General features: G+C 69.5%; 305 protein-coding genes, 3 tRNA genes and 3 pseudogenes (2 of these 311 only partly in view). 188 read left to right on the top strand and 123 right to left on the bottom strand.

The annotated features are described in order from the left end of the window. The 3 genes from IPK71_08295 to IPK71_08305 all read left to right on the top strand — a co-directional run. Nucleotides 1-205, top strand: partial view of an SCP2 sterol-binding domain-containing protein gene (locus IPK71_08295; protein ID MBK8213736.1) — the 3' portion only. It extends 125 nt beyond the left edge of the window; only the last 205 of its 330 coding nucleotides appear in the window; the start codon falls outside the window, past its left edge; its stop codon occupies nucleotides 203-205. Between the two features lie 107 nt (nucleotides 206-312). Then, nucleotides 313-1455: a CoA transferase gene (locus IPK71_08300; protein MBK8213737.1), complete on the top strand. Its 1143-nt coding sequence runs from the start codon at nucleotides 313-315 to the stop codon at nucleotides 1453-1455. 280 nt (nucleotides 1456-1735) lie between these two features. Continuing rightward, on the top strand, nucleotides 1736-4318 hold the full coding sequence (locus IPK71_08305) for a heavy metal translocating P-type ATPase (GenBank protein MBK8213738.1): 2583 nt from the start codon (nucleotides 1736-1738) through the stop codon (nucleotides 4316-4318). Here IPK71_08305 and IPK71_08310 read toward each other — a convergent pair. Then, nucleotides 4315-4830 (bottom strand): sigma-70 family RNA polymerase sigma factor, encoded by a 516-nt coding sequence (locus IPK71_08310; GenBank protein MBK8213739.1) that lies wholly within the window; start codon nucleotides 4828-4830, stop codon nucleotides 4315-4317. The genes IPK71_08305 and IPK71_08310 overlap by 4 nt on opposite strands. A gap of 347 nt (nucleotides 4831-5177) precedes the next feature. On the opposite strand from IPK71_08310, the gene IPK71_08315 reads away from it, so the two are divergent. The 5 genes from IPK71_08315 to IPK71_08335 all read left to right on the top strand — a co-directional run bounded on the left by IPK71_08315 (nucleotide 5178) and on the right by IPK71_08335 (nucleotide 12341). Then, nucleotides 5178-6431, top strand: coding sequence for a phosphatase PAP2 family protein (locus IPK71_08315; GenBank protein MBK8213740.1), 1254 nt, complete (start codon nucleotides 5178-5180; stop codon nucleotides 6429-6431). Nucleotides 6432-6457: 26 nt separating this feature from the next. Continuing rightward, nucleotides 6458-7690 carry a TolC family protein gene (locus IPK71_08320; GenBank protein MBK8213741.1) on the top strand — a complete coding sequence of 411 codons (1233 nt, stop codon included), beginning with the start codon at nucleotides 6458-6460 and terminating at the stop codon, nucleotides 7688-7690. Further along, entirely contained in the window at nucleotides 7687-8871 is a 1185-nt protein-coding gene (locus IPK71_08325) for an efflux RND transporter periplasmic adaptor subunit (GenBank protein ID MBK8213742.1), read from the top strand. Before IPK71_08320 ends, IPK71_08325 begins: the two co-directional genes overlap by 4 nt. Before the next feature lies 1 nt (nucleotide 8872). After that, a complete protein-coding gene (locus IPK71_08330) occupies nucleotides 8873-12019 on the top strand; it encodes an efflux RND transporter permease subunit (protein ID MBK8213743.1) in 3147 nt (1048 codons plus the stop codon). Between the two features lie 121 nt (nucleotides 12020-12140). Then, nucleotides 12141-12341 (top strand): hypothetical protein, encoded by a 201-nt coding sequence (locus tag IPK71_08335; GenBank protein MBK8213744.1) that lies wholly within the window; start codon nucleotides 12141-12143, stop codon nucleotides 12339-12341. A 32-nt stretch (nucleotides 12342-12373) separates the two neighbouring features. On the opposite strand, the gene IPK71_08340 is transcribed toward IPK71_08335, so the two are convergent. Further along, nucleotides 12374-14416 (bottom strand): hypothetical protein, encoded by a 2043-nt coding sequence (locus IPK71_08340; protein ID MBK8213745.1) that lies wholly within the window; start codon nucleotides 14414-14416, stop codon nucleotides 12374-12376. Nucleotides 14417-14736: 320 nt separating this feature from the next. On the opposite strand from IPK71_08340, the gene IPK71_08345 reads away from it, so the two are divergent. The 4 genes from IPK71_08345 to IPK71_08360 all read left to right on the top strand — a co-directional run bounded on the left by IPK71_08345 (nucleotide 14737) and on the right by IPK71_08360 (nucleotide 19008). Then, entirely contained in the window at nucleotides 14737-15486 is a 750-nt protein-coding gene (locus tag IPK71_08345; protein ID MBK8213746.1) for a redoxin domain-containing protein, read from the top strand. Nucleotides 15487-15647: 161 nt separating this feature from the next. Then, nucleotides 15648-16439 (top strand): AraC family transcriptional regulator, encoded by a 792-nt coding sequence (locus IPK71_08350; GenBank protein ID MBK8213747.1) that lies wholly within the window; start codon nucleotides 15648-15650, stop codon nucleotides 16437-16439. A gap of 63 nt (nucleotides 16440-16502) precedes the next feature. Next, nucleotides 16503-17132 carry an RNA polymerase sigma factor gene (locus IPK71_08355; GenBank protein ID MBK8213748.1) on the top strand — a complete coding sequence of 210 codons (630 nt, stop codon included), beginning with the start codon at nucleotides 16503-16505 and terminating at the stop codon, nucleotides 17130-17132. Nucleotides 17133-17163: 31 nt separating this feature from the next. Further along, on the top strand, nucleotides 17164-19008 hold the full coding sequence (locus IPK71_08360; protein ID MBK8213749.1) for a cytochrome-c peroxidase: 1845 nt from the start codon (nucleotides 17164-17166) through the stop codon (nucleotides 19006-19008). 1401 nt (nucleotides 19009-20409) lie between these two features. Here IPK71_08360 and IPK71_08365 read toward each other — a convergent pair. After that, nucleotides 20410-21081 carry a hypothetical protein gene (locus IPK71_08365; protein MBK8213750.1) on the bottom strand — a complete coding sequence of 224 codons (672 nt, stop codon included), beginning with the start codon at nucleotides 21079-21081 and terminating at the stop codon, nucleotides 20410-20412. A 1317-nt stretch (nucleotides 21082-22398) separates the two neighbouring features. Between IPK71_08365 and IPK71_08370 the strand changes: the two genes are divergently transcribed. The 3 genes from IPK71_08370 (at nucleotide 22399) to IPK71_08380 (ending at nucleotide 25818) form a co-directional block, all read left to right on the top strand. Further along, nucleotides 22399-23043, top strand: coding sequence for a hypothetical protein (locus IPK71_08370; protein MBK8213751.1), 645 nt, complete (start codon nucleotides 22399-22401; stop codon nucleotides 23041-23043). Between the two features lie 150 nt (nucleotides 23044-23193). Next, nucleotides 23194-24066: a hypothetical protein gene (locus IPK71_08375; GenBank protein MBK8213752.1), complete on the top strand. Its 873-nt coding sequence runs from the start codon at nucleotides 23194-23196 to the stop codon at nucleotides 24064-24066. 153 nt (nucleotides 24067-24219) lie between these two features. Beyond that, a complete protein-coding gene (locus IPK71_08380) occupies nucleotides 24220-25818 on the top strand; it encodes a hypothetical protein (GenBank protein MBK8213753.1) in 1599 nt (532 codons plus the stop codon). A gap of 231 nt (nucleotides 25819-26049) precedes the next feature. Here the strand turns inward: IPK71_08380 and IPK71_08385 are convergent, their stop codons facing one another. After that, entirely contained in the window at nucleotides 26050-26631 is a 582-nt protein-coding gene (locus IPK71_08385; GenBank protein ID MBK8213754.1) for a YdeI/OmpD-associated family protein, read from the bottom strand. Between the two features lie 360 nt (nucleotides 26632-26991). Here IPK71_08385 and IPK71_08390 point away from each other — a divergent pair, with 360 nt between their 5' ends. Further along, nucleotides 26992-28296, top strand: coding sequence for a hypothetical protein (locus tag IPK71_08390; GenBank protein ID MBK8213755.1), 1305 nt, complete (start codon nucleotides 26992-26994; stop codon nucleotides 28294-28296). 69 nt (nucleotides 28297-28365) lie between these two features. Here the strand turns inward: IPK71_08390 and IPK71_08395 are convergent, their stop codons facing one another. Next, a complete protein-coding gene (locus IPK71_08395; GenBank protein MBK8213756.1) occupies nucleotides 28366-29478 on the bottom strand; it encodes a DUF481 domain-containing protein in 1113 nt (370 codons plus the stop codon). Between the two features lie 302 nt (nucleotides 29479-29780). Here IPK71_08395 and IPK71_08400 point away from each other — a divergent pair, with 302 nt between their 5' ends. Further along, complete coding sequence (locus tag IPK71_08400; protein ID MBK8213757.1) at nucleotides 29781-30467, top strand: pyridoxamine 5'-phosphate oxidase family protein; 687 nt, start codon at nucleotides 29781-29783, stop codon at nucleotides 30465-30467. Between the two features lie 267 nt (nucleotides 30468-30734). Here IPK71_08400 and IPK71_08405 read toward each other — a convergent pair whose 3' ends face one another. Beyond that, the gene (locus IPK71_08405; protein ID MBK8213758.1) at nucleotides 30735-31793 is read right to left on the bottom strand and encodes a hypothetical protein; all 1059 of its coding nucleotides are present in this window, start codon (nucleotides 31791-31793) and stop codon (nucleotides 30735-30737) included. Nucleotides 31794-31925: 132 nt separating this feature from the next. Beyond that, nucleotides 31926-32441, bottom strand: coding sequence for a peroxiredoxin (locus IPK71_08410; protein MBK8213759.1), 516 nt, complete (start codon nucleotides 32439-32441; stop codon nucleotides 31926-31928). Between the two features lie 95 nt (nucleotides 32442-32536). Between IPK71_08410 and IPK71_08415 the strand changes: the two genes are divergently transcribed. Continuing rightward, nucleotides 32537-33670 (top strand): iron-containing alcohol dehydrogenase, encoded by a 1134-nt coding sequence (locus tag IPK71_08415; protein MBK8213760.1) that lies wholly within the window; start codon nucleotides 32537-32539, stop codon nucleotides 33668-33670. Nucleotides 33671-33733: 63 nt separating this feature from the next. Here the strand turns inward: IPK71_08415 and IPK71_08420 are convergent, their stop codons facing one another. Beyond that, nucleotides 33734-34426 carry a hypothetical protein gene (locus IPK71_08420; GenBank protein MBK8213761.1) on the bottom strand — a complete coding sequence of 231 codons (693 nt, stop codon included), beginning with the start codon at nucleotides 34424-34426 and terminating at the stop codon, nucleotides 33734-33736. 503 nt (nucleotides 34427-34929) lie between these two features. Between IPK71_08420 and IPK71_08425 the strand changes: the two genes are divergently transcribed. The 11 genes from IPK71_08425 (at nucleotide 34930) to IPK71_08475 (ending at nucleotide 46815) form a co-directional block, all read left to right on the top strand. Next, nucleotides 34930-36627 (top strand): trypsin-like serine protease, encoded by a 1698-nt coding sequence (locus tag IPK71_08425; GenBank protein ID MBK8213762.1) that lies wholly within the window; start codon nucleotides 34930-34932, stop codon nucleotides 36625-36627. A gap of 148 nt (nucleotides 36628-36775) precedes the next feature. Beyond that, a complete protein-coding gene (locus tag IPK71_08430) occupies nucleotides 36776-38011 on the top strand; it encodes a hypothetical protein (protein MBK8213763.1) in 1236 nt (411 codons plus the stop codon). A 95-nt stretch (nucleotides 38012-38106) separates the two neighbouring features. Beyond that, nucleotides 38107-39330 carry a hypothetical protein gene (locus IPK71_08435; GenBank protein ID MBK8213764.1) on the top strand — a complete coding sequence of 408 codons (1224 nt, stop codon included), beginning with the start codon at nucleotides 38107-38109 and terminating at the stop codon, nucleotides 39328-39330. A 28-nt stretch (nucleotides 39331-39358) separates the two neighbouring features. Then, the gene (locus IPK71_08440) at nucleotides 39359-39883 is read left to right on the top strand and encodes a hypothetical protein (protein MBK8213765.1); all 525 of its coding nucleotides are present in this window, start codon (nucleotides 39359-39361) and stop codon (nucleotides 39881-39883) included. A gap of 53 nt (nucleotides 39884-39936) precedes the next feature. Next, the gene (locus tag IPK71_08445; protein ID MBK8213766.1) at nucleotides 39937-40212 is read left to right on the top strand and encodes a DUF1778 domain-containing protein; all 276 of its coding nucleotides are present in this window, start codon (nucleotides 39937-39939) and stop codon (nucleotides 40210-40212) included. A 454-nt stretch (nucleotides 40213-40666) separates the two neighbouring features. Next, nucleotides 40667-42097: a sigma-54-dependent Fis family transcriptional regulator gene (locus tag IPK71_08450; GenBank protein MBK8213767.1), complete on the top strand. Its 1431-nt coding sequence runs from the start codon at nucleotides 40667-40669 to the stop codon at nucleotides 42095-42097. Nucleotides 42098-42157: 60 nt separating this feature from the next. Further along, on the top strand, nucleotides 42158-43396 hold the full coding sequence (locus tag IPK71_08455; protein ID MBK8213768.1) for an SUMF1/EgtB/PvdO family nonheme iron enzyme: 1239 nt from the start codon (nucleotides 42158-42160) through the stop codon (nucleotides 43394-43396). Nucleotides 43397-43642: 246 nt separating this feature from the next. After that, nucleotides 43643-45253, top strand: coding sequence for an AgmX/PglI C-terminal domain-containing protein (locus IPK71_08460; GenBank protein ID MBK8213769.1), 1611 nt, complete (start codon nucleotides 43643-43645; stop codon nucleotides 45251-45253). A gap of 185 nt (nucleotides 45254-45438) precedes the next feature. Continuing rightward, nucleotides 45439-45843, top strand: a complete 405-nt coding sequence (locus IPK71_08465) for a DUF962 domain-containing protein (protein ID MBK8213770.1) — start codon at nucleotides 45439-45441, stop codon at nucleotides 45841-45843. Between the two features lie 4 nt (nucleotides 45844-45847). Next, complete coding sequence (locus IPK71_08470; protein ID MBK8213771.1) at nucleotides 45848-46381, top strand: hypothetical protein; 534 nt, start codon at nucleotides 45848-45850, stop codon at nucleotides 46379-46381. Beyond that, on the top strand, nucleotides 46378-46815 hold the full coding sequence (locus tag IPK71_08475) for a hypothetical protein (GenBank protein ID MBK8213772.1): 438 nt from the start codon (nucleotides 46378-46380) through the stop codon (nucleotides 46813-46815). Before IPK71_08470 ends, IPK71_08475 begins: the two co-directional genes overlap by 4 nt. Nucleotides 46816-46820: 5 nt before the next feature. Here the strand turns inward: IPK71_08475 and IPK71_08480 are convergent, their stop codons facing one another. Next, nucleotides 46821-47738, bottom strand: a complete 918-nt coding sequence (locus tag IPK71_08480) for a LysR family transcriptional regulator (protein MBK8213773.1) — start codon at nucleotides 47736-47738, stop codon at nucleotides 46821-46823. Between the two features lie 124 nt (nucleotides 47739-47862). Here IPK71_08480 and IPK71_08485 point away from each other — a divergent pair, with 124 nt between their 5' ends. After that, nucleotides 47863-48729, top strand: coding sequence for an NmrA family NAD(P)-binding protein (locus IPK71_08485; GenBank protein ID MBK8213774.1), 867 nt, complete (start codon nucleotides 47863-47865; stop codon nucleotides 48727-48729). 79 nt (nucleotides 48730-48808) lie between these two features. On the opposite strand, the gene IPK71_08490 is transcribed toward IPK71_08485, so the two are convergent. Then, nucleotides 48809-50119, bottom strand: coding sequence for a hypothetical protein (locus tag IPK71_08490; protein MBK8213775.1), 1311 nt, complete (start codon nucleotides 50117-50119; stop codon nucleotides 48809-48811). 285 nt (nucleotides 50120-50404) lie between these two features. Between IPK71_08490 and IPK71_08495 the strand changes: the two genes are divergently transcribed. The 6 genes from IPK71_08495 (at nucleotide 50405) to IPK71_08520 (ending at nucleotide 54919) form a co-directional block, all read left to right on the top strand. Continuing rightward, complete coding sequence (locus IPK71_08495; GenBank protein ID MBK8213776.1) at nucleotides 50405-52066, top strand: acyl-CoA dehydrogenase family protein; 1662 nt, start codon at nucleotides 50405-50407, stop codon at nucleotides 52064-52066. A gap of 103 nt (nucleotides 52067-52169) precedes the next feature. Continuing rightward, a complete protein-coding gene (locus tag IPK71_08500) occupies nucleotides 52170-52976 on the top strand; it encodes a 1-acyl-sn-glycerol-3-phosphate acyltransferase (protein MBK8213777.1) in 807 nt (268 codons plus the stop codon). Nucleotides 52977-53059: 83 nt separating this feature from the next. Next, on the top strand, nucleotides 53060-53359 hold the full coding sequence (locus IPK71_08505; protein ID MBK8213778.1) for a hypothetical protein: 300 nt from the start codon (nucleotides 53060-53062) through the stop codon (nucleotides 53357-53359). A gap of 81 nt (nucleotides 53360-53440) precedes the next feature. Then, complete coding sequence (locus tag IPK71_08510; protein MBK8213779.1) at nucleotides 53441-53791, top strand: DUF4398 domain-containing protein; 351 nt, start codon at nucleotides 53441-53443, stop codon at nucleotides 53789-53791. A 14-nt stretch (nucleotides 53792-53805) separates the two neighbouring features. Next, nucleotides 53806-54669: a DUF4398 and OmpA-like domain-containing protein gene (locus IPK71_08515; GenBank protein MBK8213780.1), complete on the top strand. Its 864-nt coding sequence runs from the start codon at nucleotides 53806-53808 to the stop codon at nucleotides 54667-54669. Nucleotides 54670-54832: 163 nt separating this feature from the next. Further along, a tRNA-Ser gene (locus tag IPK71_08520) sits at nucleotides 54833-54919 on the top strand. Nucleotides 54920-54991: 72 nt separating this feature from the next. On the opposite strand, the gene IPK71_08525 is transcribed toward IPK71_08520, so the two are convergent. Both IPK71_08525 and IPK71_08530 read right to left on the bottom strand, forming a co-directional pair. Next, nucleotides 54992-55894 carry a hypothetical protein gene (locus IPK71_08525; GenBank protein MBK8213781.1) on the bottom strand — a complete coding sequence of 301 codons (903 nt, stop codon included), beginning with the start codon at nucleotides 55892-55894 and terminating at the stop codon, nucleotides 54992-54994. A 95-nt stretch (nucleotides 55895-55989) separates the two neighbouring features. Next, nucleotides 55990-58287, bottom strand: a complete 2298-nt coding sequence (locus IPK71_08530) for a sigma 54-interacting transcriptional regulator (GenBank protein ID MBK8213782.1) — start codon at nucleotides 58285-58287, stop codon at nucleotides 55990-55992. Nucleotides 58288-58386: 99 nt separating this feature from the next. Here IPK71_08530 and IPK71_08535 point away from each other — a divergent pair, with 99 nt between their 5' ends. The 3 genes from IPK71_08535 to proB are packed head-to-tail and all read left to right on the top strand — an operon-like array spanning nucleotide 58387 to nucleotide 61028. Continuing rightward, complete coding sequence (locus tag IPK71_08535; protein MBK8213783.1) at nucleotides 58387-59262, top strand: hypothetical protein; 876 nt, start codon at nucleotides 58387-58389, stop codon at nucleotides 59260-59262. Nucleotides 59263-59305: 43 nt separating this feature from the next. Continuing rightward, on the top strand, nucleotides 59306-59962 hold the full coding sequence (locus tag IPK71_08540) for a hypothetical protein (protein ID MBK8213784.1): 657 nt from the start codon (nucleotides 59306-59308) through the stop codon (nucleotides 59960-59962). Between the two features lies 1 nt (nucleotide 59963). Continuing rightward, nucleotides 59964-61028 (top strand): glutamate 5-kinase, encoded by a 1065-nt coding sequence (gene proB / locus IPK71_08545; protein MBK8213785.1) that lies wholly within the window; start codon nucleotides 59964-59966, stop codon nucleotides 61026-61028. A 269-nt stretch (nucleotides 61029-61297) separates the two neighbouring features. Here proB and IPK71_08550 read toward each other — a convergent pair whose 3' ends face one another. From IPK71_08550 to IPK71_08560, 3 genes are all read right to left on the bottom strand, one after another. Next, on the bottom strand, nucleotides 61298-64450 hold the full coding sequence (locus IPK71_08550; protein MBK8213786.1) for a hypothetical protein: 3153 nt from the start codon (nucleotides 64448-64450) through the stop codon (nucleotides 61298-61300). Between the two features lie 334 nt (nucleotides 64451-64784). After that, on the bottom strand, nucleotides 64785-65702 hold the full coding sequence (locus IPK71_08555) for a HEAT repeat domain-containing protein (GenBank protein MBK8213787.1): 918 nt from the start codon (nucleotides 65700-65702) through the stop codon (nucleotides 64785-64787). Between the two features lie 11 nt (nucleotides 65703-65713). Beyond that, nucleotides 65714-68029 (bottom strand): hypothetical protein, encoded by a 2316-nt coding sequence (locus tag IPK71_08560; protein ID MBK8213788.1) that lies wholly within the window; start codon nucleotides 68027-68029, stop codon nucleotides 65714-65716. A gap of 279 nt (nucleotides 68030-68308) precedes the next feature. On the opposite strand from IPK71_08560, the gene IPK71_08565 reads away from it, so the two are divergent. From IPK71_08565 to IPK71_08575, 3 genes are read left to right on the top strand one after another with little or no spacing between them, the layout of a single operon-like run. Then, nucleotides 68309-69136 carry a hypothetical protein gene (locus IPK71_08565; GenBank protein MBK8213789.1) on the top strand — a complete coding sequence of 276 codons (828 nt, stop codon included), beginning with the start codon at nucleotides 68309-68311 and terminating at the stop codon, nucleotides 69134-69136. 51 nt (nucleotides 69137-69187) lie between these two features. Next, entirely contained in the window at nucleotides 69188-69997 is an 810-nt protein-coding gene (locus IPK71_08570; protein MBK8213790.1) for a trypsin-like serine protease, read from the top strand. Nucleotides 69998-70039: 42 nt separating this feature from the next. Next, nucleotides 70040-70537: a hypothetical protein gene (locus tag IPK71_08575; GenBank protein MBK8213791.1), complete on the top strand. Its 498-nt coding sequence runs from the start codon at nucleotides 70040-70042 to the stop codon at nucleotides 70535-70537. Nucleotides 70538-70589: 52 nt separating this feature from the next. On the opposite strand, the gene IPK71_08580 is transcribed toward IPK71_08575, so the two are convergent. Beyond that, complete coding sequence (locus tag IPK71_08580; protein ID MBK8213792.1) at nucleotides 70590-74342, bottom strand: DUF3857 domain-containing protein; 3753 nt, start codon at nucleotides 74340-74342, stop codon at nucleotides 70590-70592. A gap of 98 nt (nucleotides 74343-74440) precedes the next feature. Here IPK71_08580 and IPK71_08585 point away from each other — a divergent pair, with 98 nt between their 5' ends. The 12 genes from IPK71_08585 to IPK71_08640 all read left to right on the top strand — a co-directional run bounded on the left by IPK71_08585 (nucleotide 74441) and on the right by IPK71_08640 (nucleotide 88558). After that, nucleotides 74441-75364 (top strand): UbiA prenyltransferase family protein, encoded by a 924-nt coding sequence (locus IPK71_08585; protein MBK8213793.1) that lies wholly within the window; start codon nucleotides 74441-74443, stop codon nucleotides 75362-75364. 89 nt (nucleotides 75365-75453) lie between these two features. Further along, entirely contained in the window at nucleotides 75454-75693 is a 240-nt protein-coding gene (locus IPK71_08590; protein MBK8213794.1) for a DNA-directed RNA polymerase subunit omega, read from the top strand. Then, nucleotides 75690-76562, top strand: coding sequence for a class I SAM-dependent methyltransferase (locus IPK71_08595; protein ID MBK8213795.1), 873 nt, complete (start codon nucleotides 75690-75692; stop codon nucleotides 76560-76562). Before IPK71_08590 ends, IPK71_08595 begins: the two co-directional genes overlap by 4 nt. Before the next feature lie 17 nt (nucleotides 76563-76579). Then, complete coding sequence (locus tag IPK71_08600) at nucleotides 76580-77260, top strand: YggS family pyridoxal phosphate-dependent enzyme (protein ID MBK8213796.1); 681 nt, start codon at nucleotides 76580-76582, stop codon at nucleotides 77258-77260. Between the two features lie 117 nt (nucleotides 77261-77377). Continuing rightward, complete coding sequence (locus tag IPK71_08605) at nucleotides 77378-78118, top strand: hypothetical protein (protein MBK8213797.1); 741 nt, start codon at nucleotides 77378-77380, stop codon at nucleotides 78116-78118. Continuing rightward, nucleotides 78115-78327, top strand: coding sequence for a hypothetical protein (locus IPK71_08610; protein ID MBK8213798.1), 213 nt, complete (start codon nucleotides 78115-78117; stop codon nucleotides 78325-78327). The genes IPK71_08605 and IPK71_08610 overlap by 4 nt, the downstream gene beginning before the upstream one ends. A 1-nt stretch (nucleotide 78328) precedes the next feature. Next, on the top strand, nucleotides 78329-79876 hold the full coding sequence (locus tag IPK71_08615) for a DUF1565 domain-containing protein (protein MBK8213799.1): 1548 nt from the start codon (nucleotides 78329-78331) through the stop codon (nucleotides 79874-79876). A 104-nt stretch (nucleotides 79877-79980) separates the two neighbouring features. Further along, the gene (locus tag IPK71_08620) at nucleotides 79981-80904 is read left to right on the top strand and encodes a PEGA domain-containing protein (GenBank protein MBK8213800.1); all 924 of its coding nucleotides are present in this window, start codon (nucleotides 79981-79983) and stop codon (nucleotides 80902-80904) included. 1 nt (nucleotide 80905) lies between these two features. Beyond that, a complete protein-coding gene (locus IPK71_08625) occupies nucleotides 80906-83098 on the top strand; it encodes a hypothetical protein (protein MBK8213801.1) in 2193 nt (730 codons plus the stop codon). A 16-nt stretch (nucleotides 83099-83114) separates the two neighbouring features. After that, nucleotides 83115-85259: a hypothetical protein gene (locus IPK71_08630; GenBank protein MBK8213802.1), complete on the top strand. Its 2145-nt coding sequence runs from the start codon at nucleotides 83115-83117 to the stop codon at nucleotides 85257-85259. A 190-nt stretch (nucleotides 85260-85449) separates the two neighbouring features. After that, a complete protein-coding gene (locus IPK71_08635; protein MBK8213803.1) occupies nucleotides 85450-86409 on the top strand; it encodes a hypothetical protein in 960 nt (319 codons plus the stop codon). Between the two features lie 13 nt (nucleotides 86410-86422). Continuing rightward, a complete protein-coding gene (locus IPK71_08640) occupies nucleotides 86423-88558 on the top strand; it encodes a hypothetical protein (protein ID MBK8213804.1) in 2136 nt (711 codons plus the stop codon). A gap of 10 nt (nucleotides 88559-88568) precedes the next feature. Here IPK71_08640 and IPK71_08645 read toward each other — a convergent pair whose 3' ends face one another. The 6 genes from IPK71_08645 to IPK71_08670 all read right to left on the bottom strand — a co-directional run bounded on the left by IPK71_08645 (nucleotide 88569) and on the right by IPK71_08670 (nucleotide 94668). Continuing rightward, complete coding sequence (locus tag IPK71_08645) at nucleotides 88569-89873, bottom strand: hypothetical protein (GenBank protein ID MBK8213805.1); 1305 nt, start codon at nucleotides 89871-89873, stop codon at nucleotides 88569-88571. 37 nt (nucleotides 89874-89910) lie between these two features. Then, nucleotides 89911-90756, bottom strand: a complete 846-nt coding sequence (locus IPK71_08650; protein ID MBK8213806.1) for an SDR family oxidoreductase — start codon at nucleotides 90754-90756, stop codon at nucleotides 89911-89913. Between the two features lie 11 nt (nucleotides 90757-90767). Further along, nucleotides 90768-91622 (bottom strand): metal-dependent hydrolase, encoded by an 855-nt coding sequence (locus IPK71_08655; GenBank protein MBK8213807.1) that lies wholly within the window; start codon nucleotides 91620-91622, stop codon nucleotides 90768-90770. A gap of 26 nt (nucleotides 91623-91648) precedes the next feature. Continuing rightward, the gene (locus tag IPK71_08660; GenBank protein MBK8213808.1) at nucleotides 91649-92470 is read right to left on the bottom strand and encodes a metal-dependent hydrolase; all 822 of its coding nucleotides are present in this window, start codon (nucleotides 92468-92470) and stop codon (nucleotides 91649-91651) included. A 120-nt stretch (nucleotides 92471-92590) separates the two neighbouring features. Next, nucleotides 92591-93301, bottom strand: coding sequence for a TetR/AcrR family transcriptional regulator (locus IPK71_08665; GenBank protein ID MBK8213809.1), 711 nt, complete (start codon nucleotides 93299-93301; stop codon nucleotides 92591-92593). Continuing rightward, a complete protein-coding gene (locus IPK71_08670; protein MBK8213810.1) occupies nucleotides 93301-94668 on the bottom strand; it encodes a glutamine synthetase in 1368 nt (455 codons plus the stop codon). The genes IPK71_08665 and IPK71_08670 overlap by 1 nt, the downstream gene beginning before the upstream one ends. Nucleotides 94669-94821: 153 nt before the next feature. Here IPK71_08670 and IPK71_08675 point away from each other — a divergent pair, with 153 nt between their 5' ends. Then, nucleotides 94822-95553, top strand: a complete 732-nt coding sequence (locus IPK71_08675; protein MBK8213811.1) for a hypothetical protein — start codon at nucleotides 94822-94824, stop codon at nucleotides 95551-95553. 7 nt (nucleotides 95554-95560) lie between these two features. Here IPK71_08675 and IPK71_08680 read toward each other — a convergent pair whose 3' ends face one another. Then, nucleotides 95561-97381 carry a hypothetical protein gene (locus IPK71_08680; protein MBK8213812.1) on the bottom strand — a complete coding sequence of 607 codons (1821 nt, stop codon included), beginning with the start codon at nucleotides 97379-97381 and terminating at the stop codon, nucleotides 95561-95563. A gap of 155 nt (nucleotides 97382-97536) precedes the next feature. On the opposite strand from IPK71_08680, the gene aspS reads away from it, so the two are divergent. Continuing rightward, a complete protein-coding gene (aspS, locus tag IPK71_08685; GenBank protein ID MBK8213813.1) occupies nucleotides 97537-99423 on the top strand; it encodes an aspartate--tRNA ligase in 1887 nt (628 codons plus the stop codon). Beyond that, nucleotides 99420-99944 (top strand): hypothetical protein, encoded by a 525-nt coding sequence (locus IPK71_08690; protein ID MBK8213814.1) that lies wholly within the window; start codon nucleotides 99420-99422, stop codon nucleotides 99942-99944. The genes aspS and IPK71_08690 overlap by 4 nt, the downstream gene beginning before the upstream one ends. A 73-nt stretch (nucleotides 99945-100017) precedes the next feature. On the opposite strand, the gene IPK71_08695 is transcribed toward IPK71_08690, so the two are convergent. After that, a complete protein-coding gene (locus tag IPK71_08695) occupies nucleotides 100018-100419 on the bottom strand; it encodes a group II truncated hemoglobin (protein MBK8213815.1) in 402 nt (133 codons plus the stop codon). 37 nt (nucleotides 100420-100456) lie between these two features. Between IPK71_08695 and IPK71_08700 the strand changes: the two genes are divergently transcribed. The 3 genes from IPK71_08700 to murE all read left to right on the top strand — a co-directional run bounded on the left by IPK71_08700 (nucleotide 100457) and on the right by murE (nucleotide 103613). Then, nucleotides 100457-101626, top strand: a complete 1170-nt coding sequence (locus IPK71_08700) for an aminotransferase class V-fold PLP-dependent enzyme (protein MBK8213816.1) — start codon at nucleotides 100457-100459, stop codon at nucleotides 101624-101626. Nucleotides 101627-101722: 96 nt separating this feature from the next. Continuing rightward, nucleotides 101723-102394: a hypothetical protein gene (locus IPK71_08705; protein ID MBK8213817.1), complete on the top strand. Its 672-nt coding sequence runs from the start codon at nucleotides 101723-101725 to the stop codon at nucleotides 102392-102394. A 13-nt stretch (nucleotides 102395-102407) separates the two neighbouring features. After that, entirely contained in the window at nucleotides 102408-103613 is a 1206-nt protein-coding gene (gene murE / locus IPK71_08710) for a UDP-N-acetylmuramyl-tripeptide synthetase (GenBank protein ID MBK8213818.1), read from the top strand. An 8-nt stretch (nucleotides 103614-103621) separates the two neighbouring features. On the opposite strand, the gene IPK71_08715 is transcribed toward murE, so the two are convergent. Next, nucleotides 103622-104617, bottom strand: coding sequence for a hypothetical protein (locus IPK71_08715; GenBank protein ID MBK8213819.1), 996 nt, complete (start codon nucleotides 104615-104617; stop codon nucleotides 103622-103624). A 90-nt stretch (nucleotides 104618-104707) separates the two neighbouring features. On the opposite strand from IPK71_08715, the gene IPK71_08720 reads away from it, so the two are divergent. After that, nucleotides 104708-105658, top strand: a complete 951-nt coding sequence (locus IPK71_08720; protein ID MBK8213820.1) for a hypothetical protein — start codon at nucleotides 104708-104710, stop codon at nucleotides 105656-105658. Between the two features lie 71 nt (nucleotides 105659-105729). Beyond that, nucleotides 105730-106344 carry a TlpA family protein disulfide reductase gene (locus IPK71_08725; protein MBK8213821.1) on the top strand — a complete coding sequence of 205 codons (615 nt, stop codon included), beginning with the start codon at nucleotides 105730-105732 and terminating at the stop codon, nucleotides 106342-106344. Nucleotides 106345-106353: 9 nt separating this feature from the next. Here IPK71_08725 and IPK71_08730 read toward each other — a convergent pair whose 3' ends face one another. Then, on the bottom strand, nucleotides 106354-107031 hold the full coding sequence (locus IPK71_08730; protein MBK8213822.1) for an ABC transporter ATP-binding protein: 678 nt from the start codon (nucleotides 107029-107031) through the stop codon (nucleotides 106354-106356). A gap of 144 nt (nucleotides 107032-107175) precedes the next feature. Between IPK71_08730 and IPK71_08735 the strand changes: the two genes are divergently transcribed. The 3 genes from IPK71_08735 to IPK71_08745 all read left to right on the top strand — a co-directional run bounded on the left by IPK71_08735 (nucleotide 107176) and on the right by IPK71_08745 (nucleotide 109638). Further along, the gene (locus IPK71_08735) at nucleotides 107176-107769 is read left to right on the top strand and encodes a polyhydroxyalkanoate synthesis regulator DNA-binding domain-containing protein (protein MBK8213823.1); all 594 of its coding nucleotides are present in this window, start codon (nucleotides 107176-107178) and stop codon (nucleotides 107767-107769) included. 242 nt (nucleotides 107770-108011) lie between these two features. Next, nucleotides 108012-108659: a sigma-70 family RNA polymerase sigma factor gene (locus IPK71_08740; protein MBK8213824.1), complete on the top strand. Its 648-nt coding sequence runs from the start codon at nucleotides 108012-108014 to the stop codon at nucleotides 108657-108659. A 40-nt stretch (nucleotides 108660-108699) separates the two neighbouring features. After that, entirely contained in the window at nucleotides 108700-109638 is a 939-nt protein-coding gene (locus IPK71_08745; GenBank protein MBK8213825.1) for a zf-HC2 domain-containing protein, read from the top strand. Between the two features lie 18 nt (nucleotides 109639-109656). Here IPK71_08745 and IPK71_08750 read toward each other — a convergent pair whose 3' ends face one another. Continuing rightward, the gene (locus tag IPK71_08750; protein MBK8213826.1) at nucleotides 109657-111399 is read right to left on the bottom strand and encodes a gamma-glutamyltransferase; all 1743 of its coding nucleotides are present in this window, start codon (nucleotides 111397-111399) and stop codon (nucleotides 109657-109659) included. Between IPK71_08750 and gshB the strand changes: the two genes are divergently transcribed. Both gshB and IPK71_08760 read left to right on the top strand, forming a co-directional pair. Continuing rightward, nucleotides 111398-112354 carry a glutathione synthase gene (gshB, locus tag IPK71_08755; GenBank protein ID MBK8213827.1) on the top strand — a complete coding sequence of 319 codons (957 nt, stop codon included), beginning with the start codon at nucleotides 111398-111400 and terminating at the stop codon, nucleotides 112352-112354. The two genes, IPK71_08750 and gshB, sit on opposite strands and share 2 nt — an antisense overlap. A gap of 7 nt (nucleotides 112355-112361) precedes the next feature. Then, nucleotides 112362-113495, top strand: coding sequence for an FHA domain-containing protein (locus IPK71_08760; GenBank protein ID MBK8213828.1), 1134 nt, complete (start codon nucleotides 112362-112364; stop codon nucleotides 113493-113495). Nucleotides 113496-113525: 30 nt separating this feature from the next. Here IPK71_08760 and IPK71_08765 read toward each other — a convergent pair whose 3' ends face one another. Then, nucleotides 113526-114278, bottom strand: a complete 753-nt coding sequence (locus IPK71_08765) for a glycerophosphodiester phosphodiesterase (protein ID MBK8213829.1) — start codon at nucleotides 114276-114278, stop codon at nucleotides 113526-113528. Between the two features lie 149 nt (nucleotides 114279-114427). Between IPK71_08765 and IPK71_08770 the strand changes: the two genes are divergently transcribed. From IPK71_08770 to IPK71_08785, 4 genes are all read left to right on the top strand, one after another. After that, complete coding sequence (locus tag IPK71_08770; GenBank protein MBK8213830.1) at nucleotides 114428-115270, top strand: MBL fold metallo-hydrolase; 843 nt, start codon at nucleotides 114428-114430, stop codon at nucleotides 115268-115270. 116 nt (nucleotides 115271-115386) lie between these two features. Further along, the gene (locus tag IPK71_08775) at nucleotides 115387-118347 is read left to right on the top strand and encodes a PD40 domain-containing protein (GenBank protein MBK8213831.1); all 2961 of its coding nucleotides are present in this window, start codon (nucleotides 115387-115389) and stop codon (nucleotides 118345-118347) included. An 87-nt stretch (nucleotides 118348-118434) separates the two neighbouring features. Then, on the top strand, nucleotides 118435-118959 hold the full coding sequence (locus IPK71_08780) for a hypothetical protein (GenBank protein MBK8213832.1): 525 nt from the start codon (nucleotides 118435-118437) through the stop codon (nucleotides 118957-118959). A gap of 37 nt (nucleotides 118960-118996) precedes the next feature. After that, the gene (locus tag IPK71_08785; GenBank protein ID MBK8213833.1) at nucleotides 118997-119635 is read left to right on the top strand and encodes a hypothetical protein; all 639 of its coding nucleotides are present in this window, start codon (nucleotides 118997-118999) and stop codon (nucleotides 119633-119635) included. Between the two features lie 101 nt (nucleotides 119636-119736). Here IPK71_08785 and IPK71_08790 read toward each other — a convergent pair whose 3' ends face one another. Beyond that, nucleotides 119737-119886: a hypothetical protein gene (locus tag IPK71_08790; GenBank protein MBK8213834.1), complete on the bottom strand. Its 150-nt coding sequence runs from the start codon at nucleotides 119884-119886 to the stop codon at nucleotides 119737-119739. Nucleotides 119887-120128: 242 nt separating this feature from the next. On the opposite strand from IPK71_08790, the gene IPK71_08795 reads away from it, so the two are divergent. Beyond that, nucleotides 120129-120671: a hypothetical protein gene (locus IPK71_08795; protein MBK8213835.1), complete on the top strand. Its 543-nt coding sequence runs from the start codon at nucleotides 120129-120131 to the stop codon at nucleotides 120669-120671. An 85-nt stretch (nucleotides 120672-120756) separates the two neighbouring features. Here IPK71_08795 and IPK71_08800 read toward each other — a convergent pair whose 3' ends face one another. Further along, entirely contained in the window at nucleotides 120757-120918 is a 162-nt protein-coding gene (locus IPK71_08800; protein MBK8213836.1) for a hypothetical protein, read from the bottom strand. A 290-nt stretch (nucleotides 120919-121208) separates the two neighbouring features. On the opposite strand from IPK71_08800, the gene IPK71_08805 reads away from it, so the two are divergent. Next, nucleotides 121209-121832: a thymidine kinase gene (locus IPK71_08805; GenBank protein MBK8213837.1), complete on the top strand. Its 624-nt coding sequence runs from the start codon at nucleotides 121209-121211 to the stop codon at nucleotides 121830-121832. Nucleotides 121833-121839: 7 nt separating this feature from the next. On the opposite strand, the gene IPK71_08810 is transcribed toward IPK71_08805, so the two are convergent. Beyond that, the gene (locus tag IPK71_08810; protein MBK8213838.1) at nucleotides 121840-123192 is read right to left on the bottom strand and encodes a penicillin-binding protein; all 1353 of its coding nucleotides are present in this window, start codon (nucleotides 123190-123192) and stop codon (nucleotides 121840-121842) included. A 103-nt stretch (nucleotides 123193-123295) separates the two neighbouring features. On the opposite strand from IPK71_08810, the gene IPK71_08815 reads away from it, so the two are divergent. After that, complete coding sequence (locus IPK71_08815; protein ID MBK8213839.1) at nucleotides 123296-125686, top strand: hypothetical protein; 2391 nt, start codon at nucleotides 123296-123298, stop codon at nucleotides 125684-125686. 71 nt (nucleotides 125687-125757) lie between these two features. Here the strand turns inward: IPK71_08815 and IPK71_08820 are convergent, their stop codons facing one another. Next, nucleotides 125758-127722, bottom strand: a complete 1965-nt coding sequence (locus tag IPK71_08820) for a DUF4105 domain-containing protein (protein MBK8213840.1) — start codon at nucleotides 127720-127722, stop codon at nucleotides 125758-125760. Next, nucleotides 127719-128381 carry a DUF3015 family protein gene (locus IPK71_08825; protein ID MBK8213841.1) on the bottom strand — a complete coding sequence of 221 codons (663 nt, stop codon included), beginning with the start codon at nucleotides 128379-128381 and terminating at the stop codon, nucleotides 127719-127721. Before IPK71_08825 ends, IPK71_08820 begins: the two co-directional genes overlap by 4 nt. Nucleotides 128382-128444: 63 nt before the next feature. Between IPK71_08825 and IPK71_08830 the strand changes: the two genes are divergently transcribed. Next, on the top strand, nucleotides 128445-129242 hold the full coding sequence (locus IPK71_08830; GenBank protein ID MBK8213842.1) for a sigma-70 family RNA polymerase sigma factor: 798 nt from the start codon (nucleotides 128445-128447) through the stop codon (nucleotides 129240-129242). Beyond that, a complete protein-coding gene (locus IPK71_08835) occupies nucleotides 129239-129688 on the top strand; it encodes a hypothetical protein (protein ID MBK8213843.1) in 450 nt (149 codons plus the stop codon). The genes IPK71_08830 and IPK71_08835 overlap by 4 nt, the downstream gene beginning before the upstream one ends. Nucleotides 129689-129736: 48 nt before the next feature. Here the strand turns inward: IPK71_08835 and IPK71_08840 are convergent, their stop codons facing one another. The 6 genes from IPK71_08840 to IPK71_08865 all read right to left on the bottom strand — a co-directional run bounded on the left by IPK71_08840 (nucleotide 129737) and on the right by IPK71_08865 (nucleotide 136633). Further along, nucleotides 129737-131179 (bottom strand): aspartate aminotransferase family protein, encoded by a 1443-nt coding sequence (locus IPK71_08840; GenBank protein MBK8213844.1) that lies wholly within the window; start codon nucleotides 131177-131179, stop codon nucleotides 129737-129739. 145 nt (nucleotides 131180-131324) lie between these two features. Further along, on the bottom strand, nucleotides 131325-132554 hold the full coding sequence (locus IPK71_08845; protein MBK8213845.1) for an FHA domain-containing protein: 1230 nt from the start codon (nucleotides 132552-132554) through the stop codon (nucleotides 131325-131327). Nucleotides 132555-132654: 100 nt separating this feature from the next. Beyond that, nucleotides 132655-133248 (bottom strand): hypothetical protein, encoded by a 594-nt coding sequence (locus tag IPK71_08850; protein ID MBK8213846.1) that lies wholly within the window; start codon nucleotides 133246-133248, stop codon nucleotides 132655-132657. Between the two features lie 52 nt (nucleotides 133249-133300). Further along, nucleotides 133301-134650 (bottom strand): HAMP domain-containing protein, encoded by a 1350-nt coding sequence (locus tag IPK71_08855; GenBank protein MBK8213847.1) that lies wholly within the window; start codon nucleotides 134648-134650, stop codon nucleotides 133301-133303. Between the two features lie 23 nt (nucleotides 134651-134673). Next, complete coding sequence (locus tag IPK71_08860; GenBank protein MBK8213848.1) at nucleotides 134674-135378, bottom strand: response regulator transcription factor; 705 nt, start codon at nucleotides 135376-135378, stop codon at nucleotides 134674-134676. 208 nt (nucleotides 135379-135586) lie between these two features. Continuing rightward, the gene (locus tag IPK71_08865) at nucleotides 135587-136633 is read right to left on the bottom strand and encodes a hypothetical protein (GenBank protein ID MBK8213849.1); all 1047 of its coding nucleotides are present in this window, start codon (nucleotides 136631-136633) and stop codon (nucleotides 135587-135589) included. Nucleotides 136634-136689: 56 nt separating this feature from the next. Between IPK71_08865 and IPK71_08870 the strand changes: the two genes are divergently transcribed. Next, nucleotides 136690-137010 (top strand): PilZ domain-containing protein, encoded by a 321-nt coding sequence (locus tag IPK71_08870; protein MBK8213850.1) that lies wholly within the window; start codon nucleotides 136690-136692, stop codon nucleotides 137008-137010. A gap of 39 nt (nucleotides 137011-137049) precedes the next feature. Next, the gene (locus tag IPK71_08875) at nucleotides 137050-137865 is read left to right on the top strand and encodes a hypothetical protein (protein MBK8213851.1); all 816 of its coding nucleotides are present in this window, start codon (nucleotides 137050-137052) and stop codon (nucleotides 137863-137865) included. Nucleotides 137866-137938: 73 nt separating this feature from the next. On the opposite strand, the gene IPK71_08880 is transcribed toward IPK71_08875, so the two are convergent. The 4 genes from IPK71_08880 to IPK71_08895 form a co-directional block, all read right to left on the bottom strand. Then, a complete protein-coding gene (locus tag IPK71_08880; protein MBK8213852.1) occupies nucleotides 137939-139225 on the bottom strand; it encodes a FecR domain-containing protein in 1287 nt (428 codons plus the stop codon). After that, nucleotides 139222-139923 carry an RNA polymerase sigma factor gene (locus IPK71_08885; protein MBK8213853.1) on the bottom strand — a complete coding sequence of 234 codons (702 nt, stop codon included), beginning with the start codon at nucleotides 139921-139923 and terminating at the stop codon, nucleotides 139222-139224. Before IPK71_08885 ends, IPK71_08880 begins: the two co-directional genes overlap by 4 nt. Before the next feature lie 371 nt (nucleotides 139924-140294). Next, nucleotides 140295-140621, bottom strand: a complete 327-nt coding sequence (locus IPK71_08890) for a hypothetical protein (GenBank protein MBK8213854.1) — start codon at nucleotides 140619-140621, stop codon at nucleotides 140295-140297. A 160-nt stretch (nucleotides 140622-140781) separates the two neighbouring features. Next, nucleotides 140782-141309, bottom strand: a complete 528-nt coding sequence (locus IPK71_08895; GenBank protein ID MBK8213855.1) for a hypothetical protein — start codon at nucleotides 141307-141309, stop codon at nucleotides 140782-140784. A 156-nt stretch (nucleotides 141310-141465) separates the two neighbouring features. Between IPK71_08895 and IPK71_08900 the strand changes: the two genes are divergently transcribed. The 3 genes from IPK71_08900 to IPK71_08910 are packed head-to-tail and all read left to right on the top strand — an operon-like array spanning nucleotide 141466 to nucleotide 143835. Then, the gene (locus IPK71_08900; protein MBK8213856.1) at nucleotides 141466-142650 is read left to right on the top strand and encodes a thiolase family protein; all 1185 of its coding nucleotides are present in this window, start codon (nucleotides 141466-141468) and stop codon (nucleotides 142648-142650) included. Between the two features lie 4 nt (nucleotides 142651-142654). Beyond that, entirely contained in the window at nucleotides 142655-143500 is an 846-nt protein-coding gene (locus IPK71_08905) for an MBL fold metallo-hydrolase (protein ID MBK8213857.1), read from the top strand. A 5-nt stretch (nucleotides 143501-143505) separates the two neighbouring features. Next, entirely contained in the window at nucleotides 143506-143835 is a 330-nt protein-coding gene (locus IPK71_08910) for a DUF1636 family protein (protein MBK8213858.1), read from the top strand. Between the two features lie 27 nt (nucleotides 143836-143862). Here the strand turns inward: IPK71_08910 and IPK71_08915 are convergent, their stop codons facing one another. Beyond that, complete coding sequence (locus IPK71_08915) at nucleotides 143863-145161, bottom strand: sulfate adenylyltransferase (protein MBK8213859.1); 1299 nt, start codon at nucleotides 145159-145161, stop codon at nucleotides 143863-143865. Continuing rightward, entirely contained in the window at nucleotides 145161-146075 is a 915-nt protein-coding gene (locus tag IPK71_08920) for a sulfate adenylyltransferase subunit 2 (protein ID MBK8213860.1), read from the bottom strand. The genes IPK71_08915 and IPK71_08920 overlap by 1 nt, the downstream gene beginning before the upstream one ends. 86 nt (nucleotides 146076-146161) lie before the next feature. Here IPK71_08920 and IPK71_08925 point away from each other — a divergent pair, with 86 nt between their 5' ends. From IPK71_08925 to IPK71_08965, 9 genes and pseudogenes are all read left to right on the top strand, one after another. Continuing rightward, nucleotides 146162-146497, top strand: a complete 336-nt coding sequence (locus IPK71_08925) for a PQ-loop repeat-containing protein (protein MBK8213861.1) — start codon at nucleotides 146162-146164, stop codon at nucleotides 146495-146497. Between the two features lie 42 nt (nucleotides 146498-146539). Further along, nucleotides 146540-147253 (top strand): annotated as a pseudogene (locus tag IPK71_08930) (phosphoadenylyl-sulfate reductase). Continuing rightward, nucleotides 147250-147822, top strand: coding sequence for a bifunctional precorrin-2 dehydrogenase/sirohydrochlorin ferrochelatase (locus IPK71_08935; protein ID MBK8213862.1), 573 nt, complete (start codon nucleotides 147250-147252; stop codon nucleotides 147820-147822). Before IPK71_08930 ends, IPK71_08935 begins: the two are co-directional and overlap by 4 nt. Continuing rightward, the gene (cobA, locus tag IPK71_08940) at nucleotides 147819-148574 is read left to right on the top strand and encodes a uroporphyrinogen-III C-methyltransferase (protein MBK8213863.1); all 756 of its coding nucleotides are present in this window, start codon (nucleotides 147819-147821) and stop codon (nucleotides 148572-148574) included. The genes IPK71_08935 and cobA overlap by 4 nt, the downstream gene beginning before the upstream one ends. After that, the gene (locus IPK71_08945) at nucleotides 148571-150394 is read left to right on the top strand and encodes a nitrite/sulfite reductase (GenBank protein MBK8213864.1); all 1824 of its coding nucleotides are present in this window, start codon (nucleotides 148571-148573) and stop codon (nucleotides 150392-150394) included. The genes cobA and IPK71_08945 overlap by 4 nt, the downstream gene beginning before the upstream one ends. 192 nt (nucleotides 150395-150586) lie before the next feature. Continuing rightward, nucleotides 150587-151408: a peptidylprolyl isomerase gene (locus IPK71_08950; GenBank protein ID MBK8213865.1), complete on the top strand. Its 822-nt coding sequence runs from the start codon at nucleotides 150587-150589 to the stop codon at nucleotides 151406-151408. A 66-nt stretch (nucleotides 151409-151474) separates the two neighbouring features. Further along, on the top strand, nucleotides 151475-151681 hold the full coding sequence (locus tag IPK71_08955) for a hypothetical protein (GenBank protein ID MBK8213866.1): 207 nt from the start codon (nucleotides 151475-151477) through the stop codon (nucleotides 151679-151681). Continuing rightward, on the top strand, nucleotides 151678-152307 hold the full coding sequence (locus IPK71_08960; protein ID MBK8213867.1) for a hypothetical protein: 630 nt from the start codon (nucleotides 151678-151680) through the stop codon (nucleotides 152305-152307). The genes IPK71_08955 and IPK71_08960 overlap by 4 nt, the downstream gene beginning before the upstream one ends. Before the next feature lie 40 nt (nucleotides 152308-152347). Further along, nucleotides 152348-153511 carry a site-2 protease family protein gene (locus IPK71_08965; GenBank protein MBK8213868.1) on the top strand — a complete coding sequence of 388 codons (1164 nt, stop codon included), beginning with the start codon at nucleotides 152348-152350 and terminating at the stop codon, nucleotides 153509-153511. A gap of 23 nt (nucleotides 153512-153534) precedes the next feature. Here IPK71_08965 and IPK71_08970 read toward each other — a convergent pair whose 3' ends face one another. The 4 genes from IPK71_08970 to IPK71_08985 all read right to left on the bottom strand — a co-directional run bounded on the left by IPK71_08970 (nucleotide 153535) and on the right by IPK71_08985 (nucleotide 158169). Next, nucleotides 153535-153981 (bottom strand): FKBP-type peptidyl-prolyl cis-trans isomerase, encoded by a 447-nt coding sequence (locus IPK71_08970; protein ID MBK8213869.1) that lies wholly within the window; start codon nucleotides 153979-153981, stop codon nucleotides 153535-153537. 56 nt (nucleotides 153982-154037) lie between these two features. Next, entirely contained in the window at nucleotides 154038-155516 is a 1479-nt protein-coding gene (locus IPK71_08975) for an FAD-dependent oxidoreductase (protein MBK8213870.1), read from the bottom strand. Between the two features lie 137 nt (nucleotides 155517-155653). Further along, a complete protein-coding gene (locus tag IPK71_08980) occupies nucleotides 155654-157240 on the bottom strand; it encodes a hypothetical protein (GenBank protein ID MBK8213871.1) in 1587 nt (528 codons plus the stop codon). A gap of 146 nt (nucleotides 157241-157386) precedes the next feature. After that, nucleotides 157387-158169: a nucleoside kinase gene (locus IPK71_08985; GenBank protein ID MBK8213872.1), complete on the bottom strand. Its 783-nt coding sequence runs from the start codon at nucleotides 158167-158169 to the stop codon at nucleotides 157387-157389. Between the two features lie 519 nt (nucleotides 158170-158688). Here IPK71_08985 and IPK71_08990 point away from each other — a divergent pair. Then, nucleotides 158689-159282 (top strand): hypothetical protein, encoded by a 594-nt coding sequence (locus tag IPK71_08990; protein ID MBK8213873.1) that lies wholly within the window; start codon nucleotides 158689-158691, stop codon nucleotides 159280-159282. A gap of 459 nt (nucleotides 159283-159741) precedes the next feature. Here the strand turns inward: IPK71_08990 and fbaA are convergent, their stop codons facing one another. Then, nucleotides 159742-160815, bottom strand: coding sequence for a class II fructose-bisphosphate aldolase (gene fbaA, locus IPK71_08995; GenBank protein MBK8213874.1), 1074 nt, complete (start codon nucleotides 160813-160815; stop codon nucleotides 159742-159744). Between the two features lie 122 nt (nucleotides 160816-160937). On the opposite strand from fbaA, the gene IPK71_09000 reads away from it, so the two are divergent. From IPK71_09000 to IPK71_09010, 3 genes are all read left to right on the top strand, one after another. Next, on the top strand, nucleotides 160938-163223 hold the full coding sequence (locus IPK71_09000) for a copper-translocating P-type ATPase (protein MBK8213875.1): 2286 nt from the start codon (nucleotides 160938-160940) through the stop codon (nucleotides 163221-163223). Nucleotides 163224-163301: 78 nt separating this feature from the next. Further along, the gene (locus IPK71_09005) at nucleotides 163302-164735 is read left to right on the top strand and encodes a sigma 54-interacting transcriptional regulator (GenBank protein ID MBK8213876.1); all 1434 of its coding nucleotides are present in this window, start codon (nucleotides 163302-163304) and stop codon (nucleotides 164733-164735) included. A 2-nt stretch (nucleotides 164736-164737) separates the two neighbouring features. Beyond that, on the top strand, nucleotides 164738-167116 hold the full coding sequence (locus IPK71_09010) for a protein kinase (protein ID MBK8213877.1): 2379 nt from the start codon (nucleotides 164738-164740) through the stop codon (nucleotides 167114-167116). On the opposite strand, the gene IPK71_09015 is transcribed toward IPK71_09010, so the two are convergent. Continuing rightward, nucleotides 167103-167249, bottom strand: a complete 147-nt coding sequence (locus tag IPK71_09015) for a hypothetical protein (GenBank protein ID MBK8213878.1) — start codon at nucleotides 167247-167249, stop codon at nucleotides 167103-167105. The two genes, IPK71_09010 and IPK71_09015, sit on opposite strands and share 14 nt — an antisense overlap. 995 nt (nucleotides 167250-168244) lie before the next feature. Between IPK71_09015 and IPK71_09020 the strand changes: the two genes are divergently transcribed. Further along, nucleotides 168245-169141, top strand: coding sequence for an ABC transporter ATP-binding protein (locus tag IPK71_09020; GenBank protein ID MBK8213879.1), 897 nt, complete (start codon nucleotides 168245-168247; stop codon nucleotides 169139-169141). A gap of 323 nt (nucleotides 169142-169464) precedes the next feature. On the opposite strand, the gene IPK71_09025 is transcribed toward IPK71_09020, so the two are convergent. Then, nucleotides 169465-170553, bottom strand: coding sequence for a hypothetical protein (locus IPK71_09025; protein ID MBK8213880.1), 1089 nt, complete (start codon nucleotides 170551-170553; stop codon nucleotides 169465-169467). Between the two features lie 146 nt (nucleotides 170554-170699). Between IPK71_09025 and IPK71_09030 the strand changes: the two genes are divergently transcribed. The 5 genes from IPK71_09030 (at nucleotide 170700) to IPK71_09050 (ending at nucleotide 175459) form a co-directional block, all read left to right on the top strand. Further along, nucleotides 170700-171512 carry a helix-turn-helix transcriptional regulator gene (locus IPK71_09030; GenBank protein ID MBK8213881.1) on the top strand — a complete coding sequence of 271 codons (813 nt, stop codon included), beginning with the start codon at nucleotides 170700-170702 and terminating at the stop codon, nucleotides 171510-171512. 93 nt (nucleotides 171513-171605) lie between these two features. Continuing rightward, nucleotides 171606-172514, top strand: a complete 909-nt coding sequence (locus tag IPK71_09035) for a flap endonuclease (protein ID MBK8213882.1) — start codon at nucleotides 171606-171608, stop codon at nucleotides 172512-172514. A 121-nt stretch (nucleotides 172515-172635) separates the two neighbouring features. Then, nucleotides 172636-173382, top strand: a complete 747-nt coding sequence (locus IPK71_09040; GenBank protein ID MBK8213883.1) for a hypothetical protein — start codon at nucleotides 172636-172638, stop codon at nucleotides 173380-173382. 82 nt (nucleotides 173383-173464) lie between these two features. After that, nucleotides 173465-174640 carry a cyanophycinase gene (locus IPK71_09045; protein MBK8213884.1) on the top strand — a complete coding sequence of 392 codons (1176 nt, stop codon included), beginning with the start codon at nucleotides 173465-173467 and terminating at the stop codon, nucleotides 174638-174640. 27 nt (nucleotides 174641-174667) lie between these two features. Beyond that, the gene (locus IPK71_09050) at nucleotides 174668-175459 is read left to right on the top strand and encodes an AAA family ATPase (GenBank protein MBK8213885.1); all 792 of its coding nucleotides are present in this window, start codon (nucleotides 174668-174670) and stop codon (nucleotides 175457-175459) included. Nucleotides 175460-175574: 115 nt separating this feature from the next. Here IPK71_09050 and IPK71_09055 read toward each other — a convergent pair whose 3' ends face one another. The 3 genes from IPK71_09055 to IPK71_09065 all read right to left on the bottom strand — a co-directional run bounded on the left by IPK71_09055 (nucleotide 175575) and on the right by IPK71_09065 (nucleotide 178352). Continuing rightward, the gene (locus IPK71_09055) at nucleotides 175575-176486 is read right to left on the bottom strand and encodes a ketopantoate reductase family protein (protein ID MBK8213886.1); all 912 of its coding nucleotides are present in this window, start codon (nucleotides 176484-176486) and stop codon (nucleotides 175575-175577) included. Between the two features lie 3 nt (nucleotides 176487-176489). Then, nucleotides 176490-177176, bottom strand: a complete 687-nt coding sequence (locus IPK71_09060) for a hypothetical protein (protein ID MBK8213887.1) — start codon at nucleotides 177174-177176, stop codon at nucleotides 176490-176492. Between the two features lie 114 nt (nucleotides 177177-177290). Then, nucleotides 177291-178352: an aminopeptidase gene (locus IPK71_09065; GenBank protein ID MBK8213888.1), complete on the bottom strand. Its 1062-nt coding sequence runs from the start codon at nucleotides 178350-178352 to the stop codon at nucleotides 177291-177293. 82 nt (nucleotides 178353-178434) lie between these two features. On the opposite strand from IPK71_09065, the gene IPK71_09070 reads away from it, so the two are divergent. Both IPK71_09070 and IPK71_09075 read left to right on the top strand, forming a co-directional pair. Continuing rightward, nucleotides 178435-179274, top strand: a complete 840-nt coding sequence (locus IPK71_09070; protein ID MBK8213889.1) for a DUF429 domain-containing protein — start codon at nucleotides 178435-178437, stop codon at nucleotides 179272-179274. A gap of 11 nt (nucleotides 179275-179285) precedes the next feature. Further along, complete coding sequence (locus IPK71_09075; protein ID MBK8213890.1) at nucleotides 179286-179696, top strand: PQQ-binding-like beta-propeller repeat protein; 411 nt, start codon at nucleotides 179286-179288, stop codon at nucleotides 179694-179696. Between the two features lie 24 nt (nucleotides 179697-179720). Here the strand turns inward: IPK71_09075 and IPK71_09080 are convergent, their stop codons facing one another. Then, nucleotides 179721-180071 (bottom strand): hypothetical protein, encoded by a 351-nt coding sequence (locus IPK71_09080; GenBank protein ID MBK8213891.1) that lies wholly within the window; start codon nucleotides 180069-180071, stop codon nucleotides 179721-179723. 166 nt (nucleotides 180072-180237) lie between these two features. On the opposite strand from IPK71_09080, the gene IPK71_09085 reads away from it, so the two are divergent. Further along, complete coding sequence (locus tag IPK71_09085) at nucleotides 180238-181797, top strand: hypothetical protein (protein ID MBK8213892.1); 1560 nt, start codon at nucleotides 180238-180240, stop codon at nucleotides 181795-181797. Nucleotides 181798-182147: 350 nt separating this feature from the next. Here IPK71_09085 and IPK71_09090 read toward each other — a convergent pair whose 3' ends face one another. Then, the gene (locus IPK71_09090; GenBank protein ID MBK8213893.1) at nucleotides 182148-183107 is read right to left on the bottom strand and encodes a hypothetical protein; all 960 of its coding nucleotides are present in this window, start codon (nucleotides 183105-183107) and stop codon (nucleotides 182148-182150) included. Nucleotides 183108-183230: 123 nt separating this feature from the next. Next, a complete protein-coding gene (locus IPK71_09095) occupies nucleotides 183231-184373 on the bottom strand; it encodes a hypothetical protein (protein MBK8213894.1) in 1143 nt (380 codons plus the stop codon). Nucleotides 184374-184606: 233 nt separating this feature from the next. Between IPK71_09095 and IPK71_09100 the strand changes: the two genes are divergently transcribed. From IPK71_09100 to IPK71_09110, 3 genes are all read left to right on the top strand, one after another. Continuing rightward, the gene (locus IPK71_09100) at nucleotides 184607-185785 is read left to right on the top strand and encodes a hypothetical protein (GenBank protein MBK8213895.1); all 1179 of its coding nucleotides are present in this window, start codon (nucleotides 184607-184609) and stop codon (nucleotides 185783-185785) included. A gap of 132 nt (nucleotides 185786-185917) precedes the next feature. Continuing rightward, nucleotides 185918-187384, top strand: coding sequence for a dihydropyrimidinase (hydA, locus tag IPK71_09105; GenBank protein MBK8213896.1), 1467 nt, complete (start codon nucleotides 185918-185920; stop codon nucleotides 187382-187384). Between the two features lie 131 nt (nucleotides 187385-187515). Then, the gene (locus IPK71_09110) at nucleotides 187516-187968 is read left to right on the top strand and encodes a PaaI family thioesterase (protein ID MBK8213897.1); all 453 of its coding nucleotides are present in this window, start codon (nucleotides 187516-187518) and stop codon (nucleotides 187966-187968) included. Between the two features lie 37 nt (nucleotides 187969-188005). On the opposite strand, the gene IPK71_09115 is transcribed toward IPK71_09110, so the two are convergent. Continuing rightward, nucleotides 188006-188749 (bottom strand): redoxin family protein, encoded by a 744-nt coding sequence (locus IPK71_09115; GenBank protein MBK8213898.1) that lies wholly within the window; start codon nucleotides 188747-188749, stop codon nucleotides 188006-188008. Between the two features lie 102 nt (nucleotides 188750-188851). Between IPK71_09115 and IPK71_09120 the strand changes: the two genes are divergently transcribed. From IPK71_09120 to IPK71_09140, 5 genes are all read left to right on the top strand, one after another. Further along, nucleotides 188852-189532, top strand: coding sequence for a hypothetical protein (locus tag IPK71_09120; GenBank protein MBK8213899.1), 681 nt, complete (start codon nucleotides 188852-188854; stop codon nucleotides 189530-189532). Nucleotides 189533-189662: 130 nt separating this feature from the next. Further along, on the top strand, nucleotides 189663-190229 hold the full coding sequence (locus IPK71_09125) for a hypothetical protein (GenBank protein ID MBK8213900.1): 567 nt from the start codon (nucleotides 189663-189665) through the stop codon (nucleotides 190227-190229). Between the two features lie 98 nt (nucleotides 190230-190327). Beyond that, nucleotides 190328-191491 carry an ABC transporter substrate-binding protein gene (locus tag IPK71_09130; GenBank protein ID MBK8213901.1) on the top strand — a complete coding sequence of 388 codons (1164 nt, stop codon included), beginning with the start codon at nucleotides 190328-190330 and terminating at the stop codon, nucleotides 191489-191491. Between the two features lie 77 nt (nucleotides 191492-191568). Beyond that, nucleotides 191569-192516 carry a branched-chain amino acid ABC transporter permease gene (locus tag IPK71_09135; GenBank protein ID MBK8213902.1) on the top strand — a complete coding sequence of 316 codons (948 nt, stop codon included), beginning with the start codon at nucleotides 191569-191571 and terminating at the stop codon, nucleotides 192514-192516. Nucleotides 192517-192642: 126 nt separating this feature from the next. Beyond that, nucleotides 192643-193728 (top strand): serine/threonine protein kinase, encoded by a 1086-nt coding sequence (locus IPK71_09140; GenBank protein MBK8213903.1) that lies wholly within the window; start codon nucleotides 192643-192645, stop codon nucleotides 193726-193728. 12 nt (nucleotides 193729-193740) lie between these two features. Here IPK71_09140 and IPK71_09145 read toward each other — a convergent pair whose 3' ends face one another. Beyond that, on the bottom strand, nucleotides 193741-194334 hold the full coding sequence (locus IPK71_09145; GenBank protein ID MBK8213904.1) for a TetR/AcrR family transcriptional regulator C-terminal domain-containing protein: 594 nt from the start codon (nucleotides 194332-194334) through the stop codon (nucleotides 193741-193743). Between the two features lie 255 nt (nucleotides 194335-194589). Between IPK71_09145 and IPK71_09150 the strand changes: the two genes are divergently transcribed. The 14 genes from IPK71_09150 (at nucleotide 194590) to IPK71_09215 (ending at nucleotide 206780) form a co-directional block, all read left to right on the top strand. Beyond that, the gene (locus tag IPK71_09150; GenBank protein MBK8213905.1) at nucleotides 194590-195246 is read left to right on the top strand and encodes a DUF2306 domain-containing protein; all 657 of its coding nucleotides are present in this window, start codon (nucleotides 194590-194592) and stop codon (nucleotides 195244-195246) included. After that, the gene (locus IPK71_09155) at nucleotides 195243-196271 is read left to right on the top strand and encodes an NAD(P)-dependent alcohol dehydrogenase (protein ID MBK8213906.1); all 1029 of its coding nucleotides are present in this window, start codon (nucleotides 195243-195245) and stop codon (nucleotides 196269-196271) included. The genes IPK71_09150 and IPK71_09155 overlap by 4 nt, the downstream gene beginning before the upstream one ends. Nucleotides 196272-196278: 7 nt before the next feature. Further along, nucleotides 196279-196608 (top strand): hypothetical protein, encoded by a 330-nt coding sequence (locus IPK71_09160; protein ID MBK8213907.1) that lies wholly within the window; start codon nucleotides 196279-196281, stop codon nucleotides 196606-196608. 125 nt (nucleotides 196609-196733) lie between these two features. Continuing rightward, on the top strand, nucleotides 196734-197762 hold the full coding sequence (locus IPK71_09165; GenBank protein ID MBK8213908.1) for a hypothetical protein: 1029 nt from the start codon (nucleotides 196734-196736) through the stop codon (nucleotides 197760-197762). A gap of 47 nt (nucleotides 197763-197809) precedes the next feature. Continuing rightward, on the top strand, nucleotides 197810-198061 hold the full coding sequence (locus tag IPK71_09170; protein ID MBK8213909.1) for a hypothetical protein: 252 nt from the start codon (nucleotides 197810-197812) through the stop codon (nucleotides 198059-198061). 158 nt (nucleotides 198062-198219) lie between these two features. After that, a complete protein-coding gene (locus tag IPK71_09175; protein ID MBK8213910.1) occupies nucleotides 198220-199233 on the top strand; it encodes a serine protease in 1014 nt (337 codons plus the stop codon). 181 nt (nucleotides 199234-199414) lie between these two features. After that, nucleotides 199415-200140, top strand: a complete 726-nt coding sequence (locus IPK71_09180; protein ID MBK8213911.1) for a Stp1/IreP family PP2C-type Ser/Thr phosphatase — start codon at nucleotides 199415-199417, stop codon at nucleotides 200138-200140. Nucleotides 200141-200231: 91 nt separating this feature from the next. Next, the gene (locus tag IPK71_09185; GenBank protein MBK8213912.1) at nucleotides 200232-201581 is read left to right on the top strand and encodes a hypothetical protein; all 1350 of its coding nucleotides are present in this window, start codon (nucleotides 200232-200234) and stop codon (nucleotides 201579-201581) included. Between the two features lie 40 nt (nucleotides 201582-201621). Beyond that, entirely contained in the window at nucleotides 201622-202671 is a 1050-nt protein-coding gene (locus IPK71_09190) for an alpha/beta hydrolase (GenBank protein MBK8213913.1), read from the top strand. A 219-nt stretch (nucleotides 202672-202890) separates the two neighbouring features. Beyond that, nucleotides 202891-203652: a hypothetical protein gene (locus IPK71_09195; GenBank protein ID MBK8213914.1), complete on the top strand. Its 762-nt coding sequence runs from the start codon at nucleotides 202891-202893 to the stop codon at nucleotides 203650-203652. 71 nt (nucleotides 203653-203723) lie between these two features. After that, a complete protein-coding gene (gene msrB / locus IPK71_09200) occupies nucleotides 203724-204188 on the top strand; it encodes a peptide-methionine (R)-S-oxide reductase MsrB (protein ID MBK8213915.1) in 465 nt (154 codons plus the stop codon). Between the two features lie 76 nt (nucleotides 204189-204264). Next, nucleotides 204265-204828 (top strand): riboflavin biosynthesis protein RibD, encoded by a 564-nt coding sequence (locus IPK71_09205; GenBank protein ID MBK8213916.1) that lies wholly within the window; start codon nucleotides 204265-204267, stop codon nucleotides 204826-204828. A gap of 29 nt (nucleotides 204829-204857) precedes the next feature. Continuing rightward, nucleotides 204858-205163, top strand: a complete 306-nt coding sequence (locus tag IPK71_09210; protein MBK8213917.1) for a hypothetical protein — start codon at nucleotides 204858-204860, stop codon at nucleotides 205161-205163. 135 nt (nucleotides 205164-205298) lie between these two features. Further along, on the top strand, nucleotides 205299-206780 hold the full coding sequence (locus tag IPK71_09215; GenBank protein MBK8213918.1) for a hypothetical protein: 1482 nt from the start codon (nucleotides 205299-205301) through the stop codon (nucleotides 206778-206780). A 60-nt stretch (nucleotides 206781-206840) separates the two neighbouring features. Here IPK71_09215 and IPK71_09220 read toward each other — a convergent pair whose 3' ends face one another. The 5 genes from IPK71_09220 to IPK71_09240 form a co-directional block, all read right to left on the bottom strand. Then, on the bottom strand, nucleotides 206841-207923 hold the full coding sequence (locus IPK71_09220; protein MBK8213919.1) for a tetratricopeptide repeat protein: 1083 nt from the start codon (nucleotides 207921-207923) through the stop codon (nucleotides 206841-206843). Between the two features lie 64 nt (nucleotides 207924-207987). Further along, nucleotides 207988-210351, bottom strand: coding sequence for a patatin-like phospholipase family protein (locus tag IPK71_09225; protein MBK8213920.1), 2364 nt, complete (start codon nucleotides 210349-210351; stop codon nucleotides 207988-207990). A 63-nt stretch (nucleotides 210352-210414) separates the two neighbouring features. Next, a complete protein-coding gene (locus IPK71_09230) occupies nucleotides 210415-210828 on the bottom strand; it encodes a VOC family protein (protein MBK8213921.1) in 414 nt (137 codons plus the stop codon). Between the two features lie 8 nt (nucleotides 210829-210836). After that, nucleotides 210837-211274, bottom strand: coding sequence for a VOC family protein (locus IPK71_09235; GenBank protein MBK8213922.1), 438 nt, complete (start codon nucleotides 211272-211274; stop codon nucleotides 210837-210839). A gap of 232 nt (nucleotides 211275-211506) precedes the next feature. Further along, nucleotides 211507-213657: a TIGR02266 family protein gene (locus IPK71_09240; protein ID MBK8213923.1), complete on the bottom strand. Its 2151-nt coding sequence runs from the start codon at nucleotides 213655-213657 to the stop codon at nucleotides 211507-211509. 187 nt (nucleotides 213658-213844) lie between these two features. Here IPK71_09240 and IPK71_09245 point away from each other — a divergent pair, with 187 nt between their 5' ends. Then, nucleotides 213845-214180: a PilZ domain-containing protein gene (locus IPK71_09245; GenBank protein ID MBK8213924.1), complete on the top strand. Its 336-nt coding sequence runs from the start codon at nucleotides 213845-213847 to the stop codon at nucleotides 214178-214180. 27 nt (nucleotides 214181-214207) lie between these two features. Here IPK71_09245 and IPK71_09250 read toward each other — a convergent pair whose 3' ends face one another. Then, the gene (locus IPK71_09250) at nucleotides 214208-214873 is read right to left on the bottom strand and encodes a hypothetical protein (GenBank protein ID MBK8213925.1); all 666 of its coding nucleotides are present in this window, start codon (nucleotides 214871-214873) and stop codon (nucleotides 214208-214210) included. A gap of 58 nt (nucleotides 214874-214931) precedes the next feature. Further along, entirely contained in the window at nucleotides 214932-216596 is a 1665-nt protein-coding gene (locus IPK71_09255) for a transporter (GenBank protein ID MBK8213926.1), read from the bottom strand. A gap of 188 nt (nucleotides 216597-216784) precedes the next feature. Between IPK71_09255 and IPK71_09260 the strand changes: the two genes are divergently transcribed. Further along, nucleotides 216785-218662: a PAS domain S-box protein gene (locus IPK71_09260; GenBank protein MBK8213927.1), complete on the top strand. Its 1878-nt coding sequence runs from the start codon at nucleotides 216785-216787 to the stop codon at nucleotides 218660-218662. A gap of 27 nt (nucleotides 218663-218689) precedes the next feature. Here IPK71_09260 and IPK71_09265 read toward each other — a convergent pair whose 3' ends face one another. Then, nucleotides 218690-219559 carry a radical SAM protein gene (locus IPK71_09265; GenBank protein MBK8213928.1) on the bottom strand — a complete coding sequence of 290 codons (870 nt, stop codon included), beginning with the start codon at nucleotides 219557-219559 and terminating at the stop codon, nucleotides 218690-218692. Nucleotides 219560-219601: 42 nt separating this feature from the next. Further along, nucleotides 219602-220645 carry an alpha/beta fold hydrolase gene (locus IPK71_09270; GenBank protein ID MBK8213929.1) on the bottom strand — a complete coding sequence of 348 codons (1044 nt, stop codon included), beginning with the start codon at nucleotides 220643-220645 and terminating at the stop codon, nucleotides 219602-219604. 278 nt (nucleotides 220646-220923) lie between these two features. Between IPK71_09270 and IPK71_09275 the strand changes: the two genes are divergently transcribed. From IPK71_09275 to IPK71_09295, 5 genes are all read left to right on the top strand, one after another. Continuing rightward, the gene (locus IPK71_09275) at nucleotides 220924-221802 is read left to right on the top strand and encodes a tetratricopeptide repeat protein (protein MBK8213930.1); all 879 of its coding nucleotides are present in this window, start codon (nucleotides 220924-220926) and stop codon (nucleotides 221800-221802) included. A 128-nt stretch (nucleotides 221803-221930) separates the two neighbouring features. Then, nucleotides 221931-223160, top strand: a complete 1230-nt coding sequence (locus IPK71_09280) for an EAL domain-containing response regulator (protein ID MBK8213931.1) — start codon at nucleotides 221931-221933, stop codon at nucleotides 223158-223160. Next, nucleotides 223157-226534 carry a response regulator gene (locus tag IPK71_09285; protein MBK8213932.1) on the top strand — a complete coding sequence of 1126 codons (3378 nt, stop codon included), beginning with the start codon at nucleotides 223157-223159 and terminating at the stop codon, nucleotides 226532-226534. Before IPK71_09280 ends, IPK71_09285 begins: the two co-directional genes overlap by 4 nt. A 119-nt stretch (nucleotides 226535-226653) precedes the next feature. After that, the gene (locus IPK71_09290) at nucleotides 226654-227721 is read left to right on the top strand and encodes an alkene reductase (protein ID MBK8213933.1); all 1068 of its coding nucleotides are present in this window, start codon (nucleotides 226654-226656) and stop codon (nucleotides 227719-227721) included. Between the two features lie 212 nt (nucleotides 227722-227933). Beyond that, the gene (locus IPK71_09295; protein MBK8213934.1) at nucleotides 227934-229685 is read left to right on the top strand and encodes a hypothetical protein; all 1752 of its coding nucleotides are present in this window, start codon (nucleotides 227934-227936) and stop codon (nucleotides 229683-229685) included. 10 nt (nucleotides 229686-229695) lie between these two features. Here the strand turns inward: IPK71_09295 and IPK71_09300 are convergent, their stop codons facing one another. Continuing rightward, nucleotides 229696-230367 (bottom strand): TetR/AcrR family transcriptional regulator, encoded by a 672-nt coding sequence (locus tag IPK71_09300; GenBank protein MBK8213935.1) that lies wholly within the window; start codon nucleotides 230365-230367, stop codon nucleotides 229696-229698. 126 nt (nucleotides 230368-230493) lie between these two features. On the opposite strand from IPK71_09300, the gene IPK71_09305 reads away from it, so the two are divergent. From IPK71_09305 to IPK71_09315, 3 genes are all read left to right on the top strand, one after another. Continuing rightward, nucleotides 230494-232179, top strand: a complete 1686-nt coding sequence (locus tag IPK71_09305; protein ID MBK8213936.1) for an NAD(P)/FAD-dependent oxidoreductase — start codon at nucleotides 230494-230496, stop codon at nucleotides 232177-232179. Between the two features lie 208 nt (nucleotides 232180-232387). Further along, nucleotides 232388-232555 carry a hypothetical protein gene (locus IPK71_09310; protein MBK8213937.1) on the top strand — a complete coding sequence of 56 codons (168 nt, stop codon included), beginning with the start codon at nucleotides 232388-232390 and terminating at the stop codon, nucleotides 232553-232555. Nucleotides 232556-232661: 106 nt separating this feature from the next. Continuing rightward, nucleotides 232662-232874 (top strand): hypothetical protein, encoded by a 213-nt coding sequence (locus tag IPK71_09315; GenBank protein MBK8213938.1) that lies wholly within the window; start codon nucleotides 232662-232664, stop codon nucleotides 232872-232874. A 12-nt stretch (nucleotides 232875-232886) separates the two neighbouring features. Here the strand turns inward: IPK71_09315 and IPK71_09320 are convergent, their stop codons facing one another. After that, on the bottom strand, nucleotides 232887-233525 hold the full coding sequence (locus IPK71_09320) for a hypothetical protein (GenBank protein ID MBK8213939.1): 639 nt from the start codon (nucleotides 233523-233525) through the stop codon (nucleotides 232887-232889). A gap of 42 nt (nucleotides 233526-233567) precedes the next feature. Then, nucleotides 233568-234977: a hypothetical protein gene (locus IPK71_09325; GenBank protein ID MBK8213940.1), complete on the bottom strand. Its 1410-nt coding sequence runs from the start codon at nucleotides 234975-234977 to the stop codon at nucleotides 233568-233570. A gap of 181 nt (nucleotides 234978-235158) precedes the next feature. Here IPK71_09325 and IPK71_09330 point away from each other — a divergent pair, with 181 nt between their 5' ends. Next, nucleotides 235159-235812, top strand: coding sequence for a succinate dehydrogenase (locus IPK71_09330; GenBank protein MBK8213941.1), 654 nt, complete (start codon nucleotides 235159-235161; stop codon nucleotides 235810-235812). Nucleotides 235813-236021: 209 nt separating this feature from the next. Further along, nucleotides 236022-237755: a hypothetical protein gene (locus tag IPK71_09335; protein MBK8213942.1), complete on the top strand. Its 1734-nt coding sequence runs from the start codon at nucleotides 236022-236024 to the stop codon at nucleotides 237753-237755. 12 nt (nucleotides 237756-237767) lie between these two features. On the opposite strand, the gene IPK71_09340 is transcribed toward IPK71_09335, so the two are convergent. The 3 genes from IPK71_09340 to IPK71_09350 all read right to left on the bottom strand — a co-directional run bounded on the left by IPK71_09340 (nucleotide 237768) and on the right by IPK71_09350 (nucleotide 240167). Beyond that, a complete protein-coding gene (locus tag IPK71_09340) occupies nucleotides 237768-238397 on the bottom strand; it encodes a glutathione peroxidase (protein MBK8213943.1) in 630 nt (209 codons plus the stop codon). A 156-nt stretch (nucleotides 238398-238553) separates the two neighbouring features. Next, complete coding sequence (locus IPK71_09345) at nucleotides 238554-238859, bottom strand: hypothetical protein (GenBank protein MBK8213944.1); 306 nt, start codon at nucleotides 238857-238859, stop codon at nucleotides 238554-238556. Nucleotides 238860-239021: 162 nt separating this feature from the next. Beyond that, a complete protein-coding gene (locus IPK71_09350) occupies nucleotides 239022-240167 on the bottom strand; it encodes an acyl-CoA dehydrogenase family protein (protein MBK8213945.1) in 1146 nt (381 codons plus the stop codon). A gap of 90 nt (nucleotides 240168-240257) precedes the next feature. On the opposite strand from IPK71_09350, the gene IPK71_09355 reads away from it, so the two are divergent. From IPK71_09355 to IPK71_09385, 7 genes and pseudogenes are all read left to right on the top strand, one after another. Continuing rightward, nucleotides 240258-240779: a MarR family transcriptional regulator gene (locus IPK71_09355; GenBank protein ID MBK8213946.1), complete on the top strand. Its 522-nt coding sequence runs from the start codon at nucleotides 240258-240260 to the stop codon at nucleotides 240777-240779. A 106-nt stretch (nucleotides 240780-240885) separates the two neighbouring features. Further along, the gene (locus IPK71_09360; GenBank protein ID MBK8213947.1) at nucleotides 240886-241971 is read left to right on the top strand and encodes a hypothetical protein; all 1086 of its coding nucleotides are present in this window, start codon (nucleotides 240886-240888) and stop codon (nucleotides 241969-241971) included. Between the two features lie 328 nt (nucleotides 241972-242299). Next, nucleotides 242300-243547: pseudogene (locus IPK71_09365) on the top strand (ATP-binding cassette domain-containing protein). 54 nt (nucleotides 243548-243601) lie between these two features. Then, complete coding sequence (locus tag IPK71_09370) at nucleotides 243602-244351, top strand: ABC transporter permease (GenBank protein ID MBK8213948.1); 750 nt, start codon at nucleotides 243602-243604, stop codon at nucleotides 244349-244351. Between the two features lie 12 nt (nucleotides 244352-244363). Then, nucleotides 244364-246187: a GldG family protein gene (locus IPK71_09375; protein ID MBK8213949.1), complete on the top strand. Its 1824-nt coding sequence runs from the start codon at nucleotides 244364-244366 to the stop codon at nucleotides 246185-246187. A gap of 109 nt (nucleotides 246188-246296) precedes the next feature. After that, nucleotides 246297-247361, top strand: a complete 1065-nt coding sequence (locus tag IPK71_09380; protein MBK8213950.1) for a DUF4340 domain-containing protein — start codon at nucleotides 246297-246299, stop codon at nucleotides 247359-247361. A 143-nt stretch (nucleotides 247362-247504) separates the two neighbouring features. Then, nucleotides 247505-247963 carry a hypothetical protein gene (locus tag IPK71_09385; GenBank protein ID MBK8213951.1) on the top strand — a complete coding sequence of 153 codons (459 nt, stop codon included), beginning with the start codon at nucleotides 247505-247507 and terminating at the stop codon, nucleotides 247961-247963. A 91-nt stretch (nucleotides 247964-248054) separates the two neighbouring features. Here IPK71_09385 and IPK71_09390 read toward each other — a convergent pair whose 3' ends face one another. The 4 genes from IPK71_09390 to IPK71_09405 all read right to left on the bottom strand — a co-directional run bounded on the left by IPK71_09390 (nucleotide 248055) and on the right by IPK71_09405 (nucleotide 256760). After that, nucleotides 248055-252002 (bottom strand): AAA family ATPase, encoded by a 3948-nt coding sequence (locus IPK71_09390; GenBank protein MBK8213952.1) that lies wholly within the window; start codon nucleotides 252000-252002, stop codon nucleotides 248055-248057. Next, nucleotides 251999-254035, bottom strand: coding sequence for an FAD-dependent oxidoreductase (locus IPK71_09395; protein ID MBK8213953.1), 2037 nt, complete (start codon nucleotides 254033-254035; stop codon nucleotides 251999-252001). The genes IPK71_09390 and IPK71_09395 overlap by 4 nt, the downstream gene beginning before the upstream one ends. Before the next feature lie 101 nt (nucleotides 254036-254136). Then, complete coding sequence (locus IPK71_09400; GenBank protein ID MBK8213954.1) at nucleotides 254137-254934, bottom strand: MerR family transcriptional regulator; 798 nt, start codon at nucleotides 254932-254934, stop codon at nucleotides 254137-254139. Then, nucleotides 254931-256760 carry an SDR family oxidoreductase gene (locus IPK71_09405; GenBank protein ID MBK8213955.1) on the bottom strand — a complete coding sequence of 610 codons (1830 nt, stop codon included), beginning with the start codon at nucleotides 256758-256760 and terminating at the stop codon, nucleotides 254931-254933. Before IPK71_09405 ends, IPK71_09400 begins: the two co-directional genes overlap by 4 nt. A 107-nt stretch (nucleotides 256761-256867) precedes the next feature. On the opposite strand from IPK71_09405, the gene IPK71_09410 reads away from it, so the two are divergent. Beyond that, nucleotides 256868-257710 carry a hypothetical protein gene (locus tag IPK71_09410; protein ID MBK8213956.1) on the top strand — a complete coding sequence of 281 codons (843 nt, stop codon included), beginning with the start codon at nucleotides 256868-256870 and terminating at the stop codon, nucleotides 257708-257710. A 21-nt stretch (nucleotides 257711-257731) separates the two neighbouring features. On the opposite strand, the gene IPK71_09415 is transcribed toward IPK71_09410, so the two are convergent. The 4 genes from IPK71_09415 to IPK71_09430 all read right to left on the bottom strand — a co-directional run bounded on the left by IPK71_09415 (nucleotide 257732) and on the right by IPK71_09430 (nucleotide 262631). Next, nucleotides 257732-258481, bottom strand: a complete 750-nt coding sequence (locus IPK71_09415; protein MBK8213957.1) for a hypothetical protein — start codon at nucleotides 258479-258481, stop codon at nucleotides 257732-257734. 95 nt (nucleotides 258482-258576) lie between these two features. Further along, entirely contained in the window at nucleotides 258577-259761 is a 1185-nt protein-coding gene (gene manA / locus IPK71_09420; protein MBK8213958.1) for a mannose-6-phosphate isomerase, class I, read from the bottom strand. 39 nt (nucleotides 259762-259800) lie between these two features. Next, nucleotides 259801-260733: a DUF481 domain-containing protein gene (locus IPK71_09425; protein MBK8213959.1), complete on the bottom strand. Its 933-nt coding sequence runs from the start codon at nucleotides 260731-260733 to the stop codon at nucleotides 259801-259803. 38 nt (nucleotides 260734-260771) lie between these two features. Next, nucleotides 260772-262631, bottom strand: coding sequence for an OmpA family protein (locus IPK71_09430; GenBank protein MBK8213960.1), 1860 nt, complete (start codon nucleotides 262629-262631; stop codon nucleotides 260772-260774). A gap of 312 nt (nucleotides 262632-262943) precedes the next feature. Here IPK71_09430 and IPK71_09435 point away from each other — a divergent pair, with 312 nt between their 5' ends. The 4 genes from IPK71_09435 (at nucleotide 262944) to IPK71_09450 (ending at nucleotide 268819) form a co-directional block, all read left to right on the top strand. Continuing rightward, on the top strand, nucleotides 262944-264917 hold the full coding sequence (locus IPK71_09435; GenBank protein MBK8213961.1) for an ABC-F family ATP-binding cassette domain-containing protein: 1974 nt from the start codon (nucleotides 262944-262946) through the stop codon (nucleotides 264915-264917). A gap of 102 nt (nucleotides 264918-265019) precedes the next feature. Continuing rightward, nucleotides 265020-266522, top strand: a complete 1503-nt coding sequence (locus tag IPK71_09440; GenBank protein ID MBK8213962.1) for an OmpA family protein — start codon at nucleotides 265020-265022, stop codon at nucleotides 266520-266522. Continuing rightward, nucleotides 266519-267886 (top strand): hypothetical protein, encoded by a 1368-nt coding sequence (locus IPK71_09445; GenBank protein MBK8213963.1) that lies wholly within the window; start codon nucleotides 266519-266521, stop codon nucleotides 267884-267886. The genes IPK71_09440 and IPK71_09445 overlap by 4 nt, the downstream gene beginning before the upstream one ends. A gap of 42 nt (nucleotides 267887-267928) precedes the next feature. Continuing rightward, nucleotides 267929-268819, top strand: coding sequence for a hypothetical protein (locus IPK71_09450; GenBank protein MBK8213964.1), 891 nt, complete (start codon nucleotides 267929-267931; stop codon nucleotides 268817-268819). A gap of 15 nt (nucleotides 268820-268834) precedes the next feature. On the opposite strand, the gene IPK71_09455 is transcribed toward IPK71_09450, so the two are convergent. The 5 genes from IPK71_09455 to IPK71_09475 form a co-directional block, all read right to left on the bottom strand. Further along, nucleotides 268835-272401, bottom strand: a complete 3567-nt coding sequence (locus tag IPK71_09455; GenBank protein ID MBK8213965.1) for an AgmX/PglI C-terminal domain-containing protein — start codon at nucleotides 272399-272401, stop codon at nucleotides 268835-268837. 79 nt (nucleotides 272402-272480) lie between these two features. After that, the gene (locus tag IPK71_09460) at nucleotides 272481-272888 is read right to left on the bottom strand and encodes a hypothetical protein (GenBank protein MBK8213966.1); all 408 of its coding nucleotides are present in this window, start codon (nucleotides 272886-272888) and stop codon (nucleotides 272481-272483) included. A 4-nt stretch (nucleotides 272889-272892) separates the two neighbouring features. After that, on the bottom strand, nucleotides 272893-273486 hold the full coding sequence (locus IPK71_09465) for a hypothetical protein (GenBank protein MBK8213967.1): 594 nt from the start codon (nucleotides 273484-273486) through the stop codon (nucleotides 272893-272895). Between the two features lie 84 nt (nucleotides 273487-273570). Next, the gene (locus tag IPK71_09470; protein MBK8213968.1) at nucleotides 273571-274701 is read right to left on the bottom strand and encodes a glycosyltransferase; all 1131 of its coding nucleotides are present in this window, start codon (nucleotides 274699-274701) and stop codon (nucleotides 273571-273573) included. Then, entirely contained in the window at nucleotides 274698-275111 is a 414-nt protein-coding gene (locus tag IPK71_09475; GenBank protein ID MBK8213969.1) for a GtrA family protein, read from the bottom strand. The genes IPK71_09470 and IPK71_09475 overlap by 4 nt, the downstream gene beginning before the upstream one ends. A 235-nt stretch (nucleotides 275112-275346) precedes the next feature. Between IPK71_09475 and IPK71_09480 the strand changes: the two genes are divergently transcribed. After that, the gene (locus IPK71_09480; protein MBK8213970.1) at nucleotides 275347-275832 is read left to right on the top strand and encodes a type II toxin-antitoxin system MqsA family antitoxin; all 486 of its coding nucleotides are present in this window, start codon (nucleotides 275347-275349) and stop codon (nucleotides 275830-275832) included. Between the two features lie 209 nt (nucleotides 275833-276041). Next, on the top strand, nucleotides 276042-278057 hold the full coding sequence (locus IPK71_09485) for a hypothetical protein (GenBank protein MBK8213971.1): 2016 nt from the start codon (nucleotides 276042-276044) through the stop codon (nucleotides 278055-278057). A 64-nt stretch (nucleotides 278058-278121) separates the two neighbouring features. Here the strand turns inward: IPK71_09485 and IPK71_09490 are convergent, their stop codons facing one another. After that, on the bottom strand, nucleotides 278122-278673 hold the full coding sequence (locus IPK71_09490) for a hypothetical protein (GenBank protein ID MBK8213972.1): 552 nt from the start codon (nucleotides 278671-278673) through the stop codon (nucleotides 278122-278124). 72 nt (nucleotides 278674-278745) lie between these two features. After that, nucleotides 278746-279651 carry a hypothetical protein gene (locus IPK71_09495; protein MBK8213973.1) on the bottom strand — a complete coding sequence of 302 codons (906 nt, stop codon included), beginning with the start codon at nucleotides 279649-279651 and terminating at the stop codon, nucleotides 278746-278748. An 83-nt stretch (nucleotides 279652-279734) separates the two neighbouring features. Here IPK71_09495 and IPK71_09500 point away from each other — a divergent pair, with 83 nt between their 5' ends. Further along, a complete protein-coding gene (locus IPK71_09500; protein ID MBK8213974.1) occupies nucleotides 279735-280133 on the top strand; it encodes a hypothetical protein in 399 nt (132 codons plus the stop codon). Between the two features lie 12 nt (nucleotides 280134-280145). On the opposite strand, the gene IPK71_09505 is transcribed toward IPK71_09500, so the two are convergent. Further along, a complete protein-coding gene (locus tag IPK71_09505) occupies nucleotides 280146-281654 on the bottom strand; it encodes a hypothetical protein (GenBank protein ID MBK8213975.1) in 1509 nt (502 codons plus the stop codon). Between the two features lie 86 nt (nucleotides 281655-281740). Further along, nucleotides 281741-282064: a hypothetical protein gene (locus IPK71_09510; protein MBK8213976.1), complete on the bottom strand. Its 324-nt coding sequence runs from the start codon at nucleotides 282062-282064 to the stop codon at nucleotides 281741-281743. 196 nt (nucleotides 282065-282260) lie between these two features. On the opposite strand from IPK71_09510, the gene IPK71_09515 reads away from it, so the two are divergent. Next, nucleotides 282261-282971 (top strand): hypothetical protein, encoded by a 711-nt coding sequence (locus IPK71_09515; protein ID MBK8213977.1) that lies wholly within the window; start codon nucleotides 282261-282263, stop codon nucleotides 282969-282971. 39 nt (nucleotides 282972-283010) lie between these two features. Here the strand turns inward: IPK71_09515 and IPK71_09520 are convergent. Then, nucleotides 283011-283098, bottom strand: a tRNA-Ser gene (locus IPK71_09520). Nucleotides 283099-283279: 181 nt separating this feature from the next. Further along, on the bottom strand, nucleotides 283280-284140 hold the full coding sequence (locus tag IPK71_09525) for a hypothetical protein (protein ID MBK8213978.1): 861 nt from the start codon (nucleotides 284138-284140) through the stop codon (nucleotides 283280-283282). Between the two features lie 148 nt (nucleotides 284141-284288). Here IPK71_09525 and IPK71_09530 point away from each other — a divergent pair, with 148 nt between their 5' ends. After that, complete coding sequence (locus IPK71_09530; GenBank protein MBK8213979.1) at nucleotides 284289-284780, top strand: hypothetical protein; 492 nt, start codon at nucleotides 284289-284291, stop codon at nucleotides 284778-284780. Between the two features lie 142 nt (nucleotides 284781-284922). Continuing rightward, nucleotides 284923-285462: a hypothetical protein gene (locus tag IPK71_09535; GenBank protein MBK8213980.1), complete on the top strand. Its 540-nt coding sequence runs from the start codon at nucleotides 284923-284925 to the stop codon at nucleotides 285460-285462. Here the strand turns inward: IPK71_09535 and IPK71_09540 are convergent, their stop codons facing one another. After that, nucleotides 285463-286599, bottom strand: coding sequence for a GGDEF domain-containing protein (locus tag IPK71_09540; protein ID MBK8213981.1), 1137 nt, complete (start codon nucleotides 286597-286599; stop codon nucleotides 285463-285465). Between the two features lie 183 nt (nucleotides 286600-286782). Between IPK71_09540 and IPK71_09545 the strand changes: the two genes are divergently transcribed. After that, nucleotides 286783-288213, top strand: a complete 1431-nt coding sequence (locus tag IPK71_09545) for a polysaccharide deacetylase family protein (protein MBK8213982.1) — start codon at nucleotides 286783-286785, stop codon at nucleotides 288211-288213. Next, nucleotides 288167-288808 (top strand): hypothetical protein, encoded by a 642-nt coding sequence (locus tag IPK71_09550; GenBank protein MBK8213983.1) that lies wholly within the window; start codon nucleotides 288167-288169, stop codon nucleotides 288806-288808. Before IPK71_09545 ends, IPK71_09550 begins: the two co-directional genes overlap by 47 nt. A gap of 24 nt (nucleotides 288809-288832) precedes the next feature. Here IPK71_09550 and IPK71_09555 read toward each other — a convergent pair whose 3' ends face one another. The 4 genes and pseudogenes from IPK71_09555 to acs all read right to left on the bottom strand — a co-directional run bounded on the left by IPK71_09555 (nucleotide 288833) and on the right by acs (nucleotide 296309). Continuing rightward, a complete protein-coding gene (locus IPK71_09555) occupies nucleotides 288833-290659 on the bottom strand; it encodes a S9 family peptidase (GenBank protein ID MBK8213984.1) in 1827 nt (608 codons plus the stop codon). 1801 nt (nucleotides 290660-292460) lie between these two features. Beyond that, nucleotides 292461-293981 (bottom strand): annotated as a pseudogene (gene actP / locus IPK71_09560) (cation/acetate symporter ActP). Next, nucleotides 293978-294325, bottom strand: a complete 348-nt coding sequence (locus IPK71_09565; protein ID MBK8213985.1) for a DUF485 domain-containing protein — start codon at nucleotides 294323-294325, stop codon at nucleotides 293978-293980. The pseudogene actP and the gene IPK71_09565 overlap by 4 nt, the downstream one beginning before the upstream one ends. A 28-nt stretch (nucleotides 294326-294353) precedes the next feature. Continuing rightward, the gene (gene acs, locus IPK71_09570; protein MBK8213986.1) at nucleotides 294354-296309 is read right to left on the bottom strand and encodes an acetate--CoA ligase; all 1956 of its coding nucleotides are present in this window, start codon (nucleotides 296307-296309) and stop codon (nucleotides 294354-294356) included. 285 nt (nucleotides 296310-296594) lie between these two features. Between acs and IPK71_09575 the strand changes: the two genes are divergently transcribed. From IPK71_09575 to IPK71_09595, 5 genes are all read left to right on the top strand, one after another. Then, nucleotides 296595-296816, top strand: a complete 222-nt coding sequence (locus IPK71_09575; GenBank protein MBK8213987.1) for a hypothetical protein — start codon at nucleotides 296595-296597, stop codon at nucleotides 296814-296816. Next, nucleotides 296813-299728 (top strand): PAS domain-containing protein, encoded by a 2916-nt coding sequence (locus IPK71_09580; protein MBK8213988.1) that lies wholly within the window; start codon nucleotides 296813-296815, stop codon nucleotides 299726-299728. Before IPK71_09575 ends, IPK71_09580 begins: the two co-directional genes overlap by 4 nt. Next, nucleotides 299725-301071, top strand: a complete 1347-nt coding sequence (locus IPK71_09585) for a sigma-54-dependent Fis family transcriptional regulator (GenBank protein ID MBK8213989.1) — start codon at nucleotides 299725-299727, stop codon at nucleotides 301069-301071. Before IPK71_09580 ends, IPK71_09585 begins: the two co-directional genes overlap by 4 nt. 8 nt (nucleotides 301072-301079) lie before the next feature. Continuing rightward, on the top strand, nucleotides 301080-302399 hold the full coding sequence (locus tag IPK71_09590; GenBank protein ID MBK8213990.1) for a hypothetical protein: 1320 nt from the start codon (nucleotides 301080-301082) through the stop codon (nucleotides 302397-302399). Nucleotides 302400-302497: 98 nt separating this feature from the next. Next, nucleotides 302498-303835, top strand: coding sequence for a hypothetical protein (locus tag IPK71_09595; protein ID MBK8213991.1), 1338 nt, complete (start codon nucleotides 302498-302500; stop codon nucleotides 303833-303835). 6 nt (nucleotides 303836-303841) lie between these two features. Here the strand turns inward: IPK71_09595 and IPK71_09600 are convergent, their stop codons facing one another. Then, nucleotides 303842-304972, bottom strand: a complete 1131-nt coding sequence (locus IPK71_09600; protein ID MBK8213992.1) for an acyltransferase — start codon at nucleotides 304970-304972, stop codon at nucleotides 303842-303844. A 174-nt stretch (nucleotides 304973-305146) separates the two neighbouring features. On the opposite strand from IPK71_09600, the gene IPK71_09605 reads away from it, so the two are divergent. Further along, nucleotides 305147-305863 carry a pirin family protein gene (locus IPK71_09605; GenBank protein ID MBK8213993.1) on the top strand — a complete coding sequence of 239 codons (717 nt, stop codon included), beginning with the start codon at nucleotides 305147-305149 and terminating at the stop codon, nucleotides 305861-305863. A gap of 12 nt (nucleotides 305864-305875) precedes the next feature. On the opposite strand, the gene IPK71_09610 is transcribed toward IPK71_09605, so the two are convergent. Next, nucleotides 305876-306739 (bottom strand): fibro-slime domain-containing protein, encoded by an 864-nt coding sequence (locus IPK71_09610; GenBank protein ID MBK8213994.1) that lies wholly within the window; start codon nucleotides 306737-306739, stop codon nucleotides 305876-305878. 125 nt (nucleotides 306740-306864) lie between these two features. On the opposite strand from IPK71_09610, the gene IPK71_09615 reads away from it, so the two are divergent. After that, nucleotides 306865-308067: a VWA domain-containing protein gene (locus tag IPK71_09615; GenBank protein MBK8213995.1), complete on the top strand. Its 1203-nt coding sequence runs from the start codon at nucleotides 306865-306867 to the stop codon at nucleotides 308065-308067. 52 nt (nucleotides 308068-308119) lie between these two features. On the opposite strand, the gene IPK71_09620 is transcribed toward IPK71_09615, so the two are convergent. Continuing rightward, complete coding sequence (locus IPK71_09620) at nucleotides 308120-309148, bottom strand: hypothetical protein (protein ID MBK8213996.1); 1029 nt, start codon at nucleotides 309146-309148, stop codon at nucleotides 308120-308122. A 115-nt stretch (nucleotides 309149-309263) separates the two neighbouring features. Then, nucleotides 309264-310154, bottom strand: a complete 891-nt coding sequence (locus IPK71_09625) for a hypothetical protein (protein ID MBK8213997.1) — start codon at nucleotides 310152-310154, stop codon at nucleotides 309264-309266. Nucleotides 310155-310505: 351 nt separating this feature from the next. Between IPK71_09625 and IPK71_09630 the strand changes: the two genes are divergently transcribed. Next, entirely contained in the window at nucleotides 310506-311126 is a 621-nt protein-coding gene (locus tag IPK71_09630; GenBank protein MBK8213998.1) for a pseudouridylate synthase, read from the top strand. A 19-nt stretch (nucleotides 311127-311145) separates the two neighbouring features. Here the strand turns inward: IPK71_09630 and IPK71_09635 are convergent, their stop codons facing one another. Further along, nucleotides 311146-312120 (bottom strand): hypothetical protein, encoded by a 975-nt coding sequence (locus IPK71_09635; GenBank protein ID MBK8213999.1) that lies wholly within the window; start codon nucleotides 312118-312120, stop codon nucleotides 311146-311148. 35 nt (nucleotides 312121-312155) lie between these two features. Between IPK71_09635 and IPK71_09640 the strand changes: the two genes are divergently transcribed. After that, nucleotides 312156-313499: a M28 family peptidase gene (locus tag IPK71_09640; GenBank protein MBK8214000.1), complete on the top strand. Its 1344-nt coding sequence runs from the start codon at nucleotides 312156-312158 to the stop codon at nucleotides 313497-313499. 200 nt (nucleotides 313500-313699) lie between these two features. Next, nucleotides 313700-314917 carry a hypothetical protein gene (locus IPK71_09645; protein MBK8214001.1) on the top strand — a complete coding sequence of 406 codons (1218 nt, stop codon included), beginning with the start codon at nucleotides 313700-313702 and terminating at the stop codon, nucleotides 314915-314917. 85 nt (nucleotides 314918-315002) lie between these two features. Here IPK71_09645 and IPK71_09650 read toward each other — a convergent pair whose 3' ends face one another. Further along, on the bottom strand, nucleotides 315003-315368 hold the full coding sequence (locus IPK71_09650; GenBank protein MBK8214002.1) for a glutaredoxin: 366 nt from the start codon (nucleotides 315366-315368) through the stop codon (nucleotides 315003-315005). A gap of 251 nt (nucleotides 315369-315619) precedes the next feature. Here IPK71_09650 and IPK71_09655 point away from each other — a divergent pair, with 251 nt between their 5' ends. Next, nucleotides 315620-315847 (top strand): hypothetical protein, encoded by a 228-nt coding sequence (locus IPK71_09655; GenBank protein ID MBK8214003.1) that lies wholly within the window; start codon nucleotides 315620-315622, stop codon nucleotides 315845-315847. 89 nt (nucleotides 315848-315936) lie between these two features. Here IPK71_09655 and IPK71_09660 read toward each other — a convergent pair whose 3' ends face one another. Next, nucleotides 315937-316983, bottom strand: a complete 1047-nt coding sequence (locus IPK71_09660; GenBank protein ID MBK8214004.1) for a hypothetical protein — start codon at nucleotides 316981-316983, stop codon at nucleotides 315937-315939. A 200-nt stretch (nucleotides 316984-317183) separates the two neighbouring features. Beyond that, nucleotides 317184-318167 (bottom strand): hypothetical protein, encoded by a 984-nt coding sequence (locus IPK71_09665; GenBank protein ID MBK8214005.1) that lies wholly within the window; start codon nucleotides 318165-318167, stop codon nucleotides 317184-317186. A 102-nt stretch (nucleotides 318168-318269) separates the two neighbouring features. On the opposite strand from IPK71_09665, the gene IPK71_09670 reads away from it, so the two are divergent. Further along, nucleotides 318270-320048, top strand: coding sequence for a prolipoprotein diacylglyceryl transferase (locus IPK71_09670; GenBank protein MBK8214006.1), 1779 nt, complete (start codon nucleotides 318270-318272; stop codon nucleotides 320046-320048). 63 nt (nucleotides 320049-320111) lie between these two features. Here the strand turns inward: IPK71_09670 and IPK71_09675 are convergent, their stop codons facing one another. Then, nucleotides 320112-321017, bottom strand: coding sequence for an AraC family transcriptional regulator (locus IPK71_09675; GenBank protein ID MBK8214007.1), 906 nt, complete (start codon nucleotides 321015-321017; stop codon nucleotides 320112-320114). Between the two features lie 162 nt (nucleotides 321018-321179). Here IPK71_09675 and IPK71_09680 point away from each other — a divergent pair, with 162 nt between their 5' ends. Then, a complete protein-coding gene (locus tag IPK71_09680) occupies nucleotides 321180-322151 on the top strand; it encodes an SDR family NAD(P)-dependent oxidoreductase (GenBank protein ID MBK8214008.1) in 972 nt (323 codons plus the stop codon). An 85-nt stretch (nucleotides 322152-322236) separates the two neighbouring features. Here the strand turns inward: IPK71_09680 and IPK71_09685 are convergent, their stop codons facing one another. Beyond that, the gene (locus IPK71_09685; GenBank protein MBK8214009.1) at nucleotides 322237-323319 is read right to left on the bottom strand and encodes a hypothetical protein; all 1083 of its coding nucleotides are present in this window, start codon (nucleotides 323317-323319) and stop codon (nucleotides 322237-322239) included. Between the two features lie 383 nt (nucleotides 323320-323702). Further along, nucleotides 323703-325631 carry an ABC-F family ATP-binding cassette domain-containing protein gene (locus IPK71_09690; protein ID MBK8214010.1) on the bottom strand — a complete coding sequence of 643 codons (1929 nt, stop codon included), beginning with the start codon at nucleotides 325629-325631 and terminating at the stop codon, nucleotides 323703-323705. An 85-nt stretch (nucleotides 325632-325716) separates the two neighbouring features. Between IPK71_09690 and IPK71_09695 the strand changes: the two genes are divergently transcribed. Further along, entirely contained in the window at nucleotides 325717-326217 is a 501-nt protein-coding gene (locus IPK71_09695; protein MBK8214011.1) for a PQQ-binding-like beta-propeller repeat protein, read from the top strand. 126 nt (nucleotides 326218-326343) lie between these two features. Here the strand turns inward: IPK71_09695 and IPK71_09700 are convergent, their stop codons facing one another. Next, complete coding sequence (locus tag IPK71_09700; protein ID MBK8214012.1) at nucleotides 326344-327252, bottom strand: hypothetical protein; 909 nt, start codon at nucleotides 327250-327252, stop codon at nucleotides 326344-326346. A 255-nt stretch (nucleotides 327253-327507) separates the two neighbouring features. After that, a complete protein-coding gene (locus IPK71_09705) occupies nucleotides 327508-328290 on the bottom strand; it encodes a hypothetical protein (protein ID MBK8214013.1) in 783 nt (260 codons plus the stop codon). Between the two features lie 127 nt (nucleotides 328291-328417). Here IPK71_09705 and IPK71_09710 point away from each other — a divergent pair, with 127 nt between their 5' ends. Next, nucleotides 328418-329347, top strand: a complete 930-nt coding sequence (locus IPK71_09710; protein ID MBK8214014.1) for a hypothetical protein — start codon at nucleotides 328418-328420, stop codon at nucleotides 329345-329347. 42 nt (nucleotides 329348-329389) lie between these two features. Here the strand turns inward: IPK71_09710 and IPK71_09715 are convergent, their stop codons facing one another. The 3 genes from IPK71_09715 to IPK71_09725 all read right to left on the bottom strand — a co-directional run bounded on the left by IPK71_09715 (nucleotide 329390) and on the right by IPK71_09725 (nucleotide 332662). After that, nucleotides 329390-330553 carry an elongation factor Tu gene (locus tag IPK71_09715; protein MBK8214015.1) on the bottom strand — a complete coding sequence of 388 codons (1164 nt, stop codon included), beginning with the start codon at nucleotides 330551-330553 and terminating at the stop codon, nucleotides 329390-329392. Nucleotides 330554-330929: 376 nt separating this feature from the next. Continuing rightward, entirely contained in the window at nucleotides 330930-332042 is a 1113-nt protein-coding gene (locus IPK71_09720) for an alpha/beta hydrolase (protein ID MBK8214016.1), read from the bottom strand. Then, the gene (locus IPK71_09725) at nucleotides 332039-332662 is read right to left on the bottom strand and encodes a TetR/AcrR family transcriptional regulator (GenBank protein MBK8214017.1); all 624 of its coding nucleotides are present in this window, start codon (nucleotides 332660-332662) and stop codon (nucleotides 332039-332041) included. Before IPK71_09725 ends, IPK71_09720 begins: the two co-directional genes overlap by 4 nt. A gap of 132 nt (nucleotides 332663-332794) precedes the next feature. Here IPK71_09725 and IPK71_09730 point away from each other — a divergent pair, with 132 nt between their 5' ends. From IPK71_09730 to IPK71_09740, 3 genes are read left to right on the top strand one after another with little or no spacing between them, the layout of a single operon-like run. Beyond that, entirely contained in the window at nucleotides 332795-334288 is a 1494-nt protein-coding gene (locus tag IPK71_09730; protein MBK8214018.1) for a prolyl oligopeptidase family serine peptidase, read from the top strand. A gap of 25 nt (nucleotides 334289-334313) precedes the next feature. Next, nucleotides 334314-335102: a methyltransferase gene (locus IPK71_09735; GenBank protein ID MBK8214019.1), complete on the top strand. Its 789-nt coding sequence runs from the start codon at nucleotides 334314-334316 to the stop codon at nucleotides 335100-335102. 59 nt (nucleotides 335103-335161) lie between these two features. Beyond that, on the top strand, nucleotides 335162-336196 hold the full coding sequence (locus IPK71_09740; GenBank protein MBK8214020.1) for a hypothetical protein: 1035 nt from the start codon (nucleotides 335162-335164) through the stop codon (nucleotides 336194-336196). Between the two features lie 20 nt (nucleotides 336197-336216). Here the strand turns inward: IPK71_09740 and IPK71_09745 are convergent, their stop codons facing one another. Genes IPK71_09745 through IPK71_09755 form a run of 3 tightly spaced genes read right to left on the bottom strand, consistent with a single transcriptional unit; the run spans nucleotide 336217 to nucleotide 341973 of the window. After that, the gene (locus tag IPK71_09745) at nucleotides 336217-337155 is read right to left on the bottom strand and encodes a hypothetical protein (GenBank protein MBK8214021.1); all 939 of its coding nucleotides are present in this window, start codon (nucleotides 337153-337155) and stop codon (nucleotides 336217-336219) included. Between the two features lie 52 nt (nucleotides 337156-337207). Continuing rightward, nucleotides 337208-341014: a methionine synthase gene (gene metH, locus IPK71_09750; protein MBK8214022.1), complete on the bottom strand. Its 3807-nt coding sequence runs from the start codon at nucleotides 341012-341014 to the stop codon at nucleotides 337208-337210. Further along, nucleotides 341011-341973 carry a metalloregulator ArsR/SmtB family transcription factor gene (locus IPK71_09755; GenBank protein MBK8214023.1) on the bottom strand — a complete coding sequence of 321 codons (963 nt, stop codon included), beginning with the start codon at nucleotides 341971-341973 and terminating at the stop codon, nucleotides 341011-341013. Before IPK71_09755 ends, metH begins: the two co-directional genes overlap by 4 nt. A 180-nt stretch (nucleotides 341974-342153) precedes the next feature. Between IPK71_09755 and IPK71_09760 the strand changes: the two genes are divergently transcribed. The 4 genes from IPK71_09760 to IPK71_09775 are packed head-to-tail and all read left to right on the top strand — an operon-like array spanning nucleotide 342154 to nucleotide 346532. Beyond that, the gene (locus IPK71_09760) at nucleotides 342154-343959 is read left to right on the top strand and encodes a M3 family oligoendopeptidase (GenBank protein MBK8214024.1); all 1806 of its coding nucleotides are present in this window, start codon (nucleotides 342154-342156) and stop codon (nucleotides 343957-343959) included. After that, nucleotides 343956-344522 (top strand): hypothetical protein, encoded by a 567-nt coding sequence (locus IPK71_09765; GenBank protein MBK8214025.1) that lies wholly within the window; start codon nucleotides 343956-343958, stop codon nucleotides 344520-344522. The genes IPK71_09760 and IPK71_09765 overlap by 4 nt, the downstream gene beginning before the upstream one ends. Continuing rightward, a complete protein-coding gene (locus IPK71_09770) occupies nucleotides 344509-345597 on the top strand; it encodes an alpha/beta fold hydrolase (protein ID MBK8214026.1) in 1089 nt (362 codons plus the stop codon). Before IPK71_09765 ends, IPK71_09770 begins: the two co-directional genes overlap by 14 nt. Then, complete coding sequence (locus IPK71_09775) at nucleotides 345594-346532, top strand: hypothetical protein (protein MBK8214027.1); 939 nt, start codon at nucleotides 345594-345596, stop codon at nucleotides 346530-346532. The genes IPK71_09770 and IPK71_09775 overlap by 4 nt, the downstream gene beginning before the upstream one ends. A 13-nt stretch (nucleotides 346533-346545) precedes the next feature. On the opposite strand, the gene IPK71_09780 is transcribed toward IPK71_09775, so the two are convergent. Continuing rightward, nucleotides 346546-347436, bottom strand: coding sequence for a hypothetical protein (locus tag IPK71_09780; protein ID MBK8214028.1), 891 nt, complete (start codon nucleotides 347434-347436; stop codon nucleotides 346546-346548). Nucleotides 347437-347643: 207 nt separating this feature from the next. Between IPK71_09780 and IPK71_09785 the strand changes: the two genes are divergently transcribed. Then, the gene (locus tag IPK71_09785) at nucleotides 347644-350043 is read left to right on the top strand and encodes a trypsin-like peptidase domain-containing protein (GenBank protein MBK8214029.1); all 2400 of its coding nucleotides are present in this window, start codon (nucleotides 347644-347646) and stop codon (nucleotides 350041-350043) included. A 21-nt stretch (nucleotides 350044-350064) separates the two neighbouring features. Here IPK71_09785 and IPK71_09790 read toward each other — a convergent pair whose 3' ends face one another. Continuing rightward, the gene (locus IPK71_09790) at nucleotides 350065-351750 is read right to left on the bottom strand and encodes a polysaccharide deacetylase family protein (GenBank protein MBK8214030.1); all 1686 of its coding nucleotides are present in this window, start codon (nucleotides 351748-351750) and stop codon (nucleotides 350065-350067) included. 137 nt (nucleotides 351751-351887) lie between these two features. Between IPK71_09790 and IPK71_09795 the strand changes: the two genes are divergently transcribed. Continuing rightward, nucleotides 351888-352901, top strand: a complete 1014-nt coding sequence (locus IPK71_09795; GenBank protein ID MBK8214031.1) for a hypothetical protein — start codon at nucleotides 351888-351890, stop codon at nucleotides 352899-352901. Between the two features lie 59 nt (nucleotides 352902-352960). Here the strand turns inward: IPK71_09795 and IPK71_09800 are convergent. From IPK71_09800 to IPK71_09810, 3 genes are all read right to left on the bottom strand, one after another. Then, nucleotides 352961-353037 (bottom strand) — tRNA-Arg (locus IPK71_09800). Nucleotides 353038-353284: 247 nt separating this feature from the next. Further along, nucleotides 353285-353605: a hypothetical protein gene (locus tag IPK71_09805; GenBank protein MBK8214032.1), complete on the bottom strand. Its 321-nt coding sequence runs from the start codon at nucleotides 353603-353605 to the stop codon at nucleotides 353285-353287. Next, nucleotides 353602-353976 (bottom strand): hypothetical protein, encoded by a 375-nt coding sequence (locus tag IPK71_09810; protein MBK8214033.1) that lies wholly within the window; start codon nucleotides 353974-353976, stop codon nucleotides 353602-353604. The genes IPK71_09805 and IPK71_09810 overlap by 4 nt, the downstream gene beginning before the upstream one ends. Nucleotides 353977-354208: 232 nt before the next feature. On the opposite strand from IPK71_09810, the gene IPK71_09815 reads away from it, so the two are divergent. From IPK71_09815 to IPK71_09845, 7 genes are all read left to right on the top strand, one after another. Next, on the top strand, nucleotides 354209-354694 hold the full coding sequence (locus IPK71_09815) for a hypothetical protein (GenBank protein ID MBK8214034.1): 486 nt from the start codon (nucleotides 354209-354211) through the stop codon (nucleotides 354692-354694). A 139-nt stretch (nucleotides 354695-354833) separates the two neighbouring features. Then, entirely contained in the window at nucleotides 354834-356360 is a 1527-nt protein-coding gene (locus tag IPK71_09820) for a leucyl aminopeptidase (protein MBK8214035.1), read from the top strand. 98 nt (nucleotides 356361-356458) lie between these two features. Then, nucleotides 356459-357286: a tRNA 2-thiocytidine(32) synthetase TtcA gene (gene ttcA / locus IPK71_09825; GenBank protein ID MBK8214036.1), complete on the top strand. Its 828-nt coding sequence runs from the start codon at nucleotides 356459-356461 to the stop codon at nucleotides 357284-357286. Beyond that, nucleotides 357283-358005 (top strand): hypothetical protein, encoded by a 723-nt coding sequence (locus tag IPK71_09830; GenBank protein ID MBK8214037.1) that lies wholly within the window; start codon nucleotides 357283-357285, stop codon nucleotides 358003-358005. The genes ttcA and IPK71_09830 overlap by 4 nt, the downstream gene beginning before the upstream one ends. Before the next feature lie 131 nt (nucleotides 358006-358136). Further along, nucleotides 358137-358310 (top strand): hypothetical protein, encoded by a 174-nt coding sequence (locus tag IPK71_09835; GenBank protein MBK8214038.1) that lies wholly within the window; start codon nucleotides 358137-358139, stop codon nucleotides 358308-358310. Next, the gene (locus tag IPK71_09840; GenBank protein MBK8214039.1) at nucleotides 358307-359221 is read left to right on the top strand and encodes a peptidyl-prolyl cis-trans isomerase; all 915 of its coding nucleotides are present in this window, start codon (nucleotides 358307-358309) and stop codon (nucleotides 359219-359221) included. The genes IPK71_09835 and IPK71_09840 overlap by 4 nt, the downstream gene beginning before the upstream one ends. Nucleotides 359222-359256: 35 nt before the next feature. Next, a protein-coding gene (locus tag IPK71_09845; protein MBK8214040.1) for a roadblock/LC7 domain-containing protein crosses the window boundary here: on the top strand, nucleotides 359257-359539 show its 5' portion. Its footprint extends 308 nt past the window's final position; the window shows 283 of its 591 coding nt (coding positions 1-283); it begins with the start codon at nucleotides 359257-359259; its stop codon lies beyond the right edge, outside the window.

Below are 359539 nucleotides of genomic sequence, written 5' to 3' on the forward strand. Positions count from 1 at the left end.
CATCGACGTCTCGGCCACGGGCGCGACCTGCGTTGCCGGCAACCAGGCCGCCGACTGCACCATCACGATCGCCGCCGAAGACTTCCAGAAGCTCATCGAGAACCCGCAGGCCAACGGCATGCAGCTCTTCTTCGCGGGCAAGCTCAAGGTCGCGGGCAACAACGTGCTCGCGATGAAGCTCCAGAAGCTCTTCTCGTACAAGTGAGCGACGTAGGTCGCGCCCCGGCGTGACCTCTCCCCGAAGCCCCGCAGGCCTGTGCGCTTGTGGGGCTTCGTCGTGTGACCTCCTCGAACGCCCAAGGACGATCGCCCATGCAGCCCCTCGCCAACGTCAAGGTCCTCGACCTCACCCGCCTCTTGCCCGGCCCGTTCGCGTCGCTCGTGCTCGCCGACCTCGGAGCGCGCGTCGACAAGCTCGAAGACACCCAAGGGGGCGACTACATCCGCCACATGCCGCCGCACATCGGCGAGCACTCGGCGCTCTTCGTGGCCCTGAACCGCAACAAACGGAGCTGCACGCTCGACCTCAAGAAGCCCACCGCGCAGGCCGCGTTCCGCAAGCTGGTGAAGAGCTACGACGTCGTGTTCGAGCAGTTCCGCCCCGGTGTGCTCGACAAGCTCGGGCTCTCCCACGCGTCGCTCCTCGCCGAGAACCCGCGCCTCGTCGTGTGCGCGCTCACCGGCTACGGCCAAGACGGGCCCCTCGCGAAGCGCGCCGGCCACGACCTCAACTACCTCGCGCGCGCCGGCGTCTTGGGCTTCCAAGGCCCGGCCTCGGGCCCTCCCCAGGTGCCCGGCTTCCAGCTCGCCGACGTGAGCGGCGGCCTCTTCAGCGTGCTCGGCATCGTGTCGGCGCTCTACGAGCGTGAGCGCACCGGCAAGGGCCAAATCGTCGACGTCTCGATGATCGAGACGAGCCTCGGGTTCGCGAGCCTCGGCTTCGGCGCGCAGCTCGCCGGGCAGCAGGCCGACCGCGGGAACGACGCGCTCACGGGCGGCATCGGCCCCTACAACACCTACGCCACCAAAGACGGCCGCGCGATGACCCTCGCCGCCTTGGAGCCCAAGTTCTGGATGGGCTTCTGCGCCGCCGTGGGCCTCGAGGCCGACATGGGCGCGCTCATGCCGGGCCCCCACCAAGCCGAGCTCAAGGCGAAGCTCGCGGCCCTCTTCGCGGAGCGCACGCTCGACGAATGGGTAGCGTTCGCACGCGACAAGGACGTGTGCCTCGAGCCCGTGCTCACCCCCGAAGAGGCCACCCAAGACCCGCACCTCCGCGCGCGCGGCGTCTTCTTCGAGATCGAGCACGAGGGCCAGAAGCTCCCCCAGATGCGCCTCCCGCTCACCCCGCGCGACAAGGTGCACACCGCGCCGCCGAAGCAAGGCGAGCACACGCGCGAGGTGCTCCGCGAAGCGGGCCTCACCGAGGAAGAGATCGCGGCCGCCACGGCTTGAGGCTCGCGGTGTGCGCGAGAGGGAGAGAAGGTAACGCCACGCCCAGGAACGTCCCTCCGCCCGCGCTTCCACCAATCCGCTCAGAGAGCCGGAATTTGCCGGGCCGGACGTCAGAAGAGGGCACGACGCATGAGCCGGGCTCGCCCCTCGTCGCTCTGCCGTCTGATCGCTCTACGTGGCCGTCGGCTTCGCCCGCGTGCGCGCGAAGTCGGTAAGAATTCGTGGCCGCCGTCGTCATCGAAGTAGAGCAGTGCGGCGTTGGCCTCCGCGGGAGAGCGATTTGGAAAAGCTAAAGATCGAAGTCGACCTCGTCGTGCCCAGCGACGTCGCAGCGTGCGATCGCTGCGTCGAGCGCATCAGCGCTTCGCTGAAAGGGCGCAAAGGTCTCGAAAAGATCCACATCGACGCCGCGGCTGGCAGCAAGCCGACTTTGTGTCTCCACTTCGATCCGGAGGTTATTGGGCTCGAGCACGTGCGCCGCCTCGTCTCCAACTCCGGGGCTAGCCTCGGCGCTCGCTTCGCGCACCTCTCCGTCGAGGTCGAAGGGCTCCGCCACGAACGCCAAGCGAAGATCGCGGAGGCCGCGATCGCGTCGCTCGCGGGCGTGCTGAGCGCAAAGGTCGCGTTCGGCTCGAAGCGTCTCCTGGTGGAGCTCGATGCCACAGTCACCACGCGTAAGGCGGTGCTCGCCGCGCTCCCAAAGGCCGGCCTCACCCTCAAGGCTGACGCGTCGGACCGCGTCCCGAAGGCAGCTCCTGCGGCCAAGAAGCCCCACGCCGAGGGCGACGGGTATGACCACGGCCACGATCATGCCGAGAACGACGACGACCATTCCGCGGAAGTTGAGGCGGGCGGCGACCACGAAGGCCACGCGCACGGTCCCGGCGGTCACAAGCACGGAGGACCCTTCGGCGAAGCGTCGGAGCTCGCCTTCAGCCTCGGAGCCGGGCTATGCACCGGCATCGGCTGGGGGCTCTCCAAGGTCGACGTGTCATCGAGGGTGAGCACCGCGCTCTATGTCGCCGCCTACGTGCTCGGCGGGTGGTTTACGGTTAAGGAAGTCTTCGTCGCGCTTCGAGCGAAGAAGTTCGAGATCGACTTCCTCATGCTCGTCGCGGCGGCCGGAGCAGCGGCGCTCGGCAACTGGCTCGAGGGGGCGCTCCTGCTCTTCCTCTTCACCCTCGGGCACGCGCTCGAGGGCTACGCGATGGGTCGCGCTCGAAAGGCGATCGCCGCGCTCTCGAAGCTCGCGCCACCGACGGCCCTCCGGGTCGACAGCGATGGCACCGAGACCGAGGTTCCCGTCGCGAAGCTCGCGGTCGGCGACCGCGTGCTCGTGAAGCCCAACAGCCGCGTGCCCGCCGACGGCTTCGTGGTCGCTGGCTCGAGCAGCATCGACCAAGCGCCCATCACGGGCGAGAGCGTGCCGGTCGAGAAGCGGCCCGTTCCGGACGCCGAGACGGCCGCGAAAGATCCCAACGCCCTCCCGCCCGAGCACCGCGCGTTCGCAGGCACCATCAACGGCGCCTCGGCGCTCACCGTGGTCGTGACGCGGCTCGCCTCCGACAGCACCCTCGCGCGGGTCGTGAAGATGGTGGCCGAGGCGGAGACGCAGAAGTCGGCGACCCAGCGATTCACCGACCGCTTCGAGCGCATCTTCGTGCCCACGATCGTGATTGGGGTCGTTCTTCTCGCGTTCGCGTGGGTCGTCGTGGACGAGCCGTTCGCGAAGTCGTTCTATCGTGCGATGGCCGTGCTGGTCGCGGCGAGCCCGTGCGCGTTGGCGATCGCGACGCCCTCCGCCGTGCTCGCCGGTGTCGCTCGCGCGGCCCGCGCGGGGGTGCTCGTGAAGGGCGGGGCGCACCTCGAATCGCTGGGCACGGTCGACGTCGTCGCCTTCGACAAAACAGGCACCCTCACCGAAGGAAGGCCGAAGCTGACCGAGGTCGTGCCGGCAGCGGGCATCGAGGAACGCGAGCTCCTTCGCATCGCGCTCGCGGTGGAGAAGAGCTCCGATCACCCCCTCGCCAGTGCGATCGTCGAAGGGGCCACCGCGCGCCTGTCGGCGGAGGACCAAGCGACGAAGGCCGAAGGGGTCGAGGCGATCATCGGGTTTGGCGTGCGCGCCACCGTCGACGGCGCAGTGGTCGAAATCGGCAAGCCCGGCCTCTTCACCAAGGACGCTCCGCTTCCGGGCGCGATCGCCTCCACCGTCGAAGCGCTCCAAGGCAAAGGCCGCACGCTGATGGTCGTGCGCGCAGGCCAGCGTTTCTTGGGCGTGGTCGGCGTCATGGACACGCCACGCGAGAACGCGTCCCGCGTCGTCGCCGAGCTCCACAGCCTCGGCGTTTCGAAGACGCTCATGCTCTCCGGCGACAACCAGCGCGTCGCCGAGGCCGTGGCGGCCACGGTCGGGATCCGCTCCGTCCGCGGCGATCTGCTGCCCGAGGACAAGGTGAAGGTCGTCGCCGAGCTCGCGAAGACGACGAAGGGGGTCGCCATGGTGGGCGACGGCGTCAACGACGCGCCAGCGATGGCTCACGCCACGGTAGGGATCGCGATGGGCGCTGGGGGCTCCGACGTCGCGCTCGAGACGGCCGACGTCGCGCTCATGGCAGACGATCTCAGCGCTCTCCCGTTCGCGGTAGGGCTGAGCCGCAGCGCGCGAGCGATCATTCGTCAGAACCTCTTCATGAGCCTCGGGATGGTCGCCTTTCTCATCCCGGCCACATTGTTCGGCTTCGCGAAGATCGGCGTCGCCGTCGCGCTGCACGAGGGTTCCACCGTCATCGTGGTCATCAACGCCCTTCGCCTGCTCGCCTACCGCGACACGCGAGGCAAAGCGTCGGCGCGAGAGCGCTAGGCGCTCGTGGGTTGATCCACCGGCGAGCAGCACCGGCGCTCGAGGCAGCCGCAGTCGGCGCACGACTGCGGAGCCGTGGTGCCGCAGTGGGCGCGCAGCGTGTCGCGGAGCAGGGCGCGCGCGCGCGACAGGCGCACGGTGAGCGCGTTCGTCGTGACGCCGAGCGCAGCGGCGACGCTCGCGATGCTCTCGCCCCGGGCGTCGACCCGCTCGAGCACCTCGGCATAGACAGGACGCAGCCGGCGGGCCTGCACACGGACACAGAAGCACGGCGGGCCGGCGCTCTCTGCCATCACGTCGCCCGCTTCCTCGAAATTGCCGCGGACGCGCTCTTGACGCCCGTGCGCGCGCGCCACGTCGGTGGCCTTTCGGTCCACGATCCTCGCGACCCACGCGTTCGCTCGGCCCCCGTCGCGAAGCTCCCCGGCGTGGACGAGCGCGGCGATGGCCGCGTCCTGCACGACGTCCTCCGCGTCCGCCGTGCTTCCGACCCGCCGCCGGGCGCGGCTCACGAGCCGGGAGCGGTCGTGCCGCCAGGTCGAAAATAGCCCTGTATGTGCGGAAACGTCCCGAGGCATCTCCTCATACATACACGATTTATCAATTGATGAAATGAAATTCCTTCGTAAGGCCCGGTCACGGCGCGCGTCAGTGCAGCGAGGCGCCGCGTTTGCGAAGAGCACCATCCACTTTCGTCGCCGTCCTGCTTGCCATGGCTCTCACGCTCGGTGCCGTGGGGGCTCGGGCCGACGGAGCCGTCCCCCAAGCCACCTCCAGCTCCGGTCCTGCGCCGAGGCCATCGCGACCGCCTCCTGACGAAGCGGCCCCTCCCGTAAAGCGCCAGGCGTTCGACGGCTCTGTGGCGCTCGGAGGGGAGCAGCTCCGCAAGAACCTGCCCGAGCTCGTCTGGAGCCGAAGCTACGCGCGGTTCGGCGCCGTCAACACGATCGTGATGCTCCTCGGCGGCGCGACCACCCTCGCGACCGCGATCGTCCCGCCGATCGAGGGCAACCGGCGCTACGGCGGAGTGCTCTTCGACGAGGCGGCCAGGAACGCGCTACGCGCTCCGACCGCGCAGGGGCGCTACATCGCGCGCGACACGAGCGACGTTCTCTTGTCGCTCTCCCTCACGTACCCGTTCTTCGTCGACGCGCTCGTGTCGGCGTGGTGGTTCCGCGGTAACGCCGATGTCGCCCGGCAGATCGCGCTCATCGACGCGGAGGCACTCGCCATCACGGGCACCCTCCAAGGCGTCACCAACGTGATCGCGGCGCGCGAACGGCCGTACGGGCGCACCTGCGGCGCCGAAACGCCGGAGGACAGCATCGACTGCACCACGACAGGGCGGTACCGAAGCTTTTTCAGCGGTCACGCCGCGTTCGCGTTCACCTCGGCGGGGCTCATCTGCTCCCACCACCTCTACCTCGGGCTCCTCGGAAACCGCGCCGCCGACATCAGCACGTGCGTGGCGAGCTACCTCGGAGCCGGCGCCGCAGCGACACTCCGCATCGTCGGCGACAACCACTACGCGACCGACGTGCTCACCGGTTCGGTCGTGGGGGCCGCTCGGCCTCCTCGTGCCATGGCTCCACTACCGAGGTTTTCGGCCGACGGCCTCCGTCGGCGGGTTCGACGTCCAGCTTTCGCCGGCCACGAACGGCGCGAGCCTCACGGGGACGTTTTGAGCGCGCGGGCTCACCAATTGGTGGGCGTGGCGCTGCTCGCGAGCGCGCTCCTTCACGCGGAGGGGGCGTACGGGGCCGATGGCGCAGCGCCCAACGACGAGGCCTCCCATACGCCGCGTCCTTCTCCGTTCGACTCGCTCGTCGAGCCGGAGAGCAAGCGGAGCTGGGCAGAGGGCTCGCGGCGGCTCTTCGTAGGCACGACGCTGGACGTCGGCTTCCTCTACCTCCGGCCGCGCGGCGCGGTCGGCTATGGCAAACCGCACTACGCCTGGATCGGAGTCGACGGCAACCCGACGATCTCGGCCTGCTGGACAGCGACTTTACGGAGCTCGGGCTCCGGTGGCGATGGGCCACCGACTAGGGTCGCGACGTGTCGCGCACGGTCGGTAGTCGGTAAGGATCCGGCCCCTCCGACGTCATCGCTATAGAACCCGCCTCCTCGAACGCGAGCACCATGAAGCCGCTCCCCGCCGCCATCCTCATTTCCGCGTTTCTCCTCTTCGCGACCCGAGCCCGGGCCGAGACCGCGTGCGCCACGCTGACCCGCGAAAACGTGGGGCCGTGCGCCGTCGCCGCGAGCCCGGACGTGCGCGCCGCCGCTCTCACCGTCACGGCGCGCCAGGCCGAGATCGGGCGCGCGCGTGTGCTCCTGCCCTCGAACCCGACCCTCGGGCTCTCCTTCGCCGGCCGGCGCTCCGCGGAAGACTCGGCGTTCAACGCGTATGCGCAGCTCGGGCAGGAGATCGAGATCGGCGGCCAGCGCGGCGCGCGGGGCCGGGAGGCGGAGGCACGGGTCGGAGCGAGCGAGGCCACGAAGGTCGTCGTCGCTCGCGACATCGCCGCGGACGCGCTCACGGCCTACTTCGAGGTTCTCGCCGCGCGCGAGGAGGTCGCGCTCCTGCGGCGCGTGGAAACGCTCGCGACGCGCGTCGCCGACGTGGCGAGGGCGCAGGCGAAAGCGGGCGCGGGATCCGAGCTCGACGCCGACGTGGCCGAAGCGCAGGCGCAGAAGCGCACGCAGTCGCGGATGGTGACCGAGGGCAAGGCCGCGGCGGCCGAGGTGAGGCTCTCCCGGCTCGTTGGCCAGACCGCGATCGTCGTCGATGGGAAGCTCGAGCCGCTGGTATCGCCGGCGCGGCAACAGCCGGGCGCTCAGGTGCTCGCGCTCCAGAAGGAGGCTGTCGCACTCGATGCGCAGGCCAGCGTCCTCAACCGGTCGCGTATGCCGAACGTGACGGTGTCGGTCTTCGCGCAGAGCGACGGCTTCCGCGAACGCGTCCTCGGGGCCGGGCTGTCGGTCCCGATTCCGCTGCCCGAGCCGCTAGGACGGTCGCGCGCGAGCGATATCGCCGTGGTCCGCGCCGAGGCCGACGCCACCCGCGCGGAGGCTGAAGCGAAGCGCGCCGGGCTCTCGCGCGAAGCGGACGCCCAGCAGGCCGAGACGGAGGCGCTCGCGCGGGCGGCGGCCAGCATCGACGACGCGCGCGCTTCCCGCGCCGAAGCCAGCCTCGGGAAGCTCGCCGAGGAGGTAGAGAAGGGCCGCCTCCAAGCCCGCGAAGCGTTCGTCGCCCAGGACGCGCTCACCGAGATGCTCGGCCAGCGTATCGCCGCCAAGCGCGAGGCCTGCCTCGCGTCCGTCAAGCTCGCCGCGCTCCGCGGCGCTCCTCTCGATCGAGGTGCTCGATGAACCGTGCAGTACGCGTGCTCGTGACCACGTTGGCTCTCGCTTTCGTCGCGCTCCCCGCGTGCAAAGGCAAGAGCGCCCCCGAGAAGGCCGATGAGCCGCGCGCGACCGAGGACGGCGGCGAGGCCGAGCACGACGAGCTCCCCAAGGTGGTGAAGCTCGACCCCGAGCCACGCGCACGCGCCGGAATTCGATCCGAGCCCGCCAAGAAGGAGACGCTCGCCAAGACGCTCACGCTCTCGGGTGAAATCGTGGCCGACCCCGACCGAACGGCGAAGGTGTCGTCCCCCGTCGCCGGTCGCCTCGAGCGGGTGGCGATGCGCGAGGGAGCGGTCGTGAAAAAGGGCGACGTGCTGGCCGAGCTTCGTGTGCCAGACCTCGGCCGTGCGCGCGGGGCTCTCCTCTCCGCCACGGCGAAGGCGAAGGCGGCGCGCGCCAACGAGGCACGCCTCAAGGGTCTGTTCGAGTCGAAGATGACGTCGGAGCAGTCGTATCTCGATGCGAAGGCCGAGGCCGACGCCCGCGATGCGGAGTCGCGCGCTCTCGCTGTCGAGCTTTCCGGCCTCGGCGCGGGAGGAGGCGAGGGGGGCGTGCTCCTCGCGCTTCGGGCGCCGGTCGCGGGCTCGGTCGTCGCGCGCGACGCCGTCGTCGGTCAGCCCGTCGCGCCCGAACAGGTGCTGGGCCAGATCACCGACCTCGCTCAGGTGTGGTTCCTGGGTCGCGTCTTCGAGCAAGATCTCTCGTCGCTGACCGTCGGCGCCAAGGCCGACGTCGTCCTCAATGCGTTCCCGCGGACCACCGTGCCCGGCGTCGTCGAGGCGATAGGTCAAAAGGTCGATCCCGGCGCGCGAACGGTGGTCGCGCGCATCCGCCTCGAGAACCCGTCGGGCAACCTCCGCCTCGGGCTCTTCGGCAAGGGGCTCGTCGCGATACCGGAGCTCGCCGCCGCCGAGCCGGTGCTCGTCGTGGCGCGCTCTGCGGTCGTCGACGTCGCGGGGAAGTCGGTCGTCTTCGTGGAGGACAGCCCCGGCTCGTACACGCGGCACGACGTGACCCTCGGGCTCTCGGCACCAGGCAAGGTGCAGGTGCTCGGGGGGCTCCGAGAGGGCGAGGCGGTGGTCGTCGCGGGCGTGTTCACCCTCAAGAGCGTGCTCCTCAAGGGCTCGATGGCGGAGGACGACTGACATGGCGGTCCTCTCCTTCATCGTCGCGTTCGCGCTGAGGAACCGCGCCGTGGTTCTGTTGGCGTCGCTGCTGTTCATCGCCATCGGCGTGCGCGCGGCCGTCACTCTCCCGGTCGACGCCGTTCCCGACATCACCAACGTTCAGGTCCAGATCATCACCGCATCGCCCGCCCTCGGTCCGACGGAGATCGAGAAGATCGTGACGATCCCAGTCGAGCGGGCGCTCGCTGGGATCCCGAAGGCGACCGAGGTGCGCTCCGTCTCGAAGTACGGCCTCTCGGTCGTGACCGTCGTCTTCCAGGACGGGACCGATATCTACTTCGCTCGCCAGCAGGTGAACGAACGCATGCGCGAGGCGCAGGAGGCGATCCCGGCTGGCTACGGCCGGCCCGAGATGGGCCCGAACTCGGGCGGGCTCGGGGAGATCTTCCAGTTTACCGTCGAGAACGACGCGCTCACGTTGATGCAGAAGGAGGAGGTCCTCGACTGGCAAGTGGCGCCCGCGCTGCGGACCGTGCCCGGCATCGTCGAGGTGAACAGCTTCGGGGGCGAGGACCGCCAATATCAAATCGAGCTCGATCCGGGCCGCATGCAGGCCGCGGGGCTGTCGACGGCGCAGGTCATCGAGGCCCTCCAGAAAGCGAACGCCAACGCGGGCGGTGGCTACCTCGAAGCCAATCGCGAGCACGTCGTCATCGGGACCGACGGCCTCGTGCGCAGCCTCGACGACCTCCGGAACGTCGTCATCGCGGCCACCCACGAGGGCGTGCCGATTACCCTCGCATCGGTCGCCGACGTGCACTTCGGCGGCCGGCTTCGACGCGGCGCCGCCACGCGCGACGGCAAGGGCGAGACCGTGCTCGGTGTCGCGATGATGCTCCTCGGCGAGAACTCGCGCACGGTCACCGCGGCGGTGAAGGCGAAGCTCGCGGCGATCGAGCCCTCGCTCCCTCCGGGGACCAAGCTCGTTCCGTTTTACGACCGCTCGGTGCTCGTCAACCGCACGACGCGCACCGTGGGCAAGAACCTCGTCGAAGGCGCCGTGCTCGTGATCGTCGTGCTGCTGGTTCTGCTCGGCGACTTGCGCGCGGGGCTGGTGGTGGCGGTCGTCATTCCGCTCTCCCTCCTCTTTGCCGTCACGGCCATGAACGCGTTCGGGCTCTCCGGAAACCTCATGAGCCTCGGCGCGATCGACTTCGGGCTCCTCGTCGACGGCGCCGTCATCATCGTCGAGAACGCGGAGCGGCGGCTGTCGGAGGCGCGGCAGCAACGTGGCCGTGATCTCACCGACGAGGAGCGCACGCTCGTCGTCGAGACGGCGACCCTCGAGGTGCGATCCGCGAGCCTCTTCGGCGAAGCGATCTTGACGATCGTGTACCTGCCCTTGCTCGCGCTCACGGGTATCGAGGGCAAGATGTTCCGGCCGATGGCGACGACCGTGCTCCTCGCGCTCGCCGGGGCGTTCGTACTCTCGCTCACCGTCGTGCCGGTCCTCACCAGCATGGTGCTCGTGCCACGCAAGGAGCACCACGAGACGTGGCTCCTCCGGAAGATTCACGCCGCGTTCGTCCCGGTCCTCGGCCAGGCGTTCAAGCGTCGCGCCTTCGCGGTCGGCGGCGCCGTGGCGGTGTTGGCGATCGCGGTCGCGTGTGGCACTCGGCTCGGGGCGGAGTTCATTCCCCAGCTCGACGAGGGCGACATGCTCGTCGAGGCGCGGAGGCTCCCGGGCGCCGCGCTAACCGAGACGGTTCGCACGGACCTCGAGCTGCAGCGCGCGCTCTTGAAGATCCCCGAGGTGAGCCACGTCGTCGCGCGCGCGGGAGCACCCGAGGTCGCGACCGATCCGATGGGCGTCGAGCAGTCCGACGTGTACGTGTCACTCAAAGAGCGCAGCGAGTGGCGGAAGGGGCTCAGCCGCGAGGCGCTCTCGAAGGAGATCGCCGAGGTCGTCGAGAAGGAGGTCCCCGAGATCGCCGGCGGTGTCTCCCAGCCGATCCAGATGCGAACGAACGAGCTCGTCGCGGGCGTGCGTTCGGACGTGGCGCTCCTCCTCTACGGTCCCGATCTCGACGAGCTCGCGCGCGTAGGCGAAGCCGCAGCGAAGGCCATCCGAGGCATCGACGGCGCCGCCGACGTGCGCGTCGAGCAGGTGGCGGGCCTGCGCTACCTGCGCATCGTCCCCGATCGCCGCAAGCTCGCGCGCTACGGCCTCACGGTCGACGACGTGAACCAGCTCACCGAGACGCTCTCGGTAGGTCACCCGGTCGGGGAGGTGCTCGAGGGGGAGCGCCGCTTCTCGATGGTGGTGAAGACCCGCCACGGCTACGACGGCGACGTCGAGCCGCTCCGTGGGCTCCCGCTGCGCGCGGTCACGGGCCAGGTCGTCCCCCTCGGCGACGTGGCCGACGTCACCTTCGTGACGGGCCCGGCGCAGGTTAGCCGCGCGAGCCAGTCGCGGCGTCTGACCGTCGAGTTCAACGTCCGCGGGCGCGACCTCACGACCGTCGTTGCCGAAGCGCGCGCCGCGGTCGAGAAGGCGCAGAAGCTCCCGACCGGCTATCGCGCCGAGTGGGGCGGGCAGTTCGAGCACTACGAGGAAGCGCGCGGCCGCTTGATGGTGGTCGTCCCGATCGCGCTCGGGCTCATCGGGTTCTTGCTGTGGCTCGCGTTTCGCTCGGGCAGGCTCGCTGCGCTGATGTTCTTGAACGTGCCCTTCGCCGCCGTGGGAGGTGTGATCGCGCTCGCGCTGCGCGGGATTCCATTCTCGATCTCGGCCGGGGTCGGTTTCATCGCGCTCTTCGGCGTCGCGGTGCTCAACGGGCTCGTGCTGGTGTCGTTCGCGCGAGATCTCGAGGCGGCGGGCAAGTCGCACCTCGAGGCGATCCGAGAGGCCACGGAGCTCCGCCTTCGGCCCGTGCTCACGACCGCGCTCGTCGCGTCGCTCGGGTTCATCCCGATGGCCATCTCGACGGCCCCCGGGTCGGAGGTGCAGCGGCCGCTCGCGACGGTGGTGATCGGAGGGCTTGTGAGCGCGACGTTGTTGACGCTCGTGGTTCTGCCGGTGGTCTATGCGTGGCTCGCGCCGAAGGTGGAGGAGGGGACCCCCTCGCTACGGCCGCCTCCCTCGCTGCGCCCAGGGAACCCGTGATGCTCGGCGTGGGACGGGGCGATGCGCACCCGCTTTGCGCTCTTCGCGGTCGGAGCGTGGCTTCCGTCGTGCGCAGCGGTGTCGGGAACGGTCGGGCCAGCGAGGCGAAGACGGCGCTCCAGTGCGCGTCACTCGATGCCGTCTTCGCTCCCCTCACCGCTACGGCAACATCCGGCCGCAGTTCGAGCTCTACCGGGGCTGCGGCAAGTACGCCGTGCTTCGGTGCACGTACACCACCGAGAACAGCGCGTGCATCACCATCGAGGCTCTCGACGCCAAGACGGCCGAAGCCGCGGCGCCGATGAGCTTCGGTGATAACTGACGTCGTCGCGCCAGCCTCATGTCTATCCGGGTCTACGGTCGCCTTCGCGACCGCCTAAGCGCACCGAGCACGAGGAGCGCGCTGACCGTTGCCCACCACGTACCGCCGGCGCCTCCCGAGATACCGCACCCACCACCTGCGAGGTCCGTCCCATCCAGGGGCTGCAGTTCCGAAAGTGCTGCGTCCGTCGTCTGGCCGGGCGGCAGCGACCCTGCGTCGTTCGCGGTGCCTGACGGAGCCGGGGATGCATCGGGTCGCGCAGCCGCGTCGGGTAGCGCTCCGGCATCGGCAACCGCGCTGTCGGCTTCGATGGCCGCGTCGCCCTGGGCGTCGCTCCCTGCGTCCTCGGGTCCCGCGTCGATCGTAGGCAACGCCGGGTCGAAGATCTCCGCGCTCGCGACGAGGATAGGACCAGGGTTACGTCCACCGACCGCGATCGCCCGGCCGTCCGACAGCGCGGTCGCCGTGTGCCCGTACGCCCGCAGCGCAGCACCCCGAAACCTCTGGAACGAGAGGGTCGCCGGATCGAAGAGCTCGCCGTCGGAGAACCCCTCCACCAACGATTGGCCCGCGACGAAGAGCACGCGGCCGTCGGGCAGGGGAGCCGACGCGAGGTCGAACCGCGCGCGCGCCATCGGACCGACCGTCGTCCACGTGTTGGTGCTCGGATCGTAGCGGTCCACACGCGCGAGCGCTTCGTCGGTCGCGTTGTATCCGCCCGCGAAGAGCACCGTTCCGTCCATCAGCACGGCCGACGCATGCAGGGTGCGCGGCGCCGGCATCGGGGCGAGAGACGCCGCGGACGCCCAGCCGGTGCCCAACGTGTAGAGCTCGAGGGACGCGAGCGCGCCGCTCTCCGGGTCGGTGCCTCCGCCCACGAGGACACGCCCGCCCGAGAGCGCGACGGCAGTCTGGAAGTAGCGAGTCGTGTTGATCTTGCCGGCGGGCACGAACATGCCGAGGGCAGGGTCGTAGCGCTCGGCCTCGCGGAAGTGGTCGCCCGAGTTGTCGTAGCCCGCGCTCACGAGCACCGAGCCGTCGCCGAGCGGCGTCGCGGAGTGACCGGCGCGAGGCACCGCGAGGCTGCCGGTAGTGCGCCACATCCCGGTCGCGGGGTCGTAGATCTCGGCGGTCCCGAGCACGTCCATTCCCATGTTGGTGAGGCCACCCGAGACCAGTACCTCGCCGCCGAGCAGAGCCGAGGCTGCGGCGTCACGCGCTGTCGCGAGCGAGCCCGTAGTCGCCCACGCGCCTTGAGACCAGATCTCCGCCGTCGTCACTTCGATGGAGGTCGAAACGGGATCCGTGGTCTGGCCACCTGCGACGAGAACGCGATCGGGGGCGCCCGGGAGGAGGACGGCGACGTGACCGTGGCGAGGGGCGGCGAGCTGCATCGTGCTCGTCCACGCCGGATCGACGACGGCGGGATAAACGAGCTTCGAGGGGTCCCACGAGACCCGGACGCGACACGCCTCGGCGCCCGGGGTCACGACGGGCCGCCCGAACGGCGCTCGCGGTGAGCGGTCGAGATTGCAGCCCACGACGTCGACATGAGCGGGCCGCACTGTGCCCGCGCTATCGACGAGGTAGGGCGCCGCCATGCGAAGGCGTGGGGCCCCGCCCGCGTCGAGGAGCTCGAGGGTCCGCGCGACGAGGCGCAGGCCTGCGACTCCGCGGCCGAGCCGGACCTCGTAGTCGACGCTCGCGCCCGCGCGCTCGGCCGCGACGACCACCCAGTCTTCGCTCCCGCCTTCGATCGGACGGGCGATGACGTCGCGTCCGTCGCCGACGGCCCGGTAGAGGAGATGGCCGCGCGTGGCCTCGGCACCGACATGAGCCACGCCGAGCATGCGCACCGTCGACGCGACCCCCGCCGACTCGAGCTCCAATGCTCCGTCGGCGTAGCGCGCGAAGCGCACGCGCGAGCCCTCGGACACGATCGCGTCCTCACGTGCCTCGTAGGCAAACGTTCGCGGGCCGAACAGCTCGGACGAACTCCGTCCAAGAGCGGGTCCCCACGCGAACGCGCTCGCGATCGCGTCGAACCGAGCGACGGCGGCGCGGGTGCCAGTCATGGCAACCGGTCGGTCCTCGGCGCTACGCGAGCACCCACTCGCCATGGCGGCGGCACACATGGCAACGGCACCGCCGAAGAACGAGCCCAGCATCGCGGAGCGTCTCATCGCTAGCCTCCCGGTCGCGCAAACCACGCCTCGGGGCGCCTGGTCGCCTCACGGGTATACGCGACCGGCGACGTCGTCGCCATTCGAAACGAGCGGTCAGTGCAGCCTCGAAGGCAGTCTGAAAAAAGCTGTAAGAATCCGGCCGGCCCGGCGTCAGTGAAATGAAACCTGCGTACGCCCCAGCGGCTGCGCGTTCACCTCCGAGGCTCCCGATGGTTGTTCACTCGCCCTTCGCGCGCGTGTTGCCGCGCGTTAGTACGGCGCTCCTCGCCATTGCCCTGTCCGCTTGCAGCGCTTCGTCGACGACGACGCAGGCCGAGCAAGACAAGGGCCTTGAAGGGGAGGGAACGGGCACCCCCACCGGCACGGAGACCAACCCGTACGGCAAGCCGTATCCGACCGCACGCATCGGTACGAAGGCTTCGACCCACAAGAAGACCGCGGCGGGCACGCCGGGCGACGTGATGAAGAACTTCAAGTTCTACGGCTACCCGAAGGGCGACAAGTCGCAGGGGCTCCAGCAGGTCTCGCTCGCCGACTACTTCGACCCAGAGGGCAGGGCCTACCGGCTCATCCACATCCAAGCTGCCGGCGTTTGGTGTGGACCCTGCAACCAAGAGGCGAAAGCGGCGGCCCCTCTCTCCGACGAGTTCACCACCAAGAAGATCGGCTGGATCACCGCCCTCGTCGAGACGTCGAAGCGCGGCGCCCCCTCGGTGCCCTCCGACCTCGACAAATGGCTGACATCGTACCCGTCGAACTTCTCGCACGTCCTCGATCCGAACAACGCGCAGTTCGGCGTCTTCTTCGATGCGGCCGCCATCCCTTGGAACGGTGATCTCGACGCCCGCACGATGGAGATCCTCTACGCCGCCACCGGTGGCCTCGCGACGCAGGAGGCCATCCGCGAGGACCTCGATGCCTGGCTCCGGTTCCTCGACACGTACCCCGCGGCGAAATAGCCGCCGCCCCCGAACCACCGAAAGCCCTCGTCGCACAACGAACCGCTCCCGAGAGAGCGCGAGGCCCGCGCGAATGTCGTTCCTCTGTCGCCGCCAACGCCCATCCTTCGGAACGGGTCGTATCGACGCGCGCCCCGCGCTTCGCCCGAGGAGGCCCGCACGTGCGTGACTCCGAGATCGCGGGAGCGCTCGGGATTGGCCGGGGCTTCGCGGTGTTCGTAGGCCGACGGGCGGTCACCCCACTCCACGCTCATCGGGCCGTTCAGCTCGTCGTCTCCGCGAAGTCGAGCTTCGAGCCCCGCACCGCCGGCACGCTCCCGCGCTTCGCCGAGATCGCGCTCATTCCCTCCGGTGCCCCGCACAGGCTCGAGGCCGACTCCGCGGTCGCGATTCTGCTCGTCGACAGAGATGGACCGCGCGGTCGACGCCTCGATGCGCTTGCGGGCGCTCCCCTCAGCGACGCGCATCGTCGCGCGATCCGCGCCGTCGCGCCGCCGACCCCCACCGCCGTCGATGTTGCGCGGGCGACGCGCGAGTGGCTCGAAGCGCTCGACGTAGGGGGTCCCGATGGCGGTCCTTCGGAAGAGGTGTCGACCGTGCTCGCGGTCGTCGAGCGCGCCGCGCTGTCCGGCGAGAGCATGGGGCTCGTCGACGTCGCGCGCGCGGTCTCCCTCTCGCCGACGCGTGTCACGCATCGCGTCTCGCGTGAGCTCGGGTTGCCGTATCGCGCCCTCGTACGTTGGACGCGAATGCGCGTGGCGATGCGAGCCCGCTACGCGGGGAAGTCGCTCACCGAGGCGGCGCTCGCCGCCGGGTTCGCCGACGCGAGCCACCTCTCTCGAACGTTTCGGGCCGCCCTAGGGGTCGCCCCCTCGTGGCTCTCGGAGCGGGTGTCGTTTCTGGAGGTCGAAATCGACCGCGCCGTTCAAGCGTCGCCGAAGCGGATCCCATAGACGGATAGGGTCGGGCGCGTGCCCGATCGCACCCGAACACTTCATCAGTTTGGCAATTGTTGCATGGGCGAAACGAGGAACATCCTGCGACGTCGGCCGGAAGGGTCGCTGGTCGCTCAGCGGCAGGCCCCTCCGGCGCTTCGGAGCATCGCCGCGGCCGACCGAGCCGCCCTCGTGGCCCGCGCGTGGCGCCTGACAGGCTCGCGACCCGACGCCGAGGACGCCGTTCACGACGCCGTCTTGAAGGCGCTGCTCCACTCGGACGAGCTCCGCGACGAGCGGCGCACGGCGGCCTGGTTGGCGAGGATCGTCGAGCGCCAGGCTCAAGACGGCGTGCGCATCGCGCATCGCGCGCAGCGGCGAACAGACACCGAGGTCGTCCTCGAGCGCATCGCCTGTCCACCGACGGCGACGGCGCTCTGCGTGTGCGCACGTAGCCAGGTCGCCGGACTGCGTCCCGCGTACAGCGAGGTCGTCCTCCGGGTCGACGAAGCGGGCGAGCCGCCCGTGGCCGTCGCGCGCGCGCTCGGGCTCTCCGTGAACGCCCTCACAGTTCGCTTGTTCCGTGCGCGCGTCGCGCTGCGCGCCTTGATCGAGGCTCACTGCGGCACCACCAAGCGCTCGCTCGGCTCGTGTCCGTGTGCAGCGCGCGGCTCGTGCGGAGCCTCGTCGTCCCTCGAGGCTCCCCCTTGAGCGTCTCGTGTTCCCCGCCACCAAGGTGATCATGCGCCCCTCGACCGTTCACCGATCGCAGCTCTTCGTGCTCGTGCTCACGCTCGGTCTCGCGACGGAGGCGCTCGGCGCGTGCTCGTCGAGCGGCGTCGTCGAGACGGGCGCGGACGCGGGCGCCGACGCGGCGCGCGACGGAGGAAAGACCGCACCCAAGTCGCTCTGCATCGACGGCAAGCCTTCGCCCTACCCAACGGACACCAAGGTCGACCTGTTCGGCACGATGCCGCCGCTCGAGCTCCCGAAGCTCGGAGGCGGAGCCTTCGCGTTCGCGAGCCGCTTCGACCCTTGCGCGCCCCGCTCGCACCTCTTGATCCTGCGCGAGACGGCCTCGTTCTGTGGGACGTGCCTGTGGAGCCAGGCGCACACGAAGGACGTGGTGCCTGCCGACCTCGCCGATCGCGCCGACCTCGTCGACCTCGTGATTTCGGACAAGAACAACGTGCTGGTTCGAACGTCGCGCGACGTGGAGCGTGCGGCGAAGGAGCTCGGCGAGCACGCGAGCATCGTCGCCGCCGACCCCGACTACACGTTGCAGAGCGTCGGCCTCGGCGACCGGCGGCTGCCGTTCTACGTCATCGTCGATACGCGAACGATGGTGATCCGCCGCTTCCTCGCGGACCCGGAGCCCGAGACCCTCGCGAGCACCCTGCGCCGCGAGCTCGCGGTGCTCGATGGGCAGCTGCCTCCGAAGCACGATCCGATCAAGTACGAGGACGAGTACTTCCCTAGCAACCACTGGGACATGCTCCACGACATGGTGCTCCCCGGACCGGCGCCGAAGGACGCGACGAACGCCGTCGCGGATCTCCCCGCCGCCGCTGCGCTCGGGAAAGACTTGTTCTCCGACGCTCGTCTCTCGCCAGGTGGGGCGGTCTCGTGTGCGACCTGCCATGCACCCGACAAGGGCTTCGCGGACGGCCGACCGAAGGGGGTCGGCGTCGCGGAGGGCGATCGGAACACGCCGAGCATCCTCTACGCGTCGCACGCACGGTTCCAGTTTTGGGACGGGCGCGCCGACACCCTTTGGTTGCAGGCCACGGGCCCCATCGAAAACGCCGCCGAGATGGGCTCCACGCGGCTCCACGTCGCTCATCGCGTCTTCACGACGTACCGCGCGCGCTACGAGGCGATCTTCCCTGCTTCGCCGCTCCCGCCGCTCGACGACGCGACTCGCTTTCCGCCAGCGGGCAAGCCTGGCGACGCGAGCTGGGACACGATGCGATCCGAAGACAAGGCGGCCGTGACGGCCATCTTCGTGCGCGTCGCGAAGGTGATCGAGGCGTTCGAACGCACCTTGAGCGCGAAGCCGAACGCGCTCGACCGGTACATCGGCGGCGATCTCGCGGCGCTGACGGTCGAGGAGAAGGTCGGGCTCCACACGTTCTTCACGGCCGGGTGCGCGCAATGCCATTACGGTCCGCGCCTCACCGACGACGCGTTCCACAACATTCGCTTCGCCACCGGGCGCAAGGACGGCAAGCCCGATCTGGGGGCGTCGGTGGGGTTGCCGTCGCTGCTCGTTCACGAGCTGCGTAAGCCCGAGTACGCGGACGGCCCGTTCCCCGAGCTCGTGCTTCCGACCGACCTTCGTGAGCTCGAGGGGAGCTTTCGGACCCCCCCGTTGCGCGGGGTCACCGCGACCGCGCCGTACGGTCACGGTGGCACGCTCGCAGGCATACCGGAGTTAGCGAAGCATTACGGTACGGCGGGGCTCCTGGAGGACGATCCGAAAGCCGCGGGACGGTCGGAGGCGTGGGTGCCGAACTTCGTCGAGCAGCACGAGAGGGAGCTCGTCCCGGCGATGAGGCTGTTCTCGGGCGAGGTCGTCGTTCCCTGACTCGACGCCCGCGCTAACGCCGAGGGCGCCCGAAAGAGGCCGCCGTTGAACTTGAGGATCTTTTCCCCCGTCATGAGGCCACCGCCATCGTTCATGGTGCGCCAGAGCGTCTCGACCCCCATGACGAAGCTCGGCGGGTTCGGCTCCCAGTACTCGCGAAGGGCTTTGGTGAACGCCTCCTTCGGCAAGAGGCCCACGTCCTCCGCGAACATGGTGAAGAGGCAGCGCATCAAGAACTTCGCGACCGCCTCTTGCGCGTGCCCTTGCGACTCGAGCAGCTTCGCGAGGTTCGCCAGGTACTCGGCCACTTCGCGCGTGACTTTGGCCGACTGTTTCGCCGGGTCGAGCGAGAGCGGGTCGGTCCAAATCGTCTTGAGGAGCGGCGCGTGCTTCTCGAGGTCGGTAACGTAGATTCGAGAAGATTGCGGGTTCGGGAAGGGGCGATAGTCCCACGAGCCGTCGAACGCGGCATACAGGTCGAAGCAGTGCCCGAGGTCGGCCACGATCAGAAACGGCACGGGCTTGGCGAAGGCGCGCGCGTACCCGAGCGCCTGGCCGTACGCGTCGTTCATCGCGATGTTCCACGCCGGCGTCCCTCGCCGCGCGGTGCCGAGCTTCTTCGCGCTCTCGTTCGAGCCTTGTTTTGCCTCGAGGATGAAGCAGCCCGCCTTGTACAGGTCGATTTTCTTCGTGGTGGCCGACGCCCCCTCGCGCGAGAGCTTCGCGTCCTTCTCGAAGACGTACGCGTCGCGCGCGGCGTCGCCCGTGGAGGGCTCGGGGTGGGGCAACCCGAGGACGGTGCAGAGGTCCTTGAGGTAGCTATCTTTGTTGGCGCGCTCGCCGACCGAGTCGGCGTACCGGGCGATGAAGGCCGCGAAGTCCATGGAGGGCTGCGAGGCTACGGGGGAACGCGCCCCGCGGGAAGCGTGCGGCGCTCGCTATCTGCGCCACGACCGTGAGCGCGCGGACCGGGCATCGTGGTGCGACTCCCCTATCGCTCGCCTATCGCTCGTAGGTGTCGCCGACGGAGAGAAGACGCCGCGCGGTCGCCCGGTACGGCCGTCGGCCATGCCGTCAGGTCACGGGGGTACCGGGCCCCTACCTGAGGCATGAGGCGACAATACCTCACGAGCGGCCCGCGCGCCACGTCCCCACGCTTACGTCCACCACGACAGCCCCGTGCACACGCCGCGCCGCGTGGTAGGGTAATGTCACAGGTCGCGGGTAGGGCTCGGCGCTCGACGATCCCGTTGCCGAACGCGCCCAAGGCCGCGCCGAGAGGTCGCCTGGGCAGCTTCTCTCGGCGGTGCGCACCAAGCGACGCGAGGCGGCTTGCCGGCAGGTCGAGCGCGCTCGACACCGTTTCGAACGGGATCGAGCGCGGCATGCCACGCGCCTCCCTCACTCCTCCGGAGCGGGCATGGGCTCGGCGTCGTCTTTGCTCTTCCCGCTCTTCGCGGACTTCTGGAAGAACGTCTCGGCTTTGCCCTTTCCGTGCTCCGTGAGCAGCGCGCCGTACACCTTCTCGACGAGGCGAATGGTGTCGCGCTTCGTGTGCTCGAGATCGGTGCGCGCGCTCCCCCGGGCGCGCTCGGCCTTGTCGAGGGCGCTTGCTGCGGCCTTGAACTCGGCGAGGTGTTTCTTGATGGCGGCGGGAGCCGTCTTTCTCACCGAGTCGTTCGCGGGCAGATGCTTCGTGATGCGCTCGGAGAGCTCTTCGTAGCGGGTCTCTTCTTCGGCGAGGGGGGCGGCCGTGTAGTAGCCGATACCGTCGTGGAAGATGCGCGTGTACGGCTCCTCTTTGCTCGCCGAGGCGCCACGTCCGGCGAGCGTCGCACGCACGGACTGGGCGACCCCGTCGAGGTCGTCGTCGGCGCCGTCTCGATCGGCGAGCGCGTCCTGAACGGCGTCGTCCGTGTCTTCCCAGGCGCGGCCCGCTTCCCGCAGCTTGTGCGCTGCGGCGGTGGTGTCCTTCGCGAGAGCGTTGTGCCCCGCGCGTTTCAGCTTGCGGGCGAGGTATCGGACAAAACGAACGATGCTGGTGTGGTGGGCCGAGTCTTTCGGGAGCTGCATGAGACCCCTCCTTTGCGCGAGAGTTTCGGCGACGCGCTCATCCCGTGCAAGGTCGAATGTGAGACACGTACACCTGGCACAGCGGCCGTCCCGCGTCGCGTGCCCCTCGCGGCGAGGCGCAATGCCGACGTTTCCTTGCCTTCGGGCCAAAAAGAGCGCGGAAGCAGCGATATTTCGGTCGAAACGCGGCCTGCCGGGCGTGGCAGCAGCGAGAATGAGGTCAGAATCGCCCCTGCCGGACGCGGAAGCTCCGAGAATGAGGTCAGAATCGGTCCTTCCACGCGCGGCAGCTCCGAGAATGAGGTCAAAATCGGTCCTTCGGCGCATGGAAGGCCGCGTTTCGAGGTCAGAATTGGTGTTTCCGCGGTCGTGCGGCCGTGAAGCCCGCTCGTGACGGCGCGAGCCGAGGACGACCGTGGACGCTTTCGCCTCGCTCCCACGACGGCTCGAGACCGCGACGCCTGGTCCGGCCTTCCGGGCCAGCGCCCCACCGCCCGATGTCGAAGCTCTTCGGGAGCGTGGAATGGGGGAGCCCGACATCGTGTACCATCCTCCTCAAGGCACCGGATGGACCACGCTCTTTCAGTGAAGCGGGCGCTTGCGGCGCTCGTGCTCGGCGCGGTGGGCGTCGCTCTCGTGGGCGTGGTCAGCGCGTCGTGCGGCGGGGAGAGCACCCCCGGGCCAGTCAGCGACGTCGCGGTGGGGGACGCCAGCGACGCAAGGTCCCCTGTGCGCGACGCGCGGCCAGATGCCGGGGAAGCTGATCCCTTCGACGTTGCTGTGCCCGACGCTGAGATACCGTTTCCTGGCGAATGGCGCCCAATCGAAGGCCTGCCGGCCAACTGTGCCGTTCGGCTCGCCGTGGACCCGCGGCGCAGCGTCGAGCCGTTCGCCTGGACCCCATGTACCTCTGGAAGGCCTGCGTGCACGGTCTTTGTTCCTAGTTGGACAGGACCCGACAACTTCGCGTTCGTTCAGAGTCACCTGGGAGGCGTGTTCGAGGACTCCAAAGGCGTTGTACTCTCGTACGTTCGGGCCACACGCGGTCGACCGGAGCGCGTGGGGATCGTACAAGCACTCGAAGGCGAGGCGCGCCTTGCCGTGTTCGGACTGGATGCGGATACCCTTACCTGCGCAGTCTCCAAGATGTCGGCCACGCCGTTCGGAATGAGTGCAACGGTATTCTACGGCAACAATGCGGCTTCCAGACGCTTTGTACTGTCTGGGATGCCTGACGGTGGGATTGGTGTGCAGGACATCACGCAACCGCTTGCCTCTCGAAGCGTTGTCCAAGGAATGCTTCGCGGCGATGGTATCGTGACCCTTGAGCACAACGCGGGGGGCATCGCGAACTACGTCTCGGCGCTTCGCCTGTCGGACGGACAGGTTATCCCAGGATTCCCGGGCTACACCAAGCCGGCATTGCGCCCGATCCCGGTGCCCGGAGGGTACTTCGCGACTGCCGACGAGTCCCTGTATTTCATGCCGGCGACCGGAGGCTCGGCGGAGCTCGTTGTGAATCCACAGCCTGGGAACGAGGTCGTCTCCGTCGACTTCGACCAACGTGCGGGTTATGCCATGGCTTGGCTCGAGCTCGACAAAACCACTGAGGTCGCGACCCTGTGGACGGCCCCGTTCGCCACGACAGCCGCCAGCCTCCAGCGTCGGGCCGTGGCGAGGCTCCCCACCGCGTACCCTTTCGTCTTCAACGCCGGAATGATCCTCGCCCGCGGCGCAAGCTACACGAGCTTTCGGCTCATTCGTGTAAGCGACGGCATGGGGTGGGACGTCGCGGCCGAGCCGGACCACGCCTCGGTCGACCCGCTCTGGGTGAACGACGACTTCGTCTGGCAATGGGTATCGGGCAGCCAGCCCGGGGAGCCGGGCTTTCCCACGAAGAATGTGCTCCTGAAGCTGCCGCGCGCGCCGCTCGGCGCGCCCACCGTCCTCCCCGGGCTCTGACCTCGGCTCGAACCGACAAGGAACTGCCAGGGCCACGGGCTTTTTCGCGTCGGGCGGGTGGGGGCACCCCTGCTCGCCGACGTTCCTCCTCCGCTCCGCGACCTCCGACCCGCGACCGTTCGACCTCCGACCTCCGACCCCGAGAGCCCCATGCCCCGCCTCCTCCCTTCGTGTTTCGCCCTGGCCGCGGCGCTCCTTCTCCTCGCCCTACCGAGCGCGGCGTGGGCCGCGGGGCTCTCCGCCGACCCGAGCCTACCGACGTCGGCCATCGAGCAGGTCGTCGTGCACACCCAGGGGGACGAGGCCATCGTCATCGTGTGGCCCAAACGCGCCGGGAAGGTCTACGTGCTCCCGAAGCCCGAAGGCACCACCCCCTGCGGGATCGATGTCATCCCCAGCGCGGGGATGACACGGCTCGATCGCGAGACGGCGCCCGCCCTCGTCACGGCGCGTGTCGCGAGCTCGAAGCCACGCTGCACGACGTTCCTCGACCCTGAGCTCATGGCGGCGCCGCCCCTCCCGATCGAGCGCCCGCTCACCCCGAGCCAAGAGGAGCTGCTTCGCCCCGGGATACACTCGCTCGAGGGCATCGAGGGCGGGAGCTCTCCCCGGGTGCCGTGCGCGGCGCCCGAACCCTCGTCGATCCGCGTCGTCGACGCCACGGACGCGACCCTCGCCGACACGGTGAAGGCCCTCGGGGGAGCGCTCCCCGCCGCGTTCTCCGCGAAAAAGGGAAGCTCCTATTGGGTCTTTCCGAACCTCGGCAACGCGCTCCTTCGCTATCGCACCGTCGGCGCGTTCACGATGCCCCTCGTCCCCGAGAGCCGCGGGGGCTCGCACGAGACCTTGGTCATCACCCTCATGGGACCGACGGGAATGCTCCCGAAAGAGGTCGCGCAGCTCCCCATGGGGGGAATCTTCGCTCCCCGCCCAGGCTCTCGTCCGCCGAGGCCGAGGCCACGTTTGCCGAAGCTCGGTATGCGGCGGGGGCGAACGCGGTCGTCACGAACGTCGTCGGAATGAATGGCGAGCACCTGTCGTTCGACGTGTGTGGTGTCATCGGGCACCCGGGTGGCAGCTCCGCCGACGCCCGCACCGCCGTTCGCGCGCGGGTTCGTTCCCTCGAGGCGCTCACCTTCGCGGAGCGTGTGGCCGTGCCCCCTCTCGCCCGGCGGGATGCTCACGGCGACAGGGGCCGACGGACGCCTCGTCCCACCGAGCCCCTCGACGTGCCTTCTCCGCACGCGCGCCACGCCTCCGGGCGCGGCCGTCGTGCTCGGCACGGGGGCGGTCCGGGCCAAGCTCGACCCCGTGTGGCTCCCTGTGGCGCCGCCTCCCGCCGCGCCCCTGCCGCCCCCCGTGTCGGGGCAGAAGGTCGACGTCGGGCTGTCGCGCGCGAGCCTCGCCAAGATCACCATGGTCACCGCCGGCGACGACACGTGGGTCGGCTCCGAGGCGCCGGGCGCGCCCTTCGGCCCGACCACGGTGCGCGTCGTGGCGTTGCCCGACGGGGCGACGGATATCCACCTCGGGGCCTCGGCCGAAGTGGCTTATCGGGGCACCGCTCCCCGCGGGTTCCGAGTCGAGCAACCTCCGCTCTGCGACACGACGTGGTCGTGCGACACCCCGCGTGGTCCGAGCGAAGCCCCCGACCCTTATTCCCGGCCGCCACTGACCGCGGCGCCCTTGCCGAGCCGTAGCCCGACCTGGGTCGGGACGCTGCGCCGCGAAGCGCCGTCGCGCTGCGAGCAGCCTTGGCTCAGGGCGCCAACGTCGGAGCTTCGCGTCGTTGGGCGTGACGCCGTGGTCGCGACCGTGCGCGAGCTCGCCCAGCCGCGCGCCACCGAGGACGTGCCGGGCCTCGCCCCGCCCAAGACCTCCGCCTCGCGGTATGCCGTGGTGCGAGGTCCCGAGGCGCTCGTCTTTCGTGTACGCGGGCCCTTCACGTGGCCCGGCGCTCCCCACGCCGAGGAGGGCGCCCAAGAGACCGTGATGATCGTGGCGACGCCCTCGCTCGCGCCCCAAGCGACCACGCTGTTCCCCCGTGGGCTCCTCCGCGCCGAGCCGCCGAGGCTCTATTTGGCAATCACGAAGGATGCCACGCACCTCGCGGGCCTGCTCGCCGACCAGCTCGCCGCCGAGGGCAAACCCGTGCACCTCGAGCGCGCGGCCACGCTCGACACGAACGACCGCACCGAGCCGAACGCCTCGGTCGTCGCGGGGCTCGGGCTCCTGTCGTTGCCTATCCCGAATAGGCCCTCGAGCTTCCGTATCCATCGTTACCGCTTCCGGGGAGTGCCCGATATCGGTCTCTCCCGCACCCGCGCCGACGAGCTCCCTCACCCGCGCGAAATCGCGACGGCCTTCGTGTCGGTCGAGCCCCATGAGAGCGACCCCGGCGATCCTCGATGCCCGGGGAAGTACGGCGCCTGTTACCGGCCCGCCCGCTCGGAAGGAGAGTGGCGCGTCACGTTCGACGAATCGCGCCCGAGCCCCGGCGCTTCGGGAATCCGGCTCGTCGAGGCGCCGTTCAGCCTCGTGACGGGGCTGCCACGCGATCCCTCGCCGGCACCTTCGCCCACCGCGGAGTCCCTCTCTTCGTCACGCCCGCCCGCGCTCCCCGGCCCGCCTCCGCCGCCCGAGCCGCCCGGTCCACGCGGCTGCGGCTGCGACACGTCCCAAGCGACGCCCTCGCACACCGAGTGGCTCACGGGTGCCGTGTTCGTCACGGCGCTCCTCGCGCGGCGCCGCGGGAAGAAGCGCCCTTCGCCCTGACGGCCTATGTGACGTGTCTCGTGGCGAGCCGGGAACGCGCGAGGCACCACGGCACGACGCTGGCGCCCTCGCCGGCAATCAAGGGTGCCCCCACTCGCGGGTGCTCGGCCTAACGGCCTGCGCGCCCGCGGTCTCCCCCAAATCGCGAGCTTCGCTCGCTCAGGGGGAGACGCAGAAGCATCGAGGAAGCCACGTCGCACCCGGCGGTGGGGGCACCCCTGCTCCCTTCCTTCACCCCTTTTTCGCCGGGCGCCACGTGAGGTGGGGCAGCGTGGTCTCCTCGCGTGAGCACGCGCAGAGCTTCTCGAGGCGCGCGCGACGTGTCTCCGGCTTCTTCGCCGACACGATCCAGTGGAGCGCGGCCTTCGTGTACGAAGGAGGCCGCGCGTCGAAGTACTTCGCGGCCTTCGCGCTCTTCCGCAAGAGCGCCCACTCGGCGTCGGTGAGGGTCGCGTCCTCGGCGCGCTCGAACGAGTAGACACCGGTCTTCGCGGGATCTCTCGCCTCGAAGGCGCGGAGGCCCGACGGGCGCATGCGGCCGAGCCTCGTGAGATCCTCGACGTGCGCCACGTTGATCTTGCTCCAAATGCTGCCGGTCTTCCGCGGCGTGAAGCGGATCGTGTACGCCTCCTCGCCCAGGGATTTTCGCACGCCGTCGATCCAGCCGAAGCAGAGGGCCGCGCGCACGCTCTCCGTCCAGGTCATCGAGGGTTTGCCCGTGCCCTTCTTCCAGAACCCGACGAGCAGCTCCGTCTCGCGCGCGTGGTTCGCCTCGAGCCACCGGGTGAAGTCGTCGTCGCTGGGAAAGTACACGGGTCGGACGGGGCTCACGCCGCCGAGGGTACCGCGCGGGCTCCCGGGCGCAGGCGCATTTTCGCCCCCTCGAATTCGGCGCCGGGAAGGGAAGGGGAGGCCAGCAGCCCGTTGATTTTCTCCCGTCCCCCGTCGGGGACTTCCAAGGGTCGTCGGCCGCTCGCCGCCGCATCCCGAGCGCCTTCGTTGCGATCCTGCGGTGCGTCCCCCGTCGGGGACTTCCAAGGGTCGTGCTCACCTACAAAAGTAGGTTCCGCGCGCTCCTCGGATCGCGCCTCGGCGTTCGGGCGCGGGCGTCGAACGGCCTCGGTCCGAAAAATCAACGGGGCTGCTACCGTGTCTTTCTCCCACCGCCGAACCATGCCGTCTCCGCAACGCAAGAGCGCCATCACGGCGTGGCTCGAACGCGCCTCCCCGGCGGCCTTCACGGCGTACGGCGTGGTCACCTCGTTCACGGCGTACTTCTGCATGTACGGCTTCCGAAAGCCGTTCGCGGCCGCCAAATTCGCGGGTCACATCCTGCTCTTCGGGGGCCTCACGCTCGACGTGAAGGCCCTCTACGTGCTCGCGCAGGTGCTCGGCTACTTCGTGTCGAAGCTCGTCGGCATCAAGGTCGTCTCCGAGGTCACCCGCGAGCGCCGGGCCCTCGCCGTCGTGGCCTGCATCGCCGTGGCCGAGGTGGGGCTCGTCCTGTTCGGGCTCTTGCCCGCGCCGTACCGGGCCGTGGGCATGGTGGTGAACGGGCTCCCGCTCGGCATGATCTGGGGCCTCGTGTTCGGGTTCCTCGAGGGGCGCCGCGTGAGCGATTTCTTGGGCGCGGGGCTCTCGGCGAGCTTCATCGTCGCCTCCGGTTTCGTGAAGTCGGTCGGCGTCGGGGTGCTCGACGCGGGGGTGCCCGAGGCCTGGATGCCCGCGCTCACGGGCCTCGTGTTCGCGCCCGCGTTCCTCGGGGCCACGTGGCTCCTCGCGCAGATCCCGCCCCCTTCGGCCGCCGACGAGGCCGCGCGCCAAAAACGGGTGCCCATGTCGGCGCGCGAGCGTCGCGCCTTCTTCGTGGCGAACGCCTCGGTGCTCGTGCCGCTCGTCGTCGGGTACGTGGTGCTCACCGCCCTCCGCGATTTCCGCGACAACTTCGCCCGCGAAATCTGGGAGGCGCTCGGCTACGGGGACAAACCCGCCGTCATGACCACGACCGAGATCCCCGTCGCGTTCGGGGCGCTCGTGGCCGTCGCGGCCATGATGCTCGTCGCCGACAACCGCCGCGCGCTGCTCGCGACGCACGGGCTCCTCGTCGCCGGCGCGGGGCTCGTGCTCGGGAGCACCCTCGCGTTCCGCGCCGGCCTCGTCGGCCCCATGCCGTGGATGATCACGGTGGGGCTCGGGCTCTACATGGGCTACGTGCCGTTCAACTGCGTGCTCTTCGATCGCCTCGTGGCGACCACCCGCACGCCCGCCACGGCGGGGTTCCTCATCACACTCGCCGACGCGTGCGGCTACCTCGGGAGCACGCTCCTCCTCCTCACGAAGAGCCTCGCCAAACCCACCCTCCCGTGGCTCTCGTTCTTCACCGGCTTCGCCCTCTTAGGCGCCGTGGTGTGCGTCGCCACGTTCGGCCTCTCGGCCTTCGTGGTGGCGAGGAAAGAGCAGGTGGATACGGCTGTTTGAGGGCCAGGTGAGGATCGCAGCGCGCGAGCGTCGGGCCCCCCGTGAGGTCGTCACGGAGGGCCCGCGAGGTCACGGCTTGGGGGCGTCGCTCGGAGCCGGCGTAGGCGCCGGGGTCGTCGGCGCGGCGGGCGTCGTCGGAGTCGAAGGCGCGGGCGCGGTTTCAGGGGCCTTCGGGGCCTCGGGGGCGGGCGCGGGGGCCTGCGCGGGAGCGGGCTCCTTGGTCGCGCACGACGGGCACTCGGGGCAGGGCGGGGGCTCTTCTTTTTTCTTCGGCGCGGCGTCCGACCACGCGTAGATGAGGCTCAGCGTGGTCGACGTGTCGAGCTGGTTTCGCCCGGGGATCGGCAACCGGTCGTAGCGCGCGTTGAAGCCCACGCCGAGCGAGAAGCCGAAGTCGAGCTTCGCGGCGACGTTCGCGTCGAAGTTCACGCGGGTGTCGGCCGAGCCGAGGTCGGTCTTCACGAACGACTGGAGGAGCTCGAGGCCGGTGGAGAACGTGACCGCCGAGTTGAAGTTCCGGCGGTATCCGACGAACGCGCGGCCCGAGTGATCCGTTCGGGTCGCGGCGAGCAGCTCGGTCGCGGGCGGCGTGGGCGCGCGGCCCGCGTCGTTACGGGCGTCGAACTGGAAGTCGTAACCGGCCTCGGCCCAGAACGCCTGCGCCTCGTCTTTGTAGGCGATGAGCTTCACGCCGGGGTCGAGGTTCAAACGGAACGCGATGCCTTGGAACCTGTCGTGGCGCCCCGTGGTGATCAAGAAGCCCGAGAGGTTGTCGAGGAAGTAGCGGTCGTAGCGGAGCTTGCCCTGGATGTTCTGGGCGGTGGCCTTGCCCTCGGTGGCCGGCGCGACGGTGCTTTCGCCGTAGTTGCCGATGAGCCCGACCAAGAGGCCGTTGTTGCCGCGGCGCATGTCGAAGAGGCCGTTCATCGTGAGCGCCACGGTCTTCGAGTTACCCGTGGTGATGAGGCCGCCGGCCGACACGTTGACGTTCGTCTCGTCGGTCTTCGGGGCCTCGATCTTCGGGGCGTCCGCGGGGCCCTTGGGGCCGGCGACGAGGGCCTTCGCGTCGGGCGGGGGAGCCGCGGCCCCGATAGCCGGGGGAGACTGAGCGAACGCCCGCGACGAGACGAGCGAGAGCGCCGCGATGCCGAGCGGCGCGATGAACCGAGAAAGCTTACGCATGAAAGGTCGAGCTCCAGAGAGAAGGGAAAAGAAGCGTGAAAAAGCGGTCGGCCCGGGCCCTGCCCGTCGCCGAAGCCCGCGTGCCCTCGACCCGCCCGGGGAGTAACGGTCGAGCCGAGGGCACGTGGTGTTGCTCCCTCAGCAAGAACCGGGGCACCCGGTCTTGGGCGGGTTTTTCGGGGTTTTTCGCTGCGAACGCGCCGACGCGCGGCGGCGAGCCAGCAGCCGGTTGCGGTCCGCGTGCCTCACGTTCTCGCCCGGTTCGTCCCCGAAAAGGCCGCGGTCGTGGTAGCTAGCCGGGCATGGATCGCTCGGAGCTCGTTTCGTTTTTGCGTGACCAAAAGTGGGCCGTCGAGGCCACCGTGTCGGTGCACGGTGTTCCCCAAGCGGCGGTCATCGGGATCGCCGTCACCGACGATCTCGAGATCGTGTTCGACACCTTCGAGGACGCACGAAAGACGAGAAACCTCCGCCAAAACAAGCGCATGGCCCTCGTCGTCGGCTGGGACGACGGCCGCACGGTCCAGCTCGAGGGCATCGCCGACGAGCCCCGCGGCGACGAGCTCGAGAGGCTCAAGAAGGTGTACTTCGCACGCTTCCCGGACGGCGAAGAGCGCGCGAAGAAGGGCAACCTCGTCTACGTGCGCGTCCGCCCCACGTGGGCCCGCGTGAGCGATTTCCGCGCTGGGGAGCCGGTCGTCACCCTCATCGAGGTCGTGCCCCCGCGCCCGCCGCGCAGGTCGCACCGCCCGCCGCCCCCGCCGGTCGTCGAAGAGGCGCCCGCCGCGCCGATCTCCGAAGATCCGCCGACGCCCGCCCAAGCCCTCCCGCCGGCCGCCACCTCGTCGGTCGTCGTGGTCGCCGACGAGCCCCCCATGTCGGACGACTCCCTCGACGCCGACGACGACGGCAACGACGTGCTCGACGACGCCGAAGGCTCGGCCCCCGAAGCGGAAGACGACGCGGCCGACGACGACGGCGACGACTGACCTAGCGTGGCTCGAAGTCGACCGTCACGATGGTCGAACACGAGCCACGGTCGTTTTGGGCCGGGACCCAAAACCAGGAGGTGGGGCCCCAGCGGGCTTTGCCCGTGGGGCGGAGGACGGAGTCCTCCGGTGACAAGTTTTGGGCCGGGACCCAAAACCAGGAGGTGGGGCCCCAGCGGGCTTTGCCCGTGGGGCGGAGGACGGAGTCCTCCGGTGACAAAGTGAGAACTAAGTCCGCGGTCATGATCGAAGATCATGACCGTGGAGTTAGTTCGCGGAGAAGAAGCTCCACACGCCGGCGGCCGCGCCCGTCCAGATCGTGTGGCCGAGGCCCGGGATCGCGCAGTAGACGACGGGCTTCAGGCCGCCGTTTTGGCGCTGGCACGGCGAGGGGTTCGTGGCGGCTTGGCCCGCGGTCGACTTCGCCGCGGCACGCCAGTAGGTGAGGCTCTTCTGCGCTTCGGTGATGTTCACCGAGCCGTCGCTCTGGCCGTGCACGATGAAGGCGGCGAGGGGGCCGGTCACCTTGAGGTTTCCGGTTTGCGGGTCGAAGTCGCCCGAGCCGATGCCGAAGGGACCGCCGCCCGACATGGGCGCGATGGCGCGGAGCGCGGTGTTCTTCCAGCGCCCGAGCTGGTTCACGAAGTAGGCGCCGCCGCTCATGCCGTGCGCGTACACCCGCGTCGTGTCGACGCAGTACCGCGCCGAGAGCTGCGTGATCATGGCCTCGAAGAAGGTCACGTCGGCGTTCTGGGGCGGGTTCCGGCCTTGGTCGAACGAGCGCCCGGCGTTGTTGTTGGTGCCGTTGGGCCACACGAAGATGGCCCGGCCCCCGGCCTGCGCCTCGATGGGGAACGAGTTTCGGTAGGCCGCGCCGTTGCCGCCGTCGCCGTGGAACCCGAACACGAGCGGGAGCTTGCGCGTGCCGTCGTACCCTGCGGGCACGGAGAGCGCGTAGGTGCGGTTCGCCGCGCCGACCGTCACGCTGACGCTCGCGATGAAGCCCGTGGGCGGGTTCGCCGTGCCGCACGTCCCGGGGGGAACGATGACCTCGCCGCTGTCCGGGTCGGTGGTGCCGCCGTCGGGGTCGAGCGCGCCGCCGTCGGTCTCACCGCCGCCGCCACCACCACCACCACCGCCGCCACCACCGTCCGCCGTGTTTCCGCCGCCGGTGTTGCGACCGAACGGATCGTTCGCGGTCGGATCCTGGCCTTGCGTGGCCGGATCGGGCGTGGCCTCTCCGTCGCCACCGCAGGCCACGACACCGAGCGAGGTGATGAGTCCGAGCGAAAGAACGGCCGCGAGCCCAAAAGACGTGAGGCGCATAGGGACCCTCAAGGTACCCGATGCGCCTCTTCGTGGCACGCGCGCCGCGTCATTCGGCATGCAGTCCGTGGGCGGATGTAGGCCCTTCGCCCCTCTCGTCGCACCCGACGCGCACGCGCTGGCGAGGGCCGCTCAGCCGAGCTCGGCGACCTGCTTCAACATGGTCGCGGCGTCGCTCGTCTCGAATTTTCCAGGGGCTTCGACGTTGATCGTGCGCACCGTGCCGTCGACGACGAGCATCGAGAAACGCTTGCAACGTACACCCATGCCGTTCGCCGTGAGGTCGAGGTCGACCCCGAGCGCCTTGGTGAGCTCGGCGCTCCCGTCGCCCAGCATGCGCACCTTGCCGTCGGCCTTCTGGTCGCGGCCCCAGGCGCCCATGACGAAGCCGTCGTTCACGGCGATGCACACGATCTCGTCGACGCCCTTCGCGCGGAGCTCGTCCGCCGCGGCCACGTAGCCGGGCAGGTGTTTGCCGGAGCACGTGGGGGTGAAGGCGCCGGGGACGCCGAAGAAGACGACCTTCTTGCCCGCGGTGAGCGCGCCCGTCTCGACCGCCTGGGGCGGGAGGGGGCAGTGCGTCTCGTCGCTGTAGCCGGTCGACTCACGGAGGGACACATTGGGAAGCTTTTGGCCGGGCTCGATCATGGGGCGAGGGTTATCGCGCCGCCCCCGAAAGTAAAGCGCGACCGCGCGCGGCTCCTTTTTCTCCCGCTCGCCCGGCCTTGCGCGATACTGCCGCCATGAGCCTCGTCCGTTGGAGCTTCCCCACCACCATCGTCTTCGGCCCGGGCGCGTCGTCGCAGCTCGCCGACCACGTGAAACGCCTCGGCAAAGGCCGTCCGCTCGTCGTCGCCGACGCGGGCGTGGTCAAGGCCGGCATCGTCGCCAAGATCACGGCCGCCCTCGAGGCCGCCGGGCTCCCCACGCGCGTCTTCGACGCCGTCGATCCGAACCCCGTCGAGAAGAACGTGTTCGACGGCGTCGCGGCCTACAAAGCCCACGGCGCGGACATCGTCGTGTCGGTGGGCGGAGGCTCCCCGCTCGACGCGGGCAAGCTCATCGCGCTCATGACCACGCACTCGCGCCCCCTCGTCGACTACGACGACGCCACCGGCGGCGACGCGTTCATCGAGCCCAACGTCCCCCCGATCGTCACCATCCCGACGACCGCCGGCACCGGCAGCGAGGTCGGCCGCTCGGGCGTCGTCACGCTCGAGGCCAACGGCCGAAAGACGGTCATTTTCAGCCCGTATTTGCTCGCCAAGGTGGCCCTGCTCGACCCGGAGCTCACCGTCTCGATGCCCGCGCACGTCACGGCGGCCACCGGCTTCGACGCGCTCACGCACTGCCTCGAGGCCTACCTGTCGAAGGGCGACCACCCCATGGCCGACGGCATCGCGCTCCAAGGGCTCGAGCTATGCCGCGACCACCTCGAGCGCGCCACGAAGGACGGCGCGGATCTCGAGGCGCGCGGGGGCATGATGAAGGCCGCCATGATGGGCGCGGTCGCGTTCCAGAAGGGCCTCGGCGCCTGCCACTCCCTCGCCCACCCGCTCTCGAGCGAAAAGGGCATGCACCACGGCCTCGCGAACGCGCTCTGCCTCCCCGCCGTGTGCGACTACAACACGTCGGCCGTGCCCGAGCGCATCGAGCGTGTGCGCGCGCTGCTCGATCCCAAGGCAAAAACCCTGTCCGAAGCGCTCCGAGCCCTCCGCACGCGCATCGGCCTCGCGAACGGCCTCGCGGCCCACGGCATCACCCGCGAAGACATCCCCAAGCTCGCCGCCAAGGCCATCATCGACGCCTGCCACCAATCGAACCCCCGCCCCTGCACCGAAGCCGACCTCGCCGCCCTCTACGAAGCAAGCCTCTGACGGCGCGACACGGAGCGTGAGCGACGAGGGGAGTCGTAAGGCACGGCTCCCCTCGTCGTGCGATCACTCCTCAGGAGTGGGAGCCGGCGCGGGCTCGGGGCTGGGCTCGATGGCGCGGGAGGTCCGTGAGGTCTGCTTGAAGAAGCGATCGCCGTAGCTACGCGTCATGCCCTTCTTGACGCCGGCGAGGGTGAGCTCGGCGTGCATGGTGGTGCGCATGGCGTTGAGGTCGTCGACGAAGCTGAGGATGTGGCGTGCGCGGTGGTCGGCGCGGTCGGTGGCGGCGGAGGCGCGCTCTTCGACGGCCGCCTCACCCTTCTTGAGGATGCCCGTGAGCGCCTTGCCATGGTCTTTCAAGACCTTCTCGGCTTCTTTGGCGAGCAGCGCGACGAACGGGCGCACCACGTCGAGCTGGGACTTGAGGCCGAGCCGCACGATCGCGGAGACGGGGCCCTTGAAGTACTGGCGAAAGCGCGCGCTCTTGCGGTTGCCCTTCTCGATGTAGAGAAGGTCGCGCCCGATGGACTCGACGCGCTCGTCGAGGTCGTCGTCCGCGGAGTCGACGTGGGCTTGCGCGACGATCTCTCGGCGCCACGCGGCCTTCTGCCCGGTCTGAAGACCTTCGAGCGTCTTCAGCGCTTTGGCAACGGTGGCGGCGTGGGTCTTCTCGCCGGCGGCGAGGAGGCGCGCTTCGGTGTAAACGAGCTCTTCCCAGAGCGAATCGAGGCTGTCGGTGGAACGAAGAAGTGCTGGCATGCGGCGCATGGTGAAGCGCGCTCCGTGAGCCGGCAAGCACGAAGCAGAGCCGCATGCCGACCCGCAAGGGCAGACGGCAAGGGCAGACGAAGCGACGGTTTCCGTCCCCGCCCCGACGTCACGGCCTCACGGAGGGCCTGCATGTGTCGGATCAAGCACTTGCAAGGCGTGCAAGCGGCACAGCGCGCGGAGGAACGAGCCCAGGAAGGCGATGCAAGGGCGCGATCGGCCGTCGGATCAAGGGCTTCCCGCGCGTGATGGGGCCGCAGCGGGCGTCGTCTGTGACCTGGTGACGGGGTGCAAGCGGGTCGCGCGCGGAAAAGGGCGCTCTGGCAGGCGCAGTCCTGCGTGTACCCTTGCGCGCCGCGTCGGGCTCGGGCGTCGGTTGAGCGAGCGCAAGCACCAACATTCACACGATCTGTTGGATTGTCACTTGACTGGCCTTTCCTTACGGCGTTGACTTGACATGCCCACAGAGTCACGTGGGCCCAGAGGTCACGCCGATGAAACGTTCCAGGGGTTCGGGTACACTCTTCGTCCTCATCCCGGCGCTCGTGCCGGTCCTCGCCGCTTGCACCTCCGTGAGCGACGGGGAGCCCGCAGGCGAGGCGACGGGGACGAGCGTGCAAGCGATCGAGAACGGCACCCCCGACGACGAGAACAAGTTCCCGGGCGTAGGGTTCGTAGCGCGTGTGAACGCAAACGGCGTGATCCTTGGGGAATGCTCGGGAACGCTGGTGAGCCCGCGGCACGTGCTCACGGCCGCTCACTGTGTCATCGGGAACGAGACCGCCAACTACGACTTCGTGCTCCACCCCAACCCATGCCCCGACCTGCCGGGCGGGGGTTTTTGTACCTCCTATGCACCGGGCGCACTCGTGTACAAGCACACGTTCAATCCGAAGGCGCCGAACCCGGTAACTATCCCGGGATACTTTGCGAGGGAGGGGATCACTGAAGATACCGGATTTCCATCGGGTTTTGGGTTCGATTCGTCGCAATCAGCACGAGATGTGGCCATCATCGAGTTGGATCGGCCGGTTCCGCCGAGCACGACCACCTTTCACCCCATTGCGGGCGTAGCCGGAAACGCGGTCTGTGATTGGGGGACGAGTGGCAGCGGGACCGGAACTCACGTCGGCTACGGACCAATTAGAGACGGGGGCGTTGGCCCAAGGAACTATGTTGTCAGCCCAGACTGGGAAGACAGTACAGAGGGCGGTTGCAGCGCGGATTGTGCGGCGCGTTGGATCAATGACTACGGCTTCTTGGGAAATCAAACGGGTGTTGTGAATGGCGGTGATTCCGGTGGGCCGCTGTTTGCCAGAGACGTAGCCAACGCATCGACCTTTGATCGGCCTCCTGTCTGCGGCGTTGCTAGCGCGAAGGGGTATCAACCACCAGGGGTTCTGCCCCCGCCTGGCGCGGCCGTCGGGTATGTTCGTGTCCTGTACGCGAACACGGAACGAGGGGAGACCCGTGACTTCTTGCACCGCGAGATGACCGACTCGCGACTCAGCGGAACGACCCGTGCCAACTGCTTCGTGAACCCTGGCTTCGGTCCCGACGCCGACGGGGACGGCGTGCTGAACATCGACGGTTGCGACAACTGTCCGACCGTCTCGAACGCCGACCAAACGGACACGGACAGAGACGGCTGGGGCGACGCGTGCGACAGCTGCCCCGTCGACTCCAACAGGGATCAGAGGAACGACGCGGTGTTCGGCCAGCGCGACGCGCTCGGGAGGCCCATCGATCTGCAGGCGCAAGCCGACCCTCCCCCGAATCCGCCTACCGAGCCCAACACCACCACGTGGCAGCAGCGGTTCCCGGGGAACGCCTGCAACCCGGACCCGACGACCATCCTTCGTCCGCTCGAGTACAATCCGCGCCGCACCTACGATCCGGACGAAGCGGGGCACCCCGGCCAGCCCGCCAACCCCCGAGCGAAACAGCGAACGATCACCGTGACCTGTCCGGGTGGGCAGAGCGGCGTGGTGGACCGTGTCACGGGGCCCTACACGAACAACATCGTGCTCACCCAGAGCTTCGTAGGCGGGGAAACCGAAGTGGATGTGAACGGCACCACCGAAAAGGTTCCGACCGAGTATCACGGAAATACGCGCCTGCAGCAGTGCCAGTGCGCACCGACCCTCACTCATTTGGCTTGTGCGCAATCTTGCGGTCGTGGGAGCGTTTAGTTCGCTTCCGAACACCGACCGTTGGCGTCGGTTTACTGCCAATGGAATCGGGCGTGACATCCAGACCCAGGCTCCAGAAGGCTATGTTGGAAGTCACGAGCGGTTTGCTCCGCTTCGGTTCCCAAGTGCACTGAACCGGCAGGGCGCGGTGGCCCTGCCAGAGAACGTCGAGCTAGGCTGGCGGTACTGGAACGATCTCAGCCTTCCCGATTCCGTCTACACTACGGAAGCCCAGAAGATGGCGGTGGTGGCGCTGTGGTCGTGGGTGAAGAACTACACCCCGCCTGCATCTCCTTTGCCGAGCGCGGGCGGCGGTACTACCGCGAGCGATCGGCTGCTTCGTCGTCAAGACCTGAAGGTCATCTCGTTTCTTGAGGACCTTCCCCTGACCGGGCAAGAGTCGTGTGTGAGCGCGTACGTGGGCGTTCTGCCCGCGCGGACCGAGAAGATCCCCAACATGACGGGCTGTCACAAGTGTGGTGTGGTGGCCTGGTATCGAAAGTTTGCGACGGCGACGGACGCAGGGGACCACTACATTGCCGCTCACTCCGGGGTCCTCCCCTTCGCATCCGTCGCAACTGCCGCGGTTCAGGCCCTCATGGGCGACTCGAACGTGGGCTTCGCGGTGGCGACCGACCTCGGGAGCTCGGCCGACGCCGTGGAAGGTCGGGCGGCTGTGTACAACAAGGCCACGCATGCCCTCCTCGGCAGCCTCTACCGGGACGGCGATGGGAAACTGGCCTTGCAGGCCGTCTCGGCGGGCGCGGACCACCTTCAGGCGACACCGAGCGAGGCCATCGCGGTGTCGTCGAAACGAAACGAGGTCGCGTTCTTCGATGCGCTCAGCTACGGCAACTACGACTACGCCGCGGTTCGCGAGGTGAACCTCACCAACGGCATCGAGACGCGTACCCCTCTCTACTTCCCCAGCTCATACGGGGCAGCACAGATCGGGCAGATCGTGTCCGCCGCCTACCGAGCCTACGACGATTCATACTTCATCCTGGTCCGACGCTCGGCAACGGTCGACCTATTCCGGTTCGACCGTCGGTCCGCGCTCCAGCTCGTGAAGAGCTTCGCCGATTCAGGGACCGGCGTGCCCGAGGTGACGACGGATGAGGACGGCCGTATCGCCGTCTCGCGACGAGGGGCGGGATTTGCCGCGGTGGTGCTCGATGTGTCCTATGACCTCGTGGTTACCCCGCGTGCGCACCTTTCGGGCACGGAAGCCTTGGCGGCCGCACCTACTCTGACTCCTGAGGGGCTTTACCTGGACCGCGGAGGCATCTCGTCGGATACCGTTGTTCCCCTTCAACAGGCAGGGGTCCCAGGAATCAACGTTCACGATATCCCTGGCGGTAGCTGGCAGGGCATCTTCCAATGAGGCGCGGGGTTTGGATACTTGGTGCCGCAGCTAGCGCGTTCTGTGCTGCCGTGTCAGCATGGTCTTGCTCACAGGGCACGCTCCCGGAGGAGCCCGTGGGTGCCGTCGATGCTTCGACGGCCCAGGACAGCTCGAGACTTGATGCCGGCTTCGACGCACGGGACGCGAACGTTTCGGTGGATGCCGGAGAGCTCGATATCCCAGGCGAGTGGGAGAAAATCCAGGCAAGCCCGGGGAGCTGCCCCCTATGGACACTCCGCGATGCATCGGTGATTCCACCGCTGCCGTGGAAGGCGTGTGCTAACGGTCGTCCTGACTGCCGGTTCTTCTCGGCAGATTGGGAGGAACGAGGCGTGGTCTGGGGATTTATGCCATGGGGCAACGATCCAGTGCATGAGCGCAGCGGCGACCCGCGCGTGGCGTATGTTCGTGGTACGCGCCATCAAAGTAAGTTCCTGTACTTCGTGTCACAGTCGATCGAGGGACAAGCTCATGTGGCGTATGCCGCGTATGCGCCCACATGCGCAAGTATGTTTGGGGCTAGTCAATATGGCCTAGCGATCGGGCTCTATTCCGAAGCCGAAGGCAGCTTTCTCGGCTTTGCTCCGTTGGCTTCACCGGGGGCGATGACGTTCACGAAGGCAGCCATCGAGCCGACCTTGGACGCGTTCTCGGGAACAACCCCGGTCGCAAACGGGATCCTCGTCGAGCAGGTGGCCTTCGGGTCGCGAAACCACGCAGCTCGCTTCGACCTTCAAAACAAGACGTTTTACGGCCCTGGCATCCTCAGCGAGCAGCCGGTCAAGCTTGGGGAAGGCTTCATCGCCCTCATGGCGACGTCGCCACCCGTGATCGCGTACGTGCCACCCGCGGGCGGGTACCAGCCCCTTCGGCGCGCGGCGCCCGGTCACCAATTTTTCACGCTCACCGTCGACCATGACACCTCCGCTATCGTGTGGGCGGAGGACGATGGCAACGAGAACATGACGATCTGGACGTCTCCCGCGGCCACCACGGAGGCCGCGATGCAGCCGCGCCGGGTAGCCAAGCTGCGGTTCGTGAGCAAAATCGCTGCGAGGAATGGGGTCATTGCCATCAAGGTGAACGACAACCTGGCGCGCTTGATACGCCTCTCGGACGGGCTGGGCTGGGACTTGCCGAAGGAAGACGGCCTAGAGTTCAGCACACCCCTGTGGTTGACCGAAGAAGCGGTGTGGTTCCTCGCTTCCCGCCGGTACAACGGCGGTTTCCCGTTCAACTCGGGCATTCGGTACGCGCGAAACGCGCTCGGGCCGCCCACCGTGCCTTCGGGGCTGTGAGCACACGATGAAGAGGTCGGAGGTCAGGATGAATCGTCGTCGAAGGTGGCTCGCGCTGGTGGCGCTGGTTTCGGTCGTGCTCGGCTCGGCGCTCGCGTCGGCGCGGGAGCGGGGGCCGAGCGGCATGTACCCGACGGGCACGTTGATCCTTCGCAACGCGCAGGGGCCACGCCTGGCCGTGAGCCACGAGATCGCCGAGGTGCCGAAGCAGCACACGCCCGCGGCGCTGGTGGCCGCGGACGTGAACAAAGAGCTCTTGATCGTGGCGGTGCAGAAGGTGCCGTGCTCGGAGCTCCGGGCGATGGTGACCTCGGGCTTCGCGCGGCGAGGGGTGTCGGCGACGGAGGGTACGCAGCTCACCCAGGCGTGCGACCGGGCCGACCTCGCGCCAGGAACACGAGCGATGCTCAGGTACGACGCCGCGACGAAGACCACGACCTTCGCGGTGAACGGGGTAGGGAAACGCACCGTGACGGGAGCCGCCGCGATGCGCGCGGTGTGGTCCTCGTTCCTGGAGGGGACGGACGGGGAGAAGATGGCTACGCGGTTCTAGGGGGCCCATCGGGTAGCGGTCTCATCGCCACGGATAAACCGGCCGAGCCAACCATGAACGACCCAGCGCGAATTTCGGCAAGGGTTTCCACGGCCACGAAGGAGGAGCTCGATCGCTTCGCGGCGCGCCGCGGGCTCAAGAGAAGCTTCGTGGTCGAGCAAGCGCTGCTGTACTTCATCGAAGCGGGACGGGACCTGCCCGACGAAGCGCTCCTCCCGTCCCGTTCGGTGCTCGACGACGATGCGTTCGAGCGGATCGCTACGCTGCTCGAGTCTCCGCCCGCGCCGACGGAGGCGCTTCGCGAGCTGATGCGCGGTCAAGGCCGTTGAGCCGCCGAGAAGTCCAAACCGCGATCGCCGACGCACATATGGCCCCCGCCGCCCCCGGCCTCATCGCACGCCCTCTCCTACCTCCCACGCGCGTCGGATCACGCCCATGCAAGGCACGCCCGAGCCCCCACACACGCCCGATCACGCCCTTGCAGACCCTGCAAGCCCGTGAGCGCGCGTCGGATCCCCCGTCTCCCTCGCCTCACGGAGCTTCCGCGTGCGTCCGCATGGCTCCGTGAAGCCTTGCGATCGCATGTCGGGCCGTTCGTTGGCCCTTTGGGGCGACGACCGACGGGTGCTCCTCGGTCGCCGCGAACGAGACGACGCGCTTCGACGGCGCGATTCGCGGCAAAATGGCTGCCTGGGGGCCGGATGACGGTTCGCGCGGGCTCGGGGCGCCGCGCCCGCCTTTCGTGCCGCGTGGGCGGGGCTTTTTGGTAAGCTCTCGCGCACGATGCTCCCGGAAAAAAAGCAGGTCCTCATCGTCGACGACGAGCCGAACCTGCGCAAAATTCTCGCCGCGCAGCTCTCCCGTGACGGCTACGACGTCCTCCTCGCCGAAGATGGCGAAGAGGGCCTCGCCACGCTCCGCGAGCACCACATCGACCTGGTCATCACCGACCTGCGCATGCCCAAGGTCGACGGGATGACCCTCCTCCGCGAGGCCCTCCGCGAAGATCCCGACCTCCCGATCGTCATGATCACCGCGCATGGCACGATCGACACGGCCGTCGAGGCCCTCAAGACCGGCGCGTTCGACTACCTCACCAAGCCCTTCGACAAGGACGAGGTCCGCCAGATCGTCGCGAAGGCCTTGAAGACGCGCCAGCTCGCGGGCGAAGAGGCGTCGCAGACCCCGGAGCAGGTGCCCGGCGCCCGCTTCGGCATCATCGGGAGCTCCTCCGGCCTCACCGACCTGTACTCCGTGCTCGAGCGCGTCGCCGACAGCCCCACCACCGTGCTCATCACGGGCGAGAGCGGCACCGGCAAAGAGCTCGTCGCGCGCGCCCTCCACGACCACTCCTCCCGCAAAGACAAGCCGTTCATCAAGGTCAACTGCGCCGCCATCCCCAAGGAGCTCATCGAGAGCGAGCTCTTCGGGTACGAGCGCGGGGCCTTCACCGGGGCCGTCTCGTCCAAACCGGGCCGGTTCGAGCTCGCGAGCGGCGGCACGCTCTTCCTCGACGAGATCGGCGAGATCCCGGTCGAGATGCAGGTGAAGCTCCTCCGCGCCCTCCAAGAGAGCGAGTTCGAGCGCGTCGGCGGCATCAAGACGATCCGGGTCGACGTGCGCCTCGTGGCTGCCACCAACCGGGACCTCAAAAAGCTCATCGCGCAGGGCACGTTCCGCGAAGACCTCTTCTACCGCCTCAACGTGGTGTCCATCCGCCTCCCGGCCCTCCGCGAGCGCGCGAGCGACATCCCGCTCCTCGTGGAGCACTTCTTGTCGAAGTTCAACGAGCGCCTCAAGAAGAGCGTCCAAGGCGTCGAACAAGACGCCCTCGACGTGCTCGCCGCGTACTCGTGGCCCGGCAACATCCGCGAGCTCGAGAACGTCATGGAGCGCGCCGTGCTCTTCTGCGACGCTCAACGCCTCACGGTCGACAACCTCCCGCACGAGGTGCGCGGAGGTGCGCTCTCTCCGTCGATGACCCCACCCCCACCCGACGCGCAGATCCCGGTCGCGCTCTCGGGCGACGCCGGCCTGAAGGAGCACGTGAAGGTGGCCATGAGCCGCCTCGAGCGCGACATCGTGAGCCGCGCGCTCGCGCAGACGGGGGGCAACGTCACCCACGCGGCGAGGCTCCTCAAGATCTCGCGCAAAGGTCTCCAGCTCAAAATGAAGGAGCTTGGGCTCCGCGAAGGGGCCGACAAGGGAGACTGACGCCGCGCCGAGGGCCGTTTCGGGGGTGACGGTCCTCTTCGCGCTCTTCCGAGGGCACCCATGAGCGCACTTCGACCGATAAGGAACGCCTTGGCGCTCGTGGGCGCCGCGTCCGTCTTCGTCGGGTGCCGTGCGTGCTCCGGAGCCGAGCCCGACGCCAAGGTCGACGCGGGCCCCGAGGTCGACGCGGCCGCCAAGCTCGCCGCGCTCCGCCCCCAAGACGCAGGCCCGAAGCCCGGTGCACCACGCGCCGGCATGGCGTTCGTCCCCGCGGGCACGCTGAAGGCCGGCACCCCGCTCGGCAAGCTCCCGCGGGTCGCCACCGAGGAGCTCCCCGGCACCCCCATCCAGATGGGTGCGTACTACATCGATATCTACCCGTACCCGAACGAGCCGGGCGCCATCCCCCAGCCCAACGTCTCGCGCGACGAAGCGAAGAAGCTCTGCGCCGAGAAGGGCAAGCGGCTCTGCACGGAGCTCGAGTGGGAGCGCGCCTGCAAGGGCCCCGACAACACCACGTACGAGTACGGCGAGACGTACCGCAGCTCGCTCTGCATGACCGGGCAGAGCGCCGAGCTCGCCTCGCGCAAGCCGTGTGGCGAACGCCCGAGCTGCCGGAGCGGCTTCGGGGTGCTCGAGATGCACGGCGGCACGTGGGAGTGGACCGACAGCACCTGGGGCCGCGGAACGCACGATCCGAACCTCGCCGTGCTCCGCGGGGGCAACGCCGAAGCGGGAGAGATCGTCGGCCGCTGCGCAAACGCGATCGGGCGCCCCGCGAGCAAGAAGCACCCGACGTTCGGGTTTCGCTGCTGCGCGGGCGAGCGCAACGAGGCCGAGGTGGTGCTCGATCCCCACACGACGGGGAAGACGCTCACCATGCTGCTGAAGCCCGAAGAGCGCGCCGCGAAGCTCGTCCCGCTCCTCGACAAGGGCCAGTGGGGCGGCGACGTGGCGCAGCTCGAGGTCGATCGCGCGTGGCTCTGGCAGCCCGTTCCCAACGAGGATCTCGTCGTGTTCGGCGGCTGCACCCCCGAGGGCATCTCTCGCAAGTGCGGCTTCGTGGTCGGGCGCACCCCCGAAGGCGGCGAGGCCCGCGTCGTGGCCCAGCTCGCGTTCCCCCGCGCCATGCCCGAGATGAAGACCTCGGGCGATCCGCTCCGCATCCGCGCCATCGCGGTCGACATCAAGGGGCGATATTTTATCGAGTTTTCCTACAGTTACGGAAAGGTGAGCGTGGGCGCGCCCGTGCGCCTCTCCGAGGGCCAAGGGCTCGACCCGAAGGCCCCTGGCCCCTGACGAGCCCACGTCGGCCGCACCCGTTCGTGCCCGTTTGCGCGGCATTTCCCGGGATCCGGAGGCGCCGCGAGATTTTTCGTGCTTCCGCGGAACCTTTCGTGAGGACCCCTGTCCATGCTCACGAAGGCGGTCGGTAAGGGCACGAGGCGAGAGCCGAGGCCCAGGCGGTCCCCGCGCCCGAAGCCTTCGTAACCCCATGCCGCGCCCTCGCGCGTCGATGCCCGCTCGCGGGCAGTGAGGAATGCCATGTCCACCACGTTCAAGCCCGCCTTCTCGACCGACGTCCTCCCCGCCGCTTTCGCTCAGGCGAACCCGTTCGTTCGCGTCGAAGAGAAGGCCGCGGCCGTGCCGGTGGGCGAGAGCTACGTGATGGTGCCCGCCGGCCCGCGCGTCTCCGACGACGAGGTCGAGACCATGGCGAGCGCCGTCGAGGTGCAGGTGCTCTGGGGTCAGACGGTGCTCTCGGTGACGCACCTCCCCTCGGGCAAGGGCTTCGCGGTCGGTTCGGGTGAGGCGGTCGACTTCGTGCTCCCCGAAGAGTCGCTCGGTCGGGATCGCCTCGAGCTCGTCTCGATCGCGAGCGGCATGCCGAAGGTCATGATCCCCGAGGGCGCGCGTGTGAGCGTCGGCTCCGCCAAGTCCGAGCCCGCCATCGACCTCGTCGCCAAGGGCCGCGCGAAGGCCTCCTCGTCGGGCTTCGAGCTCGGTGTCATCGAGGGCGAGAGCGTGCGTGTCGACCTCGCCGGTACCGAGATCGCCTACATCGTCCGCGGGGTTCGCGCGGGTCGTGCGCCGAAGGGCGTCGGCTTCTTGGGGGCCCTCTCGAGCAACGTGACCAAGTACGTGGGCCTGTCGCTCCTCGGCCACCTCGGCGTCATCGCGAGCCTCGCCTACTTCATGCCGGCCATGGGGCCGGACGACGCCGAGGCCATGTCGCGCGAGAACCTGCTCTACATGCAGAAGATCCTGAACGCCCAAGCCCCCGCCGAGCTCAAGGCTCAGGAGAACGCGGGCGGCGAGCAGGCGAGCACCGAGTCGGGCGGCAAGGGCGAGCGCGCGCAGGGCGCCGAAGGCACGATGGGCAAAGACTCGGCCCCCAAGGCGAACGCGCGCTGGGGCTTCAAGGGCGAGTCCCGCGATCCGCAGGTGCAGCGCAAGACCGACCTCGAGCTCGCGCAGTCGTTCGGCATGGTCGACCTCCTCATGTCGTCCAAGGCGGGCCCCTCGGCCACCGACCCGAACGCTCCGTCGGCCAAGTGGGGCGCGTTCGACGCGCAGGGCGCCGACCCGAAGAGCGCGATGGGCAGCATGTGGGGTGTGGGCATCGGTGACTCCGCCGGGGGCGGCGCGTTCGGCCTCTCGGGCACCGGCGAAGGTGGTGGTGGCGTGGGCGAGGGCATCGGGCTCGACAAGATCGGCGGCCTCGGTCACGGCGCAGGCGGCGGCGACGGCGTCGGCATCGGGAACGGCAAGGACGGCATCGGCAACGGTCACGGCATCGTGAAGGGCACCCACATCGCGAAGGCGCCGAAGCCCCTCCGCGAGGGCACGCCCACCGTGAACGGTCACCTCCCCGCCGAGACGATCCAGCGCGTGGTCCGTGCGAACTTCGGTCGCTTCCGCAACTGCTACGACGCGGGCCTCCGCACGAACCCGAGCCTCGGCGGTCGCGTGGTCACGAAGTTCGTCATCTCGCGTGACGGCTCCGTCTCGCTCTCGGCCGACGGCGGCTCGGACCTCCCCGATCGCAACGTGGTGAGCTGCGTCGTGCGGAGCTACCAGAACCTCTCGTTCCCCACGCCCGAGGGCGGCCAGGTCACCGTGACCTACCCCCTCGTGTTCACCCCCGCCGACTGACCCGAGTCGACGGAACCCGATGCCGAAGGTCTTGGGCAACTGCTCGAGACCTTTGGCGTTTTTGTGGTCGTTCGCCCCGCCCGTGATGACGCGTGGCGACGCCGAGGAGACGTCGTTGTCGGCTTGCGTGGGGCGCGCGACGGGGCCATGCTCCCGGCTCCCATTTCGTCGAGCGAGGCAAAGACATGAGCGAAAAGAAGCGGATCGAGTCGTTCGAGGAGTTCTGGCCCTTCTACGTGGGCGAGCACGCCAAGAAGGAGACGCGCACGCTCCACTTCGTCGGCACCACGGCGGCGCTCGCGTGTGCCGCGGCCGGTGTGCTCTTGCGCAAGAAGTGGCTCGTGGCCGTGGCGCCGGTCATGGGCTACGGCCCGGCGTGGGTGAGTCACTTCTTCATCGAGAAGAACCGCCCCGCTACCTTCACGTACCCGCGCTGGTCGCTCATGGCGGACTTCGTCATGTGGGGCAAGATCGTCCGCGGCGAGATGGACGCCGAGGTCGAGCGTGTGATGGCCGAACGCGCCAAAAAAGAGGCTGCCGAAGCGCCGGCACAGGAAACGCGCCCGACCCCCGGTCCCTTGGTAAACTAGCGGGGTGTCTCCCCGCATCGTCCGCGCGCTCTCGTCGTGCCTGCCCGTCGTCGTCGTGGCGGCGGTGGGCACGTGGGCGTGCGGGGGTGGGGGAGGGCTCGTCGAGGCGCCCGTGCTCCCGAGCGGCGCGAAGTTCGCCGTGCTCCCCATCGGAGAAGACGCGGGCGACGCCGGTGCGCCCGCGCGCCGTCCGGGGACCGGGCCCCTTCGCGAGGGTCAGGTCTTTCGTGGGACGAGCTACTGCCGCACGGGCCCGGTCGCGATCGTGCTTCGCATCACGGAGCTCGACGACGACGAGGTGCACGCCACCGCCGAGGTGACCCAATCCCGTGGCGGCGCGCGAGGGATCTACCAGCTCTCGGGCGCCTACACCCAAGCCTCGGGGCACCTCAAGCTCGACGCCGGCGACTGGGTCGACGAGTCCGACGAGCTCGAGGCCGCCGACATCGAAGGCACCGTCACGGCCTCGGGATTTCAAGCGCGCTTCGCCATGGCCGGCTGCGGCTCGGTCACGTTTCGATCGGAAGGTGCTCCATGACGAGGTCCGTGCGTTGGCTCGTGTTCGCGGGGATCGTGAGCGCGGGGTGCTCCAAAGCGCAGGCGCAAGGTGGGGCGCCCGAGCTCGATCCGAAGGCGGCCACGACCGAGATGTGGGACCTCGAAGGCATCGGCAAGACCGAGCTGCTCGTCTTCGCGAAAGAGCGCGTAACCCTTGGGAAATCGTGCCTCAAGGGCGCCGCGCTCGACTGCGAGGCCTACCGCGTCCTCCGCGCCGGCCCCAAGGTCGAGGTCAAGAAGTCGTCCCTCGACGGCCGCATGAGCGCGGGCTCTCGCGTCTGCCTCGCGTTGAAGGGCGAGCTCGTGACGGGCAAGAGCCCCGCGGGGAACGAAGACGGCTTCTGCAAGCTCGGCGACGGCTCGATCGTCGCGTGTGGCCCGCTCGAGACCTACGCGATCAAGATCGTCCCGTAGGCGCGCTACCTCGCCTTCGCCGCGCGCTTCACCACGCCTCGAAACCACGCGTGTGCGGGCTCGTTTTGCACTCGTGGGTGCCACGCGGCGTGCACCGAGAAGCCCCTCAGCTCGAGCGGCGGGGCGACGAGCCGAAGCCCGAGCCGCGCCGCCATGGGGACGAGCACGCGCCGAGGCCCGGTGAGCACGAGATCCGTGCTCGCGACGATGAGCGGCGCCGAGAGGAACGTCGACGTTCGTAGCGCCACGTGACGCGTGAGGCCGAGGCGCGCGAGCTCCGTGTCGACGGGGCTCCCGGGCTCTCCACGTGGCGCGATGAGCACGTGCGACACCTTGGTGAACGCCTCGAGCGAGAGCGCCCGGCGCACCGTAGGGTGCCCTTCGCGCACCGCGCACACGAACGTGTCGTCGAAGAGGTGCGTCGTGATGGCGTCGCGTGGGAGGGTCGGCTTCACGCCGACGGCGAGGTCGAGCCGCCCGGTCGCCAGGGCCTCGCTCGCGTCGCTCCCGAGCGGGCGTGACGTCACGGAGGCACGGGGCGCCTCGACCTCGAAGAGCGACGCGAGGCGCGGGAGGAGCTCGGCCTCGACGAAGTCGACGCTCCCGACGACGAACGTCCGCTCGAGCGAGGCCGGCGCGAGCTCGGGAGGGCGCACGAGCGCCTCGGCCCGCCGCAGGACCTCGCGCACCTCCGGGGCGATCTCGTCGGCGCGCGGGGTGGGCACGATGCCCCGCGGGGCACGCACGAAGAGCGGGTCGCCGAAGACGTCTCGGAGCCTCGCGAGGGCGCGGCTCACGGCGGGTTGGCTGAGCCCGAGCGTGCGCGCCGCCCGTGTCACGTGCCGCTCACGATGCAGGTGGTCGAGCACGCGGAGGAGCTCGATCTCGGGGAGCTGCGCGGCCGTCTTCGTCATGCGTTTCATGCATGACGAAGATAGCGCCAATGCATTGGCGAGATGAAGGCGCGAGGCGCATTCTCAGGGGCGTCGGCCGGGAGAGACCGGCGAACCGGGGCAAGGCGCCTCGGCGAACGTCAAGGAGAGAGCCATGATCGTCGTCTTCGGAGCCAACGGGAACACGGGCAAAGTCGTCGCGGAGACCCTGCTCGGTCGGGGAGAGAAGGTTCGTGTGGTCGCGCGCGACGCGAAGAAGGTCGAGGCGCTGGCGAAGAAGGGCGCCGAGGTCGTCACCGCCGACGTGCTCGACGAGGCCTCCGTGGCGAAGGCGCTCGCGGGCGCCAAGGGCGCGTACATGCTCGTACCCCCGGATGCGTCGAGCGACGACCTCGTCGGCCGCGGCAAACGCATCGTCGACGCCTTCGTCGGAGCGCTCCAAAAGAGCCCAGTCCCACACGTGGTGGTGCTCTCGTCGGTCGCGGCGCAGCAGCCCTCGGGCACGGGCCCCATCGTCATCACGCACTACGCCGAGCAGACCCTGCCCAAGGCCAAGGGCACGATCTTCACCTTCGTGCGCGCCGCCTACTTCATGGAGAACATCCTCGCGAACGCTCACCCCATGAAGGCCGACGGCGTGCTCCCCGTGTTCGGTGGGGGCGAGGCGTATCCCTTCCCCATGATCGCGACGCACGACATCGGGCGTGTCGCCGCCGAGGAGCTGCTCTCGCCGCCCAAGGAGACGTCGGTCATCGAGCTCTCGGGTCCACAAGAGTACTCGTTCGCCGATGCGGCGCGCATCGCCGGTCAGATCCTCGGTCGCGAGGTGAAGCCCGCGGTGCTCCCGATCGACGCGATGGTGCCGACCCTCACGCAGTTCGGCTTCTCGGCGAACGTGGCGGGCCTCTACCGCGAGATGACCGAAGGGCTCGGCAAGGGGCTCGTGTCGTTCGAGGGCAAGGGGCGCAGCGTCCGCGGCAAGGTCACGCTCGAAGAGGTGCTCCGGCCCGCGCTCACCTGAACGATCTCTCGAAAAAACAAGGGCGATGTGGCCTCCCACGGGAAACCACATCGCCTTTGTTCGTTCGTGCGGCCGTCGATCAACGCGAGGACGTGCGGCGGCGTCGAGCCGTGGCGACGAGCGCTCCGAGGCCCACGAGGAGGCCACCGCCGAGACCGCCTCCGGCGTGCGTCGAGGCGGCGGAGCACCCGGACGACGGCTCCACGAACACCTCGGATACGGGTTCCTGCGTCGTTCCCGGGTAGACCGGTCGACCGCCACCACCACCGCCAGCTCCGGGCTCGTTCGGCGCGCTCACCTCCGTGGCCTTCGGGGCGCCTCCGCGCGGTGCCCAGATCGTCGTGTACGTGAAGCGCTGCTCGTTCGAGAACACGTAGAGGCATCCCTTCGCCGAGCACGCCCCATCGAGGAGCTTTCCTTGGACGGAGGTCCCGAGCGTGACCTTCTTCGGAGCCGTAGTGTCCGCGGCGGTGAGGCTGCTCCACGAGGTGGCCGTGAACGTGCCGTCGCCCGCGGAGCCTACCACCCAAGCGTCGGCGGCCTCGGGGGCTTTGGGGTCGGCGATGACGGCGAGCGTGTCGGCGGGGAGGTCCTTCGTGTCGAGCGTGGTGCCGTCGGACGAGAGCTTGATCGCCTTCGCGCTCGTGCCGGTCCACTGGGTGAGCAGCACGTCGGCTCCGAGCGGGGTGAGGGTGACCTTGGAGATGCCCGAGCCGTCGAGGGTGATGGGCTCGCCCGCGACAGGAGCGCCTTTGTCGTCGAGCCGCACCACGGCCGTGCCCTTGTCGCCCGCGGGGTACGCGACCATGCCGAAGGTGTCGTTCGCGAAAAAACCAGAGAGGTCGAGGGCCTGCGAGATCCCGGGGGTGGGCACGGCGACGCCGGGTGCGCTGGCCGCACCGAACGCCGTGATCGCGAGCCCCTTCGTGTCGGCCACGGCGAGCCAGGGGGCCTTCGCTCCTGCTTGGCCGAGGCCCACGACCACCCGATCGCCGAGCTCGGTGACGGTCGGTCTCTCGGTTCCATTGAAGCGGATGGTGCGCGGCCCGTAGGCCACCAAGAGCTCCCCGGCGCTGCCGCGCGTGGCGAGGATGCGGGTGCCCCCTCCCGTGCCGAGGACGGCCAAGCCGGGGCTGCCGGGGGTGCCGCCCTCGTCGATGGGCTGGTGGTACGAGCGAATCTTCGACCCGAGCACGACCGAGAAGGTGGACCCGCTGCTCGGCGCCACGACGGCTGCGGTCTGGATCTCGGCGGCGTTCATCGGGGGCGCCGCGGCCCCTGGGGCGGGCTCTGCCGCGGGCCGGGCGGGGCTCTCCGCGTGTGCCACCGAGGCGAAGAGGGTGGGGACGATGGCTCCGAGGACGGCGAGACGGGCGCTTCGTAGGTTCATGGTGGCACGTTCTGCACACGTGATGCCAAGGCCCGTCGAAAAAGACGAATATGATTAAATTCAGTTACTTGGCGCGAACGTCGGTCGGATCTTCCCGCCCGAAGCGCGCCCGAAGCGCACTTGCGCCGCCCCACGTGGCACACGTGTGTGCCACATGTGCCTTGGCCCGCCCACGTGTGCCTCGCACGACCGCGCACACGACGCCCCCCGCGCCTCCCCGCGCCCCCCCGCCCGGCCGTCACGGGCGAGCGGCGCACCGCATGTCCCCGCGGTAGGATCGCGCCCATGGCGTTCTTCCAGACCCCTCCGTCGCACCCGCACCCGCTCGAAGGCGACTCCTTCTTCCGCGGTTGGCTCGCCCGCCATCTCCCTGGAGACGCCCACCGTCCCATCCTGGACGACCTCCGCGAGGTCGCCGAGATCGCCCGTGAGCTCGCCGCCATCAAGGCCGCCGACCCCAAGGCCGAGCCGAAGCTCGTCCCGTGGGACGCGTGGGGCAAGCGCATCGACCGCATCGAGCTCTCGCCCCTCTGGAAGCGCGCGCAGCGTGTCGCGGCCGAGCGTGGCGTCGTGGGCACCGCGTACGAACGCAAGACCGGCGAGCACTCGCGCATCCATCAGTTCGCCCTCGTTTACCTGCTCGAGCCCACCTGGGACGTCTATTCGTGCCCCCTCGCGATGACCGACGGCGCCGCGAAGACGCTCGTCACCTCCAAGAACGCCGAGCTCGTCGCGCGGGCCGTCCCGAGGCTCACGAGCCGCGATCCTTCGATGGCGTGGACGAGCGGCCAGTGGATGACCGAGCGCACCGGAGGCAGCGACGTGGCCATCTCCGAGACGGTCGCGCGCGAGGTCGACGGCGTGCACAGGCTCTACGGTACGAAATGGTTCACCTCGGCGACGACCAGCGAGATGGCCCTCACGCTCGCGCGGCCCGAAGGCGGCGCCCCCGGCGGCAGCGGCCTCGCGCTCTTCTACCTAGAGACCCGTGACGCCGGCGGAAACCTCAATGGAATCGCGATCAACCGGCTCAAGGACAAGCTCGGCACCCGCAACGTGCCGACCGCGGAGCTCACCCTCGACGGCGCGATCGCCACGCCCGTCGTCGGCCTCCGCGACGGCATCAAGAACATCACCCCGATGCTCGCCGTGACCCGCACCTGGAACGCGGTGTGCGCCGCCGCGGGCACGCGAAAGGCCGTCGCGATCGCGCGCGACTACGCCACGAAGCGCGTGGCCTTCGGCGCGCCGCTCGCGGAGAAGCCCCTCCACGCCGACACGCTCGCGACCATGACGGCCGAGACCGAGGCCGCGTTCTGCCTCGCGTTTCGTGCGGTCGAGATCCTCGGCCGCGAAGAGGCAGGCGTCGCCACCGAGGCCGAGCGCGCGCTCGGGCGTCTTCTCACGCCGATCGTCAAGCTCACCACGGGAAAACAGGCCGTCGCCGTCGCGAGCGAGGCCCTCGAGGCGTTCGGAGGCGCCGGGTACGTCGAGGACACGGGCCTCCCCGAGCTCCTCCGTGACGCGCAGGTGCTCCCCATTTGGGAGGGCACGACCAACGTGCTCTCCCTCGACGTGCTCCGTGCTCTTGCGCGCGGAGGCTCGCTCGAGCCGCTTCGCGTCGAGATCATGCGCGCCACCGAGGGCGCACCTGTCTCCGTGTCTGCCGCGGCCAACGTCGCTCGCTCCGCGTTCGCGCACGCCGAGGCGTGGGCCCTCGAGACCCTCGCGCGCGGACCTCACGCGCTCGAGTCCGGCGCGCGCAGGTTCGCGCTCACCCTCGGGCGATCCCTCGCGCTCGCCCTCTTGGTGCACGAGGCCACGCTGGCCGAACGTTCCGGAGACGCTCGCCCCGCGGCCGTCGCGCGCAGGTTCTCTCGCTCCCCGATCGACCTCGTCGACGACGGGCTCGCCGAAGCCGACGCGTCTCTCGTGGCCCTCGGCTGAACGATCGTGTGCATCATGCAAGCGTACCGCGTCGTAGGCTTCGCACCTTTCCTGACCGAAGCCTGACGGGCGCGGGCGCCTCCCCGATCTTACGCTGTGCGTCGTGAACAAAACGGTCGCCGAGGCGTACACGTACGCCGAGTTCCTCGCTTCTCTCGTCGGTGTGCTGCCCGTCACGGCGGCCTCCGCGTTCGTTCACCGAAACGACCCCGTGCCCCGGTACCCCGGTCGATGGGTGCGCAAGCTCGGGAAGACGAGCTCGAGCCTCTCGCCTCTGTGGCATTTCACGGTCGAAGGGGAGCCCCCGGCCGACATCGATCACCGCGGGTACGTGGTGGTCGCGAACCACGAGTCCCAGGCCGATCCGTTCTTGCTCTCCCACCTCCCGTGGGACATGCGCTGGGTCGCGAAGGCCGAGCTCTTCGACGTGCCCCTCGCGGGTTGGCTCCTCCGCCTCGGCGGCGACATCCCCATCCGCCGCGGCGATCGCGAGAGCGCCCACGAGATGATGGAAGCCTGCAAAAACACGCTTGAAAACGGCCTCTCGGTCATGATCTTCCCCGAGGGCACGCGCTCGCGCGACGGCTCGATCCTCCCGTTCAAGGCGGGCGCCTTCCAGCTCGCCCTCGAGACCGGCGCCAAGGTGCTCCCGCTCGCGCTCGCCGGAACACGGCGCTGCCGACCCAAGGGCTCCCTCGGCTTCGGTGAGGCGCGCGCCATCGCCAAGGTGCTCGCGCCCATCGACCCGGCGAGCTTCACGGGGCCACACGCCCTCGAAAACCTGAGAGACGCGACGCGCGGCGTGATCGTCGAGAACGTGCAAGCCCTCGAGCGACGTCTCGGCTTCTCGCCCGTCGCCCCGCACCCGCAGGACGAGCTCCACCGCGACATGGCCGCGGCCGCGGAGTGAGCCGAACGTAGGCGTCTTTCGTACACCGGCGCCTTCCAGGCCACGTATTTTGAGCTTCGGCGAGATGCGTCCATAGTGCGGGCATGGCTCCTCGGTCCACGTCCCGCGCCGCGCTCGTGCTCGCGCCGCTCTTGTCCGTGCTCGTGGGGTGCACGATCTTGGACCGCCTCTCGCGCGACGATGAGCCGGAATTTCCCGCCGACGCGGGCACCGATGCGTTCGCGCTCGACGCCGGGCTCGAGGACGCCCCGGCCGGCGACGCCGTGGCCGACGCGGCGTTCGACGTGTCGGAAGGTGGCGACGCCGCGACCGTCACCGATGGGTCGTTCGACGCGCAAGAAGCCGGAGACACCGGGCCCGGAGACGCCTCGGACGGCGGCTGACCTTTCGGTCCAAGCCTTCTCAACGCGTGGACGAAAATGGTAGCCTCGCTTCGTCCGGGCGACAGCCTGGCCGAGGAGAACATGAGCAAATTCGTCTTGGGCACCCTCGCCCTCGTGGCCATTGCAGGCTGTGGTGGGAGCTTCCCGCCGCCTTCCGAGAAGTTGTCGTCGGCCGAGGCCGCCTCGCGCAGCGCGAAAGAGCTCGGCGCCGAGAAAGACCCGAAAGCCGCGCTCTACCTCAAGTACGCGAACGAGCAGATCGAGCAGGCGAAGGCCCTCATCGCCTCGGGCGACAACCGCCGCGCCGACGAGATCCTGGCGCGCGCCAACGCCGACGCCGAGCTCGCCGTGCAGCTCGCGAAAGAGAACACCACGCGCGCCGAAGCGAACGAGGTGATCGAGAAGGTCAAAGCGATGAAGGCGGGTAAGTGATGAAGCTCGTGAACATGAAACGTCTCGCGGCGCTCGTCGGTCTCGGCGCGCTCTCGCTCTCGTCGGTCGGATGCGCCGAGGCGATCGCCCCGAAAGAGCTCAACGACGCGCGCTCGGCCTACAAAACGACCGCCGAGGGACCTGCCGGCAAAGAGAGCCTCGTCGAGCTCCACAACGCCAAACAGTCGCTCGACTCGGCCGAGGCCGCGTTCAAAGAAAAGGGCGACGACCAGGAGACTCGCGACAAGGCGTACGTCGCCGTGCGCAAGGCCGAGTTCGCTGCCGCCACGGCGCGCACCGTGGTCGCCGCGCGCGAGAAGAAAGAGGCCGAGGTCGAGGCCCAGAAGTACCAGACCGAGACCCTGAAGAAGACCGAGGCCGAGCTCGCCAACACCAAGAACGCGCTCTCGAAGACCCAAGACGACCTGAAGCGCGAGGCCGCCGCCCGCGCCGAGGCCGAGAAGCGCGCGGCCCAGGCCCTCGCCGACCTTCAGAAGATCGCCGCCGTCAAAAAAGAAGACCGCGGCATGGTCATCACGCTGCAAGGCGGCGTCCTCTTCCAGACCGACAAGAGCGACCTCCTCCCCGGCGCCATGGCGCAGCTCAATCAGGTCGGCGAGGCGCTCGTCCGCAACAGCCCCGACTCGCGCATCACCGTCGAGGGCCACACGGACAACCAAGGCCAGGCCTCGCACAACCAAGAGCTGTCGCAGAAGCGCGCCGAGTCGGTCGCGACGTACCTCAAGTCGCGCGGCATCGCGCCCGATCGCGTCACCGCGGTGGGCAAGGGCGCCGACAAGCCCGTCGCCGACAACAAGACGATCGAAGGCCGCGCCCAGAACCGGCGCGTCGAGATCATCGTCGAGCCCCCGAAGTAACGCGCGACGAGGCTCCGTCGCACGAGGCGCCCGGTGCGTCCCCCCGAACGGTGGGGCCCCGGGCGTCGTCGTTTTCGGGCCGTAACCTGCCGCAAGCACGAATGAATCGGGGGCCGTTCGCTATCGCTTGACACCGAGGGCCGTTTCTGAGAAGACCGTCGGCGGAGAGCTGTCCGAGTGGCCGAAGGAGCCTGATTCGAAATCAGGTGGAGGTGCAAGCTTCCCAAGGGTTCGAATCCCTTGCTCTCCGCTAGAACAAGAAACCCTCGCTTCGACGAAGCGAGGGTTTTTTCATAGGGCTCGCGAGCCGCCGCCTTCGCTGTCAGTTCATCTCGCGTGGCGCGGCGGGAGGGGTGAGCTCCGCGCCCGGCATGCCGATGGGCGTGAGGTTGTCGGGGTTGCCCACCGGGATGACACGCTTGCCTTGGATGTCCTCGACGTCGACCACGATCTCGACGGCCACGTTGCCCGCGCGGGCGGCGCGAAGCCCCAGATCGAAGCCGACGATGCCAGCGGCCACCTGCACCTTGTACGGATCGACGAGGAGGTCCGGCTCGCTCGAGCGGCTCTGCGCGTTGAACACCCGGTTGAAGAGGCCGGGCCCCGCGAACGCCCCGGTGGCAGGCCTCGCAGCGATGTTCATGGCGGTGCCGAGATCGGCGGCGAGCTCGAGGAAATCGTCGGGCGGGAGGATGCCCTCGATGCGCGATTTGGGCGGAATCACGAACCACCGATCGATGCCGCTCGGGTTCGGGTTCATCGACTCTTCGCCCTCGCCGCCCGCCGCGAGGCCCGGCACGTAGCGCACGAACTCGTTCCACGGATCGACGAGGAGCTCGACCACGCGAGGCTCGTCGTCCAGGTTCGAGAGCGTGTAGCGCACCGTGATGCGCGTGTCGGCGGCGAGCTGGAACGGTCCGCGCGGGTAGGGCGCTTGAGCGCCGAGCGCGGCCGACTCTTCGGCCGTGGGCATGCGCATGGGCAACGTGACGGGCGTCGTCACCTGGAAGATCGAGGTCTGGTCGTCCTCGTAGAGGGCGGCCATCTGAGACGTCATGCCGAGCACGATGGGCGGGATGGCCTGGTCGCCTCCTTGGTTCGCGCACGCGACGACGAGCCCTGCGACGATCGCCAGCGAAACGACCTGGGGGACGAGCCCCGCGCGACGAGGGCGTTCGCCCCCGGATGCGTCGCGTGCGGTTTGGAATGCTTCGTTCTTTGGCACGTTCACCTCGACGGATCGTACCCCTTGCGAGCGCCGTGCCGCACATTTTCGTCAGCGAGGTGCGTGCACCATGCACCGTGCCGCACCGTACCGTGTCACGTCCGGCGCTCCAGGATGCGGTAGAGGCCCTGCCGCGAGAGGCCGAGGGCCCGTGCGGCCTCGAGCTTGTTGCCGTCGGCGGCCGCGATCGCCCGCGCGACGAGCGTCTGGAGCTCGGCTTCGTGCCGCGCCCTGAGCGCGTCGAAGGTGGTCTCGGGGAGATCGTTCTCCTGCGCGGGGCCGACCGCGGGCGCGCGCTGCATGGCGACGGCGATGTCGGGTCGACCGATCACGAGGCCCTCGGAGAGCGCCGCCGCCGCCCGGAGCACGTTGCCGAGCTCACGCACGTTTCCCGGCCAAGTGTGCTCGGTGAGGGCCGCGAGCGCGGGCACGTCGAGCTTGTGGTTCTTGGTCGTCGGCTCACGGGCGAGGAGCGCGCGCGCCACGAGGGGCACGTCCTCGAGGCGCTCCCGGAGCGAAGGCACGGGCACGGTGAGGGCCGCGAGGCGATAATAGAGGTCCTGGCGGAACGCGGCCCGCTCGACGAGCCCGGTGAGCGCGCGGTGCGTGGCCGCGACGATGCGCACGTCGACCTTGCGAGGCTTGTTGCTGCCGATCGCCCGCACCTCGCGGTCCTCGAGGACGCGCAGCAGCTTGACCTGCATTTGTTGAGTCATTTCCGCTACTTCGTCGAGGAAAAGGGTGCCCCCGTTCGCCTCCACGAAGAGCCCTTGGCGCGCCCTGTCGGCGCCCGTGAACGCGCCGCGCTCGTGACCGAAGAGCTCGGCCTCGAGCAGGTGCTCCGGCAACGCGCCGCAGTTGATGGCCACGAACGGCCCGCCGCTCCGCTCCGAGAGCCGGTGCACGAGCCGCGCGAAGAGCTCCTTGCCGGCGCCCGTCTCGCCGAGCAAGAGCACGCTCGTCGCGCTCTTCGCGGCGCGCGCCACCGTCGCCACGGCGCGCACGATCGAAGGGGATTCGCCCACGAGCCCGACCTCGCTCATCGCGCGACGTACGGGCTCCGCGAGCCGCAAATCTTCGAGCGTCGAGGCCTTGCGGGTCCGGCGCTCCGAGAGGCGACGCTCGGTCTGGAAGAGCAACCTTCGGAACCGTGCGCGATGGGCCTCGGGCGTGCGATCGACGAGGCGCGCGCGCAGCATCGGGAGCGTCTTCCGCGCGAGCCCTCCGATGGGCTCGGGCTCGTGCACGAGGGCCGCGCACGCCTCGTGCTCCACACGACCCGCGGCGCCGCTGCCGGCGATCGCGAGCGCGCCGAGCCAACGGAGGAGCCACGCCTCGGGTGGGCCCGCTCTCGCCGCGAGCGCGAGGGCTTCGGCCGCGTGGAGGCGAATGCCTGCGTTGGCCTCGAGGCCCATGAGCGCGATGCCCGTGCGCTCCGCCTCGGCGGCGCGGCCTATCGCGAGCATCGCACGGCCGCGCACGTGCTCGAGCGCCGTCCGCACCGGTCTCAGGAGGCCCTTCAGCGCGAGCCCCTGCTCGGCGAGGGCGATGGCGCGCTTCGCGTCGTCCGACCGTTCGAGGGACAGCTCGGCCTCGAGCGCGAGGTGCTCGGCCGCCCTCCACGCCGGCGCGTCGTCGTCGTAGGTGGTCTCCGCCAAGAGCGCGTCGGCCTCGTCCAGCGCGCCGACGTCGAGCAAGATGCGGATGCGCGCGTGGCGCAGCGTGAGCCGCGCGGCTCGGCCGGTCTCTTTGCGCGCGTCGCCTCCCGGTCCCGTCGCCCGCGCGGCCGCGGCCTCGGCACGGTCGAGCACCTCGAACGCCTCCGAGAACCGACCTGCCGCGCGATGTACTCCCGAAAGATTGCAAAATACACGAAACGCGAGCACGGGCGAGAGCTCGTCGAGCGGAGCTCGCAGGAGCCTGTCGAACGCCTCCCGCGCGCGCTCGTGATCCCCGAGCCGACCGAGCAAGAGCGCGTACTCGGAGAGCACGAACACCTCGGTCTTCGTGTCGTTCGTCCTCTTGGCGAGCGCGAGCGCACGCGAGGCATGGGTGAGCCCGCCGATGTACTCTCCCCGGGCCCGAGACACGTCGGCGAGCACGATCTCCGCGAGCGCTCGATCGCGGAACGAGCGAGCCGTGCGAGCGATGCGCGAGGCCTCCCTCGCGACGCGCTCGGCTTGCTCCGCGTCGTCTCCCTCGAGCAAGGCGATCGCGAGCATCCTCCGCGCCGCCGATCTGTCCGTACCGCTCGGCGACCTGTCGGCGTGGCTCACCGCGGCCTCGGCGAGCGACCTCGCGCTCTTCACGTCGGCGTCGCCGAGGGCTTGCTCCGCCCGCTCGACGAGGCGCGCCGCTTCTGTCGTCGCCGAGGGATCGCGAGGTCGAAGCACGGGGCGCATGTGTCCGAAATGTGGACACACCCGCGCCCCCCGGTCAACCCGGGCACGATCCTGTCGCGAACGGTCTCGCCGTGAACTAGGCTCTCGAGCGTGGATCTTCGTGTGCTCGAGGCTCGCGCGCTCCGTATCGACGACGCCTCCGGGATCGCCGTCGAAGGCCTGTCGTTCGCCACCTCCGGCGAAAAAATCCTCGTCTTCGGGGCCTCGTCGCCCGTCTTTCGTGCGCTCGCCGGCGAGCTCCCCGTGGTGGGAGGCGAGCTGCGCGTTGCCGGGAGGGAGCCGGTCGCGGCGCTCCGTGCGGCCCTCGTCGGAGTGGCCCCACGCGACCCGGCGCTCCCAGGGGAGCTCACGCCGGCCGCGTGGGTCGAGTGGTCCGCGCGCCTCGCCAACCCTGGAAAATCCCAGGCGAAGGCCCGCGCGAAGGCCGCGCTCGACGCGTTCGCCCTCGGGCCCGTCGCCGGAACGCGGCTCGACAAATGCGTGACGACGGCCCGCCGAGCCACCGTGCTCGCCGCCGCGCTCGCCACCGGCGCGTCCACGATCGTGTTCGAGGACCCTACCTACGGACTCGACGACGACGTGGCCCGTGGCTTCGCCAAGGTCGTCGCGAAGGCGCTCGCTCCCGTCCGCTGGGCGCTCTTCGCGGCGCGCATCCCGCTCGAGAGCCCGCTCGCCCTCGAGGCCGACGACGCCCTCGTGCTCGGCCGCTCGGAGCTCTTGGCTCAAGGGGCCCCGGCAGACCTCGCCGCCCGCGAGCGCCGCTTCTCCGTCGTGGTCGAGGGGGACGTAGAGGCCTTCTCCGCGGCCCTCGTGCGCCGTGGTTTCTCGTCGCTCGGCGCCCCGCCCAGGCTCCTCGTCGACCTCGGGTCCTCCGAAGACGTGGGCACGGGCGACCTCTTCGCGCTCGCGCTCGAGTCGGGGGTCACGATCCTCGAGCTCTCGCCCGTCGCGGGCGCTTTGGCGTAGAGTGCGCCCCCCCGGCACGGGCCGGCCCATCACGGAGGATCGCATGAGCCAAGACGACGACGCCCTCGAGTCACGCGAAGGAGCCGGCACCCTCGCCGCGCGCACGCTCGGGCCGAGCCGCATGGGGGTCTACACCACCCTCGGAGCGCTCACGGGCGTCGTCCCGTTGCCGTGGGTCCCGGACGCGGTCGTCAGGCAAATCCGAGGCACGCTCGCGCACGAGGTGGCCACACGTCATGGCCTCTCCCTCACCCCCGAGGCGCGCGCCATCCTCGCGAGCCCGACGGGAGTCGCCGGGCCACGGGGCTTCCTCGCCGAGGCCGCCCTCTTCGCGTCAGCCAAGGTGCTCGGCAGGCTCGGCCCTCTCGGGTTCCTCTCCCCGGTGCGCTTCGGGGTGAGCACCTTCTTGCTCGGGCACCTCTTCCAGCGCTACCTCGAGACCGCGCGTCGCGAGCGCGCCATCCGGATCGACGCCGAAGAGGCCCGCGCCCTCCGCCGCGCGATCGACCAAGCGATCTTGTACGTGCTCACCACCGAGGTGGACCGCGACAAGTTCGAAATCCCTCGTGCTTCCGAAGACTTGCGCGACAGTACGACGCAGCTCCTCGACAGCGTCCTCATCTCCCTCGCGAACCTCCCGTCCTGGCTCGTCCGCCGTGTCGAGGCCTCGTTCGACGAGCTCGTCACGACCCGCACCTGACATGCGCTCCCCCATCCGTTCGGCTCGTCGCATCGTGGTCAAGGTCGGCTCGCGCACCCTCGCGAACGACGGCGGCGTGTTCACTCGCCTCGCCGACGCCATCGCGCGGGCCCATGAAGGCGGTCGGTCGATCGTGCTCGTCTCGAGCGGCGCGATCGCCCTCGGCACGAAGAAGCTCGGCTACAGGTCTCGTCCGAAGGAGATGGCCAAGCTCCAAGCCGCGGCCGCCGCGGGCCAGAGCCTCCTCATGCGCGCCTACGAAGAGGCGTTCGGCGCGCGCAAAATCGCCGTCGCGCAGGTGCTCCTCACGCACGCCGATCTCGCCGATCGCACCCGCGTGAACAACGCCCGCGCCGCGCTCTCCGCGCTCCTCGACGCCCGCGCCGTGCCCGTCTTGAACGAGAACGACTCGGTCTCGGTCGAAGAGATCAAGTTCGGCGACAACGACCAGCTCTCCGCCCTCGTCGCGCCCATCGTCGACGCCGATCTCTTGGTGCTCCTGTCCGACGTGCCAGGCCTGCTCGACGCGAAGGGCGAGCGTGTCCCCGAGGTGTCCGACATCGAGCGCGAGGCCGTGGCCCTCGTCCGTAAGGGCAAGAGCGCCGAAGGCACGGGGGGCATGGAGAGCAAGCTCGAAGCGGCGAGGCAAGCCACCTTGACGGGCGCCCACGTGGTCATCGCCGACGCCCGCGAGCCCGGCATCGTGACCGACGTGCTCGCCGGGAAAGACGTGGGCACGTGGTTCCACGCCCAGAAGAAGCGCCTCTCCGCGAAGCGCGCGTGGATCGCCTTCACCCTTCGCCCGAGGGGCGCCTTGGTGCTCGACCCGGGGGCCACGCGGGCCGTGTGCGACAAGGGCCGGAGCGTGCTCGCCGTCGGGGTGCTCGGGGTCCGCGGCGACTTTCGCGCGGGCGACTCGGTCCGCCTCGTCTCGTCGGAGGGCAAGGAGATCGGCCGCGGTCTCGCGCGCTTCTCCTTCGAGGACGCGACGCGCCTCGCCGGCACCAAGGCCGACGCCGACGATCACGTGTTCGTTCACCGCGACGACCTCGTCGTCTTCGAGTAGCGCGAGGCGGCCCGACACCGCCTCGCCATCGCGAGCCCGTTAGCAGCCCGTTGATTTTCTCCCATCCCCCTTCGGGGACTTCCAAGGGTCGTCGGCCGCTCGCGGCCGCATCCCGACCGCCTTCGTTGCGATCCTGCGGTGCGTCCCCCGTCGGGGACTTCCAAGGGTCGTCCTCACCTACAAAAGTAGGCTCCGGGCGCTCCTCGGATCGCGCCTCGGCGGGTCGGGCGCGGACATCGAACGGCCTCGGTCCGAAAATCAACAGGCTGCTAGGGCGACGGGGGTGCGCCCTCGATCTTCCCGCGCTCGTTCGGCGGGCGGCTCAAGTTCGCGGGCGACGACCCCTTGGCCACGACCTGCGAGGCCTGCGTGAGCACGTCGGGGCGAACGGCCGAGTCGATCGCGAGACCGCTCACGCTCCCGTGGCACGCCGCGCAGAGCCCGTCGAAGAGCTCGGCCCGGAACGATTGGTTCGAGTACTCGCCCGGCGCGAACGACATTTGCTCCCGCTGGTAGCGGGGCCATTTGCGCTCGCCGGAGAGCTGCGTATCGGGGAGCCGGAGCACGATGGGCACACCGCCCGGGATCTGGAAGTGCGCCGAGCCGTCTCCCTCGATAGGCACTTTGCCGAGCGAGCGCCGTCGCACGAATACCTTGCCGAACGGGTCTTGGACCGACTGGGCGCCGGCGGCGTCGTGAGAAGCGATCTCGAGTGGAGGTGGGAGATCCTCGTACACCTCGAACTCTTTGGCGTCGTTCTCGAGGGGGCGCCCCGTCGGGGTGTTCTGGAAGAGGAGCGACGCCAGCACCGGCATGCTGAGCACGGTGATGTCGGCCTCCGACTTCCCGGGGAGGATTCGCGTGTTCGCGTTGGCTTCGTCGGTCGTCGACTTGAACACCCCGCGCGAGACTTTCCCGTAGACGGCCACGGCGTCGATCTCGGCCGTGCCCGCCTCGCCGAAGAGCTTCTGGCGACCGCCGCGGTTCGGATCGACGACGACGACGTCGTAGTCCCCGTTGAACGAGGCCGTGTCGGCGGCCGCTCCGAAGCTCGCGAGGATCTGCCCGTTCGGGAGCGCGGCCGGCGTGGTGTAGAGGCCCGCGGTCGGCTGCCCCCTCCGGCCCGAGACCGTGCCGTCGACGAAGCGAAGCGACCTCAAGAAGAACTGCGGATCGACCGAGGTCCGCGACGCCGGATCGATGACCGACGGATCGAGCGGATAGTCGGCGGGGTTGGCGCTCTGGAAGTCGATGCCGATCGAGCGGTTCACGACACCCAACGTGCCGCCACCGAACGGAACCCCGGGCTCACTGAACACGGCGACGAGGTCCTTCTGGGAGAGCTCGACGACGCGCGTCGACTGCGAATACCCGACCGAGCCGCGCTGCGAGAAGAGCGGGTGGTAGTCGGCGCCGTCCATGTTGATGCGCCGGAGCGCGAGTTGGTAAAACCCAGGCGCGCGCTTCTCGGTCGTGAAGATGAGCCGCCCGTCGGCCATGAAGCTCGGCTCGCGCTCCATGTTGAGCAGGTACGTGAGCTGGCGAATGCGCGTCCCGGCCCCGTCGCGCTCGAAGACGTAGAGGTTCGAGTTCGGCTTCGACGGGTCGGACGGAGTGCGCTGCGGTCCTTGGTAGTCGAACGAGGGGTTCGGCAGGTTGCCCCGCGTGGACGCGAACACGAGCTGCGAGCGGCCTCCCTCGGGCGGCGCGTAGGCCGGATCGAAGTTGTGAATCAGAATCCCGTTTTGGCTCGGGGGCCCGGCGTTGATCTCGGGGTGCTTCGCGCAGGCCGTCCCGTCCGCGTTCATCTCGTAGATGGCGAACGGCTCGGTCGCGGAGCTCCGCGCGGCGAACGCGATCTTCTTTCCGTCCCACGAGACGGCGGGGCGTCGCACGTCGGCCGTGGCCGGGTCGAGGCCGCACCCTTGGCTGAGCGAGCCGTCGGCGCCGGGCGTGATGGTGCCGTTCGCGGCGGTCGTGACGGCGATCCGTCGGAGGTCGGCGCCCGGCTGGTACACGTCGAAATCTTGTGGCTTTCCAGGCACTTGGGCGAGTGGTCGCCGCACGTACACGATGGCCGAGAACGGTGTGGGCTTCGACACCTCGCGCTCGCGCCGGATCCACTCGATCATCACGCAGTAGGCCGGGATCTTGTCGAGGTCGCCGTTGTCGTAGTCGTACGCGGGCGTCGCCTGGCAGCGCTCGGGCAGCGCCACGTCGTTGCGGAAGTCTTCGAGCAGCGGCCCGCCGCGGTGGAGGATGCCGCTCGCGCGGTCGCAGCCGTTCCCCGAGCACGCCTCGGCGCGGTAGAGGTTCTTGCGAATGAGGCGGCTCGCGGCGGGATCCTCGCCTTCGGGGGCGATCTGGTGGAGCGAGAGCTCGTAGTTCTTTCGTGTCGCCGAGAGCGAGAAGCTCCCTCCCGAGCCGCCGCGGAGGCGGAAATCGTGGAACATGGCCGCCGAGTGGCACTGCACCATCATGCAGCCCTTCTTGACGAACATGGGCTGCACCCGCTGCGCGAAGAAGGCGAACGCGGGATCTTCGGTGGGGGGCTTCGGCGGTCCGTGCGCGATGGCCCACTCACGGATCGAGGCGTACCCCGCGGCGTCCGGCGAGTCGTAGACGACGCCGCCTTCGTGGAACGCGCCGCCCTGCGCAGGAGCGAGAGGCCTCCGCAAGAGCTCGCTGTCCTCGGGGCGTTGCGCCAGGTAGTCACGCGCGGCGTAGTAGTTCCAGCGGACCTGCTCGGGGGTGTCGTTGCAGGTGAGATAGAGGGTGTTGCTCGGTGTTCCGTGGCAGTTGCCCGCGGCGCAGCCTTCTTTCAGCGCAGGGCCGACCTTGTCCTTGAAGAGCGCGAAGTCGGGAGTCGCCGGATCTTTGGTGACGTCGGGCCCTGCCGGCACTTCGGGGTTGCAGGGGCGTTTTTCGACGTTGGTCTTGGGGGGGCCCGCGTTGTTCTCGGAGGCGCCGTTCTGGATCCAGCGTCGGAGCGTCTGGTATCCGCTCGAGGTCCCGTCGAAGATCGAGCCACCCGCGTGTTTGATGTCGGTCGTGACCGTCGTGACCTTGCCGTCGTACGATTGGAGGCGAACCTGGAACGGCTCGACGTTCTTCACGAGGAACGCCGGCTGGCCGTACGGGCCGTAGTCGAGCAGGAGGTCGCGCCGCTTCACGAGCTGCGCGTAGCTGGCCACGTCGAGGTTGCCGAGGGCGTTGCCGCGGTCGTCGGCCACGTGGCATCCGGCGCCGGTGTTGGCGCGCACGCACGACGTCGAGAGCACCGGGGCGATCGTGCGCTCGAAGTACGTCGACTTCGGGATCTCCTTGTCGGAGCACGCGGCGGGGAGGAGCGCCACGAGCGCCGCGCAGCTCACCGACAGGGACGCGTAGAAAGACCCTTTGGAGCGGCTGTGGGTACTCAACGTCAAGACCTCCGACACCGATGGTACGCCGAAAATCGCCCAAAAATCATGCGGAACGGCGATCTCGGAAAAACGAACCGGGCCCGACGCGACGTCGAGCCCGGCCATAGCAGCCCGTTGATTTTCTCCCATCGGCCGCTCGCCGCCGCATCCCGACCGCCTTCGTTGCGATCCTGCGGTGCGTCCCCCGTCGGGGACTTCCAAGGGTCGTCCTCACCTACACAAGTAGGCTCCGGACGCTCCTCGGATCGCGCCTCGGCGGGTCGGGCGCGGACATCGAACGGCCTCGGTCCGAAAATCAACAGGCTGCTAGCTCAGACGTCGTAGCAGGCCGTCACAGCCGACGAAGCGCCATCGTCGCCATGTCGCGGACGAGGCCGTTCGCGTCGTTTTTGGCCACGTCCTCGAGCACGGTGCGCGCAGAGCCTGCGCGGAGCTCCCCGAGAGAGTGGCACGCCGCGCCCCGCACGTCCGCGTTCGGATCGTTCTTGGCGAGCGCCGTGAGCGAGGCGGCCGCGTCGGTCACGCGGAGGGAGCCCAGGAGCTCGGCCGCGTTCTTGCGCACCACCGCGTCGGGGTCACCCGAGAGCTTCGCGACGGTTTGGGCGTCGGAGAAGCTGTTCACGCGGCCGGCCGAGTGGAGGCCCGCGAGGCGCACGGTCGCGTCACCGTCGGTCATGGCCTTCGAGAGCGCGCCCTGGCCGTCGCTGTTGAGCCGACCGAGCGCGCTCGCGGCCGCCGCGCGAACGCGGGCGTCCTTGTCGTTCTCGATGGCGGCTTTGCAAGCCTCGATGCCCGGCACCGCGAGGAACTCGCCGAGCGCGTAGGCCGCGTTGGCGCGCCGCTCCGGGTTCGCGTCGCTCTTGAGCGCGTTCACCGTGCGCTCGTACGCCTCGCCCGGCCCGAAGACACCGAACATGCGGCGCCGCAGCCACCACGCCGCGATCTCGCGCGTCTGGGGGTTCGAGTCGTAGAGGAGCGGCTCGACCGCGGGGATGCAGTCGAGGCACTCGACGCGCTCGCCGTGCTCGAGCGTCTCCCAGATGAGCGACATCGAGCCGCCGGCCACCGCGCTCTTGATGCGGTCGGGCGAGGACAAGAACTCGATTTGGTCGTTCGGGATGTTGCCGTAGATGGCGCGGGTGCCCGCGGCCGGGTCGGGGGCGTCGTCCGAGTAGGCGGGCTCCGCGTGGAGGATGGTGCCGAAGAGGGCGGTGCCGATGGCGAGAATGCCGAGAAGTCGAGTGTTCATGATCGTTCTCCTCAGTATTTCTGGGCGCCGACGGGGTCTTGGTTGAAGGGCTCGAAGCCCGTGTTCTGGCGCGAGTAGTACTGGCCACCGAGGTCGATCGAGCGAATGAGCATTTGGCGCTCCTCGTCCGTGAGGGTGACACCCTTGTCCTCGGGGTGCATCGCCGGCGTGCCGTACGCGAACGAGCCGTCCGCGGCCTTCACGTTGAGCTTCTTGATGAGGGCCGACTCACGCGCGTTGTTGGGGATGGCCCAGAGCGGTGGCTTCTGACCGGTCACCGTGGTGCCACGCCCGCCCATCTCCGAGGCCGCCGGGTAGAAGAGCGACACGTACGACGCCGGGTAGCTCGCGACGCGTCGGTCGTAGACGACCGTGACGGGGCGATCGCTGAGGTCGAGGTAGGGGACGGTGTAGGTCGTCTGCGCACCCGAGCCCGGATCCGTGCGCGTGACCGTGTACGTACGGCCGGCGAACGGGTCGCCCGCGCCGCCGGAGTGGCAGCTCGCGCACTTCTCGGTCAGCACCTTCTGCACGACCGACTTGGGGTTCGCGTTCGGGTACTGCGCGGTGTCGACCGCCCACGGGTACTCGGTGCGCTCGGCGACCGGTGCGAGGAAGCGCTCGGCCTGCTTCTGCTCGGCGATCGTGGGGAGCTGCCCCTGGCGGTTCGCCCCGATGCCGGTGCGGCTCTCGTGGCAGCCGATGCAGCGGCGATCCTCGCCGGGCATGCCCTGGATCCACGTGCGCTGGTTGCGGAGCGAGAGGCCGAACTTGTCGATCGGCTGGAGGTGGATGGGGATGTACGGGGGCACCTCGGCGAGCCAGCTCCCGTCGGGGTTCACGGTGGCCTCACCGAGCACCGCCGCGCCCTCGTCCATCGTGAGGCCGAACATGGTCACGCCCTTGGCGGCCTCGCTCGAGAAGCCCTCGATCACACGCACCTTGGCGGCCTGCTTGAGGGCCTCGGAGAAGTCGACGCCGTCGCCGAGCTGGGCGCCGCGGACACGCTCTTTGAGGCTCGTCTTGGTCACGTCGACCGAGCCGATGCGCACCGGCAGGGTCGTGTCGGTCTTGGGGCCGACGATGTCGCCGATGACCGGTGGCTCCTTGCGGGGGGCGACGGGCAGGGCGCCGAGCTCCCACGTGGTGCGGTCGTTGTAGACGAGCTGGTTTTTGCCAGTGGCCGGGTCGAAGATGTAAATGCCGAAGTCGGGCGGGGTGATCGAGAGCTCCGAGAGATCGTTCACGGGGCCGTCGGCCCACGACACCAAAATACGACCGTCCGGGAGAGACGAAGGCTCGCGGTAGCGACCCACCGGCGACGGCCCGTTCCCCGTGGGGACGTCGGGGGTCAGGATTTCGTATTTGGCATTCTCCTCGTCGACGCACGCGCGGCCCGTTTTGTCGGCCTTGTCGTCGAGGCACACCGGATCGGCCGCGTTCCGCGCGTCGATCTTGATGAGCGCGCCCGCGTGGATCGTGCGGTTACGCGACGTCGCGATGCCGACCATGACGTTCGGCGACAGCTCGCGCACGTTGAAGAGGGCCGTCGACGGCTTGCCGTGCTGACCCGCGAGGGCGACCATGCCGGTGCCGTCGGGGTTCGCGGCGAAGAGCTTCACGTCGTTGACGGCGCCGAGGTGCTCCCAGCGCGAATACCCCACTTTGCCGTCGGCGCGGAGCCAGGGCGACACGGTGTGCGAGAGGTTCTGCGAGGCGAGCCTGCGGTCGGCGTCGCCGCCGTCGACCGAGATCGTCGCGAGCTGGGTGACCACGCGGCCGTGCTCGTACTCGTCGGCGCGGGTGCCCATGGCCGTGTACATCTGGTTGGTCACGAAGGCGATGCGCCCACCCGGCATGTACACCGGGTTGATGTCGTCTTGGTTTCCGCCCGTGCGCTGGTGGACCTCGTACTTGCCGTCGACCGCCGAGAGCTGCACCGTATAGAGGTGGTAGTGGTCGTTCGCGTCCTTCTTCATCGAGAAGACGGCCTGCTTCGCGTCGAACGACACGTCGACCCCGTTGAAGTCGGCGGTCGGAAAGTCTTGGGTCAGGTTGATGACCTGCCCGTCGGGGCGCGCCGGCGAGAGCAGGTTCAGGCTGCCGCCCGGCACGAAGCGCTCGTAGTCGAGCACCTGCCCGTTCCCGCCCGACACGTTGACCGACACCGCGCCGTTCTGGCCGGCGACGGTGTGCTGGCGCTTGATAAAGAGGATCGAAGAGACGCCGATGCCCGTGTCCGTGGGTGTGTCTCCGCCGCAGCCCACCGCGACGAAGGCGGAGGTGAGCGACGCGAGGACCATCGTGACGGTGGAGATGCGAAGCATGTTTCGGTGTCCTTCCTTGCGGGGCCAGCGACCCCGTCGACGAGCTAGAGCACGTCGGATGCCAACTCGCATTCTGCCTATTTTTCGGCGTTTGCGAGGCACGAACCGCACGTGACGGGGGCGCGACGGCCGCTCGTGGGGGCGCGCGGCCCCAAGAGGCCCGAACGGTGCCTCGTGCGCACCTTGTGCTCGAGGGTCTCACACGCCGACGTGTGGCCTCGTTCTTTTTTTCGCAACGGAAGGGGCCCGGCAGCCGACGGGAGCGGCGTGGAGGTTCCCATGTCCGTCCGTCCCGCAAAAAACAAGAAGTCCCGCCCCGAACGCCTCGTGGCTCGCCTGCGAATCGATCGCACGTTCGCCCGTGTCGTGCCCGAAGTCCTGCTCGACGAGGCCCTCGTGGTCGCCGAGGTCGTCGAGCTCCATCACGCGCCCTGCGAAGCCCATGGTGGCCTCCGCTCGGTCGCCCCCGAGCTCGGTCCGGCCTTCGCGTCGGACCTCCGCGCCCTCGAAGAGCGCGCCCGCGAGCTCCTTCGCCGCAAGCCGCCCCGGCTCCCCAAGGTGACCATGTGGGCCGTCCAGGACCACGTCCTCGAGGTGGTTCGCGCCATCGTGGGCGAGCTCCCGTCCCTCACCGGTCCCGACGCCGAGGCCCTCCGCTCTTCGCTCGAGGGGTTCATCGCGCGCCACGCCGACGCCCGGGTCTGCCACGAGGTGCACGACGCCTTGCTCGCCCTCGCGACCGTCCTCGACGTGTACGTTCGTGTGAGCCGCGACCCGGCCAAGGCGATCGAGCTCCGCGCCGAGAGCTACCGCTTCTTCGTCATCGTCGACGAGGTCGTCGCGCGGCTCACCGCGTGGACGTCGGTCAACGCCGTCGTCCCCGGGGCGCTCACGCAGACCCTCGTCGTGATCGAGCGCATGATCGCGCTGGTGCGCGATGCTTCGGGTGCCGTGCTCTGGTGCCGCGCTCCCGAGGCGTACGCCGCCGTGATGGGCTCGGCGCTGCGAGCCTCGGATACGCGTCGCCCCCGTGCGGAGGACTCGTCGCCGCGGCTCGCCTCGGTCGACTCGCTCCGCCCCGTGCTGTCCCTGCCGAAGGCCTCGTGACGTCGGCTCGGCCCACGTGCACCGCGCGCGTCGGCTGCTACGATTTCTCGTGTGCGCTTCTTCGTCGTCGCGGTGAGCCTCTTCGCCTCGGCCATCGTCGGGTGTGCGCCACCGCGCGCGGGGATCTCTCCTTCACGGCTCGCCGAGGAGACGTCCCTCGGTGTCCCATCGGAGGGCCAAGCCTCGCAGCACGATGCCGTGGTCCGTGTGTACACGGGGCACGGCACGTGCTCGGGCGTGCTCGTGTCCCGGAGCGTCGTGCTCACGGCGCGCCACTGCGTCGTCGAGACGCTCCCGGGCGGTGAAATGACCGCGGTCACCAAGGTGCCCGGCGTGTTCCACGTCGAGCTCGGGGGCGACTACCTCCCTTGGGGGCGTGTCGCCGTCACGGCCGTTTTTCCCTGCGATCCGCACGCCGACGGCGAGCGCGACATCGCCGCTCTCGTGCTCGAACGCAAGGTCCCGTCCGACGTGCCGACCGCCTCGATCGCGAGCCCTCACGAGCGCGGCACGTACGTGCTCCAAGGCTTCGGCTCGGCCGTTTGGCCCAAGACCACCGCCGGCGGGCTCGTGCTCGAGGCGAAGCGCCGCACCACCCGCGGAGGCGACGTCGCGACCCTGGGAGACGACACCGTCACGGTGAAGGGCCCGTCGAAACCCGGAGACTCGGGCGGCGCCGTCCTCGACGCACGGACGCGGGAGCTCGTCGCCATCGTCTCCCGTGGCGATTATGCTCATCATTTCAACGGTGTAGCGTATGGGGACGTGACCATCGGTGCGCGCGTCGACCGCTGCTCCGTCGCGCTCGATCGCGCCTTGGCGCGCGCGGGTGAGGTGTCGAGCTCCGTGTCCACACGCTGAGTGACGGGCAGGGCCCGAGGACCTCGAAGGTCCTCATCGGGGATGCACGAGGGCAGCGCGAGCTGGTATGCGTCGAACATCGTGCCCTCTTCGTCCCTTCGGTTCGCCTCCTTCGTCCCGGTCCTTTGCCTCGCGAGCCTGTTCTCGGCGGCATGCAGCTCGACCCCCAACCTCTGCACGACCGAGGTCATCCCGAGCGAGCTCTCGGGCGATCTCCCCATCACGGACCCGCCGAAGTCGCTCGAGGGTACGACCGCGACGTTCTGCTGGCGCAACGAGTGTGGCGAGATGCGCTTCAACGATCCGGAGCGCAAGCTCGGCAACTACGCGCTCGTGAACGGCCCGTCGGTCCGCATCGCCTATTCGCGCGAAGGTCTCGCCGACTTCAAGGACGGCGATCCCATCGCGTTCACGCTCAAGGTCGACGCACCCGCCGCCGGAGCGCCCGCGAAGTACGAGCTCAACGGCACCGCGTCGTCGGTGTCGGTGGTCGACGACGGGTGCCGAAGGTACACACGGGGCAAGATCGTCCCGCGCTGAGCGTCCGTCTGCCGATCGACGCGGGAGCCGTCCTTCGATCGAGGCGACGCCGCTACTTGCCCACGGTGTACGTGACCCGCTGCCCGAGGGCGCGGTCCACCTCTTCGCAGAACGCGCGGAACGCCGGGTACTCCGCGGCCGAGATGCGCGCCTTCTTGAGGGCGACGCGCGTCTTCGTTCGCACCTCGGCGCCCTTCACGTCGGCCTCGACCGCGTAGCTCCCGAAGGGCGAATCGCCCTTTTGCGCGCGCGGGGCCGACACGACCTTCGCGCCCGCGGGCAGCTTGAGCGTGGTGTCGCTCTCTTCGGCGGTGAGGGAGAAGATCCGCATGTCCCGCTTGCGTTGCGAGAGGGTCGCATACTCGCGCACCATGTGCTCGCGCGGCCCGGCTGCGAGCGTGAGCGTGTCGCCGTCCCTCTTGGCGAGCTGCGACACCTTGCCTTTGGCCCGCAACGACACGGGATCCTCGACCTTCTCGAGGTCGTTCGATTTCACGTCGGTGAGCTCGAGGCCCGGGTACTCCGCGCCCAAGTCTTCTTGGACGCGTTTCTTCTGGGTCGACGCCGAGTGGTAGCGGCTTCGCCAGCTCGGGGCGTGCACGCCGGTCACGTCGGCGCGAAAGTCGATCGTCGCCGACCCGTCTTGGCCGACCACCGCCTCGACCTTCCGTGACGTGACGCTCTCCTCGGGGGGAGGCTCGGGCAGGTGCACGAGCTCGGGTTTGCCCTCGTGGATGCGGAGCGCGAGCGCCCCTCGGTCCATGGCCGGGAGCTCACGAGAGCCCGTAAATTCGGCCGTCCCGTCGAGGTAGAGGTTCATCGAGGGCACGTAGGCGATCGCGTGATCGAAGGGCGCGAGGCTCGCGGGTGCGCCCTCGAAATCGCCGCGCATGCCGGTGCGCAAGATGACGATGGTCGCCGGGATGCCGGCCTCTTTGAGCATCGTGACGATGAGGGTCGCCTTGTCTTTGCAGTCGCCGAAGCCCCGCGCGAAGATCTGCGCGCACCGGTACGGCTTGAAGCCGTGGATGCCGAACTCGAGCGCCACGTACCGCGTCTTCTGGACGACGTAGTCGTAGATGGCGCGCACCTTGTCCTCGGGCGTCGTGAGCCCCTTCGTGACCTCGGTCACGCGGCGCTTCACCTCGTCGTCGGCGACGAACTGGTCTTTGACGAGGCCCCAGTACCACTTGCCCATGTCGTCCCACGATTTGTACGTGGAGACGTGCACGTGGCCGGCCGTCGACGCGAGCGGCGGCTCGAGCGGCTCGGGATCGAGCGGCGCGACGTTCTTCGCCACGTAGCGGTACACACGTTTGTCGCCCTGCTCGCTCTCGGCGCGCACGATCCCCGGGATCTGCGGCGTGTTGAAGTGGAGCTCGCGCGATTTGGGCGTGATCAGCACGTACTCGGCGTGCGCGATGGGCTCGCGCGACTGCATGTACACGACCTCGCCGAAGTAGTCGGCGAAGGCGTTCCGCTGGGCGACGTCCTCCACGCGGTAGAGGAGCTCCACCACGTCCCCCGGGTACAAACGGGGAAAGTGCACGTAATAGACGCGCTGGCTCGTGTACATCGCGATCTGCGGGTTGTCGGCCGGCCCGTCGCCGCTCTCGGCGGCCTCGTCGACCTGCCCGTTCTTGCGGTACACACGCGCGCCGCGGAGCTGCACGGTCTCGGTGTCGGCCTCGAAGCCGAACGCGTACTCGCGGGCCTGCGCGGCCGCCGCGTCGGTGAGGGGCTGATAGACCACTTGGTGGTAGCGGCTCGCGAGCCCGTTCGGGAACACCGTCGTGACCTGCATGTCGACCAGGGTCCTGCGGTCGCGGCCGGCCGCGGGGGCCTCGCGCTGGGCGAGGAACTCCTTCGCGGGGTGTGTGTACACCTCGTCGGGGCGGGGCTTCTCGGGCTCTGTGTGGGCCACGTACTCGCGCACGTCCTTCTCTTGGGGGCGGAGCTCGAGCACCTTCTTGAGGAGCCGGAGCTGCTCCTCCGTGTTGCCGCCGATCGCGTACACGTTCGCGAGCGAGCGCATCGTGTCGGTGTCCTCGGGGGCGAGCTCGAGGGCTTTTTTGTACGACGCGATGGCCTTCGGGCGATCCCCGAGCGACACGTACGTGCGGGCGGCCTGCGCGAGCACGCCTGCGCTGTCGGGGTTGGCGGCGACGAGCCTCCCGACCCAGTGGTTGGCCGACGTGGTGTCCCTCCGCGCGAGCGCGAGATCGAGCTTTCGCTGGGCAATTTGCGGGTCGTCGAAGCGGAGGGCGGCGTAGCGCTCTTCGAGCACCTCGGCCTCGCTCGTCCGGTTCATGTCCTCGAGGGCCGAGGCCGTGGCGCGGAGGAGCGCGACCGATTTGGGCCGGCGCGAGAGGGCACGATCGAGGAGGGCGAGGGCGGTCTCCTTGAGGTTCGCTTCGGCGTAGAGCTCGACGCGCGCCAAGGTCGCGCGCACGTTGTCGGGGTCTTTCGCCAGCACGCGGTCGTAGTGCGGGATCGCGTCGCGGAAATTCGTGCCGGCCCTGGCGTGGGCCGCACGCGCGAGCAAAACGTCGAGCTTGTCCTCCTCGGAGGAGCTCGTCTTCGCGAGCGCTTCCGCGCGATCGAGGAACGTCGCCTCTTGGTTGCGCCCCTCGGTCAGGTCGCCGGCGAGCAGGAGCCTCTGCACCGTGGGGGCCTTGTCGGCCGCTTTTCGCGCGAGCGCGCGGGCCTTTCGCTCGGCCGGATCGTCGGACGAGGTGAGCAGCAGGTAACGCGCGTAGGCCTCGAGCATGGCCGGATCGTCGCCCTTGGTCAGCCGCTCGAACGCGGCGACCGGGCCCTCCAGCGCCGGGCCTTCGGGCTTGGTCGTGTCCTTCTTGAAGCGGACGGCCGCGGCCTCCGACGCGAGCTGCGTGTCGGCCGAGCTCGTCACGTACGGGTCTTTTCCGCCGTCGGCCGAGCCGATCCGCAGCGAGAAAATGGCTCCGTCCTCGTCGCCGCAGGTCTTCACGACGACGCGGTTTTGCCCCTCGCGGAGCACGACCTTGGTCGCGAAGCGCTCGGCGTCGAGCGCGCGGTACTTCGCGTCCTCGAGCACCTTCTCGCCGTTCCAGAAGACCTTGGTGGCGCCCGCGCTCCCGAGCCAGAGCGACACGGTGCGAGGGCCTTGGCCTTTGCGTGTATCCCGCACGAACGTCGTCGCGTAGACGCACGTCTTCTCGCTGGGGCGCACGAGGGCGCCCGCGTCGAGCCAGCCGAAATGGGCCACGTCGGGCACCGCGCGCCACCGGACCGCGCGCTCTTTCCCGTCGTACGTGCGCCCCACCGAGAGCGGCTCCTTGATGTCCTCTTCGGGGCCGAACGCTCGATCGAAGCCGCCCTTGCCCTCGTTGTCGAACGGCCCGACCACGAGCCACGAGCCCACGAAGCCGAGGTCGCGGACACGCGCACGAGCCCCGTCGAAATCACCCCGTCGGCGCTTCGCGTAGGCCCCGAGGAGCCCGGCGTAGACGCGCGTCGCGGGGGTGAGGGCCTTGTCCTCGGCGAGGTCGTCGAGGGCCGCCGAGAGCTCGGCCGGGTCGCCCTGGTCGTACTCCTGCCACAATGTGCGAAGCGCCGTGTAGACGAGCGGGCCCTTCGCGTTTCGAGCGGCGTCGCGGAGCCTCGCGATCTTGGCGAGGCGGTCGCCCAGGCGCTCCCCGGTCGCTGCGTCGGCGACCCCGGGCAGCGCCGAGGCGCCGAGGGCGAGCGCGACGATGGGCAGAAGCGTCGAAAACCTTGCGAATTTCACCCCGAGGTTTTCGGCCCCGAGGAGGGCCTGCGTCAAGGGGAGCCTTGTCGTTGGCCGCCGAACGGGCCACCTGGTCCCTTTCCTCGTCCGATTGTTTCTCGCATCGGCCCAAGCGTTGGTATACGGCGGCTCGTATGCTTCGAGGGCTCATCAAGACGATCCGCCCGCACCAGTGGGTGAAGAATCTCTTCGTCCTCGCGCCGATGTTCTTCCACAAGGACGTCTTCGTGACGGGCCCTGGCGGCGTTCCAGCGTTGAACTTGCTCGTCACGGGCCGCGCGCTCGTCGCGACGTTCGTGTTCTGCCTGCTCGCGGGCGCCGTCTACACCATCAACGACCTGGTCGACGTCGAAGCCGACAAAATCCACCCGGTGAAGCGCAAGCGCCCCATCCCGAGCGGTGAGGTCCCGCTCCCGGTGGCGCGCGGCATGGCCGTCGGCCTCGTGCTGATCTCGCTCACCGTCGCCCTGAAGGTCGATCTCCGCTTCGCCGCGGTCGCGCTCGTCTACTTCCTCGAGAACCTCGCCTACAGCTTCAAGCTGAAGAAGGTGGCCTTCCTCGACGTGGGCCTCATCGCGTTCGGGTTCGTGCTGCGCGTCCTCGCGGGCGGCTACGCGACGAACACCCCAAAAATCTCCTTCTATATGATCGCCTGCACGGCGCTCTTGGCCCTCTTTTTGGGCTTCGGAAAGCGCCGCCACGAGCTCGAAGGAGAGCACGCGGGCAAGCAGCGCGCGGCCCTCGAGGCCTACACGAAGACCTCGCTCAACGTGGCCCTCGGCATCACCGGCACGGCTACGGCGGTCACGTACATTGCGTACACCCTCGACCCGGCGACCCGCGAGTTCTTCAACTCCGACAGCCTCTGGATGACGGCTCCCTTCACGCTCTTCGGCATCGGCCGCTTCCTCATGCTCGTCTCGGGCAAGGCCGGCCGCGGCAAGCGCGCCGAGAGCCCCACCCAAGAGATGCTGAGCGACGTGCCCTTCGTCCTGAACCTCGTGCTCTGGGTCGTGGTCGTCGTCGCCGTCGTCTACCGGCTGAAGCCTGGAGTCTAAACAGGCGTGCAGTTGCGGCGCGGCGAAAAGCCCGCTAGAACCACCATCCCCCGGGGTTTTTCCCCGCTTTTTCGAGAGGTTAGTGAGCCATGGCCCGTGTCACCGTCGAAGATTGTCTCGAGCGTGAAGAGAACCGCTTCGCCCTCGTTCTGCTCGCGGCGAGCCGCACGCGCCAGCTCATGAAGGGCCAGCCCTCGCTCGTCCCCTCGAAGAACAAGGCCGCCGTCACTGCGCTCCGCGAGATCGCCGCCGGCAAGGTCCACTACGACCGCGCCGCGAACGACGTCGTCTCCGAGTGGATCGACTCCCAGGCTCGCTCGAGTCTGTGAGCGCCGACAGGGCTGCCCCGCGCCGCCCGAAGACCCGCGCGCGCTCGGCCGAGACCAAGGCCGATGCGCGCGCTCGTTTATTTCGGCTCGGTTCGTTCGCGCACTACGCCGACCCGGCCTACTACACGAAGACCTACGCCTCACGAGACGCCGACGTCGGCTACTACGTGACCGAGGCGCTCGCGTCGAAGGGCCCGGTGCTCGAGCTCGGCGCGGGCAACGGCCGCATCACGCTGCCCATGGCGAGGCACGGTGTGAAGGTGTGGGCGGTCGATCACTCGCGCCCCATGCTCGAGGATCTGCGCGCGCGGCTCGCGGCCGAGCCCCCCGAGGTCGCGGCGCGTGTGACCCTCGTCGAAGGGGACATCCGCGACGTGCGCCTCTCGCGGCGATTTTCGCGGGTATTTTGCCCGTTCAACACGGCCCTCCACCTCTACACGAGGGACGACGTCGAGCGCTTCTTGGCCACGGCCAAACGCCACCTCTTGCCCGACGGCGAGCTCGTGGTCGACCTCTCGATCCCGCTCGCCGAGAACCTCGCGCGTGATCCCGAGTCGCCCTACGGCGCGCCCCCGTTCCGCCACCCGACCGAGGGCAAGGTCCGGTACAAAGAGCTCTTCGATTTCGACCCGAGCACCCAGGTGCTCGTGGTGACGATGCAGTTTTTCCCCGAGGACAAGGCCCGCCCGGCGTTCGCCACGCCGCTCGCGCATAGGCAATTTTACCCGGGTGAATGGGAGACGCTGCTCCACTACAATGGCTTCCCCGGCGCGCGTGTGTACGGCGATTTCTTCGGTGGGCCCCTCACGCGCGAGAGCGACGTGATGGTGTGGCACGCCCGCGCGAGGGCCAAAAAAGCGAAGAGGTGACCGTGACCTTCGACACCATGCAGGCGCGCCTCGGCGCGGTCAAAGAGCGGCTCGCTGCGGCGGAGCATGCAGCCGGGAGGCCCGAGGGCTCGGTGCGGCTCGTGTGTGTATCGAAGATGCACCCGGCCTCGGCCATCCGCGAGGCGTACGCGCTCGGGGAGCGACGTTTCGGCGAAAACTACGCCCAAGAGCTCGCCGAGAAGGCCGAGGAGCTCGCCGACCTGAGAGACATCGAGTGGCACTTCATTGGCCATTTGCAGTCGAACAAAGCCAAAATCGTGGCCAAATATGCCCACGTCGTGCACTCGGTCGACTCGGCCTCCCTCGCGGCCGAGCTCGGCAAGCGGGCTCGGGCCACCGGCCGGAGCGACCTGCCCCTGCGCGTGCTCGTCGAGGTGAACGTGGGCGGCGAGGCGCAGAAGAGCGGCGTGGCTCCGTCCGAATTGCCCGACGTGCTCGCCCGCGTGAGGACCGAAGAGGGCCTCGCCCTCGTGGGGCTCATGAGCATGCCCCCGGCCGACGATCTCGAGGCCGCGAGGCGTGTCTTTTCGACGCTGCGCACCCTCCGAAACGTGACGGCCCCCGGCCTCCCCGAGCTCTCGATGGGCATGAGCGCGGACATGGAGGTCGCGGTGGCCGAAGGTGCGACCTACGTGCGCGTGGGCACCGCGATCTTCGGCGAGCGCCAAAAAAGCTGACGAAACCGCGCGCGGGCGTAAATCGTGAGCGCCGCGCGGGGGGTTTTGTTGGGCGAAACGCGCCGAGGCGCTAAGCTTCCGGGCCGGCTTGCGGCCACCGGGGCCTTAGGGGAACGTATGACGCGCACGAAGAACGCACTTTTTTCCAGGGTTTTTGGGGTCTTGGTCCTCGCGGGGGCCATGGGGGCCTCGGGGCTCGCCTACGCCGACGAGGCCGAAGCGAAGAACGAAGAGGGCAAAGAGCTCTCGAAGCGCGGCGAGTTCGAAGGCGCGCGCCTGCGGTTTTTGCAGGCCCTCGGCCTGCGCCCGATGGCAAAGACGATGCTGAACCTCTGCGTGGTCGAGCAGCAGCTCAAGCTCGAGCAAGAGGCCATCAAACACTGCCGGCAGTTCCTCACGGCGAAAGATGCCGACCCGGCCATGGTCCAGACCGTCCAAGACGGCATCTTGCGTGAGCTCGAGCTTGCCACCGGGCGCGTCCGCTTCGAGGCGCAGCCCGGCCAAAAAATCGAGGTCGACGGCCGCGTCGTCGGCACGGCCCCGCTCACGGTGCCCATCGACTTGAAGGCCGGCGAGCACGAGTGTTCGGCGGGCGGCAAGGTCGTCAAGGTCGTCATCAAGGGCGGCGAGAGCGTGACCGTCAAATTGCCACTCGAAGGCCACGACGCGGCCCCCCCCAAAGAGACGAAAAAGGGAAGTTGGGTCGCCCCCGGTGTGCTCGCCGGGATCGGCGTCGCGGGAGTCGGCGCGGGGTCGTGCTCGGGGTGCTTGCCTCGGGCAAGGCCACCACGCTCGAAGACGCGCGCACCACGGGGCGCACGTGTGCGGGCACGAGCGACCCGGCCTGCCAAGACTTGAACGACGCGCTCTCGGGCGGAAAAGGCCTGCGGACGGGCTCGTACATTGCTTATGGAGTCGGCGGCGCGGCGCTGCTCGGCGCTGTGATCGCGACGGCCGTGATCGCGCCCTGGCAAGAGCGCCCCGCAGGAAAGACCGCGAGGCTCACCACCGTCATCCCCGAGCTCGAGCCGGGCCGTGCGGGCGTCACCGTCGTCGGGAGGTTCTGAGATGCGCCGAGAAGCTACACTTGGTCTCGTGGTCGTGACCCTCGCCGCCACGGGCGCGCTCTTCGCCGGCTGCGCCTCCTTCGAGGCCGACATTTGCGCCTACGCCAAATGCGACGCCGACGGCTCCACCGCCGACGGCCCCACCCCCGATGGGACCATTCCCGACGCCGGCCCGGACTCGAACGTGCCGAACCCGCCCGGGTGCGAGTCGGTGAAGGAGCCATTGAAGAACCCCGAAAAGTGTTTCACGGACGAGGTGTGGGCGTTCGTGTCACCGAACGGGAACGACGCCAACCCCGGCACGAAGCAGCTGCCCTACAAAACGATCGGCAAAGCGCTCCAGGGCTCGAAGCCTCTGGTCGCGGCGTGCGAGGGGACGTACGCGGAGGCACTCGGGATCGAGCGAACTGTGGGGCTCTACGGCGGCGTGTCGTGTGACTTCGGGAAGGCTGGCGGAGCGACGACGCTCGCGAGCGGCAAGCCCGTGGGGCTCACGGCGAAGAGCGGAGCCGTGACACTGAACGGCGTGAACGTGAGGGCCACGGACGCCGCAGCGGAAGGGGAATCGAGCATCGGAATCCTCGCCGAGAGTGGAGTCGACCTGAAGGTGATTGGCGGGACTGTGACGGCGGGAGCCGGGGCTCCAGGTGCCGGCGGCACGACCGGCACGAACTACGACGTTGCGCTCGACGCGAGCGACCCGAAGATCAAGGGCAGCAACGCGAGCGGAAATGCGGGCGGGGCCGTGCAGACTTGCGCGAATCTGTGCGTAGAGACGCCCGGGCTGGTGGTCGAAGGGGGCAAAGGCGGCATCGGCGATGTGGCCGGTGGCGCGCCTGGCGCGGAGGGAAAGACGGCAGTCCCGGGAGCTCCCGCGACTGCCGGTAAAGGCGGTGTGTTCGATGGCACGGATTGTGCCAATGGTCGTTCCGGTGCCGCGGCGCCTGGCGCGAACGGTGGGGCGGGTGCCACGTCTCCAGGACGGATCGAGGGTGGGAAGTGGCAAGTGAGCCGCGGGGCGTCTGGGCAGACGGCGCGCCCAGGTCAAGGCGGAGGTGGTGGGTCGGGCGGAGCGTCTGCGACCGTGGGCGGTGGTGGTGGCGGTGGCTGCGGGGGCTGCGGTGGAGCGAAGGGGCAGGGCGGCCAGAGCGGCGGCTCGAGCTTCGGCGTGTTGTCGCTCGGCGCGACGGTGACGCTGGAGAACGTGACGGTGAAGGCGGGGACCGGCGGCAAAGGCGGCGCGGGCTCCGGAGGCCAAACCGGCCAAATGGGCGGCGCGGCTGGTGCGCCTGCCTCTCTGGGGATCGGCTGTACCGGCGGCCCTGGAGGCCAAGGTGGCCAGGGTGGAGGCGGCGGAGGTGGCGCGGGTGGGCACTCCGTAGCCGTCGCCTACTCGGGCACGAAGCCGACCCAGAAGGGCGTCAAGGCCGAGCCCGCGGCGACCGCGGCCAAGGGCGGCGATCCGGGAGAGACCGGGCCGGGCGCAACAACACCCTCCACCGCCGGGAAAGACGGGGAGACCGCCGCGGAGCTCGATCTCAACAAGTAGCGGGGGCACGTCCCCCCATCTCAGAAATCACATGCCGACGTGCCGCGTCACTTGATTGGGTGTCGCGGCTCGCTTAGTCTCTAAGCTCACTTTCGGGAGGGGCCATGCGCGCCGCACGTTTTCTTAAGACTATTCCGCTCCTTGTCACCCTGACGGTGGCGAGCGTCGCGGCGCCGGCTCGCGCCGATGACGCGGCCGAAGCGAAACACGCGCAAGGCACGGCGCTGACGAAGAGTGGCAACTACGAAGGCGCGCGGATGAAGTTCCTCGAGGCGCTGTCGATGCGCCCGATGTCGAAGACGTTCCTGAATTTGTGCGTCGTGGAGCAACACCTGGGGCTCGAGCCGGAGGCCATTGCGCACTGCAAGCAATTTCTGGCGAGCGACGCCGCCCCCGCCCTGAAAAAGACGGTCGAAGACGGCATCTACCGTGAGCTCTTGGCGGCCACCGGTCGGCTCAAGGTCGAGGCGAAAGCGGGAGACGCGATCGAGGTCGACGGGCTCGAAGTGGGCAAAGCGCCGCTGACCGAGCCGCTCGTGGTGAAGAAGGGCGAGCACGTGATCGCGTCGGGCGGCCGCTCGGTGCGATTGACCGTCAAAGGCGGAGAGACGATCGCCATCAACCTCCCCCTCGACGGGGTCGACGAGCGCGCGGCCGTTGCGCACGAGGCCAAGCTCACCATTCACACCAGCAAAGACGCCACGGTCTACATCGACGGAAAGCTGGTATCGACGGGCGGATATGCCGGCACGCTCAAGAGCGGTGGCCACATGATCCGCGTCACGGCCTCTGGCTTCGAGCCGTTCGAGCGCGAGCTCACCCTGAAAGACGCCGAAAATCGCGAGCTCTCGGTCACGCTCGAGGCCAAAAAGGGCAGCGTATTGCCCTGGGTGCTCGTGGGCGCCGGTGTCTTGGCCGCCGCCGGGGCGACGACCGCGATCGTCTTTGCCGCGCAGCCCGGCCGCGAAGAGGGAGTGCCCAAGGGATCTCTTCCGCCTGGTATCGTCCCCACCAGCTTTCGGTTCTAACGTGAGAAGCTCGACGCGAACGCTGAGAGGGGCGCTTGGTGCGGCGGGTCTCACGGCGCTCGGGGCGCTCGGCCTCGTGGGAGACACGGGGTGCGCGCGCGAGCCGACGGCGGTCATCTTGGCCGTGACGACGGACATGAGCGTGATCCAAGATTTGGACGAGGTAGGCCTCTTCGTCGGCGTGAACGGCGAGGTGAAGTCGAGCCTTCGGACGTTCGTGTCGACCGAGGTCGCCGCGAAGCTGCCCGGGACGGTGTCGATCCTGGAGCCCGAAGAGGCGAACAAGCCCGTCCATATTCGAGTTGCAGGATACAAGAATGGCCAGCTCAAGGTGGTGAGGGACGCCATCGTGACGGTGCCACCGAAGGCGCTGACGGTGCTGCGGATGCCGCTCGGGTGGCTCTCGGCGACCCAAAAGCGGCCGGGGACGAGCGGCACGAACGGGACGGCGCGCGCAGGGCAGGTGAAGCCGATGGCATTGACCGAAGAAGAGGCGTCGTTCAAAGAGTTCGACGCGTTCTTCCCGGGATACGTCTCGCCGTGTGCGACGGGCGAGACGTCGAACGACGGGGCGTGCATCAGCGTCCTGGCCGAGCCTCAGGTGACGACGTACGGCGACCTGGTGCGCGACGTGTTCGGTGGGAGCGTGTCGCTCAACGAAGCGACGGGCGTGGCCGAAGGCGGCGTGTGCTTCGACATGGAGGCCTGCTTCAAGAACGAGCAGACGCTGAAGGTCACCGATTATCCCGAGTGCAAAGTGACCATTCCCGAGTCGATTGGGAATACGGTGAACTTCGCGCTGGTGCGCAATTTGGCTTCGGGGTGCGACGGGTACGAGTGTTTCGTGCCGCTCGACGCGGACAAACGATGGGACGCCCAGGCGCGTGTGTACACGCTGCCGCGCGAGGCGTGCGAGCGCGTGAAGTCGGCCGATCCGGCGGTGAAGGTCGAGCGCATCGCGGTGGCGACGGCATGTGAGAGAAAGTACGAGGCGACGCCTCGGTGCAACGGCCTCTACGGCGCGGTTCGAGACAAGGCCCCGTCGGACCCGAACCGCCCGCGCTACTACAAAGAAGAGCCCCCAAACCCGCCTCCTCCCACGGGCGACGGAGGCGTGCCCGAAGGTGGCACGCCGGACGGGGGAGACGCAGGGCCCAAGCTCCCGACGCTCCTCGGTAGGCTCACGCAGCTCCAGAACCCACGAAAGCTCGCGGTCGCGAACGACCGCGTGTGGGTGCGTGGGCGTATCGGAATGGCCTTTTTGGACGGGCGCGGCGTATCGACTCCCACCGAAGTGTCCCCTCTGCCCACGGACCAGGGCGCCGTCGACGACGGGGGCGGATATCCCGATATCGCCGCGGCGGGCAATGGCGCCTGCGCGGTGAGCCTCATCCAGTCGAAGGCGTGGTGTTACGACCTCACCACGCGCGGTTACACGGCGAGCTCCGCGGTGACGGGTGTCGTCTCGTTCGGGGGTCGCGTGGCGGTCCTCGAGACCGTGTTCGCCCGGCCTCCTGCCGCTCTCATGAACCCACCTCGCGGCGTGCTCAAGGTCGTGCAGCCCTCAGGTGACTTGCCGGCCAATGTCCTCTCGGAGGTCGGCGGCGTCGAGGGTGTCTCGGTCGGCGCCGCCATCGCGCCGTCGGGGAGGGCGCTCGTCGCCATGACGCCGTCGCCGGGCACGGACGGTTTCATCCGACTGACGACGGGCCCCGTCGCTTCGGGTACAGACGCCAACTCGGTCGTCCTCATGACGATCCCCGGGAGCGCGACGACCATCGTCGGCATGACGTTCCCCGTGATTTCGATGGCCGCGACCAACACCGAAGCGTTCGTCGCCATTCCGGCGCCCGACGCGGCCTCGGCGACCTTGCATCGTCGCGCCTTCGCCGACGCCGCACCGACCGAGCCTCCCGCGATGCCCGGCGTCACGTTGCCCTACGTGCTCGGGGAGATCAGCCCCGCCGTCGCTGTCGACGACGCGTATGTCTACTGGGGCGGAGGCGCGCAGGGCCCCATGGCCGTCTCGACGTGCACACGTCGCGCGGTCACTCCGAAGGCCCTATTCCCGTCTGCCGGGGCGCAGAACAACACCACGTACGCCGTGGCCCGATCGGGCACAAAGCTCTATTTCGCGACCGACGACGGCCGCGTCTACTCGATGGATCCGCCCGCCCCCGAGCCCTGCCCCTGAACTTCGAGGAACTTCGATGAACGTGCGATCGCTGAAGGGCATTCTCGGTGGGGTCGGTCTCACGGTGCTGGGAGCGCTGGGCCTCGTGGGAGACACGGGGTGCGCGCGTGAGCCGACGGCGGTCATCTTGGCCGTGACGACGGACATGAGCGTGATCCAAGACCTGGACGAGGTGGGTCTGTTCGTGGGCGTGAACGGGGAGGTGAAGTCGAGCCTTCGGACGTTCGTGTCGACCGAGGTCGCCGCGAAGCTCCCCGGGACGGTGTCGATCCTGGAGCCCGAAGAGGCGAACAAGCCCGTCCATATTCGAGTTGCAGGATACAAGAATGGGCAGCTCCGCGTCGTGAGGGACGCGATCGTGACGGTGCCGCCGAAGGAGCTGACGGTGCTGCGGATGCCGCTCGGGTGGCTATCGGCGACGCAGAAACGCCCAGCCGCGAGCGGCACGAGCGGGACGGCCCGCGCAGGCCAGGTGAAGCCCAAGGCGCTGACCGAAGAAGAGGCGTCGTTCAAGGAGTTCGACGCGTTTTTCCCGGGGTACGTGTCTCCGTGTGCGACGGGGGAGACCTCGGACGACGGGGCGTGCATCACGGTGCTGGCCGAGCCCCAACGGACGACGTACGGCGACCTCGTGAGAGACGTGTTCGGCGGCAGCGTCTCCCTGAACGAAGAGACGGGCGTGGCCGAGGGCGGCGTGTGCTTCGACATGGAAGCCTGCTTCAAGAACGAGCAGACGCTGAAAGTCCCCGACTATCCCGAGTGCAAAGTGACCATTCCCGAGTCGATCGGGAATACGGTGAACTTCGCGCTGGTGCGTAATCTGGCTTCGGGGTGCGACGGATACGAGTGTTTCGTGCCGCTCGACGCGGACAAACGGTGGGACGCCGCGTCGCGTGTGTACACGCTGCCGAAAGAGGCGTGCGAGCGCGTGAAGTCGACCGACCCCGCGGTGAAGGTGGAGCGCATCGCGGTGGCGACGGCATGTGAGAAAAAGTACGAGGCGACGCCTCGGTGCAATGGACTCTACGGCGCGGTGAGAGACAAGGCCCCGTCGGACCCGAGCCGCCCGCGGTACTACAAAGAAGAGCCCCCGAACCCGCCTCCTCCCACGGTCGACGGAGGAGTGCCCGAGGGAGGCACGCCCGACGGGGGAGACGCCGGTCCCAAGGGGCCTACGCTGCTCGCGAGGCTCACGCAGCTCCAAAACCCGCGCAGGCTCGCGATCACCTCGAGCCACCTCTGGGTGCGCGGGCGCATCGGCCTCGGGTTTTTGTCGCCGAACGGCGTCTCGACCCCGACGGAGATCGCGACGCTACCGGCGGCTGGCGGGGTCGCCGACGCAGACAACGGCACGTTGCCGCTGACGCTCTCGGCCACCGGCCTCAGCGCGTGCACGTCGACCCTGATCGTCCAGAAGACCGCGCGATGGTGCTACGACCTCGCGACGAACACCCGCGCCGCGATCGACGCACCCTACACGGGAGACACGATCGTCACGGGCTCGAGGATCGGGACGGTCGTTCCGAGTGGCATCGAGCTCGACTATCCGACGCTCGAGACTCGGCGTTCTTTTGCCAATCGCCCGCCGGACCCGCCGATCGTGTCGGGGGCGTTCGTCGACCCGGGAAATCGCGTATACGTCGGATTCGTCATCAACGAGCCCTCGATACGGCGCGCCGTGGACACGCTCGCGAACTCGGACCAACTCCTCGAGATCTTCGCGACCTACCCCGCTCCGTACGACGGACACCAAGGCCGCGTCGAATTCGCCCAGAACGCCGACGAGACCTTCTTCACCCTCGGGCGGCCCGACACCCAGGCAGGTGGCATCTTCCGTCGGCGCACCGACAGCCCGTCGGCCACTCCGGCCGACGCGTTGACGACCAATCAAGTGCCGTATGCGACGGGCTCGGTGAGCCCGCAGCTCGCGGCCGACAAAGACTACGTCTACTGGGGCGGCGGCGTGAGCGGCCCGATGGCGATCTCCACCTGCACGACCCGCACGGTGAGCCCCAAGCAGCTCTTCCCCTCCACGGGCGGAGTCGGTGGCCAGAACAACACCACGTACGCCGTGGTCCGCTCGGGCAACAAACTCTTCTTCGCGACGGACGACGGCCGCGTGTACTCGATGGATCCCCCCGCGCCCGAGCCCTGCCCCTGAGGTCGAGCGAGGCTTCGTGAGGTCGCCTCTCGCGGGGGCCCGCGCACCCTCGCAGACCTGCCACAGGACACCGGCGGCGCTGCCACAGGACAGGCGCGTTTCCTCACGAACACCCTTGTTTTCTCGGGCGGCGTAGCGATCCCACGTGCGGCGGCTTGCGGCGCCGATCGCACGTCCGTATGCCCGTCGTATGCCGACGACGACGACACGATCCCGTTCACCCCGCAGAAGCTCGCGCCCCGAGAGGGCCCTCGGCGCCGCGCTCGTCGCCCTGGCGGTCGCGCTCCACACCATGCCCGCGCGCGCCGACGACGCGGCCGAGGCGAAACACGCGCAAGGCACGGCGCTGACGAAGAGTGGCAACTACGAAGGCGCGCGCATGAAGTTCCTCGAGGCGCTGTCGATGCGCCCGATGTCGAAGACGTTCCTGAATTTGTGCGTCGTGGAGCAGCACCTGGGGCTCGAGCCCGAGGCCGTTGCACACTGCAAGCAGTTCTTGGCGAGCGACGCGCCGCCCGCTCTGAAAAAGACGGTCGAGGACGGCATCTACCGTGAGCTCTTGGCGGCGACCGGTCGGCTCAAGGTCGAGGCGAAAGCGGGAGACGCGATCGAGGTCGACGGGCTCGAAGTGGGCAAAGCGCCGCTCGGCGAGCCGCTCGTGGTGAAGAAGGGCGAGCACGTGATCGCGTCGGGCGGGCGCTCGGTGCGGTTGACGGTGAAGGGAGGCGAGACGATCGCGATAAACCTCCCCCTCGACGGGGTCGACGAGCGGGCGGCAGTCGCGCACGAGGCCAAGCTCACCATTCACACCAGCAAAGAAGCGGCCGTGTACATCGACGGAAAGCTCGTGTCGACGGGCGGCTACGCGGGCACGCTGAAGAGCGGCGGCCACATGATCCGCGTGACCGCGGCGGGCAAGTTGCCATTCGAGCGTGAGCTCACGCTGAGGGACGCCGAGAGCCGTGAGCTCTCCGTGACGCTCGAGGCCAAGAAAGGCGGGGCGCTCCCGTGGGTGCTCGCGGGCGCGGGTGTGCTCGCGGCGGCCGGGGCCGCGACCGCGATCGTGCTGGTGGCGCAGCCGGGGCGCGAAGAAGGCGTCCCGAGGGGCTCGCTCCCTCCTGGCGTCGTCCCTACGGGAATTCGGTTTTGACGAGGCATACACCATGAAGACGACGAAACACCTTGGGGTGGCGGGGCTGACGGCAGTGCTCGGGGCCATGGGCCTCGTGGGAGACACGGGGTGCGCGCGGGAGCCGACGGCGGTCATCTTGGCCGTGACGACGGACATGAGCGTCGTTCAAGATTTGGACGAGGTGGGCCTCTACGTGGGCGTGAACGGCGAGGTGAAGTCGAGCCTTCGGACGTTCGTGTCGACGGAGGTGGCGGCCAAGCTGCCCGGGACGGTGTCGATCCTCGAGCCCGAAGAGGCGAACAAGCCCATTCATGTTCGTGTTGCAGGATACAAGAATGGCCAGCTCAAGGTCGTGAGGGACGCCATCGTGACGGTGCCGCCGAAGGCGCTGACGGTGCTGCGGATGCCGCTCGGGTGGCTCTCGGCGACGCAGAAGCGGCCGGGGGCGAGCGACACGAGCGGCACGAGCGGGACGGCGCGCGCAGGGCAGGTGAAGCCCAAAGCGCTGACCGAAGAAGAGGCGTCGTTCAAAGAGTTCGACGCGTTTTTCCCGGGGTACGTGTCTCCGTGTGCGACCGGGGAGACCTCGGACGACGGCGCGTGCATCACGGTGCTGGCCGAGCCGCAACGGACGACCTACGGCGACCTCGTGAGAGACGTATTCGGCGGGAGCGTGTCCCTGAACGAAGCGACGGGCGTGGCCGAAGGTGGCGTGTGCTTCGACATGGAAGCCTGCTTCAAAAACGAGCAGACGCTCAAGGTGGCCGATTATCCCGAGTGCAAAGTGACGATCCCCGAGTCTGTCGGGAACACGGTGAACTTCGCGCTGGTGCGTAATTTGGCCTCGGGGTGCGACGGGTACGAGTGTTTCGTGCCGCTCGACGCGGACAAACGGTGGGACGCCGTGTCGCGTGTGTACACGCTGCCGAAAGAGGCGTGCGAGCGCGTGAAGTCGACCGACCCCGCGGTGAAGGTGGAGCGCATCGCTGTGGCGACCGCATGTGAGAGAAAGTACGAGGCGACGCCGCGATGCAATGGCCTCTACGGCGCGGTGAGAGACAAGGCCCCGTCGGACCCGAACCGCCCGAGGTACTACCAAGAAGAGCCGCCGAGCCCCCCACCGCCCACGGGCGATGCCGGCGTTCCCGACAGTGGCGGTCGAGACGCCGCCCCCGACGCAGGCCCTCCGAGGCCGCGGCTCCTCGCGCGTTTCAACCAGCTCGTGAACCCGAGGCGCATCGTCGTGACGGGGTCCCACGTGTGGGTGCGCGGGCGCGTGGGCCTCGGGTTCGCCCTGAAAGATGGAGTGTCGACGCCGACCGAGATATCCCCGTTGCCCACGGTCGATGGAGTCGCCGACGACGGCACGAGCGCGCTCACGTTGGCCGCCTCGGGCACGCAGGCCTGCACGGCCACGGTCATGCGGCAAGACTCGGTCCGATGGTGCTACGACCTCGGCGCGCAGCGGCGCGCCGACCGCGCGGTGGATCACGTCGCTGACATGTTCGTCTCCGGCTCGACGATCGTCACGGCGTCGCGCCTCGCGCTCGACTTCGACTATCCCACGCAGACGCTGGTGAACGTCGACATGCAGGGCATTCCTGCGGTCCCGAGGCTCGCGGGCGCCACGGCGACCCGCAACAACGTCGCGATGCTGGCCTATGTCACGAACGAGCCTTCCATTCGCCTGGGGCAGGGCACACTCACCACGAACAACCAAGTCTTTTCGGTGTTTGCGAATTTCCCGGCGGCGTATGCCTCGTTCTCCGGGCACGTCGAGATGACCCTCAACGACGCGGAGCTCTTCTTCACGCTCGGCACCCCCGGGGGCGTCTCCGGGGTCATCGTGCGAAAACGCCTCGACGCCGCGCCGGCCATCGTCCCGTCCGTGCTGACCGATAGCCAGTTCGTCCCCTACACCCGGGGCGCCGACGGCACCACGCTCGCGTCCGACGCTGCCTACGTCTATTTCGGGAGCCTCGGAGGTCCTATGGCCATCTCGACCTGCACGACCCGCGCGGTCGCGCCGAAGCAGCTCGCTCCGCCCCAGTCGGGAGAGACGTACATCTCGTACGCCGTGGCCCGCGCTGGCAATAAGCTCTACTTCGCGACGGACGACGGTCGCCTGTACGACATGGACCCACCTCCGCCGGAGCCGTGCCCCTGACGAACGGCTTTCACCAGCCGAGCTCGGTGCGAATGAACGGCGCGATCTCGGCGGTCATCCGCTGGTAGAGCGCGAACGTCGGGTGGTATTGGCACGCCCCGAGCTCGGCGTCGCTGGCGGGCATGAAGGTGAACGTCTTCACCTTGGTGTCGCCCGCGGCCACGCGCGCCGCGACCGCATCGGCGATCCCGCCGATCATCTTCGTGCGCGCCATGTAGGGCTGACCGTTGATGTCGTTCGTCGGGTAGAAGTTGCTCGTGGTCGGGCTCGTGGCCGCCACGATGAGCGCGTTGGGGTTCTTGCTTCGCACCGTCTGGAGGAACTGGGCATAGGCCGTGGCGAACGCGGCCTGGGTCGGCGGAGGATCGACGCTCGGGTTCGAGAGGTCCGTGCCGCCCACCATGATCACGACCACGTGTGGCTGCCAACTCGTGAAGTCCCACGTGGGCGTCGCCGCTCGCGGGAGGGTGCGCGGGTAAGTGACATGAATGAGGTTCGTGTCGGTCGGGGTTTCGTTGTAGAGTACACCCGTCCCCGAGACGGTGGGCGCGTAGTCTTCGGCGTCGAGGGCCGTCGCCAAGAGCTGGATAAGGGACCGTCGCGCGTTGTGCACGGCGTTCGTCGAGCACGCGGCATCTCCACGATTGCCCTCGACCCCGTACCCCGAGAGCGTCGAATTGCCGATGATCTCGATGCGTCGCGCCTTTCGCGGGGGCGGCGGGAGCAATGCTCCCCCGTTCGGGAAGGTGATCCCCGAGAGCCGAAGCACTCCCGAGAAGGCCTCGGTGCGTTTGTAGACCTCGACGGTGTGGTCTCCCATGGGGAGGTTCTCGGCGAGCACCAAGGTCCGAGCTTGGGCGCCTTGCACACGAACGGAGGTGGGCGCCTGTCCGTCGACCGAGACCTCGAGCCAGGTCTCGTTGAAGCTGTCGCGCGCGGTGACCTCCGCGCCCGTCCCACGAAACTTCACGACCATGCGGCTCGCTGGATAGGCCGCGACCGCCTCGGCGCCCGAGAGATCCCATCGGCCGATGTACTGGACCGCGGGCATGGGGGGAGGTGCTGCGTCGGCTGCGTCCGCCGCGTCTGCGGCGTCGGTCGTCGCGTCCAGCGAGGCGTCCTTCGCGGCGTCTTCGGGGCGCGCGTCCGTGGCACCCGAGTCGACGGGGCTCGCCGCGTCGTTCGTGGGGAGTGACGTGTCGAGGTCGGCCGACGCATCGGTCGACGTGCCCGCGTCGTTCGTGGGGACGTCTCCTGCGCCCGAGCACGCGAAGAGCCCGAGCCCGACGAACGCCCAAACGATACCCCTCTTCATCCTTCTAGAGGTACCACGTGCCACGCGGCGATGCCCGTTAGAGCTTCACTCCGCGCACCTTCTCCGACATGCCGAGCACGGCCTTCATGATGCGCGGGTAGCGCGTCGGGAAGATGCGCACCATCGCCTCGATGAACGAAGCGTCGGGCCCCACGAGGATGCGCGGGAGATCGCGCTCCACGCCGCTCCAGATCGTGTCGGCGGCCTTTCGGGGGGACGTTCCGGCGACCCGCGCGAAGTGCTTCGAGAGCTCTTCGGTCGTGGTCGGAGCGCCCGAGGTGTTCTCGTAGTGCCTGCCGTTCGCGACGATGCCGGTGCGAACGCCGCCGGGGCACACGACCGAGACCTTCACGCGGCTCCCCGCGAGCTCTTGTGCGAGGGCCTCGGTGAACCCGCGGACCGCGAATTTACTGGCGTTGTAGGCCGATTGGCGCGGCACTCCGATGAGCCCGAACACGGACGACACGTTGACGATGTGCCCCTCGTCGCGCCTCTTGAGCTGCGGGAGGAACGCCTCCGTGCCGCGGACGACGCCCCAGAAGTTGATGTCCATGAGCCACGCGAAGTCCTCGCGTTTCATCTTTCCGACCGAGTCGGAGAGCGAGACTCCCGCGTTGTTCACGACGACGTGCGCGCCTCCCATCTCGCGCTCCACAGTGGAGGCGAAGTCGTTCACGGCGTCGTCGCTGCGGACGTCGACCTGACGAACGAGGATGCGCCCGGGCGAGGCCCCCGTGAGCTTGGCGGTCTCCTCGAGACCTTCTTGGTTCCAGTCGGAGATGGCGATGCTCGCGCCCCTCTCGGCCGCGGAGATGGCGAGCGCGCGCCCGATGCCGGAGCCCGCGCCGGTGATCACGACGACCTTCTGGTTGAGAGTCTTCACGGAGCCTCCGCTTATGCCGCTTCGTCTTTGGGTGTCGAGACCGCGCGATCGAGCCCGAGCTTCTCGCGCGCGCGCTCGAGGGCGGCCTCGGTGTCGCGATCCCAGGGGTGAAAGTCTCTTCGATAGTAGTCGAGGTACGCGGGCACGAGCTTGCGAAACCACCCCGGGTTTCCCCAGAGCGTCCACGCGCCGCGGACGTTCGAAAGGAACCCCCCGGACCGCGGATCTTTCTTCATGAGCTGCCGCTTCATCCACGCCACGTGGGTCGTGAAGCGAACCGTGATGAGCATCATCACGAGCACGCGGCGCGCGTAGCTCCCGTCGACCTCTTGGTAGACGTCGAACGCGACGGCCTTGTGCTCGGTCTCCTCGACCGCGTGCCAGAGCCACAGCTTCTGCATCTCGGGTGCGAACCTCGCGAGCAGATCGGGCTCTTGGAGGAGCTGCTCGGCCATGATGGCCGTGAAGTGCTCGAGCGCGCACGTGACGGCGAGCCGAAAGTGCGGTGAGGCCTTCTTCCCCAGCGCGATGCGCTCCCTCACGCTCGCGTAGAGCGGCTCCAAGTCGAACCCTCGCCACGCGACCCACGCGTTGAAGGCCTCGTGCGCCTTCGCGTGCTCGGCCTCTTGGGCGAGGAAGTGCGCGACCTCTTTCCGAAGTGCCGGATCTTTCAGGTCTTTTCGGAAGTGGGCGACGGCCTCCATGAACATGCGCTCGCCGTCCGGGAACGACACGGAGAGCGCGTTCAAGAGGTGCGTGAGGGACGGTTCGCCGTCGCACCAGTACGTGGGGGCCTCGTCGAACGAGAAGCTCCCTTTGCGTACGGGGATGGTTCGTGGGGTTCGCGCGGTCGTCGTGGCGCTCATGGAAACCTCCTCGTTCACGATACGCCTCACGCCGCGACGGCGGCGATGGTCTCTTTTCCGTCGGGGTCGAAGCCGAGCTCTTCGCGCACCTTCCGGAGGAGCGCCGTCGTGTCGCGTTCCCACGGGTGAAAGCTCGGTTTGTAGTAGGCGAGGTACCCCGGCACGAGCCTGCGGAACCAGCCCTCTCTCCCCCAGGTCATGTCGAAGGCCGAGAGCCAGCGGCGAAGGCCCTGGGCCTCCGGGTCCTTTCGTACGAGCGTGTCGGTCATGCGAGAGACCGCGCCCATGAAGAGCACCGTCGTCACCGCCATCGTCACGACGCGCGTCGTGTAGTCGCCTCCGGTCGCTTGGTACACGTCGAACGCGACGGCCTTGTGCTCCGACTCTTCGAGCGCGTGCCACTTCCACAGCGCGCGCACCCCAGGATCGAATCTCTCGAGGAGCTCCGGGTGCTCGAGGAGCTGCTCGCCGAGGAGCGACGTGAAATGCTCGAGCGCGCACGTGACGGCGAGCTGGACCCGCGGCGGAGCCTTGCGCGCCCGCGAGAGAAGCTTCACCACCACGTCGCGCTCGATGCCCTTCGTGTCGACACCGAGCCCGTCGAGCCACGCGTTGAACGCCTCGTGCTCACGGGTGTGCGCGGCCTCTTGGCCGAGGAAACGCGCGACCTCCTGGCGGAGGGCCGGGTCGGTCAGGTGCTTCCGGTAGCGCGCGATCGAGTCCATGAAGAAGCGCTCCCCCTCGGGGAAGGCTGCCGAGAGGGCGCTCATGAGGTGCGACACGCGCGGGTCGCCCGCAAAGTAGTAGCGCGGGGACGAGAACGAGTGCTTCACGCGACGCACGGGCATGGGGCGCGGCGAACGCGCTTCGGGATGGCCTTCCATGAGACCTCATTCTGCGCCCTGTTGACCCGTAGTCAATAGCCAATTGAACGAAGGTCAATAGCGCCGGAGGGCCTGCGAGGCCGTTCAGGTGACGCGCTTCGTGACCTTGCTCGTGGCGGCGTCGAACATCTTCTTCGCGCCTCGCACGGCGTGGATCGCGCCCTTGGCGAGCACGGCGGGCCACGACTTGGCCACGTGCGAGACGCACGTCGCGAAGGTCGCGAGGGCGAGCTCGAGCGGCTCCTCGAGGGGCACACCTTCGCGCGCGGCCCACTCGAGGCTGAGCGCCTCGACGAAGCCGATCCATCCACGCAACGCGAGCACGAGGCGAGGATCGTCCTTCTCGGGGAAGGGCATACCCTCGAGGATCCGGTCGAGGAGCCGCTGCCTCGTGCGCTCGAGGATCTTCGCGATCTCCCCCGACGCGCGCCCGCGCATGAGCGCCACGAACCCGCCGCGGTGGGTCTCGACGTACTGGAAGTACGCGCGCACGCCGTGGGTGAGCCGCTCCACGGGAGGCAGGCTCTCGTCGGGCTCGGTCATCTCGAGGAGCTTCTCGGCGGCCTCTTCGACACACGCGCTGAAGAAGTCCTTTTTTGTCGGGAAATAGTGGTAAATCAGCCCCTTCGAGATGGCGAGCCGCTTCGCGACGTCGTCGAGGCTCACCTCGTCGTAGTCGGTCGACGAGAAGAGCTGCATGCCGAGGTCGAGGAGCTGCGCGCGCCTCTCGTCCACCTCGAGGCGCACGCGCGGGTGGCTCGCCGCGCCCTTTTTCGTCGTCTTCTTGGCGGCCATCAAATGATCTCGAAGTAGCGCTCGAGCTCCCAATCGGTGACGGCGCGCTCGTACTGGCGCACCTCCCACTCGCGGGTCCGAACGTAGTGATCGACGAAGGCCTCGCCGAGCACGTCGCGTGCGGCTTGGCTCGCCTCGAGGCGCGCGGTCGCGTCGCGGAGGCTCCGCGGGAGGACGAGGCGTGGATCGCGGGTGCCCGAGGCGTCGCCTCGTGAGGGCGCGGGGGCGGTGAGCCCGTGCCGGATGCCGTAGAGGCCCGCCGCGAGGCACGTGGCGATCGCGACGTAGGGGTTCATGTCGGCCGCGGTCTGGCGGTACTCGAGCCTCGTCCCCGACTCGCCGCCCTCGATGGCGCGGATGGCGCAGGTGCGGTTCTCGAGGCCCCACGTGGCCGTGAGCGGCGCCCACACCCCGGGCACGTAGCGTTTGTACGCGTTCACGGTGGGCGCATAGAGCGCGGTGAGCTCGGGCATGAGCGCGATCTGGCCGGCGAGGTAGCTCCGCGCGACGTCGGAGAGTGAGCCCTCGCTGCCCGCACCGTAGAACACGTTCGCCTTCTCGCCGTTCGCACCTGCGCTCCAGAGCGACTGATGGAGGTGCCCGCTCGACCCGGGGAGCTTCTCGTTCCACTTGGCCATGAACGTGGGCACGAGGCCGTGGCGGTGGGCGATCTCCTTCGCTTGCGTCTTGAAGAGGGCGGCCTTGTCGGCCATGCGCAGCGCCTCGTCGTAGCGGAGCGCGACCTCGTACACGCCAGGGCCCGTCTCGGTGTGCAGACCCTCGATGGGGATGTCGAACGCGAGCGACTCGTTCCAGAGAGACTCACAAAACGCCTTGTTTTCGGCCGTGCGGAGCCACGAGTACCCGAACATGCCCGGCGAGAGCGGCGTGAGCTTTTTGTAACCCTTCTCTCGGATCGACTCGGGGGTCTCCTTGAAGACGAAGAACTCGAGCTCGGCCGCGAACGTCGCCGAGTAACCGAGGGCCTTCGCGTCGGCGAGGACCTTCTTCAAGAGGCCTCGTGGGCACGCGGGGTGGGCGGCGCCCTCTTTGGTCACGAAGTCGACGAGGAACGCCGCCGTGTCGGGCTCGTTCGGGAGCACACGAAACGTCGACAGATCCACGGTCGCGTGGGTGTCGGGGTAGCCCGAGTCCCAGCCGGTGACCTTCACGTTGTCGTAGAGCACGTCGTGGAGATCCCACCCGAAGATGACGTCGCAGAAGCCGAAGCCGCTCTTCATGGCGCTCTCGAACTTGTCGACCGAGACGTACTTTCCGCGGAGCACGCCGTCGATGTCGAAGCCGCCCACCTTCACCTTGCGGATGCCCTTGGTCCGGAACGCCTCGAGGATTTCGCTGGGAGTCATGAGCCCGAGGGTACACGAGGCCCGCGGCCTTTCGGCGTGTGTCCTCGGCCGGGGGCCATTTCGGGCGTGACTCTCCGCGTCGTGGACGCACCCCGAAAAAAACGACGAGAGGCAGGCAACGAATCCGTCGGGGCTGCCGAGAGAGGGGGCACCATGCGACTCCTCCCTCTCGCGCCGATCCTCTTCGTGCTCACCCAGACCGTGCTCACGGTCGCCCCTTCGCAGGTCCACGCGGCGCCGCGAATGTCGGTCGCGCCCGCCCGAGCCCCCTCGCGCGCCACCCGCGACGAGGCCCTCGCGAGGGCGTTCGGCGCGAGCTTCGGGGGCAGCTTCCGTGCGACCCGCCAGGGGGACGCCGTCGTGCTCGATGCCGACCCGAAGGCGCCCCGGTCGCGTGCCTATCCTATGGAAAATACACGATTATTCCGCGCTGTGCTGCGGGCCGAGGCCGAGACGCTCGGAGGCGATCCGGGCGACGACTTTCGGGTGCAAGGGTACTTCGGCGAGCCGCCCCCGGAGCCCACCTACCTCGAGGCCGCGCAGCGTCTCGGCGCCACCGAGACGGCCTCGGCGCGGCCGCTCGTGCGCGCGTGGTTCGACGACGCCGGGCACCTCGTGCGCGTGCAGATCGTCGGTGAGGCCATGCGCGGTGTGTCGAGGCTCCCGAGGTCGCCCCGGTACGACGACGCGACCGCCTCCGTGTGTGCCCTGAGAGGCTCGGTCGCCAAGCCCGAGGGGCTCAAGGTCACCCTCGTGGTCGCCCGTCGTCACGACGGCACTCCGTACCTTGCGTGGAACGTGCGCGCGCTCCCGGGCGCGGGAGTGTTCGACGCCGACGTGGACGCGCTCACGTGCGCGGTGGTCGTGCACGAGGACAAGCGCTGACGCCGCGTCAGGGCGACAGATCGCTCACCTCGAAGGCGCCGCGCGTCGTGACCGTGCGGCGGACGAGCTGCGAGGCGACGGGGTCGTCGGGCGCGTAGGGGCGGAGCTCGTCGAGCACCTTCGAGAGGTTCTCTCGTTCACCGATGGCGCCGAGGCCGAGGGCGCGCGCGCGGAGCAGGTGGGCGACGAGCCGCTGGAGCCCTACGTCGCGGCCGGGGCCGGCGACCTCGTTCGTCAAAAATGCCCGTCGTTTCGCGGCTTTCTCGAGGGCGAGGCGCCGGTCGCTCGGGCCCTGCGGCTCGGGCTCGAAGCGGGAGAAGAGGCCGTCGGGGACGAGGTGCTTCGCGAGGCTCGGCTTCCACTTCGGGTCGAACGTGAGCAGCAGCGGGCGCGCGGCGCCGAGGGCCGAGAGCGACCACTCCTCCGGGAGCGTGCCGAGGGCGAGGTCGCGGTAGAGCCCGGCGAGCTTCGGCTCGAAGTCGACCGCGTCGCGCGCGAGCGTGCTCTTGAGATCGTAGGTCGGAAAGAGCTCGATGTCCTCGCGCGCGAGGCCCGCGGCGCGCGTGGCCTGGATGCGCTCGAGCACACGCGGGTCGGACACGAGCACGATCGCCGCGGGGGGAGCCGGGCCGAGCGACGCGACAGCGAAGGCGTGCGCCGCGTTCTTCGAGAGCGTCTGGCGGCGCGTGAAGGCGTCGTCCGCGGCGCGCACCGGGAGCGTCCACTCGAGCACGACGAGCAACGCCGCGCTCGCCGGAGCGAACGGTACCTTCACGGCGCGCACGCGGCGCACGAGCTCGAAGAGGCCCGACCCCGCGAACGCGCCTGCCGCGGCGAGCGCGACGAGCACGAGCGCCGAGTACCGAACAGGTCCGAACGACAGATCGAGGGCACGCGAAAGGGGCGCGCCGAGGGTGAGCACGAGCAGCACGGCGCCACGCGCGCGTGTCTCTCGGTTCGCGAGCGTGAGGTACGCGCCGAACGCCGCGGCGCCACCGAAGAGGAACCCGACGTCGTCTCGAACGAACACGCGCACGGACGAGCGCGCGAGCGCCGTTTCGCCGAGCGGCGCGCCGAAGAGCTCACGGCTCGCGGTCAGCGGGCTGCCCTTGGTCGCCAGAGCGAGAGCGAGCGGCACGAGGCCGAGGGCGAACGCCGCCACCACCCGGAGCGCGCGCCGACGTGACGGAAGAGACGGCTTTTTCCCTGCGAACGCCAGCGGCACGAGCGCCGCGACGAGCGCCACCGCGCCGACGAGGGGCTCCCACCCGAACGCACATCCGATCACGAAGGCCAACCGAGCGGCGCCCGGTTTCTCTTCGAGGCCGAGGTAGGCCGCGAGCAGCACGAGCGTGGCTCCGGTCGCCGTGCCCCCGACAGCGGAGCCCTCGACTTGCCAGGGAGGCGAAGCGAACGCGGTGATCACCCCGAGGGCCACGACCGCGTGCGAGAGGCGAGATTTTGGCTTCTTCGTGCCATCTCCACGCGCGAGGGGCTCGCCGAGGAGGAACGTCAGCCACGCCCCGAGCCCGCACACGACGGCCACGGCGAGGCTCGCTCGAAACGCACGTGTACCGAGGGGGAGGGCCATGAACGGGGCCGCGAGCCACGCATCGAGCGCGCGAAAGACGCCGGTGAACCCGAGCCCGAGCACACGGAGCGTCGCCGCGTCGTGGGTGGCCGCGGGGCTCGAGCGCGCCCCGAGGATGGCGACGGCGACCGGCGCGACGAAGCAGAGCCACGCGAACACGAGGCCCGTCCGCCCCCCGCTCGTGGGCGCGGGCGACGCGTCTCTCGTCGACGACGAAGGCTTCGGGTCGGAGGCCACGCCCCCACGTATCAGAGGGGCCGCGAGAGGGGAAAATTCCCAGTGAAGATGCCCCACCCGAAGCGGACGACGCCGCGCGTCGCCCGGCTCCCACGAACGCGGTCGAAGGTGCTAGCCTCCGCCCGGTTTCCCCCTTCATCCGTGTAGGAGTCCAAGTGGCAAGGTTCATCGACGAGCTCAAGCGCACCCACCACAACGCCGCCCTCCGTGGCGCGAACGTCGGCGAGGAGGTCGTCCTCTTCGGCTGGGTCGCGAGCTACCGCGATCACGGCGGGTGCGTCTTCGTCGACCTCCGCGACCGCGAGGGCATCACGCAGATCGTGTTCGACCCCGACCTCAAGGGCCACGGCGAGGCCCCGAAGGACGCCTACACCCGCGCGCAGGCCCTCCGGTCCGAGTGGGTCATCGGCATTCGTGGCGTCGTCGTGAGCCGCGGCAAGAACGTGAACCCGAAGCTCCCCACGGGCGAGATCGAGATCCACGCGATCGAGCTCACCGTCTTCAACAAAGCCGAGACGCCGCCCTTCGAGATCGTCGACGACATCGAGACGGGCGAGGAAAAACGCCTTCAATACAGGTACTTGGACCTGCGTCGCGCCCCCCTCCAGCACACGCTCCGCGTGCGCCACCGCATCAACCAGACGGTGCGCCGCTACTTCGACGACCAGGGCTTCCTCGAGCTCGAGACGCCCTTCATGGTGAAGTACACGCCCGGCGGCGCGCGAAACTTCCTCGTCCCGAGCCGCCTCCACCAGGGCAAGTTCTACGCGCTCGCGGAGAGCCCGCAGCTCTTCAAGCAGCTCTACATGGTGGCGGGCTTCGACCGCTACTTCCAGATCGTGAAGTGCTTCCGCGACGAGGACCTCCGCCTCGATCGCCAGCCCGAGTTCACGCAGATCGACGTCGAGATGTCGTTCGTCTCCCAAGACGACGTCTTCAAGACGATGGAGGGCCTCGTCTTCGGCATCTGGAAGACGGTGCTCGGCATCGATTTGAAGGAAAAATACCCGTCGGGGCGCTTCCCGCAGATGCCCTTCTCCGAGTCGATGGAGAAGTACGGCAACGACAAACCCGACCTCCGCTTCGACCTCCCCCACACCGACGTGACCGACGAGATCATCGCGCACGCGGGCGGTGGCGTGCCCTTCTGGAAAGACATCGCCGACAAGTTCACGAGCGGCCAGTACCGCCGCGATCTGCCCGCCGAGATCGTGAAGGCCATGCGCATCCCGGCCGACGTCGCGGGCAAGCTCTCGCGCGCCGAGCTCGACAAGCTCGAGGACTTCGTGAAGGGAATGGGCGCGAAGGGCCTCGCGCGCGCCAAGGTCGACGGCACCGGCGCGTGGACGCAGTCGCCGCTCGCGAAGATGCTCGGCGAAGGGCTGCGCGGCGCGCTCAACGCCAAGATCGGCGCAAAAGAAGGCGATTTGCTCTTCTTCCAGTTCGGCAAAGAGTCCGTCGTGCACACGGTCATGGCGAACCTCCGCCTGCACCTCGCGAAGAAGCTCGGCATGATCCCCGAGTTCGGGCACGGCGGGAAATTCGAGTTCCTCTGGGTCGTGAACCCGCCGCTCTTCGAGTACGACGACGACAAGAAGACCTGGGCTGCGGCGCACCACGCGTTCACGCGCCCGCACGACGAGTGCGTCGAGCTGCTCGACAAGGACCCGGGCAAGGTCCTCTGTTACCGGTACGACCTCGTCTTGAACGGCTTCGAGATCGGCGGTGGCTCCATCCGTCTCCACGATCCCGAGGTGCAGGCGAAGGTGTTCCAGGCGCTCGGCATCGGCCCCGAAGAGGCGCGGCAGAAGTTCGGCTTCTTGCTCGACGCGCTCAAGTACGGCGCGCCTCCGCACGGTGGCATGGCCATCGGCATGGATCGCCTCGCGATGCTCCTCTCGGGCGCGGAGAGCCTCCGCGACGTCATCCCGTTCCCGAAGACGCAGAAGGGCACCGACCTCATGACGGACGCGCCCAACCAGGTCACCCCGGAGCAGCTCGCCGAGCTCCGCATCCGGACGATCGAGCCCGCCGCAACATGAGGGCAAGTGCGCGAAAGTACGCGATATTTGCTCCGCTCCTGCTCGCGGCAGGGGCGGGGCTCGTCGCGCTCGTCGCGTGCGAGAACCAGTCGGGCACGTACGTCTACCGCGGCCGAAAATACGACCCAGGGACGAAGTGCCTCGAGGCCCCACGCGCGCTCGACGTGATCGAGGTCGAGCAGCTCCCCGCGCTCTGTGTCGACACGTGCCTCACGCAGAAAGACTACGACGGCGGGCTCGCGGTGTACGTGAGCCAGACGTGCCCTCCGTACCCACCGGGGTTCGACGTGAGCGGAAAAGAGCCTCTCTGCGTGCCGGCGCTCGAAGCTGCGAAGAATGCGTCGGGGTGCATCCCCCCACCGCCCGACGGTGGCCCCGACGCGAGCGGCGACGCCGACACGCCCGACGCGAGCACGCCCGACGCGAGCACGCCCGACGCCAGCGACGCGAGCATTCCCGACGCGGGAGACGCGAGCACGCTCGACGCTGGCGACGCGTCGGCCGACGTGGGGCCGGGCTGAGCGAGCGGCTGCCGCGGAGGCCCTGGTTAGGAGAGAGGCCGACGATTCGTGGTCGGCCTCGCGAGGCTTAGATTTAACGGTTTCGGAGCATCTCGGCGACCTCGGAGAAGCGCTGATCGAGGAACGCGCGGAGCCTGCCCGAGACGCCGCGTTCGTCCATCGCGCGGGTCATGCAGCGCAGCCACGCGTCGCGCATGTCGGCCCCGACGACGAGGTGCGCGTGCCGCATGCGGAGGCGCGGGTGCCCGTGCTTCTGCATGTACTCTTGGGGGCCACCGAGCCAGCCCACCAAGAAGAGGCCGAACCTGTCCCGGGCGCCACGGCTCACCTTCCCGTGCTCGTCGAGCTCGTGGAGCTTGGCGAGGGCGGGCTCGTGGGCGTCCATGGCGTCGTAGAAGGCCTCGGAGAGGGCCAGCGTGGCCTCGCGGCCGCCGAGGAGATCGTACGGGGTGACGGCGTCTTCGACTTCGGGCATCGCGCTCGCGACCATAGCGTGGTTCATTGCCGCGTCGATGGACTTGCCGATCGATCCGCACTCGCTCAGGCCCCACTACCGCGCGTTTCTCCGTGAGGGGCGCGTCCTCCTCACCGGGCACTCGCACCAAGCGTGGCCCGACGTGGCCCGCGAAGGCATGCTCGCGGCCTTCGACGCGGCCGCGGAGCACGTCGACGACAAGTGGGGTGCAGCCTTTGCGGCGGCCGACGCCGTGCGCGAAGGGGTTGCGTCGCGCCTCGGCACGCGGGCCCGCGACGTGGCGCTCGGGGCGAGCACGCACGACCTCGTCGTGAGGCTCCTGTCGGCTCTCCCGCTGGACAAAAAGAGGCACATCGTCACCACGTCGGGCGAGTTTCACACGCTCCATCGTCAGCTCTCGCGGCTCGCCGAAGAGGGCGTCGAGGTCGACTTCGTCGAGCCCTTCCCGTTGACGACGCTCGCCGAGCGCCTCGCCGCCAAGGTGCGATACGACACGGCCGCCCTCTTCGTGTCGACCGTGCTGTTCGAGTCGAGCTCGGTCGTCCCGAACCTCGCCTCGGCGGTGGCCGCGGCGCGCGCGAAGGGCGCCGAGGTGGTGCTCGACGCGTACCACCACTTCATGGTCCGGCCCTTCCGCGCCGCCGACTTCGGCGACGTGTTCGTTTTGGGTGGAGGATACAAGTATGCCCAGTGGGGCGAGGGCGTGTGCTTCATGACCGTCCCCGAGGGGTGCGAGCTGCGGCCCGTGGTCACGGGCTGGTTCTCCGACTTCGCCCACCTCTCGGCCCCGCGCGACGGCGCGAAGGTCACCTACGGGCCCTCGCTCGCCGAGCGCTTCGCCGGGTCGACGTACGACCCCACGAGCCACTTCCGCGCGGCGGCGGTGCTCCGCTTCTTCGACGAGCAGGGGCTCACGGTGGCGAGGCTCTCGGAGAGCTACACCCGCCAGACCGAGCGGATCGGCGACGCGCTCCGGGATCACGGCCACGACGTGGTGACGCCGAAGGGCGCGGACGCCCGCGGAGGGTTCGTCGCGGTCCGTGTCGCGAACCCCGACGAGGTCATCGCCCTGTCGCGCCGCGACGGTGTCATGTTCGACGCGCGCGGCTCGATCGTGCGCCTCGGGCCCGCCCCCTACGTGACCGACGAGGAGCTCGATCGGGGAGTGTCCGTGTTTGTCTCACATGCACGCCAAGCCGGGCGATGAGCGCGCGTACTTGGCGGCGTCCATCGTGAATCGAACGCGCACGATCGTCGTCGGAGCCTGATACGCTCTCCGCAAATCTCGGACGAGGGAGGCCTTATGAACATCGACAAGAAGCGCTTTTTGGCCCTGACGGGCGTCATCGCGGCCGCGAGCGGCATCGCCACCATGCAGGCGTGCACGCTCACCGTGAACGGGGGCGACCCCGACGGCGCGGCCCCCATCCCCACCGTCGACTCGAGCTCTCAAGATCCGGACGGCAGCGTGCCCGTCGACTCGTCCTCGCCCGACACGTCGACCAGCGACGCCACCACGGCCGACGCCGCCGACGGGGCCACCTGCCTCGGCGACGACAAGATGCTGAACCCGCCGTGCGCCTCGTTCGTGAACGAAGCGGGCACGACGTGCGCGGGCTCGCCAGCCGGCCAGTCGTACTGCCCGGCCACCAAGGCCCACTTCGTGAACGGTGTCTCGCGCGAGATCATGGAGTGTCTCAAGCTCGCGCCCACGTGCGAGGCCGCACCGAACCCGCTCGAGAGCTGCACCTACAAGGCGCTCGACCGCGCGTGTACCCTGCCGGCGGCCAAGGCCCCCTGCCAGCAGGCGCTCACGAACTGCATGCAGTCGGGCGTCACCCCGACCATCGACCAAGCGAAGTGCGAGCGGTACTACTCGGGCCTCAGCCCGCAGGGCCAGCTCGGGTTCCAGAGCTGCACGTCCGAGGGCTGCGGCCTCATCGAGACCTCGTTCTGTTTCCTCCCGGGGCAGTGAGCCTGGCCGCGCGGTGAGCCGACCCATCCTCGTTCCGGCGCCGCCCGCGTGGGCGAGGGACGTCCTCACCGTGGGCGTCACCGGCACCAACGGCAAGAGCACGACCACCACGTGGATCGCCGCGGCCCTCCGCTCGCTCGGGGGGCCCGTGGTGCGTGCCACGACGCTCGGCTTTTTCCTCGACGACGACGAGCTCGGCCTTGAAAAGTCCTACGACGGCTTCGTCGAGGCGATGCGGCGAGGCCACGCGAAGGGCGCACGTCATGCCGCGATCGAGCTGACGAGCGAGGCGCTCGCGCGCGGGTTCGCGAAGGCATGGCCGTGCCGCGTCGCGGTGTTCACGAACCTCACCCACGACCACCTCGACGCACACGGCTCGCCCGAGCACTATTTGGCGAGCAAAGCCCAGCTCTTCGTGGGGCTTTCGCCTGGGGACACGGCGATCTTGAACGCGCACGACGAGGCTTCTGCGCTCTTGGCCGAGGTGATCCCCGAAGGCGTGCGCAAGATCACCTACGGGGTGCCCACGCGCGGCGAGCCGTGTCTCCCGGTCGACGTGAGCGCCGGCGAGGTCACCCTCGACTGGGACGGCACGACCGTCTCGGTCACGGCCTTTGGCGAGGCGTGCTCCCTCCGCGTGCGCGCCGTCGGCGCCATCAACGCCGAGAACGCCCTCGCGGCTTGGCTCGGCGCGGAGGCCGCCGGTGTGCCTCGCGCGCAGGTGCTCGAGGCGCTCGCGTCGGTGCCCGCGCCGCCCGGTCGCTTCGAGGTCGTGCACCGCGAGCCGTTCGTCGTGGTCGACTACGCCCACACCCCCGACGCCCTCGCGCGGACCCTCGCCACGGCGCGCACGCTCGCCGATCTCCGGCCGGGCGCGCGCGTCACCGTCGTGTTCGGCGCGGGCGGCAAGCGCGACGTGCAGAAGCGCGAGCCCATGGGCCGCGCCGCGAGCGTCGCCGACACGGTGGTGCTCACGAGCGACAACCCCCGCGACGAAGATCCCGCCGACATCGCGCGGGAGATCGCGCGCGGCCTCGAAGGGCACCCTCGCGTCGAGACGAGGCTCGACCGCCGTGACGCGATCACGTGGGCCGTGCGCGGCGCCTCGCGCGACGACGTGGTCGTGCTCGCGGGCATGGGGCACGAACGGGAGCAAGAGCGCGGCGGCCTTCGCGTCCCGTTCGTCGACGCGGACGTGGCTCTCGAGGCGCTCCGCTGAGCGACGATTCAGCGCGCGAGCAACGTGCGCAGCGCCTCGAGCGGGTTGAACCCGAGCATCTGCGACACGTCCGAGTCGCCCGCCGCGTCCTCGAGGGTGTCCCGCACGAGCGAGAAGAAGGGCTGAAATCGCTGGATCGCGGGTAGTTTACCGAGCTTTTCGGCGGCGAGCCTCGCCCCGTCGACGCCGAGCGCGAGCGCGATCGCCGGAGGCATCGGCGACACGGAGACGTCACGAACGGCGATCGCCTTGCCCCAGTCGCCGGGCTTGGCCTCGCGCTGGAGGCGCTTGAACGTGTCGTGCTCCGCGAACACGCCGAGGCCGAGCTCTCCGTAGGTCTCGGTCACGGTGCGTGTAAGATACAAGGAGTCGCGGCGCCAATCACCCGAGAGGTGACCCGTGTGCGCGAGCACGTCTTGGGGGCCGGCGAGCACGTCGAACCCGGGGCCCTTCCTCCGGAGGATCGCGGCCGTGTAGAGCTCGCCTTCTTCGAAGAGTCCCAGGACGACACATTTTCCCGAGGGGCAGACGGCGTCGATCGAGCGCTGCACGACGTTCGGGGTGGGCGGGGGAACCCCGTGGAGTCGCCTCGGCCACCGATCGAGGAGCCCTTCGGCCGTCATTTGCTGGATGATCGAGACGAGGATCAGCGTCTGCGCGGTGAGATCGTCCGTTCGGCGGATGCGGGCGCCGAAGCGCTCCATGACCTCTTCGAGGGCGTTCCGCTCGGCGCAGAACACCCACGAGGCCTCGTTTCGTTCGGCCAACCGCGGGAGCAGCGCCGCCCTCTCGGGGCCCGCGGCGGGGTAGGGCTCGCCCGGCGGGAGGCGCCCTCGCACCGAGTGGATCGCCTTCACGACGACGCCCTTGTCGTGCACGAGAAAGAGGCCTCCCTTGGGGCGATCGACCTCGCGCTCGGGCGGCGCGCTCGGCTTCCACAGCGCGAGGAAGCGCGTCCACGACTCGTGTGTCCAGCCTTCGAAGCGTACGTCCGCGGTCAGCATCGATCCCTCATCTCTACCATTCGCCGCCCCGGTGCGTGAGCCCGAGCGATAGGCGTGCACCTTCGTGCTTCGCGGGCTAAGGAGCGAGTCGTGGACGCCGATACGCTCTTTCGCCGGTTCTTCTTGCCGCTCTACCCCGAGGGCGCGCGCAGCGACCTCGCCGCCGTCCGCACGGTGGACGCAAATCCTGCAAAGAATCCGGCCATTTACGCCCACTTGGGGGACGCCGCGAGCCGGTTTGCCGTGCTCTTCCCGAAGCTCGTCGGAGAGGGCGCCGCGGCGCTCGGGGAGCTCGACTTCACCGACGCGAGCGTGCACCGCCTCTCGGCCGCCATCTCGGCCGAGCGCCGCGACGCGTGGGCGAGCGAGGGCGCCGAGGGGACCGCCGAGAGCACGCTCTTCAACGTGGTGGTCCACGGCGCCGCGTACGTCGGCGCGTGCATCGTGAAGAACCACGGCGGCACGTTCGCCGTACGGAGCCCCTTGTGGGAGAGCCTCGTGACGCTCGAGTCGCGCCTCGGCACGGGGGACCTGCCCGTGTTCCACTGGTGGCTCAAGGCCCTCGCCGACGCCCCCGGGAATGGCGAGACCCCGCGGACGACGCTCGCCGATCGCTACCGCGCGCACGTCGAGGTGCCGCGCACGAGCCCCGAGGCGATGGCCCCGATCTTCGAGGGCGAGCGGAAGTTCCCGCGCCTCTCGAAGGTGCGGTACGACGTGCTCTACAAATACTTGAAGGCGCACGTGCCCGAGCTGAAAGACCTCGGAGATTTCCCCTCGCCCGAGCGCTTCGAGGAGCTCGAGCTCTCGTGGATCGACGTGCTCTCGCTCGCGCAGAACCGCATCTTGCTCTTCGTGGCGTTCGGCAAGCGGGGGCTCCACCTCTTCTTCTTCACGGCCCAAGGCTTCGACAAGTCGCTCTTCTACATGGCCGACTCGTTCCCCGAGCCCGTCGTGCGCGCGCGCGGCGACAAGCTCGAGGTGCACCTCGCCGTGGGCGAGAAGCCCGTCGTGCACGAGATGCCCTTCTGGGGCATCTGACACGGCGCGGGACCGTTCGCGCGGGCTACCGTTTCGTCGCAGGCGGGCCCGCGTGGTACACCAAAGGGACGATGAGCGAAGAACCGACGGACAAGGCCACGCAGCCCGTGGCCAAGAAGGGCAACGCCGAGAGCCCGAGCGACGGCCCGTTCTACGCGGTCAGCGTCGCGGTGGTCGTCGTGGGCCTCCTCTTCGGGTTCTTCGGGCTGCCCCGCGTCTTCCGCTCGAATCACGCCGCGCACGTGGGCAAAGAGGCGCCGTCGTTCGCGCTCCCCGTGCTCACGAACGGCGAAGAGGTGAAGGCCATGCAGGGGACCGAGGTCGCCCTCTCTTCCCTCAAAGGAAGCCCGGTGCTGCTCGACTACTGGGCCACCTGGTGCGGCCCCTGCCAAGCCGAGGCGCCCGTCATCGACCGCGTGTACCGTCGCCACAAGGAGCGCGGGCTCGTCGTGCTCGGCATCAACGTGAACTCTCGCGGAGACACCGAAGGGGTCGTCCCCTGGGTGCGCAAGAAGGGCCTCAGCTTCACCATCCTGCACGACGTCGACAACGCGGCCTCCGCGGCCTTCGACGTGCAGAACATCCCGACGCTCGTCCTCATCTCGCGCGAGGGAAAAGTCGCGGCGATCCGCACCGGCGTCACGAGCGACGAGGACCTCGATCGCCTCGTGAAGGACGTGCTCTGATCGTGAGCGCTACGCTACGACGAGCACCTCGCGCCGCTCGAGGGTGACGTCGAAGACCTCCCCGAGGCGCGCCGCGGTGAGCACTTCGTCGGCCGCACCGGAGGCCATGACGGCGCCTCCGCGCATCAGCATCGCGTGGGTCGCGGCGCGCGCGGCTCCCGCGAAGTCGTGCAGCACCAGGACGACCGTGGTGCCTCGCTCTCGTGTGGCCTCGCCGAGCACGCGGAAGAAGCTCGCCTCGGCTTTGGCGTCGAGCGACGCCGTGGGCTCGTCGAGGAGGAGCACGTCCGTGCGTTGAGCGAAGGCCCGCGCGAGGGCCACGCGCTTTCGTTCCCCCCCGGAGAGCTCCATCGCGGGTTTGTCGGCGAGCCTCGTGAGGTCGAAGCGTTCGAGCTCTTCGTCGACGATGCGGCGGTCTTCGTCCGTCGGAGCCCTCCACGGCGATCCGTAGGGCGTGCGCCCCATCGCTACGACCTCGCGCGCCGTGAAGTCGAACACCACCTCCACGTCCTGAGGGACCAGCGCGAGCCGCGTGGCCACCTCCGGCCGGCGGAGGCGGTCGAGCTTCACGCCGCACAAGGTCACGGCGCCCGACGTCGGTCGGAGGAGGCCCGCCATGACGCGAAGCATCGTCGATTTCCCGGACCCGTTCGGACCACAAACGGCCCATGTTTCGCCGCGCTGCATCGCGCACGTAACTCCACGTAGAGTTACTTCTTTTCCGTACCCGGCGGAGACCGCGTCAAGCGAGATGCGAGCACCCATGTCGAAAGAACCTGACTCTTCGCGTTAGCGTGGTTGTATTCTGGGTAAGGAAGGGTGGAGGCGAGAATGGAAACGACGAAAACGGAAGCAGTGGAGGCAGAGAGGCCGCGTCGCGTCATCAAGCGGTACTCGAACCGCAAGCTCTATGACACGAAGGACAGCCGCTATGTCACGCTGCTCCAAATCGCCGAGATGGTGCGAGGCGGCGAAGAAGTTCAGATCATCGACAACAACACGAAAGACGATCTGACCGAAGTTACGCTCGCGCAAATCATCTACGAGGAAAAGAAGGCGAACAGCCGCACCGTTCCTCTCCAGACGCTGAAGGAGCTCATCCACCAGCGCACCGAGAAGGTCCTCTCGGACCTCCGCGAGGGGCCCATCGGTCGCCTCATCCCCGGCGGCAAGGCCGATGGCGTCGTCGAGGCCAAAGAAGAGGCACCGCCCCCGCCGCCGCCGCCCGCTCCGGCGCCCACGCCCGCCGCGCAGGCGAAGCCGGGCCTCGTCGACCAGGCGAAGATGACGTTCGAGGAGTGGCAGCACAAGATGGACGACCGCATCAAGAGCGTCGTCCCTTGGCACGAGCTCCAGCAAGAGGTCCGCAGGTTGGCGACCCGCGTCGACGAGCTCGAGGCGAAGCTGAAGAACGGCAAGGGCTGAACTCACCGCGCTCACCTGCCACCCGGGTGGGCGCCTTGTTTTCGCCGTCGGAACGCACGCTCTGGATCTGGGCGTGCGTTCAGCTTTTTGTGCTCGGACACGACCGACGTTGGCCGTAACTCCATGAAATGACGGGGTTCGCGTTATTTGCGCCGCTGCCTTCCGCCCGCCCGCGTCGTGCGCATCTTCGGGGAATACCCGCCGAACGTCGGGGGTTTCGCCCATGAAAGGCGGCGCGTACGATGGTCCCGTTCCGAGCGAAACCGAGCATCATGCAGAAGGACCCCTTCGTCGAAGACGCCGTCTCTCATCTCGACGCGCTCCATGCCGTCGCGTGCCGGCTCACACGCAACCCGACCGAAGCGGAGGACCTCGTCCAAGACACGCTCGTGAAGGCGATGCGCGCGCGGGAGCAGTTCCAGGCCGGCACCAACATGAAGGCCTGGCTCTGCCGCATCCTGACGAACACCTTCATCAACAAGTACAGGCGAGGCGGCCTCGAGCGCTCCGTGCTCGACGGGCCCGACGCCGACCCGCTCGCCGACGGTTGGGTGAGCGCTTCGACGATGCGCCAGCTCCGGGACCCGGAGCACCTCGCGTTGACGCCCCTCGTGGCCGCCGAGGTTCAGCGGGCGCTCGACGAGCTCCCCGACGAGTTCAAGCTCGCCGTCGTCCTCGCCGACGTCGAAGACCTCACCTACGAGGAAATTTCCCAGATCATGGGCTGCCCGATGGGCACCGTGATGAGCCGCCTTCACCGCGGTCGAAAGCTCCTCCAACGCTCGCTCTACGAGCACGCGCTCTCCCTCGGCATCGTGAAGGCCGAGTCGGAGGTCGAGAACAAGCCTCGGGATCTCGCCGAGTACCGCCGCCGCAAGGGGGCCGCGTGATGTCGGCAGGGACCTCAAAAGGTAGGATCGTGGGGATCGCATGAGCACCTCGTGTCGTGAGAACGCCCGGCTCCTGGGCATCTTTTTGGACGGTCAGCTCGACGCCGTAAAGACCCTCGACGTCGAAGAGCACGTGGCCTCTTGCGAGGCTTGTCGTGAGCGGATCGAGCTCGATCGTGCCGTGCGCGCTTCTCTCAAGAAGGCCGTGTCCGCCGCCGCGGCCCCGAAGAGCGACGACTTCAAGGCGCGCATGATGGCGGCCATGATGGCCGAGGACGAGCGCCTCCGCGCGATCTCCGAAGAGCTCGAAGCCGACGACGAGGCCCCCGCCAGCGAGGCACCGGTGAGCGCCCCCGCGCAAGACGCCGACGTGCTCGTCCTCGCGCCCCGCCCTGGAAAAACGGTTCGCCGCTCGGGGTTCTCGTACCGCTCGCTCGTACCGCTCGCCGCGGCCGCCGCCCTCGTGTTCGCGTGGGGCACGCTCTCGCAAGGCCCTGGCCCCCGTGGTGTGGGCGGCGCGGCCAAGGCGGGCTTCGGCAGCAACGACGCCATCTCGGACCTCTTGGCCGAGCACTCGAGCCCGCTCCCCCCCGAGCGCACCAACGCGAAGGACATGCGCGCGCTCGAGCGCTACGTCGGCGTGCCGGTCCGCGCTCCCTCGTTCAAGAGCCCGCAGGCGAAATTCGTGGGCGGCAGGCTCTTCAGCGTCCAGCGCACGCACGCGGCCATGCTCCAGTATCAGGTCGGTGATGGCGCGCAGCCCCGCCGGGTGACCGTGTTCATCTACGACCCGCAGAAGGTCCGCATCGACGACGACGGCCTCTCGCCGCGCACGGTGGGCACGGCCGAGGTGCGTGTGGGGCAAGCCGACGGCCACTCGGTCGCGGTGACCCAGCGAGACGGCGTCGGCTACGCCTTCGCGACCGATCTCGACCCGATGGAGAGCGCCGAGCTCGTCGACTTCCGCACGGACGAGTGATCCGGGCCCGAGGCGCCCTCACCGCGCCGACGCAAGCCCGCCCTTGCGTGGGTCCGCCGCGGCGCGCAGCGTGCGCCGAGCCGGATCTCGTGCGTCCGAGACGGAGATCATCTGAACGGCGGGCGCGACGGGGAGCTCGTCTTTGACCGGCTCGCCCCGCTTTTTTAGGCCTTCCCGCACGTCCTCGGGCACGTCACGCTCGACGAAGAGCTCCCCCGACATGGCCACGTGCATGCGCGGGAGAGACACACACGCGCTCGGATCGCGCGCGAACACGAGCCGGCAGAGTGCCGCCTGAGTGACCTCGGTGGCGATGCGCTGCCCACCCGAGCCGCCGAGAGCGAGCACGGGGACGCCGTCTTCGAGCACGATCGTGGGGGCCATCGACGACACCGGGCGCGCGAGGGCTCTCGGGCGGTTCGGGAGCGGTCCCGGCGGCGCGAGAGGTCCGACGTCCGCGGGGAGGCTGAAGTCGTCGAGCTCGTCGTTCAACAAGACGCCCGTGCCGTCGGCGACGATGGCCGCTCCGAAGGGGGAGTTGATGGTCGTCGTGAGCGAGACCACGTTGCCGTCGCCGTCGACGACGACGATGTGGCTCGTGCCCTGCTCCCGAGACACGAGGCTTGCCATTTTCGTGGTTTTGTCCGGGGAAATGCGGGCTTTTGCGGCCGCGAGGCGAGCGTCGGAGAGCAGGGCGTCGACCTTGGTGGGGACGTCGGGGTCGAGGTCGGGGTCTCCGACGACACGCACACGATCGGCGAGCGAGAAGCGCATGGCCTCGGCGACCGTGTGGAGGTACGCGCTCGAGCCGTAGCCGAGCTTCGCGGTGGGCGAAGAGGCGTCGGCGCCGAGCATGCCGAGCGTCTCGAGGAGCATGAGCCCCCCTGCCGACGGCGCGGGCATCGTGATCACCGTGCGTGTGCCGAAGGTCTTCGTGAGGGGCTTCCGCTCCCGCACCGCGTAGTCCGCGAGGTCCTTCGCGTCGAGAGCTCCGCCCTGGGCCTTCGCGGCCTCGACGATCCTCTGCGCGATCGCGCCCTCGTAGAGCGCACGTTTGCCCTCGACGCCGAAGCGTTCGAGCGTCCGCGCCAGATCGGGGCGGGTGGCTCGTACGCCAAAACCCAAGGGATTTCCGTTGGGTATGAGATCCCTCGAGAGGGCCGGCGACCGCCCGATCTTCTCTCCGAAATGCCCGATCGCCGACGCCGTGTGGTGGCTCACGTAGAAGCCCCTCCGCGCGAGCGACACGGCGCTCGCTGCGTCCTCGGCGAGGGTCTTTCGGCCGAGCTTGCGCGAGAGCCACTCGAGCCCCGCGGGCTCTCCGGGCACGCCGACGAGGACTCCGCGTGACTCTCGTTTCTTCGCGAACACCTCGGGCTCGAACCCGCGCGGCGCGGTCTCGCGGAAGTCGGCCACGGTCGTCGTCTTGTCGTGTGCGGAATACACGAGAGCGAACCCCCCGCCGCCGATCCCGCTGCCGGTGGGGCTCGTGACGCCCAAGACGAGCGCCGCGGCGATCGCGCCGTCGGCCGCGCTCCCGCCCTGGGCCATGATCTCCATCGCGGCTCGTGTGGCGTCGGCGTTGTCCGTCGCGGCGGCCGCGACCTTGCCCTCGGCGCTCGGGGGCTCGGCGGCGCCCACGTCGTGGACGAACGGGAGAGAGAGCAAGACGACGGCAGCGGCCGCCGGTGCGAGGGGCGCCGTACGACGGGAAAACCCTGCTAAGGTCCGGACCGAGAACCGCGAGGAAAAAGGTGCCATGCGCTTCATTTACCTGATGGACCCGATGGACAAGGTCCTCCCCGACAAGGATACGACGTTTGCGTTCCAGCGCGCGGCCCAGGGGCGCGGGCACGTCTCGCTCCACTGCGAGCTCCGCGATCTCTTCGTCCGGGAGGGTGAGGTCTTCGCCCAGGTGCGCGAGGTCCACGTGTCGGACACGACCCCCGTGTTCCGCTATGGGCCCTCGCAGCGGGTCCGCCTGGCCGACGTCGAGGCGGTCTTCGTGCGAAAAGACCCGCCCTTCGACGACGCGTACCTCTACGCGACCCTCCTCCTCGAGCGCGCCCGGAACCGCACGGTGATCATGAACGATCCTCGTGGGCTCCGCGACGCGAACGAGAAGCTCTATCCGCTCCATTTCTCGCGCCACATGCCGCGCACGCTCGTCACGGCCCACCCGGAGCTCGTCATCGAGGCCATGAACGACTTCGGCGGCAAGGCCGTGGTGAAGCCGCTCTACGGCGCCGGCGGCGCGGGCGTGCTCATGATCCAGACGGGCGACAAGAACACCAAGAGCATCCTCGAGCTTCTCACGCGCGAGGGGCGCGCGCTCGTCATGGTGCAGGAGTACCTCCCGAAGGTCGTCGAAGGCGACAAGCGTATCCTCCTCCTCGACGGCGAGGTCCTCGGCGCGATCAACCGCGTCCCGTTGCCCGACGATCTTCGGTCGAACATTCACGTCGGTGGGCGCGTCGAGCCCTGCGACGTGACGCCCGAGGAGCGGGCCGTGATCGCCGACATCGCCCCGCGCCTCCGCGAGGACGGCCTCGTGTTCGTCGGGCTCGACATGATCGGCGGGCGACTCACCGAGGTGAACGTCACCTCGCCCACGGGCATCCAGGAGCTCTCTCGCCATCGCGGCGAGGACGTGGCCGTGCGCGTGATCGAGTGGGTCGAGAAGAAGGCCGCCGAGCTTCGCCCGACGATCGTCTGAGCCATCGATGCCCGTCACCCTCGTCGTTTTCCCGAAGGCCGCCTCGGCCGACGCCACCGTCCCCGATGGCCTCGACGCGTGCGTCACCTTCGACGGGACACGGGTCGCGATCGGGCGTGGGGGCTCGTGCGATCTCGTGCTCCCCGATGCGAGCGTCTCCTTGCGGCACGCGTCGATCCGCACGAACGGCGCCGAGTACGTGCTCGTCGACGAGGGGAGCACCAACGGCACGTTCGTGGGGGACGCGCGCCTCACCCCGCACGTGCCCCGCACGCTCCGCACGGGCGATCGCCTGAGGCTCGGGCGCGTGTGGGTCGAGGTGCGTGTCGGTGCGGCCCCTGTCACGCGCGATGTGGCCGGAACCACTCGGGATATCGCCCTCCGCATGGTGAACGACATGCTCTTGGCGGGGGGCGGAGACACGAGCGCGCGTCTCACGGTCCACGGTGGGCCCGACGACGGCGCCGTGCTCCGCCTCGCCCGCGAGGGGCGCCCCTACGTGGCCGGGCGAGGCGAGGGCTGCGATCTGCCTCTCGCGGATCCCGACTGCTCGCGTGAGCACTCGGTGTTCGTTCGGCGTGGAACCCAAACGTGGGTCATGGACCTCGGGTCCAAGAACGGCACGTTCCTCGGCTCGAAGAAGCTCCCGCCTCACACCGAGACGCGGCTGCACTCGGGCCGGACCGTTCAGGTCGGGCGCACGCTGCTCGTCATGGAAGAGCCCGCCGAGGTGGTGCTCGCCGGCCTCGAGGCCTCCGTCGACGACGTGATCCCTCCCGACGAGCCGCCGCCCCCGCCTCCTCCTTCGTCCGCGCTCCCGTCGAGCGTCGCGAGGCTCGCGCTCGTCGCTTCGGGTCCCGCCAGCATGCCCGGATCGAGGCCCGCGCCGAGCCTCGATCCCTCGAGCGGTCCGCCTCCGTCTGCGCTCCCCCCGTCGTCGATCGCGACGCCCCCTTCGGCGATGCCCGTGTCGTCGATGCCGCCGGCGCCGCGCGCCCCCTCGTCCTCGTCGCCCGACGCCCCTCCGGAGCCTCGTCGGGGCCGCGGGCTCGGGGCCGTCGACGTGCTCGTGATCTTGGTCGCGCTCGGGCTCATCGGCCTCTCGGCGACCACGCTCTACTTCCTCGTCGGCACGAAATGAAGGCTCACCGGGCCCCGTGTGGCGCTCGGCTCACGGCGCGGCGTAGGCCTTCGCGACGGGCACGATGCTGCGGGGATCGTTCGTGACGATCCCGTCGGCGCCGAGGGCGAAGAGACGCGCCGCTTCGCGAGGGTCGTCGATCGTCCAGTAGTCGACACGGATCCCGAGGGAGTGGCACTTGTCGATGAAGCGCGCGCCGTCGAGCCTCACGGGGCCCTGGCTCACTGGAATTTGTGCGGCGCGACCGTGCGGCCCGAGGCGCTCGAGCAAAAGCTCCGGGAGCGCCACCAGCGAGAGCACCTCGGTCGCGCCGAGGCCGGTGGTCGCGTAGCCGAGCCTCCGGGCGGCCCGCACGTTGCGCGCATGAAAGCTCGTGAGGCGCACCCGCTCTTCGGCCCCGAGCTCTCGAACCAACGCGACCGCCCGGCGCACGAGCTCGTCGCTCGAGGGCTTGAGATCGACGTTGAAGAAGGCTTCGGGGAAGGCGGTGAGCGCCTCGTGCAGCGTAGGCACGCGGAACGGCGCGCGGGCCTTCGGGTGCCTCCTGCCGACGTCCCACGTGCGAACCTCGGCGAGCGTGCACTCCGCCACCTTCGCGTCGTGCCCGGCCGTGCGCGTGGCCGTCGCGTCGTGGAAGACCACGATGGTGCCGCAGGACGTGAGGTGCACGTCGGTCTCGATCGCGTCGGCCCCCACCTCGAGGGCACGAGCGAACCCCTCCAGCGTATTTTCCGGGAGCTCTGCCGGCGCACCACGATGCCCGTACACGGTCTTCGGCGTCACGCTACGCTCGGTAGCAAAGATGGGCGCCCTCGGGGGCACAAGCCGCACGCAAGAGAGAGGCGAGCTTCGTGACGCTGTACGAACGAGTCTTCCCGAAATGGCAAAAAGATAAGCGGTTTCGGGTATTTGGTGACGAAAGTGGGCCGGGTGTGTCGCTCACGTGGCTCGGCACCGCGAGCTTCGTGGTCCGAACCGCGACGACGACCGTGCTCGTCGATCCGTACGTCACGCGGTTGGGCCTGCCGGGCCTCCTCTTCGGCCACGAGCCGGACGAGCGCGCCATCGCTTCGGCTTTCCCGAGCGTCGTGGACGCCATCGTCTGCGGGCACTCGCACTACGACCACGTCGCGGACGCGCCGCGCATCGCCAAACGAACCGGCGCCGTGCTCGTGGGCTCGGAGAGCACGTGCGCGTGGGGCGAGGCCGAGGGCCTCCCGAAGGACAAGCTCGTCGCCATGGGGAGCCGCGGAGGTGTGGTCACCGTCGGCGACGTGGAGATCCGCCTCGTGCCGAGCGCGCACGGAAAGGTGGTGCTCCACCGCGTGCCCTTTCCCGGCACGGTCGAGCGCGTGTCTCGGCTGCCTCGCCCCGTGTGGGCCTACAAGATGGGAGGCGCCTTCGGTGTGCTGCTCCGCGTCGGTGATCTCCGCATCTATCACAACGGCAGCGCCGACCTCGTCGACGCCGAGCTCCGCGGGATCTCGGCCGACGTCCTGCTCGCGTGCCTCGCGGGGAGGCGCTCCACGCGCGCTTACGTGAAGCGCCTCGTCGACCACCTGCGCCCCGGGCTCGTCGTCCCCACGCACCACGACGCCTTCTTCGCCCCGCTCGAGCGCGGCGTGCACCTCTTGCCGGGCATCGATCTGCCTGGATTTCTCGAGGAGTGCGCGACGTACGCGCCCGAGGCGACGCGCCTCACGCCGGATTACCACGAGCGACTCTGGGTGCCCTCGGGCGACCCTCGAGCCGCGTGCCTCGTCCGTGGCACCTGACGGCGCATCGCGCGCGAGAGGCTCCGTCGCTCGAGGGGCGAGGCGACCGGGGCCGTTTTTTGCCCTCGAATGTTCGGCAAATCCTCCCGCCCGAACGTATGCTTCGCGGCCTTCCGGTGCGCTTTCTTCGGCCTCTCGTCGTCGCGGGTCTGTCGCTCGGCGCGCTCGTCGCGCTCGAGGCCCCCGCCCGCGCGGCCTTCGACCCGGAGCTCGACTACCAGACGATCGAGTCGAAGCACTTTCGGATCACCTACTACCGCGGCCTCGAGGACGTGGCGAAGCACGTGGCCGATCTCGCGGAGGCCGCGCACGGCACGCTGAGCCCCACCATGGGCTGGGATCCCGAGGACAAAACCGAGATCTCGCTCACCGACACGACCGACGGCGCCAACGGCTCGGCGACCGCGCTCCCGTTCAACGCGATCCGCCTGAACGTGACCGCCCCCGACGACCTCTCCCCCTTGGGTGACGTCGACGACTGGCTGCTCGCGCTCGTCACGCACGAGCACACCCACGTGCTCCACCTCGACAACATGACGGGCCTCCCGACGCTCGTGAACCGCATCATCGGCAAGACGCTCGCGCCGAACCAGGTGCAGCCGCGCTTCATCACCGAGGGGTTCGCCGTCTACTTCGAGACCACGCGCACGAGCGGTGGAAGGCTGCGTTCCAGCCTCTGGAACATGTACATGAGGACCGACGTCCTCGAGCAGAGCTTCGCGACGATCGATCAGTTCTCGAACTACGTGAGGCGCTGGCCGCAGGGGAACATCTGGTACCTCTACGGCTCGTTCTTCGTCGAGTGGCTCGCGAAGACGTACGGCGAGGACACCATCCGCCGCATCTCCGAGGAGTACGGTCGCCAGCCCATCCCCTGGGGCCTCTCGCGCACCGTGCGCCGGGTCACGGGCAAGACGTGGGACGAGCTCTACGACGGCTTCCGCGAGGAGATGCGTCGGCGCGCGAAGGCCACGCGCGACGAGGTGATGGTGCGCGGGGTACGAGAAGGTGTGCGCCTCACGTTCCACGGGCAAAACGCACGTTATCCGCGCTGGATCCCGAAGAACGCGTACCCCGACCACGAGGGTGGTCTCGTCTACTACCGCGAGGACGCGCACACACGGCCGGGCCTCTGGGCGGTCGATCTCGAGCGCGGCCCCGACGGCGCGCCCAAGGTCTCCGCGAAGGCCCCCGAGACGGAGCTGCTCGTCCGCACCGCGGGAGACGCCTACGCGGCCTTCGAGCCCGATGGCTCGCTCGTCTACAACTCGCCGGCCGTCTTCTCGAACCTCTTCACGTACAACGACCTCTACCGCGTGGGCCGCGGCGAGAAGAGCCCCTCGGCGCTCGACGGCGTGCCCGTGCGCCTCACCGAGGGCTTCCGCGCCATCGATCCGACGGTGTCCCCCGATGGCCGGCGCGTCGCCTTCGTGACGAACCACCACGGGACGCGCTACGCCCAGGTCGCCGACATCGGCCCCGACGGCGTGTCGAACGTGCGCGAGCTCGTCCACAACGCGCCGTACGAACAGAGCTTCACGCCGCGCTTCTCGCCCGACGGAAAATACGTCGCCCTGAGCCACTGGTCGAAGGGCGGATACCGCGACATTTGGCTCGTCGACGTGGCTTCGGGCACCGTGCGCGAGATCACGCACGATCGCGCGCAGGATGGCGGCTGCTCGTTCTCTCCCGACGGGCGCACGCTCTACTACCACTCGGATCGCACGGGCGTCCCGAACGTGTACGCGCACTCGCTCGACACCGGGAAGACCCTCCAGGTCACGAACGTGCTCACGGGCGCGTTCTACCCGGAGGTGTCGCCCGACGGGAAAACCCTCGCCTACATCGGCTACACGAAGGACGGCTTCGACCTCTTCGCGATGAAGCTCGACGCCCAGCGGTTCCTCGAGCCCGTCCCGTACGTCGACACGCGGCCCTCGCCCACGCACCCCGTGCTGCAAGGCAGGTACGAGGCGAAGCCCTACTCGCCGCTCCGCACGCTTCGCCCGCGCCGGTACTCCCTCAGCACCGCGCCCGGCAATTTTGGCCAGGTGGTGAGCGCCTCGGTGGCCGCGAACGACATCTCCGGCCTCCATGGCGTGGCCGCCACGCTCACGCAGGAGCTCGAGCGCCCCGAGGTCCAAGGCAGCCTCTCGTACGCGTACTTCGGTCAGCGCTTCGACACGTCGGTCACGGCGTTCCGCAACATCGCCCCGCGCCCTTTCCAGGTGGGCTCGCAGAAGCTCACGGCGATCCAAGAGGCCGTCGGCCTCGCGACCGGCATCAGCTATTCGAAGTCGCGGCTCTACGACACGCAGTCGTTCGCGGCTTCGTACTCGCTCCAGAGCTTCGGCACGAAGCTCCCCACGTCCGACATTCGCTACGACCCGTACGAGACGCCCACGCGCCTTCGAAACGGCCTCGCGGGCGTCGCCGCGCTCGCCTACTCGTACACGAACGCCGAGCGGTACCTTCAGAGCGTCGGGCCCGAGCGTGGGCAGTCGTTCCAAGCGAACCTGAGCTTCGCCACGCCGGCCCTCGGCAGCGAGTTCTCGGGCGTCACGGCCAACGCTTCGGTCGCGCAGTACTTCACCATGCCGTGGCTCTCGCACCACTCGCTCGCGCTCCGCTTCGGCGCGGGCACGAGCGGCGGCTCCTACCCAGGAAAATCTGCCTATTTCGTCGGTGGTTTCGTCGACACGCCCGTGGTCGACAGCATCGCGCAGACGCTCGTGCAGGGCGGCATCGTGCTGCGTGGGTACCCGGCCGGGTTCCAGGGCGGGCAGCACTTCACGTTGGCGAACGCCGAGTACCGGTTCCCGATCGTGAACTTCGATCGTGGCTCGTCCACGCTCCCCATCTTTTGGAACCGGCTCACGGGCGCGGTCTTCTTCGACTACGGCGCCGCGTTCGACGTGTTCGGCGAGGCCAAGTACAAGTCGGGCACGGGCGGCGAGCTCTGGCTCGAGACGTTCCTCGGCTACGGCCTGTCGATGACGTTCCGCCTCGGGTACGCGCGGGGGCTCGCGAGCGAGGGCATCGACAAGATCTACTTCGTCGCCGCCGTCCCGTACTGAAAGTAGGGAAGGTACCTACAGCGGCGCTGCGAGGAAAAACGCGCCGAGAATTTGTGTTTTTTGCGCGCGTCTCCGTAGGGTGCCCTCATGCGTACGACCTTGCTCTCGGGCCTCGTCCTCCTCGCGATCGGCTGCGCCGGCCAGTCTCGCCCGGCCCGCATGCAGGAGGCGGCCACCGAGGTGAACTTGAACGCGCGCTTCGGGCGCATGGAGCTCGCGAGCGAGCACGTGGCTCCGCAGGGGCGACCGGCGTTCTTCGGTCATCGCAAGGTGTGGGGCTCGCGTGTGCGTGTGGTCGACTCGGAGCTCGTCGGCGTTCGCTTCGAGAAGGACGAGTCCGAGGCCGTCGCGATGGTCCGCATCGCGTGGCAGCCGGTCGACGACGGGGACCTCCGGGTCACCACCATCAAGCAGACCTTCAAAGACATTCGCAACGGCTGGTACCTCGTGAGCGAGGACCGCGCCGAGGGCGACGTGGGGCTCTTCGGCGAGAAGCCCGAGGCTCCGCAAGATGCCCCCCAGCAGGCGCCGCGGAAGTCCAAGTTCGACACCATTCGCTTGGGCCAATCGGGCTCGGCGGGTGGGCACGAGAGCACGATCGACGACCCATGACTTGACCGAGGGCCCGCGCCTCCGCACCGTTTTAGGCGTGAGCACCTCCGGCGGCCTGCGGCTCCTCGTGTTCGACACCACCTGCCGCCCGAAGGGCCCCGGGGTGGGCCTCTCCACGGCGTGGTCGGTCGGGGCTCGCCTCTACCGTGCCCGTGGCCTCGTCGACGCGTCCATGGGCGTCCGCTCGTGGGCCGAGGCGCTCTCGTTCCTCGCGTCCCACGGCGGCGCGGAGCCCATCCGCGAGATTCAGTATTGGGGCCACGGCACCTTCGGCAAAGTGTGGGTCGCGAAGGACGCGCTCGACACGTCGCGCCTCTCTTCGCCCGAGCTCCGCGTGCCCCTCGATCGCGTGCGTGACAGGCTCGCCGCGGCGCGCGAAGAGGGGCACGAGCCGCTCGTGTGGCTTCGGACCTGCGAGGCCTTCGGGGGCCCGTCGGGGCACACCTTTGCGGCGGCGCTCGCGTCGCGGCTCGGTGCTCGTGTGGCCGGGCACACGCACGTCATCGGGGTGCTTCAGAGCGGCCTCGTCGCCCTCCGGCCCGGCGAGACCCCGTCGTGGCCGTCGTCGATGGGGCTTGGTCCTCGCGGAGAGCGTGGGCACGGCCTCCCGTCGCTGCCCAACGAGCCGAACACGGTCCACTTCCTCACGTCGAGGCTACCCGCCTACCTCGGCTGACCCCTCCGCGACGAGGCCGAGGAGCCGACCTCCGGGCGACAAAATGAACACGAGCGAGCCCAAGAGAGGACTCGCTCGTGAGGAACCGAAGGGGCTCTGCCTTACTTGGCAGCGGCCTTCTTCGCGGGCTTCTTGGCGGCGGCGCCCTTCTTGACCTCGGGCGCGCGGCGACGAGCCTCGCGAGCCTTCTTCTTGGCCTGGGCCTTACGGCGCTTCATCTTCATCGAGTTGCGGCGGTCGAACTTGCCCATCGTCGTTCCTGTTCTGCGATTTTGGAAGCTGGCGAGGGCGAGACGCACAACGCCTTGCAAAAGGGAAGAGCACCTAAGACCAAAGGCCCTCGCTTGTCAAGACCTCGTGCCCTTTCGTGCCTTTTGGTGATGTGAGTTTTGCCGAAAGAGCATCTCCGCTGGCGGCCGAACCGGTCGTTCTATCGAAAATGCTTGGCCTTTTCCGTTGATTGCAGCATGCTTGTAGGTTTAGGCTGAATCGAATGGGTCCGTTCGTGCACCTTGCCTCGTGCCTCGACCTCGCTCGCGCCGATATCGCGGTCGCGCTCGAGTCCCGCGATGCTTGTTTTGCGCTCGGTGCCCGCCTCTCCTACGTCTCTCGCACCGGGGAGACGGCCGACGCGCTCCTCCGGCTCTTCGCGTTCCTCGCCTCGGGCTCCGCCGAGTGGGTCGACGGCGAGGTCCGCATGGAGGTGTCGAGCCGAGAGCCCGGGAGCGCCATGGTGACGTTCTTCGAGCGTCGCATCGATGGCTGCGACGTCGAGCTCTTCCCGCCGCTCCGCTTCCTCGTGAGCCCCGAGGATCTGCGTCACGCTGCCGCCGCTCGTCCCGAGTGGAATGGTCGCGTCGAGGCCCACGACGTGGGCCCGGGCATGCTCGAGGTCGGCTTCGCATCCCCGCGATCCACGGGGGTCAGCAAATCGGGCGTACGCGTCGCCACTCGCCCCGACGCCGTCGAGCCCGCCCGTCAGACGCTCCGCGTCGGCCCGAGCGACGAAGCCCTTCGCAAGCTCCGCGAGGACTGAAGCCCACGTCGGTAGCCGCGTTCACGTCGCCGTCCCTTCGTGGCGCCGGCGCCTTCGCGACCGCTCCGCAGATGCCGCCCGAGCTTCAGCCCGTGTTTTCCGCCACGGAGTCTTCGCGGTTGCGAACCTCGAGGCGGTACCGGCTGTTGATGGTCTCGATGTAGAAGACCTCGCGGCCCGCCATGCGAAGGACGCGCTTCACCGGGGTGGTCACGTACTCGTGCATCCCGTCGGGGAACTCGATCACGACCACGGAGCCTTTCCGCGGTGCGCGAACAAGACGCCCAGCGACGGCGCGAGAGCCTTTGCCGAGCTTGCGAAGGACGACGTCCACAATTCGAGGATAGCATCCGAATGCCCCTCGTCTACCGAGACTTCCACGCTCGTACGAAAGGTACGCCGGGCGCTGCGCGCAAGACCAGGTAGGAAGGGCGCCTACGGCGGAAATCGCGGGAAAAATGGCCCTCTCCGCGACGGCGCGTCGTGCGCCGTGGCGAGGATCGACGCGGCCCGAAAAGGCTGGTAAGGCCGCCCCCGATGGACCGACAGCGCCTCGCCGAGCACCTCTCCACGCCCTCCGACGGTCCGCGTGATCCCTCCGAGCTGCGCGGCTGCATCGAGGTGGTGTGCGGCTCCATGTTCAGCGGCAAGACCGAGGAGCTCCTCCGCCGCGTGAAGCGCGCCAAGCTCGCGCGTCTTCGTGTGCAGCTCTTCAAGCCGCGCATCGACAACCGCTACGACGAGGTCCGCGTGGTGAGCCACGAGGGGCTCACGGCCGAGGCCACGCCCGTCGGTACGGCCGAAGAGCTCGAGAGCCACGTCCTCGCGTCGACCCACGTGGTGGGCATCGACGAGGTGCAGTTCTTCGACCTGGGGGTGCTCGCGCTCGCGCAATCGCTGGCCGATCGCGGGGTTCGCGTGATCTGCGCCGGCCTCGATCAAGACTACCGAGGCGAGCCCTTCGGGTGCATGCCGCAGCTCATGGCGATCGCCGAGTACGTCACCAAGTTGCATGCGGTATGCACGCGGTGCGGAGGCGAAGCGAGCCGCTCGCAGCGTGTCGTGGCCCGCGAGGGCCAGCTCTTCGTGGGCGGCGCGTCGGACTACGAGGCGCGGTGCCGCAAGTGCTTCGTGCCCACCGTGGTGGAGCCGTCGCGCTGAAGCAGGCCTATTTCGCCTTGTGCCGGGCGACCTGCGCCGGGTGCACCTCGGGGAAGGTGACGCCCTGCACGTTCTCGGTCGCGAAGAAGCCCCGCAGCATCTCGCGCGCGACCACGTTGGCCTTCACCTTCCACACCGGGCCGTTGACGACCAACGTGGCGATGGCGACCTGACGCTGCCCGGGGGCGGGGTGGCTCGGCGCGAAGGCCGTGAACCACGTGTAGTATCTCTGTTTCTCGGCGTCCGTCAGGGTGCCCGTCTTGCCGGCCACCTGCACGCCCGCGAGGTACGCGTTGCCGCTCTTGTCGTGGAACGCTTTGTACGACGTCCCTTCGGAGACGGTCTTCTCCATCATTTGGGTGACCGCGCTCGCGACGTTCGTCGTGTAGAGGCGCTTGCCGACCTGCGGGGCCGGCGCGGTGTAGAGGGACTTGCCCGCCGCGTCGACGACCTCGGACACGATACGCGGGCGGATGGGCTCGCCTCCCCGCGCGACGACGGCGCTCAGCCACGCGGCGTGCAGCGGCGAGAGCGTGGTGTTCCAGAACCCGGCCGCGGTGCGGGCGTACGCGAGCCCACCCTCCGAGGGGATCTTGAGCGCGCTCGCCTGCACCGGCACGTCGAACGGGAGGGGATCGCCGAACCCGTACGCCTTGGCCGTTTCCTCGAGCTTCTCGGGCTTGAGGTGGCGGAGCGCGAGCCGCGCGAACACGGTGTTGAGGCTGCGCCCCATCGCCCCCGCGAGCGTCGCGCACCACTTGTCGCGCGCCGGATCGGGGACGAGGTCCTTGTCGGTGATGCGCTGCTCGCCGCCGGAGTAACACTCCTTCTGCTCGGGGCTCACGCCCGCGCTGTCGACGAGCGCCGTGCCCGTGACGACCTTGAAGACGCTCGCGGCGGGCGCCGTCGCCTCGATCGCGAGGTCGCGGGGGCCGCCCTTCTCGAGGTGGCTCGCGTAGGCCAGCACGTTCCCCGTGGCGACGTCGATCATGACGACCGCGCCCTCGGGCAGGTGCTGCGCTTCCATGTAGCTCGTCGCGAGCTTCTGCAGCCGCGGATCGATCGTGAGCTTCGCGTTGCGCCGCTCGGGCATGAGCGCGACGCCACGGCCCTGCTCGAAGACGATCTTCGAGAGATCCAGGCCCGCGAGCTGCGGCGGCGGGGGCTGCGTGAACTTCTGCCGCAGCGCGATCGCGTCGGCCTCGTCGCTCGACTCGGGCGCGACGAGCGAGGCCAGCGTGCCCGACTCCGCTTGCGACGGGCTCGTGCCGCTCACCTGTGCCGGGACGCGCTTGGCCGCCACGATCACGATCCCCAATGCCACGACGGGCACACCCATTCCGATCCAGCGCTTACGCATCGACGACGGGAATGACATGGCGGCACGCCCCCGGCCAAGTTCCCGACCTGCGGAAAAGTGGGAGAGGGCGCAACGTGCCCGAAAACGTGCTGAACTTCGCCGCGTGAAGGCTCCCTCTCTCCTCTCGCTCGTGTCGCTCTCGGTCGTCGCGTCGTTCGTCTCGTCGACAAGCGGCGTGGCCCACGCGGCCGACGTCGAGGTCGCGCCACGAGGAACCACTCCTGGGCTCTCGGTCACGGTCGCGCGCGACGGAAAGTCCGTCGCCTTCGCGCGAGCCGGAGGGAAGCCCGTCGAGGTCCAAGTGACCGGTCGAGCGGTCGCTGGAAAAAAGCCCGAGGTCGTGGCGCTCTCCGTGGGCGAAGGGCAGAAGATCGTTCACGTCCGCGTGACGACCGAAGAAGGGCCGTGGGAGGCCCTGCTCTCGCCCACGAGCGACGAGCCGCTCTTCGCCGGGCGCACGGGCTACGCACGCGGCACGTTCGGTGAACGCGAGGGGAGCCGTGTCGACGTGACCCCGAAAGGGGACGGGACGGTGTCCGTCGTCGTCTCGGATATTCGTGAAGATACGCGCATTTGCGGCGAAGAGAGCACCCCCCTGCGCCCGCGCGCGCTCGACCCGCGCACGCTCACGCTGCGAGGCGCCACGGTCCAGCGGCTCTCGGTCGCGGCGAGGGCTAACGCGCGCCGCGTCTCGGCCACGCGCGTCTCGGAGCCACGGCCGCCCATCGCGAGCCTGCTCTCGCTCGCCGGGGAGAGTGGAGGTCAGGGCCTCGCGAAGAACCTCGTCGACGGCCGCCGCGACACCGCATGGACCGAGGATCGCCCGGGGATCGGCCAAGGGGAGTTCGTCACGTTCCGCACGCCCACCGAGCTCGGGATCAAGCGGCTCACGGTCGATCTCATGCCCCAAGGCGCACCGGAGGACTTCGCCCCGCCGAAGCTCCTGTATCTCGTCACTCCGGGCGAGGTGCGCGCCGTCGAGATCCCCGAAGACGTCGCGTTCGCCGAGGGAGGCTCGGTCGAGATCGGGCTCGGCGAACCGCTCCGAGGCGAGTGTGTGTCGGTGGTGCTGGGCGAGGCCTACGCGCGAGGGGTGAGCTCTCCCCGGGTCGGGTTCTCGGGCCTCTCGGCCTACGCGGCGCTCGAGGACGTCCCGCTCGCTTCGATCGTGAAGGATCTCGGGGTGAACGGCGAGCCCGGGGAGGCGGCGCTCGCGTTCTTGAAGCGCGCCGGCGACAAGGGCCTCGCGGCGGTCGCCGAGGCCTATCCCTCGTCGACCCCGATGGGGCGCGCGCGCGCCGTCGACGTCGCGACCGCTGCCCCCTCGTGCGACGCCGCGGGCCGTGTCCTGCTCCTCGGGGTGGTCGACTCGGACAAGGAGGCCTCGCGAAAGGCCAGGGACCGCATCGAGCGCTGCGGGCGCGGCGCAGCCAAGTCGCTCGCCACGGGGCTCGTCTCCGACGACCCGAAGCTCCGCGCCGTGTCGGCGGAGCTGTTCGGTCTCGTGGCCCCTCGAGAGGCCCTCGCCCCGCTCGTCGCGGCGCTCGGTCGGGGCGACAAAGTCGAGCGCTCGTCGGTGCGCGCGGCCGTGGCCAGGGCCTCCCGGAACGCACCCCAAGCCACGCTCGATGCCTTCCTCGTCGACGCCACCACGCGTGAAAAAGTGGAAGCCATTCGAGCGTTTGGCGCGCGTCTCGGGGAGCTCGAGCACGCCGAGGCGGCGCTCTCTTCGCTCGCGCGCTCGGACGAGATGAAGGTGCGCTACGTGCTCGTCGAGCCCGCGCGTGCCCTCTCGCTCGCGCACCCCGAGCGCCCCGCGCCGCTCGCTTCGTTCCTCGACGATCGTGACGCGTACGTACGCGCCCGCGCGGCCGAAGCTGCCGCGGGGGTGCCTTCCCTCGGACCGAAGCTTTCGGCGAAGCTCACCGATCCGGAGCCGCGCGTGCGCGAGGCGGCGCTCGTGTCTCTCTCGTCGATGGGGGGCGCGCCGGAAGTCGAGGCGATCCGCGTCTTCGAGACCGACGAGTGGACCTTCGTGCGTGTGGCCGCGGCCAAGGCGCTCGGCGCGTCCCGGGCACCGACCCAGGCCTCGGTGGCGTCTCTCGAGAAGGCCCTCGAGGGCGGGCCGCTCCTCGTGCGGCAAGCGGCGCTCTCGGCGCTCTCGGCGCGGAGATCCACGTCGTCGGCCGGCGCCATGGCCAAGCTCGCGCGTGACGCCGACTCGCCCCTCGAGCTCCGTGTCGCCGCGACCCGCGCGCTCGGCGCTGTGTGCGCGTCGTCCGAGGTCGACTACCTCACGCGCGCGGCCGTGCGTGCGCTCGCCCCGATCGACGAGGCCGACCTGCGCGTGGGCGTCGCGGCGATCGACGCCCTCGGTCGTATCCATCCGCGTGATCTGAGCGAGCGCCTCGCGAAGCTCCGCGAGAAGACCGTACGACTTCCCCTGAAGAGCGCCGCCGACCGCGCCGTGGCCGAGACCGACGTGTGCCGGTGACACGCCCGGGAGCGCCCGGAGGGGGCCGCGGAGTGCCAGAATCGTGAGCAGTTACGGCTCTTTGTGGAGCCCTAGAAATACACGAACGACGTGAGCCCCACATCCGCCGAGAGCACCGTGCGCCTCACGGCCAGGCCGAGCGACACGGCTCTCAGGAGGTCGACGCGCAGGTCGAACGAGGCCTCGGCGGTCCACGGTGTGGATGCCCCGGGTAGCACGAGGAATCGGACGTCCGCGCCGAGCCGCGCGCTCTTCGTGAGGTCGAGGCGAACCCCTCCGGTGGGCCCGACGCCGAGCCGAAACGCGCTCCCACGGAGACCGTCGAGCGGGCTCGCGGCGTCGAGGGTGAGGCCCGGGCGCGCGAACGCCACGACCCCCCGAAGAGGCTCGATCGCGGCGCCTACCAAGGCCTCGGCGTGGGCCACGAAACAGCCCGCGCAGCCGTGGTCGCGCACCCGCTCGCCTCCGAGCCCGAATCGGTACGACGTTCCCGAGCCCGTCGCTCCGAGCGGCGCGAGCCTCTCGACGCGTAAGGCCGTGAGTCGCTCGAGCTCGACGCTGCGCGCGCCCGGGTAGCCGCGCAGGGAGACCTCTCCGGCTTCGAGTGTCCCGAGCCGAGGGAGACCGCGCGGAGGGTCGAGGGTCTCGTGGAGCAAGAGGCGCGCGCGCAGCTCGAGGTAGGCGCCGCTCCCTCCGACGTAGCCCGTGCCGACGGCCACGCGCCGTGCGCCGTGCGCGAAATGGGGCGCGTCGTCGGGCGTGGGCACGTCGAGCGGTGGGGAGTCGTCGGGGAGCGCGGCGCGCGCCGCGAGCAGGGAAAAACGAGCGGCCCGCGCCGGTACGCTCTCGTCGGTCTCGAGTAGCTCGGGGTGCTCCAGGTCGAGCCAGTCGATCGCGGCGTCGAGCACCTCGGCCTGGGTCGACGCGGGCAGCGCTCGGAGTCGCACCATGGCATCCGAAGGGGCGGGGACACGACCGAGCGCGAGCGCGATCGAGCGCCCTTCGGCCGACAGTCGCTCCAAACGCGCGAGGGCCACGGTGCGCGCGGAGGGCCTGTAGCGAACCCTGCCGACGAGCCCCTTCGCGTTCGCGACGGCGAGCACGGCCTCGGTAGGCAGGACGGGCCTCGAGAGCGCGTCGAGCAGGTGCGCTTCGGGCCGCACGACGTCGAGCAGCGCGAGCACGTGGTACGCGCAGTTCTCGGTGAGATAGAAGTAGTCGAAGCTCGTTTGTCCGAGCTCCCATAAGTGTTCGATAAAGCGGGTCTTTTCGTCGCTCGTGAGGGTGAGCTCGTACTCCCACAGATCCCGCGCGTCGTGGTCTTGGTACTCGCGCACCTTGAGGGCGTAGGGCATGGCCTTGAACGTGCCCCGGAAGCCTCCGAAGAGGCCCTTCGCGGCATAGGCGATCGCGCCCTCTCCGGCGACGTCGGCGGAGTAGTCGATGCCGATGTCGGCGAGGGGGTGCTCGGGCGCGCCCTCGCGGAGGATGCCCGTCTCGTCGCGCTCGACGCGTAGGAGCACGTGACCGAAGGCCGACGCCGGGCTCGTCACGTGGTACGCGCTGAACACGAAGAGCACCCGCTTCGGCCTGAGCCGCGCGTAGAACCCGTCCCGCGCCGCGCACACGGGCGTCGGGAGCGTGCCGAGCTCGAGCGTCTCGCCCAGGAAGCGCGCGCGCGCCGGGAATTTGCAGAGTGCATGGGAATCCCCCAGGGACGCGGGGGCGTAGAGGGCGCCGATCGTCGCCTCGAGCTCGGCCTCCGGATCGAACACGCCGCGTGGGGACAGATAGAACTCCGGGCCGTCGGGCTCGGCCTCGAGGCCGTTTCCGGCCGTGCGGTGCACGTGGAGGAGCCTCCTCCACTCGGCCGACTCGGCGAGGCGCGCGCGTTTGGCCTCGTCGATCGCGAGCGTCGCCGGGGAGCCCGAGGCTCGCGCGGGAGTGGCCACGAACGTCACCACGAGCGCCACGACGAGCCCGACGATGGCAGCGGCGAAGGCACGGTGCGGGGCTCCGCGCCCCGACGCGCTCACTCGGGCAGGTTCTCGCACGCGAGGGCCACGTCGGCCTTGAGGATCGTGCGGAGGCGCCTTGCGATCGCCTCTGGGCGCGCGTTCGGAGTGGGAAAAATCTGGGCGAACGAGGGCTTGAGCTTCCGGCCCACGGCCGAAGGATCGGCGCACCCCGCGATGGCGGTGAGGGTGGCGATCGTCTCTCCGGAGCCTCGGGCGACGTCCTTCGCGAAGGCCTCGCGGTTCTGCGCGACGAAGGCGTCGAGGGTCTCGTGGTCGTCGATCGAGTCGCAGTTCTGCGTGCCGCTCGTGATGGCGAACGTCTGCCCACCGCTCGTGTTCGTGGACGCGGCCGTGACCTGAAGGAGGCCGGGTTTGGTGCCGAAGATGATCGACCCGAGCCCGCACCCGGCGGCGCCGTAGTGGGCCTTCGGCCTGCGGCGCGCGCGCACCATGGGCTTCTCGGGCAGGGGGACCACGCTCGCGCCGTCGGTGGTGGTGGCTGCGTCGATCGGGGTGGCGTCGGTCGTGCCCCCGTCGATCGCCGGGAGCGCGGCGCTCGTGCCCGCGTCGGAGGTGCCGCTCGTGGTGCGGCCGTCGCCCTCGGCCGACGCCGTGAGCGTGGCGAGCACGAGCGCCGCGACGACGCCGAGAGCCGAGCCTTGTCCGATTCGCGTCATGCGCGGGACGCGAGGTTACGAGCCCGGCGCCCGCGCGGTCAACGACGGACCTGGGCCTCCGTGATGGAACTTTCCAGCGAGGGTGTTGTCTCGGTCGGGGTGGCGGGAGTGCGGCGTCTACCTGATGGCAGCTTTGCCACCCTGGAAGGCGCCCTGGAGCAACGCGGCGACGCGGGGCTCGAGGCCGACGTGCGCCCGCCCATCGACAACGCAGAGAGCGAGGCCTGGCCGCGTGGTAGCCTCGGGTCGGAGTCCGTGAGCCTACCGGAAGACGTCGAAGCGAAGCTCATCGAGCGCATCTTGCTGCGCGACGAGCACGCGTTCACCGAGCTCATGAAGGCCTACCAGGGGCGCGTCTACGGGCTCATCTTGCGCATGCTCGGCAACTCGGCCGAGGCCGAGGAGGTCGCGCAAGAGGTCTTCATCCAGGTGTTCAAGTCGATCGGGAGCTTCCGCGGCGACTCGAAATTCTCCACGTGGATCTACCGCGTGGCGGTGAACCACTGCAAAAACCGGGTGAAGTACCTCAAGGTGCGCCACTCGAAGCAGCAGGACGAGCTCGAGGCCGTGGCCGAGCGCATGCCCCTCGGGGACGGGCGCCGCGCCAACGTGGGCCAGATCGAGCGGCCCGACGAGGCCCTCGCGGGCCGGCAGGTGGAGCGCATCGTGCAAGAGTCGATCGCGCAGATCGATCCGAGCTTCCGGGAGTGCCTCATCTTGAGGGACGTGGAGGAGCTCAGCTACGAGGAGATCGAGGCCATCACGGGGCTGGCGGCCGGCACCGTCAAGAGCCGCATTTTCCGCGCGCGCGCGCAGCTCCGCGAGCTCGTGGAGAAGAGGCTCGGAGAGAAGATCGGATGAGCGACGACGAGAAGCGACCGGAGGATGGCGCCGACACGGAGCCGACCACGAACGAAGGGCCCCTCGACGACGAGGCCCTGCGCAAGCTCGTAAAAATGAGCTTCGCCGCCGCTCCTCCCGAAGATCCCTCCGGCTCCGGCGCGCCGCCGTCCGACGAGCCCGCCCCTGACGAGACCTCCGACGAGCCCATCCCCGACGACGCCGCCGAGGACGTGGCGATGCAGAGCCTCCTCAAGAAGGCGGTCGAGCGGAGCGACACCCAGGTCCCCGATCTCGTCGCCGGTGTGCAGCGAAAGCTCCGGAAGCGATCCCGAGGGAAGTTCTACGCCGACGGGTGGAGCACCGCGGCGTCCCGCACGGGGTACGCCGTGGTGGCCGTCGCGATGCTGCTCATCTTGGCGGTCGCCTACCTGGTGCTCGGCCCGACGGGGATCTCCGTGCGCTGAACGATAGCCAAAAAGGTCAAGTGTTTCCGTTGGTTGGGCGTGCTCGGCTCAGCGCCTCCCGAAGCGTGACTTGAGGGCGTCGAGGGCGTCGAGGGCGCGCGGGGCGAGCTCCTTCAGCTTGGAGACGAGGGGCCCGTCGTTCGACTTCGAGAGGTCGATCTCTCCGTTGCCCGGCCCGTACATGGCCTCCATCACGCCCTCGACGCCTTTGCGGACCATGCCTCGGAAGGGGACCTTGGCCATCATCCCGTACATGGCGGCGTTGCCTCGGCTCTTCCGCGACGGGTCGGCGCGAACCTCGGCCACGGCGGCTCGGAGGTCCTCGAGGTACGTGTCGATCACGTCGGCGTGTTTGGCCATCAAGGTCGCGTGCATCGAGCTCGGGTGCTGCTGGCGATCGACGGACCATCCGCGGTCCTCCATGGCGTCGGCGACGGCGTAGATGTCGATGCTCGGGTCGTTCGACGTGAACGCCACGATGGTCGATTGAGGGACGCCGAGCACGCGCAGCTCCGGGATGTTTCGGACGCCCACGACGAGCTTCTGTTTGGCCGTGAGGGTGCGCCGGGTGAGGTCGAGGTACCCCGCTTCGCCGAGCCCCTGGAGAGCGGCCCACGCGGCGGCGATGGCACCGCCGGGCCGAGTCCCGGGCATGCTCGGTGACGCGTAGATGCCGCCGGGCCAGTCGGTCGCGATGAAGAACTGGTGCTTCAGGTAGCTCATGTCTCGGTAAAGGAGCACGCTCGCGCCCTTGGCTGCGTAGCCGTACTTGTGGAGGTCGGCCGAGATCGAGGTGACGCCGTCGACGCGAAAATCCCATGGCGGGATGGCCTCGCCGAGGCGCTCGAGCCAAGGAAGCACGAAGCCCCCGATGCACGCGTCGACGTGGAACGGCACACCGCGCTCGCGCGTGACCTCGGCGATGGCGCCGATGGGATCGATGACCCCGTGCGGGTACTGCGGCGCCGACGCGGCGACGAGCACGGTGTTGCGACCGATGGCCCTCCGGAGCTCACGCAGGTCGACGCGGAAGTCGTCCCCGAGGGGGACGTGCCGGATGCGGAGCCCGAAGTAGTGCGCGGCTTTGTCGAACGCGACGTGAGCGCTCTTCGGCACGACGAGCTCGGGCTTGCCTCGGAAGCCGCGGGCGTGGGCGCGTTCGCGCGCGGCCTTCACCGCGAGGAGGATCGACTCGGTGCCACCCGACGTGAGCGTGCCCACGGTGTCCGGTCCACCGTGGAAGAGCCCTGCGGTGATGCGCACCACGTCGGCCTCCATGCGGCGGAGGCTCTTGAAGGCCATCGGGTTGAGGCCATTTTCCGAAAAGTAGAGCGAATACGCCTGCTTGAGGAGCTCCTGGTGGGCCTCGCCGCCGTCGTAGACGAGGCTCATCACGCGCCCTTCGCGCCACTTCGCGTCGCCCTGTCGAAGGGACGCGAGATCGTCGAGGATGGCGTGGTGCGGTCGGCCTTCGCGCGGGAGAGACGTCATGGCGCGACGGTACCAGAAAGGCATGCGCACGCCCGCCTCGCGCCGCCACGATCGCGCCGAGAGACCTGCGTGAGACGCCACGGATCGCCGCGCGCAAAGGCCGACGACGAATCGTCCTCGGCCTCTTTCGTACCCAAGGCGCTCGCTAGGCCGCGGTGATCTCGACGCGGAGGAGCTTGCGGCCGATGAAGACGTAGTCGCCGTGGGTGAGCTCGCGCTCGCCCTTCACGCGGATGAACGTCCCGTTGCGGCTCGTCGAGTCGTTCAGGGTGAAGCGCCCGCCGCTCTCTTCGATCTTGCAGTGCGTGCCGCTCATGTAGAGGTCGGTGGGGAAGTTGAGATCGCCGCCCTCGCGCCCGATCTGCAGGGAATTTCCGCGCGCGCACACGGTGGCGCCGAGGGCACCGCCCTGAAGGATCTGGGTGACGCGGAAGGCGCTCCCGTGTTTGGGCGACGAGTAGAAGAAGGTGCCGTCGGCCTCGGCGCCGTCCGTCTCTTGAGGGGGGCCATCGAGGCGGAAGACCTGCTCACCCGCGAGGAAGAGGTCCCCGGGCGCGAGCTCGATCTGGCCGCGGACGCGGACGTACACGCCGTTCAGCGAGTCTTCGTCGCGCACGACGAGCTTCTGCTGTCGGTAGAAGAAGTTCGCGTGCTTCGGGGAGACGAACGGGTCGTCGGGGAAGACGAGCTCGCCGCGGCGGCCGACGGCGTGGTTCTCGGCGTTGAGCTGATAGCTGAGGCCCTCGACGCCCTCGCCTCGGATGAGGATGAGCTTCGCGCGGCCCGGGGCCTGGAGCTGACCGAAGAACTGCGTCCGAGCGGTCATGATCTCGGCGGGCACCGCGGCGCCGCAGCGGCCGCAGAACTTGTGCCCCATGGGGACGGGCGTAGAGCACGAGCGGCACACGAAGTTCTTCGCTTGGTCCATGAGCTCCTCGATCGACAGTGCGTGGGCAGGCGGGTCGGCGTTCGGATCGGCGACCGCGGAAGGGTTCGTGGGGGTGACGGAGCGCGGAGGCTCGTCGCGGCCCTCGCGCCGGCGACGGAGCGGCTCCTCGAACATGTGCGCCGGGATGGGGCGCTGCCCCGCCGCGGGCCGAGGCGACACGCTCGGGCGATCGGGGATCGTGGCCTCGACGCCCGTCGGGGTCGAGCGGATCGTGCGCTCCGTCATGGGCGGCGGCACGGGCACGATCTCGTCCGGCAACGTGGGCAGAGACGGGCGCGACGACGGCGGCGGCGCGACGTGCCCTTGGCTGCTCGCGCTGCGGCGTGCGCCGAGGGTGAGGTCGTGACCGCACGACGCGCAGACGACCGCCCCGAGGGGAGCGAACGAGTCGCAGGTGCCGCACGCGATGCCGAGCTCGGCAGACATCAGCCGGAGAGCGTAGCAAAGATTTGCGCCCGGAAGACCCCGTCGTGACCTTGGGCAGCGCGAGACAAAGATTGCATCTTTTTCTATTGATTTCCGAAGGTTAGTCGACGAGCTCGAGGCGGCGTTCGGGGCTCTGGGGCCCCTTCTGCCCCCAGAGGCGGAAGAGCACGCGCCGGCACGTGGAGCCGCTCGGAGGCGCCGGGGGAGCCGTCTGCCCGGTGTGGGCCTCGGCCGCTGGCTCGCTCGGGGCGGGGCTCGTCGTCGGCGCGCTCGAGGTCGCGCGACCCGGCTTGGTGGCGGCGCGCGCGCGTTTGGGGGCCGTCGTAGCCGGGCCTCGCGGGCTCGCGATGCGCGCGGGCTTCGGGAGGTCGTTCGGATCTCCGTTGCCCATGGGCGGCTTCGGGACGCGCATCGCGAAGGAGCCCGCGCCGTCGGGAGAGGTGCATCGGACGACGTCCCCGGCCGACGGGCGCGACTCGCGGAGCACGAGCACCACGTCCCCCTCGGCGAGGCGCGCGGAGGGCGGCGCGGACGACGTGGCCAAGTAGGGCGAGGGCTTCGGGGCGTCGACCTCGTTCACCCCGTACGACACGTCGCTCACCGTCCACACGTCGAACACCGTGGCGCGCAGGACGAGCGCAGCGACCACGAGCGACGCGACGAACCAGGCAAATCCTCGGACGATGGCCCGCATCTCCGTGATCGTAGGGAGGTGTACGCGAGCGGGCCAAGAACCCTGCGAGACGCTACGACCTCGGCAGCACGATGCCGACCTCGGCGCCGACGACCTTCCCGGTGACGTCGCTCCGGTTCTTCGCGAAGGCCTTCCCCCCGTGCGCTTCGGCGATGCGGAGCACGAGCGCGAGCCCGAGCCCCGTGCCGACGCCGCGGCCGGGGGTTCGGGCCTTGTCGCCCTTCACGAACGGCTCGAACATGCGCGGGAGGAGCTCTTCGGGGATTCCCGGGCCACGATCGCGGACCACGATGCGGAGCTCTCGTGCGTCGTGCTCGACCCTCACGGTGATGGGCTCGTTCGTGGCGTGGCCGTGAGCGACCGCGTTGTTGACGAGGTTCTCGAGGGCGCGACCGAGCAGCGCCTTGTCGCACGAGACCGTGACGTCGAGCTCGATGCCGTCGTCGTCGAGCTCGAGCTCGGGCATGTCGGGGCGCGACAGCGTGGCGAGCCGGCTCCTCAGCCATGGCAAAACGGGGATGGTCTCGAGGCGCACGTCGCTGAGCCCGGCACGTGCCGCAGCCAGCAAATCACCGAGGATCGCGTCGACCTCGCGGAGCTCGCGGTCGATCGCGGCGAGCCGCTCCCCGTGCACCTCGGTCGCCTCCTCGCGGGCCATCTCGAGGCCGACACGCGCGCGGCCGAGCGGGGAGCGGATCTCGTGGCTTATCGCGGCGAGCAGCTCGCGCTGGTCGCGGACGACGCGCTCGATGCGCCCGGCCATCTCGTCGAACGAGTAGGCGACCTCGCGCACCTCGTCCGCGATGTGACGCGAGCCCCGCGCCGCCGTGTCGATGCCGGTGCGCGCGGCGAGGTCTCCCGTGCCGAAGCGCTCGGCGGCTTGCGCGATTTGCTCGAGCGGGCTCGAGATGCGCTTCGCCACCTTGCGGGCCACGGCCGAGAGCACGAGGCCGCCCATGAAGAGCCCGAAGAGGAGACGGATGGGACCTGCGGCGCCTGGGGCGCTCGAGCGCAACGCGAGGGCCCCCAGCGCCTCGCCGTCGCGGACGATGGGCACGTAGGTCGTCGTCCCGTCGAAGACCACTCCGCCCGTCGCGTGCCCGCGGCGTCGCCGCTTCGGGAGCACGTTCGGATCACGCTCGAGGCTGAAGTCGAGGCCGGTCGCCTCGCGGAGGTCGTGCACGATGGCGGCACACGCGCGAGGGTCTTCCCACTTTTGGGCGAGCTTGTTCTGCACGTGCTTCGCGACGATCTGCGCCGGGAACTCGGTGCCCTCGGGGCGCGTGACGCTCACCGTGAGCGAGCTCACCGCGAACGCGAGCAGGATCGCCGCGACGAACCAGAGGAGCAGGCGCGTCTTCAGCCTCGCGCTCCACCCGCGCCGCTGGGGCCCGCATCGCATGGGTTGGGGCCCACACCGCATGGTCAGGCCTTGCCCGCCTCGGCCGGCCGCACGAGCACGTACCCGATGCCGCGAATGGTGCGTATAACCTTCGGATCTTTCGGATCTTTTTCGATTTTTTGGCGAAGGTGGCTCACGTGCACGTCGAGCGATCGATCGACCGCCGGATCGTACGTGCCGCCCTTCAGCTGCGTCGCCAGGTCTTCCCGGGCGATGGTCTCACCGGCCCGCCGCGCGAGCGCCACGAGCAAGCGAAACTCGAACGACGTGAGCGCCACCGCGCGATCGCCGAGCTTCGCCTCGTGAGCGGGCACGTCGATCACGAGCTCTCCGACCTCGATGCGCTCGCGGGCGGGGGCCTCGGCCTTCTTGGTGCGCCGGAGCACGGCGCGTACGCGGGCGAGCAGCTCGCGCGGGTTGAAGGGCTTCGGGACGTAGTCGTCGGCGCCGATCTCGAGCCCGACGATGCGGGCGTCGTCGTCTCCGCGGGCGGTGAGCATGACCACCGGCACGTCGCTCGACGCACGCAGCGCGCGGCACACCTCGAAGCCGTCGATCCCGGGCAGCATCACGTCGAGCAGGACCGCGTCGAAGCCCCCCTCTTTGGCGCGCGCGAGGCCGAGCTCGCCCGTGGCCACGTGCACGACCTCGGCGTCGTTTTTTCCGAGGTACTCGGCGAGGAGCTTCGCCAGATCGAGGTCGTCGTCGACGAGGAGCACTCGCAGCATGCGCGTGTGACGATACAGGCGTTCGCTCTCGGTCCCAAGATCCACGGCCGTTGCCTTCCGAGCGGCCGCAGGTGGCCTCTCTCCGCCTCAGGGTGGGCCCGGAGGGCCGAATGGGCCCGCGACTCCGCCGAAAAGATTCGTAAAAGACGAGGCGGGCGTGCCCTCCGAGCTCGCCCGCGACCGTGCCTGTGCGCGAAAATGAGGACGATCAGAGCCGCGCGTCGGCCTCGACGGCGGCGCGCAGGTGGTTCTGGGCGCGGAGGGCCAGGGAGCCGTCGGGGTGGGTGCGGAGCCAGTCGCGGAAGGCCTCGGCCGACGCGGAGAAGCGGCCCTGCCGGTAGAGCACGACGCCTTGGGCGAACGTGGTCGGGTACGACGGATCGAGCGCGCCCAGCTTCTTGACCTTCTCGAGGCGGAACTCCTCGACGGCGGCGCGCTCGAGGGCCGCGAGCTCGTCGCAGCGCGCGCGATCCTTGGCGAGCTTCCGCGCTTCGGCGATGGCGCGTCGGCGTGTCTCGGACGCGTGCGGATGGCGTATGTAGAATGCATGCAGCTCGCGGAGCTCGTCGAGGCTCGGCTCGAAGTCGGGCTCTCCCGCGACCCCGGCCGTCTGGGCCCACGCGAGCTTGAAGAGCGTGGAGCGCACCGACCGTGACGGCAAGAGCTTGCCATCCACGACCCACCCCACGTCGCTCATGCGCTTCAGGAACGAGCCACCGACCTCGCGGAGCTCCGGAGGCTCGACGCCCGTGCGTTCGTAGTCGTCGATCGCACGGAGGAAGATGTCGAGCTGGATCGCGCGGAGGAGCTCCACCTCGGCTGGGGCCGTCCCTCGGGCTCGCACGAGCGCGCGCTGTACGCCGTCGCGTGCGCGGAGCACGTCACCGTCGGTCGGGGGGGTCGGGCTCGCCTGGAGCGACAGGAAGTCTCGGATGGCCGAGCCGAGGAGGCGTGTGTCGTCCGAGAGGCCCTTCTTCGCGCGCGCGACGAGCTCGCCGTCGTGGCGCTCGACGTCGGCGAGCGAGCGGGCGTCGACGAGAGGGAGCGGCACTTCGCTGGGCGGGACCGCGCGCGGGAACACGAGCGCGGCGACGAGCACCGTGACCCCGACCGGCACGAGGGCGAGCGCGCGGCTCCCCCACGACGAGACACGCTTCGCGTCGGGAGCTCGTGAGCCCCCGAGCGAGAGGAGGCGCGCGACCTCGGCAGGGAGTGGTGCGCGATCCCGCGCCGGAGTACCTTTAGTTTTCGACACGTTGCGGGCCTTGTGGGAATTGGGGCGCCTTCGCCGATTCGCCCCATGGTACCATCATGGATACCGTGGTCGAACAACGCCGACATAACCGTGCCGAGCTGGACGTGCCTCTCACGTTCGTGGTCAAGGGGAAGACCGAATCGTACGATGGGCGCGCGCGCGACGTGAGCGTCGGCGGCATGTTCATCGAGACGACGACACCGGCGCCGTTCGGCTCCGAGGTCGTGATCTCGGTCCGCCTCCCTGGAGGAGGGGAGATGTCTCAGCTCCCTGCGCGGGTCCGCTGGGGCCGCGGAGGTGGCATGGGGGTGCAGTTCGGTTTGCTCGGCGCCAAAGAGACGCACCTCATCACCGAGCTCGCCCGCACGATCGACTGAGCGCGGCGTACACGCACGATGGCGATCCTGCGCGCTCGAATGGCCCTCGCCCTCGCGTTCGTCGCGGGGTGCTCCACGTCGCGGCCGAAACCTGGGGTCGAGCCGGTGGCATCGGCGCCCGCGCGGCCCGTGATTTCCGCGCCATCCGCCTCGAGCGTCGCTCTCGGGAGCACCGACGGTGGCGCCGACGGAGCCTCGGCCACCGTGATGACCGGGACGCCTGCTCCGCCTCTCGACCTCCCTCTCTCCAAACCGTGTGCCGTCGAGATCTCGGGCCGCGACGGGGGCGCGGGCGACGCATGCATCCCGCTCGAGCGCGTTCAGCCCGAGGGTCGCCCTCTCGACGTGTGCCTGTCGCGGACGTCGCGCCTCGCGTTCCGCTTCGACGCATCCGGGAGGATCGTCAGCTCGCCCGGAGCGACGTACACGTACGGCTCGGGTCGCGACGGCGTCCGTGTGTCGGGCGGGCGATCGACCAAGCTGACGTTCGACGCGAGCGGGCGCATCGTGAAAGAGGGCTCCGAAACCCTGCGCTACGACGCGAGCGGTCGGCTCGTGCGGAGAGAGGGCGCGAAGCGATTCCTCGCCTACACCTACGCACCCGACGATACCTACACCACCACCCACAACTACCCGGATCGCGACGAGTTTTGTGTGGCCGACCGGGTCGAGGTCCGGCGCGATCCGCGCGGTAGGGTCGCGCTCGATCGCTACGATCACTGCGGCATCAACGAGGTCCCGCGGACGCTCCACTACCACTACGGATCGAACGACGTGCTCGACGCGATCGACGTCGACGTCGAGTCCGACGGGACGATCGACGCGACCGTGAAGCTCCGCTACGCGTGCCCTTGAGCGAGCTCCGCTCGCGCAGAGAGGCCGAGGAGGATTCGTCGTCCTCTTCGGCGCTCGCGGTAGCTGCTTGCGCTCAGTAGTCGAACTTCACGGGGACCGTGAAGCTGCGCGGACCCTCGATGTGGCGTGCGAACGCGGCCTGGGCGGCGCACTCTTGGATCGGGGGCGACAGGGGCGGATCGAAGCGGGTCGAAGCGACCGAGCCGTCGGCGCGTACGTCGACCGTGAGCGTGCTCTCGACGCTGATCTTCACGCCGGTCTTCCCCGCGACCTGCGCGGCGCAGCGTTTCACGTCGACCTGGAGGGCCGTCTTCGCGGCTCCTTCGCTCAGCATGACGATGGGGGCGGCCGAGGCTGACGGCGTCGCGGGGGTCGACCCCTGGGCCGCGACGTGTTTCGAAGGGACGGCGTGCGAAGGGGATGCGCTCGCGTGTGGCGGAATGCCCGGGAGAGGGAGCGACGGCGAGCGACCATCGGCGACGGCCTCGAGCACCCACGCCGCGCGCACGCCCGCGTTCGAGACGACGGCCGCGGACGGGCTCGCTCCCGCCTCGAGCTCGACGTGCGCGGGCGCCACGATCTCTCGCCCCGTGGTGCGACCGTCGGAGGGGGCCCCGATCGCGATGACCCCTTCGGTGAGGTCGACCGTGATCTTGTTCCCTTGTTTGGCCACGCGGAGGTGCGTCCCGTGGACGGCGACGCGCGTCGTGCCGGCCGGGCCCGCGACGTCGACCGCGAAGGCCTCGCCGTCGCGGACCGGGGTCACGTCGGCCTCGACGGCGCCACGCTCGAGCGCGAGCACCAACGTCTCGCCGCCTTTGGCGACCTTGATGCGGGCGCCGGCGGCCTCGCCTGCCGGATCGAGCGCCCACATGGCACGGCGAGGCGTACCTTTGCCCACTCCACGTCGCTCGAACACCAGCGGTTGGTCGGCGACCTCGACGGTGTCGCCCACGACGAACCCCTCCGGATCCTCGCTGTCGGTGCGGAGATTTCCGCCCTTCGGGCCACCTTTCACCGTGAAGGCGATCGGCGCGGCCGTGGGCATCGGCGACGCTTCGGGGGCGACGGGGCGACCGAGCAAGAACGCCGCGCCTGCCGCGAGCGCGAGCGACGCGACGACACCGGCCGCGAGCTGTGACTTCCGCGACCGCTTCTCACGGGCGATTTCGGTCTCGAGGCGGAGGAGGAGCTTCTGCTCGGCGAGCGAAAAATCGCCCGCGGGAGGCACGTAGCCCGTGGTCTCGGATTTGGCTTCGGCGAGGAGACGCGTGAGAGGGGAGGGCCCCGCGTTCGCGAGCTCGGCGTCGAGGTCGATGTCCTCGGGGAGCTCGTCGTCGTCGTCCGTGTCGTCGATCATGGTTCCTCCTCCCCCGAGCCGTTTCCGGCCTTCGAGAAGGTCGTTCCGAGAGAGGCGAGCGTGGGCTCGTCTTTCCACATCTGTTCGAGCTCGCGGCGGGCGTAGAAGAGGCGCGTGCGCACGGTGAGCACCGGCGCGCCGACGATCTCCGAGATCTCGGCCGGGGACATGCCCTCGAGCTCGTGGAGCACGAACACGTCGCGCTTTTTTTCGGCGAGGCGATCGAGGAGCCGACCGAACGCACGCATGCGCTCGCGGCGAGCGGCGTCCTCGTCGGGCAGGACCTGACCCTCGTCGGCGACGACGTCGGCGGGCGCCTCTTCGGCGTAGGTGGGGCGGCTCTTTGCGGCGCGCCGCTGCATCAGCACCACGTTCACCGTGACCCGGTGGAGCCACGTGGAGAACTTCGCCTGACCGCGGAAGTCCCGGAGGCTGCGGAACACCTGGATGAACACCTCTTGGACGACGTCGTCGAGGTCGCTCCGGGCGCCCATCATGCGGAAGACGAGCCGCTGCACGTCGGAGCGGTGCTTCGCGAAGATCTTCCGAAACGCCTCGGCGTTGCCGTTGGCGGCGTCTTGGAGGATCTTGGCCTCGTCGTCGCTCAAGAGGGCCTCCCCGCGCCGAAAAGGCACGACCGCGCCCAGGCCGAGGACGTCGGCGAGCGTCGGGGTCGGCGGACGAAGGGCAGCCTGCATCGTTCGAATACGATGCGACCTTTCAGCCGACCATTCACGGGGGGTACGTACGATTTCACCCCTGGTCGCGGCGCAGGCGCTTTTTGTTCGCCAGATCGTACACGTCGACCAGAACCACGAACACCACCAGCAAAAGCGCGACGAGGGCCATGCGTGCAGGCTGCACCCATCGCCCTCGACTGGCCCAATTTGTAGCAACGAATGCCCACGCGCGGTCGCGCGGTGGCGAACTTGCGCAAGGGTTTCAAGAGCTTAGCAGGGGCCATCGGCTCGGCGCCGTGACCTCCGAGGGATCCGCGGAGGTGGTCTTCCATGGTCGAAGGTGCCAAGCCGCCGATCCCCGCCCTTGAACGCCCGTGCGGGCTCGTCGCTCAGAAGAGGGTCTTCAGCTCGACCTTTTCGGCCTTCTTCAGCTCGAGGATCGTGTTCACGGCGCGGAGGATGCGCTGCTTCTGCGGGCCCGTGAGCGCCTTGCCGGCCATGGCCGCTTCGATCGCGCGGGGCGTGACGGGGCGACCCGAGCGGGGCTTCGCGGTCTGCTTCTTCTCGCCGCCCTCGGCCTTCTTGGCCTGGCGCTTCTCGAGGCGGATCTTGCGATCCTCGGGGCGGAGGGTCTCGAGCTTGTGCGACACGGACAGGATCCGCTGGACGTTGAGCTTCTTCTCGGTGATGAACGTGGCGAACTTGGACTCGGACATGGGATTTTCCTCGAGCGAAGGGCTCGGTGGGAGAGGCCCAGGACATCGGGCCGTCGTCCCCGCGCGAGCGCACGCGGAACGGCGCTTTTAGTCAAAGCGGATACGACACGCAAGGAGCGTCGGCGGAAGAGATCGCCTCGCTGAACGCGCGTTTATGGAATCAGTCGGTGGGGGCGTCCTTCTGGGCGTCGCTCGGGGCCCCGTCGTTCGGAGCGCCGCTGTCGGCTCCGGCCTCGACACACGTGACGAAACGAACCGCGAAAGAGCCGGCCCGGCACGAGGCGATCGCGGCGTTCGTCGAGGCGTCCGAGCAGGTCGGGTCTCCGTAGGTGCACGCGCCGCCGTCCTGGAAGCAGGCTCCGCACGGGGCGCCCTGCTCGGGCACGAGGGAGGGGCAGAGGTTCTTCGGCTCGGGGACCGGGGCGACCACCCACGCTCCGCCCCTGCACACCACGTAGGTGGCGCACGCACCGAAGGCGCACGTCGTCCCCTCGGGCTGCGTGCACGGCTCGCCTTGGACGGGGCTCGTCGGGGGGCATTCGGCGGGGAACACGGTGACGCTCACGTCGGGGACGGCGGCGTCGGTCGTCGGGCCGCCGCCCACGGTGCCGCACGACGCGATCGCCGCCGCGGCGCCGACCGCCACGACGCCGAAGATCATCCATGGGGCTTTGAACGAAGCGGACACGGGCCCTACGACCTTAGCAGCCCACGCCTCGCTTTTCCCTCACCCTTCGGGGCACGGGGACGATGCGCCAGGCCGTGCGCTGCCGACGAAGCCGCGGTATAAGCCGCGCACGCGGCAAAATGGCCGCAAAGAAGCCTGGCTCAAGGAGAAGCTCCCATGTCGACTCTGCCCCCCGTCTACATCGTCGCCGCGACCCGTACGCCCATCGGCGCCTTCCAGGGAGCCCTCTCGTCGATCGCCGCCCCCAAGCTCGGCGCCGCTGCCATCGCGGGCGCCCTCGCCAACGCGAAGCTCGACCCCGCCGCCGTCGGCCAGGTCTTCATGGGCAACGTGCTCTCGGCCGGCCAGGGCCAGGCCCCCGCTCGCCAGGCCATGATCCACGCCGGCATCCCGAACAGCGTGCCCGCCACCACGGTGAGCAAGGTCTGTGGCTCGGGCATGGAGGCGCTCATCCTCGGCGCTCGCGCGCTCGCCCTCGGGGACGCCGACGTCATCGTCGCCGGTGGCATGGAGTCGATGTCCAACGCCCCGTATTACTTGGACAAAGCGCGCACCGGCTACCGCATGGGCAACGGCACCCTCGTCGACGGGATGATCTTCGACGGCCTCTGGGACCCGTACAAGGACGTCCACATGGGCAACTGCGGCGACGCGTGCGCCAAGGAGTTCGGGTACACGCGCGAGCAGCAGGACGAGTTCGCCGCGCAGAGCTTTCGCAAGGCGCTCTCGGCCCAGAAAGAGGGCCTCTTCGACGCCGAGATCACGCCGGTCTCCGTGCCGCAGAAGAAGGGCGACGCGCTCGTGATCAAGGCCGACGAGGGCCCGTCGAAGGGTGACCCGTCGAAGTTCGCGTCGCTCCGCCCGGCCTTCTCGAAGGACGGCACGATCACCGCGGCGAACGCCTCGTCCATCAACGACGGCGCGAGCGCGCTCATCCTCGCGAGCGAGGCCGGCGTGAAGAAGCACGGCCTCACGCCGCTCGCGCGCATCACGGGTTATGCCGGCGCGGCGCAGGCCCCCGAGTGGTTCACCACGGCCCCGGCCAAGGCCATGGACGCGGTCGCCGCGAAGCTCGGCATGTCCCTCGGGGACGTCGACCTCGTGGAGATCAACGAGGCGTTCGCCGTGGTCGCGATGGTCTCGGCCGACCAGTGCAAGATCGATCGCGCGCGCGTCAACGTCCGCGGCGGCGCGGTGGCCCTCGGTCACCCGATCGGCGCGAGCGGGGCCCGCATCGTCACGACCCTCACGCACGCCCTCATCCAGCAGAACAAGAAGCGCGGCCTCGCGTCGATCTGCATCGGTGGCGGCGAGGCGCTCGCGCTCGTCATCGAGCGCTGAGGGAATGCTCGGGCCGTTCGCGGTCGCCGACGGGATAGCGAGGGTGGCCGCGAGGTCGCCCACGCTGCCTCCGGCCACGCACACGAACAGCTACGCGATCGGCACGCGCGAGATCCTGCTCGTCGAGCCCGCGACGCCCTACGACGACGAGCTCCGAGAGTGGCTCGCCTGGGCGCGCGGGCTCGTCTCGCAAGGGTGCGAAATTAGGGGCATTTTCGTGACCCATCACCACCCCGATCACGTGGGTGGGGTCGACGTGCTCGCGCGTGAGCTCGCGGTGCCGCTCCTCGGGCACGACGCGACCTTCGAGCGCATCACGCACGCCGAGCACCGCACCGAGCGGCATGTCGAGGGCGACACGATCGTGCTCGACGGCCCTTCGCCGAAGCGCCTCCGTGTGCTCCATACGCCGGGGCACGCCGTGGGGCACCTTTGCCTCTTCGACGAAGAGACGCGGGCCATCGTGGTGGGCGACATGGTCGCGAGCGAAGGCACCATCTTGATCGCGCCGGGCGAGGGCGACATGGCGCAGTACCTCACGGAGCTCACGCGGCTCGGAGCCCTCGACACGAGCGTCGCGCTCCCGGCTCACGGCGCGCCCATCGACGATCCGCGTGGGCACTTTCGGCGCTACGTCGCGCATAGGTTGCTCCGCGAGGCGAAGGTGCTCGCGGCCGTACGCGAGGTGGGGCGAGGTTCGCTCGACGACCTCGTGCCCGTGGCCTACGCCGACACGCCGCCCGCGATTTTCCCTATCGCGAAGCTGAGCCTCGAGGCGCACCTCGAGAAGCTCGTGGCCGACGGCAAGGTCACCCAGCGCGACGGCGCGTACCTCGCGGCCGAGCCTTGAGCGTCGTGAAGCTCCACGTGTGCACCTCGTGCGCGCGCCCGGGTGAGCGTGGCCGCGGTGTGGCGAGGCCGGGGACGAGGCTCTTCCTCGCCCTCCGTGAGCGGCTCGTCGGCGCTCCCATCACGGTCGCGGCCGAGCCCTGCCTCGGGCCGTGCGAGGACGCGTGCAACGTGGTGCTCGACCTCGGAGGGCGCGACGTCTTCGCGGTGACACGCCTCGACCCGGAGCGCGACGCGGAGGTGCTCGCGGTCGTGTGCGCGGGGTCGGGCGCCGCCGAGGCTCTCGTGGCCGCCTTTCCGGGGGCCGTGCGGCGCGTGCGAGGGTGGAAGCGGTAGCCACGCGGGTGCCGTAACATGTTGAAGTTAGGGTGATATTTGGCCTTCGTGGAGGCCCCCTGCGGCGAGTGTGTCGCCCGTCGTAGGGTCGACGAGGATGAGGCTGCCCGTGGCGCGGCTCTCGGAGAACGGATCGAAGACGAGGGGGCTCTGCGTCTCGAGGGCGAGCGTGAGCACGTCGTTCTGGGCGAACGGCCCACTGGGCGACGCGACCTTGGCGAGGGCGTCGAGGTCGTAGCGTGTCTCGACGCGCGTGATGCGCGCGCGGACCCGACGCGTGCCCTGCTTCACGACGAGCGGCGCACCTGGGACGAGGCCGCGGCGCGCGAGCACGACGACGTCGGCCGTGACGGAGGTCGCGACGCGCGGGGGCCGATCGGCGTGGGCGATCACGTCGCCGCGGGACACGGAGATGGCATCGTCGAGCGTGACGGTGACGCTCTCGCCAGCGCGCGCGGACCCCGCACGGCCGCGAGCCGTCGTGAGGGTGGCGATGCGTGAAGCGTGCCCTTCGGGGAAGACGCCGACCGCGTCGCCTTCGTGGAGTGGGCCGCCCGTGACACGCCCCGCGTACGCACGGAGGCGCGCGTCGGCCGGGCGCGCGACCCACTGCACGGCGAGGCGCCCTCGGCCTTCGGTGGAGCGTTCGCGGGCGCGGGATCGTTCGAGCACGGTGAGGAGAGGCACGCCGTCGTACCAGGGCATTTTCCCGCTCGGGTGCACGACGTTGTCGCCTCCGAGCGCCGAGATCGGGACCACGACGACCTCGGGGGTCGGTCCGGGCAGGAGGCGCGCGAGCTCGTCGATCGTGGCCACGACGTGCTCACGTACCTCGGCGAAGCGAGTGTCCGAGAAGCCCACGGCGTCCATCTTGTTGATGCAGACGACGAACGTGCCGACGCCGACGAGGCGCGAGAGCAAGACGTGGCGGCGCGTCTGCGCGACGACGCCCCTCGTAGCGTCGAGCAGCACGATCGCGACGTCGGCGCTCGAGGCGGCCACGGCCATGTTGCATGTGTACTGCACGTGTCCGGGGGAGTCGGCGAGGGAGAACCGTCGCGCGGCGCTCCGGAACGTGCGCCACGCGACGTCGATGGTGATGCCCTGTTCGCGCTCGGCGCGGAGTCCGTCGGTGAGGAGCGACAGGTCGACCCCCTCGAGCCCGCGACGTCGTGTCGCGGTGGCGACGTGAGCGAGCTGGTCGTCGAGCACGGCCCCGGCGTCGAAGAGGAGCCGCCCGATGAGGGTGCTCTTGCCGTCGTCGACGCTCCCGCACGTCGCGAGGTGGAGGGCGCGATCGTCCTTTGGCGAGGGTGCGTGGCTCATCAGAAATACCCTTCCTTTTTGCGGTCTTCCATGGCGGCTTCGGTCTGCCGGTCGTCGGCTCGGGTCGCGCCCCGCTCGGTGGTTCGAGCGGTCCGGACCTCGTCGAGCACGGCGTCGAGGGTCGTCGCTTCGGAGCGCACGGCGCCGGTGCACGTGGCGTCACCGACGGTGCGGAACCTCACCTTTGCCCGGAACGTGCGCTCGTGCGGCTCGGGGGGCGTGAACGGCGTCACGGCGTAGAGCATGCCGTCGCGCTCGAAGACCTCGCGATCGTGTGCGTAGTACAACGATGGGAGCGGGATGCCTTCGCGGGCGACGTACTCCCACACGTCGATCTCGGTGAAGTTCGAGATCGGGAAGCAGCGGAGATGCCCACCGGGTGGCACCTCCGTGTTGAGCAAGTCGAAGAGCTCCGGGCGCTGGGCCTCCGGAGCCCACTGGCCGAAGGCGTCCCGCACCGAGACGACACGCTCCTTCGCGCGGGCGCGGTCCTCGTCCCGTCGTGCTCCGCCGAACGCGACGTCGAACCGATGCCGAGCGATGGCATCGAGCAGCGGCGCGCTCTGCAGGCGATTTCTCGAGGCGCGCGGGCCCGTCACGTCGGCCACGAGGCCCCGGGCGATCGCGTCCTCGACGCTCGCCACGACGAGCGAGAGGCCCAAGCTCGAGACGCGCTCGTCGCGGTAGGCGATGACCTCGGGGAAGTTGTGCCCGGTGTCGACGTGGAGCACGGGGAACGGGATCTTGCCCGGGGCGAACGCCTTCTGCGCGAGGTAGAGCAGGATGGCCGAGTCCTTCCCGCCCGAGAAGAGGAGCGCGGGCCGCTCACGTTCTGCCGTGACCTCACGGAGCACGAAGATGGCCTCGTCCTCGAGGTCGTCGAGATGTCTTCCCATGGAGCCTCCGAGGCGCATGTGAGCTGCGCCGTGAAATGTGTCTAGCATAACAGATATGTGTCCGCTATAGCGATCATGTCCGCACCGGTGGACGAAAGGTCGCCATGCACAACTCTCCCTTCTGGATCGTGGGAACGCTCGGCATCGTCGCGATGGAGGCCTCGTACGTGCCTCAGATCGTGCGCCTCTGGCGGCGCGGTCAGGCGCACGATCTGAGCGTGTTTTTCCCTGGTTTGAACGTGTTCGGCAGGCTGCTCGCCGTCGTTTACGCGACGCTCAACCACGAGCTCGTGTTCGGCGCGGGCTTCCTCTTCGGCATCTTCGTCCGCGGCAGCCTGCTCGCTCAGGTCGTCGCGCTGAAGGTGAAGAAGCGGGAGGACGCTATAACGGACGAAGCGTCTGTCCCCTCTCCGGCGCTCGCTCCTCGGGAGCCCGCATGAGCGCCGTCGCACGACCTCGAGTCCCGCCTCTCGACGCTCGAACCGGAGGCCCGCCTCGCGGAGCTCCTCACGCGCTTCGGGGACGGCCTCCGCATTGCTTCTAGCTTCGGCCTGGAGGACGCGGTGGTCGTGCACCTCGCCGCGCGCGCGGGCAAGCGTGTCGGAGTCGTCCCGCGGGTGTTCATGCTCGACACCGGCCGCCTCCACGGCGAGACGTACGACCTCGTCGAGCGCTTTCGAGACACGTACGCGATCCCGATCGCGCTCTACGCGCCGGCGGCCGAGGACGTCGAGACCTACACGCTGACCCGCGGGCCCAACGCCTTCTACAGGTCCCGCGCCGATCGCGAGGCGTGCTGCGCCATCCGGAAGGTCGCGCCGCTCGGGCGTGCGCTCGCGGGAGCTTCGGCCTGGGTCACGGGCTTGCGACGTGAGCAGAGCGATGGCCGCTCGGGCGTGCGTCTCGTCGAGGACGACGCGGCGAGGCCGGGGGTCGTGAAGGTGAGCCCGCTCTACGACTGGACCTGGGACAGGCTCGTCGCCTTCGCGGAGCAGGAAGGTGTCCCGGTGCACCCGCTCGTCGCCAAGGGGTACCCGTCGATCGGCTGCGCGCCCTGCACCCGTGCGATCGCTCCGGGGGAGCACCCTCGCGCGGGCCGCTGGTACTGGGAGGCGCCCGACAAAAAAGAATGTGGAATACACAAGTCGCCAGGCGACCTCTCGCGAGGCGCGGAGAAGAAGCGGAGGTCCGCGTGAGCCCCTACCCGGTGTTTTTGCGGCTCGAAGGGCGAACCGTGCTCGTCGTCGGCGCGGGCCCGGTGGCGGCCGAGAAGGCGAAGAAGCTCGCCTCCGCGGGGGCTCGTGTGCGTACCGTCTCGCCGGGGGTGAGTGAGGAATACACGCGTCTGGGCTTGGCCGTCACGCGTGAGCCGTTCGACGAGGCGCACCTCGAAGGGGTCTACTTCGTCGTGGCGGCCGCGCCCCCCGAGGTGAACCGTCGTGTGTTCGAGGCCGCGGAGCGCCGCGCGATCTTCGTGCTCGCGGTCGACGATCCGGCGCACGGGTCGGCGTTCGGTGGGGCGGTGATCACGCGCGGGGACGCGACCGTCGTCGTGGGGACGGGCGGGCGGGCGCCTGCGCTCTCGGGGCTGCTTCGTGAGGCGCTCGAGGAGCTCTTGCCCGTGGATCTCGCGGCCTGGGTCGACGTGGCGTCGCTCCTTCGGCCTGCGTTGGCCGCGCGAGGGCTGCCCCTCGCCAAGCGGCGCGAGGCCGTGCTCTCGGTGCTCGTGGAGAAGTACGCGCGGCACCAAAAGGGGGCGGCATGAAGGGCCGTGTGACCCTCGTCGGCGCGGGCCCGGGAGATCCGGAGCTCCTCACCGTGCGCGCCGCGCGCGTGCTCGCGTCCGCTGACGTGGTGCTGTACGACGCGCTCTGCGACGCCCGCGTGCTCGAGCTCTGTCCCCGCGCGCGGCGCCTCTTCGTGGGCAAGCGCGCGAACCGTCCGAGCCTCGCGCAGGAGACCATCTCGCGGCTCCTCGTGCGCTACGCGCGGAGAGGGCTCGCCGTGGTCCGCCTCAAGGCGGGGGACCCGTTCGTGTTCGGGCGAGGTGGCGAGGAGCTCGAGGCGGTCACGAACGCGGGCATCCCCTGCGACGTGGTGCCCGGCGTGACGAGCGCCTTCGCGGCTCCGCTCGCTGCACGAATTCCCGTGACACATCGAGAGGTTGCACGTGCCGTGCTCGTGGTCACCGCGCACCCGGACGACACCTGGCGTGCCCTCGTCCACCCCACGGTGGGCAAAAAGCTCACGTGGGTGGTCCTCATGGGGGTCGAGCGTCGCGCGGAGATCGCCCGGGCGTTCCTCGCCGCGGGGCATGAGCCCGAGCTCGGGGTCGCGCTCGTCTTCGCGGCCAGCACGGCTCGAGAGTCGGTGCGACGGCTCACGCTGCGCGAGCTCGTCGACGACACGCTCGCTTCGGAGGAGCAGGGGTTGCCCGGTGTCTTGGTCGTGGGGGACGTGACCCGCCTCGCGGAGGTTCGCGAGGCCATTTCTCGTACGGAAGGAGGTGCGGCATGAGCCCGCACGGAGAGCTAGGAGCGCGTGTGGAGACTGCCTCGCCGAGGTTCGCGAGCCAGGGCGACGTCGATCTGTTCGTCGACATGCTCGAGAAGTTCGAGCGCGGGGAGATCGACGCTGAGGCCTGGCGCCTCTTTCGCCTCCTGAACGGCAACTATGGACAGCGGCAAGGTGCGGGGCCGACGATGCTCCGCGCGAAGCTCCCCCAGGGTGTCGTGAGCGCCGAACAGCTCGACGTCTTGGCCGACGTGGCCGACAAGTACGCTCGAGGGTTCTTGCACGTGACCACGCGGCAAAACGTGCAGTTTCACTTCCTCCCGGAGGAGCAGGTCATCGCGGCGATGCGCGAGCTGGCCGACGCGGGCATCACGACGCGCGAGGCGTGCGGAAACTCCGTGCGCAACGTGACGACCAACGCCGACGCCGGCGTCGCGGACGACGAGGCCTTCGATCCGAGGCCCTACGCCGAGGCGTTCACGCGGTACTTCTTGCGGCACCCGCTCTCGTCGACACTGCCTCGAAAGTTCAAGGTCGCCTTCGCAGGCGGTGGTGCAGACCACGCCTTCGTGCTCGTGAACGACATCGGCTTCACGGCGCGCACGGACGCGCACGGCGCGCGAGGGTTCCGTGTGACGGTCGCGGGGGGCACGTCGACCTATGTCGTGAGTGGTCACGAGCTCTACGCGTTCCTGCCCGTGGAGGACGTGCTCCGGGTGTCCGAGGCGATCGTGCGGGTGTTCCACGCGCGCGGGGATCGCGAGAACCGCAAGAAGAACCGGATGAAGTTCCTCGTCCGCGCGATGGGCTTCGCCGCCTTTCGTGAGGCCGTGCTCGCAGAGCTCGAGGTCGTGCGGCGCGAAGGGATCGCGAGCTTGCCCTTCTCTCCCGACGCGGCCCCGATCGAAGGCGCTCCACGCGAGCACGTGCGTGTGCCGACGAGCCTCGACGAGCTCGGCGCCCTCGTCGCCTCGTCGCCCGCGCGGGGGCCGGGGATCGTTCCGAAACTATTGCCCATTTTGCCCAGTGTGGGCGAGCGTGAGGCCTTCTTCACGTCGAACGTCGCGAGGCAGAAGCAGGCCGGGTACGCCCGCGTGACCGTGACGTTGCCGCTCGGCGACGCGAGCTCGGGCCAGGTGCGCGCGCTCGCGCGGATCGCACGCGCCTACTCGGACGGCACGGCCCGCACGACCCACGCACAGAACGTCGTGCTCCACTGGGTTCGTGAGGCCGACCTCGACGCGGTCTTCGCGGCCCTCGCGCGCATCGGCCTCTCGCGCCCGCACGCCGACACCCTCGCCGATCCCACGAGCTGCCAGGGAGCCGAGACCTGCAAGCTCGCCGTCACTCAATCGCGAGGGCTCGCCGCCGCGCTCTCGGACCTCACGCGCTCGCGCCCCGACGTGCTCGCCGCCGCGCGAGGCACGGTGATCAAGGTGAGCGGGTGCCCGAACGGGTGCGGGCTCCACCACGTGGCCGGCATCGGATTCCAGGGCGGGATGCGGCGCGTGGGGGAGCGCGCGGCTCCGCACTACTTCCTCTACGTGGGCGGAGATCCGCGCGGCGAGGCGGCCGCGTTCGGGCGATTCGTTGCGAAAATCCCTGCGAAGCGCGTGCCCGCGGCCGTCACTCGCATCGTCACTCTCTACGAGGCGGGCCGCCGCGACGGCGAGCTCTTGCTCGACTACCTGAAGCGCGTCGACCCGAAGCTCCTCGCGAAGGAGCTCGCCGACCTCGCGTCCCTCGACGCGGGGAACGCGACGGAGGACGACTTCGTCGACTACGCCGAGACCACCGCGTTTCGTGTGATCGACGAGGAATAGCTCGACGTCGGTCGGGCCCTTCGTCGCGGGGCTCGCGCCGACGCACGAAGAGACGCGCTTCGGTCCTGGTGCGAGGGCCGAAAACGTGCGATCTCGAGGGCCATGAAGCGGGTCTTCTCGTGGGTCGCGGCGGGTCTCCTCTTGGCCTCGGGAGGGAGCGCACACGCGTTCCCTCAGTCCGGGCATCCGGCGATGCTGGACCCTTCGAAGGCCAAGGAGAAGGCGCCCGACACCTTCAAAGCCAAGTTCGAGACGACCAAGGGCGACATCGTGTTCGAGTGCACCCGCGACTGGGCGCCGAACGGCGTGGATCGTTTCTATAATCTCGTAAAGATTGGCTTTTTCGACGACGTGGCCTTCTTCCGGGTCGTGAAGGGGTTCGTCGTGCAGTGGGGCATCCACGGCGATCCGAAGGTGTCGGCGGTGTGGAGCGACGCGAACCTCCCGCCCGACCCGCCGAAGCAGTCGAACAAGCGCGGCATGCTCACGTACGCGATGGCGGGGCGCCCCGACACGCGCTCGACGCAGCTCTTCGTCAACTACAAGGACAACACGAGCCTCGACGCCATGGGCTTCGCGCCCATCTGCAAGGTCGCCGAGGGGATGGAGATCGCCGACAAGCTCTTCGGCGGCTACGACGAGAACGTCACGGACAAGCAGGGCGAGATCCAGGCGGAGGGCAACGACTACCTCCGCGCGAAGTGGCCCGAGCTCGACTACGTGAAGACGGCCGTGATCGTGGGTGAGCCGCTCTCCGCCGATCGCAAGACGAAGGCCGAAGGCGACACGAAGGCCGGCAAAGAAGACTCCGGCGACAAGGTCGTGCTCGGTGTGGTCGCTGCCATTTTGGGCGGCGGCGCCGCGATGCTCTTCCTCACGCGAAAGAAGGACGCGCCTGCCCCCGCGCCGAAGGCTCCGGTGAAAGAGGCCGAGGCCGCAGCACCCGCGAAGAAGAAGAAGAAAAAGAGCGAAGAGAAGGCCGACGCGGACGAGGCTCCGAAAGACGACGCGTGATTCGGGGCGGTCGTCCGGCGCGTCGGGCACGTAGGGACGACGCCGAAAATCGGGTAGGGTAGGGGCGTGTGGCATTCGGCATATCTGGCTGTTTCGGCCGCGCTCGGCCTCTCCGTCGACGACGCCGAGGCGGGCATCCTGGGCCCCCTCGACGCCGAGGGGCGCGCCGTCTCCGCGGGGCTTCGCTCGCCCGAGCGTCGTGATCGCACCCTCGCCCTCGCGCGGCCGCTCGCGCAGGTGAACCGCGCGGTCGACGCGGCGAGACTCCAATGAGCTTGCCGCGCGGGCGGATCCTTCGTCATGCCACGGGAGCACGGCCCGAGCTCACGCGCCCCTACGCGGTCCGCCTGCCGGCCGAGGTGGCCGCGGCCCACGCCGAGGCTGCCCGGATCGTCGCGCGCGCCGAGGCCGAGGGGCACGCCGTGTTGATGCGCGCGAAGGAGACCGTCGATGCACGCGCCGCCATCGCGGCCGCCGAGGCGCGTGAGGCCGAGCTCCTTCGTCTCGTCGCCGTCGCCGCCCGCCTCGAGGCACGAGAGCGCGCGCTGGCCGAGGGAGAGATCGAGCGCATCACGCTCTTGGCGCGCCTCCTCGCCGAGCGGGTGATCCACGCCGAGGTCGCGGCGAGCCCCGCCACGCTCGGCGTGATGGCGCGAGAGCTCGTCGCCGAGGCGCGTGGCGCCCGCGCCGTCGTCGTGAACGTGTCCCCGGGCGACGTGGTCGAGGTCGAACGCGCGATGCGGGTGATGGGGAACGCGGCGGTCACCGTGCGCGCCGACACGACCCTCGGGCCCGGCTCGATGGTCGTCACGAGCGACGTGGGGACGGTCGACGGGCGTCTCGAGGTGCTCCTACCGAGGCTCGTCTCCGTGCTCGTCGAGGCGCTGAAGCATGGCTGACGGCGAGCCTCGGGCCCCGCTCCCTTCGCCGCCCTGGCGCATGAACGCGCTTCTCTTCGCGGCGACGGTGGTGAGCGTCTTCGTGACGCAGCTCTCCTTCCAGAAGAGCGCGGCCGAGGCGGCGAGCCAAAAGATTGGAACGATCTCCAAAATACTGGCGTACGTCACCGAGCGCGAGGCGCTCTCCCAAGCGTTCGCCTTCACCGCCACGCTCCTCGGGATCCTCACGGCGCACGAGCTCGGGCACTACGTGGCCTCGCGTATTCACCGGGTCGACGCGAGCCTCCCGTTCTTCATCCCTCTCCCGATCCTCTCGCCGTTCGGGACCATGGGGGCCGTCATTCGCATGCGGGGCACGATCCCCACGCGGCGCGCCCTGCTCGACATCGGCGCTTCGGGGCCGCTCGCGGGCCTCGCGTTCGCGATCCCGCTCTACGCGTACGGCGCCGCGCACTCCGCCGTAGTGGCGGTGGGGGCGAGCGAGGACAGCGTCGAGCTCGGCGAGAGCCTCGTGGTCAAGCTGCTCGACAGGCTCGCGCACCCGGGGGTGCCGGCGGGCTCCGAGCTCTTCCTGTCGCCCGTGGCGTTCGGCGCGTGGGCCGGCATGTTCGTGACGATGGTGAACCTCTTGCCCGTGGGCCAGCTCGACGGGGGCCACGTCGCGTATGCGCTCTTCGGGAAGCGACAAGACACCTTCGCGCGGCTCGTGCACAGGAGCCTGCTCGGTGTCTTCTTCGTGCGGCTCGTGTGGCTCGTCACAGGCGACCTCGTCACGAACCACGGGCTCTCGCGGTTCGGTGTGCACCTCGGGAACTCGCTCTTTTGGCTCGTGTGGTTCCAGATCCTCGCGATCTTGGGCACCCTCTCGTCGCGCGAGGGGCCGCGGCCCGAGAAGAGCCTCTCGGTGGGGCACCGGGTGGCGATGACGTTCGCGCTCATCGTCACGGCGGGCGCCCTGCGCACACGGGACGACATGCCGTCGCTCGTCCTGCGCATCGGGGTGTGGCCCGCGTACGTGGCGTGGTTCGGCCTGCTCTTCGCGATCTTGGCGATCGAGGCCACGCGCGGGGTGTTCCGCGATCCCGAGATGCTCTCGCACCCGCCGACGTCGGAGCTCCCCCTCGATCGCCCGCGCGTCGTGGTCGCCGTGGTCACGCTGCTCTTCTTCGTGGGCCTCTTCATGCCCACGCCGATCGCCATGTGAGGCGCCCGCGCTTCGGTGCGGTTTCAGCCCACGTCGACGAGCTCGACCTCGAACACCAGCGTCGCGTTCGGTGGGATGGGGCCTGCGCCGCGCTCGCCGTAGCCGAGGCTCGGGGGAATGACGAGTCGGCGCTTCTCACCCACCTTCATGCCCGCGACGCCCTCGTCCCAGCCGGCGATCACGCGGCCCGTGCCCAGCGTGAACGAGATGGGCTCGCCGCGGTCGAGGCTCGAGTCGAACTTGGTCCCGTTCGTGAGATAGCCTGTATAATGCACGGAGACGGTGGAGCCGGCCTTCGCCACCTTGCCGTCGGGTTTGCCGGGCGCGAGCACCGTGTATCCGAGCCCCGAGGGGGTCTTCGTGGTGCTCTCGGTCGAGATGGGGGCCGCGCTCGACTGGGTGGAGCCCGAGTCTTTGCAGGCGGCGAGCGAGAGGGCGACGAGGACGGAGGCGGCGAAGAGGCGCTTCATGCCCGAGACGTCTACCACGCCGGCTCCCGCGTGATGAGTCGCACGAGGTGGGCGGCTCAGGTGCGAAGGATCGCCTCGGCCACGCGTGTGCCTCCGATGGCCGTCGCGAGGGTGCTCTGACCGGGAAATACCGAGTCTCCGACGAGCCAGAGATCACGCGCGACGGGGCTCGGGACGAGCGACGCGTAGTGGGAGAGGCCCGCCCTCCTCGGGATGCCACCGACGTATCCCCCGCGACGCAACGTGAAGCGCTCGAAGGTGCGCGGGCTCCCGGGCATCGTGGAGACGATGGCCTGGTCGATCTCGGGGGCACGGTGGGCGATCGTTCGTCGCATGCTGGCCTGGACGTCGGCTATCGCACGCGCGCGCCCCTCCGGCCCGAGCGCGTCGAGCTGCTCCAAAGAGACGTGCGTCGAGACGGTGGCGGTCCTTCGTCCGTGAGGGGCGCGCTCCTCGTCGGCCGCTCCGACGCTCACGAAGACGTGGTTTCCATCGGTGAATGGCCGTGTGGTGTCTCCCACGAGCTCGAGGTGGAAGGCGTCGGGCTTCGTTGTCTTCGTCTCGTCCAGGGTGAGGTACAGCATCGTGGCGCCCCACCCGGAGCGCACCTCCCGGTCGAGCCGCGCGAGCGTGCCTTGAAGCGGCAGGCCGGCCATGGAGGCCACGTCCGCCGGGAGACGGTTCGCCACCACGTGGCGCGCGCGTACCTTGCCCTTGCGTCCTTCGAGCGTCCACGCGCCGGCCTCGCGCCGGAGCGTGTCGACACGAGAGGCGTACCGCACGCTCCCGGAGAGGCGTTCGATCGCGCGCGCGAGCTCGTGAGCGAGCACCCCGATGCCGCCGTGCACGTGTCCGGTGCCCCGAAAATAGTAGTCCATCGTCGCCATGGCGAAGGGCGCTTCGGCCTCGCGTGCGCTCGTCTGCACGGTGATTTGGCACACGGCGTCGAGGTAGGTGCGGAGCGCCGCGTGCTCGACGAGCCCGTGTTTCTCGAGCGCGCGCTCGAGGGGGCGCCCGACCCAAGGGACGAGCGGGAGGTACGCGGGGACCCGAGCGACGTGCGCGAGGAGCTCGGCTCCGCCGAACGGCGGGAGGAGGCGAGGGTCCTCGAAGATGCTCCAGAGCGCGTCGGCGACGGCGAGCTGCTCGCGGAAGAAGGCGCGGACACGCTCACCTAGGGCGCCCGAGCGGGCGACCCACGCCTCGACGAACGCGGCGCGATCGTTCGGCACCTCGATCACCCCGTGCCCCGACCGGAGCTCGACCACGGGCGACAAGAAGCGCACGTCGACCTTCAGGTCATGCCGTCGAATCCACGTGTCGAAGAGGTGACCCTTGGCGAAGCCCGAGAAAAGCGTCGCGCCCGACTCGTACCGCGCTCGCCCGCGCGTGAAGGTCGAGGCGCATCCCCCCGGGTAGGTGAGCGCCTCGAGCACGACCACCTTCGCGCCTCGCTCGGCCAACGACAGCGCCGCGCCGAGCCCACCGAAGCCGGTGCCCACGATGGCCACGTCGAAGAGGTCCGGAGGCGTCACGACCGTCGGATGCCCGAAGCGCCTCGTGCGTCGCGCCGAAGAGAGTGTGGCGAAAGTAGAGCGCAGCGAAGGGATGCCCACCACGGAGCCGCGGCGACGCTCCGCCCTCCCGCCTCACGAAGCCCGAGAACGGGACCTCACCGCTTCTTTCCAGGCGCCTTGCGAGTCGGTTCGTGTACGCGCTTCTTGGCGCTCTTCGCGGCCTTCGCCTGCGGTGCGGGCGTGGTTGGCGGCGGGAGTCGCGACTCTGCCAAGCCCTCCTTGACGGCCCTAGCGAACCCCGCCCCGCGACTTTGCCGAAGGCGCGTCTTGGCATCGCTGAACTTGGTCGCATCCGAGAGCGCGCGCTCGAGCCTCTCCACGGCATCGCCACCGATCACCCGGAGGCAGGCGTCGGCCTGCTCGAGGCCGAGCTTGCGCCCTAGGAAGCTGTAGAACGCACGAATCTCCTCGACGATCCCGGCCGCCAAGGTGGCGTCGACGTCGACGACGGCGGGGAGGATGTCGAACACGATTTCGCGCAGATCTTCGGCCTCGAGCGTCGCGATGCTGACGTCGAAGTAGTCTCCGGCGAGGTCCATCAGGAGCTCGCACGACCTGGCGTCCTCGAGCGCTTCGGCCTCGGGGGAGGCCACGAACTTCCGAACGAGCGCGGCCTCGAGTGGCCTCCGTGCGTCGGGGTCGATCGGCGCATCTCGCCCGTCGAGCTCGACGAGCGCTGCGAGCAGGTCGTCGGGAAGGTCGACGTCGTCGCCCCCGGGGGCGCGGACCATGACCTCGAAGTCTCCCGTGTGTGCGGCGACTACGACGGTGCGTTCCACGCGCTCGCCACCCTCCCATGCGGAGCGGAGCGCCGCCTTTTCTCGAAGGACTTCGGGCAGCGCGAGCGCGACGGCTTCGACGGTCGCGAGCTCGGTCGGCGTAGGCGGTCTCCCGAGGACGTTCTCGTCGATGGCGACGACCCACGGGTACGCCTTGGCTTCGGCTACCTCCCACCCGTGCGTCGCGATCTCTTTTCGGAGCGTGTCGTCCAGATCGGCGCCGCGATCGAAGTTGAGGGCGAGGTGAGGTGGCACGTTCATGCTTTCGCCGCGCTGGATGGCTTCGGCCGCGGCGAGGAAGTCGTCGAAGTCGGCGGCGCTCGAGAACAAGAGGAACCCGAGGCTCTCCCCCAACTGCCCGACGATCGAGAGCACCGCGTCGTGGACGCCGAGCCCGTCGATCCGGATCGAGAAGAGGCACTGGTCGTTCGGGACGACCTTCCAAGGTTTCGCCCGGTAGAGGCGCGCCGCGGCTCGAAAGAGGGCCGCCATCGCGTCGGCGTCGAGGCCGGGCGTGAGGTAGGTCGGCCTCTCGGTCTCGGCCAGACTGTCGCGCATCTTGGAGAACGTCATGTCGATTTCGGGGGTCGCCTCGCAGACGACGTCGATGGCGGGCCATCCGGCGCGCAGCACTTCGGCGAGCGCGGGCGAAGCGACGCGGACGCGATCGGGGGTGTGAGCTCCTCCCACCATGGGGCTCTCGATGGTGCGACGCAGGCTCTCGCACGCGCTCGAGAGGACCTCCCCCGGCCTGCCCACCTCGTGGCCGAGGACGAGCCCGTCCGTCCGCAACCAGAGGAGCATCTCCGGTTGGAACGGCGCCCCTTCGCCGGTCACGTACGTGGGGAGAGTCACGAGCCCGCCCACCCACTCGACCTCTGCTCGCTTCTTCCGTGTAGCCATCGACCGCCCTCTCGATTCGTCTCGCGTCGCTCCCGCACCGTCTCGCCGCGCGCATTGGCCGTGCCGTGGCTCGGGGACGACGGGGCGGATCACTCTGGGCGAGAAGCCCGAGGATGTCGAGCGTTGGTGAGCTCGCCTCGCCCGGCCTATTTGGGCCCGTGTCCGATGAACTCGCGCAGGATCGAGCTCGAGGGCACATACCCCGGCTCGAGCCCCACGTAGCCGTCGAGCAGCTCTCGCAGGCGGCACGCCTCGACGAAACCAGGATCGTCGCGGCGAACCTCGAGGAGGCAGCGCTCGGCGAGGATCTTCAGGACACATGGCTCGTACGCGAGCGCGGTGTCGAACACGTGATCCGCGAACGGGAGCCGCGCGAACACGTGCCGCTCCTCTCCGCGCCGCACCGAAGGCCAGCGGGCGATCGTCTCCTTCGCGCGGTAGCCCCGTGTGTGTCGGTCGCGGACGATGCGGCGGAGGAGGCGGAGATCGGTCGGCGCGAGCGTCGTGAGCCTGTCCATCGGCAACGTAGTGGCCGGGTGCACGAAGATGCCGAGCGACTCGTGCGCGAACGTCCCGGGGATCATCTGCGGCTCGAGCGCGTGCAGTCCCTCGACGAGCAACAGATCGCCCGGACCGAGCGCGACCTCGGGCCCTCCGTCGTGCAGGCTCTTGCCGGTGAGAAAGTCGTAGCGAGCCACCTTGAGCTTCTCTCCGCGCACGAGCCGCTCGAGCTGCGCCCGGAAGAGCTCCGCGTCGATCGCGAGGGGAGACTCGAAGTCGTACTCTCCGGCCTCGTCGCGTACGGTCTTCTCGCGGTCGACATAGTAGTCGTCGAGGGACAGGCCCACGGTGCGGAGGCCCACGAGCGACAGCGCCACGGTGAGCCGTCGAATGAAGGTCGTCTTGCCCGACGACGAGGGCCCGGCCACCCGGAGCACACGAAGGCCTGCGCTCGCTCGGCGGGCCACGTCGTCGGCGATGCGACCGAGCGCCTTCTCGTGGAAGGCCTCCCCGCCAGCACCAAATCGCCGATTTTTCCCGAGGTGGCGAGGGCCGTGAGCTCACCGACCGAGCCCGCCCCGAACGCGGCGAGCCAGCGCCGATGCTCTTCGGCCATGGGGCTGCCGTAGCGAGGTGCCGCGCGTTCTCTCTCGAGGGAGTCGTCGCTCTCGTGGGCCTTGCGGGCTCGCCCGACGTCGACGACGAGCCCTCGCGGGTGGGGAGCGATCCCGAGGGGACCGATGTCACGCGTGGTCGACACGCACGGGCCGAACGCGAGCGCGTACGTTTGCCCACAACGTGAGAGGGTCACGGTTGCCTGCGGGCGATGGTCGAGGAGCGTCGCGGCGTCGTGAGAACCGCGCTCGGTGAAGTACGCGCGGGCTTCCTCGATCGTCCACAGCTCCTCGGAGAACGCGACGGGGCTCGCGAGGCGACGCTCGGTGGCCATGGACACGTCCGACGCGAGCTGCGCGCGATTCTCGTCGTGGATCTCGAGGACGACGGCTCCGTCGATAGGAGGGAGGACACGCCCGCGCGCCTTGGGTCGCACCTCGGCGAGCACGTCGAGCATCGCGAGCCCGACGCTCCGGGTGAGCACGTCGTCGCCGCCCTCGGTCCCCTCGACGATGGGGCTCACCACGGCGTCCGCGGCGAGGCGCGTGTCGAGCATGACGGGCCTCCCGTCGAGCTTCGCGGCGAGCACGGTGGGCGCGATGCCCGGGAGAGTCCGCGACCTCCAGAGCTCCGCGATCGTGGTCCCCGTCGGCACGTGGCGTTCTTCGCGCCCGAGGCGAACACGCACGTCGGCCGCGCGAGGGGTGCTGCGCTCGCGGACCAACGCGCGCAACCTGTCGGCGAGCACGGTCACGTCGTCGGTCGCGGTGGCGGCGATGGCTCGAACCAGGTCGAGGGCCACACGCGGGTGTTTTTGCGCGAGCGACTCGAAGCGGCCGAGGGTGAGCCTCGCGACGCGCACGTCCGTCTCGGTCACGACCTGGAAGGGCGAGACCTGCTGGCGGAGCAGCACGCGCTCCCCGTAGTGATCCCCCGCGCCGAGGCGCCCGACCTGCACGTCCCCTCGTACGAGGCGCGCGTACCCTTCGAGGAGGAAGCCCACGTGACGAGGTCCGTCCTCCCCGAGGGTGACGAGATCGCGCCCGGGCGGTACGGCGAGCTGATCGAGCGCGTCGAAGAAGAACGAGATCTCCTTCACGTCGAGCGCGCGGAGGAGCCGGCTCTGCGAGAGCGTGGCGAGATCTTCGAGCCGCTTGCCAAGGAAGAACGGGAGAGGCGCGACGTCGCTTGGGCCTTGGCTCATAGGACCTCGAAGCGTACGCAATGCGCGTGCCTCGTGTCTCCCCCCTGCGCCTCGTCGTGGTCGCCCGCCGGCGCCGCAATCGGTGCGTGGGGGGTGCAATCGGTGCTAGGACCCAAAAAGGAAACTGCCCGAGGCGCGTACGCCCCGGGCAGCCGGAAATGGACCGTGCTCGCGCTCGCGTTCAGAAGTCGAACTTGCCGAAGCTTCCCAGGTCTTTGCAGGCCTCGACGACGCGGGACATGACGCCCTTCTCGCCGAGGTGGAGCCAGGCGCGCGGGTCGATGTACTTCTTGTTGGGCTTGTCGGCGCCCTCGGGGTTGCCGAGCTGGCTCTTCAGGTAGGCGTCCTTCTCGTCCATGTACTTCTTGATGGGCGAGGTGAAGGCCCACTGCGTGTCGGTGTCGATGTTCATCTTGACGACGCCGTACGAGACCGCCTCGCGGATCTCTTCCTTGGTGGAGCCGGAGCCGCCGTGGAACACGAAATCGACCGGTTTTTTGCCGGTGTTTCGCACCTTCTCGATGTGGTCCTGGCTGTTCGCCAGGATCTTCGGGGTGAGCTTCACGTTGCCCGGGGCGTACACGCCGTGGGTGTTCCCGAAGGACGCCGCCACCGTGAACGCGCCCACCGACTGGAGCGCGTCGTAGGCGGCGAGCACGTCGGCCGGCTGGGTGTAGAGCTTGGCGTTGTCGACGCCCGAGTTGTCGACGCCGTCTTCTTCGCCGCCCGTCACTCCGAGCTCGATCTCGAGGGCCATGCCGATCTTGGCCATGCGCGCGAGGAAGGTGCGGCTGATCTCGAGGTTCTCGTGGAGAGGCTCCTCGGAGAGATCGAGCATGTGCGAGCTGAAGAGCGGGACGCCGTTCTTCGCGTGGTACTCCTCGCCGGCCTTGATGAGGCCGTCGACCCACGGAAGCAGCTTCTTCGCGCAGTGATCCGTGTGCAAGATCACCGGGACGCCGTACGCCTCGGCGAGCACACGGACGTGGTGCGCGCCGGCGATGGCGCCCATGATCGACGCCGCGTGCGAGGCGTTGTCGAGGAACTTACCGGCGTTGAACTGCGCGCCGGTGTGCGAGTACTGCACGATGACGGGGCTCTTCGCTTGGCGCGCGGCCTCGAGGAGCGCGTTCGTCGAGTGGCTGCCGATCACGTTGACCGCGGGCAGCGCGCACGACTCGCTCTTGCAGTAGTCGAAGACTTCGCGGAGGGCATTGCCGACGAGGACGCCGGGCTTCAGCTTGAGGTTTCCCATGGGCGGGTAACCTACCACGGGCGCGCCGGCTTTCGAGGCCTCGGTGCGCGCCTCGTGGGTGGCCCTGTACGGCCGTTCCTGCGTTGCGTGGGCGCGCGTGGAGGAGTACGGATACTCGCGAAATGACCGAGGTTTCCGAAGCCGGTGGGCCGAAGTCGACGGTGAGCCTGGGGATCTCGGGCATGACGTGCGCGAGCTGCGTGGGGCGGGTCGAGCGCGCGATCGCCAAGGTGCCGGGGGTGAGCGCGGTCGCCGTGAACCTCGCGACCGAGTCGGCCACGATCACGACCGACGGCTCCGTTGACGCCGTGGCGCTCGCCGAGGTCGTGCGCGACGCGGGGTACGAGGCCGAGGAGAAGAAGGCCGACTCTCCCGTGGTGCCACACGCCCAGCCGGGCCTCGATCTCGACACGTGGGTGGCCCTCGTGGTGACGGCGCCGCTCGTGACGTTCACCATGCTCCCCATGGCGATCCCGAGCCTCCACGGCGGCCCGCTCGGCGCGCTGATGCACGCGCTCATGGGCAAGGCCGGCCTCGTGCTCGCGCTCCCCGTGCAGCTCTTCTCGGGTCGGCGCTTCTACTTCCAGGCGGCGGCCGAGGTCAGGCATCGGTCGCTCGGCATGAGCACGCTCGTCGCGCTCGGGAGCACGGCGGCGTTTGTGTATTCTGCACTTGTCGTCGCGGCGCCGGGGCTCTTCCCCGAGGGGACGGCCCACACGTACTTCGAGGCGTGCACGTCGATCGTGACGCTCGTGCTCCTCGGGAAGGCCATGGAAGCCCGGGCGCGTGGTCGTACGGCGGCGGCGCTCGAGAAGCTCGTCTCCCTCCGGCCGAAGGTCGCCCACGTGGTGCGCTCGGGGACGGAGGTCGACGTCCCGCTGGCCGAGGTGCGCCCCGGAGACCTCGTGGCGCTCCGGCCCGGGGAGACCGTGCCCGTCGACGGGACCGTGGTCTCCGGGGAGAGCCACGTCGACGAGTCGTCGATCACGGGCGAGCCCATGCCGGCCGCGAAGCGCGAAGGTGCGCAGGTCTTCGCGGGGACGGTGAACGATCGGGGCGCCCTCGTCCTGACGGCGACCCGGGTCGGCGAGGACACCACGCTCGGTCAGGTGATTCGACTCGTGCAGAATGCACAGAGTGGCAAGAGCGAATCGCAGGTCATGGCCGACCGTGTGGCGAGCGTGTTCGTGCCGATCATCCTGTCGATCGCGCTCGTCACCGTCGTCGTGTGGCTCGTTTTCGGCCCGGCGCCGGCGCTGTCGAGGGCGCTCGTCTCGGGGGTCTCCGTGCTCGTCGCGGCCTGCCCGTGCGCCATGGGCCTCGCGACGCCGGCCGCCATGATGGTGACGACGGGGCGCGCCGCCGAGCTCGGGCTCCTCGTCCGAAAGACGACGGCGCTCGAGGTGCTCGCGCGCGTCTCGGTCCTCGTGTTCGACAAGACCGGTACGCTGACTCACGGCAAACCCGAGGTCGTCGGCGCCGAGATCCACGGGGACGAGGCGCGTGTGCTCGCGGCCGTCGGTGCCCTCGAGGCGAAGAGCGAGCACCCCGTCGGGCGCGCGCTGCTCGCGTACACGAAGTCGAAGGGCGGGGAGCCCGGCGCGCCGCTCGTCGTCGAGGGCTTTCGCGCCGAGGTGGGGGCGGGCGCCGAGGCGCGCGTCGCCGGGGAGCGTGTGCTCGTGGGCACGGCGCGCTTCCTCGAGGCGGCCGGCGTCGACGTCGCGGCCTTCGCGGCCCACGTCGAGGACGGCGCGAAGGCGGGGCGTACCCCGGTGCTCGTCGCGATCGGAGGGCGCGCCGTGGCCTGGTTCGCGCTCTCGGACACCCCGAAGAGCGAAGCGCGCGCGGCGATCGACGCCCTCCGCGAGCTCGGCGTCACGAGCGTGATGGCCTCGGGGGACGTCGCCGCGTCGGCCGCGGCCATCGCGAAGGAGCTCGGGATCGACGACGTCCGCGCGGGGCTCCGCCCGACCGACAAGGCCAAAGAGGTGTCCGAGCTGCGCGCGTCCGGCAAGGTCGTGGGCTTCGTGGGGGACGGCGTGAACGACGCCGCGGCGCTCGCGTCGGCGGACGTCGGCGTGGCCATGGGCACGGGCTCGGACATCGCCGTCGACGCCGGAGATCTGGTCGCGATGCGCGGGGACCTCTTCGCCATCGTGGACGCCGTTCGCCTCGCGCGTGCGAGCCACCGCGTGGTTCGACAGAATTTCTTCTGGGCGTACGCCTACAACGCGGCGCTCGTCCCGCTGGCCGCAGGCGCGCTCTATCCGGTGTTGGGTGTGCTCTTCTCGCCGGTGCTCGCCGCGGCGGCCATGGCCGCGAGCAGCCTCTTCGTGCTCGGCAATAGCCTGCGCCTGCGCTCGTTCGGGCGTGTCGCGCGGCCTCTCGTGGCGGCATCCGAAGCCTGAGCTCCGACCCTGCTCGGGGCGGCACGTCGCGCCGGAAGATCCTTACGACGACGCGTGCGCTACGCTACGTTCGCGAAAATGGCCGCATTCACCGCCGAAGCCACGGCGCCCGTCGAGCATGGCGACCCTCGCGTGAAGGGGGCGGGCTCCCCCTGCGACGTGCTGTACCTCGCCCTCGAGGGGCAGCGCCCGCTCGCGTGCGGCGCGCGTTATTCGTTGCGTGGGGTCCGCGAGGTCACGTTCGGTCGAGGTGCGATGCTCTCGGCAAAACGCGAGGGCGACAGGCTGGTCGTCACGCTCCCCGACGATCGGGTGTCGTCTCGCCACGCGACGCTCTCGCGTTCCGGCTCCGGGTTCGTGCTGACCGACCAGGGCTCCAAGAACGGGACGTTCGTCGGCCTCGCGCGTCACGCGGCGGGCCCCGTCACGGTCGGCGCGACCTTCTCGCTCGGCGCGTGCCTGTTCGTCCTCGACGAGGCGGTGCTCCCCGAAGACGAGCGCGAGACGACCGGGCTCGGCCTCGCCGGGCGTCGTGAGGGCGTCGCGTCGCTCGTGCCCCACGTGGCCGCCGGGCTCGGTCGGCTCGTGAAGATCGCGGCTTCCGATCTGCCGGTGCTCCTGCTCGGCGAGAGCGGTACGGGCAAAGAGGTCCTCGCGCGTGCGGTGCACACGCTGTCGATGCGAGGCGAAGGGCCGTTCGTGGCGGTGAACTCGGGGGCGCTCACCCAGACGCTCGTCGAGGCGCAGCTCTTCGGGCACGTGAAGGGCGCGTTCTCCGGGGCCGTGCGTGACGAACCGGGCTATTTTCGCGCGGCCGCGGGGGGTACTCTCCTCCTCGACGAGATCGGGGATCTGCCGGAGGGTGCGCAGGCGGTGCTCCTTCGCGCCCTCGAGACGTCCGAGGTGACCCCGGTCGGAGCGACGCGCCCCATCAAGGTCGACGTGAGGGTCGTCTCGGCGACGCTGCGGCCCGTCGAGGCTCTTCGAGAGGACCTACGCATGCGACTTGCGGGATACACGCATCGCCTCGTCCCTCTGCGGGAGCGGCGGGCCGACTTGGGCATCGTGATCGCGGAGCTGCTCCCCCGCATCGCGCCAGGGCGAGAGCGTGCGATTCGGCTCTCGGCCGAGGCCGTGCGCGCGATCGGAGCGCACCCGTTCCGCCTCAACGTGCGGGAGCTCTTCCAGGTGCTGAAGAGCGCCGTCGTCTTGGCGGGCGAGGCGGGGATCGTGAGGGCCGCGGACCTCCCCGAGGGCTTCGGCACGGAGGCGCCGTCTCCCGTCGAGAAGGTCGTTCCTCCGGCGAAGGCCGTGGCCACCAAGGCACCCGTGCCGGCCGAGGAGCGCAAGAAGGTGCTCCTCGCGCTCCTCGCCGAGCACCACGGGAACCTCAGCGAGGTCGCGCGCCGCATGGACACGACGCGCGTCCAGGTGCACCGTTGGATCGACAAATTCGCGATTGATGTCGAAGTGTTCCGTGCGGGTGGCGCCGGCGGCTCGGGCGAGGGCTGAGCATGCCGAGGCTCCCGCCTGCGCCCGACGATCGTGTCACGCCCCAGGTGCGCCTCGTTCGTCCGCTCGGCGCGGGGGGCATGGGGCACGTGTGGGTCGCGCGGCACGAGGCCTTGGGGATCGACGTCGCCGTGAAGCTGCTCGCGCCCGAGGCCGCGCCGAGCGAGCGGATGCGCAGGCGCTTCGAGCGGGAGGCCGCGCTGCTCGCGAAGGTCCGCAGCCCGCACGTGGTCGCGGTGCTCGACGCTGGCGCTCACGACTCGCTCGGCCCCTTCCTCGTCATGGAGCTCCTCGACGGTCACGATCTCGCGAAGGAGCTCGAGGCCCGCGGCAGGCTCCCGCTCGCCGAGGTCGTCGACCTCGTGACCCAAGCCGCGACGGGGCTCGCGAAGGCGCACGAGCGCGGCCTCGTCCACCGTGACGTGAAGCTCGAGAACCTCGTGCTCGCGAAGGATGGCGCGCGCACCGTGCTCAAGGTGGTCGACTTCGGCGTCGCGCTCGACGAGGACGAAGGCGAGCGCCTCACCGGGCTCGGCGTCGCGATCGGCACACGGTCGACGATGAGCCCCGAGCAAGCCGCGGGAGGGCCGATCGACGCGCGCAGTGACCTCTATTCGCTCGCGCTCGTCTTCTTCCGGCTGCTCACCGGGGAGCCGGCCATCTCGCGTGCGTCGCTCGACGCGCTCGGGCTCGCGGCCTACCGCGCCGAGCGCCCTCGCCCCTCGGCGCTCGTCCCGGGGGTGCCTGCCGAGGTCGACGCGTGGTTCTCGAAGGCCACGAGCTTTGCACCGGACGCGCGGTTCCCCGACGCGCAAGCCTTCGTACGTGCGCTCGAGGTGGCGTCGCGCGGTGAGGCCGCGGCGGCCCCGAGCGGCGGTCCGAGCCCGGGGACCGTCGACGACGCCCCGGCGCTCGGCACGGTCGACGACGCCGACGCGTTGGATAACGACGCGCCGCCCGCTCCCCGACAAGGCGTCGCTCCGGGCTCGTCGAGGCCTCGGGCGCGCGCGTCGGGAGCCCCCGCGCCGCTGCGCCCCGGATCGGCGTCGCCCGCGCCCTCGCGAGGCCCCGCGCTCGTGGTCGTCGCGGGTATTCTCGCGGCCGGCGCGCTCGTCGCCTACGGGCTCCGCGCCATGGTGTCGCGTTCGGGGCACGCGCCTCTTCCCAGCGCCTCGCTCGTGGCCAGTGGAGATGCCGCCGCGCCTGCTCCTCCGCTCCGCCTCGCGCTGCTCATGGACGTCTCGGGAGACAACCGGCGACGTGGCCAGGAGCTCGAGCGGGCGACGCGCACGGCGCTCACGATGATCGGCGAGGCCGGGGGAGTCCGTGGTCGCGCCGTCGCGCTCTCGGTGGTCGACGATCAGGGCGCCCTCGGGCCCTTCCTCGCGGCGCGCGCCGACGAAGCGGCGAAGCTCGGCACGGTGCCGGTGGTGCTCGGCCCGCTCCTGAGCCCGCAGGTGCACGAGGTGCGTGAGCTCTTGGATTCTCGAGCGATTCTCGAGGTTTCCGGCACGGCGACGGCGACGGCGCTCACCGCGGGAGCTCGTTCGGGGTCGTTCCTCGCCCTCGCCCCGGACGACGACGCGCAGGCCGCGGCGCTCGCCTCGGCCCTCCGTGGGACGAGCCCACGCGCTGCCCCGTGCGCGCGTGTGGCGATCGTCGCGTCGACGGATGCGCATGGGGCGCCGTTCGCGACCGCGCTCGCCGCGAGCCTCGCGCGCGCGCCCGCCGTGCCGACGAAGACCCACGCGGTCGACGCGGCGGCCAAGCGCGACTACGCGGACCTCGCGCGCGCGGTCGAGGGGGACCGGGCCGACTGCGTGGCGCTGCTCGTTCCCCCGAAGGTCGGGGCTCGTGTCCTCGGCTCGTTCTCGGCGCCGCTTCGAGACAAGCTGCGCACCTTCGGGGGGGACACGCTCGCCTCGGAGGACTTCGTCGAGTTCTCGCTTCGCGAGTCGGGCGAGGGCAAGCTCGTGGCCGAGGGGCTCACGGGGGTCAAGGTGGCCGTCGCGCCTCCGTCGCGCCCCGAGCTCGTCACGTTCGCCCGAAAATTCCAGGCGATCACGGGCTCCGAGCCGAAGGACCCCTTCGCGGCGCGCCAGTTCGACGCGACCATCGTGGTGGCGCTCGGGCTCGCCGCGGCAGGTGTCGACGCGAAGGCCCCCGAGATCCGCAAGGCTGCCATCGCGGCGACGCGCGGCAAGGCCGGCTACGGGCCCGACGACCTCGAGCGCCTCTTCCGCGCCGCGGCCCGAGGCGAAGATGTGCGCTACGAAGGTGCCTCGGGGGACGTGTCGCTCGGCGACGACGGGCGCGTGATACCCGCGTTCGAGCTCTACGGCATCCGTGGCGGCGCGCTCGTCCCCCTCACGCCGAAGTGAGCGAGAAGAGCGCGCGCACGCGCCGCGAGAGCATGTCGACGATCCCATGGACCGCAAACCCGAGGAGGGCGCCGGCCAGGAGGAAATCGAACATGGTGCACCGCTTCGTGGAGGGGGAGCTGTCGTGGCTCATCGCCTCGAAGTCTGCGTCCTCGTCCGTCGGGTGCTCGCAACGGCTCCGTCACGATCGTGCCAGGCGAGGGGGCTCGCGGTGGGGCCGCGATTCGCAGTATCGTCCCGCGCGATGCGCACCATCGCGCTCTCGACGTTGTTCCACGAGCGGGCCAAGCTCGTCTTCGCGGTGCTCGCCGTCGGCGCCGTGGTGACGCTCGTGCTGCTCCAGTCGGGGCTCTACGCCGGGTTTCGGCGCGCGGCGTCGCAGGTCGTTCGGCGCGCCGGGGGCGACGTGTGGGTCCACAAGTCGGGCACACGTTCGTTCGACGACGCGCAGCCCATCCTCGTGCCTCCGACGCTCGATCCGGCGTGCGCGACGCGTGTACGGCGTGTGGTGCTCGACTTCGCCCAGGTGAAGCGCAAAGACGACGTGCCGGTCGGCGTTCAGGTCGTCGGCGTCGACCCCGTCGTGGGGCGCGAGCTCCCGTGGAACCTCGAGGTCGGTCATGCCGCCGACCTCACCGACGAGGTGGTCGCCGTCGACAGGCTCGACGCGGAGGAGCTCGGCGTCGCAGCTTCGGGCGACGTGCTCGAGGTGAACGGCGAGAAGGTCCGCGTCGGCGCGTTCTCGCGGGGCGTGAGGCCCTTCACGCTCACCCCCTACGTCTTCCTAAGGCCCGAGGGCGCGAACACGCTCCTCCACCTCCCGAAGGGCGCGACGACCTATTTCGTCGTCGATACGGCGAGCGCCGCGTGCCGCGAGAAGCTCGTCTCGGGGCTCCCGAAAGGGCTCCGCGCGACCCTGTCGGAGGACTTCGCCCGCGCCACCGAGAAGCGCTGGGTCGAAGACTCGGGCATCGGCGTCATGCTCCGCGTGGGCGCGCTGCTCTCTCTCTTCGTCGGCGCCATCGTGCTCGCGCAGACGCTCCACGCGCTCGTCGCGAGCCACAGGAAAGAGCTCGCGACGCTCAAGGCGCTCGGCGCGACCACGGGCGAGCTCTTGGGGTTCGTCGCATGGCAAGGCGCGGTGCTCGCCGGGGCGGGGCTCGCTGTCGGCCTGGTCGCGTCGTTCGCGACGGCCGCGGCGCTCGGACAGCTGGGCATCGCCGTGGTGCTCGACGCGGGCACCCTCGCGACCGGCGTCGTCGGGGCCCTGGTCGTGACGCTGCTCGCCGGCCTCTTCGCCGCGCGTCCGGTGCTCTCGCTCGATCCGACCGAGGTGCTCGCGTGATCCTCGAGGCGAAGGGTGTATCGTTCACGTACCCGCGGGGCGGGGCCGTCTTCTCCGAGCTCGACGTGTCGCTCGCGAAGGGCGAAATGGTGTCGCTCGAGGGGCCGTCGGGCTCCGGGAAGACGACGCTGCTCACCGTGCTCGCGGGGCTCGTGCGCCCAACGGCCGGCACCGTGACCCTCGCGGGCAGCCGCCTCGACACGCTCGACGACCGCGGGCGTGCGCGTGCGCGGAGGGACCACGTGGGCTTCGTGTTCCAGGGCTATCACCTGCTCACCGCGCTCACCGCGCGCCAGAACGTGGTCGAGCCCATGGTGCTCGCCGGGCGCCCCCGAAAGGACGCCGAGGCGCGCGCCGACGCCACCTTGGAGCGCCTCGGTCTCCGCGCGCTCGCGTCGCAGAGGCCCGCGGAGCTCTCGGGAGGTGAGAAACAACGTGTGGCGGTCGCGCGGGCGATCGCGCCCTCGCCCGACGTGGTGTTCGCCGACGAGCCCACGGCCGCGCTGGATTTCCGCACGGGGCAGGTGGTCGTCGGGCTCTTGCGCGACTTCGCGACCGCGGGCGGTACGGTGCTGCTCGTCACGCACGACACGCGCCTCCGACCGTTCGTCGACCGCCTGCTCACGATGGAGGATGGTCGGCTCTCCGCGCCGGAGCTCTCCCACGAAGGGCGAACATGACGGGAGGCGCCGCGCTTCCGAGCCCCCGCGGAGTCAGATCCATCCCACCTCTCCCACCACGCACCTACCCACAAGAAGGCCGAACCAGGACATCCCCCATGGGAACCAGGACATCCCGTACGGGAACCAGGACATCCCCCCATGGTCCCCGGGACATGCCCCAAGGCTCCCGGGACACGCCCCAAGGCTCCCGGGACACGCCCCAAGGCTCCCGGGACACGCCCCAAGGCTCCCGGGACACGCCCCAAGGCTCCCGGGACATGCCTTGAAGGGGGCCCGTCGGGGCCGCCCCTCGCTCGTCCGGTCGCGCTGCGTCGCTTGCCCTACGGCGACGCGGCGGCTTCGGTCACCGCGTTCGTGCGTGGATCGAAGGCGAGCACGTCGCTCCTCGGTGTGGGGGAGCCGCCGCCACGACGGATCGCTCCTCCGGCGACGTACACACGGCCGTCGGCGCCTCGCGCGCATGCGTGCCATCCACGCGGGTCGGGCAGCGTCGCGGCCTTGCGGAACGCGCCGTCGCGGAGGACCTCGATCGTGTCCGAGAACCCAGAAGAGGTCGTTCCCCCGATCGTCACGAGCGTCCCGTCGGCGAGCGCCGCGGCGCAGAGCCAATACCGCGCTTCGACGAGGCTCGGCTCCGTGCGAAAGGTCTTCGTCACCGTGTCGTAGGACTCCACCGCGGCGACCGGGACGTCCGTCGCGTCGCGCCCGCCGACGAGGTAGACACGCGAGCCCGCGACGACGGTGGCGAACGCGAGCCTGCGAGAGGGCATCTTCGGCCCACGCGACCACGTGCGCGCCCGCGTGTCGTACACGAGCATCTCGTCCGCGGTCGCACCGTTCGGCCCCCGGCCTCCGAAGACGAGGACCTCGTCTCCCACGACCGCTGCGCCCAACCCGAGCCGAGCCTCCGGCATGTCCGGGAGCTCCGCGCTCGTGCTCGTGCCCGGGTCGACGAGGCTCGCGCTCGCGATCGGTGTGGAGCCGTCACGCGTCCCGCCGAGGACATAGAGGCTCCCTGCGGCGTCGACCGCGGCGCCGTGGCCGTACCGAGGGACCACGTCCTCTCCGGCCATGCGCCACGTGTTGCGCGCCGGGTCGAGCACGTCGATCGCGTCGAGCACGGCCGCGGACAGCCCTCCCACCGCGACGAGCCCGTGGGGGGTCGCGCTGAGGGAGAAGAGAACGCGCGGACCGCCCATCGGCGCGATGGCCGTCGGCTTCGAGGCGTCGGTCGCGCCGGCCTCGTTCGGCGTGGGCGATCCGGCCTCCGGTGTCGGGGAGGCTCCTTCCTCCGCGGCGTCGGCCGAGACCACGGCCGTAGGCCCCGCGCTGCACGCCGCGAACGTGGCGAGCGAGAAGGGAACGAGGGAGGCGATGGCGGCGTGGACGGCGCGACGGGCGAGGCTCATGGCCGACACCCTACGGAGGCAGGGACGAGCGCGCGCGGCGTCCCGTGCGGATCGTGCCGCGTTTCGTGCCGCGTCCCCGTCAGGGGACGCACGGACGGCCAATTCCTCCGTAAATTCGCAGGCATGCGGGTTGCAGTCCGCGAAGGATGATCCACGCCTCTACCCAGCCGCTCTCGGCGACGTCCCACGTCCGGACCTGGCGTTGCACGAGCCCTGTCCGTGGCGCGGCCACCGCGCATCGAGGCCTCGAGCTCGCGTGGCTCGATGCAGGGGCGGCGCGCTACGGCGGTCCCGGTGGTGAGGTCGTGGCGAGCCCCGGCGCTTTCGTCGTCGTCCCTCCTGGCGTGGAGCACGTGACCGCGCTCGATGAGGGCCTCCGCGGGACGGTCGTCGAGCTCGACGCCTCGACCGTGCGCGAGGTCGCGTCCGCAACTTCGATGGCCTCTCGTCGCTTCGACCGTGTCGTCGTGGTCCCGGACGACGGAGGCATCGTCGCGCTCGGTGGGCTGCTCGCGCGCGAGGCGAGCTCGGGGGCCCGAGATCGGGAGCTCGTCGTCGACGCGCTGGTCGAGGCTCTCGTCGTGAAGCTCCTCCGCCTCGATGTCTGGGAGGCTCGGCCCGTTCGCGCGCGGGATCCGCGCCTGCTCGCGGCCATCGACTACGCCCACGCTCACGCGTGCGACCCCTCGCTCGACGTCGCGCGGCTCGCGGCGGCCGCGGGCATGAGCCGGTACCACTTCAGCCGCGCATTTCGAGGTGCGCTCGGCGTCGCGCCGCACGCGTTCGTCCTCGACCTCCGCGCGCGGCACGCGGCGTCCCTCCTGCGGCGTGGTCGTCGGAGCGTCACGGAGGCCGCGTTCGCGTCGGGCTTCGGAGATCTCGGGCGGTTCCGCGCGGCCTTCCGTCGGACCTTCGGGGTGGGGCCGTCCGAGTATGTCGCGGCGACTCGGGTGGGGTGACGCACGGGGCGCGGCTTCGCCACGACGGATCCATCGTGGGGTGGAAAGGCCTAGCTTTTCTCGCGAGCCCGGGCTCTCTGTCTCGAGACCATCATGACGAAGCCCCGCATCACCGGCGTCGACGGCACGTTCGAGCTCTACCGCGCCGAGTACTCGAAGCGTCCACGAAAGATCGTGCCCATCGACGGCGAGCCTCGCGACGTCACCGCCACGGTGGGGCTCGTCTCGTCCCTCCTCGCGCTGCTCGGCGATCCGGAGGAGCGGGTCACGCACCTCGTCTACGCCTTCGACAACCCGATCCGCTCCTTCCGTAACGATCTCTTTGCAGGATACAAAGACGACTCCGGCGTGCCGGACGACCTCCGGCGTCAGTTCGATCTCGTGGAGCGCGTGGTGCGTTCCTTGGGCATCGCCGTCCTCACGATGCGCGAGCACGAAGCGGACGACGGCCTCGGGACCCTCGCGCGCGCCTTCGCCGACCACGAGGTCAGGCTGCTCTCTCCGGACAAGGACCTCGGCCAATGCCTCGAGGAGAGCGGCCGCGTCGTCACGGTGGACCGCATCCGCAAGCGCGAGATCCGCTACGCCGACTTCGTGGCACAGAAGGGCTTTTTGCCAAGGTTTTTGCCCGATTTTCTGGGCCTTACGGGCGACCCGCAGGACGGTATCCCGGGCATCCCCGGGTTCGGAGAGAAGACGGCCTCGGCGCTGCTCGCGGCGTTCCCTGGGCTCTCTGCGATCCCGGACGACGGCGCGTCGTGGCCGGCGAGCATCCGTGGCCGTGAGAAGCTCGCGCGCGCCCTCGCCGACGCAAGGGGCGACGCGCTCCTCTACACCAAGCTCGCGACGCTCGTGACCGACGTGCCCCTCGGGCTCACGCTCGACACGATCCGCGTGCCCACCGAGGTGCCCGAGGCGTTCGTCCGCGAGGTCCTCGCCCTCGCGTCCCCCGATCTCGCCGAGCGTGCCGCGAAGGTGCTCGCGGCGCGCGCGCACGGCTGACCGCGGCGAAGGGCTCCCGCAACTTCTGCGTCGTCACGCGCCAAGCCTGCACGGTTCCCCGCGAAAATGGCCTCTCCTAGCGCGCGTTCGCCGGAGGAATCGTTCTTGCTCGTGCCTCGGCATGACGTCCGTCGGTCCGAAGGTCTCCGCGCTCCTCCTTCCTGCCCTTGGAACGCTCCTCGCCGCCGAGCTCTTGGTCTCTGCGTGCAGCGACACGCCGGCGACGGCCGACGGCGGCGGAACGGACGCTGGGAGCGACGCGGCCGTGGTCGGTGACAACGTCCGCCCGCCGACCGGCACGGGCAACACGCTCGTCGACAGGCTCGGGGCGGCCGCAGCGAAGTGTGGCTCCCAGAGCTCGCTCACGGTGCCCGGCGGGTGGCAGCTCACGGCCATTGGCGACAAAGGGTGCATGGTGCACGTGCCTCCGGGGTGGAAGGTCGTGGGGGCCTTCGGGCCGACCGTGTCGGCGTTTCGGGACGACACGGGAAGCGAGGGGTTCGTCGGTCTCGCCGGGGCCGCGCAAGCCTCGGCGTGCAACCCGGTCGCCGTGCGCGACGGCGTGCTCCAAGGGTTCGTCGACAACGGCTACGCCTCTCCGAAGGTGCTCTGGAACGCCGAGCGGAACGAGCCGTTCGGTGGCTCGACCTGGCCGACGGGGCACACCGTGTTCTCGCTCACGCGGGGCGCAACGCCGCTCGTCGGGTATTTGTGGCTCCTCACCACGCAGACCGTCGTGGCTTGCGACGTCGTAGGCTTGGGCTTCTGGGAGCCCGAGAGCGCGATCGAGGCCGACACGTGCACGCTCACGCAGATCGTCCAGTCGGTGCGCTGCCCGAGCGGTGGCGGCAAAGAAGACGGGGGCTGAAGGTCGAGGAACGCGCCGTTCCTCACGACGTCCGAGCGTCGAGCATCGTGGTCATGCGCCGCGGGTGCGGTATCTTCAGGGGATGCGTCGCTCGTGGCTCGTCGCGCTCTCTCTCCTCGTCGCGTGCACGAGCACGCCTCCCGCGCCTGCTCCCGCGGCGAGCACGCCCGTCCCCGTGCCCACCGTCTCCGGCACGGCGCCTGCCCCCGAGGACGCGTCGGCCCCCATCGACGCGGCTACCCCCGTCGACGCGTCCGAGCCGCTCACGCTCACGGCGTACCCGAGGCGAGGCTCGCAGGTGGACGACACGAGCGCGCCGAAGGGGCCGGGGCTCGTGATGATGGGCGGCGGGCCCGACGTCGACGCGGCCTTCGTGTGGGCGCACGATCTCGTGGTCGGCTCGAAGGCGCGCGGCGCCGACGTGGTGGTGCTGCGGGCCACCGGCGCCGACGGGTACGACGCCTACCTCGACGGGCTCGCGCAGTTCAACTCGGTGCAGACGCTGAAGATCCCCGCGAAGGCCACGTCGACCGATCTCGCGTTCGCCGCCCGTGTCGTCGGCGCGGCCGAGATCGTGTTCTTCGCCGGCGGAAACCAGGGCGACTACGTGGCGTGGGCCGGCTCGCCGCTCATGCGCGCCGTGCAAGGGGTCTACGATCGCGGGGGCGTCGTGGGGGGCACCTCCGCCGGCACGGCCATCCTAGGCGCATCGGTCAACGACGCGACGCTCGCCATCTCCGAGTCGATCACGTCGAAGACGATGATGACCGACCCGTACGACCCGAGCGTGCACTTTACACAGAACATGCTCGTCTTCCCGCCGCTCGCGCGCACCATCACCGACATGCACTTCGCCGAACGCGATCGCATGGGCAGGCTCGTCGGGTTCATGGCGCGGCAGGTGGCCGACGGCGTCGTCCCAGGTCCGTTGCCCACGGTGTACGGCGTCGCGGTCGACGAGGACACGGCGCTCGTGATCGATCCCGCGCGCTCGGGCCGGATCTTTCGCCAGCGCGGGGCGGGGGCCGTGTACGTGGTCCGCGGGGGCGCGCCCGACCGGGCCGTGCGTGGCCAGCCGCTCGTCTACCGCGACCTCACCGTGCACAAGCTCGACTCGGACGCCGCGCGCTACGATTTCGCCCGCCACTGCGGCACGGGCCGGACCTTCCCGCTCACGGCCGTCGGCTCGGCCACGTCGTACGAGTACACGCCCACGAGCCCGTACGCGGCCCAAGGCAACGTCGACACGTGCCCGTGACCGTCGAGCACGACTAAGCTCTCCTCCGTGGGTCACCTCCTCAGCGTCACGAAGAAGCCCGGCATGCCCACGGAGGGCGCCTTCCCGTGGTCCGTCCCGGCGGTGCGCGCGTTCGAGCGCCTCGAGCTCTCCCCGGGGGTCACGTTCTTCGTCGGCGAGAACGGCTCGGGCAAGTCGACGTTGCTCGAGGCCATCGCGCTCGCGGCTGAAATACCGGGGCTCGCTCCCGCCCCTCCCGAAGCCGACGTCACCCTGGCGAAGCAGCTCGAGCTCGCGCGGTACCTGCGCCTCGCGTGGACGGCGCGCTCGCGTCGCGGCCTCTACCTCCGCGCCGAGAGCTACTACCTCGCGCTCCACGCGCAGGCACGGAACGAGGCGCGCGTCCTCCGTGAGCGCGTGCAAGCTGAGAACCCCGCGTGGATGCCGGCCCGTGTGCCGCTCCCCGGGGAGGCGGTGCACGTGGACGAGCTCTCGGCCGAGCCCTACTTCGCGGCGATGGACGCGCGCTCCCACGGCGAGTCGTTCCTCGGCACCCTCGAACGAAAGGTGTCGGGCCCCGGGCTCTACCTCCTGGACGAGCCCGAGAGCCCCCTCTCTCCGAAGCGCCAGATCACGCTGCTCAAGCACCTCCGCGCGGCGGTTCGGGGTGGCTCCCAGATCGTCATCGCGACGCACTCGCCCATCTTGCTCGCGCTGCCGGGCGCCAAGATCGTGTCGTTCGACACCGTGCCGCCGAGCGTGGTCGCCTACGAGGACCTCGAGCACGTGAAGGTCGTCCGAGACTTCTTGCGCGATCCGGCGGCCGCCCTCGAGGAGTGACTCCCAACGAAAACGGCTGGATTCGTGGCGTTTGGTCGTCTCCGAAGCACAGCCGGTGGTGCCTTGAAGCACAGCCGGAGGTGCCTTGGAGCACACCCGGAGGTGCGCTCGCGCTTCAGAGATCGAGCCTCGCTCGAAGCGCGTCGAGGTCTCCTGCGGAAGAACCGTGACCGAGCGCCGCGAGGGCGGCGAGGAGCGTCTTGGCCTCGGCGCGGTTCTCCTTGGCCGAGAGCGCCCGTCGCGTCGCAGGAAGACGAAAGGCCGCGGCCACCGTGCGCGCGAGCAGAGCTACCGGCGTACGCGCTACGAGATCGAGCGTCGATGGCTCGATCGCGAAGCCCTCGCGCGCGATCGCGAGCCCCGCGTGCATCGCGCGAGCGACGAGCCGCGCGTCGTCTCCCGTGAGCCCGCGCGGACCTGCGAGGGCCCCGGCCGCCATCAGCGGGGCCATGAACGCCGCATGGGTCGTGAGCCACGCCTCGATGTCGTGCGCGCGCGCCGTCGGGATGCCGGCGGCCTCCAGGGTTGCCTCGAGCTCCGAGAGCCCCAGAGGATCGTCCGACCCGAGCGCACCCACCGTGGTGATCTGCGCGAAGCGGAGCGCCCTCGGGACGACGTGCGCGTCGAGGATCCCGTCGTCGTCGAGCGAGGCCACGATCGCCGGGAAAACCCAGGCTCCACGCGCGGCTCCCGCCGCACGCCGGGCCGCGTCGAGGGGGCCCACCGCGTTCACGACGAAGGCGACGAGCGGGGCCCGCGACCGCGCCGCGATAGGCAACGCGGCCTCGAGGCTCTGCGCGCGCACGGCGACGATCAGCGCGTCGTCGGAGACGGATGGCTCGTCGACCTCGGTGGACACGGTGACCCGCGCCTCGAGGCCGTCACGCGTGACGATGGCCCCGGCCGCACGCCGGAGCGCTTCGAGCCTCGGGCCGCGCGCGACGAGCGTGACCTGTGCTCCGGCCCGGGCGAGCCGATGTGCGAAGGTCGTCCCGATCGCGCCCGCGCCGAGGATGCGGACACGCACGGCTCAGTACGGCTTGCGGCCGTTGAAGTTGCCGGGCGGGCTGTAGTTGCAGACCCAAAACTCCCACGCGCCGCCGCCGAACGGGCTGTTCGTCGTGCAGCGCTGGGCCGCGCAGCCGACCTTCACGCTCTCGCGCCAGACGACCTGCGTGTAGTGTCCACATACCCCGGAGCACTGGTTCGTGGCGTAGGTGTAGTTCTTCGCCTCGCTCGCCCAGCTGTCGACCACGGCCTTCGGCGACTTCATCGTGCTGCCGCCGCCGCCGGCCGCGTAGATGTTCTCGCCGCGCTGCCCGCGCTGCGGGTTGTGGGCGAACACGCATTTGGCGGCGTAGGCCTTCGCGACGGCGGCGTCCTCGTCGGACCACTGCATGTTCGCGAGGGGCGGGCTCGCCGCGGGCTGCACCCCCGCGCGGACGGCGTTGTGCGCGGCGACGATGCCGTTCAACGCGGCGTCACTCGGCTCTGCGCCCGGAGGCGTAGGCGGGGCGGGCGGCGTCGTGCCGGTGCCGGTCGGGGTCGTCGTGGGGTTCGCGGTGGGGTTCGACGTCGGGGTGCCCGGCGCGTCCGTGCCCGTGGCCGTCGCGGTGGGCGAGGTCCCTCCTCCACCGAGCAGCGTGGGATCGTCGCTGCATGCGACCAGAACGACCGACACGACCAGGATCGAAGCGGCGACGCGAGGCATACCCATGAGACTCAGGATAGAGGGCCGCGGTCCGCACGCCAGGACCGAATGGTGCCCCTCGGGTCACCGATGCGTCTCATAGGGGCCAATGTAGGACAGGCGGAAAATTCCGTTGTCTCGCTACTTTGCGCACCCTCCCGCGACGACCGGCGCGAGCAGCCGGGCCGGATCCTCGTGGGGGCGCGCCTTCTGGAACGTGGGCTTCGCGGCGACGAGCGTCTTCATGAAGCGCGGCCAGGAAGCACCGCAGGTGGCGAACAAGGCCTCGAGCTCCTTCTGCCCCGAGCCGTACGTCTCGTACTGCACGAGCGAGGCGTTGGTGAGCTCGCGCCGCGCGTGGGTCGCTTCGCGGAGCTTCGTGAGGACGTCGAGCTTCTTCGCGAGCTTCTCGGCGGGTGTGGCGCGCGACGCGTAGATCCCCTCGAGCTCTTTGTAGGCCGCGCTCATCTTTGCGCCGCGCTCGTCGATGAAGGCCTCGAGCTCGTCGTACGCGCGGAGCTCCGAAGAGCTCGGGCCGCGCGCCTCCGTGAGGAAGACGCGCGCCAAGTGCTCCCCGACGAACGACGCGACGCTCTCGTTGAGCGTGCTCTGCCCCGGGACGAAGTACGTCGCGTGGAGAGACTCGTGCAAGATCGTGTCGGCGAGCTCCCCGAGCGCGGCGTCTCCCTCGACGAACATGGTCGAGATGACCGGGTCGTCGAAGAAGCCGAGCGTCGAGTAGGCCGGCGCGGGCCGCATGTCGACGTCCCACCCTTCGTGGGCGAGCTCGGTCGCGTAGGCGCGGGCCTCGTCCTTCTTGAACCAACCGAGGTAGGTGATGCTCCCCGTGATCGGGAACGACCAGGTCTTCGACAGGAAGGACAGCGGCTCGCACGCCGACACGACCCACACCACCGCGTCGCGTTCGAGGTGCACGTAGGTGCGGTAGCTCTCGGTCGCCCGCAGCCCGTGTCGCTCGCCGAACGCCTTGATGGGCCCGACGGCGGCGAGCAGCTCGCGCGTGCGTCGCGAGAAGCGTTTTTCGCGGACGATGCGGTCGATGTCGACCTGGCGGTCCATGAGATCGGCCTGCCCCGCCGAGGCCTGCGTGAGGTAGCGGAGCTCGGTGCAGCCCGCGCCGAGCACGAGGGCCGAGACCGCGACGAGGGCACGAGCGATGGCCGAAGCGTGGGCACGAGGCACCCGACCAAGATACCGCGCCTCGCCCGTGGCATCGTACCGGCATGATCCCCTCGCGCCCCTTTTCACGCCCCTTGGCCGGGCCTTGACGGCGTTCGCGCCCAAGAAGGTCTTCGGGGTCGACTTCAGCGGGGCTCGGCTCGCAGGGAAAACGGCCTTCCTCGCCACGCTCGAGCTCGGCGAACGTCCGCGGTTCACGTCTCTCGCGTCCCTCGGGGAGCGCGCCGGGAGCGACGAGCGCGACGTCGTGATGCCCTGGCTCGTCGCCGCCATTCGAGCCGAGCGCGATCTCCTCGTCGGCATCGACGCCCCGTTCTCTCTCCCTTCGGCCCTCGAGAAGGGGGCCACGTACGCCGAGGAGCTCGCCTACGTCGCGACGTTCCCCGATGCGCAGACCCTCGGCCGCACCCTCGCCGAAGAGGCCCGTGCCCGGTTCGGAAGGCCCCACGTCAGGCGTCGCACCGACGCCCTCGCGCGCACCCCGTTCGACTCGTACCACTACCGCATCGTGCACCAGACGTTCGTCGTCATGCGCGACGTGTGCCGACCTCTCTTGCATGATGCACGTACCACGCTCCTGCCCTTCGCCTACGAGGGGCTCGCGAAGGCGGATCGGGTCGTGCTCGAGACGTGCCCGAGCTCGACGCTGAAGCGGCTGGGCCTCCCGTTTCGCGGCTACAAAGACCCCGGCAAGGCGAGCCCGTCCCCCGAGAAGGTCGCTGTTCGTCGGGGCATCCTCGCGGCCATCGAGGCCCGCGCGCGTGTGCCCCGTGGGCTCGCCGAGCGCGCCATGCAGGACCCTGGAGGCGACGCGCTCGACGCGATGCTCGCGGCCCTCGGGGCGCTCGAGGGCTTCACCCGTGAGGACCATCGCGCCCTCGCCGAGGACGCGTCCCTCGTGCGCGAAGGCTGGGTCTACGCGTAACCTGGCTCGGCATGTACCGATCGTCACCCGCCCTCGCCCCTCTCGTCATCGCCGCCCTCGGCCACCGCGTCGTCGCGCTCGAGCGCCAGTCGGGCAGGCGCGTGTGGGAGTGGCAAGATCCGGACGGCACGGACTTTTCGCGCATCGAGGTCGACGCCACCGACGTGCTGGTCGGTGGGGGAGCGAAGGTCGTGCGGCTCGTGCACGCGACCGGGGCCGTGGTGTGGCGCGCGCACGTGCCGGTGCCCGTGTCGACCTGGCTCGTCGACGGGCCGCACGTGTTCCTTGGCTCCGGTGGAGAGGTCGCGTGCCTCGATCGAGAGACGGGGCGCGTGCTCTGGCACGACCCGTTCCCGGGCTACGGGCTCTCCCAAGTGGCGCTCGGCGTGGTCGGCGCGGCGAGCGACGTCGACAGGTTCTGAGCGCGAGCGGCGTTCTGCGGGAGGTCAGTCTTTTCGGCAGACGAGGGCCTTGCCGCCGTCGCGGGTCGACTCGTCCTTGCACTCGTAGTTCGCGCGGCACTCGTCGTTGCGGGTGCACTCGGGGAGGCAGACGCCGCTGTCCTTGTCGACGCAGCGCGAGCCCGTGGGGCAGTCGACGTCGCGGTTGCAGTTCACGACGCACATGCCTTGCGGGTACGAGCCGCTCGTGATGCACCGCGAGGTCGAGGCGCAGTCGGCGTTGGCCGCGCACGGGCCACCGACGGCCGTGCCCTCGGCGCCGACCCCACCTCCGCACGCGAGCACGACCGCGGAGACGAAGGCAGCGGCGAGAGCAGAGCGGAGAGGAGCATCCATGAGACAACGATACGAGACGCCGCCCGGTCTGTCGCGTGCGCATTCGTGAGCGATCTCGATGCGATGCGAGATGTAGGAGAACGTCTCTCGGTGTGGGCCGAGCCATTCGACGTAGCGACGACGGCCGCGCCTTTTCGGAGCTTGGGTTCGCGGTAAAGTAGGTCGGATGAAGCTCTCTCCGTTCGCGGTGCTCGTGTGCCTCGGGGTCGTGTCCGTCGCGGCGTGCCGCGAAGAAGAGCCGTTCGACACCGATCCCATCCAGCCCGACGGCGGCACCTCGAGCGATGGCAGCACCACCAAGACCGACTCGGGCACCCAACCCACGGACGGCGGCACGCGCCCCGACGCCTCGGACGGCGGAAGCACGCCCGCGGGTCGCCAGCTCACCGCGGGGGAGATCGAGATCCTCTCGACCCTCGCCGACGGCACCATCGTGTTCCGTCGCTACGCCGCCAAGGTGAGCCTCGAGGCCATCGCGCCCACGGGCGGCGCGCCGACGGTCATCGCCCCCGACCTCGTCCTCGAAGGCGAGGACACCGACGACGTGGTGGTCGTCATCGGCGGCGCGGTCGGCCTGTGGACGGGCGTCAACGCCGACACGGGCATCGGCAAGCTGTCCATTTGGACGAAGGCGAACGGCTTGAAAGAAGCCGCGGCGCAGTCGCCCATCTACGAGGTCGACGCGTCGAACGACGGCGCGCGCGTGGCGTTCGTCCGTCAGATGGGCGCCGACCTCCAGCTCGTGACCGCCCCGTCGACGCTCGCCGGACAGCCCACCGTCGTGCAAGACGCGCTCGGCGACGGCAGCCAGGCGAACCCGTGCCCCGCGTTCTACACGTTCGTCGCTCAGAACCTCTTCACCTCCACGTGCACCGGCGCCGGCATCACGGCCACCGCGCGGCGCACGGATCCGGCGGGCGCGCAGGTGCAGATCGACACCGGCCTCGCGCCGTACTTCCTCTCGGTCTCGGCCAACGGGGACAAGGTCTTCTCGGCGAAGCGCATCACCGCCGGTGGCACGGGTGGCGCGGCCGCGGTCTACAACGTCGGCGCGACGGTCACCGAGGTCGCCATCGAGGCGGCGGGCGTGGCCGAGGGCTCGATCTCGCGCGATGGCTCGACGGTCGTCTACCGCACGCGGCTCGGCGCGCTGAAGAAGGCGGCCACGGCGGCCCCGGTGAACGCGACCGAGCTCGCCGCGAACGGGAGCCTCATGGGCATCCTCGCCACCTCGCCCGACTCGAAGGCGGTGCTCTCGCACAAGCTCGCGCCGGGAGGGGATTTCGGCGGGCTCTACGATTTGCAGCTCTCGGGCACGGCCACGCCCGCGGCCCCCACGACGCTCGTCGCCACCGCGACCGCGATCGAGTTCGGGTTCTCGCTCGGTAGCAAGTACGCCTTCTGGGTCCCGAATCCGGCGATGCCGCAAGTGAAGGCGCGCGCCGCGGCCGGAGGGGGCGCCGACATCGATCTCGGCCCGGCCCAGGTGTTCCTCGGCAAGATCGACGGCTCCGATAAAATCGTGCTGGGCGAGAACGAACGCGAGATCACCGTCGATGGGCGCAAGGTCTCCGTGGTCGACTTCAAGCTCCGCGATCCGGCCGCTCCCGCGAGCTCCGTCGTGCTCGCTCAGGGCGCCGAGGTCGGTGGCCTCGTCATGCCCGGCGGCAAACAGCTCCTCTACACCGAGGCCGCGAAGGGCCTCTTCATCCGCGACATTCCCTGATCGTGACGGCGCGACGAGCGCCTGGCCTCGCGCGTCCCTCGGGCACATCGTCCGAGGTGACGCGCGTCGTGCTTCGATCGACGTGAGCCGCTCTCACGCGTCGGAGGTGTCAGCGCACTTCGTGCATCGCGACGGCGTCGTCCTCGGCGCTCCACGCGTACATGAGCGACGTGAAGCTCGAGAGGATCGAGAAGAACAGGAGGGCGCGCCGGAACGTCATGCCCTCTCCAAAAGCAACGGTTGGGCCATTCGTAAGTGCCCGAAACAACGATGAATGTCGGCGGTGGAGGGGCGCAGGCCCGACCGGAGAGACCAGCCGCCGCGCCCCATGATCCCGCCGATCCCACGCCTCACTTCGTGACGACCGTCACCGTGTACGGCGTGCGCCACGAGGTGGGCACGGCGACGTTCGGCCCCGCGCTCGCCTCCTCGCTGTTCGCGAGGCCTGCCTTGATCCAATACCGGCCGGGGCCGAGGCTCGTCGTGCAGGTCGTGAACGCCTCCTTCGTCTCCGTTCCGGGCATCTCGACGCCGAAGTTGGGATCGTCGCACCGGACGACCTCGTCCTTCGCGTCGCGGAGCTGGAAGTACGCGGTGCTCTCACCCGGGATCGCGATCGACAGAGACACCTTCTTCGCCTCGGTCAGCTCGAACGTGTACCAGTCGTCGCCGCTCGGACCGACGAGCCGGCTGTCGTTCGGCCCGATCCCCGCGTGGAGGTAGGCCGTGATCGCGCGATCGGTGGGGATGCGCTTGGCCGCCGCGCGTGAGTCGTTGCCCTCGTAACAATCGACGAGCGCCTCGTACTTCGCCTCGACGCCGTAGCCGTTCGGTTTGTCGGCCCTGAAATCGAGCGGCGTGAGACGGAGCTCGTAGGCCTTCCCTCCCGCGAGGCGCGCCGTGTACGACGCCGTGCCGTCCGCGGCTACGTCGGCCTCGGTGCGTTGCTCCGACGCCTTGTCACCCTCGAGCAACCAGACGCCCACCTCGAACGGTTGGGACGTGGCCTTCATCGTGATCGTGAGCAGCCCGCCGCCCGCGTCGGTCGGAGGCAACGCAATCTTCACCACGTCCTCGGCGGACGCAAACTGGCCGGATTTGCTCGTGTCCAGCTTGGCGGGGGTGTACTCGGTGCACTCGCCGCGGTCGGTGGTCGCGCCGGAGTCCGCGGCGGTCACGTCGGGCGAGGCCGAAGCGTCGGACGCGCCGCCGGTCGTCGTGACGGTGCAGCCGCCGTAGGCGAACGGGGCGAGGGCCATGAGCGAAGAGGCGAAGACGAGCGTCGTGAGGGAAGCGCGGCGTAAGGTCACTGTGGGGCTCCTTCGTGAAGGCGAGGCGTGGCTCGCGAGCCTCGAACCCTAAGGAGCCCGCGCGCATCGTCGCTACCCACCCGGGGGGGTAGCCCGCGGTGGCTCGAGGCCGCGGACGTGAGCTCAGCCTCGCCGCGGGAGATGGCGCCGGAGGTCGAAGGTGAGCGCGCGCGCCTGCGTGTCCAGCGTGGTCGCGAGCTCGGACGCGCTGTTCACGCCGAGGCGGACGTAGAGGCTCTTCTGGTACGATTTCAGCGTGGACGCGCTCACGCCGAGCTTCTCTCGGATGGTGTGCGCAGGCTCGTTTTGCCAGATGGCCAGGGCGAGCCGCTGCTGTTGCGTCGAGAGCCCCGCGAGGTGGAGCGCCGTGCGTACGCGGAGCCCGCGGCTCATCTCGAGCGAGAGCTGCACCCCGAAGTGGTCTCCGCCGTCGGTCTCCCCGTCGGCCGCGAGGCCATAGGCGCGCATGCGGAGCCTGCCTCCGGCGAGCGGCAGCGTGAGCGTCGGGACGATCCCCTTCCCACGTCGAGCGGCGTCGAGCATGGCGCCGAGCGCGCGGCAGGCTTCGGGGAGGTGAGAGGGTCTGTCCATGAGGCGACCTCGTTCGGGGCCGGCGGACGCGTCCTCGAGCCACGCGCGCGCGCCCGGCGACGCCCACACGACGAGGCCCGACCGCTTCACCACGAGCAGGCCGCTGTCGACCTCGTCGTACTCCAAGAGCCCGCGCGACTCCTCTCGTGACGCGGCGCCGCGGTGGGCCGCGAACGCGTGCACGAGCCAAGGGTAGAGCTCGGCGGCGATGTCGACGTCGGCCTGTCGGAAGCGCGGGGCGCGCAGCTCTCGGAAAATCCCCAGGATACCCAGCGGGCCGCCGCGATCGCGGATGGCGACGTCGAGGACGTGGTGGATGCCGTTCCGCGCGAAGAGGTGCTGGTAGGTCGCGCCCGTGACGAAGGCCTCGCCCCCTTCGATGAGCGTCCCGTACGGCCTTCGCCCCGGGGCGAGCAGGTTGCCGAAGGCAGCGGGGTCGTCCGTCGCGGCCGAGAAGGCGTGCCCGCTCTCGGCGAAGAGCCGGTGGCTCACCTCGTCGAAATGCTCGCTGTAGTGGTGCCTCGGCGCGCAGCGCTCGTCGACGCGGATCATGGAGAGGCTGAACGACGGCACGAGCCGCTTCATCGCCTCGGAGACCGCCGGCATCTGGGTCATGAGGTCGAGCCCCGACGTCAGCAGGCTCTCCAGGAACACGAGCTCACGTTTCCGCGCCATCGCTCCTCTCCGAGGCTCGCATCCCCAAAGGGTAGGCGCTGAGAGGGAGAGAGAGAAGCTCTAACGAGATGAAACTACGACAGTTTTCGGCGTGACTAGGCTCTGCCGTGGGCTCGGGGTCCGCACCTCGCGCCTCACGGGCACGTCCGTGGCGGCCGTGCTATCCACCCCGCGGCTACGGCGCTTCGGGTGCCAGCTTGTAATTGAAAACTGTTTTCAATAAGGTGTCTCCCATGCGCTCGCCGACCCTCGTCCTCCTGCTCGCGGTCCTCGCCGCGGCCTGCTCGTCCACCACGGTCCCGGAGACACCGGCCGGTCCCGACTCGGGCGCCGAGGTCCCCGCGACGGCCGCGCTCGGGCTCAACGACGTGTCGGTGCTCGTCCCGATCCCGGCCTCTCCCGCCGCGCCCGGCGCTCTCGGGCCCACGGACGCGGGCGCGCGCGGGGAGCTCCTGACACAGGCCATCTACGACAAGATCCCGAAGTTCGGCGTGAAGCCCGCGCAGGGCCTCGACTACGCCCGCATGCGCGCCGTGGCGATCCGGTTCGACGGCTGTTTTCCCGGCAAATCCGGCTGCGAAGAGCAGATCCGCATCGTGATGCAGCCCATCACCGACGACGGCAAGACGCTCGACTCCGCGCTCCACCTCTTCTACCGCCTCACGCCCGACGAGCTTCCCTCCCTCGTGCAAGAGCTCCGCCGCATGCGCACGCTCGCCCCCGAGGTGAAAGACGCGCCGCTCGACGTGCACGCCGCGCTCGCCGCGCAAGGCCTCGAAGGGGCGTACGGCAAGGCGCTCCGCGATCTCGTCTTGAAGCGCTGCGGCGAGCAGAACTTCGTGCGGATGACCTTCTTCCTCCGCGCGCCGCCCCGCCAAGAAGAGTGGTTCTTCGGCGGCTTCGATCGCGATCCGGCCGACGGCAAGATGACCCAGCTCGACATCGTCGGCGTGGGCAAACAGAACCAGCGCGTCGACCGCCCGATCACGCCCGAGGGCTACACGTACACGTTCACGCCCTCCCCCAAGACGCCCGAGGACATCGACGTGCTCCTCACGAGCGAGGCCGCCAAAGCCGCGACCCCCGAGGCGAGGCAGGCCGCCCTCGCAGGGCTCATGCGCATCGAAAACCCCGGAAAATACGGGCCGGATCAGCTCTCGTGCGCGGGGTGCCACGTGGCGACCTTCGTGCGCGAGGCGACGAACAAAGCCTTCGGTCTCGACGGCGCGAAGCTCCCCGACGCGTTCACCTCGTCCCGTGACCTCAGCCTCCGCGGAGAGTCGCGAAGCACGGTGTCGTCGCTCCGAGCGTTCGGCTACTTCGACGACAAGCCGATGATAGCGAACCGCATCGTGAACGAGTCCGCCGCGGTGGTCGACGACCTCGAGAAGCGCTTCCCCCCGAAGAAGTAGCCCACGGCGAAAGGCTCACGCGCAGCGCGTCATGCCGCTTTTCGCGGTTCCGCGCGCGCGGCGCTTTGGTACCTTCGAGGGCCTCGTCGCGCCGTCGCGGCGAGCAGAGACCCTTCGAAGGAGAGTAGGCCCATGGCAGCTACCGTGATCCGTGGCGGGACCGTCGTCACCGCCGAGTCCGAGTCCCGCGCCGACGTGCTCGTCATCGACGAGAAGATCCACGCCGTCGGCAAGGACGTGGAGGCCCCGGCCGGAGCGCGTGTGATCGACGCGTCGGGCGCGTACGTCATGCCCGGCGGCATCGACCCGCACACGCACATGGAGCTCCCGTTCATGGGCACCGTGGCCTCGGAGGACTTCTTCACCGGCACGAGCGCGGCCGCGGCCGGCGGCACCACGTCGATCATCGATTTCGTCATCCCGAGCCCGAAAGAGCGCGTCCTCGACGCCTACAAAAAGTGGCGCGGATGGGCCGAAAAGGCCGCGGCCGACTACGCGCTCCACGTCGCCATCACCTGGTGGGACGAGACCGTGCACGCCGACATGGGCGCGCTCGTGAAGGAGCACGGGGTGAGCTCCTTCAAGCACTTCATGGCGTACAAAAACGCCATCATGGCCGACGACGAGATCCTCGTCTCGAGCTTCTCCCGCGCGAAGGAGCTCGGTGCACTCTGCACGGTTCACGCCGAGAACGGCGAGCTCGTCTTCCGTCTCCAGAAAGAGATCTTCGAAAAGGGCTTCACTGGCCCCGAGGGCCACCCGCTCTCGCGGCCCCCGGAGGTCGAGGGCGAGGCGGCGAACCGCGCCATTCGCATCGCCGAGGTGCTCGGGTGCCCGATCTACCTCGTGCACACGTCGTGCGCCGACGCGCTCGAGGCCATCTCGCGCGCGCGCCTCGAGGGTCAGCGTGTCTTCGCCGAGGTGCTCGCGCAGCACCTCGTCATCGACGACAGCGTCTACCGGAACCCGGACTGGAACGCGGCCGCCCACTACGTGATGAGCCCGCCCTTCCGCGCGAAGGAGCACCAGGCTGCCCTCTGGCGAGGCCTCCAGGCCGGCATGCTCCAGACCACGGCGACCGATCACTGCTGCTTCTGCACCCCGCAAAAACAGGCAGGGATCGACGATTTTCGAAAGATCCCGAACGGCACGGGCGGCGTCGAGGATCGCATGGGTGTGCTCTGGCACCACGGCGTGCGCACGGGCCGCCTCACGCCGAGCGAGTTCGTCGCCGTCACGAGCACGAACGCCGCCAAGATCTTCAACATGCACCCGAAGAAGGGCAACCTCTCGCCCGGCGCCGACGCCGACCTCGTCGTGTGGGATCCCGAGAAGACGCGCACCATCTCGGCGAAGACGCACCACCAGAACATCGACTTCAACATCTACGAGGGCATGACCATCACCGGGAACGCGGCGGTCACCCTCTCGCGCGGCGCGGTCGTGTGGGAAAACGATCAGCTGAAGACGGTGAAGGGCGCGGGGCGCTACGTCGAGCGGCCGCCCACGTCGGCGTACTTTGCGTCGCAAGAGAAGCGCAACGCCACGAACGTGCCGACGCCCGTGAAGCGCGAGCGCCCCGCGGTCGCCGCGAAGTAGGCGAAGTCGCCAACGCTGGCACGCGCGAGCCCCGACCGAGGCTCGCGCGTGTCACCTTTTCGAAGGCCGCGCACCGGAGAATCTTCCGTTCTTCCATGGGGTTACGAAGAGCCGGGTGGTACGCTGCGGGCATGGACCCCAAAGAGATCGCCGCCCGCATCGACGCCATGCACGAGGGCACGTTCGCCGGTGAGCTCGGCCTCGTCATGGTGTCCGCGAGCCGCGACGAGGTCCGCGCCAAGCTCACCGTCACGTCGAAGCACCACCAGCCCTACGGCATCGTGCACGGCGGGGTGTACGCGAGCGTCATCGAGTCGGTGACGTCGATCGGGGCCGGCGTCGACGTGTTCGAGAAGGGGAAGGGGATCGTGGGCCTCGAGAACCACACGTCGTTCGTGCGCGCCGTCCGCGAGGGCACGCTCGACATCGTCGCGACGCCGCTCACGCGTGGCCGTCGCTCGCAGCTTTGGGAGGCCACGATCCGCACGGCCGAGGGCGCGCTCGTCGCGACGGGGCGCGTGCGGCTCCTCGTGGTCGACGGGGACACCGAGCTCGCCGGAAAAAAGGTCGAGCCCGGCCTCTGATCGCGCGCCGCGCGAGCGCCGTGAGGAGGCGCCGTCCTTACTTTTGGGCGTACTTGACGCTGCAGCCGTAGGCGCGGGTCTCGGGCTTCGCGACGGGGCGCTTGGCGGCGAGGTCGGCCAAGGTCGCGTCCACGTACGACACGAGCTTGCCGCCCTCGGGCGACTCGCCCTCGCCGTCGGGGGAGTTGTCCGCGGCGCCGCGGTAGACGAGCGTCCCCGCCTCGTCGACGATCATGATGTGCGGCGTGTTCGTCGCACCGTACGCGTGCCCGACCGCGCCCGACTCGTCGAGCAAGACGGGGTGCGCGACGTCGAACGCCTTCTTGCCCGCGCGGTTCGCCTCGGCGCCGAACCCTTGTTTTCCCTCGCCGTTCGAGTTCACGGCGAGCCACACGACGCCCTTCTTCGTGGCGTCCTTCGCGGCGGTCTTGAGCGAGCCCTTCGTGTGCGCGGCCTTCACGAAGGGGCAGCCCGGGTTCCACCACTCGAGCACCACGACCTTGCCCTTGAACGACGAGAGCTTCACGCTCGCGCCCTCGGTGTCCTTGAGCTCGAAGTCGGGCGCGGGCTTGCCCACCTCGGCCTTCGCGATCGCAGGGCCCTCGGCGGGAGCTTGGGGAGCCGTGGCCGCGAGCGCGGCGGACGCGGCGGTCGTCGCCGACGTGGGCTCGGTCTTCGGAGCGGGCTTCGGTTCGTTGCACGCGCCGAGCGCGGCGATGCTCGAGACGAAGAGGGCGAGACACACGAGGCGAGGGGAGCGAACGGAGTGCGTGTGGGACATCGTAGGTGGGTTCGATGGTGCACGAGCTTCGGGCGTTGCACGCAGGAAATTCGCTGCAATTTGGGCTTTACAACGAAGGGTCGAGCTTTCAGTCTTCGCCGCATGGTGCGCGCGATTCGCTCGGGTCTCTTGGTCTTGTCGATGTCGGCGGCCGCGGTCGCCTGCGGCGGCTCTCTCGCCGACATCCCCGATCCCGACGGCGACGGAGGCGCGAACGACGTCCCCACCGCCTCGCCTCCTTCGACCGGCACGGGCCTCCCCACCCCTGACGCGTCGCCGCCTCCTCCCTTCGACGCGGGCCGACCCGACGGCAGTCGACCCGACGGTGGCCGCCCCGATGGTGGCCGCCCCGATGGTGGCCCGTTCCCGATCGACGCGAGCCTCCCCCCGATCGACGCGGGTCCTCCACCGGTCGACGCCGCGCCGCCGCCCGGGCCCATCGCGTGTGGCGCTTCGTCGTGCGACTCGGCCACGCAGACCTGCTGCATCCAGCAGGGTGGCGCGACCTGCATCGCCAAGGGTGCCACGTGCCAGGGCGGCGCGCTCGCGTGCTCGAGCGCTTCGAGCTGCGGCGCGGGCGAGGTGTGTTGCGCGTCGCTCGGTGGCGCGGGCGGCGGAGGCGCGGCGTGCCGCACCACGTGTGGCCCGACGGGCATCCAGCTCTGCGACAGCGACGCCGAGTGCACCGCCCCCGAGACCTGCCAACCCGCCGTGCTCGGCCTGAAGACGTGCCGCCGCACGTTCGGTCCGCCGCCCCCGCCCCCGCCTCCTCCCCCGTTCTGAGGGCGCACGTCGCGGTTGGGCGCGCGGATATTTAAGCAAAATCATGCGGTTGTCGGCGTGGAGAGATCTACGCCCGTCGGCGGCGATTACGTGTTCGCGCGTCACGCGCTCCGACCGTAGACTTGCACCCATGCGAGTTGCGCAGATGGGGGTGTGGGGCGCGCTGGTCGTCGCGACGTTGACGTCGGCAGGTATCGCTCGAGCGGAGATCGCCGAGCGCATCATCGCCGAGGAGATCACCTCGGATGGCGTAGCTCCCGGCGACGAGGCGACCTGTCTCGCGATCGGTGGCGTGTGGGTGGCCGCCCCGCCGCACTGCGAGGTCTCGGAGAAGACGGCCGACGCCGACCTCGGCTGGGATTGGTCCACCTTCGGAGACGCGGACGCCGATCGCGCGGTGAAGGTCGCGGCGGCCTGGCGAGGCTACTTCGAGGGGCTCGTGCGCGGGCCGAAGCTCTACGCGAAGCCCTTCTTGCTTACGACCGCCGCGTTCGTGACCAAGGTCGACGCGGCCCTCGCGCGCGCCGCCAAGGCCGACGCGGCCGACATGGCCTCGAAGGACCCGCGCGCCTCTGCGCGACGGATCGCGCGTCGTCGTGCCGTCGCCACGTGGGCCGCCCTTCGGGCCGACGTCGTCGCCGTGGAGGCCGCGGTGCGAAAGAAGCTGCCCACACCCCCGCGCCCCGCCGCCAAGTAACGCGGTACGGCACATCTGCTCAGGAGAGCGGCCGGTGCTTCGGCGCTCTCGGTGCGCACGGTTTCATGGTATGCGAGTCCCTTCCTCGGAGGGAATCCATGCTCACGCGCCGCGTTTTTTCGCTCGTTGCCGTCTCTGCTGCCGTCCTCGCCGTCACCGGCTCGACCGGCTGCGAGAAAAAGAGCGACGACCTCGTCGTGGGCGCGTTCCTCTCGCTGTCGGGCAGCGACGCGACCTTCGGCGAGGACACGAAAGAGGGCATCGAGCTCGCCGTCGAAGAGCTCAACAAGGCCGGCGGCATCAAGAACAAGAAGGTGAAGGTGCTCTTCGAGGACGACAAGTCGCTCCCGCAAGAGGCCTCCAACAAGGTCCGCCAGCTCATCGACCGCGACAACGTGCTCGCGATCTTGGGCGAGGTCGCCTCGAGCCGCACGATGTCGGGCGGGCTCATCGCCAACACCAAGAAGGTGCCGCTCGTCACGCCTTCGTCCACCGCGGTCGAGGTCACGAAGGACCGCGACTACGTCTTCCGCGTCTGCTTCACGGACGACCAGCAGGGCGACGTCGCCGCGCGCTTCGTCTGGGAGACGCTCAAGAAAAAGAAGGCCGGCCTCTTCTACGCCGCCCAAGACAACTACTCGTCGGGCCTGGCCGCCTCGTTCAAGGAGCACTTCAAGAAGCTCGGCGGCGAGATCGTCGTCGACAAGGGCTACCAAAAGAACGAGACGAACTTCACGACGTACCTCTCGGAGCTCAAGTCCAAAGAGCCGGAAATCCTTTTCGTTCCGGTCTATTACAACGAGATGGTCCAGATCGCGCGGCAGGCCAAGCAGGCCGGCATCCCGGGCACCATGTTCCTCGGCGGCGACGGGTGGGACTCGCACGAGCTCATCGACGGCGCGGGCGCCGAGCTCGAGGGCGCCTACTTCACGAACCACTACGCGCCCGACGTGCCCTGGCCGAACTCGGCGTCGTTCGTGGCGGCGTACAAAGCCAAGTACACCTACCAGGGCAAACCGAAGGAGCCCACGAGCCTCGCGGCCCAAGGGTACGACGCGGCCAAGCTCCTCTTCGACGCCATGAAGCGCGCCCCCGAGCCCACGCGCGAGGCCATCAAGGTCGCCCTCTCCGAGACGAAAGACTTCGCCGGCGCCACGGGCTCGCTCACGATCGACAAGAACCACAACGCGAACAAGCCGATCGTCGTGGTCCAAATCAAAGACAAGAAGTTCCGCTACACCGCCCAGCTCATGAGCCAGTGAAGATGGCCACCGCGACGCCCGCACCGAGCCCGAAATTCTCTCCTGCCCGCGCGGCCATGCTCGCCCTCGGCGTCGTCATGCTGCTCGGGCTCGCGTCCGTCGTGCGCACGGCCGGCGCGGGAAAAGTAGGCGAGGCGCTCGTCACGGGCCTCACGCAGGGCGCCATGATCGCCCTCGTCGCGCTCGGCTACACGATGGTGTACGGCGTGCTGAAGCTCATCAACTTCGCGCACAGCGAGGTCTTCATGATGGGCGCGTACGTAGGCGTCTTCGTGCTCGGCGCGATGGGCATCGACAACCCCATGCTCTCGGGTGCGGCGGCGGTCGTCGTGGCCATGCTCGGGTCGGCCATGATCGGCGTCACGGTCGAGCGTGTCGCGTACCGCCCGCTCCGTGGGCGCGGAAAGGGCGCGCTCGTGCGTGTCACGCCGCTCGTCACGGCCCTCGGCGTGTCGGTGCTCCTCCAGAACGCCGCGCAGCTCCTCTTCTCGGCGCGGTACCGCTCCTACCCGCAGCTCATCGTCGGCAGCGTCGATCTGCCCGTCGTGGGTCACGTGGGCAAGTCTCGCCTCGTCATCCTGCTCGTCGCCGTGGTCGTCATGGTCGGGCTCGAGCTCATCGTCAAGAAGACGTGGTTCGGCAAGGCCATGCGCGCCTTGTCCGCCAACGAAGAGGCCGCGCGGCTCATGGGGATCCGCACCTCGCGTGTCATCTCGGCGACGTTCGCGCTCGGCTCTTCTCTCGCGGCGATCGGCGCGGTCCTCTTTTGCGTCGATCAGTCCAGCGTGTACCCCACCATGGGCACCGCCATCGGCACGCGCGCCTTCGTGGCCGCGGTGCTCGGGGGCATCGGCAGCATCCCGGGGGCCATGCTCGGTGGGCTCCTGCTCGGCGTGCTCGGCGAGATGATGAAGCTCTCGAGCTACTCGGGAAGCATCGACGCTCCCGTGTTCGTCGTGCTCATCGCGGTGCTGCTCGTCCGCCCCGCCGGTCTTCTCGGGTCGAATCGCGCCGAGAAGGTGTGATGAATCAGGGGCCGAAGGGCCTCGAACCTCGGCGGATCGAGGCCACGTCGGCTTTTGAGTCGATGGCGTAATCGCCCGGCGCTCATCGTTCGCCCGAGCCCACGGGAAGCCGGCTACGCTGACATCGTGGGGATGGAAGTTTCGTACTCCGGCCAAGTGATCGCGAACCGCTTCGAGGTCTCCGCGTCCATCGGCGAGGGTGCGTGCGGAACGGTGTGGATGGCGCACGACCGTGTGCTCGGCATCCACGTCGCGGTGAAGGTGCTGCGCGACGCGATGCGCCGCGACCCGAAGCGGCTGGCGGCCTTCGAACGGGAGGCGCTCGTGTGCCTACGCATGTTGAGCCCGAACATCGTCCGCGTGCTCGCGTTCGGTGCCGAGGCCGACGAGCTCCCGTTCATCGCCTACGAGCTCTTGCCCGGCGAGACGCTCGAGCAGCGGCTCGGGCGCGCCCCGAAGCTCACGATCGACGAGGTCGAGAACGCCGTCGTCCAGATCGCGCGTGGCCTCGGCCGTGCTCACACGCTCGGTGTCGTCCACCGCGACATCAAGCCGTCGAACGTGTTCCTCACGAAGGACGATCGCGAGAAGAGCCTCGCGAAGGTGCTCGACTTCGGCATCGCGACGCTCCGCGGGAAACGCGACACGCAAGGCAACGACGTGTACGGCACCCTCGAGTACATCGCGCCCGAGCTCGTCTTCCAGACCCACGAGCCCGACGCGAGGGCGGATCTCTATTCGCTGACGGCGCTCGCGTACGAGTGCCTCACCGGGCGGCCGCCGTTTCGTGTCGGGTCGGTGCCCGAGCTCATCGCCAGGCTCGCGCGTGGGCCATCTTCCCCGGACTCGGTCGCGCCCATCGTCGGCGCTGCGGCGGCCGTGGCCCTCGACGACTTCTTCGAGCGAGGGCTTTCGAAGGACCCGTCCGAGCGGTTCCAGTCCGCGCGAGAGCTCGCCGAAGAGCTCCATCGTGTGATCAAGGCGGCCAAGGTCGCGAACCCGGCCCTCGTTCCGGTGCGCCCGAGCATGATGTCGCTCCCCGCCGTCGAGATGCCCACGGGGGACTCGGCCTCGAAGGTCGCCGTGGCACCGAAGCCGCCGCCGATGCGCCCACGTGCGCAGAGCTTCGTGTTCGGCATCGAGGACGAGATCGACATGACCAACGGCGGCGCCCCTTCGAGCGGCCGCGGGCGCGATCCGCGACGCGAGTAGGGCTCGCGGTCCTCAGCGGGATAGCGCGCGCTCGAGGCCGTCGAGGAAGAGCCCGAGGCCGAGCTCGAAGTCCGTGGTCCCGGGCCCGTGGTCCGCGGTCGCCCGTGCGGTGAGAAAGTCCATCATTTCGACGAGATGCGGGTAGTCGGCGCGAGAGAGCGTGGCCGCGCCCTCGCGGGGTGACGTGGGCTCTCGGGGGCCCGCCGACTCCTGCAGGGTGAACCCGTACGTGTAGCTGTCGACCGCGAGCAGCGTGCCGTACGACAGCTCGAGCGAGAAGCCCGCGTCGCGCAGCGCGCCCACCACCGCGTCGTTCGTTCGCAGGCGCGCCGCGGTCGGTGTCGTGCGTGACTCGACGAGGCCCACGGCCCACCTGTGGCGGAGGAGCACGCTCCGCATCACGAGCGCGCGCGCCCTCACGAGCTCCCTCCACCCGAGGCGGCGATCGGGCAAGGTCACCTCGCCCATGACGGTCTCGACCATCCCGTCGAGGATGTCGTCTTTGTTCGCCACGTGTTTGTAGAGCGACATCGCCTCGACCCCGAGGCGCTCGGCGACCGCGCGTAGCGTGACCGCCTCGAGCCCGCCCCCGTCGGCGAGGGTCATCGCGGTCTCGACGATCCGCGCTCGGCTCAGCGGGAGGCGCTTCGCCTTGCCACGGGGCACGGGGGCCCTGCGCGCCGGCGCTTTCGAGGAGGCTCGCGAAGAGGGCTTCGTCACGGCCCTTTTTCGCAGATCTCCGGGCGATCGCGCAAGCCGAGACGCCCCGATCCTTGACGGGCATACGGTGTAAGCTTACGGTGTAAGCCTCGCCGGGGTGTGGTGCTCCGGCGGAGCCCTTGGGGCCATCGAGGTGCCGTCATGATCGAACGTTCTCGTCCCCCCGCGCGCCGCCCGCGGGCCATCGGGGTGGTGCTCGTCGCGCTCCCGGTGCTGTTCCTGGTGATGCCGTCGGTGACTCGGCTCGTCACGCTCGCCGCAGGCAAACCACCGGCCGACGCGGGCGACGTCGCGTTCTCGGAGCACGCGGCCGTGGGGCTCTCTCACGTCGTGCTCGGCCTCGTGATGGCCCTGCTCGTTCCCCTCCAGCTCTCGGCGCGCGTCCGGACGCTGTGGCCTCGCGTGCATCGCGCCTTCGGGTGGACCTTCGTGCTCGCGGCGTCGGTCACCGTCGCCTCGGGCCTCGTCATGAACGTGGTCTTCCCGCCGGTCGGGGGCATAGCGAAGCAGATCGCGATCGTGGTGACGGGCCTCGGGTTCGTCGGGTCGCTCGGGCTCTCGGTCCGGGCGATCCTCCGCCGCGACGTCGCCTCGCACCGCGCGTTCGTGCTGCGGAGCCTCGCGTTCGGGCTCGCCGGGGGCACGGCCGCGGTGGTCCTCTTCCCGTATTTTCTCGTGTTCGGCCAGCCGAGCGACACGGTGGTCGCGCTCGGGCGTTGGCTCTCTCTCCTGGTCGACGTGGCGATCGTCGAGCTCGTCGTGCTCCGCCGCGCCACGCCCCGCATGGTGCTCGGGTGAGGGCCGCCGTCTGCCATCGCTACGGTCCGCCCGAGGTCGTCGTCGTGGAAGAGCGGCCCGCGCCCAAGCTCCGTGCCGGGGAGATCCTCGTGCGCGTCGAGGCCACGACCGTCACCACGGCCGACGCGCGTCTCCGTGCCCTGCGTGTGCCCTCGGGCTTCGGCTGCCTCGCGCCCGCGCTCTTCGGGTTCGGCGCGCCTCGCCGCGCGACGCTCGGGGTGGAGTGTGCCGGTGTGGTCGACGCCGTCTCGGGGACGGGCTCGCGTTTTCGTGTCGGAGACCGCGTGGTCGGAATGGACGGCGTGTCGATGGGGTGCCACGCCGAATACAAGGTGTTCTCGTTCGGCAGCGCGCTCGTCCCCATGCCGCCCGGCCTCACGTTCGTCGAGGCCGCCTCGCTTCCGTTCGGAGGATTGACCGCGCTCGATTTTCTTCGTCGTGGGCGTCTCGTCGCGGGCGAACGCCTGCTCGTCGTCGGGGCGGCGGGCTCGGTGGGCTCCGCGGCGGTGCAGCTCGCGAAGGCCACCCGGGCGCACGTGACGGGCGTGTGCAGGGCAGCGAACCGCGAGCTCGTGCTTGGCCTCGGCGCGGACGCGACCATCGACTACACCCGCGAGGACATGACGAAGCTCGGGGAGCGCTACGACGTCGTGCTCGACACCGTGGGGAGCGCATCGATCGCAGAGCTCGCTTCGATTTTGCGCCCGGGAGGTCGGCTCCTCCTCGTCGTGGCCTCGCTCTGGCAGATGCTCGCCGGGCCATGGGTGAGCCTCTTCGGGCGCGCGCACGTCGTCGCGGGCCCATCGGCCGAGCGGCTCGACGACCTCGAGCAGCTCGTGGCGCTCGTCAACCGAAGGCGTCTCGCGCCCGTGATCGACGACGTCCTACCCTTCGAGCGGATCGCCGAGGCCCACGCGCGTGTCGATGGCGGTCACAAACGAGGCAGCGTGGTCCTCGCGGTCGGGGCAGAGGCGCGCGACGGCCTCCATGGACGGCGCTGCGAACCCGCGCGTTTCGGACTATGACGTCGCCATGCACCCGCAGCACACGATCTTCCTCGACGCCATCGCCCACAAGCGCCGCCTCTCGGTGCGGTTCTTCGACAAGAAAACGGGCAAAGAGCGCACCCGTGTCTGCGCGCCCCTCGACTTCGGCCCCCTCCGCGGCGCGACCGACACGCGCGACCGGTACCAGCTCTGGGACCTCGAGGGGAAACGCAAGCCCCTCAACATTCCGCTCCTCGAAGAGGACATGCTCGAGATCACGGTGCTCGACGCGACCTTCGACCCTGCCGACATCGTGACGTGGGCGTTCAAGCCCGGATCGTGGAAGATCGCGCGTGAGTGGGGAACCTTCAGCTGAGAAGAAACACTGAGCGGTTGGCGCATCCCATGCCACGCTGTGCCGTACTGTGACACTCGAAGGGCCGACGCTGCCGAAAATCTCGAGAGATTGCGTACGGCACGGTCGATGCAACTAGCCCAAGCATGAAAAACGCCCTTGTTGCCTCGACGACCCTCGTCGCCACCCTCGCCCTGGCCCTCGCCTCGCGGAGCGCCGACGCCTGCTCGGCGCCGATGTGTTTCGGGTCGAAGGCCTACGTGCTCCCTGCGAATGGCGGCACCGTCCCGGCGAACGCCGCGGCGCTCCCCGTGTTCGCGCCCGCGTTGCCCTATCCGCTGACGGTCACCCTCGAGAAGGTCGGGGCCGGCGGGAGCACACCCGTCACGATCGAGCGCGGGACCGACGCGGCGCGCCCCGACGTGCTCCTCCCGAGCGGGCTCGAGGCGGGGGCCTCCGACAAGCTCACCGCCGTCGTGGCGGATCGCGACCCCGAGAGCGCCTGCGGGTCCACCTCCGTCACGACGTTCACCGCCGGCCCCTCCGCGCCGAAGCCGACGACGCTCGGCGCCCTGAAAATCAAGGCGAGCGGGCTCACGAAGCTCGGCCTCGCGGCGGGCGGGCGGTGCTCGGCCGTCGTCGAGGTCGCGCGCGCGGAGCTCGAGATCGAGCCCTCCGCCGAGGCCGCACCCTGGGCGGGCGTCCTTCGTTACGAGACCTACGTCGACGGCAAGAAGTGGTTCGCGAGCAACGACGCGGGCATGCAGGTGCATCGCGCGGGGAGCTGGGTCGGCATCGGGAAAGACGTGGTCTACGCGGCCTGCGAGACGAACCCGGAGACGTTCGCCGGCGTGAGCCAAGGCCGTCACTCGGTCGTGATGAAGGCTTTCCTCGCGGGCGACCCCTCGCTCGTGCTCGAGTCCGCCCCGGCGACGATCGAGCTCACGTGCCCCTCTTCGGGAGATGCGGGCGCAGGGGGACCCGACGGTGGTGCCGTCGATGCCGGCGCGGCTGACGATGGCGGAGGTCCTGCGGGGCCCAACGCGAACCCCTCCGGCGTGAGTGGGGGTGGGTGCTCGAGCACGGGCCCCTCGGGCGCGGCCGCGGGCGCCCCGGGCGCGCTCATGGCCTTCGTCGCGGTGGCCGTCGCGCGCGCGCGTCGTCGTCGCCGCTAGCGGGGGAGGCGGTCGCCCCTTCGTGCGATACCAGGTACGCTCTCGGCATGTCCGACAGCGTCCTCGTCTTCGTCGCCGACGAGCACGGGCGGTGGCTCGCGAAGCTCCGCATGGGGTTCGTGCCGCGCGAGGGGGAGCGGATCGCGTTCATGTCCCAGGGTCGCGCGAAGCCGCGCTCGTACCAGGTGCTGAGCGTGCTCTGGACGTTCGAAACGCCCTCTTCTCAGGGAGGGACCACCCTCATCCACGTCACGGTCACGGCCCGCGCCCTCGACGACGGCGAAGGGCCGTACCGGTGACCACGACCTGACGGGGGAGGCTCGCGCGCGTGGCCTCGGGTTCACGATCGGCCCGAACGAGGCTATTTTTCGCGGGAGATGGCGATCCTCGGCCGTGGCCCGGCCATTGCCTGACAGGCTTCGCTTCCCTCCGAAACCCGAGCTACTCTAAAGGCGCCATGCGTTTCACCCGTCTGCTCCCGGTCGCGCTCCTCGTCCTCGCGGCCCCCTCCGTGGCCGCGGCGTTGCCACCCCTCCCGGGCTCGGGGGCTCCCGCTGCCCCGCCGGCGGCGGCCTCGTCCGCCAAACCCGCCGCCCCGGCCGACACCACGGCCGACGCGCTCCGTCGAGGGGTCGTCGCGATCGAGGTCGCCGGCAAGCCCGTCGCGATCGGCACCGTGCTCGCCAACGATGGTCGCGTGCTCACCGCGCTCTCGGGCCTCGGGAGCGCCGAGACCGTGCAACTCCGCTACGCGGACAACTCCACGGTGCCCGCGAAGGTCGGCCACAAAGACGACGCGTGGGATCTCGCGCTGCTCGTGCCCCAGTCCGGCAAATGGAAAGAGGGGCTCTCCGCGAGCAGCCTCGAGCCGAACGTCACGGACCTCCGCCTCGTGCTGCCCACGCGCGGCAAGCTCGGGCCCGTCGCGGTGGCGCTCAAGGGCCGTCCCGACGCCAAATCCAAGGATGGAACGCCCCTCCTCAACACGCTCGACCTCGACCTGAAGGGTGCCCTCTCGGTCCCTGGCGCGCCGGTGATCGACGGCGCCGGCAAGGCCATCGGGGTGCTCGTGCGCGCCTGCCAAGTCAAGTCGACGGCCCCGTGCGCGCCCGTCTCCGTGGCCGCGCCCGTCTCGGCGATTCGCTCGTTCCTCATGCGCACACCGGCGACCGCCGTCGCGCCATCGCCTTGGCTCGGGCTGCGCGGCGCTCCTTCCCAGGCGGGCAGCATCAAGGGCGTTCGGGTGCTCGACCTCGCGCCCGGCTCACCCGCCGAGAAGGCCGGGCTCAAGCCCAACACCGACCCCGCCAAGAGCGACGTCATCGTCGCGGTCGACGGCGCCCCGGTCGAGACCCCGGAGCAGCTCGCCGAGCTGGTCGGTAAGAAGACCATCGGTGACTCTGCGAAATTGCTGGTTTTCGACGGCTCCAAGTTCCGCGAGGCCGTCGCCGTGCTGCGCGCCGCCCCGTGACGGTCCGTGGTGCTTCACGCGCGGGCCCCGAGCGCAATCGATTTCGCCCCAGCAAAGAATCGGCTGCCGTCGCAACTCATCGGTTGACACGACGGGCCCACATTCGTCACGATTTCGGGAGGTACCGCCCTTGAGCACCACCCAGCTCCGCATCGAGGTCGCCGGCGAAACGAACGTCGGCATGAAGCGCCAGCACAACGAGGACAATTTTTCGATCCTCGAAGAGTCTGGCCTGTACATCGTCGCGGACGGCATGGGCGGTCACGCCTCGGGCGAGGTCGCCAGCAAGATGGCCGTCGACGCCATGAAGGACTTCTTCGTGTCGACCGCGCAGGATCCCGAGCGCACCTGGCCCTACAAAATGGACCGGTCGCGAGGGTACGAGGAGAACCGCCTCATCACGGGCATCAAGCTCGCGAACCTGCGGATCTACGAGAGCGCCCAGCGCGACGTCCGTCAGCGCGGCATGGGCACCACGATCGTCGTGCTCTTCGCCGTCGAGGACGGTGTGTATTGTGCACACGTCGGCGACTCGCGCGGCTACCGCATCCGCGATGGCAAGATCGAGCAGCTCACCGAGGATCACTCGCTGCTGAACGACTACATCAAGATGAAGCGCCTCACGCCCGAGGAGATCGCCAACTTCCCGCACAAGAACGTCATCGTGCGGGCCCTCGGCATGAAGGACACGGTGAAGGTCGACACGCGCTTCGAGCCGTCCCGCGCGGACGACATCTACGTGCTCTGCTCCGACGGGCTCTCCGGCCCCGTGTCCGACGAAGAGCTCCTCGAGATCGTGCAGGGCGCCCCCGACCTGAAGGCCGCCGCGTCGCGCCTCATCCAGCGCGCGAACGAGAACGGCGGACCGGACAACATCACGGTCATCTTGGCCCGTTGGGTCTCCTGACGTCCTGATCGGGCACGGGCGATCGTCGCGCAGCGGCGCGGCGAGGTGACGCGGGGAAGGTTCGTGGAGATGGTCCCGTATGGCCTCCACGATGCGTACTCTTCGTGGCTCTCGGCTCTCGGTGCTCTCTCTCGTGCTGGCCGTCACGGCCGTGGCCTGCGGGGAGACGGTGGAAATCCCCGATATCTCTGGGGAAAACGGCGCCGATGCGGCCCCCTCGGCGGACGCGGGGCGCCCTCCTGGCGACCGCGACGCGGGCACGACGGACAGCGGCGGGTCCCGTGACGCGAGCGCCTCGACCGACGCGAGCACGGACGCGCGCGACGCGGGTGAGCCCTTGGACGCTTCGACCGACGCGGGGCCCTCGGACGCGGGATCCTCGGACGCGAGCACGACGACCGACGCGTCGGACGCGGGCCCAGGAACGACGTCGCTCCGGATCTATGCGGGTGGCTACCAGACGTGCGCGGTGCGCGGCCGTGCGGTCTACTGTTGGGGCTCGAACGACTTCGGTCAGCTCGGCTTCGGCGCGATCTCGGCGGACGTGACCACGCCGACCAAGGTGGGCGACTTCGACGTGCTCGACATGGGCCTCGGCTACGACGGCTCGTGCGTCGTACGCGCGCCCGGAAACGTGTATTGTGCAGGTCGTCTCTACGGCGCCACGTCGCGCCTCGTCGCGAGCGGCTTCTCGCGCGTGAGCCACGGGAGGGACCACGCGTGCGCGCTCGCCAACGACGGCACCGTGTGGTGCTGGGGGTCGAACGCGTCGGGCAAGCTCGGTCGGGGGACGTTCGGCGGCCCCGAGAGCAGCATCCCGGCGCAGGTCCAGGGCCTCTCGGGCGTGCAGGTCGTGGTCGCCGCGAGGACGCACACGTGCGCGCTCAAGCTCGACAAGACCGTGGTTTGCTGGGGCGGGAACTTCGACGGGCAGCTCGGCATCGGGCTCTCCGGGGGCGGCAACGATCGCAACGTGCCCACCGTGGTGCCCGGCCTCACCGACGTGGTCACGATCTCGGCGAACGCGCACCACACCTGCGCCACCAAGACCGACAAGTCGGTGTGGTGTTGGGGCGGGAACGCGTCGAGCCAGCTCGGCGTGGGAGACGCCCTCGATCGCACCGTGCCCACGCGCCTCACAGGGTTCTCGGCCGAGGTGGCCGTGGCGGGCAGCACGTTCTCGCTCGCGCGCTCGGGTGGCGCGATCTTCACGTTCGGGTCGAACACGAACAGCGAGCTCGGTCGCGGTGCCGTCGGGACGTCGCCCACACCCGCGCCGATCGTCGGCCTCGATCAGGTCACGTTCGCCGACGCCGGGTACTCCCACGCGTGCGTGGTGCGGCAAGGTGCCGTCTCCTGCTGGGGGGACAACGGCTCGGGGCAGCTCGGTCTCGGCGACAAAGCGAACCGCGCCGTTCCCGTCACGGTCACGCTGCCCTGAGGCTTGAGCCCCGGGCCCGACGGGGCGAGTATGCTGGGCTATGAAGCTCGGGCTCCTCGAGAATCTCCGCGTGAAGGGCAGCCGCCCCCTCGTCCGTCGCGTCTTCGCGTCGCCTTGGCTCCGCGGGGCGCTCCTCGCGAAGAAGCAGCGCGAGCTCGCGAAGGGCCTGGATCCCGACATCGCGCTCATGCTCGCCCTCGGCGAAAAGACGGGCGACGTCGAGCTCTCTGCGGGCTCCGCGTCGGCCGCGAGGCGGGGCATGCTCGCGGCGATCCGTGTCGTCGAGGACGACCCCGCGGGCGACGTGATCGTGCGGGAGCGCGAGGTGCCCGGTGCGGTCGGCGAGCTGCGTGCGCGCCTCTACGAGCCCGACGGTCTCCGCGCGCCCTCGCCGGGGCTCGTGTTCATCCACGGCGGGGGCTGGGTCACGGGCGACCTCGACACGCACGACACGCTCTGCAAACGCCTCGCGCTGACGGCGCGGATCCGCGTCATCGCCATCGAGCCGCGCCTCGCGCCCGAGCACCCGTTCCCGGCCGCCGTCGACGACTCGGTCGCCGCGTTCCGTCACGTCGCCGCGAACGCCGCGTCGTACGGCATCGAGTCGAAACGCCTCGGCGTCGGAGGCGACAGCGCGGGCGGAAACCTCTCGGCGCTCGTGGGCCTCGAGACCCGCGCCGACGCCGTCCGCCCCAAGATGACGTTGCTCGTGTACCCCGCGGTCGACGCGACGTGCTCGATGCCCTCGCACGCGGAGCTCGCGACGGGTTACCTGCTCACCCGCGCCTCGATCGCGTGGTACCTCGGTCACTACGCGGGCGCGACCCCTCGGGACACCCCGCGGCTCTCGCCGCTCTTCACCCCGGACGTCACCGGAGCTCCGCCCGCCCTCGTCGTGACGGCGGGGTTCGATCCGCTGCGTGACGAAGGCGAGGCCTACGCGAAGAAGCTCGCCGCCGCCGAGGTCCCCGTCGAGGTGCAGGCTTGTCCGAGCATGGTGCACGGGTTCGCGCTCATGACGCTCTCCCCTGCCGCCATGTCGGATACTGTGCGTTTCTGCGCACGGACCGGCGAGCTGCTGCGGGCGTAGCAAGCTCGCCCTCGGCCCGTTCACGCTGGGCAGGCGCGCCGATCAGGGCTCGAGTGGTCGCGCGGCGGCGTCGAGCGGCTTGCTGGCGATCGTCCTGGACCCCACCATGAAGAAAAGCGGCGGCGCTCCGTCATCACGAGTGGTGGATCGCATCGTGCAGTGAAGGGTCGTGCACGAGCCCCGGAATGTTCTCCGGGTCTCGCGCGTCGGGAGGACACGATGATCGCGAGCATGTTGGGGCTCATGATTCCGGTCGCAGGCGTGCTCGGCATCGTCGCGCTGTTCATGCATCTTCAGAAGCGGAACCGCGCCGAGTGGAACGCCGAGGAGGCCGTGGTCGCCGACCGCGCCGGAGCGTACCGAAGCTCGCAGAAGGCCGTCGGTATCGTCGAACGCATCCGCGACATCCCCTCCGAGGTGCAGGTCGCGGCCATCTTGGCCCTGTTCTTCGGCGTCATGTGGGTGCCCTCGATCCCCATCGTCGGCGTCGGCATCATGTTCGAGCTCGACGGCTCGCGGGGCATGCCCGGACTCGCGACCCTCTTCGGGACCACCGGAATTCCCCTCTCGATCGCCCACTTCGTGCTCGGCATCCGCTTCACGAAGCGCGACGCGTCGGCGCGGAGCTTGGCGCGTGGGGTGGCGGCCTGGTCGATCGTGCACAACGTGCTGCTCTTCCTGTTCGTCTTCGCCATGAACCTCGGCGGGCACCACGAGAAGGCTCACGAGACGGTGAGCCTCGAGCACGGGCTCGGGTTCGTTCCGCTCCTCTATGGCTGCGCGTCGATCGCCTACGCGGTGTATGCGCTCTACGCTGCGAAGGTGCACGAGGCGCTCGACGTGGCGGGTCGCGTCGATCCGGAGCTCGCGTACGCACGGCAGGTGCACGCGCCGATCCTGCCGGCGGTGCCGGGCGACGTCCCCCCGGGGATGGCCACGGCCGCGCCCGTCCCGGTGGGCGAGGCTCCCCCTTGGCCCTGAGGCTCGGGTAGTCTTCGACAGCTCCCGATGTGCGGCACGAACGCCGGTCGTGGCATCCCATCGTTACCCTCATGACGAACCCCAGCGAAACACCCACCTGGCGCGACATCGAGCGTTGGGCAAAAAGTGGCGGTCCACCTCCTCCCACGCGCGTCGAGCTCACGGCCGACGAGTGGCGCGCGCGGCTCACGCCCGAGCAGTTCCAGGTCATGCGCCTCGCCGGGACCGAGCGGCCTCACTCGTCCGCGATGTGCTCCGTGTTCGAGCCGGGGCGCTACCACTGCGCTGGCTGCGACACGCCCCTCTTCGACGCCACGCACAAGTTCGATAGCGGCACCGGGTGGCCGAGCTTCACGGCGCCCATCACGGCCGGCGTCGTCGGCTACCACTGGGACGAGAGCTACGGCATGGTCCGTGTCGAGACGGTGTGCGCGGTGTGCGACGCTCACCTCGGCCACGTCTTCCCCGACGGGCCCCCGCCCTCCCGTCTTCGGTACTGCATCAACGCGCTTTCGCTCGCGAAGAGCCACGGCTGACGCCCCTCACGGCGCGGCGGGCGCGTCGATTCGAGGGAAATCGCATATGCTCTTCTTCGTGGACCACGAAGCCTTCATGCGCGAGGCCATGGCCTCCGCCGAAGCGGCGCGCGGGCACACGGGCGACAACCCGTGGGTCGGGTGCGTCATCGTCGACGCCGCCGGCAAGATCGTCGCTCGCGGGTTCACCCGTGGCCCCGGCGAGGATCACGCGGAGATAGGCGCGCTCCGTGCGGCACGAGGCCTCGGCGTCGACCTGCGCGGAGGCACGCTCTACTCTACCCTCGAGCCCTGCTCCTTCCATGGTCGCACCCCTGCGTGCGCCAAAGTAGTCGCCGAGTGTGGGGTCGCGCGGCTCGTGTTCGCGATGCGTGATCCTCACCCCCGGGTCGACGGCAAAGGCGCGGCCATGGTGCGGGAGGCGGGCCTCGAGGTGCTCGAAGGCGTCGCCGAAGCCGACGTCCGGAGGCAGCTCGCGCCCTGGGTCCTCGCGCAGCACCCTCACGACATCGCGAGGCGCTTCCGGGACCTCGTCGCCGCGGGGCGCTCGGAGGACGAGGCCCTCGAGGCCCTCGCGGACGCCTTCGGGTTGAGCGAGACCGACCTTCGGACCGCGACGCAACACTCCGAGAAAACGTAATGAGATCCATTGGTTGCGTAGGTCTTCTCGTGGGTTGCCTGTGGAGTTGTGCGGGAGCGCTCGGGTGCGCAGGCGCACCTCCGCCGTGCCGCACGGGTCCCGAAGGCGACGTGGTCTTGGGCGCTCGCACGGGCGCCTCGGGCGTGAAGACGGGCGCGAAGACCGGGCTCGAGGGCCTGAAGACCGCGGGGAAGACCGCCGGTGGGCTCTTCTCGGGGGGCTCCGAGGGCGCTGGCGAGGCATGGCGTTCCGGCAAGCAAGCGACGCGCGAAGAGGCGAAGAAGGGCAGCGCCGAGGTGAAGGGCGAGGCCGAGGTCCCCCGCTGCGCGAAGTAGTCCGGGCGTTTTTCGGGTTCTCGCGTACCTTTCGGCGACGGAAGCGGCGACGTGTCACCAAGCACCACGTAGGCCCGTTGGCGCGTTCGCCGAGCGGCTCGCATCCGGTTCGCCACTTCGTTCGGAGTCCCCTCGATGAAAAACGCCCTGCTCGCCGCCCCCGCCCTCGCCCTGCTCGCCGCTTCGTTCGCGGCGGCGTGTGGTGGAAAGGTCATCTCGGGAGAGGACGACGGGGACTCGGGGGTCGTCGTGGTCACGCCGGCCGACGCGGCGCCGCCGCCCGTGGTCGACGCCTCTGCCGACGCTCGGGTCGATGCCGGCTCGGTGATTCCCGGGTTCGACGGTGGGCCGACGCAGCCGCTCGAGGTCCTCGAGCTCGGCGCGGTGACCGCCGGAGCGCCCGTCACCTTCGAGATCCCGAAGGGCACGCTCGGCTTTCACGTGACCGTCGAGAGCGACACCCCGAGCGAGTCGCTCGCGGTGCTCGAGGTCGTCGCTCCGAGCGGGGCAAAAGCCCACCAAAACGCGATCCCCGCGGGCGGTGTGCACCCGACGAGCGAGACCCTCTTCGGGACGACGGCGGCCGTCCAGATCCCGCAAGGCGAGCTCCCCGAGACGGCCGACGGCGTGGCCCCGGGTACGTGGCAGGTCACCTTCCGCGGTGAAGGAACGCTACGCGCGAAGGTTCAGGTGCAGACTACACCGGATGGGATCTTCCACGGAGGGACGCTCGATCTCGACGTGTACGTGCCCGACGGTCTCTCCATCGCGGGCACGCCGCCCGTGAGCGTGGGCACGGCCATCACGAACCGCGAGGTGCGCGATCGCATCGACGCGTTCTTCGGCGCGGCGCTCGAGCTTTATGGGCTCAAGAACGGCACGGTGCGGCTCCATGGCATCGCGAAGCGGTACACCTCGATCTCGGACGACGAGCTCTTCGACGTCTTCCGCGAGACGCGCGTGGCGCCGAAGGGGCAATCGCTCCACGTCGTGCTCTCCGAGGGCGACTCCGAGGCGTCCGAGTGGTGGGGGATCGCGGCGGGCATTCCGGGCGCGGCGAACGCCCCGGGGAACGAGCAGTCGGGGGTCGCGCTCGCGTCGCTCATGGAGGCCGACGCCGAGCTCGAGGGCTACGTGCTCGCCCACGAGGCCGGCCACTTCTTGGGTCTCAACCACACGACCGAGCTGTCGGGAGAAGCCGATCCGCTCTCCGATACGCCCGTCTGCACCGACATCTCGCGTCGAAATCTCGAGAACTGCCCCGACGTGAACAACGTCATGTTCGCGGCCGGCGCGGCCCTCGGTCGGCCGGTGGCGTCGCCGCTCCAGCGCCGCGTCGTGCAGGGCTCCCCCGTGTTCAAGGCGTTCCTCACCGGGACCGCGCCGACGCCGCGAGGGGTGCGAAAAGCGCCGGACTTCGGCAAGCTCTTCGGGCACCCCGGGGTCAGCCTCACGCGCGCCGAGTCGCTCGTCGTCGCGGGCATGTGCCGGCACACCTCGCACACGAAGCCCGTGCTCTCCGCCGCCGACCGCGTGGCGCTCGGCGCTCTCATGAAGGATACACGTATCTCGCCGCGTCTCCGTGGCGCCGGGCGTCGCATCCTCGCGGGAGAGTAAGGCCGCCGCCCGGGGTGGCGGCGTGCTCGTCCTACGCGGTCCCGTTCGCGCGCTCGTCCCTCACCAGATCTTCCACCAGGGCTTCTTCTTCGCGTTCGCGCGGGCAGCCTCGATCTTCGCGAGGGCGCGCTTGCCGTCCTTGTTGGTGGGGTCGATGTCGAGCAAGGTCTCGAGGGTCTCTTTGGCTTCGTCGAGGCGGCCGAGCAGCCCCTGTGCCCAAGCCCGATGGTAGAGCGCGCGGGTGTGCTCGGGCTCCTTCTCGAGGATGGCGTCGGCCGTGGCCATGGCGGCCTCGGGGTCTTCGAGCTCGTTCTCGGCGCGTGCCTTCTCGAGGAGGAGCGGCGTCGCGTCGGCCTCGCCCATGGCGGCGATCCCCCGTTCTACGACCTCGAGCGCGTCTCTCCACTTCTTTCGCTTGGTGAAGAGGCGCGAGAGGTTCTGGTAGTGGGCAATCCGGCCGGGCTCTCTCTCGATCGCGGCTTCGTAGTCCCTCTTCGCCGAATCGACGTCGTCCTTGGCTTCGTGGAGGTTGCCGCGGTTCGCGTGCGCCACCGCGGAGACCTCGGCGTCGTCGTGGTCCACGAGCTTGTCGTAGATGGCCTCGGCCGCGGCAGCGTCACCGGCGTCGGACCGGGCCACGGCCAGGGCGATCTCGACGATGGGATCGGGCTTGATCGCGAGGGCCTCCTCGTAGGCGTGCGCCGCCGCGACTGGCAATTTCAAAATTTGGAGCTGCGTGCCCTTCGCCTTCCACAACGCTACGTTGGGAGCCCTGCGAAGGAGGCTATCGACGATCGCGAACCCGTGGCGGAAGAGACCCTGGTCGAACGCGGCTTCGGCGTTCTCCAGCGTGCGCACCTTGGCGTCGTCGATACGGAGGAACCCGAGGGTCTCGGCCTCCGTCATGCCGCAGTCGGGGCAGGCCTTCTTGGGGTCGCGGTCCTTGCCACAATTGAGACACGAGCGCGCGGTCGGGGCCAAGGGGCCTGTCGGGCAGAGGTCGAGCGAGAGCTCTCCGCACTCGGGGCACCGCCATGTCACGCCATAGGTGGCCTCCTTGGGGTCGTCCTCGGGGTACTTGCCGGCGGCGACGAAGGAGGTCTCGATGTCGCAGGCTTCGCAACGGTAAGGTTGTGTCGACACGCGCGCAGCATAGCGATTTTTCGCGGCGAAGACCGCACGAACATAAATGTGCATTATGCACGCGCTACGGCCACAGGAACTGGAGGCCGCCCGTGGGCAAGAGGGACCACGACGTCTCTTCGTTGGTCCGCACGGGGAAAATCGCCGCGAGGCCGACCTGGAGCCTCACGCGATCGAACACCGAGGCCGCCACGTAGGCCTGCGCGGTGGGGCGCGAGCAGACGAGCGCGCGAGGGTCGGGACACGTCGACGTGGCGAAGCCGTCCTCGGTGGAGAAGAGGTAGCCGCCGCGGAGCCCGAGCCGTGGCTGGATGACGGGCCCCGAGATGGGGAGGATCTCTGCCTCGATGCCGGCCATAGGGGCCGCCGTGAGGTACGCGCCGCTCCCCGTGAAGCTCGAGAGGCCCCCGAGGTCCGCGGCGAGCGTCGCGCGGAGGAATCGGGACGCTCCGGCGCCGAGCCGGAAGCTCGCGCCCGCCTCGATCACGGGTCCTACGGCGACGTGCACGATGGCCGACGCGGGGACGTACGTGAGCGTTCCGAGCAAGGTGTGCCCGAGCGCCCCGATGGCCGCGCCGTTCTCGGGTTGCGCGCTCGCGAAGGTGTCGAGGGTCTCGCGGAGCCGCTCGTGGATCTCGCGCTCGACGCGCGCCGCGTCGACCTTGCCGAGACCGAGATCCTTGAAGACGAAGCCGTAACCCACGAGGAGCCGCACCGTGTACGCGAGCTCGGATTCTCCCGTTCGTTTGCGGTGAAAGCCCTGGGTCGCTCTAGGGGTGTCGGGGACGCGTTGGGGCTCTCCGCCGCGCATCGCTCGCTCGCACGCGCGGCTCTCTCCGAAGTCGCGGGAGCCCGCCTCTCGAGCCGCGGCGCACCCGTCGTAGAGCCGTGCGATCGAGGTCGCGAGCGCGGCTCGCAGCTCGGGTGCGACGGCCGCGCACGCCACCGCCGGATCTCCGACGTCGTCGAGCACGGCGCGGATGCAGTGATAGGGCTCGAGGTTCGTCGTCACGCCGTCTTCGTAGTGGACGATGGGCGGGCGTTCGCCGCGGATTTTGGCCAAACGAGCGGCGAGGCGGCCATCCATGAAGCGTCGCGCGGCGCGCATGCCGAGGTAGAAGTCGTGCTCTCGAAATCGGCTGTCGAAGAACCCGAAAAACGACGCGAGCGAGTGACTCACGGGCGGCACGTCGCTCGCGGCGATGGCCAGCCGATCGCGGAGCTCGGGGGTGGTCTCGAGGACGCTCGAGAGCTCTTTGGTTCGCGCCGACTCGACGAACGACTCGACGTAGTGGAGCCCCAAGGCCGAGGCGCTCCGCATGCGCTGGCTCTCGTCGGCGTTGGGTGGGCGAGAGAAGCTCGTGAGCTCGGGGTCGACGTAGACGAGGAGCGTGTCGTCGGGGGGCAGGGCGTTCTTTCGCACGAGGGGCGTGACGAAGCCCCCGCGCGCTTGCCCGGGTGGGAGGCCGTCACCGGCGATGCGCGCCGCGAGGCCGAGCGGCTGATTGTCGAACACGCCACCGTCGACGAAGTTCGCGCGGCTCGCGGTCGTGGCGTCGCACGGGGGCGTCGGGCCGCGGGGGCGGGTCATGCAGGTGGGGAGCGAGACGGGGGTGAAGGCGAACGGAAACGCGCTCGACGCGTAGAGCAGATCCCTTAGCAAGATCGCGTTGTTACGAGGGTCCGTGCCGAAGGGGAGCAGGGGCTGCGGGTACCCGTAGCTCGCGTCGACGTAGCTCTCGAACGTCGGTGGGCGCCCTACGCCCTCGCCGCGCATGCGCACGACGAAGCGCTCCTCGGCGCGCGGAAGATCGAGGCGCCCGTGAGCGCCGACGGCCTCGCGTGCGTTCGTGAGGCGCGTCGTCGTTACGCCGAGCACCACGTCGCACGAGGTGGGGAACCCTCGCGCGACGCGTTCGAGGATGCGGTCGGCCACGGCGTCGAGGGGGCGCCGCGAGAAGAGCGCGATCGCCGACGGGCGCGCCGGATCGTGCAGCCCGGGCAAGCCGATGGGGGTCCACGTCCCGTAAAAGAGGCTCTTCTTCGGATCGTCGTTCGGATCGTCGCAGCTCGCGAGCAGAGAGAGGAGCCCGTTGATGCTCCCGGCCGAGGCGCCCGTGGCGATGCGCACGTCGTAGAGCCCCGGGTTTCGCTTCATCGTCTCGACGAGGTAGTGGAGGAAGCCCGCCTCGTAGGCGCCGAGCGACACGCCCCCCGAGACCACGAACGCCACGGGAGAGGGACGACGCGCCGCCGCCGGGACCGACGGGGCCACATCGGTCCCGGAGGACGCGGAGGGCGCAGCGGACCCGGATGGCGCAGCGGGCGCGGGAGGTGCGGGGCTCGCGCCGGGGGGCTCGGCCGCGGCCGCGACGCTCGTGGCGACGAGCGTCACGACGATCGCGGCGTTTTGGGCGAGCTTTCGCACGGTCCTCTCAGGGTAGAGGAAGGCGCGGGCGAGAGGCGAAAATCACGGTCTCGCCCTCGTCGCTCAAGAGGCCGCGGCCGGGTCCATCCAGAGCACCTCCCAGTGGTGGTCGTCGAGGTCGTAGAACGTGCGGTAGTACATGAAGCCGTGGTCCTGCGCGGGCATGGCCTCTCGGCCGCCGTTCGCGAGCGCCTTGTCGGCGAGGGCGTCGACCTCGGCGCGGTTCGCGCACGACACGGCGACGAGCATCTCGGTCGCGCGAGATGCGTCGACGAGCTCACGCTTGGTGAACGTCGAGAAGAATCCTCTCTCGAGAAGCATCACGTACCCCTGCTCCGACAGCACCATGCATGCGGCCTTCGCGTCGGTGAACTTGGGGTTGAACTCGAACCCGAGCTTGGCGAAGAACGCCTTGGAGGCCTCGAGATCGCGAACGGGCATGTTGACGAAGATCTGGCGAGCCGTGCTCATGGACATTCCTCTCTTCAGGCCTTCTTCTCGGCACAATTGAACATCCAGGGGACACCGAATTTGTCGACCAGGGAGCCGAAGTAGTCGCCCCAGAACATCTCGGCGAGCGGCATGGTGACCCTGCCACCCGCGGAGAGCGCCGCGAAGATGCGCTCGGTCTCCGCGCGCGTGTCGGGCTGTACGTTGATGTGCATCGCGGTCCCGAACGACACGTTTTCCATCGAGGCGAGGGTGTCCGTCCCCATGAGCACGTGCCCGCCCGTGATCGGCAGCATGACGTGCATCACGAAGCCTTTTTCTCGCTCGGAGAGCTCCGGTCCGCCCGGAAAGGGGGGCACGTCCCGCATGCGCATGATCGGCCCGCCGAGCTCGGTGCGGAATACCGATTTGTAGAAGAGGAATGCCTCTTCGGTAGTGCCGGGGAAGTTCAAGTAGGTGCTCGTCGAGGCCATGCGCCAAGTCTCCGTGGGTAGATGGGGTGAAAGGTGAGATGAGTCGAAAGGAGGGCACGAGGCCTGAGACGCGGGTTCGGCAGGCAGGGAATCTCCTTTTCGAAAGGAGAGACTCGGCGCCGAAGCGAAACTCATCGCACCTTCGAAACAAAAGAGACGCGCCCCGAAAAACACGAAGCCCGCGCGCCCTGATGGGGGCGGCGGGCATCGAGGCATCACGCGCGGCTCGTGGCTACGGCTCTGCGGGCTTGGGCTCTGCGGGCTTGGGCTCCGCGGGCTTGGGCTCCGCGGGTTTGGGCTCGACGGGTTTGGGATCGGCGGGCTTGGGGTCGGCCGGTTTGGGATCGGCGGGCTTGGGATCGGCGGGCTTGGGGTCGGCCGGCTTGGGATCTTCGGGCTTGGGGTCTTCGGGCTTGGGGTCGGCGGGCTTCGGCTGAACCGGCGGAGGCCTGTAGACCGGCTTCGGTTTCTCGACCGAGGGGGCGGCCGAGGGCGCAGCCGACGCGGAGGTCGCGGGGGCTGCATCGGTCGTGGTGGCCGCCGTGACCGCGCTCGCGTCACCTGCCGTGTCGGCTCCGGCTTCGGCGCTCGGGGCGGCGGCTTCGGCGGGCTCGGCGGATGCGGACGGGGCGACGGAGGCCGACGGCGCGGCGGAAGGTGTGGCCGTCGCCGAGGCGGAAGGCTCGGGTTTCGGCCCGCCGAGCCCGAACGCGTGGGTCTTCCACGCCCACACGCCGCCGCCCGCCAGGCCCGTGAGGAGGAGCACGCCGGCCGCGATGGCGATCGCCCCACCCCCGCCTCCCTTCTTGGGCTGCGGGAGCGGACGAACCTGCTCTTCGACGGCGAGCGGGCGCTCGGGCGGGGCGAAGCTCGCGGCCGGCGGGGGAGCGCTCGCGTGCACCGGCGCCGGCGCGGGAGTGGGGGCGAGCGCGGGTGCGCCGTCGGGGGTGTAGGCCGGCATCGGCGCGTCGGGGGCGCGCATCACGGTCGGATCGTCGTGGCCGGCCTCGCCGCCGCCGCGAACCGCCGCCATCAGATCGTCGCTCGGCGCGTCGGCCACGGTGGGCCCCTCGGACCTGGCCGCCGCAGCGTTCTTGAAGAGCGGGTTGTCACCGATCTCGTCGAGGGAGCCGCCGGCCTCTCGGAGCGCCTCCTCGAGGAGCTCGGCGGCCTGCTTCATCACCGTAGGCTCGGGACGATCGACCTCGAACGTGGGGAGCTTCTTGGCGGGGTGCGCCTCTTGCGGGAACATGCCGCCCGCGACCGTCGGCATCTCGTCCTTCGAGGGGAGGCCGAGGGACGCGCGGTCGAGCGGCATCGTGTTCTCGAACTCACGGTTCCGAGGGACCGTGGGGGCATCCTTGGGCACCGCCGCGTCTCGCGCGCGGAGAGCCGCGTCGAAGTCGGGGAGCGCGCCCTTGTCGAGCGGAAGCGTGGCGCTGAAGCCCTGCGACTCGTCGGGGGAGGGGCGCGGGGGGCTCACCACCGTGGCCGCGAGCGAGGCTCCTCCCGCGGTCGGCGCTTCTTGGTTGTCGAACGGCGAGGGATACCCCGCGGGCTTGGCCGCCGGGGCCGCCGCGGCTGGCGCATCCAGCTTCTCGAGATGATTGAGAAAATCGAGATCGTCGTCGTCCGCGATGGAGCCGAGGGGTTGGGTCTGTGCGGCCTGGGGAACGGGCGGCTTCTGTTGGGACGCGAGCCCGAGGGGAACGCCGATGCCGGCCACGGTTTGGCGGCGGATGTCGGGTGCGCGCGCCGGCTCGGCCTTGGGGGCCTCGACTTTCGGCATCTCGGTCGACTTCGGGCGAGGCGCGGGGGCCGGAGCGGGGAGCGGTCCGCGCGCCGGGGGGACACTCGGCCTGGGGAGCGGAGCGGCTTGAGCAGGAGCGGGTTTCGGAGCGGGCGCTGCGGCCTGGGGCGCGGGCTTCGGCGCCGGTGCCGCGGCGGGAGCGGGAGCGGGTTTGGCTGCCGCAGGCTTCGGGACGACCTGAGCGGCGGCGGTGGGCTCTTCGGGCACCTCGGTGAAGGCGCGCCCGGCGTCGGCGTTCTCTTGCACGACCCGGTCGATCACCTGGCGGGAGGCGTCGTCGATCTTGATGAACTTGACGCCCATGCCGGCGGGGCGGTCGGCGCCGGCCTGGGTGGGCTCGCGCTTCCACACGACGCGGCCGACTCCGGCGATCACGGCCTTGTCGCCGGCCAACGCGAGCTCGAACTTGAGGAGCGTGCCCGGCGCGAACGGGGTCTGCGTTTTGACGAAGACGCCGCCGACGCTCACGTCGAACGCGTGGTTGTCGATGAACTCGTCGACGGTGGCGCTCTTGTAACGCACCGTTACGCTGACGATTTTCGCGCGCTTGTCCTTACGCGTATCGGAGGTCATGAACGAGCAGTCTCCCGACGGTTCGAGGCCCGAGCGGGGGCGTTCGGCCTCGTGCCCTCATGGTACCCGAGGTCTCGTGCAGATCGCCAACTCCATGGGGTCCGAAGCGGTCCTCGATGTGCCCGAGGGCCGGGCGCGAGCGGGAGGATCTCGTCCGCCCCTGGTTTCGTGGTACGGTTCGCGCACCGTGGAAAGGCCGCACCATTTTCGCTCCCACGCGAGGACGCACGTCCGCTACGCCGCGCAGGTGACGAGCGCCCGCGGCCTCGCGCGTGAAATGATGGTGGTCGACCTGAGCCTCGCCGGAGCGGGGCTCGAGTCGACCGAGATCCTCGCGGTCGGCGAGCACGTCACGGTGAGCTTCCAGTCGCCCTCGCGGTGGGATCCGGTCGTGGTCCCGGCTGTGGTGACCTGGTCGCGGCCGGGCACGCTCGCCCGCATCGGCGTCTCGTTCGAGCACCCGACCCCGGCGAGCGTGTATGCCCTCTTCGAGACCATGGCCACGCTCGAGTACGGCGCCTGACGGGCCAGCGCGCGATCGCGCCTCGGCTCACTTCATGTCGAAGTCGAGCGTGTTGCTCGTGAGCTGGCAGGGGATCGTGGCGCGCGCACGAGCGATCAGCGCTTCGTCGGCGGGGGGCGCGACGCCACGCAGCACCGCGCTCTCGGGGTCGTTGCGGTAGGTGGCTCGCAACGTGTGGTGGCCCTTCTCGGCGGCGATGGGCGATACCCACTCGAGCACCTTCGTCTGGCCGGGAGCCAACGTGAGGAGGTCCTCTTCGGCGAGGCCGTTCACGTTGCCGCACTCGCGGCGGGGCGGGTACACCTTCCCCGACAGCGTGAACGCGAGGGACGGGTTGCGCATGTCCTCGCTCGAGCCGTCTCCGGTCGCCATGAGCTTCACCGGTGATTTTCCGGTGTTTCGCAGCTCGAGCACCGGGAAGGCGTAGCCATCGCGGACGACGACCTTGGTGAGGACGAGCGTGACGCCCTCGCAACGCGACACGAAGGGGGTGGCGCTCGGCGCGGGCGAGGGCTTCTCCACCGTGTCGATCTTCGGCGGAGCCTTGGCCATGCCCGGCCCCCCTTCGGCGAGCACCTCGGGGACCACTTTCGTCTCGCGGTGCGAGCATCCCGCGGTGGAGCCGAGGCCAACTCCGACGAGCACGAAGAGCGCGCCGCTGGCTCGTGCACACACGGGGTGACGTCCGATCATGCATGCACCGTATCGCTCGAGGTCTCGCTGGGGAAGGGAGGCGTCGTCGTCCTGTCGGTCACCCGGCGCCGCTCTGGAAGGCCATGAGCGCCACTTGGGCGAGCACGATCTTGGCGATCGTCGCGAAGGGGTACACCGTGGCATACCCCACGTTGGGGAGCTCGGTCTGGCTCGTCTCGGCGGCCATGGCGAGCGCCGCGGGCTGCGTCTGCAGGCCCGAGAGCATCCCCATGAGCACGTCCTCCGGGATCTTGAGCCAGTACCTCCCGACCACGATCGTGGTCGCCACGGTCACGAGCGTGACGACGGCGCCGGCGCCGAGCATCGCGAGGCCTCCTCCCTGGCCGAGCGTGTGCACGAAGGCGTACCCCGAGCGCGTGCCTACCCCCGCGAGGAAGAGCAGGAGCCCGAGCTGTCGCAGCGTGAGGTTCGCGCTGTACGAGAGCGTCCACACGAGCTTGCCCGTGCGCCCGAGCCGCCCGAGCACGAGCCCCACGACGAGCGGACCGCCCGCGAAGCCGAGCTTTACGTGAGAGCCGCCCGGGATGGGGAAGGGGATGCTGCCGACCAGGAGCCCGAGCGCGATCCCGAGGCTGAACGTGATCACGTCGATCTCGCTGAGGGTCTTGTAGGAATCGCCAAAATATTTAGCAATTTCGGGCATTTTAGAGCGTGGTGCCACCACGCGCACGCGGTCCCCCAGGAGGAGCTCGGTCTCTCCGTCGGGCAAGAGCTCCACGTCGCCGCGGCGGATGCGGGTGACCAGCGCGCCGAAGCGCTCGGGGATGCCGAGCTCCGAGAGCGGCTTCTCGGTGATGGCCGAGCGCGACACGAAGATGCGCCGAAAGTCGAGCACGTGGCGATCGAGATCGAGCCGCTCGTCGGAGCGCTCGCCGAGCAGAGGCACCGCCCGGGTCACGTGTCGCCCTGCTCCGATCAGCGTCACGAGGTCTCCCGGCTCGAGGGTGACGTCGCTCGTGAGCAGCGACACGTCGTCGCCGTGTTTCATGCGCCCGAGCAGCACGGCGTGCCCATGCTCGCGGCACAGGGCGATGGCCTGGTCGCGTGTGATGCGCTTCTCCACGCGCACCGTGACGCTCTCGAGGGACTTCTCTCCGAGCTCGGCGAGCAGGCCCGATGGCGGGGGCTCGTCGGCCTTTCTCTTGGCCTTGAGCTTGGCCAGGACCCACACCCCCGCGAGGCTCCCGAGCACACCGAGGGGGTAGCTCACCGAGTAGGCGACGACGGGCTCCGAGAGCATGGCCTCTCGGGTGTCGGCCGGGGCGCGGGTCTTGATCGCCTCGAGCACGCTCGCGAGGGCGGGGGTGTTGGTCGTTCCCCCCGCGAAGAGCCCGGCGCCGAACGACGAGCGCAGCCCGAGCGCCTTCGAGAGCACGACGGCGAGCGCGGTGGCGAGCACGAGCACCCCGAGGACCGCGGCGTTGTCGCGGAGCGCGCCCTTGCGGAACGACGCGAAGAAGCCGGGGCCGCTGCTCTGGCCGATCGTGTACACGAAGAGCACGAGCCCGAAGAGGTAGACGAGCTCGGGCAGCTTCAAGTCGGGGTCGAGCGCGCCGATGCCGAGGCCGGCGAAGAGCACCGCGGCCACCCCCAGGCTCACGCCGGCGATCTTCACCTTGCCGACGAGGTAGCCGCTCGCCGCCACGAGGAAGAGCAGGAGGAGGGGGTTCTCTTTGAGGTAAGCGACGACGTGAGCGAGCATCGCGGCGTTCTTTTGCACGTCGCGTTCCGTGGGGTCGAAGAATCTTGCGATGGCGCAAGCCCGCGATTTCTCGAGGTCTCCTTGGTCTCGGGCCTCGATCGGGCCGCACCCCTTGCGCAACGCGCAACGCGTGCGAGGACAGATCCGGCCTTTTCGTGGCTCGTCGGCTCGGGATATGGTCGCTCCTCGTGAACGGATCGGACCACGACGGCCCCGGGGGGCGGGCTCACGCCGAGTACCGCGCTCTCTTCGACGACGCTCCCGACGGGGTGTTCGTGGCGGATGGCGATCTTCGCATCCTCGACGTGAACGCCCGCGGATGCGAGCTCGTCGGCCGCACGCGCGAACAGATCGTGGGCCAGCTCGCCGAGGATTTCCTCTTCGAGACCGATCTCTCGGTCGCGCCGATCAAGCGCCACCTGCTCGAGAGCGGCGGGCGCGTGCGAACCGAGCGCCGCTTTCGCCTGCCGACGGGCGAGCCCATGGTGGTCGAGATCCACGCGCGCAAGATCGCGAGCGGCAAGGTGGTCGGCTTCGTTCGAGACGTCACCGACCGTGAAGAGAAAGACGCCTCGCTCCGCCAGTCCCAGAGGAGCTTCCGCGCCCTGATCGACGCCTTCCCGGACGGAGTGCTCGTGCACGACAAGGGCGTCGTCGTCTACGCCAACCCGAGCCTCGAACGCATCCTCGGGCACCCCCTCGGCACCATGCTCGGCAGCAACATGCTCGAGGCCGTGCACCCGGACGACCGCGCCCTCATCGTGCAGCGCATGGCGCAGCTCGACGCCCCCGGGAAGAGCGTGCCGTTCGTGGAAGAGCGCCTCATCCACGCCGACGGTCACACGATCGTGTGCGAGGTCGCCGCCGTGCGTGTCTCGTTCGAAGGGCGCGAAGCCGCAGCCGCCATCATCCGTGACATCTCCGAGCGCATTCGCCTCCAGTCGGAGCTCGCTCGCGCCGACCGCATGACCACCGTCGGTCGCCTCGCCGCCGGCGTCGCGCACGAGATCGGCAACCCGCTCACGTTCGTGCTCTTGAACCTCGAGCATCAGATCCGAGTGCTCGAGTCGCACCTCGAGGGGGGCACCTCCCCCTCGATCGAGACCTTGCGCGTGCTCTCGCAGGGGGCGCGCTTCGCCCACGAGGGGACCGAGCGCGTTGCCAGAATCGTCAAAGATCTCAAAAACTTGAGCCGGCGAGAAGACGAGCCCGTGCTCTTGCTCGACGTGAACGAGCCCATCGAGGCGGCGGTGACGCTCGCGGCCCACGAGCTGGACGGGCGCGGGCGGCTCGAGCTCGATCTCGCGCCCCGTGCTACGGCGCTCGGGGCCGAGGGGCGCCTCTGTCAGGTGTTCGTGAACTTGCTCGTGAACGCCGCGCACGCGCTCGATCCGGCGAAGGCGAGCGAGAACGTCGTCGCCATCACGACTCGGGTCGAGGCCGACACGGTCACGATCTCCATTCGCGACACGGGCTCGGGGATCTCGTCGGCCGATCTCGAGCGCGTGTTCGTGCCCTTCTTTACGACCAAACCCGCCGGTCTCGGGACGGGCCTCGGCCTCCCCATCTCGCGCGACATCGTCGAGGCCTTTGGCGGCACCTTGACGCTCTCGAGCGTGCCGGGCGCGGGAACCACGGCGACCATCGTGCTTCGGCGCCAGGCCGACGCTCCCTCGGCGCGTCCCACCGAAGGCAAGGCACGTCGGCGGCTCCTCGTGGTCGACGACGACGACGCCGTCCTTGGAAGCACCGCGGAGCTTCTCGCGAGCACCTACGACGTGACCACGGCGACCTCGACCGGGCGGGCGAAGGAGCTGCTCGAGGCGGCGACGTTCGACGCGATCGTATGCGACGTGACTATGGGCGGGACCTCGGGCCCGGAGCTCGCGGCGTGGTCGAAGGCGCGAGGCATCGACGCTCCGTTCGTGTTGATGAGCGGTCAAGGCCCCGCGAGCGCGCGCGACGCCAAGCGCGTGCACGCCGTGTTCCTCGAGAAGCCGTTCCTGGAAGGTGTGCTCGTCGATGCCGTCGAGCGCGCGTTGCGCGGCAAGCCCGAGCGGGCCTGACCCTCGGCCCCAGCGCGTCTCGGCGAATCAGAGCCCTCGGAAGGCCTCGGGGCGGAGCGGCACGTCGCCCGCGAGCGCGCGATCGATCGTGCGGAGGATGCGCGCCTTGTCGACCGGGAGTGACCCGCCGAGGGGCAGGTAGTTCGAGGCGTGATTGGTGCGGAATACACACGACGTAGGGCTCGCGTGCTCGACCATGAGGCGCAGCTCCCGGAGCAGATCGGGCACGGGGGGCACGGCGAAGCGGCCCTTCGCGGAGAGCTTCGCGAGCGGGGTGCCCGGCACGACCGTGACCGTAAGTGCCGAGAAGTACGAAGGATTCATGGCGGTTACGAGCTCGCCCGTGGCCTTCGCGTGCGCCTCCCACCGGGCGCCTCCGATGCCGAGCAAGCCGATCACGCTGAGGCCCATGCCGGCCTCGTGCGCCCTCGTGGCGGCCTCGACGTGCGCGGCCGCGTCGTCGCCTTTGGCGATCGACTTCAGGGTGAGATCGTCGCCCGACTCGGGGCCGACGTAGAGCAGCGAGAGCCCTGCCTCGCGGAGCGCTCGGAGCTCGGCGGGCGACTTGTCGAGGACGTTGCGGGCCATGGCGTAACACGAGGCCCGCCGCAGGTTGGGGAAGAGCTCGCGCGCGCGGTCGAGCAGCGTACGCAGGTGATCCGTGGGGAGCACGAGCGCGTCGCCGTCGGCCAAGAAGAGCTTCTCGACGCGGTCGCCGAACGCCGCCGCGGCGGTCTCGAGATCGTCCAGGGCTTCGGCCACGGGGCGCACCCGGAAGGCCTTGTCGCTGTACATGTCGCAGTACGTGCAGTGGTTCCACGAGCACCCGATCGTGGCCTGCACGATGAGGGCATCGGCCTCGGACGGTGGGCGATAGAGCCTGCCTTCGTAGCGCATCGGCGCGGGTCTACCGCGAACGGGGCTCGTTCGCCACGCGGCTCACGTCCCGTCGAAGAACGCGATGGTCGCGCCGCCTCGGGCCTCGGTGCGCGTCACGCCACGAGCGCCTTGGACGACGAAGGGCTCCCCTCGGAGAATCGTCCGATAGAAGGCGCGCATGCCCTCGCCCTTTTGCCCCGAGGGGAGGTAGATCGCGTGGTCGACGTTCGCGCCGCCGAAGTCCGCATAGAGGACCCCGGGGGCGAGCGGCTCTTGCCCGATCGACCGCCCGAGCCGCGTCCCGCGCCCGGTGCCGGCCGCGAGCAGCACGTTGTCGTTTCCGTTCACCGAGACGTACGTCGCGCGGCCGAGCCCCGCTCGGGACAGCCACGTCGCGTGCCCCGCGAGCGCCGTCGCCGACGACCCCACGAGCACCGTATCGAACACGTCGCGGGGCAAGGTGCTCGTGCCGCCGACGGCGGCCTCGAGGACGAGGTTGCCCATGCTGTGGGCGAGGAGCACCACCTTGCGCGCGCCGAGCTTGTTCCCCGCGGTCGCGCGGTAGGCCGAGAGCACCTGCGTGAGGTAGGCGAGGGCCGGCCCTGCCGCTCGAGCTCGCGCCTCGGGGAAGCCGAGCGGGCACCCTTCGTCGGACCCTGGCCAAGAGAAGAGCACCACGGCCGACGACATGGTCCGTTCGAGCTCCGGCACGGCCTCGTCGAGCGACTTCTTCGGCTCGCCTCCACCTCCGCAGGACCGGCCGTGCACGAGCACGATCACCGACGCGGCGCCCGGCTGCTCGGTGACACGAGCGTCGATAGCGGCCCCGAAATCCGAGACCGGCATCTCTCGGTTGGGGAGGATAAAGAGGCGCGAAGGGAAGGGCAGGACGGGCACGCTCGTGCCCTTGGTCCCGGCGTCTCCGGTCGGCGGCGCGGAGGTCCCTGGGCTCGAGCTCGAGGGCATGCCGGGGCTCACCGTGGAGGGCGAGGGGGCTTCGCCGGATGCCGACGTCGAGGGCTCGAGCGGTGACTCCGAAGAGTTCGGGCCGCAGGCCAAGGTCGCGGCGACGAAGAACACGCGGACGATGCGCCAGGGGATCATGGGGGCCTCGGAGCGCGACGGGAGGTGCGCCAGGCCCCGAACCTACCCGCCGCTCCGAGGTAGGTGCCTAAGAAATCCTCATGAATTTCTGAGGGTTACGCTTGCCGTGACGGTGGAATTTTCCGGCCGCGCGGCCAGCGTCTCGACCGCGGAGGCACGAGCGGAGGAGTCCGCGAAGCCAAAGTCGACGGCGAGGGGGCGGGGGACCTCCGACGGCTCCTCGGGCCGTGGCGCCCGGCTTGCGAAAATGGGGCCCGAGCGCAATGCTTCGTCGTCCCATGAGCACCCACGGTGAGCCAAGGTCCGCGCTCGCGCGCCGCCCCCGAACGTTCGAGGAGCTCGCGCGCCTCGGTGATGCCGAGCTCGACGTCGCGACCGGCGCCGCGCTCATCGCGAAGGACGCCTACGGTGGCGTCGACGTCGACGCGCTCCTCTTGAAGGTAGCGCGGCTCGTCGAGCCGCTCGGTCCCGGATCCATCGAGGGCATGTCGACCCGTGAGCAGGCCGAGCTCCTCGCGGCGCACGTTCACGGCACCCTCGGCTTCCACGGCAACGAAGAAGACTACCACGACCCGCGCAATAGCCTCTTGTGCGACGTGCTCGAACGGCGAGTCGGTATCCCCATTTCGCTCGCGCTCGTCTACACCGAGGTTGCCCGCCACCTCGGGATCCGCGCGCGCGGAGTCGCCTTTCCTGGCCATTACCTCGTTCGGGTCGACGACAAGGCGAACCCCACCGCGCGCGACGAGCCCGCCGCCATCGTCGACCCGTTCTCGGGCAAGCTCCTCACGTGGGAGGCCGTCGAGCAGCTCCTCCGAAAGACGCTCGGCGAGAAGGCCAAGCTCTCGCCCATCCACCTGGTCCCGGCGAGCCCACGCGGGACGCTCGTGCGCATGCTCACGAACCTCAAGGTCGTGCACCTCGCGCGCCGCGATTTGGCGCGTGCCCACCTCGCGCTCGACCGCATCCTCTGCCTCACGCCGGCCTCCACGTCGGCCCTCCGCGAGCGTGCCGTGCTCGCCGTCCGGCTCGGCGCCACCCAGAGCGCTCGCGCCGACTTCGAGCGTGTCCTCGAGCTCGAGCCCGAGGCTCAAGACGCCGCCATCTTGAAACAGCACCTCGCGCGCCTCTCGTCGTCTCGCAAAGACCTGAACTGACGAGGTGCGTACACCGGTCACCGGAGTGGCCATAGGGCATGTCGAGCGCCATATGCCGATAGGGCACCGACGCTTGCCAGCGCTCCGTGGCTGAGGTTTGCTTGCTCCTTGGAGCAAGGTGCCGCCCTATGACGCGATCCGATACGGGTGATGGAGAGATCGCGAGGCGCGAGCGCCCCTCGAGCGTGCTCGTGGTCGAGGACGACGCGCTCCAACGGCGTGTACTCTGCAAACGACTCGCCGCGAGCGGCGTCGCGACGATCCACGAGGCCGAGCACGGCATCGAGGCCCTCGCGCTGCTCGCCGCGCACCCCGACGTCGAGGTCGTCGTGTCCGATCTGGCGATGCCCGAGATGGACGGACTGGACCTTTTGTGCGCGATGGCGACGCTCCCGAGCAAGGCATCGTTCGTGCTCCACTCGGCCATGGATCGCCAGCTCCTCGCGTGCATGGAGCTCATGGCCAAGGAACGTGGCATGAGCTTCTTGGGCATTCTCGAGAAGCCGGCCACCGTCGACGACATCCAGCGCGTCGTGCGGCGGCCCGAGCCGAAGGAGCGCCCGTCCCGCGAGACCCTGGTCTTCTCTCATGACGAGCTGAAGGAGGGCCTCGCGCTCGGGCAGTTCGTCCCTTACTTTCAGCCCAAGGTCTCCATGAAAGACGGGGCCATTCGAGGCGCCGAGGCCCTCGCTCGATGGGTGCACCCGCGCTACGGCGTGCTGCCTCCCGGGGTGTTCATCGACACCATGGAGCAGACGGGCCTCATCGGCTCGCTCACGCAGATCATCCTCGAGAAATCGATCCGCGCGGCCCGCACGTGGAACGATCTCGGGCGATCCATATCGGTGTCCGTCAACCTGTCGTTCTCGTTTTTGTCGACGCCGGGCGTGGCCGACAGCATCACCCGCCTCACGCGTGGCTCGGGCCTCGCCCCGGAGCGCCTCATCCTCGAGATCACCGAGAACGTGGCCATGGCCGACGCGGGCATCTGTCTCGAGAACATCGCGCGCCTCAAGGTGAGGGGATATCGACTCTCGATCGACGACTTCGGTGTCGGGTACTCGTCTCTCCAACAGCTCCTTCGAATACCGTTCGACGAGATCAAGATCGATAGGAGCTTCGTCGCCGGGGTGAAGCCGCTCTCACGTTCGGCCACCATGCTGGAGGCCACCCTCGGTATGGCGCAACGCCTCGACATGGTCTCCGTAGCCGAGGGCATCGAGACGCGGGAAGAGTGGGATTTTCTAGCCTCGGTCGGCACCGCGCTCGCGCAAGGCTACTTCGTCTCGCGCCCCATCTCGGGGGACGATCTCGAGGCGCGGCTCCGCGCGGGCACCGAGTGGGTGCCCCCACGGTGACCCCCGTACCCGAGCCCCCCGAGCCCGATTTCCCGCCTCCCGACGGAGACGACGCCCCCTCCCACCCCGGGCTCCGCGGAGCGGCGTTCGCGGCGGCATTTCCGTTCTACCTCGAGTGGGACGACTCCCTCGTCGTGACGCGCGTGGGGCCCCACGCCGCGAAGGTCGTCGTGGGGATCGCCCCGGGCGCGCGCCTCGTCGAGCACGTGGTCGCGCGCCGGCCGGCCGGCCCCATCACCCGCGGGCTCTTCGTCGCCGGGGCGGGGACGGCCATGTTGCTCGAGTGCAAATCGAGCGGCGCCGTGCTCCGAGGCCCTGTCGAGCGGATCGACGGGCGATACCTCTTCCTCGCGTCGCCCTGGCTCGCCGGGCCCGCCGAGCTCTCGGCGCGGGGGTATGTCGCGAGCGATTTCGCCCTCCACGACCAGACCTTCGAGCTGCTCGACGTGGTGCGGTCGCACGAGCTCGCGAACGACGATCTCAAGCGCCTCGCCGATCGGCTCACCCTCCAACGGGCTCAGCTCCGCGAGAAAGAGGCCGAGTCGGGCAAGCTCGCGCTCATCGCCTCGCGGAGCGCCAACGCCATCCTCATGACCGACGCGCTCGGTCGCATCGAGTGGACGAACGAGGGGTTTTCGCGGCTCTCCGGGTGGTCGCTCGAGGAGCTTCGCGGCAAGACGCTCACGTCGTTCCTCGAGTGGAGCGCCTCCGACATGAACGCGGTCGAGCACATGCGCGCCCAGATCCTGCGCGGGGAGGGCTTCCAGACCGAGACGCTCGCGTACGCGCGCGATGGTCGCCCCTACTGGGTGGCCGTCGACGCCCAGCCCATCTTCGTCGAGGGGCAGCTCGCGCACTTCGTGGCGATGGGGAACGACATCACCGAGCGCATCGTCGAACAGGATCGCCAGGCGTTGCAGATCGCCGCGTCGCGTGCGCTCGCCAAGGCGGGCGGCCTCGAAGCCGTCATGTTCGACGTGCTCGGCGTCGTCGGCTCGCGTATGGGATACACCCTCGGGGCCGCGTGGGCGCTCGACGGCGACTCGCCCAGCGCGCGCCTCCGCGTCGTCGCTTCGTGGGAGCGCGCCAAGGGCATGGCGGGGCCATTCTTCCTCTCGTCCGCGGCCGCGTCGTTCGGTGTCGGCGAGGGGCTCCCGGGGCGGGTGTGGGCCGAGGGAGGCACGGTCGTCGGGGCCGACCTTTCGGCCGTGCCGGGAGATCCGCGTGCGGCTACGGCGGTCGAGTGTGGGGTACGGTCCTACATGGCGGTCCCCATCGTCGACGGGGCGGCGTTCCTCGGCGTCCTCGAGCTGTTCGGCCCCGTGCGCGAAATACCTAATCCGAAGCTCGTCGACGCGCTCCGCGAGATTGGCCATCAGCTCGGCGCCTACGCCGTTAGAAAGCGCGCCGAGGAGTCCCTCCGCGAGGCCAAGGAGGCGGCCGAGGCGGCGAGCCGCGCGAAGAGCGAGTTCTTGGCCACGATGAGCCACGAGATCCGCACTCCCATGAACGGCGTGCTCGGCTTCGTGCAGCTCCTCCAGCAATCTCCCCTCACGAGCCAGCAGTCCGATTTCGTCGCCTCGATCCGGAGCAGCGCCGAGAGCCTCCTCAACGTCATCAACGACGTGCTCGATTTCTCCAAGATCGAGTCGGGGCACATGGAGATCGAGCGCGCTCCGTTCTCGCTCGAGCAGTGCGTCGAAGAGGCCGTCGAGACGGTGGCCATGGCGGCAGGAGAGAAGGGGCTCGATCTGGCCGCGCGCATCGACCCGGCCGTGCCCACCGGCGTGCTCGGTGACGTGCTCCGGGTGCGCCAGGTGCTCGTGAACCTGCTCGGGAATGCGGTGAAGTTCACGTCCCACGGCGAGGTCTCGCTCGAGGTGTCGAGCGACGCCCAAGCCCCCGACAAGGTGCGGTTCTCCGTGCGCGACACGGGGATCGGGATCCCGGCCTCGAAGCTCGAGTCCCTCTTTCAGCCGTTTCACCAGGTCGACAGCTCCACGTCGCGAAAATACGGTGGGACGGGCCTCGGGCTCGCCATTTGCCGGCGCCTCGTCGGCCTCATGGGTGGAGAGATCACGGCGGCGAGCGTCCCCGGTCGGGGCGCCGAGCTCTCGTTCGTGATCCCGCTGCCGCCGTCGCTCGGAGAGACCCGCTCCGCCCACTCGATGCAGGTGCCGTCGCTCGTGAGCCGCCGCGCGTACGTGGCCGACGCACACCCGCTCTCGCGCGGGGTGATCCGCGAGATGCTCGAGCGCTGGGGCATGGACGTGCGCTCGGGCGACTCGCTCCGTGACGCGAAGACGGAGGGGTGGTCGCCGCACGTGGTGCTGCTCGACTGCGACGTCCCTTCCGGGGAGTCGGTCGACGCCGTTCGGGGGCTCGCCGCCGGGGGCGCCACGGTGTTGCTCATGTGCAGCTCGGGCCGCGGCGCCAAGCTGCGAGAGTCCTATGGCGCGGCGATCTCCGCGACGCTCCTCAAGCCGCTCAAGGTGTCCCCTCTCTTCAACCTGCTCGTCTCGCACGCCGACCGCGCGGGAGACAAGAAGGTGTCTCGGAGCCGCATGGTGGCGCCCATCGTCGTCGGCAATCGGCCGCTGCGCCTCTTGCTCGTGGAGGACAACGCGGTCAATCGAAAGCTCGCCCTCGCGGCCTTGGCGCAGCTCGGGTGCAGCGCCGACGTGGCGCAGAACGGCAGAGAGGCCATTCGGGCGGTCAAGGCGACCCGCTACGATGCCATCTTCATGGATGTGCAAATGCCCGGGATGGACGGGCTCGAGGCCACTCGCGCGATACGCGTGTGGGAGAGCGACGCGGGGGCGAGGCCTGCGAGGATCGTGGCGCTGACGGCCAACGTGCTCTCGGGTGATCGCGAGAACTGCCTGCGCGCGGGTATGGACGACTACCTCCCCAAGCCGCTCCGGCTCGACGCGCTCCGGAGCTTCTTGCAGGCCGTATGCGACGGCCGCGACGCGCCGACCCACGAGTCGCCCGTGCCGCCCCCGCCGAGCTCCACCGTGCACGACGTGCTCCGCGATCTCGTCGCGGACGTGTCGCTCGACGAGGCCGTGCTGCTCGCGAAGGACTACGTGGGCTCCCTCGGCGACCAACTCGCCTCGCTTCGCCGGGCCATCGCCTCGGGCGATCTCGTAGTCGGCGCGAGGCTCGCGCACTCCCTGAAGGGCTCCGCCGCCATCTTCGGGCTCGATGCCACCAAGGCGTGTGCGGCCAAGGTCGAGGCGGCCTGCCGCGACGGGCGCTCCGACGAAGCCGTGAGCGCGACCTCCGCCCTCGAGGCCGCGAGCCGCGACGACGCCCACGAGCTCGACGTGGCCCTCGCGGCGCTCTCCGACTCCGTCGCCCGAATGAGCTGATCCGTCCCTGCGCCGCCTCGAGTGAATGTTCTCCTAGAGAGAACGATGTGGACCGGAATGGTGTACTTCCGAAAGGGAAGCAAGGTGCGCACGCTGCGGGCTCCACGGAAGGAACTCGCATGCTCTTCGATTCGACCACCCTCGCCGGCCTCTCGCTCAAGAACCGCTTCGTGATGGCTCCCATGACCCGGTCGCGCGCCGAGGGCAACGTCCCGAACGCGCTCATGGCCGAGTACTACGCGCAGCGCGCGGGCGCGGGCCTCATCGTCACCGAGGGCACCTCCCCGTCGCCGAACGGGCTCGGGTACTCGCGCATCCCTGGTCTCTTCTCGGCCGCGCAGGTCGAGGGGTGGAAGCTCGTCACCAAGGCCGTGCACGACAAGGGCGGCGCCATCTTCGCGCAGCTCATGCACACGGGCCGCGTCGGTCACGTGGCGAACCTCCCCGCCGGCGCCGAGGTCGTGGGGCCCACCGCCGTGGCCTGCCCGGGCGACATGTACACCGACGCCGAAGGCCCGAAGCCTCACTCCGCGCCGCGCGCGATGACCGACGCCGACATCGCGAAGGCCGTGGCCGAGCACCTGACGGCCGCGAAGAACGCGGTGGCCGCGGGCTTCGATGGCGTCGAGATCCACGGCGCAAATGGCTACTTGGTGGAGCAGTTCCTGAACGCCAACGTCAACACTCGCACGGACGGCTACGGCGGCTCGGCCGAGAACCGCAACCGCTTCGCGCTCGAGATCGTGCGCGCGGTCGCCGACGCGATCGGCAAGAACAAGGTGGGCATTCGCATCTCGCCACACGGCGCCTTCAACGCGACGGGTTCGTTCGACGGCGTCGACGCGCAGTACCTCGCGCTCGCCAAGGAGCTGTCGAAGCTCGGCATCGCCTATCTGCACTTCGTCGATCACTCGTCGATGGGCGCGCCGCCCGTGCCGGCCGAGCTGAAACGAGGCGTCCGCGAGGCGTTCGCGGGGGCTTTCGTTCTCTCGGGTGGGTACGACGCCGCGCGCGCCGAGGCCGATCTCGTCGAGAAGCGGGGAGACCTCGTCGCCTTCGGTCGCCCGTTCCTCGCGAACCCCGACCTCGTCGCGCGCTTCGCCAAGGGCGCGCCCCTGAACGACGTCGACATGGCCACGTTCTACACGCCCGGTCCGAAGGGCTACACGGACTACCCGGCCCTCTGACCGCCGCCTCGTGACTCCCCCGCCGTGCCCCGGGCCCCTCCCTCCCCGGGGCACGGCCCTTTTGTGATCTCGATTTCGTCCTTGGTTTCGCGGGGTTAGTCGCGGCGGTCCCTTGGGGCTGCGTCGAGACTGGAAGCGTGAGCTCGGCCATGTCATGACAGGGGCGAGCGTGTGGGTGGCAGGCTCCGTCCTCGCGCTCCAGAAAGGCCCCCATGCGCGCTCTCCCGTTTCGGTCGTCCGTCGTCGCGCCGCTCCTCGTCGCGCTCGTCGCGTGCAGCGACTCCGCGCCGCCGCAAGCCGACGTGGGCGCGACCGATCTCGCCTTCGCGAGCGCGCACGGCGTCCTCCTCGACTTCGAGTTCGATGGGGAGCTCACGTCGCCTTCGCAGGCTCCCACGACGCTCCGTGCGCAGATCGCGGCGCAGCTCATGTACACGGTCGGGCAGCTCAACGGGCAGAGCTCGGTCGGCCGCATGGAGCGGCTCGAGGTGACGAACCTCGTGGCCACGGCGAACGCCTCGGGTACGTACGACGTCACCTACCACGCGAAGCTCCCGGTCGCGTGGGGTCGCCCTACCCAGGTGCCTGCAAGCTACACATTTCGTGTCCCGAGGGACGCGACCACCGCAGGCCTCGACACGTGGGTCTCTACCTACAACACGACGTGCGTAGGCTCGGAGGGCAGCGGCGCCGACCGCTGGAGCTTCTGGTACTACTACCGCCCGGCCGTCGGGGCGTGTGTCCAGTCGCCGAGCGACACCGTCTTCGCGGCCGCCACGGTCACGCGCTCGCCCGACAACACCGTGGGCAAATATCCCGAGTACGACAAGGTGTGGAGCGACGGGTCGTTCAACGTCGTCGCGATGTTCGGCCGGAACGAGAGCGGCGCCACCGCCGACACGGACGCCGGAATTCGCGACTACAACACCTTCGTGTCGCAGGTGCGGAGCTACGTGCGCTCGGTCCAACCGGACGTCACCAAGATCACGGAGACCCCTGGCCTCACGAGCACGCCGGGCGTCGCCATGCCCCAGGTCACCATCTCGGCGACGTTGCCGCTCCTCGCGGGCGAGCTCACCGCGCGCACCTTGAAGGTCGACGTGATGCTCACCGGATACCGCATCTACCAAGACGGCGTCACCTTCGACACGTGGTACTCGGCGCTCACCCCCACGGCCGACATGGTGCTCTACAACGGGCACGCGGGCCTCGGCGAGAACGTGCGCACCCTCATGAACAAGGGCGAAATCGGCGCCGGCCAATACACGATTTGGATGGTGAACGGCTGCGACACCTTCGCCTACGTCGACCCGACGCTCGCGAACCGGGTGTCGGCCGCGAACGGCGGCGCGTCGCCCACGCTCTACCTCGACACCGTGTCGAACGCGATGCCGAGCTACTTCACGCGCACGCCCGGCGGCTCGATGACCATGATCCGCGCCCTCATGGACGTGCTCGCGCCGAAGACCTACCCCGAGATCTTCGCCAACATCGACCCGCTCCAGATCGTCGTGGTCACGGGCGAAGAAGACAACACGTTCGACAAGACCAAGACCGTGATCCCGGGGGTCCCTCCGGGTGGCCTGACCGACGCGGGCGCCGACGGCAGCAGTGACGCGGGGACCGGCACGGACGGGAGCAGCGACGCGGGGACCGGCACGGACGGGAGCAGCGACGCAGGGCTCACCGACGCGGGAACCACGAAGCCCGACGCCTCGACCCCTCCGCCTGCGCCGACGGGCACGGCGCCTCCCGCGCCGACGGGCACGGTGCCTCCCGCACCGACGGGTACGGCCGTCCCCGCTCCTGGCGCAGGCGGCGAACCGGGCAACGAGACGGGGTGCGCGTGTGAGACCGCCCCGGGCACCTCGGCTGGCGACGTCTCGGGGGCCTCGTTCGCGGCCTTCGGGCTCGTGGGTCTCTTCGCCGCCCGCCGCCGCCGAACGACGTCCGATCGGCGCTGAAGCGACCGGGTCAGCCGTATCCGCGCGGCGCGGGGGCCCCGGCGCTCGCGCCTTCGAAAAATACGCTCGAGAGCAGCGCCACGTACCCCTTGATGCGCTTGGGGCCGGCCGGCACGTGCCCGCTCACGAGGAGCGACGCGATGCCGTGCACGAGGGACCACGCGGCGAGGGCGAGCTCGCGGGCCGACAGATCCGTGCGAACTACACCCTTTTGGCGCCCCTCTTCGATCGCGCGCTCGAGCAGCGCGTAGCTCTCGGCGCCGCGCGCCTCGGGGCCGGCCTCCGCGATGGGGTACGTCAGCACGAGGCGAAACACGGCGGGCTCCCCCACCGCGAACCGGACGTAGGCCTCACCGAGGGCCGCGACGCGGGCGCGTGGATCGTGCCCGGCGGAGAGGAGCGCCTCGTGCTCGAGCTCGGCGAGCCGTGCGAGGCCTTCGGCGCGGAGCGCGTGGAGGAGGTCTTCCTTGCCGTGGAAATGCCGGTACGGCGCGTTGTGCGTGACGTCGGCGGCCCGGGCGAGCTCGCGGAAGGTGAAGTCGAAGGTGCCGCGCTCGGCGAAGAGCGCGAGGGCCGCGTCGAGCAGGGCTCTGCGTAGATTGCCGTGGTGGTATCCCCGCTCGGGCTCGGGGGGCGCCGCGGACGCGTTTCGCCTCGGCCTGCCCGCGCGTTTCGGTTCCATCCCCCCACGGTAGCGCTCGGCATAAATGTGGACAAGCGCCACATTTGGGTTGCAGACCTTTCGCGATGAGGTCAAAACGGTCGGGCAGGCGAGCCGCTCGAGGCGCGCCATTTCCGAGGGAGCCTCATGTCCGCGTCCATCGACCTCACCCAAGAGCCCTCCGAGCGCATCGGTCTCGCCAACAAGCGCCGCGCCCACGCCCGCGCCCCCGAGCGGGTCGACGTGGCCATCGTCGGCAGCGGGCTCGGCGGCCTCGTCGCGGCGGCGACCTTGGCGAAGCAGGGCAAGAAGGTGGCCGTGTTCGAGGCGCACTACACCGCCGGTGGCTGCGCCACGCAGTTCTCGCGGGGGCCGAAGAGCGCGCGGTACATGTTCGACGTGGGCCTCCACTACATCGGAGACTGCCACGAGGACGGGACCATCCCTCGGCTCCTCCGCGACATGGGCATCTCGGTCGAGTTCGCCGAGATGGACCGCGGCGGCTTCGACACGCTCGTCTTCCCCGATTTCCGCTTCCGTATCCCCGCGAACCTCGAGCTCTACCGCGAGCGCCTCGTCGACCTCTTTCCTCACGAGCGCCGAGGGATCGACAAGTACGTGCGCCTCGTGCGCGCGGTCATGAACGTGGGGCGCGTCGTCGAGCGCGCCGAGGGGCGAAGGCCGAGCCTCGTCGAGCTCGCCAAGATCGCCGTGGATGGCCTCTACCTCGCCACCAAACAAGACGCCACCATGGCCGACGTGCTCGAGGGCACGGTGCGCGATCCGCGGTGTCGCGCGGTGCTCCTCGGCCAGAGTGGCGATTACGGGCTACCCCCGTCCAAGGTGAGCGCGTTCTTGCACATGGGCCTCGCGGGCCACTACTTCCGCGGCGCCTTCTACCCGAAGGGCGGCGGGCAGATCATCGCCGACCGCATCGCCGAGCGGATCGAGGCGCTCGGGGGCGAGGTCCACCTCCGGAGCCCCGTGTCCAAGATCCTCGTCGAGGACGGCCGCGCCAAGGGGCTCCGCCTCGCCGCGAAGGCGGGGGACCCCGAGAAGATCGTGTGGGCTGACGTGGTGCTCTCGAACGCCGACTACAAACGCACGTTCCTCGAGCTCGTGGGGCCGGAGCATCTGCCCTCGGGGACCGTGAAGCGCGTCGAAGACTCGAAGATGGCCGCCGCGCTCTTCATGACGTTCGTCGGTCTCCGCGGAGATGGCCGCGACCTCGGAATGACCAACAGCAATATTTGGCAGTTCGATCACTACGACGTCGAGTCGTTCTACGAGCGGGCCGACCGCGGGAGCGGACCCATCGGCGTCGCCGGGTGTTACATCACGAGCGCCTCCCTGAAAGACCCGGAGAACGCCCTGCATCACGCGCCCGCGGGGCACACCGGCCTCGAGATCATGGCGGTCGTCCCGGGCTCGCCCGAGCGGTGGGGCGCCACCGGAAACCCGAGCTCGTGGGACTACAAACACGGGGAGACCTACAAGGTGCGCAAGCAGGAGCTCGAAGACGCCCTCGTGGCGCGGCTCGAGCACGTGTTCCCGGGCGCCACCTCGCGGATCGTCTTGCGCGAGAGCGCGAGCCCGATGAGCCACACGCGCTTCACCGGGGCCTCGGGCGGCACGGGGTACGGGCTCGCGTGCACCCCCGACCAGTTCATGAAGGCTCGCCCCGGGTACCGCTCTCCAGTCCCTGGGCTCTACCTCACGGGCGCGTCTACGCGCGCTGGGCACGGCATCGTCGGCGCCATGATGGGCGGAAAATCGGCCGCGCAACGCATCCTGGCCGACGCCGACAAGGCCCTGCGCGCGGCGACGGCATGACGACGAGCGGAACGAATCGCGTCGGTCCGTGAGGCCCTCGTCGCTCCTCGTGTCGGATCGATCCGATCCAGCCCGCGAAAGGCTCGGTCGTGGCCGAATGTCCGGTCGGCGCTCTCGCGGCGAGGATCGAGGGGATCCTCCGCCCCCTCCGTCACCTCGCTTTTTTCGCGACGATCTCGCAGGCACGGCGCATGCTTCGCTCTCGCCCATGGACGCTGTCATCGGCCAAGACGACATGGGCGCGACGCACGTGGACGGAGCGGAAGACGTGCTCGAGGTCGACACGATCGACCTCCTGCCCGACTACGACGACGACGAGATCACGCTCGTCATTCCGTCACGGCCGCCGCCCGCGCCCGTCGAGTCGCACGCCTGAGGACGGCCTCGGTCCTCCCGTGGACCTTTTGCGTCCCTCGTGTGTCTCGTCGCGCGTGCGGTCCGCGGGAGCTCTTGTCGGCACGCCGAATGCTTCGGTCCCTACCATGGGCTACGACGCGGACTCATGGGCCAAGATCGCCGAGCGGCTCGCCGCCGTTCGGATCACGGTGAGCGTCCCTGCGAGGGTTCGTGACGCGTGGAGCGCGCTCGACGAGGACGACATGCGCCTCGAGCGAAGGCTCGACAGGGGCCCATTCCGCGACGACCCCGACGACGACACGGAGGTGGCGGTGCCTCGGGTGCCCCCACGAGGCTGACGCGCCGATAGGCTACTTCGCGACGAACGAGTCCTGGAATTTGGCGACGATGGTGGCGTCGGGTCGGGTCGCCGGCTCGACGACCAAGGTCTGGTAGAAGCGCCTTCCGGCGATGTAGATCCGTAGATATCCCGTGGCCTTGATGGGGCTCGAGACGTCGAACACGATGTCTCTCCCGGTGGCTTTTCCGGCCTTGATGGTCTTCTCGGTGCGGATGCGGCCGCCGCCACCCTTCACGGCCCCGTCACGCGCGCCGTCGAGGGCCTTTTTGGTGTCGACCTGGGCCGTGAGTGGGAAGTCCATCCAGGCGATGGCGTAGTACGAGTCGCGGTACGAGGACGACGCCTCGTGTTGAATCATGGTGCCCGCCGCGCTCGCCTGGGGAGAGGCTTTCTGCTCGGGCTTCCCGGGGAACGTGATGGTGAATTTGGTGGGCTCGGGCTCGAACACCGTCCACGTCGGTCCCGCGTCTTTCGGGGTCGCCGAGGCCTTGGGTGGGGGCGAGCTCGCCTCGGCCGTGGGCAGATCCGTCGGCACCGTGCTCACCGTCGGATCGGGGGCGACGATGGGCGATGGCTTGGGCTTGCGCTTGCACCCGGCGATCGAGAGCGACACGCACAGGGTGAGGGCGACGACGAGGGGCTTGCGCATGGCCCTACCGTACACGACCTCGTCTCGGCGCGAGGTACCGTCTCACGCCTTCCACACGAGCAGCGCCGCGAGGAGCGCGAACCCGAGGACGACGAGGGCGATGCCCACGACCACGCTGCCCGCGCTCGCGCGCTTCGTGACACGCGCCGCAGGGGCGACCTCGCTGCCCTCTTCGTCGAGGGCGCGCACGGCCGACTCGATCGTCTCACGGGCCTCGCGCGCGATCCGCAGCGCCAGCGTGGTCTCGATCACGGCGGCCGCGAAGAGGCCGATGAGGGCGATGGCGAGCCCGAGCCGCGCGCGCTTGGTGTCGTCGCTCCGTCGCTCCGGGAGCCCGTCGAGCAGCTCCTGTCGCGTGAAGCCGAAGCCGGGTCGCATCGCCAGCGCAGCCCGCTCGCGGCACGAAGGCGGAATTTTATTGTCTTTACGTACGTTTATGGCTCTCGCGATCGCCGCGCCCTCGAGCTTCTCGGCGCCGCGAGGATCTCCCGACGTCACGATCCAATAGGTGCCCTCGGGCAGCGGCGGGGCAAGGAACGCCGCGCTCGGGCCGGACGGCTCCGGGGTGAGCGCCAACGTCGTCGCGAACACGCGTCCGTCGTCGTCGTCGATCTCGGCATAGGCCACTTTGCGCTCACCGGGCGCACGCACCGTGACGGCGAACGGGGCCATCGGGGCGACCTCGCGCGCGGCGTCGACGTAGAAGGCGCCGTGCGCGACCGGCAGCGCCAAGAAGGTCGTGCCCTCTTTGCCGTCGGGCGTCTTGGCGGCGATCGTGAGGCCTACGGTGTGGAACGTGGCGCGGAGGTTCCCGAAGGCATATCCGTCGTCGCACGTGTGCGAGAACGGCTCGGCGTCGAGGCCCGGGTCGGCCGTGAGCGTGATCTCCGCGTTGCTCACCGCAGCTCCGCCCGCGCGCGTGACGTGTACGACCGACGGGACGGGATATCCCACGACGAGCTTCTCGTCCGTCACGTAGAGGTCGACCACGAGCTCGCCCGTGCGCTTCGTCACACGCGCCGGCCGCGCGGTGGCGCCGTTCGGACCGAAAGGAGTCCGCGGGACGGTCACGCGGCCCGTCGCCAGTGGGCGTGGCTCGTCGTTCGTGCGCACGAGCACGTCGAGCTCCGACGACTGCGCGTGGGTGAGGGGCACCGAGAGCTCGATGACGCCGTCGACGTTCGTGTCGGTCACCACGTGGGTCACCTTGCCCGTGGTGACCTCCGTGACGGACACGTCGACCGCGGACACGTGCACCGCCTCGCGCACGCCGCGATCGTCGAGGAACGTGACGATTTGGAGCACCACCTCGCCCCGCGCCGCCGAGGGCGGTGACGCCCACACCGACGCCGCGCGGACCGCACCCTTTCCCCCGATGCGGAGACCGAGCACGAGCACGAGCACGGCCACGAGCGGCGTGAGCACCAAGAGGGCCATGCGGGCTCGGTTCACGCGCGCGCTCCGTCGTTCTCGGTCACGTCGCGAGCGTATCGCCTCCCGCCCCCTTTCGCGCAACGGATGCGCAGGGCCTCGACGAGGCCGAAAATCGCAGCCGGGACAAAGAGTGTAGAAGACTCTATTTGTCGCATGAACCTTGTCAAGGAGGGCCAAGAGGGCCTAGAGGACGTTCATCATGTCCGAAGCCGCAGCCTCCGCCCCCAAAGCCGCCGATGGTGCGTTCCTCCGATCCCGTTTGGGCAGCCTCTTGGCGGTGGTGCCCCTCGGCCTCTGGACGTTGAACCACCTGTGGAACAACCTCGCGGCGTTCAAGGGCGCACAGGCGTGGCAGACGCAGGTCACCGAGTACCCGCACCCGCTCGCGCACCTCATCACCATGATCGTGGTGCTGCTCCCGCTCGTGCTCCACACCATCTGGGGCATCTCGCGGATGGCGCAGACGAGGCCGAACCTCCACACCTACACGTTCTTCGGCAACCTGAAGTTCATCCTTCAGCGCCTCTCGGCCATCGGGCTCATGCTCTTCCTCGGCGCGCACGTGTGGCTCGCCATGCTCCACCCGCGCTTCGTCGAGGGGCACCCCGAGGCGTTCGCGCACATCTCGGAGCAGATGCGCCACCACGGCCCCACGCTCGGCGTCTACCTCCTCGGCACCCTCGGTGTCGCGTACCACCTCGCGAACGGCCTCCACACGTTTTCGATGGGCTGGGGCCTCGTCGCGAGCCGTCGCGCGCTCCGCAAGCTCGACATCGCCGTTATCGGCCTCTTCGTCGCGTTCCTCGGCATGGGCTGGGCGGTCGTCTACGCGCTCTGGTCGGCCGGCGCCTGAGCCGACCTCTCCCGACGACACCGTTCGCGTGACCTCGCGCCCTTCTCCACTTCGGAGAGGGGCGCGCTTCTTCGTGCACCCCGCGACGTCTGAAAAGTGGCGCGCGCCGTGCAACATTCCCGTGCGCGCGGCGGAAACCCGGCGGTTTTCGGGGGGAGTGATTCCCACGAGGGCGCAATTCCGGCGGTCTCGCGCAGAACGTGCACCCCATGCGAGCTCTTCACGCGGTCCTCTCCGTCGCCATCCTGCTCGGCTCGATCGCCGCGTGCGGCTCCGACGGCGTGGGAGGAGGTCCCGAAGCCGACGGGGGCTCTCCCGATGTCCCCGCGGATGGTCCGCCCGCGTGGGCCAACGCACAGGGGGAGCGTAGGGCCGCCCTCCCGAAGCAGGCTCCAGCCAAGACGACCTTCTTCACCACGAGCGACGCGTGCGCCCAGTGCCACACCGCGGGCGACGGCAAGGTGATGCGCGATGCCAAGGGGCGCGACATCTCCCCCGTGACGACGTTCCGGCCGTCGATGATGTCGATGGCCGCGCGCGATCCGTTCTACCTCGCCGTCGTCGACGAAGAGCGGACCGCGCGCCCGGGCGCCGAGGCGTTGATCGACGGCGCGTGCACCAAGTGCCACGCCCCGGCGGCCGTGATCGAGCGCGGTCTCGGCGGCAAAGGGATCACCATCCCCGAGCTCTTCACCGGCCAAGACCCCGAGATGCACGCCGGTCGAGAAGGTGCAACCTGCACGGTTTGCCACCAGACCACGAAGCCCCAGGGCCTCGTCGACACGACCTTCGGCGGGGCGTTCTCGGTGGGCGAAAACAGGGAAATTTACGGCCCGCATCAGGGGCCGACCACCGACCCGATGAAGCTCTTCGTGAGCTACGTGCCCACCTACTCCGACCACGTCACGCGCTCGGAGCTCTGCGCGTCGTGCCACACGGTCTTCACGCGCGCGCACGACGTCACGGGCAAGGCCACGGGGCCGCGGCTGCCCGAGCAGGTCACGTACCTCGAGTGGCGGAACTCGGTCTACGCGAGCACTGGCGCTTCCGGCGCGTCGTGCCAGTCGTGCCATATGCCCGTCGGGGACGACGACGGAGTGCCCATTTCCGCCGTGCTCTCCAAGATCCCGCCGAACGGGCTCGGCGAGCGAAAGCCCATCGGTCGGCACTCGCTGCTCGGGGGGAACGTCACCATGCTGCGCGCGTTCTCCGACGATGGCGGCTGGTCGGGGGCGTCGGCCGATTCCTCGGCCTTCAAGGAGCAAGCCGAGCGCACGGTGAAGAACCTCGAGACCGCGGCCAAGCTGACCGTGGCTGCCCCGCGTCGCACCGCGCGAGGGCTCGAGGTCGACGTGACCGTCGAGAACCGCACGGGCCACAAGCTGCCGACGGGATACCCGTCACGCCGGGCGTGGCTGTACGTGAAGGTCACGGGGCCCTCGGGGTACGTCTTCGAGAGCGGTCGCTCCGACGCGTTCGGGCGCATCGTCGACCGGGCGGGGCACGTACTTGGCAAAGGTACGTACTTTCCCCACCGCGACACCATCACGCGGGACGACGAAGTGCTCGTGTACGAGGCCGTCTTGGGCAACGACAAGGGCGAGGTCGTGACACGCCCGCTCGACGCCACCCGCTACCTCAAAGACAATCGCCTCTTGCCGCTCGGCTGGTCGAAAGACCACCCCGATGGGCCCATCACGACCTCGTTCGGTCCAGAGCGAGATCCCGATTTCTCGTCGAGCGATACCGTGCACCTCGTGCTCGCGAACGTGCCCGAGGGCGCCGTCGAGATCTCGGCGGAGCTGCGATTCCAAAGCCTTCGGCCCTCGGAGCTCGACGGCCTCGCGCTCCACCCCACGCCCACGGCGCGCACGCTCTTCGACATGGTCAAGACGAAGCTCGAGCCCGTCGTCATCGCCAAAGCGACGAAGTCCGGGCCCTGAAGCGCCGCCTCGTCACTTCGCCGCGAGCGCGTCGTCGATGGCCTTGCGGAGCTCGTCCGAGTCGGGCTTCACCTTGCTCGGGAATGCCTTCTTGACCTGGCCGTCTTTGCCGACGACGTACTTGTGAAAATTCCACTCGGGCGCGCCGAAGCCTTTGGCGAGAAAGGCATATACGGGAGAGGCCCCGTCGCCCTTCGTCTTCACCTTCTCGAACATGGGGAAGGTGACGTGGAACTTGGTGGTGCAGAACGTGGCGATCTCCTGCGACGAGCCGGGCTCCTGTCCGCCGAAGTCGTTCGAGGGGAAGCCGAGCACCGCGAAGCCCTTGGGAGAGAGCTCTTCGTGGAGCTTCTGGAGGCCCTCGTACTGCGGGGTGAAGCCGCACTGCGAGGCCGTGTTCACCACCAAGACGACCTTGCCTTTGTAGGCCGCGAGCGACTCGTCTTTGCCGTCGAGGCGCTTCACGGAGAACGTGTGGAACGAGCCCGACGCGGCCTCACCGGCCGTGGTGGTGGTCGGCTTCTGGCCCTCGGCCGCGGGTTGGGCGGCGGTCTCGGGCTTCGGATCCGGGGTCTTTTGGCAGGCCACGAGACCGAGGAGGAGGGCCGAGAGGGCAGCGAGTGCGGGCGTCCGAGAGATCATGTGAGGCTCCGATGCTCGGGCGTCGTGCCCGTCGCGCCGATGGTACACCGCGCCTCATGTGGGGAAAACGGCGACCGTCATGGTGCGTGCCGATCTCCGTGGCGGTCGCCTGCATGCGTCCGGAGCCCACGACACGCACGACGATCGACGCTTGGCTCAGGGAGAGAGCGTCGCCGAGATGACCTTCGTGGGTCCGCCGTTCTTGATGCACTCGAGCTTCTTCGGGCTCGGCCGGAGGCCGCAGTTGCACTGGAAGCCGCTCACCGTGCAGCCGCAGGCCTTGCAGATGTCGCTCGTGGTCCAGGTGGTGTCGTCCCGCTTGGTCTCCACGTCGGAGGTCACGGGAACAGGGAAATCCTCGCTCGGGGAGGGATCCTCCGGCGCCGTGGCGCAGCCAGCGGCGAGCGCGCAGGTCACGAGGGTGGCGAAGAAGACAGGGACGGCGCGGAGCGTTGCGTACATGGGGACCTCGAAGGTGAAGAGAGCGCGCCGCGGGTTCGGCTCCGCGGCGCGGATGCCCGTTTGCACCCCACGTGCCGAGCGGATCTCTCACGATCTCTCGATCGATGGCGCCCTCGCCCCGGCGCTCGCCCAGGGCGCGCCCGCCGAGCGCCCGCCGTCGGGTCAGCCGAGCACGCTCCGCGCGACGATGACACGCTGGATCTCGTTCGTCCCCTCGTAGATCCGCGTCACGCGGGCGTCGCGGTAGAGTCGCTCGACGAGGTACTCACGCGAGCAGCCGTAGCCTCCGTGGAGCTGGAGCATGCTGTCGATCACCCGGCCCGCGGCCTCGGTCGCGAAAATCTTCGCCATGCTCGCCTCGGCGCTCGCGCGTGCGCCCTCGTCGATCGCCCTCGCGGCGCGCAGCGTGAGCAGCCACGCGGCGTCGAGGTCGATGCGCGCGTTCGCGATCGCAAACTGGCTATTTTGAAAGGACGCCACGGCCTGTCCAAAGACCTTCCGCTCCTTGGCGTAGGCGAGCCCCGCGTCGAACGCCGCTTCGCCGAGGCCGAGCGCGAGCGCCGCGATGCCCACGCGCCCCGCGCCCAGCGCCGAGAGCGCCATCGCGTAGCCACCTCCCCGCCGCCCGAGGAGGTTCCGCTTCGGGACCCGGCAGCCCTCGAACGCGAGCGTCGCGGTGCCGGAGGCGCGCTGCCCCATCTTGTCCTCGTCTCTCCCCACGACGAGCCCCTTCGTCCCGCGGGGCACGACGAACGCGCTCTGTCCGTCCCGTCCCTCGCCGTCCGTGCGGGCGAAGACGAGGTGGTAGGCCGCGTGGGTCGCGCCGGTGATCCAGGCCTTTTCCCCATCGAGCACGAAGTCGTCGCCGTCCTCGCGCGCGCGGGTCGAAATGGCGGCGGCGTCGGAGCCCCCCTTCGGCTCGGTGAGCGCGAAGCTCACGGTGCCGAGCTCGCCTCGCGTGAGCGGATCGAGCCACGCGCTCCGCTGCTCCGGGGTCGCGTGCTCGGAGACGACCTTGGAGACCAGGTTGCTCGACGCCACCACCACCGCCGTCGACGCACACCCGTACGCGAGCTTCTGCATGACACGCGCGTACCCCACGTTGCTGAGCCCGGCGCCCCCGAGCTCGGGCGCCACCTTCGCCGTGAGGAGGCCCATCGTGGCGAGCTCACGGAGCTCCTCGATCGGGAACGCGCCCGTTCGATCACGCTCGGATGCGCCGGGCGCGAGCCTGCGTGCGGAGAAATCGGCGGCGGCGTCCGTGGCGAGGTTCTCTTCTTCGGTGAAGGCGAAGCCAGCGAGGTTCATGCGTCCTTTCTGGATCACGTGGCGGCACGGAGAAAGGCCCGCGCGTGGCAAGTTGACAGGTTCCCTGTCGTCATAGAACCTCACGCCCCCGTGACCTCGTCGCCGCTCGCGCCTCGTCGCCGTCGCGCCCCGCGTCCTCGCACGAAGGTGCAGGCCGTCGTCGACGAGACGATCGCGCTCTACCAGTGGCTCGCGTGGGTAGCCGACCGCCTCTACGACGAGGGCGCGAAGGGGGCGACCCGCCGGTGGGTGCTGCGCAGGCTCGCGCGTGAGGGGCCGCGCACGGTCTCGGCGCTCGCGAAGATCCGCGCCGTCCGTCGACAGTCCCTCCAGCCCGTCGTCGATGCGCTGGTGGGCGAAGGGCTCGTCTCCCTCGCCCCGAACCCACGCCACGCACGCGCGCGCCTCGTCGCCCTCACGCGTCGCGGCGAGAGCCTCGTCGCGGCCCTCGATCGGGTCGACTCCGCCGTCCTCCGGTCGGTCGCTCGAGGCATCGACGAGCGGGACCTCGAGACGACCGCGCGGACCCTCCAGGCTCTCCGCGAGGCCTTCGGGACGCGGGAGCGCTGGGTCCACGCGGCCGAGTCCGCGCGCGCTTCGGCCGCCCCGTGACGGCTCCGCGCGGCCAGAAGGGAAGGCCGCGGGACGGGCAGGCCGTTCGACAGGGATACGGCAACACGTTCACCACCCAAGTCAGATGTGTGGTGTTCTATGGCGCGTGCTCTCCCTTTCGATCGAAGGCCGTGTGCGTCGCCTGGCCGTGCCGTGGCTCGTCGCGAGTGTGGTTACCCTGAAGGCGAGCTCGGCTCACGCCCAAGAGGCCCCAGCGGCGCCGGTAGCCGTGGGAGAAGAGGCGCCCGCAGCCGCCCCGAGCGCGACGACACCCGAGGCGCGACCGAGCGCGGCCCCGACCGCGTCGTCGACGCCAGCCAACCCGCCGCCATCGCCTCGACCATCGCCCTCGAACGAGGCGCCCTCGCTTGCTCCCTCGCCGAAGCTCGCCGACTGGCGCTACCAGCTCACGCTCTCAGGGGCCCGAGGGTTCGGGGAGTCGAACGACAAGGCGGCGCCGCTCCGACGATGGGAGAGCACCCAGGGGAGCGTGTCCGCGACGCTCTTTGCGCGCAAGATCGTCGACGACCCCGGCGGGCCGCGTTCCCTCTTGCCCTTTCTTCAGCGCACGACCCGCGTGTCGGCGTTCGTCGAGGCGGGCGGCGGCTCGGATCCCTCGTCCGCGTCGACGTTCGGCGGTGGCGGCGCCTCCGTGCTCGGGTACGTGCTCCCCGCGCTCGCCTTGGGCGCGAACGCGTCGTTCAGCCAGTACGGCGTTACCCGGCTATTGGACCCGCGGCGCTTCGTCGACCTCGGCGCCCTCGTCGGTTTTCGAACGGACACGAGCCTCTTGTCGCTCTCGTACGATCACACCGTCGCGATCCTCGGCGGCGCGGTGCGGCCGGTTCGCCTCGGTGCCCTGTCGCTTCGAGAGTACGTCCTCATCGCTCGCACGGTCGGGTTCGGAGCCCAAGGGACGCTCCTCGACCAAGGCGCCTCGGGCAGCGTGTCCGTCAGCGTGTACCCGGTCGCCGACCTCGACCTCGGCGCGCAGTTCCACGGCGGTCGCGCGGCGTACTCGCTCACCGATGCCTTCATCACGACGCGCGTCGGCGGCGGAGGCAGCGCCGGCTATTGGTTCGCCAAGGTGCTCCGGGTCTCCGTCGGGTACGACGCGACGTACGTGCGCCTCCGCGCCGACGCCACGAGCCTGGACCACGTCGTCGACGCCGCGCTCTCGCTGCGACTCTGAGCCCGAGCGCGCACCCCCCACGAGCCCCTCCAGTCTGAACGCTCGTTCATGTGAGCGAGGTCGGCGCCCACGCGTTTCGTTGACACCGCCGATCCTGTCGATAGGATGCGCGCCCGCGGGGTGTGTCTTCACGAATTCCCCGCGAAATTCAGCGGTTTCTGGCGCCACGTACGTGCTCGGCGCCCACTTTTGCGGGGAACGTTCCCGTCTTCGCAAAAGTTTCGTTCGGCGGGAACAAGTCTCGAGGCTGCCCGGTTCGGGCAGCGGTCTTTAGGGCGATTGCCCCCCTTTTCTCATCCTTCCCGGAGGTCGGATGTCCACCGACGTGATGATCTATGCGAACGACCTGTCGAAGAATTTCGGGTCGTTTCGTGCGGTCGACAAAGTCAACTTCGAGGTAAACCGCGGTGAAATCGTGGGTTTTCTGGGGCCGAACGGCGCCGGCAAATCGACCACGATGCGCATTCTCACGTGCTTCATCGCGCCGAGCTCGGGGACGGCCCGCGTCAACGGCCACGACGTCTTCGAGCACCCGCTCGCGGTGCGCGAGAGCCTCGGTTACCTCCCGCAGCGCGCCCCTCTCTACTTGGAGATGAGCGTCTACGAGTACCTCAAGTTCGCCGCAGACCTGCGCAACCTCGACGAGAGCACCTTCAAGAAGCGCGCTCGTTCGGTGGTCGAGGTCGCGGGGCTCGCCCAGGTGCTCGGCAAGGAGATCCGGCAGCTCTCGCACGGCTATCGCCAGCGCGTGGGCCTCGCGCAGGCGCTCATCCACGACCCGCCCATTCTCATCCTCGACGAGCCCACGAGCGACCTCGACCCGAACGAGAAGGCCGAGTTCCTCGAGTATTTGCGCCACATCGGCAAAGACCGCACGGTGCTCCTCTCGACCCACAACCTGAAAGAGGTCGAGACGGCGTGCGCGCGCGCGATCATCGTGTCGCGTGGGCGTGTCGTGGCCGACGGCTCGCTCGACGAGATCCGTGGCAAGAGCGGGCGCGTCCGTTACGTGGTCGCGGTCCAGGAGTCGACCGACTCGCCGTACCGCGGCACCGGCGCTCTCCCCCGCGAGAACGAGGTGGCCGACCTGCTCCGTAGCGTGAAGGGCGCCACCCGCGTGAACGAGCTGCCGACCGACGATCGGGCGCACGCCTTCGAGCTCACGAGCGAGCGCGACATCGACCTGCGCGCCGACATCTTCCGTGCCATCGCCGACAAGGGGTGGGTGCTCCTCGAGCTCCACCGCGACACACAAACCCTAGAGGACGTCTTCCGCCACCTCACCATCGGCGACGAGCGCCGAAACCGCCAAGTCGGGAAGGCCGAGCCTGCCCCCGCCGCCTCGCGAGACGAGGACGACGACGAGGACGACGAGGACGAGGACGACGAGGACGAGGGCTGAGCCATGAGCGACAAAACCAAGGAAGAAGAAGAGAAGAAGAAGAAGCTCGCGGCCGAAGAGGACGACGACGACGACGACACGTCGGACGACGACACCTCGGACGAGAGTGAGGAGAGCGAGGACGAGAAGAGCGACGACGACGAGGACGAAGAGGAAGAAGACGAGAAACCCGCTGTCGCGGCGAAATCGTCGTCCTCGAGCTCCTCGGCCAAGGCGCCCGCGCCCGCCGTGTCGGCGTCGTTCACGAAGAACCTCTGGACGATCACGAAGCGCGAGTTCGCCGGGTACTTCAACTCGGCCCTCGCCTACATCGTCATCAGCGCCAGCATGGTGCTGTTCGGGCTCTACTTCTTCTTCTACCAAGGCGGCATTTGGCAGATCGACCGCGCGTCGATGGGCCGCATGTTCGACTTCGTGCCCGCGTGGATCTGCTTTTTGACGATCCCGCTCTTCACGATGCGCGCCATGAGCGAAGAGAAGCGCCTCGGCACGATCGAGCTCTTGATCACGCTCCCCGTGCGCGACTCCGAGGTCATCCTCGGCAAGTACCTCGGCGCGCTCGGCGTGCTCGCGGTGCAAATCGGCCTCCTCGTGCTCTACCCGGTCGTCATGTTCAAGTTCCCCTGGAACATGGGCGCGTTCGACTGGGGTCCGTTCTGGTCGAGCATCCTCGGGCTGTTCCTCATGGGCGGCGCCGGCATCGCGATCGGCATGCTCTTCTCGGGCATGACCGAGAGCCAAATCGTGAGCTACTTCGCCACCGCGGCCACGTTGCTCATCCTCTTCTTCGTCGGCTCGCTCGTTCAGTTCGTGAAGGGCTGGCCCGGCGAGGTCATCTCGTTCTTCAGCTTCCAGACGCGCTACGAGCCGTTCGCCCGGGGTCTCATCGACACCCGCGCGATCGTGTACTTCGTGTCCGTCACGGTGCTCTGTTTGCTCGAATCCTTCCGGCAGCTCGAGGGCCGGAGGTGGCGCTGAGGTCTTAAAACCATGGAACGCAAAGCCAAAGCAGCGACCGAAGCCGGCGCGCTCATCCTCATCATCGCGGCCATCCTCGTGGCCGTGAACGTGCTCTCCGCCGTGGGTGGGTACAAGCGCATCGACGTCACCAAGAACGAACGCTTCACCCTCTCGAAGGGCAGCGGCAACCTGCTTCGCAGCATGAAGCAGGAGATGAAGTGCGACGTGTACGTGACGAAGGGCCTCCCCAAGCTCGACGCCTTCGTCCGCGACCTTCGCGATCTCCTCCTCGAGTACAAGGCCTCGAGCGGCGGCAAGTTCGACTTCACCCTCATCGAGGCGAAGGACGAAGAGCAGAAGAAGGCCGCCAAAGACGCGGGCCTCGTGGAGCAGCCCTTCGGCGAGGCCACGGACGACCAGGAGAAAGCCTCGGTCACCCAGGGCTTCATGGGCATCGTCTTCAAGTACGGCTCCGAGAAGGACGCCATCAAGTTCCTCCCGCCCGACCGGTCCGAGGGCCTCGAGTTCTGGATTACCAATAAAATCCGCGAGGTTAGGGACAAGGGCGACAACATCAAGCACAAGATCGGCATCGTCACGGGCAAAGACGAGCTCAAGCTCACCGACACGAACCTCGTGCCGGCGAACATGGGCAAGCCCTCGCTCCAGCAGATCGTGCTGCAGAACTTCCCGTTCTATCAGTTCGTCGACGTCGACCTCAAAGAGGGCGGCTCCGAGGTCGACGACACCCTCGACGGGCTCATCATCACGCAGCCCGGCAAGGACTACACGGAGAAGGAGCTCAAGCGCGTCAACCAGTTCGTGATGAAGGGCAAGAGCCTCGTCATCGTCGCGAGCGCGGTCAACGTGAAGTCCGGCGATGCGCAGATGCAGGCCACGCTGTCCACGCACGGCATCGAGAAGCTCACCGAGGGCTACGGCATCGTCATGCACAAGGACGCGGTGCTCGACTTCGGGCGCCCGTTCCGCGTGGGCGTCATGACCCAAGGCGGCCTCGCCAGCATGCGCTTCCCGCAGTTCATCGACGTGCAGGACAACCCCGCCTACACCGGCGACGAGCAGTTCCTCGACACGTCTTTCGCGGGCTTCTTCCGCATCCCGGCGCTCGCGTTCCCCTTCGCCTCGTCGCTCGAGCTGAAGAAGGACAAGCAGCCCGACATCGCGGCCGACAAGTTCCGCGTCGTGGCGCGCTCCACCCCGCGTGCGCTCCGCGAGACGACCGACTCGGTCGACCTCAAGGCGTTCAAGGCCTGGAAGCCCAAGGGTGAGTTCGCGCAGCAGAACCTCGCGGCCTCGGTCGAGGGCACGCTCAAGTCGGCGTTCCCCTCGGGCGACGGCGTCACGGTGCCCGAGAAGAGCGAGAAGCCCTCGCGAGTCCTCGTCATCGCGTCGTCGGCGTTCCTCACGAACCCGTTCGCGCGCGCCGGCAACGGTCCCGACATGGGCCAGATGGGCATGATGATGCCCATGGGCGGCGACGAGCAGCTCCTCCAGATCGCGGGCCCCTACGCCCAGCAGGCGCTCACGAACACCATCTTGGCGTTCAAGAACACCCTCGACTGGATGACCGGCGACACGGACCTCTTGGCCGTCTCGGCGAAGATCCTCTCCGAGCCGAACCTCGTCTACGGCGACGTCGCCAAGCCGAAGTTCGAGGACGAGACCGACGAGCAGATCAAGAAGCGCGAGGACGAGATGAAGTCCGCCCGCAAGAAGCAGCAGCACTGGATCGAAGCGGTGCTCGTGCTCATGATCCCGCTCGCCTTCGCGCTCATCGGCGTGTTCCGGCGTATGCGTCGCGATGCGGCGCGCGCGTCGGTCTCGCTCGCCTGAACCGAGCCGACCACACGGGAGGGAGAGCGTTCTCCCTCCCGTCTTCGTTTCGAGCCTCCCTTTGCGCCCCGTCGAGAGGCAGGGCAATCCCATCGGAAATCCAAAGACCATGGATACCCAGAAGAAGATCATCCTCGGAGTCGTGGTGCTCGCCGTGCTCGGCGGGCTCGCCTACAAGCAGATCAAGTCGGATGCCGAGGTCGGCAAAGCGACGACCACGGCGGCGGAGCCCCTCCCCGAGCTGAAGGTCCCCGAAGACGTCGACAAGATCTCGGTGACGAACGGCAAGAAGGGCGAGGTCGTCCTCGAGAAGAAGGGCGACAAGTGGGTCCTCACGAAGCCCGTCCAGGCCGACGCGAACCAGCAGGCCGTGAAGTCGATGCTCGACAACATGAAGGAGCTCAAGGTCAAAGAGGTGGTGAACTCCACCGTGACCGACGAGCAAAAGAAGGACTACGAGTTCGACGCCGACAAGGTCGTTCGGGTGCAGGCCTTCAAGGGCGCGGACAAGAAGATCGACGCCTCGTTCGGCAAGTCGGGCGGGCGCGGGCAGCTCCTCATGGTCGACGGGAAGCCCTCGGTGTTCGCGGGCACGGGCTACTCGAGCTACGTGTACGCGCGTGAGGTGAAGAGCTGGCGCGACGCCGACATCTTCAAGTTCGACGACGCGAACGCCAACCAGATCACCATCGTGAACAAGAACGGCGAGCTCTCGTTCACCAAGGGGGACAAGTGGGCCGGCACCTTCAAGGCCAAGCCCGCCGACCCTGCGAAGCCGATCGACAAGCTCGACGACGCCAAGATCACCGAGCTGCTCCGCGCGATGAAGGCCCTCAACGCGGACGATTTCGGCGACAAACCCGCCGCCGAGCTCGGCCTCGACGCTCCCGAGGCGACCATCACGGTGTCTCTCAAGGACAACGCCGGCAAGTACGTGCTCAAGCTCGGCAAAGAGGACAAGGACAAGAAGTACTTCGCCAAGAAGGACGGCTCCGACGTCGTCTATGTCGTCGGCGCGTACCCGTCGGAGCTCATCACCGCGGCGGTCACCAAGTACCAAAAGTCGGGTGACGCCGGCGCCCCGTCGGCCCCTCCGCCCATGCAGATGCCTCCGGGCATGGGGATGCCTCCGGGCATGGGGATGCCTCCGGGCATGGATCCCCACGGTCACTGAGCGACGCGAAAGCTCGCGCGAGGTGGCGGGTCTCGTCGAGGCCCGCCACACGTCTTTTTGTGCGGGGCTGCGAGCGCGGTGCGTTTGGCCGCCGTGGACTCGTCGAGGCGCTGTAGGCTCGGTGGCGCGAAAGGGGTTCGTTCATGAAGAAGCTCGTCATCGTCGTGTTGGCCGGGGCCGCGCTCGTCGCGGGGGTCGGGTGTGGGAAGTCGAAGGTCACGCAGTGCAATGCGCTCATCGACGCCGCCAACAAGAGCCAGGCGGGCTTCGAGCACGTCGATCCCGACAAGCCCGAGAAGATGAAGGCCGCCCTCGAGAAGGTGAAGAAGGGCAACGCCGAGGTGGCCGCGGTGCAGCTCGAGGACCCGAAGCTCAAGGGGTTCCGAGACGACTACGTGAAGACCCACGAGGCGCTCGCCGCGTCGTTCGGAAAGCTGGCCGATCTCTCGGTGAAGCTCGAGAAGGCCGAGAAGTCGAACGATGCCAAAGCCGCAGAATCCCTCGGAAAAGAGGCGGAGGCGCTCGAGAAAGCGATGGACAAGGACTCGAAGGACTCCGACAAGGTCATCGAGGGCATCAACGGCTACTGCCACGCGCTCTGAGCAGCTCCTGCGTGCGGAGCGGGCCGCCTCCTGGGGTCCGCTCTTCGGCCCGCTCACGGCCCCCGCCGCCGCTGCTTCAAGAAGATGCAGTCTACATAGATATCGGAGCGAGCACCCGTAGGAACCTCTCGGGCGCCGCGATCCCCATCGAGGTGAAGTGCGCGCGGCCGGCGTCGTGCTCGGCCTGCTCGTCGGGAGCTCGGGGAAGCCTCGCGAGGGCCGCCGCGGCGGCGTGGAGCAGGACGTCGGCGCGACGAAGCTCCCGCGCCGCGACCGAGTACTCGGTACGAGCGCGCGTCGACTCTCGTCGCGCGGTGGCGATCCCTCCTCGAACGAGCGCCGCCGCGCCCCGACCCGCCGGACGGTCTTCGCGCTCGAGCGCCTTCGCGTCGCGCTCGGCCTCTGCCAGCGCCGAGGGGACGTGTGGGCTCGCGGCGAGGGCTACCGTCGCGCGGAGGAGGAGCGCGTCGAGGCGCATGAGCAAGACGCGCTCGAGCCCCGAGCGCTCGTAGACGCGATAGGCGCTCGCGAGCCTACGGTACGCATCGTCCGTGCGCCCTTCGTAGAGATCACACCACACGTGCACCTTGAGCGCGAGCCAGTGCTGGTAGTGGAAGCCCTTGTCCGTCCACCTGGCGATGGCCTTCTCCGCGCGGCGGCGCGCGCTCTTCGGATCGTTGGCGGCGAGCTCGGTGATCGCGGTGTAGAGTTCCGCGGTCACCCACGAGTACCTGTCACCGACGCGCTCCGACGCGCGAGACCAGGCAGGTGCGCTCTTTCCGATGGCGGCCAGGTCCCCGCGCCAGATGCGCGCGTTGTGGCAGCTCGAGCGCCCGGTCGCGCACTCCCACCCCACGCCGACGGCGCGAGATTCGAGCGTCTCGATGCCGCGCTCCATGAGCTCGAGGCCCGGGAGCCACTGCCCGAGGCTCATTTTGGCCGTGCCGAAGCAGATGTCGATCGTGCCCAGCACCGAAGGATCCTCGAGCGACTCGGCGAGCGCGAGCGATTTCCCGATGAGCGCCATGCCCCGCCGCTCGCCGCCGCGATCACCGCCGAACACGTTCATCATGCCGTACATCGCGAGGCTTCGAGCGACCCGCCGAGGCTCGCCGGCGCGGAGCGCGAGCTCCAAGGTTCGAACGAAGAAATAGGCGCCGCGCACCGAGTCGACCGCGAGCAGCCCTTTTCCCGCGGACCACGCCACGTCGACGCGCGCGAGGTCGGCCTTCGGTACCTCGGCCTCGGGGCGCGTGCGCGTGCCCGTGCCTCGAATCTCGAGCGCCGCGATGCGCGTGAGCATGGCGAGGACGGCGCGCCTCGGCGTCTCGGGGTACGAGAGGCCTACCTTCTCGAGCACGGGGCGGAGCACCTCTACGCCCTCGTCGATGCGCCCGCTGACGAGGAGCTGCTCTGCCGCGAGGCGCCGCAAATCCAGCGACGCAGGCTCGCGGCTCTCGGCGGCGGCCGTGAGGAAATGCGGCGCGGCCTCGGCCGAGCGGCCCGCACAGACCAGCGTCTCCGCGAGCCGCACACGAACACGGACGATGTCCTCGATGTCGCGAGGTGCGCAGTCGAGCGCGAGCGAAAAGAGCTCGGCGGCGCGATCGAAGGCGAGGCCCTCGGCCTCGAGCTCGGCGGCCTTTCGTGCGTTCGTGTAGGCGCGAGGGAAGTCGCCCGCCCCATGGAAATGGAGGGCGAGATCGCGGGCGTCGGCGCGACCCGAGCCCTCGAGCGCAGAAGCTATCGCGAGGTGACGGGCCCGGCGCTGGTCGTCGGGGAGCGCACCCGAGGCGTGCTCGCGGATGCGGTCGTGGTAGGTCTCGATGGTGTCCCTTTGGCGGGCCCCACGGGTTCGTACGAGCCCGTGGGCACGAAGGGTGGCGATGACGGCCCTCGCGTCGTTCGAGAGGCCGGCGGCCTTTTCGACGATACCTTGCTCGAGGGGGCGTCCCGCGACGGCGACCACCTCGAGGGTCCGCCGCGCCCGCTCGGAGAGCCCGGAGAGCCGCGCGGCGACGACCTCGGAGAGCGAGACCTCTACGGCGCCACCGGCAGAGACGTGCCTCACGAGCTCCCCGACGAAGAACGGGTTGCCATCGGATTCGCGCGCGACGGCCGCGACGACCTCGTCGGACGGGGGGGGATCGGCCGCCGCGAAGAGCCTGCGTGCGAGGTCGCACGAGCCCTGGAACGAGAGCGGTCCGACGTGCAAATCTCGAATTCTATCGCGCAGATCGGGGTGGGTTAGCGCCGCGAGCGCGGGGCTCGTCGCCACCTCTTCGCGACGGAACGTGGTGACGAGCAAGAACGGTGGTCGCTCGGGTGGAGACAAGAGCTCGACGAGCAACCTGCCGCTGTCCTTGTCGCTCCACTGGAGGTCGTCGATGTAGACGACGATCGGCTTCTGCGCCGAGAGTCGGCCGAGGATCCCCTTCAAGCACGCGAAGGCTCGGCGCTGGAGCTCCACCGGCTCGACGGCACGGTCGTCGGGGCGAGCGCCCGCGGCGATCGCGAGGTCGGCCAGCACCGGGAAGATACGCGACAGCTCGCCGATGCCGTCGGGGACGATCTGGGCCCGCTCCTGCCAAGGCACGAAGCGGAGCTGCTGACCGAGGGCGTCCACCACCTCGTCGAACGCCTTGAAGCGCACGCTCTCACGCTCGTAACACCGGCCTTCGAGGAGGGTCGCCTCGCCCGACGCTCGGAGCCCGTCGAGGAAGGCCCGTACGACCGAGCTCTTGCCCACGCCCGAGTGCCCGGACACGGCGACGGCGACCGTGTTGCCTCGCTTCACGTCGGCGTACGCTTCGGCGAGGAGCGAGAGCTCTCGTTCGCGACCGACCAGCGACAGGGAAGATGCGTTCTGCGACGACGAGAGGGGCCCCGGCGAGACGGAGCTCGGAGGGCGAGCGTCCTGAGGCGAGTCTCCCTGCGGTTGGAACGGGCTCGTCGAGCTCATGACCGGCGGTGCCGAGACCGGGCCGTTTCGCTCCTGCGACGACGAGAGCTCCGAGCGCGCGAGGCCCTCTCCCGTCCCCGTGGCGAGCGCCTCCGGGTCGCCGCCGAGCCTCCGCACGACCTCGGCGGCCGACGGGCGCGCCTCGGGGGACGTCGCGAGCAAATCCATGCATAATGCATCCAAGTGCTCGGGTAGCCACGGCGCGTACGAACGCGGCCGGGGAGGCATCGCGTTGACCTTGCTGGCGAGGACGAAGAGCGGCGATCCGGCGAACGGCCTGCGCCCGACGAGCACCTCGTACATCATCACACCTACGGCGTAGAGATCCGTTGCCGCCGACACCGGCTGGCCGAGGACCTGCTCCGGCGCCATGTACGCGGGCGTCCCCGCCGTCGGTCCGTAGAGATCGAGACCGACCTCGCCCTTCACGAGGCCGAAGTCGAGGACGACGGCGCGCCCCTGGGCCGTGACACGCACGTTGGTCGGCTTGACGTCGCGGTGGAATTTCCCGGCCTTGTGGAGGGCCGAGAGACCGCACACGACCTGGATGATCGTCTCTCCGAGGCGGTCGAGCCGCGAGGGATCGAGCGGTGGTGCGACGTCGTCGTCGTCCGTTCGCTCGGTGCGCACGACGGGCTCGGGGAGCGTCGCGGCGAGCGGTTCGGCGCGGCTCTTCTCACGCGGTGACATGCGTTTCCCGCGCACGTGGTCGAGGAAATTCTCTCCCGCGACGTAGTCCATCACGAAGAACGTGTCGTCGCCGTCGGCCACGAGCTCGTGGAGGAGCACGAGGTTCCGGTGCACGATGTCCGCGACGCTCCGAAACTCGGCCTTGAGGCGGCGCAGGCCGTTCGGGTCGAGGCTTCGGAGCGTCTTCAGCGCGACGACCTGCCCGCGTTCACGATCGACCGCTTCGTACACCACGCCCATCCCGCCCTTGCCGAGCATGGAGACCACCGCGTAGCGCCCGAGCTCGATCGGCGCCTCGCGCGAGGCGGGGAAAATCGAGCCTCCGAGGCGCGGACCACGGCTCGACGTCGACACGGGGCTCGATTCCGGTGGGGGCGGTAGGGTCATGTCGTTGGGGGGCTCATGGCGCCGTCGATGGCGCTCACGTGCTCGGCGATTCGGCTCCCGACCTCGGTGGGAGGTGCGTCGTGGGAGGGCAAGACGTGAGCGGCGAGCGCCACGGCGACGTCTCTCACGTGCCGAAGGAGCTCGGGCACGCGCGCGGCATCGCTCGTGGACATCGGGTTTCCGTCGCCGCTGAGCACCTTCGCCACGAGCTCTCGCAAGAACGCGGGGAATCCGCGCGGGCTCGCGAGGCCCTCCGCGAAGCCCTCGAGGCGTGCCTTCCCGTTCGGGCCGAGGAGCTCTTCGCGAAGCTCCCGGAGCACGGCCTCCACGTGGTCGGGCGTGATCGTCGGGGCCGCCGAGAGGGCGTCTCCCGCGACCGCCGTGGGCGCTTGGCTCGTGGGCAGAGGCAGCGCCCCCGAGAGCCCGAGGCTCCGGGCCACCTCGTGCGCACGGTAACGCCCCGATTCCATCGCCCCCGACATGTACCCGAGATCCACGCGCATATCGGAGTATTTGGTGTAGTACGGGCCCTTGGAGGTGGGGAGGAGCACCTTGTCGGCGCCATAGGCCGGTTTGTGCTCCGGGGCGAAGAGATCGTAGCGAGGCGAGGTCGAGTGGGGCGTGAGGTTCCGCGCGTTCTCGGCGCACGCGAAGAACACCTTGTCGTCCCACGAAGCATCGAGGAGCTGGCCCGGCTCTCCGGTGAGCATTCCAGGCGTGAAGATCGTGTTCGGTCCACCGCCGACGTGGGGCTCTTCCGGTGTCCACAGGTAGTGGTCGAGGCGGATCATGAGGCCCGCCTCCGGGAGGGCCCGCTCGTCTTGGAAGAGGTCGCGCAGCGTGCCCGTGATCCACGTCACGATGGCGTCTTGCGTGGGGTTCGGTCCGAGCTTGGCGAGCTGCTCACCCACCGTGAAGGTCATGAGCACGAAGGGCCCCTCGGGGCCGGTCCCCGAGTTGTCCATCACCCAGAGAATAGGGTAGTTCGCCCCGCCGACGTAGCCGTCGTACGAATAGCCGTTCGAGTCTCGCCAGAAGGGCTCTTTGTAGAATACTTGGCACTTCAGCGTCGTGCCCATGGGCTGGGACATGAGCGCCTTCCTGGCCGCGGGTGGCTCGGGCAAGAAGGTGATCTTTCCGGCCGTGGCGGGCGACGTGGCGACGATGACTTTCTTCGCCCTGATGCACTCGCCCGTGTCCGTCGTCACGACCACCGTGTCGCCGCGGAGGTCGATCGTGGTGGCGCGCGTGCCCTGGGTGATGGTGTGTCTCACCTTCGCGGCGTACGCCTCGGCGAGGGTGCTCGTGCCCTTGTTCAGCCAGTATTGCTGGGGCCCGCCCACGTCGTCGTTGATCTCGTTCAAGAAGCCGTCGTTGCAGGCGGTATACCAGAGTAGGTAATAGGGAGAGATCTGGGACGGCTCGACCGAGAGCAGGGCCTCGATGCTGATGCGCATGAGGTCTTTCACGGTGGGCACGAGCCACCATTTTTCGCCGAGCCACGACCAGACGTCGACCTTGTCGAGCGCGAGCAGCCAGTCGGGGCCCTTCCAAGGCTCGACGACGTCGATCGAGGCCTCGATGAGGGACATCTCGGCGATCATTCCGACCATCCCGATCGCCGCCACGATACCGAGCTGAGGTGGCGCTCCGGGGATCCCGAAGAGGCTGTCCGTTCCCTTGAAGCAGTAGCGCTCCCCATTCAGGATCATCACCTCCCAAGGCGGCACGATCTTGGTTCGGAGGTTCGCGCCGTTCACGAGCCCCTCGGGCAAAAGCTCCCGAATCTGGTCCATGATCGTGTTCTGCGCGTCGCCCACGTACTCGGCGCCATGGTCGAACCGGAGCGGCGAGCCCGCGGGGATGCCTGCGTCGTACGCGTAGGCGCGTCCGCCGAGATGGTCCGTGTACGAGTCGAGGAGGCGCACCTTCGCGCCCATCGCGGAGAGCTCGCGGGCCGCCGAGATCCCGGCAAACCCTCCACCAACGATCAGCACGTCGAGCGGGGCGGAGTCGGTACCGTCGGTCTTCATCGGGATCCTCCTTCGGCGTACCTACGCACGGATCCTGCGATCCTACCGCGCGAACGTTCGCCGCGTATCGCCGAGACACGTCCCACCGGTAGGGTAGTTGGCTACATCGTGGTCGTGCGTCGCCCTCGCGGCTTTCGAGCGGGTTTCTTCGGTCCCCGGGCGAGTGTCGGGAGGTGCTCTCCGATCGCTGCGCGGGTTCGGGCGTCGAGGGCCAGCATCAGCTCGGCGGTCGTGGCTCGCCGGGCCAGGGGGCGAAGGTCGCGGACGGTCGACTCGAGATCGCGGAGGGCGGCTCCCCCTTCGTTCGACGTGAGGCGCGGCCCGAGCACCTCGACGACCAGGAGATCGACGAGCGTCGTGGCGATGATGGCGATGCTCGATCGGATCTTCTCGAGGGCGATCATCAGGGGCGCAGGGCGAACCCCCGCTTCGTGGAGCTTGGCCGCGGCTCTCAGCACCTCGGGGCTAGGGACATGAAAGCGGTCTCCGCCCTGGGCGACGACCAGCCCGGCTCCCTCGACACGCGCGACCATGTCGTCGGAGCCCCCGAAGAGCGTCGCGAGCTCGCCGCGCGTCGCCTCACCCGGGGTCTCGTCGGAGAAGGGCCGGGTCAGCGCGTCTTCGAGACCCACGAGATCGCGCACGTCGTGCCCCTCTTCGAGGCCCTTCACCACCTCGGCGATGGCGCGCTGCGAGAAGCCGCGATCGAGGAGCGCGCCGATCATGCGGAGCCTCGCGAGGTGCCCCCGATCGTAGAGCCCGATCCTCCCTTCGCGAGCGGGGGGCGCGAGGAGCCCGCGCTCTTGGTACGAGCGCACGTTGCGCACCGTGGTTCCGGCGGCGCGCGCGAGGTCGTCGATGCGGTAGGTGTTTTGGTCCCCGGTGCGTGGGCGGGTCATGTGCGTGCGCCTCGTACACGTCGCGCTTTGGGGCGTGTGCCGGGCGGATCGAACGTGCCGAGCCAGCGCACGAAGCTAGGAGCGGCGCGCGACAACGCGTGGAGCACGTGAGCTTCGACGTTGACGGGCACCACCGCGAGGTCCTCCGCGACCGCCCGCGCGATGGCCTCCGCGACCACCTCGGGGCCGACCCCTCGGAGGGCGTAGAGCTTGGCCGCCTCGTCGCGTGCGCGGCTCTCCTCGGCCTCGTCGCGGCCGGCGAAACGCGTCCTTCGCGTGATGGGAGTGTCGACGATCCCAGGGCAAATCGCGGATACGCCGATGCCGTCCTCGGCGAGCTCGGCGCGCAAGCACTCGGCGACCATGAGGGCCGCGCGCTTCGACACGCCGTAGGCGGGCAGGCTCTTGCCCGGGGCGAACGCGGCGGCCGAGGCCGTGACCACGATGTGACCACCTTCTCCGCGAGCGCGCATCGCCTCGCCGAAGAGCCTCGCGCCGTGAACGACGCCGAGCACGTTCACCGCGAGGAGGTCGTCCCAGTCGCGCGCCGTCGTGTCGAAGAACCGGCCCGCGAGCCCGATACCGGCGTTGAGGACGAGCACGTCCGGCACACCTTCCCGCGCGAGGACCCCGTCGCGCAGGGTGCGGTTCTCACGCTCGGTGGAGACGTCCACCGCGTAGGCGCTCGCGGTGGCGCCGAGAGCCGCGCACTCGCCGGCGACCCGTCGCGCGGCGTCCCCGTCTTTGTCGACGACGACGATGTCGTCCCCGGCCTTCGCGTAGAGGAGACAGGTGGCGCGTCCGATGCCGGAGCCTCCCCCGGTGACGAGCACGAGACGTCGCCGCGCACGCGCGCCGCGTAGCCGCTTGAAGGAAGGGCTCTCGCTCCCCTGCTCGACGAAGCGCACCATCTCGTCGACGTACCGCGCGACGTCCTTCGGGCGGGAGAGCGGGAGCCAGTGGCCGCCGCGAACCACGCGCCGGTGGAGGTTCGGGACGAACTTGTCCACGCTCTCGGTGAGCCACGGGGAGACCGCCGGATCGCCCTCCGGGACGACGATCTGCACGGGGATGTCGGTGCGCCGATCCCTTGGGAAAAGCAGGCGTTCGAGCATGTTGCGGCGGTAGAGCCCGATGCCCTTCGTCCCGTCCGAGAGGCGGGAGCGCTCGCGGGTCTCGTCGCGTGGGATGCCCTCTCTCTTCGCGAGAAAGCGCGGGATGGCTTTGGCGAACCCGCCGTGCCACGCCGCTTCGGGGAGGAACGGGAGCTGAAAGAGCAGGATGTACCAAGACCGCGAGAGCTGCCCTCCGATCTTCCCGAGGCCGCGAGGCCCGCCGACGAGGTGCTCGCGCATCGCCATGCCGACGTGGTCGAGGCACGGCCCGGAGATCGACGTAAAAGAGAGGATTTTTCCCTCGAACGACGGGTCCGTGACCGACTCCCACGAGTGGATCGAGCCCCAATCGTGCCCCACGAGGTGGACGCCCTTGCCCGGCGCGACGGCGTCGCACACGGCGCGGAGGTCGTTCGAGAGGCGATCCATCGCGAAGTCGGCGAGCCTCTTCGGGGTGCCCGAGCGGCCTGCGCCGCGTACGTCGAAGGTGACCACGTGGTAGTGCGCCGCGAGCTCGGTCGCGATGGCGTCCCACACGGACTGGTTGTCGGGGTACCCGTGCACGAGGACCACGGTCGGCGCGTGCAAGGCTCCTCGCTCGGTCACGTGGAGGTCGACGCCATCCCCTCGGACGGTCCGCTCGAAGACGGGGCCCGGGGTGAGCGAGCCGAGGGAGATCACGTTGCCGTCGTTCGTAGGGCGCTTACGCATCCCCTAACGTTGCCATTCAGGAATGGCACGGTCAACGATGGCACCGTGCCCGCGCTTTTTTTGCCGCGGGCCGGTCACACCGATCGGCCGGTGGGCGACGTACGGGCATGAGGCCTGCGACTTCGATGGTGCGCTCCGTCTTCGCCCTCGTGCTCCTGGGGCTCGCGCCCGCCTGCCGAAAGGCCGCGCCGCCGACCGGCGGAGAGCTGCGTGGGGAGCCGATCCCAGCGCCCACGGTCGCCTCGAAGGCGACGGTCGTGGCTGCTTCGTCGCCGCGTGCTCCGGCGAAGCTCGAGCACCTGCGCGTCCCTGGGGACGCTCGCGCCGTCGTCGTGCGAGCCGACGATGGGCGCCCCCCGACCACCGTGTTCCTCCCCGGAATTTGCTCGAACGCCGAAGGGTACCTCGCGGCGTTCCCCGAGGCCGCCCGCGCGCAGGGCGGGGTCGTCGCGATCGACGGTGACGTGCCCTGCCAAGGGGCGCCCGGCTTCCACTCGTGGTCGTGGGACACGGAGCGCCAAGGAGCGCGCATCGAGGCCGCGCTCGCCGCCGCGGGCCTTCGGGAGATCCCTCCGGAAGGGATCACCATCGTGGGGTACTCGGCCGGCGCGACCATCGCCGAGAAGCTCTCGGCGTCGCACCCGGCTCGTTTCACGAAGGCCTTCGTCCTCGGCGCGCCGACCGACGTCTCGGTCCCCTCGTTCCAGCGGTCGCGCGCGGTGGTGACCGGGGCGTGCTCGCTCGACGTCACCGCGCGCATGCGTTCGGGGAGCGTCCGGCTCGCCGCGAAGCGCGTCCCCTCGACGTACGTCGAGATGCCAGGGTGCACACACGGGCAGGTGGCCGACGCGGAGGCCGTGTTCGACCAGGCGTTCTCGTTCCTCCGCACGAACGCCCTCGCCGTCCCCGAAGGCGCCGAGGCCGTCCCGATCGTGGGCTACGAGCCCTGAGCGTCGGCCAGCCTCTGACCGTCAGAAATAGGTGTATCCTACATTGCCACCGATCAAGAAGCGGTCTTCGCCGGCGAGGAAGATGTCGCTCCTCACCGTGATCGTGAAGTACCCGCGGTCGCAACAGTGGCCGAAGTGCACGAGCACCTCGGGGCTAATCGACGCGCGAAAGGGCTCTTTTTTCCCTCCGCTCTCGAACCCGAAGAGATCGATGGTGCTGCCGATGCCGCCACCGAATCCCGCCACCCACGTGCTCGGGTGCACGAGGAGCCGGTAGCCCGGGCGCACCCACATGCCCACCGACGAGCCGCTCACGGGCACGATCGCCGGCTCGAGCATGATGCGGTTCGGGATGTGTTTTCGGACGACGAACTGGCCCTTCTCGCGCGAGCACGCGAGCGCCGGCCCTATCTGAAACGACCACGGGAACGAGATCGTCGGCGCGGGCTTGCTGTCGCGGAGCTGGGCGCCGAGGGCAGGGATGAGCGTGGCCGCGATCACACCGCTCGAGTGGGCGATGGCTCGCGTCAGCTCGACCCAGGGCCCACCGAGGATGGTCTCTTCGCGCTCGGGCTTGAAGGGGACCTTGGGCTGATCTTTCGCCCACGCGTCGAGGTCCTTGTCGGCGCGCTCCTGGAACTTCTGGCAGGCCTCGAAGCCGTCCTCCGAGTCGGGAGGCGGAGGCTCTTCGGCCTGCGCCGAGCTCGCCCCCGAGAGCGTCGCGAGCACGATCGACGAAGCGAGGAGGGCGGCCTTTCGGAAGAACCTCATGGGCGCGGCTTTTATCCCGGGTCCGTGGGCGTGACCACTCTCACGTGCGTCTCGGGGGCTCGGGGCGTCAGGCCCGCGTTCACGACGGCGCGGCCTCACGGGACGGTGGCCCGAAAGAGCGTCGCGTCGCCGAGGAGCTCGAGCGGCCCGTCACCGTGCCTGACATAGAGAGACTCTCCGCGCCGTACGTGGGTCACCTCGTCGCCGCGTCGTACGTCGCAGGCTCCCCTCGTGACGAGCACGATCTGAGGGCCCGTCGCGGCCGCGAGCGAACGCGCCCCGTCGACCTCGACGCGCGAGAGGGAGAACTCGGCCGCGGTCGTGCGGTACACGATGGCCCCATCGGGGGTCGCCACGCGCCGCGCGTACGGGACCTCGGTCGGCCGGAACTCGAGCACCTCGGCGAGCCCGTCGACGTCGACGTGTTTCACGGTGAGCCCACCTCGGAGCACGTTGTCGGAGCTCGCCATGAGCTCGATGCCGGTGCCCTCGAGGTAAGCATGTAGATTCCCTGCATCGAGGAAGAGCGCCTGACCGGGGGACAGCTTCACGAGGTTCAGGAGCAGCGCGACGGCGATCCCCACGTCGCCGGGGTACTCCCGGGCGAGGCGCGAGGTCCACTCGGCCTCGTCCACGAAGCCCGCGCCTCGGAGCGCCTCGGCGCCATGGGTCACCTCCTCGGCGATCTCCCGCTTCTCCTCGCTCGCGAAGAGCCCGAGGAACACCTCTCGGAGCGCGTCCCCGTCGCCCTTCGTCTCGAGCACGTCGGCGTAGGGCGCGAGGCGTGGCGCCCCCGTCGCGCGGAAGACCCGCGCCGCGTCCTTCGCGCGGCGGAAGCCGGAGAGCGCCCAGAAGGGCGTGAGGGCGCAGAGCACCTCGGGCTTGTGGCTCGCGTCCTTGTAGCTGCGTGTGTGGGCGTCGAGCGCGATCCCCGCGGCGTTCTCGCGATCGAAGCCGGCCTTGGCTTGCGCGGCGTTCGGGTGGGCCTGGAGCGAGAGCGGGCTCGCCGCGGCGAGCACCTTCAGCAAAAAGGGCAGCTTGGGGCCGAACGCGCGCAGCGTGGCGTCGCCCAGGTGACCCGAGGGATCGTGCGCTATACATGAATCGAGCGCCCGAGCCTCGGCCCCCTCCTCGACGATGCGCGAGGGAGAGGCCGGGTGGGCGCCCATCCAAAGCTCCGCCTCGGGCCCTGCGGAGGGAGAGGGGAGGCCCAGGAGCTCGGCGATCTGCGTGCGCGAGCCCCAGGCGTACGGTTTGACGACGTTCACGAGGCGATGCATCGAGGGAGCCATGCTCCCCCATGCTCGCACGAAACGAGATCAGAACAGCGTGTAGACGAGGTTCACCGAGGCGATCGAGTCGGCCTTCTCCACCGTGGGGAGCGGCTGGTTCTCGAAGCGCATCTGGTAGGTCGTAGCGATGGCGAGCTTGTCGGAAACCTTTGCCTTGATGCCGGCGTCGAGGTTCAAGCGGTAGATGCTGACCGACTCGTGCACGTTCTGGAGGTACTCGACGCCGGTCGTGAGGCTCACCATCTCGTAGAGCTGGTTATCGTAGCCCACGTAGAAGCGCGCGTTGGCGTACGTGACCGACTTGTCGATCGACGACGAGCCACCCACGGGCGCGGACTTGTCGAGCGTCTCCTGGTTTCGCACGTCGTGTTGGATCTGCATGCCGGCCTCGATCCAGGCCTTCTGCTGCTTCGTCTCGATGAGGTACGCGGCCACGCCCGGGTCGATCGTGAGGCGGAAATCGAGGCCCTGGAACTTGTCGTGCCTGCCCGTGCCCTGCAGGAACGCCGCGAAATTGTTCGAGAAAAAGTAGTCGTACCGCGCGAGCCCCTGGAGGTTCGCCACGGTGTCGACGACGGGCTCGCCCTTCTTTCCGGCGCGCGCGTAGTTGCCGAAGAACGAGGCCGAGAACTGGTGTACGTCGCGGCGGAGGCGGAGCTTGCCACCGGCCGTGAGGGCGATGGTGCGCGCGTTTCCGCTCGTGAAGAGACCACCGGCGCTGAGCGAGGCCTCGGTCGCGTCCTTGGCGGCCTTGCGCTCGTCTTCTTTGACTTGGGCCGCGAACGTGCCGGTCCCGGCGACCTCGGTGGCGCCCTTCGTCGCGGGTGCGGCCGCGGGCGCGGTGCCTTTGGGTACGGCCGGCGCGGCGGGGGCGTCGGCGGCGCTCGCCGTCGCGGCGAAGGCGAGCGTCGACGCGGCGGCGGTGAGGGCTAGCGGGAGGCGGAAGAAGCGGGAAGTCATGCTCGATTTCCTCGTGGAGGACGAAAAGACGAAGTCGTTCATTTGGCCGCTCCCTCGATGTGGAACTCGACGCGGCGGTTCTTCGCGCGAGCGGCGTCGTTCTCGGCGGGGTCGAGCGGCTTCTCGGAGCCGAGCCCGGCCGTCGTGAGGCGACCCTTGTCGATGCCCTTGCCGACGAGGGCCTTCTTGACCGACTCGGCGCGCGCCTGCGAGAGCTTCTTGTTTCCGGCGGCGTTGCCCACGTTGTCCGTGTGGCCTTCGACGCGGATGGCCTTGATCTCGGGGTGGCCCTTCATGACCGAGACCACCGCGGCGATGACCTCGTCGTTCTCGGCGTTCTTGAGGATCTCGGCCGAGCCCGTCTTGAACTGGATCTGGCGCCCGATCTGGATTTGATCGCCCTTCACGACGGCCTCGGGGCAGCCGTTTTTGGCGGGATCCGCGTTCGGTTTGCCCGCGTCACCGGGGCACGCGTCGACGTCGTCCATGACGCCGTCCTTGTCGGTGTCCTCGATGGGGCATCCGTTCTTCTTGGCGTCGTCGCTGCGTTTGCCCGGTTTGTCGGGGCAGGCGTCCTCGCTGTCGGGGATGCCGTCGCCGTCCTTGTCGGCCGGGCAGCCGTTCTTGAGCTGCTCCTGCGAGCCCACGCCGGGCACGTCGCCGCACGCGTCCTGCGTGTCGGGGATGCCGTCCTTGTCGCGGTCGGGGAGGCAGCCGTTCTTCACGGGGTCGTTCGACTTCATGCCCACCACGTCGGGGCACGCGTCGACGTCGTCGGGCTGGCCGTCGGCGTCGCGGTCGGCGGCCGCGGCGACCGCGGGGCACCCGTTCTTGTCCTTGTCGTCGCTCGCGACGCCGGCGAGCTTGGGGCACGCGTCGAGCGAGTCGATGATGCCGTCCTTGTCCTCGTCGGGCGGAGGCGGCGCGACGGGCGAGTCCAAGATCCACTCGAGGCCGAAGATGCCGCGAGCGACGGGCGCGCCGTAGTTCTTCGTGAGCCCCGCGCCGACGCCGGCCGAGAGCCGCACGTTCTGGGTGAGACCGAAGTGCCCGCCGAGGAGCGCCTCGACCGGAGAGCTCATACCGTCGGTATCCGAAAACGCCTTGCGGCCGTAGAGCTCGGGGCCGATCACCGCGCGGCCGTTGGCGAGGCGCACGCCCGCCGCGGCTTGGAAGGTGAACTCGTTGCCGATGTAGCCGCCGTTGCCGTAGTCCCGGCCGAAGGCGACGTCGTCCCGGGTGCGGATGTGGATGCCCACCTGCGCGCCGTATTGGAACATCCCGATTTGGCCGGCCGCCGAGACGCGCGGCAAGAGACGAGGGTTCCCGTCGCCCGTGTACGAGTCCGTCTTGCCGGTCGGGACGAACCCCTGCATGCCCACCGCGAGGGTGAGCTTGTCGCCGTAGGTGCCGTAGACGCGCACGTCGGCGCCCACGCGGACGTCGCCGAGGACGACTTGCTCGGTGGGCGGCGCGTAGGTGCCGAGCCCCGTCGCGCCATTGCGGGTGACGGGCATCGCGGCCGTGTTGCCGTCGCTGAAGAAGGCGAGCGGGACGTTGAACGCGAGGCGCACGCGGTCGAAGAGGATGAAGGTGGCGCCCGGGTGCATGAACGCCTGGTTTCTCACGATGGACGCGTTCACCCCGCCGTCGTCACGGCGGTCGGCCACGAGGCGGTACGAGTTCGTGACCACCATGCCGAAGCCGAGGCGACCGTGGCCGCGAAGATCGAGGGACTCGGCGGTGAAGAAGTCGCTGCCTCGCTCCGACGGGTTCAGGTTGTCGGCGGCGTAGCCCGTCCCGGAAGGGACGGCTTGGGCGCTCGCGGTGGACGATACGAGGGCGGCGGCCGTGGTGGCCAGCGCGGCTCCTGCGAGACGGATACGTCGGTTTGCCATGCTATTTCCTCGAGGGAAGCTCGTGTGGCGGATGCCGTGGCGGAGCCAAGCTCCGAAGTTCGCGCAGTTTTCCAAGGTTCGAAGCGAACGGGCAACTCTATTTCCTTCGAGCCGACCGCTTCGGCACGTCGTCGTTCGGGTCTCGAAGTGCGAAATGGGATTCGCGCGCACGTGTTGCGCCCGTACGTTCGGTGCTCGAGGTGGCCCACGCGCCTCGAATGGTGGGAAATTCCCGGCCGGAGCGCCGACGAGCCGAAATCGTTTCGCGAAGCGGGTACGTCGCGCGGCGCGGATGGTAGAAGCCCGGCCTCGATGAGCCTCCTCAGCGCACGTGGGGTGTCGAAGGCCTACGGGGCCCGCACGCTGTTTCAGTCGGTCGACCTCACCGTTCGCGAGGGCGAGCGCGTCGGTGTGCTCGGCATCAACGGGACCGGAAAGTCGACGCTCCTCCGCGTGCTCGCGGGCGAGGAGCCGATGGACACGGGGGTGCTCGAGGTGCGCCGCGGCGCGAAGGTGCTCTACCTGCCCCAGGAGCCCGTGCTCCCGGACGACGCCACGGCGCGCGAGGTCATAGCTTCGGGCCTCGCCGAGTGGGAAGCCGCGACGCGTGAGCATGCCGCCCTCTCCGAAGCCATCTCCAAGGACCCTCACGACACGGCGCGCCTCGCACGCCAGGCCGAGCTCGGCGAGACCATCGAGCGCCTCGGCGGGTGGGATCGTTCGCACGTCGTCGAAGAGATCGCGGCGGCGCTCGGCATCGTGCCCCTCCTCGACAGGAAGCTCGGTCAGGCGAGCGGCGGCGAGAAACGACGCGTGGCCCTCGCGCGGCTCCTCGTGGCGAAGCCCGCGCTCGCCATCCTCGACGAGCCCACGAACCACCTCGACGCCGAGACGATCGATTGGCTCGAGAAATACCTGAAGAACGACCTGCCCGGGTCGGTCGTCATGGTGACGCACGATCGCTTCGTGCTGGACGCCGTGTGCGATCGCATCTTCGAGCTCGATCGCGGGACCGTGACCGAGTTCGATGGAAACTACACGGATTACGTCGAGCGGAAGGCCGAGCTCTTGGCGCACGAAGAGCGCGTCGAGAAGAACCGCCAGAACTTCCTCCGCCGCGAGACCGAGTGGCTGCGCCGCGGGCCGAAGGCGCGGACCACGAAGCAGAAGGCGCGCATCCAGAGGGCCGAGGCAGCCATCGCCGACAAACCCCGCGAGGACGTGAAGACCGTCGATTTCACCGGCATCGACGGGAACGTGGCGCGGCTCGGCAAGAGCATCTTGGACCTCGAGGGCGTCGGCGTATCTCTCGGTGGCAGGGAGCTCGTCTCGGACCTGACCCTGCACCTCGTCGCGGGCGATCGCATCGGCGTCGTGGGGCGGAACGGCGTCGGCAAGACGACCCTCTTGCGCCTCCTCACGGGGGAGCTCGTGCCCGATCGGGGTACGGTGAAGGTCGGCGCCAATACCAAGGTCGCCCTCTTCGATCAGGCGCGCTCGAGCCTCGAGGACGACTGGACCGTGTACGACAACGTCGCGGGGCACGAGGGCGCGCTCTCGACGGGCGGTGGTCAGGTCGACCTCGGCACCGAGAAGGTCGATCTCCGCGTGTACCTCGAGGGCTTCCTCTTCGACGGGCACAAGCAGCGTCAGAAGGTGTCTTCGCTGTCCGGAGGCGAGAGGGCTCGTGTCGCGCTCGCGAAGGTGCTCCGCGAGGGGAAGAACCTCGTCCTCCTCGACGAGCCCACGAACGATCTCGACGTCGCGACGCTGAGCGCCCTCGAGGACCTGCTCGAGACCTGGCCGGGCTGCGCCATCGTCGTGTCCCACGATCGCGCGTTCCTCGACAACGTCGCGACGGCCATCCTGTCGTTCGAGGGCGACGGCAAGACCGTGCTCTACCAAGGTGGGTACTCCACCTACAAAACCCTCAAGGCCGAGGCCTTGGCGCGCGAGGCCGAACGCGCGAAGGCCGCAGAGCCCGCGCCGGTTCGCACGCTCGGCGACAAACCCGCGAAGGCCGAGAAGATCGAGGCTGCCGCGCTCGGACCGAAGCCGCTCACGTACGCGGAGCGCATCGAGCTCGAAGGCCTCCTCGAAAAGGTCGCTTCGGCGGAGGACACGCTCGCGGCGCTCGAGGCCAAGCTCGCCGACCCCGAGCTCTACACGAAGCGTGCCGCCGACGCTCCAGCGCTCCGCGAGCAGACCGAGAAGGCCCGCGCCGAGGTCGAGCGGCTCATGGCCCGATGGGAAGATCTCGAGGCTCGGAGAGACGCGAAGCGCTGAACGCGGTCGTCATATGTGTGCAAGATGCACGCATGTCGAGGGCGACCGTGTCGCCGTACTTGGCAAAGGAGGCCCCGACCGCGCATACTCCGTGATCGGTTCATGATGCATCGACGAACGGGGCGGGCGTGGGGGAGCGTCGTGGGTGTGCTCGTGCTGCTCTCGGCGACGCGAGCGGCCACGGCCGAGACGTGGATCGCGCCGCACGGCAACGTGGGTGGCGCGCACGCCGTGGGAGGCACCCAGGGGCGTGAGTTCGGCCTCGGCGTACAAGGCGGCGGGGGTGTCGAGGTCGCGCTCCACCGCATGCTCGGCCTCGAGGCGCACCTCGGCGGCGTCGTGCTCTCGAAGGGCGATCCCCCGCTCGATCCGAACGTGGCCGAGCAGGGCACGGGGACGGCGTTCCTCGTGCTCGCCGGCGCCCGCTTCCACCCCTTGGGGAAGACCCGCATCGACGGGCCGTGGCTCTCCGCGCGCGCCGGGTTCGCCCAGACGGGGAGCCTCTCGCGTCTCGGCTTGAACGCGGAGCTCGGCTGGGATTTCCGCGCCTCGTCGAGGTCGCGGTGGCTCGCCGGGCCGTATGTAGGATACACGCACGTGGTCCAGCCCGACGACTCGTTCCGCCCCGACGACGCGCGCCTCTTGGCCGCGGGGATCCACGTCTCTTACGGGCGCCCCGACGACCGCACCGACCGCGACAAGGACACCATCTTCGACGACGAGGACGCGTGCCCGGACGTGCCCGGCGTGCGCACGAACGACCCGAGGACGAACGGCTGCCCCGAGCGCAAGGACCGCGACAAGGACACCGTGTTCGACGACGAGGACGCGTGCCCGGACGTGCCCGGCGTTCGAAGCCTCGACCCGAAGACGAACGGGTGCCCGCCGGATCGGGACGGCGACGGCATCTACGACAAAGAGGACGCGTGCCCGGACGTACCGGGAGTGCGCACGAACGATCCGAAGACGAACGGGTGCCCCCCCGATCGCGACAAGGACGGCATCGTCGACAAGGAGGACGCGTGCCCTGAAGTACCGGGAGTGCGCACGAGCGATCCGAAGACGAACGGGTGCCCCCCCGACAAGGACAACGACGGCATCCCCGACGCCGACGACGCGTGCCCCGAGGTGCCCGGCGAGAAGACCCAGGACCCGAAGACGAACGGGTGCCCTCCGGCGGACGACAAGGTGCGCCTCGAGGGCGACCGCCTCTTGCTCGACGACGTGATCCTGTTCGACATCGACAGCCCGCGCGTGCGCCACGCGAGCTTCGGTATCATTCAGAAAGTGGCCGATTTTATTAAGAAAACGCCCGATATTCTCGAGATCAGCATCGAGGGCCACGCCGACGCCACGGGCACCGAGGAGCACAACCGCGTGCTCTCCCGCGAGCGCGCCGACTCGGTGGTGCGCCTGCTCGAGCGGTTCGGGGTGGAAGGCTCTCGGCTCAAGGCCGAGTCGTTCGGCAGGTCGCGCCTCAAGGTGAACACGCAGGCCGCCGAGCGCGCGAATCGCCGCGTGGAGTTTTACGTGACACGATCCAGAATCAAGGGTTCGTCCGGCGCCACGGTGCCGGTGAAAGCGCCGGGAGAGGTCACGCCATGAAGCCCACTCGAACGACGTTGGCTCTGATTCGTTCCTCGGCCATCGTGCTCGCGACGCTCGCGTGCGCGGTGGGGGTGGTGCCCGGGTGCGGCCTCGAGAACGCGCTCGTCGGAGGCGCGTGCAAGGTGGGCTACACCGCGTGCGGGACCGACTGTGTCGACGTGCTGGTCACGCGTGAGCACTGCGGCTCGTGCGACGTCGTATGCCCACCCGGGGTCGCGTGTGTCGCCGGCGTGTGCGGTGGCTCGACCGACGGCAGCACCGACGCGCTCGCCGACACGTCGACCGACGGAAACCCTGGCGACGCGCGCCTCGATGCGCTCGCCGACACGTCGACCGACGGGAACCCGGGCGACGGCAGCACCGACGGGAACCCTGGTGACGGGAGCACCGACGGGAACCCTGGCGACGGCAGCACCGATGGAAACCCTGGCGACGGCGCCACCGACGGGAGCGTGGACGCGTGCCCGCCGCCCCCCTACAACACGCCCGCCCGCTGCGGCTCGTGCTTCGTGCAGTGCGTGGCACCGAACACCGAGTGCCTCCTCGAGAACGGCAACTTCGTCTGCAAGCCGCCGTGCACGCCTCCGCTCGAGCCCTGCAACGGCATCTGCGTCGACAAGATGGTCGACCCGTTCAACTGCGGCGTGTGCAACAAGGTGTGCCCGGCCCTCATCTGCGCGGGCGGCATTTGCCAAGGCACGAACCCCGGCCACGAGATCGTCGTCGGCCACGACGGCCTCTCGGCGCTCGGCGCCTCGGCTCAGGCCAAGGTCATCACGAACGCCGTGCTGCTCCCCGCGGCGAACCCGCTGCGCATTCTCTCGTTCGAAAAGTGGTCGGACCCTGCCGTGGTCGCCAAGGTGAAGTCGCTCGTGGGCGCGGCGGCGCTCGGTCGTACCCTCGCCTACACCGTCTCGATGGACGAGGCCGACCTGCGCGACGCCCTCAAGCTCTCGCGCGCCGACGTGGTCGTCGTCTACGACCAGGGCCAAATGGACGCCGCGGCCGCGATGTCTACGGGCATGGGGTGGGCGGCGCCGCTCCTCACGTTCGCGCGCGAAGGCAAGACGATCGTGGCCCTCGACGGCGCGGACGGACAGGGTCAAATGCCGCTCCTCCTGCGCACGGCCGGCATCTTGAACGTCACCTCGCATACGACGCTCGCTGCGGCGCAGCGGGTGCGGGTGGTCGCGCCGGCCGACCCGGTGGGGCTCGCGGTGCTGAGCCCGTACGCGGTCGCCGACAGGTCCGTCACCCTCCAGTCGGCCGACCCGAACGGCGGCGACATCACCTACGTGGTGCGGCAAGGCGCGGCCGGCAATGGCGATCCGGTCGCCGTGCACAAGCTCGTGCAGCCCTGAGCGCGGGCTTGGCTCGCGCCGTGATGGAGCTACGCTCGTAACGTGGGGAATTGCCATCGCTACGCTCGGAGTCTCACCTCGGCGCTGCTCGTCGCCGTGGGGCTCACGCTCCTCGGGGCGGCTCCAGCGCTCGCGTCGAGCGCCGTGTTCTCCGGCGTCACGAAGGCGTTCCCCTACCGCCAGAAGAAGTTCCTCTTCTCTCGCCAAGGCCCGGGCGCGCTCGTGCATGTCCCCGACGCGGCCGCCGAGGGCGAGGTGCTGCCGGTGCTCGTGTTCATGCACGGGCAAAACGCCGAGCAGCACATGCACCCGCGCTTCGACGGCACCCCGGGGGACCTCCGCAAGATCGCCGCGGAGCTGACGGCTTCTGGAAAGACGAGGCCGTTCCTCGTCGCGGCGCCGACGCACACGCGCTACGCGACCGGAGCCACCGTCATGTGGCCCACGTTCGACGTGGGGCACTTCCTCGACGCGACCGACGCCGCCCTCGCGGGGCGCGCGAAGGTCGACCGCCGTCACGTCGTCGTCGTCGGGCACAGCGCCGCGGGCTGCAACGCCGACGAGGGCTTGTTCGCGGCTGCGCGTTTCCCTGGCGTTATGGCGGTCGTGGGGGTCGACACGTGCCTCACCGAGCCCATTCGCGACGCGTACCTCTCGCTCGCGCGGAAGACCGACGTCCGGATTTTCTGGCATGCGTCGTGGGCGGGTCGGCCCTTCGGCGACCTGGCCTCGGCATGCGCGGCGCCTGGCCTCGCCTGCAAAGTGACCGAGGTGACGAACCTCGTCCCCGCGGACGGTCACCCTCACGACGCCGTCTTGGGCGAAGCGCTGCGCCGTGCCCTGCCCGAGCTCTTCCCGAAGGCGCCGAAGCCCCCGCCGAGCCCCGCCGAAGGGCCAGCGACGACCGCGGCCCTTGCGGCGAAAACGAAGTAGTTCCGTTCGGTTGCGCTACTTCTCTACGCGCCCGAGATCCACGTAGGCGCGGTCGACCATGACCACGTACGGGCGCTCGTCGAACGTGAGCGTGCCGTCGCCGTCGTGCTCGATGACCTGGAGCTTGCCCATGCCGTAGCCCATCGGTCCCCGCGCGAAGTAGTGAGCCTCGAGGCGGTAGGGGTAGGGCCGTTGGGCCTTCGGCGTGCGGATGGTGAAACACTCGGGGCCGTAGCCCGTGGTCACGTCGGCGTAGAGCTCGCCGCCGCTGCCGAGCGTGCGGCTGCCGTAGTAGGCGTGCCCACCTTGGGCGTCGCGAATGTGGAAGTCGACGTCGTTGGCGTCGGTCTCCCAGTTCAGGACGAACCGGAGGCTCGGCCCGTTCTCTTTCGTGCCGTGAGCCTGCTCGAGGCGCTTGTCGATCTCGGCCGAGCGCGCGGGCTCGGCCTTCTTCCAGGCCGCGGCGATGAGCCCGAGATCCTCGGCGAGGATGCGCTTCACGCCCGCGAAGCGCCCCTCGGGGTAGTTGCGCTCGAGGCCCACGCGGCACGCCTCGAACGCCTTCTCGAACTGCTTCTGCTTGAGCCACGCGTAGGCGAGCAGGCGGTGGCCGGCAGGGTGATCGGGCCGCTGCTCCACGGCCTTGGCGTAGATGTCGGTGGCCAGGGCGATGCTGCCCGCGTCGCCCAAGCGCTCGAGCCTCGCGCCCGCGAACCTTCGAGAGTCGGCGCGGAACCCGAAGAGGTCGACGATGCTCGCGTAGGAGCGCTGCGCGAGGGCGCGATCCCCCGATTTTTCCGCTGTCTCACCGAGCGCGACGAGGGCGAGCACGTCGGTCGGGGAGGTGCGCTGCCAGCTCGTCGCGAGGTCGCGCGCGGCGACCACGTTGCCCGCTCCGATGGCGGTCATCACGTCCTTCATCTTGCCTTCGTACGGCGGCTCTCCGCCGACGCGCTCGTTGTCGGGCGCGCGCACGAAGGTGCGTTGCGGCGCGCGGCTCGGGGGCTCGGGGGTCGACCGGAAGGTCGGGAACGGCGGGGGCGGGCCGTCACCCGGATCGAACATGAAGGGATACGTCACCACGACCACTCCGCCCTCGGGCTGGGGGAAGGAGAGGTTCATGAAGGCCCGCGCCACACACGAGACCACGCTCGCGTCGGGCAGGTCGGAGCCGCCATTGCTCGCGTTCGCGACAGCGCCGCTCCGGTCGATGATGAACCGCACCGCGACGCGGCCCTGGAGATTCGGGTTCCTTCGCAGCCCATTCTCGTAGCAGAGGCGGAAGCGACCGAAATTCTGCCGGACGATGCGCTGGATCACCTCGGGCGGGAGCCGGCCGCTCACCTGGGTCGCGCCCTGGCGAATGCGAGGTGGGTGCGTCGCGTGCGCGCCACCGAGCCTTCCGTGACCGCTGCCGAAGCCTTGGCCCGTGCCGGTGCCGGCGCCGTGCCCGAGCGTGCCGATGCTCCCGAGCCCGATGCCCTCACTGGATCCCGGCTGCCGGACACCGCCGATCGTGCCTCCTCCACCGAACCCTTGGCCCTGCCCACCACCACCCTCGCCCACACCCGTGAGGCCAAGGCCACCCGCACCGAACGCGTCGCCGATGCTGTCTCCCCACATGTTGCCGCGGGCGCTCATCGGGTCGCCCTCCTCGCGGCCCCACGGCGCGGTGGGAGCGTTCGGATCGCCGCCGGCACCGGTGTTGAGAAGCCCAATGGATCCGAACTCTTGCGCCTCGCGAAGGGCGGCCTGCCGCGCGAGGTGGGGGTCGCGCGTGGAGCCCTCTTCACCCCGCGCGCGCGTGCCACCGCTCTTCTCTTTGTCGTCGCCGTCGAAGTCCGAAGGGTCGTTCGTGCGGGAGCGCTTCGTGGTGACCACACGCCCGTCGGCGATGGTGAGGATGTCGAGCTTGGAGCGTCGATCGATGTTGAAGCGCGCGTAGTCGGCCTCGGTCTCGAGGACGAGGAACGAGGTGTGCGGGCTCATCACGCGGTGTTTGGTCGACAGCGCGACGATGGCCTTCTTGGTCTCGTCCTCTCCGCCGGGGAGGGGCGCTGCGACGAGGCTCTCGATCTTGGCCTTCGCCCAGGTGCGCTCGAGGAGCGGGCGCTCCGCCTTGTGCACGAGGGGCTTGTGGGTCTGCCCGGCCGCGCTCACGACGAGGGGCCGTTCCTCGGACAGCTCCGCGTAGACGAGCACCTCGTCGCCGGATTGGAGCCCGTCGAGCAGCTTCGGGTACGTCCATCGGGCCCCTTCGACCGACACGGGCACGTTGCGGCTCGTGGCCTCGCCGAGGCGCCGCGCGATCTCCTCCGGGCCTCGGCTCGCCGCGAGCACGACCCCCGACTTGGGGAGAGTCTTGCCCGTGATGCGACGCAAGAAGGCGTCGTCCCGAACGCTCCCGACGGCGATCGCGTCGAGGCGCTCCACACCGGCGCCCGTGAGGCTCTCGACCGTCGCTGCGAGCTTCTGCGAGTCCGTCTCGCCCACTGTGGTGACGCCGTCGGTGACCAGGATCACCCGCTTCTTCGCCTTGGAGCCGCCCACGAGGGTCTTGGCGCGCGTGAGGGCGAGCTCGAGGTTCGAGGCGCCGAGCGCTCGCCGTGACACGATGGCTTGGGTTTCGGCGTCGCCGTAGGCGCGGGCCTCGCCGTCGAAGATCGGCGCCGTGTCCTCGTCGAAGGCGTGCACGGTGAGGCGCGTGTCGCCGGGGAGCTTGGCAAGGACTCCTTGGAGGAGCTTCGCGCCCGCCTCGAGATCGAGCGCCCGCGAGGCCGACGTATCGACCAGCACGAGGGCGCCTTCGACGGGCTCGGGGCGCGACTCGGAGAACGGGACGACGCGCGCGACCGCGATCTTCTCGTTCATGATGGCGGCGTTCCGCGCGACGGATTTTCCGCCGAGCACGAAGTCCCGCGCGGGGGAGAAATCGCGCCGGTAGAAGGTCTTCGGGCCTCCGCTGCCCGCGCCCCCTTGCACCTTGATGTCGAGCTCTTCGAGCTTCGGGAGACCGCGCAGCGGGAGCACGTAGGGCTCGGTGCCCTTGAGCGTCTCGGAGTACGAGAGCACGATCTCTTTTCGGCCCCGCGGAGGGATGGGGAACACCCGGGCGGCGAACTCGTTGCCGCCGCCCTGCTCGAGGAGCGCGGGGTCTTGTTTGCGGTGCAAGAAGTCTTCGTAGGCGCGCCGCGCGGCCTGTTTCTCGACGACCTCGCCCTCTTGCCACCGATCGTCGATCTTCATCGCGAAGCGGCTGAGCGACGCGTCTTGCGGGAGGGTGATCTTGAACTGCCCCTCGAGCTGACGGTCGAGCGGGTTCTCGAAGACCATGGTGAGCTCGGTGAACGCGAGCGGGTCCTCGATCGACGCGTTCGCCGTGACCGACACGAGCTTGAGCCCCGTGCCGTCGCTCGCGGTGAGCGACATGGGGGCCGCGACACCGGGGATGCCGTCGTCGGCGGAGGGGATCTCGATGCCGGCCGTGTCGGCCAGGTGGCGCGCGCGCTCTTCGGATGCGACGGTGGCGCAGGCGAGGACGGTCACGGCGAGGGTGGAGACGAGCAAAGTCGAGCGGCGCATGAGGCTCCTCGGCGGGGGCGTGTGGGGTCGGTGTCGGACAACCGTCCGACCGGAAAGTTCCGTGGTCGTCGGGCGCGGCTCAGGGATGCGGCGGCTTGCGCACCGAGAGGCAAGGGTGCGGCGGCGGCTTCGGCGAGAGGCACGGCGCCGGGACGGCCGTCGGCGCTACCGAGAGGCAAGGCACGGGCTCGGCGGCACGCCCCGCGTCGGGCGGCACGACCTCGGGTGAAGGCGCGGCGTCGGGCTCGTTCTCCGGGCGCTGCGCGGTGAGGCACGGCTCGGGGCGATTCTCGGGGAGGGGCCTCGCGGGCGGAGCCTCTAGCGAGGGCACCTGACCGTCCTTCGCGGGCTCGCAGGCCACGGCGGCCGTGAGCGTGGCGAGGGCCGCGGCGACGAAGGCCGAGCGCCTCGCGAGAATGGCGGCGCGGTCGTCGTCGAGCGCGTCCCGAGGGGTAGGCTCGGGCGAGCGCTTTTCGCGCGTGCTCATGGCCTTACTCGTCCCATCCGCCGCCGAAATCGCCGCCCCCGGAGTCTCCGCCGCCGAAGTCGAAGTCGCCTCCGCTCGAGCCCGTGTCGAAGCTCGACGAGCCCGAGTCGTAGTCGGACGAGCCGCTCCACTCACCCACCGGTGGACCGTCGCTCGAGGTGGAGTCCGACCACGTGTGGCTCTCGGACGACCAGCTCGAGTGGTGCCCGTACGAGCTCCCGAAGTGCGCGCCCGCCGCGGCCCCGAGGAACGACGCGGCGATGTTGCCCACGGTGCCGAGCGTCTGCATCGACTGCTGGTGGGCGTGGTGTTGCTGACGCTGCGCCTTGCGCTCCACGGCGCCTGCGAAGGGCTCTCGGCAGGCCATGCACGCCTGCTGGTTGTGCGGAGAGATCGCACCGCAGAACACGCACGCCACGACGATCCACGTCTGGCAGGCCGAGCACTTTTGTTTGCCCCAGCGGTTCGGCACGCGGCACTTCGGGCAGGGGATCGCGTGCGCCTGGGCCTCCTGGGAGATCGGGCGCTGGCAGTACTTGCAGATCACGGACTCGCCGTCGTCGGGGGCACCACACGACGCGCAGTGGGCGTTCGCCATACCTCGAGCGTACCATGCCGTGCCGGCGCAGAAGCGCCTCCGCAAGGCGGTGCTACGCCTACACGCGCCCACAGCCTTCGGGGGTCAGCGGCCTTCGGTCGCGTAGAGAATCGTGCCCGCGCCGAGCCGGAGCGAGCGGCCTCGCCACCGTAGGGTCTTCGCGAAGGGAGCGCTCGCCCACGCCGCGAGCACCAGGGCCTCCTTGACGGGCCAGACCACGAGCGGGATCCACGCGCGACGCCACCCACGAAGCACCACCCACCCACCGACGTCGCGGAGGAGGATCGTCGCGAGCATGATGGCGACCCGGAGGCCCCGGCCCTCGTTCGGGGCGAGGAGCGCCGCCAACGCAGCCAGCACGAACGGGCTCGTCGCTCCCTCGAGCACGAACGTGAGCGGAGAGAGCCGGCACCGCAGCGCGGCCCAGCGGCGTTGGCGCGCGAAGCAGGTGGACGCCGACACGCGCCCCGTGACGTTCGAGATCACCCGAGAGGCGACCGCGACGCGCTTTCCGGCGTGCTCGTACATCTTCCCCAGGACGAAATCCTCGGCGAGCACGTCGGCCACCTTGCGAAGACCGCCCAGCGATTCGAGCTCGACCCGCGAGAAGAGCATCGACTTCCCAATCACGGCCGCGTGCCCGAGCGCCGTCGGGAGGCACGCGGAGGGGGCAGAGGAGCCTACGATTTGTGCGCACTCCACCGCGCCGAAGAGGCCCTCTTCGCCCTCGCACGAGATGAGGCTCGTGACGAGGCCCGCGCCAGATCGCTCCCGCGTCGCGACGAGATCGTCGAGGTAGCCCTCGGGCACGCTCACGTTGCTGTCGCTCACGACCACGAGATCGAACCGCGCGACGGGCAGGAGGCCGAGGAGGTTTCGCACCTTCGGGTTCTTCGCGCCGTCGTCGCCCGTCGCCACGATGCGGCTCGGGACGTGCGGGAACCGCGCTCGAACGCGCTCCGCGAGCGCCCACGCCGGATCGCTCGACGACTCGACGCCAAGCAGGATCTCGAAGGTCGGATAGGCCTGCCGAAAGAGGCTCTCGAGGTTCTGTTCGAGGCTCGGGTCGGCCCCGGCCAGGGGGCGGAGCAGCGAGATCCCCGGGCGTACGCGCGGGGCCCTCGGCTCGTGCCGTACGGTGCTCGCGGTGGAGAGGAGTGCGGCCACGACCCACGCGACCGACGCGACCATGAGCAGCGTGAGGAGCGCGCTCACGAGGACACCCCGCGCGGCTCGCCACGTGTGACGAAGATCTTGGACCAGAGCGGGAGGCAGATCGCGAAGTACACGAGCGAGCCGATCCCGACGCGGAGGAGCGCGTAGGGCACCGGCACGAAGCGCGAGAGCCACGCGAAGAGGAGCACGTTCGCGGCGTAACCTGCGGCCTCGACGACGAGGAACTTCGCGGCCTGCGAGAGCCACGCCCTCGACCGATCGCGAAACGCGTAGAGCTTGTTGCCGAGGAACTGCACCACCACCCCGGTGGCGAGCGCGAGTGGAGCCGCGGTGCGTGGCGCGAGACCTGCGGCCTCGACGGCCGCGACCATCACGAGGAGATCGGTGAGCGTCGCGACGGCGCCGACGAGGGCGCTGCGTGTTACCCGAGGATGTGTCGACGTGGGCATACACGACACGGTGCCAACCACGTGCCACGCGCGAGGTGACGTTTCGACACCGTTTTCGTGGGGAAAGCGACGCTCGTGTGAACGCCAGGGCTCAACTGGTTGAACCACTTTGGGCACGCTTCGAGGGCGTGGACCTGTCGCTTCGTGTGAACCCGGGTTGGCGTGCATCCGATCGGAGTCGTGATGCTCGAAGACCTCAAAACGGCATGGAACCGCCTTTGCTTATCTCCCCGGCATGGACATGGAAGCTTACTCGCGAACGTCGGCATGTGCTGGATGCGGAAACACTCGCCTCGGGACGGTCGAGCAGCGGCGCACCTTCGAGGTAGGGTTCGAAGCTCCCCTCGTCGTCCACATCGAGGCGGCAGGGTGCGAAAGGTGCGGGCGCTTGGCGAAACCCGCGGCCGTGAACCGCGCGGCGACGCTGACCGCGCTGCGACAAGTGGCCACGTCGGGTCGGGTGAACGGCGAGTCGTTCCGCTTCATGCGCACCACGATGGGCCTCCAAGCCAAAGAGGTCGCGCACCTGCTCGGCCTCGGCGTAGGCACGATTTCTCGCTGGGAGAACGACGTACGGGACCTCGACGCCCGCGCGTGGGTGCTCCTCGCGTCGCTCGCGCTCGAGCACGCCGAGGGCCAGTCCGACTCGCGCACGCGCGGCATCCTCGATGCGGTCAAGGCGCAGCCGTCCGTGGCCGCTCTCGTCAGCGTCCGCGTATGATCGATCCTGTCACGTGATGCGGCGTGACCTCACATGATGGACAACGGCCGCGACACGACGCGGAGCGGCAGTCGACACGTGCATCTGCATGGAATTGCAGAAGTGAAATGCAGCGGGAGGGGAGGCCATCGCGGTCTCCCCTCGTCCGTCTCACGACCGCGAGCGCCGACGTTGCCCTCGTGGCTCCGAGCGGCGACGCTGAGCCGGGTATGACCTCGCGCGCTCCTCGTCGGTCTCGGTTCCTCGCCCTCGTGTCGGCCACCGCGATCGGCCTCGCCGCCTGCTCGACCTCGACCGACGGTGCCCCCAAAGCGCCGCTCACGATCGGCGACGGGTGCCAGCCTCTCCTCGGCGGGGAGGCGTGTTTTCTCCCGTACCCGTCCGACTTCGCGCGCCTCCCGGATCCCACGAGCCCGACGGGATTCCGCCTCGGGTACCCGAAGGGCTCCGAGCTCCGCACCTCCGCGGGCGCGGTCGTCGACGTGCACGGTAGCGCGCGCTACGACGGATTTTCCCTCGCTTCGTCGATCGTGGGAGCGCTCCCGGGCGACGAGCTGTCCTCGCGTGGGCTACCGAACGTGAACGGCGATCCGCGCGCGAGCGCCTCGGTCACGTCGGCCACGCTGCTGCTCGATACGAGCACCGGGGCCCTCGTCGAGCACTACACGGATCTGCCCTCGAACCGCGTCGACGCGCTCGAGACGCAGGTGCGCCAGGTCGTCGCGGTGCGCGCGTTCACCAAGCTCCGCCCTCGTACACGGTATGTCGTGGCCTTCCGCGACGTGAGGCTCGCGTCGGGGGACAAGGCGCCCCCGGCCCCTGGCTTCGCCAAGCTGCGCGACCGCACCGCCGAGGAGCCGGCGCTCGTGGCGATCCGTGACCGGTTCGACGCCGAGGTCTTCGCGCCGCTCGAAAAGGCAGGCGTGAATCGCGCCGACCTCCAGCTCGCGTGGGACTTCACGACCGGCACCGACGAGGGGCCGAAGCGCGACATGCTGCGTATTCGAGACCTCACCCTGGCGTACGTCGCCAAGGGGGCGCCGAAGGTGACCATCGTCCGATCCACGCCCCGAACGGGCCCGACGTGGAAGGTCGTCGAGGGTACCTTGGAGGTTCCGCTCTTCACCACGAAGGACGCTTCCGGTGCCCGCTTGTCCCGCGACGCCTCGGGCGCCGTCGTCCAAAACGGGACGACCCAAGTGCCGTTCTCGGTCCACGTGCCGGCCTCCCTCGCCAAGTCGTGCACGAAGGGCCGCGCGATCGCGTACGGGCACGGTTTCTTCGGCACCCAAGAGGAGATGCGCAGCGCGCCCGCGACCGACATCTCGAATCGACTCTCTGCCGTCACGTTCGGTATCGACTGGGCCGGCATGTCGGCGCCCGATCGCGACTGGCTCGCGAAGGTCATCTCCGAGGATCCGTCGGCCGCACCGGACTTCGCCGAGCGCGTTCACCAGGCGATGGCGAGCTGGATGACGCTCACGTCGGCCGTGAAAAATGGCCTCTTCGACGTACCCGAGCTTCGGCGCCCCGAGGCGGGTGAGGGCGCGTGCGAGGGGACCGCGGAGGCCAAAGCTCCCGTGTTCGACGGCGCGCGTATCCACTATTACGGCCCGAGCCTCGGGGCCATCTTGGGGGCGACGCTCGGCGCGCTCGATCCGAACCTGTCGCGGGTCGCGCTCAACGTCACCGGGGCCGGCTTCTCGCACATGATGCCGCGCGCGGCGCCCTTCGGTCCGCTTTTCCTCGTCGTTCACGCCGTCTTCGGAAACTCTCTTGCGGATCAAGCGTACGCGGTGAGCCTCCAAGAGGCCCTCGACGCGATCGATCCCATCTCCTACGCCGAGACCATGCTCGACAAGAAGCTCCCTGGCTCCCCCGAGGATCGTCGCGTCCTTTTGCAGGTGGGCTTGGGCGACTCCGCGGTCCCGCCTCTCGGGGCGTTTTTGCACGCTCGCGCGCTCGGCATCGCGCAGACGTCACCCGCGGCGCTCCCCGTGCACGGTGTGCGCGAGGCCCCCGCCGAGACGCTCACGTCGGCGATGACGCTCTTCGATTTCGGCCTCGGGTCGAACTCCACGGAGCCCGTCCCCAACCCGGCGAACAAGGTGCACGACGTGCTCCGCTCGTCCGAAGAGGCGACCCGCCAGATCGACGCGTTCCTGACCGCCGAGGGAAAGATCGTCCACCCGTGCGCCGGGCCGTGCAAGCTCTCGCTCCCGTGAATGTGCAGAATGCACGCATGTGCCGGCGCGCGGAGAGAGGCCGAGCGCCGGCGCGTGACGCCTGTCAGCGGATGACGATCATGCAGTGATCCTTGAAGCGGATCTCGTAGGTCTTCGCTTTGCCGTCGATCACCGTGCCGACCTTGCCGGCGAACGGGCCCTTGCAGACGCCGAAGGCGTCGAGCTGACCTGCCGCGTCGAACGTGTTGGGCCCTCCGCCCATGCGGAACGTGAAGCCGTTGTCGGGGTTCAGTGAGGTTCCCTTGGCGGTGACCTTCAACGCGCCGTCGGGCTCTTGGGTGATGGTGCACTTTCGCGGGTAGGTGTCGACGCTCTCGCGAAACTCGCACGATCGCGTCCCCGTGGGCCCGCCTTGCGCCTTGCCGATTGGCGGCGGAGGAGGAGGTGCCGGCGGCGGGGCGGGTGTGGCGCTGGCGGCAGGGGCCGAGGGGCAAGCGGGCGGCGGAGGGGGCGGCGGTGGAGGGGGCGGCGGAGGCGGTGCCTCGGGGCACTTGGGGCAGGCCATGGGCGCTTCGGGCGGGGGAGACGCACACGCGCCGAGTGCCACGACGACGAGGGAGGTGAACGAGAGGACGAGGGGCGAGCGAAGGCGCATCGGGCGAGGATACGGCCTCTCCGTCTCACGGGAGAAGCGCCGAACGTGTGCATTATGCATGTGTCGTCGGCCCTAGCGCGCGGGGTCCCACGCCTCGCGGAGCTTCGCGAAGTGCACGAGGTGCATCGTCTTGATTTGGGAGATGTGATCGGCGGCGGTCTGCCCGTCGTACCCCGTGACGAACGCGCGCCCCTCTCCCGCCTCGTAGAGGACGTTCGAGGTCGCGGGGCCTCGCGTGCTCGCGGGAGCTCGCTTCTCGAGCGCGGTCAATCGAAGGAGCTCGCCGGCCGTCTCGGGCATGGACGGGAAGCCCTCGGTGGGGATCGAGGTGTGGGTGAGCACGAAGAGCACCTCGCCACGTTTGGCCCGCTCGACGTACGCGGCGACCGGCTCGAGGCCCTTCGTGTAGAGGGTCTTCTTCTTCGGATCGACGTAGCCCGTGAAGAGCCCGTCCGAGAGCAAGATGGCGTCCGCGTGGGCGCCCGAGCCATTGGCGAGCACGGCGGAGATCGACGCAGCCCCCGCGCTCCACGCCGAGAGCGCTAGCCTCCCTCGTTTGACCTCGGCGAGGGCCGGGGTCTCGTGCACGATCTTCTCGACGCGGTCGAGGAGGTCCGGGAGCGCCGAGGCCGGGTGGAACGCCGTGCCGTACGGGCCCGATTGCACGCCTACGTTGACGCTCACCACCACACACGAGACACGTGCGCGTTCGAGGGCCTCTTCCTGGAGCTTCGGGCCTCCGTGAAAGTGCACGACGGTGTCGTAGGCCCCGTCGACCAGGGAGAGGCGCGCGGGCACGAGGACCTCGGCGGCCCCCGTGTGTTTGCGGTGCTCCGGGTTCTCGGCCGACAGCACCTCGTGAGACGGCCGCGGGGAGAGGCTCGTGTGCGGCGTTGTGGGAGGAGGGGCCTTCGGCGCGCCGCAGCCCACGCCGAGCGCGGCGACGAGCCAGATCGCGGGCCACGCTCGCCGAACCATGCCTCGAGCGTAGCAGGTCGGAGGGGGCGGGCTTCCCGGCGGGTCACGCTCCATCGTGCAAGAGCTGCACGTCGCGTGCGAGGTTGGCTCCTCGTCGCATCTCGTGTGGCCTGGGGCAGAAGCGTTGGCAGCTCCCGCCCACCGTGGCCTCGGATCCGACGTGCACCCAGAAAGACACCTTCGGCTTCGGCTGCACGGGGAGCCCGCTCGGCAGCCTCTACACGAACGTGCTCGGCCTCGCACGCGGCGAGCCCGTGGTCAAAGCGCCCGACACCACCGCGGGCCCCTTCGTCGACCTCGAGCCGAACCTCTATTGGTCGTCCCACGCTGCCGACGATGGCCGTGGGTGCAGCTCGGACGAGGATCTCCCCGCGCGGCTCTTCGGGTGGAGCTTCTCGTTCGGAAATGGGTTTCAGGGTACGACGATGTACGCGAACGAGCTCTACGTGACGGTGGTCCACCCGGGAAAGCACGACCGATAGGGCTCTCGGCGCTCAGGGCAATTTGAACCGCGTGTTCGTCTCGCGGAGGCTCTTCACGAGAGCCGCGGCTTTCTCGGCGGTGATCTGGCCGGCGGCGCGCTGCCTCTCCACGAGAGACTCTTTGGCCTTGATGAGCTCGGTGTACGTGCGCGGCGGATGCCCGAGCGTGCGTACGGCCTCGTCGTGCACGTCGCGGACGTCGCGCGCGATCTCGAGCGCGTTCGTGTAGAGCTTCGGGTCGCGGTAGTGCGTGACGAGAGCCGAGGCCATGAGCCCCGGGCAGGTGCGGCATTTCCCGATGTGCGGAGCGGCTTTGGCCTCGTTGAAGGTCTGGTCTCCGGGGTAGCGCAGCGAGGCCGTGAAGAGCTGCGAGTAGAAGTTCGCGCGGGCCTCGTCGAAGGCGCGCCACTCGTTCGTGTCGTTGGCCCACGCGCTCTCGGTGCGCCCACCCACCGAGAAGCTCGCGCGGAGGTCGTGGGCGAGCACGTCTTGCACGCGGTGCCCCCACTCGTGGAAGAGGGTCTCCATCTCGTCGGGCGAGCCGAGCTTCCAGTTGGCCGGGATGCGGAAGACGCCCGCGTCGTAGCTCGCGGTAGCGACGTCGGCGAGCTCGAAGCGGACGCCCTGCGTGATCCGCGCCGCGACCTCGGGCCCGTACGCTTGCACGAGCATCGCGTGCAGCTTGGCGCGCGCCCGCTCGAGCTGGGTCATGAGGTCCCCCAAGTAGAGCGTGAGGAACACGGTGCCGCCCGGCTTGGGGATCCGGAACGACGTCGTGTCTTGCATGCCCGGTGCGTCGAGGCTCGTCCCCTGCACGCGGTAGTCGCGGCCGACCTTGTCGGGAGGCACGAGCAGATCGAACGCCTTGGTCTCGCGCTCGGCGTCGATCGAGAAGGCCTTGTTCGCGCCGATGGAGAAGACGGCTCGGGCGCGCGCCGGGGCCCACGCGCCGGTCTTCGGATCGCGCATGACCGCGGTCAGGTTCAAGCGGGCCGAGGGGAGCGCCACTGTCGTGCGCTTGGACGTCTCTCCCGGCGCCAACGGGACCTCCCGATCGACGGCGAGTGTGAAGGCGCCCGAGCCGATCGGGAACGCCACGCCTGGCACGCGTGTCGCCTGCGTGACGCTCACGCTCTTCACGACGACCTGCGATTTTGCCTTCGGATCGACGCCGACCTCGAAGAGCGCGTCGCCGCTCGCGTCGGTCGTGCGCTCGAGCGAGGCCCCGCGGCTCGTGACCACGACCTTGGCGCCCACGACCTTGGCCGCCCCGAGCTGCACGGTGACCCCGAGCTTCACCTTCGACGTCGGGCAGTACTTGGGATCACCCGCGCACATGCATGCCGCCATGTTGGGGGCCTTCTGGCAGCGCTTGCACAGCTCCGTCGAGCCCGCGCCGAAGTCGGCGCAGTCGAGCATGTCGTCGGGTGTCTGCGCGTGCGCCGGAACGAGCGCGCCGAGGATCGCCCAGGCGGAGGCGACCGCAGCACGGAGGAGGCGAGGCAGCGACGCGCGGGCCATCCATGCAGGAAATGCATCGCTCGTGCCGCGCTCGAAAATACGGTGGCCCCCGGGGTGGGCGCGCAAGGGCTGCGCACGTGCGCACGCTACCGCTCGTAGAGCACGGTCATCGGCGGGCGGGCCGCGACCCAGGCTTCGACGTGCGTCCACGTAGCTTCGTCCCACGTGGAGGTCCCCACGAAGGTGACGATCCGCTTCACGTCGGGCGTGCGGTCGAGGACCTCGCCGATGGTCTCGAGCTGCGTGAGGTCGCGGACCGTTAGGGCGTGCGTGACGACGTGGGTGGGCTCCGGCGCTGGCGCGGGGCTCGGAGGCTCGGGGAGCGGGTCGATGGTCGCCTCGAAGGCGCATCCGGTCATGAGCGAGACGAGGGTGATGCCAAGGGCGACGGTGAGCGTGCGGAGCTTCATGGGGTTCCTCTCAGCGGGGATGTCACCTCTCTTTGCAGCGGCCATGCCTGCCTGCGGACGTCGAATTCGTTCGTATATTCAATGGTTTGTGGGGGATGGCCATGTGTCGGTACAGGGCCCGCGTGTGTACCGGTGCAGGGCTCGGTACGGCGCACGGAGGGGTGCGTGGGCGCGCGGGTTTGCCTATGCTGCGGGCATGTTCGGCCGGCGAGCGTGGTGGGGCCCGATGCTGATGGTGATGGCGACCTCGGGGTGCGCCTCGGGGCCGTTCGCTCTCGAGGTTCGGCACGCGGGCAAGCTCGATCCCGAGAAAGACGAGCGAGTCGCGGACGAGGCGCAGTCCCTCCCGTGGGATGGCGACTACGAGGACATCCTCGTGACGAACGAGCTGCCGCCCGGCGTCACCCTCGAGAAGGGGGTGCTCTCGGCGGCGAGCGATCGCTTCGTCGTTCTCGGGGACGTGCGGAGCCACATGGATGACACGCGCCAGGTCGCGTTCGCCAAGTCCGTCTTTTGGTACGAGTCGATGCACGAGTCGCACGGGGCGGGGCGCGACGTGTTCTGCAAGGTGCAGACCCCGCTCCGCACGCTCACGCTCGGGATCTTCGCGCTCGTCTCTCCCACGAGCTGGCCGTGTTACGTGCTCTACACGAAGAAGCTGTCGACGAACGCGGCCATCCACCGCGGCGAGCTCCGGCGCGCGGCGCGGGCGATGGGCGGAAACCTCGTGCTTTTGACGGAGCTCGCGGCGGAGCAGCAGTCGTACGTGACTGGCTACGGCGTCCGCACGGGCACGGCGAGCGAGTCGGTGCCGGGGGCGTCGGCGCACGCGTGGATTCTCGTCGACAAGTCGCGAGGGAAGGGCGCACCGGCCCCGACCGTGGCGCCGCCACCACCTTCGCCCTGAGGGCGCGTGCGGCTACCGACGTCCACGACGGGAGGCGTCTGGCGGAGGAGGAGAGATTCGAACTCCCGGTGGGTTGCCCCACGGCGGTTTTCAAAACCGCTGCCTTAGACCACTCGGCCACTCCTCCGGCGAGCCAGCGAACCGGCCGCACACCTACAATTCCACTGGTCGAGGGCCCGTGTCGAGCCCTTCGTTCACCGGGGTCGCTCGCGTGGGGAGGCATGCCGTCGCGGGAGTGGACGCGAGTGTGGGGGGGCGGAGGGGCTTCGGCGGTGCATCGTCGCCGCGCCCGAAGAATCGGCGGGCCTTCAGAACGTGTCGACCACCACGTTGTCGACGAACGTCTTCGCGGTCCCTTGGGCGTTGCCGACGTACGGCGCTCCGAAGCGGAGGTACGCGGACTCGTAGGCCGAACGCGGGAACGAGAGCGGCGGTGAGGTCGAGCCGCCGACGGTGGCGGTGACGTCGACCGAGAAGGTGCCGGGGACGAACGTGAGCGTGACGTTCTGCCACTTTCCGACGGTGAGCGGAACGGCGACGGCTTCGAGGAGGTTGCCGCCGTCGGGTTGGCCTCGGTTCTGCTCGAAGTTCGTTCGATCCGGGTAGTACGCGAGGGCGAAGATGTGGAACGTCGTGTCGGGGGCGCCAGGGACGAGCTCCACGAACATCGGGTCGACCTCGCCGACCATCCCCGTCGTCTCGACGCGCACGTCGAAGGTCACGCGGAAGCGCTGCGCAGGCAACCGGAGCTTCTTCAGCACGTTGCTCCCGTTGCCGCCGCTCGTGCCCGCGCGCACGTTCATTTCGAGCGCGCTCGGCGCCGAGACGGACGTCGTGGAGGTGATGCCGAGCACCCCGCTGTCGCCCGTGAGCTCGTCCCATCGCGTGGAGAGCGGGCCTCGGTCGAAGTCTTCGCAGAAGAGATGTTGGCTCGCGCAGGGGCTGCCCGAGTCGGCGAGGACGAGTGGAGAGTCGAGAGGGGCGTCGGCCCCCGCGTCCACCGGGGTGCTCGTGTCGGCGACGGTGGCCACGTCGGGCGACGCGTCGTCGACTCCTGCGTCCGATGTGAGGGCGGTGAACGGCGCAGAGCAGGCGACGGCGAGCCGCGCGAGGCCACACGCCGCGGCCACGACGAAGAGCAGACCCCTGCCACGACCGAGCGCCCGCATGAGACGAGAATAACCGACGCCGCGGCGGAGGAAGGCCGCTTCGACGCGTCGCTTGCCGAGACGCACGCCGCGTCGGCTGTACGGTGACGGCCTTGGGCTTCGCGTCACGCCCCTGAGCCAGGCGAAAATGCGCCATACTTTCGGCCCCATGGGTGATGCGCCCAAGACCAAGAACGCGCTCGGGTCCGTGCTCGATCGCGAGGCCGTGGCGGGGGTCGTGGGGGCTCACGTGACGATGGGCATCGTCATCCCCTCTGCGTGGGCGGCGGACGGGGCGACCGTGACGGTGGCCCCCAAGAAGCGCCTCGTCTGCGCGCGGTGCGACGGCGGTGGGTGCGATGGATGCGGGAGGAGCGGCGCGGTCGTGCTCTCGGACGACGACGCGGCGCGCGCGTTCACCGTGGTGCTGCCCGCCGGCATGGGGGAGGTCGCGGCGGTGCGCGTGCCGCGGCCGTTCGGAGAAAATAGCCCGATCGGGCTCGCCGTGTGCGTCGTGCGGGTCGGTGACGTCGCGACGGGCTGCGCGCTCGTGTCTCCCGGAGAGGCTCCGAGGGGCGCGCGACCCGCGCTCGTGTGGGCCGCGCCGCTCGTCGCGATCGTGCTGGCGATCGTGGCCGCGCTCGTCGCTTCGGGGAGGTGATCGGGCTTCGTTCTTGGGTTGACTGGAGGCATCGCCGGCGATGCTTTCGGAAGGGCGGAGGCGCGAGAAAAGAAGGCCTCCGGCGCGCGGGACGTTCGCACGGACCTTGCCTCGGCGCTTCGGTGCGTGCACCGTAGTCCGGGTGACGCTCGGTGCCACGGCTGCTTGTCTGCGCGCGCTCGTCGGTGAGGGCGCCCAGCTCACAGGTGGGCTCCGTCTCGTCTACGAGCCGACGTTCCACGAGCCTCTCGTGGTCGTCGTCGGGCGCATGCCGGGGATCGTCGAGCTTCACCTCGTTCCCCGGGAGCTCGTGATGGCGACCTTCTGGCGTGGCCGGCGCCTCGTCGTGCCCGACCCGCTCGAGGTCGAGACGGCTGCGCACCCGTCGGACCTCGCCGAGGTGGGCGCCGAGGCCCTTGCGCCCGTCTTTCGTGCGGCGTCGCGTCTCCCTTCGGACGCGAACGACGCGCCCCGATCGGACACACGCGACGGCATGCGTGTGACCGTCGAGCACGGCGAGCGCGTGCTCGGCGCAGGGTACCCTGTGGGCGAGGGGCCCGAGGCGCACACGGAGACCGCCCGCGCCGTCCTCACGCTGGTGGTCGAGGTCTTCCCTGCGGAGCGCGCTAGCGTCGCGCCGCTCGTGTCGTACCTGCCAGCGTCGGCCCGCGCGACGAGGTAGCTAGCCGATCTCGACGCGGTTTCTCCCGCGGTCCTTGGCCCGGTAGAGCGCGGTGTCCGCGCGCCGAACCACGTCTTCGAAGCTCCCGTCCCGCGGGGTGCGCGCCGCGATCCCGACCGAGACCGTGAGGTCGAGGTGGACGTCCCCCGTGACGAAAGGCTCCTTCGCGACGGCGGTCCGCAGGCGCTCTCCGGCTTCTTCGGCCTTCGAGGCGTCGAGCCCTCGGAACACGACGACGAACTCCTCGCCGCCTTGGCGTGCCGGGAGATCGTCCCTTCTGCACGCGCCGGCCAAGCAGCGCGCCACGTGCTTGAGGGCGAGGTCGCCCGTGTCGTGGCCGTAGCGATCGTTGATGCTCTTGAAGTGATCGATGTCCACGACGGCGACGGCGAGGTCTGCGCTCTCTTCCCATCGGCGTGTCGCCTCGGCGCCCAGCGTGAGGCGGTTCGCGAGGCCGGTGAGGTAGTCGGTCGAGGCTGCGATCTCCCAGTTTCTGCGGATCTTCTCGGAGCACATGAGAGTGAACGCGGTGGTGCCGATCACGGGCAGCATCGCGGCGAAGATCGGGGTCGCGACGTTGAGCGCCGACTTGTCGAGCACCGTCGCCGTGCTCGCGCCCATGATGCCGTAGTAGGTGCCTCGCATCGCCATGAAGGCGAGCACGGACCCGAAGAGCACCGCGAGCACCTTGCGGCTCACGGCGCGCTCTTTGACCCGCTCGCGGATCAGCGTCACGAAGGTGGCCCCCAAGATCGAGACCCACCCCACCGAGGCCACGACGATGCGCAGACGGAGGCTCGGCATCACCGAGGCGAAGAACGCGGTCGGTGGCATCGCGAGCGCGAACGGCAGCGCGACCCAGGGCGAGTCGGGCTTTCCGTAGAAGCGGCGAATGGATCGCCAGTACCCCGTGATGCCCAGCATGAGCACGCCGTTCGCGATCGGGAGCACGACGTTCGGCGCGTGCCCTTGCGCCGTGAGCAACGTCGAGCCGGCCGCGAGGAGCAGCGTGCTGCGTCGCCAATCGAGGGCGCTCGGTCGCAGCGCCTCGGGAAGGTCGGAGTGCACGACCCCGAGGATGGCCCCGTTCAGGAGCGCCATGAGTGTGGCCATGACGAACGACGTGAACGGATCCAAGCGACTCCCTAAAGAAGCGTCAGCGTATCTGGGCGTGTCCGGCCTCGCGACTGCGGCGCGGAGTGGATCCTGGGTGACCGGTCGGTGATCCACCCATGTGGGACACGGTAGGACTCGAACGGGCCAAAATTCCGGCAAATTTGGTGTGTGGGATGACGGCACACACGTTGCAAAACGCAAGGCATGACCACCCCGACCCGGCTCCGCGTCCTCGCCCCTCTCGCTGCTCTCCTCGTGCTCGCGACCGCGGCCTGCTCCGCCGAGTCGGTCGGAGAGGCGGAGGACGTGCCGCTCGATGGTGACGGCAACGTCTCCGAGGACGAGCTCGTCAGCGAGATCCAGCTGAACGGCTCCGGGATGGAGCAGAAGCACATCTCGCTCACGTTCGACGACGGCCCTGGCGGCCGCACGGCGGAGCTCGCCGAGTACCTCGCCACCGAGGGCGTCGTGGGCGCGTTCTTCATCAACGGCAAGAACGTCCCGGGCCGCCAGCAGGTCATCGACACCATCGTCGGCCGCGGCCACACGCTCGCGAACCACACGCAGAACCACGCGCAGATGACGCGCCTCTCGGGCGCGACCCTCATCTCGGCGGTGGCCGATACGGACGCGACCATCAAGGCCGTTCAACCCCGCGGCCCCTTCCTCCTTCGCGCTCCGTACGGCGCGTGGAACGGTCGCGTCGCGGACGAGATCAACCGGTCCGACATGAAGAAGTACGTCGGGAGCATTTTCTGGGACGTGGGCGGCGCGCTCACGTCCACCGCCGCGGCCGACTGGGACTGCTGGGGCCGCGGGGTCACGGTGCAGCGCTGCGCCGACCTCTACCTCCAGGAGATCCGCACGAAGAAGCGCGGCATCGTGCTCATGCACGACGTGCACTCGAAGACCGTCGACATGGTGAAGCTCATGGTCCCCGTGCTGAAGCGCGAGGGCTTCATCTTCGACAAGGTCGAGACCGCCCCGCAGGTGAAACGCGCGATCGACGCGGCGAACGGCGGCGGCACGACGCCCCCTCCGCCCGCGGGCAATTTCCCCAAGGAGTGCCGCGTGACCGGTGAGGTCGTGAACGTCCGCGCGACGCCCGAAGGCCAGATCGTGACCCGCCTCAACGCCGGCACCTCCGTCCGCGCGACGGCCGTGCAGGGCGCCTGGTATGCCGTGAGCTTCACGAAGGACGGGGTCGCCTACGGCACCGCGCAGAAGCCCGCGTTCATGCACACGTCGCTCGTCTCCTGCCCCCTGAGACGTGCGCCCACACGCCCACGACGAGCGGCCCCACGAGGTCGCTCGTCGCGTTTCGAACGTCGCCAGAAGGCGAGCGGGTCGAGCCCTCTGATACCGTTCCATCATGCGCCGAACCGGAGCGTGGCCTCGCCGCGCCGCTTTTTTCGCCGTGACGTTCTCGGCGTGCACCCCGAGCGGCGCCGACGTCCCTCGGACGCTCGAGCCCTCACCGCCAGCCTCGCGCGCCTCGGCGGGCCCTTTGCCCGAGGCGTCCACGATCGACGCCGCGAGCGCGACACGCCCGTCCGACCTCGACGCCTCCGCGACGAACACCGCGGTCGTGTTCCCGCCTCCTCCCGAGGGCGCGACGCGACTGCTATTCCGTGACGTGCTCGTAGGCGCGCTCCCGTATCCGGCTCGACGCACGACGTTCGAGCTCTTCCGCCGAGATCGGATCGCCACGCTCCGCGCGACATTCGAGGTGGCACGTGGCTCTCTCCCTCGCATCGACGCGAGCACCCACGATGCGAAGCTCTGGCAAGAGCCCGTCCGCGTGGCGTGGGAGGGCGAGGTGACCGGCACGGCGCCGATGAAGCTCTCGCTCCGTCGGGTGTTCGGGCCCGAGGGGACGCGCAAGATCCAAGAGCTCCCGTCCATCGTGGAGCTCACCTGCAAGACCGAGTCGGTCCGTGTGCGTCCCGAGCAGGCGAGGCTCGACCGCGGCTCGGCCGGGGGAGGGGGCGTCGGGCGCGGGGTGTGGTCCCCTCGTACCCTGGAGACGGTCCCTGGCGCGCTCGTCTGCATTCATGTGCAAGATACACCGGGTGATCTGCTCATGTGGTTCACGAAGGCGTTCGTCTTCGTGCCCCCACGCGAGGGCACGCACGCGCACCCTGCCGACGGCGTCGAGCACGCGTTCGCCAACGACGACATGGTGCTCCAAGAGGGCGGGCTCCGGTTCTTCCCGCGAGCTACGCCCTAGTGCCCGCGGGCCGAAGGCGCGGGATCAAGGCGTCGCGGTGAGGTGCGTCCGGAGCCAGTCGAGCGTGTAGCCGATCTCGAGCACCTTGTTCTCTCGCTTCTGGGTGCCGTGGCCCTCGTCGGGGAAGACGACCATCTTGGTCGTTTTGCCGCGCTTTTCGAGGGCGTCGTGCATTTGGATCGCCTCGCCCACGGGCACACGCGGATCGTTCGCGCCTTGGATGAGGAGCAGCGGCGCCGAGAGCTTGTCGATGTGGGTGATGGGCGAGAGCTCGACGAGCGCCTCGCGATCCTTCGTGGGATCGCCGTACTCGCTGATGCGGAGCGCGCGGCGGTAGGGCGCGGTGTTCTCGAGGAACGTGAGCAGGTTCGACATGCCCACGTTGGCGACACCGGCGTCGAACGCGCCCGCGAACTTGGTCATCGCCACGAGCGTCGAGTAGCCGCCGTAGCTGCCTCCCATGACGCCGACCTTCGGGGCTTTGCCACCCACGGCGAAGGCCGCGCGCACGTGTTTCGCGGCGTCCTCGATGTCGGTGATCACGCGGAGGCGCTTCGGGCCGTCGTCGGCCGCGAGCCAGGTTTTGCCGTAGCCGTCGCTGCCGCGCACGTTCGGCTCGACCCACACGAAGCCCGCGTCGACGAAGATTTGCCCGTAGGCGCTCATGCCGGGGCGCGATTGCCCCTCGGGGCCGCCATGGAAGTGCACGACCACGGGGCAGGGCGCGGAGGGCTTTTCGCAGGCCGCGGGGCGCCGCACGAACATCGGGATCTTGGTGCCGTCGCGCGCGGTGTAGCTCTCGAGCGACGGTACCGCGAACGTCGACGTGTCGACCTCGGGTGTGCTCGCCGTGACCCACCGGACGAGCTTCTGCGCCTTCCAGTCGAACACGAACGACGTCGTCGGGTGGCGCGCCGCGCTCGCGTTCATGACGACGTACCGCCCGTCCCACGACGAGGCCCCGAAGGTGACGTGGTCTTCTTTTTCTCCCGGTCGCACCGTGACGTTCGGCAGCTTTTTCTCGGCGAACGTGCGCGCGTCGAGCGCGTGTGGGCGGGTGTAACCGTCCTCGTTCGTCGTGTAGGTGAGCACGGTGCGCTTCGCGTCGAGCGCGAAGGTGTCGACGTCGTATTTCACGTCGGGGCTCACGGGGACGAGGTCCTTCGTGTCGAGGGCCTTGCCCTTGGGCGTCACCCGGTAGAGCCGGCGGAAGTCTCCGAGCTTCGGCGTGAGCACGACGAGCTCGCCGGCAGTGCCCGCGTAGGCCGCGCGATACTCTTCTTTTTCGCCCTGTCCGAAGAGGGGCGAGAGCTTCTTGGTGCTCTCGTCGTACTCCCAGTATTCGGCTGTGAGGGCGCCGGTCGCCTTCGAGAGGAGGAGCTTGCGTGAGCCCCCCTCGTCACGAAGATCGTCCATCGACCAGAGCCCCGGCTCGCCGAAGACGATCTCGCGCTTCTCGGTCGCGATCTCGTAGCGGTAGATGCCGTAGGCGTCGGGGCGCTGATCGTTCGCGCGGTAGTAGACGTAGCGCCCGTCCGGCGAGGTGCGCTGGAAGAACGTCTGCACCTTCGCCTTGTGCTGGATCTCCTTGAGCGCTCCTCCCGCGGTCGCGAGCAGGTAGAGGCCGGGGTTCTCCTCGCCCTTGCGGTCGCGCATGACGACCAGCCATTTTCCGTCGGGGGTCACGTCCGAGAGGCGCGTCACGTCCTCTCCGCCGGTGAGCTGCACGGGGAACGTGTCGGGCCCCGTGACCCGCCACACCTGCGGCGTCCCGGTGACGTTCCATGCAAAGTACAATGTTTTCCCGTCGGGGGAGACGCGGCTCCCGACCGGGGCGCGCACGTCGAGCATCGCCTGGATTTTCCGGCTCGTGGCGGCGGGGAGGGGCTTCGGGGCGAAGCGCGCGAGCACCTCGGGGGGCACGCTCTCGGCCCCGAGGCCCGAGTACGACGCCGCGGGCTTCTTCGGCGCCTCTGCGCTCGCCGTCGCGGTGGGCGCCGCGGCGATCGGCTTCGGTGCGCTCGCCGGTGCGGGCACCTTGGGGCCCTCGTCGGGAGGGGTGCAGGCGACGAGGAGTCCGAGCAGGGCGGGGGCGACGGCGCGCTTCATGCCCTCGACGTAGCAGAGGCTCGCCCCGAGGAGGCCGTCGATTTTCGCACGCGTGAGGCTCGCAGCTCCCTGGAAGGGGGAGGGATAGGAACCACGAACTGTGAGCGAGACGAAAGTCGACGGGCTGCTCGGTTCGAGCGGTGCCGCCTCAGAACGTGTACATGGCGCCTCCCTGCACGCCGAACGCACGCCGGGCCGCGCCGAGGGCCTCGTCCGCGCCGAGGAGCTTGTGCCGCGTGAGGAACACGTAGGGCTCGGCGACGAACGAGAGGCCAGGCGCGGGCGAGAGGGCGTAGCCCGCGCGGATGGCGACGTTCTCTTCGATGCCCGGCCCGTTCGCCGAGACGCGCGTGGCCGCCGTGACCTTCCCGTCGCCGCCCGTAGTCGCCGGGGAATATCCTGCCCGCAGGGCGCTCGGGTTCGTCACGGCAGCGAGGCCCGCCGAGACGTGGAGGGCGTGCATCGGGGTGGCGTTCACCTTGGCCGAGACCCACCCACCGACCTCGCCTACGTCGCGCTCCGCCGAGGCCGTGGATAGCGACAAGAGCCCGAGGTTGTTCAGGTTTTGGCCGGCGACGACCTCCGCCTTGAGGCTCAAAGGGCCGAGCGTCGCGTCGACGAAGGCGTTCACGGCGCCCGCGGTGCGTGAGCGGTCCTTCGTGACACCGACCTCCGTGACGATGCCCGACACGCCGGCGTAGAGCCGCCTCTTTTCTTTGTATGCTGCACGCAGTGCGAACGTCGGGACGAGGCCGTACTCCACGACCGAGAGCTGGGTCGCCGTGTTCTGCGTCGGCATTCCGACGGCCGCGGTGAGCTCGAGGTGATCGAGATCGAAGCGGTAGGCGACTTGGTTCCGCATGAAGCCCGTGTTGCCCGCCTGGAAGAGGCCGCCGACCAGATCGAAGGTGTGGCTGTTGAGCGGCGAGAACGTGTCCCACATCTGGCCGAGGGCGAGCCTGTGGCCGGCTCGGGGCTCGTAGGTCACGTAGGCCTGGCGGAGCCGCGGGAAGCCCGCTTGCACGGGCGACGCGAGCTGAAACTGCACGAAGTCGAGCTCGATCTTGGCGCTCACGGTCTTCGTGCCGGCGTCGAGGCCGAAACGCGACTGCGCGAGCTGGAACGAGAACGCGGCGGCGTCGGGGCTCCCGGCGGGGCTCGCGAAGACCGGGTTTTGTGCGGCCGTCGTGGCGACGTGGCTCTGCGCTCCGAACGACTCGACGCCGGTACCGACGACGATGGTCGGCTTCACGATGCCGAACCAGGTGACCTCGACGCCTCCCGGGAGCTTGAGGCCCTTGGGGGTGGTCTCGACGACGGGGCGAGACGGCGGGGGTGCTGGCGGCGGAGGCTCGGGCTCCGGAGCACGGGTGGGCGAAGCTACCCTCTCGGTCGTCGCCGCGAGCGGTGGCTTGGCCTCGACGGGCGTGGGCACGGCGGTGCCCGAGGTCACGGGGGCTTCGGGGGGCACTGGCTTCTCTTCGTCGGCGCGTGCGAGCCCGGGCACGAGCGCGAACGTGAGCACGAGCGCGGTGACCGAAGCGCCGAGAGCCATGCGGCGCTTCACGTCGTCGTACTTGGCGGCGGAGGTCGCGTCGGGGAAGACGAGCGAGCCCACCACGCCACCGAGGAACCCCAGCGGGATCGAGACGATCGCTGGGTTCTTCAGCGGAACGAGCGCGTGGCTCGCCTTGAAGATGTCGACCATGACGGTGGGCGAGAGCGCGATGAGGCCGACGCTCGCGACGAGCCCCACGACGACCGCCATCACGGCGCCGCCCGTCGAGAACTTGCGCCAGAGCATCGAGAGGAGGAGCACCGGCAGGTTCGTCGACGCGGCGACCGCGAACGCGAGCCCCACCATGAAGGCCACGTTTTGCCCCTCGAAGAGCAGGCCGAGCAGCACCGCGGAGACGCCGAGCCCCACCGTCGCGATGCGTGCAACACGCATCTTCTCCGTGTCGGTCGCCTTCCCGTCACGCATCGCCCCACCGTAGAGGTCGTGCGCGAGGGCAGCCGCGCCCGAGAGCGTGAGGCCTGCGACCACGGCCAGGATCGTGGCGAACGCCACCGCCGAGATGAAACCGAGGAACGGGTGACCACCCAGCGCGAACGCGAGGAGTGGCGCCGCCATGTTCCCGCCCTTGTCGACGGCGAGCACGGCCTCGCGGCCCACGACGACGCTCGCTGCGAAGCCGAGCACGAACGTCACGAGGTAGAAGAACCCGATGAACCCCGTGGCGTAGACCACGCTCGTACGCGCCGTTTTGGCGTCTTTCACCGTGTAGAAGCGCATGAGCACGTGGGGCAGGCCCGCCGTCCCGAACATCAGCGCGAGCCCGAGCGACACGGCCTCGAGCGGATTCGAGACGAGCTTGCCGGGAGCGAGCGTGGCGTCGCCGTAGCGTGAGCTCGCCTCGCGGAAGAGCTCGAGCGGCGAGTAGTGGAAGTGCGACAAGCCGAGCACGGCGAGCAGGGTGGCCCCGCCGAGCAACAAGACGGCCTTCACGATCTGCACCCAGGTGGTCGCGATCATGCCGCCGAAGAGCACGTAGACGAGCATCACCACGCCCACGAGGAGGACCGCGCTCGTGTACGAGAGCCCGAACAGCATGGTGATGAGCTTGCCGGCGCCCACCATCTGCGCGATGAGATAGAAACAGACGACCACCAGCGTGCCCGCGGCCGCGGCGGTGCGTACCGGGCGCTCGCGCAGCCGCGCGGCGACCACGTCGGCGAAGGTGAATTTCCCTAGGTTCCGCAGCGGCTCGGCCACGAGGAAGGTGACGATCGGCCAGCCTACGAGCCAGCCGACCGAGTAGATGAGTCCGTCGAACCCGGACGTGGCGACGAGCCCCGCGATGCCGAGGAAGCTCGCCGCGCTCATGTAGTCGCCGGCGAGCGCGAGGCCGTTCTGGAGGCCCGTCACGTTGCCGCCCGCCGTGAAAAACTCGTGGGTCGTCTTCGTCTTGCGGGCGGCCCAGGCGGTGATGCCGAGCGTTATCGCGATGAACACGAGGAAGAACCCGATGGCGACCGGGCTCGGGTGCGCGAGCGGGTTCATGGGCGCACCGCGGCCACCGGGGCGTTCGCGCGCGCGTCTCCCCGAGCCGAGTCACCTTCGCGCGGCGCCGCATCGAGGGGGCCGTGTTTTGCGCGCTCGAGGGCCGCGTCGTAGTACCGGTTGGCCCACACGACGTAGATCGCCGTGAGGCCCCACGCGACGGCGATGACGCCCACGCCGAGGGCCATGCCGAGCGAGAGCCCGGGCACGACCAGCGCGGCGAGCCGGGCCTTCCCGTACGCCACGAGCAAGATGAATCCGAAGTACGTGGTCATCATCACGGCCGTCAGCGCGAGCGCCACGCGCCACCTCGATGCGGCCACCTTTTCGAGCTCGGGTTCCATGAGAGGCTCCTGTCGGGGTGAGAGTGGCTCAGGGGAAGGTCGGGGTGCCGACCGCGAGCAACGCGTCGATGGCGCCGGGGTCGGCCAGCGTGGAGAGATCTCCGAGCTCGTCGACCTGGCCGGCCGCGATCTTCCGGAGCACGCGTCGCATGATCTTTCCGGACCGGGTCTTCGGGAGCGCTGGCACGACCCGGATGACGTCGGGCGACGCGACCGGACCGATCGTGTGCCGGATCTGCTCCTTCAGGGCTCCCGTGAGCTGATCGGCGTCGGCGTAGTCGCTCTCGGCGCCCGTCTTGAGGATGACGTACGCGTAGATTCCTTCGCCCTTGATTTCATGAGGGAATCCGACGACCGCCGCCTCGGCCACCGCGTCGTGAGCGACCAGCGCGCTCTCGAGCTCCGCGGTGCCGAGCCGGTGCCCCGACACGTTGAGCACGTCGTCCACGCGTCCGGTGACGAAGTGGTATCCGTCCGCGTCCCGTCGGCATCCATCGCCCGTGAAGTAGAGGGACGGGAACCTCGAGAAGTACGTCTCGCGGAAGCGGCGGTGGTCTCCGTGGAGCGTGCGAGCCTGGCCCGGCCATGGCCGCGCGACGCAGAGGTTGCCCGAGACCTCGACGCCGCGCTCGGGGAGCAGGCGCCCTTCGTCGTCGACGAGCACGGGGTCGATCCCGAAGAAGGGAAGGGTCGCCGAGCCGGGCTTGCAGGGTGTGCATCCCGGGAGCGGCGTGATGAGGATCCCGCCCGTCTCCGTCTGCCAGAACGTGTCGAGGACGGAGCACCGCCCCTCGCCCACCACGTCGTGGAACCACCGCCACACCTCGGGGTTGATGGGCTCACCGGCCACGGCGAGCGTGCGCAGGCTCTTGCGCGACGAGCCCTTCACCCAGTCGTCGCCTTCGCGCATGAGGGCGCGGAGGGCCGTCGGCGACGTGTAGAGCGACGTCGCGCCCACGTCGTCGATCACCTCCCACAAGCGCCCTGGTGTCGGGTAGGTGGGGACCGGCTCGAAGAGGACGGTGGTCGCGCCGTTCGCCAGCGGCCCGTACACCACGTACGAGTGGCCCGTGATCCAGCCCAGGTCGGCCGTGCACATGTGCACGTCGGAGTCGCGGGCGTCGAACACCGTACGGTACGTGAGGGCTGCGTAGAGCAGGTAGCCTGCCGTCGTGTGGAGCACGCCCTTCGGTTTGCCGGTCGAGCCCGAGGTGTAGAGGACGAAGAGCGGGTCTTCGCTGGCCATCCACTCCGCCGGGCACGTCGAGCGGTGCTTCCCGAGCTCTTCGTCGAGGAACACGTCTCGAACCGGGGCCATCTTCACCTTCGCGCCGGTGCGACGTGCCACGAAGACGCGCTCCACCTGCGCGAGCCCTTCGACAGCCTGGTCCACCGTGGCCTTCAGGGCCGTACGTTTGTTCCCGCGGACGATCTCGTCGGCCGTGACGACGACCTTCGCCCCCGCGTCCAAGATGCGGTCGCGCAGCGCCTCGGCCGAGAACCCGCCGAACACCACCGAGTGCACGGCGCCGATGCGCGCGCACGCGAGCATCGTGACGACGAGGTCGGGCATCATCGGCATGTAGAGCACCACGCGATCGCCCTTCTTCACGCCGCTCGCGAGCAGCGCGTTCGCCATACGCCCGACCCGGTGTTTGAGCTGGCGGTAGGTGACGACCTCCTTCTCTCCCGGCTCGTTCTTCACCCAGACGAGGGCGGCCTTCTCGGGGGTGGCGTGCGCGTGCCGATCCACGCAGTTGGTGGTGACGTTGAGGCGGCCTCCGCCGAACCACGAGAAGTCGATCTCCTCGAGGTCGACGTCGAGCACGCTCGTGGGCTCGTGGAACCACGAGAGGCTCTTGGCCTCGTTCCTCCAGAAGGTCTCGGGCTCGTCGATCGACTGCCGATAGAGGCGCTCGTACTCGGCCATCGACGCGACGCGAGGGGTGGGCTCGGGGAGGGGGTGGGTGCTCGTTGCCGTCATACCCGACTCCTCAGCAACGGGCGCGCCTCGCCTCGGCGGGTGACCATCGTCCCTTTTCTCCGTGTTTTCGCCGCGACGCGCTCGGTCGGCGCGATGTGTCGATGTGGAAGCGAAACACCGCCGTGTTACGGAACGAAACCGCTGCGGTGCGCCATGCCCCGCGCGCGCAGGTGGTGTCCACGTCGGCGGCCGAAGGCGCGGCGGGGGAAAGGGAGGCTTCCTCTGGCCCCCGGAGCACACACCACGCGCGGCAGGGAGGGGCTCGCTTCGGTATAGTCGTAGCGCATGACCGACCCGTCCGGAGCACCTGGGGCCGAGGCTCGGCCCCCCGCGTCGAAGCGGGCTCGCCTCGCTGCCCGTGTCGGGGTCTTCGGCCTCTTCGCCGCGGCCTTCGTGACGCCGCTGGGCGGAGCCGAGTGGGTGTCGGCGAAGGTGTTTTTCGGCCTTTGGCTGCTCTCGGTCGTCGCGGTCGCTCTCGCGAACGTGCGCTCGGCGGACGACCCGTGACACCCGCGGCGCTCGGTGTCGTCGGGGCCGTGCTCTTCGTCCTCGTGTGGTTCGGCGTGGCCTACGCGGCCGAGCACGTCGGCTCGTTCCGCCGCCTCGCGCGCCATCCGGCTACCTACGGGCTCTCGCTCGGCGTCTACGCCACTTCGTGGACGTTCTCGGGCAGCGTGGGGTTCGCCGTCGACCACGGCCTCGCCTACGCGGCTACCCCGATCGGGTTTTCGCTCGCGTGCTTCGGTGCGCCGTTTCTGTTCGCTCCGATCGCTCGCGTGGTGCGCGCGCACGGCGCAGCGAGCCTCGCCGACCTCTTCGCGTTCCGCTACGCGAGCCAGGCCATCGGCGTCTTGGTGACGTTGCTCTCGCTCGTGAGCTCGGCGCCTTACCTGGCCGTGCAAATCCAGGCCGTGGCGAGCGCGAGCGAAGGGCTCGGCGTGGGGCACGTGTGCTCCGGCGCCGTCTTTTCGCTCCTGGTGCTCGTGTTCACGGTGTCGTTCGGTGTGCGAGATGCATCTACACGGGGGTCCCACCCGGGGCTCGCGCTCGCCATGGGGGTCGAGAGCCTCGTGAAGGCGCTCGCGCTCGGCGCCGTGGCCGTCGTGGCCTACTTGGCCCTGCGCAGGACCGGCAACGACGTGCCGGTTGGGACGTTGGCGTTCCCCACCGGCGTGGCCGGAGTCCGCGGCGCGACCTGGAGCTCGATCGTGCTCCTCTCGGCGCTCTCCGCGTTCGTCCTGCCGAGGCAGTTCCACATGGCGTTCGTCGAGGCGCCGCGCTCCTCCGAGGCGAGGCGCCGTGCCATGGACTACGCCACGTGGGTCACGCCCGCGCTCCTCTTCGTGATGTCGCTCGCCGTGCCGTTCATCCTCGCGTCGGGCCGCGTCCTCGCGGCGAACGAGCGGCCCGACAAGCTCGTCTTCCACGTCTCGCGCGAGGTGCCCTGGGTAGCTGCTCTCGCCTTCGTGGGAAACGCTGCGGCCGCGAGCTCCATGATGGTCGTGACGGCGCTCGCGTGCGGGACGATGGTGCTTCATCACCTCGTCCTCCCGGTCTCGGGGGCGCTGCATCGCGGCGATCCGGCCGGTACGCGGGCCGACGTCTACGCGAGTCTCTTGCGTGCGCGCCGCGCGTCGGTGGCTTTCGTGCTCACGCTCGGGTTCCTCTCGTTTCTCGTCGTGTCGAAGGTCGAGGGGCTCGTCGAGATCGGCCTCGTGGCGTTCGTCGGGTCGGCGCAGCTCGCTCCGGGGCTGCTCGGCGTCGTGCGCTTCCGCGGGGTGAGTCGGGTGGGCGTCACGGTGGGCCTCGTGCTCGGCACGATCGCGTGGGCGTGCCTGCTCGTGGCTCCCCTCGTGCTCGCTGCGCTGGGCGTGAGGTCGTCGCTGCTGGATGCGCTCGGGCAGGGCCAGACCGAGCCGTGGACGCGGGCGACGTTCGTGTCTCTCTCTCTCAACTTGGTCGGCATGATCGTGGGCTCGATCGCCGTGCCACCCGAAGCCGTCGAGCGCGACGCCGCGGCCGCTTGCACGGAGGACGCACTGCGGGAGCGGCCCGCCGCCGGCGCCCTCGACACCGTCGAGATCGAGAACCGCCTCGCCTCGCAGCTGGACCGGACCTTCGCGCGCCAAGAGCTCGGGCTCGCCCTCCGAGAGGCGGGTGTGGGGGAGGGGACTCTCTCTTCTGCGGAGGCGAACGTCGTGCGGCAGGGGCTCGAGCCTCGGCTCGCGGGATACGTGGGGCCGCTCAGGGCGCGCACGGTGGTCGACGCGGCGTTCTCGGTCGATCGCACGTCGGGGCCCGAGGCGGCGCTTCGCGCGCTCGACGAGGCGCTGACGCGCACCCAGGCTCGTTTGTCGGGGCCACTCGCGCACCTCGAAGCCGTGCGCGCGTGGGTGAGGCGCCTCGTCGACGAGCTGCCGGTCGGAGTGGTGGTCGTGGGGACCCGTGGTGACGTGGTCCTGTGGAATCGCGCGATGGCCGAGCTCTCGTCGATTCCTGACGTGCAGGCCACGGGGCGCGCCATCGGTGCCCTGCCTCCGCCGTGGAGCGCCGTTCTGTCTACGTCGAAGGCCGAGGGTAGTGATGCGCAGACGTGCGAGGCAAACGCGGAGGGTCGCTCACTACTCGTTCGGCGCGGGGGCACGCAAGATGGGCTCCTCGTGCTCGTCGTGGAGGACCACACCGAACGACGGCGACTCGAGGAAGGCCTCGCGCACCACGACAAGTTGGGCTCGCTCGGGCGGCTCGTCTCGGGTGTTGGGCACGAGATCGGCAACCCCTTGGCCGCGCTCGGGCTCGTGCTCGAGAGGCTCCATGGAGAGGTGGGCGCGGGTCTTCCATCCTCGGTCGGTGAGGTCGACGACGCGCTCGCGCTCGTGCGCCGCATCCGCACGATCCTAGGAGATTTGCGGGGGTACGCGCGCGGGGTCGAGGGCGTGGCTCGCGAGCCGGTCGAGCTCGGCCCGGTGGTCTCCGAGGCCGTGCGCTTGCTCTCCCTCTCCGGCGAGCGACGAGGCGTCGAGGTGCTCGTCGCCATCCCCGACACGCTCACCGTGCTCGGGGACCGCTCCCGTATCGCGCAGATCGTCGTCAACCTGGTCGACAATGCCATCGACGCGAGCCCCGACGGGAGCGCCGTGGAGGTGCAAGCCCAGATCGACGGCGATCGCGCCGTGCTCGAGGTCCGCGACGACGGGCCCGGTATCCCCGAGGAGCTCGCCTCGCGCATCTTCGAGCCCTTCGTGACGACGAAAGACGTCGGGAAGGGCACCGGGCTCGGGTTATGGGTAGTGTGGGCGCTCACCTCGCACATGGGCGGTGAGGTGACGGTCGACTCGGCCCCGGGGCGAGGTACGGTTATGTCGGTGAAGCTCCCCCTTGCGCCCGACGAGACCTCCACCAACGAGAAGCTCGCATGAGAAACGTGCTCCTCGTGGAAGACGAGCCGGTCTTGAGGCGGGAGGTTCGCAAGCTCCTCGAAGGCGCTGGCTACATGGTGGTCGAATGCGAGACCCTCGACGAAGCCAGGGCAGGTCTCGAGCGCGGTGGCGTCGACGTCGTCGTGTCCGACCTTCGCCTCCCCGGCGGCCTCGGCACCGATCTCCTCCCGCTCGCCGGCGCCGTGCCGCTCTTGCTCATGACGGGGTACGCGTCCGTGCGGTCCGCGGTCGACGCCATGAAGCGCGGCGCGGCCGACTACCTCCCGAAGCCGTTCGATCCCGACGAGCTGCTCGCGGTCGTCGCGCGCCTCGTGCGGAAGGACGGCGCCGCGGCTCGTACGGCCCCCTCGGAGCCTCCGCGAGAGCCACGCATCCTCGGTGCGTCTCCGGCCATGGACGATCTCCGCGCCAAAATCGCGCGCGTCGCGGCGACCGACGTGCCGGTCCTCGTCTTGGGCGAGTCGGGCACCGGGAAGGAGCTGGTCGCGCGGGCGCTTCACGACGAGAGCGCGCGGCAGGCGGGGCCGTTCGTCGCGGTCAACTGCGCGGCGATCCCGGAGAGCCTCGTCGAGGCGGAGCTCTTCGGCTCGTCGCGCGGCGCCTTCACCGGGGCCACGTCGGACCGGCCCGGGCTCGTCGAGGCCGCGGCTCGCGGTACGCTCTTCCTCGACGAGATCGGCGAGGTGCCGCTCGCGGTCCAAGCGCGGCTCCTGCGGTTCCTTCAAGAGAGCGAGGTGCGCCGCGTCGGTGACACCCGCTCCAAGAAGGTCGACGTGCGGGTCGTCGCGGCCACGCACCGCGATCTGCCCGCGCTCGTTCGGGCGGGGACGTTCCGCGAGGACCTCTACTACCGTTTGCGCGTGATGGAGCTCACCGTGCCGCCGCTCCGCGCCCGGGGCGACGACGTCCTCGCGCTCGCTCGTCTGTTCGTGACGAGCTCGGCTTCGCGCTGGAAGCGACCCGCTCCCGTGCTCTCGCGCGCCGCCGAGGCGTGCCTTGCTCGGCACTCTTTCCCGGGGAACGTGCGCGAGCTCGAGAACGCCGTGGCCCGCGCGGTCGTGCTCGCGGGCGAGGTGATCGAGCCCGAGCACCTCGCGCTCGTTCCCGAGGGCTCGCTCTCCTCGGTGGCGAGCGGACCGGTCCCGTCGCCCGAGCCGAGCGACTCGTCCCTCGAGTCGTACTTCGTGCGCTTCGTCCGGGAAAACCAGGATCGCATGAACGAGATCGAGCTCGCCGCCGCGCTCGGCATCTCGCGAAAGACGCTGTGGGAGCGGCGCCTCAAGCTCGGCGTATCGCGCCCGAAGCCCACCAAGAAGGGGTAATCGCTCGTATGCGGGTGTGCGCCATCGTGTGTGTGTCGGTCGCCTTCGCGCTCTCCGCGGCGTGCAAGGGCTCGTCACGAGGAGGAGAAGAAGCAGGCGCGCGCCCCGCCTCGTCCTCTCCTCCGGGCGTGCCGAAGGTCGCCTTGGCGTGGCCCTCGCTCCCCACGACGCCCGAAGCGGCTCGTGCGGTGGTCGATGCATACGCGGTGCGAAAGACCCACGCGAAGCGGCCCGAGCCGACCTCGGCGCGTGATCTCCTCGAGCACCTCGGCGCGGTCGAGCTCGCGCGTGCTCCGTCGGGAGATGCCGCCGTGAAGAGCGCGCTTCTGAGACGCGTCTCCGAAGGCACCGGCGATGGGTATCTTCTGGTCGGCGTGAGCCACGCGTCCGGGGAGCCCGTGGTCGCCTTTCGCAGGCTCGTCGAAGGCCCCGGCAGCTACACCCACGTCGGTCTCGAGCCGCTCGCGGCCGATGGCCACTGGTCGGGCCTCTCGGACGCGGAGCAACGCGGCTCGAGCGCGCTCCTCGCGACGTACATGACCAAGGGCGACGCCGAATCGCTCGAGGCGCTCCGCGTCGCGCACGACACCCACGACTACGCGGCGTGGAAGCTCGGGTACGCGAGTCTCGTGCTCGACCTCGTGCCTCCGTCGCGCGCCGGAGCCTATGCGCTCGTGCCACTGGACATGCCGCCGCACCTTAAGACGAAGCTGGCAGCCCTCGGGGATCGGCTCCTCGACGTGCGCGAGCTGCACGCGTTTTTCGCCCTCCGCGAGGCCCTCTCGGGGCCGCGGCCGCGGGCACGTGTGGCGATGCTGTGGGGCGACGCTCACGTAGGGCAGTCGGGCATCGCACGTTTCCTCCCGGTCGGCGCGACGGTGGTCTCGGTGCACGTGCTCGGGCTCGAGGCGGAGCCCGGTCGGACCTCGGACGAACGCGACGCCGGGCCTCCGGCGACCACCGTGCTGGACCCGTTGCTCGTGCCCATGCCCTCTGGAGACCTCGCGCTCGTGCTCCCCTCTCCAGGCGCCGATTCGCGCGTGGATCGCGTGCGGCGTGCCGATGGCGACGGGGGCGAGACGAGGCTCCTCGTGTCGGGCGAGCCGGGCATGGTGGTGACGGTGGGCGGCCACACGATCCGCGTCACGGCGAAGGCGCAGGCGATCCCGGCGAGCGCGGGTGATCTCACCTACGTGGTGGAGCGGAAGGGGACTCGGATCGTCGGAGCGCTCACGCTCGTCGCCGGGGAGGCGTGCGAGCTCCGCGCCGACCGGGCCGGACTCCACGTCGAGCATCACCTCCCGAAGGACGCCGATCGTCCGCGATGATGGGCCGCGGGGCGGTCGTAGCGCCGTGCGCGCGTCTTCGCTCACCTCGACGTGCGACGTCGGCGTGCGGCGTGCGTACCTCGGGCAGCGAACCGACGATGCCCCCGAAACCCCTCTCGACCCGGACCGCCTATCTCTCCGTGGTAGCCGCGCTCGGCGCCCTCGCGTGCGGGAAAATTGCGCCCGATCCCGGATCGAGCCCGGACGCGGGCCCCCCTCTCGCCAGCCCCTCGTCGCTCGTGCCTACCGACGCGGGACCTCGCCCCATCGTGTGGGGGATTGTAGGTGTCGGGCAGTCGCTGGCCATCGGCACGCGCCGCGGGGCCGAGCCCTACGAGCCCGTCGTGAAGAGCGCGGGGGAGGGGCATTTCATGCTCCGAAACCTCACGGGAGGCACGGCGGACAGCGTGCCGTTCGCGTGGGCCCGGCCCGCGTCCGAGTGGCAGCTCTCGCAGCTCTCGGAGCCCCTTCGCGAGCGAGGGACGGGGGTGCACGCGTGGCCCGAGAACGTGGCGTCGCAGTCGCCTCACACGCCCTTCGCGGCCGAGATCGACCGCCTCTCGTCGGGCACGATCCGAACGGCGCACGTCGTCGTGGGGCAAGACGGTCAGCCGATCTCGGCGCTCGCGAAAGGGGGAACGCAGCCGAGCTACGCCGCGGCGCTCGCCGAGGCCACGAGGCTCCGCGAGCTGCTCGCGGCCCGGGGTATGGAGCTTCGGTTCGCGGCGGTGCTCCTCACACACGGCGAGAGCGACGACACGAACCCCGCCTACGCGGACGACATCGTGAAGCTCCAGGCCGACTACGAGCGCGATCTCGACGCGGTTACGGGCCACGCGGATCGTGTCCCGATCTTTCTCACGCATCCGTCCGCGGGCTACGCCGGTCGCTCCGGCGAGGGCTATAACGGTGCCATTTTCGCCATGTCCCGCGCGGCTCGCGAGCACCCCGATCGCGTCCGCCTCGTGGGAAGCAAGACCCACCTCGAGTACCTCGAGAACGATTTTCACCTCACGGCCGCCGGAACTGCGGAGCTCGGCCGGCTCTACGCGCGGCACGTCCTCCCTTGGATCGCGCGTGGCACGTTCGTGGAGCCGCTCGTCCCGGTGCGGATCGAGCGCTCGGGGACGCGCGTGACCGTAGTCGTCAATCGCCCCGTCGTCGACGACCCTCGCCTCTTCGGAGAAACCCACGCGCAGGGGCCCTGGGAGAACGCGCTCGGCCTCGAGGTCACCGCGGAGGATGGCACGCCCATCGCGGTGGAGTCGACCGAGCTCGACGGCGAGCGGATCGTTCTGTCGTGTGCTTCGGTGCCAGCGTTCGTCTCGCATGCGCTCTACGCAGATGGCCCGTCGCCAGCGCTCCGCCGCGTTCGCCTCCGCGACCGCGACGGCGAGTGGCTCGTCCAGTTCCGCGAGCCCGTGCCGGGCGACTGAAGGCCCTCAGGCCTTCGGCTTCGCCTTGCCGAGCACCCGGTTTCGGAGCACGAGGGCCGGCTCCTCGACGCGCACGGTGAAGAGCACGCCGAGCGCGAAGGTGAGCGTCACGTACACGATCGAGCCGACGACGCCGCTGCCGAGGTGCTTCGTGATGTACGGCCCCACCACCGGGTGCCACAAATACCAGTTGTAGCTGTAGTACGCGACGAACCGCACGGGCCAAAAGAGGCCTTGGAGCGGGCCCTTCGTCGGGTCGGTGTGGTAGGCGCCCAAGATCGCGAGGAACACCGAGAACGGCACGAGGGTGAAGAGGATCACCTTGTGGAAGAAGTCCCCGATGGGCATACCGCGCTTCTCGGCGAGCACGTCGAACGCGAGCGCCCCGAAGAAGATCACCACGCCCGCGAGCACGAGAGGCAGCCTCGGCGCCCGCTTGACGAGCTCGGGCTTGAAGCGAACGAGCACGGCGAGCAGCACACCCCACGCGAGCGCGTCGATGCGGTTGTGGGTGGCCGAGTACGTCTCTTTGCCGAAGCGAAAGCCCGCGAGCTTCCCGAGCATCCCGAGGGCGATGGCGCCACCGACGAGGAAGAAGAGCGGCTTGATCTTCTGCCCCGTGATGCGACGGAGCACGAGCATCGACACGGGCAAGAGCACGTAGAAGTGCTCCTCGACGCACAAGGACCACACGTGATCGAACGCGGGGTGCGGCGTGCCTCGGTAGTTCTGGAAGAAGAAGAGGTACCGAGGCCAGTGCTCGATCGTGATGAGCATCTCGGGCCGCTCCACGCGGTAGAGCAGGTACGCCGCGCCCGTGCCCACGAAGAGCATCGTGTAGTACGAGGGCCAGATCTTGAACGCGCGCGCCGCGAAGAAGCTCGGGAAACGAAAGGGCTCCGGCGTGTCCCATTTGGCCACCAAGATGCGGCCGATGAGGAGCCCCGACACGACGAAGAACACGTCCACCCCGAGGTACCCGTAGGGCAGGATCTCCCCGTGGTAGAGCACCACGGTGAGGATCGCGAGCCCACGGAACACGTCGACCGCGGGCACCCTCCCCTCCTGCGAGAGAGACTTCCGGACCTCGCGCCCGAAGATGGCATCGCGCACGGAATCGAGGGGAGAGGTCGTCATGTCGGAGGTTCGTGGATGGGGCGTGGAAGGCCGCTGACGCGCGGCACGCTACCACGAGGTCACGCGCCGGCTCCGGCCGGTTGACCCATCACCCTAGTCGATGGGATCTATCGGAAGATCGTCTCTTCCGTCGATAGGTTGGCGGTCCTACCCTCTTCGCTCGAGGAGGCTCCCATGACCCAGTCCGCTTCGTCCCCGTCGTTCACCGTTCGCCGCGCCGCCGATCGCGGCCGCGCCGAGCACGGGTGGCTCTCGTCGCGCCATACGTTCTCGTTCGCCGACTACCACGACCCACGTTGGATGGGCTTTCGTGCCCTGCGCGTCATCAACGACGACCGCGTCGCGGCCGCCAAGGGCTTCGGCACGCACGGCCACAAGGACATGGAGATCGTGTCGTACGTGCTCGCGGGCGAGCTCGGCCACAAGGACTCGATGGGCAACGGCTCGGTCATCGTGCCCGGAGACGTGCAGCGGATGAGCGCCGGCACGGGGGTGCTCCACAGCGAGATGAACCCTTCGCCGACGAGCCCGGTGCACTTTCTCCAGATCTGGATCCAGCCGAGCGAGCGCGGCATCGCGCCGGGGTACGAGCAGAAGCGGTTCTCGCGCGAGGAGAAGCTCGGGGTCATGCGCCTCGTGGCGTCCCCCGACGGGAGCGGGGGGAGCGTCGTGATCCACGCCGACGCCCGGCTCTACGCCACGATCGTCGAGGCGGGCACGTCGGTGACTCATACCGTACCGTCGGGTCGGCACACGTGGATTCACGTCGCCAAAGGCGAAGTGACGCTCGGGGATCTCACGCTCGACGCGGGCGACGCGGCGTTCTCGAGCGACGCGGGTACGTTCAGGCTGTCGGGCGATGGGGAGGTGCTCGTGTTCGACCTCGGCTGAGGCCGGACTTCGCTACTTGATGATGGGCGCGCAGTTCGTGAACTTGAGCGTCGTCTCGAGGCGGAAGTTCGACTCGACCGTGTGGCGCTCCGCGAAGAAGAAGTCGAGCGCGTAGGTCTGGCCCTTCACGATGCCGAGGCGCGCGGCTTCGGCGTCGAGGTCGACCGTGGCCTCTTGGGCGACGTGCACTCCGCCGAGGTCGACCACACGTTTTCCGCCGATGAAGACCCAGACGTCGTCGTCGCCGCGGAACTTGAACACCTCGCCGCCGCCGTACGAAAACTCGGTGTGGAGCTCGTACGTGAAGTGGTAGTCGTGTGGGAAATTTGGAGTGTTTCCGAAGCCTTCGGGGTCGTTGTCGAGCGGGAAGAACGCGTTCGAGTCGAACACGGTGCGGCCGGTCTGCGGGTCGACCTGGGCGGGGAGCAAGAACAGCTTCTTCTGGTTCACGTTCGGGGTGTCGCGGAACCACTGGTCGAACGCTGCCTTGCCGTTCGTCGTCGGGGTGGTCGGGTTCCCGGCGTACACGGGCTTGCCGTCAGCGCCGATCGTCTCTTCGACCATGCCGCGATCGTCGCCGGTCGTGCCCTCGAAGTCGGGGTGGCCGCCGGGCTCGTCCTTGCCTTTGAAATCGCGGAGCACGCCGAGCAAGCTCGGGCCGCAGCCCCCGTCGCCGCCGTCCGGGCGTGTGCCGCCGTCGGGGAGCGGGAACCCACCGTCGGGTACGGTCGAGCCCGTGTCCACGCTCGAGTCGCGGCCGTCACCGCCTGCGTCGAACGTGGCGTCGGGGCCGACGGTGGTCTCGCAGGCGACGAACCCGGCGAGGAGCGTGAGGGCGGCGGGCGCCACGAGGGCGCGAAGGAAGGGGCGAGACACCCTCCTACCTTACGCTGGGCTCCACGTGCGCGCACCCCCGACGTCGAGGCTCCCGGGGCCTTTCGTGTGCCAAATCCGTGCGTTTCGAGCGGGCTCGGCTACCCTGCGCCCAGGAGCTTCCTTCGATGCGCGTCCCGAACACGTCTCGCTCTCCGTCTCGTCCGTCGTCTCGCCCACGCCTCGGCGTCGCCCTCGCCTCCACGTTCGCCGCGTTGGGGCTCGTCTCGGCGATGGCCGCGTGCGGCTCGCGTACGGGCCTCTTCGCCGACGACACGGCGCTCCTCCCCGACGGCGCGCTCCCGGTCGACGCGCGAGTCGATGCTCCCGTCGACGGGGCCATCCCGTGCACTCCAGGCAGGTTCGCGTTCGAGCTCGCCACCGCGCAGCTCATGTTCGTGATCGATCGTTCGGGGTCGATGGCGTACTCGCTCGATGGCCAGCAGCCCGACGAGAACGGCCGCCTCCCGCTCGGCGTCCCCTCGCGGTGGAACGTGCTCCGTGACTCGCTCGTCGAGACGCTCACGCCCTTCGACACGGCCCTCGCGCTCGGCGCCAAGTTCTACCCCGAAGAGCACACCCTCGGCCCCGCGCCACCCGACGAGGCCTGCGCCACGGCCGACGGGGTCGGCATCGCACCCGGTCGTGGGAAGGCCCAAGAGATCCTTCGGGTCTTCGATCGCACGCCGCCGAACGGTGGCACGCCGACAGCCGAGGCCGTGCGCCTCGCCGCCAAGTACCTCGCGGGCACACGCTCGGTCGCGCGCACCCTCGTCGTCGCGACCGACGGCGCGCCCAACTGCAACGAGGACCTCGACAAGACCCGCTGCGTTTGCACGAGCGGAACCACGAGCTGCGCGAGCTCTCGCACCGGCGAGTACAACTGCCTCGACGACGTGCGCGCGGTGCGGGTCATCACCGACATCTTCCAAAACCAGAAGATCCCCGTGTACGTCGTCGGCATCGGCGGCGAAGAGCGCCCCGAGCTCGCGAAGGCCCTCGAGGACATGGCCGTGGCCGGTGGCCGCGCGAAACCCACGTCCCCGCGGCACTACCGCGTGCAGACGCCCGAGGAGATGCGCGACGCCTTTACGACCATCCGCGACAGCGTTGCAAGGTGCACGTATCTCACGCCGTCGGCCCCGACCGACCCGAGCGCCATCACGGTCGAGATCGACGGGCGTACGATCCCGAGGGACCCCACGCGCACCTTCGGGTGGGACTGGGTCGATCGCGAGTTCGGCACCCTCGCGTTCTTCGGCGAGGCGTGCACGCTCGCGTCGGGTGGGAGCTCGACGGTCAACGGGGTCGTGCGCTGCGACAATCCGTAAGTGCTCGATAGTTAAGCTGAAACGTGCCCTTTTGTCGGCGCTGGGAGGGCGCTCACGGGAGGCTCGCGAACCAGCGCCACGTGAGCGTCCGGTACTCTTCGCGCACGGTGTGGTTCCAGTCGTGGGGCCACGACGCGTTGAAGTACGGATCTTCGCAGAACACCACCGGGGCCGTGGCTTTGCAGCCCGCGTAGCTCACGCATCCTTCCTTCATGGGGTTCGGCGTCGTGGTGCCCGAGCACCCGTTCACGCCCGACCACGCCTCCGCGGCGGACTTTCCCCACTCGAAGCGCTCGTCGTCGTCGCGGGTGCGGTGCGTGACGAGCACGGGGAGCTGACCGCATTTCGTCAAGCTTCCTCCGAGGCTGCCGTCGCCCACCGAGATGGCCTTCACGAGCTCGGGGTGGGTGCACCCGAGCATGTGCGTGAACTTGCCGCCGTAGCTGAACCCGAACGCGAAGACCTTGGTCGTGTCGACGCAGTACGCGTCCGACAGATCGCCGATCATCTTCTGGACGAACGACGTGTCCTTGTCGCCGCCGAGCGCCCACGTGGGGCCCTGCGAGTCGGGGTAGACGACGATGGCCTTGCCGTCGACGTGGTCCTCCATCTTGAACCACGACTGGAAGCCTTTGCCGTTCGCGTACCAGCCGTGAAAGACGAGCACGACGGGGAGCTTCGTCTGGCCGTCATAGCGCTCGGGAGCCCACACGTGAAACGTGCGCCCGGTGGTGGTGGTGTGGGTCACGCCACGAGGCGCCGAGGCCACCTTTTGTCCACATCCGCGCGCCGAGGCCTGCGCGCTCGGGGGAGGCGAGGGGGGCGCGGAGCCGCTCGAGGCCGTGCCCGTCGCCGACGCGGCCGCTTGGGCGGAAGCCAGGACCGATGCCGCGGGGGACGGGCGAGGGGCGGGCGAGGGGATCGGCGCTGGGCTCGTCGCGACCGGCGGCCCCGAGACGACGACGGGGGTGGGCGGCAGCGACGCGACGGGGCGAATGGGCTGGGCCTCGTCGCGCCGGCACCCGACGAGCGCGACGAGCGACACGAGGCAAGCGAGTCCGGAGGTTCGAGCGAGCGACATGGGCACCTTCGGAGCTACCACACGGGGCCGCGAGGGAGGATTCCCGTCGCGCGACAAAACACACGGGGGCAGCGGAAATTCCACTGCCCCCTTCGATGCGATGCTCCCGAGAGACTCAGGCGGCGCGGCGGCGGCGGCGCGCGGCGAGCACGAGCGCGCCGATACCCGCAGCGATGCCGGCGGCGCCGATGGGGCGCGACTGCCCGGCGGGGGCGAGGTTGCAGGCGCCGATGTTCGCGGTCGCCTCACCCTCGGCCTGGCACCCGTCTCCATTGCAGTCGGCCGAGCCGCGCGCGGTCACGTCGACCCGGAGGTTCAGGATCTTCTGGAGCGCGTCGATGCAGTTTTGGAGGTTTCCGCCCGTGTCGACGAAGTTGCCGTCGCAGAAGAGGGCGCCTTCGGGCTTCTCGCACTGCACCTTGCAGCCGCCGGAGAACTCGGCTTTGCACGAGGCGTAGGTCTCGGCCTGGCATTTCACGTTGCAGTCGAAGTTCGCCTGGGCCGTGCACGAGCCGTTGCAACACGCGCCACACTGGGTCTGACAGGCGGCGCTCGGGGGCGTGCCCTTGCACGAGGCGTCGCAGCGGGCGCTACACGAGGCCTTGCACGAGGCCTGACACTCGCTCTTGTTCGCGTTGCTCTCGCAGCGCGCGGTGCAGTCGGTGCCGCAGTCGGCGTCGCAGTTGGCTTTGCAGTCGAACTTGCCCGGGTCGGCGTTGCAGGTGGCGTTGCAGCTCCCGCCGCAGGTGCCGGTGCACTGGGTGGTCACGTTCGCGGTGCAGCGGCCGTCGCATTTGGCCTGGAATTTCCCGGCGCACGCGGCCTCGAAGCGGACGGGCTCGCACTGCGCCGTACAGCCGCCCTTCACCTCGACCTTGCAGTTCGCGTTGGCCTTCACGTCGATGTTTCCGCAGGCCTCGATGCCGGCGTGGGCCGCCGTTGGGGCGAGGAAGAGCGCGCCGGCGAGCGCGGCGGCAGAGAGGGCACGTGCGGTCAGTCGATTCATGAAAGCCTCCAAAGTCTCGGGCGCGTGGCCCGCATGACGGCGTCTTAGGTTGGGACGGACGAGCCGCCCATCGAAGCAATTCACGGTCCACTCGGGAAAAAGATGCCCGCGTTCGGCGCCGAATTCCGCGTGGCGCGCGCTCGGGGGCTCGATCGACGGGCGGAGGCGTGACACCGAGATCCGGGCGTCACCAACCCGAGGATACAGGGGCGCGCCGGACCGGGGCGGGGTTTCTCGAGCGGTAACGCGCGGAGACATGCGCAGGCGGCTTGCGCCCACCCCTCGGCCCTGCGATGGGAAGGCGTGGATCCGGCCCCTCCTACCTTTCTCTACCGTGACGACGCGCTCGTCGTGGTCGACAAGCCCGCGGGGCTCCTCTGCCATCGCTCCGAGCTCGCGCCGGACCGAGACGTCGTGATGATTCGTGTCCGCGACGCGCTCGGGGCGTACGTGTACCCGGTGCATAGGCTCGACCGCGGCACGAGCGGGGCGCTGCTCTTCGCGCTCTCGTCGGAGGTCGCAGCGCGGCTGCGCACGGAGTTCGACGAGGCGCGTGTGAAGAAGCGCTACGTCGCGATCGCGCGAGGTGTCGTTCCGGAGGCCGTGCGGGTCGACTACGCCATCCCCAAGGCCGAAGGCTCGAAGGAGCGTGTGCCCGCGGTCACGTCGGTGCGAAGGCTCGCGGCCGGGGATCACGTGAGCTTCGTCGAGTGCCTCCCGGAGACGGGGCGATACCACCAGATTCGGCGCCACCTCGCGCACCTTCGCCACCCGCTCGCGCTCGACTCGAACTACGGGACGGGCTGGTTCAATCGGCACGTGCGGGACACGACGGGGCTCACGCGGCTCGCGCTGCACGCCGCGGGGCTCACGTTCGAGCACCCGGTTACGGGGGCGCCGCTCTCCGTCGAGGCCCCGCTCCCCGACGATCTGCGTCGTGCGATCGAGGTGCTCGGGCTCACGGGCGCGTGATGCGCATCGAGGGCGAAGGTCACGGCTCGCGGACCTCGGCGACGCGGAACCGCACGTCCACCCGTACACGCGCAGGGGGCTTTTTTCCCGCGGGAGGTGGCGCGACAGGGGCCTTGTGCGCGGCGAGTGCCCGGAGGCGCGAAGCGGGGACGCCGAGGCGCTCGAGCTCCCTCTCGACGGCGACGGCCCGGGCGAGCGTGAGCCTCTTCCACTCGGTGATGGGCTCCTCGTCGCACGGCGCGGCTTCGATGGTCACCACGAGCCCGCGGCTCGCGCGCAGGGTGTCGGCGACGGGGACGACCTTCGCGCGCTCGGCCTCGTCGAGGTCCGTCGCGAGGTAGCCCACGTCGAGTGGGCCTACGAACACCGCGCCGAGGGCCGCCTCGAGCACGTTCGGCTCGGTCTCGGGGGCGCGCCTTCGCACGAGGGTGAGGGCGAGGGCCGGGTCGTTGGCCGCGCGGCGAATGGCGCCCGCTAGGGTGGACGTGTCCTCGTCGAGGCCCGTCTCACCCTGAAAAAATAGGCCTTTCGGCGTCATCGCGACGGTACCCCATCGGACCTTGGCGCTCGCCGAGAGCGCCGCACGGAGCTTCGCGGGGGGCGTCGCGGACGTGTCTTCGGTGAGGCTCGAGGCTTCGACGTCGAACGTGGGGAACGTCGAGCGCGTGACGGCCACGAGCGCCCTCCGTTCGGCCTCGGAAGGGACCGCGCCCACGAGCGTGACACGACCTGGCTCGATCGTGGCGCGGAGCGTGGCGCCCTTCGGAGCCTCCGGGGCCACGACGAGCGCCGGGGTGCGTGCATGTGCGTGGCTCGCCGCGACGCGGGACCGAACGTGCGCGAGGGCCCCGAGCACCACGAGCACGACGAGCGCCGCGAGCGTGCCACGCGTCTGCCACTCGTCCTCCGACAGCCGAGCCATGCGGGCCGTGTACTCGTCGGTCGCGCGCGCGTCCACCCTCGACATGGCGGCGCGCCCCGTGGGAAACGTCACGCATGAACGCGCGACGCGGCAGACCCTCGCATTCCATGGTCGTGCTCGCGCTTGGCCTCGGCCTCGCGGCGTGCGCGGGGGCACCATCTTCGCGGCCCGCGCCCCCGCCCGCAGCGCCCGAGCCGCTCGCGTACACGGTCGCGAAGAAGCTCGCCACCGAGGTCGGTCCACGGCTCGCGGGATCCCCAGGGGACGCGAAGGCCGTCGCCCTCATGGTGCGCGAGCTCGGGGCCCTCGGTTTCTCCAACGTGCACGCCGAGCTCGTGCCCGTGCCGGTGTGGCGTCGTGTGCGCGAGGCGGCCTCGTTCGAGGCGCCCGGGCGTAGCGAGCCGCTCTCCGTGACGGCGCTCGGGTGGAGCGTCTCTACGCCGAAGGGCGGGGTGACCGCGGAGGTGGTCGAGGTCACGAGCCTCGAGGGCATCGCCGCGGCCGACGTGAAGGGCAAGATTGTATTCTGCAACGTCGTGATGGCGCGCGCCGCCGACGGCTCCGGCTACGGCAAGACGGTGGGCGTGCGTGCGGGCTGCCCGAAGCTCTCGGAGGAACGAGGCGCGGTCGCGGCCCTCGTGCGCTCGGTCGGCACGGACGACACGGACGCCCCCCACACGGGCTCGATGCGACGAAACAACGCGAAAATCCCTGGCGCCGCGCTCTCGGTGCGCTCGGCCGAGCGTCTCCATGCGGCCATCTCCGTCGCGTCGTCCGATCCGGTGCGGGTCACCCTCGACCTCGTGACCGAGACCGCGCCCGACGCCCCGTCCGCCAACGTCGTCGCCGACGCGCCCGGGAGCGATCCTTCGGCGCGTCGCGAGATCGTGCTGCTCGGGGCGCACCTCGACTCGTGGGACCTCGGGCAGGGCGCGGTCGACGATGGCGCGGGGGTCGGCGTGGTGGTCGCGGCGGGGCGCGCGTTCGTCGAGCGACCTTCGGCGCGCACGGTGCGGGTCGTGCTCTTCGCGGCCGAAGAGAGCTCGCTCGCCGGCGCGCGCGCTTACGCCGAGGCGCATCGCGAGGAGCTCTCGGCCCACGTCGCTGCCCTCGAGATCGACGCGGGTACGGGCCGGGTGCAGGACCTCCGCGTGCTCGCTGGTGAGAAGGTGGCGCTCCCCACGGTGCTCGGGATCGTGCCCTCCGGGGAGCCCGCCGAGGGAGGCGCGGACGTGAGCCCGCTCCGCGCCGCCGGGGTGCCCGTGCTCGACGCGCGCCAAGACATGAGCACCTACTTCGACGTGCACCACACGCGAAACGACGTGGTCGCGGCGCTCGACCCCCGCGCGCTCGCGCAGGTGACGGACGTGGTCACCGAGCTCGCCCGCTTCGCCAGCCGCGCCGACGTGCGGTTCGGTCGTGTGCCCGAGGACCGCCGCGTCCGAAAGTGACGTCCCTCGGCGCCACCCGTCCCGGGTAGGGCAGGGTGGGACATCGGCGCCTCGTCACGTGCGTCCTCGGCGATCCAGGTCGATGGGGATCCGGGCCCATCGCGCCGTGCAAATCCTCGAAACTGCACGAAAAGCATGTGCCATCATGGTGGGTGCTGCCCGCGTTTCGCGTGAGCACGCTTTTCGCAAAGAGGTTCCGCATGACCGACTTCTCTCTCACTCGTCTGCCGCTGCTCGCCCTGCTCGCCCTCGGTATCGCCTGCTCGGCAGGTTGCACGGCCGAAGGCACCACCGACGAGCCCGAGACCGAGATCTCGACCGACGACATCACCTCCGTCGTCCAGTCGTCGGTCAAGAACCAGAGCATCGGCAACTGCTGGGTGTACGCGAACCTCGGCTGGGTCGAGTCGATGAACAAGCGCGCCACCGGCACCGAGCTGAACCTCTCCGAGAGCTACGGCTCGTACTGGGATTGGTTCACCAAGGTCACGAGCTGGCCCGACACCGCCCTCGACGACAAGGGCGAGTTCTCGGCCGGCGGCACCTACACGCTCTTCAAGTGGGAGGTGTCCCGCTACGGCGCCATGCTCGAGAAGGACTTCATCCCCGAGGAGGCCGAGGCGTCGCGCTCGTCCCGTCAAGGCACGGCGATCCGCGCGTTCACCGAGTCGCTCAAGAACGGCGCCCTCAAGACGGTCGCGGCCCGTAAGGATCGCGCCCTCGTGCGCGCCGAGCTCGACAAGGCCTTCGGCCTGAGCCCCGAGGTCGTGAAGAAGCTCGACGACGTCTTCGGAAAGACGGCCGCGGGCACCGTCACCGGCGCGGGCCGCGTGAAGCGCCAGGCCGCGGGCATCCTCGCCCCGCAGGACATCCAGGTCGCGTGGCCCGACGGTCGCCAGAACGGCGCCGAGCAGCGTGGCACGCTCGCCGATTCGGTCACGGCCGGTTCGAAGGCGTGGTTCGAGGTCCAGTACCCGACCGACGAGGCGGGCCGTCGTCGCTTCCAGATCCGCATGCAGCGGGCCCTCCACTCGCAGGCGCCCGTGCTCACCTGGTGGAACGTCGACTTCAACGCGCAGACCGGCTCGAAATTCTCGAAGGCGCAGCTCGACTCGCGCGGCCCCGGCCGCACGGGCGGCCACATGACGCTTGGCTTCGACTACCAGGCGAAGCTCGCCGACGGCACCGTGCTCGCGGCCGGCAAGGACGTGACCGATCAGAGCCTCCTCACGAAGGCCCTCGCGACCGACACGAAGGTCGAGTTCTTCCGCGTGAAGAACTCCTGGGGCGGCACGGGGCTCCCCGGCGTCGAGACCGCGCCGCCCTCGGGCTACTACGATCTCGAGATGGCGTACCTCGACGCGAAGGTCGCGACCGGCTACGGCCTCGTCGCGGTGGTCTTCCCGCCCGGCTTCTGAGCCGCCACGATCGCGAGCACGACGAGAGGCCCGTGCCCCGACGAGGGAGCGCGGGCCTTCTTCGTGTGCGTGCGAGACGCTCGGATCAGCCTTCGACGAGCGTCTTGAACGAGCCGTCCGCGATCGCCTTCTCGAGATCGACCGCGCCGCCGAACAGCTTGCCCTTCACGAACACCATCGGGAAGGTGGGCCAGCCCGACCACATCTTGATCGCGAGGCGCTTCTTCCACTCGCCGAGGTAGCTCCCGTACTCGAGGTACGTGAACGTGTATCCTGCATTCTTGAGGGCCTTGCGCGCGCGCTTCACGAACGGGTTCTGCGACATGCCCACGACCACGAGGTCGTTCGACGCGACGGCCGCTTCGACCTCGGCGAGGATGTCGGCGTGGAAGGCGTCGATGGCCTTCTGCGCGTTGGGGAGGACTTTGTCTTCGGAGAGCCGCTTTGCCATGGCGCGAGCATTCCACGTCACGTGGCGCGACGTGCCTTCCTTTTCGTAAGTTCACGATCCGCGCCTCTTGCCGGCGTGGCTTGACCGCGGCCCCGACACAAACTATCCCCCGCGTCGGTCAATCGAAGCGGTGCGTGGTCGGGTGCGGTGTTCCGCGGTCCGTCGGCGCAGGGTAAGGCTCACGCCCGCCCATCCCCATGTGGGCTCCGTCGCTGTGTCCCTCTCGAGGCGGTTACTGGATGGGCTTCAGGATGTCGTGGCCGGAGATTCGTCTGAACGACGACTATCGAGGCCGCTGGGTTGCGCTCGACGACTGCACGTACGACTCGAAGACCGGCAAGCCCTCGTCCGGCAGCGTGGTCGACGCCGACGACGACCTCGTCGTCCTGTGCAACCGCATGCGCGACAAGAACAGCCGGCACTGCGCCATCCTGTTCTGCGAGGACGAAGAAGAGCCGCCGAGCGGCCGCAGCCACTGACCGACAGGCCTCGACCCGCGCGTCGATGGGCCTCCAAATGCCCGGAACGCTTGAGGTTTCGGGCGCGCTTCGGGTGAGCCCGCGCGCCGCTATTTGACGACGGGGCGCAGGATGGTGCGGCCGTCTTTCTCGGCCACCTCGAAGTCGATCTCTTTGCCGGCGTGCTGACCACGGAGACGCTCGGTCGACGAGCGCAGGCTCTTCGCGACGCTCTCGAAGGTCGTGGTCGCGGTCGACTCGCCGCGCATGCGCTTCTCGCGGATGTACTGGGCGTAGAGCTGACGCACACGATCGTCGCTGAGGTCTCCCGGGGCGGGGCGCGCGGGGCTCGGCTTGGCCGTGACCTGCGTGGTCGAGGCGGGGCCTTGCCCACGCGGCGGAATCGGCCGGATCTTGGGGCGCGAGTCGGCCGCGGGCGGCGGCGCGGGATCGGTGCGCGGGCCCGTGTCGTAGCGATCGGTGCTGTCGGACCACGCGTCGCTACCGCTGCGGCTCTGGGCCTCTTGAACCGAGATCGGCCGAAACGCCTGCGGCACCGTGTCCGGAGAGAGTGACGCGGGCGCCTTCTGTTTGTGCGGGAAATACTCGGCTGGATCCGGCGGCGGCGGCTCGGTGTCCCACGTGGGCGCGCGGTACGGGGCCATGCCTCCGACGCGCATGGCGTCGGCCGAGGGCGCGGGGGGCCTCTCGGTGTCGCGCGCGTCGTCGTCGTCGGCACCGAGCTTGGCGAGGAACTCGTCGTCGCTCATGTCGTCGAGCTCACCGAGATCGACGTCGATGTCGAGCTCGAGGTCGGCCTCTTTGGCCTTTCGCCGCCGGTCCGCGTCGGCCCCGAAGCGCTCTTTCGCCCGCTGGATGTGGCGCTTGTACGTGCCCTCCTCGATCTGGCGGCAGATGCGCTGCCAGTACGTCTGGTAGGTGCTGTACTTCTGCACGGCCACGTTGAGGCGGAAACGCAGCGCCGTGTTGCGGAAGTTCTCCTTCCGCAGGATCTGGAAGCGCCGATCGATGTCCTTGCGCTGGACCTGGGGCTCGAGCTTCTCGTAGCCCATGAAATACTGGTCGTAGAGCGCGCGAAGCCGGTCGAGCCGTAGCTCGAGCTCGGAGATGTTCATCTCGATCTCTTTGAGTTCCAAGAGACGGCCCTACGTGCCGCGCGGAGCGGCTCGATGATTCTAACCCTGGGCCGCTGACGGAATCCACAAGGCTTCCGTGCCGTCCTGAAACGGTCGAGCCAACCGGACGAAAATCGATGGGCCGTCGGGCTTACCGTTCGTTCAGCTATGGCGCACCGAGGCGGACCTCGGAGGGGGTCGATCGGGCAGCCGCCCGCGTTTCAGAGCGGCGTGACGCGGACGTTGTCGAAGCAGACCTTCGCGTCCCAGTCGTTGAAGCCGAAGTGGTCGTGGCCCATGCCCTGGAGCGGCTGAGGGTCGTGGAACGAGTGCATTTCTGCTCCGTTCACGTACCAGCGCACGGTCTTCCCGTCGGTGCGCTCGATCTTGAAGTGGTAGCTCTGACCGACGGCCACGGGGCGCTTGCGGGCGTCGTCCGACTCTTTGTCGACGTGGAGCTCTTTGCGGTCGGTGCCGTGCTCGTTGATGCGCGCGAGCACGTGGATGGTGTTCTTCCAGCCGCCGAAGATCGCGAGGTAGCTCGTGGCGTTGGTGTACGACACCGTGGTCGCGGCCGACTGGCCGTCGCCCCAGACCTCGGCCTTGAGATCGCCTTCGGGGCTCTCGCTGCGGGCGTCGAACTCGATGCGCGCGTTGATCGGGAGCACGCGGTTCAGCCACACGCCGTGGTTTCGGGCGCCCTGGCCACAGAGCCAGCCGTTCTCGATGCGCCAGGCCGACGTCTTGGCTTGGGTCCAGTCGGGGCCGAGGTTCGAGGCCTCGAGGTCCTTGTGGGGGTCTTTGTGGGGGTCCTTGTGGGGCTCTTTGGTACCGGCTTCGGTGACCGCGAGCGGGCCACCCTCGGCGGCTTGGGCGTCCGATTTTGCTAGTTCTTTCGAAGGCTTGGACGCATCTGGCTTGAGGGCTCCGGCCTCGGCCTGGGTGGCCTGGGCGCCCGCTTCGGCCGATTGGGCCCCCGAGTCTCCGGCGCCCGCGTCCGGGGCCTGCGGCTTTCGCTCGAAATCGTCGAAGAAAGGTTCGGTCATGATGCCGAACGACGGCACGAACGCGGCGACCGCGCTCGCCTGCGTGGAGGGGCCCGAGTCTTCGGGGACGGCATTTCCTGGCGGAACGCAGGCCCCGAGGGCGAGGCAGGCGGCGACCGCGGAGGGCATCCCGAGCGAGGCGAGGCGGACGATTCCCATGGCGAGGCCTGTGTACCACGAAACCGGCCCGGGCACGGCCTGTGCGCCCCATGCGCCTTCCTGCACGACTCGCGCAGGATTTTGCTAAGAACGGCGCACGCCATGCATCCGATTCTCTTTCGTATCCCGCTGCCCCACATGCCCATCAAGCTGTGGTGGGGCCTCGCGCTCGTGGCCGCGATCTCGGTCATCTACGGGCTCTACGCTCGGAGAAAGGCCGACAACGGGTCGTTCATCGGCGGCATCGTGGTGGCGCTCATCTGCGGCGTCGCCGGCTTCGCCCTGAAAGACACGAAGCTCGAGGCGACGAGCCTCCCCATCTACTCGTACGGCGTGATGCTCGGGCTCTCGCTCGTCGTCGGCTGGTACCTCACCCTCACGCTTGCCGAGCGCGATGGCCTCCCGAAGGAGACCATGGCGAACTGCTACGTGATCGTGGCGCTCTCGGCGGTCGTCGCGTCGCGCCTCCTCTACATCGTGACGAACCCCGACGAGTTCAAGCAGCTCGCCGACGTGTGGGATCTCCGGCGTGGTGGGCTCGTGGCGTACGGTGGGTTCGTCGGTGGGTTCATCGCGAGCTGGGCCTACCTAAAGACGCAGAAGATCAACCTCATGCCGTGGGCCGACGTGGCCGTCCCGTCGCTCGCGTCGGGCCTGCTCGTCACGCGCATCGGCTGTTACCTCTTCGGCTGCGACTTCGGAAAGCGCCTCTCGGACACCGCCCCCGGGTTCCTGAAGAAGCTCGGGACCTTCCCGCACTGGCCCGACCAGACGCTCGCGAGCGGCTCCGGATCGCCGGCGTACGTGCGCCACCTCGAGCTCTTCCGCGGCACGCCGCTCGGGTCCGAGGTCGTCTCGTCGAACGCGTCGTTGCCGGTGCACCCCACGCAGCTCTACGAGTCGCTCACCGGGCTCTTCTTGCTCGGGCTCCTCCTCTGGCAGCGCAAAAACCAGAAGTTCCGCGGCCAGATCTTCTTCCTCTTCACGTTCACGTACGGCGCCATCCGCTTCGTGCTCGAGGTGCTCCGCGACGACACCGAGCGCGGCTCGTTCGGTCCGGCCATCGGCGAGCACTGGCTCATCGCGGGCTCGCTGCTCCTCTTCGCGATCGCCTTCACGTTCGGCATCGCGCTCGGCATCAAGGATCCGGCGAAGCGCACCGTGGCGCGCGTGCTCTCGTTCGTGCCCGCGATCGTGGCGTTCGTGATGTTGCGCCCGGCCTCGTTCGGCAAATCCGAGGTCGTGCAGCTCTCGACGAGCCAAGGCATCGGCCTCGCGTCGGCGCTGCTCTGCGCCTTCTACTACGCGAAGCTCTGGGAAGAGGCCCGCAAGAACCCTGCGGGCGCGATGTCGAAGGCCACGCTCGGCGAAGGCGCCGCCAAAGAGACGAAGGCGGCCGACGGCGACGACAGCGAGACCGACAACGACCCCGACAAGCTCCCCAAGCTCGAGGATGACGGCGAGGTGGAGCCCGGCGACGAGACCCGCGCGGAGGCGCCCGTCTCGAAGGCCCTCGGCAGCAAGAAGAAGGGCCTCAAGAAGAAGGCGAAGCCCAGGGCCGCCGACGTCGACGACGAGCCCAAGGACGAGGACGAGAAGGCCGAATCGAAGGACGAGAAGGCCGAATCGAAGGACGAGAAGGCCGAATCGAAGGACGAGAAGGCCGAATCGAAGGACGAGAAGTCCGAATCGAAGGACGAGGAGGCCGAATCGAAGGACGAGAAGGCCGAATCGAAGGACGAGAAGGCCGAATCGAAGGACGAGAAGGCCGAATCGAAGGACGAGAAGGCCGAATCGAAGGACGAGAAGGCCGAATCGAAGGACGAGAAGGCCGAATCGAAGGACGAGAAGGCCGAATCGAAGGACGAGAAGGCCGACTGAGCCGGTCGAGGTCGATGACGGGGGCTGGTCTCTTCGAGATCGGCCCCTTTTTCGTGGGATTGGTTACAGGGCAGCGCGGCGGTCCGATTGAGGCGGGAGGCCGAACTTTCGGCTGTACTCGCGGCTGAACTGCGACGGGCTCTCGTAACCGACCTCGAAGGCGGCCGTCGACACCGAGTGTCGCCCCGTGCGTAGGAGCGCCCGTGCCTCCGCGAGCCGTAGGTCCTTCTGGTATTGCAGCGGCGTCGTTCGTGTGACCGAGCGGAAGTGCTTGTGGAACGACGAGGGGCTCATGCCGGCGTGGCGCGCGAGAGCCCCGATGTCGAGCGGCCCGCGGAAGCCCTCGCGCAGCGAGCCTATCGCGTCGGAGATCCGGCTCGCGTAGCTGTCTCTCCGAAGGAGCGAGCGGAGCATGCCGCCCGAGCTCGACACCAGAAGACGGTAGTGAAGCTCGCGTCGAACGAGCGGGGAGAGCACCCGGGCGTCCTTCGGATGGTCGAGGAGGTCGAGGTAGCGCAGGACCACGGCCATGGTGGGCGCGTCGAGGTCGGCCATCTTCAACGCCGCCTCCTCCTCTTCGACGACCGTCTCGACGTCGCCGACCTCGGCGTACAAGCTCCGGAGCGTCCCGAGATCGAGCCGAATCACGAGGGCGAGGTACGGTGCCGCGGGCGACGCTCGCTCGATGCGGCTCAGGACCGGGATGTCGTGGCTGACGACGACGCTCTTTCCGGCCGACAGGGTCACGGTCTGGTCCCCCGCCGTCGTGACCTTCGATCCCTGGACGATTAGGCATACGAGGGGCTCGTAGAGGGTTGCCTCGAAGCCGGTCGGGTGTGTGGACCGAACGAGGGTCAGCCCATCGAGCGGCGTCATCGTGGCCGGGTCGTCTGCCGGTATCGTATTGATATTATGTTCGATTTTCGAGAAGTGACGGCCGATCGAATCGGCCAGAGCCTCGAGCTTCATCGGCGTGCTCTCCTCGTCGCGTCACCACGACCGTAGCACTCTGCCTCGCGCCGTGACCGATGGGCTGACGCTCTCGATAGGAATAGGCAAGCCTTCGCGAGGTTGAGGCATGCGCCTCGCTACGCGGGGGCCTACAGTCGACCTCACCTACGGAGGACGCGCATGGACCCCATCGAGACCAAGCACCTGAAGACCGTCATTGAGAAGCACACCCGCGACATGACCGGGCGTGTCGTAGCCATCACCGGGACGACCAGCGGGACGGGCTTCGTCTGCGCGCGCGAGCTCGCGAAGCTCGGGGCCACGGTGCTCTTGCTCAACCGGGAGAGCCCCCGTTCGAGCGCGTCGCTCGCCGAGCTCCGGGCCGCGGTCCCCGGCGGCAAGTTCGAGGCGATCCCCTGCGATTTGCAGAGCTTCGCGAGTGTCAGGGCCGCCGCGGAGGCGATCCGGGCCAAGTTCGAGCGGCTCGACGTGCTCTGCAACAACGCCGCCGTGATGGCGTTCCCCGATCAGGCCACGGGTGACGGGTACGACGTACAAATGCAGACCAACGCCATCTCTGCCTTCCTCCTGACGAAGGAGCTCATGGGGCTCTTGCGGAAGAGCGACGACGGGCGCGTGGTCAATCACAGCTCGAACGCGCGGCGCGGCGCCCCGCACGAGCCGAGGTACTTCGGCAAGAACGGCGGCAACCTCGGCGGGGACGGCACCGAGCAAGAGGCCTTCGCCTTCGAGGGGCCGCGTTGGCAGCGGTACCACCAGTCCAAGCTCGCGAACTGCACGTTCACCTACGGCCTCCAAAAGCGGCTCGATGCGAAGGGGATCACGAACGTGAAGGCGCTGCTCGCGCACCCGGGGCTCGCCATCACCGGCCTCGCGACGACCACCGCGGCCACGGGAGGCATGGACCTCGGCCACGGGATCATGACGCAGGCGCAGTCGGCCGAGGACGGCGCCCTGGGCATCCTCCGCGCGTGCGCGGATCCTCACGTCGAGGGCGGGGATTTCTTCGGTCCACCGGGCTGGACGGGGTTTCCCGAGAAGCTGCCGCCCGAGGAGCTGCTGACGGACCCTGAGAACGTTCGCATCGCCTGGGAGGGGTGCGAGGCTGCAGTCGGCGAGTTTCCGCTGTAGTCCGCCTCGCTTCGTGAGCCTCACGACGAAGCGCCCCGGTGAGCTCGAGGCTCCCGGGGCGTTCTTTCGTGGGGAGGGATGAGGGTCAGGCGGCCACGGGCTCGCGCAAGAAGAGGTGGATCTTGAGGCCGCGCACGAGGCGCTTCGCCTCTGCCGCGTCGGGGAGGCCGAGCGGGTCGCGCACCTCGAAGGGCACGTGGACGTCGGCGGCGGAGCTCAGCTCGCGGACTGCGGCGTCCATGGCGGCCTCGACGCGGGCGCGCTCGTCGCTCGAGAGGCGCGGCAGGATCCACGCGTGCACGGACCACGCGAGCTCGGCGTGGGCACACTCGTCGCGGTAGACGCGGTCCATGAGCTTGCGCACGTCGATGCGCGACGCGTGCTTCGCCTGGTACCCCGCGACGACGGCGCCGTAGGTTTCGCGGACGCACCCCTCGACCGCGTTCTCGAGCGCGATGTCGACGAGCTCGCGCACGGCGCCGTGAGGGACGGGTGTGGTCGAGAGCGTCGCGCCTTCGCGGACGGCGAGGTTCCCCATCATGCGCGCGTGCACGACCTCGTCGGCCTCGGCGCGGAGCGACGCGAGGAGCAGGTCCTCGGGGGCGCCGTAGTGCGAAAGCTCACGGTGGAGGATGCGGAACGCGTCGATCGAGACGCGCTCGAGATCGGCCGCGTGGGCGAGCCATCCGGCCACGGTCGCCTCGGGGCGGGGCTCGACGTAGCCTTCGGGCCTGCGCCCCTCGACGCACGAGTAGCACTCGAACGACGGGCCCGGGAGATCGTCCTTCAGGTACGCGGAGCACGAGTAGTACTGGCGGCCGTTGTCGGCCTGGGGGCAGACCTTCGCGCACTCGGCGGGGCTCATGCCGTCGGTCGGGTCGACGCCCTCGGGCACGCCGCACGCGTGGTGGAACACGTCGGTGCACGCGCCGTCGCCGCGGACCTTCTGCGGGGGGGTGGTGCAGCCTGCGTCCGGCTTGGGGGGCGGGGGAGGGGTCGTGCCGGTCGTCGTGGGCGTGGGGACCGTGGTCGGGAGGGTCGTCGGTGCCGTGGTCGAGGTGGTCGTCGGGGAAGGGGAGGGCGTGGTCCCCTCGTCGACCTTGCCGCCGCATGCGGCGAGTGAAGCGGTGGCGAGCACGTGGGCGAGGATGGGAGCGATGCGGCGCATGCCGCCGCGGATGCATGGGGTGTGCCTCTCGGGAGAGGGCGAAAGGGGGCGGGTTCGAGGGGGAGCGGTGGGGGCGTGTGTGCCAGAGCGCGCCATGGGCGGTGTGGGCTGTCGTGCCGTGGCCCGTGGCCTGGGTGGCCTTTCGGGGGCGTGAGACCTCTAAGTGAGGAAGATCATGGCCTTGGCGCGAACGTCGGTCGGATCTGGCCGAGCCGTGCGTCCAGAGATCAAGGACTTGGCGCGAACGTCGGTCGGATCTCGCCCCGATCAAGCCGCGGAGCTCGACCGCTCCCACCCCGCACGTGGGGCTGCCTCACGGCCCACCTGGCTCAAGCCGCCCACGTTGGCCCACACCGCCCACGCTGGCGCACCCGTGGCCCATCTCAACCCGCGGCGAGCTCGGCCTCGATCGACTCCCACTCGGCCATGAGCGTCTCGATCTCCCCGTCCGCCGCGGCCTTCGCGTCCTCGAGCCGCTTGACCTCGTCGGGGCTCGTCCGCTCGAAGAACCCGTCCTCCGCGTACCGCGCGTCGATCGCCTTCTTCTTCTCCTCGAGCTCGTCGATCTTGGCCATCACCTTGTCGCGCCGGGCAGGCAGCGCCGCGAGCCGGTTGCGCCGCTTCTTCTGCTCTTCCCATGACCCGCCCTCGGGCTCCTTCGTCGGCTCGGTCGCCTTGGTCGCGTCGGCCTGGGCCTTCGCCTTCGCCGAGACCGCGTCCCCGTCGAGGTGGTCGTCCCCGCACCGCTCGAGATACTCCGCGAACGTGCCGGGGAAGTCGTTCGGCCCCTCCGGCCGCAGCTCCACGATGCGCGTCGCCAGCTCCGACACGAAGTGCCGGTCGTGCGAGACGAAGATCACCGTGCCCTCGAACTCCCGCAGCCCCTCCACGAGCGCCCCGATCGCCTCGATGTCGAGGTGGTTCGTGGGCTCGTCCAAGAGCAGCACGTTCGGCTTCTCCACCGCGATCCGCGCGAACACGAGCCGCGCCGCCTCGCCCCCCGAGAGCTTGCCCACCGGCTTCTCCACCTCGTCCCCCGAGAAGAGCACCCGCCCGAGCTGCCCACGCACGTAGCTCGTCCCCTCGCGCGGGCATGCCTCCCACACGTAGTCGAGCGGCTTCATGTTCGGGTTCTTCATCACGTCGTGGTGGTCCTGCGCGAAGTACCCCACGCGCACCTCGTGCCCGAGGCTCACCTTGCCCGCGTCGGGCGCGACGTCCCCCACCACGATCTTGAGCAGCGTCGATTTCCCGAGCCCGTTCGGCCCGATGATGCCCACCTTCTCCCCGCGCCGCACGGTCAGCGACACGTCGCGCAGCACCTTCTTCTCGCCGTACGCCTTCGAGATCCCGTCGAGCGTGAGCACGTCCTTTCCGCTCGGCCGCTCCGGCTCGAACCGAAAGAGCGGCGTCCTCCGCGACGAGGCCGCGAGCTCCTCCACCTCGATGCGCTCGATCTGCTTGAGCCGGCTCTGCGCCTGCTTCGCCTTCGTCGCCTTCGCCCCGAACCGCTCCACGAACGCGCGCTTCTCGGCGATGATCTTCTCGGCCCGCGCGATCTCTTCTTCTTTTTGCGCCCGAGCGAGGGCCTTTTGGTCACAAAAAGATCTGTAGTTCCCGGTGTATAGGGTGATCGTCTCGTAGTCGACGTCGAGCACGTGGGTCGCCACGTTGTCGAGGAAGCGCACGTCGTGCGAGATGACGAGCGCCACGCCCCGGTAGCCCGCGAGGAACTTCTCGAGCCACCGGATCGACAGGATGTCGAGGTGGTTCGTCGGCTCGTCGAGCAAGAGCGCGTCCGGCCCTCCCACGAGCACCTGCGCCAAGAGCACGCGCAGCTTGAACCCGCCCGAGAGCGTCGACAAAGGCTGCCGGTGCTGCGCCGCCGGGATCCCGAGCCCCACGAGCACCGCCGTCGCGCGCGCCTCGAGCGTGGTCCCCCCGAGCGTCGACAGCTCGTGCTCGATGTCCGCGAGCCTGTGCGGATCTCCCTCGCCCCGATCGACGATCGCCGTGCGCTCCTCGAGCAGCGCGTACGTCCGCGCATCGCCCCGCATCGCGAGCGCCAAGATTTGCTCCGCGTCCGACAGGAAGTGGTCCTGCCTCAGCACACCCACGCGCGCGTTCGGCGGAAACGTCACGAGCCCGTCCGTCGCCGGCTCGTCCCCCGCGAGGACCTTCATGAAGGTCGATTTGCCCGACCCGTTCGCGCCCACGAGGCCATACCGGGACCCGGCGTTGAGCTGGAACGTCGCCCCCTCGAACAGGGTGCGAGCGCCGAACGATTTCGCGAGCTTGGAGACGCCGATCATCGCCGCGGACCCTACCAAGCCGCGCGCCCGAAAAAAACCGCGCCCTTCGCGCCTCCTCCACTCCTCCCCCGCGTACCCTTCCCCCATGTACCGCGAGCCCCCCGAGAGCCCTCCCGTCGTCGTCACGAGCGACAAGCTCGTCCAAGCCTTCGACTCCGCCACCGGCAAGCCCCTCTGGGAGGTCGAGCTCGAGAGCGGAGGCTACCCGCGCCTCGCGAGCACCGGCGCGATCCTCGTCGTCGCCGTCGGGAAGCTCGCCAAGGTCATCGACCTGCACCACGGCAAGGTCCTCTACGAGCTGCCCCTCGAGTTCTCCGTGGCCGCGGCCGTGGCCGACGGGGCGCGTGTCGTCCTCGCAGGAGATCGTGGCCTCGTCTGCCTCGACGCCCGCGGCGTCATGTGGTGCGTCCGCCCCGTCGAGAGCGAAGAGGGCTTCTTCGGCACCCGCGACGTCGCCTTCGGCGTCCACGACGGCCAAGGTCGCCCCGTCGCCCGCCTCGCCCGTTTCGCCGGCGAACGTGTCTCCCGCTCCGACTACGGCCTCTGCCTCGGCACCAGCATCGCTCAGCCCGACGTCAACACCTGAGCCCGCGCACCAGAATCCCCGAGCCCCGAGAGGGATGCCCCCCGCTCGTCACGCACGTCACCACGCAGGTGCTCGGCCTCCGGCCTGCGCGCCTGCGGGCACCCCCAAATCGGGCGCTCCGCGCCCTCAGGGGGTGCCACCCCCAGGCGCCTCCTCGACCACCGTGCGAATCTCGCCCGACCCCAGGTTCATCAGCACGCGCCGCGTGGTCCTGTCGAAGCGCGGGTCGGGCCGCACACGCACGACCTCGAGCGTCTCGTCGTCCACGTCCACCGCGTACGGCAGCCCGCCGAGCCGCATCGCGAACCTGTGCACGAGCCGCGCGACGTCCCCGACCGGCACCACCACAAGCTCGCTCAGGTACGACCGCTGGGCCTCGTCGATCTCGAACTGCGGGTGGTCCGCGACGAGCTGCCTCGCCGCGGCCTCGCGGGCGTCTCCGCGCGTCGACCGCTGCGGCGCGAGCTCCGCGTAGCCCAAGAGCTTCGCGGCCGAGGCCCGCACGATCCCGCGCCCCGCGACCACGTCGAGCGTCACGTTGCAGTCGCACGCGACGTCCCCCTCGCCACGCTGGTAGACGAAGCGTGCAGTATCCCCGTGTCGCTCCACCACGACGAGCCGGAGGTCCTCGGCGCGCGCGAGCTCACCTGCGACGGGCAGCTTCGCGAATGCCTCACGCACCGCCGCGTCCTCGGCCGTGACCGCCGCGAGCGGCGCGAGCCCCAGCGCACCGACGCTCGCGATACGGCACGACGGATCACACACCACCCGCGGCACGAAGGGCGCCCCCGCGAGCGCCGCGAGAGCCAACCGCTCGGCCGCCGCGTTGGCGAGGTAACGGTTCGTGCTCTCGTAGTTGGGCCGTGGCGGTCCACGGAGGAGGTCCACCTCGGTGTCCTCGAACGACGGGAGAATGGTCGCCTCGGCAGCGGACGGCCGCATCACCCCCAGCAAGAAGACGAGCCCGACCACGAGCCACGAGGGCACGACGCCCCCAAAACCTGCGCGAAGACCCTGGGCAACGAGACGCTTCATGACGACCCTCTCGGCAGGTCGCCCCACGTCGTTGCGTCAAATCGTCCGAGCGCGGTCGAATTCTGCTAAACCATTGAAACTACGCCACTTATGGCACTCCTCGGTCGCCCGCCACGAGCCTCGAGAGGGATGCCCCCCGCTCGTCACGCACGTCACCACGCAGGTGCTCGGCCTCCGGCCTGCGCGCCTGCGGGCACCCCCAAATCGGGCGCTCCGCGCCCTCAGGGGGTGCCACCTCTCACCCCTCGGCGCGCCCTATCCGTCGACAAGCAGCTCGACGCCGAACCGTGCCGCCGAGGCGCAGCTCCTCAAGAACGCTGCCATCTCCTCGAGCTGACCTTGCATCGGCGGGACGTTCGCGAATGCGAGCACCTGCGCGCGACGATTCGCGTCCGAGAGGATGCCGGGGTCGATGTCGTGGGGCACCAAGCCGAAGAAGAGCGCCACCATGAAGGCGTGCGTGTCGCCGAGGTGCCCGACGTGGAACAGCATGTGGAAGACTTGGTCGGAGGTCAGCGTGAATCCGCCCGGGTAGCTCCCGACGAGCGCGGTCTTGCTCTCGAAGAACGTGTCGGAGCCTCGGCGCATCGCCGCGGCCTGCGCGCCGTCCCAGCCGAAGTCCTCGATCGCGCGCTGGAGGAAGCGACCCGCGGTGGTGTCGAGGCTCGCGGGGAGCCGTGACCACAGCCAACGTTCGGTCTCGGCGCGGATCGGGTAGCTCAGATAGCCGACACACCCGTAGCCTTCCTTGGAGCCCGCGTTCGCGATGCACGATCGGCAGTGGCCCACGTGGGGGGCGAGGGCGTTCGCGCGCCGCATGAGATCGGCAACGCTCACGTCGCTCTCTTCGGGCCCCGTCGGTCTCTGGAGCACGACACGAAAGGTGATCTGCTCCGGGGGCCGGTTATCCCCAGCGGCCCGCGCGTGGCCGAGCACCATGTTCGCTCGGTCGCGGTCCTTGAGAAGTTGCACGATCGCCTCGATGCCGAGGGCCCTCTTCGGCTCGCAATCGAGATCCACCACGGTGTCCACTCCCATCGGCGCCTCCTCGGCGCCAAGATAGCGCCCGACGGCCTCGTCGTCCCCAAGCACCGGTCAGGACGATTCACAAATGGAACGTCCCGGACGGCGCCAAGCGGGAGTCACCTGCCAACAGGAGGCTGTCATGGCCCGATGGCCCCCTTTCCCCGCGGCGTCCTTCGCCGCCCTTTTGCTCCTCGCGTCCGCCTCGTGTGGCACGGAGCCCGCCCCCGAGCCCACCTTCGCCGACATCCCCGTCGGCACCCCCTTCGCCACCACACCAGCGCCCGTCCGCGAACGCTCCGCGCTCGGAGAAGTCGCCCCGGTCCCCGAGCTCGTCGCCTACCTCGGGTACTTCCGAAGAGACCCGATCCTCCCTCGTTCGACGGGCGCCCCGTGCGAGACGGTGCCGTACCACCTGGCGGCGTTCGAGGCGCAAGTCTACCCGTGGACGTACGGTGACCTTCGCCGCTGCGTGGCCGAGGGCGTGTGCCCCAACGGGCTCGTGGACGACTCGCCACCCCGTCAGGACGACGACATCTATGTCGAGGTCGAAGCTGACGCCGCGACCAAGCTGTGTCGACTTCACGGCGGCGAGGTCATCACGAACGCGCAGCTCGTCGCGCTCGCGCAAGGTGGCCAGCGACGCGTGGCGTGGGAGTCCTTCGAGTCCGACGTGCTCTCCCGGTGCGCGGTCGAGGGGCGTCGCACCGTGTGCTCTCCATACGAGGTTCCCTCTGACAGAACCGTGCGGCGAAAGGCGAGCGAGCCCCGGGAGGCCCGTGGGCCGTACGGGCACTATGGCCTGCTCGGAGACTTCAGCTTGGTGCGTCAGTTCCCGGACGGGTATCGCATCGAATTCAACCGCGACGGGTGCTCCGGCCCCTCGCTTCCGCCCGGGGTCGAGTCTGGAACCGAACGTATGGCGCGTATGAACAGTGACCTCACGGCGCTCACGCTTCCCGCCGGTCACTCCGAGACGTGGGAGCTTTGGTCCGGCCCGCTATCGAGCGCTGGGGCTACCGACCGCAAGACCGGCCGTGTCCGGTGCGCATTTCCCGCGAAGACCAACTAGATAGAAAAAAGCCCGGGATCCACTCGGATCCCGGGCCTCCCCCTACGTGATCGCCGTGACGATCCCCGCGCCCACCGTGCGCTTCCCTTCACGTACCGAGAAGCGCATGCCGGGCTCGAGGCCGACGGCCCTCGCGAGCATGAAACCGATCTTGGCGCGGGAGCCCGGGGCGATGGACTCGGTGTCCGCGCGCACGATCGTGCCCGTGACGTCCGTCGTGCCGAAGAAGAACTGAGGCATGTAGCCTGCGCCGAACGGCGTGTGCCGCCCTCCCTCGTCGGCCCCGAGCACGTAGAGCTCCGCCTCGCCGCCCGCGTGCGGGGTGACCGAGCCGGGCGCGCAGAGCACCTGGCCGCGGAACACCTCGTCGCGCGCGACGCCGCGGAGGAGCAGGCCCACGTTCTCGCCCGCGCGGGCCTCGGGGAGCGAGCGCCGGAACGACTCGATCCCCGTGACGACGACGGCGCGCGCCCCCTCGCCGCCCAAGATCTCCACCTGGGCCCCCACGGGCAAGACCCCGCGCGTGACCCGGCCCGTGACGACGGTGCCGCGCCCCGGGATGGTGAAGACGTCTTGGATGGGCATGAGGAACGGGCTCGCGACGTCCCGCTCGGGCGCCGGGAAGGCGTCGAGCGCCTCGACGAGCTCGACGATCGCGCGGGTGCGAGGGCCATGGATCTCCCCCGCGTCCACGGCCGCGAGCGCGTCGCGCGCCGAGCCCTTCACGAACCGGACGCCGTGGTACCCGTGCTTCTCGAGGATGTCCGTCGTCTCGAGGACGACGAGCTCCACGAGCTCGGGATCGGCCACGTCCATCTTGTTCACGAAGACCACGACGTTCGCGACGCCCACCTGGCGCGCCAAGAGCACGTGCTCGCGCGTCTGCTCCTCGGGGCCCTGCGACCCGTCGACGAGCACGATCGCCGCGTCCATCTGCGACGCGCCGGTGATCATGTTCTTCACGTAGTCGGCGTGCCCCGGGCAGTCGACGTGGGCATAATGCCGAGTCGCCGAGGTGTACTCCACGTGCGCGAGGTTGATCGTGATCCCGCGCATGCGCTCCTCGGGCGCCGCGTCGATCTGGTCGAGCGACTTGCCCTTCCCGCCGTAGAGCGCGGCCATGACCTTGGTGATGGCCGAGGTGAGGGTCGTCTTGCCGTGGTCGACGTGCCCGATGGTGCCGACGTTCATATGCACTTTGTTCATGGTCATTCTCCAACTTCGGTATCCGGGCACACGTGTGCCCGAGCCTGCCGCGCGCCATGCGCGGAGACGTGCTGCGGCGATGGTCCGTGAGCCCTCCCGAGCGGTGCTCGAGGTCACCGTGGGCCGCACGAACGCGCCAAAAACGCAAAACCCCTCGGGCCTAGTGGGCCGAGGGGTTAGGACTCGCCGGACTCGCCTTCAGCGATCCGGCCGACGTTCGTTCCCGCGCTCTCGACACACGACGGCCACGCGCGACTCTTTCGAGTCGTCCTTGCGTGAGTCGGATGAGAGCGCAAAGAGGAACATAGGATTCTCCGCAGTATGAACCGAATACCCGAATTGTCAAGCCGTGCCCGAAGCGTGGCCTCACGGGCCTCTACCGGGGAGGTGGACCGACGGACTCGAACCGCTCAATCAGCGTACGAGCGAATGTGGCGGGCTCCTCGAAGATGGGAGAGTGCGCGGAGCGATCGAACCAAATGAGCTCCTTCCTCGGCGCCGTGAGCTTCTCGACGTAGCGCTCCACGATCACCGAAGGGGTCGTGTAGTCCATCCTACCCTGAAGGAAGAACACCGGCACCGAGACGGAAGGGACCTGCTCGAGCAAGTTGACCCTAAGGTACTCGGGACCGACCGTCTTGAGCGAGAACGCTATCGCCTTCGGATAGGCCAGAATGTCACCGAGCGAGTACTCAGGCGCGCCCATCACGATGCTCGTTGCGAGGCTAGCGTTCCGCTTGTCGTACAGCGTGCCACCGAGCTCTTGGAGCCACTCGCGCTGCTTCGTGACTTTCGCGAGCACCTCGTCGGGGTCGCCTGCGTAGGGCGGGCGGCCGAGCTCCGCGAGCTCTTTCAGCGCCGTCGCGTTCCCCGTTTCACGTGCGCGTCGAACGGTGAACTCGTACGAGAGCCGCTCTCCTTCCGCGACGTTCACGCTTTGGCCCGTGCCTGCGTACGCGACGCAATCCTCGGGATGGCGACTTACGTAGAGCATGCCGAGCGCCGAGCCCCATGAGTGGCCCAGGAGGTATACCTTCTCCTTCGCGAACGTTCTCTTGAGGTGGGCGACGAGCTCGTGCAGGTCGCCCAGGAAACGATCGATGGTCATCGTCCTCGGGTCGGTGCCGGCGCGGAAGGTCTTTCCCGCGCCGCGCTGTTCCCACGAGACCACCACGAACCTTCGCTCGAGGTCTGCGCCGAAGGCCCTCACGAAGGGCAGCTCCGAGCTCCCTGGGCCGCCGTGCAGGTACACGAGGACGGGGCGCCGCGTGTCGTGCCCGCGCTCGAGGATCCATTGATCGAGGCCGCCGAGTCGAACCTGACGGAGCCGAGCCACGCTCCCTGGGATGGCCTTCCCGGACCCGTCGACGATCGGCGTCGTGCTCGGCGTGCATCCTCCAACCACGCTTGCGCAAGCAAGCGCGGCCACCTTGCCGAGGAGGGCGCGCGTGCTCGCAAGGGCCCGCGACAGACGGAGTAGGTAGGTCACTTGGGGCGTCTCCTGGCCTTTCGGGGAGAAGGATCGACGAGCGCCATGGGGCGCACCTCGGCCGTGGCGAGGGTGGCGCCGATGAGGACGGCACCGACGCGTTGGAGCTTTTCAGCTACCCACGCCTCGTCGAGATTCGCGACGAGCGACGCCGAAGCCATGCTCGCGAGGCCATGGGTATAGAGCCATAGATCGAGGACGAGCACGCTTCGCCGCTCCGCAGTCACATCGCCGATGCCGGGGGTCGTCGCCGCTGCCGCTTCGAGGCGTCCGAGGAGGTCGAGCACCATCTTGGCCACGCCGTGGCGCTCGAGGAAGAGCGCCCGGTAGAAGTTCGGCTCGTCGCGCGCGAAGAGCACGATCCCGATCCCGGCGGAGCGGAGCGCCGAGGGGACATACGGCTTCGTCATGTACGCGACGAGGTGAGAGAAGATGTGGGTCAGCGTCGCCTCGGTGAGCGCGTCCATGGACGCATAGATGCGGTAGATCGGGGCGACGGAGCACCCGAGCTCGTCGGCGACGGCCCGGCACGAGAGGGCAGGTAGGCCCTTCTTCCTGACGATGGTCGTCGCGGCCGTGAGCACGCGTTCGGGCGATACGGTAACCGGAGGTGGGCTCATAAGAGGCATATGTTATGTAACATGTGCTATTTAACGTCAAGGTTGGGAGGGCTCAGCAACACACGACGCTGGGAGAAACCTTCGTGCCGCTCTCCCTTCCCCCCCGCGGCGCCATGAACTAATCCCCTCGCCGTGGTCCGCGTCGTCGCTCCTCTCTCCGTCCTCGCGTTCGTCGGCTTCCTCGCGGCGCACACGGCCTCGTCGCGCGCGGCCTCCACGCCGTCGCCGCACGCCGCCTCCGCTGCGCCGCCCTCGAGCTCTCCGGCGTCGAGCGCGGCCCCCGCGGCCTCGAGCGCGCCCCAAGCGCCACGTGCTCCGGTCGCGCCGCCCAAGGCCCTCGTGCACACGACGGTGCGCGGCCCCGAGGTCGCCCTCGTCACGCTCCGTGAGCGAGGCGCCGCGCCGAAGACCCTCACCTTCGCGGAGCTCGCGACCACGCGCCTCCCGAAGGGCAAGGTGCAGGTCACCTTCACGGCCGAGGGCGAGGCCCTCTACGTGCCCCACTGTGGCGGGAGAGGGAAAATCACGGTCGCCGGGTGCGACGTGGGCGCCCCGAAGGAGGGTCCCTTCGTCACCAAGCTCCCCCCCGGCCGGAGCGACGTCGCCCTCGAGATCGACGCGTCGGCGTACGAGCGCCGCGTCGCGTGCGGCGAGGCCCCGCGCACCGGCGCGCTCGAAGAGTCGCCCTTCGGGTTCACCACGCTCACGTTCGCGAGCCCCTCGTCGGCGAAGGGCGGCGGCAAGGCCGTCGTGTACGTGCCGCGCTCGGTCGACCTCTCCACGAAGGTGCCCGTGCTCGTGGGCGTGCACCCGTGGAACGGCGGCACGTGGACGTATGCGCAATACACGGGCCTCGTGCGTGAGGCCGAAAAATCCGGGGTCGTGCTGCTCCACCCGAGCGGGCTCGGCAACTCGCTCTACGTGGCCGAGGCCGAGGCCGAGGTGCTGCGCGCGCTCGCGGCGCTCGAGGCCACCGTCGACGTCGACCCGCGGCGTGTCTCGATCTGGGGTGCGTCGATGGGCGGGGCAGGGGCGACCACGATCGGCTTTCACTCGCCCTCGCGCTTCGCGAGCGTCGTGAGCTTCTTCGGCGACTCGAAGTACGACATGACCACCTACGTGCGCACGATCCTCGGCGACGAGGTCGGCGCACGCCGCGTGAACGCGCTCGACGTCGTCGAGAACGCGCGGCACCTTCCGGTGTGGCTCATCCACGGCGAGGCCGACACGACGTCCCCCATCGCGCAGAGCGAGATGCTCCAGTCCGCCATGAAGACGCGCGGCTTCGACGTGCGCTTCGATCGCGTGCCGGCCATGGGCCACGAAGGCCGCCTCGTCGAGAAATTCTCGGCCGACGTCGTGCGCATCGCCGCGAAGGCCCGCGCGCCCGAGCACCCCGCGCGGGTCACCTTCCGCAGCGTGCGCCCCGAGGACACACGCGCCTACGGCGTCACGATCGAGCGCGCAGGCACCACCGACGCGTACGTCGACCTCGAGGGCGTGGGCGGCGTCGTGCGGGTGCGCGAGGCCACGGGCGTGCGCGGCGTCGTGCTCGCGGACGGAGCGCTCGGCGTGCCCCGCGGCGCGAAGGTCGAGGGCGTGAGCGTGCCCGTGCGCTGGGAATGACGCGGGACGTGGTAACACGCGCCCCGTGACCCCCGAAGATCACAGAGCCGCACTCGAGGCGAAGCTCGGCGAGCCCATCACCCTCGACGCCCTCTCGGGCGCGTGGAACATCCTGCAGCGCAAGCGCGGCCACCGGCACTCCACCGACGACGTGCTCACCGCGTACTACGCGTGGGTCCACGGGCCGAAGGTCGACCACGCGCTCGACCTCGGCACGGGCATCGGCACCGTCGGCCTCCTCGTGCTCCACGGGCTCGGCGAGGGCGCGCACCTCACGTGCGTCGAAGCCCAGGAAATCAGCTTCACGCAGCTCCTCGCGAACCTCGCGATGAACGGCCTCGAGGGCCGCGTGTCCCCGATGTACGGCGATCTGCGCGAGGCCCGCTTCGAGCGCACCTTCGACCTCGTCACGGGCAGCCCGCCCTACTTCGACGTCTCGGCCGGCATCGTCCCGCAAGACTCGCAGAAGGCCCACGCGCGCTTCGAGCTCCGCGGCACCGTCGCCGACTACGCGCTCGCCGCCGAGCGGGCCCTCTCGCACGCGGAGCACGCGCGGTTCGTGTTCTGTTTCCCCACGGCGCAGAAGGCCCGCGCGTTCGACGGTTTGCACGCCGCAGGCTTCTCGGCCATCGCCCACAGGGACGTCGTGCCTCGCGAGGGCCTTACGCCGCTCTTCTCGCTCTTCGCGTGCAAGCGTGGCACACACGAAGAAGTCGCCGAGCCCCCCCTCGTGGTGCGCACACCCGACGGCGAGCACACCGCCGAGATGCGGGCCGTGCGTCGGCATTTCGGCTTCGTCGTGCCCGAGCCTTGAGCGAACTTCTCAGGTGAGTCTTCGTTGCCGGTGAGGCCCTGCCTCGTAGGGTGCCCGCCATGCAGTCGCGCAGCGTGGTCTCGTTCGTCCTCGGCGTCTTCTTCCTCGCGTGCGGCGCCGCCGCGGGCGATGGAGCAGGGGATCTTACCGCCGACGCCGGCACGCCCACGACCGACGCCGACACGCCCGTCGATTCGAGCGTGCAGCCCGACGCGGGCCGCGCCGACGTCGTGTCGGGGCCCACCGTCGGGCTCGATCGCGCGGCCCAGCTCGTCGGAGAGACGCTCTGCGGCTTCCACGAGCGCTGCTTTCAAACCTACGTTCAGGACTTCTTCCCGAGCCTCTCGGCGTGCTCGGCGCGGTACGCCGCGGCCTTCAAGGCGACCCACGCGCCCGACGCGCTCTTCGCCGAGGCCGACCTCGTCACCATGGCCACGTGCGAGGCGAAGCTCACTTGCGACGGCCTCTACGGCGGAACCTGGCAGACCGCGTGCCCTTCGCCACGCCCCGTGAACGCGCGCGCCGAGGGGGCTCCGTGCGTGAGCGACGTGTCCTGCGCGAGCGAGACGTGTGTCGCTACCACGCCGGGCGCGTGTGGTACCTGCCGCGCCCGCGACGAGTCGAAGGCCGGCGAAGCGTGTGGCGAAGGCCAAAAGCGCTGCGCCAAGGGGCTCACCTGCCTCTCGAGCAAACGCTGCGTCGCGGTCCGCGCCCTCGGCGAGACGTGCGACACCTCGAACGCGCTCTGCGGCAACGGCCTCACGTGCCAGGGCGGAACGTGCGCCAAGCTGCCCGCGGCCGGCGAGGCCTGCGACGCGCGCGGCGGCTGCGATCCCTACCGGCTCGCGGGCTGCGGCACCGACGGCCAGTGCGCCGCCGTCACGAACCTCGCCAAAGGCGCCACGTGCGAGCTCGGCGCGCTCGCGACCTGCGGCAGCGGCGAGACCTGCACCCCTGGCGACGGCGGCGCGACCGGCACGTGCGTCGCGCGCAAACCCGCGGGCACGGCGTGCCGAAGGTCCCAAGAGTGCGAGATCTTCGCGACCTGCACGGGAGGCACCTGCGCCGACCCCAAGGGCCCGGTCTGTCGCTAAAAGCGAACGAGTACGAATGGTTAGCGCTTCGTCCGGCGCAGCCTATCGCGCCGCCCCACGACCCACGCGAAGCCCGCCATGCCCAGGCCCACGGGGAGCGGCACGCCCGAGAGATCCGCTCCGGCCGCGTCGCAGCGCGAGCACCCGCGCGCGGTCATCGCGACCTTCTTCACGTCGACGAACGTGTCGCGGTTCGGGAGCGAGCCGCGCATCGTCACGCGGTGGACGAGGTGGTCCGGCGACACGAGGCCTTGGGTGCGCGCGACCTCGACGCTCTCTTTCGCGGCCTTCTCGGAGCGCACGAAGCCGGTCGCCGAGTCTTTCTCGTCGGGCCCCTCGTAGCCCGACACCTTCGCGTCGAACACGGGCTCCTGGAGGAAGAGCACGTGATCGAAGTCGTCCTTCTCGTGCACGGTGCCGTCGTGGATGTGCAGCGTGGGGAAGAACACCGTGTCGCCGAGCGCGGTGTCCCACTCGAAGGCGATCGGGTGCGGCTTGCCCGCGGTCGCCTTGAGCTGGAACACCGCGAACCCGTAGCCCTTCACCGTGGGCACCTTTTGCCACACGTCCTTCGAGAGCACGAACTGCGCGTCGAGCCGCGAGAAGTCGTCCACCGTCGGCACGAACGACGCGACGAAATCGCCGACCTCGTGCACCTCGAGCGCCGACGCGGCCGCCGTCTGCGCCTCGGGCATGCCCTTCGAGCCGAAGAGCGACGACGACGGCTTCGCGGGGAAGGCGCGGTCGAGCGCCGCGAAGAAGTCCGGATACTCCTTGAGGCTCTTGAACCTCACGGCGTCCTCCTTCGCGGGGAGGCGCACCGGGAGCGGCAGGATCATCGCCGTGGGCGACTTGGCCGTGTACTGCATCTGGTACACGAGCCCCTGCGTCCCCGGGCGGAGCATGCGCGCGAAGATGGACGTTCCGTGGACCTCGGTCGGGCTCGAAAAGCAGCACATGGTGGGGCTCCGACGGGCGAGGGGGCGGAAAGTTCCGAGGCCCTCACCCTAATTAGCTCGGATCGTACCCGAGGTTCGGCGCGAGCCAACGCTCGACCTCGCGCACCGTCATGCCCTTGCGCGTGTGGTAGTCGTCGACCTGGTCCTTCCCGATCTTGCCGAGGGTGAAGTACCGGGCGTCGGGGTGAGCGAAGTAGAGCCCGCTCACGCTCGACGTCGGCCACATCGCGAACGACTCGGTGAGCTTCATCCCGATGCGCTCTTCGACGCCGAGCAGCTCCCAAAGGGGACCCTTCTCGGTGTGGTCGGGGCACGCCGGGTAGCCCGCGGCGGGGCGGATGCCGCGGTACTTCTCTTCGAGCAGGTCGGCCTTCGAGAGTCCCTCACCCTCGCCGAAACCCCAGTCCTTTCGGGCACATTCGTGCACGTACTCGGCGAGCGCTTCGGCCAGGCGATCGGCCACGGCTTCGAGCAAGATGGCCGCGTAGTCGTCGTGCGCGGCCTTCAGGCGCTTCACCTCGGCGTCGAGCCCGAGCGCGCTCGTCACGGCGAAGGCGCCGAGGTAGTCGTTCGCCATGCCCTTCGGCGCGACGAAGTCCGAGAGCGCCGTGTGCGGCTTTCCGGGCTCACGCGCGGTCTGTTGACGCAAGAAGTGGAACGTCGTGAGCACCTTCGCGCGCGTCTCGTCGGTGTAGAGCTCCACGTCGTCGCCCACGGCGTTCGCGGGGAAGATCCCGTAGACGGCCTTGCTCGTGAGGAGCTTGGATTTCTCGAGCGCGTCGAGCAGCTCGTTCGCCTCGTCGAAGAGCTTCTTCGCCTGATCGCCGTACGCCGCGTTCTCGAAGATGCGCGGGTAGACGCCCTTGAGCTCCCACGTGTGGAAGAACGGCGTCCAGTCGATGTACGGGCGCAGCGTGGCGACGCTCACGTCGTCGAGCACGGTGACTCCCGTCTTCTTCGGCTTCGCGACGGTCGCCGGCGTGAACGGCAACGACGCGCGCGCCGTGCGGGCCTCTTCGAGCGAGACGAGCGTGTGCTTCGGGCCGGCGTGCATCCGGCGCAGCGCCGCGTAGTCCTCGTCGTGTTGGGCGACGAACGCGGCCTTGCCCTCGGTGCTGAGCAGGCTCGTCGTCACGGGGACGGCGCGGCTCGCGTCGAGCACGTGCACCACGGGGTGCTTGTAGTGGGGCGCGATCTTGATGGCGGTGTGCGCGCGGCTCGTGGTCGCGCCGCCGATGAGCAGCGGGATCGAGAACCCTTGCCGCTCCATCTCGCGCGCCACGTGGGTCATCTCGTCGAGCGAGGGCGTGATGAGGCCCGAGAGCCCGATCACGTCGGCCGAGACCTCCTTCGCCTTCTCGAGGATCTTCTCGCACGGGACCATGACGCCCATGTCGATGACCTCGTAGTTGTTGCACGCGAGCACGACGCCGACGATGTTCTTGCCGATGTCGTGCACGTCGCCCTTCACCGTCGCGAGCACGATCTTGCCCTGCGATTTCTGCAGCTCCCCGCGCGCGGCGGCCTCGGCCTTCTCGGCCTCCATGAAGGGCGTGAGGTACGCCACGGCCTTCTTCATGACCCGCGCGCTCTTCACCACCTGAGGCAGGAACATCTTCCCGGCGCCGAACAAATCACCGACGACGCTCATGCCGTCCATGAGCGGGCCCTCGATGACGAGCAGCGGCCTCCCGAGCTTCGCGCGAGCCTCCTCGGTGTCGGCGTCGATGTAGGTGTCGATGCCCTTGACGAGCGCGTGCGAGAGGCGCTCCTCGACGGTGCCCTTGCGCCACTCCTCTTCTTTCTTCTCGGCGGGGCCCGCTCCGGCCTGCGCGGCCTTGAGCTTCTCGCCGAAGTCGACGAGGCGCTCGGTCGCGTCTTTGCGGCGGTTCAAGAGCACGTCCTCGACGAGCTCGCGGAGCTCGGGCGCGATCTCCTCGTACACCTCGAGCATGCCCGCGTTCACGATGCCCATGTCGAGGCCCGCGCGGATCGCGTGGAAGAGGAAGGCCGAGTGCATCGCCTCGCGCACGTGGTTGTTCCCACGGAACGAGAAGCTCACGTTCGAGATGCCGCCGCTCACCTTGGCGTGGGGCAGGTTCTTCTTGATCCAGCGCGTCGCCTCGATGAAGTCGACCGCGTAGTTGTCGTGCTCCTCGATGCCCGTGGCCACGGTGAGCACGTTCGGGTCGAAGATGATGTCCTCCGGGGCGATGCCCTCCTCGACGAGGATGTCGTACGCGCGCTTGCAGATGCGGATTTTGTCCTCGTACGTGGCCGCTTGGCCCTGCTCGTCGAACGCCATGACGACGACGGCGGCGCCGTACTGGAGGATCGTGCGCGCCTGCTCGCGGAACTTGGCCTCGCCCTCCTTGAGCGAGATCGAGTTCACGATGCCCTTCCCCTGAAGGCACTTGAGCCCCGCGACGATGACCTCCCACTTCGAGGAGTCGATCATGAAGGGCACCTTGGCCACCTCGGGCTCGCTCGCGAGCAGCGAGAGGAACCGGTGCATCGCCGACGGGCCGTCGATCATGCCCTCGTCCATGCAGATGTCGATGACGTTGGCGCCATTTTCGACCTGCTGGCGCGCGATGGCGACCGCCTCTTCGTACTTGCCCTCTTTGATGAGCTTCGCGAACTTCGGCGACCCGGCCACGTTGGTGCGCTCGCCGATCATCATGAAGATGCCGGGCTGCTGCGTGAACGGGAGAGAGCCGGAGAGGCGGAGCGGCTTCACGGGCCCGGGCTCGAGGTCCGCCGGGACCTGAGCCCCAACCTTCGAAATGCTAGCGATCTCGCGGGGATGGCGACCCTCGAGGGCCTTCGCGATGGCCGCGATGTGCTCGGGTGTGTTGCCGCAGCAGCCGCCCGCGATGTTGACGAGGCCGGCGCTCGCGAACTCGCCCAAGAAGCGGCCCATGTCGGCCGGCTCGAGATCGAAGCCCGTGGGCGAGAGCGGGTTAGGGAGCCCGGCGTTCGGGTAGCACGAGATGGCCACCTGGGCCTTCTCGGAGAGCTCCGAGAGGAACGGGTACATGAGGTCGGGCCCGAGCGAGCAGTTCAGGCCGATCGAGAGCGGCTTCACGTGCTTCACCGCGTTCCACAGCGCCTCGACCGTCTGCGCCGAGATCATCGTCTCGCCGCCGCGCCCGACGGCCGCCGAGATCTGGATGGGGAGCGAGATTTTATCCTCGGCGAACACCTCCTCGATCGCGACGATCGCGGCCTTCGCGTTCAGCGAGTCGAAGATGGTCTCCACGAGGAGCGTGTCGACGCCGCCCTCGACGAGCGCGCGCACCTGGCGCACGTACGCGGCCTTCACCTGGTCGAACGTGCACACGCGGAAGCCCGCGTCGTCGGCGTCGGGCGAGTTCGAGAGCGACACGGTGAGCGGCCCGATCGCGCCCGCGACGAAGCGCCGTTTGCCGTCTTTGTTCGCGACCTCGTCGGCCATCTTTCGGCACTGCCGCGCCGACTCGAGGTTGATCTCGTACGCGAGCGCGTCGAGGAACTTGTCCTCGATGATTCGCTGGTAAAACTCGGGGTCCTTGCGCCCGCCGTGCTCGCGCGGATCGTCGACGAAGAACTCGCTCTGCGTGATGCTCGTCGCGCCGAAGGTGTTCGTCTCGATGATGTCCGCGCCGGCCTCGAGGAAGCGCCGGTGGATGTCGCAGATCATCTTTGGTTGCGTGAGCGAGAAGAGGTCGCCGTTGTTGAGCAGGTCCTTCTTCGAGTCCGCGAAGCGTGTGGCGCGGATGTCGGCCTCGGTCATGTTGTAGGTGCGGATGGTGGTGCCCATCGCGCCGTCGATGATCACGATGCGTTCTTGGAGGAGCTTCTCGAGAGGGCTGGTCATGGCGATTTCTTCTTCTTGTCGGGCTTGTTGAGGGCGCGCCCGGGCTTCTCGGCGAGCCCGAGTACCACGGAAAAGTGGGGTTTTTTGGCCTCGCGCGTGACGACCGCGCACGATTTCACCGAAAGGCCCGGTTTGGCCAACATTCGACCGAGCGCCGCGGGGGTGAAACCAGGGTGCCGCTCGCCGTACGCGGCGGTCACGTCGCTCCGCTCGTGGGCCTCGAGCGAGAGCACGACCAGGCGGCCACCCGGGCGGAGCACCCGCGCGCACTCGCCCACCACGGCGGCCGGCCGCTCGGCGTACGTCAGCGTGTGGAAGAGGAGCGCCGTGTCGAAGGTGCCCTCGGCGAAGGGGAGGGTGGTCGCGTCGGCGACGCGCGCCGAGACATGGGGGAAGCCCTGGAGCCGCTCGCGGGCGGCTTCGACCATCCGCGCGCTCGTGTCCACGCACACGAGGCGCCTCGTGTGGGGCGCGACGAGCGCGGCCACCGAGCCGTCTCCGGAGCCCACGTCGAGCACGTCCCCGAGGTCGAGCAGCGCCGACAGCCCGAAGGCGAGCGAGGCCCACGTCCTCCCGGGCGAATAGTGCCGCTCGAGCTCCCCCGCGAAGGCGCTCGGCAGCGCTCCGCGACGCGCGTCGAGCAGGGCCGCGAGGCGCTCGTTGTCGGCCGCGAGCTGCGGATCGTCCGCGCTCAAGAGCTCGTCGAGCACAGCCCGTGTCGCGCCCGAGAGGCCCGATTCCGAGAGCACGTAGAACGCGTGCGGGCCGTCTCGGCGGTCCTTCACGAATCCCCCTTCGCGGAGCCTCGCGAGGTGCGTGCTCACCCGCGACTGCGCGAGCCCCGTCACACGCACGAGCTCCGACACCGAGAGCTCCTGCGCCCTGAGCAACGCGCACAGCCTCACGCGGCTCTCGTCGCCGAGCAGGTTGAGCGTGCCTACGGTCTGGCTCAGGTTCATCGAGGTATCCGGATGCGCGGATGGGATATCCCACCGGGCGGGGCCCCCGTCAAGTCACCGGCCCGACGCGATCCTCGGCGCCGACGCGACCCTCGGTGCCGGCCCTCCGGCGATCACCCGGCGGTCGGTGGATTCGTGCACGATCTGGCGATCTTGCGCCCTTTCGGAGAGGATGGGCCCGTGGAACCGACCTGGGATCTCTCTTCGTATTTTCCGTCGTTCGAGTCGCCCGCGACCCGCGCCTTCATCGACACCCTCGCGGAGGACGCGACCCGCGCCCTCACCCGGGCCGAGAACCTCGCCGCGCTCTCGGAGGACACCCTGGACGCCTGGGTGGGGCTCGTCCTCGCGTACGAGGATCTCGTCGCGCGCTACGGGCACGTGAGCTCCTACGTGAATTGCCTCGCCTCGGCCGACGCAGAGAACGAGGCGTACAGCGTCGCCGAAGGCGAGCTCGGGAAGACGGGCGCGACGCTCCAGAAGATCTCCGGCGAGCTGCGGCGCATGCTCGGACCGACGACCGAAGACGAGCTCGCGGCGTTCTCACGGGACGCGCGCCTCCAGAACGCGACGCACTTCCTCGCGCAGCTCCGCGTCGAGGCGAAGAAGCGCATGCCCGCGCCCCTCGAGGCCCTCGCCGCGGACCTCGGGACCGATGGCATCACGGGGTGGGGCAGGCTCTACGACACCGTCTCCGCGAAGCTCGCGTTCGAGCTCGTCCGCCCCGATGGCACGCGTGAGACCGTTCCCATGGCGCAGCGTCGCTCGCTCATGGCCGACCCGGATCGCCGCGTACGAAAGGCCGCGTTCGAGGGCGGGAATCGCGCGTGGGAGGGCGTCGTCGACGTCACCGCGGCGGCCGTGAACCGGATCGCCGGCACGCGCCTCTCGCTCTACGCGCGCCGCGGGGTCTCCCATTTCCTCGACGTCGCGCTCCACGACGCGGGCATCTCGAGGGCCACGCTCGACGCCATGAACGCCGCGGTCGAGAAGGGCCGTCCGCTCGCGCGCCGTGGGCTGCTGGTGAAGGCCAAGGCCATGGGGCTCCCGGCGATCGCTTGGTACGATCTCGAGGCGCCGCTCCCGCTCCCCGACGCCGAGCGCATCTCGTGGGAACGTGGCGTCGAGCTCGTCCAGCGAGCCTTCGGCGCGGCCTACCCCGACCTCCGCGCCTTCTTCGATCACGCGCTCACCTCGCGCTGGATCGAGGCCGAGCCCCGCCGTGGAAAGCGCCCCGGCGCCTACTGCACCGGCAGCGACGTGACCGGCGAGCCGCGGGTCTACATGACGTACCAGGGCTCGCTCGGCGACGTGTCCACCCTCGCCCACGAGATCGGCCACGCGTTCCACCACCACGTGCTCCGCGACACGCGGGTGCTCGCGCGCCAATACCCGATGACCCTCGCCGAGACGGCCTCTACCTTCGCGGAGAGCGTGCTCTCGGCGGGCCTCCTCGCCGAGCCCGGCATCACCGACGCGACGCGCGCGCAGCTCCTCGGCGAGGTCGCGGGAGATGCCGCGGCCTTCTTGCTCGACGTGCCCACGCGCTTCCTCTTCGAGACGCGTTTCTACGAAGAGCGCGCGAAGGGAGAGGTGCCCGCGAGCCGCCTCTCGACCCTCATGCGCGACGCGCAGCGCGAGGTCTTCGGCGAGGCGCTCTCCGAGGGCGACGAGGATCCGCTCTTCTGGTCGTCGAAGCTGCACTTCTTCATCCCGGATCTCTCGTTCTATAACTTCCCGTATACCTTCGGGTTTTTGCTCTCCCGAGGCCTCTTTGCTCGCTTCCGCGAGGAGGGGCCGGCGTTCCTCCCTCGTTACGAGTCCTTCCTTCGCAAGACCGGCGGCGCGCTCGCCCACGAGGTCGCGAAGGACTCGATCGGCGAGGACCTCGAGTCGGAGGCGTTCTGGTCGCGCGCGATCGCGACGCTCGAGGCCCCCATCACCGAGCTCGAGGCGCTGCTGCCCAAGGTCGTCACGATCCCGTGAGGCCCGAAGCCCTCGCCTCGGCGCTCACGGCGGCGCTCGTGCTAGTCCCCTGCGTCGCGCGCGCCGAGCTGCCCTCCGACGCGACGTCGTGGAACCAGCTCGGTCAGACCCCCGCGAGCGGACTCTCGCGCGGCTCGACCACCCTCGCGACGAACCTCACGCTCGTCCGCCCGGCCGGCACCACGACGCTCCGGCTCGGGTTCTCGTTCGAGCACCTCCTCCGCGACCGGTGGGGCCTCGTGGGCGGCGTCGCGGCGCCGTTCGGTGGCGTGCTCTTCGCCCCGGCCTACGCGGGCGTGCGTTTCCACGTGCTGCCGCGCTCGCCCCTCGATCCGTACCTCGGCGTTACGGCGGGTCTCGCGATCGTGCACCCGAAGGGCGAGGTCGTCACGGCCGAGCCCACGGTGGGCGCACACGCCGGCCTCGCGCTCCACTACGTGGGCTTCGCGTTCGTCGCGTTCGATGGGGGGCTCGAGCACGCCACGTACGCGAGCGCCGCGTCGAGGACGATCTTCGACCTCACGACGTACACGCTCACCTGGAGGACCGGTGTCTCGTTCTGAGATCACGACGGCCCTGTCCGTCCTCGCGCTCGGGGTGGGCCTCGTCACCGGGTGCGCGCCGCCTCCGCTCGTTCATGGAGAGGTCTCTCACCCGACCACGAGAGATGGCTGGCCGCTCACGGTCGAGCGCTTCCGCCCCTCGTCGAGCGGCACGATCCCCCGAAAAAAGCGGCCTGTCGTGCTCTGCCACGGGCTCCTCTCGAACCGCGCCTACTTCAAGCTCGACGGCCCGCGATCGCTCCCGCTCGTGCTCGCGCGCGAGGGGTTCGACGTCTACGTGGTCGACCTGCGGGGCCGCCCCGACGCGGGCAAGCCCGGGTGGTACTTCGGCGCGCACACGTACGACTACGACATCGACGACTACGTCGCGTACGACGTCGACGCGATCCTCACGCACGTGAGCGCCACCGCGGGCACGACAGGCGTCGCGTGGGTAGGGCACAGCATGGGCGGCATCGTCGCGTACGCGCGCGCGGGCACCTTCCACGACGCGCGCATCGAGCGCCTCGTCACCGTGGGCTCGCCTGGCTTCATGTCCCCCGCGTCGAAGAACCTGCTCGTCGGCTACAAAGCTCGAGGCGCGCTCCGCCTCATCCCCGCGGTGCCCGCCGAGAGCGCCTCGCAGGTCGAGGCATGGACGGGCCTCCCGCTGTCGGCGCGAACCGTGCGAGACACCCTCTACGCCGACGAGGACTGGACCCACGACGAGTACCGCCTGCTCCTTCGGTACGCCGTGAACGACGCGTCCCCCGGCGAGCTCCGGCAGTTCTCGGCCGCGCTCGAGGACGGCGAGATGAAGACCCGCGACGGCCGCGTGTCGTACTCGAAGAACATCGCGAACGTGGCGGTGCCCGCGCTCCTCTTCGGCGGGCGGCGCGACGCCCTCGCCGATCCGCTCGTCGTGCGCAGGGTGTACGATACGCTCGCAAGTGCCGATAAGTCCTTGGTAATCGCCGGAAGGGCCGAGGGCTTCACGGTCGACTACGGGCACGCCGACATGCTCGTCGGAGAGAACGCCTCGCGCGAGATCTTCCCCACGATCACGCGCTGGCTCACGGAGCACGACGGCCCATGAAGCGGCTCGCGCTCGCCGCGCTCGTCGGGCTCTCGGCCTGCCGGTACCCGGCCCTGACCGACGTGGACCTCGCCGCGCGGACCTCCCCCGTGGCCTCGCGTGGCGCGTGCCTCGAGACCGTCACGGCCTTCCCGGCGACCCACGCGAGCGCGGTCCGGCGCGCCCCGATCGTCGTGACGTCCCCCTCGCTCCTCGCGCCGCGTGTCCTCCATCGTGGTCGAGATGGAGGGCTCGTCGCGTACCTGAATTTCCAAGGGCACGCGGTCTACGTCGTGGGCTTCGAAGCTCCGTCCTGCGACGAGGCGCTCGCGTCGAGGGCGTTCGCCAACGTCGTGCGCGAGGTGTCGCAGCGCACACGCGAGCCCGTGGTGCACGTCGTCGGCACGTCGCTGGGCGCGCCGATCGCCGTGCGTGCGGTGGGGCTCCTCGCCGACGAAGGCGGGTCTCCGGTCGGTCGTGTCGCGCTCGTCGGTCCCGGGCTCGACTACGCCTACCCGCGCTCCTTCCTCGCCCGTGAGCGCGCGCACCTCGGCGGCCCCGCGGGCTACCTCTGCGCGACGGTCGAGTCGTGCCGCAGGCTCTCGCACGAGCCCGAGGTCCTCCGCGCGCACCTCGCGAAGCTCCCTCCCGAGGCGCCCTCGCTCTTCGCGCCCACGGCCGAGCGCTACCCCGGCCTCTCGGGGCGTCACGAGCCGGTGCTCTTCGTGGTGGGCAAGGCCGATGGCGTCGCGCCCTCGGAGTCTTCGTATCCCGCGTTCCTCGCGTGGGGGAGCGCCACGCCGGGCGCCGCGCGAAGCCAAAAGCGCTACTTTCTCGCGGCGCGCGAGAACGCCCTGGGTGACGACTACGACCACGCCGAGCTCTTCGCCGGCGCATCCTCCGAAGACGAGATCTTCGCGCCCGTCGCCGAGTTCGTCGAGGGCGAGACGGACTGAGATCGAGCGCGGACTACCTGTAGCCGACCTGCACGTCGCGGTACCACGCCGTGGCGACGAGAGGCGCGGCAGGTGTAGGGCGCAAGCCGAAGTAGAAGACCCCGCCTGAGACCCATTGTGGCACCGCGCCTCCCGCCTGCGCGATCGTGCCGTCGACCGCGACCGTCACCCTTCCGTTCATCCCGAACGACGCGTCGACTTGCACCCTATGCCAAACGCCGGACCGGCTGCCCCCGGGGATCGACAACGTCGACGTGCTCGAGATCGTGCTCTTCATCGCCCCGATGAACGTCCATGCGCCGTCGCTCCACTTGGGCCAGAGCTGCGCCGCGACGGATGGGTCCCCTCCGTTGTTGACGGCGGCCAGCGTGAACCACTCGCGCTGCGGCGTGAGCTTCGCGTAGTCGAGGTCGACACGCACATGGAAGCAGAGGCGCATCGCGGTCGCCGGCGCGGGCGCAGTCGTCAAATTCCGCTCGAACCCCGCAAACTCGACCGTGCTCGAATCGACGGTGATCTTCGCGCATTTCCCGACGGCGCCCGCGCAGCCCTCGACCGTGAGCGCGCTCCCGGTGGGCGTCTTCGTGCCCATCGGGGTCCCGTCGATTTGAGGCTGAGCGCCCGAGAGATCGACGGACAAGCGCTGAGCATATCCCGTCGTGTCGCAGGCCGGGCCGGCTGGGAGTGGTGGGCCCGCGTCCGTCTCGGGCGGCGTCGACGCGTCCGCCCCAGCGTCCTCGGATGCATCTCCCGATGCGTCCACGAGGGGCTGCGTCGGAGGCACCGTGGCCGAAGGCAGCGCCGCGTCGGGCGCGGAGCTCGCGGGAGCCTCGGTGTCCGAGCCGAACGCGGTGCACGCCGCGAGGGCCGCAGCCACGCACAAGAGTGGCAGTATTCGCGCCATCGAATCATCGTGCACCGACTCGCCGGCGTCGCCTAGTGCTCCGATGTCGTGAAAGATGCGTAAACCGACGTTTCCGGCGCGCGGCTCCGCGCCGAGGCGTAGGCTACTCGGTCGGAGGATTGGCGATGCGAAACGTCTCGGTGTTGCGTGGGGTCGGGGGAGCCGTGGCGCTCTCTCGTGGCGGTCGCGTGTGGTGGCGGGGCGCCCGTGCCTCCTCCGAAGCCGCCGGCCCCGGTCGTCGCCAAGAAAGCGCCCGAGCCCGTCCGCGAGAAGATCGCTCCGCGCACGTGTGCGGCCCGCACGAAGCTCGCGAAGCTGCTCGGGCACGCCGAGGCGCCGCCGCCCGCCGTGATCGCCGAGGTCGAGCAGGCCGAAGATGTCCCCGCGCCACCGCCGAGCGCCGCGTCGAACACACGGGGTGCGTCCAACCAGGCCTACCGCGCGGTCGCCCCGGCCACCGTGCTCGTCCGCGCCGACAAGGGCTTCGGCACGGGCGTCGTGATCGACCCGAAGGGCTACGTGCTCACGAACTACCACGTGGTCGCCGATGGCCGAAAAAAGGACTTCGTCATCACGGTGGACGTGACCTTCGGCGACCTCACGTCGACGGGGCGCATGAACCGGCAAGCGAAGAGCTACGAAGCCGAGGTCGTCAAGGTCGACCCCGTCCGTGACCTCGCCATTATCAAGGTCAAAGACGCGCCCGCGAAGCTCGTCGCCGCCAAGCTCGCCAAGGGCTCGCCCCAGATCGCCGAGCGCGTGATGTCGGTCGGCCACGCGGGCATCGGCTTCCTCTGGGCCGCCAAGGCGTGCAGCGTGGCCAGCGTCGGCGAGCGCCAGCAAGACTCGAGCATCATCGCCGGGATGGACTGCACGCACCCCGACCCGGCGCTCCCCCCCGACCAAGCCAAACGCCAGAAGGTCGCCTGCGAAGAGCAGAAGAAGCGCATGACCGAGGCGCTCTCATCGAAGACCCAAGGCCTCGCCGTCCAGACCGACTGCGCCATCACGCACGGCGACAGCGGCGGGCCCCTCGTGAACATGGCGGGCGAAATCGTCGGCTTGAACCAGAGCATCACGGTCGACGCGGCCACCGCTTCGTTCCACGTGCATCTCGAGGAACTGCGCGAATTTACTACGAAATACGGTGATGCGGGCATCGCGGTGCTGCCCGACCCGTACTGCGACGGCGGCTTCGACCCCACCCTCGAGGACCTCGATCTCGACGGCGTGAAAGAGTCGCTCGTGGCCAAGGGAGGCGGCGGCATCTTCGGCGGCTACGACCGCATGAGCCTCCTCATCAACCTCGATCAGAGCAAGGTCCAACCGAACATGGACCCCGCGGCCGGCTTCGACGCCGAGATCGCCATGCTCACGAACCGCGACGGCACGTACGTCTGGTACGACACCGACGGAGACTCGACCTTCGACGTGCTCGTCTTCGACAAGGACAGCGACGGCACCCCCGAGAACGCCTACCGCATCGACGCGTCCGGCCGAATTCGCGAGGACAAGGAGGTGCTCCCCAGCCACGATCTCAGCGGGAAGCTCGTCAAGGAGCCGGCCCTCAGGGCGAGGCTCGGCAAGATCGCCCTCGCGATCGGCGGCTCGAAATTCGTGTCCCAGCGCACGCTCGCGGCGGCGAGCTCCTCGGAGCAGACCGTCCCCGATCCGTTCATCGCGGCCGGTACCGACGGGCGCGCCGTCGACACCGACGGCAACGGCAAGGGCGACGTGGCGCTCATTCGAGGCGCGTTCAGCCGCGTGAGCCTCATCGACGCCGACGAGCGCTCCCTCGGCGCGCTGAAGCCCGGAGATTCGGCCGAGTCGCTCCTCAAGGCGAAGAAGGTCGACGCCGAGGTCGCGATCGTCGTTCAAGGCTCTACCGTCTGGGCGCTCTACGACACGAACGCCGACGCCAAATTCGATCTCGCGCTCACGTCCAAGGGCACCGACGGGCTCGTCGCGACGGGCGCGTTCCGCATCGGCGACGGAGGCAAGCTCACACCTGCCGCCGACCAGCTCGGGCGAAAGCTGCTCCGCCCCGGGCTCGTCGGCATGCCCCGCGCGGTTTCGGCCCTGCGCTCGCTCTCGACGGACATCGCGCCCGACGAGGCGCTCGGCTCGCTCCCGGCCGTGGTGCCCGAGCGCGCCGTGTTCCGCCCGAAGGAGCTCAAGGGCGTCGCCGCCAACACCGTGGCCGAGGCCTTCGCGTTCCCCTGGATCGTGCAGCTCTTCGACGTGGACAAGAGCACGAAGCTCCCTCCCAAGACCGAGCTCCGCGAGGTGGTCGCGGGCGGCAAGTTCGACGCGGAGGTCGCCGTCGTGAAGCGCCTCGGCACCGACGGCGCCACCACGTGGGTCTACTACGACACCGACAACGACGGAAAATACGACCTCGTGCTCTACCTCCCGCCCGACGCGAAGGCCCCCACGCAGGCCTACCGTGTCGTGAAGAAGGACGCGGGCTTCGCCCTCGAGGTCGACGCGTCCGCGCTCGCCGGCGCGCCCATTCGCCACAAGACGATCTTCAAGGACAAGGCCCTCGGAGCCAAGTGGAAGACCGTCGCCGCGGCCACCTTCAAGCCCGAGTACGTAGAACCCTGAGCTGCTCGTAACTTCCCGTTACTAGGGCTGATTTTGTCGCTCTCGTCGCCACCGTGCGGCGAGGGCGACGAGGGCGACGAGCGCGGTCCATTCGCCGGTCTCGGGGCTCCGCGCGACGCCACATCCACCACCTCCCGTGAGCGAGGTCTCCTCGGCGGGCCGCGCGCTCGTGCTCGTCGTGGCGGGCGGCACGATCGGTCCGGCCTCTGCCGGTGGCCCTGCGTCGGGCGCGCACGGTGTCGGGGTGTGCACGCATCCGCGGGTCGCGTCGCACGTGTCGGTCGTGCACGTGTCGCCGTCGTCGCAGGAGCCACGGCCTTCGCACGCGGCGCACGTGCTCGCGCCCTCGCCGCTCGCGTACGTGCCGGTCGGGCAGGGGAGGCACGCCTCGACCTCGCCCGGAGACGAGGTCCCTCGAGGGCAGGTCGCGCACGTGCTGCGGTCGGGCGATGGGGCCGTCCCCGCGGAGCAAATCGCACAAAACGCCCAGGGACTGCCCGTGGATACGGCGCCCGCGGGGCATCGTGCGCAGGCCGTGTCGCTCGTGCTCGTGCACGCCTGCGCGACGCGCTCGCCAGGGCCGCACGTCGCACATCGCGGGCACACCGAGCCGCGGAGCGTGCGCCCCTCGGGGCATGAGGTGCAGGCCGATGGGCCCGTGGCCGAGCAGGTCGCGCACGAGACGTCGCACGCCGCGCAGACGCGGTCGCTCGTGCTCGTGCACGCGCCCACCTCGACCTCGCCCGCACGGCACGCCGTGCATGGGCCGCACGCTCCGGCCCGAAGGGTGTCTCCGGCGCGGCACGTCGCGCACTGGGTCGCCTCCGGGCCCGTGCAAGTTGCACATGTCGCGTGGCACGGGAAGAGCGGCGAAAGCTCGGGGATCTCGTCGACCCGCACGAACCGGTACCCGAGCGCGAGGAGCCTCGGCACCAGGCTGCGCAAGAGGTCGGGCGTGTTGCCCGAGGCCCAGGCGTACGGCTCGTGCATCAACACGACGCCGCGACCCACGCTCTCGATCTCCGCGAGGTACGCGTCCGCGCACTGCGTCGACGTCGCGTAGCCCGTCCCGTTCGCGAGGCCTCCGCCGCTCGTGCGCAAATCGCCTTGAAAACAAGCCCAATCGGCCGCCGCGCTCGGGTACCTGTCGGACCTCCCGCCCATGTCCCAGCCGAGCGGACCTACGTAGGCGTTCATGGGCGACGCGGCGAGGACGGCGTGCACACGCGCGTCGTACGCGCCGTACGGTGCTCGAAAGGCCCGCACCTGGGGCGGCACACGGTAAGGCGCGAGGAGGGCGTCGGTCTCGGCGAGCTCTGTCACGAGCTCCGCATCGGGCACCTCGGTCGTCAGGTCCCTATGGGTCGTCGCGTGGCTCGCCACGAGGTGCCCGTCGCGGGCGAGCTCCGCGAGGATCGCGGCGGCGGCCGGGTCGGGTGTGGTCCCGTGAGGGTTCGGGAGCGCCGTCGGCCCCACCTTCGCGCCGGTGACGAAGAACGTGGCGCGCACGCCGAGGCCCTTCAAATACCTCGAAATCTCGAGCCCACGGGCGCTCGGGCCGTCGTCGAAGGTGAGGGCCAAGGTCTTCGGCGCGAGCGACGTGCCGCGGTACGGCGTGGTCGCGAGCGCGGCGCGCGAGGTGTCGAGCGTCGTCTCGGCCGAGCGGTCGCACGCGACGACCGCCACGACACCCGAAAGGGCGAGCACGAAGAGTCCACGACGTGTGGGCGAGGAGCAGCTCAAGGCGCCTCTTCGATCGTAGACCCGCCGAAAAAGCCGAGCTTGCCGTACCGCTATGGAATTTCTTACGAAGGTGTAACCTTCCTCTCTCGAGGAGAAGCAGCATGGGGAAACGCGCAGGTAAGAGGTCGATCGTAGGGTCGGCGATGGTGCTCGGGCTCGTCGCGTCCGGCGCGCTCGGGTGTGCGTCGATGGACATCCCGCAGGCCCACCGTGGGCGGATGTTCTCGCGTACGGGGCTCCTTGCACTCTACACGGGGAGCGATGGTCTCTCGGGGCCCGTGCGCGACCCGGGCAGCCACTTCGTCGGCATCTACAACGAGCTCCGCACCGTCGACTGCTCGACCAAGACCGTGACCGAGTCGCTCGACACGCTCACGAAAGACGGCGTCCACTTCGGGTTCGACATCGCGATCCGCTTCTCGGCCGACTGCACCGACGAGGGCGTCCTGAACCTCTTGAACCGCCTCTCCCCGGCCGACGGGCAGAACATCTCGACGGACCAGATCTTCGTCACGTTCATCCAGCCGGCCATCGGCGAAGCGGCCCGCGAGCTCGTGGCGCCGCTCAAGGCCAACGAGCTGAACGATCGCCAGGGCGAGGTCGCGAGCGGCGTGAAGAAGCGCTTCTCGGAGATGATGACCCAGCGCGAGAAGAAGCTCGTCGTCGTCTACGAGGTGAACGTCATTAACTTCCACTTCCCCCCCTCGCTCGACACGGCGAACCTCGAGCGCGCGTCGCAGTCGCTCCTCCGCGACAAGGCCATCGCCGAACGTGAGCGCGTCTCCGCCGAGGCCGAGACCATGCAGGTCCGAAAGCAGCTCGCCCAACAGGAGGCCGAGGTCGCCACGGTGAAGATCGAGCGCATCGGCGAGGCTCTCGCGAAGAACCCGCTCTACCTGCAGTACGATCTCCAGCTCAAGCTACCGGAGATCTACGAGAAGGCCGGGCAGCGCGGAAACCTGGTGCTCGCGGCGCCATCGCCCTTGAACCTCGGCTGGGGGCAGGGCCTGCCCGGTCAGCTCCCGCGTCCTTCGAGCGCCGAGCCGTCCGCGCCCCCACCCGCGCCGAAGGCCGCTCCGCCGCCTAAGGTCGCTCCCCCGGCGAAGGGCCGTTGAGCTCGGTGAGCTTCGCTCGCGGCGAGGGCCTTCGGAGAGCGGCACGCCGCAAGGGGAGATGGCACGCCCGGTAAGATTCGAACTTACGACATTCGGCTTCGAAGGCCGACGCTCTATCCAGCTGAGCTACGGGCGCAAACAGCGCATCGAGAGCTACCACCGGTCGCCTTTCGAGATCAATCGCGCCGCTCCTCGTCGCCGAGGCGAACGTCGCTCGATTCTGTTGAACGAGCCGGTTCGTCTGCTATAACGGACGTCTCTCCTCCCACCTTGGCTTCCTGCGGGCCTCTCCCACCCGCGCACGCACGGCGTCGACCCTCCCTCTCCTCCGGGGTCGGCGCCGTGCATGCGTCGGGTCTAAATGTACGATTCTCCTAAGAGAATCAGCGCATCGCCGCGCGACGTGACGTGTCGGCTTCGCCCTCGGGGGTGAGCGCCCAGCGGATCTCGTCTTGGCCGTAGGCGCCGTAGAACGCGAGCCCCACCCAGGTCGCGTTCTTCGCCACCGTCGGGCTCCCGTCGGCCTTCTGCTTGGGGAAGTCGACCTTGAAGATCTGCCGCCAGACGCTGAGGTAGGGGAAGTACGCCTTGTCGATCGCGGAGGGCCGGAGCACCTGCTCGATGCGGACCGGCGCGGTCTCGTTGCCCCGATCGTCGACGAGCCGAACGACCCACGCGCACCCGGGCCGGGTGAGGTCGGTCATGCGCGGGGGAGGTTCCCGTAGAGGGCGATCTGGAATTTGTGGGTCGCCTGCGTCTCGGCGAGCGCCTTGTCGAGCATGGCCTGGCGCTCGTCCGGCGCGAGGCGGTAGTCGTGGGCGTACCGCACGACGTAGGCCCAGCGAAAATCCCACGACTCGTACGTGGCCGTCACCGTGAGGCGATCGTCGACCGTCGGCAACCGGATGAGGCTGTGGGTGCGGGTCCACTTGTCCATCACGGAGCCGTAGTCGTCGCCGGTGTAGGAGCGGGGCCCCTCGGCGAGCGACACGGTCGGGCCCGCGTGCGTGCACGCTCCGCTTAGCGCGGCCAAGAGCCCCACGACCACGACCGACGTCCTCGCCCGATGCGGCATCGCGCCTACTTTCGCCCCGCCGGGCGCCCTCGGCAAGCGCGCAGACGATCCGGGCTCCCATGGCAGCCGAGTCGCGGATGCCGCAATCGCTACGGTCCGACCCTGTTCGGTCGACCGATCCGCGAGGCTCGCGCGTAGGAAAAGACGAGCCGAAGGTGCCGACGTCCAAATGGCACATCGACTGCAAGCATCTCACTCGTTACCCGCCCGCCACCTCGAAAGAAGGTGCCCCATGATGGAGAAGCTCGACTTTCTGGTTCGTTTCTGGGAGCTGAAAGCGCGTCACGATCTCGTCGGTGAGCCGCTGAGCGCGTCCGAGCAGATCGAGCTTTTGTCGCTGCTCCAGCTCGTCACGGGAGACCTCGAGCTGCCCGGCCCGGGTCCTTTGGCCAAGCCCAACCTGGTGCTCCCGGCCGAGCTCATCGGCGAGGGCGCGATCGTCCACGCCGAGATCCGCTCCGTCAGCGCGGCCGCGATCTTCGTGTCGGCCACGAGCCCCGTGCCCCGCGGCGCTTCGCTCGTGCTCCGCATGACCGACGCGATCAGCGGGGTCGAGTACACCCTGCCGTGCAAGGTCGCCTGGAGCTACGGATCCTCGCCGGCGTCTTTGGCGCTACGCGTCGACGGAGTCCCGACGCGCAGCGTGTTCTCGATCATGCCCGATTCGCGCTCCCACATGAGCCTGCCCATGGGCCAGACCGAGCGCTTCGTGAGCTGAACGGACGCGTCCCCGTCCTCGCGGGGGCCGCTTCGAGACGCCGATGGTTGCGTGATCGTCCACAAAAGATCCTCGGGTTTGGGTATAAGGCGGTCCGTTCGAAGGCCTCCCGCCTTAGCCCCCAACTCCGAGGATCTCGATGCCCATCAAGCACACCCTTCGCTCTGCGGACCCCACCAAGGAAGCCGCCGACGTTCTCGCTCTCTTCGTCTGGGCCACGGGCTCCGGAGGCAGCAAAAAGAAGAAGAACGAGAAGTCGATCCTCGACGCCGTCGACAAAGCCCTCGGCGGTCAGCTCGCGAAGCAGATCAAGCGCGACGACTTCAAGGGCAAGAAGGACCAGGTCCTCTCCCTCCCGACCTTCGGCAAGCTCAAGGCCGACAAGGTGATCGTGTACGGGCTCGGCGAAGAGGGGGCGATCTCGGACGGCGACCTGCGCACGCTGGGGGCGAAGGTGGGGCGCGCCGCGAGCTCCGAGAAGGCGAAGCGCATCGTGGTCGGCCTGTGCGACGGCCTCGAGGGCCGCGTGCGGTTCGTGGTCGAGGGCATCGAGCTCGGGGCGTACCGCTTCGCGAAGTACCTCACGGGCGACCGCAAGCCGAAGGCGGAGCTCTCCCACGTGACGCTGACGACGTCGGCCAAGGTCACGAGCGAGCACAAGGAGCAGGTCGAGCTCGGCGTGAGCGTCGCCACCGGCGTGAACCTCGCCCGCGACCTGTCGAACGAGCCGCCGAACGTGCTCTACCCGGACTCGTTCGCCCAGATCGCCTCGAAGATGGCCAAAGAGTCGGGCCTCGGCGTGAAGGTGCTCGACTACAAGGAGATCGTCCGTCGCGGCATGAACCTGCTCCAGGCCGTGGGTCAGGGCAGCGAGCGCAAGCCCACCCTGGTGCACCTCTCGTGGGTCCCCTCGGGCGCCAAGAAGAAGATCGTCTTCGTCGGCAAGGGCATCACGTTCGACTCGGGCGGCCTCTCGATCAAGCCGGCGGCCGGCATGGGTGAGATGAAGCACGACATGTCGGGCGCGGCCAACGTGGTCGGCCTCATGCAAATCGTCGCGGCCCTCAAGCCGACCGTCGAGGTGCACGGAGTCTTCGTCGCCGCCGAGAACATGCCCGACGGGAACGCCTACCGCCCGGGGGACATCATCACGTCGCTCGACGGCAAGACGGTCGAGATCGTCAACACGGACGCCGAAGGCCGCCTCATCCTGGCCGACGCGCTCGTCTATGCCCGCGAGCTCGAGCCGGACCTCCTCGTCGACAACGCGACGCTCACGGGCGCGTGCGTCGTGGCGCTCGGCAACACCTGCTCCGGGTGGTACGCGGCCACCGAGACCGCCGCCGAGGCGTTCCAGAGCGCGGTGAAGGCGTCGGGCGAGAACATGTGGCGCATGCCGCTCCTCGAGGAGCTCCGCGACCAGCTCAAGACCGACGTGGCCGACCTGAAGCACACGGGCGATCGCTGGGGTGGCTCGATCACGGCTGCCCTCTTCCTCCGCGAGTTCATCGGCAACGCCAAGAACTGGGTCCACTGCGACATCGCGGGCCCCGCCATGGCCGACCGGTCCTTCGCCTGGAACCCCAAGGCGGGCACGGGCCACGGCGTGCTCACCTTCCTCGAGCTCATCATGGACGCGCACCGCGCCGCCCACACCCAAGCCTGAGCCCGAGGCTGGGCGCCCGCCCGGCCACCCCCGAAGGGACATGTGCACTCTGCACGTGTCCCTTCGTGCATGAAGGCGTGCTATCTCCCGGGAGCACCATGGACACCGTCGCCCTCGAACGCCGCATTTCTCGGGCCTTCGCCCGCGCCATCACCGACTTCGGGATGCTCGCCGACGGAGACCGCGTCATGGTGTGCGTGAGCGGCGGCAAAGACAGCTACGTCATGCTCGACCGCTTCCGCGAGCTCCAGAAGAAGGCGCCCGTTCGGTTCGAGCTCAAGGTGGTGAACGTCGACCAGGGGCACCCTGGCTATCCGGGCCACCTCCTCACCGATTACATGGCAGCCGAGGGGTACGACTTCACGATGGTGAAGGAGGACACCTACTCGATCGTCACCGAGAAGATCCCCGAGGGGAAGACCTTCTGCTCGCTCTGCTCGCGCCTCCGCCGCGGCATCCTCTACCGCATGGCGCGCGAGCTCGGCTGCACCAAGATCGCGCTCGGTCACCACCGCGACGACGTGCTCCAGACGCTGCTCTTGAACCTCTTCTTCGCGGGGCAGCTCGCGGCGATGCCCCCGGTCATGGTGTCTCAGGAGGGGCAGGTGGTCATCCGTCCGCTCCTCTACTGTGCCGAGGAGGATCTCTCGGCCTACGCGCGCGAGAAGGCGTTCCCCATCTTGCCGTGCGATCTCTGCGGCTCGCAGGAAATGCTCCAGCGCAAGGTCGTGGGCCGCATGCTCGACGACCTCGAGGCGAAGACCCCGGGCACGAAGCAGATCATGCTCGCGGCGTTGCAAAACGTGAGGCCGTCGCATCTGCTCGACAAGGGCCTCTGGAAGCAGCTCGGGCTCGAGGCGGCCAGCGAGGTCGCGGCCGGTGAGGCCCTCGTGTCGGCGTCGCGGCTGCTCCAGGGGTCGGCGTGAGCCAAGCGCCCGCCGCGCCCAAGACGAGCCTCGTGTCTCGTATCTCGGAGCTCGGCGCGTCGGCGCAGGCGAGCATTCCGGGGCTCTACGCGTGGGGGGTCACGGTCGCGACGTGTGCGTTCGTGAAGGGCGTGCCGTGGCAGACCAAGCTCCTCGCGCTCCTCGGCCCGATCGCGCTCGGCGCGTCGGTGCTCGTCGACAAGGATCGCCCGGCGGTCGCGCGGAACGTCTCCGTGTTCGGGCTCGTCGTCTCGAGCCTCGTCGTGTGGGCGCTCGTCCCCGAGCACGCGGGCCCATCGCACCTCGACACGACCCGCGGCGTGCTCGGCATGATCGGCTGGGGGGTGTTCGCCTTCGCGTCGGCGGCGCCCGCGTTCCCTCGCACGAAAGAGGAAGAGGCGCGTGTCGTCGAGCGTGGTCGTCTCGAGCCGCGTCAACGAGGGTCTCGAAAAGACGTGCCCTTCCTCGTGGTCGGCGTGGCCATCACGGTGGCGCTCCAGTGCGTCGGCTGGGGCGTCGAGCCCAAGGAGCGCGCCCTCTTCGTGCGGCTCTTCACGATCGTCGCGGGCATGAGCGTGCTCGGCGCTTTTTCGGGGGTCGCGCTCTCGCGGCACGTGGCGCCGACCCGCAAGCGGCGCAAACGAGGCATCTTCGGGTGGGCGCTCGCCTTCGTCGCGGCGCTCGTCGTCGCCGTCGCGTACGAGCTCGTGGCGAGCTGACCTTTTCCGCCGACCGGCCCTCGTTCCGCACGAGCTTGGCGGGTGCACGGTGTAACCTGTTGAAATGACGCAAAAAAGCGTCGCGTTGCCAACTTGCCGCCGGGTCGCGGGGGCCGCTATGCTCCGGAGCGATGGGGTCGTACGAGACGCTCGGGATCGTGTTTGCGCTCGCTGGGAGCGCCGCCCTCGGGGTCGGGGCGATGGCTTTGTCGCAAGCGAGCGACGTGCGCGCGCTCGTGTGGATCGTGGTCGGGGCGGTGGCCCTTCGGGTCTCGTCGCGTTGTGTGCTCGAGGGGCGCGGATGACGAAGGTGCGCGCCGCGCTCGTGGGTCTAGTCGTCGTCGTGGGGTGCACCTCGGGCGAGACCACGACGGTGCCGCTCGGAGGGGACGTGTGCGCTCGCGTCGATGGCGATATCGCGATCCCATCGTCCGTGGTGGCGCGGACGGCGGCCGTGGCTCGGGTCACGCCGGCCGAGGCGCTCGACCGGCTCGTGCTCGACGCCGTGGGAGCCCAAGAGGCGAAGGCTTCGGGAATCGACGCGTCGCCGTCGACGAAGCTGCGTGTTCGAGCCGTCCTCGCGCGGGCCGTCCTCGACGGTGCCCGAGAGCGCGCGGCATCGGGAGGACCTCCGACGGACGCCGAGGACGAAGCCCTCTCGCGGCAAGCCTGGTACGAGGTCGACAGGCCTCCGATGCGCCTCTCGGTCCACGCGATCGTGATGCGCCCGAAGGGCAAAGAGGCCGAAGAGCTGCTGCCGCGCGCCCGCGCGTTCGCCGAGCAGATCCGCGCGGCCGTGCTCCAGGCGAAGACGGCCGACGAGATGATGTCGCTCGCGTCCGCCAAAGGGAAGGACTCCGGCAAGCTCGAGGTGAAGGTCGAGGCGCTCTCGCCGGTCACCGCGGACGGTCGCGTCCCGGACGGCACCTCCTTCGACCCCGCCTACGTCGCGGGGCTCTTCGCCCTCGCGAACGTGGGCGACACGAGCCCGGTGGTCGAGTCCTCCTTCGGTTTCCACGTGATACGCTACGTCGAGGCGCTGCCCGAGAAGCGCCTCTCGACCGACGAACGGCGCAAGCTCTTCGGCCCGGAGGTGAACGCGCGCCGCGCCCGGGCCGAGATCGACCGCACCCTCGCCGCGCTCCGTGCTTCGCGCGAGGTCACCGTGTCCCCCGCGGCAGCGTCGATCCTCGACGGGATCGAGTGGGGGAAATAGTGCGCGCGGGCCGGTCGTCGTCGCCGCCACGCGACATGGACGCGTCGCCCTTCTCGGCGATCTTGGCGTCGTTCCTTACGCGTGTCCCCGGGGCGATCGCCGCGGCCCTCGTCGACGCGGAGGGAGAGACCGTCGACTACTCGGGGAAATACGACCTCTTCGAGCTCAAGGTCATGGCGGCCCACTTCCGCATCCTGCTCGGGACGGCGGGGGCCCTCGTCGGAGAGACCGCGCCGCCGAGCGAGCTCGTGGTGCGGGGAGACCGAAAGACGGTGCTCGTGCTGCTCGCCCCCGAGGGCTACGCGGTCGTCGTCGTGA

The organism is Myxococcales bacterium, from assembly GCA_016712525.1.
Classification (GTDB): Bacteria; Myxococcota_A; Polyangia; order Polyangiales; family Polyangiaceae; genus JAAFHV01.

Excerpts from the sequence above, each read along its gene's own strand:
- IPK71_09495 (MBK8213973.1), bottom strand. The coding sequence starts at position 279,651 with ATGGTTCGGCGAGCGTGGCCCGCGATCTGGCTCGTCGCCGCGCTCGGC.
- IPK71_09590 (MBK8213990.1), top strand. The coding sequence starts at position 301,080 with ATGCGGGTGTGCGCCATCGTGTGTGTGTCGGTCGCCTTCGCGCTCTCC.
- IPK71_09585 (MBK8213989.1), top strand. The coding sequence starts at position 299,725 with ATGAGAAACGTGCTCCTCGTGGAAGACGAGCCGGTCTTGAGGCGGGAG.
- cobA (MBK8213863.1), top strand. The coding sequence starts at position 147,819 with ATGAAGGGCCGTGTGACCCTCGTCGGCGCGGGCCCGGGAGATCCGGAG.
- IPK71_08890 (MBK8213854.1), bottom strand. The coding sequence starts at position 140,621 with ATGTCCGAGTCCAAGTTCGCCACGTTCATCACCGAGAAGAAGCTCAAC.
- IPK71_08455 (MBK8213768.1), top strand. The coding sequence starts at position 42,158 with ATGAGCGCACTTCGACCGATAAGGAACGCCTTGGCGCTCGTGGGCGCC.
- IPK71_09835 (MBK8214038.1), top strand. The coding sequence starts at position 358,137 with ATGGGGTCGTACGAGACGCTCGGGATCGTGTTTGCGCTCGCTGGGAGC.
- IPK71_09265 (MBK8213928.1), bottom strand. The coding sequence starts at position 219,559 with ATGCGCTACGAAGGCAGGCTCTATCGCCCACCGTCCGAGGCCGATGCC.
- IPK71_08925 (MBK8213861.1), top strand. The coding sequence starts at position 146,162 with ATGCACAACTCTCCCTTCTGGATCGTGGGAACGCTCGGCATCGTCGCG.
- IPK71_09250 (MBK8213925.1), bottom strand. The coding sequence starts at position 214,873 with ATGATCGGACGTCACCCCGTGTGTGCACGAGCCAGCGGCGCGCTCTTC.
- IPK71_08735 (MBK8213823.1), top strand. The coding sequence starts at position 107,176 with ATGGAAACGACGAAAACGGAAGCAGTGGAGGCAGAGAGGCCGCGTCGC.
- IPK71_08875 (MBK8213851.1), top strand. The coding sequence starts at position 137,050 with ATGGCCCTCGCCCTCGCGTTCGTCGCGGGGTGCTCCACGTCGCGGCCG.
- ttcA (MBK8214036.1), top strand. The coding sequence starts at position 356,459 with ATGGACACCGTCGCCCTCGAACGCCGCATTTCTCGGGCCTTCGCCCGC.
- IPK71_08365 (MBK8213750.1), bottom strand. The coding sequence starts at position 21,081 with ATGCAGCTCCCGAAAGACTCGGCCCACCACACCAGCATCGTTCGTTTT.
- IPK71_08780 (MBK8213832.1), top strand. The coding sequence starts at position 118,435 with ATGCGTACGACCTTGCTCTCGGGCCTCGTCCTCCTCGCGATCGGCTGC.
- IPK71_09480 (MBK8213970.1), top strand. The coding sequence starts at position 275,347 with ATGGACATGGAAGCTTACTCGCGAACGTCGGCATGTGCTGGATGCGGA.
- IPK71_09195 (MBK8213914.1), top strand. The coding sequence starts at position 202,891 with ATGATCGCGAGCATGTTGGGGCTCATGATTCCGGTCGCAGGCGTGCTC.
- IPK71_09165 (MBK8213908.1), top strand. The coding sequence starts at position 196,734 with ATGAAAAACGCCCTTGTTGCCTCGACGACCCTCGTCGCCACCCTCGCC.
- IPK71_08690 (MBK8213814.1), top strand. The coding sequence starts at position 99,420 with ATGAGGGCAAGTGCGCGAAAGTACGCGATATTTGCTCCGCTCCTGCTC.
- IPK71_08630 (MBK8213802.1), top strand. The coding sequence starts at position 83,115 with ATGAACGTGCGATCGCTGAAGGGCATTCTCGGTGGGGTCGGTCTCACG.
- IPK71_08620 (MBK8213800.1), top strand. The coding sequence starts at position 79,981 with ATGCGCGCCGCACGTTTTCTTAAGACTATTCCGCTCCTTGTCACCCTG.
- IPK71_08575 (MBK8213791.1), top strand. The coding sequence starts at position 70,040 with ATGCACGAGGGCAGCGCGAGCTGGTATGCGTCGAACATCGTGCCCTCT.
- IPK71_08660 (MBK8213808.1), bottom strand. The coding sequence starts at position 92,470 with ATGCCCGTGCGTCGCGTGAAGCACTCGTTCTCGTCCCCGCGCTACTAC.
- IPK71_09475 (MBK8213969.1), bottom strand. The coding sequence starts at position 275,111 with ATGCCCACGTCGACACATCCTCGGGTAACACGCAGCGCCCTCGTCGGC.
- IPK71_09820 (MBK8214035.1), top strand. The coding sequence starts at position 354,834 with ATGCCCATCAAGCACACCCTTCGCTCTGCGGACCCCACCAAGGAAGCC.
- IPK71_09270 (MBK8213929.1), bottom strand. The coding sequence starts at position 220,645 with ATGATCCCCTGGCGCATCGTCCGCGTGTTCTTCGTCGCCGCGACCTTG.
- IPK71_09680 (MBK8214008.1), top strand. The coding sequence starts at position 321,180 with ATGGACCCCATCGAGACCAAGCACCTGAAGACCGTCATTGAGAAGCAC.
- IPK71_09095 (MBK8213894.1), bottom strand. The coding sequence starts at position 184,373 with ATGGCGCGGAAACGTGAGCTCGTGTTCCTGGAGAGCCTGCTGACGTCG.
- IPK71_09330 (MBK8213941.1), top strand. The coding sequence starts at position 235,159 with ATGTCCGAAGCCGCAGCCTCCGCCCCCAAAGCCGCCGATGGTGCGTTC.
- IPK71_09665 (MBK8214005.1), bottom strand. The coding sequence starts at position 318,167 with ATGGGAATCGTCCGCCTCGCCTCGCTCGGGATGCCCTCCGCGGTCGCC.
- IPK71_08395 (MBK8213756.1), bottom strand. The coding sequence starts at position 29,478 with ATGCGTAAGCTTTCTCGGTTCATCGCGCCGCTCGGCATCGCGGCGCTC.
- IPK71_09295 (MBK8213934.1), top strand. The coding sequence starts at position 227,934 with ATGCGCGCTCTCCCGTTTCGGTCGTCCGTCGTCGCGCCGCTCCTCGTC.
- IPK71_09455 (MBK8213965.1), bottom strand. The coding sequence starts at position 272,401 with ATGCGCCGCTCGACTTTGCTCGTCTCCACCCTCGCCGTGACCGTCCTC.
- IPK71_09575 (MBK8213987.1), top strand. The coding sequence starts at position 296,595 with ATGACCGACCCGTCCGGAGCACCTGGGGCCGAGGCTCGGCCCCCCGCG.
- IPK71_09805 (MBK8214032.1), bottom strand. The coding sequence starts at position 353,605 with ATGACCGACCTCACCCGGCCCGGGTGCGCGTGGGTCGTTCGGCTCGTC.
- IPK71_08665 (MBK8213809.1), bottom strand. The coding sequence starts at position 93,301 with ATGGCCGCCAAGAAGACGACGAAAAAGGGCGCGGCGAGCCACCCGCGC.
- IPK71_08905 (MBK8213857.1), top strand. The coding sequence starts at position 142,655 with ATGCTCGGGCCGTTCGCGGTCGCCGACGGGATAGCGAGGGTGGCCGCG.
- IPK71_09380 (MBK8213950.1), top strand. The coding sequence starts at position 246,297 with ATGGATACCCAGAAGAAGATCATCCTCGGAGTCGTGGTGCTCGCCGTG.
- IPK71_09100 (MBK8213895.1), top strand. The coding sequence starts at position 184,607 with ATGCGCTCGCCGACCCTCGTCCTCCTGCTCGCGGTCCTCGCCGCGGCC.
- IPK71_08510 (MBK8213779.1), top strand. The coding sequence starts at position 53,441 with ATGAGCAAATTCGTCTTGGGCACCCTCGCCCTCGTGGCCATTGCAGGC.
- IPK71_09350 (MBK8213945.1), bottom strand. The coding sequence starts at position 240,167 with ATGAACCTCGCTGGCTTCGCCTTCACCGAAGAAGAGAACCTCGCCACG.
- IPK71_08835 (MBK8213843.1), top strand. The coding sequence starts at position 129,239 with ATGAGCGACGACGAGAAGCGACCGGAGGATGGCGCCGACACGGAGCCG.
- IPK71_09060 (MBK8213887.1), bottom strand. The coding sequence starts at position 177,176 with ATGGGTATGCCTCGCGTCGCCGCTTCGATCCTGGTCGTGTCGGTCGTT.
- IPK71_08600 (MBK8213796.1), top strand. The coding sequence starts at position 76,580 with ATGCAGGCGCGCCTCGGCGCGGTCAAAGAGCGGCTCGCTGCGGCGGAG.
- IPK71_09135 (MBK8213902.1), top strand. The coding sequence starts at position 191,569 with ATGCTGCTCGGGCTCGCGTCCGTCGTGCGCACGGCCGGCGCGGGAAAA.
- IPK71_08990 (MBK8213873.1), top strand. The coding sequence starts at position 158,689 with ATGGACACGTCCGACGCGAGCTGCGCGCGATTCTCGTCGTGGATCTCG.
- IPK71_08380 (MBK8213753.1), top strand. The coding sequence starts at position 24,220 with ATGCTCACGGCGACAGGGGCCGACGGACGCCTCGTCCCACCGAGCCCC.
- IPK71_08590 (MBK8213794.1), top strand. The coding sequence starts at position 75,454 with ATGGCCCGTGTCACCGTCGAAGATTGTCTCGAGCGTGAAGAGAACCGC.
- IPK71_08375 (MBK8213752.1), top strand. The coding sequence starts at position 23,194 with ATGCCCCGCCTCCTCCCTTCGTGTTTCGCCCTGGCCGCGGCGCTCCTT.
- IPK71_08540 (MBK8213784.1), top strand. The coding sequence starts at position 59,306 with ATGAGCCAAGACGACGACGCCCTCGAGTCACGCGAAGGAGCCGGCACC.
- IPK71_09530 (MBK8213979.1), top strand. The coding sequence starts at position 284,289 with ATGGGTGATGCGCCCAAGACCAAGAACGCGCTCGGGTCCGTGCTCGAT.
- IPK71_09565 (MBK8213985.1), bottom strand. The coding sequence starts at position 294,325 with ATGGAACCCGAGCTCGAAAAGGTGGCCGCATCGAGGTGGCGCGTGGCG.
- IPK71_09485 (MBK8213971.1), top strand. The coding sequence starts at position 276,042 with ATGACCTCGCGCGCTCCTCGTCGGTCTCGGTTCCTCGCCCTCGTGTCG.
- IPK71_09005 (MBK8213876.1), top strand. The coding sequence starts at position 163,302 with ATGGCCGCATTCACCGCCGAAGCCACGGCGCCCGTCGAGCATGGCGAC.
- IPK71_09145 (MBK8213904.1), bottom strand. The coding sequence starts at position 194,334 with ATGACCCTCGCCGACGGGGGCGGGCTCGAGGCGGTCACGCTACGCGCG.
- IPK71_09545 (MBK8213982.1), top strand. The coding sequence starts at position 286,783 with ATGACCACCCCGACCCGGCTCCGCGTCCTCGCCCCTCTCGCTGCTCTC.
- IPK71_09340 (MBK8213943.1), bottom strand. The coding sequence starts at position 238,397 with ATGATCTCTCGGACGCCCGCACTCGCTGCCCTCTCGGCCCTCCTCCTC.
- IPK71_09315 (MBK8213938.1), top strand. The coding sequence starts at position 232,662 with ATGGGCTACGACGCGGACTCATGGGCCAAGATCGCCGAGCGGCTCGCC.
- IPK71_09390 (MBK8213952.1), bottom strand. The coding sequence starts at position 252,002 with ATGACCCTACCGCCCCCACCGGAATCGAGCCCCGTGTCGACGTCGAGC.
- IPK71_08420 (MBK8213761.1), bottom strand. The coding sequence starts at position 34,426 with ATGCCAGCACTTCTTCGTTCCACCGACAGCCTCGATTCGCTCTGGGAA.
- IPK71_09000 (MBK8213875.1), top strand. The coding sequence starts at position 160,938 with ATGACCGAGGTTTCCGAAGCCGGTGGGCCGAAGTCGACGGTGAGCCTG.
- IPK71_08970 (MBK8213869.1), bottom strand. The coding sequence starts at position 153,981 with ATGAAGCGCCTCTTCGCCGCCTCCGTCCTCGTCGCCCTCTCGCTCGCC.
- IPK71_09130 (MBK8213901.1), top strand. The coding sequence starts at position 190,328 with ATGCTCACGCGCCGCGTTTTTTCGCTCGTTGCCGTCTCTGCTGCCGTC.
- IPK71_09430 (MBK8213960.1), bottom strand. The coding sequence starts at position 262,631 with ATGGCAAACCGACGTATCCGTCTCGCAGGAGCCGCGCTGGCCACCACG.
- IPK71_09075 (MBK8213890.1), top strand. The coding sequence starts at position 179,286 with ATGTACCGATCGTCACCCGCCCTCGCCCCTCTCGTCATCGCCGCCCTC.
- IPK71_08750 (MBK8213826.1), bottom strand. The coding sequence starts at position 111,399 with ATGGCACCTTTTTCCTCGCGGTTCTCGGTCCGGACCTTAGCAGGGTTT.
- IPK71_08795 (MBK8213835.1), top strand. The coding sequence starts at position 120,129 with ATGGGTCCGTTCGTGCACCTTGCCTCGTGCCTCGACCTCGCTCGCGCC.
- IPK71_09115 (MBK8213898.1), bottom strand. The coding sequence starts at position 188,749 with ATGTCCCACACGCACTCCGTTCGCTCCCCTCGCCTCGTGTGTCTCGCC.
- IPK71_08695 (MBK8213815.1), bottom strand. The coding sequence starts at position 100,419 with ATGCCCGAAGTCGAAGACGCCGTCACCCCGTACGATCTCCTCGGCGGC.
- IPK71_08960 (MBK8213867.1), top strand. The coding sequence starts at position 151,678 with ATGAGCTTGCCGCGCGGGCGGATCCTTCGTCATGCCACGGGAGCACGG.
- IPK71_09465 (MBK8213967.1), bottom strand. The coding sequence starts at position 273,486 with ATGGCGAACGCCCACTGCGCGTCGTGTGGTGCCCCCGACGACGGCGAG.
- IPK71_09725 (MBK8214017.1), bottom strand. The coding sequence starts at position 332,662 with ATGAGCCCACCTCCGGTTACCGTATCGCCCGAACGCGTGCTCACGGCC.
- IPK71_08950 (MBK8213865.1), top strand. The coding sequence starts at position 150,587 with ATGCTGGACCCTTCGAAGGCCAAGGAGAAGGCGCCCGACACCTTCAAA.
- IPK71_09645 (MBK8214001.1), top strand. The coding sequence starts at position 313,700 with ATGACCGACTTCTCTCTCACTCGTCTGCCGCTGCTCGCCCTGCTCGCC.
- IPK71_08445 (MBK8213766.1), top strand. The coding sequence starts at position 39,937 with ATGAACGACCCAGCGCGAATTTCGGCAAGGGTTTCCACGGCCACGAAG.
- IPK71_09015 (MBK8213878.1), bottom strand. The coding sequence starts at position 167,249 with ATGAGCCACGACAGCTCCCCCTCCACGAAGCGGTGCACCATGTTCGAT.
- IPK71_08585 (MBK8213793.1), top strand. The coding sequence starts at position 74,441 with ATGCTTCGAGGGCTCATCAAGACGATCCGCCCGCACCAGTGGGTGAAG.
- IPK71_08345 (MBK8213746.1), top strand. The coding sequence starts at position 14,737 with ATGGTTGTTCACTCGCCCTTCGCGCGCGTGTTGCCGCGCGTTAGTACG.
- IPK71_08745 (MBK8213825.1), top strand. The coding sequence starts at position 108,700 with ATGAGCACCTCGTGTCGTGAGAACGCCCGGCTCCTGGGCATCTTTTTG.
- IPK71_08325 (MBK8213742.1), top strand. The coding sequence starts at position 7,687 with ATGAACCGTGCAGTACGCGTGCTCGTGACCACGTTGGCTCTCGCTTTC.
- IPK71_09695 (MBK8214011.1), top strand. The coding sequence starts at position 325,717 with ATGTACCGCGAGCCCCCCGAGAGCCCTCCCGTCGTCGTCACGAGCGAC.
- IPK71_08980 (MBK8213871.1), bottom strand. The coding sequence starts at position 157,240 with ATGGCTACACGGAAGAAGCGAGCAGAGGTCGAGTGGGTGGGCGGGCTC.
- IPK71_09020 (MBK8213879.1), top strand. The coding sequence starts at position 168,245 with ATGGCAAGGCGCGGTGCTCGCCGGGGCGGGGCTCGCTGTCGGCCTGGT.
- IPK71_09010 (MBK8213877.1), top strand. The coding sequence starts at position 164,738 with ATGCCGAGGCTCCCGCCTGCGCCCGACGATCGTGTCACGCCCCAGGTG.
- IPK71_09125 (MBK8213900.1), top strand. The coding sequence starts at position 189,663 with ATGCGAGTTGCGCAGATGGGGGTGTGGGGCGCGCTGGTCGTCGCGACG.
- IPK71_08475 (MBK8213772.1), top strand. The coding sequence starts at position 46,378 with ATGACGAGGTCCGTGCGTTGGCTCGTGTTCGCGGGGATCGTGAGCGCG.
- IPK71_09085 (MBK8213892.1), top strand. The coding sequence starts at position 180,238 with ATGAAGCTCTCTCCGTTCGCGGTGCTCGTGTGCCTCGGGGTCGTGTCC.
- IPK71_09745 (MBK8214021.1), bottom strand. The coding sequence starts at position 337,155 with ATGTGCTGCTTTTCGAGCCCGACCGAGGTCCACGGAACGTCCATCTTC.
- IPK71_09780 (MBK8214028.1), bottom strand. The coding sequence starts at position 347,436 with ATGGCGCGAATACTGCCACTCTTGTGCGTGGCTGCGGCCCTCGCGGCG.
- IPK71_08825 (MBK8213841.1), bottom strand. The coding sequence starts at position 128,381 with ATGACGCGAATCGGACAAGGCTCGGCTCTCGGCGTCGTCGCGGCGCTC.
- IPK71_09185 (MBK8213912.1), top strand. The coding sequence starts at position 200,232 with ATGCGTACTCTTCGTGGCTCTCGGCTCTCGGTGCTCTCTCTCGTGCTG.
- IPK71_09045 (MBK8213884.1), top strand. The coding sequence starts at position 173,465 with ATGCGTCGCTCGTGGCTCGTCGCGCTCTCTCTCCTCGTCGCGTGCACG.
- IPK71_09600 (MBK8213992.1), bottom strand. The coding sequence starts at position 304,972 with ATGACGACCTCTCCCCTCGATTCCGTGCGCGATGCCATCTTCGGGCGC.
- gshB (MBK8213827.1), top strand. The coding sequence starts at position 111,398 with ATGCGCTTCATTTACCTGATGGACCCGATGGACAAGGTCCTCCCCGAC.
- IPK71_09515 (MBK8213977.1), top strand. The coding sequence starts at position 282,261 with ATGTTCGGCCGGCGAGCGTGGTGGGGCCCGATGCTGATGGTGATGGCG.
- IPK71_09335 (MBK8213942.1), top strand. The coding sequence starts at position 236,022 with ATGCGAGCTCTTCACGCGGTCCTCTCCGTCGCCATCCTGCTCGGCTCG.
- IPK71_09710 (MBK8214014.1), top strand. The coding sequence starts at position 328,418 with ATGGCCCGATGGCCCCCTTTCCCCGCGGCGTCCTTCGCCGCCCTTTTG.
- IPK71_09035 (MBK8213882.1), top strand. The coding sequence starts at position 171,606 with ATGACGAAGCCCCGCATCACCGGCGTCGACGGCACGTTCGAGCTCTAC.
- IPK71_08425 (MBK8213762.1), top strand. The coding sequence starts at position 34,930 with ATGAAACGTTCCAGGGGTTCGGGTACACTCTTCGTCCTCATCCCGGCG.
- IPK71_08505 (MBK8213778.1), top strand. The coding sequence starts at position 53,060 with ATGGCTCCTCGGTCCACGTCCCGCGCCGCGCTCGTGCTCGCGCCGCTC.
- IPK71_08515 (MBK8213780.1), top strand. The coding sequence starts at position 53,806 with ATGAAACGTCTCGCGGCGCTCGTCGGTCTCGGCGCGCTCTCGCTCTCG.
- IPK71_09755 (MBK8214023.1), bottom strand. The coding sequence starts at position 341,973 with ATGAACCTGAGCCAGACCGTAGGCACGCTCAACCTGCTCGGCGACGAG.
- IPK71_09385 (MBK8213951.1), top strand. The coding sequence starts at position 247,505 with ATGAAGAAGCTCGTCATCGTCGTGTTGGCCGGGGCCGCGCTCGTCGCG.
- IPK71_09300 (MBK8213935.1), bottom strand. The coding sequence starts at position 230,367 with ATGGAACCGAAACGCGCGGGCAGGCCGAGGCGAAACGCGTCCGCGGCG.
- IPK71_09640 (MBK8214000.1), top strand. The coding sequence starts at position 312,156 with ATGGTCGTGCTCGCGCTTGGCCTCGGCCTCGCGGCGTGCGCGGGGGCA.
- IPK71_08730 (MBK8213822.1), bottom strand. The coding sequence starts at position 107,031 with ATGCAGCGCGGCGAAACATGGGCCGTTTGTGGTCCGAACGGGTCCGGG.
- IPK71_08565 (MBK8213789.1), top strand. The coding sequence starts at position 68,309 with ATGTCCGTCCGTCCCGCAAAAAACAAGAAGTCCCGCCCCGAACGCCTC.
- IPK71_08740 (MBK8213824.1), top strand. The coding sequence starts at position 108,012 with ATGGTCCCGTTCCGAGCGAAACCGAGCATCATGCAGAAGGACCCCTTC.
- IPK71_09650 (MBK8214002.1), bottom strand. The coding sequence starts at position 315,368 with ATGGCAAAGCGGCTCTCCGAAGACAAAGTCCTCCCCAACGCGCAGAAG.
- IPK71_09120 (MBK8213899.1), top strand. The coding sequence starts at position 188,852 with ATGGTGCGCGCGATTCGCTCGGGTCTCTTGGTCTTGTCGATGTCGGCG.
- IPK71_08355 (MBK8213748.1), top strand. The coding sequence starts at position 16,503 with ATGGGCGAAACGAGGAACATCCTGCGACGTCGGCCGGAAGGGTCGCTG.
- IPK71_08645 (MBK8213805.1), bottom strand. The coding sequence starts at position 89,873 with ATGAAGAGGGGTATCGTTTGGGCGTTCGTCGGGCTCGGGCTCTTCGCG.
- IPK71_09670 (MBK8214006.1), top strand. The coding sequence starts at position 318,270 with ATGCATCCGATTCTCTTTCGTATCCCGCTGCCCCACATGCCCATCAAG.
- IPK71_09175 (MBK8213910.1), top strand. The coding sequence starts at position 198,220 with ATGCGTTTCACCCGTCTGCTCCCGGTCGCGCTCCTCGTCCTCGCGGCC.
- IPK71_09255 (MBK8213926.1), bottom strand. The coding sequence starts at position 216,596 with ATGCTCGCTCACGTCGTCGCTTACCTCAAAGAGAACCCCCTCCTCCTG.
- IPK71_09815 (MBK8214034.1), top strand. The coding sequence starts at position 354,209 with ATGATGGAGAAGCTCGACTTTCTGGTTCGTTTCTGGGAGCTGAAAGCG.
- IPK71_09425 (MBK8213959.1), bottom strand. The coding sequence starts at position 260,733 with ATGACTTCCCGCTTCTTCCGCCTCCCGCTAGCCCTCACCGCCGCCGCG.
- IPK71_09030 (MBK8213881.1), top strand. The coding sequence starts at position 170,700 with ATGATCCACGCCTCTACCCAGCCGCTCTCGGCGACGTCCCACGTCCGG.
- IPK71_09490 (MBK8213972.1), bottom strand. The coding sequence starts at position 278,673 with ATGCGCCTTCGCTCGCCCCTCGTCCTCTCGTTCACCTCCCTCGTCGTC.
- IPK71_08480 (MBK8213773.1), bottom strand. The coding sequence starts at position 47,738 with ATGAAACGCATGACGAAGACGGCCGCGCAGCTCCCCGAGATCGAGCTC.
- IPK71_09840 (MBK8214039.1), top strand. The coding sequence starts at position 358,307 with ATGACGAAGGTGCGCGCCGCGCTCGTGGGTCTAGTCGTCGTCGTGGGG.
- IPK71_09685 (MBK8214009.1), bottom strand. The coding sequence starts at position 323,319 with ATGCGCCGCATCGCTCCCATCCTCGCCCACGTGCTCGCCACCGCTTCA.
- IPK71_09440 (MBK8213962.1), top strand. The coding sequence starts at position 265,020 with ATGATGCATCGACGAACGGGGCGGGCGTGGGGGAGCGTCGTGGGTGTG.
- IPK71_09705 (MBK8214013.1), bottom strand. The coding sequence starts at position 328,290 with ATGGGAGTGGACACCGTGGTGGATCTCGATTGCGAGCCGAAGAGGGCC.
- IPK71_09405 (MBK8213955.1), bottom strand. The coding sequence starts at position 256,760 with ATGCGTAAGCGCCCTACGAACGACGGCAACGTGATCTCCCTCGGCTCG.
- IPK71_08410 (MBK8213759.1), bottom strand. The coding sequence starts at position 32,441 with ATGATCGAGCCCGGCCAAAAGCTTCCCAATGTGTCCCTCCGTGAGTCG.
- IPK71_08465 (MBK8213770.1), top strand. The coding sequence starts at position 45,439 with ATGAGCGAAAAGAAGCGGATCGAGTCGTTCGAGGAGTTCTGGCCCTTC.
- IPK71_08855 (MBK8213847.1), bottom strand. The coding sequence starts at position 134,650 with ATGCGATGCGGGCCCCAGCGGCGCGGGTGGAGCGCGAGGCTGAAGACG.
- IPK71_08945 (MBK8213864.1), top strand. The coding sequence starts at position 148,571 with ATGAGCCCGCACGGAGAGCTAGGAGCGCGTGTGGAGACTGCCTCGCCG.
- IPK71_08330 (MBK8213743.1), top strand. The coding sequence starts at position 8,873 with ATGGCGGTCCTCTCCTTCATCGTCGCGTTCGCGCTGAGGAACCGCGCC.
- IPK71_08760 (MBK8213828.1), top strand. The coding sequence starts at position 112,362 with ATGCCCGTCACCCTCGTCGTTTTCCCGAAGGCCGCCTCGGCCGACGCC.
- fbaA (MBK8213874.1), bottom strand. The coding sequence starts at position 160,815 with ATGGGAAACCTCAAGCTGAAGCCCGGCGTCCTCGTCGGCAATGCCCTC.
- IPK71_09025 (MBK8213880.1), bottom strand. The coding sequence starts at position 170,553 with ATGAGCCTCGCCCGTCGCGCCGTCCACGCCGCCATCGCCTCCCTCGTT.
- IPK71_08700 (MBK8213816.1), top strand. The coding sequence starts at position 100,457 with ATGGACTTGCCGATCGATCCGCACTCGCTCAGGCCCCACTACCGCGCG.
- IPK71_09275 (MBK8213930.1), top strand. The coding sequence starts at position 220,924 with ATGAGCACCCACGGTGAGCCAAGGTCCGCGCTCGCGCGCCGCCCCCGA.
- IPK71_09235 (MBK8213922.1), bottom strand. The coding sequence starts at position 211,274 with ATGGCCTCGACGAGCACCTACTTGAACTTCCCCGGCACTACCGAAGAG.
- IPK71_08705 (MBK8213817.1), top strand. The coding sequence starts at position 101,723 with ATGAACATCGACAAGAAGCGCTTTTTGGCCCTGACGGGCGTCATCGCG.
- IPK71_09615 (MBK8213995.1), top strand. The coding sequence starts at position 306,865 with ATGCGCGTCCCGAACACGTCTCGCTCTCCGTCTCGTCCGTCGTCTCGC.
- IPK71_09715 (MBK8214015.1), bottom strand. The coding sequence starts at position 330,553 with ATGAACAAAGTGCATATGAACGTCGGCACCATCGGGCACGTCGACCAC.
- IPK71_08920 (MBK8213860.1), bottom strand. The coding sequence starts at position 146,075 with ATGCGCCTCGGAGGCTCCATGGGAAGACATCTCGACGACCTCGAGGAC.
- IPK71_09505 (MBK8213975.1), bottom strand. The coding sequence starts at position 281,654 with ATGGCCCGCGCGTCGCTGCCTCGCCTCCTCCGTGCTGCGGTCGCCTCC.
- IPK71_09625 (MBK8213997.1), bottom strand. The coding sequence starts at position 310,154 with ATGAATCGACTGACCGCACGTGCCCTCTCTGCCGCCGCGCTCGCCGGC.
- metH (MBK8214022.1), bottom strand. The coding sequence starts at position 341,014 with ATGACCAGCCCTCTCGAGAAGCTCCTCCAAGAACGCATCGTGATCATC.
- IPK71_09400 (MBK8213954.1), bottom strand. The coding sequence starts at position 254,934 with ATGACCCGCCCACGCACCGGGGACCAAAACACCTACCGCATCGACGAC.
- IPK71_09690 (MBK8214010.1), bottom strand. The coding sequence starts at position 325,631 with ATGATCGGCGTCTCCAAGCTCGCGAAATCGTTCGGCGCTCGCACCCTG.
- IPK71_08900 (MBK8213856.1), top strand. The coding sequence starts at position 141,466 with ATGTCGACTCTGCCCCCCGTCTACATCGTCGCCGCGACCCGTACGCCC.
- IPK71_09605 (MBK8213993.1), top strand. The coding sequence starts at position 305,147 with ATGACCCAGTCCGCTTCGTCCCCGTCGTTCACCGTTCGCCGCGCCGCC.
- IPK71_09410 (MBK8213956.1), top strand. The coding sequence starts at position 256,868 with ATGAGGCCTGCGACTTCGATGGTGCGCTCCGTCTTCGCCCTCGTGCTC.
- IPK71_09205 (MBK8213916.1), top strand. The coding sequence starts at position 204,265 with ATGCGCGAGGCCATGGCCTCCGCCGAAGCGGCGCGCGGGCACACGGGC.
- IPK71_08870 (MBK8213850.1), top strand. The coding sequence starts at position 136,690 with ATGGATACCGTGGTCGAACAACGCCGACATAACCGTGCCGAGCTGGAC.
- IPK71_09310 (MBK8213937.1), top strand. The coding sequence starts at position 232,388 with ATGGACGCTGTCATCGGCCAAGACGACATGGGCGCGACGCACGTGGAC.
- IPK71_09080 (MBK8213891.1), bottom strand. The coding sequence starts at position 180,071 with ATGGATGCTCCTCTCCGCTCTGCTCTCGCCGCTGCCTTCGTCTCCGCG.
- IPK71_08840 (MBK8213844.1), bottom strand. The coding sequence starts at position 131,179 with ATGACGTCTCTCCCGCGCGAAGGCCGACCGCACCACGCCATCCTCGAC.
- IPK71_09345 (MBK8213944.1), bottom strand. The coding sequence starts at position 238,859 with ATGTACGCAACGCTCCGCGCCGTCCCTGTCTTCTTCGCCACCCTCGTG.
- IPK71_08390 (MBK8213755.1), top strand. The coding sequence starts at position 26,992 with ATGCCGTCTCCGCAACGCAAGAGCGCCATCACGGCGTGGCTCGAACGC.
- proB (MBK8213785.1), top strand. The coding sequence starts at position 59,964 with ATGCGCTCCCCCATCCGTTCGGCTCGTCGCATCGTGGTCAAGGTCGGC.
- IPK71_08450 (MBK8213767.1), top strand. The coding sequence starts at position 40,667 with ATGCTCCCGGAAAAAAAGCAGGTCCTCATCGTCGACGACGAGCCGAAC.
- IPK71_08555 (MBK8213787.1), bottom strand. The coding sequence starts at position 65,702 with ATGAACACTCGACTTCTCGGCATTCTCGCCATCGGCACCGCCCTCTTC.
- IPK71_08965 (MBK8213868.1), top strand. The coding sequence starts at position 152,348 with ATGAACGCGCTTCTCTTCGCGGCGACGGTGGTGAGCGTCTTCGTGACG.
- IPK71_09510 (MBK8213976.1), bottom strand. The coding sequence starts at position 282,064 with ATGAAGCTCCGCACGCTCACCGTCGCCCTTGGCATCACCCTCGTCTCG.
- IPK71_08300 (MBK8213737.1), top strand. The coding sequence starts at position 313 with ATGCAGCCCCTCGCCAACGTCAAGGTCCTCGACCTCACCCGCCTCTTG.
- IPK71_09810 (MBK8214033.1), bottom strand. The coding sequence starts at position 353,976 with ATGCCGCATCGGGCGAGGACGTCGGTCGTGGTCGTGGGGCTCTTGGCC.
- IPK71_08670 (MBK8213810.1), bottom strand. The coding sequence starts at position 94,668 with ATGACTCCCAGCGAAATCCTCGAGGCGTTCCGGACCAAGGGCATCCGC.
- IPK71_08605 (MBK8213797.1), top strand. The coding sequence starts at position 77,378 with ATGACGCGCACGAAGAACGCACTTTTTTCCAGGGTTTTTGGGGTCTTG.
- IPK71_08725 (MBK8213821.1), top strand. The coding sequence starts at position 105,730 with ATGAGCGAAGAACCGACGGACAAGGCCACGCAGCCCGTGGCCAAGAAG.
- hydA (MBK8213896.1), top strand. The coding sequence starts at position 185,918 with ATGGCAGCTACCGTGATCCGTGGCGGGACCGTCGTCACCGCCGAGTCC.
- IPK71_08405 (MBK8213758.1), bottom strand. The coding sequence starts at position 31,793 with ATGCGCCTCACGTCTTTTGGGCTCGCGGCCGTTCTTTCGCTCGGACTC.
- IPK71_09595 (MBK8213991.1), top strand. The coding sequence starts at position 302,498 with ATGCCCCCGAAACCCCTCTCGACCCGGACCGCCTATCTCTCCGTGGTA.
- IPK71_09320 (MBK8213939.1), bottom strand. The coding sequence starts at position 233,525 with ATGCGCAAGCCCCTCGTCGTCGCCCTCACCCTGTGCGTGTCGCTCTCG.
- IPK71_08810 (MBK8213838.1), bottom strand. The coding sequence starts at position 123,192 with ATGCGTAAGCGCTGGATCGGAATGGGTGTGCCCGTCGTGGCATTGGGG.
- IPK71_09740 (MBK8214020.1), top strand. The coding sequence starts at position 335,162 with ATGCAGTCGCGCAGCGTGGTCTCGTTCGTCCTCGGCGTCTTCTTCCTC.
- IPK71_09240 (MBK8213923.1), bottom strand. The coding sequence starts at position 213,657 with ATGACCTCCGATACGCGTAAGGACAAGCGCGCGAAAATCGTCAGCGTA.
- IPK71_08460 (MBK8213769.1), top strand. The coding sequence starts at position 43,643 with ATGTCCACCACGTTCAAGCCCGCCTTCTCGACCGACGTCCTCCCCGCC.
- IPK71_09280 (MBK8213931.1), top strand. The coding sequence starts at position 221,931 with ATGACGCGATCCGATACGGGTGATGGAGAGATCGCGAGGCGCGAGCGC.
- IPK71_08860 (MBK8213848.1), bottom strand. The coding sequence starts at position 135,378 with ATGCTGCGAGTGCTCCTCGTCGACGACGACCTCGATCTGGCGAAGCTC.
- IPK71_09215 (MBK8213918.1), top strand. The coding sequence starts at position 205,299 with ATGAAAAACGCCCTGCTCGCCGCCCCCGCCCTCGCCCTGCTCGCCGCT.
- IPK71_08885 (MBK8213853.1), bottom strand. The coding sequence starts at position 139,923 with ATGCAGGCTGCCCTTCGTCCGCCGACCCCGACGCTCGCCGACGTCCTC.
- IPK71_09655 (MBK8214003.1), top strand. The coding sequence starts at position 315,620 with ATGTCGTGGCCGGAGATTCGTCTGAACGACGACTATCGAGGCCGCTGG.
- IPK71_08415 (MBK8213760.1), top strand. The coding sequence starts at position 32,537 with ATGAGCCTCGTCCGTTGGAGCTTCCCCACCACCATCGTCTTCGGCCCG.
- IPK71_08400 (MBK8213757.1), top strand. The coding sequence starts at position 29,781 with ATGGATCGCTCGGAGCTCGTTTCGTTTTTGCGTGACCAAAAGTGGGCC.
- IPK71_09040 (MBK8213883.1), top strand. The coding sequence starts at position 172,636 with ATGACGTCCGTCGGTCCGAAGGTCTCCGCGCTCCTCCTTCCTGCCCTT.
- IPK71_09445 (MBK8213963.1), top strand. The coding sequence starts at position 266,519 with ATGAAGCCCACTCGAACGACGTTGGCTCTGATTCGTTCCTCGGCCATC.
- IPK71_08805 (MBK8213837.1), top strand. The coding sequence starts at position 121,209 with ATGGACCGACAGCGCCTCGCCGAGCACCTCTCCACGCCCTCCGACGGT.
- IPK71_08880 (MBK8213852.1), bottom strand. The coding sequence starts at position 139,225 with ATGATCGACGACACGGACGACGACGACGAGCTCCCCGAGGACATCGAC.
- IPK71_08715 (MBK8213819.1), bottom strand. The coding sequence starts at position 104,617 with ATGCTGACCGCGGACGTACGCTTCGAAGGCTGGACACACGAGTCGTGG.
- IPK71_09395 (MBK8213953.1), bottom strand. The coding sequence starts at position 254,035 with ATGAAGACCGACGGTACCGACTCCGCCCCGCTCGACGTGCTGATCGTT.
- IPK71_08655 (MBK8213807.1), bottom strand. The coding sequence starts at position 91,622 with ATGAGCGCCACGACGACCGCGCGAACCCCACGAACCATCCCCGTACGC.
- IPK71_09460 (MBK8213966.1), bottom strand. The coding sequence starts at position 272,888 with ATGAGCACGCGCGAAAAGCGCTCGCCCGAGCCTACCCCTCGGGACGCG.
- IPK71_09795 (MBK8214031.1), top strand. The coding sequence starts at position 351,888 with ATGGGGAAACGCGCAGGTAAGAGGTCGATCGTAGGGTCGGCGATGGTG.
- IPK71_08830 (MBK8213842.1), top strand. The coding sequence starts at position 128,445 with ATGGAACTTTCCAGCGAGGGTGTTGTCTCGGTCGGGGTGGCGGGAGTG.
- IPK71_09305 (MBK8213936.1), top strand. The coding sequence starts at position 230,494 with ATGTCCGCGTCCATCGACCTCACCCAAGAGCCCTCCGAGCGCATCGGT.
- IPK71_09525 (MBK8213978.1), bottom strand. The coding sequence starts at position 284,140 with ATGCGGGCGCTCGGTCGTGGCAGGGGTCTGCTCTTCGTCGTGGCCGCG.
- IPK71_09675 (MBK8214007.1), bottom strand. The coding sequence starts at position 321,017 with ATGAAGCTCGAGGCTCTGGCCGATTCGATCGGCCGTCACTTCTCGAAA.
- acs (MBK8213986.1), bottom strand. The coding sequence starts at position 296,309 with ATGACGGCAACGAGCACCCACCCCCTCCCCGAGCCCACCCCTCGCGTC.
- IPK71_08790 (MBK8213834.1), bottom strand. The coding sequence starts at position 119,886 with ATGGGCAAGTTCGACCGCCGCAACTCGATGAAGATGAAGCGCCGTAAG.
- IPK71_09150 (MBK8213905.1), top strand. The coding sequence starts at position 194,590 with ATGATCGAACGTTCTCGTCCCCCCGCGCGCCGCCCGCGGGCCATCGGG.
- IPK71_08340 (MBK8213745.1), bottom strand. The coding sequence starts at position 14,416 with ATGACTGGCACCCGCGCCGCCGTCGCTCGGTTCGACGCGATCGCGAGC.
- IPK71_08490 (MBK8213775.1), bottom strand. The coding sequence starts at position 50,119 with ATGAACCTACGAAGCGCCCGTCTCGCCGTCCTCGGAGCCATCGTCCCC.
- IPK71_09375 (MBK8213949.1), top strand. The coding sequence starts at position 244,364 with ATGGAACGCAAAGCCAAAGCAGCGACCGAAGCCGGCGCGCTCATCCTC.
- IPK71_09190 (MBK8213913.1), top strand. The coding sequence starts at position 201,622 with ATGAAGCTCGGGCTCCTCGAGAATCTCCGCGTGAAGGGCAGCCGCCCC.
- manA (MBK8213958.1), bottom strand. The coding sequence starts at position 259,761 with ATGCATCGCCTCGTGAACGTCGTCAAACCGTACGCCTGGGGCTCGCGC.
- IPK71_09555 (MBK8213984.1), bottom strand. The coding sequence starts at position 290,659 with ATGCTCGACGTGCGCGCCCCGGTCGGGAGCCGCGTCTCCCCCGACGGG.
- IPK71_08850 (MBK8213846.1), bottom strand. The coding sequence starts at position 133,248 with ATGCGGGCCATCGTCCGAGGATTTGCCTGGTTCGTCGCGTCGCTCGTG.
- IPK71_08640 (MBK8213804.1), top strand. The coding sequence starts at position 86,423 with ATGAAGACGACGAAACACCTTGGGGTGGCGGGGCTGACGGCAGTGCTC.
- IPK71_09700 (MBK8214012.1), bottom strand. The coding sequence starts at position 327,252 with ATGAAGCGTCTCGTTGCCCAGGGTCTTCGCGCAGGTTTTGGGGGCGTC.
- IPK71_08495 (MBK8213776.1), top strand. The coding sequence starts at position 50,405 with ATGGCGTTCTTCCAGACCCCTCCGTCGCACCCGCACCCGCTCGAAGGC.
- IPK71_09180 (MBK8213911.1), top strand. The coding sequence starts at position 199,415 with ATGAAGCGCCAGCACAACGAGGACAATTTTTCGATCCTCGAAGAGTCT.
- IPK71_08360 (MBK8213749.1), top strand. The coding sequence starts at position 17,164 with ATGCGCCCCTCGACCGTTCACCGATCGCAGCTCTTCGTGCTCGTGCTC.
- IPK71_08560 (MBK8213788.1), bottom strand. The coding sequence starts at position 68,029 with ATGCTTCGCATCTCCACCGTCACGATGGTCCTCGCGTCGCTCACCTCC.
- IPK71_08320 (MBK8213741.1), top strand. The coding sequence starts at position 6,458 with ATGAAGCCGCTCCCCGCCGCCATCCTCATTTCCGCGTTTCTCCTCTTC.
- IPK71_09435 (MBK8213961.1), top strand. The coding sequence starts at position 262,944 with ATGAGCCTCCTCAGCGCACGTGGGGTGTCGAAGGCCTACGGGGCCCGC.
- IPK71_08915 (MBK8213859.1), bottom strand. The coding sequence starts at position 145,161 with ATGAGCCACGCACCCTCGCCAAAGGACGATCGCGCCCTCCACCTCGCG.
- IPK71_08615 (MBK8213799.1), top strand. The coding sequence starts at position 78,329 with ATGCGCCGAGAAGCTACACTTGGTCTCGTGGTCGTGACCCTCGCCGCC.
- IPK71_09170 (MBK8213909.1), top strand. The coding sequence starts at position 197,810 with ATGTCCGACAGCGTCCTCGTCTTCGTCGCCGACGAGCACGGGCGGTGG.
- IPK71_08675 (MBK8213811.1), top strand. The coding sequence starts at position 94,822 with ATGCGACTCCTCCCTCTCGCGCCGATCCTCTTCGTGCTCACCCAGACC.
- IPK71_08845 (MBK8213845.1), bottom strand. The coding sequence starts at position 132,554 with ATGTCTGCCGAGCTCGGCATCGCGTGCGGCACCTGCGACTCGTTCGCT.
- IPK71_09415 (MBK8213957.1), bottom strand. The coding sequence starts at position 258,481 with ATGAGGTTCTTCCGAAAGGCCGCCCTCCTCGCTTCGTCGATCGTGCTC.
- IPK71_09620 (MBK8213996.1), bottom strand. The coding sequence starts at position 309,148 with ATGTCGCTCGCTCGAACCTCCGGACTCGCTTGCCTCGTGTCGCTCGTC.
- msrB (MBK8213915.1), top strand. The coding sequence starts at position 203,724 with ATGACGAACCCCAGCGAAACACCCACCTGGCGCGACATCGAGCGTTGG.
- IPK71_08440 (MBK8213765.1), top strand. The coding sequence starts at position 39,359 with ATGAATCGTCGTCGAAGGTGGCTCGCGCTGGTGGCGCTGGTTTCGGTC.
- IPK71_08485 (MBK8213774.1), top strand. The coding sequence starts at position 47,863 with ATGATCGTCGTCTTCGGAGCCAACGGGAACACGGGCAAAGTCGTCGCG.
- IPK71_09230 (MBK8213921.1), bottom strand. The coding sequence starts at position 210,828 with ATGTCCATGAGCACGGCTCGCCAGATCTTCGTCAACATGCCCGTTCGC.
- IPK71_08635 (MBK8213803.1), top strand. The coding sequence starts at position 85,450 with ATGCCGACGACGACGACACGATCCCGTTCACCCCGCAGAAGCTCGCGC.
- IPK71_09290 (MBK8213933.1), top strand. The coding sequence starts at position 226,654 with ATGCTCTTCGATTCGACCACCCTCGCCGGCCTCTCGCTCAAGAACCGC.
- IPK71_09775 (MBK8214027.1), top strand. The coding sequence starts at position 345,594 with ATGAAGCGGCTCGCGCTCGCCGCGCTCGTCGGGCTCTCGGCCTGCCGG.
- IPK71_09160 (MBK8213907.1), top strand. The coding sequence starts at position 196,279 with ATGCACCCGCAGCACACGATCTTCCTCGACGCCATCGCCCACAAGCGC.
- IPK71_09110 (MBK8213897.1), top strand. The coding sequence starts at position 187,516 with ATGGACCCCAAAGAGATCGCCGCCCGCATCGACGCCATGCACGAGGGC.